Source organism: Streptomyces sp. NPDC003032, assembly GCF_053591415.1.
The window spans coordinates 165,203-516,789 of the sequence record NZ_JBSFTT010000001.1 but is presented as its reverse complement, the minus strand read 5'-3'; the positions used below and the strand labels follow the sequence as shown (position 1 = coordinate 516,789).

General features: G+C 70.4%; 321 protein-coding genes, 4 tRNA genes, 1 rRNA gene, 8 pseudogenes and 2 riboswitches (1 of these 336 cut by a window edge). Of the genes and pseudogenes, 241 read left to right on the top strand and 93 right to left on the bottom strand.

The features are described 5' to 3' along the window. Positions 1 to 165: 165 nt before the first annotated feature. The 9 genes and pseudogenes from rrf to ACWDZ7_RS02495 all read left to right on the top strand — a co-directional run bounded on the left by rrf (position 166) and on the right by ACWDZ7_RS02495 (position 6,642). A 5S ribosomal RNA gene (gene rrf, locus ACWDZ7_RS02535) occupies positions 166 to 282 on the top strand. Between the two features lie 87 nt (positions 283 to 369). After that, a pseudogene (locus tag ACWDZ7_RS02530) lies at positions 370 to 850 on the top strand (HAD family hydrolase). 118 nt (positions 851 to 968) lie between these two features. Next, positions 969 to 1,507: pseudogene (locus tag ACWDZ7_RS02525) on the top strand (hypothetical protein); the annotation flags it as partial. Beyond that, positions 1,458 to 2,633 (top strand): acetoin utilization protein AcuC, encoded by a 1,176-nt coding sequence (locus tag ACWDZ7_RS02520; protein ID WP_451794126.1) that lies wholly within the window; start codon positions 1,458 to 1,460, stop codon positions 2,631 to 2,633. The pseudogene ACWDZ7_RS02525 and the gene ACWDZ7_RS02520, both read left to right, overlap by 50 nt. A 138-nt stretch (positions 2,634 to 2,771) precedes the next feature. Continuing rightward, complete coding sequence (locus ACWDZ7_RS02515; RefSeq protein ID WP_451794125.1) at positions 2,772 to 3,587, top strand: phosphatase; 816 nt, start codon at positions 2,772 to 2,774, stop codon at positions 3,585 to 3,587. A gap of 132 nt (positions 3,588 to 3,719) precedes the next feature. Next, positions 3,720 to 3,929 (top strand): helix-turn-helix domain-containing protein, encoded by a 210-nt coding sequence (locus ACWDZ7_RS02510; protein ID WP_451794124.1) that lies wholly within the window; start codon positions 3,720 to 3,722, stop codon positions 3,927 to 3,929. A gap of 160 nt (positions 3,930 to 4,089) precedes the next feature. Further along, complete coding sequence (locus tag ACWDZ7_RS02505; RefSeq protein ID WP_003948845.1) at positions 4,090 to 4,188, top strand: 30S ribosomal protein bS22; 99 nt, start codon at positions 4,090 to 4,092, stop codon at positions 4,186 to 4,188. 277 nt (positions 4,189 to 4,465) lie between these two features. Then, entirely contained in the window at positions 4,466 to 5,515 is a 1,050-nt protein-coding gene (locus ACWDZ7_RS02500) for an NAD-dependent epimerase/dehydratase family protein (RefSeq protein ID WP_451519928.1), read from the top strand. 14 nt (positions 5,516 to 5,529) lie between these two features. Then, the gene (locus tag ACWDZ7_RS02495) at positions 5,530 to 6,642 is read left to right on the top strand and encodes a lysophospholipid acyltransferase family protein (RefSeq protein ID WP_451794123.1); all 1,113 of its coding nucleotides are present in this window, start codon (positions 5,530 to 5,532) and stop codon (positions 6,640 to 6,642) included. A gap of 30 nt (positions 6,643 to 6,672) precedes the next feature. Here the strand turns inward: ACWDZ7_RS02495 and ACWDZ7_RS02490 are convergent, their stop codons facing one another. From ACWDZ7_RS02490 to ACWDZ7_RS02480, 3 genes are all read right to left on the bottom strand, one after another. After that, entirely contained in the window at positions 6,673 to 7,953 is a 1,281-nt protein-coding gene (locus tag ACWDZ7_RS02490; RefSeq protein WP_451794122.1) for a DUF5667 domain-containing protein, read from the bottom strand. A gap of 290 nt (positions 7,954 to 8,243) precedes the next feature. After that, positions 8,244 to 9,044 (bottom strand): ECF subfamily RNA polymerase sigma factor, BldN family, encoded by an 801-nt coding sequence (locus ACWDZ7_RS02485; protein ID WP_451515214.1) that lies wholly within the window; start codon positions 9,042 to 9,044, stop codon positions 8,244 to 8,246. Between the two features lie 305 nt (positions 9,045 to 9,349). Next, entirely contained in the window at positions 9,350 to 10,294 is a 945-nt protein-coding gene (locus ACWDZ7_RS02480) for an HAD family hydrolase (protein WP_451515213.1), read from the bottom strand. A gap of 118 nt (positions 10,295 to 10,412) precedes the next feature. Here ACWDZ7_RS02480 and ACWDZ7_RS02475 point away from each other — a divergent pair, with 118 nt between their 5' ends. The 7 genes from ACWDZ7_RS02475 to ACWDZ7_RS02445 all read left to right on the top strand — a co-directional run bounded on the left by ACWDZ7_RS02475 (position 10,413) and on the right by ACWDZ7_RS02445 (position 18,234). Beyond that, complete coding sequence (locus tag ACWDZ7_RS02475; protein WP_451794121.1) at positions 10,413 to 10,691, top strand: glutaredoxin family protein; 279 nt, start codon at positions 10,413 to 10,415, stop codon at positions 10,689 to 10,691. Positions 10,692 to 10,997: 306 nt separating this feature from the next. After that, entirely contained in the window at positions 10,998 to 11,753 is a 756-nt protein-coding gene (locus ACWDZ7_RS02470) for a redox-sensing transcriptional repressor Rex (protein WP_125514322.1), read from the top strand. Continuing rightward, the gene (locus ACWDZ7_RS02465) at positions 11,750 to 13,435 is read left to right on the top strand and encodes a glutamyl-tRNA reductase (RefSeq protein ID WP_451794120.1); all 1,686 of its coding nucleotides are present in this window, start codon (positions 11,750 to 11,752) and stop codon (positions 13,433 to 13,435) included. The genes ACWDZ7_RS02470 and ACWDZ7_RS02465 overlap by 4 nt, the downstream gene beginning before the upstream one ends. After that, on the top strand, positions 13,432 to 14,430 hold the full coding sequence (gene hemC / locus ACWDZ7_RS02460) for a hydroxymethylbilane synthase (RefSeq protein WP_451794119.1): 999 nt from the start codon (positions 13,432 to 13,434) through the stop codon (positions 14,428 to 14,430). Before ACWDZ7_RS02465 ends, hemC begins: the two co-directional genes overlap by 4 nt. Further along, positions 14,427 to 16,085, top strand: a complete 1,659-nt coding sequence (locus ACWDZ7_RS02455; RefSeq protein ID WP_451794118.1) for a uroporphyrinogen-III synthase — start codon at positions 14,427 to 14,429, stop codon at positions 16,083 to 16,085. The genes hemC and ACWDZ7_RS02455 overlap by 4 nt, the downstream gene beginning before the upstream one ends. An 81-nt stretch (positions 16,086 to 16,166) precedes the next feature. After that, a complete protein-coding gene (gene hemB / locus ACWDZ7_RS02450) occupies positions 16,167 to 17,156 on the top strand; it encodes a porphobilinogen synthase (protein ID WP_451794117.1) in 990 nt (329 codons plus the stop codon). A 79-nt stretch (positions 17,157 to 17,235) separates the two neighbouring features. After that, positions 17,236 to 18,234, top strand: coding sequence for a zinc-binding dehydrogenase (locus tag ACWDZ7_RS02445; RefSeq protein ID WP_451794116.1), 999 nt, complete (start codon positions 17,236 to 17,238; stop codon positions 18,232 to 18,234). Here ACWDZ7_RS02445 and ACWDZ7_RS02440 read toward each other — a convergent pair. The 3 genes from ACWDZ7_RS02440 to ACWDZ7_RS02430 form a co-directional block, all read right to left on the bottom strand. Continuing rightward, positions 18,221 to 19,099, bottom strand: a complete 879-nt coding sequence (locus ACWDZ7_RS02440; RefSeq protein WP_451794115.1) for an NAD(P)-dependent oxidoreductase — start codon at positions 19,097 to 19,099, stop codon at positions 18,221 to 18,223. The genes ACWDZ7_RS02445 and ACWDZ7_RS02440 overlap by 14 nt on opposite strands. Positions 19,100 to 19,181: 82 nt before the next feature. Continuing rightward, positions 19,182 to 19,442, bottom strand: a complete 261-nt coding sequence (locus ACWDZ7_RS02435; RefSeq protein WP_451794114.1) for a DUF397 domain-containing protein — start codon at positions 19,440 to 19,442, stop codon at positions 19,182 to 19,184. Beyond that, positions 19,439 to 20,263 carry a helix-turn-helix domain-containing protein gene (locus ACWDZ7_RS02430; RefSeq protein ID WP_451794112.1) on the bottom strand — a complete coding sequence of 275 codons (825 nt, stop codon included), beginning with the start codon at positions 20,261 to 20,263 and terminating at the stop codon, positions 19,439 to 19,441. The genes ACWDZ7_RS02435 and ACWDZ7_RS02430 overlap by 4 nt, the downstream gene beginning before the upstream one ends. Positions 20,264 to 20,445: 182 nt before the next feature. Between ACWDZ7_RS02430 and ACWDZ7_RS02425 the strand changes: the two genes are divergently transcribed. Both ACWDZ7_RS02425 and ACWDZ7_RS02420 read left to right on the top strand, forming a co-directional pair. Continuing rightward, the gene (locus ACWDZ7_RS02425) at positions 20,446 to 21,729 is read left to right on the top strand and encodes a helix-turn-helix domain-containing protein (RefSeq protein WP_451794111.1); all 1,284 of its coding nucleotides are present in this window, start codon (positions 20,446 to 20,448) and stop codon (positions 21,727 to 21,729) included. Between the two features lie 106 nt (positions 21,730 to 21,835). Next, the gene (locus ACWDZ7_RS02420; RefSeq protein ID WP_451794110.1) at positions 21,836 to 23,044 is read left to right on the top strand and encodes an aminotransferase-like domain-containing protein; all 1,209 of its coding nucleotides are present in this window, start codon (positions 21,836 to 21,838) and stop codon (positions 23,042 to 23,044) included. Positions 23,045 to 23,053: 9 nt separating this feature from the next. On the opposite strand, the gene argS is transcribed toward ACWDZ7_RS02420, so the two are convergent. After that, on the bottom strand, positions 23,054 to 24,811 hold the full coding sequence (argS, locus tag ACWDZ7_RS02415; protein ID WP_451794108.1) for an arginine--tRNA ligase: 1,758 nt from the start codon (positions 24,809 to 24,811) through the stop codon (positions 23,054 to 23,056). 160 nt (positions 24,812 to 24,971) lie between these two features. On the opposite strand from argS, the gene lysS reads away from it, so the two are divergent. After that, on the top strand, positions 24,972 to 26,768 hold the full coding sequence (lysS, locus tag ACWDZ7_RS02410) for a lysine--tRNA ligase (protein WP_451794106.1): 1,797 nt from the start codon (positions 24,972 to 24,974) through the stop codon (positions 26,766 to 26,768). Between the two features lie 135 nt (positions 26,769 to 26,903). Here the strand turns inward: lysS and ACWDZ7_RS02405 are convergent, their stop codons facing one another. After that, positions 26,904 to 27,455, bottom strand: a complete 552-nt coding sequence (locus ACWDZ7_RS02405) for a hypothetical protein (RefSeq protein WP_451794105.1) — start codon at positions 27,453 to 27,455, stop codon at positions 26,904 to 26,906. Positions 27,456 to 27,895: 440 nt separating this feature from the next. Between ACWDZ7_RS02405 and ACWDZ7_RS02400 the strand changes: the two genes are divergently transcribed. Further along, positions 27,896 to 29,512 carry a trypsin-like serine peptidase gene (locus tag ACWDZ7_RS02400; protein WP_451794104.1) on the top strand — a complete coding sequence of 539 codons (1,617 nt, stop codon included), beginning with the start codon at positions 27,896 to 27,898 and terminating at the stop codon, positions 29,510 to 29,512. Positions 29,513 to 29,539: 27 nt separating this feature from the next. On the opposite strand, the gene ACWDZ7_RS02395 is transcribed toward ACWDZ7_RS02400, so the two are convergent. The 3 genes from ACWDZ7_RS02395 to ACWDZ7_RS02385 all read right to left on the bottom strand — a co-directional run bounded on the left by ACWDZ7_RS02395 (position 29,540) and on the right by ACWDZ7_RS02385 (position 33,044). Then, a complete protein-coding gene (locus tag ACWDZ7_RS02395; protein WP_451794103.1) occupies positions 29,540 to 30,898 on the bottom strand; it encodes a DUF2637 domain-containing protein in 1,359 nt (452 codons plus the stop codon). A 145-nt stretch (positions 30,899 to 31,043) separates the two neighbouring features. Then, on the bottom strand, positions 31,044 to 31,967 hold the full coding sequence (locus tag ACWDZ7_RS02390) for a DUF3558 domain-containing protein (protein ID WP_451794101.1): 924 nt from the start codon (positions 31,965 to 31,967) through the stop codon (positions 31,044 to 31,046). 144 nt (positions 31,968 to 32,111) lie between these two features. After that, positions 32,112 to 33,044: a DUF3558 domain-containing protein gene (locus tag ACWDZ7_RS02385; RefSeq protein WP_451794100.1), complete on the bottom strand. Its 933-nt coding sequence runs from the start codon at positions 33,042 to 33,044 to the stop codon at positions 32,112 to 32,114. A gap of 190 nt (positions 33,045 to 33,234) precedes the next feature. Between ACWDZ7_RS02385 and ACWDZ7_RS02380 the strand changes: the two genes are divergently transcribed. Further along, entirely contained in the window at positions 33,235 to 34,428 is a 1,194-nt protein-coding gene (locus ACWDZ7_RS02380) for an RtcB family protein (protein WP_451794099.1), read from the top strand. A 56-nt stretch (positions 34,429 to 34,484) separates the two neighbouring features. Here the strand turns inward: ACWDZ7_RS02380 and ACWDZ7_RS02375 are convergent, their stop codons facing one another. The 4 genes and pseudogenes from ACWDZ7_RS02375 to ACWDZ7_RS02360 all read right to left on the bottom strand — a co-directional run. After that, positions 34,485 to 34,709, bottom strand: a complete 225-nt coding sequence (locus ACWDZ7_RS02375) for a hypothetical protein (RefSeq protein WP_451794098.1) — start codon at positions 34,707 to 34,709, stop codon at positions 34,485 to 34,487. After that, positions 34,709 to 35,473 carry an SDR family NAD(P)-dependent oxidoreductase gene (locus tag ACWDZ7_RS02370; protein WP_451794097.1) on the bottom strand — a complete coding sequence of 255 codons (765 nt, stop codon included), beginning with the start codon at positions 35,471 to 35,473 and terminating at the stop codon, positions 34,709 to 34,711. The genes ACWDZ7_RS02375 and ACWDZ7_RS02370 overlap by 1 nt, the downstream gene beginning before the upstream one ends. Before the next feature lie 116 nt (positions 35,474 to 35,589). Beyond that, a complete protein-coding gene (locus tag ACWDZ7_RS02365; protein WP_451794096.1) occupies positions 35,590 to 35,925 on the bottom strand; it encodes a YnfA family protein in 336 nt (111 codons plus the stop codon). 85 nt (positions 35,926 to 36,010) lie between these two features. After that, positions 36,011 to 36,325 (bottom strand): annotated as a pseudogene (locus tag ACWDZ7_RS02360) (GNAT family N-acetyltransferase); the annotation flags it as partial. Between the two features lie 546 nt (positions 36,326 to 36,871). Here ACWDZ7_RS02360 and ACWDZ7_RS02355 point away from each other — a divergent pair. Further along, positions 36,872 to 37,206 (top strand): annotated as a pseudogene (locus tag ACWDZ7_RS02355) (CE1759 family FMN reductase); the annotation flags it as partial. Positions 37,207 to 37,257: 51 nt separating this feature from the next. Here ACWDZ7_RS02355 and ACWDZ7_RS02350 read toward each other — a convergent pair. Beyond that, positions 37,258 to 37,866, bottom strand: a complete 609-nt coding sequence (locus tag ACWDZ7_RS02350) for a hypothetical protein (RefSeq protein ID WP_451794094.1) — start codon at positions 37,864 to 37,866, stop codon at positions 37,258 to 37,260. A gap of 164 nt (positions 37,867 to 38,030) precedes the next feature. Between ACWDZ7_RS02350 and hemL the strand changes: the two genes are divergently transcribed. From hemL to ACWDZ7_RS02310, 8 genes are all read left to right on the top strand, one after another. Continuing rightward, the gene (gene hemL / locus ACWDZ7_RS02345) at positions 38,031 to 39,356 is read left to right on the top strand and encodes a glutamate-1-semialdehyde 2,1-aminomutase (RefSeq protein ID WP_451794093.1); all 1,326 of its coding nucleotides are present in this window, start codon (positions 38,031 to 38,033) and stop codon (positions 39,354 to 39,356) included. Continuing rightward, entirely contained in the window at positions 39,353 to 40,045 is a 693-nt protein-coding gene (locus ACWDZ7_RS02340) for a histidine phosphatase family protein (RefSeq protein WP_451794092.1), read from the top strand. The genes hemL and ACWDZ7_RS02340 overlap by 4 nt, the downstream gene beginning before the upstream one ends. A 181-nt stretch (positions 40,046 to 40,226) precedes the next feature. Next, a complete protein-coding gene (locus ACWDZ7_RS02335) occupies positions 40,227 to 41,459 on the top strand; it encodes a hypothetical protein (protein WP_451794090.1) in 1,233 nt (410 codons plus the stop codon). 66 nt (positions 41,460 to 41,525) lie between these two features. Further along, positions 41,526 to 42,176, top strand: a complete 651-nt coding sequence (locus ACWDZ7_RS02330; protein WP_451794089.1) for a TlpA family protein disulfide reductase — start codon at positions 41,526 to 41,528, stop codon at positions 42,174 to 42,176. Continuing rightward, complete coding sequence (locus ACWDZ7_RS02325) at positions 42,176 to 42,940, top strand: cytochrome c biogenesis CcdA family protein (RefSeq protein WP_451794088.1); 765 nt, start codon at positions 42,176 to 42,178, stop codon at positions 42,938 to 42,940. Before ACWDZ7_RS02330 ends, ACWDZ7_RS02325 begins: the two co-directional genes overlap by 1 nt. A 3-nt stretch (positions 42,941 to 42,943) precedes the next feature. Beyond that, positions 42,944 to 44,608, top strand: coding sequence for a cytochrome c biogenesis protein ResB (gene resB / locus ACWDZ7_RS02320; protein ID WP_451794087.1), 1,665 nt, complete (start codon positions 42,944 to 42,946; stop codon positions 44,606 to 44,608). Next, positions 44,605 to 45,696, top strand: coding sequence for a c-type cytochrome biogenesis protein CcsB (gene ccsB / locus ACWDZ7_RS02315; RefSeq protein ID WP_451794086.1), 1,092 nt, complete (start codon positions 44,605 to 44,607; stop codon positions 45,694 to 45,696). Before resB ends, ccsB begins: the two co-directional genes overlap by 4 nt. Before the next feature lie 43 nt (positions 45,697 to 45,739). Further along, on the top strand, positions 45,740 to 46,240 hold the full coding sequence (locus ACWDZ7_RS02310) for an SRPBCC domain-containing protein (protein WP_451794085.1): 501 nt from the start codon (positions 45,740 to 45,742) through the stop codon (positions 46,238 to 46,240). A 2-nt stretch (positions 46,241 to 46,242) separates the two neighbouring features. On the opposite strand, the gene ACWDZ7_RS02305 is transcribed toward ACWDZ7_RS02310, so the two are convergent. Next, positions 46,243 to 47,199, bottom strand: coding sequence for an isopenicillin N synthase family dioxygenase (locus ACWDZ7_RS02305; RefSeq protein ID WP_451794083.1), 957 nt, complete (start codon positions 47,197 to 47,199; stop codon positions 46,243 to 46,245). A gap of 236 nt (positions 47,200 to 47,435) precedes the next feature. Continuing rightward, on the bottom strand, positions 47,436 to 47,765 hold the full coding sequence (locus ACWDZ7_RS02300; protein ID WP_451794082.1) for a PLDc N-terminal domain-containing protein: 330 nt from the start codon (positions 47,763 to 47,765) through the stop codon (positions 47,436 to 47,438). An 89-nt stretch (positions 47,766 to 47,854) separates the two neighbouring features. Here ACWDZ7_RS02300 and ACWDZ7_RS02295 point away from each other — a divergent pair, with 89 nt between their 5' ends. From ACWDZ7_RS02295 to ACWDZ7_RS02285, 3 genes are read left to right on the top strand one after another with little or no spacing between them, the layout of a single operon-like run. Then, positions 47,855 to 49,312 carry a menaquinone biosynthesis decarboxylase gene (locus tag ACWDZ7_RS02295; protein ID WP_451794081.1) on the top strand — a complete coding sequence of 486 codons (1,458 nt, stop codon included), beginning with the start codon at positions 47,855 to 47,857 and terminating at the stop codon, positions 49,310 to 49,312. Next, the gene (gene mqnP, locus ACWDZ7_RS02290) at positions 49,309 to 50,211 is read left to right on the top strand and encodes a menaquinone biosynthesis prenyltransferase MqnP (RefSeq protein ID WP_451794080.1); all 903 of its coding nucleotides are present in this window, start codon (positions 49,309 to 49,311) and stop codon (positions 50,209 to 50,211) included. The genes ACWDZ7_RS02295 and mqnP overlap by 4 nt, the downstream gene beginning before the upstream one ends. A 43-nt stretch (positions 50,212 to 50,254) precedes the next feature. After that, on the top strand, positions 50,255 to 50,956 hold the full coding sequence (locus ACWDZ7_RS02285; protein ID WP_451794078.1) for a UbiX family flavin prenyltransferase: 702 nt from the start codon (positions 50,255 to 50,257) through the stop codon (positions 50,954 to 50,956). On the opposite strand, the gene ACWDZ7_RS02280 is transcribed toward ACWDZ7_RS02285, so the two are convergent. After that, positions 50,953 to 51,093: a hypothetical protein gene (locus ACWDZ7_RS02280; RefSeq protein ID WP_451794077.1), complete on the bottom strand. Its 141-nt coding sequence runs from the start codon at positions 51,091 to 51,093 to the stop codon at positions 50,953 to 50,955. The genes ACWDZ7_RS02285 and ACWDZ7_RS02280 overlap by 4 nt on opposite strands. Positions 51,094 to 51,222: 129 nt before the next feature. Here ACWDZ7_RS02280 and ACWDZ7_RS02275 point away from each other — a divergent pair, with 129 nt between their 5' ends. From ACWDZ7_RS02275 to ACWDZ7_RS02250, 6 genes are all read left to right on the top strand, one after another. After that, the gene (locus ACWDZ7_RS02275) at positions 51,223 to 51,678 is read left to right on the top strand and encodes an Lrp/AsnC family transcriptional regulator (RefSeq protein ID WP_030791839.1); all 456 of its coding nucleotides are present in this window, start codon (positions 51,223 to 51,225) and stop codon (positions 51,676 to 51,678) included. 80 nt (positions 51,679 to 51,758) lie between these two features. Further along, positions 51,759 to 52,922, top strand: coding sequence for an aminofutalosine synthase MqnE (mqnE, locus tag ACWDZ7_RS02270; RefSeq protein WP_451794076.1), 1,164 nt, complete (start codon positions 51,759 to 51,761; stop codon positions 52,920 to 52,922). A gap of 95 nt (positions 52,923 to 53,017) precedes the next feature. Next, positions 53,018 to 53,344, top strand: coding sequence for a DUF4229 domain-containing protein (locus tag ACWDZ7_RS02265; protein ID WP_451794075.1), 327 nt, complete (start codon positions 53,018 to 53,020; stop codon positions 53,342 to 53,344). Between the two features lie 362 nt (positions 53,345 to 53,706). Continuing rightward, on the top strand, positions 53,707 to 55,086 hold the full coding sequence (locus ACWDZ7_RS02260) for a dicarboxylate/amino acid:cation symporter (RefSeq protein WP_451794074.1): 1,380 nt from the start codon (positions 53,707 to 53,709) through the stop codon (positions 55,084 to 55,086). Positions 55,087 to 55,298: 212 nt separating this feature from the next. After that, positions 55,299 to 55,931, top strand: a complete 633-nt coding sequence (locus tag ACWDZ7_RS02255) for a TetR/AcrR family transcriptional regulator (RefSeq protein ID WP_451794170.1) — start codon at positions 55,299 to 55,301, stop codon at positions 55,929 to 55,931. Between the two features lie 507 nt (positions 55,932 to 56,438). Continuing rightward, entirely contained in the window at positions 56,439 to 58,055 is a 1,617-nt protein-coding gene (locus tag ACWDZ7_RS02250; protein ID WP_451794072.1) for an alpha/beta hydrolase, read from the top strand. Between the two features lie 6 nt (positions 58,056 to 58,061). Here the strand turns inward: ACWDZ7_RS02250 and ACWDZ7_RS02245 are convergent, their stop codons facing one another. Next, positions 58,062 to 58,997: a helix-turn-helix transcriptional regulator gene (locus tag ACWDZ7_RS02245; RefSeq protein WP_451794071.1), complete on the bottom strand. Its 936-nt coding sequence runs from the start codon at positions 58,995 to 58,997 to the stop codon at positions 58,062 to 58,064. Positions 58,998 to 59,192: 195 nt separating this feature from the next. Between ACWDZ7_RS02245 and ACWDZ7_RS02240 the strand changes: the two genes are divergently transcribed. Continuing rightward, positions 59,193 to 60,608, top strand: coding sequence for an MFS transporter (locus ACWDZ7_RS02240; RefSeq protein ID WP_451794069.1), 1,416 nt, complete (start codon positions 59,193 to 59,195; stop codon positions 60,606 to 60,608). A 319-nt stretch (positions 60,609 to 60,927) separates the two neighbouring features. On the opposite strand, the gene ACWDZ7_RS02235 is transcribed toward ACWDZ7_RS02240, so the two are convergent. Together ACWDZ7_RS02235 and ACWDZ7_RS02230 are read right to left on the bottom strand one after the other, a co-directional pair. Continuing rightward, on the bottom strand, positions 60,928 to 62,040 hold the full coding sequence (locus ACWDZ7_RS02235; protein WP_451794068.1) for a molybdopterin-dependent oxidoreductase: 1,113 nt from the start codon (positions 62,038 to 62,040) through the stop codon (positions 60,928 to 60,930). Positions 62,041 to 62,273: 233 nt separating this feature from the next. Next, on the bottom strand, positions 62,274 to 63,509 hold the full coding sequence (locus tag ACWDZ7_RS02230) for a lipase family protein (RefSeq protein WP_451794067.1): 1,236 nt from the start codon (positions 63,507 to 63,509) through the stop codon (positions 62,274 to 62,276). Positions 63,510 to 63,713: 204 nt separating this feature from the next. On the opposite strand from ACWDZ7_RS02230, the gene ACWDZ7_RS02225 reads away from it, so the two are divergent. After that, a complete protein-coding gene (locus ACWDZ7_RS02225; RefSeq protein WP_451794065.1) occupies positions 63,714 to 64,685 on the top strand; it encodes a tetratricopeptide repeat protein in 972 nt (323 codons plus the stop codon). A gap of 188 nt (positions 64,686 to 64,873) precedes the next feature. Here ACWDZ7_RS02225 and ACWDZ7_RS02220 read toward each other — a convergent pair. Beyond that, positions 64,874 to 65,875: pseudogene (locus tag ACWDZ7_RS02220) on the bottom strand (AraC family transcriptional regulator); the annotation flags it as partial. A gap of 94 nt (positions 65,876 to 65,969) precedes the next feature. On the opposite strand from ACWDZ7_RS02220, the gene ACWDZ7_RS02215 reads away from it, so the two are divergent. Next, the gene (locus ACWDZ7_RS02215; RefSeq protein ID WP_451794064.1) at positions 65,970 to 67,847 is read left to right on the top strand and encodes an AMP-dependent synthetase/ligase; all 1,878 of its coding nucleotides are present in this window, start codon (positions 65,970 to 65,972) and stop codon (positions 67,845 to 67,847) included. Between the two features lie 268 nt (positions 67,848 to 68,115). Here ACWDZ7_RS02215 and ACWDZ7_RS02210 read toward each other — a convergent pair whose 3' ends face one another. Together ACWDZ7_RS02210 and ACWDZ7_RS02205 are read right to left on the bottom strand one after the other, a co-directional pair. Beyond that, positions 68,116 to 68,430, bottom strand: coding sequence for an AzlD domain-containing protein (locus tag ACWDZ7_RS02210; RefSeq protein ID WP_451794063.1), 315 nt, complete (start codon positions 68,428 to 68,430; stop codon positions 68,116 to 68,118). Next, the gene (locus tag ACWDZ7_RS02205) at positions 68,427 to 69,224 is read right to left on the bottom strand and encodes an AzlC family ABC transporter permease (RefSeq protein WP_451794062.1); all 798 of its coding nucleotides are present in this window, start codon (positions 69,222 to 69,224) and stop codon (positions 68,427 to 68,429) included. The genes ACWDZ7_RS02210 and ACWDZ7_RS02205 overlap by 4 nt, the downstream gene beginning before the upstream one ends. A 210-nt stretch (positions 69,225 to 69,434) precedes the next feature. Here ACWDZ7_RS02205 and ACWDZ7_RS02200 point away from each other — a divergent pair, with 210 nt between their 5' ends. Beyond that, entirely contained in the window at positions 69,435 to 69,977 is a 543-nt protein-coding gene (locus ACWDZ7_RS02200; protein ID WP_451794169.1) for a helix-turn-helix domain-containing protein, read from the top strand. Between the two features lie 188 nt (positions 69,978 to 70,165). Here the strand turns inward: ACWDZ7_RS02200 and ACWDZ7_RS02195 are convergent, their stop codons facing one another. Beyond that, a complete protein-coding gene (locus ACWDZ7_RS02195; RefSeq protein ID WP_006138897.1) occupies positions 70,166 to 70,369 on the bottom strand; it encodes a cold-shock protein in 204 nt (67 codons plus the stop codon). Between the two features lie 337 nt (positions 70,370 to 70,706). Between ACWDZ7_RS02195 and ACWDZ7_RS02190 the strand changes: the two genes are divergently transcribed. Both ACWDZ7_RS02190 and ACWDZ7_RS02185 read left to right on the top strand, forming a co-directional pair. Further along, positions 70,707 to 71,561, top strand: coding sequence for a menaquinone biosynthetic enzyme MqnA/MqnD family protein (locus ACWDZ7_RS02190; protein ID WP_451515222.1), 855 nt, complete (start codon positions 70,707 to 70,709; stop codon positions 71,559 to 71,561). 335 nt (positions 71,562 to 71,896) lie between these two features. Next, entirely contained in the window at positions 71,897 to 73,570 is a 1,674-nt protein-coding gene (locus ACWDZ7_RS02185; protein WP_451794060.1) for a serine/threonine-protein kinase, read from the top strand. A 45-nt stretch (positions 73,571 to 73,615) separates the two neighbouring features. Here the strand turns inward: ACWDZ7_RS02185 and ACWDZ7_RS02180 are convergent, their stop codons facing one another. Beyond that, the gene (locus tag ACWDZ7_RS02180; protein WP_451794059.1) at positions 73,616 to 78,388 is read right to left on the bottom strand and encodes an FtsK/SpoIIIE domain-containing protein; all 4,773 of its coding nucleotides are present in this window, start codon (positions 78,386 to 78,388) and stop codon (positions 73,616 to 73,618) included. Between the two features lie 248 nt (positions 78,389 to 78,636). Between ACWDZ7_RS02180 and ACWDZ7_RS02175 the strand changes: the two genes are divergently transcribed. Next, positions 78,637 to 78,936 (top strand): WXG100 family type VII secretion target, encoded by a 300-nt coding sequence (locus tag ACWDZ7_RS02175; RefSeq protein ID WP_451794058.1) that lies wholly within the window; start codon positions 78,637 to 78,639, stop codon positions 78,934 to 78,936. A 99-nt stretch (positions 78,937 to 79,035) separates the two neighbouring features. Here the strand turns inward: ACWDZ7_RS02175 and ACWDZ7_RS02170 are convergent, their stop codons facing one another. Continuing rightward, positions 79,036 to 79,710: a hypothetical protein gene (locus ACWDZ7_RS02170; protein WP_451794057.1), complete on the bottom strand. Its 675-nt coding sequence runs from the start codon at positions 79,708 to 79,710 to the stop codon at positions 79,036 to 79,038. Between the two features lie 160 nt (positions 79,711 to 79,870). On the opposite strand from ACWDZ7_RS02170, the gene ACWDZ7_RS02165 reads away from it, so the two are divergent. Genes ACWDZ7_RS02165 through ACWDZ7_RS02145 form a run of 5 tightly spaced genes read left to right on the top strand, consistent with a single transcriptional unit; the run spans position 79,871 to position 83,265 of the window. Continuing rightward, positions 79,871 to 80,182 carry a type VII secretion target gene (locus ACWDZ7_RS02165; protein ID WP_451794055.1) on the top strand — a complete coding sequence of 104 codons (312 nt, stop codon included), beginning with the start codon at positions 79,871 to 79,873 and terminating at the stop codon, positions 80,180 to 80,182. Beyond that, entirely contained in the window at positions 80,179 to 81,402 is a 1,224-nt protein-coding gene (locus ACWDZ7_RS02160) for a putative T7SS-secreted protein (protein WP_451794053.1), read from the top strand. The genes ACWDZ7_RS02165 and ACWDZ7_RS02160 overlap by 4 nt, the downstream gene beginning before the upstream one ends. An 18-nt stretch (positions 81,403 to 81,420) precedes the next feature. Then, positions 81,421 to 82,011, top strand: a complete 591-nt coding sequence (locus tag ACWDZ7_RS02155; protein ID WP_451794051.1) for a hypothetical protein — start codon at positions 81,421 to 81,423, stop codon at positions 82,009 to 82,011. Beyond that, the gene (locus ACWDZ7_RS02150) at positions 82,001 to 82,669 is read left to right on the top strand and encodes a hypothetical protein (RefSeq protein ID WP_451794050.1); all 669 of its coding nucleotides are present in this window, start codon (positions 82,001 to 82,003) and stop codon (positions 82,667 to 82,669) included. Before ACWDZ7_RS02155 ends, ACWDZ7_RS02150 begins: the two co-directional genes overlap by 11 nt. Then, positions 82,666 to 83,265, top strand: coding sequence for a hypothetical protein (locus ACWDZ7_RS02145; RefSeq protein WP_451794049.1), 600 nt, complete (start codon positions 82,666 to 82,668; stop codon positions 83,263 to 83,265). Before ACWDZ7_RS02150 ends, ACWDZ7_RS02145 begins: the two co-directional genes overlap by 4 nt. A gap of 55 nt (positions 83,266 to 83,320) precedes the next feature. Here the strand turns inward: ACWDZ7_RS02145 and ACWDZ7_RS02140 are convergent, their stop codons facing one another. Both ACWDZ7_RS02140 and ACWDZ7_RS02135 read right to left on the bottom strand, forming a co-directional pair. Next, complete coding sequence (locus ACWDZ7_RS02140) at positions 83,321 to 84,337, bottom strand: hypothetical protein (RefSeq protein ID WP_451794048.1); 1,017 nt, start codon at positions 84,335 to 84,337, stop codon at positions 83,321 to 83,323. A gap of 53 nt (positions 84,338 to 84,390) precedes the next feature. After that, positions 84,391 to 85,065 (bottom strand): hypothetical protein, encoded by a 675-nt coding sequence (locus ACWDZ7_RS02135; RefSeq protein WP_451794047.1) that lies wholly within the window; start codon positions 85,063 to 85,065, stop codon positions 84,391 to 84,393. A gap of 229 nt (positions 85,066 to 85,294) precedes the next feature. Between ACWDZ7_RS02135 and ACWDZ7_RS02130 the strand changes: the two genes are divergently transcribed. The 13 genes from ACWDZ7_RS02130 (at position 85,295) to ACWDZ7_RS02070 (ending at position 98,819) form a co-directional block, all read left to right on the top strand. Next, complete coding sequence (locus ACWDZ7_RS02130) at positions 85,295 to 85,870, top strand: DinB family protein (protein ID WP_451794046.1); 576 nt, start codon at positions 85,295 to 85,297, stop codon at positions 85,868 to 85,870. Positions 85,871 to 85,978: 108 nt separating this feature from the next. After that, positions 85,979 to 86,620 (top strand): hypothetical protein, encoded by a 642-nt coding sequence (locus ACWDZ7_RS02125; RefSeq protein WP_451794045.1) that lies wholly within the window; start codon positions 85,979 to 85,981, stop codon positions 86,618 to 86,620. A 64-nt stretch (positions 86,621 to 86,684) separates the two neighbouring features. Continuing rightward, complete coding sequence (locus tag ACWDZ7_RS02120; RefSeq protein ID WP_451794044.1) at positions 86,685 to 91,298, top strand: DUF6531 domain-containing protein; 4,614 nt, start codon at positions 86,685 to 86,687, stop codon at positions 91,296 to 91,298. A gap of 2 nt (positions 91,299 to 91,300) precedes the next feature. Continuing rightward, complete coding sequence (locus tag ACWDZ7_RS02115) at positions 91,301 to 91,744, top strand: SUKH-3 domain-containing protein (RefSeq protein ID WP_451794043.1); 444 nt, start codon at positions 91,301 to 91,303, stop codon at positions 91,742 to 91,744. Positions 91,745 to 92,169: 425 nt separating this feature from the next. Further along, positions 92,170 to 92,904 carry a hypothetical protein gene (locus ACWDZ7_RS02110; RefSeq protein ID WP_451794041.1) on the top strand — a complete coding sequence of 245 codons (735 nt, stop codon included), beginning with the start codon at positions 92,170 to 92,172 and terminating at the stop codon, positions 92,902 to 92,904. A 17-nt stretch (positions 92,905 to 92,921) separates the two neighbouring features. Next, complete coding sequence (locus ACWDZ7_RS02105; RefSeq protein WP_451794040.1) at positions 92,922 to 93,758, top strand: hypothetical protein; 837 nt, start codon at positions 92,922 to 92,924, stop codon at positions 93,756 to 93,758. After that, positions 93,755 to 95,065 (top strand): CpaF family protein, encoded by a 1,311-nt coding sequence (locus ACWDZ7_RS02100; protein WP_451794039.1) that lies wholly within the window; start codon positions 93,755 to 93,757, stop codon positions 95,063 to 95,065. Before ACWDZ7_RS02105 ends, ACWDZ7_RS02100 begins: the two co-directional genes overlap by 4 nt. 7 nt (positions 95,066 to 95,072) lie before the next feature. Continuing rightward, on the top strand, positions 95,073 to 96,071 hold the full coding sequence (locus ACWDZ7_RS02095) for a type II secretion system F family protein (protein WP_451794038.1): 999 nt from the start codon (positions 95,073 to 95,075) through the stop codon (positions 96,069 to 96,071). Next, entirely contained in the window at positions 96,068 to 96,997 is a 930-nt protein-coding gene (locus tag ACWDZ7_RS02090; RefSeq protein WP_451794037.1) for a type II secretion system F family protein, read from the top strand. The genes ACWDZ7_RS02095 and ACWDZ7_RS02090 overlap by 4 nt, the downstream gene beginning before the upstream one ends. Before the next feature lie 66 nt (positions 96,998 to 97,063). Next, entirely contained in the window at positions 97,064 to 97,309 is a 246-nt protein-coding gene (locus ACWDZ7_RS02085) for a hypothetical protein (RefSeq protein WP_451515221.1), read from the top strand. Between the two features lie 57 nt (positions 97,310 to 97,366). After that, entirely contained in the window at positions 97,367 to 97,828 is a 462-nt protein-coding gene (locus ACWDZ7_RS02080; RefSeq protein WP_451794036.1) for a TadE family protein, read from the top strand. Next, positions 97,828 to 98,265 (top strand): TadE/TadG family type IV pilus assembly protein, encoded by a 438-nt coding sequence (locus ACWDZ7_RS02075; RefSeq protein WP_451794035.1) that lies wholly within the window; start codon positions 97,828 to 97,830, stop codon positions 98,263 to 98,265. The genes ACWDZ7_RS02080 and ACWDZ7_RS02075 overlap by 1 nt, the downstream gene beginning before the upstream one ends. A 98-nt stretch (positions 98,266 to 98,363) precedes the next feature. Then, entirely contained in the window at positions 98,364 to 98,819 is a 456-nt protein-coding gene (locus tag ACWDZ7_RS02070) for a TadE/TadG family type IV pilus assembly protein (RefSeq protein WP_451794168.1), read from the top strand. Positions 98,820 to 98,829: 10 nt separating this feature from the next. Here ACWDZ7_RS02070 and ACWDZ7_RS02065 read toward each other — a convergent pair whose 3' ends face one another. After that, positions 98,830 to 99,180, bottom strand: coding sequence for a hypothetical protein (locus tag ACWDZ7_RS02065; RefSeq protein ID WP_451794166.1), 351 nt, complete (start codon positions 99,178 to 99,180; stop codon positions 98,830 to 98,832). 212 nt (positions 99,181 to 99,392) lie between these two features. Between ACWDZ7_RS02065 and ACWDZ7_RS02060 the strand changes: the two genes are divergently transcribed. The 6 genes from ACWDZ7_RS02060 (at position 99,393) to ACWDZ7_RS02035 (ending at position 109,136) form a co-directional block, all read left to right on the top strand. Next, positions 99,393 to 102,476, top strand: coding sequence for a BTAD domain-containing putative transcriptional regulator (locus ACWDZ7_RS02060; protein WP_451794034.1), 3,084 nt, complete (start codon positions 99,393 to 99,395; stop codon positions 102,474 to 102,476). Positions 102,477 to 102,551: 75 nt separating this feature from the next. Continuing rightward, positions 102,552 to 103,271, top strand: a complete 720-nt coding sequence (locus ACWDZ7_RS02055; protein WP_451794033.1) for a prepilin peptidase — start codon at positions 102,552 to 102,554, stop codon at positions 103,269 to 103,271. 71 nt (positions 103,272 to 103,342) lie between these two features. Continuing rightward, positions 103,343 to 104,542, top strand: coding sequence for a cyclic dehypoxanthinyl futalosine synthase (gene mqnC / locus ACWDZ7_RS02050; RefSeq protein WP_451794032.1), 1,200 nt, complete (start codon positions 103,343 to 103,345; stop codon positions 104,540 to 104,542). A gap of 7 nt (positions 104,543 to 104,549) precedes the next feature. Next, on the top strand, positions 104,550 to 105,149 hold the full coding sequence (locus ACWDZ7_RS02045) for a hypothetical protein (RefSeq protein ID WP_451794031.1): 600 nt from the start codon (positions 104,550 to 104,552) through the stop codon (positions 105,147 to 105,149). A 287-nt stretch (positions 105,150 to 105,436) separates the two neighbouring features. Beyond that, entirely contained in the window at positions 105,437 to 106,132 is a 696-nt protein-coding gene (locus ACWDZ7_RS02040; RefSeq protein WP_451794029.1) for a demethylmenaquinone methyltransferase, read from the top strand. 178 nt (positions 106,133 to 106,310) lie between these two features. Beyond that, positions 106,311 to 109,136 (top strand): zinc-ribbon domain-containing protein, encoded by a 2,826-nt coding sequence (locus tag ACWDZ7_RS02035; protein ID WP_451794027.1) that lies wholly within the window; start codon positions 106,311 to 106,313, stop codon positions 109,134 to 109,136. 54 nt (positions 109,137 to 109,190) lie between these two features. On the opposite strand, the gene ACWDZ7_RS02030 is transcribed toward ACWDZ7_RS02035, so the two are convergent. Continuing rightward, complete coding sequence (locus ACWDZ7_RS02030; protein WP_451794025.1) at positions 109,191 to 109,739, bottom strand: GNAT family N-acetyltransferase; 549 nt, start codon at positions 109,737 to 109,739, stop codon at positions 109,191 to 109,193. A gap of 97 nt (positions 109,740 to 109,836) precedes the next feature. Here ACWDZ7_RS02030 and ACWDZ7_RS02025 point away from each other — a divergent pair, with 97 nt between their 5' ends. Both ACWDZ7_RS02025 and ACWDZ7_RS02020 read left to right on the top strand, forming a co-directional pair. Then, a complete protein-coding gene (locus ACWDZ7_RS02025; RefSeq protein WP_451794023.1) occupies positions 109,837 to 111,120 on the top strand; it encodes a geranylgeranyl reductase family protein in 1,284 nt (427 codons plus the stop codon). Positions 111,121 to 111,176: 56 nt separating this feature from the next. Next, positions 111,177 to 111,506: a putative quinol monooxygenase gene (locus ACWDZ7_RS02020; protein WP_451794021.1), complete on the top strand. Its 330-nt coding sequence runs from the start codon at positions 111,177 to 111,179 to the stop codon at positions 111,504 to 111,506. A 122-nt stretch (positions 111,507 to 111,628) separates the two neighbouring features. Here the strand turns inward: ACWDZ7_RS02020 and ACWDZ7_RS02015 are convergent, their stop codons facing one another. Further along, positions 111,629 to 112,474 (bottom strand): C40 family peptidase, encoded by an 846-nt coding sequence (locus ACWDZ7_RS02015; RefSeq protein ID WP_451794019.1) that lies wholly within the window; start codon positions 112,472 to 112,474, stop codon positions 111,629 to 111,631. Positions 112,475 to 113,237: 763 nt separating this feature from the next. On the opposite strand from ACWDZ7_RS02015, the gene ACWDZ7_RS02010 reads away from it, so the two are divergent. The 16 genes from ACWDZ7_RS02010 to ACWDZ7_RS01935 all read left to right on the top strand — a co-directional run bounded on the left by ACWDZ7_RS02010 (position 113,238) and on the right by ACWDZ7_RS01935 (position 132,571). Further along, positions 113,238 to 113,597 carry an NADH-quinone oxidoreductase subunit A gene (locus tag ACWDZ7_RS02010; RefSeq protein WP_003992243.1) on the top strand — a complete coding sequence of 120 codons (360 nt, stop codon included), beginning with the start codon at positions 113,238 to 113,240 and terminating at the stop codon, positions 113,595 to 113,597. A 21-nt stretch (positions 113,598 to 113,618) separates the two neighbouring features. Continuing rightward, entirely contained in the window at positions 113,619 to 114,173 is a 555-nt protein-coding gene (locus tag ACWDZ7_RS02005) for a NuoB/complex I 20 kDa subunit family protein (RefSeq protein ID WP_127911059.1), read from the top strand. Then, positions 114,170 to 114,889 carry an NADH-quinone oxidoreductase subunit C gene (locus ACWDZ7_RS02000; protein ID WP_451794017.1) on the top strand — a complete coding sequence of 240 codons (720 nt, stop codon included), beginning with the start codon at positions 114,170 to 114,172 and terminating at the stop codon, positions 114,887 to 114,889. Before ACWDZ7_RS02005 ends, ACWDZ7_RS02000 begins: the two co-directional genes overlap by 4 nt. Beyond that, entirely contained in the window at positions 114,889 to 116,211 is a 1,323-nt protein-coding gene (locus ACWDZ7_RS01995) for an NADH-quinone oxidoreductase subunit D (protein ID WP_451794015.1), read from the top strand. Before ACWDZ7_RS02000 ends, ACWDZ7_RS01995 begins: the two co-directional genes overlap by 1 nt. Next, positions 116,208 to 117,059, top strand: a complete 852-nt coding sequence (gene nuoE / locus ACWDZ7_RS01990) for an NADH-quinone oxidoreductase subunit NuoE (protein WP_451794013.1) — start codon at positions 116,208 to 116,210, stop codon at positions 117,057 to 117,059. Before ACWDZ7_RS01995 ends, nuoE begins: the two co-directional genes overlap by 4 nt. After that, positions 117,059 to 118,420 carry an NADH-quinone oxidoreductase subunit NuoF gene (gene nuoF / locus ACWDZ7_RS01985; protein WP_451794012.1) on the top strand — a complete coding sequence of 454 codons (1,362 nt, stop codon included), beginning with the start codon at positions 117,059 to 117,061 and terminating at the stop codon, positions 118,418 to 118,420. The genes nuoE and nuoF overlap by 1 nt, the downstream gene beginning before the upstream one ends. Beyond that, positions 118,417 to 120,927, top strand: coding sequence for an NADH-quinone oxidoreductase subunit G (locus ACWDZ7_RS01980; protein WP_451794010.1), 2,511 nt, complete (start codon positions 118,417 to 118,419; stop codon positions 120,925 to 120,927). The genes nuoF and ACWDZ7_RS01980 overlap by 4 nt, the downstream gene beginning before the upstream one ends. 38 nt (positions 120,928 to 120,965) lie before the next feature. Continuing rightward, a complete protein-coding gene (nuoH, locus tag ACWDZ7_RS01975; protein WP_451515218.1) occupies positions 120,966 to 122,300 on the top strand; it encodes an NADH-quinone oxidoreductase subunit NuoH in 1,335 nt (444 codons plus the stop codon). Continuing rightward, on the top strand, positions 122,293 to 122,964 hold the full coding sequence (gene nuoI / locus ACWDZ7_RS01970) for an NADH-quinone oxidoreductase subunit NuoI (protein ID WP_451794008.1): 672 nt from the start codon (positions 122,293 to 122,295) through the stop codon (positions 122,962 to 122,964). The genes nuoH and nuoI overlap by 8 nt, the downstream gene beginning before the upstream one ends. Continuing rightward, positions 122,961 to 123,797, top strand: a complete 837-nt coding sequence (locus ACWDZ7_RS01965; RefSeq protein ID WP_451794006.1) for an NADH-quinone oxidoreductase subunit J — start codon at positions 122,961 to 122,963, stop codon at positions 123,795 to 123,797. The genes nuoI and ACWDZ7_RS01965 overlap by 4 nt, the downstream gene beginning before the upstream one ends. Then, positions 123,794 to 124,093, top strand: a complete 300-nt coding sequence (gene nuoK / locus ACWDZ7_RS01960; protein ID WP_003974374.1) for an NADH-quinone oxidoreductase subunit NuoK — start codon at positions 123,794 to 123,796, stop codon at positions 124,091 to 124,093. The genes ACWDZ7_RS01965 and nuoK (ACWDZ7_RS01960) overlap by 4 nt, the downstream gene beginning before the upstream one ends. Positions 124,094 to 124,103: 10 nt before the next feature. After that, on the top strand, positions 124,104 to 126,050 hold the full coding sequence (gene nuoL, locus ACWDZ7_RS01955; protein ID WP_451794004.1) for an NADH-quinone oxidoreductase subunit L: 1,947 nt from the start codon (positions 124,104 to 124,106) through the stop codon (positions 126,048 to 126,050). 5 nt (positions 126,051 to 126,055) lie between these two features. Then, a complete protein-coding gene (locus tag ACWDZ7_RS01950; protein WP_451794002.1) occupies positions 126,056 to 127,669 on the top strand; it encodes an NADH-quinone oxidoreductase subunit M in 1,614 nt (537 codons plus the stop codon). Beyond that, positions 127,666 to 129,315 (top strand): NADH-quinone oxidoreductase subunit NuoN, encoded by a 1,650-nt coding sequence (nuoN, locus tag ACWDZ7_RS01945; protein ID WP_451794001.1) that lies wholly within the window; start codon positions 127,666 to 127,668, stop codon positions 129,313 to 129,315. Before ACWDZ7_RS01950 ends, nuoN begins: the two co-directional genes overlap by 4 nt. A 207-nt stretch (positions 129,316 to 129,522) precedes the next feature. Continuing rightward, positions 129,523 to 131,604: a DNA helicase RecQ gene (recQ, locus tag ACWDZ7_RS01940; protein WP_451794164.1), complete on the top strand. Its 2,082-nt coding sequence runs from the start codon at positions 129,523 to 129,525 to the stop codon at positions 131,602 to 131,604. A 439-nt stretch (positions 131,605 to 132,043) separates the two neighbouring features. Continuing rightward, positions 132,044 to 132,571, top strand: coding sequence for a DUF1062 domain-containing protein (locus ACWDZ7_RS01935; protein ID WP_451794162.1), 528 nt, complete (start codon positions 132,044 to 132,046; stop codon positions 132,569 to 132,571). Between the two features lie 111 nt (positions 132,572 to 132,682). Here the strand turns inward: ACWDZ7_RS01935 and fahA are convergent, their stop codons facing one another. Then, positions 132,683 to 133,996 (bottom strand): fumarylacetoacetase, encoded by a 1,314-nt coding sequence (fahA, locus tag ACWDZ7_RS01930; RefSeq protein WP_451793999.1) that lies wholly within the window; start codon positions 133,994 to 133,996, stop codon positions 132,683 to 132,685. Between the two features lie 444 nt (positions 133,997 to 134,440). Here fahA and ACWDZ7_RS01925 point away from each other — a divergent pair, with 444 nt between their 5' ends. Further along, complete coding sequence (locus tag ACWDZ7_RS01925; protein ID WP_451793997.1) at positions 134,441 to 135,253, top strand: HAD family hydrolase; 813 nt, start codon at positions 134,441 to 134,443, stop codon at positions 135,251 to 135,253. 97 nt (positions 135,254 to 135,350) lie between these two features. Here the strand turns inward: ACWDZ7_RS01925 and ACWDZ7_RS01920 are convergent. Then, positions 135,351 to 135,738: pseudogene (locus tag ACWDZ7_RS01920) on the bottom strand (CocE/NonD family hydrolase); the annotation flags it as partial. 559 nt (positions 135,739 to 136,297) lie between these two features. Here ACWDZ7_RS01920 and ACWDZ7_RS01915 point away from each other — a divergent pair. The 4 genes from ACWDZ7_RS01915 to ACWDZ7_RS01900 all read left to right on the top strand — a co-directional run bounded on the left by ACWDZ7_RS01915 (position 136,298) and on the right by ACWDZ7_RS01900 (position 140,900). Beyond that, positions 136,298 to 137,308, top strand: a complete 1,011-nt coding sequence (locus ACWDZ7_RS01915) for a polyprenyl synthetase family protein (protein WP_451793995.1) — start codon at positions 136,298 to 136,300, stop codon at positions 137,306 to 137,308. 260 nt (positions 137,309 to 137,568) lie between these two features. Continuing rightward, the gene (locus ACWDZ7_RS01910; protein WP_451793994.1) at positions 137,569 to 138,831 is read left to right on the top strand and encodes a LolA family protein; all 1,263 of its coding nucleotides are present in this window, start codon (positions 137,569 to 137,571) and stop codon (positions 138,829 to 138,831) included. Between the two features lie 145 nt (positions 138,832 to 138,976). Continuing rightward, complete coding sequence (locus ACWDZ7_RS01905) at positions 138,977 to 140,011, top strand: ABC transporter ATP-binding protein (protein ID WP_451793992.1); 1,035 nt, start codon at positions 138,977 to 138,979, stop codon at positions 140,009 to 140,011. Beyond that, positions 139,998 to 140,900 (top strand): ABC transporter permease, encoded by a 903-nt coding sequence (locus tag ACWDZ7_RS01900; protein WP_451793990.1) that lies wholly within the window; start codon positions 139,998 to 140,000, stop codon positions 140,898 to 140,900. The genes ACWDZ7_RS01905 and ACWDZ7_RS01900 overlap by 14 nt, the downstream gene beginning before the upstream one ends. A gap of 39 nt (positions 140,901 to 140,939) precedes the next feature. On the opposite strand, the gene ACWDZ7_RS01895 is transcribed toward ACWDZ7_RS01900, so the two are convergent. From ACWDZ7_RS01895 to ACWDZ7_RS01875, 5 genes are all read right to left on the bottom strand, one after another. Beyond that, the gene (locus ACWDZ7_RS01895; RefSeq protein WP_451793988.1) at positions 140,940 to 141,536 is read right to left on the bottom strand and encodes a flavodoxin family protein; all 597 of its coding nucleotides are present in this window, start codon (positions 141,534 to 141,536) and stop codon (positions 140,940 to 140,942) included. A gap of 151 nt (positions 141,537 to 141,687) precedes the next feature. After that, positions 141,688 to 143,238, bottom strand: a complete 1,551-nt coding sequence (locus ACWDZ7_RS01890; protein WP_451793987.1) for a hypothetical protein — start codon at positions 143,236 to 143,238, stop codon at positions 141,688 to 141,690. A 103-nt stretch (positions 143,239 to 143,341) separates the two neighbouring features. Then, positions 143,342 to 143,797: a VOC family protein gene (locus tag ACWDZ7_RS01885; protein ID WP_451793986.1), complete on the bottom strand. Its 456-nt coding sequence runs from the start codon at positions 143,795 to 143,797 to the stop codon at positions 143,342 to 143,344. Positions 143,798 to 143,894: 97 nt separating this feature from the next. Beyond that, a complete protein-coding gene (gene rarD, locus ACWDZ7_RS01880; RefSeq protein WP_451794160.1) occupies positions 143,895 to 144,833 on the bottom strand; it encodes an EamA family transporter RarD in 939 nt (312 codons plus the stop codon). 210 nt (positions 144,834 to 145,043) lie between these two features. Beyond that, positions 145,044 to 145,916, bottom strand: a complete 873-nt coding sequence (locus tag ACWDZ7_RS01875; protein ID WP_451793984.1) for an SDR family oxidoreductase — start codon at positions 145,914 to 145,916, stop codon at positions 145,044 to 145,046. A gap of 106 nt (positions 145,917 to 146,022) precedes the next feature. Between ACWDZ7_RS01875 and ACWDZ7_RS01870 the strand changes: the two genes are divergently transcribed. Next, on the top strand, positions 146,023 to 146,394 hold the full coding sequence (locus ACWDZ7_RS01870) for a winged helix-turn-helix transcriptional regulator (protein WP_451793983.1): 372 nt from the start codon (positions 146,023 to 146,025) through the stop codon (positions 146,392 to 146,394). A 65-nt stretch (positions 146,395 to 146,459) separates the two neighbouring features. Here ACWDZ7_RS01870 and ACWDZ7_RS01865 read toward each other — a convergent pair whose 3' ends face one another. The 5 genes from ACWDZ7_RS01865 to ACWDZ7_RS01845 all read right to left on the bottom strand — a co-directional run bounded on the left by ACWDZ7_RS01865 (position 146,460) and on the right by ACWDZ7_RS01845 (position 153,953). Continuing rightward, positions 146,460 to 147,521 carry a 2-oxoacid:ferredoxin oxidoreductase subunit beta gene (locus ACWDZ7_RS01865; protein WP_451793982.1) on the bottom strand — a complete coding sequence of 354 codons (1,062 nt, stop codon included), beginning with the start codon at positions 147,519 to 147,521 and terminating at the stop codon, positions 146,460 to 146,462. Then, positions 147,514 to 149,445, bottom strand: a complete 1,932-nt coding sequence (locus tag ACWDZ7_RS01860) for a 2-oxoacid:acceptor oxidoreductase subunit alpha (RefSeq protein ID WP_451793981.1) — start codon at positions 149,443 to 149,445, stop codon at positions 147,514 to 147,516. Before ACWDZ7_RS01860 ends, ACWDZ7_RS01865 begins: the two co-directional genes overlap by 8 nt. A 420-nt stretch (positions 149,446 to 149,865) precedes the next feature. Next, the gene (locus ACWDZ7_RS01855; protein WP_451794159.1) at positions 149,866 to 150,525 is read right to left on the bottom strand and encodes a LuxR C-terminal-related transcriptional regulator; all 660 of its coding nucleotides are present in this window, start codon (positions 150,523 to 150,525) and stop codon (positions 149,866 to 149,868) included. Between the two features lie 415 nt (positions 150,526 to 150,940). After that, positions 150,941 to 152,305: a sensor histidine kinase gene (locus tag ACWDZ7_RS01850; protein WP_451793980.1), complete on the bottom strand. Its 1,365-nt coding sequence runs from the start codon at positions 152,303 to 152,305 to the stop codon at positions 150,941 to 150,943. Positions 152,306 to 152,750: 445 nt separating this feature from the next. Beyond that, positions 152,751 to 153,953, bottom strand: a complete 1,203-nt coding sequence (locus ACWDZ7_RS01845) for a sensor histidine kinase (protein ID WP_451794157.1) — start codon at positions 153,951 to 153,953, stop codon at positions 152,751 to 152,753. 370 nt (positions 153,954 to 154,323) lie between these two features. On the opposite strand from ACWDZ7_RS01845, the gene ACWDZ7_RS01840 reads away from it, so the two are divergent. The 14 genes from ACWDZ7_RS01840 to ACWDZ7_RS01775 all read left to right on the top strand — a co-directional run bounded on the left by ACWDZ7_RS01840 (position 154,324) and on the right by ACWDZ7_RS01775 (position 167,294). Next, positions 154,324 to 154,713, top strand: coding sequence for an NADH-quinone oxidoreductase subunit A (locus ACWDZ7_RS01840; RefSeq protein WP_030782706.1), 390 nt, complete (start codon positions 154,324 to 154,326; stop codon positions 154,711 to 154,713). Continuing rightward, positions 154,704 to 155,315, top strand: coding sequence for an NADH-quinone oxidoreductase subunit B (locus ACWDZ7_RS01835; RefSeq protein ID WP_451793979.1), 612 nt, complete (start codon positions 154,704 to 154,706; stop codon positions 155,313 to 155,315). The genes ACWDZ7_RS01840 and ACWDZ7_RS01835 overlap by 10 nt, the downstream gene beginning before the upstream one ends. Next, positions 155,312 to 156,634 (top strand): NADH-quinone oxidoreductase subunit C, encoded by a 1,323-nt coding sequence (locus ACWDZ7_RS01830; protein ID WP_451793978.1) that lies wholly within the window; start codon positions 155,312 to 155,314, stop codon positions 156,632 to 156,634. Before ACWDZ7_RS01835 ends, ACWDZ7_RS01830 begins: the two co-directional genes overlap by 4 nt. Beyond that, on the top strand, positions 156,631 to 157,599 hold the full coding sequence (locus tag ACWDZ7_RS01825; protein WP_451793977.1) for a complex I subunit 1/NuoH family protein: 969 nt from the start codon (positions 156,631 to 156,633) through the stop codon (positions 157,597 to 157,599). The genes ACWDZ7_RS01830 and ACWDZ7_RS01825 overlap by 4 nt, the downstream gene beginning before the upstream one ends. After that, positions 157,599 to 158,159, top strand: coding sequence for a NuoI/complex I 23 kDa subunit family protein (locus ACWDZ7_RS01820; protein WP_451515089.1), 561 nt, complete (start codon positions 157,599 to 157,601; stop codon positions 158,157 to 158,159). Before ACWDZ7_RS01825 ends, ACWDZ7_RS01820 begins: the two co-directional genes overlap by 1 nt. Beyond that, positions 158,156 to 158,806 carry an NADH-quinone oxidoreductase subunit J family protein gene (locus ACWDZ7_RS01815; protein ID WP_451793975.1) on the top strand — a complete coding sequence of 217 codons (651 nt, stop codon included), beginning with the start codon at positions 158,156 to 158,158 and terminating at the stop codon, positions 158,804 to 158,806. Before ACWDZ7_RS01820 ends, ACWDZ7_RS01815 begins: the two co-directional genes overlap by 4 nt. Next, entirely contained in the window at positions 158,806 to 159,213 is a 408-nt protein-coding gene (gene nuoK / locus ACWDZ7_RS01810) for an NADH-quinone oxidoreductase subunit NuoK (protein ID WP_451793974.1), read from the top strand. The genes ACWDZ7_RS01815 and nuoK (ACWDZ7_RS01810) overlap by 1 nt, the downstream gene beginning before the upstream one ends. Beyond that, on the top strand, positions 159,210 to 161,204 hold the full coding sequence (locus tag ACWDZ7_RS01805; protein WP_451793972.1) for an NADH-quinone oxidoreductase subunit 5 family protein: 1,995 nt from the start codon (positions 159,210 to 159,212) through the stop codon (positions 161,202 to 161,204). Before nuoK (ACWDZ7_RS01810) ends, ACWDZ7_RS01805 begins: the two co-directional genes overlap by 4 nt. Positions 161,205 to 161,210: 6 nt before the next feature. Next, positions 161,211 to 162,806 (top strand): NADH-quinone oxidoreductase subunit M, encoded by a 1,596-nt coding sequence (locus ACWDZ7_RS01800; protein WP_451793970.1) that lies wholly within the window; start codon positions 161,211 to 161,213, stop codon positions 162,804 to 162,806. After that, the gene (locus ACWDZ7_RS01795; RefSeq protein ID WP_451793968.1) at positions 162,803 to 164,389 is read left to right on the top strand and encodes an NADH-quinone oxidoreductase subunit N; all 1,587 of its coding nucleotides are present in this window, start codon (positions 162,803 to 162,805) and stop codon (positions 164,387 to 164,389) included. The genes ACWDZ7_RS01800 and ACWDZ7_RS01795 overlap by 4 nt, the downstream gene beginning before the upstream one ends. A gap of 162 nt (positions 164,390 to 164,551) precedes the next feature. Beyond that, the gene (gene htpX / locus ACWDZ7_RS01790; protein ID WP_451515083.1) at positions 164,552 to 165,415 is read left to right on the top strand and encodes a zinc metalloprotease HtpX; all 864 of its coding nucleotides are present in this window, start codon (positions 164,552 to 164,554) and stop codon (positions 165,413 to 165,415) included. Continuing rightward, a complete protein-coding gene (locus ACWDZ7_RS01785; RefSeq protein WP_451793966.1) occupies positions 165,412 to 165,807 on the top strand; it encodes a YccF domain-containing protein in 396 nt (131 codons plus the stop codon). Before htpX ends, ACWDZ7_RS01785 begins: the two co-directional genes overlap by 4 nt. A gap of 15 nt (positions 165,808 to 165,822) precedes the next feature. Beyond that, positions 165,823 to 166,668 (top strand): barstar family protein, encoded by an 846-nt coding sequence (locus ACWDZ7_RS01780; protein WP_451793964.1) that lies wholly within the window; start codon positions 165,823 to 165,825, stop codon positions 166,666 to 166,668. Between the two features lie 89 nt (positions 166,669 to 166,757). Then, entirely contained in the window at positions 166,758 to 167,294 is a 537-nt protein-coding gene (locus ACWDZ7_RS01775) for an SMI1/KNR4 family protein (RefSeq protein ID WP_451793962.1), read from the top strand. 61 nt (positions 167,295 to 167,355) lie between these two features. On the opposite strand, the gene ACWDZ7_RS01770 is transcribed toward ACWDZ7_RS01775, so the two are convergent. Further along, entirely contained in the window at positions 167,356 to 168,603 is a 1,248-nt protein-coding gene (locus ACWDZ7_RS01770; RefSeq protein ID WP_451793960.1) for an APC family permease, read from the bottom strand. Positions 168,604 to 168,725: 122 nt separating this feature from the next. On the opposite strand from ACWDZ7_RS01770, the gene ACWDZ7_RS01765 reads away from it, so the two are divergent. Then, positions 168,726 to 168,992 carry a GlsB/YeaQ/YmgE family stress response membrane protein gene (locus ACWDZ7_RS01765; RefSeq protein WP_451515078.1) on the top strand — a complete coding sequence of 89 codons (267 nt, stop codon included), beginning with the start codon at positions 168,726 to 168,728 and terminating at the stop codon, positions 168,990 to 168,992. An 86-nt stretch (positions 168,993 to 169,078) separates the two neighbouring features. On the opposite strand, the gene ACWDZ7_RS01760 is transcribed toward ACWDZ7_RS01765, so the two are convergent. Further along, complete coding sequence (locus ACWDZ7_RS01760) at positions 169,079 to 169,567, bottom strand: YajQ family cyclic di-GMP-binding protein (protein WP_451515077.1); 489 nt, start codon at positions 169,565 to 169,567, stop codon at positions 169,079 to 169,081. Between the two features lie 194 nt (positions 169,568 to 169,761). On the opposite strand from ACWDZ7_RS01760, the gene ACWDZ7_RS01755 reads away from it, so the two are divergent. Then, positions 169,762 to 169,843: transfer RNA gene (locus tag ACWDZ7_RS01755), tRNA-Tyr, on the top strand. A gap of 100 nt (positions 169,844 to 169,943) precedes the next feature. On the opposite strand, the gene ACWDZ7_RS01750 is transcribed toward ACWDZ7_RS01755, so the two are convergent. Further along, positions 169,944 to 172,652 (bottom strand): NACHT domain-containing protein, encoded by a 2,709-nt coding sequence (locus ACWDZ7_RS01750; protein ID WP_451793958.1) that lies wholly within the window; start codon positions 172,650 to 172,652, stop codon positions 169,944 to 169,946. Positions 172,653 to 173,041: 389 nt separating this feature from the next. Between ACWDZ7_RS01750 and ACWDZ7_RS01745 the strand changes: the two genes are divergently transcribed. Then, positions 173,042 to 173,254 (top strand): hypothetical protein, encoded by a 213-nt coding sequence (locus ACWDZ7_RS01745; protein ID WP_451793956.1) that lies wholly within the window; start codon positions 173,042 to 173,044, stop codon positions 173,252 to 173,254. 9 nt (positions 173,255 to 173,263) lie between these two features. Here the strand turns inward: ACWDZ7_RS01745 and ACWDZ7_RS01740 are convergent, their stop codons facing one another. Then, on the bottom strand, positions 173,264 to 173,920 hold the full coding sequence (locus tag ACWDZ7_RS01740) for an SDR family oxidoreductase (RefSeq protein ID WP_451793954.1): 657 nt from the start codon (positions 173,918 to 173,920) through the stop codon (positions 173,264 to 173,266). A 744-nt stretch (positions 173,921 to 174,664) separates the two neighbouring features. Next, entirely contained in the window at positions 174,665 to 175,951 is a 1,287-nt protein-coding gene (locus ACWDZ7_RS01735; protein ID WP_451793952.1) for an amidohydrolase family protein, read from the bottom strand. Positions 175,952 to 176,194: 243 nt separating this feature from the next. Between ACWDZ7_RS01735 and ACWDZ7_RS01730 the strand changes: the two genes are divergently transcribed. The 8 genes from ACWDZ7_RS01730 (at position 176,195) to ACWDZ7_RS01695 (ending at position 181,068) form a co-directional block, all read left to right on the top strand. Next, a tRNA-Thr gene (locus tag ACWDZ7_RS01730) sits at positions 176,195 to 176,267 on the top strand. Between the two features lie 47 nt (positions 176,268 to 176,314). After that, positions 176,315 to 176,387 (top strand) — tRNA-Met (locus tag ACWDZ7_RS01725). An 86-nt stretch (positions 176,388 to 176,473) separates the two neighbouring features. Beyond that, the gene (gene rpmG / locus ACWDZ7_RS01720; protein WP_006604855.1) at positions 176,474 to 176,638 is read left to right on the top strand and encodes a 50S ribosomal protein L33; all 165 of its coding nucleotides are present in this window, start codon (positions 176,474 to 176,476) and stop codon (positions 176,636 to 176,638) included. 89 nt (positions 176,639 to 176,727) lie between these two features. After that, positions 176,728 to 177,192 (top strand): FAS1-like dehydratase domain-containing protein, encoded by a 465-nt coding sequence (locus ACWDZ7_RS01715; RefSeq protein ID WP_451793950.1) that lies wholly within the window; start codon positions 176,728 to 176,730, stop codon positions 177,190 to 177,192. A 4-nt stretch (positions 177,193 to 177,196) separates the two neighbouring features. Further along, positions 177,197 to 177,625 carry a MaoC family dehydratase gene (locus ACWDZ7_RS01710; RefSeq protein ID WP_451793948.1) on the top strand — a complete coding sequence of 143 codons (429 nt, stop codon included), beginning with the start codon at positions 177,197 to 177,199 and terminating at the stop codon, positions 177,623 to 177,625. A gap of 158 nt (positions 177,626 to 177,783) precedes the next feature. Then, positions 177,784 to 178,332 (top strand): TetR/AcrR family transcriptional regulator, encoded by a 549-nt coding sequence (locus ACWDZ7_RS01705; RefSeq protein ID WP_451794155.1) that lies wholly within the window; start codon positions 177,784 to 177,786, stop codon positions 178,330 to 178,332. Positions 178,333 to 178,493: 161 nt separating this feature from the next. Further along, positions 178,494 to 179,930 (top strand): MFS transporter, encoded by a 1,437-nt coding sequence (locus ACWDZ7_RS01700; RefSeq protein ID WP_451793946.1) that lies wholly within the window; start codon positions 178,494 to 178,496, stop codon positions 179,928 to 179,930. A gap of 82 nt (positions 179,931 to 180,012) precedes the next feature. Next, complete coding sequence (locus ACWDZ7_RS01695; protein WP_451793944.1) at positions 180,013 to 181,068, top strand: UDP-N-acetylmuramate dehydrogenase; 1,056 nt, start codon at positions 180,013 to 180,015, stop codon at positions 181,066 to 181,068. A gap of 21 nt (positions 181,069 to 181,089) precedes the next feature. Here ACWDZ7_RS01695 and ACWDZ7_RS01690 read toward each other — a convergent pair whose 3' ends face one another. Both ACWDZ7_RS01690 and ACWDZ7_RS01685 read right to left on the bottom strand, forming a co-directional pair. Next, positions 181,090 to 182,109, bottom strand: coding sequence for an adenosine deaminase (locus tag ACWDZ7_RS01690; RefSeq protein ID WP_451793942.1), 1,020 nt, complete (start codon positions 182,107 to 182,109; stop codon positions 181,090 to 181,092). Positions 182,110 to 182,250: 141 nt separating this feature from the next. Further along, complete coding sequence (locus ACWDZ7_RS01685; RefSeq protein ID WP_451793940.1) at positions 182,251 to 183,477, bottom strand: pyridoxal phosphate-dependent aminotransferase; 1,227 nt, start codon at positions 183,475 to 183,477, stop codon at positions 182,251 to 182,253. Positions 183,478 to 183,658: 181 nt separating this feature from the next. Here ACWDZ7_RS01685 and ACWDZ7_RS01680 point away from each other — a divergent pair. The 50 genes from ACWDZ7_RS01680 to truA all read left to right on the top strand — a co-directional run bounded on the left by ACWDZ7_RS01680 (position 183,659) and on the right by truA (position 223,359). Beyond that, positions 183,659 to 183,731, top strand: a tRNA-Trp gene (locus ACWDZ7_RS01680). A 107-nt stretch (positions 183,732 to 183,838) separates the two neighbouring features. Continuing rightward, positions 183,839 to 184,126 (top strand): preprotein translocase subunit SecE, encoded by a 288-nt coding sequence (gene secE, locus ACWDZ7_RS01675; RefSeq protein ID WP_451515063.1) that lies wholly within the window; start codon positions 183,839 to 183,841, stop codon positions 184,124 to 184,126. A gap of 77 nt (positions 184,127 to 184,203) precedes the next feature. Further along, positions 184,204 to 185,148 (top strand): transcription termination/antitermination protein NusG, encoded by a 945-nt coding sequence (gene nusG / locus ACWDZ7_RS01670; protein WP_451793938.1) that lies wholly within the window; start codon positions 184,204 to 184,206, stop codon positions 185,146 to 185,148. 192 nt (positions 185,149 to 185,340) lie between these two features. Next, complete coding sequence (rplK, locus tag ACWDZ7_RS01665; RefSeq protein ID WP_030782612.1) at positions 185,341 to 185,775, top strand: 50S ribosomal protein L11; 435 nt, start codon at positions 185,341 to 185,343, stop codon at positions 185,773 to 185,775. Between the two features lie 88 nt (positions 185,776 to 185,863). Further along, the gene (rplA, locus tag ACWDZ7_RS01660) at positions 185,864 to 186,586 is read left to right on the top strand and encodes a 50S ribosomal protein L1 (protein ID WP_451793936.1); all 723 of its coding nucleotides are present in this window, start codon (positions 185,864 to 185,866) and stop codon (positions 186,584 to 186,586) included. A gap of 177 nt (positions 186,587 to 186,763) precedes the next feature. Further along, positions 186,764 to 187,669, top strand: a complete 906-nt coding sequence (locus ACWDZ7_RS01655) for a hypothetical protein (protein ID WP_451793934.1) — start codon at positions 186,764 to 186,766, stop codon at positions 187,667 to 187,669. Positions 187,670 to 187,750: 81 nt separating this feature from the next. Then, a complete protein-coding gene (locus ACWDZ7_RS01650; protein ID WP_451793933.1) occupies positions 187,751 to 188,743 on the top strand; it encodes a hypothetical protein in 993 nt (330 codons plus the stop codon). Between the two features lie 263 nt (positions 188,744 to 189,006). Further along, positions 189,007 to 189,537 carry a 50S ribosomal protein L10 gene (rplJ, locus tag ACWDZ7_RS01645; protein ID WP_451515058.1) on the top strand — a complete coding sequence of 177 codons (531 nt, stop codon included), beginning with the start codon at positions 189,007 to 189,009 and terminating at the stop codon, positions 189,535 to 189,537. A gap of 113 nt (positions 189,538 to 189,650) precedes the next feature. Further along, positions 189,651 to 190,031, top strand: a complete 381-nt coding sequence (gene rplL / locus ACWDZ7_RS01640; protein ID WP_451515057.1) for a 50S ribosomal protein L7/L12 — start codon at positions 189,651 to 189,653, stop codon at positions 190,029 to 190,031. A 574-nt stretch (positions 190,032 to 190,605) separates the two neighbouring features. After that, complete coding sequence (gene rpoB / locus ACWDZ7_RS01635) at positions 190,606 to 194,091, top strand: DNA-directed RNA polymerase subunit beta (RefSeq protein ID WP_389714797.1); 3,486 nt, start codon at positions 190,606 to 190,608, stop codon at positions 194,089 to 194,091. A gap of 98 nt (positions 194,092 to 194,189) precedes the next feature. Next, positions 194,190 to 198,089, top strand: a complete 3,900-nt coding sequence (locus tag ACWDZ7_RS01630) for a DNA-directed RNA polymerase subunit beta' (RefSeq protein WP_451515055.1) — start codon at positions 194,190 to 194,192, stop codon at positions 198,087 to 198,089. Between the two features lie 107 nt (positions 198,090 to 198,196). After that, positions 198,197 to 198,346: a hypothetical protein gene (locus ACWDZ7_RS01625; protein ID WP_451793931.1), complete on the top strand. Its 150-nt coding sequence runs from the start codon at positions 198,197 to 198,199 to the stop codon at positions 198,344 to 198,346. A gap of 291 nt (positions 198,347 to 198,637) precedes the next feature. After that, a complete protein-coding gene (gene rpsL / locus ACWDZ7_RS01620; RefSeq protein ID WP_003948652.1) occupies positions 198,638 to 199,009 on the top strand; it encodes a 30S ribosomal protein S12 in 372 nt (123 codons plus the stop codon). A 2-nt stretch (positions 199,010 to 199,011) separates the two neighbouring features. After that, positions 199,012 to 199,482, top strand: a complete 471-nt coding sequence (rpsG, locus tag ACWDZ7_RS01615; RefSeq protein WP_055553483.1) for a 30S ribosomal protein S7 — start codon at positions 199,012 to 199,014, stop codon at positions 199,480 to 199,482. Positions 199,483 to 199,521: 39 nt separating this feature from the next. Further along, positions 199,522 to 201,648, top strand: a complete 2,127-nt coding sequence (gene fusA / locus ACWDZ7_RS01610; protein ID WP_451793930.1) for an elongation factor G — start codon at positions 199,522 to 199,524, stop codon at positions 201,646 to 201,648. A 144-nt stretch (positions 201,649 to 201,792) separates the two neighbouring features. Next, positions 201,793 to 202,986: an elongation factor Tu gene (gene tuf / locus ACWDZ7_RS01605; protein WP_451515053.1), complete on the top strand. Its 1,194-nt coding sequence runs from the start codon at positions 201,793 to 201,795 to the stop codon at positions 202,984 to 202,986. A gap of 303 nt (positions 202,987 to 203,289) precedes the next feature. Further along, on the top strand, positions 203,290 to 203,673 hold the full coding sequence (locus ACWDZ7_RS01600) for a hypothetical protein (protein WP_451793929.1): 384 nt from the start codon (positions 203,290 to 203,292) through the stop codon (positions 203,671 to 203,673). A 131-nt stretch (positions 203,674 to 203,804) separates the two neighbouring features. Further along, positions 203,805 to 205,193: a hypothetical protein gene (locus ACWDZ7_RS01595; RefSeq protein WP_451793928.1), complete on the top strand. Its 1,389-nt coding sequence runs from the start codon at positions 203,805 to 203,807 to the stop codon at positions 205,191 to 205,193. Between the two features lie 89 nt (positions 205,194 to 205,282). Next, positions 205,283 to 205,699: a hypothetical protein gene (locus ACWDZ7_RS01590; protein WP_451793927.1), complete on the top strand. Its 417-nt coding sequence runs from the start codon at positions 205,283 to 205,285 to the stop codon at positions 205,697 to 205,699. A 442-nt stretch (positions 205,700 to 206,141) separates the two neighbouring features. Beyond that, entirely contained in the window at positions 206,142 to 206,450 is a 309-nt protein-coding gene (gene rpsJ / locus ACWDZ7_RS01585; RefSeq protein ID WP_003948644.1) for a 30S ribosomal protein S10, read from the top strand. A gap of 14 nt (positions 206,451 to 206,464) precedes the next feature. Beyond that, a complete protein-coding gene (gene rplC / locus ACWDZ7_RS01580) occupies positions 206,465 to 207,109 on the top strand; it encodes a 50S ribosomal protein L3 (RefSeq protein WP_030782583.1) in 645 nt (214 codons plus the stop codon). 8 nt (positions 207,110 to 207,117) lie between these two features. Then, entirely contained in the window at positions 207,118 to 207,771 is a 654-nt protein-coding gene (rplD, locus tag ACWDZ7_RS01575) for a 50S ribosomal protein L4 (RefSeq protein WP_451515049.1), read from the top strand. After that, on the top strand, positions 207,771 to 208,190 hold the full coding sequence (gene rplW / locus ACWDZ7_RS01570) for a 50S ribosomal protein L23 (RefSeq protein ID WP_125514474.1): 420 nt from the start codon (positions 207,771 to 207,773) through the stop codon (positions 208,188 to 208,190). The genes rplD and rplW overlap by 1 nt, the downstream gene beginning before the upstream one ends. Before the next feature lie 39 nt (positions 208,191 to 208,229). After that, the gene (gene rplB / locus ACWDZ7_RS01565; RefSeq protein ID WP_451793926.1) at positions 208,230 to 209,066 is read left to right on the top strand and encodes a 50S ribosomal protein L2; all 837 of its coding nucleotides are present in this window, start codon (positions 208,230 to 208,232) and stop codon (positions 209,064 to 209,066) included. 12 nt (positions 209,067 to 209,078) lie between these two features. Beyond that, on the top strand, positions 209,079 to 209,360 hold the full coding sequence (gene rpsS / locus ACWDZ7_RS01560) for a 30S ribosomal protein S19 (RefSeq protein WP_451515047.1): 282 nt from the start codon (positions 209,079 to 209,081) through the stop codon (positions 209,358 to 209,360). A gap of 41 nt (positions 209,361 to 209,401) precedes the next feature. After that, a complete protein-coding gene (rplV, locus tag ACWDZ7_RS01555) occupies positions 209,402 to 209,749 on the top strand; it encodes a 50S ribosomal protein L22 (protein ID WP_016645177.1) in 348 nt (115 codons plus the stop codon). Then, complete coding sequence (rpsC, locus tag ACWDZ7_RS01550) at positions 209,749 to 210,594, top strand: 30S ribosomal protein S3 (protein WP_451793925.1); 846 nt, start codon at positions 209,749 to 209,751, stop codon at positions 210,592 to 210,594. The genes rplV and rpsC overlap by 1 nt, the downstream gene beginning before the upstream one ends. Before the next feature lie 5 nt (positions 210,595 to 210,599). After that, complete coding sequence (gene rplP / locus ACWDZ7_RS01545) at positions 210,600 to 211,019, top strand: 50S ribosomal protein L16 (protein ID WP_030782563.1); 420 nt, start codon at positions 210,600 to 210,602, stop codon at positions 211,017 to 211,019. Further along, entirely contained in the window at positions 211,019 to 211,243 is a 225-nt protein-coding gene (gene rpmC / locus ACWDZ7_RS01540) for a 50S ribosomal protein L29 (protein WP_005481220.1), read from the top strand. The genes rplP and rpmC overlap by 1 nt, the downstream gene beginning before the upstream one ends. Further along, complete coding sequence (gene rpsQ, locus ACWDZ7_RS01535; RefSeq protein WP_451515045.1) at positions 211,243 to 211,527, top strand: 30S ribosomal protein S17; 285 nt, start codon at positions 211,243 to 211,245, stop codon at positions 211,525 to 211,527. Before rpmC ends, rpsQ begins: the two co-directional genes overlap by 1 nt. Before the next feature lie 104 nt (positions 211,528 to 211,631). After that, complete coding sequence (rplN, locus tag ACWDZ7_RS01530) at positions 211,632 to 212,000, top strand: 50S ribosomal protein L14 (protein WP_003974257.1); 369 nt, start codon at positions 211,632 to 211,634, stop codon at positions 211,998 to 212,000. A gap of 2 nt (positions 212,001 to 212,002) precedes the next feature. Next, entirely contained in the window at positions 212,003 to 212,326 is a 324-nt protein-coding gene (gene rplX, locus ACWDZ7_RS01525) for a 50S ribosomal protein L24 (protein WP_016645174.1), read from the top strand. After that, the gene (gene rplE / locus ACWDZ7_RS01520; RefSeq protein ID WP_135332558.1) at positions 212,326 to 212,883 is read left to right on the top strand and encodes a 50S ribosomal protein L5; all 558 of its coding nucleotides are present in this window, start codon (positions 212,326 to 212,328) and stop codon (positions 212,881 to 212,883) included. The genes rplX and rplE overlap by 1 nt, the downstream gene beginning before the upstream one ends. 5 nt (positions 212,884 to 212,888) lie before the next feature. Further along, positions 212,889 to 213,074 carry a type Z 30S ribosomal protein S14 gene (locus tag ACWDZ7_RS01515; RefSeq protein ID WP_003956452.1) on the top strand — a complete coding sequence of 62 codons (186 nt, stop codon included), beginning with the start codon at positions 212,889 to 212,891 and terminating at the stop codon, positions 213,072 to 213,074. A gap of 206 nt (positions 213,075 to 213,280) precedes the next feature. Next, the gene (gene rpsH, locus ACWDZ7_RS01510) at positions 213,281 to 213,679 is read left to right on the top strand and encodes a 30S ribosomal protein S8 (RefSeq protein WP_018528360.1); all 399 of its coding nucleotides are present in this window, start codon (positions 213,281 to 213,283) and stop codon (positions 213,677 to 213,679) included. Between the two features lie 21 nt (positions 213,680 to 213,700). Continuing rightward, on the top strand, positions 213,701 to 214,240 hold the full coding sequence (rplF, locus tag ACWDZ7_RS01505) for a 50S ribosomal protein L6 (RefSeq protein ID WP_451515044.1): 540 nt from the start codon (positions 213,701 to 213,703) through the stop codon (positions 214,238 to 214,240). Between the two features lie 3 nt (positions 214,241 to 214,243). After that, positions 214,244 to 214,627: a 50S ribosomal protein L18 gene (rplR, locus tag ACWDZ7_RS01500; protein ID WP_398300201.1), complete on the top strand. Its 384-nt coding sequence runs from the start codon at positions 214,244 to 214,246 to the stop codon at positions 214,625 to 214,627. Between the two features lie 41 nt (positions 214,628 to 214,668). Then, entirely contained in the window at positions 214,669 to 215,277 is a 609-nt protein-coding gene (gene rpsE / locus ACWDZ7_RS01495; protein ID WP_127912612.1) for a 30S ribosomal protein S5, read from the top strand. Then, positions 215,277 to 215,459, top strand: a complete 183-nt coding sequence (gene rpmD / locus ACWDZ7_RS01490) for a 50S ribosomal protein L30 (protein ID WP_447037975.1) — start codon at positions 215,277 to 215,279, stop codon at positions 215,457 to 215,459. The genes rpsE and rpmD overlap by 1 nt, the downstream gene beginning before the upstream one ends. Position 215,460: 1 nt before the next feature. Continuing rightward, on the top strand, positions 215,461 to 215,916 hold the full coding sequence (gene rplO, locus ACWDZ7_RS01485; protein ID WP_451515043.1) for a 50S ribosomal protein L15: 456 nt from the start codon (positions 215,461 to 215,463) through the stop codon (positions 215,914 to 215,916). Positions 215,917 to 216,141: 225 nt separating this feature from the next. Beyond that, complete coding sequence (gene secY / locus ACWDZ7_RS01480; RefSeq protein ID WP_451793923.1) at positions 216,142 to 217,455, top strand: preprotein translocase subunit SecY; 1,314 nt, start codon at positions 216,142 to 216,144, stop codon at positions 217,453 to 217,455. Continuing rightward, complete coding sequence (locus tag ACWDZ7_RS01475) at positions 217,455 to 218,108, top strand: adenylate kinase (protein WP_451793922.1); 654 nt, start codon at positions 217,455 to 217,457, stop codon at positions 218,106 to 218,108. The genes secY and ACWDZ7_RS01475 overlap by 1 nt, the downstream gene beginning before the upstream one ends. A gap of 123 nt (positions 218,109 to 218,231) precedes the next feature. Beyond that, positions 218,232 to 219,068, top strand: a complete 837-nt coding sequence (gene map, locus ACWDZ7_RS01470) for a type I methionyl aminopeptidase (RefSeq protein ID WP_451794153.1) — start codon at positions 218,232 to 218,234, stop codon at positions 219,066 to 219,068. Positions 219,069 to 219,221: 153 nt separating this feature from the next. Beyond that, complete coding sequence (infA, locus tag ACWDZ7_RS01465) at positions 219,222 to 219,443, top strand: translation initiation factor IF-1 (RefSeq protein WP_003948620.1); 222 nt, start codon at positions 219,222 to 219,224, stop codon at positions 219,441 to 219,443. A 58-nt stretch (positions 219,444 to 219,501) separates the two neighbouring features. Further along, positions 219,502 to 219,615 (top strand): 50S ribosomal protein L36, encoded by a 114-nt coding sequence (gene rpmJ, locus ACWDZ7_RS01460; RefSeq protein ID WP_003974245.1) that lies wholly within the window; start codon positions 219,502 to 219,504, stop codon positions 219,613 to 219,615. Between the two features lie 207 nt (positions 219,616 to 219,822). After that, the gene (rpsM, locus tag ACWDZ7_RS01455; RefSeq protein WP_030782528.1) at positions 219,823 to 220,203 is read left to right on the top strand and encodes a 30S ribosomal protein S13; all 381 of its coding nucleotides are present in this window, start codon (positions 219,823 to 219,825) and stop codon (positions 220,201 to 220,203) included. 65 nt (positions 220,204 to 220,268) lie between these two features. Further along, the gene (gene rpsK, locus ACWDZ7_RS01450) at positions 220,269 to 220,673 is read left to right on the top strand and encodes a 30S ribosomal protein S11 (protein WP_006376016.1); all 405 of its coding nucleotides are present in this window, start codon (positions 220,269 to 220,271) and stop codon (positions 220,671 to 220,673) included. A gap of 115 nt (positions 220,674 to 220,788) precedes the next feature. Next, the gene (locus ACWDZ7_RS01445) at positions 220,789 to 221,811 is read left to right on the top strand and encodes a DNA-directed RNA polymerase subunit alpha (RefSeq protein WP_016645160.1); all 1,023 of its coding nucleotides are present in this window, start codon (positions 220,789 to 220,791) and stop codon (positions 221,809 to 221,811) included. A 124-nt stretch (positions 221,812 to 221,935) separates the two neighbouring features. Continuing rightward, positions 221,936 to 222,430, top strand: coding sequence for a 50S ribosomal protein L17 (gene rplQ / locus ACWDZ7_RS01440; RefSeq protein ID WP_055553524.1), 495 nt, complete (start codon positions 221,936 to 221,938; stop codon positions 222,428 to 222,430). Between the two features lie 74 nt (positions 222,431 to 222,504). Then, on the top strand, positions 222,505 to 223,359 hold the full coding sequence (truA, locus tag ACWDZ7_RS01435) for a tRNA pseudouridine(38-40) synthase TruA (RefSeq protein ID WP_451793921.1): 855 nt from the start codon (positions 222,505 to 222,507) through the stop codon (positions 223,357 to 223,359). A 41-nt stretch (positions 223,360 to 223,400) separates the two neighbouring features. Here the strand turns inward: truA and ACWDZ7_RS01430 are convergent, their stop codons facing one another. Further along, positions 223,401 to 224,267 carry a hypothetical protein gene (locus tag ACWDZ7_RS01430; RefSeq protein WP_451793920.1) on the bottom strand — a complete coding sequence of 289 codons (867 nt, stop codon included), beginning with the start codon at positions 224,265 to 224,267 and terminating at the stop codon, positions 223,401 to 223,403. Between the two features lie 74 nt (positions 224,268 to 224,341). Here ACWDZ7_RS01430 and ACWDZ7_RS01425 point away from each other — a divergent pair, with 74 nt between their 5' ends. The 4 genes from ACWDZ7_RS01425 to glmM all read left to right on the top strand — a co-directional run bounded on the left by ACWDZ7_RS01425 (position 224,342) and on the right by glmM (position 228,378). Then, on the top strand, positions 224,342 to 225,559 hold the full coding sequence (locus ACWDZ7_RS01425) for a glycosyltransferase family 87 protein (RefSeq protein ID WP_451793918.1): 1,218 nt from the start codon (positions 224,342 to 224,344) through the stop codon (positions 225,557 to 225,559). A 359-nt stretch (positions 225,560 to 225,918) separates the two neighbouring features. Continuing rightward, positions 225,919 to 226,362 carry a 50S ribosomal protein L13 gene (gene rplM / locus ACWDZ7_RS01420; RefSeq protein ID WP_076684960.1) on the top strand — a complete coding sequence of 148 codons (444 nt, stop codon included), beginning with the start codon at positions 225,919 to 225,921 and terminating at the stop codon, positions 226,360 to 226,362. 42 nt (positions 226,363 to 226,404) lie between these two features. Next, positions 226,405 to 226,926 (top strand): 30S ribosomal protein S9, encoded by a 522-nt coding sequence (gene rpsI / locus ACWDZ7_RS01415; RefSeq protein ID WP_451793917.1) that lies wholly within the window; start codon positions 226,405 to 226,407, stop codon positions 226,924 to 226,926. 93 nt (positions 226,927 to 227,019) lie between these two features. Beyond that, complete coding sequence (gene glmM, locus ACWDZ7_RS01410; protein ID WP_451793916.1) at positions 227,020 to 228,378, top strand: phosphoglucosamine mutase; 1,359 nt, start codon at positions 227,020 to 227,022, stop codon at positions 228,376 to 228,378. Here glmM and ACWDZ7_RS01405 read toward each other — a convergent pair. Both ACWDZ7_RS01405 and coaA read right to left on the bottom strand, forming a co-directional pair. Next, a complete protein-coding gene (locus ACWDZ7_RS01405) occupies positions 228,375 to 229,325 on the bottom strand; it encodes a DUF389 domain-containing protein (RefSeq protein ID WP_451793915.1) in 951 nt (316 codons plus the stop codon). The two genes, glmM and ACWDZ7_RS01405, sit on opposite strands and share 4 nt — an antisense overlap. 59 nt (positions 229,326 to 229,384) lie before the next feature. Then, the gene (coaA, locus tag ACWDZ7_RS01400) at positions 229,385 to 230,383 is read right to left on the bottom strand and encodes a type I pantothenate kinase (protein WP_451793914.1); all 999 of its coding nucleotides are present in this window, start codon (positions 230,381 to 230,383) and stop codon (positions 229,385 to 229,387) included. A gap of 108 nt (positions 230,384 to 230,491) precedes the next feature. Here coaA and ACWDZ7_RS01395 point away from each other — a divergent pair, with 108 nt between their 5' ends. The 6 genes from ACWDZ7_RS01395 (at position 230,492) to ACWDZ7_RS01370 (ending at position 236,222) form a co-directional block, all read left to right on the top strand. Then, positions 230,492 to 230,860, top strand: a complete 369-nt coding sequence (locus ACWDZ7_RS01395; RefSeq protein WP_451793913.1) for a holo-ACP synthase — start codon at positions 230,492 to 230,494, stop codon at positions 230,858 to 230,860. A gap of 575 nt (positions 230,861 to 231,435) precedes the next feature. Next, complete coding sequence (locus ACWDZ7_RS01390) at positions 231,436 to 232,872, top strand: NAD(P)H-hydrate dehydratase (protein ID WP_451793911.1); 1,437 nt, start codon at positions 231,436 to 231,438, stop codon at positions 232,870 to 232,872. A gap of 34 nt (positions 232,873 to 232,906) precedes the next feature. Continuing rightward, positions 232,907 to 234,067, top strand: a complete 1,161-nt coding sequence (gene alr, locus ACWDZ7_RS01385) for an alanine racemase (RefSeq protein ID WP_451793910.1) — start codon at positions 232,907 to 232,909, stop codon at positions 234,065 to 234,067. Between the two features lie 33 nt (positions 234,068 to 234,100). Next, positions 234,101 to 235,366 (top strand): alpha/beta fold hydrolase, encoded by a 1,266-nt coding sequence (locus ACWDZ7_RS01380; RefSeq protein WP_451793908.1) that lies wholly within the window; start codon positions 234,101 to 234,103, stop codon positions 235,364 to 235,366. A 10-nt stretch (positions 235,367 to 235,376) separates the two neighbouring features. Beyond that, positions 235,377 to 235,889, top strand: coding sequence for a tRNA (adenosine(37)-N6)-threonylcarbamoyltransferase complex ATPase subunit type 1 TsaE (gene tsaE / locus ACWDZ7_RS01375; protein ID WP_451793907.1), 513 nt, complete (start codon positions 235,377 to 235,379; stop codon positions 235,887 to 235,889). Between the two features lie 147 nt (positions 235,890 to 236,036). Next, positions 236,037 to 236,222 (top strand): hypothetical protein, encoded by a 186-nt coding sequence (locus ACWDZ7_RS01370; protein ID WP_451793905.1) that lies wholly within the window; start codon positions 236,037 to 236,039, stop codon positions 236,220 to 236,222. A 33-nt stretch (positions 236,223 to 236,255) separates the two neighbouring features. Here ACWDZ7_RS01370 and ACWDZ7_RS01365 read toward each other — a convergent pair whose 3' ends face one another. Then, the gene (locus ACWDZ7_RS01365) at positions 236,256 to 236,807 is read right to left on the bottom strand and encodes a hypothetical protein (RefSeq protein ID WP_451793904.1); all 552 of its coding nucleotides are present in this window, start codon (positions 236,805 to 236,807) and stop codon (positions 236,256 to 236,258) included. Between the two features lie 112 nt (positions 236,808 to 236,919). Here ACWDZ7_RS01365 and tsaB point away from each other — a divergent pair, with 112 nt between their 5' ends. Genes tsaB through ACWDZ7_RS01345 form a run of 4 tightly spaced genes read left to right on the top strand, consistent with a single transcriptional unit; the run spans position 236,920 to position 239,477 of the window. After that, entirely contained in the window at positions 236,920 to 237,576 is a 657-nt protein-coding gene (gene tsaB, locus ACWDZ7_RS01360) for a tRNA (adenosine(37)-N6)-threonylcarbamoyltransferase complex dimerization subunit type 1 TsaB (protein ID WP_451793903.1), read from the top strand. A gap of 59 nt (positions 237,577 to 237,635) precedes the next feature. Then, complete coding sequence (gene rimI / locus ACWDZ7_RS01355; RefSeq protein ID WP_451794151.1) at positions 237,636 to 238,118, top strand: ribosomal protein S18-alanine N-acetyltransferase; 483 nt, start codon at positions 237,636 to 237,638, stop codon at positions 238,116 to 238,118. Continuing rightward, positions 238,111 to 239,223 carry a tRNA (adenosine(37)-N6)-threonylcarbamoyltransferase complex transferase subunit TsaD gene (gene tsaD / locus ACWDZ7_RS01350; RefSeq protein WP_451793901.1) on the top strand — a complete coding sequence of 371 codons (1,113 nt, stop codon included), beginning with the start codon at positions 238,111 to 238,113 and terminating at the stop codon, positions 239,221 to 239,223. Before rimI ends, tsaD begins: the two co-directional genes overlap by 8 nt. Beyond that, complete coding sequence (locus tag ACWDZ7_RS01345) at positions 239,220 to 239,477, top strand: hypothetical protein (RefSeq protein WP_451518104.1); 258 nt, start codon at positions 239,220 to 239,222, stop codon at positions 239,475 to 239,477. The genes tsaD and ACWDZ7_RS01345 overlap by 4 nt, the downstream gene beginning before the upstream one ends. 3 nt (positions 239,478 to 239,480) lie before the next feature. Here the strand turns inward: ACWDZ7_RS01345 and ACWDZ7_RS01340 are convergent, their stop codons facing one another. Both ACWDZ7_RS01340 and ACWDZ7_RS01335 read right to left on the bottom strand, forming a co-directional pair. After that, entirely contained in the window at positions 239,481 to 240,068 is a 588-nt protein-coding gene (locus ACWDZ7_RS01340; RefSeq protein ID WP_451793900.1) for a class I SAM-dependent methyltransferase, read from the bottom strand. A gap of 165 nt (positions 240,069 to 240,233) precedes the next feature. Then, positions 240,234 to 241,484, bottom strand: a complete 1,251-nt coding sequence (locus ACWDZ7_RS01335; RefSeq protein ID WP_451793899.1) for a class I SAM-dependent methyltransferase — start codon at positions 241,482 to 241,484, stop codon at positions 240,234 to 240,236. A gap of 82 nt (positions 241,485 to 241,566) precedes the next feature. Here ACWDZ7_RS01335 and ACWDZ7_RS01330 point away from each other — a divergent pair, with 82 nt between their 5' ends. The 3 genes from ACWDZ7_RS01330 (at position 241,567) to groL (ending at position 245,073) form a co-directional block, all read left to right on the top strand. Continuing rightward, positions 241,567 to 242,517: a polysaccharide deacetylase family protein gene (locus ACWDZ7_RS01330; RefSeq protein ID WP_451793898.1), complete on the top strand. Its 951-nt coding sequence runs from the start codon at positions 241,567 to 241,569 to the stop codon at positions 242,515 to 242,517. A gap of 505 nt (positions 242,518 to 243,022) precedes the next feature. Beyond that, the gene (gene groES, locus ACWDZ7_RS01325; protein WP_017239619.1) at positions 243,023 to 243,331 is read left to right on the top strand and encodes a co-chaperone GroES; all 309 of its coding nucleotides are present in this window, start codon (positions 243,023 to 243,025) and stop codon (positions 243,329 to 243,331) included. Positions 243,332 to 243,444: 113 nt separating this feature from the next. Continuing rightward, entirely contained in the window at positions 243,445 to 245,073 is a 1,629-nt protein-coding gene (gene groL, locus ACWDZ7_RS01320; protein WP_451793897.1) for a chaperonin GroEL, read from the top strand. Positions 245,074 to 245,177: 104 nt separating this feature from the next. On the opposite strand, the gene ACWDZ7_RS01315 is transcribed toward groL, so the two are convergent. Next, complete coding sequence (locus ACWDZ7_RS01315; protein WP_451518110.1) at positions 245,178 to 245,951, bottom strand: SDR family NAD(P)-dependent oxidoreductase; 774 nt, start codon at positions 245,949 to 245,951, stop codon at positions 245,178 to 245,180. A gap of 118 nt (positions 245,952 to 246,069) precedes the next feature. After that, complete coding sequence (locus tag ACWDZ7_RS01310; RefSeq protein ID WP_451793895.1) at positions 246,070 to 246,747, bottom strand: MOSC domain-containing protein; 678 nt, start codon at positions 246,745 to 246,747, stop codon at positions 246,070 to 246,072. Between the two features lie 82 nt (positions 246,748 to 246,829). Between ACWDZ7_RS01310 and ACWDZ7_RS01305 the strand changes: the two genes are divergently transcribed. Further along, the gene (locus ACWDZ7_RS01305) at positions 246,830 to 247,726 is read left to right on the top strand and encodes a LysR family transcriptional regulator (protein WP_451793893.1); all 897 of its coding nucleotides are present in this window, start codon (positions 246,830 to 246,832) and stop codon (positions 247,724 to 247,726) included. Between the two features lie 29 nt (positions 247,727 to 247,755). Here ACWDZ7_RS01305 and ACWDZ7_RS01300 read toward each other — a convergent pair whose 3' ends face one another. Continuing rightward, positions 247,756 to 248,085 carry a WhiB family transcriptional regulator gene (locus tag ACWDZ7_RS01300; RefSeq protein ID WP_451793892.1) on the bottom strand — a complete coding sequence of 110 codons (330 nt, stop codon included), beginning with the start codon at positions 248,083 to 248,085 and terminating at the stop codon, positions 247,756 to 247,758. A gap of 398 nt (positions 248,086 to 248,483) precedes the next feature. Between ACWDZ7_RS01300 and ACWDZ7_RS01295 the strand changes: the two genes are divergently transcribed. From ACWDZ7_RS01295 to ACWDZ7_RS01280, 4 genes are all read left to right on the top strand, one after another. Continuing rightward, positions 248,484 to 249,095, top strand: coding sequence for a response regulator transcription factor (locus ACWDZ7_RS01295; protein ID WP_003948568.1), 612 nt, complete (start codon positions 248,484 to 248,486; stop codon positions 249,093 to 249,095). Between the two features lie 267 nt (positions 249,096 to 249,362). Further along, positions 249,363 to 249,938, top strand: a complete 576-nt coding sequence (locus ACWDZ7_RS01290; RefSeq protein ID WP_451793891.1) for a sigma-70 family RNA polymerase sigma factor — start codon at positions 249,363 to 249,365, stop codon at positions 249,936 to 249,938. A 109-nt stretch (positions 249,939 to 250,047) separates the two neighbouring features. Further along, positions 250,048 to 251,565 carry an IMP dehydrogenase gene (guaB, locus tag ACWDZ7_RS01285; protein ID WP_451793890.1) on the top strand — a complete coding sequence of 506 codons (1,518 nt, stop codon included), beginning with the start codon at positions 250,048 to 250,050 and terminating at the stop codon, positions 251,563 to 251,565. A gap of 112 nt (positions 251,566 to 251,677) precedes the next feature. Further along, positions 251,678 to 252,802 (top strand): GuaB3 family IMP dehydrogenase-related protein, encoded by a 1,125-nt coding sequence (locus tag ACWDZ7_RS01280; RefSeq protein ID WP_451793888.1) that lies wholly within the window; start codon positions 251,678 to 251,680, stop codon positions 252,800 to 252,802. A 55-nt stretch (positions 252,803 to 252,857) separates the two neighbouring features. Here the strand turns inward: ACWDZ7_RS01280 and ACWDZ7_RS01275 are convergent, their stop codons facing one another. Further along, positions 252,858 to 254,111 carry a nucleotide sugar dehydrogenase gene (locus ACWDZ7_RS01275; RefSeq protein WP_451793887.1) on the bottom strand — a complete coding sequence of 418 codons (1,254 nt, stop codon included), beginning with the start codon at positions 254,109 to 254,111 and terminating at the stop codon, positions 252,858 to 252,860. A gap of 228 nt (positions 254,112 to 254,339) precedes the next feature. Here ACWDZ7_RS01275 and ACWDZ7_RS01270 point away from each other — a divergent pair, with 228 nt between their 5' ends. Then, on the top strand, positions 254,340 to 256,049 hold the full coding sequence (locus tag ACWDZ7_RS01270) for a glycerol-3-phosphate dehydrogenase/oxidase (RefSeq protein ID WP_451518118.1): 1,710 nt from the start codon (positions 254,340 to 254,342) through the stop codon (positions 256,047 to 256,049). Positions 256,050 to 256,110: 61 nt separating this feature from the next. After that, the gene (locus tag ACWDZ7_RS01265) at positions 256,111 to 256,350 is read left to right on the top strand and encodes a hypothetical protein (RefSeq protein WP_451793885.1); all 240 of its coding nucleotides are present in this window, start codon (positions 256,111 to 256,113) and stop codon (positions 256,348 to 256,350) included. Here ACWDZ7_RS01265 and ACWDZ7_RS01260 read toward each other — a convergent pair. After that, complete coding sequence (locus tag ACWDZ7_RS01260; RefSeq protein ID WP_451794171.1) at positions 256,253 to 256,489, bottom strand: hypothetical protein; 237 nt, start codon at positions 256,487 to 256,489, stop codon at positions 256,253 to 256,255. The two genes, ACWDZ7_RS01265 and ACWDZ7_RS01260, sit on opposite strands and share 98 nt — an antisense overlap. Positions 256,490 to 256,597: 108 nt before the next feature. Here ACWDZ7_RS01260 and ACWDZ7_RS01255 point away from each other — a divergent pair, with 108 nt between their 5' ends. The 7 genes from ACWDZ7_RS01255 (at position 256,598) to ACWDZ7_RS01225 (ending at position 270,536) form a co-directional block, all read left to right on the top strand. After that, positions 256,598 to 258,664: a serine/threonine-protein kinase gene (locus ACWDZ7_RS01255; RefSeq protein WP_451793883.1), complete on the top strand. Its 2,067-nt coding sequence runs from the start codon at positions 256,598 to 256,600 to the stop codon at positions 258,662 to 258,664. 128 nt (positions 258,665 to 258,792) lie between these two features. Continuing rightward, entirely contained in the window at positions 258,793 to 261,459 is a 2,667-nt protein-coding gene (locus ACWDZ7_RS01250; RefSeq protein WP_451793881.1) for a protein kinase, read from the top strand. 158 nt (positions 261,460 to 261,617) lie between these two features. Further along, on the top strand, positions 261,618 to 263,243 hold the full coding sequence (locus tag ACWDZ7_RS01245) for a serine/threonine-protein kinase (protein WP_451794149.1): 1,626 nt from the start codon (positions 261,618 to 261,620) through the stop codon (positions 263,241 to 263,243). A gap of 123 nt (positions 263,244 to 263,366) precedes the next feature. After that, a complete protein-coding gene (locus ACWDZ7_RS01240; protein WP_451793880.1) occupies positions 263,367 to 264,992 on the top strand; it encodes a protein kinase domain-containing protein in 1,626 nt (541 codons plus the stop codon). A 151-nt stretch (positions 264,993 to 265,143) separates the two neighbouring features. Beyond that, positions 265,144 to 266,841, top strand: coding sequence for a serine/threonine-protein kinase (locus tag ACWDZ7_RS01235; protein ID WP_451793878.1), 1,698 nt, complete (start codon positions 265,144 to 265,146; stop codon positions 266,839 to 266,841). Positions 266,842 to 267,044: 203 nt separating this feature from the next. Continuing rightward, complete coding sequence (locus ACWDZ7_RS01230) at positions 267,045 to 268,661, top strand: succinic semialdehyde dehydrogenase (RefSeq protein ID WP_451793876.1); 1,617 nt, start codon at positions 267,045 to 267,047, stop codon at positions 268,659 to 268,661. A 42-nt stretch (positions 268,662 to 268,703) separates the two neighbouring features. Next, on the top strand, positions 268,704 to 270,536 hold the full coding sequence (locus tag ACWDZ7_RS01225) for a GMC oxidoreductase (RefSeq protein WP_451793875.1): 1,833 nt from the start codon (positions 268,704 to 268,706) through the stop codon (positions 270,534 to 270,536). Positions 270,537 to 270,621: 85 nt separating this feature from the next. Here ACWDZ7_RS01225 and ACWDZ7_RS01220 read toward each other — a convergent pair whose 3' ends face one another. After that, entirely contained in the window at positions 270,622 to 271,671 is a 1,050-nt protein-coding gene (locus tag ACWDZ7_RS01220; protein WP_451793874.1) for an LAETG motif-containing sortase-dependent surface protein, read from the bottom strand. 252 nt (positions 271,672 to 271,923) lie between these two features. Here ACWDZ7_RS01220 and ACWDZ7_RS01215 point away from each other — a divergent pair, with 252 nt between their 5' ends. The 3 genes from ACWDZ7_RS01215 to ACWDZ7_RS01205 all read left to right on the top strand — a co-directional run bounded on the left by ACWDZ7_RS01215 (position 271,924) and on the right by ACWDZ7_RS01205 (position 274,223). Continuing rightward, complete coding sequence (locus ACWDZ7_RS01215; RefSeq protein ID WP_451793872.1) at positions 271,924 to 272,289, top strand: hypothetical protein; 366 nt, start codon at positions 271,924 to 271,926, stop codon at positions 272,287 to 272,289. 142 nt (positions 272,290 to 272,431) lie between these two features. Next, positions 272,432 to 273,292 (top strand): hypothetical protein, encoded by an 861-nt coding sequence (locus ACWDZ7_RS01210; protein WP_451793870.1) that lies wholly within the window; start codon positions 272,432 to 272,434, stop codon positions 273,290 to 273,292. 148 nt (positions 273,293 to 273,440) lie between these two features. Beyond that, on the top strand, positions 273,441 to 274,223 hold the full coding sequence (locus ACWDZ7_RS01205) for a hypothetical protein (RefSeq protein WP_451793869.1): 783 nt from the start codon (positions 273,441 to 273,443) through the stop codon (positions 274,221 to 274,223). 647 nt (positions 274,224 to 274,870) lie between these two features. On the opposite strand, the gene ACWDZ7_RS01200 is transcribed toward ACWDZ7_RS01205, so the two are convergent. Then, positions 274,871 to 275,164, bottom strand: a complete 294-nt coding sequence (locus tag ACWDZ7_RS01200; RefSeq protein WP_451793867.1) for a chorismate mutase — start codon at positions 275,162 to 275,164, stop codon at positions 274,871 to 274,873. A gap of 412 nt (positions 275,165 to 275,576) precedes the next feature. Between ACWDZ7_RS01200 and guaA the strand changes: the two genes are divergently transcribed. Continuing rightward, positions 275,577 to 277,163, top strand: a complete 1,587-nt coding sequence (gene guaA, locus ACWDZ7_RS01195) for a glutamine-hydrolyzing GMP synthase (RefSeq protein ID WP_451793865.1) — start codon at positions 275,577 to 275,579, stop codon at positions 277,161 to 277,163. A gap of 89 nt (positions 277,164 to 277,252) precedes the next feature. Here guaA and ACWDZ7_RS01190 read toward each other — a convergent pair whose 3' ends face one another. Continuing rightward, the gene (locus ACWDZ7_RS01190) at positions 277,253 to 277,732 is read right to left on the bottom strand and encodes a pyridoxamine 5'-phosphate oxidase family protein (protein ID WP_451793864.1); all 480 of its coding nucleotides are present in this window, start codon (positions 277,730 to 277,732) and stop codon (positions 277,253 to 277,255) included. Between the two features lie 139 nt (positions 277,733 to 277,871). Here ACWDZ7_RS01190 and ACWDZ7_RS01185 point away from each other — a divergent pair, with 139 nt between their 5' ends. The 3 genes from ACWDZ7_RS01185 (at position 277,872) to ACWDZ7_RS01175 (ending at position 280,820) form a co-directional block, all read left to right on the top strand. Continuing rightward, the gene (locus ACWDZ7_RS01185) at positions 277,872 to 278,657 is read left to right on the top strand and encodes a class II aldolase/adducin family protein (protein ID WP_451793863.1); all 786 of its coding nucleotides are present in this window, start codon (positions 277,872 to 277,874) and stop codon (positions 278,655 to 278,657) included. Between the two features lie 196 nt (positions 278,658 to 278,853). Beyond that, the gene (locus ACWDZ7_RS01180) at positions 278,854 to 280,119 is read left to right on the top strand and encodes a hypothetical protein (RefSeq protein WP_451793862.1); all 1,266 of its coding nucleotides are present in this window, start codon (positions 278,854 to 278,856) and stop codon (positions 280,117 to 280,119) included. A 167-nt stretch (positions 280,120 to 280,286) separates the two neighbouring features. Beyond that, positions 280,287 to 280,820: a DoxX family protein gene (locus ACWDZ7_RS01175; RefSeq protein WP_451793861.1), complete on the top strand. Its 534-nt coding sequence runs from the start codon at positions 280,287 to 280,289 to the stop codon at positions 280,818 to 280,820. Between the two features lie 49 nt (positions 280,821 to 280,869). On the opposite strand, the gene ACWDZ7_RS01170 is transcribed toward ACWDZ7_RS01175, so the two are convergent. Both ACWDZ7_RS01170 and ACWDZ7_RS01165 read right to left on the bottom strand, forming a co-directional pair. Beyond that, positions 280,870 to 281,109, bottom strand: coding sequence for a hypothetical protein (locus ACWDZ7_RS01170; RefSeq protein ID WP_451793859.1), 240 nt, complete (start codon positions 281,107 to 281,109; stop codon positions 280,870 to 280,872). After that, entirely contained in the window at positions 281,096 to 282,463 is a 1,368-nt protein-coding gene (locus ACWDZ7_RS01165) for a PspC domain-containing protein (protein WP_451793858.1), read from the bottom strand. Before ACWDZ7_RS01165 ends, ACWDZ7_RS01170 begins: the two co-directional genes overlap by 14 nt. Positions 282,464 to 282,646: 183 nt before the next feature. Here ACWDZ7_RS01165 and ACWDZ7_RS01160 point away from each other — a divergent pair, with 183 nt between their 5' ends. Both ACWDZ7_RS01160 and ACWDZ7_RS01155 read left to right on the top strand, forming a co-directional pair. Further along, entirely contained in the window at positions 282,647 to 283,936 is a 1,290-nt protein-coding gene (locus ACWDZ7_RS01160) for an ATP-binding protein (RefSeq protein ID WP_451793857.1), read from the top strand. Further along, positions 283,933 to 284,661 carry a LuxR C-terminal-related transcriptional regulator gene (locus ACWDZ7_RS01155; RefSeq protein ID WP_451793855.1) on the top strand — a complete coding sequence of 243 codons (729 nt, stop codon included), beginning with the start codon at positions 283,933 to 283,935 and terminating at the stop codon, positions 284,659 to 284,661. The genes ACWDZ7_RS01160 and ACWDZ7_RS01155 overlap by 4 nt, the downstream gene beginning before the upstream one ends. Positions 284,662 to 284,704: 43 nt before the next feature. Here ACWDZ7_RS01155 and ACWDZ7_RS01150 read toward each other — a convergent pair whose 3' ends face one another. Together ACWDZ7_RS01150 and ACWDZ7_RS01145 are read right to left on the bottom strand one after the other, a co-directional pair. After that, positions 284,705 to 285,364: a hypothetical protein gene (locus ACWDZ7_RS01150; protein WP_451793853.1), complete on the bottom strand. Its 660-nt coding sequence runs from the start codon at positions 285,362 to 285,364 to the stop codon at positions 284,705 to 284,707. A gap of 34 nt (positions 285,365 to 285,398) precedes the next feature. Further along, positions 285,399 to 286,478, bottom strand: coding sequence for an NlpC/P60 family protein (locus tag ACWDZ7_RS01145; protein WP_451793852.1), 1,080 nt, complete (start codon positions 286,476 to 286,478; stop codon positions 285,399 to 285,401). 345 nt (positions 286,479 to 286,823) lie between these two features. On the opposite strand from ACWDZ7_RS01145, the gene ACWDZ7_RS01140 reads away from it, so the two are divergent. Continuing rightward, complete coding sequence (locus ACWDZ7_RS01140) at positions 286,824 to 287,177, top strand: hypothetical protein (RefSeq protein WP_451793851.1); 354 nt, start codon at positions 286,824 to 286,826, stop codon at positions 287,175 to 287,177. A gap of 98 nt (positions 287,178 to 287,275) precedes the next feature. Here the strand turns inward: ACWDZ7_RS01140 and ACWDZ7_RS01135 are convergent, their stop codons facing one another. Then, positions 287,276 to 288,484 (bottom strand): NlpC/P60 family protein, encoded by a 1,209-nt coding sequence (locus ACWDZ7_RS01135; protein ID WP_451793850.1) that lies wholly within the window; start codon positions 288,482 to 288,484, stop codon positions 287,276 to 287,278. Positions 288,485 to 288,492: 8 nt separating this feature from the next. Then, a riboswitch (cyclic di-AMP (ydaO/yuaA leader) is annotated at positions 288,493 to 288,648 on the bottom strand. A 229-nt stretch (positions 288,649 to 288,877) separates the two neighbouring features. Here ACWDZ7_RS01135 and pcrA point away from each other — a divergent pair. Next, positions 288,878 to 291,430 (top strand): DNA helicase PcrA, encoded by a 2,553-nt coding sequence (gene pcrA, locus ACWDZ7_RS01130; RefSeq protein ID WP_451793849.1) that lies wholly within the window; start codon positions 288,878 to 288,880, stop codon positions 291,428 to 291,430. A gap of 22 nt (positions 291,431 to 291,452) precedes the next feature. Here pcrA and ACWDZ7_RS01125 read toward each other — a convergent pair whose 3' ends face one another. Beyond that, positions 291,453 to 292,904 carry a M23 family metallopeptidase gene (locus tag ACWDZ7_RS01125; RefSeq protein ID WP_451793848.1) on the bottom strand — a complete coding sequence of 484 codons (1,452 nt, stop codon included), beginning with the start codon at positions 292,902 to 292,904 and terminating at the stop codon, positions 291,453 to 291,455. 216 nt (positions 292,905 to 293,120) lie between these two features. After that, the gene (locus tag ACWDZ7_RS01120; protein ID WP_451794147.1) at positions 293,121 to 293,921 is read right to left on the bottom strand and encodes a lipase family alpha/beta hydrolase; all 801 of its coding nucleotides are present in this window, start codon (positions 293,919 to 293,921) and stop codon (positions 293,121 to 293,123) included. 627 nt (positions 293,922 to 294,548) lie between these two features. Here ACWDZ7_RS01120 and ACWDZ7_RS01115 point away from each other — a divergent pair. After that, on the top strand, positions 294,549 to 294,965 hold the full coding sequence (locus tag ACWDZ7_RS01115; protein WP_451514846.1) for a cobalamin B12-binding domain-containing protein: 417 nt from the start codon (positions 294,549 to 294,551) through the stop codon (positions 294,963 to 294,965). 101 nt (positions 294,966 to 295,066) lie between these two features. Here ACWDZ7_RS01115 and ACWDZ7_RS01110 read toward each other — a convergent pair whose 3' ends face one another. Both ACWDZ7_RS01110 and ACWDZ7_RS01105 read right to left on the bottom strand, forming a co-directional pair. Continuing rightward, on the bottom strand, positions 295,067 to 296,746 hold the full coding sequence (locus tag ACWDZ7_RS01110; RefSeq protein ID WP_451793847.1) for a DUF5691 domain-containing protein: 1,680 nt from the start codon (positions 296,744 to 296,746) through the stop codon (positions 295,067 to 295,069). Between the two features lie 71 nt (positions 296,747 to 296,817). Continuing rightward, the gene (locus ACWDZ7_RS01105) at positions 296,818 to 298,167 is read right to left on the bottom strand and encodes an SWIM zinc finger family protein (protein ID WP_451793846.1); all 1,350 of its coding nucleotides are present in this window, start codon (positions 298,165 to 298,167) and stop codon (positions 296,818 to 296,820) included. A 153-nt stretch (positions 298,168 to 298,320) separates the two neighbouring features. Between ACWDZ7_RS01105 and ACWDZ7_RS01100 the strand changes: the two genes are divergently transcribed. From ACWDZ7_RS01100 to sucD, 5 genes are all read left to right on the top strand, one after another. After that, positions 298,321 to 299,469, top strand: coding sequence for an ATP-binding protein (locus ACWDZ7_RS01100; RefSeq protein ID WP_451514848.1), 1,149 nt, complete (start codon positions 298,321 to 298,323; stop codon positions 299,467 to 299,469). Further along, on the top strand, positions 299,466 to 301,988 hold the full coding sequence (locus tag ACWDZ7_RS01095; protein WP_451793844.1) for a DUF5682 family protein: 2,523 nt from the start codon (positions 299,466 to 299,468) through the stop codon (positions 301,986 to 301,988). The genes ACWDZ7_RS01100 and ACWDZ7_RS01095 overlap by 4 nt, the downstream gene beginning before the upstream one ends. 142 nt (positions 301,989 to 302,130) lie before the next feature. Continuing rightward, positions 302,131 to 303,282: a VWA domain-containing protein gene (locus ACWDZ7_RS01090; RefSeq protein ID WP_451794146.1), complete on the top strand. Its 1,152-nt coding sequence runs from the start codon at positions 302,131 to 302,133 to the stop codon at positions 303,280 to 303,282. A 359-nt stretch (positions 303,283 to 303,641) separates the two neighbouring features. Continuing rightward, complete coding sequence (gene sucC, locus ACWDZ7_RS01085) at positions 303,642 to 304,820, top strand: ADP-forming succinate--CoA ligase subunit beta (RefSeq protein ID WP_451793842.1); 1,179 nt, start codon at positions 303,642 to 303,644, stop codon at positions 304,818 to 304,820. A 21-nt stretch (positions 304,821 to 304,841) separates the two neighbouring features. After that, positions 304,842 to 305,726, top strand: coding sequence for a succinate--CoA ligase subunit alpha (sucD, locus tag ACWDZ7_RS01080; protein WP_451793840.1), 885 nt, complete (start codon positions 304,842 to 304,844; stop codon positions 305,724 to 305,726). Between the two features lie 86 nt (positions 305,727 to 305,812). Here sucD and ACWDZ7_RS01075 read toward each other — a convergent pair whose 3' ends face one another. After that, the gene (locus ACWDZ7_RS01075) at positions 305,813 to 307,345 is read right to left on the bottom strand and encodes a helix-turn-helix domain-containing protein (RefSeq protein WP_451793838.1); all 1,533 of its coding nucleotides are present in this window, start codon (positions 307,343 to 307,345) and stop codon (positions 305,813 to 305,815) included. Between the two features lie 151 nt (positions 307,346 to 307,496). On the opposite strand from ACWDZ7_RS01075, the gene ACWDZ7_RS01070 reads away from it, so the two are divergent. Continuing rightward, positions 307,497 to 309,248 (top strand): cell division protein PerM, encoded by a 1,752-nt coding sequence (locus tag ACWDZ7_RS01070; protein ID WP_451793837.1) that lies wholly within the window; start codon positions 307,497 to 307,499, stop codon positions 309,246 to 309,248. Positions 309,249 to 309,294: 46 nt separating this feature from the next. Here ACWDZ7_RS01070 and ACWDZ7_RS01065 read toward each other — a convergent pair whose 3' ends face one another. Further along, entirely contained in the window at positions 309,295 to 310,095 is an 801-nt protein-coding gene (locus ACWDZ7_RS01065) for a hypothetical protein (protein ID WP_451793836.1), read from the bottom strand. A 250-nt stretch (positions 310,096 to 310,345) separates the two neighbouring features. On the opposite strand from ACWDZ7_RS01065, the gene purN reads away from it, so the two are divergent. Continuing rightward, on the top strand, positions 310,346 to 310,984 hold the full coding sequence (gene purN, locus ACWDZ7_RS01060; RefSeq protein WP_451793834.1) for a phosphoribosylglycinamide formyltransferase: 639 nt from the start codon (positions 310,346 to 310,348) through the stop codon (positions 310,982 to 310,984). Between the two features lie 68 nt (positions 310,985 to 311,052). Continuing rightward, entirely contained in the window at positions 311,053 to 312,588 is a 1,536-nt protein-coding gene (purH, locus tag ACWDZ7_RS01055; protein WP_451794145.1) for a bifunctional phosphoribosylaminoimidazolecarboxamide formyltransferase/IMP cyclohydrolase, read from the top strand. Positions 312,589 to 312,700: 112 nt separating this feature from the next. On the opposite strand, the gene ACWDZ7_RS01050 is transcribed toward purH, so the two are convergent. After that, positions 312,701 to 313,330 (bottom strand): hypothetical protein, encoded by a 630-nt coding sequence (locus tag ACWDZ7_RS01050; protein ID WP_451793832.1) that lies wholly within the window; start codon positions 313,328 to 313,330, stop codon positions 312,701 to 312,703. Positions 313,331 to 313,585: 255 nt separating this feature from the next. Between ACWDZ7_RS01050 and ACWDZ7_RS01045 the strand changes: the two genes are divergently transcribed. Next, the gene (locus tag ACWDZ7_RS01045; RefSeq protein ID WP_205035784.1) at positions 313,586 to 314,446 is read left to right on the top strand and encodes a bifunctional methylenetetrahydrofolate dehydrogenase/methenyltetrahydrofolate cyclohydrolase; all 861 of its coding nucleotides are present in this window, start codon (positions 313,586 to 313,588) and stop codon (positions 314,444 to 314,446) included. A gap of 20 nt (positions 314,447 to 314,466) precedes the next feature. Then, the gene (locus tag ACWDZ7_RS01040) at positions 314,467 to 315,033 is read left to right on the top strand and encodes a DUF3017 domain-containing protein (RefSeq protein ID WP_451793830.1); all 567 of its coding nucleotides are present in this window, start codon (positions 314,467 to 314,469) and stop codon (positions 315,031 to 315,033) included. A gap of 94 nt (positions 315,034 to 315,127) precedes the next feature. Here ACWDZ7_RS01040 and ACWDZ7_RS01035 read toward each other — a convergent pair whose 3' ends face one another. Then, entirely contained in the window at positions 315,128 to 315,505 is a 378-nt protein-coding gene (locus ACWDZ7_RS01035; RefSeq protein WP_451793829.1) for a peptidoglycan-binding domain-containing protein, read from the bottom strand. 259 nt (positions 315,506 to 315,764) lie between these two features. Between ACWDZ7_RS01035 and ACWDZ7_RS01030 the strand changes: the two genes are divergently transcribed. Together ACWDZ7_RS01030 and ACWDZ7_RS01025 are read left to right on the top strand one after the other, a co-directional pair. Continuing rightward, positions 315,765 to 316,931, top strand: a complete 1,167-nt coding sequence (locus ACWDZ7_RS01030; protein WP_451793828.1) for a sensor histidine kinase — start codon at positions 315,765 to 315,767, stop codon at positions 316,929 to 316,931. A 4-nt stretch (positions 316,932 to 316,935) separates the two neighbouring features. Then, positions 316,936 to 317,637, top strand: a complete 702-nt coding sequence (locus ACWDZ7_RS01025; protein ID WP_451793827.1) for a response regulator — start codon at positions 316,936 to 316,938, stop codon at positions 317,635 to 317,637. Between the two features lie 16 nt (positions 317,638 to 317,653). Here the strand turns inward: ACWDZ7_RS01025 and ACWDZ7_RS01020 are convergent, their stop codons facing one another. After that, positions 317,654 to 317,983 (bottom strand): hypothetical protein, encoded by a 330-nt coding sequence (locus ACWDZ7_RS01020; RefSeq protein WP_451793826.1) that lies wholly within the window; start codon positions 317,981 to 317,983, stop codon positions 317,654 to 317,656. Between the two features lie 542 nt (positions 317,984 to 318,525). On the opposite strand from ACWDZ7_RS01020, the gene ACWDZ7_RS01015 reads away from it, so the two are divergent. Both ACWDZ7_RS01015 and ACWDZ7_RS01010 read left to right on the top strand, forming a co-directional pair. Then, positions 318,526 to 319,713 carry an XRE family transcriptional regulator gene (locus ACWDZ7_RS01015; protein ID WP_451793824.1) on the top strand — a complete coding sequence of 396 codons (1,188 nt, stop codon included), beginning with the start codon at positions 318,526 to 318,528 and terminating at the stop codon, positions 319,711 to 319,713. A gap of 482 nt (positions 319,714 to 320,195) precedes the next feature. Continuing rightward, positions 320,196 to 321,185: a malate dehydrogenase gene (locus ACWDZ7_RS01010; protein WP_451793822.1), complete on the top strand. Its 990-nt coding sequence runs from the start codon at positions 320,196 to 320,198 to the stop codon at positions 321,183 to 321,185. A gap of 41 nt (positions 321,186 to 321,226) precedes the next feature. Here ACWDZ7_RS01010 and ACWDZ7_RS01005 read toward each other — a convergent pair whose 3' ends face one another. Then, on the bottom strand, positions 321,227 to 322,651 hold the full coding sequence (locus ACWDZ7_RS01005; protein ID WP_451793821.1) for an MFS transporter: 1,425 nt from the start codon (positions 322,649 to 322,651) through the stop codon (positions 321,227 to 321,229). A gap of 92 nt (positions 322,652 to 322,743) precedes the next feature. Between ACWDZ7_RS01005 and ACWDZ7_RS01000 the strand changes: the two genes are divergently transcribed. Next, on the top strand, positions 322,744 to 323,769 hold the full coding sequence (locus ACWDZ7_RS01000; RefSeq protein ID WP_451793820.1) for a LysR family transcriptional regulator: 1,026 nt from the start codon (positions 322,744 to 322,746) through the stop codon (positions 323,767 to 323,769). Here ACWDZ7_RS01000 and ACWDZ7_RS00995 read toward each other — a convergent pair. The 4 genes and pseudogenes from ACWDZ7_RS00995 to ACWDZ7_RS00980 all read right to left on the bottom strand — a co-directional run bounded on the left by ACWDZ7_RS00995 (position 323,752) and on the right by ACWDZ7_RS00980 (position 326,927). Next, on the bottom strand, positions 323,752 to 323,919 hold the full coding sequence (locus ACWDZ7_RS00995) for a hypothetical protein (RefSeq protein ID WP_451793819.1): 168 nt from the start codon (positions 323,917 to 323,919) through the stop codon (positions 323,752 to 323,754). The genes ACWDZ7_RS01000 and ACWDZ7_RS00995 overlap by 18 nt on opposite strands. Positions 323,920 to 324,048: 129 nt before the next feature. Then, positions 324,049 to 324,879 (bottom strand): helix-turn-helix domain-containing protein, encoded by an 831-nt coding sequence (locus ACWDZ7_RS00990; protein WP_451793818.1) that lies wholly within the window; start codon positions 324,877 to 324,879, stop codon positions 324,049 to 324,051. Positions 324,880 to 325,165: 286 nt separating this feature from the next. Next, positions 325,166 to 325,671 (bottom strand): annotated as a pseudogene (locus ACWDZ7_RS00985) (NUDIX domain-containing protein). Beyond that, complete coding sequence (locus tag ACWDZ7_RS00980) at positions 325,668 to 326,927, bottom strand: XRE family transcriptional regulator (protein ID WP_451793817.1); 1,260 nt, start codon at positions 326,925 to 326,927, stop codon at positions 325,668 to 325,670. Before ACWDZ7_RS00980 ends, ACWDZ7_RS00985 begins: the two are co-directional and overlap by 4 nt. A gap of 156 nt (positions 326,928 to 327,083) precedes the next feature. Here ACWDZ7_RS00980 and ACWDZ7_RS00975 point away from each other — a divergent pair, with 156 nt between their 5' ends. The 8 genes from ACWDZ7_RS00975 to ACWDZ7_RS00940 all read left to right on the top strand — a co-directional run bounded on the left by ACWDZ7_RS00975 (position 327,084) and on the right by ACWDZ7_RS00940 (position 335,507). Beyond that, positions 327,084 to 327,428 (top strand): ATP-binding protein, encoded by a 345-nt coding sequence (locus ACWDZ7_RS00975; RefSeq protein ID WP_451793816.1) that lies wholly within the window; start codon positions 327,084 to 327,086, stop codon positions 327,426 to 327,428. Beyond that, complete coding sequence (locus ACWDZ7_RS00970; RefSeq protein ID WP_451793814.1) at positions 327,425 to 327,670, top strand: helix-turn-helix transcriptional regulator; 246 nt, start codon at positions 327,425 to 327,427, stop codon at positions 327,668 to 327,670. The genes ACWDZ7_RS00975 and ACWDZ7_RS00970 overlap by 4 nt, the downstream gene beginning before the upstream one ends. A 36-nt stretch (positions 327,671 to 327,706) precedes the next feature. Continuing rightward, positions 327,707 to 328,225, top strand: a complete 519-nt coding sequence (locus ACWDZ7_RS00965) for a hypothetical protein (protein ID WP_451793813.1) — start codon at positions 327,707 to 327,709, stop codon at positions 328,223 to 328,225. Between the two features lie 87 nt (positions 328,226 to 328,312). Further along, complete coding sequence (locus tag ACWDZ7_RS00960) at positions 328,313 to 329,842, top strand: aldehyde dehydrogenase family protein (RefSeq protein WP_451793811.1); 1,530 nt, start codon at positions 328,313 to 328,315, stop codon at positions 329,840 to 329,842. A gap of 50 nt (positions 329,843 to 329,892) precedes the next feature. Next, positions 329,893 to 331,434 (top strand): GMC family oxidoreductase, encoded by a 1,542-nt coding sequence (locus ACWDZ7_RS00955; protein ID WP_451793810.1) that lies wholly within the window; start codon positions 329,893 to 329,895, stop codon positions 331,432 to 331,434. Next, entirely contained in the window at positions 331,431 to 332,564 is a 1,134-nt protein-coding gene (locus ACWDZ7_RS00950; protein WP_451793809.1) for a quaternary amine ABC transporter ATP-binding protein, read from the top strand. Before ACWDZ7_RS00955 ends, ACWDZ7_RS00950 begins: the two co-directional genes overlap by 4 nt. Then, on the top strand, positions 332,564 to 334,540 hold the full coding sequence (locus ACWDZ7_RS00945; RefSeq protein ID WP_451793807.1) for an ABC transporter permease: 1,977 nt from the start codon (positions 332,564 to 332,566) through the stop codon (positions 334,538 to 334,540). Before ACWDZ7_RS00950 ends, ACWDZ7_RS00945 begins: the two co-directional genes overlap by 1 nt. A 1-nt stretch (position 334,541) precedes the next feature. After that, the gene (locus ACWDZ7_RS00940) at positions 334,542 to 335,507 is read left to right on the top strand and encodes a glycine betaine ABC transporter substrate-binding protein (RefSeq protein WP_451793806.1); all 966 of its coding nucleotides are present in this window, start codon (positions 334,542 to 334,544) and stop codon (positions 335,505 to 335,507) included. 70 nt (positions 335,508 to 335,577) lie between these two features. On the opposite strand, the gene ACWDZ7_RS00935 is transcribed toward ACWDZ7_RS00940, so the two are convergent. From ACWDZ7_RS00935 to ACWDZ7_RS00925, 3 genes are read right to left on the bottom strand one after another with little or no spacing between them, the layout of a single operon-like run. Continuing rightward, positions 335,578 to 336,306, bottom strand: a complete 729-nt coding sequence (locus ACWDZ7_RS00935; RefSeq protein ID WP_451793805.1) for an isocitrate lyase/PEP mutase family protein — start codon at positions 336,304 to 336,306, stop codon at positions 335,578 to 335,580. Continuing rightward, positions 336,303 to 336,749: a carboxymuconolactone decarboxylase family protein gene (locus ACWDZ7_RS00930; protein ID WP_451793804.1), complete on the bottom strand. Its 447-nt coding sequence runs from the start codon at positions 336,747 to 336,749 to the stop codon at positions 336,303 to 336,305. Before ACWDZ7_RS00930 ends, ACWDZ7_RS00935 begins: the two co-directional genes overlap by 4 nt. Then, positions 336,746 to 337,300, bottom strand: a complete 555-nt coding sequence (locus ACWDZ7_RS00925; RefSeq protein ID WP_451793802.1) for a carboxymuconolactone decarboxylase family protein — start codon at positions 337,298 to 337,300, stop codon at positions 336,746 to 336,748. Before ACWDZ7_RS00925 ends, ACWDZ7_RS00930 begins: the two co-directional genes overlap by 4 nt. A gap of 47 nt (positions 337,301 to 337,347) precedes the next feature. On the opposite strand from ACWDZ7_RS00925, the gene pdxR reads away from it, so the two are divergent. Continuing rightward, positions 337,348 to 338,778, top strand: coding sequence for a MocR-like pyridoxine biosynthesis transcription factor PdxR (gene pdxR, locus ACWDZ7_RS00920; protein ID WP_451793800.1), 1,431 nt, complete (start codon positions 337,348 to 337,350; stop codon positions 338,776 to 338,778). A gap of 195 nt (positions 338,779 to 338,973) precedes the next feature. Then, positions 338,974 to 339,816, top strand: a complete 843-nt coding sequence (locus ACWDZ7_RS00915; protein WP_451793799.1) for an NAD(P)-dependent oxidoreductase — start codon at positions 338,974 to 338,976, stop codon at positions 339,814 to 339,816. A 326-nt stretch (positions 339,817 to 340,142) separates the two neighbouring features. Here the strand turns inward: ACWDZ7_RS00915 and ACWDZ7_RS00910 are convergent. Beyond that, positions 340,143 to 340,958, bottom strand: a pseudogene (locus ACWDZ7_RS00910) (hypothetical protein); the annotation flags it as partial. Positions 340,959 to 341,164: 206 nt separating this feature from the next. Here ACWDZ7_RS00910 and ACWDZ7_RS00905 point away from each other — a divergent pair. Both ACWDZ7_RS00905 and ACWDZ7_RS00900 read left to right on the top strand, forming a co-directional pair. Further along, on the top strand, positions 341,165 to 341,578 hold the full coding sequence (locus ACWDZ7_RS00905; protein ID WP_451793798.1) for a hypothetical protein: 414 nt from the start codon (positions 341,165 to 341,167) through the stop codon (positions 341,576 to 341,578). A gap of 48 nt (positions 341,579 to 341,626) precedes the next feature. Beyond that, positions 341,627 to 342,814 (top strand): glutathionylspermidine synthase family protein, encoded by a 1,188-nt coding sequence (locus tag ACWDZ7_RS00900; protein WP_451793797.1) that lies wholly within the window; start codon positions 341,627 to 341,629, stop codon positions 342,812 to 342,814. A gap of 76 nt (positions 342,815 to 342,890) precedes the next feature. Here the strand turns inward: ACWDZ7_RS00900 and ACWDZ7_RS00895 are convergent, their stop codons facing one another. Further along, positions 342,891 to 343,895 carry an NADP-dependent oxidoreductase gene (locus tag ACWDZ7_RS00895; RefSeq protein ID WP_451793796.1) on the bottom strand — a complete coding sequence of 335 codons (1,005 nt, stop codon included), beginning with the start codon at positions 343,893 to 343,895 and terminating at the stop codon, positions 342,891 to 342,893. A gap of 219 nt (positions 343,896 to 344,114) precedes the next feature. Here ACWDZ7_RS00895 and ACWDZ7_RS00890 point away from each other — a divergent pair, with 219 nt between their 5' ends. Further along, complete coding sequence (locus ACWDZ7_RS00890; protein WP_451793795.1) at positions 344,115 to 347,744, top strand: AfsR/SARP family transcriptional regulator; 3,630 nt, start codon at positions 344,115 to 344,117, stop codon at positions 347,742 to 347,744. 3 nt (positions 347,745 to 347,747) lie between these two features. Here the strand turns inward: ACWDZ7_RS00890 and rocD are convergent, their stop codons facing one another. Beyond that, on the bottom strand, positions 347,748 to 349,046 hold the full coding sequence (gene rocD / locus ACWDZ7_RS00885) for an ornithine--oxo-acid transaminase (RefSeq protein WP_451793794.1): 1,299 nt from the start codon (positions 349,044 to 349,046) through the stop codon (positions 347,748 to 347,750). Positions 349,047 to 349,193: 147 nt separating this feature from the next. Beyond that, positions 349,194 to 349,284: riboswitch (ZMP/ZTP riboswitch) on the top strand. 40 nt (positions 349,285 to 349,324) lie between these two features. Between rocD and ACWDZ7_RS00880 the strand changes: the two genes are divergently transcribed. Next, the gene (locus tag ACWDZ7_RS00880; RefSeq protein ID WP_451793793.1) at positions 349,325 to 350,608 is read left to right on the top strand and encodes a serine hydroxymethyltransferase; all 1,284 of its coding nucleotides are present in this window, start codon (positions 349,325 to 349,327) and stop codon (positions 350,606 to 350,608) included. Positions 350,609 to 350,616: 8 nt separating this feature from the next. Here the strand turns inward: ACWDZ7_RS00880 and ACWDZ7_RS00875 are convergent, their stop codons facing one another. Further along, entirely contained in the window at positions 350,617 to 351,339 is a 723-nt protein-coding gene (locus ACWDZ7_RS00875) for a hypothetical protein (RefSeq protein ID WP_451793792.1), read from the bottom strand. A gap of 77 nt (positions 351,340 to 351,416) precedes the next feature. Continuing rightward, a protein-coding gene (locus tag ACWDZ7_RS00870) for a hypothetical protein (protein ID WP_451793790.1) crosses the window boundary here: on the bottom strand, positions 351,417 to 351,587 show its 3' end. 708 nt of this gene lie beyond the right edge of the window; the window shows 171 of its 879 coding nt (coding positions 709-879); its start codon lies beyond the right edge, outside the window — the gene reads right to left on this strand; it ends in the stop codon at positions 351,417 to 351,419.

Here is a 351,587-nt window from a genome sequence, read left to right as displayed (position 1 = left end):
GTTGATAGGCCAGATCTGGAAGCCCGGTAACGGGTGGAGGTGACTGGTACTAATAGGCCGAGGGCTTGTCCTCAGTTGCTCGCGTCCACTGTGTTGGTTCTGAAACCACGAACAACCCCATGCCCGGGGCCACCGGGTGTGGTGCGGTTGACAGTTTCATAGTGTTTCGGTGGTCATAGCATGAGGGAAACGCCCGGTTACATTCCGAACCCGGAAGCTAAGCCTCATAGCGCCGATGGTACTGCAGGGGGGACCCTGTGGGAGAGTAGGACGCCGCCGAACTAATTGTAGAGAAAACCCCCGCACCATTCGGTGCGGGGGTTTTCTGCGTTCCGGGGGAATTGCGGGCACAGCGCTTAGGGTCGAGACATGCGTTACGACCTGGTCATCTTCGACAACGACGGCGTCCTCGTGGACAGTGAGCCGATCTCCAATACGATCCTCGCCGGCTATCTGGCTGAAGCCTGTGGACGGGGCCCTGGACGTGTTGGAGAAGCTCGCCGGGGACGAGGCCGCCTACTGTCTGGCCTCTTCCGGGAGTCATGAGCGGATTCGGGTCGGGCATCGGAAGGCCGGGCTCGACAAGTGGTTCGACGAGGGGCGGATCTTCAGTTCGCAGGATGTGGGGCGGGGAAAGCCGGCGCCCGATCTCTTTCTGTACGCGGCCGAGCGGATGGGGGTGGCGCCCGAGAAGTGCGTGGTCGTGGAGGACAGTCCGCTGGGGGTGCGGGCGGCGGTGGCTGCCGGGATGGATGTGTATGGCTTCACCGCCATGACGCCCGCCGAGCGGCTCGTCGGGGCCACTGAACTCTTCGGGGATCTACGGGAGTTGACTCGGCTGCTGGCATGACCGTGGCCGGAGGGTGAGACCGCCCTCGCCGCTGACGTACGCAAGGCCCGCGTCGAGTCGCTGAAGCCGCTCGTGATGGATGCGCTGCTGCCGACCGCCTCGTATTACCTGTTCAGTATTGGTCAAGCGGGTGCCGCCCAGTGGGGTGTTGAGGTGGTCGCAGCCGGTTGTGCTGCTGTCGCTGCTCGGGATCGGTGCCGGTGACGCGATGTGGCAGGCGGCCGTGGCACTGGGGGCGTCGGGAGCCGGTGGTACGACGATGCGCGGGCGCAGGGGGAAGGAGACGGGGACGGGGATGGGGCTCGCGGGGCTGCCGGGAAGGGTGGGGGCGTCGCCTTCAAGCTGCTGCTTCCGCTCTGCCTGGTGATGACCTTCGCGTACATCGGGGACTCGACCGTCTCCAACTGGAGTGCCAAGTACGCGCAGGACGTGCTGGGCGGTTCGGAGGAGGCGTCGACCGTTCCGTACAACGTCTACATGGTCATGACGTTCGTGGGGAGTGGGCTCGGGGATCTGGGCGTGCGGCGGTTCGGGGCCGTGGCGGCGGTGCGGGGCGGGTCGGTGGCCCGTTCCTTCGCCCCCGGGACGGACCGATACGGTGACGGGCATGAGCGGCCGCGCACAGCTGATGTGGGACGAGGCAGTAACGGGCTATGACTTCGGCCCGGGTCACCCCATGGACCCGGTCAGGCTCGGACTGACCCGAAGTCTGGTCGGTGCCTTCGGGCTCGACCAGGAGCTGGACGTGGTCGCGGCCAAGCGTGCCGGTGACTCGACGCTGCGCCTCGTGCACCGCGAGGACTATGTGGCGGCGGTCAAGGCGGCCTCCGTGGACCCCGCGTCCGCGCGCGGGGAGTACGGCCTCGGCACGGAGGACGACCCGGCGTTCGCTGGGATGCACGAGGTGTCGGCGCTGATCGCCGGGCAGTCCGTGGGGGCCGCCGAGGCGGTGTGGCGCGGCGAGGCGCTGCACGCGGTGAACTTCGCGGGCGGGCTGCACCACGCCATGCCCGGGGGCGCCTCGGGCTTCTGCATCTACAACGACGCGGCGCTGGCGATCGCGCGGCTCCTCGAACTGGGCGCCGAGCGAGTCGCGTATGTGGATGTCGACGTGCATCACGGGGACGGGGTGCAGGCCGCGTTCTGGGAGGACCCGCGGGTCCTGACGATCTCGCTGCACGAGCATCCCCGGACGCTCTTTCCGCAGACCGGGTGGCCTGAGGAGACGGGCGCGGCGGGGGTGGCCGAGGGGTCTGCCGTTAATGTGGCGCTGCCGGCGGGGACCGGGGACGCCGGGTGGGTTCGGGCGTTTCACTCCGTGGTGCCCGAGCTGCTCGCGGAGTTCCGGCCGCAGGTGGTCGTGACGCAGCACGGGGCCGACACACACTTCGAGGATCCCCTCGCGCACCTCGCCGTCTCGCTGGACGCCCAGCGGGCGGTGCAGGTCGCCTGCCATGAGCTGGCCCATGAGTACGCCGACGGGCGGTGGGTCGCTCTGGGGGGCGGGGGATATGCCGTGGTGGACGTGGTGCCGCGCTCCTGGACGCATCTCGTCGCTGTCGCCGCGGGGCGGCCGGTCGAGCCCACGGCGGCGGTTCCGGAGGCTTGGCGGCAGGAGGTGTTCGCGCGTACGCGGCAGTTGGCGCCGGGGCGGATGACGGATGGGCGGTGGCCCGTGGACTGGAAGGGGTGGGAGTCGGGGTACGACCCCGCCGATCGGCTTGACCAGGCTGTGCTCGCGGCTCGGCGGGCCGCGTTCCCCTTGCGGGGGCTGTTGGCGTAGGGCATTTTGCTGGAGGGCTGGAGGGCTGGAGGGCTGGAGGGACTGGATAGGCGCCCGCATTGTGCCCCTGTTAGCCCAAGTGTGGGGGTTTTCCGGGGTTTTGAGGTCCCGTAGCCGCCGATGCGTCAGCATCGGACCGTGTTGACCACCGGCGCCCTGCGTGCGCATCTGTTGGCGGCTCGGCTGGCCGGGCCCGTGGCCACCTCTCGGGAAGAGAGTCTGCGGAGTTACCGGCTCTTCGCCGCCCGCGATCCCCGGGTGCTGCTCGGGTTGGATCCCGAGTGGCGCTGGGGGGCCGCGGACCTTCTGCGGCTGATGGCCGACAAGTGCGGGGTGTCCGCCGATCCGCGGCACACCTCGGGGGCCGACGTCATCGATCCGGAGCGTACGTTGAGGGCGCTCGACGCCTTCGCGGAGCGGCTCTCGCAGGCGGCGCGGAGGCGTCTTCCCGTACTCTTCGGGACCGGCCATCCGCACCGATTGCTGGGGTTCTACGCCGCCTTGGCGGACGCTCTGTCGGCGGCCGGATGCACCGTCCTCACCCCCGCGCAGGGCAACAGTGTCGACATAACGACCCGGTTCGGCCTACGCACGTACAACCTTGACTACGTACAAGGCGTCGCGCTGGTGCGCGAACCCGGCGCGCGTCCCACCGGGAGTGAGACCGGCGCACACACCCACTCACCGCTCCCGGTTCGGGCTGTTCTGGATGCCGCGGCACAGGTCGGCGGACCGCTTCCCGAGCTGGTCATCGGAGACCACGGATGGGTCTGCGGAGCAGGTCAGCTGGGGTTTGAGGCGATCGGTCTGGCGGATACGGATGATCCCGCGCTGTTCGTCGGAGAGGCCGAGGGGCAGGTGTCCGTCGTCGTTCCGCTTGATGACGCTGTGCGGTCTGATTACTACCGACCGCTTACTCGCTATGTACTCAATCGAGCGTGTCTGTCACAGTAGGCGGCCGATGGCTGCTCCTCTTCCCCACTCGCATCATCCGCCCCTAGTCTGGGGAGTGAGCGCGCAGCGACGAAGAGTCACCGGAAGGGGAAGCCGGTGCCCGTCATGTGCGGAAGGTTCAGGTGGGGTGTCATGGCTGAGAACCAGAGGCCGCTGAACGAGGTTCAGTTCCTGACCGTGGCGGAAGTCGCTGCGGTGATGCGAGTGTCCAAGATGACCGTGTACCGCTTGGTGCACAGCGGTCATCTGCCCGCCATTCGGGTCGGAAGGTCCTTCCGGGTTCCGGAGCAGGCGGTTCACGAGTACCTCCGCGAGTCCTATGTGGGGGTCGAGGCAGGCTGAGCGCGGGGGCCTTCGGGCCCCTTGTCGCAGGGCCCGCGCCAGGGCTCGTTGCCCCTCGATTACGTCCCTCACGCGGAGACGGGTAGGCTAGGCCGACGTAGGTCGTGTGGGCCCAGTCTGCTGCCCCGCACCGAGTGAAGAGAAGTGAGCGAGGGTAGTCGTGGGCTCTGTTATCAAGAAGCGGCGTAAGCGGATGGCCAAGAAGAAGCACCGCAAGCTGCTGAAGCGCACTCGCGTTCAGCGTCGCAACAAGAAGTAGGCGGTCGCTGCACAGCGTGTTCCGAAGCCCTTCCACCATCCGGTGGGAGGGCTTCGGCATGTTTGGGGCCCCCACGCGCGGTACTTGGGAGTCGGTGCGGTACGTCGGAACCGGCGCGGTACTTGAGCACCGGGCACTTGGTCCATACGTACGTCTGTGTCCGTCGTCACTTCCCGCAGCGCGCGGTCATCACAGCGCAACACCGACCCGCTAGCGTGGGCCACGACACAGTCGATGACGGTGTGCGGCGAGGGTTGGGGAAAGGCAGGCGCTGATCTTGGGCAAGGTCGTGCTCGTGACCGGAGTGGCCCGGCAGCTGGGCGGACGGTTCGTCCGGCGTGTCCAGCGCGATCCCGAGGTCGACCGGGTGATCGCCGTCGACGCGATCCCGCCCGAGCACCATCTGGGCGGCGCCGACTTCGTCCAGGCCGACATCCGGCAGCCCGCGATCGCCAAGGTGCTCGCCGAGTACGGCGTGGACACGGTCGTCCACATGGACGTCACGGCGACCGCGCTCGGCCGGGGCAGCCGCGGCTCGGTCAAGGAGACCAACGTCATCGGCACCATGCAGCTGCTCGGCGCCTGCCAGAAGTCGTCGACGGTGAAGCGGCTCGTGGTGAAGTCCAGTACGAGCGTGTACGGCTCCGCGCCCAGGGACCCCGCGGTCTTCACCGAGACCACGCCGCCCAAATCGCTGCCCAGCGGTGGCTTCGCCAAGGACACCGTCGAGGTCGAGGGCTATGTGCGGGGCTTCGCGCGGCGCCGACCGGACGTGGCGGTGTGCGTGCTGCGCTTCGCGAACATCCTGGGGCCCGCGGCGGAGTCCCCGCTCGCCGAGTACTTCTCGCTGCCGGTTCTGCCGACCGTGTTCGGCTACGACCCGCGCCTGCAGTTCGTCCATGAGGACGACGCGGTCGAGGTGCTGCGCCTGAGCGCGCACGACCCGCCGCGCGGGACGCTCAACAGCGGCACGTTCAACATCGCGGGCGACGGCCAGCTGCTGCTCTCGCAGTGCTCACGGCGGCTGGGCAGGCCCACCGTCCCGGTGCTCCTGCCGGCCGTCACCTGGGTCGGTTCGGCGCTGCGCACGCTCGGCATGACCGATTTCTCGCCGGAGCAGATCCGCCTGCTCACGCACGGCAGGATCGTGGCCACCCGGCAGATGCGCGAGACACTGGGCTTCAGGCCGAAGTACACGACCGCGGAGACCTTCGCGGACTTCGTACGCAGCCGGGGTCCTGGACTGCTGCCGCCAAGTGCCCTCGCGGGGGCAGTGGACCGGATCGCCGCGCTGCCCATCGCGGGTGGCAACCGAAGCGCCAACTGAGGAGAGCGTCAACGATGGCGGACGCCAAGGTCATTCCGTTCGACGACGACCGGTCGCGCGGGGGTGCGCAGCGCGCGCCGCGCCGCAGGCCAGTGCCCCGGCGCACGGGTGATCCCGTGGCCGTGAGCGAGGTCAAGGCGCTGCCGGGCCAGCAGGACGGCCCGCAGGACGGCCCGCGGGGCGGCGCACAGGACGGTCCGCGAGGCGGACAGTCGGCCGGTCGGCCGGGCGAGGAGCCGCGGGTGGGGCGCGCCGAGCCCCGCGAGAGGGCACCGCGGCCGCGGGACAGCGGCTGGGACCGGCGCATCGCGGGCGGCCTGGCGTTCCTGCGGCGCCGGCTCACCGGGGAGTACGAGGTCGACGACTTCGGTTACGACGAGGAGCTGACCGACCAGGTCCTGATGTCGCTGCTCCGCCCCTTCTACGAGAAGTACTTCCGGGTGGAGGTGAAGGGCGTCGAGAACATCCCCGCGGACGGCGGGGCGCTAATCGTCGCCAACCACTCGGGGACGCTGCCGCTGGACGGCCTGATGATGCAGGTCGCGGTGCACGACAACCACCCGCGGGGCCGGCATGTGCGGCTGCTCGCCGCCGACCTGGTCTTCATGCTGCCGGTCATCAACGAACTGGCCCGCAAGGCAGGGCACACCCTGGCGTGCGCGGAGGACGCGGAGCGGCTCCTTGGGCGGGGCGAGCTGGTCGGGGTGATGCCGGAGGGCTTCAAGGGCATCGGGAAGCCGTTCAGCGAGCGCTACAAGCTGCAGCGGTTCGGCCGCGGCGGCTTCGTCTCGACGGCGCTGCGGACGGGCTCTCCGATCGTGCCGTGCTCGATCGTCGGGGCGGAGGAGATCTACCCGATGATCGGCAACGCCAAGACGCTGGCGCGGGTCCTCGGCATCCCGTACTTCCCGATCACGCCTACGTTCCCCTGGCTCGGGCCGTTGGGCGCGGTGCCGCTGCCGACGAAGTGGACGATCCAGTTCGGTGAGCCGATCCCGACGGACGGCTATCCGCCTGAGGCGGCGGAGGATCCGATGCTGATGTTCAACCTGACGGACCAGGTGCGTGAGCAGATCCAGCATTCGCTGTACAAGCTGCTGGTGCAGCGGCGGTCCGTGTTCTTCTGACCGCCGCCGCACCGCGCGTGCTGACGAGGATTACTTGACGTCCTCCTCGTCGATGCCGAGCTCCGGGAGCAGGCCGGGCAGGAGCGGCGGCAGGGTGACGTCCGGCTTGGCCGAGGGGCGGTCCTTGCCGGGCTTGTTCCTGCCCTCCGACGGGGGTGGTGACGTCTTCTCGTCCGGCGGGTCGAGGAGGTCGCCCACGCTGCCGCCGAGGACGTCCTCGCCCGGGCTGTGCGGTGTGGAGGGTCTGGGCTCGCGGTCGCCGCGCGGGTCGCCGCCGCGTCCGCTGCCGCTGTCGCTGCCCGAGGGGGCGGAGGGACGCCCGTCCGTGCCGTAGGAGCCGGGGGGGCTCTGCGGGGTCCGGCCGGTCGTGCCGCCCTTCTCGGGGGCGCGGGGCAGCAGGGAGCGCAGCGGCTCGACCTCTTCGTCTATGGCGTCGAAGACGGAGTCCACCTGCTGGCCCATGTCGCCCAGCTGGACCGGCAGGCGGCCCTGGAGGTCACTCCATGCCTCGCGGTGCGACCGGGAGAACGCGGACAGCGCCTGGATGGGGCCGAGCGAGCCGTCGCGCTCGTACGCCTCCAGGAGCAGGCGGTGGCCTTCCGTGGCGTCGTGCCGCATACCGGAGAGGGCGCGTCTGACCTCGCCGACCGACTCGTGGTCGAGGGGGCCGGAGCGGTCGCGCTCCATGAGTCTGCGGGCTTCGCTCAGCCGGGTGGAGGCCTGGTCGAGGTAGATCCGGCCGCGGTCGGCGTCGCCGTCGGCCATGCCCAGCTTGAAGTCCTCCATGCCGCGCTTGAGGCCGTACAGCGAGTCGCCCGGCAGGGCGTCCGAGCTGGCGGCGGCGACTCCGCCGAAGGCGCCCGCCGCGACGCCGACGGTGAGGCCGCCCGCCGCGATGCCCTTGGACAGGCGCGAGCGTGGCCGCAGCTTGCGCAGCGGACCCGCTCGGTGGGCGCCCTTTCGGGAGCGCTGTTCGGGCACCGGGGCACTGCCGCGGCCCTCCAGGAGCATGGCTTCCATCGCGGCCACGAGCTGGGCGCGCTGGACGACCTTGACCTCGGGGTCGAGGGCGGGTTTGGGCAGCGCGTCGAGACCTTGGACCAGGGTCCGCATGCGGTCCCGCTCGGTCGGTTCGGCGCGTGCCGCGGTGGTTTCGGGGGACTCCACGGACGCGGTCGCGGGCGCGGTTGCGGCCGCGGACGTGGACGCGGAGTCCTCGGACTGCTCGGCCGCCGGGTCCTGGGCGGAATGCTCCTCCAGGGCCTGGGCGAAGGCGTTCGCCCGCCGGTGGGCCGATACGTTCGCGATCACTGGCGGCACCTCCTCTCGTCATGACGGTCGACTCCCCAGGGGGTCCTGAGGGTTGCCTGGCCTGAACGCTTCCACACGATCGAGTGAGCGTATGGGTTTCCCTCCACTCATCAGGAGTCGGGGGAACGGTCAGGTGGCGACCACAGGGAGCCTGCATCCCGCACAACGAGCGTCGCGGCACTTGGGTTACGGACGGAGGATGATCGGACCACGAAGAATCGGCGAGGGGCCGTGGCGGCCATCTGGCCGCCACGGACGGTGAGTTGGGCGCTGCCCGGGACTACGGGCGGTTAGCGCGCGTCGTCCGGGAGGAGGCGGGCGAGGGTGCGCACCGCGCGGTACTGGAGGGTTTTGATCGCGCCTTCGTTCTTGCCCATGACGCGTGCGGTCTCGGCGACGGAGAGGCCCTGGAGGAACCGCAGGGTCACGCACTCCTGCTGCTGGGGGTTGAGGCGGCGGACGGCTTCGAGCAGTGCCGCGTTCGAGAGGGACTCCAGGACGGAGTCCTCGGGGCTGCGCTCGACCTCGTTGGCGTCGAGCATTTCGCCGGTGGTCACTTCGAGGCGGAAACGGCTCGATTTGAAGTGATCGGCGACGAGGTTGCGGGCGATCGTGACCAGCCAGGCGCCGAAGTCGCGGCCCTGCCAGGTGAAGGTGCCGATGCGGCGGAGGGCGCGCAGAAAGGTCTCACTGGTGAGGTCCTCGGCGGTCGCCTTGCCGCCGACGCGGTAGTAGATGTAGCGGTAGACCGTGTCGCTGTACTGGTCGTAGAGGCGGCCGAAGGCGTCGGCCTCGCCGGCCTGGGCGCGCTCGACCAGGTCCATCATGCGGGCGCTGTCGCTGTCCGCGGCGGGGCGGCGGGGGGTGGGCGTTGACGTTGAGGTGGCGGCAGCGGCGCCGGAGCGGGCCCGTCTGCTGACCGCCGCACCGCCGTCCGCCAGGGCATAGCACGGCCCGGCGGGTGCCGGGACGGCGAAGGCGGGGACGGCGGGGACGGCGTACGCGGTGGGGACGAAGCCGCGCAAGCGGTCGAGGACCGTTGCGCGCAGCGTAGCCAGGCCCGAGGCGTCAACCCCGACGTGTGGGTACACGGGACTCCCAGAGGCAGAGCTTCCATCACGTGCAGTACGGAACCATTCACTCGTCGTAGCGACGTGTGGGGTCCGTTATGCGTCTGAGGAGAATAACGCTTCGTACAGGCAGCGCTACACCCAGTTGCTCAAATCACCGATTACGTCGCTTCTGTAACCGTTCGGAGCCGTTTCAAGTACCAGAGAGTGAGCGCTTGTTGATCGGAATGGTTCACATTCCGTCGTCGCGGGGGGCGTGTTGTGGCCGAGTTCAACCAACCGGACTGGCCCGGGGCAGGGCGGGGTAGGAGCGGCGGAATGCCGGGTCAGTGGCGGCGGCGGTGCAGGGCGATCGCCGCGGCGGTGCCGCCCGCGAGCGCGCCGACACCGGCCGCGGCGGGGATGCCGACCTTCGCGGCCTTGCGGCCGGTGCGGTAGTCGCGCAGCCGCCAGTCCCGCTCGCGGGCGTGCTTGCGCAGCTTGGCGTCGGGGTTGATCGCGTACGGATGTCCGACGAGCGAGAGCATCGGGATGTCGTTGTGCGAGTCGCTGTACGCGGCGCAGCGGGCCAGGTCCAGGCGCTCGGCGGCGGCCAGGGCGCGGACGGCCTCGGCCTTGGCGGGGCCGTGCAGGGGCTCGCCGACGAGCTTGCCGGTGTAGACGCCGCCGATGGACTCGGCGACGGTGCCGAGGGCGCCGGTCAGGCCGAGGCGGCGGGCGATGACCGTGGCGATCTCCACCGGGGCCGCGGTGACCAGCCAGACCTTCTGGCCGGCGTCGAGGTGGGCCTGGGCGAGGGCGCGGGTGCCGGGCCAGATGCGCTCGGCCATGTACTCGTCGTAGATCTCCTCGCCGATGGTCATCAGCTCGGCGACGCGGTGGCCCTTGACGATGGACAGCGCGCTGTCGCGGGCGTCCTGCATGTGCTCGGGGTCCTCGACGCCCGCGAGCCTGAACCACGCCTGCTGCCAGGCGAACCGGACCAGCTCCTGGCGCTCGAAGAACTTCCGTTTGTACAGGCCGCGGCCGAAGTGGAAGATCGCGGCGCCCTGCATCACGGTGTTGTCGAGGTCGAAGAAGGCGGCGGCCTCGACGTCGCCGACGACGGGGAACGCCGGTTCTCCCGGCGCCTCGTCGGGCGCGGTCCGTCCGGCGAGCTCCTCCAGCTCCTGGGAGGACTTGCGGGCGGCCTCGGCCGAGGCCTCGCCTGCCAACACGCTCCGCGCCGTGGCGGAGCGCCTACGGCGGGTGAGCCATCCGAGAGCGGCCATGTCGTGAGCATAGCTAGTTCGTTCGGTGGTTCTGGAGGCGGTGGGATGCGGCCCTGTGAACTCTGCGCGACCGGCCCGTTAAACCGGCCCGGTGGACGGCGCGGGCGAGAATGGGGGCATGAGCCCGATTTTTCGTCGTACGGAGAAGAAGAAGCCCGCGGAGCGCACGGTGACCCTGATCGGGAAACCGGGGTGTCATCTGTGTGATGACGCACAGTCGGTGATCGAGAAGGTCTGCGCGGAGACGGGGGCCTCGTGGGAGAAGAAGGACATCACCGAGGACCAGGAGCTGCACCGGGCCTACTGGGAGCAGATCCCGGTGGTCCTGGTGGACGGGGAGCAGCACACCTTCTGGCGGGTCGACGAGGAGCGGCTGCGGCGCGAGCTGGTCGGCTGACGGCCGAAAGCTACTGACCGGGTAGTCCAAAGTTCCCGTGAGGCCGGTTACGCTTTGGGGCGGTTTTGGTCTCGGGGGCGATGATCGTGAGGAGAGTGTGCGGTTTTGCCCCCATCAGGTGAGCAACGAACCCGTCCGTGCGCCGGTTCCACGATCGTGCGCCGGGCGCGCGTGACCCCGGTCACGTTGGCCGGGCAAAACGGACACAATCTTTGTGCACGCGTTCACAAAGACATAGCCTGCATTCGACGGGGCGGTCCGGGGACGTGTGACCGCCTGCAGCCCCGCTCTACCCGCAGGAGCACCGTGGCAACTGGCCGAACTCACCGACCGGCGACCCGCAGCCGAGGGATTCCCGAGGCCACCGTCGCCAGGCTTCCGCTGTACCTCCGAGCCCTCACCGCACTGTCGGAGCGCTCGGTGCCCACGGTCTCCTCCGAGGAGCTCGCGGCCGCCGCGGGGGTCAACTCCGCGAAGCTGCGCAAGGACTTCTCCTACCTCGGTTCGTACGGGACGCGCGGCGTCGGCTATGACGTCGAGTATCTCGTCTACCAGATCTCCCGGGAACTGGGTCTGACCCAGGACTGGCCGGTTGTCATCGTCGGCATCGGCAACCTCGGCGCCGCCCTGGCCAACTACGGCGGGTTCGCCTCGCGTGGTTTCCGTGTCGCGGCACTGATCGACGCCGATCCGGCAATGGCCGGAAAGCCCGTCGCAGGGATGCCCGTGCAGCACACCGACGAGCTTGAGAAGATCATCGAGGACAACGGCGTCTCGATCGGCGTCATCGCCACCCCGGCCGGCGCCGCCCAGCAGGTCTGCGAGCGGCTCGTCGCCGCCGGTGTGACCTCCATCCTGAACTTCGCGCCGACCGTGCTCTCGGTGCCGGACGGCGTCGACGTACGCAAGGTCGACCTCTCCATCGAGCTGCAGATCCTCGCCTTCCACGAGCAGCGCAAGGCCGGCGAGGAGGCCGCCGCCGACGGCGTCGTGCCGCCCGTCGCCGCCAAGCCGCACCGCAAGGGACCTGACGGGGACGTCCCCGCCGTGATGCCGGCATGAGTCTCCTGGTCGTAGGGCTGAGCCATCGCAGCGCTCCGGTGAGCGTCCTGGAGCGGGCCGCGCTGCCCGCGGACACGCAGGCCAAGCTGTTGCAGGACACGCTGGCCGCCGAGCCCGCCACCGAGGCGGCCGTGCTCGCCACGTGCAACCGCATCGAGCTGTACGCGGACGTCGACAAGTTCCACGCGGGCGTCGCCGAGCTGTCGACGCTGCTCGCGCAGCACAGCGGTGTGGGCCTGGAAGAGCTGACCCCTTATCTGTACGTCCACTACGAGGACCGCGCCGTCCACCACCTCTTCTCGGTGGCGTGCGGGCTCGACTCGATGGTCGTCGGCGAGGGGCAGATCCTCGGGCAGATCAAGGACGCCCTCGCGCGTGCGCAGGAGCTGCACACCGCGGGCCGCCTCCTCAACGACCTGTTCCAGCAGGCCCTGCGGGTCGGCAAGCGCGCGCACTCCGAGACCGGCATCGACCGGGCCGGGCAGTCGCTCGTCACCTTCGGCCTGGAACAGCTCGCCGTGCGCAAGTCGGTCGAGACCTGGGCCAAGGGCAAGCGTGCCGTGGTGATCGGCGCGGGCTCCATGTCCTCGCTCGCCGCGGCGACGCTCGCGCGCGCCGGGGTCGAGGAGATCGTGGTCGCCAACCGCACGCTGGAGCGCGCCGAGCGGCTCGCCGCCATCCTGGGCGAGCAGGGCGGCACGGGCGTGAGCGCCCGCGCCGTCCCGATGGACCAGGTGGCCCAAGAACTGACACGTGCCGATGTGGCGGTGTCCTGCACCGGAGCGACCGGTCTGGTGCTGACGGCCGCCGCCGTCACGGCCGCCGTGGAGGGGCGCGTCCCCGCGGGCAGCGTGGCCGCTGACGTACCGGCGCAGGCCAGGAGCGGTCCGGTCGGACAGCCGACCGTCGCCGACGACGGCTGCCCCGTGGACCTCTCCGCGCCGCGCGGCTTCTCCGTCGCCGGTGAGGCCGCCGTCGCCGGGATGGACGCCGCGTCCCTGGAGCAGCACGCCGCCTGGGTGGACAACGCCCCGGCCGAGCGGCGCGAGGCCGACCCGCGGGCCGAGGCCGACGCCATCGCCGCACTGGTGGCCGCCGCGCGCGTCACGGGACGGCTGCCGGAGCGGCGCAGGCCCATGTCGTCGGCGAGCGCGGCCCGCCCGGCCGTGCTGGCCCTGCTCGACCTGGCCATGCCCCGCGACATCGACGCCGCCGTGCACCGCATCCCGGGCGTACGGCTGGTCGACATCGAGTCGCTGGCCGACGCCTCCGCCGACGCGCCCATGGCCGCCGACGTCGAGCAGGTGCGCGGCATCGTCTCCGACGAGGTCGCCGCCTTCGGTGCCGCGCAGCGGGCCGCGCACATCACGCCGACCGTGGTCGCCCTGCGCACCATGGCCGCCGATGTCGTGGCCAGTGAGATCGCGCGGCTCGACGGACGGCTGCCCGGCCTGGAGGACAAGCAACGCGCGGAGATCACGCAGACCGTGCGCCGTGTCGTCGACAAGCTGCTGCACGCGCCGACGGTGCGGGTCAAGCAGCTGGCCGGCGAGCCGGGCGGCGCCGGATACGCGGACGCGCTGCGCACGCTCTTCGACCTCGACCCGCAGACGGTCGCGGCGGTCAGCAGGGCTGACCACCTGAACAACGAGAACGACGACCCGAATAGAGGCCGGGCATGACCGAGAGGGCTTATCGGCTCGGGACCAGGCGCAGCAAGCTGGCCATGGCCCAGTCGGGCCAGGTGGCCGAGGCGGTACGGCGGTTGACCGGCCGCCCCGTCGAGCTCGTGGAGATCACGACGTACGGGGATGTCTCGCGCGAGCACCTGGCGCAGATCGGCGGCACCGGCGTCTTCGTCGCCGCCCTGCGCGAGGCGCTGGTCCGCGGTGAGGTCGACTTCGCCGTGCACTCGCTCAAGGACCTGCCCACCGCGCAGCCCGAGGAGCTTCTCCTCGCCGCTGTGCCGGAGCGCGAGGACCCCCGCGACGTCCTGGTCGCGCGCGACGGGCTGACCTTCGCCGAGCTTCCCGAGGGGGCTCGCGTGGGCACCGGCTCGCCGCGCCGCATGGCGCAGCTGAACGCCTACGCGCGCAGCCACGGCATGACCATCGAGACCGTGCCGATCCGCGGGAACATCGACACCCGCGTCGGATACGTACACAAGGGGGAGCTCGACGCCGTCGTGCTCGCCGCCGCCGGACTGAGCCGTATCGGCCGGACCGACGAGGTGACCGACTTCCTGTCGGTCGACACTGTTCTGCCCGCCCCCGGCCAGGGGGCACTGGCGATCGAGTGTGCCGCGCACAACGCGTCACTCGCCGCCGCGCTCGCCGAGCTCGACGACCCGTACACCCGGGTCGCCGTGACCGCCGAGCGGTCCCTGCTCGCCGCCTTGGAGGCCGGTTGCAGCGCACCCGTGGGAGCGCTGGCCGACCTTCCCCGGACTCTCGATTCCGTTCGAGCAGGGGAGACCCCTTTGGCCGACGCGCAGATTGTCAAGGAAATGCGCCTGCGTGGCGTCGTCGGTACGACCGACGGCTCTACGTTGGTGCAGCTGTCCACCACCGGTCCCGTGCCCGAGACGGAGACCCAAGCCATGGCGCTGGGCCGCGAACTCGCGGTCGAGATGCTCGCCAAGGGCGCGGCCGGTCTGATGGGGGAGCGAGCACTTTGAGCCCCACCTCGAACCTTTCCGGCATTCCCGCACACGGGCACGTCACCTTCCTCGGTGCCGGACCCGGAGATCCGGGACTGCTGACCCTGCGCGCCGTCGAGGCGCTGGCCCGAGCGGATGTGCTGATCGCCGAGCCGGATGTACTCGACGTCGTCCGTGTGCACGCCAAGGGAGGTGTGGACACACCCCTGCCGACGAATGCTGACGACACGTCAGCAACCGCGGACACGGCGACGATCCGAGTCGCCACCAATCTTGTCATGGAGGCCGCGAGGGGCGGCAAGCGGGTCGTGCGTGCGGTCAGCGGCGACCCCGGCCTCGATGCGTACGCGGCCGAGGAGATGCTCGCCTGCGCCGCCGAGGGCGTCTCCTTCGAGGTCGTGCCGGGCATCGCGGCCGCGGTCGGTGTGCCCGCGTACGCCGGTGTGCCGCTGCGGGACGCGCAGGGCACCGACGTCCGTTTCGTCGACGCCCGTACGGCGTCCGACCGCTGCTGGAGCGAGGTCGGCGCGTCCGACGGGACCGCGGTGGTCACCACGTCGCTCGACTCCGTCGCGGCGGCCGCGGGCGAGCTGGTGGCCGCGGGCCGCAAGCCCGACACCCCGATGACCGTGACCATCGGTGGTACGACGACGCGCCAGCGCACCTGGAACGCGACGCTCGGCACCATCGCGCAGGTCCTCAAGCAGGCGAAGGTGCTGCCCTCGCCCGAGGGGGGCCGGCCCGTCATAGCCGTCGTCGGCGAGCGCTCCGCCGCCGCTCAGCGCGACCAGCTGTCGTGGTTCGAGTCGAAGCCGCTCTTCGGCTGGCGCGTGCTCGTACCGCGTACGAAGGAGCAGGCGGCGTCGCTCTCCGACCAGCTGCGGTCCTACGGCGCGGTGCCGCACGAGGTGCCGACCATTGCGGTCGAGCCGCCGCGCACGCCCCAGCAGATGGAACGCGCGGTCAAGGGCCTGGTCACCGGGCGGTACGAGTGGATCGCCTTCACGTCCGTCAACGCCGTCAAGGCGGTGCGGGAGAAGTTCGAGGAGTACGGGCTCGACGCGCGTGCCTTCGCCGGGATCAAGGTCGCGGCCGTCGGTGAGCAGACCGCCGCCGCGCTGATCGCCTTCGGCGTCAAGCCGGACCTGGTGCCGAGCGGTGAGCAGTCGGCCGCCGGTCTCCTGGAGGACTGGCCGCCGTACGACCCGGTCTTCGACCCGATCGACCGCGTCTTCCTGCCGCGGGCCGACATCGCCACGGAGACGCTGGTCGCGGGCCTGATCGACCTGGGCTGGGAGGTGGACGACGTCACGGCCTACCGGACCGTGCGCGCCTCGCCGCCGCCGGCCGACACGCGGGAGGCCATCAAGGGCGGCGGTTTCGACGCTGTGCTCTTCACGTCCTCCTCGACCGTGCGCAACCTCGTCGGCATCGCCGGCAAGCCGCACAACGTGACCGTCATCGCCTGTATCGGCCCGGCCACCGCGAAGACCGCGGAGGAGCACGGGCTGCGGGTGGACGTGATGGCTCCGGAGCCGTCGGTCCACCAGCTGGCGCAGGCGCTGGCCGACTTCGGTTCGCAGCGGCGGGCCGCGGCGCTGGACGCCGGGGACCCGGTGACGCGGCCGAGTGAACGACGACCCGGTTCGCGTCGGCGGCGCACCGCGCCGTAGGTTCGGTGGGCGGGCACCCGGGGCGTGTCGCGCCCCGGGTGCCCGCCCACAACAGCAGCAGCACGAATCCAGGTGAAGCCAGTGACGAAGTACGGATCTTTCCCCGGAGCGCGGCCGCGACGGCTGCGCACGACCGTGGCCATGCGGCGCATGGTCGCCGAGACGCGGCTGCATCCGGCCGATCTGATCCTCCCCGCGTTCGTGCGCGAGGGGATCAGCGCCCCGGTGGAGATCGGGTCCATGCCCGGCGTCTTCCAGCACACCCGCGACACGCTGAAGAAGGCGGCCGTCGATGCGGTGGAGGCCGGGGTCTCCGGGATCATGCTCTTCGGGGTGCCGGAGGAGTCCAAGAAGGACGCCGCGGGGACGGTGGGCACCGACCCGGACGGCATCCTCCAGCTCGCTCTGCGGGATGTGCGGTCCGAGGTCGGCGACGACCTCATCGTCATGTCGGACCTGTGTCTCGACGAGTTCACCGACCACGGGCACTGCGGTGTGCTGGACGACCAGGGGCGCGTCGACAACGACGCGACGCTGGAGCGGTACGCCGAGATGGCCCAGGTCCAGGCCGACGCGGGCGCCCATGTGGTGGGCCCGAGCGGCATGATGGACGGTCAGGTCGGTGTCGTCCGCGACGCGTTGGACCAGGTGGGCCACGAGGACGTGTCGATCCTCGCGTACACCGTGAAGTACTCGTCCGCCTTCTTCGGCCCCTTCCGCGAGGCCGTGGGCTCGTCCCTGAAGGGCGACCGCAAGACGTACCAGCAGGACCCGGCCAACTCCCGGGAGTCGCTGCGGGAGTTGGCGCTCGACCTCGACGAGGGCGCCGACATGGTGATGGTCAAGCCGGCCGGTCCCTACCTCGACATCCTCGCGAAGGTCGCCGAGTCGGTCGACGTGCCGGTGGCGGCGTACCAGATCAGTGGCGAGTACGCGATGATCGAGGCCGCCGCCGAGCGGGGCTGGATCGACCGGGACAAGGCGATCATGGAGTCGCTCACGGGTATCAAGCGCGCGGGCGCGAACATGATCCTCACGTACTGGGCCACTGAGGTGGCGCGACAGCTCTAGCCCCTTGACCTGAAGTTCGGTTGAGGTCGCAGAGTGGTGTGCAGAGGGGCCCAGACAGGGCCCGTCCGAGGAGGACGAGATGCACGCCGTTGTTCTGCATGAGTTCGGGCCCGCCGAGAACCTGAAGTACGAGACCTGGCCGGACCCCGTCGCGGGCCCCGGCCAGGTGCGGATCGCGGTGCGGGCGGCCGGGGCGCACTTCGTCGAGACCGTGATGCGGGCGGGGGATGCCTCGGACAAGGCGCCGCCGCTGCCGGAGCTGCCGTCCGTCTTCGGCGGCGAGGTAGCGGGCGTCGTCGACGCGGTCGGCCCCGGCGTCGACTCCTCCTGGCTCGGCCGGTCCGTCGTGACCTCGCACGGGTCGCCCGGCGGGTACGCCGAGCTGGCGGTCGCCGCCGTCGACGAGCTGCACGCGGTGCCGGACGGGCTCGGCTTCGAGGACGCGGTGACCATGGTGATGACCGGGGCGACCACGATGGGACTCCTCGGAGTCGCCCGACTCCGGTCCGACGACGTGGTGTTGGTGACGTCCGCCGCCGGGGGAGTGGGGCGGCTCGTCGTGCAGTACGCGCACGCCCTCGGGGCGACGGTCGTCGGGGCGGCGGGTGGCCCCGACAAGGTCGAGGCGGTGCGGGCGCTCGGCGCCGATGTCGCCGTGGACTACAACGTGCCCGGGTGGGCCCACACCGTCCGCGAACGGCTCGGGGGTCGTCCGGTCACCGCCGTCCTGGACGGCGTCGGGGGCGAGAAGGCCGCCGCCGCCTTCGAGTTGATCGGGGAGGGCGGACGGTACGTCGTCATCGGCTGGGCCTCACAGGAGGCCTTCGAGCCGACGCCGGAGGTCCTTGCCGATTGGGGCATCTCGTACGTCAATGCCCTGATGGAGCTGATCGGGCACCCCGAGGACGGTCCCGCGCGCGAGCGGGAGGCCCTGGAGGCGGCAGCAAAGGGGGAGTTGGTGCCCTCCTGGCAGGCGTTCCCGCTGGCGGACGCGGCGCGGGCGCATGCGGCGATGGAGCGGCGGGAGACCACCGGGAAGGTGGTCCTCGTACCCGGGGCGGTGCCTAGTCCTTCTTGATCAGCGTGACGAGGCGGGAGAGGCCGTCGGCCGCGTACCCCTCGTCGATCGAGCGGTCCAGGAGGGTCTGGAGCGGCTCGAACAGGCCGCTGCTCAGGCCCTGTTGTGCGAAGGCGTCCAGGAAGTTGGGCAGCGCGGCCTGGTTGATCGCCAGGGACGACACGTCCGTGAGGTGCTGCCCGGAGTCCAGCGCCTCGGCCATGCCGGGCACGAGGCCGTCCGTCATCGCGTTGACCCAGTCCTTGAGCAGCGGCGCGAACTCGCGGGCCGGTACGCCGCCGCTGCCGATCAGGGCGTATGCCTGGACGACGCCCATCACCATGCCGTACATCCCGGTGAGCAGCGACAGGTCGTACAGCGCGGCGGCGCCCGGGTCCTTGCCGACCCACTTGGTCTCCGCGAGCGCCGCCAGCGTCGGGCGGTGCGTCTCGTACGCCTCTTCGTCGGTGCCGCTGTAGAGGATGTAAGCGCCGGGCGTGGCGATCATCTGCGGGACGGCCATGATGCCGCCGTCGATGTACGTGACGCCGCGCGAGGCCGCCCAGTCCGCCAACTCCCTCGCCTGGGCCGGGGTCCCGTTGGTGAGGTTCACGACGGTCCGCCCGGCGAGGGCGTCGGCCTCCGCCTCCAGCAGGCCGCGTACGTTGTCGTTGGTCGTGAGGCAGACGATGACGAGGGGACTGGCCTCGATGGCCTCCGTCGCCGTCCCGGCCGGGGCCGCACCCTGGGCGACGAGCGGGCCCGTCTTACTGGCGGTGCGGTTCCAGACGGTGGTCCGGTGCCCCGCCTTGATCAGCGCGGAGGCGAGGGCACTGCCCATCAGGCCGAGGCCGAGGACGGACACGGGGGCGTTGCTGCTGGGCACGGGGGGCTCCTTCAGAGGCGTTGCTTTCCGGTGATGCCTCTGATCTTCGCGGGGCCCTTCCGTGTGGACAAGTACCGACTAATTAGTGGGTACTTACCAAAAGGTCAGTGGAGGTGCCGGTGAGGAACGAGGTCCATGCGGCGGGGGCGACCGTGAGGGTCGGGCCGGTGAGGTTCTTGGAGTCGCGGATGTGGATGGCGGCGGGGTGGGCGGCGAATTCGAGGCATTGGCCGCCCTGTTCACTGCTGTAGCTGGACTTCCGCCAGTTGTAGGCGACTTCCAGGCACTGGCCGCCTTCGCTGCCGCTGTAGGTCGACTTGAACCACGTGAGTGCGGTGCTCATTGCTCTCCTAGCAGACGGTCCAACAGGCCCTTGGTCTCCTGGGGGTTGAGGGCCTGTGTCCGCAGCATCGCATATTTGCGTTCCAGCAGGGACACCTCGTCCGGGTCGGCGATCAGTTGGCTTCCTCGCTGGGCCTCGATGTAGGCGATGTGCTGATGGTCGGGAGTCTCCAGCAGAGTGAAGGGGCCGTCGAGTCCGGCGTGCACGTCGCGGCCGATCGGCATGATCTGGAGAGTTACCCCGTGAAGATCCGCTGCCTCCCGCAGACGGCGTAGCTGCTCGTAATACGCCTCGTCGCCCCCGAGGCGGTCCATCACCGTCACCTCCGAGATGATGAAGCTGATCGTTGGCGGATCCTTCCGATGCAGGATCTTTTGACGTTCCATGCGGGCGGTTACACGTAGCGCGATCTCGTCCTCGGCGAGAGCTGGAACCTTGCTGAGGAAGACAGCGTGGGCGTACGGATCCGTCTGGAGCAAGCCGGGCAGCACTTGGTTGTCGTACCAAGACAGCGCGATCGCCTCACGCTCCAGGTCCATGTATTCGTCCGCCCACCTCGGGAACAGGTCGACCTCCGGCATGTTCTCCAAGCCAGCGGTCAACACGCCCCTGGCATCGAGGATTTCCTCCAGTGCGATGGCCAGGTCCTCCTTCAGCGGCCGTCGTCCCTGTTCGATGGACGCGATCGTCTCGTCGTCGACGACAAGACGTGCGGCAAGCTGGCGCTGGGTGAAGCCCGCCGCACGGCGCAACGCCCCGATCTGGGCGCCCAGCATCTTCATCGCGGAGGCGTTCTTCCTGCGGCGGTTACTGAGTGACATGGCGGCCAACTCCCCCTGTGTGGCGGTGGTTGCACTCGTGCCGACCCGTACAGATTCAGTCCACGGGTGTGCGTACGGCTACATGATGAGTACGTAGCGTCACTGGTGTCCCGTGAATCGGGGAACCGGTGGGGCGTGCTTGGATGGCTACGGTTTGGGTGGCGGAACGGGGGAGGACGGCAATGGATTCGCTCGCGGAGCTGCTGCGGGAGCTCAAGGAGCGGTCGGGGCTCAGCTACGGGGTGCTGGCCAAGCGGCTCCACATGAGTACGTCCACCCTGCACCGGTACTGCAACGGTGACGCCGTGCCCGTGGACTACGCGCCTGTCGAGCGGTTCGCCCGCCTCTGCAAGGCTTCTCCTGAGGAGCTGGTGGAGATCCATCGGCGGTGGATTCTGGCGGATGCGGCGCGCGGGCGTAAGGGGGAGCCTGAGCCCGCGATACCCGCTTCTGAGGAGGCGGAACCTGAGCCGGAACCGGAACCGGTGCCGGAGGCCGGCGGGGCGTCCAAGCGGCGACGGCGCCAGGCGCTCGCCCTCGGTGCCGCCGTCGCCGTCGTCGTCGGTGTCGGATCCGTCGCTCTCGCGCTCAACGGGCGTGATGATGGCGGAAGTAAGCGGGATGCGGGGGCCGCCGCGTCCGTCAGCTCCAGTGGTTCCCCGGGTGACCCGTCCGGGAAGGGCGGGCGAGGCAAGGACACCGGCACCGCCGATGACCGTGAAGGGAAGAAGGGCAAGCCCTCCGACCCCGACGCCGACTCCGACTCGCCCTCACGGAAGGCGGGTCCGCGGCCCGAGGCGTCCCAGGGCGGGGGCGGTCGCAAGGGGCCCGCGGCGGCCGGGGAGGGGAGAAGTGAGGATCTCGGCGTGCCGATTGCGGCGCGTACCAGGCCGTACGTCTATGAGAGCCCCTGTAGCCAGCATTTCCTGGTCAACCGGAAGCCCAACCAGGTGCCGCAGCCGCCGTCCGTCGAGCAGGACGCACCGGGGTGGGCCGCCGATCTCGGCGCGGTCTCGGCCGGGGAGCAGCTCATCGAGGTCACCGTGCAGGGGATGGGCAAGGACACCGTCGTGCTTCAGGGGATGAGCGTCCGGGTGCAGAGCACCAGTTCGCCGCTGGCCTGGAACGACTTCCAGATGGGGGTCGGCTGCGGCGGCAACGTCTCCACCAAGTCGTTCGGCGTCGACCTCGACGACGGGACGCCGCGCCTGACGCCCAAGGCGGGGCAGCGCGACTTCCCGTACAAGGTGAGCGAGAGCGACCCCGAGGTCTTCTACGTCAAGGCGAACACCGAGGCGCATGACGTCCGTTGGTACTTGGAGCTGGAGTGGTCCAGCGGTAAGCGGCACAGCGTGCTCCGCATCGATGATCAGGGCAAGCCGTTCCGGACCAGCGGCAATGAGGGGCGGCCCACGTATGGGTGGCCGCTCGGGGGCTCGAAGTGGGACGCGCCGCTCGACAGTTGAGGGCGGAGACGGACGGTGTACGTCCGTATCCCGGAATGGCGGGTGTAGGCGGCACGTACGTGCTTAGGGTGCGGGCAGAGTAGTCCGATCCGAAGGAGTCGCCGCCGTGACCGTCACCGAGCCAGCCCGTACCGCCGCCCCTCTGCCGCCGCTCGCCGCGCGCGCCGCCGCGGTCGGAGGCTCGCCGGTACGGGACATCCTCGCGGTCACCGCGCGGCCCGAGGTCATCAACTTCGCGGGCGGGCTGCCCGCCCCCGGCCTCTTCGACAGCGAGGGCATCGCCGCCGCCTTCCGCGCGGTGCTGGAGGAGGTGCCCGAGCGGGCGCTCCAGTACTCGACGACGGAGGGCGAGCCCGTACTGCGTACCGCCATCGCCGCACGCACCACCGCGCGCGGCCTCGCGACCGACGCGGACGACGTGCTGATCACCACGGGATCGCAGCAGGCGCTGTCGCTGCTCGCGACCGCGCTGATCGAGCCCGGCGACACCATCCTCGTCGAGAACCCCTGCTATCTGGCGGCGCTCCAAGCCTTCGCCTTCGCGGGCGCGCGCGTGGTGCCCGTGCCGTGCGACGAGTCGGGCATCGACCCCGCCGCCCTCGACGAACTCGTCGCCCTGCACAGCCCCAAGCTGCTCTACACCGTCCCCACCTTCCAGAACCCGACCGGCCGCACCCTGCCCGCCGAGCGGCGTGCCCGGATCGCCGAGATCGCCGGGCGGCGCGGCCTGTGGATCGTGGAGGACGACCCGTACGGTGAGCTGCGCTTCGAGGGCGAGCGGGCGCCGTGGATCGCCACGTACCCGGGGGCCGAGGACCGTACGGTCCTGCTCGGCAGCTTCTCCAAGGTCATGGCACCGGGGCTGCGGCTGGGCTGGCTGCGGGGGCCCGGGGCGCTCCTTCGCGCGTGTGCCGTCGCCAAGCAGGCGGCGGATCTGCATACGCCCACCGTCAACCAGCTCGCCGCGGCGCGGTACTTGGCCGACCGTGACCTCGACGCGCACGTCGCGCGGGTCGCGGGCGCCTACCGTGAGCGCAGGGACGCGATGCTCGCGGGACTCGCGGACGCGCTGCCGGAGGGGTCGAGCTGGATCCGGCCCGAGGGCGGGATGTTCGTGTGGGCGAAGCTGCCCGACGGGTACGACACGGCGGAATTGCTGCGGGTCGTCGTCACGCATGACGTGGCGTACGTGCCGGGAGCGCCGTTCTTCGCCGGGGAACCCGACAGGGCCACGCTGCGGATGTGCTTTGTGACGCAGGCCCCCGACGAGATCGTCGAGGGCCTGCGGAGGCTCAGGGGCGCGCTTGTGCGGTGAGAGCGGTGCTCAGAGCCGCTCGGGCGTCCTGATGCCCAGCAGGGCCATGCCCTGGTGGAGGGTGCGGGCCGTGATGTCGCAGAGGAACAGGCGGTTCTCCGTCTGGGCCGGGGTGTCCGCCTTCAGGACCGGGCACTTGTCGTAGAACGACGTGTAGAGCGACGCCAGCTGGTAGAGGTACGCGGCCAGCTTGTGCGGGGCGTACTCCGCGGCGACCTCGGCGACCGTCTCCGCGAAGTGGTCGATGTGCAGGCCGAGCGTCCGCTCGGCCTCGGTCAGCTCCAGTGCCGGGTGCGCCTTCGGCCGTACGTCGCCTGCTTTGCGGAGGATCGACTGGATACGGGCGTACGCGTACTGGAGGTAGACCGACGTGTCGCCGTTCAGCGACACCATCTGGTCCAGGTCGAACTTGTAGTCCCGCACCGCCGACGTCGACAGGTCCGCGTACTTCACCGCGCCGATGCCCACCTGGGCGCCGCGCTCGGCGATCTCCTCCTCGGAGAGGTCCTGGGCCTTCTCGCGCACGATGGCCGACGCCCGCTCGATCGCCTCGTCCAGGAGGTCGATCAGGCGCACCGTCTCGCCCTCACGCGTCTTGAACGGCTTGCCGTCCTTGCCGAGGACCGTGCCGAAGCCGAGCTGCACCGCCTTGACGTCCTCCGTCAGCCAGCCCGCCCTGCGCGCCGTCTCGAAGACCATCTTGAAGTGCAGGGACTGCCGCACGTCCACCACGTACAGGAGGGTGTCCGCCTTCAGGTTGAAGACGCGGTCGCGGATCGCCGAGAGGTCGGTGGCCGCGTACCCGAAACCGCCGTCGGACTTCTGGACGATCAGCGGCGAGGGGTTGCCGTCCGGGCCCTTGACGTCGTCGAAGAACACGCACAGCGCGCCGTTCGACCGGACCGCGACGCCGGACTCCTCCAGCATGCGGCAGGTCTCCGCCAGCATGTCGTTGTAGCCGGACTCGCCGACGATGTCCGCGTCCTCGATCCGTACGTCCAGCTTGTCGAAGACCGAGTAGAAGTAGATCTTCGACTCGTCCACGAACCGCTGCCAGATCGCGAGCGTCTCCGGGTCACCGGCCTGGAGGTCCACGACCCGGCGCCGGGCCCGCGCCTTGAAGTCCTCGTCGGCGTCGAAGAGGACCTTCGCGGCCTTGTAGACGCGGTTGAGGGTGGACATGGCCGCCTCGCCGTCCACGTCGTCGCCGTGGTCCAGCTCGCCGGGGTGCTCGGTCAGGTACTGCACGAGCATGCCGAACTGCGTGCCCCAGTCGCCGATGTGGTGGCGGCTGATCACCTTCTCGCCGGCGAACTCCAGGATCTTGACGACGGAGTTGCCGATGACCGAGTTCCGCAGGTGGCCGACGTGCATCTCCTTGGCCACGTTCGGCTGGGCCCAGTCGACGACCGTCGTGCCGGGGTTCTCGGCGTACGGCACGCCGAGCCGGTCGCCGTCCGCCGCCCGCGCCGCGAGGTTCTCGATGATCGACGCGTCGGTGACCGTGATGTTCAGGAAGCCGGGGCCCGAGACCTCGATGTCCTTGAACAGCTCGGGGGCGGTGATGCCGGAGACGACCTGCGCGGCCAGCTCCCGCGGGTTGCCCTTGAGCTTCTTGGCGAGCGCCAGGATGCCGTTGGCCTGGAAGTCGGCCCGGTCGCTACGTCGCAGCAGCGGGTCCGCGGAGCCGGCCTCCGGCAGGGCAGCCGAGAGGGCGTCCGCGAGGCGCTGGTGGACGGAGGCGGTGAGGGACGTGACCGGGGCCATGAGCTTCCGTTCTCGTAAATGGAGTGCATTCAGGTGAGCGTCAAGTGTCCCATGAGGACGGACACCGTTTCCCCTTGATAAACGCAACCCCGGAGCGGCTCCCTCCGTCTGGGACAATGGCGTACGCCGGATACCAAGAACCCCGAGGAAACAAGAGGACGTGCCGATCGTGGCAGCTCAGAGCACCGATACCACCGACTGGGTCTCCCGCTACGCGGACGAGGTCATCGCAGAGTCGGAGCGTCGTGCCCCGGGCGCGAAACAGGATGGTGCCGCCGCGCCGGTCGTGGTGGTCGCCTCGGGCCTGTCCCCCTCCGGCCCGATCCACCTCGGCAACCTCCGCGAGGTCATGACCCCGCACCTGGTCGCCGACGAGATCCGGCGGCGCGGGTACGAGGTGCGGCACCTCATCTCCTGGGACGACTACGACCGCTACCGCAAGGTGCCGGCCGGTGTCCCCGGCGTCGACGAGTCCTGGGCCGAGCACATCGGCAAGCCGCTCACGTCCGTGCCCGCCCCGGCCGGGTCCGCGTACCCGAACTGGGCCGAGCACTTCAAGGCCGCCATGGCCGAGGCGCTCATCGAGCTGGGCGTCGAGTACGACGGCATCAGCCAGACCGAGCAGTACACCTCGGGTGTCTACCGCGAGCAGATCCTGCACGCGATGAAGCACCGCGGCGACATCGACGCCATCCTCGACCAGTACCGGACGAAGAAGGCCCCCGGCAAGGCGGGGCAGGCGGGCAAGGGCGGCGCCAAGCAGCAGAAGCCTCTGGACGAGGCCGAGCTGGAGGCCGCCGAGGGCTCCGGCGCGGCGTCCGAGGACGACGGCAGCGGCGGCACCGGCGGGTACTACCCGTACAAGCCCTACTGCGGGCAGTGCGAGAAGGACCTGACGACCGTCGTCTCGTACGACGACGAGTCCACCGAGCTGGTCTACACCTGCGCGGCGTGCGGCTTCGGCGAGAGCGTCCTGCTCAGCGAGTTCAACCGCGGCAAGCTGGTCTGGAAGGTCGACTGGCCCATGCGCTGGGCGTACGAGGGCGTCATCTTCGAGCCGAGCGGCGTGGACCACTCCTCGCCCGGGTCGTCGTTCGTCGTCGGCGGTCAGATCGTGCGGCAGATCTTCGACGGCGTGCAGCCCATCGGGCCCATGTACGCCTTCGTGGGGATCTCCGGCATGGCGAAGATGTCGTCCTCCAAGGGCGGCGTGCCGACCCCGGCCGACGCGCTGAAGATCATGGAGGCGCCGCTGCTGCGCTGGCTGTACGCGCGCCGCAGGCCCAACCAGTCCTTCAAGATCGCCTTCGACCAGGAGATCCAGCGGCTCTACGACGAGTGGGACAAGCTGGAGTCCAAGGTCGCCGACGGTTCGGCACTGCCCGCCGACGCGTCCGCGCACTCCCGTGCGGTGCGCACCGCCGCGGGTGAGCTGCCGCGCACGCCGCGGCCGCTGCCGTACCGCACGCTGGCCTCCGTCGCCGACATCACCGCCGGTGCCGAGGACCAGACGCTGCGGATCCTGAGCGACCTCGACCCGTCCGCGCCGCTGGCCTCGCTCGACGAGGTGCGGCCGCGGCTGGACCGCGCCGAGAACTGGATCACCACGCAGGTCCCGGCCGAGGCCCGCACCGTCGTGCGGTCCGAGCCCGACACCGAGCTGCTGTCGTCCCTGGACGACGAGGGGCGCGAGTCGCTTCGGCTGCTCCTGGAGGGCCTCGACTCGCACTGGTCCCTGGACGGGCTCACGCACCTCGTGTACGGCGTGCCGAAGGTGCGGGCCGGGTTCTCGCCGGACGCGACGGCGAAGGAGCTGCCGGCGGAGATCAAGGTCGCGCAGCGGTCGTTCTTCGCGCTGCTGTACCGGCTGCTCGTCACCCGGGAGACGGGGCCGCGGCTGCCCACGTTGCTGCTCGCGGTGGGGGCCGAGCGGGTGCGGAAGCTGCTGGGGGCTTAGCGCTTCTACGGGGGGTACGTTTTGAGGGGCCCGTTCCTTTGGTGGAGCGGGTCCCTTCTGCGTACCCCGGACTGGGCCGCCGCTTCGCGGCGGGTGTCTCCCACCCACCCGCCCGTCTGCCCCGGGTTGCTTCGGTCAGGTGCGGTCGGCGGACAGCGGTGGGCGGCGGAGTCTGCGGCGTACGGCGAGCGCCGCCAGCGTCGCCATCGTCGTGAGGGCGATGACCGTGATGGTGATGGTCGTCGGGGTCCAGGAGTCGTCCGCCTCCGGCATGGTGGCGTCGGCGCAGTCGGGGTGCGGGGACGCGGCGGGTGGCTCCACCGTCAGCTCGCCGTTCGTCTTCGCCTCTTCGGGCGGGACCGGCTGGTCGAAGCGGAGGGTGTGGGTACCGGGTCTCACGTCGCAGCGGACCGTGGCCCGGCCCTTCCAGGAGACCTTTCCGGAGGGGTTCAGTCTCACCGGTCCGGAGAACGCGTCGGAGTGGACGGTCACACGGTGATCGTCGTCCATCTGGTCCATCAGTTCCGGGTTCAGCACGGAGAGCGTGACGCGTTCTCCAGGGGCCACCGAGCCCGGTGTGACGGTGAGTTCACCCTTTCCGCCCGTCTCCGCGGCGGCAGTCGGAATTCCTGCCAGTGAAATGGTGAGGGCGAGCGCTCCGGCGGTCGCGGCGGGATTACGTGGCATAAGGTGCAGTCCTCGGGTTCGGTCGGCCGAAGCTCATAACGGTTGCCGGTTCCGTTCTTTGCGTCTCGCTCCTTGCGTCTCGCTCTTTGCGATTCGCTCTTTGCGATCTTAACCAGGGGGAGTCTGGATACCCGCCCGACCTCGGGTGTTCCAGCAGAAAGGCTGTTGTGCGCATTTCCCGTTGGGCTCGGGCCCTCGCCATGGGGATAGGCGGTGGACTGCTCGCCGTTTCGGGCGGGTCGCTCGCTGTCCCGGCAAGCACCGCCTCCGCCGCGACACCCGCTGCACCGGAATTGACGGCTGTGGACCCGCCTCCGCCGGGCCCGTCGAATGGCGGTAGCAGCGGCGGTATCAGTGGCGGAAGCAGTAAGGGCGTTCCGAAAGAGAGCGGCGCGAAGTGGGTTGCCGCGGCCGCCGAGCGTTTCTGGACCGCCGAGCGGATGGAGTCGGCGACTCCGCTGACGGAGCCCGCGCAGTCCGCGAAGTCCGCGGCCGCGGCCGGGGAGAAGCCCGTCGCGCGGATGGCGCCGACGGCGCACGCGGCGCGTGCCGAGACCGATTACAAGGGCTCCAAGACCATCGGCGTGCTGTACTTCGTCGACAAGGGCATGGCCTCGCACAACTGCACGGCCAGCGTCGTGCACAGTGCCAAGGGGAACCTCATCCTCACCGCCGGGCACTGCGGCAACGGCGACAAATACGCCTTCGTACCCCAGTACCGCACCGGCAAGACCCCCGCCCAGCAGCCCAACGGCATCTGGGCGGTCGACCGGGTCTTCCGCGACCCGCGGCACACCGACTACGGCCCCGGCTCGGACCTCGACTTCGCCTTCGCGACCGTCAAGCCCGACGACCGCGGCCGGCAGGTCGAGAAGGTCACCGGTGCGAATACGCTGACGCGGACGCCCCGCTACGACGTGACGGTCACCGTCATCGGCTATCCGTCGGCCAGGAACGCCCCCAAGGACCAGGCGATCAAGTGCCGGGCGAAGACGACCCGGCTCACCGGTTACAAGCAACTGCGCATGGAGTGCGGCGGGTTCTTCGGCGGCACCTCCGGCAGCCCGTGGCTGATGAACTTCGACGAGCGGACCAAGACGGGCAAGGTCGTCGGCAACCTCGGCGGCGCGGGCGGCGGCGGAGCGACTGACTCCGTCTCGTACGCCCCGTACTACGACGACGAGGTGTTCAAGCTCTACGCCGATGCCGTGGGCGACGTCGACGTGGTCAAGCGGCCCCCGCTGCCGCCCTCCCTCGGCACCGGCGAGACCTGGCAGCACGCCCGCCAGATGGCCACCGGCGACTACACCGGCGACGGCAAGGCCGACCTCCTCGTGGTGTGGGCCGACGGCGAGGTCACCCTCCACCCGGGCAACGGCAAGGGCGGCTTCACCGGTGAGCGCCGCCTCCAGAAGCCCAACGCCACCTGGAAGCACGCCACGACCATCACCGGCGGCGGCTTCACCGGCAGCGCCCTCTCCGACCTGATCGTGCGCTGGTCCGACGGCGAGGTCACCCTGTACCCGGACGTGTCCACCGCGGGCTTCGCCAGGGAGACCAAGCTCGCCGCCGCCAACTCCGTCTGGGCCCGCGCCGGCCAGATCACCGCGGGCAGCTTCAGCGGCAACAAGCGGACCGACGACCTCGTCGTGCGCTGGAGCGACGGCAAGGTCAGCCTCTACAAGGACGTGGACGGCGGCGGCTTCAAGAGGGAGACCAAGCTCCCGGCGGCCAAGGCCACGTGGAAGCACGCCACCCTGCTCACCGGCGGCGACTTCACCGGCACCGGCCTGTGGGACATCGCCGTCCGCTGGAGCGACGGCGAGCGCACCCTCCACCAGGACGTGAGTACGGGTGGCCTCGGCAAGGAGACGCGGATGCAGGCCCCCAACGCCCTGTGGAAGAAGGCCAAGGTGATGACGGCCGGCAACTACACCGCCAACGGCCGCCCCGACGACGTGATCGTCCGCTGGAGCAGCGGCGAGGTCAGCCTCTACGCCGACACGACCACCCGGCTCGGCGGCAAGCGCGTCCTCGTACCGCCGAAGGCGTCCTGACCCCGCCCTGACGCGCGTACGGGTCCGCTACGCGATGTGTTCCGCGTTCACGTCCGCGTCCAGGCCCTGCTGGTAGCGGCCGCGGAAGTCGTGCAGGTACGGGCGGAGGGTGCTCTCCGTGAGCGGCCCGCCCGCCTGGCCCGTCACCCCGTACAGGTCCAGCAGGTAGAGGCCGAACTGGCGGGCGTTGGGGTAGTCCCCGTGCTCGCTGACGTACTTGCGGAAGCCCGCGAAGTACGCCTCCTCGCGGGTGACGCCTTCCGGTAGCCCGGGGATATCGGGCTCGGGCTCCGGCTGGGGCTGGGGTTCGGGCTCGGGCTGGGGCTCGGGCTGGGCTTCGAGGGTGGCCTCGGGAGTCTCCTTGCGGGGGCCCGGGATCAGGCGCCGACCGTCCTCGCCGTGCTGTCCGTTGCCGTGTTGTCCGTTGCCGTGCTGTCCGTTGTCGTAGGGCGCCTGCTCCTCGTACCACTGGTCGTACGGCTCCTCGGGAGTGTACGTAGCGGGGTGCTTGGCGAACCACGGGCTCTCGTGCGGCAGGACCTCGGGCTCGGGCTCGGGCTCCGGCTCGGGCTGCGGTTGTGGCCGCGTGGCCTGGGGGAGCTTTTGCGGCGCGGGCGTCAGCTGCGGGTGCTGAGAGGACGCAACCGGAGTCGGAGTCGGAGTCGGAGCCGGCGTCGGGGCCGGGGGCAGCAGGGCCGGTTCGATGCCCGCGGCGGCCAGGCCCGCCGGGGCGGTCTCCGCCAGGGGCACGCCGTAACGGGCCAGGCGCAGCGGCATCAGGGACTCCACCGGGGCCTTGCGGCGCCAGGCGCGGCCGAAGCGGGAGCGCAGCCGGGCCTGGTAGACGAGGCGTTCCTGCTCCAGCTTGATCACCTGGTCGTAGGAGCGCAGCTCCCACAGCTTCATCCGGCGCCAGAGCAGGAACGTCGGCAGCGGCGAGAGCAGCCACCGCGTCAGGCGTACGCCCTCCATGTGCTTGTCGGCGGTGATGTCCGCGATCCGCCCGATCGCGTGCCGGGCCGCCTCGACCGCGACCACGAAGAGCACCGGGATCACCGCGTGCATGCCCGTGCCGAGCGGGTCGGGCCAGGCGGCGGCGCCGTTGAACGCGATCGTCGCGGCCGTGAGCAGCCACGCCGTCTGGCGCAGCAGCGGGAAGGGGATGCGTATCCAGGTCAGCAGGAGGTCCAGGGCCAGCAGGACGCAGATGCCCGCGTCGATGCCGATCGGGAAGACCACCGAGAAGCCGCCAAAGCCCTTCTGCTCGGCGAGTTCGCGCACGGCCGCGTACGACCCGGCGAAGCCGATCCCGGCGATGACGACCGCACCGGCGACGACCACCCCGATGAGTATCCGGTGCGTGCGTGTCAGCTGCATCGCGGCCACCCGCGAACCCCTCCCTGTTCAGCCTGTGTCGGCTTGTTGCGAGCGACAGCCTGGCACATGTGTGCGGAGGGCTGCGGGCCGGTACGTCAGGAGCCCGGCCCCTCGGGGACCGGGCTCCTTCAAATGCCGCGTCTTCGGGGCGTGTTCAGGACTTGCTGTTGCCCGACTTGGCCTTCGGCTTGCTGTCATCGGACTTGCTGTCGTCGGACGTGGTGTCGTCCGACTTGCTGTCGTCCGACTTCGCGTCGTCGCTCTTCGGGGCGTCGGCCTTCTTGGAGTCGTCCGCCTTCGGCTTCTCGCTCGACGTGCCGGACGGCGCCTTGCCGCCGCCCTCGTTGGCGGAGACGACCGCGGCCGCGGCCTCCTTCGCCGCCTTCTGCGCGGCCTTCGACAGGTCACCGGCGTCGGGGGACTTGTCACCCGCGAGGCCCGCGCCGTTGTAGTCGACGGTGACGACCGCGTTCTCCACGCGCGTCACGAACGTCTGCTGCTTGAAGGTGTCCTTGTCCTTCTTCAGGTCGTACCGCACGAGCGTCGCCTGGTCGCCGACGCCCTGCACCGGCTCCGCCTTGACACCCTTCGCGTCCTTGGTCGCCTGGGCGTCCGCGACCTGCTTGGCGAAGTTGTCCTGCGCGCGCTTGGCGCCGCTGCCGAGGGAGGCGTCCGAGTCGAAGCGCATCAGCGAGACGCGCAGCCAGCGGAACTGGGAACCGTCCACGCCGTTGTTGTCGAGGCTGTCCCACGAGCAGCTGCCGCGCAGCGCCGTGTCCGTGGACGTGCCGGCCTTGCCCTTGTCCTTCGCCTTCGGCACCAGGTCCGCGAGCGTCTTCTTCGACAGCACCTCGCAGGGCTCCGGGAGCTTTCCGTACGCGGCCTTCTCCACGGCCGCGGGCTTGTCCTCGGCCTTCTTCGAGGCGGAGGCCTTGGCGCCCGCGTCCTTCTTGGCCCCGTCGGAGCCGGAGTCGGAGTCGGAGGAGCAGCCGGAGGCGACGAGGATCACCGGTACGGCGGCCGCGCTGACGAGGATGCGGCTCAGACGCTGGCGCTGTCGCTGTGCAGGTCGGTGCATGGTTCCTTCACTCAGTTCGTCTCGTGACGTCCGGTTCGTCTCGTGACGTCGTCGGGTCCGAGGGGCCACGGTACGCGCATGGGGCGGCGGGCGGCTCGCCTTCACGGGAGCCGGGGCCCTGGCCGGGCCCGCCCCGGCCATCGGCTACTCGTCGAACGCCCCGGCGAGCCCTTCGGCCAGTTCCAGCGCCTTGTCCTGCATTTCCTTGCTGTCGGGGACGTCCGCACGGCGGCCGGGCTGCTCGTCGTACTCGATGGTCACGATGACGTTCGACGTGCGGAACACCACAGTCACGGTGCGGTGACGGGTGGCGGAGGCGGCGGTGGTGAGGGCGTCGTCGAGGAAGGCCTCGTCGCCGAGGTCGTCGAGGGTGCGGGGTTCGAGGCCGACGGGCGGGGTGGCGGGGCGGGTGGTGGGGGCGTCGCTCTCGTCGGCGCTCTTGCCATCGCCCCCGCTGCCGTTCTCCGCCTTCTCCGCCTTGCCTCCCTTCTCCGCCTGGTCTCCCTTGTCTCCCTCGTCTTCCTTGCTGGTCTTGTCGGTCTTTTCGCCCTGGGCCTTGTCGCCCGCGGCCGGGTCGTCGGCGTCGTCGCTCTCTTCGCCCCCGCCCTCCGGCTCGGAAGCGGAGGGCTCGGGGAGGTCCGCGGCCCGGAGCTTGGTCGCGTAGACCTGCCCGGCGCGGTCGTCGTCGCTGACCGTGCCGTCGTAGGAGACGACGCGCTCGAAATCGATGAGGAGGTGGTGGGAGGCGTCGGACGACTCGACCTTCCAGCGGCAGCCGACGCGCCGGTCGTTGTCGTACGTCACCTCGGGCGTCCCCTCGTACGCCTTCTCCCGCTGCTCGGCGTCTTCCATCTCCTTGATGCCGGGCAGCATCGCGTCGAGCGTGCCGGGCTCGACCTCGCCGCAGGGCTCGGGGAGCGTGCGGTACTTGCCCGGCTCGGCGGGGACGCTGGAGCTGCCGGTGCTCCCGGGCTTGGAGTCGGTGGACGCGTCGCCGGAGCTGGAGCCTCCGGTGCAGCCGGCGAGCAGCGCCGCGAGGAGCGCGGCGACACCAGGTGCGTAGACCTTCCGCTGCACCGTGATGGCTCCTCTCGTTGGGGATATTCGGTTGCCGCTGGTGGGCGACCGGTGGACACAATGTCTATCGCACGCGCTGCCGTGGACGCCGGTCCGTCATCCCTTTCGTTGACCTTGGCGCCGGTATTTGCGCTTCATGTGCTTCTGGCCTTGTAGTGGAGTACAGGGGATACGGGGGAAAGAGGACGATATGTCGTATGTAGAGGTTCCCGGCGCGAAGGTGCCGATACGGATGTGGGCCGACCCGGCGTCGGTCGAGGATTCGGCGATGCGGCAGCTGCAGAACGTGGCGACGCTGCCGTGGATCAAGGGCCTGGCCGTCATGCCGGACGTCCACTTCGGCAAGGGTGCGACGGTCGGCTCGGTGATCGCCATGCGGGGCGCGGTCTGCCCGGCGGCGGTCGGCGTCGACATCGGCTGCGGTATGTCGGCGGTCAAGACCTCGCTGACCGCGAACGACCTGCCCGGTGATCTGTCGCGGCTGCGGTCGAAGATCGAGCAGGCGATTCCGGTGGGGCGTGGCATGCACGACGACCCCGTCGAGCCGGGGCGCTTCCATGGGATGGCGACGGCGGGGTGGGACGACTTCTGGTCGCGATTCGACGGGGTCGCCGATGCGGTCAGGTTCCGCGAGGAGCGTGCCATCAAGCAGATGGGGACCCTCGGCGGGGGGAACCATTTTGTGGAAGTATGTGTAGATATGTCCGATTCGGTGTGGCTCATGCTTCACTCCGGGTCCCGGAACATCGGCAAGGAACTGGCCGACCACCACATCGGCGTCGCCCAGAAGTTGCCGCACAACCAAGGGCTGATCGACCGTGATCTCGCCGTCTTCGTCTCGGACACACCGCAGATGGCGGCCTATCGGAACGACCTCTTCTGGGCGCAGGAGTACGCGAAGTACAACCGCGCGATCATGATGGGGCTCCTCAAGGACGTCGTCCGCAAGGAGTTCAAGAAGGCGAAGGTGGCCTTCGAGCCGGAGATCAGCTGCCATCACAACTACGTCAGCGAAGAGCGCTACGACGGTATGGATCTACTGGTCACCCGCAAGGGCGCGATCCGCGCCGGCAGCGGTGACTTCGGGATCATCCCCGGCTCGATGGGTACGGGCTCGTACATCGTGAAGGGCCTCGGCAGCGAAGCGTCCTTCAACTCGGCCTCGCACGGCGCAGGCCGCCGCATGAGCCGGGGGGCGGCCAAGCGCCGCTTCACGGCGAAGGACCTGGAGGAGCAGACGCGGGGCGTCGAGTGCCGCAAGGACTCGGGCGTCGTGGACGAGATCCCGGGCGCGTACAAGCCGATCGAGCAGGTCATCGATCAGCAGCGGGACCTCGTCGAGGTCGTGGCGAAGCTGAAGCAGGTCATCTGCGTGAAGGGCTGAGCCTTCACTGGGTGTGCCTGGGCGTGCCTGGGTGTGCCTGCGCGTGCTTGACGACGTCAGGCACGGCCGCGTTCCGCCGTGTGGTGGGTGCGGGCCGTGGACAGGGCCCTGTCGAAGTCGCGTTGGGTGTCGTCGCACCAGTGGAGCAGGTCGGCCAGGACGCGTTGGAGGGTTTCGCTGGGGCTGTCGCGCCAGCCCTCCTCGGAGAGCGCGTACGCCTGGAGGGCCTCGGTCGCTCGGCGCGAGGCGGCGGTGTGGGCGGATTCCGTGGAGTCCGGCATCAAAGCTCCCTGTGCACCTTGGTGTTGGAGGCCTGGGCGCGGGGGCGGACCACCAGCAGGTCGATGTTGACGTGGGGCGGGCGGGTGACCGCCCAGGTGATCGTGTCCGCCACGTCGTCGGCCGTGAGCGGCTCGGCGACGCCCGCGTAGACCTTCGCGGCCTTCTCGGAGTCGCCGCCGAAGCGGGTCAGCGCGAACTCGTCCGTCTTGACCATGCCGGGCGCGACCTCGATGACGCGGACCGGGGTGCCGACGATCTCCAGGCGGAGGGTCTCGGCGAGGACGTGCTCGGCGTGCTTGGCGGCGACGTAGCCGCCTCCGCCTTCGTAGGTCCCGTGGCCCGCCGTGGAGGAGAGCACCACGACCGTGCCGTCGCCGCTCGCGGTGAGCGCGGGCAGCAGTGCCTGCGTGACGTTCAGCGTGCCGATGACGTTCGTCTCGTACATCTGGCGCCAGTCGTCGGGGGCGGCCGCGGCGACCGTGTCCGCGCCGAGCGCGCCGCCCGCGTTGTTCACCAGGACCGCGATCTTCTTGAAGGCCGTCGCGAACGTGTCCACCGCCGCGCGGTCGGTGATGTCGAGCGCGTACGCCATCGCGTCGTGCCCGGCGTCCGTCAGCTCGGCGGCGAGCGCCTCGATGCGGTCCTTGCGGCGCGCGGTGAGGACGACGCGGTAGCCGGCGGCGGCCAGGCCGCGCGCGGTGGCGGCGCCGATGCCGCTGCTGGCGCCGGTGACGATCGCGATGCGCTTGCCTGCGGCGGTCATGGTTCGCTCCTCGGGCTGTGGGAGGCAGGCCGAGCGCGGACCGGATGGCTCGGGCTCGGACTGGCGGAGATCAAGGCGGACCTGTGTTCGTACGTCAGACAGGATAGGCGTGCGGATCAGCGGCCTCGCGGCGCGTACATGATCACGGCCATGCCCGCGAGGCAGATCAGGGCGCCGATGACGTCCCACCGGTCCGGCCGGTAGCCGTCCGCGACCATGCCCCAGGCGATCGAGCCCGCGACGAAGACCCCGCCGTACGCGGCGAGGACGCGGCCGAACTCGGCGTCCGGCTGGAGCGTGGCCACGAAGCCGTAGGCGCCGAGCGCGATGACGCCCGCGCCGATCCAGGCCCAGCCGCGGTGCTCGCGCACGCCCTGCCAGACGAGCCAGGCCCCGCCGATCTCGAAGAGGGCGGCGAGGAGGAAGAGGGTGGCGGAGCGGGCGTTGAGCATGGGGAAAAGGGTGGCATGGGGGGCGGGGTGTGTGGCGCGAGGAGATATCCGCCGCGGAGCGGCGGCGGCGGGCTTGGGGTGACGGTCAGGGCCCGCCCAAGGCGAGACGCCAGTCATTGCAGGGGTGCCAGTTCCCTGCCGGGTACTCGATGGACGCCTCGCCCCGCAGGGTGAAACCCGCCTTGCGGCACACCGCGTTGGACGCCCCGTGTCCCGTCGCGGGGAACGCGTGGAGGAAGGCGTGGCGGCCCGCCGCCCTCGCCTTCTCGGCGACCAGTCGCGCCGCGTCCGCCGCGACGCCCCTGCCCTGGAACTCCGGCAGGACGCCCCAGCCGGTCTCCCAGACGGTCTCGCCCTGCCAGGTCGTCTCCCAGTAGCCGATCGAGCCGACTGTCACACCGATCGAGCCGACCGTCCCGCCGGTCGTGTCGCCTGCCGTGCCGCCGGTCGTGCTGCCGGTCGAGCCGACCGTCCCGCCGGTCGTCACACCTGCCGTCCCGCCTGCCGTCCCGCCGGTCGTCCTGCCGGTCGTGTCGCCTGCCGTGCCGCCGGTCGTCCTGCCGGTCGTGTCGCCGGTCGTCCCGTCTGCCGTCCTGCCGGTCGTCCCGCCGGTCGTCCCGCCTGCCGTCCCCCCGGTCATCCCGCCGACCAGGGTGATGCGGAACATCTGGCCCCTGTCGTCGAGCCCGAGGTAGCGGCGGTGCCGGTTCGTCAGCTTCTCGGGGGTCTCGGGGCCGCCCAAGTGCTCCGTCAGCTCCGGCGTGTTGAGCCGGGTGAGCAGCGCGAGGCCACCCTCGTCCGACCAGGGTTCGAGGCGCAGGTCCGGCCGTTGTGATCGCTCCATGCGTCCACGGTAGGGGGCGGGTCCGACAACGGGTGCCGGGCGCCCTCCGGCCGCCGGGAACAGCCGGGGCGGGGCTGTCGTTCGGAGACCCGACCACCGGGCGCTCTGACCGGGAAGCCGGTGCTGATCGGCGCGACCGGTGGCACCGCGCGGCACTCGCCGGCCACCGAGCACGCCCCGCGTCCGCTCTTCGCCCATTGCGGGCGCTCGTCCTGCCGACCGCCGTCCACGCGGCGTCGGAGGACTGGGGCGAGGAGGGCCTCGCGGCGCGGATCACCCGGGCGGGCGCCGATCCGGCGCGCTTCATGGCGCCCGCCGGGGGCCGCCCGCCGGGGGCCGCCCGGAGGTGGCCGCCCGGAGGTGGCCGACACCGATACAGCCGCGGCGATCGCGCCGCCCCGTTCGGGCAGCGGCTCGCCGCGCTGCGGGCGACGTGACCGACGTGACCGACGTGGTCGCGCAGTCGACAGGACGGACGTAACGGGACGTCAGGGCCACACCAGGCAGTACGCCTGGTGGCCCGCGTCGTGCAGGCGGTGGCTGAAGTCCTGCCACTCGTGGAGCAGTTGGTAGACGTTGAAGGCGTCGCGGGGGCCGCCCCGGTCCGGGACCGTGGACCATATGAAGGCGGCGGCGCCCACCGACTCCTCGCCGATGCCGCGCAGCGGGTCGACGACGGTCATGGGGAGCTTCACCACGGCGTAGTCGGGGTGGAGGACGACCAGCTCCAGCGGGGGAACCTTGTGCAGGGGTATGCCCTCGATGCCGGTCAGGACCATCGCGGCCATCGTCTCGGGCTTGATCTTCGTGAACATTCCACCCATGCCCAGCTCGTCGCCGCCCAGCTCCTCGGGCCGCATCGAGATGGGCACGCGGGCAGCGGTCGCGCCGTCCGGGGCTCCGAAGTACTTGTACGTCACCCCCACCCCGCCACTCCTGCTGCTCACCCGGTCCTGCCGGGACTCACCGGACTCGCCCCGCGCCTGGTCGGGCGCCTGCGCCGAGTGCGCTTCCGCCTCGCGTCGGTGCTTGCCCCGCCGGGCACGCCGTGGACCCAGGCCGTCGGTCCCCTCGCCCAGTCCGCCACCGCGATGCATATCTCCACCCGACTGCTTTGCCAGGGCGGCACGGCCCTGTCTTTTCTAGGCCTCGCGGCCCCCGCCACGCAACCCGATCATCGTGTCAGTGACCTCCCCCACGTTCACCCGCTAAAACGTGGAGTGAAACACCTGTCCGCAGGATGTCCGGACCCTCTGACACCATGGCTCATGTGAGCTTCCCGTATAGCGCCCCAGTTTCGCAGACTCTTTTCGACCGTGCGGCGGCCGTGACGCCCGGCGGTGTGAACTCTCCCGTGCGCGCGTTCCGCGCTGTGGGTGGTACGCCCCGTTTCATGGTGTCCGGTACCGGTCCGTACCTGACTGACGCCGACGGCCGCGAGTACGTCGACCTCGTGTGCTCGTGGGGTCCCATGATCCTCGGCCACTCCCACCCCGAGGTGATCGCCGCCGTGCAGGAGGCCGTGGCGCGCGGCACCTCCTTCGGCACGCCCGGTGAGGGCGAGGTCGCGCTCGCCGAGGAGATCGTGGCCCGTATCGAACCCGTCGAGCAGGTGCGGCTCGTCTCCAGCGGCACCGAGGCGACCATGTCCGCCATCCGGCTGGCCCGCGGCTTCACCGGCCGCGCCAAGGTGGTCAAGTTCGCCGGGTGCTACCACGGGCACGTCGACGCCCTGCTGGCCGCCGCCGGCTCGGGCGTGGCGACCCTCGGGCTCCCCGACACGCCGGGCGTCACCGGCGCGCAGGCCGGCGACACCATCGTCGTCCCGTACAACGACCTGGACGCCGTCCGCGCCGCCTTCGCCGCGCACCCCGGGCAGATCGCCTGCGTCATCACCGAGGCGTCGCCGGGCAACATGGGCGTCGTACCGCCGGGTGAGGGCTTCAACCAGGGCCTCGCGGACCTGTGCCGCGAGGACGGCGCGCTGTACATCTCCGACGAGGTCATGACCGGCTTCCGTACGTCGAAGGCGGGCTGGTTCGGCGTCGACGGTGTGCGGCCCGACCTGATGACCTTCGGCAAGGTCATGGGCGGCGGCTTCCCCGCCGCGGCCTTCGGCGGGCGCGCCGACGTCATGGAGCGCCTCGCCCCGGCGGGCCCCGTCTACCAGGCGGGCACGCTCTCCGGGAACCCGGTCGCCACGGCCGCGGGCCTGGCGCAGCTGCGGCTCCTGGACGACGCGGCGTACGACAAGGTCGACGCCGTCTCCGAACGGCTGCGGGGCCTGGTGACCGAGGCGCTGAGCAAGGAGGGCGTCGCGCACACGGTGCAGAACGCGTCCAACATGTTCTCCGTCTTCTTCACCGACAGCGCGGTGCGCAACTACGAGGAGGCGAAGGCGCAGGAGTCGTTCCGCTTCACCGCCTTCTTCCACTCGATGCTGTCGCAGGGCGTCTATCTGCCGCCCTCCGCCTTCGAGTCGTGGTTCGTGTCCACCGCCCACGACGAGCGGGCCGTCGAGCGGATCGCCGCCGCCCTGCCGGGCGCCGCGCGCGCCGCCGCGGAAGCGACGGAGGTCACCGCATGAGCGCCGCCGCGGCGGGCGACGAGCTGACCGTCGTACACGTGATGCGCCACGGCGAGGTGCACAACCCCGAGGGGATCCTGTACGGGCGGCTGCCCGACTACCACCTCTCGGAGCTGGGCCGGCGGATGGCCGACCGGGTCGCCGAGCACCTCGCGCAGCGCGACGTCACGCACGTCGTCGCCTCGCCGCTGGACCGCGCCCAGGAGACGGCCATGCCGATCGCCAAGGTGCACGGCCTGGACCTCGCCACCGACGCCCGGCTCATCGAGGCGGGCAACGTCTTCGAGGGCAAGACCTTCGGGGTGGGCGACGGCGCGCTGAAGAACCCCGACAACTGGCGGCACCTCTTCAACCCCTTCAAGCCGTCCTGGGGCGAGCCGTACGTCGAGCAGGTCGTACGGATGATGGGCGCCCTGGACGCGGCGAAGGACGCCGCCCGCGGGCACGAGGCGGTCTGTGTCAGCCACCAGCTGCCGATCTGGATCGTGCGCAGCTTCGTGGAGAAGCGGCGCCTGTGGCACGACCCGCGCAAGCGGCAGTGCACGCTCGCCTCGCTGACGACGTTCACCTACCGCGGTGACCGGATCGTCTCGGTGGGCTACAGCGAGCCGGCCCGCGATCTCGTCCCCGCGCATCTGCGTGCGGGCGCGAAGCCGGTGAAGGGCAAGAGCAAAGCCTTCGGTGCTTAAACCGCCCGCTTTCATCGGCGCCGTGTAATCACGTCGCGACTGTAAGTCCCTTTTGGGTAAAACACGTTAAATAAACGCGTTACGCAGGAACCCCGCTGTTCGTCGCGCCCTCTCACAGGTCGTCCCTCTTGCAAGCCACATACGGCAGGACGGACCCAAGGGCGCGACGAATGGGGATGGAATGCGCGACATCAGCCGCAGGGGAATGCTCGGACTCGGAGCCGGCGCGGCCGCCGCTTTCGGGCTCGCGGCATGCGGCTCCGGGGCCGACGGGGATTCCTCGGGGCCCGCGGACAAGGCCAAGAACGGGCAGGCCGGAGCCGACAAGCACCCGGCCAAGCCGATCGGTGACGGGTCGACCGCCTATACCGGCGCGCAGCCCAAGCAGCCGGGCAAGCCGGTTCCGCTGGAGCCGGGACAGACGCCCCCGCAGTTCGTCATCTTCTCCTGGGACGGCGCCGGTGAGGTCGGGAACGGTCTGTTCCCGCGCTTTCTGAAGCTCGCCGAGGACCACGACGCGCACATGACGTTCTTCCTCTCCGGGCTTTATCTGCTGCCTGAATCGAAGAAGCGCATGTACCGTCCACCGAACAACGCGGTGGGCGCGTCCGACATCGGTTATCTCACCGACGGTCACATCAAGGACACGCTGAAGTACGTACGTCAGGCCTGGCTCGAAGGCCATGAAATCGGCACGCACTTCAACGGGCACTTCTGCACGGGCACCGGGTCGGTCGCCCACTGGACTCCCGCGCAATGGCAGGACGAGATCGACCAGGCCAAGTCCTTTGTGAAGAAGTGGCGTACGAACACCGGCTGGACCGATCTGCCGTCGCTGCCCTTCGACTACGACAAGGAACTCGTCGGCGGCCGCACGCCCTGTCTGCTCGGCCAGGACAACCTGCTGCCGACCGCGAAGAAGTTGGGGTGGCGCTATGACGCCTCCTCGCCCGGCGGGCGCCAGCGCTGGCCGGAGAAGAAGATGGGCGTGTGGGACCTGCCGCTGCAGGCGGTGCCCTTCCCCGGCCACTCCTTCGAGGTCCTGTCGATGGACTACAACATCCTCGCCAACCAGTCGCAGAACTCCACGAAGGCGCCGCCCCACAACTACCCGGGCTGGCGCAAGCAGGCGACCGAGGCCTACATATCCGGGTTCAAGCGGGCCTACGAGACCAACCGCGCGCCGTTCTTCATAGGCAACCACTTCGAGGAGTGGAACGGCGGCATCTACATGGACGCCGTCGAGGACGCCCTGAAGCACATCGCCGGGAAGAAGGACGTACGTCTGGTCTCCTTCCGGCAGTTCGTCGACTGGCTCGACGTGCAGGACCCCAAGGTGCTCAAGCAGCTCCAGGGCCTCGATGTCGGCCAGCAGCCCGCGGGTGGTTGGAAGGGGCTCGGAAAGGCCGCCTGAAATGGGACTTTCCGCAACCGCGGGGGGTGCGGAAGATCCCCGAAACAGACATGCGAAACTTTTCACATGAGTGCCGCATGCCGCGCCCCCCAGAGCACGAGCCGCAGCCGTAGCCGCCGTCCGGGCGGCCGCCGCGGCCGTGTGGCCCTGATGTCCGCCGGAGCCGCGGTCGGTGCGCTGGTGCTCTCCGCGTGCGGCTCGGGCGGCATGTCCGGCGGTTCGGGCAACACCAACTTCGTGGCCGGCTCGGACGGCATCGCCACCGCGAAGAAGGCGGACCGCAAGCCGCTCCCCGAACTCGACGGCGAGACCCTCGAAGGCAAGCAGCTGAACCTCGCCAAGGCGTACAAGGGCAAGATCCTCGTCATCAACGTCTGGGGCTCCTGGTGCGCGCCGTGCCGGGCCGAGGCGCCGAACTTCGTGAAGGTCGCCGCCGAGACCGAGGCCAAGGGCGTCGAGTTCGTCGGCATCAACACCCGTGACCCCGAGCGCGGCCCGGCGATCGCGTTCGAGAAGCAGCACAAGGTCCGTTACCCGAGCCTGTACGACCCGACGGGCAAGCTGATGCTGCGCTTCCCCAAGGGCACGATGAACCCGAACTTCATCCCCTCGACGCTCGTCGTCGACCGGGACGGCAAGATCGCGGCCCGCTCGCAGCAGCCGCTGAACGAAGAGAAGCTGCGGAAGATGATCGACCCCGTGCTCGCGGAGAAGTGATGATCACCCTCGCGGCCATCAGCGGCCCGAACCAGACCGTCATGAGCGGGGCGCTGCTTCTCGCGATCCCGGTCGCCCTGCTCGGCGGGCTCGTCTCCTTCTTCTCGCCGTGCGTCCTGCCGCTCGTGCCCGGCTATCTGTCGTACGTCACCGGGGTCAGCGGCCAGGACATGGCCGAGGCCAAGCGGGGGCGGATGGTCGCGGGCTCCGGGCTCTTCGTGCTCGGCTTCACCGCGGTCTTCGTCTCCTACGGGGCGCTGTTCGGCGAGTTCGGCCGGACCCTTCAGGACTACCAGAGCACCATCTCCAAGGTGCTCGGCGCGATGATGATCGTGCTCGGGTTCTTCTTCATGGGGCTCACGCCCTTCCTCTCGCAGCGCGAGTTCCGCTTCCACAAGAAGCCCGCCGTCGGGCTCGCGGGCGCCCCGATACTGGGCGCCCTCTTCGCCGTCGGCTGGGCGCCCTGCGTCGGCCCGACGCTCGCCGCCGTCAGCGCGCTCTCCCTGCAGCAGGCGAGCGCGGGGCGCGGCGCGCTGCTGAGCGTCGCGTACTGCCTGGGGCTCGGCGTACCGTTCATCGTCGCGGCCGTCGCCTTCCGCAAGGCACTCGGCGCCTTCAGCTGGGTGAAGCGGCACTATGTGTGGGTGATGCGCGTCGGCGGCATCATGATGATCGCGACCGGCCTGCTGCTCGTCACCGGTGTGTGGGACAGCATGGTGCAGCAGATGCAGGTCTGGACGAGCAGTTACACCGTGGGGATCTGATCCATGAGCAAGACCGAAGCCCCCGAGCAGCGGGACGACCTCGGCGCCGCGGGTGAGCAGCTGTCGACCGCCCCCCGGGAGGAGTCGCCGAACCTGCCCTCCCTCGGCGTGACCGGCTGGCTGCGCTGGTTCTGGCGGCAGCTCACCTCGATGCGGGTCGCGCTGATCCTGCTCCTGCTGCTCTCGCTCGGCGCGATCCCCGGTTCGCTGATCCCGCAGAGCAACGTCGACGAGCTCAAGGTCCAGGACTTCATGGACCGGCACACCACGCTCGGCCCCCTCTACGACAAGCTTCAGCTCTTCGACGTCTACAGCTCGGTGTGGTTCTCCGCGATCTACATCCTGCTGTTCGTCTCCCTCATCGGCTGCATCGTGCCCCGCACCTGGCAGTTCGTGGGCCAGCTCCGCGGTCGTCCGCCGGGCGCGCCGCGCAAGCTGACGCGGCTTCCCGCGTACACGACGTGGCGCACCGACGCCGAGCCCGAGCAGGTGCACGAGGCGGCGCTCGCGCTGCTCAAGCGGCGCCGCTTCCGGGCGGACAGCACCGCGGACTCGGTCGCCGCCGAGAAGGGCTATCTGCGCGAGGCCGGGAACCTGATGTTCCATATCGCGCTGATCGTGATGCTGATCGCCTTCGCCGCCGGACAGCTCTTCAAGTCCGAGGGCGGCAAGCTGGTCATGGAGGGCGACGGCTTCTCCAACACGCTCTCCCAGTACGACGACTTCAAGTCCGGCAGCCTCTTCGACACCGGTGACCTGGCGCCGTTCAGCTTCAAGCTCGACGACTTCAAGGGCACGTACGAGAAGTCGGGTCCCAACCGCGGCACGCCCCGCACCTACCAGGCGAACGTCACCTACAGCGAAGGCGTCGACGGCCCCGAGAAGAAGCAGGCCATCAAGGTCAACGAGCCGCTGGAGATCGACGGCTCGAAGGTCTACCTCATCGGCCACGGCTACGCCCCGAAGGTCACCGTCCGCGACGGCAAGGGCAAGGTCGTCTACGAGAGTGCCGTGCCGCTGCTGCCCATCGACCAGAACGGCACCGCGACCGGCGCCATCAAGGTCCTGGACGGCTACAAGAACAAGAGCGGCAAGAAGGAGCAGCTCGGCTTCAACGCCTTCTTCGTGCCGACCTTCGCGGGTGAGGGCAAGGGGCAGATGTTCTCGCAGTTCCCCGCGGCCGACTTCCCGGTGCTCGCGCTGTCCGCGTACCACGGCAGCCTGGGCGTCGACTCCGGTGTCCCGCAGAACGTGTACCAGCTGGACACCCGGAAGATGACCAAGTTCAAGGACTCCAAGGGCGAGCTGTTCAAGAAGCGGCTGCTGCCCGGCGAGACCATGAAGCTGCCCAACGGCGCCGGCTCGATCACCTTCGAGAAGGACCTCAAGGAGTGGGCGACCTTCCAGATCTCCCAGGAGCCCGGCTCCGTCTGGGCGCTGGCCGGCGCGCTCGCCGCGATCGCGGGCCTCGCCGGGTCGCTGTTCATCCAGCGCCGCCGCGTGTGGGTGCGGGCGGTGCGGGGCGCCGACGGCGTCACGGTCGTGGAGATGGCGGGCCTCGGCCGCAGCGAGTCCTCCAAGCTCCCCGAGGAACTGTCCGACCTCGCCGCCCACCTGCACGAGAAGGCGCCGAGCGCGCCAGACCCAGCCGAAGGGGCTGAGAAGTGAATCTCGCCACCACCCTGGCCGCCGAACCCAACGAGGACCTCGCGCACATCAGCAATGTGCTGATCTACTCCGCGATGGCCGTCTACCTCCTGGCCTTCTTCGCGCACATGGCGGAGTGGCTCTTCGGCAGCCGCAGCAAGGTCGCCCGCACCGCCGCCGCGCTCACCCCGAGCAAGGCCGCAGCGGCGGCGCCCGCGGTCACCGTCCAGGCCAAGGGCGGCACCGCCACCCTGGAGCGTCCGCGGGTCGTCACGCGGTCCGTCTCCGGGGCCCGGGACGTGCCGGACGGTCCCGGCGCCGCGGCGGGGGACGAGAAGGGCGACCTCTACGGCCGTATCGCGGTCTCCCTCACCGTGCTCGCGTTCCTGCTGGAGTTCGGCGGGGTGCTCACCCGCGCCCTGTCGGTGCAGCGGGCGCCGTGGGGCAACATGTACGAGTTCAGCATCACCTTCTCCACCGTCGCCGTCGGCGTCTACCTGGTGCTGATGGCGCTGAAGAAGAACATCGCCTGGCTCGGCCTGCCCCTGGTCACCACGGTCCTGCTCGACCTCGGTCTCGCCGTCACCGTCCTGTACACCTCCAGCGACCAGCTGGTCCCGGCCCTGCACTCGTACTGGCTGTGGATCCACGTCTCCACCGCGATCTTCTGCGGCGCCGTCTTCTACGTCGGCGGGGTCGGCACGCTGCTCTACCTCTTCCGGGACAGCTACGAGGCCAAGCTCCAGCGCGGCGGGCAGCCCGGCAAGTTCGCCACGTCCGTCCTGGAGCGGCTGCCCTCGGCGGCCACGCTCGACAAGTTCTCGTACCGGCTGAACGCGGCGATCTTCCCGCTGTGGACGTTCACGATCATCGCGGGCGCGATCTGGGCGGGCGACGCCTGGGGCCGCTACTGGGGCTGGGACCCCAAGGAGGTCTGGTCCTTCATCACCTGGGTCGCGTACGCCTGCTACCTGCACGCCCGCGCCACGGCCGGCTGGAAGGGCCGCAAGGCCGCCTACCTGGCCCTCATCGCCTTCGGCTGCTGGCTGTTCAACTACTACGGGGTGAACATCTTCGTCACCGGCAAGCACTCGTACGCCGGAGTCTGAACCGCGAGGTGCGGAACGGAGCATGCCGGGTCAGGCTGGTGCCATGACCGTGACGATCGGGCAGGGCGCCAGCCGGACCGAGGGGGACACCCAGCACCTCCACTACGAGCTGCGTCTTCCCCACCCTGTGGAGAAGGTCTGGGCGGCGGTGGCCACCCCCGGCGGGCTGCCGGGGTGGCTGGCCGCCGCCGATGTCTTCGAGCCCCGGCTGGGCGGCGCGGTCACGCTGCGGTGGCTGAACGGCGAGGTGGACGCGGTGCACTGCGGGCACGTCACGGCCTGGGACCCCGACGTCGTCGCCGAGTACACGATCGATCTGCACGGCCGGTGCCGCTTCCACCTGGAACCGGCGGGGGAGTCCGCCACCACGCTGCGCTTCACCAACGAGTTCGACGGCGACGACGCGCTGCGGCTCGACTGCCTCGCCGGGTGGCACGACCACTTCGAGCTCCTCGCGGACGCGCTGGACGGCCGCCCCAAGGACTGGTCGACGTGGAACCTGGACCGCTGGCGCGAGCTGCGGGAGGCGTACGCCGCCGGATGACGTCAGCAGGGCGGGCGGCCGTCGGCGGGGTCCACCGTGATCGCGTCCAGCTGCCCGCGCAGATACGTGTGCGAGTCCACGCCCCTGACGTCCGTGCCCGGGTCGCACTCGTAGAAGTACACGAGCGACATCAGCTCCTCCGCCGGGGCGTCGGGCGGCGGCGGCAGGACCCGGTGGCGGCCCGAGCGCCAGCGGCCGTCCGTCCAGCGGGCCATCAGGTCGCCGATGTTGATGGTGAAGGCGTCCGGGTCGAAGGGCGCGTCCTCCCAGCCGCCCTCGTCCGTGAAGACCTGGAGGCCGCCCTTGCCCGCCTGGCGGTCCAGGACGGTGACCGTGCCGAAGTCGGTGTGCGGGCCGATGCGGAACTGACCCGGCTCGGGCTCGCCCACCCGCTCCGTGCCCGGATACCAGTTGATGTTGAAGCCCCATGTGGGGTGGCCCGTATGGCGGGTGAAGAATTCGTCGTCCCCGCCGAGCGCGACGCCGAGCAGCCCGAGGAGGCGGTCGGAGAGCGACCGCATCTCGCGCAGATACGTCTCCACGAGGGCCCGCAGCTCAGGGACCTCGGCCGGCCAGGTGTTCGCGGTGAACCACTCGGCGTCCACGGCCGCGTTCCCTGTCGGCTCGTCCGCCGCGAAGGACAGTGACTCCTTGAGGTCCGGGGGAGCGGCCGTGCCCTCCGCGTAGCTGTTGGCCTCGGCGCCCGGTCCGAGCCAGCCGCGCCCGCCGACCTTCACCGCGTACGGCCGCTTCGCCCCGGCGGGCAGGTGGAAGAAGCCGCGGGCCGACTCCCTGATCGCCGCACGCAGGCCGGGGTCGACGCCGTGCCCGGTCACCAGGAGGAACCCGGCGGTGCGTAGGGCGGCGTCGACGGTACGGGCCGTCCGCGCGCGGGCCCCGGGGTCGCCGGACAGCCACGGCCGCAGGTCGACCGTGGGGATGCGGGATGCGCTGCTCATGCCTCCCATCGTGCCCACGCGAGCCCGCGGTCAGGCCTCATCGGCGGGGCCGATGGGCCCATCGGCAGGGCGTCCCACCGGCACGTGGACCAGCACCTTCGCCCGCCGCGTCCCCGCCTCGGTCAGCCGGATGTCACGCTGGACCGCGCGTACGCCAGCTCGGTGGCGGCCCGGGTGGAGCTGAGGACGGTGGCGACCTTCTCGAAGGTCACGAGCAGCCGCAGCTCCATGGCCCGTCAGCCCTCGTCGCCCTTGCCCGGCTTCTTCCCGTCGTCGTCGCCGTCGGGCTCCTCGTCCTTGAGGGACTTCAGGAAGTCGGGGTTGTCGTCGGGCGCCACCCACCGGGTCCGGCCGCGCGCGGCACCACCGCCACCCGGGGCGTGCCGCACCTTGCCCGTGGCGAACCAGGCGATCGGGCCGAGCAGCACCTCGCCGAAGAGCAGCACGATGATGACCCACACCACCTTGGGCAGATGCCTGATCTCCTTCTCCGGAGTGTTCAGGACATCGATGAAGGCGTAGATCCACACGGCCAGGACCAGCAGGAACGGCAGATACCTGAGCATGGTGGCGCGGTCCCCCAAGCGGTGGCGGCAGGAGCGGTGCGTGCCCCCGGTGACGGGGCCAGGGTAGCCGGTGCCGGATACTGGAACGCATGGCTTACGACGATCTTCGCTCCCTGCTCCGTGCACTGGAGCGCGAGGGCGATCTCAAGCGCATCAAGGCCGAGGTCGATCCGTACCTGGAGGTCGGTGAGATCGTCGACCGGGTGCAGAAGGCCGGCGGCCCCGCGCTCCTCTTCGAGAACGTCAAGGGCTCCGCGATGCCCCTGGCGATGAACGTGTACGGGACGGACCGCCGCCTGCTCAAGGCGCTCGGCCTTAAGTCGTACGGCGAGATCAGCGAGAAGATCGGCGGCCTCCTCAAGCCGGAGCTGCCGCACGGCTTCGTCGGGGTGCGGGAGGCGTTCGGCAAGCTCGGCGCGATGACGCACGTACCGCCGAAGAAGGTGAAGTCCGAGAGCGCGCCCGTCCAGGAGGTCGTCCTCACGGGCGACGACGTGGACCTGGAGCGGCTGCCCGCGCTCTTCACCTGGCCCGAGGACGGCGGCTCCTTCTTCAACCTCGGCCTGACCCACACCAAGGACCCCGACACCGGGGTGCGCAACCTCGGCCTCTACCGCCTCCAGCGCCACGACAAGCGCACCATCGGCATGCACTGGCAGATCCACAAGGACAGCCGCAACCACTACCAGGTGGCCGCCCGCCGGGGCGAGAAGCTGCCCGTCGCGATCGCCTTCGGCTGCCCGCCGGCCGTCACGTACGCGTCCACCGCGCCGCTGCCCGGTGACATGGACGAGTACATGCTGGCCGGCTTCATCCAGGGCAAGCGCGTCGAGATGGTCGACTGCAAGACGGTGCCGCTCCAGGTGCCCGCGCACGCCGAGGTCGTCATCGAGGGCTGGCTGGAGCCCGGCGAGATGCTGCCCGAGGGACCCTTCGGCGACCACACCGGGTTCTACACGCCACAGGAGCCGTTCCCCGCGCTGAAGATCGACTGCGTGACGATGCGCAAGCGGCCGCTGCTCCAGTCCATCGTGGTCGGCCGCCCGCCGACGGAGGACGGCCCACTGGGCCGCGCGACGGAACGCTTCTTCCTGCCCCTGCTCAAGGTGATCGTCCCGGACATCGTCGACTACCACCTGCCGGAGTCGGGCGGCTTCCACAACTGCGCGATCGTCTCGATCGACAAGAAGTACCCGAAGCACGCGCAGAAGGTCATGCACGCCATCTGGGGCGCGCACATGATGTCCCTGACGAAGCTGATCGTGGTCGTCGACAAGGACTGCGACGTCCACGATCTGCACGAGGTGTCGTGGCGGGCCCTCGGCAACACCGACTACGCCCGTGACCTCACCGTCGTCGAGGGCCCGGTCGACCACCTCGACCACGCCTCCTACCAGCAGTTCTGGGGCGGCAAGGCGGGCATCGACGCGACGCGGAAGCTGCCCGAGGAGGGGTACGTACGCGACGGGGGCTGGCCGGAGATGGTCGAGTCCGACCCGGAGACGGCGGACCGAGTGACGCGCCGCTGGACGGAGTACGGACTGTGAGCGCCCCCTCCGCCGCGCTGCCGCGGCCCGGGAAGACCAGAGCCTTCCTGCGCCTTGTCATGATCGAGCACTCCGTCTTCGCGCTGCCCTTCGCCTACATCGCCTCCCTCTCCGCGATGTTCCAGCTGGACGAGGACATCCACTGGGGGCGGCTGCTCCTGGTCACCATCTGCATGGTGGGCCTGCGGACGTTCGCCATGGCCGCGAACCGGATCATCGACCGCGAGATCGACGCCCGTAACCCGAGGACCGCCCACCGCGAGCTGGTCACGGGCGTGGTGTCGGTGAAGTCCGCGTGGACCGGCGCGCTGGTCGCGCTCGTCGTCTTCCTCGGCGCGGCCGCCCTGCTCAACCCGCTCTGCCTGGCGCTCGCGCCCATCGCGGTGGTCCCGATGGTCGTCTATCCGTACGGCAAGCGGTTCACGAACTTCCCGCAGGCCATCCTCGGACTCGCCCAGGCGATGGGCCCGGTCGGCGCCTGGATCGCGGTCACCGGCGAGTGGTCCTGGCAGGCAGTGATCCTCGGGCTCGCGGTCGGCGTCTGGATCGGCGGCTTCGACCTGATCTACGCCTGCCAGGACGTGGAGACGGACCGCGAGGTCGGCGTGAAGTCGGTGCCCGCGCGGTTCGGCGTCCCGGCCGCCATCCGGGGCGCGCGGGGCTGCCATCTGGTGACCACGGCGCTCTTCGTCTGGTACGCGCTCGACACGGGCGCGGGCGCTTTCTTCTGGCTCGGGCTGGTGATCGTCGCCGGTGCCTTCCTGTACGAGCACTCGATCGTGAAGCCGCACGACCTGTCCCGGCTCAACCGCGCCTTCTTCCAGGTGAACGGCTTCATCGGGATCGCCCTGTTCGTGTGCGCGCTGCTCGATCTGCTCGTACGAGGTCTCACGGTCTGACGCGGGCTCACCGCCCGCACGGCCGCCGGATAGGCTTCACTGCGTGAAACCAGGAGATACGGAGCGTAGGCCTTGGATCGTGGGGGTGTCCGGCGCGTCCGGTACGCCCTATGCCGCCGCCGTCCTGCGGGCCCTGCTCGGCGCGGGCGAGAGCGTGGACCTCGTCGTGTCGCGGGCCTCGCGGCTGACGCTGCTCGACGAGACGGGCATCTCCTTCCGGGACGCGCACTGGCGGGACGATCTGCGGCAGTGGCTCGCGCGGGGCGCCGACGGCAAGCCGGACGGCTTCGATATGCCGGCGGAATCCTTGGAGGACGTGCGGTACTGGGCCGCCGGGGATCTGGCGGCGGGCCCGTCCTCGGGTTCGTACGCGACGAAGGGGATGCTGATCGTGCCGGCGTCCACGGCGTGCGTGGCCGGGGTGGCGCTCGGCCTCTCGAAGGACCTGCTCCAGCGGTCGGCGAGCGTGACGCTCAAGGAAGGCCGGCGGCTGGTGGTCTGCGTACGCGAGACGCCGCTGAACGGGCAGACGCTGAGGCATCTGGTGAGCCTGGACGAGGCGGGCGCGATCGTGCTGCCCGCCTCCCCGGCGTTCTACGCGGGGGCGACGCACATCCAGGATCTGGTGGACTTCGTCGCCGGGCGGACGCTGGACGCGGCAGGGGTGCCGCACAGCCTGTACCGCCGGTGGGAGGGAGAGCTGGGCTCCGGGTCCGGAGGCGGCTCCGGCTCCCAGGGGGGTTAGCGCTTCCTGGCGGCGCGCTTCTTGCGGGCGTCGGCCTCGGTCGCGGCGGTCCGGTGGGCACGCGAGCGGTTGGCCATGTCCTGAAGCTCGCGCATACGGGCGTAGGCCATCTCGATCGAGTACACGGGGTAACTCACTCCTGAAAATCGAAGGATCGTCGTTGATCTGCTGAGATTGAGAGAGATTTACAGGGCGTAAGCCCTGTTGCGCCTTAGATTCTACACATAGACTCGCGGTATCGCTGAATAATGAAAGGCATCGCACCTATGGACGCCGTGGACAGGCAGCTCATCCAGGCCCTGCGGGAGAACGGCCGGGCCTCGTACGCCGAACTCGGACGGCTCGTGGGCCTCTCCGGGCCCAGCGTCACGGACCGGATCAACCGCCTCGAAGCGGCCGGTGTCATCACCGGCTACCGCGCGACCGTCGACTCCGCCTCGCTCGGCCTCGGCGTCATCGCCCTCATCGGCATCTCGCTCTCCGACGCCGCCGACCACGAGGACGTGGCGCGGCGCCTGAAGGACCTGCACGAGATCGAGGACTGCTGGTTCATCGCGGGCGACGACTCGTACATGCTCAAGGTCAGGGCGAGCGACGTGGACGGCCTGGAGAAGACGATCCGCCGGCTCAGCGGGACGCGGGGCGTTTCCCGGACGCGTACGACCATCGTGCTCTCCACCAAGTGGGAGAACCGGGTCGGGGAGCTGCCCGAGGAGGAGTGAGCGGGGCGGGGGGCGTACGGTTGGCGGGAGTTTGTGGCAGGTCGTAGGTCGTAGGTCGCTGGAGAGGTAAGGGCGAGGGCATGGACGCAGGTCTCAAGCGCGAGCTGGAGCAGAAGGTCCGGGACGGTGAGCGGCTGTCCCGCGAGGACGGCATCGCGCTCTACGAGTCGGACGACCTGGCCTGGCTCGGCGGCCTCGCCCACGAGGTGCGCACGCGCAAGAACGGCGACGTCGTCCACTTCAACGTCAACCGCCACCTCAACATGACGAACGTGTGCACCGCGTCGTGCGCGTACTGCTCGTTCCAGCGCAAGCCGGGCGAGAAGGACGCGTACACGATGCGCATCGAGGAGGCCGTCCGCCTCGCCAAGGCGATGGAGGGCGAGAACCTCACCGAGCTGCACATCGTCAACGGCCTGCACCCGAACCTGCCGTGGCGCTACTACCCGCGTTCGCTGAGCGAGCTCAAGAAGGCCCTCCCGAACGTCTCCCTGAAGGCCTTCACGGCGACGGAGATCCACCACTTCGAGACGATCTCCGGGCTGTCGGCCTCGGAGATCCTCGACGAGCTGATCGAGGCCGGTCTGGAGTCGCTGACCGGCGGCGGCGCGGAGATCTTCGACTGGGAGGTGCGGCAGCACATCGTCGACCACCGCACCCACTGGGAGGACTGGTCGCGCATCCACCGCCTCGCGCACGAGAAGGGTCTGAAGACCCCGTCCACGATGCTGTACGGCCACATCGAGGAGCGGCGCCACCGCGTCGACCACGTGCTCCGGCTGCGTGAGCTCCAGGACGAGACCGGCGGCTTCCAGGTCTTCATCCCGCTGCGCTACCAGCACGACTTCGTGGACATGAAGGACGGCAAGGTCAGGAACCGCCTCCAGGCGCGGACGACCATGGCGTCGGGCGCGGAGGCGTTGAAGACCTTCGCGGTGTCGCGCCTGTTGTTCGACAACGTCCCGCACGTCAAGGTCTTCTGGGTCATGCACGGCCTGCAGACCACGCAGCTCGCGCTCCAGCACGGCGCGGACGACATGGACGGCTCGGTCGTCGAGTACAAGATCACGCACGACGCGGACAACTTCGGCACGCCGAACAAGCTGACGCGGGAGGATCTGCTCGATCTGATCCGCGAGGCGGGCTTCCGGCCCGTCGAGCGGAACACGCGCTACGAGTCGATCCGTGAGTACGAGGGGCCCGATCCGATGCTGCGGGAGACGCCGCAGGCGATGCGGGTCTGACGGGCTCACCCCCTTGCCGGTCACAGCCCCTCCCATGCTTCACTGGAGGGGCTCGTCCTACTCGGGCCCATTTCGGAACGGAAGAGTGGATTGACATGCTCCGCTACACGCTGATGCGCCTCGGGATCTTCGTGGGCTGCTTCCTGGTCGTCTGGGGCCTCGTCTACTCCGGGATGCTGCCGCGCGGCCTCGGCGACTCCAACATGCTGTGGATCCTGCTGCTCGCGCTGGTCGTCTCGGCGCCCATCAGCTTCGTGGTGCTCCGCAAGGAGCGGGACCGCGCCTCCGAGGACGTCGTCGCGCGCGTGGACCGCGCCAAGGCGAACCTGGAGGCGAACCGTACGCAGGAGGACAGCGCGGACGACATGGCGCGTGCGCAGGGCGGCGGCCAGGGTGGCCGCGCGCAGGCGCAGGGTTTGTAAGCTTCGTCACTCTTGTCAGGACCCCGGTCCGGAGCATCCCGCTCCGGGTCCGGGGTCCTGTGCGTTGGTCTGTGCGTTGGTCTGTGCGTTTCAGGGGTGCGAGCGGTGACTTACCTCAAACAAGACCTTTGATGTTCTCAAAGCACGAGTGTTAACGTGTTCGACATGAAGACAGCAGCAGCGCACCGCCACGCCATGAGCGTCCCGCTCGTGGCGCGCCTGCATGTCGACCTCTGCCGCTGCATGTCCGCGGCCTGTCACGTCTGACCGTGACCCCCGCTGCGGCGGCGCTGCTGACCCTTCGCGGTCGCCGCTCCCGTACGTCCCCCTCCCCCTGATTTTTTCCTCACCGGAGTGTGTCCGTGTCCGCGAATTCCGCGACGCCCGCCGACAAGGCGGGCCAGACCGAGAAGCCTGAGTCCCGCTTCCGGATAACCAAGTACCTCAAGATGCCCTTCTGGGCCCAGATCCTCGGCGGTCTGGTCCTCGGTGTCCTGCTCGGCTGGCTCGCGCGCAGCCAGGACGTGTCCTGGCTCGTCACCACCCTGGACAAGGTGGGCAGTACCTTCATCGGGCTGCTGAAGCTGGCGGTCGCCCCGCTCGTCTTCTTCGCGATCCTGGTGTCCATCACCAACCTGCGCAAGGTCAACAACGCCGCGCGGCTCGCCACCCGCACCCTGCTGTGGTTCATGATCACGTCGCTGATCGCGGTGGCCATCGGCCTCACCATCGGCCTGCTCACCAACCCCGGCTCCGGCACCGGCCTCACCCCCAAGGACGGCAAGGCGCCCGAGGACGCGGGCTCCTGGATCGACTTCCTGACCGGGATCATCCCGACGGACGTCATCACGCCCTTCACCGATCTGAACGTCCTCCAGATCGTCTTCATGGCCGCCGTCGCCGGCGTCGCCGTACTGAAGATCGGTGACAAGGCCAAGCCGATCCTGGAGCTGAGCGAGTCGGTTCTCGCGCTGCTGCAGAAGGCCCTGTGGTGGGTCATCAAGCTCTCCCCGATCGGCACCGTCGGCCTCATCGGCTTCGCCATCGCGGACTACGGCTGGAACCTCATCAGCAAGTACGCGACGTTCACCGCGGACATCTACATCGGCTGCGCCCTGGTGATGTTCGGCGTCTACCCGCTGCTGCTCGCGTTCGTCGCCAAGGTCAACCCGCTCCAGTTCTTCAAGGGCGCCTGGCCCGCGATCCAGCTCGCCTTCGTCTCGCGCTCCTCTGTCGGCACCATGCCCGTCACTCAGAAGGTCACCGAGCGGCTCGGCGTCCCGAAGGAGTACACGTCCTTCGCGGTGCCCTTCGGCGCCACGACGAAGATGGACGGCTGCGCCGCGATCTACCCGTCGATCGCCGCGATCTTCGTCGCGCAGATCTTCGACGTGGACCTCGGCATCAAGGAGTACGTGCTCATCGCGTTCGTGTCGGTGGTGGGTTCGGCGGCGACGGCCGGTCTGACCGGCGCCACCGTGATGCTGACGCTGACTCTTTCCACGCTGGGTCTGCCCATGGAGGGCGTGGGTCTGCTCCTCGCCATCGACCCCGTCCTGGACATGATGCGGACCGCCACGAACGTGGCCGGGCAGGCGCTGGTTCCCGTGATCGTTGCGGCTCGGGAGAAGATTCTGGACCTGGACGCGTACGAGAGTGCTTCGGCGTCGCCGCTCGATGACTTCGGCGGGGTGGAGGTCGAGGACGCGGCGCCGTCGCGGACGGTGCCTGCGACTGCCTGAGTCTGCGTCTGAGTCTGCGTCTGCGTTTGCGTCTGCGTCTGCGTGAGCCCCGTCCTCGGAGCGGTTGATCGATCGGGGGGCGGGGCTTGTTCGGTCTTCTCTTCCTCCGGTAATCGTTCACCTGGCCCCGTTGACCGTACGCTGACGCTGAGTTGTGACGGGCAGCGTGGGAAGGCGGGGGCGGGGTGGGCGAGAAGCGGCGGCAGAAGCGGATGCCGCGGGCCGTGCGGGAGCAGCAGATGCTGGACGCGGCGGTGCGGATTTTCGCGCGGCGGGGGTACCGGGCGGCCTCCATGGACGAGATCGCGGAGCTTGCCGGTGTGTCGAAGCCGCTGGTGTACCTGTATCTGGACTCCAAGGAGGAGCTTTTCAGCGCGTGCATACGGCGGGAGGCCGCCGCGCTCGTCGGGGCGGTGCGGGAAGGGGTGAGCGCCGTCGCGGGGGAGCGGGCCGCCGAGCGTCAACTCTGGGACGGGTTGCGGGCGTTCTTCGCGCATACCGCGGAGCGGCCGGACGGGTGGGCGGTGTTGCACCGCCAGGCGCGGGCCCAGGGGGAGCCGTTCGCGGCGCTCGTCGCGGTGATGCGGGAGGAGGTGGTGGCGTATGTGACGTCGGTGATCGCGGTGGCGGCGCGGGAGGCGCACGAGGACCCCTCTCTGCCGGACCACGAGGTCGCGGGCCTCGCGCAGGCGCTGGTGGGCGCGGCGGAGTCCCTCGCGGAGTGGGCCAACGCGAACGAGTCTGTCTCGGCGAAGGAGGCGGCGTCCACGCTGATGAACTTTGCGTGGGCGGGGCTTGGGGGGCTGATGGAGGGGGCGCGGGGGCGGCGTCTTGGGTCCGTCTGAGGGCGGGGCCGGGGTCGTGGTGCCGTCTGCGCCTTGGGTTCGTCTGTGGGGGCGGGGCCGCGGGGGTATGTGCGTGCTCGCCATCTTGGTGTGGGCGTTGATTTGCTGCTGGGCTAGTTGCTCTACTGTGCTCCGCTCGCACATACCCCCACGTCCCCTCGCGCGCGCTCGCGGCTGCGGGCCGTCGCGGCTTCCCGACTCCCACGCCCACCTCAGCAGCGCCGGGAGCCCCTGCCGTGTGCTTCGGTGCGCTTGCCCTCGCAGCGCGGGGCTTCCCACCCTGCGGCCGTGTGATCCCAGGCCCACCTCAGCCGCCCGCCCTGCAGCGCGGGGTGAACGGGTGGGTGCGTGGGAGATGTCCGTCGTGGAGCGGCGGGGTGGGGCGGTCCGAGCGGCAGGAAGGTGGCTCGGGGGTGTACGGAGAGTGAGGGGGCGCGGGGGCGCGGGGGCGCTTAGGGTGGGGCTGGGGGAGAGCCCTGGGAGGTTGCCGTGCGGGGAGCTTACGCAGTGGCCGGCCTGACCGCGCTCGCCGTCGTGGGAGTGGTCGCGCCGGGCCTCACCGAGGTGGCCGACGGGAATGATCGGCCCGACCTGTCGCGGTACTACACGCAGAAGATCAAATGGGGTGCCTGCAAGGGCTCGACGGAGGCCATGGCGGAAGCCACCGGGCACTCCAAGGACGTCCAGTGCGGAGACGTGACCGTTCCGCTCGACTACGCCCGGCCCGGGACCGGAACCGTGGACGTCGCGCTGATCCGGATGAGGTCGAGCGCGAGCGGCAAGCCCAGAGGCTCCCTGCTGCTGAACTTCGGCGGCCCCGGCGGCCCCGGCGTCTCCGCACTCGCCGGTTCCCAGAAGGAGTTCGGCTTCCTCAGCAAGGGGTACGACGTCGTCTCCTTCGACCCGCGCGGCGTCGGTCTGAGCGACCCCGTCAGCTGCGGTGACACCGACGGGGACCCCGTCCCAGGGGAAGAGGGAGGGGGAGGGGGGAGTGGTGATCCGGGTGCCTTGCTTGCCGAGTTGCGCGAGGTCGCCAAAGAGTGCGAGGCCAAGTCCGGTCCCGTCCTGCCGTACATGGGGACGGTCAACGTCTCGCGCGACCTGGACGTCATGCGGCAGGCCCTCGGCGACAAGAAGCTGAACTACCTCGGGTTCTCCTACGGGACGCGGCTCGGCGCCGTCTACGCCGCGCAGTTCCCCAAGAAGGTCGGGCGGATGGTGCTCGACGGCGTGGACACGCTGACCGAGCCCCTCGCCGAGCAGTCCCTCGTGACCGCCGAGGGACGCCAGAACGCCCTCGACAACTTCCTGACCTGGTGCACCGGCAACGCCGGCTGCGTCTTCGGCACCGACGCCCGCGCCGCCCGCCACAGCATGGTCCAGCTCATCCAGGACATGGACGCGGTGCCGCTGCGGTCCATGGAGGGTGAGGAGTTCACGGGGCAGGATGTCGTCGGCGTACTCAGTCAGGCTCTGTACAGCAGGCAGGCGTGGCCCGCGCTGTCGCAGGCGCTGGGCGCGCTGCTCGCGGACGGGGACCCGCGGGCGCTGATCCGGATGAGCGGCGGACTTGCGGGCGGTGTCCGAAGCGGCCCCGGTGACGTGGGTGAGGGGGGTGGCGCGGGTGTCGCGGGTGTCGCGGGTGAAGAGGTGCCTATGGATAATATGACCGCCGCCCTCATGGCCGTGAACTGCGCCGACGACCCCGACCGGCCCGACGCCGCGCGCATAGAGAAGGAAGTCGGCAGGCTCCAGGAGGAGTTCGAGGAGGCGTCGCCCGTCTTCGGCAAGTCGATGTTGATGCCGGTGCTGCTCTGCTTCGGGCGTCCCCCTGGAACCACGTACATCCGTGAGGACGTACGCGACGTGAAGACGCCCAAGCTGCTGCTCGTCGGCACGCGCGGTGACCCCGCGACGCCCTACCGCTGGACGGAGGAGACCGCGCGGCGCCTCGGCTCCCAGGCCGTCGTCCTGGACAACAAGGGGGACGGGCACACCGGTTACCTGGGTTCCGCGTGCGTGCGGGACAAGGTGGACGGGTTCTTGTTGTATGGGGAGATGCCGAAGAGCGGGAGCTCCTGTGCCGTGGATCCGGGTTCGAGTGAGGGGCCCGGTTCGGGCTGATGTGTGTCAGGGGTGCTTTGGCGTGGTCAGTCCCAGCATCGCCGCCTCGTCCCGCGTACCCGGCTTCGCCTGGTAGACCACCATGCGCTGGCCGCCCGTCCTCGCCAGCTGCATCACCTCGTACGTGAGGGTCATCGCACCGACCTTCGGATGCGCGAACGACTTGGTGCCGCCGCCGCGCTCCCGTACGTCGTAACGCTCCCAGATGCGGGCGAAGTCCGGTGATTTGAGGAGGAGTTCGCCGACCAGATTCGTCAGCCGGGGCGAGTCCGTGTCCGTGCCGCCGACCGCCCGCAGATGTGCCACCGACATGGCGACCGTCTCCTCCCACGGCTGGTAGAGCTCGCGGCCCACGGGGTGCAGGAAGAGGTAGCGCGTGATGTTGCGCTGCTCGGCGGGCCAGTCCCACAGGCCGGGGTGCAGCGCCCTGCCGGGGGCGTTGGCGGCCAGCACGTAGCTGTGCCTGCTCACCACGTACGCGGGCAGCGGGGCCAGCGCGTCCAGCGTGCGCGAGGTCGACTCGCGGACCGTGTGGTCGGCGGTGGGGTGCGGTTCCGTGAGGCGGCCCGAGGCCAGTTCGGCCAGGTCGTGCAGGCGGTCGTGGGCGTCGCCCGTCAGGCGCAGGGCGCGGGCCAGGGCGTCGATGACGGCGGGGGAGGGGTTCGTCTCCCGGCCGCGCTCCAGGCGGGTGTAGTAGTCGACGCTGACCCCGGCGAGGGTCGCCAGTTCCTCGCGGCGCAGACCGGGCGTGCGGCGCAGTCCGGTGCCCGCGGGCAGGCCGGCGTCGGCGGGGGTGACGCGGGCCCTGCGGGCGCGGAGGTATCGGCCGAGTTCCGTTCCCGTGGGGGGCGCGCTTGTTCTGGCGGGGGCGCCTGGCGGGGTGGGGGTGGTGCCCGTGGTGCCTGGGGTGCCTGGGGTGCCTGCTGTGCTGGCCGTCTTCATCTCGTTATTTTCTCTGGTCGGGGAGCGTGCGTGGGGGGCCCTGTCAGGACCAGGAACGGGGCGGTCTGGCCGGGGTCCGCCGCCGCGGGCATCGTCGGGGGTCCGCCGCTACCGCGGCGGCTGACCGTCGCTTCGCGACGTCGCTGTCCCACCCACCCGCCCGTCACCCCGCAGAAGACCTCGCGTAGGAGCGTCATGTCCGTCACCCTTGGCCCGGAGCGCGTCCGCACGGCCGCTCGGCCCCCCGCCCGTGCCGGGAGCCGTCCCGTCGCCCTCGTCGCCGCGCTGCTCGGCTTCACCGTCATCACCATCGACGTCACCGCCGTGAACATCGCGCTGCCCGACATCCGCGATTCCCTGCACGGCGGCATGGCGGGCCTGCAGTGGGTCGTGGACGCGTACACGCTCATGTTCGCCGCGCTGATGCTCTCCGCGGGGGCGCTCGCCGACCGGGCCGGGGCGCGGCGGGCGTACGCCTGGGGCGTGGCGCTCTTCACCGCCGCCTCGCTGGCCTGCGCCCTCGCGCCCGGCATCGGCGCGCTGATCGCCGCACGCGTCGCGCAGGGCGGGGCCGCCGCCATCGTGATGCCCGCCTCGCTCGCGCTGATCCGGGAGGCGTACGACGAGCCGCGCCGCCGGGCCCGTGCCATCGCGCTGTGGACGGTGGGCGGCTCCGCGGCCGTCGCGGTCGGGCCGGTGCTCGGCGGCATCCTCACGGAGACCGCCGGGTGGCGTGCCGTCTTCCTCCTCAACCTGCCCGTGGGCGCGGTGATCCTCGCCCTCCTCGCCCGTACCGCCCGCTCCCCGCGCCGCCCGGCCCCGCTCGACCTCGCCGGGCAGGCGACGGCCGTGACGGCCCTGGCCGGGCTCGCGTTCGCCGTCATCGAGGGCGGCCACCTGGGGTGGACGAGCGCGCCCGTCCTGGCCGCGTTCGCCATGTCCGTCGCCTCCGGTTTCGCCTTCCACGCCGCCGAGAAGCGGCACCGCGCGCCGATGGTCCCGCTCGCGCTGCTGCGGCAGCGGCAGGTCTCGGTCGCCCTCGCGGTCGGCTTCGCGGTGAACGCCGGCTTCTACGGCGTGACGTTCCTCCTCGGCCTCTACTACCAGCAGCTGCGCGGCATGTCGGGCATCGAGGCGGGCCTGATGTTCGTACCGCTGGCCGTGATCATCACCGGGACGAACCTCGTCTCGCCCCGGCTCGCCGAGCGCGTCGGCCGACGCCGGGTCGTCGTCCTCGGCCAGGCGGTGCTCGCCCTCGCCATGTTCGTCCTGCTCCCGCTGACCGCGCACACGCCGCTGTGGCTCGTACTGGTGCTGCTGATCCCGACGGGAATCGGCGGAGCGGTCGCCGTCCCCGCGCTCACCGCGCAGCTCTTCGACAGTGTGCCCGGCGAGCGCGCGGGCACGGCCTCCGGTCTGCTGAACTCCCTGCGGCAGACCGGAGGCGCGATGTCCGTCGCCCTCTTCGGCGCCCTCCTCGCGGGCAACGGCTCCGACTTCTCCGTGCCGGGCATGCGGACGGGCCTCCTGGTGGCGGGCCTCACGCTGTGCGCCACGGCGGGCCTGGCGGCGTGGCGGCTTCCGCGGCAAGGGAAGTTCACGCACCAGTAAGTGCCTGCGCACCGTTTAGCGCGTACTTGTCGCGTCCCGGCACCTCTCGACAACACTGGGAAGGGATCAGGCGTCAGGGATCAGGGATCAGGCGTCAGGGGTCGGGCGTCAGGCGTCAGGGGTCAGGGGTCAGCCGTAGAGGACTGGCCCCGGAGCTGCTGGGCCGGGGCCGTCAACCTCGCCAACGGCACTCCGGCCGAGGCCGTGCCGACACCGCGCCGCTGGAGCTGTCCCTGGCCGCGCTGAAGGCCCTGGCGGCCGAGGGGCGTGACGTGTGGAGCGCCCCGGCCTCGGTGCGGCGGATGAAGTCGGTAGGGCGCTAGCCCTTGACCGTGAACCGCACCTCGTGGACGGAGTTGCGCGAACCCGGCGGCGGCTGGACTCGGCCCGTGCGGTCCGTGGCGCGGGAGCGGACGGTGTGCGGGCCGGGCGCGAGGATGCGGCGCAGCGAGAAGCCCTGCCAGGCCGGGTCGGCGCCCAGCGCGTCCAGGGTGGCCGGTTGCCAGGGGCCACCGTCGAGGGAGAGGTCGACGCGTACGACCTCCGTGGTGCTCCACGCGCGGCCCCGGAAATGGGTCTCCGGGTGGCGGAGCCGGGCATCGGCCGCCGGGGTCAGCAGCTTGCTGTTGACGTCCACCTCGCGCACCGGCTGCGGGGTGTCGCTGCCGGGGAGCGTCCGTGTGTAGAACGTCGTCGTGAACATGTGCTCCGGGCGCTCGTCCGTCAGGACGATGCGGGTCAGCCACTTCACGGAGTTGGTGCCGAACATGCGGGGGACCACGGCGCGCAGCGGGTAGCCGTGCCGGGCGCGCAGCGGCTCGCCGTTCATGCGGTGGGCCAGGAAGACCTGGCGGTGCGCGGTCTCCAACGGCAGGTCCTTCACGTACGAGAGGCCGTCCTCGCCGTGGAAGGAGCCGGTGTCCGCGCCCTCGAAGCGGACGTGCCGGGCGGCGGGCAGTGGGACCGCCCGGTCCAGGAGCGTGGCGAGCGGGAAGCCCGTCCACTCGACGTTCGCCACCGCGCGCGTCGGCACGTCGGGGCGCAGCGGGCTGCCGAAGCACTCGTGGACCGCCGTGAGCGGCCGCGCCGGCAGGGCCAGGAGCGCGGACAGGTCCAGGCGCAGGGGGTGCTCGACCAGGCCCTCCACGGTCAGCGTCCAGGCGTCGGCGTCGAGGTGCGGGATGCCCAAGTGCGTACGTACGAAGAGGTGGTCGACCGGCGTGATGAAGTCGGGACCGGGTGCGGGGTCGGCGTGGGAGGGGTCGCCGGGTGGTGGGGTCAGGGGTGGCGTCGGATGTGGTGGGTGTGGTGCCGGTGGTGCCTGTGGTGCCGGTTCCGGTTCCGGTGGTGCCTGTGGTGCCGGTGCCGCCTGCGGTGTCTGTCGTGCCTGCGGGGGCGTCGGCGATGTGGGAGGCGCGGGTGGTGTGGTCATCGGGTGGTGGTTCCCCTTTCGGGCCCGTCCGGCTCCGGCCCCGGCATCGGCCCCGGCCCTGGGCCTGTGCCAGCTCCGGGAGTCGGGCCCCGCTCCGCCGGCTGCCGCTGTGGCGTCTCCAAGTCCTGCAAACCTTGCGATCCTATGAGGGGTGGTGCGGAGCTGCCCACTCCTTTTCGGCGCGCGAAGGGGCGGCCACCGCCCGGGAGGCCGCCCGAACTGCCGTGCCCTGCTCAGCAGTTGCCGCGTACCGGACGGCCCGCGAAGCGGTCCGCCAGCCACTGGGCCGCGAACGGCGACTGCGTGATCACCCCGCTGACGTGCTCCCCGAGCGGGATGGTGTGCCACTCCACGTTCGCGTCCCGCGCGCACCAGTCCTTGCGGACCTGCTTGCCGACGCCGTACGGGATCAGCTCGTCGGCGAGCGCGTGGTACAGGTACACCGGGGCGTCCGGCTTGGCGGTGCCGACCCGCGACGCGTGCAGCCGCTGCTGCCAGTCGGGCTGGTCCAGGGGGTTCTTCGTCGTCATCGAGTCGATCGTCTTGAAGGAGCCGAGCACCGCGCCGTCCGCCACGCAGGTGTTCTTCATGGCACCTATGAGCGCCTTGCCGACCGGGTTCAGATAGGAGTCGAGGCCCAGCTCGGGGAACGCCGCGTTCTGGCCGATCGCCGCCATGAAGATCAGGCCCGAGCCGTACGAACCGTCGTTGAAGTGCGCCACCTTCATCAGGTCGCCCGGGACGCCGCCGGTCGCCGTGCCCTTGACGTCGAGTTCGGGGGCGTACGAGCCGTGCAGCTCGGCTGCCCAGGAGGAGGCCTGGCCGCCCTGCGAGTAGCCCATGATGCCGACGGGCGTGTCCTCGCCGAGGCCCGCCTCCGGGAGACGGATCGCGGCGCGGGCCGCGTCGAGCATCGCCTGGCCGGCGGAGCGGCCGACCGTGTAGGTGTGCTCGCCGGGGGTGCCGAGTCCCTCGTAGTCGGTGACGGCGACGGCCCAGCCGCGCCGGGTGAGCTGCTGGATGAGGTTGGCTTCGAGGGCGGTGCCCTTCGGGAAGTTCGCGCTGGGCGCGCAGCGGTCGCCGACGCCGACCGTCCCCACGGCGTACGTGATCAGGGGGCGAGGGCCCTTTCTGCCGTCCTGCGGCACGATGACCGTGCCGGACACGGTGTTGGGCGCGCCGTCGGCCCTGGTCGAGCGGTAGTGCACCTTCCAGGCCTTGGTGTGGGTGGGCTGGCCCGGCAGTGGGTGGAAGGCGCTCGGCTCGGAGCTCACGATGTCGCCGGGGGACGAGGACGCGGGGCTCTGCCCGGCGTGGGCCGCGGTGGTCGCCGTGGCTGCGGTGGCCTCGGTGAGGGAAGTGAGCGGGGTGAGCGGGGTGAGCGGGGTGAGCGGGGTGAGCGGAGTGATGGCCGACAGGCCGAGCGCGGCCACCACGGTCCACGCTCTGAAGCTGGTGCGTGCGTGCATGCGGCTCTCCCAACTGTGCGCGGGGGCTGGGAACTTCGGCATCGACCGTAGTGACCGGTGAGTAAGCGCGGGGCTGACCGGGACGCTCAGCTTCGTTGACCTCGGCTCGCAGGTATCCACTGCGGGGGTGCGGCGCTACGTTGACGAATGGGGCGCGGGGCACGGGAACGGACCGACCATTCGACGCACGGACGGAGGCCCACCATGCCGGAAGAACGCGATCCACATCCACGGCGGCCCGAACGGTCCGCCCAGTCCGCACGGTCCGCACGGTCCGCACGGTTCGAGCAGGCGCTCGACTGCTTCCGCGAGGCGCGCGACCTGGCCGACCCCGAGGCGTCGCCAGGCGTCTACGGCGTCATCCTCCATGACATCGCCGACACCTACCGCGACGCGCACGACATCAAGGAGGCCGTGGAGCACTTCCGGCAGGCCGTCTCGTACAAAGAGCGCGCCGACAATCCGAGCGACCTCGCCACGACGATGACCGCGCTGGCCAACACGCTCGCCTCGTTGGGGGAGCCGACAGAGGCGCGGGATGTCCTCGAGCGGCTGGCCGAGGAGGTCCCGAAGATCGCGGACACGGAGCGGCGCGCGGCCGTGCTGCACAACATGGGCCTTACGTACGAGGAGCTGGGCCGCCTGGGTCTTGACGGTGCGTACGCCGACGGGGTGGCCGCCTATCAGGCCGTGCTCGCCCTGATCGACGGCGACGTGGACCCCGGCTGGTACGCGACCGTCCTCAAGGACATCGGCGACGCCTACGAATCCCAGGAGATGCTGCCGCAGGCCCACGCCTCATACGAAGAGGCGGTGCGGTACACGCGCCGCATCGAGGACACGCCGGCCTCCCTGATCACGGTCCTGATAGCCCTCGGCCGCACGGCCAGGCGCCTGGCCAGACGGGAGGGAGAGGCGCTGGGGAACGGGGCCGCCCCCCAGGGAGGGGCGGTGGGGACGTGGCTCGGTGGGGGTTCTCAGGAGGCGGGCGCGGGCGCCCCCGGGGCCGGCGCTGCGGCGCCGGACGCGCCCAGTGCGGGAGCGGCGGGACAGGGCGCGTCCGGAGACGAAGCCCGGTCCGGGACCGCCCCACCGAACGACGCGTCGTCCTCCGACGGCCCCTCGTCCGGGGCCTGGGCGGGGGATGGGTCGTCGTCGGGGGATGGGCTGTCGTAGGGCGGTGAGCCGCCGGGCGCCGGGGTTGCGCCGCTGAGCGACGTGTCGTCCTGCGACGGTCCCTCGACCGGGGTTCCGGCGGCCGTCGGACCGCCGCCGGGCGACGCGCACCCCGCCACGGAAGCCCCGAGCGACCCCCCGCCCACCACAAAACGACCGACCGGCGAGCCGGGCCACGTGCCAGGAGCTCCTCCCCTCACCGCCCGGTACGCCCCCGGCGTCGTCCCCGTCCAGCGGCGGAACGCCCGGTGGAATGCCGTGTCCTCGGAGAAGCCGAGCCGTGCCGCCAGGTCGGCGATGGGCTCGTGGGTCTCCGCCAGGCCCGCGATCGCCGCGTCCCTCCGCACCGCGTCCTTCAGGCGCTGGTACGACGTGGACTCCTCGGCCAGACGCCGACGCAGCGTCGCCGGGCTCACCGCGAGCCGCGTCGCGAGTTCGCCGAGCGAGGGGAGGCGGGGCGAGGAACGCAGGGATCGTGCGAGGGCCCGGCCCACCTGCTCGGCGACCGTCGTACCGTACTCGCGGCGGCTGAGCAGTTCGAAGGGCGCGCGGCGCAGCATCTCGTCCAGCGCCTCCTCGTCCCTGACGAGCGGCGCGTCCAGCCAGTGCGGGTCGAAGCAGGCGCCGGTCCGCTCGGCCCCGAACCGCACGGGGCAGCCGAAGAGCAGCTCGTACTCGTCCTTGTGCGGCGGCGGCGGATGCCCGAACTCCGCCCGGCGCAGCGGAATCCGGCGGCCGATCAGCCAGCTGCACAGGCGGTGCCAGATGATGACCAGGCACTCGGCGAGGAAGTAGTCCTGTTCGAGGTCGCTGCGGACGCCGAACACCGCCTCGTCGGCCCGGCGTTCCAGCACGAGGTCGGGGCCGCCGGGGAAGAGGCCGTAGAAGGTCACGCCCCGCCGCACGGCGGCCCCGAGGTCGCGGCAGCCCAGCGAGGCCTGGCACATCATCGCGAAGGTGCCGGGCTTGCTGACGGCGGAGCCGAGGCCCAGGAACTCGTCCTGCGTGGCGCGGTACAGCTCCCGGAAGAGCCGCGCGAACTGCGGGGCCGTGACACGGGCCCGGTCGTCGCCGAGCAGCAGCGGCGGGATCTGAGCGCCCCGCAACAACGGCACGGTGTCCACGCCGCGCCGCTCGGCACCGCGCAGCACGGCCCTCACATGGTGCACGGTGATCGTCCGCCTCGCCATGTCACGACGGTAGCGCCGCGCTGAGCGCTCCGGCCAGCGCCGCTGACGTTTCGCGTCATCCCGTACGCCGGGCCCGCTCCTTAGCGTCGTACGCATGCAGCGACGCATGCAGCAGACGCGGAACGACCACCCCCGGACGCCGGCGGAACTGCCGAGGACGCTCTCCCTGCTGTGCGAATGGGCGGCCGACCGGCACGGCGACCTGCCCGCCCTGCGTTTCCGTGGGCGCGACGGGGCGTCGTGGACCGAACTCTCGTACGCCGGACTGCGCGACCGCGTACGCCACGTGGGCCGCGCCCTGATCGCCCTCGGCGTCCGCCCGGGAGACCGCGTGGCGATCCTCGCCGAGACCCGCCCCGAATGGACCCACGCCCACTTCGGCGCGCTGGCGGCGGGCGCGGTCGTCGTCCCCGTCTACCCGACGGCGGGCGACGAGGAGGCCGCGTGGGTCGTACGCGACTCGGGCGCGACGGTGGTGATCTGCGAGGACGAGGCGCAGGCGGCGAAGACCGAGCGGCTGCGGGAGGAAGGGCGGCTGGAAGGGCGGCTGGAGGGGGTGCGGGATGTGGTGCGGGATGTGGTTCTTATGCGGGGCGCAGCCGCCGCCGGTCGTGCCGACACCGACAGTCCGTGGGAAGTCATAGGGGCGGAAGGGACGCTTCCGCTCGCGTCGCTCGACGCCCTGCTGGAGCGTTCCCGCACCCGCGCCGAAGACGACCTGGCCACCATCATCTACACCTCCGGCACCACCGGCCTTCCCAAGGGGTGCCTGCTGACGCACGGCAATCTGCTGGCCGTGCAGCGCGCCACCGTGCCGCTCGTCGAAGGAGGCCCCGGCGACTCCACGTACCTCTACCTGCCGCTCGCCCACCTCCTCGCCCAGCTCATCGAGTTCACGACGCTCATCCAGGGCGGCACGCTGACCTTCTTCGGCGGGCGCATCGAGGACGTCGTCGCCGAGCTGGCCGAGGCGCGGCCCACCCATCTGCCGTCCGTGCCCCGCCTCTTCGAGAAGGTGCGCTCGGTCGTGCTGTCCCTCGCCGAGTCACGGGAGGGCGGGCGCGAACGGTTCGAGGAGGCCGTCCGCATCGGGGTCATGGCCGCCGACGGCACGCTGCCGCCCGAGCTCCAGGACGCGTACGAAGCCGCCGACAAGGCCCTCTACGGCCTGGTCCGGCAGGCGTTCGGCGGGCAGCTCCGCCGGGCGCTCACCGGCGGCGCGCCCATCGCGCCGGACACCGTCGACTTCCTGCGGGCCTGCGGCATCGCCGTCTACGAGGGCTACGGGATGACGGAGTCGGCCGGCGTCCTCACCCTCAACCACCCCGGCGCCGTGCGGTACGGCACGGTCGGCCGTCCGGTCGACGGCGTCGAGATCCGTATCGCGCCGGACGGTGAGGTCCTCGCCCGGGGCGCCATGGTCTTTCCCGGCTACCACAACAACCCCGACGCCACGCGCGAGGCGATCGACGACGAAGGCTGGCTGCACACCGGGGACTTGGGAGCCCTCGACGACGCCGGCTTCCTCACGATCACCGGCCGCAAGAAAGACCTCATCATCACCTCCGGAGGCAAGAACCTCACCCCCTCCCTCAGCGAACTGGCCCTTCAGACCTCACGGTTCGTGTCCCGCGCGGTCATGGTCGGCGACCGCCGCCCCCACCCCGTCGCCCTGATCACCCTGGACGCGGAGGAACTCACCGGCTGGGCCGCCCGCGAGGGCGTCGAGCTGACCGCGCCGCTCTCCCGCGACCCCCGCGTCCGCGCCCTCGTCCAGGAGGCCGTGGACGCCGCCAACGCCACCGTCTCGCGCCCCGCCCGCATCCGCCGATTCGCCGTGCTCGACGAGGACTTCACGGTGGAGGGCGGGCTGCTCACGCCGAGCCTGAAGGTGCGCAGACGTGCGGTCACGGAGCGGTACGCGGATGTCGTGGAGGCGCTGTACGAGGAGCCGCCCGGACCCGTGAGCTGAGCGGTACCGTTGTCAGTGGTGGCCGGTAGCTTCCCCGGTATGCCGGCATCCCTCTGGCACGGTCGTACGCACGTCCGGATCACCGGCACCATGATGGACGAGCCTCCCGCGCGGGACCATCGGCGAGCCCTACTCCAAGAACACCGAGCTGTACGGGGTGTTCTCCGCGCCCCGCATCCTGCGGGACGGAAGCCCCAACCCCAAGTACGACGCCGTCCCGCAGCCCTGAACCGGGGCGGGCGCCGGGGGATCGGCGGGGCGGCCGGGGTCAGTCCACTCCGATCAGCCGCAGCAGCGCCGTCGCCGCGGCCGCGCCCACCACGACCACGGCGAACGGCGCCCTGCGCCAGGCGAGCACCCCGCCGACCAGCACACCGGCGGGCCGCGCCCACCCCGCGAAGCCCTGGCCCTCCGTGAGCGCCCCCGTGGCGAGCAGCGCGACCAGCAGGACCGTGGCGCCCACGGTCAGCAATTCCTGCACCTGTGCCGGTAGTTCGACGCGGCCGTGCAGCACGGGACCGGCCAGGCGGAACACGTACGTCCCGGCGGCGAGGACGAGGACACAGGCGAGCGTGGCGTTCACGAGGCGCTCCCGGGAGTGGTGGGAGCGGTGGGAGCGGTGGGAGTGGTGCGGGGGCGGCGGGGGCCGCGGCGCGCCGCGAGCAGGCCGAGCAGGGCAAGCAGCACCGGCACGCCCGCCGGCAGCAGCGGCGCCGCGGCGACCGCGATCACCGCGCCGGCCGCCGAGGCACGCCGCGCCGCGCTGTCACCACGCAGCGCGGGCAGCACCAGGGCGAGCAGCACCGCGGGGAACGCCGCGTCGAGGCCGAACCGGTCCGTGTCGCCGAGCGCCGACCCGGCGAGGGCGCCCGCGAGCACGCTGACGTTCCACGCCGCGAACAGCCCGACGCCGGATATCCAGAACGCGGCCCTGCGCTGCCTGCCGCCGCGCTGGGCCAGGACGAACGCGGCCGTCTCATCGGTGATGAGGTGCGCGCCGATCAGCCGCGCCGCCCAGGAGCGGCCGAGGTCATCGGCGAGGGCCAGACTGAACGCCGCCGTGCGGGAGTTGAGCAGCAGCCCGGTCGCCGCGGCCGCCACCGGACCGCCGCCCGCGGTGAGAATGCCGACGGCGCTGAACTGGGCGGAGCCCGCGTACACGAGCAGCGACATGAGCACCGGCACCCAGAGCGGGAGCCCGCCCGCGACGGCGATCGCGCCGAAGGAGACGCCGACCACGGCGTCGGCGAGCCAGACGAGGGCGATGTCGCGCAGGACGCCGGGCGGGAGGTCGGAGAGGCGGACGAGGGCGGTGTCGGCCTCCGAGCCGTCGGTCGTTCGGTGTGCAGGGCCATTTGTTCGGTGTGGCGAACGCATACGTCGTAGAATGGGCGCAGCGGTGTACGTTCGTCAAGGCGAACGATCGGTCCCCTGTACCGAACGCGAGCCCTCCATCGGGGCCTCCTACGGGGAGAGAGCCAGGAGAGAAGTGAAGTGATGACCGACAACGCCGACAACGCCGACAACGCCGATCGTGCCGACCGTGCCGATCGCGCAGGCCGGTCCGGCGCCGCCCCGCCGTCCCGCATGCCCCGCGAGTGGGTCGCCGCGGCGCTGCGCCGCGAGCGCGCGAAGGCCGGGATCTCCCTCTCCGAGCTGGCCAAACGCGCCGGCATCGCGAAGTCCACGCTCTCCCAGCTGGAGGCGGCCACCGGCAACCCCGGCATCGAGACGCTCTGGGCGCTGGCCGTGGCACTCGGGGTGCCCTTCAGCGTGCTCGTGGAGTCACCCGCCCCGGCGGTGACCGTGATCCGCGCGGGCGAGGGGCCCACCATGCACGCGGAGAACTCGTCCTACGCGGGCACGCTGCTCTCCGCGGGCCCCACCGGCGTACGGCGCGACATCTACCACGGGGCGCTGGAACCGGGCGCCGCGCGCGAGTCCGACCCGCATATCCCCGGCTCGGTCGAGCACCTGGTCATCAGCACGGGCCGACTGCTCGCGGGCCCGGTCGGGGAGGCCGTGGAACTGGCCCCCGGGGACTACATGTCGTACCGCGGGGACGTCCCGCACGCCTACGAGGCGCTGGAGCCGGGGACCACCTTCGTGATGGTCATGCAGCACACCTGATCAGGGTCAGGCGGTACATATTGGGGGCCCAAGGCCCAAGGCCCAAGGCCCAAGGCTCAGGGGCCGGGAAAGGCAGGAGCCCCGCTTCCCCCGCCGAAGCGGAGGAGCAGGGCTCCTTGGGTACTGCATCCATGTCCGGATCAAGTCACCGGAGCGAATCACACGCCTCACTTACGTGAGGCGCCCGATCACATCGGGGTGACGTTCTCCGCCTGCGGACCCTTGGGGCCCTGCGTCACGTCGAAGGAAACGGCCTGGTTCTCCTCAAGGGAGCGGAAGCCGTTCGCGTTGATCGCGGAGTAGTGGACGAAGACGTCCGGGCCGCCGCCTTCCTGGGCGATGAAGCCAAAGCCCTTTTCAGCGTTGAACCACTTCACGGTTCCGGTAGCCATAAGCCCTCCTTGGGCCAAAGGGTTGCCCTGCTCCAGAACCAGCGATTGTTTAAACAACTGCATAAGTCTGAAAACGACGAGAGCCTGCGGGGGTTACATGCTCCGCAGGCTCTGTACTGCAAGGGAAACCAAACTGCAACTTGCGGCGAGCTTAGCACGCAGGCACGGGAATGCAATAGGGGGCAAGATCACGTCACCCGGATGTTTGACGAGGCCCTCAGCGGGGTTGACGGGACGGGCAAGGGACCCGGCGCCCGGACCGTACCGCATGGGGGCTAGCCTCCCCGATGTGGACAATTCTCCCCTTGGCGCCTTCGCGGGGGCAGGCGCCGAACAGCTGCCCGACTCCCGTCGCACTCCTCGGCCGCGCGTCGGCCACATCCAGTTCCTGAACTGCATGCCCCTCTACTGGGGCCTCGCGCGCACGGGGACGCTCCTCGACTTCGAGCTGACGAAGGACACCCCTGAGCGGCTCAGCGAGCAGGTGGTGCGGGGTGAGCTGGACATCGCGCCCGTCACGCTCGTCGAGTTCCTCAAGAACGCCGACGACCTGGTCGCCTTCCCCGACCTCGCGGTCGGCTGCGACGGCCCCGTGATGTCGTGCGTGATCGTCTCGCAGGTGCCGCTGGACCAGCTGGACGGGGCGCGCGTCGCCCTCGGCTCCACCTCGCGCACGTCCGTGCGGCTCGCGCAGCTGCTGCTCGCCGAGCGGTACGGCGTACAGCCCGACTATTACGCGTGCCCGCCCGACCTCGGCCTGATGATGCGGGAGGCGGACGCCGCCGTCCTCATCGGTGACGCGGCGCTGCGCGCGAACCTGATCGACGCGCCGCGGCTCGGCCTCGACGTGTACGACCTGGGGGAGATGTGGAAGGAGTGGACGGGCCTGCCGTTCGTCTTCGCCGTCTGGGCCGCCCGGCGCGACTACGTCGAGCGCGAGCCGGAGGTCGTGCGCGCGGTGCACAAGGCATTCCTCGCCTCCCGCGACCTCTCCCTGGAGGAGGTCACGAAGGTCGCCGAGCAGGCCGCGCGCTGGGAGTCGTTCGACGCCGGTGTCCTGGAGCGGTACTTCACGACGCTCGACTTCCGCTTCGGCGCCGCACAGCTGGAGGGCGTCACCGAGTTCGCCCGCCGGACCGGGCCGACGACGGGCTTCCCGGCGGACGTGCGGGTGGAGCTCCTGAAGCCGTAGCGGCGCCGCGCGGAGGTCCGCGAGTCGACCTTGCGGGAATTCATCCACGTGCCCCCGCGTGCCCTTTCCGGCCGTCCCGGGATATCGCCGCCGTCGGAATAGTTCTTGACGTCCGGATTGCGTACGGGAATCATCCCGCGACCGGCCAATAGTTATTGGGCGCGGGAAAGCCACGGGTGTGCGCCGTGTGCGCCCTGTGTGCTCAATCCGGTCATTGCTCCCATGTGGCGGGGAATGCGGGCGGAGCCGCCCTCCCGGCCGCTTCCGCACTACGCTGATCCGCAGTGGTAAGGCGCGCGAGGTGTCCGGGGACGCGCCTGGGGGAGGCCAACGTCATGCGACCGCTCGAAGCCGACGAACCCGCCGTGATCGGCCCCTACCGGCTGCTCGGCCGGCTCGGCTCGGGCGGCATGGGCCGGGTCTATCTGGGCCGCAGCGAGGGCGGCCGCACGGTCGCGGTCAAGATCGTGCATCCGCACTTCGCGCTCGACGAGGAGTTCCGCGCCCGCTTCCGACGCGAGGTCGAGGCCGCGCGCCGCGTCGGCGGCGACTGGACCGCGCCCGTCCTGGACGCCGACCCGGAGGCCGCTGTGCCGTGGGTCGCCACGGGGTACGCGGCCGGGCCCTCGCTCACCGAGGCGGTCCGGGAGGGCGCGCCGCTGCCCGCGCACTCCGTACGGGTCCTCGGCGCCGGTCTCGCCGAGGCGCTGGCGCACGTCCACGCCCTCGGGCTCGTCCACCGCGACGTGAAGCCGTCGAACGTCCTGCTCACCCTCGACGGGCCGCGCCTCATCGACTTCGGCATCGCGCGCGCCACGGACGGCACGGCCTCCCTCACCTCCACCGGCGTCTCCATCGGCTCGCCCGGCTACATGTCGCCCGAGCAGATCCTCGGCAAGGGCGTCACGGGAGCGGCGGACGTCTTCTCCCTGGGAGCCGTCCTGGTCTACGGGGCGACGGGGGAGTCGCCCTTCCCCGGTGACTCGTCGGCCGCGCTGCTCTACAAGGTCGTCCACGAGGAGCCGGAGCTGGGCGCGCTGAGCGGTGACTTGAGGGATCTCGCCGCGGCCTGCCTCGCCAAGGACCCGGCGGCGCGGCCCGCCCCCGCGGAGCTGGCCCGCCGCCTCGCCCCCGAGGGCGCGGCCCGGCTGGTGGCTGCCGGGTGGCTGCCGGGGTCCGTGGTGGAGCGGGTGAGCCGCAGCGCGGTGCGGCTGCTGGACCTGGACACGGGTGCGGGGGCGGGTGCGGGGGCGGCTCCAGCGGACGCGCCCTCCGGCCCGGTGGCCTTCAGCACCCCGTCCGTGGCGGGGTCTTTCGGGCCGCCCGACTCTTCGTACGTGGATCAGCCCGCTGCCTCTCCCGAGTACGCGGATGAGCCCGCGGTCCCCGCGGTGGCCGACGGCACGCGCCCGCCCGGCAAGCTCTCCGTCTCGGTGGCGGCGACCTCTGTCCCCGAGGGGGCGAACAGGCGGGGCCGCAAGGTGAGTTGCACGGTCGCCCTCGCCGTGGCCGGGGCCATGGCCGCCGTCACGGTGGGATCGCTCTTCGTCTTCGGGATGCTGCCGGACGACGACGCGTCGAAGGGCTCGGACGGCGGTCAGCAGCCCCCGGCGGCGACCGCCCCCTCCGACCCCACCGACGAGGACGACGGCGCCGGGCAGGTCCCCGAGGACTACCTCGGCAAGTGGAGCGGCAAGGCCGACGCGGGCGGCGGCACGATCCCCCTCGGCACGTTCGAGGTCACCCTGCGCCAGGCGCAGCCGGGGGACCGGGTCGGCACGGTCGTGCAGCACGACCCGATCGGCAACACCTGTACGGACGTACTCACCCTCAAGTCGGCCTCGGCGAAGGAGCTGGTGGCGATCGGCAAGGGCGCCGAGGGCAACGGCGGCCAGTGCGCGCAGACGGCCCACACGGTCCGTCTCCGCCCGGACGGCAAGGCCCTCAAGTACACGTCGGACGACCCGGACGCGGGCGATCCGAAGGCGCGGCTTTCTCCGGTGGAGTGACTGGCCGGGGGGCGCGTCAGGCCGCCCCCCCGGCAGCCGCGTCCCCTACAAGGGAGTGGTCAGCGTGGCCAGTTCGCCATTGCCCAAGTGCAGCATGCCCTTGCCCGGGGCCACCGGGCCGCCGACCACGCTGCGCGAGATCCGCAGGCCGATGAGGTCGCCGCTGGAGCTGTCCTGCGGGGAGAGGAGAATGCCCCGGCGCCCCTTCTTCGCGTCGACCTGCCAGCCCGAGAAGCCGCTGCACACGTCCTCCTCGTCACCGGCGAGGACCAGCGCGAGGCCCAGGTCGGCGCCGCGCTGGAGGATCCGCTTGAACTGGCTCGCGGCGTCCGCGTCCTCAAGGATCTCCGCGTCGTCGATCAGGACGACGACCGGGTCCTCCGGGGAGGCGTCCGCCCCGTCGATCAGCTCCTCGAACTCGTCCTCGTCGATGTCGTCCCCGGTGAAGACCCTCAGCACGCCCTCCGTGCCCTCCAGTTGCCGTAGGGGCGACTGGCGCGGGGCGGCGACGATGAGTCGTACACCCTGGGCGCGGAAGGAGCGTGCCATGTTCATCAGCACCGTGGAGCGGCCCGACTTCGCCGGGCCCGCGATGACGAACGCCGGGACGCCCTGCGCGAGGTCGGGCCCGTGGCCCATGACCTCGTCGCCGCCGATGCCCACCAGCGCCCACAGCTTGGAGCGCGAGGCGTCCGGGTCGCGCAGCTCCCACGCCTCCTCGAAGGAGATGCGGCTCGGCAGCGTGTCGACGCGGAACGGCCGGCGATGGCGCGGCACGTCGGCGTCGCGGGCCGCCGCCTGCTCGCCGATCGCGGCGATCGCGGCGGCCTGGCCCTGCCCGGTGACGTCGGCGCAGAGCAGCGCGAACTGTGTCTCCGTACCGCTCTCGTTTTTGTAGGCGCGGCCCGGCGGGATCTCCTCGGGGACCTTGCGGGTGGGGATGCCGAGCATCGAGAAGTCGGAGCGGTCCGCGAGGCGCAGACCGTACTTGTCCTCGGTGAGGGAGGAGATGCGGCCGACCAGGATCTGCCGGTCGCCCGTCATCACCATGTGGATGCCGACGCTCCCGCCCTCCCGCATGATCGTGGTGATCTCGTCGGTGAGCGAGCCGTGGTCGATCTCGCCGAGCGTGGGCAGCCAGCCCTCCCAGCGGTCGAGCAGCACGACGAGGTGCGGCAGGCGCTCGTCCTCGGCGGCGTCGGCGCGCTGCTCGCCGATGTCGGCGTAGCCCTTGTCGGCCAGCAGGTCCTGGCGGCGGGTGAGTTCGCCCTTGAGGCGGTTGATGAGGCGGACGACGCGCTCGGTCTGGTTGCGGCCGACGACGGCGCCGCAGTGCGGCAGCCGGGTCAGCGCGTTGAGCGCGCCGTTGCCGCAGTCGATGCCGTACAGATGGACGTCGGCGCTGGAGTGCGTACGCGCCAGGGAGCCCGCGATCGTACGGAGCACCTGCGAGCGGCCGGAGCGCGGGGCGCCGCCGATCATCAGATGGCCGAAGGTCGCGAAGTCCACGACGACGGGGCGGCGCGCCTGGTCGGCGGGCAGGTCCTCGATGCCGTACGGGGCGGGCGAGAGGGAGCCGGGTGCCGTGCGGGGCGCGGGGGCCGGGATCTCGTCGAGGAGCAGGGTCTCGCCGAGCGCGGGCAGCCAGGGGCTGTGCTGGGCGGGGATACCGAGGGTCCGGTTGGCTTCGATGATGGTGTCGACCAGGACCTTGAGGTCGGTGATCTCCTCCTCCTCGCGCGCCTCGGCCTTCGGCTTGACCAGTGAGGCGCGGCCGAGGGCCGCCCAGTCGAGGGAGTCGACCCAGGGCGCGAGCGCCGTCGGGTCGGCGGCACCGGGGCGGCGGCCACCGACACGCCCCGACTGGAAGGGCACGAGCGAGGCGTGCCCGAGACGCACGTACGCACGTCCCGGGGTGTTCTTGGATATGTGCCCGGCCTCGGGGGAGTCGATGACGTCGCTGGACTCGCCGCCGTCGGTGACGCGCAGCGCGATGCGGAGGTTGGTGTTGGCGCGGATCTCGGGGGACACGACGCCACTGGGCCGCTGTGTGGCCAGCAGCAGGTGGATGCCGAGCGAACGGCCACGCTGGGCGATGTTGACGAGCCCGGTGACGAAGTCCGGCAGGTCACGCACCATCGACGCGAACTCGTCGATGACGATGAGCAGTCGGGGCACGGGCGCGTGCGACGGATCGCGCCGCACCAGGTCCTGGTAGTCCTCGATGTCCTTCGCGTCGGCGTCGGCGAGGATGTGCTCGCGCCGCTTCAGCTCGGCGCCGAGGGATTCGAGGGCGCGCTCCACGAGGTGCGCGTCGAGGTCGGTGACCATGCCGACGGTGTGCGGCAGCTTCACACAGTCCTTGAAGGCCGACCCGCCCTTGTAGTCCACCAGGACGAAGGTCATGTTCTCGGGCGTATTGGCCACGGCGAGCGCGGCGACGATCGTCTGGAGCAGCTCCGACTTACCGGAACCGGTCGTACCGGCGATCAGGCCGTGCGGCCCGTCCTTGCGCATGTCGATGCCGAACGGACCGTCGTACGACTCACCGATGACCGCCATCGTCGACTGGCCGCCCGCCTGCCAGCGGGCCGTGATCGCGCCGGGCGTCGGCGGCTCCAGCTGGAGCACGTCGAGGAGCCGGCTCGACCCCGGAAGCGCGGAGTCCTCGGTCTCCCCGCTGATGTCACGCAGCGGCGACACCGAGCGGGCCAGACGCAGACACCAGGAGGGCGACACGAAGTCGGGGCGTACGTCCTTGAGGCGCTCGGCGCCCGTCATCTCGACGCGCAGCCGCAGCTCGCGCGGCGCGCTGTCCTGCTGGGGGTCGGGCGCGGTCCTGTGCCAGGCATGGAAGGAGGGGAAACCCCCCGCAGGGGGCGGCTGGGGCACGCCGCTCTGCCGCGGTGGCTGTGCGGGTCCGGCGGCGCTGCTCCCGAACTCCCGCGGCTTCGGCTCGGCGACGACGAAGGCCTGGCACTCGCCGGGCAGAAACCGCTCCTCGGTGTCTAGGCAGAGCGCGTACATGTGCACGGCCGGGCCCTCGCGCAGCAGACGTACGACGCCGGGAAGGGACCGGAGCCGCCGCGAACCGTCCCACACCACGACGATGTCCGGGTCGGAGAAGTTGGCGCCCTGGCCCTTGTTCTCCTCCAGGGCCTTCACCCGCGCGTCGAGGATCTGGGTCAGCTCACCTATGCGGGCGCCGACGGTCTCGGCGTCCGTGCCGATGAGTACGTTGATGTCCTGCCCGCCCGACGGCCTGGCATGCGGCAGCCAACGCACCCAGTCCCAGGCGTCCTTGGCGGAGTTCTCCGTCAGGACGTAGAACTGCACGTCCATCGGGCTGTGCAGCGTGGCGGCCTGCGCCACGGCCCAGCGGCCGAGCGCGGTGGCGGAGTCGTCGGGCCCGGCGATGCCGATGACGCCGAGGCCCTTCAGCGGCAGCGCGACGGGCGCGTCCTCTATGTGCCACGTCACCTGCCGCCGGTGCTCGTCCTTCTCGGGGTCGTCGAGGACGACCTCGGACGGCAGCCGTCCGGTGCCGAAGCGGAGCAGGAGGTGATCGGCGTCGGTCCGCCGCCGCTCCCACAGGCGGGTGCGGGGCCCGGTGCTCAGCGTGAGGACGGTCGCGGGGTCGGGGATGGCGTTGCGCCGGTCCAGCCGCTCGGCGACCAGGGCGTCCTGCGCGTCCTTCTCGATCCGCTCCTTGGTCTCCTTGTACTCCTTGACCTGCTTCGCATGGGACTGGCGGCCATGCTTCTTGTCCATGAAGTAGTTGCCGAAGAGCATGATCGGGCTGAGGCCCGCGATGATCAGGTAGTACCAGCGATTGAAGATCATCGCGGCGACGACGGCACCGACCAGCGGGAAGAGCGCCATCAGCCAGGGCAGCGGCCGCGCCTCGAACTCGCGGGGCGGGCTCGGCAGCCGGAAGGTGGTCTGCCGCTCGGGCGGACGGAGCCGCGGGGGCCGGTTGTAGTCGAGGCCGGCGCCGTCCTCGGACCACTTGAGGGCGGCGTTCGGAGGCGAGTAACGGCTGAGTTCGAGAAGGGTGTTGCCGAGGGCGATCTGGGCGCCGAGGGGCCACTGGACGGTGTCGCGCCGGGGGACGCGGTTCTTGCCGGCGTCGCCCCGCGCCTTCTTCGCCCGCTTCTCCTGCTTCTCCCGCTTCCGCCTCTCCCTGTCCCGCTTCTTCGCCGCGCGACGGGAGGCGCGCCCCTGCGCCGCCTCGTCCCCCTGCCCCCTGCCCTTCCCCTGCTCGTCCTCCTCCTGCTCCTCGCCGAAGGGGTCACCGTCGAGGGTGACACCCTCCTTGTCCTTGTCCTCCCCATGCAGGGTGACCTGGCAGGTTCCATCGGTTGCAACTGACAACGTCAGCGCCCGCGCGGGCATCTCGGGATCGTCGACGCGGATGTACGAGGCGGGCCCGCTGCCGATGTCGTACCGCCCGATGCCGAGCCGGTGGACGGACCCCGCGGACGGCCCACTGGCGACGCGCAGCTCGACCAGACCGGACGGCTCGCCCGGCAGGCAGCCCGCGGGGTCGTCGAGGCTGACGACGGCGCCCTCGCGCAGCGGCGAGGTGGCGACGGTGGCGGTGGGATCGACGGCGTACCCGTCCACGTAGATCATCGGAGCGCCGCCGCTGGGGGGCTGCTGCCCCTGCCCGATGGGGATGATCCGCGCACCGCCGTGTCCGACCTGCCGGGCCAGTTCCACGGCGATGTCCCGCACGGTGGACTCGGGATCGGCGTCGAGGACCACGTCGGCGGTGTCCCCGCCGAACGGATCGACGACGGTCAGAGTCAGGCGCACGACGGTCCTCCCCGGAGCTGGACAATGGGCCTGACGATATCCGCTCCACCCTTCCCACAGGCAACGGCCCGCACACAGGCTCACCCCAGAACCGCACGCGCTGTCATAGCAGAGCTGTGACTCAACCGGGCTGGGATCCCATCAGCCCCACCCGTAAGCTGCTTGGCGCAAGAGCGGACGATCACACCATCCGCGCGACGGGAGCCACGGGGGTTGGCCCTGCGGCGAGTTGATTAGGAGAGAGCCTCATGGCCAAGGACCTTGATGTCACATATCAGGACATGCGAGACGCGGCCAAGCACGTGGTCAAGGAGAAGGACAAGCTCAACGAGAAGCTGGACGGCCTGAAGAAGTACATCAAGAACCTCGTCGAGACGGGCTTCGTCACCAAGAGCGCCTCGAAGGCGTTCGACGAGAACTTCGACGACTTCGTCGAGGGCGCGAAGAAGACCCTTGAGGGCCTGGACGGCATGGGCGACTACCTGACCAACGCCGCCGAGAAGTACGAGCAGATCGACGACGAGCTGGGCCGGGCCGCCAAGAAGTAGGGGCGGGCGTCACGTCGACGGGGAGAGGGGCGCCGGAGGCCGCCTCCATCGCCCCCTCCGTCGGCGGACGGCACCCGGGCGGTGTACTGAACGGCGGTCTCAGCCGCCGGACGACGGCTGTCGGAGTACATACATGTGGAGCTCGCCGCGGAACTCCTCGGTCGTCAGCCGGATCCACGATCCGTCGCGGAACTTCAGCAGCAGCAGCTGAGTCCTGAACTCCCCCTGGAACGGGTCGACAAGCGCGGCCTCCCCGGCGGCCAGGCGGGCGACGACCTCCATGTGCTTCTCGCGCCCCACCGAGACGCGCCGTGGCGGGGCGGCCAGGACGATCTCGCCCTGAGCGGCGACGACGAGACGCTGATGGTGAGGGGAATGGCTGTACCAGCGCAGCAGGAACTGCCCGGCCGCGCCCTGCCAGTTGCCGTCGAAGACGCGGTCGAGCCCCTGCTCGGCGACTTGGGCCTGGCGCCGCCGCTCGTCCTCGCGCGCCCGCCGCTTCTCGTCCTTCTTGCTCTCGAACAGCCGCTCAAGTGCCTCGCGGACGTTGTCCAGCAGGGTCAGCAGCCAGACGAACGGCATGAGCGGAACGGCCAGCGCCGTACCGAGCATGCCCAGCACGGGCATGGCCGCCGGGCGCAACCGCGGGTCGCCGGCTGCCTGAAGCACCTCGGCCGGGGGAGCGGGGATCTTGTCGATCGTGCACCATCCGGCGGCCTCGGGGCGGATGCCGAGGCGGGCGGTGATCATGCGTTGGTTGCCCCTGGACGTCACGTCAAGACTCTCCTCGTCGGCACGGAACAGGCTTGCTCTGATCGGCTTGCTCGAATCGTGAGCGTATCGGGTGCCGGTCGGCGACCGGCAGGAAGAAATCGGTTGGTGCGACCGCCGTTGCCATGCGCTCAGCCGGAATCAGCCAGAAGGAGGTGGTCTCGTGGGAGACCACACAAAGGCGGATCTCGCCGCCATCAAGAAGTGTTCGCGAGACCTGGGAAGGATTCACGACGAGTTCGAGCGGAACGGCAACCCCGCCGATGAGTACGGGAACGCGGTCGGACATGGCGGCCTGAAAGACGCGTTCTCGGAGTTCGGGGACACCTGGAAGAAAACTCGTAAGTCCCTCATGAAGGAACTCGAAAAACTGGCCGAGTTCACTTCTACCGCCGCCAAGACGTACGACAAGATCGATCACGAGCTGGCCAAGGCGATCCGGGACGCCAAGGCGCAGGGCAAGGGGAAGAAATGAGCAGGACGGACAGCGACTGGCCGCCGCTGTGGCATGACGACCCGACTCCGGGCGATCCGGAGGAGGTGGCCGAACTCGGGCGCAAGCTGCGCAAGATGGCCGACATGATCGACGAGCAGTCCCGCGTCATCAAGGCACTCTCCTCGGTGGAGGGTTGGGACAGCGAAGCCGGGAGAGGCTTCCACGAGATGGCGGGTGGCACCGCGGACAAACTCAAGAAGTCGTACGAGCGCTACGACGAGGCCGCGAAGGCCATCGGTGAGCAGGTGCGCGAGGGAAGCTCGGACGAGTTCGCCAGTGAGATGCGCAGGGCGCAGAAAAAGGCGGACAAGGCGCTGAGCGACTATCGCGAGGCAAAGGCGGACCACGACATCGCCGAACGCGAGGTCAAGAAGTTCACTGACAAGTACCCCATGAACAACATTCCCGCGAAGGACAAGGAAGAGTACGACCGCTGGGTCAAGAAGGAGGCGGAGTCCCTTCGCCGCATCGGAGGCGCGCGGAAACTGGTGCGTGAGGCCCGGGAGATCTACGACGACGCCGGTGACAAGGCCGCCAAGCACATCAAGAATGTCGTGCACCACGATGACGTGCGTGACCCCGGCGGCTTCATGAACTTCCTCGCGGACTGGGCGGACAGACTGTCGAACATATCGGCCGTCCTCTCCGTTCTCGCCGTTATCTGTGCTTTTGTTCCACCGCTGCAGTTCCTCGTGCCGATCCTCGCGACGCTCGCCGTGGTGACCAGCGCCGCCGCGCTGGCGGGACACGCGTACGACATGACCGCGCGCGGCGGAAAGCTCGACTTCCTGAAACTGGGCACCGACCTACTGGGAGTGCTGCCCGGCCTCGGCGCCTTGAAGGGCTTCAAGCTGGTCAAGGGCCTCAAGGGGCTTTCCAAGCTCAAGGCCGTCCGGTTCAGCGGCCTGCGCGCCCTGGACGGCGTCGGGCACAACTTTCTGAACGGTGTCGCGGTCAAGACGGCCAACAAGATCCTGGGGCGCAAGGCGCGCAGCGAACTCCTCGACGGCAAGAAGATCACGGCGGCCATCAAGGGAGCGGGTCTCGCGAGCGCCTTGAACAAAATGATCCACGGCCAGAACGGCGAGAAGACCGGCTATCAGGAGCCGCCCAAGAAGCCGGCCCCCGGCCCCGCCCCCACGCCGTCCCCCTCGCCCCGCCCCTCGCCGAAGCCGTTCAACGCGGCCCTGGCGGCCTGACGGTAGAAGGAGTGACCCATGGATGACGACCGGCAAGAGCCGCTCGGTGAGCGCGAGTTCATCGGACGCAGAGGCGGCGACGTGGTGACCTTGGTCGGCGGTGACGTGATCGCCGCCGTGCCCGAGGCGAGGCGCGCCGCCGAGGAGGCCCGGCAGGAACTCCGGTTCGACTTCCTGGACGACCGGGCGGTGCTGGCGCTGCTGCGCCGGCGGTACCGGGACGAGGAGGCCATGTTCCGGGCGGGCCTCGGACACGGGATGCCCCTCGCCCTCGTGGGCTTCGGTGCCGCGATCTACTGGGGTGGCGTCGCCCAGTACTGGGAGACCCCCACCGCCCGTACGACCTATCTGGCGGTCGCGGGCGCCGTCGTTGCGGCACAGCTCTTCTTCTTCGTACGAAGTGCCGTCTCGCACTGGGGAGACCCCGTCCGCCAGAACGTGCGTGCCCGGGCGCGCAGATATCGGGAGATCGCACATCTGGCCCGCCGGGGAGGTGCCGAAGTCCCGGCTCACTACCCGCATTACGGCCCGTATCCCTTTGCGGCGAAGTTTCATCCCGATGTGGATGACTACGAGCAGTCTGAGAATGAAGGTTCGGATGGCCACTGACATTGCCGAAGAGAACCACGTCACCCTCACCGGGAGCGACGGCATAGAGGTCCGCTGGGTCATGCCCGAAGGGTTCCTGGAGCTGCCTTTCGAGGCCGAGGACCTGGATGAACTGGCGGACCGGTTGCTCGAATTCGCCGCCGTCTCGTTGCCCGGTGCCGATGAGGAAGTACAGACTCAGTGGGCCGTCATGTGCGCGCTCAACTACGACGAGTTCATCGAGGCGGGCGTTCAGTACGCCGGTTTCGTGACGACCGAGGTGGAAGGGGTCCGCTGCACCGCCACGGTCAACGTCAGCATGACCGATCTGGACGAGAGGGCGGGGCGCCACCCCGCCGGGTTCATCGCCACCACGATGAGGCATCTGGAGATCGGTGAGGTGAGCGAGGTGTCGCTGCCCTGCGGCCCGGCGGTGACGTGCATCGGCAGCCGAACGGCAACGGTGAGCGGCGACCTCACCCCGTCGGGACAGCCGGAGCCCCTCTCCACCTCCTTCATCCAGGTCCAGATACCCGTGAACAACGGAACCGCTGTGGTGCTGGAGATGGGGACGCCGACCGCCGAAGGATGGGACACCTTCTCCGCCATGTTCGCCGGCGTCGTGAAGAGCGTTCGTTTCTTCGACGATCAGGGGCGTCCCTTGGTGATGCCGGGATGACGGAGTCGCCACACACCGATGCCCTGCCGCGGGCGGCCGTCCCCAGGGACTACCGACTCCTCGTCCCCCGGGACTGGTTCCGCGTCGATCTCACGCAGGACCGCTGGCGCGGCACACTCAAGACGTTCGTGGACCGGCAGGCGGAGGGCCGCCGTGTCTCCCCGGAGCTCACCAGGAAGGTATGGGCCTCGCTCCGCAACACCGCGGAGGCCGGCCGGGCGCGGGGTGCCATGGAGTTCTTCCTTCTGGCGACCTCGCGGGACGGCGGCATGCCCGCCTCGCTCCTGGTGTCACTGATGCCGTTGGGCGTGACGCCGGCGGCTCCGCAGGAGTACGCCGCATGGCTGGAACTGAGAGAACCGGATGAGGACGACAACGGGAACGAGGGCGGCCCCCACCGCCGGATATCGGTGGTGGACCTCCCCGCAGGCACCACCGTCCGTGTCCTCGGCCCCGCGACGCTGGACCTCCACGTCCACATGCCGGGCGCCGCGGGCTACCTGACGCTCTCCTTCGCGGCGCCGCTCATCGGGATGCCGGGCCCGATGGAACGGTTGTGTGACGCGATCGCGGGATCGCTGTCCTGGGTGGAGTGAAGGCCGACGGGCCGTGGGCCCTACCGGCCGGTGCCTGATCTGCCCGCCGCTGGTCTCACCGGTTGATGGCCTGCACTTCCTCGACGGTGATGTCCTGGACGACCTCGATCGTGCCGTCGGGCATCCCGACCGGCGCGGCCTGGCCGGTGCCCGTCCAGCTGATCTCCCAGGTGAGGGCGGCCTTGAGCGGGAACGTGCCGCCGTCGGATGAGCGGCCGTAGACGATGCCGCAGGGCGGGGTCTCCTTGGACCTGCCCTTCGCGTACGGCTCGCCGATCTTGCCGTCCACTATGGGACATTCGCCGCTCGCGGGGATCATGGTGGCGTCCTCGGTGCCCGGGTTGAGGGTGAGGGACTTCGGCTTGGCGGTCGTCGTCGCCTCGAGGTGGAAGCCGGGGGCGTCGATGGCCGCCGTCGCCTGGACGTCGTCGAAGACGGCCTTGTCGAGCCAGGCCCACGTGGGCAGGTTCACCTTCGTGGTGTTCTCGGGCGCGAGGGAGACCTTGGTCTCGGGCAGCTGCATGCGCTGGTAGGCGAGGTCCGCGAGCATCTCGGGCTTGATCGCCTCCTCGTACTGGGGCGGCGGCTGCTCGCCTTCGTCGACCCAGAAGGGGATGTCGCTGCACGAGGAGCGCTTGAGGATGTCCGGCTCGTCGGGGTTCTCGACGGCGGCCCAGAACATGCCCTTGCCGTCCTTCTCGACGTTGTAGTCCTTGTAGCCCGGGGTGTCCGTCCAGCCGTAGTCGTCCTCGTAGTGGCGCTGCAACTCGGCGAGCGCGCGGCCCGCGTGGCCGGTCATCCCCGGGGCGCTCATGGACTCCTTGAGGTCCTTGGACATCTTCTTCTTGAAGTCCTTGGCTCCGAGGTAGGGGGCGTACCAGCAGGGGGGCGGGGTCCAGGTGACGTCGGATGAAGTGACGTTTCCCTTGCTGCCGGCCTTGGCGACGGCGCCGGTGTAGTGGATTTGGGCGGTGGCGTAGATGCCGTTCTGGTCGTCCTTGCCGGCGTCCGTCTTCGCGGAACCCTGTCCGTTCCGGATGTCCTCGTCGGCGTGGGCGACTCCGCTCGTCATGAGAACACCGACGGCGACCGACAGGGAGAGGCAGATGGCAGCGGTCCTGTGGCTCAGCCGCACTGTGCCGCCTTTTCCGTCACGAACACGAGCGATGCGCGCCACAGGTCGTCCTTCCCCGGGAACTTGGTCATCACGATCTTGAAGAAGTCGTACGAAGCCTGCCCAGGGGCCCCCTTACGGATCTTCTTCGACTTGACTTCCTTTGAGTAGAACTTGCTGGAATCCACGCAGAACGAGACCTCGACCGCGTTGCCGTTCGGGGACTTCCGCGTCTTGCCCTGGTAGTGACGACGCGTGCCCGTGGAGGTCAGTCCGGCGTCGACACGGCTCTGGATCTGGGTGCGGGCGTAGCTGAGCCCCTTGTCCGTCGCGTAGGCGGCCACCGCCGGGTCGTGCACGGACTGCTGACCGACACCCCTGTAAATGGACCGCACGAAATGCCGGGCGTCGTCCATCGCCGCGGCTTCGTCCTTGTCCTGCGGCTTGTCCCAGTCGAAGACCAGCTTCATGTCCTTGGGCAGGGTCAGGTCCACGCCGTCCGGCTTGTCCTCCGCGGGGGCGGCCGACGGGTCCGTCGTCTTCTTCGGCTTCTCGGGGTCCTGATCGGCGCCCGCGATCTTGTCCCTGTCCTTGGAACTGTCGTCGCCCCCGCTGCCGCACCCCGTAAGGAGCAGGGCTGCGATCGCGGCGAGCGCGGTGGTGACGGGCAGAGTGCGGCGGTTCACGGTCGGCTCCCGGTGGGGCGAGGATGTCTCCAACGGGCCGACGTTATCCACGGGGTTGTTGGTTCCGCCAGGGTCGATAGCGGGGCAAGGCATGCCATCCCGGCGGACTGTCATCGTGTCGTGACGCGCTCGGCGCGCCGGAGCCAGGAGACCCCATCGGCTGACACCGGCTGCGGCGCCCGGTCCGTAATTCCGAGCGATCCCCACCCCGCCTCGGCATGATGGCCCGATGCCCGACAACACCTCCTCGCCCGCGCCCACCCCCACGCCCGACGTGCTCCGTGCACCCCGCCGCACCGAACCCCCGCACGCCGCCGCGGGCGAACGTGCCTCCCTCACCGCCTTCCTCCAGTACCAGCGCGAGACCCTCGCGATGAAGTGCGCCGGGCTGACCGCCGAGCAGCTGAAGGAACGGGCCGTGCCGCCCTCGGACATGTCGCTGCTCGGCCTGGTCCGGCACCTCGCCGAGGTCGAGCGGAGCTGGTTCAGGAACGTACTGAACGGCGAGGCGTCGGCGGCCCATTGGACCGGACGGCTGCCCGGCGAGTACGCCGACTTCGACGTGGCGGACGCCGACCCCGACGAGGCCTTCGAGGTCTGGCACGCGGAGTGCGCCCGCTCCCGAGCCATCGTGGACGCCCAGGAGTCCCTCGATCCCCTCGACCCCCTCAACGTCACCGTCGACTTCCGCGGCGACGCGTACTCGCTCCGCTACATCCTCACCCACATGATCGAGGAGTACGCCCGTCACAACGGCCACGCCGACCTGCTGCGGGAACGGATCGACGGAGCCACGGGGGAGTAGCCGCCCGAGCCACGGTGGCACGGCCTCCGCCTCCCGGGGCCTCGTAGGCTGATACGGACCGGCGAGCGGCCGGTCCGGCGAATGCCGACGAAGGGGACGAGAACAGCCATGGCCCGCTACACAGAACCGCAGACCATCGCGCGCGGCGGATTCAGCATCAAGGTGCCGGAGACGTGGTGGGAGTTCGACGTACGGCCCGAGTCGCGTGACGCCTCCATCCGGCAGGTGATCAACGACCGTGTCCGCGCCCGCCCCGAGCTGGCCCCGTACCGCGAGACCTTCGAGGGCTTCCTGCGCAAGGCCTCGAAGGACGCCTGGCAGTCCGGCGCCCTGTACTGCGGCTGCATGGCGGAGACCTTCGGCGGCGATACACCGGTCACCGGCTCGGTCACTGTCTCCCTGGTCGGCGCCCGCACACCGAACGGTGACGTGCTCCCCACCGACCCGGACCGCATCGTCGCCCAGCTCGGCGTGCGCGAGGCCAAACGGGAGGGCGACGCCTGGCGGAAGGTCACGACGGTCGACATCCCGGGCGTCGGCCTCGCGGCCCGGACGTACGGCCTGGAGGACATCTCCGTGGCGGGCGACGACCGCACGATGCGCGTGGTCCTGATGCAGACGTTCATTCCGGTGCCGGGCCAGGAGGGAAAGGTCGCGCTGGTCTCGGGAAGCAGCCAGATCCTCGAACTCGCGGACTCGTTCTTCGACATCTTCGACGCGGTGACGTCCACGTTCCGTTTTGCGGAGTAGGCCCGGCGAGTAGTTTCGTACCCGCGTACGGTTACTGAAGTCGCGGGCACGACGGGGGATACACATGGGGGGCCATCGGCCGAGGGATTGGCATGTCCTGGATCTGGACAAGGATCCGACGCCGGGTGATCCGGACCGGGTCCGCAAGCTCGCCAAGGACCTGCACGACTTCTCCGACGATGTCGGCAAGGTGCTGCGGGACATCAAGGGCATGGCGGGCGAGGACGCGATCCTCACATGGGCGGGCAAGACCGCCGAGGCCTTCACCGAGAAGTTCGAGAAGGCCCCGGACAAGCTGAAGAAGCTCAAGAAGTCCTACGGGTTGGCGGGCGACGCCCTCGCCGCCTACTGGCCGGAACTGGAGCGCGCCCAGTCCCTCGCCGACAAGGCGCTCATCAAGGGCCGCGAGGCCCAGGCCGACCTGTCCTCCGCCAAGTCCCGCCTGTCCTCCGCCGACTCCTGGGTGGAGAAGGCGGGCAAGGAGGCCGACAAGTACAAGGACGACGGCGGCTCCAAGGGCAAGGATGTGCCCAAGCCGGACGAGGACAAGGTGCGGGCCGCCACCCGCAACGCGGCCTCCGCCGAGAACGCCCAGAAGTCCGCCAAATCCGACGTCACCTCCGCGCAGAACGCCCTCGACGCCGCGAAGAAGATGGCCGAGGACGCCCGCAGAATGCGGGAAGAGGCCGCCGGGACCGCGAAGCGGAAGATCGACGAGGCCTCCGACGCGGGTATCCGGAACCGCAAGTGGTGGGAGGAGATCGGCGACTGGGTCACCGACAACTGGGACACCATCGTCGCCGTCTGCAAGGTCGTCGTCGCCGTCGTGGGTGTGATCGCGATGATCGTCGGCGGTCCGATCCTCGCCGCGATCGTGATCGTCGCCGGAGCGATCGTCCTCGCCGACACCCTCAGTAAATACGCAAAAGGCCAAGCCACCCTGATGGATGTGGCGTTCGCCGCGCTCGACTGCGTTCCGGGCGCCAAGGGCATCACCACCGCCGCCAAACTCGCCAAGGGGGTCAAGGGCGGCCTCAAGGCCATGGCCAAGGGGGTGGGCAAGGGCGGGCTGCGCAGGGGTGCCGACGACGCGGCGGGTGCCGGCAAGAAGGCCGCCTCGCGCTGCAAGAACGGTGACCCGATCGACATGGTCTCCGGCGAGATGCTCATGGAGGAGACCGACGTCGAACTCCCGGGGCTGATGCCGCTGGTCCTTCGGCGCACCCACCTGTCGACGTACGGATGGGGCCGGTGGTTCGGGCCGTCGTGGGCCTCGACGCTCGACGAGCGGCTCGAACTGGACGCCGAGGGAGCCGTGTTCGCCGCCGAGGACGGCATGATTCTCCTGTATCCGGTGCCCCGGCCCGGCGCCTCGGTCATGCCCCTCGAAGGCCCGCGCTGGCCGCTGGACTGGGACGGCTCCCCGGGCGCCCCCACCCGCATCTCGGACCCGCAGGCGGGTACGGTCCGGCACTTCGCGCCGCTGGGTGCGCCCGGCCCGGACGACACCGCGTTCGTGATGCCTCTGGCGGCGATCTCCGACCTCACCGGCAGGCGCGTCGACTTCGACCGCGACGAGAACGGGACGCCGACGGCCGTACGGGACTCCGCCGGGCGGCACCTGCGCGTCGACACGGACGGAGGCCGCGTCACCCGCCTTCGCCTGGACGACGCGGAGGCGGGGCCCGAGGGCGTCACCCTGCGGTCCTACGGCTACAGCGACGACGGCCGGGGCAACCTCACCGAGGTCCGCGACTCCGGTGGCGCGCCGTTGAAGCTCACGTACGACGGCCGCGACCGCATCACGTCCTGGACCGACCGCAACGGCGGCTGGTACCGCTTCACGTACGACGACCTGGACCGCTGCGTCAGGGGCGAGGGTGCCGACGGCCGGCTCTCCTGCACCGTCGCGTACGACACCGAGAACCGTGAGACGCGCTACACGGACTCCCTCGGCCGCACCACCACCTACCGGCACAACGAGCTGCGCCAGCTCGTGTCCGAGACGAACCCGCTCGGGCACACCACGTACTCGGAGTGGGACCGCTACGACCGGTTGCTCTCGCGCACCGACCCGCTCGGCCGGACGACCCGCTACCGCTACGACGAGCACGGCGTTCCGACGCGTGTCCTGCGGCCCGACGGCCATCAGAGCGTCGCCGAGCTCGACGAGCTGGGCAGGCCCGTGACGGTGACCGAGCCGGACGGTGCCGTCTGGCGCATGGAGTACGACTCCGCGGGCCGTCTCACGGCGGAGACCGACCCGACCGGCGCCCGCCTCTCCTACGGGTACGACGAGGCCGGCGGGATATCCACGATCACCGACGCCACGGGGCGCGCGACCCGGGTGGAGACCGACGCGGCGGGACTCCCTGTCGCGACGACCGACGCCGAAGGCGCGACGACGCGCTACGAAAGGGACGCCTTCGGGAGGCTCGTCGCGCAGACCGGCCCGGACGGCTCCCGCACCGCCTACACCTGGACGCCGGAAGGCAGGCTCGCCCTGCGCACCCTGCCCGACGGCAGCACGGAGCGGCGGGTCCACGACGGTGAGGGCAACCTCGTCGAGTACGTGGACACCCTCGGCCGCGTGACGCGTTTCGAGTACGGCGCGTTCGACCTGCTGGAGAAGCGGATCGAGCCGGACGGGTCATGCCTGCGCTTCACCTACGACGGTGAGCTCAGGGTCTCCTCGGTGACCAACCAGCTCGGCGCCACCTGGAGCTACACCTACGACGCCGCCGGCCGGCTGATCCAGGAGCGGGACTTCGAGGGTCGTACGCGGAGCTACCGCCACGACGCGGCCGGACAGCTCATCGGCCAGACGAACGGCGCCGGAGAGACCACCGAGTACGTGCGTGACCTGCTCGGCAAGGTCCTGGAACAGCGGACTCCCGAGGGGGTCACGAGCTACGAGTACGACGTGGTGGGCAACCTCCGCGTGGTGCGGAGCGAGCACGCGGAGGTCGCCTACGAACGCGACGCACTCGGCCGGATCCTGGCCGAGACCTGCAACGGCGCGACCGTGCGATCGGCCTACGACGAGCTGGGCAGGCGCACGCGGCGGGTGACGCCGTCGAACGCCGAGAGCCTCTGGGAGTACGACGGCCGTGACCGGCCCGTACTGCTCCGGACGGCGGGCCGGGCTGTCGGCTTCGGCTACGACGAGGCCGGACGAGAGATCGAGCGCCGCGCGGGAGCGGCGGTGCTCACCCAGGGCTGGGACCCGGACGGCAGGCTGAGCTGGCAGACGGTGACTGCCGACGCCTCGCCGGACGGGTCCGAACGGCACAGGGTGCAGGAGCGGACGTACCGCTACCGGTCGGACGGCACGGTCCAGGCGATCCACGACCTGGTCAACGGCCACCGCACCATCGACGTCGACCCCACCGGACGGGTCACCGCCGTGCGGGCGGACACCTGGTCGGAGCGGTATGCCTACGACGCGGCGGGGAATGTGGCGTCGGCGGAGCGGCAGGCGGCCACGGCGCCCGGCACCTCCGGGAGCGTGAGCGGTGGCCAGGGCAGGCCCGGGGGCGTGCGCTACGACTTCGACGCCCAGGGCCGCGTGGTGCGGCGGCGCAGAAAGCGGCTCTCGCGGAAGGCCGACGTCTGGCACTACACATGGGACAGCCAGGACCGCCTGGTCGGCGTGGTCACGCCGACCGGGACGAAGTGGGCCTATCTGTACGACCCGTTCGGGCGCCGCATCGCGAAGCGGCGCTTCGCGGCGGACGGGGAAACCGTCGTGGAGGAGGTGCGGTTCGTCTGGGACGGCTTCGTGCTCGCGGAGCAGGTCAGACGGTCCGGCGACGACCCGCTCAGGTGTACGACGTGGGACTGGGAGAGGGACCGCTTCAGTCCGGTCACGCAGGTGGAGCGCGTCGCCGGGCCCCGGGGACACCAGGACGCGGCACAGGAGTGGATCGACGAGGAGTTCTACTCGATCGTCACCGACGTGGTCGGCACGCCAACGGAACTGTGCGACGAGGAGGGCGAGCTGGCGTGGTGCTCCCGGACCACGGTCTGGGGCGCGCCCGTGGACGAGGAGGCGCCCGGTGACCGCGCGTACTGCCCGCTCCGCTTCCCCGGTCAGTACCACGATCCCGAGTCGGGGCTGCACTACAACTACCAGCGCCACTACGACCCGGAGACGGGCCAGTACGTTTCCCTGGACCCCCTCGACCTCGCCCCGGGCCCGAACCCCCGCGCATACGCGTCGAACCCCTTCACCGGGGTCGACCCGCTCGGCCTGGCGCCGGACTGTGAGCGTGCCTTGCAGGCCGCACGCGACCGCGCCGATCTCGAACAGGCCCGGCCGGGCGCCAGCAAGCAGACCAGGCCGACGAGCACGGCGGGCCTCACGGTGCCCGGGCATCAGCAGACGTACAGCGGTGCGAGCATCAAGGGCGGCGGCGACCACAACCTGCACCCGGACGTCCAGGCCGCCTACGACAGGGTTCCGATGGAGCTTCGTCCGGCGGGGAACCAGCACGGACGGTGCGGCGAGGCGGAGGCCCTCTCGAACGCCATGAACGCCGGACACGATCCGCGGGGCGGCGTGAGTGCCGCGGTGGACGTGCGGGCGGCGGGCAATCCCAAACACGGTGTGCCGAAGGCCCCCTGTTCGTCATGTCAGCATGTGCTCGACCAATTCGGAATCACGGCGGTGACCTAGAGATGACTGAAGAAACCCCCGGGCGTTGGTCCGCGGAGACCGACCGCGTACTGCGGGCGGCCGGCTGGCACCCCGGGCGAACCGTGCCCACGGCCGAGTGGGAGAGAGTCCTGCGCGAACACGGCGGCTTCGAGATCCATGAGGCGGCACGGCTCTTCCTCGCCGAATTCGGCGGCCTGGCGTCCGAGGAGCGAGGCCCCGGCAGGACGATGGCCCGCATGGGCTTCCGGCTCGACCCTCTCGCGGCCGAATGGGACGACGAGATCTTCGACGTGCTCAGCGAGGAAGCGGGCGCGTACCTGTATCCCGTCGGCGAGGCCGACCGCCGCAACAGCTATCTGGGAATCGCGCCGGACGGCAAGGTCTATATCGGCATGGACAGTGTCACGCTCCTCGCCGATACCGGCGAGGAGGCACTGGAGAAACTCATCGAGGGTATTCGCTGAACCGGGTCAGTCTGGGAGTGGGTCTGACGCCGCAGGTGCCGCCCAAGAGCCGGACGGGCGGGAACCGGCCACGCCCCTCGCGGCGTCCCCCCAGGGGCGAGCCGGTCGGTCACGGCCCATCGCCCGTCCCCGCGGGGGCTGTTGTGCGTCGCGGGTCTATTCGCGTACGCACACAAACACCGCACTCCGAAGACCACGAACGGCATCGGAACCGACGAGCGCGGATCGCGCGTGGATAACGATGAGACGTGTGAGCTTCGCGATCTTTAACGCGCCTTGAGGGGCTTATGTGCTGCTGATACGGTGCGATGACTTGACACTGGGCCTGGGGCTGAATAGCCCGTCCGAGGTGGGGCGAGAGAGTCGCGAGTGTCGCAAATGATGAAAATTGACCGAATCTTCTTGGGTGTGCGGGGAGCAGTTGCGTGAAGATCCAGGAGCGTATGGGGGCGGGCAACAGCCGTTCCGCCGCGCCGGTTCAGCCGGCGGTCGGTGAGCGCCTGCCCGCGCCGCCTCGCGAGCGCAAACCGGCACTGGCCGCACTGGCCGTCCTCCTCATCCTGGTCGGAGCCCTCGGCGCCACCGTGCTCGTGCTGCGCGCCGGTGACCGCATCGAGGTCGTCAAGGTGACGAAGGAGATCCCGGCGGGTGAGTCGCCCGTCGAGGGCGAGAACATCACCAGCGTGATGGTCGCCGAGGACGCCTCCATCAACTACGTGCTGTGGGCGAAGGTCGATGCCCTCGCCAAGCTCAAGGCCAAGAACACCATCCCGGGCGGCACCGTCGCCGTCGGCGAGATGTTCGGCGCCGAGGCCGGCCTGCCCGCGGGGAAGGCCTCCGTCGGCCTCTCCCTCAAGGAGGGCCAGTACCCCTCCGACCTGAAGAGCGGTGACACCGTCGCCGCCTACCCCGTGCTCTCCGGCACCTCCACCGGCAAGGGATCCACCGGAAGCGGAAGCGGCAGCGGCAACTCCAGCAGCGGCACGCCGCTCGTCGCCGCCGCCAAGGTGAGCACCGTCAGCTCCAAGAGCGACGCCACCGTGAGCACCGGCAACCAGAACATCACCCTCCTCGTCCCGCAGGAAGAGGTCGCGGCTCTGGCGAGCGCCGCGTCCGAGGGCAAGGTCGTCGTCGTCCGCGTCACCAACAACGGCAACTAGAGGCGAGTAGAAGAGACATGGCGCTCATCGCTCTAGCCGCCGACAAAGGGTCGCCCGGCGTCACCACCGCTGCCGTCGCGCTGGCCGCCGTCTGGCCGCGCCGCGTGCTGGTCGCGGAGACCGACCCCGCCGGCGGCGACCTGGTCTACCGCAGCGCGGCCGCGCACGGCGGGCCGCTCAACCCCAACACCGGCATGCTCTCCATCGCGGCCACGGCCCGCCGCGGCCTCGTGCCCGACCAACTCTGGGACCACACGCAGCCGTTGAGCGGCGGGCTCGAAGTCCTCGTAGGGCTCGGCGTCGCCGAGCAGGCCGCCGGGCTCGCCGGGCTCTGGCCCACCCTCGGGCGCGCCTTCTCGCAGCTCGCCGACTCGCCGCACGCGCCCGCCGACGTCATAGCCGACTGCGGGCGCGTCAGCGGCGACACCCCGGCCGTCGAACTCTTCCCGCAGGCCGCCCTCGTCCTGCTCGTCTCGCGCACCGAACCCGAGTCGATCGCCCGCGTACGCGACCGTGCCGCGGCGCTCGCCGCCAAGCTGCACGGTGGCGCGCGGGGCGCCGCCTCGCTCGCGACCCCGCTCATCGGCGTACTGCTCATCGCGGACCCCTCAGCCTCGGCCAAGCTCGTGCACCAGGTCAACGACATGCTGATGGCCGCGCAGACCGGCGCCCGCGTCGTCGGCACCCTCGCCGACGACCCGACGGGCGCCGACCAACTGGCCGGGCGCAAACGCGGCCGGCTCGACAAGTCGCTGCTCATCCGCTCCGCGCGCAAGGTGACCGTCGACCTGTACCAGCAGTACGGCGCCGCCTGGGCCGGCCCCGTCGCGCAGCAGCCCGGAGCGGGCCGATGAGTACGCCCGTCGATCACCAGCTCGTCAAGCGTTTCCGGCAGGACGCCGGTGACCGCATCGCCGAGCAGCGACGCCTCGACCAGGTCTCCGGCGTCACCCCGATGTCGGGCGAGGACGAGCGGCACTACGCCCGCGCCGTCATCGCCCAGATCCTGGAGGAGTACGCCCGCGCGGAGATCAACGCCGGGCGCACCCCCCTCGACGCGGAGACCGAGGAGCAGTACGCGGCCGCCGTGCACGCCGCTCTCTTCGGCGTCGGACGGCTGCAGCCGCTGCTCGACGACCCCGAGGTCGAGAACATCGACATCAACGGCTGCGACCAGGTCTTCGTCGGATACGCCGACGGGCGCGAGAGCCAGGCCGACCCGGTCGCCGAGACCGACGAGGAGCTGGTCGAGCTGATCCAGGTCCTCGGCGCGTACTCGGGTCTTTCGTCTCGGCCCTTCGACTCCGCGAACCCGCAGCTCGACCTCCGGCTGCCCGACGGTTCGCGTCTGTCGGCGGTCATGGACGTCACGCGCCGCCCCGCCCTCTCCATCCGCCGCGCCCGCATGGGCAAGGTCTTCATGTCGGACCTGGTCGGCAACGGCACGCTGACGCCGGAGATCGGCCACTTCCTCGCCTGCGCGGTCCGGGCCCGCAAGAACATCATGATCGCGGGCGCGACCAACGCCGGTAAGACCACGCTGCTGCGCGCCCTCGCCAACGAGATCCCGCCGCACGAGCGCCTGGTGACCGTCGAGCGGGCCCTGGAGCTGGGCCTCGACCAATTCGCCGACCTGCATCCGAACGTCGTGGCCTTCGAGGAACGCCTGCCCAACTCCGAGGGCCAGGGCGAGATCTCGATGGCCGAGCTGGTGCGCCGTTCGCTGCGCATGAACCCCTCGCGCGTCATCGTCGGCGAGGTCCTCGGCGACGAGATCGTGACGATGCTGAACGCGATGTCGCAGGGCAACGACGGCTCGCTCTCCACGATCCACGCCAACAGCTCCAGCGAGGTCTTCAACCGTATCTCCACGTACGCGTTGCAGGCCTCCGAGCGGCTCCCCATCGACGCGAGCCAGATGCTCATCGCGGGAGCCATCAACTTCGTCGTCTTCATCCAGCGGCGCAACGACTACCAGTCCGGCGGCAAGCTCCAGCGCATGGTGACCTCGGTCCGCGAGGTCAACGGCGTCGACGGCCGCGTCCTGTCCAGCGAGGTCTTCGCGGAGGCCCCCGACGGACGGGTCGTCGCGCACGCGCCGATCGCCTGCATGGACGACCTGGCCGCGTTCGGCTACCGCCCCGCCGGGCAATGGGGGTGAGCACGACATGAACGGACCGGGCTCCATGGGCGGCCTCTTCTCGCTGCCCGTCCTGTACGCGCTGGGCTGCGGTGTCGCAGCGGGCGGCGGCATCGCGCTCCTCGTGATCGCGATCCGCGGCCTGCCCGCCAAGCCGGCCCACGAGAAGCACAAGGCGAGCGAGCGCGCGAGCGAACTGATCCGGTTCGCGGGCCGGCGCGGCTCGCTGGCCGCCGGTGTCGGCCTGGTCGTCCTGCTCCTCACCCGCTGGGCGGTGGCGGGCATCGCCGCCGGCATCCTCGTCTTCTTCTGGGACAAGCTCTTCGGCGGCGCGGCGGAGGAGCGCGCGCAGATGAAGCGCGTCGAGGCCCTCGCCGCGTGGACCGAGTCGCTGCGCGACACGATCGCGGGCGCGGTCGGCCTGGAGCAGGCGATCCCGGCCTCGGCGCGCGCGGCGGCGCCGGTGCTCCGCCCCCACCTGGACGCCCTGGTGGACCGTCTGCGGGCCCGCACCCCGCTCCCCGAGGCGCTGCAGATCCTGGCCGACGAGATCGACGACGCGTCGGCGGACATCATCGTCGCGGCGCTCATCCTCAACGCCAAGCTGCGCGGCCCCGGCCTGCGCCAGGTCCTCGGCGCGCTCGCCAAGTCGGCGCGCGAGGAGGTCGACATGCGCCAGCGCGTGATGGCGCAGCGCGCGTCGACCCGCCGCTCGGTGCAGATCGTGGTGGCGGTCTCGGTGGCCTTCGTACTCGGCCTTTCCATCTTCAACCGCGAGTTCGTCGAGCCCTACGGCACGCCGGTCGGCCAGCTCGTGCTCGCCATGGTCTGCGCCTTGTTCGCGCTGGGCTTCTGGTGGCTGCGGAAGCTGTCGACGGTGGAGACGCCGGACCGCTTCCTGGTCAAGGACGTGCCGGGCGTGCAGTTCGTACGTCCGCGGGGACCGGCGGGCGCCGCCGAGCAGGCTCCGCAGCCGGTCCAGCAGGGCCTGCCCGGCTACTCGAACCCTGAGGGGGTACGTCGATGAGCCTGACGACGCCGATAGTGATCGGCGCGGTGCTGGGCCTCGGTGTCTTCGCCCTCGTACGCGCCCTGATGCCGACCAAGCGCAGCGCGGTCGCCACCGTCGCCCGCATCGACGCGATGCGGGCGCGCGGCGCGGCGTACGAGTCGCACCGGGCCATCTCGGACACGGAGAAGCCCGGCCGCATCGGCTCGATGCGGACCCGCGTCGGCATGCGCGTCGCGGACTTCTACCTCCAGCAGGGCTGGGAGCAGCGGTCGCTGCGGGCCGACCTCGCGGTCCTCGAACGCAGCTGGGAGAAGTTCCTGGCGACGAAGGTGCTGCTCGCGGCGGTCGGCATCTTCTTCGGCCCGTTCCTCTTCGCCATCGTCTGGACGCTCGGCGTCGGCCGCAGCCCGATCATCCCGGTGTGGCTCGCGCTGATGTTCGGCGCGCTCTTCTTCTTCCTGCCCGACCTGGAAGTACGCAGGGACGCGGCGGAGAAGCGGCGCGATCTGCGCCGCGTCATCGGCGCCTATCTGGACCTGGTGTCGATGAGCCTCGCGGGCGGCCGCGGCCTGCCCGAGGCGCTCATGGCGGCGGCGGAGGTCTCCGACGGATGGGCGACGCAGCGCATCCGCAGCGCGCTGGCCGACGCCCGCATCACCGGTGTCAGCCAGTGGCAGGCGCTCGGCGCGCTCGGCGAGGAACTGGGCGTCGAGGAACTGAAGGACCTGTCGGCGTCCCTGGCGCTGGTGGCGGACGACGGCGCGAAGGTACGCGAGTCGCTCGCGTCCCGCGCGGAGACGATGCGGCACCGCGAGCTGGCCGAGATCGAGGGCAGTGCGGGGGAGAAGTCCCAGTCGATGCTGGTGGCGCAGCTGCTGCTGTGCGCGGGGTTCCTGGTCTTCCTCATCTTTCCCGCGGCGATGCGCGTGTTCCAGGTGTAGCGACCCATGCCACCCCGCACCCGACATGCCACCCCACACCCGACCCATCCGAAAGGACAACTCATGATGAACGGACGGAACTTCAGTCACCCGGCTGTCGACTTCCTCGTGACCTTCCTGAAGGGCCGCGTCCAGCGCGCCCGCTCCGGCGAGCTCGACCGTGGCGCGTCCGCGGTGGAGTGGGTCATCATCTCGGCGGTCGTGGTGGCGATCGTCGGCGTCGTGGCCGCGGTGATCAACCTGGCGCTGAAGGACGGCGCGGAGAAGGTCAGCGACTGCATCAAGGGCGCGGAAGCCAGCGGCACCTGCTGACCTCGGCACAGCTGACGACGGACGACTGGCCGCTGACGGCATGGTGAAGCTGACGGCATGGTGAAGGGTGACGGGGTGCGGGGACCGCGTGGATTCGTACGCCGCAGGGTGGAGACCGCCTCCACCCGCGGCGAATCCGGCATGACCGCGATCGAGTTCGTGCTGCTGACCCCGGTCCTGTTCTTCATGATCTTCGCGACGGTGCAGTTCGCGCTGTACTTCTTCGCGGACCATGTCGCCCAGGCCGCCGCCCAGGCGGGCGCGCGCAAGGCCCGTGCCACCGCCGACGAGAACGCGGGCGGCTGGCGGGGCGAGGCGCGTGACGTGGCCGACGCGTACATCCGCCAACTCGGCCCGAAGCTGGTGCTCGGCCCGGACGTGAAGACCATCCAGCCGGAGCAGAACACCGTCGGCGTCGAGATCACGGGACGGGTGCCCACGGTCTTCCCGGGGCTCGACCTGACGGTGCACGCGCGGTCGGCGGGCCCGGTGGAGCGGTTCGTGGAAGGTGACGGCTGATGCGGCGAGCACGCCACATATGGGCCGGGGTCCGGGAAGGCGCGGACCGGGGGCTCTCGACCGTCGAGGTCGTGATCCTCGCCCCCGTCATGATCCTCTTCATCCTCGTCCTGGTGGCCTTCGGTCAACTCGTCGACGGCCGGGGCGCCATCGACGGAGCGGCGCGGGACGCGGCGCGCGCCGGGTCGATCCAGAAGGAGCACGGCACGGCGATGGCGGAGGCGAGAAAGGCGGCGAGGGCCGACCTCGCGGACGTCTGTTCCGGCCCGGTCTCGGTCGTCCAGAAGAGTGACGGTTTCGACCCCGACGTGGACCCCTTCTTCACGGTCGAAGTGAGCTGCGAGGTCAAGGGCTTGGCCATGCTGGGCCTGGACGTCCCCACGACGCTGGAGGCCAGCTTCAGCTCTCCGCTTGACCCCTACCGGAGGTCGGCGTGACGGGGCCGCACCGGGCTGTGCGCGACGTGCGCGGCGTACGCGACGTGCGCGACGTGCGCGACGTGCGCGACGTACGCGGCGTATACGACGTGCGCGGCATACGTGACGTCCGCGCTTGGATCAGTTCCCGTCGCGAACGCCTCGACGACCGGGGCTCGGGCGCCGGTGCCGTCATCATCTTCGCGATCGTCTTCCTCACGCTCTCCGCGTTCGTGATCGACGGCGGGCTCTCCATCTCCAAGCGGGAGCGCGCCGCGGACATCGCGGAGCAGGCCGCGCGCTATGCCGCGCAGGACCTGGACACCGAGGGCCTCTACGAGGGTGCCAAGGGCGCGCCCATCAACTACGAGAACTGCGGCGCCCGAGTCCGGGACTTCGTCGAGGAAGCGGGACTGATCGCCTCGGACGTCGCCAACACGCACTGCGTGACGGCGAACGCGCAACAGGTCGAGGTCGAGGTCCAGATGACCTACAGCCCGGTGTTCACCGGCATGTTCTACGGCGGCGACATCACGGTGAAGGGCCGCGCGGCGGCGGAGAACGAAGTCGGCTGAGTGAACTCGGCTACTTCGCGCCGCCACCGTCCTTGCCGCCCTTGCCGCCCTTCCCGTTCACCTTCACCGCGTCGTTGACCTCCTTCGCCAAGTCGTCGTCGAGCTTCTTGAACTCGCGTACGACCGCGTCGGAGAGGTCCGCCAGCTGGTCCAACTGCTGGCCGATGTCCTCGCGGCCGTCCTCCCAGTTGGACTCGAAGTCCTCCAGGGAGTCGTACACACCGCCGTCGCCGATGTCGTCGCGGTAGGACTCGAAGATCTTCTTGGTGCGGTTCATGCGGTCCTTGATGGAGCGCAGGCGTCTGCCGTAGTCCTCCAGGTCGGTGATCGGAACCGCGAGGTCGCTCTTGCCCTTGCCCATAGTCATGTCCCCCTTGGGTGATTCACCGCGTCCCGCCGACAGGAAGCGGCGTCGACGACGCTACCGCGTGGGCCGGGAACCGTCTCCGGCCGAGATCGCGTCGGTGGACAGGGCGGAACGGTTCCCCTTCCGTACCATCACCTCAGTAGGCTTTTGTTACTACCACTCACCCCTCTATCCACTCCTCCCCACAGGACACCAGGACACCCGACATGGCGCGCACCACCTCACGCTCGACGAGCCCGCCTGATCCGCGGTCGCCGCGGAACCGGACGCCGCAGCCTCTGCCCCGGCGTCGGCGTTCCCTCGGGGATTTCGTCAAGGCCTTCCTCGCCTTTGTGGCGTTGGCCGTGCTCCTGGTCGGTGTGCCCGGAGCCCTCGCGGTGTTCGTGGGGTGGCCGCTGCCGGGTGGGGCGCCCTCGCTGAGCTGGTTGCAGCAGGAGATCACCGTCGGCACGTTCATCAACGTGCTGACCGTCGTCGTCTGGTTCGCCTGGGCGCAGTTCACCGCCTGCGTACTCGTCGAGATAAAGGCCGCGCTCTCCGGCGTCGGGATCCCGAGCCGGGTGCCCGGCGCCGGTGGCAGCCAGATGCTCGCGCGGCAACTGGTCGCCGCCCTCCTCCTCGTGGGCGCCACCGCGGCCAGTTTCGCGCCGGGGCTCTCGCAGTTCGGGCAGTCGTTGGAGGGGAACCAGAAGCCCGCGTCCGCCGCGAGCGCCCAGCAGACCCCGGGGGGCCTCTTCGGGCAGGAGCGGCAGCAGGCCGCCGGCGCCGCCGACGCCCTCGCCGCGCAGGCCGAGCAGGCCGCCGCGCACGCGGACGGCGGCAGCGGCGCCAAGGACGGGGACACGAAGTACTACCGGATCCAGCCGCCCGAGGGGCGCCACCACGACTCCCTGTGGGAGGTCGCCGAGCGGCACCTGGGCGACGGCCGCCGGTACAAGGAGATCTACCAGCTCAACAAGGACCGCGAGCAGCCCGACGGTTCGAAGCTCTCCGAAGCCAGTCTCATCCGGCCGGGCTGGATCATGGAGATGCCCGCGGACGCGCACGGCGGCGAGCTCGTCGAGATGCCCGACGAGGCGCCCAAGGTGTCGCAGGACGTCAAGGAGCAGATCTCCGACTACTCCAAGACCGGGGACCAGCGACAGGGCGGCGGCGGCCGGCAGGGCAGTGGGGAACAGGGGGGTCAGCAGGGCGGCGGCAGCTCCGTCGACCGCGACACCGCGCACATCGTCCTCCCCGAACAGCGGCCCTCCGCGCCGGAGAAGCCCGCGATGCCGCAGGCCCCGGCCACGCCCGAGACACCCGCCACGCCTGAGGCACCCGCCACGCCCGAAGCCCCCTCCGCCACCGGCGGCAGTCAGTCCGAGGGCTCCGGCTTCGGGCTGCCCGAGGCGCTCCTCGGCGCGCCCCTCCTCGCCGCCGGTCTGCTCGGTGCCCTCGGGCGCCGTCGCCGGCACGCCCTGTGGCAGTCGGCCATGGGCGCGGTCGGCGGCCGCCGCGGCATGCAGCCGCCGACCCCGACCGGGGACGCCGCCGATGTGCAGGACGCGCTGCTCGTGGGCGCCGACCCCGAGGGCGTACGCCTGCTCGACCTGTCGCTGCGCGGCCTCGCCGCCTCGCTCGCCGAGGAGAACCGCGCCCTGCCGACCGTGTACGCGGCCTGGCTGAGCAACGGCGACCTGCACCTCCAGCTCGCCCAGCCCGCCGGACGCCCGCCGGCGCCGTGGCAGCTGGGGCAGGACCAGACGTTCTGGATGCTGGCCCGCACCGACGCCGAGCGGTACGAGGACGCGGACACCGCCGCGCCCTACCCGGGGCTCGTCAGCCTCGGCACCCTCGGCGCCCCCGAGGAGTCACGGCTGCTCCTCAACCTGGAGTCCGTACCCGGCATCGTCTCGCTGAGCGGCGGCGAGTCCGACCGCGCCGCCGTCTTCGCGTCGGTCGCCGCCGAACTCGCCACCAACGGCTGGTCGGACCGCATGACCATCACCGTCGTCGGCTTCGGGCAGGACCTCACCCCGCTCGCGCCCAACCGGCTGCGGCACCTGGAGGACGTCGAAGCCCTCCTGGAGACCATGGAGGCCGAGACACGGCAGCGGCGCGGCGCGCTCGGCGCCGCCGGACACGACTCCGTGCTCACCGGCCGCACCGGCCCCGCCCAGCACACCCGCTGGGCCCCGCACCTCGTGCTCCTCGCCGCTGAACCGACCGGCGAGGACGCCGCCAAGCTCGCCGAACTCGCCGCCGACGCCAGCCGTCTCGGCATCGGCTACCTCGTCGGTACGGAGTCGGGGGATCTGCCCGGCGCCGCCTGGCAGATGGAGATCACCAGCGCGGGCAAGCTGCTCGCCCCGCTGCTCGGCCTCGAACTGGAGGCCCAGACGCTGCCCGAGGCCCAGCAGCGCGCCGTCGTCCAGCTCTTCACCGAGGCCGCCCCGGACAGGGACGGCCACCCCACGGGCCCCGACGACGGGCCCGCGGGCGCCGCGCCGCCGTTCCTCGTCGACGTCACCGAGCAGGGGCGGCCCGCGGTCTACGCCCGCCTCGTCGGTACGTACGAGATCATCGGCCTCGACACGCCGGACGGTGAGCGCAGCGCGCTGATGCACGAGGCGCTCGCCCTGCTGCTCCTGCACCGCGAAGGCGTCCACCCCCGGGTCCTCGCGTCCGCGCTGTGGCCGCGCGGCGTCACCGAGGACGTGCGCGACGCGCTCGTCGAGCGGCTGCGCGAGTGGCTCGGCACCGACCCCGACGGGGCGCCCCGGCTGCGGGCCAATCAGAACGGGCGGCTCACGCTCGCCAAGTCCGTCGTCTCCGACCTGGACGTGCTGCGCTCGCTCTACCACGAGGCCACGCGGGGGCGCGGCGCCGGCAACCGTGCCGTGCGCGGGCGGATGCTCACCGACGCGCTGGTGCTCGTACGCGGGCCGCTGCTCGCCGACCGGCCGCAGGGGCGGTACGGGTGGCTCACGCACGAGATCATCGACGCGCAGCTTCCGTTGCTCGTGGCCGACATCGGGCTCGCTCTGTCCGAGTTCCACCTGGAGAAGGGGCGGGTGGAGAAGGCGATCGAGGCGATGAACGCCGCGCTGGGCTCGGCGCCGGGGGACGAGCGGCTGTGGAATGAGTTGCTCCGGGCCACGGCCGCCACGGAGGATTCCGCTCGGCTTCAGCGGGTGGCGGCGGATCTTCTCGCGCGGAGCGGGGCGCGGGGGCTGCCGCCCCGGACTGAAGCCTTGCTGGACGAGCTTCTGCCGACCTGGCGCAGTGGACTTTCGGCGGTGGGGTGACGGAGGCGGCTGGACCGCCGGTTCGCGGCGGATGCCCCCTGCCCACCCGTTGCCCCGCGCTGAATGGTGACCGTCATGACCGCCCTCCTCGTCCTCCTCGGCGGCCTCTGGGGGGCCCTCGCCGGGACCCTCGTGCCCCGCGCCGCCTACCGGCTCTCCGTCAAGCCCGACGAGAGCTGGCGGCGGGAGTGTCCTGAGGGGCACCCGCTCGGTGGCTGGGTCGGGCTCGCGAGGTGCGGGCACGGGCGGTCGTACGGGCCCAGCACCGCCCTGGTCGCCATCGCCACCGCGGCCGTCTGCGCCGCCCTCGCCACCGCCACCGGCACCCGGCCGGAGCTGGGCGTCTGGCTCCTGATCGCGCCCTTCGGCGTGCTGCTCACCGTGGTCGACCTCGGAGTGCACCGGCTGCCGGATGTCCTGACCCTTCCGCTCGCCGGGGCCGCGCTCGTGCTGCTCGGCGGCGCCGCGCTGCTGCCCGAGCACGCGGGGGAGTGGACAGGGGCGCTGTACGGGGCGCTCGCGCTGGCCGGTGCGTACTTCGTGCTGTTCCTCATCAACCCCAACGGCATGGGCTTCGGCGACGTGAAGCTCGCCCTCGCCCTGGGGGCGGTGCTCGGATGGTACGGGTGGGGCGTGCTGCTGCTCGGGACCTTCGCCGGGTTCGTCCTCGCCTCGCTGTACGGCATCGGGCTCGTCGCCGCCCGCCGCGCCGGGCGGAAGACGGCGATCCCCTTCGGGCCGTTCCTGCTGGGCGGCGCCTTCGTGGGAGTGCTGCTCGGGGCGTACACCGCCTGACGTCAGGGCCCTGGAAGGGCTGGCGTACGCTGGCTTGGTCCGTCCACAACCCTTACGAAAGGGACGCCCCGGTGACCGAGAAGGCCGACCTTCAGTCCGTCCTCGACCGTGCCGCCGCAGGTGGGCGGATCACTCCCGAGGAGGCGCTCGCCCTCTACCGGGACGCCCCGCTGCACGCCCTCGGCGCCGCCGCCGACGCCGTGCGCCGCCGCCGTTACGCCGGTACGGAGCACATCGCGACGTACATCATCGAGCGCAACATCAACTACACGAACGTCTGCGTGACGGCCTGCAAGTTCTGCGCCTTCTACGCCGCCCCGAAGGACACCAAGAAGGGCTGGAGCCGCGACCTCGACGACATCCTGCGCCGCTGCGCGGAGACCGTCGAGCTGGGCGGTACGCAGATCATGTTCCAGGGCGGTCACCACCCGGACTACGGCGTCGAGTACTACGAGAAGCACTTCGCCGCGATCAAGCAGAACTACCCGCAGCTGGTCATCCACTCGCTCGGCGCGTCCGAGGTCGAGCACATGGCCCGCATCTCCAAGGTCTCCGTCGAGGAGGCCATCAAGCGGATCAACGCCGCGGGCCTCGACTCCTTCGCCGGCGCCGGCGCCGAGCTGCTCCCCGCCCGTCCGCGCAAGGCCATCGCCCCGCTCAAGGAGAGCGGCGAGCGCTGGCTGGAGATCATGGAGATCTCCCACAACCTCGGTGTCGAGTCCACCTCCACCATGCTCATGGGCACGGGTGAGACCAACGCCGAGCGCATCGAGCACCTGCGGATGATCCGCGACGTGCAGGACCGGACGGGGGGCTTCCGGGCCTTCATCCCGTACACGTACCAGCCCGAGAACAACCACCTCAAGGGCCGTACGCAGGCGACGATCTTCGAGTACATCCGCATGATCGCGATCGCCCGCATCTTCCTCGACAACGTGGCGCACATCCAGGGCTCCTGGCTGACGACGGGCAAGGAGGCCGGCCAGCTCACCCTCCACTACGGAGCGGACGACCTCGGCTCGGTCATGCTGGAGGAGAACGTGGTCTCATCGGCCGGTGCCAAGCACCGCTCGAACCTCCGCGAGATGATCGACATGATCCGCACGGCGGACCGTGTACCGGCCCAGCGCGCCACCACGTACGAGCACCTCGTCGTGCACGACGACCCGGCGAACGACCCGGTCGACGACCGCGTCGCCTCGCACATCTCGTCCACCGCGATCGAGGGCGGCACGGCTCACCCGGAGCTGAAGCTCCTCGCCGGCAACTGAGGCCGCCTTGCTGACACTTCACGTCGCCGAACACTCGCCTGAGGCGGCGGTCCTGGCCGACGGGGCGATCATCGCCGCGGTCGGCCCGTACGAGAGTCTGGCGGCGGCGCATCCGTCCGCCCGCGTCCGTCGCTGGCCCGGCGTCCTGACGCCGGGTCTGCTCAACCCGTACGGCCCCGAACTCCTCGAAGCCACTTACCACCCCGACCCGCGCGAGGCCGACGAACTCGGCACGGAACCCATCGCGGGGGAGCGCGCCCGTGCCATCTTCCGCGCCGACCCGTCGCGCCTCGGCGCCAGCGCGCGGCGCGGCGTGCAGCGGCTGCTGGCGCACGGCACGGTGGCCGTGGCGGGCGAACTGCGGGCCCGCCCCGTCATCGACGCGGTCCGCAGAGCAGGCCTGGCGGTAGGCCGCCGCCCCCCAAAACTCCCAGCGCCACCCTCCCTCTCGCCAACCCCCCTGATCCTCCTCCCACCCCTGACCAAGTCCGCCCCCGCCCGCTTCGCGATCTTCGACGTCCCCACCCGAGCGGACCTGCCCCGCCGAGGCACGTCAACATGCGTGGCGACGGTAGTGGCCGGCCGTTTGGTGTACAGATCCCGCTGACCACAAGGGGGAGGGGCGCAGCCCTCCCAGGGGCGCGGGGAACGGCGCGACCAGCCACGAACAAACCCGCACCCGCCGAGCGAGAGCACGAGGCAGACGCGCCGCACAGGGCCCGCCGCAGGCGAAGGGGGGCGCAGCCCTTCCAGGGGCGCGGGGAACTGCGCGAGCAACCACAAACAAACCCGCACCCGCCGAGCGCCAGCGTCACGCAGACGCCCCCGCGAGAAGCCCGCCGCAGGCGAGAGGCCCCCGCCAAGAGAGAAGACCGGCCTGACACAATAGGCCGGGTGACCCGCGCCTCATTGGACAAGCAGCCGCACGACGTCGCCACGATGTTCGACGACGTCGCGGAACGATACGACCTCACCAACGACGTGCTCTCCCTCGGCCAGGCCCGCCTCTGGCGCAAGGAGGTCGCCAAGGCCGTCGACGCGCGCCCCGCGCAGAAGGTCCTGGACCTCGCCGCCGGCACCGCCACCTCCTCGCAGCCCTTCGCCCAGGCCGGCGCGTACGTCGTGCCCTGCGATTTCTCGCTCGGCATGCTGCGGGTCGGCAAGGCCCGCCACCCCTGGATGCCGTTCACGGCGGGCGACGGCACGAAGCTGCCGTTCAAGGACGACACCTTCGACGCCGTCACCATCTCCTTCGGGCTGCGCAACATCCAGGACACCGACGCGGCCCTGCGCGAGCTGTACCGCGTGACGAAGCCGGGCGGACGCGTCGTGATCTGCGAGTTCTCCAGCCCTACGTGGAAGCCGTTCAGGACGGTCTACACGGAGTACCTGATGCGGGCGCTGCCGCCGGTCGCCCGCGCGGTGTCCTCCAACCCCGACGCGTACGTCTACCTCGCCGAGTCGATCCGCTCCTGGCCGAACCAGCCCGCGCTCGCCGCGCGCCTGCGGGACGCGGGCTGGTCGAAGGTGGCCTGGCGGAACCTGACGGGCGGCGTCGTGGCACTGCACCGGGGATTCAAGCAGCGCTGAACGCGCGGCACGCTCCGTAACGCTTGAGTTGAGAACAGGGATCTGGGTCCGGGCGGGAACCGGCCACCGGGCAAGATGTGTCCGTTGATACGACCCTCGCCGGAACTTATACGGCTCTTACAAGTGGGTCGGTCCTTCCCGCTCGCGGGTGATCTCCTGGACTGTGACGGAGCGTTTGATGGCGTCGTACTGCCCGCACTGTGGGGCACCTGCCCCCGACGAGGCCCGCTTCTGCATGAAGTGCGGCAAGGAACGCCTTCCCGAGCCGCCGGCACCGGAGGCGCCGCCCACTCCAACGAAGGCCCCGGAGCCAGCAGTTCCGGCCACCGACAACAGCAGCGACACGGCCGCCACCCCGCCCCCACCCGCGTCACCACCCCCACCGACGTACACCCCCACTCCCGCTCCCACCGCACCCTTCGCCGTCGGCGCCTTCTTCGGGCGGGCGTTCCGCGGCGACTGGGCGGGAGCCGCGCAGGCCGCGCTCTGGCCCATCGCGCTGCTGCTCATCGGCGCCATAGGCATCGCCATCCCGGCGTACGGACAGGACGACGAGGTGGTCGTCGACTTCACCGACCGCCTGCGGATCAGCCTCGCCCTGCTGCTCCAATCGGTGGGCGGCGGCTTTGAACTGACGGGCAGTGAGCAGCGACCGGGCTTCGGCGAGAGCGAGTCGAATGGAATGGGGCCGGGCGGACTCGGGTCGGACGCCTCCGGGTCCGCACTGGAAGGCGCCGCCTCCCTGCACCTGGTCCCACTGACGGTGACCGCACTGTGGATCGCGGCGCTCTTCATCGGCGTACGCGTTCTGCGCAACCGCCTTATCGCGCGGGGGCACGGTCACCTGGGCGGTCACCAGGGCGGCGGCACGGCCGGGCTCGAAGCGGCGCTGCGCGTCGCGCTGTTGGTGACCGCGGGCGTGCTGGTCCTCGCGCTGTTCGCGCAGCCCGAGATCGAGGGCATCGAGCTGTCGTCGTCCCCGGCGCTCGCCGCGCTCGGCGCGCTGGTGCTCGCGCTCGTCGTCTCCTGCGGGGTGCTGCACCGCGATGGCCCGGCCGTTGCGAGGCCCGGCGCACAGGCTGCCGTCCGGGTCGTCGGCACCGCGCTGCGCGCCCTGGTCGTCGTCCTCGTACTCTGCTCGGTCGTCGCCTTCATCAGCCTCGCCCAGGTGGACGACCTGAAGGAGATCACCGACCTCGACGACGACGGCGTCTCGCCGCTCCTGGTCGCCCTGCTCATCCTGCCGAACCTCGCCGTCGCGGCGCTCGGCATCGGCTGGGGCGCCGCCGCGGAGACCTCCGTGCGCGGCAGCAGCTCACGGTACGGAGGCGGGTACGAGAGCGAGTCCTTCGGCCTCTCCGAACTGGGTGACGTCACCAATGACTGGGCGGTCGTCGGCGCGTTGGCGCTCGGCCTGGTCTGCGCGCTCACGATCGGCGTCCTCGCCGCGCGGCGCTGCGTCGGCCGTGGCGAACAACTGCTGTCCGCCGCCGTCTTCTTCGGGCTCATCCTGCTGCTCGCCGGGGTCGGCGGGTTCGGCGTGGAGGCGTCCGGCGCCGTCACCGGCGGGAGTTCGGGTTTCGGCGGAGCCGGCGGCGACGGCAGCGTGGAGGCCGGGCTCAGCGTCCCGGAGGTGCTGCTGTTCGGGTTGCTGTGGATCTTCGCGGCGACGCTGCTAGGGCCTTATCTGCTGCGGATGACGGGACAGAGCGACGCCCCGGCGGCGCCCGCGTACGCACCTGGGGTGCCGCCGCTTACGGCGGCTCCTGCAGGGACTCCCACCGACTCCGCGCCCACGGGGGCGACTCCTGCCGGGGCCGTGCCCGCTGACTCCGCGCTCACTGGGGCTGCTCCTGCCGGGGTTGTGCCCGCCGGCTCCGCGCCCACGGGGGCTGCTCCTGCCGGGGCCGTGCCCGCTGACTCCGCGCTCACTGGGGCTGCTCCTGCCGGGGTTGTGCCCGCCGGCTCCGCGCCCACCGGGGCGACTCCCGCCGACTCGGTGCCCACCGGGGCGAATCCCGCCGCGCCCACTTCCGCCGGGGCGACTCCCCCCGGAGCCGCCTCCACCGGGACCACTCCCGAGGAGGCCGCCGCGTACGTCACACAGTCCGCACCCGGCGCGCCCCCTCCCGGCGCGCCCATCGCATCCGGCACGCCCCCCACGGGCACCCCCACACCCGCGTACATTCCCAACCCCCATCACCCCGACCACCCCGTCCACCCCCTCCACGCCGTCCACCTCGGCCCCCAGCCCCCCGCCGCCACCAAGCCGCGCGGCCGTGTCGGCGTCTGGGTGGGCACGCTTGCCGGGGCCTTCCTCATCGGCGGGGGTGCGACCGCCGGCATTCTGGTCTGGCAGGACAGCGGCGACGACAAGGCCGACAACGCGGGACGGGACGACAAGCCCTCGGTCAGCCGATCCGAGGAGCCGAGCCGGCAACCGAACCAGGAACCGAACCAGGAACCGAGCCAGGAGCCCGGCCCCGCGACGTCGCAGGACACGGACAGCACGGACCCCGGAACCGCCGAAGAGGCCGAAGTCCCCAAGGGTTCCGAGCGCGTGACGGACTCCGAGGGCTTCTCCTTCGCGGTCCCGGAGGGCTGGACGCGGCAGTCCGTGGACCCGGAGCGGCCGGGGCAGATCACGTACGCGGGCTCCACCGGCCGCGAGGAGTTCCTCGTCGGCGTCGTCACGGCCGCGCCCTACACCTCGTACGAGAACTTCGCGAACATCGAGAAGCACACCAAGTCCGCCCCGGACAAGTCGGACTACGACCGGATCCGGATGGAGGAGAACACCTTCCAGGGGCGGGACGGCGCGATCTGGGAGTACACGTACACCGATGAGGCAGGCCGGACGATCCACGCCATCAACCAGAGTTACGTCGCGGAGAACGGCACCGAGTACGCGATCCAGCTCTCCTGGCGCGAGGACTTCTGGCCCGTCGGCGAGGGCGCGAAGACGCACCGGACCGCGCTGGAGACCTGGCGGCTGACGGACTGAACGGCCGGCGGCCCCCGGGCGCACCGCTGCCCTGGACCCGCTGCCCCGGCCCCGCTACAGAGCGAGCCGGAAGCAGTAGGCCACGCGCCGCGAGCCGTCGGCGCCCGGCGGCTGCGGCCTCGTGAACGTCTCGCCCAGCTCCATGCCGATCCGGCGGGTCACCGCGACGGAGCGTTCGTTGCCGGCGGCGACCATCGCCACCACGCTCGGCACGCCCGCCGCGCGCAACCGCTCGACGGTGGCGCGGGCGGCCGCGGTCGCGTACCCCTTGCCCCAGGCAGCGCGGGTCAGCCGCCAGCCGATCTCGATCTCGCCGGTCGGGCCCCAGGGGTGGGGCCAGGGCTGGCCGCCCGTGAAGCCGATCGGCTCACCGGACTCGTCCAGCAACGTCCACAGGCAGTAGCCCCGTTCGGCGTCGTGTCTGCGCTGCCGGGCGGTCAGCTCCTCGTACATGGACAGCTCCGCCGACGCACCGCCGTGGAACTCCATGACCTCGGGGTCGTCGAAGAGCCGGTGCCAGGCGAAGGCGTCCTCGTGGGTGGGGACGCGCAACCGTACGGCGGGAAGCTGTACGGCGGGCAAGGTCTCGGTCTGCTCGGTCACGTGTGGCCCTTCGGCTGGCTGATCGGTACCGCCTCATAGACTGCCCGTATCCCGTGCCGGTCGGCACACAGATTTCGAGCCTTGGGGAGAACCCGCCGTGACCGAGCCCCGCTCCGAACACACAGCGGACGTCATCGTCGTCGGAGCCGGACCCGCCGGCTCGACGACGGCGTACTACCTGGCGAAGGCCGGGCTCGACGTCCTCCTCCTTGAGAAGACCGCGTTCCCACGGGAGAAGGTCTGCGGTGACGGGCTGACCCCGCGCGCCACCAAGCAGCTCGTCTCCATGGGAATCGACATCTCCGAAGAGGCCGGCTGGCTGCGGAACAAGGGTCTCCGCATCATCGGTGGCGGTGTACGGCTCCAGCTGGACTGGCCGGATCTCGCCTCCTACCCCGACTACGGCCTCGTACGGAAGCGCGACGACTTCGACGAGCAGCTCGCCCGCCAGGCACAGAAGGCGGGCGCGCGGCTGCACGAGCGCTGCAACGTCGGCGAACCGCTCATCGACGACCGCACCGGCCGCATCACCGGCGTGCACGCCAAGCTCGGCGAGGAGAAGACCCCGGTCACCTTCCACGCCCCGCTGGTCGTCGCGGCCGACGGCAACTCCTCGCGGATCTCGCTGGCGATGGGCCTGCACCGCCGCGAGGACCGCCCGATGGGCGTCGCCGTGCGGACGTACTTCACCTCGCCGCGCCACGACGACGACTACCTGGAGTCCTGGCTGGAGCTGTGGGACCGCCGCGGGGCCGAGGACCGGCTCCTGCCCGGCTACGGCTGGATCTTCGGCATGGGCGACGGCACGTCCAACGTCGGCCTCGGCATCCTCAACTCCTCCAAGGCCTTCCGCGAGCTCGACTGGCGCGAGGTGCTCAAGGCCTGGTGCGCGTCGATGCCGGAGGACTGGGGGTACACCCCGGACAACATGACGATGCCGATCCGCGGCGCCGCCCTGCCGATGGCCTTCAACCGCCAGCCGCACTACACCAAGGGGCTGCTCCTGGTGGGTGACGCGGGCGGCCTGGTCAACCCGTTCAACGGCGAGGGCATCGCGTACGCCATGGAGTCCGGCCAGATCGCCGCCGACGTCATCGTGCAGGCACACGCGCGTGCCACCCCCGCCCAGCGCGAACTGGCGCTGCGGAACTACCCGCAGACCCTCAAGGAGACCTACGGCGGCTACTACACGCTGGGCCGCGCCTTCGTGAAGCTCATCGGCAACCCGAAGGTCATGAAGATCGCCGCGCAGCGGGGTCTGACCCACCCCGTCCTGATGAAGTTCACGCTGAAGATGCTGGCGAACCTGACCGACCCGACGGGCGGCGACGCCATGGACCGCATCATCAACGGGCTGAGCAAGGTGGCACCGAAGGCGTAGTCGGCGCGCCGACGGCCCGTGCGCGCGGCGAGAGCAGTTCGGTGCAAAATGGACGCATGATATTTATTGCCGTCAAGTTCACCGTCCGCCCCGAGCACAGCGACAGCTGGATCGAGCGGACCGCCGCATTCACCACCGCCACGCGCGCGGAGCCGGGCAACGTCTTCTTCGAGTGGTCCAGGTCGGTCGAGGACCCGAACCAGTTCGTGCTCCTGGAGGCCTTCGCCGACGGGGACGCCGGTGCCGCGCACGTCGGCTCGGACCACTTCAAGGCCGCCATGGAGACGATGGCGGAGGCGATCGCCACGGTTCCGGAGATCGTGAACACGGAGATTCCGGGCACCGGTTGGTCGCGCATGGCGGAACTCAGCCCAAAGAACGCGTGAGAAGGCTCGAAAGAGCGCCCGGGAAGACCCGGAGAACGCCTGAGAAGGCGCCTCAGGGCATGCCAAGGGCCGGGAACCCCCCGTGGGGGCTCCCGGCCCTTGGTCGTGTCTCTACGAGGCCGTCACAGGACGCGCACAGCGCCCGAGGCCGGGTAACCCGACAGGTCCTGGATGACAACGCCCTTGCTGGGGTTGGCGGCGTCCAGGTACTGGCCGTTACCGATGTACACACCGACGTGGTACGCGGAACCGGCGCCGCCCCAGTAAAGGATGTCGCCCACCTGGATGTTGGAGAGCGAGACCGGCGTGCCGGAGACCGACTGGTCCTGCGAGACGCGCGGGAGGTCCACGCCCGCCTGCTTGAACGCGGCCTGCACCAGGCTGGAGCAGTCCCAGGCGTTGGGGCCCGAGGCGCCCATCACGTACGCGTCACCGAGCTGCGCCTTGAGGAAGCTGATGACCGTGCCGACGCTTCCGCTGGCCGGGGCGGTCGTGTTCGAGGCGGTGGAAGCGGAATCGGAACCGGAACCGGAAGAGGAGCCCGACGTCGACTGGGTGGAGAGCGACGTCCGCTCGGTGGCGCGGGAGGCGCGCTCCTCCTCGGCCTTCTTCTCCGCGGCGGCCTCGGCCTTGCGCTTGGCCTCGGCCTTCTTCTCGGCCAGCGCCTGGTCCGCCCTGGCCTGCTTGGCGGCCTTGGCGGCGGCCGCGTCCTGCTCGGCACGCGACTCGTACGTGTCGGCGGCCTGCTGGGTGACATCCGCCGACTGCGCGATCTGAGCGGACAGATCGGTGGTGAGCGTGGGCATCTCGATGGTCTCGGTCACCGGCTCGGCCGCGTTCGCCGTACCGGCCGCCGCGGCCACTGCCAGGGTGCTGAGGACGCCACCGGCAACTCCGGCGCGCAGGGCGATCTTGGAGGCGCTGCGACGGGGCTTCCGGTGGCTGGGTATGTGAGCGGTGTGGGACATGAGAACAACCGGTACCAGGGACTCGCGGTTCCCATCAAGAAACGTGTGCTGCGCCACAGTTGCGGCTCGCGAGCCCGAATCCCGGGCGTGTCGCTTCTTATTGACGCCGTAACGGGCAATGCGGACACTCGTGATCACGCCTGTGATCATGGGTTTTCAGTGATACGCCCGAATTGCCTGCGGTCTACCACCGGTTGAGGCAGATGGCCAAGCCCGGTTGATTGGGCACGGGAGTCACTGTGGCGCAGGTCACAGTGTAACGAGGTCAGGGGTCTCCCTGAGATCTGGCTGAGACCTCCCTGAGATGTCCCGTACTTTTCGCCTGCCCTCCGGGTGGATTCCGAACCAACGCTCGTGAATCGGCGCACGCGTCCACATCTGTCCCCACCTCTGCCGCCAAGGTGTGAACGCGGCGCCTTTATCAAGTGATCCGGTCCAGCGCCAATTTGCCTGCTTCCGATATCTCTTGATAGAGCGACAGGCCTTCGACCTGGGGTGACACGGTGGGATGTCACCTCTAGTGATCACTCAGGCGCTTCGCGTACGAAGATCACCGCTCATCCGACTTCATGATCCTTCGTCAGGTGGTGGAGATCACAAAGCCGTTGTCGCACCCCGTGTCGCAGATCACAGACCGCCGGGCATAAGATGCGGGGCAGTTGGGCTTGTGACCTGCTTCACATGTAAGCGATCTTCAGTGCGAGCCGGGGCTCGGCCCGACGTAACCGCCAACAGTCAGTGCCGACTGAGAGGAGCGAGGAGCGTGAACGCCTATGCGCCCATCCTCGTGCTGGGAGCCCTCGGGGCAGGCTTTGCGATCTTCTCCGTGGTCATGGCCACGCTTATCGGTCCAAAGCGGTACAACCGCGCGAAGCTAGAGGCCTATGAGTGCGGTATCGAGCCGACGCCGACGCCGGCCGGTGGTGGGCGCTTCCCCATCAAGTACTACCTGACGGCGATGCTCTTCATCGTCTTCGACATCGAGATCGTCTTCCTCTACCCCTGGGCCGTCACCTTCGACGCGCTGGGGATTTTCGGGCTCGTGGAGATGCTGCTCTTCGTGCTCACCGTCTTCGTCGCGTACGCGTACGTATGGCGGCGCGGCGGCCTGGAATGGGACTAAAGGTCTGAGGGGCCAAAGAGCATGGGACTCGAAGAGAAACTGCCGAGCGGATTTCTGCTGACCACCGTCGAACAAGCCGCGGGCTGGGTGCGCAAGTCATCCGTCTTCCCCGCCACGTTCGGCCTCGCGTGCTGCGCCATCGAGATGATGACGACGGGCGCGGGGCGGTACGACCTGGCGCGCTTCGGCATGGAGGTCTTCCGCGGCTCGCCGCGCCAGGCCGATCTGATGATCGTGGCCGGCCGGGTGAGCCAGAAGATGGCGCCGGTGCTGCGGCAGGTATATGACCAGATGCCCAACCCCAAGTGGGTGATCTCGATGGGAGTTTGCGCCTCATCGGGTGGGATGTTCAACAATTACGCGATTGTGCAGGGTGTGGACCATGTCGTCCCTGTTGACATCTATTTGCCTGGTTGTCCGCCGCGGCCCGAGATGCTGATGGACGCGATCCTCAAGCTTCACCAGAAGATCCAGGGCGGCAAGCTCGGCGTGAACGCGGAAGAAGCGGCCCGCGAGGCGGAGGAGGCGGCCCTCAAGGCGCTCCCCACCATCGAGATGAAGGGGCTGCTGCGGTGAGCGACGAGCACCTGAACGGGGCCGCGAACGGCGTCCCCGCCCCACGCGACGAGACCGGCGAGGTCATCCGCGTACGCAAGGGCATGTTCGGCGCCGACGACAGCGGGGACACCTCCGGCTACGGCGGCCTCGTACGGACCATCGCCCTGCCCGGCGCGTCCGCGCGCCCCTACGGCGGCTGGTTCGACGAGGTCGCCGACGAACTGGAGGGCGCCCTGGAGGAACAGGGCCTGCTCCCGGAGAACGCGATCGAGAAGACGGTCGTCGACCGCGGCGAGCTGACCTTCCACATCGCGCGCGAGCACCTCCTGCGCGTCGCCCAGACGCTGCGCGACGACCCGGCCCTGCGCTTCGAGCTCTGCACGGGCGTCTCGGGGGTGCACTTCCTGGAGGACAAGGGCCGCGAGCTGCACGCCGTCTACCACCTGCGCTCGATCACCCACAACCGGCTGATCCGCCTCGAAGTCAGCGCCCCCGACGCCGATCCGCACGTCCCCTCGCTGGTCTCCGTCTACCCGACGAACGACTGGCACGAGCGCGAGACGTACGACTTCTTCGGGCTGGTCTTCGACGGCCACCCGGCCCTGACGCGGATCATGATGCCGGACGACTGGCAGGGCTTCCCGCAGCGCAAGGACTACCCCCTCGGCGGCATCCCCGTCGAGTACAAGGGCGCCCAGATCCCGGCTCCGGACCAGCGGAGGTCGTACAGCTGATGAGCACTTCCCACGCTTCTGCCCGGGAGACCACCGAAGGGACCGTATACACGGTCACCGGCGGCGACTGGGACGAGGTCGTCCAGTCCGCCGCGAGGGCCGACGACGAGCGCATCATCGTCAACATGGGGCCCCAGCACCCCTCCACGCACGGCGTCCTCCGCCTCATCCTGGAGATCGAGGGCGAGACCGTCTCCGAGGCCCGCTGCGGCATCGGCTATCTGCACACGGGCATCGAGAAGAACCTCGAGTACCGCACGTGGACGCAGGGCACGACGTTCGTCACGCGCATGGACTACCTGACGTCGTTCTTCAACGAGACGGCGTACTGCCTCGGGGTCGAGAAGCTCCTCGGCATCGAGGACCGGATCCCGGACCGCGCCACAATCATCCGCGTGCTCCTCATGGAGCTCAACCGCCTCTCCTCCCACCTGGTGTGCATCGCCACCGGCGGCATGGAACTCGGCGCGACGACAATCATGATCTACGGCTTCCGGGATCGTGAACTGATTCTCGACATCTACGAGCTGATCACCGGCCTGCGGATGAACCACGCGTACATCCGGCCCGGCGGACTCGCCCAGGACCTGCCGCCGGGCGCGGTGGACCAGATCCGCGAGTTCGTGAAGAAGATGGACAAGAACCTTCCCGAGTACGACAAGCTCGCCACCGGCAACCCCATCTTCAAGGCCCGTATGCAGGACGTCGGCTACCTCGACCTCGCCGGGTGCATGGCCCTCGGCGCCACCGGCCCCGTCCTGCGCTCGGCGGGCCTGCCCCACGACCTGCGCAAGTCCCAGCCCTACTGCGGCTACGAGAACTACGACTTCGACATCCCGACCGCGGACACCTGCGACTCCTACGGCCGCTTCCTGATCCGCCTCGAAGAGATGCGGCAGTCGCTGCGCATCGTCGAGCAGTGCCTGGACCGGCTCGCGCCCGGACCCGTCATGGTCGAGGACAAGAAGATCGCCTGGCCCGCCCAACTGGCGCTCGGCCCCGACGGCCTCGGCAACTCCCTCGACCACATCAAGAAGATCATGGGCACCTCCATGGAGGCCCTGATCCACCACTTCAAGCTGGTGACCGAGGGCTTCCGGGTCCCCGCGGGACAGGCGTACACAGCGGTCGAGTCGCCCAAGGGCGAGCTGGGCGTGCATGTCGTCTCCGACGGCGGCACCCGCCCCTACCGGGTCCACTTCCGCGACCCGTCCTTCACCAACCTGCAGGCCATGGCGGCGATGTGCGAGGGCGGCCAGGTCGCCGACGTCATCGTCGCCGTCGCGTCCATCGACCCCGTGATGGGAGGCGTCGACCGGTGACCACCACTCCTTCCGAGAAGGCCGCGGGCGTCAGCCTGGGCATGCCCCAACTTCCCGCCCCCGCCTACCCGGCCGACGTCCGGGCCCGGCTGGAGGCGGACGCCAAGGAGATCATCGCCCGCTACCCGGACTCGCGGTCCGCGCTCCTTCCCCTGCTGCACCTGGTGCAGTCGGAGGAGGGGCACGTCACGCGCACGGGCATGCGGTTCTGCGCCGATGTGCTCGGCCTGACCACGGCCGAGGTCACGGCCGTCGCGACCTTCTACACCATGTACCGGCGCAAGCCCTCCGGTGACTACCAGGTCGGCGTCTGCACCAACACGCTCTGCGCGGTCATGGGCGGTGACGCGATCTTCGACGAGCTCAAGCAGCACCTCGGCGTCGGCAACGACGAGACGACCGAGGACGGCAAGATCACGCTCGAACACATCGAGTGCAACGCCGCCTGCGACTTCGCCCCCGTGGTGATGGTCAACTGGGAGTTCTTCGACAACCAGACCCCCGAGTCCGCCAAGCGGCTCGTGGACGACCTGCGCGCGGGCGCCCCCGTGGAGCCCACCCGGGGCGCGCCGCTCTGCACCTACAAGGAGACCGCCCGGATCCTGGCGGGCTTCCCCGACGAGCGGCCCGGCGCCGTCGAGGCGAGTGGTGGCGCGGGCCCCGCCTCACTGATCGGACTGCGCCTGGCCAAGGGCGAGGCGCCGCAACGGCGCGTCGTCCACCCGCGCGCGGGAGGCCCCCAGGACGAGGCGCCCGCCGAGCACCTCAGCTCGCACGACGCACCGCAGCAGACCTCGGCATCCGACCCGGCCCACCCGGCCGGACCGACGGCCGAGGAGGGGGAGTGATGACCTTGGCAGCCGAGATCAACAACGAGACCAGCCCCGAGAAGCTGCTCTCACCGGTCCTTTCGGCCTTCTGGGACGAGGAGAAGCCCTGGACGCTGGAGACCTACCGGCGGCACGAGGGCTACGAGGGCCTGCGCAAGGCGCTCGCCATGGACCCGGACGACCTCATCGCGTACGTGAAGGACTCGGGCCTGCGGGGCCGGGGCGGCGCGGGGTTCCCCACCGGGATGAAGTGGCAGTTCATCCCGCAGGGAGACGGCAAGCCGCACTATCTAGTTGTCAACGCCGACGAGTCGGAGCCGGGGACCTGCAAGGACATCCCGCTCCTCTTCGCGAACCCGCATTCCCTCATCGAGGGGATCGTGATCGCGTGCTACGCGATCCGTTCGTCGCATGCCTTCATCTATCTGCGGGGCGAGGTCGTCCCCGTGCTGCGCAGGCTGCACGAAGCCGTCCGCGAGGCCTATGCGGCGGGCTACCTCGGCAAGAACGTCCTGGGCAGCGGACTCGATCTGGAACTCACCGTGCACGCGGGCGCGGGCGCGTACATCTGCGGTGAGGAGACCGCGCTGCTCGACTCGCTCGAAGGCCGTCGAGGCCAACCGCGACTGCGTCCCCCTTTCCCGGCTGTCGCGGGCCTTTACGCATGCCCCACTGTCGTGAACAACGTCGAGTCCATCGCGTCGGTTCCCGCGATCCTCAACCGCGGAAAAGACTGGTTCAAGTCCATGGGGAGCGAGAAGTCCCCGGGCTTCACGCTCTACTCGCTGAGCGGCCACGTCACCAGCCCCGGCCAGTACGAGGCCCCGCTCGGCATCACGCTGCGCCAGCTGCTCGACATGAGCGGCGGCATGCGGGCGGGGCACCGGCTCAAGTTCTGGACGCCCGGCGGCTCTTCGACGCCGATGTTCACCGACGAGCACCTCGACGTCCCCCTCGACTACGAGGGCGTGGGCGCCGCCGGTTCGATGCTCGGCACGAAGGCGCTGCAGTGCTTCGACGAGACGACCTGCGTCGTGCGGGCGGTGACCCGCTGGACGGAGTTCTACGCCCATGAGTCCTGCGGAAAGTGCACGCCCTGCCGCGAAGGAACGTACTGGCTGGTGCAGTTGCTCCGCGACATCGAGGCCGGCAAGGGCGTCCTGGCCGACCTCGACAAGCTGAACGACATCGCCGACAACATCAACGGCAAGTCCTTCTGCGCACTCGGCGACGGCGCCGCCTCGCCGATCTTCTCCTCACTCAAGTACTTCCGTGAGGAGTACGAGCAGCACATCACCGGCAAGGGCTGCCCCTTCGACCCGGCCAAGTCGACTCTCTGGAGCGACCGGGCCGACCAGCACACGGAGGTGAACGCATGACAGTGACCACGAACAGCGCTCCCTCCGGGGGCGGTGAGGCGGCCGTTCCGCCCGAGGACCTCGTCTCACTGACGATCGACGGCATCCAGATCAGCGTCCCGAAGGGGACGCTCGTGATCCGCGCCGCCGAGTTGCTCGGCATCGAGATCCCCCGGTTCTGCGACCACCCGCTGCTCGACCCGGCGGGCGCCTGCCGCCAGTGCATCGTGGAGGTGGAGGGACAGCGCAAACCGATGGCGTCCTGCACCATCACCTGCACCGACGGCATGGTCGTGAAGTCGCAGCTGACCTCGCCGGTCGCCGAGAAGTCGCAGCGCGGCGTGATGGAACTGCTGCTCATCAACCACCCGCTGGACTGCCCGGTCTGCGACAAGGGCGGCGAGTGCCCCCTGCAGAACCAGGCGATGCAGGTCGGCGACACCGACTCCCGCTTCGACGGCAAGAAGCGAACGTACGAGAAGCCGGTGCCGATCTCCACGCAGGTGCTGCTCGACCGTGAGCGGTGCGTGCTGTGCGCGCGCTGCACCCGGTTCTCCAATCAGATCGCCGGCGACCCGATGATCGAACTCATCGAGCGCGGCGCCCTCCAGCAGGTCGGCACCGGCGAGGGCGACCCCTTCGAGTCGTACTTCTCCGGGAACACCATCCAGATCTGCCCGGTCGGCGCGCTCACCTCGGCGGCGTACCGCTTCCGCTCGCGCCCGTTCGACCTGGTGTCGTCGCCGTCGGTGTGCGAGCACTGCTCGGGCGGCTGCGCGACCCGCACGGACCACCGGCGCGGCAAGGTCATGCGGCGCCTGGCGGCGGAGGACCCCGAGGTCAACGAAGAGTGGATGTGCGACAAGGGACGCTTCGGCTTCCGCTACGCGCAGCGGCCCGACCGGCTCACGAACCCCCTGGTGCGCAACGCCTCGGGTGAGCTGGAGCCCGCCAGCTGGCCCGAGGCCCTGGCGGTCGCGGCCCGTGGACTGGCCGCCGCGCGCGGCCGGGCGGGTGTGCTGACCGGCGGTCGGCTCACCGTGGAGGACGCCTACGCGTACAGCAAGTACGCGCGCGTGGCGCTCGACACGAACGACATCGACTTCCGCGCGCGCGTGCACAGCAGCGAGGAGGCCGACTTCCTCGCCGCACGGGTGGCCGGACGGGGAGTCGACCTCGACGGGAGCGGCGTCACGTACGCGGCCCTGGAGAAGGCACCCACCGTCCTGCTCGCCGGCCTGGAGTCCGAGGAGGAGGCGCCCGGCGTCTTCCTCCGGCTGCGCAAGGCCTGGCGCAAGCACGGCCAGCGCACCTTCTCCCTCGCCACACACGCCACCCGCGGCCTGGAGAAGGCGGGCGGCACGCTGCTGCCCGCGGCTCCCGGCACCGAGACGGAGTGGCTGGACGCGCTCGCCGCCGGGGTCGGCCTGGCGGACGACGGGGCAGAGGCGGCCCAGGCGCTGCGTGCTCCAGGCGCGGTCATCGTCGTCGGCGAGCGGCTCGCGGCCGTGCCCGGCGGGCTCACCGCGGCCGTACGGGCCGCCTCCGCGACCGGCGCCCAACTGGTGTGGATCCCGCGCAGGGCGGGGGAGCGGGCCGCCGTCGAGGTGGGCGCGCTGCCGTCGCTGCTGCCCGGCGGGCGTCCGGCCACCGACCCGCGCGCGCGGGAGGAGACCGCGGTCGCCTGGGGCGTCGCCGAACTCCCGCACCGCTACGGCCGTGACACGGGGCAGATCGTCGAGGCCGCCGCGACCGGCGAACTCGGCGCGCTGCTCGTCGCGGGCGTCGAGGTCGCCGACCTGCCCGACCCGGCACGCGCGCGTGAGGCGCTCGACGCGGTCGGCTTCCTGGTCTCGCTGGAGCTGCGCCCCAGCGAGGTGACGGAGCGGGCGGACGTCGTCCTGCCGGTGGCCGCGGTCGCGGAGAAGCCGGGCACGTTCCTCAACTGGGAGGGCAGGGCGCGGATGTTCGATGCCGCGCTGAAGCCGGACCAGATGACGCGCAGGCTGGCGCCCACCGACGCGCGCGTGCTGCACATGCTGGCCGACGCCGGTGACGTCCACCTCGGCCTGCCGGACCTGGCGACGCTCCGCCGTGAGCTGGACCGGCTCGGAGCCTGGGACGGGCCGCACGCCACCGAGCCCCTGGAGACAGGCGGCCAACCGCCGAGGCCCGCCTCCGGAGAGGCCGTGCTCGCCGGTCACCGGCTGCTGCTCGACCAGGGCCGCCTCCAGGACGGCGACGAGGCGCTGGCCGGTACGCGGCACGCGGCCCACGCGCGCGTGTCGGCGGCCACGGCGGCGGAGGCGGGCGTGAAGGACGGCGACCTCCTCGCCGTCACCGGCCCGGCCGGGACGACCGCGCTGCCGCTCCAGGTCACGGAGATGCCCGACCGCGTGGTCTGGCTGCCGCTGAACTCGGCCGGGGGAGGCGTCACTTCCGACACCGGCGCGCACCCCGGCGACCTCGTCCGTATCGGCCCGGCGGTCCTGCCGGAGTCCACTGAGGCCCCGGAGGTGACGTCGTGACGCCCACCGTGGTGCCGCTTGCGGCGGAAGACCTGTCCATGTTCGGCCGTGACCCCTGGTGGCTGATCGCCCTCAAGGCGGTCTTCTGCTTCGCGTTCCTGATGGTGACGGTCCTCTTCTCCATCGTGTGGGAGCGCAAGGTCGTCGCGTGGATGCAGCTGCGCATCGGCCCCAACCGGCACGGCCCCTGGGGCATGCTGCAGTCCCTCGCCGACGGCATCAAGCTGATGCTCAAGGAAGACGTCATCGTCAAGCGCGCGGACAAGGTGGTCTACGTCCTCGCCCCGATCATCGCGGCGATCCCGGCCTTCATGGCGATCGCCGTGATCCCCTTCGGGCCCGCGGGCAACGAAGTCTCGATCTTCGGCCAGCGCACCACGATGCAGCTCACCGACCTGCCGATCGCGATGCTCTACATCCTCGCGGTGGCCTCCGTCGGCATCTACGGCATCGTGCTCGCGGGTTGGAGTTCTGGATCCACCTATCCGCTCCTCGGCGGCCTGCGCTCCTGCGCGCAGATGATCTCGTACGAGATCGCGATGGGCGCGGCGTTCGCCTCCGTCTTCCTCTACTCCGGGTCGATGTCGACCTCGGCGATCGTGGAGGCGCAGGCGGACCGCTGGTACGTGCTGCTGCTGCCCGTGTCGTTCCTCATCTACATCGTGACGATGATCGGTGAGACCAACCGCGCGCCGTTCGACATGCCGGAGTCCGAGGGCGACCTCGTCGGTGGCTTCAACACCGAGTACTCCTCCATCAAGTTCGCGCTGTTCATGCTCGCCGAGTACGTCAACATGGTCACCGTCTCGGCGGTCTCGGTCACGCTCTTCCTGGGGGGCTGGCGGGCCCCGTATCCGGTCAGCACCTTCTGGGAGGGCGCGAACCACGGCTGGTGGCCGATGCTCTGGTTCGTGCTCAAGGTCCAGCTGCTGCTGTTCTTCTTCATCTGGCTGCGCGGCACGCTGCCACGCGTGCGCTACGACCAGCTGATGAAGCTCGGCTGGAAGGTCCTCATCCCGGTCTCGGTCGTCTGGCTGATGCTCGTCGCCACCGTCAGGGCGATGCGGAACGAGGACTACGACTTCTCCTCGATCGTGCTCTATGTCGCCGGCGGGGTCATCGCGCTGCTGTTGCTCTCCGTGGTGATCGACATCTTCCGCGACAAGCGGGAGAAGGCGGCAGCAGTCGAGGAGAAGCCGGTCGCCTTCGACCCGATGGCGGGCGGTTTCCCCGTGCCGCCGCTGCCCGGGCAGAGCCTGCCGCCCGTCCCGCGCCGACGCTCACGCCAGGAGCGGGAGCTGATTGTCAGTGGTGGGCCGGATACTCAAAGTGACGGAACCCGAAGTGACGGAAAGGAGGCGTCCGATGGCTGAGTCGAACCAGGAATCACCGGAATCACCTGACGAGTCCAACCAATCGAAGCAGGGGTTCCAGAACCCTGTCGCGGGCTTCGGCGTGACCTTCAAGGCCATGTTCAAGAAGCGGCTGACCGAGCAGTATCCGGAGGAGCAGAAGACCACCGCTCCCCGCTTCCACGGCAGGCACCAGCTGAACCGCCATCCGGACGGCCTGGAGAAGTGCATCGGCTGTGAGCTCTGCGCCTGGGCCTGCCCCGCGGACGCCATCTATGTGGAGGGCGCGGACAACACGGAAGAGGAGCGGTACTCCCCGGGCGAGCGGTACGGCCGCGTCTACCAGATCAACTACGCCCGCTGCATCCTGTGCGGCCTGTGCATCGAGGCGTGCCCCACGCGCGCGTTGACGATGACGAACGAGTTCGAGCTGGCCGACAGCAGCCGCGAGAGCCTCATCTACACCAAGGAGCAGCTGCTCGCCGGGCTCGAAGAGGGCATGGTCGAAAGCCCGCACTCGATCTTCCCCGGCATGGACGAGCAGGACTACTACCGAGGCCTGGTGACCGAGGCCGCTCCAGGGACGGTTCCCCAAGTCGCCCTCTCCAAGGGGGAGACGCCGCAGGAAGCGGCCTCCGACTTCGGGGACGGCGAGCCGGCGTCCGAGAAGGTGGTCGGCCGATGACGCAGCTCGCCGCGTACTCCACCTCCACCGGTGAGGCCTTCCAGTTCTGGATCCTCGGCACGGTCGCCGTGATCGGCGCCCTGTGCACGATCCTCATGAAGAAGGCCGTGCACAGCGCGCTCTGCCTCGCCGGGACCATGATCATCCTGGCGGTCTTCTACCTCGCCAACGGCGCGTACTTCCTGGGCATCGTCCAGATCGTCGTCTACACCGGCGCGATCATGATGCTCTTCCTCTTCGTGGTCATGCTCGTCGGCGTCACCGCCGCCGACTCCCTGACGGAGACCATCAAGGGGCAGCGCTGGCTGGCCCTCCTGTGCGGCCTCGGCTTCGCGGTGCTGCTCTTCGCGGGCATCGGGAACGCCTCGGTGCAGGAGTTCAACGGCCTCGGCAAGGCGAACGCCGGCGGCAATGTGGAGGGCCTCGCCCAGCTCATCTTCACGAAGTACGTCTTCGCCTTCGAGATCACCGGCGCCCTGCTCATCACCGCCACGGTCGGCGCGATGGTGCTCACCCACCGCGAGCGCACGGAGCGCGCCAAGACCCAGCGCGAGCGGTCCGAGGAGCGCGTGCGCGGCAAGCACCTGCCGCCGCTGCCCGCCCCGGGTGTGTACGCCCGGCACAACGCCGTCGACATCGCCGGCCTGCTCCCCGACGGCACCCCGTCGGAGCTCACGGTCAACAAGACGCTGCGTGAGCGCGGCCAGATCCGCGATGTGTCGGACGAGGCCCTGAGCGACCTGCGGGCGCTGGAGCAGCGCTCCGCCGACCGCCTGGAGCGGCCGGATCTGCGCAGGACCGACATCGGGCGGACCGAGGAGGCGTCGAAGTGAACCCGGTCAATTACCTCTATCTCGCCGCCCTGTTGTTCACGATCGGCGCGACCGGCGTGCTCATCAGGCGGAACGCGATCGTGGTGTTCATGTGCATCGAGCTGATGCTCAACGCCTGCAACCTCGCGTTCGTGGCCTTCTCCCGGATGCACGGCAATCTCGACGGCCAGATCATCGCCTTCTTCACGATGGTCGTCGCCGCCGCGGAGGTCGTGGTCGGGCTCGCGATCATCGTGTCGCTCTTCCGTTCCCGCCACTCGGCCTCGGTCGACGACGCCAGCCTGATGAAGCTGTAAGGGGCTGAAAGTGGAGAACCTTATCGCGCTGCTCGTCGCGGCGCCTCTGCTCGGAGCGGCCGTACTGCTGTGCGGCGGGCGGGCGTTGGACCGCGCGGGCCACTGGCTCGGCACGCTGCTCGCGGCCGCCTCCTTCGTCGTCGCCGTGGTGCTCTTCACCGACATGCTGGGCAAGGGCGCCGAGGAGCGCACCCTGTCACAGCACCTGTTCAGCTGGATCCCCGTCGAGGGCTTCCAGGCGGACGTCGCCTTCCAGCTGGACCAGCTGTCGATGACGTTCGTGCTGCTGATCTCCGGTGTCGGCACCCTGATCCACATCTACTCCATCGGGTACATGGAGCACGACGAGCGGCGCCGCCGCTTCTTCGGCTACCTGAACCTCTTTCTCGCGGCGATGCTCCTCCTGGTGCTCGCCGACAACTACCTGCTCCTGTACGTCGGCTGGGAAGGCGTCGGTCTCGCCTCGTACCTCCTGATCGGCTTCTGGCAGCACAAGCCCAGCGCGGCGACCGCCGCCAAGAAGGCCTTCCTGGTCAACCGGGTCGGCGACATGGGCCTGTCGATCGCGATCATGCTGATGTTCACCACCTTCGGGACGTTCGCCTTCGGGCCCGTCCTGGAGGCGACGGGTGACACCGGCGAGGGCAAGCTCACCGCCATCGGCCTGATGCTGCTGCTCGCCGCGTGCGGCAAGTCCGCGCAGGTGCCGCTGCAGTCCTGGCTGGGCGACGCGATGGAGGGCCCGACCCCGGTCTCCGCTCTCATCCACGCCGCCACGATGGTGACCGCCGGCGTCTACTTGATCGTCCGCTCCGGAGCGATCTTCAACGGCGCGCCGGACGCCCAGCTCGTCGTCACGATCGTCGGAGCGGTCACGCTCCTGTTCGGTGCGATCGTCGGTTGCGCGAAGGACGACATCAAGAAGGCCCTGGCCGGTTCGACGATGTCCCAGATCGGCTACATGATCCTGGCCGCCGGCCTCGGCCCCATCGGCTACGTCTTCGCGATCATGCACCTGGTGACGCACGGCTTCTTCAAGGCCGGGCTCTTCCTCGGCGCCGGTTCGGTCATGCACGGCATGAACGACGAGGTGGACATGAGGAAGTACGGCGGCCTCCGGAAGTACATGCCGGTCACCTTCGTCACCTTCGGACTCGGCTACCTCGCGATCATCGGCTTCCCCGGTCTGTCCGGCTTCTTCTCCAAGGACAAGATCATCGAGGCGGCGTTCGCCAAGGGCGGTACGGAGGGCTGGATCCTCGGCTCAGTGGCGCTCCTGGGCGCGGCCATCACCGCGTACTACATGACGCGCGTCATGATCCTGACGTTCTTCGGAGAGGAGCGCTGGCGCCACCGCGCGACGGCGTCCCCGGACCAGCCGAGCGTCGAGCCCGCCGCCGAGACGCGGGGGGCGCACGAGGAACCGCACCCTCACGAGTCCCCGAAGTCCATGACGATCCCGATGATCGTGCTCGCCTTCGGGTCGGTCTTCGCGGGCGGCTTCTTCAGCATCGGCGACCGCTTCACGCACTGGCTGGAGCCGGTCACCCACCACGACCACGGCGACTCGCCGCTGAGCGCCGCCACGGTCACGGGCGCCACCATGGTGGTCCTCGCCATCGGCGTCGCCCTGGCCTACGTCCAGTACGGGCGCCGACCCGTCCCGGTCACCGCCCCGCGCGGCTCGCTGCTCACCCGGGCCGCCCGCCGCGACCTCCTCCAGGACGACTTCAACCACGTCGTCCTGGTGCGCGGCGGCGAGCACCTCACGCGGTCCCTGGTCTACGTCGACCACAGCCTGGTCGACGGGGTCGTCAACGGCACGGCGGCCTCGATGGGCGGCCTCTCCGGGCGGCTGCGCAAACTGCAGAACGGCTACGCCCGCTCCTACGCGGTCTCGATGTTCGGCGGCGCTGCGGTACTCATCGCCGCGACCTTGCTGATGAGGGCGGTCTGATACCGATGTCCTTTCCTCTGCTGACAGCGACGGCGGCCCTGCCCGCGGTCGGCGCGATCGTCACGGCGGCCGTCCCGGCCGCCCGGCGCTCCGCCGCCAAGTGGCTCGCGCTGCTCGTCTCGCTCGCCACGCTCGCGCTCGCTGTGACCGTGCTCGTGCGGTTCGACCCGGACGGCGACCGTTATCAACTGACCGAGTCCCGCTCCTGGATCGCCGAGTTCGGGGTGCGGTACGAACTGGGCGTCGACGGCATCGGCGTCGCGCTCATCGGACTCACCGCCCTGCTGATCCCGTTCATCATCCTGGCGGGCTGGCACGACGCCGACCCTTCCCCGAGCTCTCAACTTCGTTCGAGCAGGGGAGGCCCCGATGAAACGAAGGCCCCTTATAAATGGCGGCCGACCCAGGGCTTCTTCGCCCTGATCCTGGCCGTCGAGGCGATGGTGATCATCTCCTTCGAGGCCACCGACGTCTTCCTCTTCTACATCTTCTTCGAAGCCATGCTCATCCCGATGTACTTCCTCATCGGCGGCTTCGGAGACCGCGCCCACGCGGGCAGCGACGAGAACGCCTCGGCGCAGCGCTCGTACGCGGCCGTGAAGTTCCTGCTCTACAACCTCGCCGGCGGCCTCATCATGCTGGCCGCGGTGATCGGGCTCTACGTAGTCGCCGGTAACTTCTCGCTCCAGGAGATCGCCGAAGCACGGGCCAACGGCACGCTCGACATGGCGACCAACACCGAGCGGTGGCTCTTCCTCGGCTTCTTCTTCGCCTTCGCGGTGAAGGCGCCGCTGTGGCCGCTGCACACCTGGCTGCCGAACGCGATGGGGGAGTCCACGGCCCCGGTCGCCGTACTGATCACGGCGGTGGTGGACAAGGTCGGCACGTTCGCGATGCTGCGGTTCTGCCTCGGGCTCTTCCCCGAGGCGAGCAAGTGGGCGACGCCGGTCATCCTCGTACTCGCGCTGATCAGCATCATCTACGGCGCGCTGCTCGCGGTCGGCCAGCGCGACATCAAGCGCCTGGTGGCATACGCGTCGATCTCGCACTTCGGGTTCATCGTCCTCGGCATCTTCGCGATGACCTCGCAGGGCCAGTCGGGCGCGACGCTCTACATGGTCAACCACGGCATCTCGACCGCCGCGCTGATGCTGGTGGCCGGCTTCCTGATCTCGCGGCGCGGCTCGCGCCTGATCGCCGACTACGGAGGGGTGCAGAAAGTCGCCCCGGTGCTCGCGGGCACCTTCCTGATCGGCGGTCTGGCCACGCTCTCGCTGCCGGGGCTCGCACCCTTCGTCAGTGAATTCCTCGTCCTGGTCGGCGCGTTCGCGCGGTATCCGGTGGTCGGGATCATCGCGACCTTCGGCATCGTGCTCGCCGCGCTCTACACCCTCGTCCTCTACCAGCGGACGATGACGGGCCCCGTGAAGCCGGAGGTCTCGGCCATGCCGGACCTGCGGGTGCGTGAACTGGTCGTCGTCGCCCCGCTGATCGCGCTCCTGATCGGCCTCGGCGTCTACCCGAAGCCGCTCACGGATCTGGTGAACCCGGCGGTCGAGCACACTATGTCCGACGTACAGCAGAAGGACCCCGAGCCCGAGGTGGAGGCGGCCAAGTGAGCGCATCAGCCGTCCACAGCCTGTGGACAATGGCGGCCGATCCGATCGACAAGATCGACGCGCCCAAGATCGAGTATGGGCAGCTCTCGCCGACGTTGATCGTCATCGGCGCGGCCGTCCTCGGAGTGCTCATCGAAGCCTTCGTCCCGCGCAAGTCCCGTTACCACGTCCAGCTTTTCGTCTCCGTCGTCGCCCTCGCCGCCGCCTTCGCAGCGGTGGTCGGGCTCGCGGCCCGCGGCTTCGGCACGACGAAGGCACAGATCGCGGCCATGGGCGCGATCGCGGTCGACGGGCCCGCGCTCTTCCTCCAGGGCACGATCCTGCTCGCCGGGCTCGTGGCCATCTTCACCTTCGCCGAGCGGCGGCTCGACCCGCTGGCGCACGGCAACCGCGTCGACTCGTTCGTCGCGCAGGCCGGGGCCGTGCCGGGCAGTGAGGGGGAACAGGCCGCCACAAAGGCGGGATTCACCACCACCGAGGTGTTCCCGCTGGCGCTCTTCGCCATCGGCGGCATGCTCGTCTTCCCCGCGGCCAACGACCTCCTGACGCTCTTCATCGCGCTGGAGGTCTTCTCCCTGCCGCTGTACCTGCTGTGCGCGCTCGCCCGCCGCAAGCGCCTCATGTCGCAGGAAGCCGCCGTCAAGTACTTCCTGCTCGGCGCCTTCGCCTCCGCGTTCACGCTCTTCGGCATCGCCCTCCTGTACGGGTACGCGGGCTCCGTGTCGTACGCGACGATCGCGAACGTCGTCGAGGGCAACGTCAAGACCGTGGACCCGGCGCTCGCCGACACCATGGGCAATGACGCGCTGCTCCTGATCGGCGTCGCGATGATCGTGATGGGGCTGCTCTTCAAGGTGGGCGCGGTGCCGTTCCACATGTGGACGCCCGATGTGTACCAAGGCGCTCCGACGCCGGTGACCGGCTTCATGGCGGCGGCGACGAAGGTGGCCGCGTTCGGCGCGCTGCTGCGGCTGCTCTACGTGGTCCTGCCGGGCCTGCGCTGGGACTGGCGGCCGGTCATGTGGGGCGTCGCGATCATCACGATGCTGGTCGGCGCGATCGTCGCGATCACCCAGACCGACATCAAGCGGCTCCTCGCGTACTCGTCCATCGCACACGCGGGCTTCATCCTCGCCGGTGTCATCGCCACCACCCCGGACGGCGTCTCCTCGGTCCTCTTCTATCTGGCGGCCTACTCCTTCGTGACGATCGGCGCCTTCGCCGTGGTCACGCTGGTGCGGGACGCGGGGGGCGAGGCCACGCACCTGTCCAAGTGGGCGGGGCTCGGACGCAGGTCTCCGCTGGTCGCGGCGGTCTTCGCGGTGTTCCTGCTTGCCTTCGCGGGCATTCCGCTGACCTCCGGCTTCACCGGCAAGTTCGCGGTGTTCAAGGCGGCTGCGGAGGGCGGCGCGGGCGCGCTGGTCGTGGTCGGTGTGCTGTCGTCGGCGATCGCCGCGTTCTTCTACATCCGTGTGATCGTGCTGATGTTCTTCAGCGAGCCGAAGGCGGACGGCCCGACGGTCGCCGTGCCCTCGCCGCTGACGATGACGGCGATCGGCGTCGGTGTCGCGGTGACGCTGGTCCTCGGTGTGGCCCCGCAGTACTTCCTGGATCTGGCGGGCCAGGCGGGGGTCTTCGTCCGGTAGCCGCCTCTTTTTTACGCACATGTGTCGCCGCCCGGCATCCCGATCTGGGGATGCCGGGCGGCGGCCTGTGGATAACTTCTCGGGCTGTCGGTGCGGGGCCCTATCGTTGAGGCAGTGGTCGAGGCAGTGGACGAGGCAGGACGTACGGCGGGGGACAGGGCGATGGATGGGACCAATGGCATGAGCGAGGTGACGGCGTCGGCAGCGATGCCGGACGCGGCGACCGGTACGGCGACTGGCGCGGCGACCGGTGCGGTGGCCAGTGCGGTGACGGAGAGCGACGCGCTGCGCACGCTCCACCGCGTCTTCGGGTACGACGCCTTCCGCGGCGAGCAGGAAGCGGTCATCGACCATGTCGTGGCCGGCGGTGACGCCGTCGTCCTCATGCCCACCGGCGGCGGAAAGTCCCTCTGCTATCAGATCCCGGCCCTGGTCAGACCGGGCACGGGCGTGGTGGTCTCGCCGCTCATCGCGCTCATGCAGGACCAGGTGGACGCGCTGCGGGCAGCGGGCGTGCGCGCCGGGTTCATCAACTCCACGCAGGACTTCGACGAGCGGCGCGTGATGGAGGCCGAGTTCCTCTCGGGCGAGCTCGACGTGCTCTACCTCGCTCCGGAGCGGCTGCGCCTGGACGCCACGCTGGACCTCCTCTCGCGGGGCAAGATCTCCGTCTTCGCCATCGACGAGGCGCACTGCGTCGCGCAGTGGGGGCATGACTTCCGGCCCGACTACCTTGCGCTCTCCGTGCTCGGGCAGCGCTGGCCCGACGTTCCGAGGATCGCTCTGACGGCGACGGCCACGCACGCCACACACCGGGAGATCACCGAGCGGCTCGGCATGCCGGACGCGAAGCACTTCGTGGCGAGCTTCGACCGGCCCAACATCCAGTACCGCGTCGTGCCCAAGGCCGAGCCGAAGAAGCAGCTCCTGTCCTTCCTGAAGGAGGAGCACGCGGGCGACGCCGGCATCGTCTACTGCCTCTCGCGGAACTCGGTCGAGAAGACCGCCGAGTTCCTCTGTCGGAACGGCGTCGAGGCGGTCCCGTACCACGCGGGGCTCGACGGAGGCACGCGCGCGGCGAACCAGTCCCGCTTCCTGCGGGAGGAGGGCCTCGTCGTCTGCGCCACCATCGCCTTCGGCATGGGCATCGACAAGCCGGACGTCCGTTTCGTCGCCCACCTCGACCTGCCCAAGTCCGTCGAGGGGTACTACCAGGAGACGGGCCGCGCGGGCCGCGACGGCCTGCCCTCGACGGCCTGGATGGCGTACGGCCTTCAGGACGTCGTCCAGCAGCGCAAGATGATCCAGGGCGGCGAGGGCGACGAGGCGTTCCGGCGCCGGGCCGCGTCCCATCTGGACTCGATGCTGGCGCTCTGCGAGACCGCGCAGTGCCGCCGCGCCCAGCTCCTCACCTACTTCGGCCAGGAAGCGACGGCGCAGTCGTGCGGCAACTGCGACACGTGCCTCACGCCGCCCGAGACCTGGGACGGCACGGTCGCGGCGCAGAAGGTGCTCTCCACGGTGGTGCGCCTCCAGCGTGAGCGCGGCCAGAAGTTCGGCGCGGGCCAGATCATCGACATCCTGCTCGGCAAGAAGACCGCGAAGGTCATCCAGTTCGACCACGACCAGCTCTCCGTCTTCGGCATCGGCGAGGAGCTGGCGGAGGCCGAATGGCGGGGCGTGGTCCGGCAGTTGCTGGCGCAGGGCCTGATCGCGGTCGAGGGGGAGTACGGCACGCTGGTGCTCACCGAGACCAGCGGTTCCGTCCTGGGCCGGGAGCGCGAGGTGCGGCTGCGCAAGGAGCCGAAGCGGGCTCCGGCGGCGCGGGCCGCCAAGGGGGAGCGCAAGGCGAAGGCGGCGGCAGCGGTCGCCGAGCTGCCTCAGGAGGCGGTGCCGGTCTTCGAGGCGCTGCGCGCCTGGCGCGGCGCCCAGGCCAAGGAACAGGGCGTCCCCGCGTACGTCATCTTCCACGACGCCACGCTGCGCGAGATCGCCACGCTGCGGCCCACGTCCGTGGCGGACCTCGCGGGCATCAGCGGGGTGGGCGAGAAGAAGCGGGCGACGTACGGCGAGGGGGTCGTCGGGGTCATCGCGGAGTTCATGGGCGGCGGGCCTGGCGGCGAGCTTGGCGGGGCGCCCGGCGGGACCCGGCCCGCAGGCGTGGCTTCCGGCGGGCCGTCGGCGGGGCCAGTGGGACCGGCGGGCTCGGCGGGGGCATCTGAGCCGCGGCTCAGCGATGACGTGGAGCCGGACTGGGGGGACGAGGAGGAGCCGGACTGGGCTTCATAGACAAGGCGTGCGGCTCCCGCCGCAACTTGCCGTAACTGCGGCCCCCACGCAGCCACCACATCAAGTACACCGCCACATCAAGTACACCGATACACCGATACACCGGTACACCGGTACACCACAGCCCCGACCCCGAAGGCCCCGACCCCGAAGGCCCCGACCCCGAAGGGCCCGACCCCGAAGGGCCCGACCCCGAAGGGCCCGACCCCGAAGGGCCGGCGGGCCAGGTGAGGTGCTCGAAAACCGGTGGAGCGGCGCCGCTGTGCGCCACTACCGTGCTGCCGAACCAAGTCGTCCAGGCAAGGACGTGCCGTTGTACACCCTGTGAGACCTCCCGAGTGCTGAATCGTCGCGCGTCGCGCCCTGTGCGCCGCGCTCCTTTTTGCTGCGGACTTCTCACTGGAACCGGTGTACTTCTGTGCTCAATAACTGGGTGGTCATGCCCACCTGCCTGCCGCTCGTTCTCCGCCGTTGCCACACATGCGCGGCCGAGCGCTTCCGGGCGAACGGCAAATTTCGCGTCAACGCGAACCACAAGCTCATCGACGCCTGGCTCCTCGCGCTCTGCACCGCTTGCGGGGACACCGCGAAGCTCACGGTCTTTGAGCGGATGAATGTGCGCTCCGTACGGCCTGAGCTGCTGGACCGGATGCATGGCAACGACCCCGGCCTGGCAGCTGAGCTGCTCCAGGACCCGGTCGTGCGGCGCCGTAATCGCGTCGCCCTCGACTGGGACAACGCCTGGCGCCTGGACACCGGCGGATCGGATCACCTGGACCGTGAGGCGATCGACGTCTCGGTCCGTTTCGCGGCGCGGATCCCCGTCCGGCCGGTGCGGCTGATCGCTGAAGGCTGCGGTCTTTCTCGGGCCGAGGTCGAGAGATTGATCACGGAGGGCAGAATCGTTTCGGCAGTCCGGCTGAGCGGCAAGCTCTCCGGCGACTTCACCTTCACGCTCAAGCGCTGAACTCTCCTGGGACCAGGGCCCCGGAATCACGGGCTTCGGGGCCTGTCCGGCAGGATGCGCCGGACAGGCCCTCGGGCCGGGGGGGGGACGGGTACAGCGACCGGGCGGGTCTCAGCGTGCCGCCACGATCCGCCCCGTCACCTCGCCGAGGCCCACCTTGGTGCCGTCCGGCCCCGGGGCCCACGCCGAGAGCGTGACCTCGTCGCCGTCCTCCAGGAACGTCCGCTTGCCGTCGGGGAGTTCGATGGGGTCGCGGCCGTTCCAGGTGATCTCGATCAGGGAGCCGTGCTGGCCGGCCGAGGGACCGCTGACCGTGCCCGAGCCGTACAGGTCACCGGTGCGCAGGGAGGCGCCGTTGACCGTCATGTGCGCCAGTTGCTGAGCGGCCGTCCAGTACACGGTGGAGAACGGCGGCTCGGAGATGACCTGGCCGTTGAGCGTGACCGTCATGCGCAGGTCGTAGCCGCCCGGCTCGTCCGCCGCCGACTCGGCGGAGTCGTCCAGGTAGGGCAGGAGCTGATGTGTGCGCTCCGGGGGCGCGACCCGGGCCGCGTCCAGCGCTTCGAGGGGGGTGATCCACGCCGACACCGACGTGGCGAAGGACTTGCCGAGGAACGGTCCGAGGGGGACGTACTCCCAGGCCTGGATGTCGCGCGCCGACCAGTCGTTGAGGAGGGTGAGCCCGAAGACGTGCTCGCGGAAGTCCGCGAGCGGCACGGGAGTCCCCCGCGTCGAGGGCGCGCCGACGACGAAGCCGACCTCCGCCTCGATGTCGAGGCGGACCGAGGGGCCGAAGACGGGGGCCGTGTCGGTGGGCGCCTTGCGCTGGCCAGTGGGGCGCACCACGTCCGTCTCGGAGACCACGACGGTGCCGGACCGGCCGTGGTAACCGATGGGGAGATGCTTCCAGTTGGGGGTCAGCGGCGTCGGCGAGTCCGGGCGGAACATCTTGCCCAGGTTCGTCGCGTGGTTCTCCGACGCGTAGAAGTCGACGTAGTCGGCGACCTCGAACGGCAGGTGCAGGGTCACGTCGGAGAGGGGGTGGAGCAGGGGGCGTACGGAGTCCCGGTAGGACGGGACGGTCAGCCACGCGGTGAGGGCGCGCCGCACGTCGGACCAGGCGGTGCGGCCCGCGGAGAGCAGCGGGTTCAGCGTGGGCCGCGCGAGGAGCGAGACGTAGGGGGAGCCGAGCGCGGCGGCCGCGGCGCCCGCGTCCAGGACGTACGAGCCGAGCCGTACTCCGACCCTGCGCTGGTCGTCCCGCTCGCCGGCCAGGGAGAACACGCCGTAGGGGAGGTTGTGCGGTCCGAAGGGATCGCCCTCGGGCAGGCCGAAGGGATCGCCCTCGGAGAGACCGGAGGAGTCGCTCTCGGGAAGGCCGGGGGAGTCACCGGCGGCCGGGTCGAGCGGGGTCTGCTCGGACATGCGTACCTGCCTCGCTTTCCATGGGGGTGTGCCACAGGGGTGTGCCACACGTTACGTGCGGAGTCCCCTGTTGCGGCAGTGTCCAAAGAGTGAGTAATGCCCGAATAGGCCTTGCTGGAGTGGTCAATTCCGGCTTGGCGTCCTTTGGGGGACGCGGGCGGAGTGGTCCGGGTCGGTCGGCGGCATACGTGGGGAGCCTTGATGTCCCGCAGCGCCTTGCCGACATCATCGGAGAAGTCATGCAGAGTCTTGGCGGGCTCGCGACCCGCTCCGGATCACCCTCGGACGCAAAGCTGGGTCACGCAACGGGCGTCCCCCGAATCGGTTCCCTGGAATCAGATATTCCACTTTTCTGGTGAACCGTGGCGGCCCCCGCCGCCCCCCTCCAGCACCGGCCTTGCCAAGCCGCTTCCCGCGCGGCCCAGGATCCGTATTCTCTGGATCATGGCCGCTCCCCTCGCATATGCACTCATCGCCACTGACCTGGACGGCACGCTGCTGCGCGGCGACGACACGGTCTCGGACCGGTCGCGGCGGGCGCTGGCCGCCGTGGGCGAGGGGGGTGCGCGGCACCTCGTGGTGACGGGGCGGCCGGCGCCCCGGGTGCGGCCCCTCCTCGACGACCTCGGGTACGACGGCCTCGCCGTCTGCGGGCAGGGAGCGCAGCTCTACGACGCCGGGGCGCACCGCATGGTGTGGTCGGTGACGCTCGACCGCGAGCTCGCCGAGGTCGCGCTCGGCAAGATCGAGGCCGAGGCCGGGCAGGTCTTCGCGGCCGTGGACCAGGACGGCGTGGACGGCCTCACGCTCATCGAACCGGGGTACGAGATGCCGCACCCCACGCTCCCCGCGGTGCGCGTCCCCGGGCGTGACGTGTTGTGGGAGGCGCCGATCAGCAAGGTGCTGCTGCGCCATCGGTCCCTGGCGGACGACGAGTTGGCCGCGGTGGCGCGTGGGGCGGTGGGCTCGCTGGCCACGGTGACGATGTCGGGGCCCGGCACCGTGGAGCTCCAGCCGTGCGGGGTGACCAAGGCGACGGGGCTCGCGCTGGCCGCCGAGCGGATGGGCCTGACGGCCGCGGACACGGTGGCCTTCGGTGACATGCCGAACGACATCCCCATGTTCCTGTGGGCGGCGCACGGCGTGGCCATGGCCAACGCCCACAGGGAACTCAAGGCTGTGGCGGACGAGTTGACCCTGTCGAACGAGGACGACGGGATCGCCGTGATCCTGGAACGAATGTCGGGCCTGATCTAGCAGGTGATTTCCGAGTGGGTCTCGACCGTCACGTCCCAGGCGAGTTCGGGGCGGTGCAGGCGGGACCGTCCAGTCGCGGAGGCGACCGCGAGGCGGATGTGGCGCCGAGCGGCCACGCGTCCACGCGGTCCCTGCCGTTGCGGGCGGAGAGGTTCGGGACGCCCCGGGTGGCGAGCGTGGACGAGCCGTCGGGCGGGGCGGCCGAGGACGCGTACCTCCGAAGGCGCCTCGAACTCGAAGCACGCCGACTTCGCGTCCTCGTCCCGCTGGTCGGGCGGCAGGTCGGCGCCGTTGCCGAAGGGGAGGAAGCGGCCCGCGTCCAGGCCGGTGTGCTGCGGGGAGTTGACCACGAGAGGAGTGCCCTGGAGGGCGTACGAGGTGGGGGTGAGGCTCGGGGAGGGCCAGGCGGGGTCGCCGACCCAGCCGCCGGGCGGCTCCGGGTGGACCGTCGCCGGCGGGTGAGCGTCGCTGATCCAGGAGCGGAGCTCGCGTAGAGCGTGGTCCCGTCGGCGAGGGGTACGCGGATGTCCTCGCGCGTCATCTCGTACGGGAAATCGGATCGTACGGGAAATCGGAACGGATCTTCAGGTGCGTCACGGGAGGAACCTCAGTGGACGGGGTGCATGGTGCGGCGCGGCCACGGGGCGAGGGCGGTCACGGCGATCGAGCGTTCCGTACGCCGCCCCGACTCGGCGGTGGCGGTGTCCGGACCTCCAGGCCGGAGAGGGTGAGCAGACCGCGGGGCTGTCCGAAGAAGGGCACGTACTCGGCAGTAGTACGGGATAAAACGGATACTCCCGGTTGTTGCCCGCGAACTGGTGCTGATCGGCTGTGTCGGTCGTATGGGCTGATTGAGAACATACCGGTGGGGATCGGGGGTCGCCCGGCCGCCTTTGTGCGGGCAGGTGCTCGCTGTGATCGAAAGGCGACCGGATACGCTGACTTGAGTGATGGCAGCGACACATCGACAAACCGTGTCATCGACCGAGATCCAATGATCGACCGAGTTCGCCATGTGATCGTCAGCAGACAGGAGAACCTCTCGTGACCGTCGTCGGGCCTTTTGGGCTGAGCGTGCGGGACCAGGCTCTCGAAGCCGATGTCCAGGCAGGGTTGGCGGCTGTCGAGGAGGGCCTGCTCGAGGCCACCAAGAGCGAGGTCCCCTTCATCACGGAGGCCGCGCAGCACCTCGTCCGCGCCGGGGGGAAGCGTTTCCGTCCGCTGCTCGTGGTGCTCGCTTCCCAGTTCGGCGACCCGTACGCACCCGGCATCGTGCCCTCCGCGGTGGTCGTCGAGCTCACGCACCTCGCGACGCTCTACCACGACGACGTGATGGACGAGGCGGACGTGCGCCGCGGGGTCTCCAGCGCCAACCAGCGCTGGGGCAACTCCGTGGCCGTGCTGACCGGCGACTTCCTCTTCGCCCGCGCCTCGTACATCCTGGCCGACCTCGGCCCGGAGGCCGTCCGCATCCAGGCGGAGGCCTTCGAACGTCTGGTCACCGGGCAGATCCTGGAGACCGCGGGGCCCAGCGAGGGGCGCGACCCGGTCGACCACTACCTCGACGTGCTCGCCGGCAAGACCGGCTCGCTGGTCGCCGTGGCATGCCGGTTCGGCGCGATGATGTCGGGCGCCGACGAGACCGTCGTGGACGTCCTGACGCAGTACGGCGAGCGGCTCGGCGTCGCCTTCCAGCTCGCCGACGACGTGCTGGACATCGCCTCCGACTCGCACGAGTCCGGCAAGACGCCGGGCACGGATCTGCGCGAGGGCATCCCCACGCTGCCGGTCCTGCGCCTGCGCGAGCGCGTGACGCGGCTCGGCCTGCCCGACGACATCGCCCTGAGCGAGCTGCTGGACTCCGACCTCACCGACGACGCCCGGCACGCCGAGGCGCTCGTCCGGCTGCGCGCGCACCCCGCCCTGGAGCAGGCCCGCCGGGACACGGTGCGGTACGCGGAGGAGGCGCGGGCCGCGCTGGCGCCGCTGCCGGAGTGCGACGCGAAGACCTCCCTGGTGGAGCTCTGCGATCTGGTGGTGCACCGGGCCGGCTGAGAGGCCGTTACCGACGATCGGCGGCGCCACCCCCTACGGGACGGGGGAGGCGCCGCCGCTTTTTGTCATCCCAGGGCAGTACGTCGAGTTGAGCCCGGGGGCTGACGCTTCTGCTCGGCCGATTTGGTCGGATAGACCCCGGCAAGGACCACCACTCCTGACCAATTCGGGTGAGAATGGCGGCGCAGGGTGGACGAAGGCACGTACGCATGTATGCACGTACAGGAAGGCCGCCGCCGACCACGGAGGTAGGGCACACAATGGCACCGTACGAACCGGAACAGAACACCAGTGAGGCCGGGGAGCTGCGCGCCGGCCGCCGCAAGGCGGCTCGTTACGCGGTCCCGCTCGCGGTGGCGGGGGTGGCGGCGGCGACCATCGGGCTCGTCCCGGCGCTCGCCACCTCGGGCGACCCGGATCTGCCAAAGGTCACCGCTCAGGAACTCATCGAGAAGATAGCCGCGTCGGACACGCGGCAGCTCTCCGGCAACGTCAAGATCAGCACGGATCTGGGCCTGCCGTCGCTGGGCGGCATGGCGGGCGGCTTCGCCGGCGGCGGCGGGGGCGGCGGGGACCGCGGTGAGGACGGCGACGGCGGGGGCTCGGCCGCCGACCCCAAGAGCAAGCTGATGGAACTGGCGTCCGGCACGCACACGCTGCGGGTCGCGGCGGACGGCCCCGACAAGCAGAAGGTGTCGCTCCTGGGCGACGCCTCCGAGTACAGCCTGATCCACAACGGCGACGACGTGTGGGCGTACGACAGCGCGTCGAACGAGGCGTACCACGCGAAGGAGGCCGGGGCGGCGGCCGCCGGTGAGCGGGACCGGAAGGACGCGGCGAAGGACCTTCCCGCCACGCCCGAGGAATTCGCCGAGCAGGCGCTGAAGGCCGTCGACGACACGACGTCCGTCAAGGTCGACGGGACCGCGCAGGTCGCGGGCCGCGACGCGTACCGACTGGTCATCGAGCCGAAGCAGGCCGGTTCGACGGTCGGCCGGATCACGGTCGCCGTGGACGCGAAGACGGGTACGCCGCTCAAGTTCACCCTGACCCCGGCCTCCGGTGGCGCGGCGGTCATCGACGCGGGCTTCACGAAGGTCGACTTCGACAAGCCGTCCGCGGACACGTTCGACTTCACGCCGCCCAAGGGCGCGAAGGTCACCGAGGCCGACGAACACGCCAAGGACGACGGCCGTGACTTCGCGGACAAGGGCGACAAGGGAGGCAAGGAGTTCAAGGAGGAGGACCTCAACGACCTGAAGGTCATCGGCAAGGGCTGGAGCTCCATCGCCGAGCTGAAGCTGCCGGGCGGCGAGGGCCTGCCGACGGCCGGTTCGGGCGATGTCCCGCCGGACGCGCAGAAGCTGCTCGACTCGCTGGGCGACCAGGTCAGCGGCGAGTTCGGCTCCGGCACGGTCTTCTCGACGCGTCTGATCAACGCTCTCGTCACTGATGACGGCAAGGTCTACGCGGGCGCGGTCACGAAGGACGCGCTGGTGAAGGCGGCGAACGAGGCGCACTAGGCGTGGGCCCGAGCGGTGTTTCACGGTGCGGGTGCGCGGAGAGGTAGCGGCACCGTGAAACACCGCGACGGCGACCAGGTCTTACGGAGCAGGCGACAGGCGAAACAGGTCACGGGTGACAGGTCACGGGCGACAGGAGGAAGCGGTGCCAGGCACCATCGGGGGACCGCCGACACCGGGGGCGCCGGGTGACGGGGCGCCGGGCGACGGCGCTCTGGGCGACGGCGCTCCGTACGTGATCGAGACGCGCGGGCTCACCAAGCGCTACGGAAAGCACCTCGCCGTCGACCGGCTGGACCTCACCGTCCCCGAAGGCAGCGTCTTCGGGTTCCTCGGGCCGAACGGCTCGGGCAAGACGACCACCATCCGCATGCTGATGGGCCTCATCGAGCCGACCTCGGGCACCGCCCGGGTCCTCGGCAGGCCGATGCCGCGCGCCACCCGTACCGTCCTGCCGCACGTGGGCGCGCTGATCGAGGGCCCTGCCCTCTATGGCTTCCTGTCGGGACGCGACAACCTCCTGCGGTACGACTCCGCCGACCCGGCCGCCGATCCGCGGACCCGGCGGACGCGGGCGGATGCGGCGTTGGACCGGGTCGGGCTCACCGCGGCCGCCGGCAAGAAGGCGAAGGCGTACTCGCTGGGCATGAAGCAGCGGCTCGGCCTCGCGGCGGCGCTGCTCCAGCCGCGCAGGCTCCTCGTCCTGGACGAGCCCACGAACGGCCTCGACCCGCAGGGCATGCGCGAGATCCGCTCCCTGGTGCGGGAACTGGCGGCCGAGGGCACGACCGTCTTCCTCTCCTCGCACCTCCTCGACGAGATCGAACAGGTCTGTACGCACGCGGCCGTGATGACCCGGGGCCGCCTGATCACGCAGGGTCCGGTCGCCGAGCTGGCGGCGGGCGCGCGCGGCAGGCTGGTCGTGACGACACCGGACCCGGGCGAGGCGGCCCGCGTCCTGAAGGAGCGTGGCGTGGCGGATCTCGTCGTGACGGAGGACCGCGTGACGGGCGAGCCACCGGGCCAGGACGCGTCGTCCGGCCGGGACACGGAGCTGGCCGATCTGAACGCCGCGCTGGTCGAGGCGGGCGTCCGCGTCCGCGGCTTCGGCCTCGAACGGGCGTCCCTGGAGGACGCGTTCGTGGCGCTGACGGGGGAGGGGTTCGATGTCGCGGGCTGAGGCGATGGGCGCATCCGGGGCATCCGCGGTGGGTGTTCCGAGGGAGCCGCGGTTGGTCTGGGCGTTCGGGCTTTTCCGTAGTGAGCTGGCGATCACCTTCCGTCGCTGGCGGACGCTGGCGCTGCTCGGTGTGCTCGCCGCCGTGCCCATCCTCGTCGGTGTCGCCGTCAAGATCGAGACGAGCGACGGTTCCACGATCGGCGGCGGCGAGGGCGGCGGCCCCGCCTTCATCGCGCAGATCACGAACAACGGCCTGTTCCTGGTCTTCACCGCGCTCGCCGCGACGCTGCCGTTCTTCCTGCCGATGGCGATCGGCGTCGTCGCGGGCGACGCCATCGCGGGGGAGGCGAGCGCGGGCACGCTGCGCTATCTGCTGGTCGCGCCCGCGGGCCGCACCCGTCTGCTCCTCGTCAAGTACGCGACCACGCTGACGTTCTGCCTGGTCGCGACGGTGGTCGTCGCCGCGTCCGCGCTGGCGACCGGCGCGCTGCTCTTTCCGCTGGGCGAGGTCACCACGATCTCCGGTACGCGCATGAGCTTCGGGGAGGGGCTCCTGCGGGCCCTGCTCATCGCGCTCGTGGTCGCCGCGTCACTGGTCGGCGTGGCGGCGCTCGGCCTGTTCGTCTCGACGCTGACCAGCAGTGGCATCGCGGCGATGGCGACGACCGTCGGGCTGCTGATCACGGTGCAGATCCTCGACCAGATCCCGCAACTGCACGCCCTGCACCCGTACTTCTTCTCCCACTACTGGCTGTCCTTCGCCGACCTGATGCGGGAGCCGGTCTACTGGGACGACCTCGTCAAGAACCTCCAGATGCAGGGGCTCTACGCGGCCGTCTTCAGCTCGGCGGCGTGGGCGCGGTTCGGGGCGAAGGACGTCATGGCGTGACGGTTGCGCCATGACGCGCGGTTCCGCCATGACGTGCGGTTACGCCTCGTCGTAGGGGTAGCGGGCCAGCGGCGGTTCCTGCGCGAAGAACGTCTTGGCGCGGAGCAGCGCCTGCTCGTCCTCCAGTACGTTGCCGGGGCGGCTCCCGTTGCCGAGCAGGACGCCGCCGAAGCGCATCGGGAAGAACGCGGCGGTGTGGTTCAGCGTGCCGATCAGCGGCTCGGCCGCCTCCTCCTCGCGGTGCGCGAGCGCCGTCACGCCCCACAGGGTGCGGCTCTTGAGGGTCTCCTTGAAGTCGAGGCCGGGGGTCTCCAGCCAGGCGTCCCAGTAGTCGAGGTAGCGCTTGGTAGTGGCCGACACCGAGTACCAGTACAGCGGCGAGGCGATGACGATGTCCGTGGCGTCGAGGGTCGCGTCCAGCAGCAGCGCCTCGTCGTCGCCCTCGGGGCGGGGGCGGGCACGGGGGTGGGCGTCGTCGTGGCGCAGGTCCTGGAAGTCGGGGAGCGGATGATCGGCGAGACGGATCCAGCGCTGCTCGACGTCCGCGGGCAGCTGCTCGGCGGCCTTGCGGGCCAGGATCTCGGTGTTGCCCTCAGGGCGGGCGCTGCCGACGACGAAGAGGAACTTGCGGGTCATGGGAATCCCCCTGGGTGTGGCCCGGTGCGACCGGGCGCGGCAATTACTTGCACGCGCACTATATGCATGCGCAAGCAATGTCGTCCAGGGGTGGCTCGCGGCCGGGGTGCGCGTGCGCGGGGTGCGCGTGCGCGTGCGCGGGTTCGGCCGTTCAAGGGCGTACGAGGATGACCCACCCGGAGGCGTAGGTGTCGGGCACGGTGTGGCGGGGCCAGTCGCGGGCCCAGCGCGGGGGTGCCGCCTCGCGCAGCACCAGGGCGGTGGGGCGGCGCGGATCGCGTGGGCCGCTGCCGGGCGCGCATCCGGCGACGTAGGCGAGGGGGATGACGGAGGTGTTGCCGTTGAGGGTGCAGGGGGCGCGGGTACTGATACCGGGCTCCGTGCCGTTGCCGACGCCGTGCCGCCGCAGCACCTCGGCGATCCGCTCCCAGTCGCCGCGGGCACCCGCCTGGATGGTGGCGTTGCCGTGGGCGAGGAGCACCTGGACGGCGAGGTGGCCGCTGAGCGCGAGGGCCAGTACGCCGACCGCGACCCACCGGGGCCGGGCCGCGCGTGCGAGGCCGACGAGGGTGAGCAGGCCGAGGGCGGCGGTGGGGGCGAGCAGGGCGTGGGTGGGGAGGAGGAAGCGGGGGGCGGCGTAAGGGACGAGGAGGAGGTAGGGGAGGGCTACGGCGAGGGCGGTGATGAGAGGGAGGAAGGCGGCGTGGGGCCGACGGGGTGCGGGTGGTCGCCGGTGGGACGCCTCGCCGGAGTCCGGCGGCCCGCCGCGGGGCGGTGTGTCGCGATGTGTGTCGCGAGGGCGATGGAGGGCCCATAGACCGGTGCCCACCAGAATCAGCAGAAGGAGCCACCACTCCGCCGCCACGGGACGGATGCCGTCGCTGTCGCAGGGGCGGCACAGCAGCGGTCCGTCCAGGACCGTGAGGTGGTGGACGAACGAGAGCAGCGGACGCAGGTCGCCCTGCACCTCACTGGCCTCCGTCAGCCGTTGACGGACGCCGCCGAAACGGACGTACGCCTCGACGACCCAGGGCAGCACGCCCACCGCCAGCCCGCCGAGCACGGCCATGACGCGGCCCCGGCCCCGCCAGGCGGGCACCAGCAGGGCGGCGATCAGGAGCGGCGGCCCTGTGGCGGCGCCGTCGTTGGGCCGCATCAGGGTGGCCAGGGCGAGGCCGGCCGCGATACCGGTGCAGGTGAGGACGGACTGGCGCGCCCACAGGAACAACCCGACCGCGCCGACGGCACCCATGGCGGTGTAGTGGTTGGGCATGGCCGCGCTCGCGTAGAACAGCGTGATCCACAGCCCGCCGTACAGCGCGGCGGCGACGGGGGCCACCGAGGGCCGGGCCGCGGCGCGCAGCCAGGGCCGGAAGCCCAGATAGAGCGCGGTGGTCGAGAGCAGCGTCAGCCAGACCCTGAGGAGCACGACGGAGTCGCTCCAGGCGGCCACGGGCGCGATGAGGAACGGCACACCGCGGGTGCGGGGCGCGCTGAACGGGGTGGCGGGGGCGTAGGGGGAGTACCGACTGGCGTAGACCAGCTCGTCCCAGCCGAGCGGCAGACCGGGCGGAACGAGAGCGAGCGAGAGCAGAGCGAAGGCACAGCAGACGGCGAGGAGGAGGCGGTGGGGGGCGGGGGCCTGCCTTTCGCGGCGCGCGGGCACCAGGCGACGCACGGACGCCTCGCCGCTCATGGGCATGAGGGAGGGCCTCCTCGTCGGCGGGGCTGAGCTGACGTGGTGCCTCCCTGGTGCGCGGTCGGGGAGGCGTCACGGCAAGCTTGCCACCGGCGGACCGTCGCCCCTAGTGGACACAGAACTCGTTCCCCTCCGGGTCCCGCATGATCACCCACTCGCCCCCGGGTTCCTCGACATGCCGCTCCACGGCCGCGCCCAGCGCCTCCAGGCGGGACACCTCGTCGTCACGGCGCCCAGGCCCGCAGTGCACGTCGAGGTGCAGCCGGTTCTTGCCGGTCTTGGCCTCCGGCACTCGCTGGAAGAGGATCCGGCGGCCAAGACCCAGACCGCTCTCCTCCTCGTACGGATCGTCGGGGTGCCGCACGGCGATGAGGTCGCGCCAGGCGCGACGGCCGCGGAACTCCACGGTCGCCGCCTCCGGCACCGCGCCGAAACCGAGGAGACGTTCGATCAGCGCGCTGTTGTCCTCGACCTCGTACCCCAACGTCTCGCCCCAGAAGGCCGCTTGGGCGTGCGGGTCGGTGGCGTCGATGACGAGCTTCCAGTGCAGGGTGGCAGTCATGTAACCAGTTATAACGGTTACGTGGACAGGGCACTCGGCTTTCGGCCACGAACGAGTACGCGAAGAGGACCGCGGAGGAGGGCGCTGGGCCTCCTGATCAGGACACCTGGGCCGTGTCCGCGGCGTCCGCGACGTCCGCGGCGTCCTTGGCGGTCGGCGTGGTCGGCGTGGTCGCCTCGGCCCGGCGCGCCGCGGCCAGCCGGACCGCGTTCCGGCGGGCCGTCCTCAGCGCGTCCCACGTCAGCAGCGAGAGCGCCAGCCACACCAGCCCGAAGCCCGCCCACCGCTCGGGCGGCATCGCCTCATGGAAGTACAGGATCCCGAGCAGGAACTGGAAGACGGGCGCCAGATACTGGAGCAGCCCCAGCGTGGAGAGCGGCACCCGGATCGCCGCGGCGCCGAAGCAGACCAGGGGAGCGGCGGTCACCACACCGGTGGCGGCCAGCAGCGCCGCGTGTCCGGCGCCCTCCCCGCCGAATGTGGCGTCGCCCCGCGCGCCGAGCCACACCAGATAGCCGACGGCGGGCAGGAACTGCACCGCGGTCTCGGCGGCGAGCGACTCCAGGCCGCCGAGGCTGACCTTCTTCTTCACCAGGCCGTACGTCGCGAAGGAGAACGCGAGGCAGAGCGAGATCCACGGCGGCTGCCCGGCGCCGAAGGCGAGCACGAGGACGGCGGTGAACCCGACGCCGACCGCCGCCCACTGCACGGGCCGCAGCCGCTCGCCGAGCAGCAGGACGCCCATCGCGATGGTGACCAGGGGGTTGATGAAGTATCCGAGCGAGGCCTCGACGACGTGGCCGGAGTTCACGGACCAGATGTAGACGCCCCAGTTGACGGTGATGACCGCCGCGGCGATCACCACCAGGCCCAGCCGGCGCGGCTGGCGCAGCAGCTCGCGGGCCCAGCCCCAACGTCGTACGAAGAGCAGCGCGACGCCCACCACGACCAGGGACCACGCCATCCGGTGCGCGAGGATCTCGGCGGCCCCGGACGGCTTGAGGAGCGGCCAGAAGAGGGGGACGAGGCCCCACATTCCGTAGGCCGCGAATCCGTTCAGCAGCCCTACGCGCTGCTCACTCTTGGCCTGTCCGGCTGCTCCGCTGTCCACGGCCCCTCCTTGGCACACGGCAGCCCGACACTGCCTCACCGAAGGTAGCGCCGAAGCCCCTCGCCTGTCATGTCCGTAGGGCAGAGACACTCATGACGCACACACTCATGACACACACTCATGACACTGTGGACATCACCCCCGGAGCGCCGCAGACACAGCCACAGACACAGCGTCAGCGAGCGGCGTGGTCGGCCGTCCGATGAGCCGGGCCAGATCCCCGCTCGTCCCCGCCAGGCGCCCCCGCCCGACAGCCGCGTCGACGTCGACGAGGATCGCCGCCATCGGCTCCGGAACCCCCGCCCCGGTCAGCACCGCGAGGTGCTCCTCGGGGGAGACGTTCGCGTACGAGACGTCCTTGCCGCTCTGCCGGGCGACCTCCGCGGCGTACTCGGCCATGCTCCACGCGACGTCGCCGCTCAGCTCGTAGACCTTGCCCTCGTGGCCCTCGCCGGTCAGCACGGCGACGGCGGCCGCGGCGTAGTCGGCGCGCGAGGCGGAGGCGACGCGGCCCTCCCCGGCGGAGGCGACGACGGCGCCGTGCTCCAGGACCGGGGCGAGGTGCTCGGTGTAGTTCTCGTGGTACCAGCCGTTGCGCAGGAACGTGTGCGGCAGGCCGGAGTCGAGGATCAGCCGCTCGGTCTCCTTGTGCTCGGCCGCCAGGTCGAAGTCGGCGTCGGGGCCGCCCAGGATGCCGGTGTAGGCGAGGAGCGCCACGCCCGCCTCGCGCGCCGCGCCGATCACCGCGCGGTGCTGCTCCACCCGGCGCCCGACCTCGCTGCCGGAGATCAGCAGCACGCGGTCGCCCGCGGCGAAGGCGCCGCGCAGGGTCTCGGGGGCGCTGTAGTCGGCGGTCCGCAGTTCGACGCCGCGCTCGGCGAGGTCGGCGGCCTTGGCCTTGTCGCGTACGGCGGCCGCGATCTCCCCGGCGGGGACGTCGGCGGCGAGCAGCCCCTCGATGACGAGACGGCCGAGGTTCCCGGTGGCTCCGGTGACGACGATGCTCATGACTGAAAACTCCTGTTCACGGCTTTCGGTGTGATCTGCCTGTGCCACTCACCCTAGGGCCTGCACTAACTATCCGTAAGTACCCACTTTGAAGTAAGGTACCGGCATGGCCGTAAGCAACTGGAAGCCGGGCGCCGAGGAAATGTGCCCGTACCGCCTCGTCCTGGAGCACGTCACGAGCCGCTGGGGCGTCCTCGTCCTGATCGCCCTCGAAGAGCGCTCGCACCGCTTCAGCGAGCTGCGCCGCGCCATCGGCCGCGTCAGCGAGAAGATGCTGACCCAGACCCTGCAGACCCTGGAGCGCGACGGCCTGGTGCACCGCGACGCCAAGCCGGTCATCCCGCCCCGCGTCGACTACTCCCTCACGGACCTCGGGCGCGAGGCCGCCGAGCAGGTCAGGACCCTCGCGACGTGGACGGAACGGCGCATGGCCGACGTACAGAAAGCGCGACAGGAGTACGACGAAGCCCGGTCCTGAAGATCCAGAACCGGGCTCAGCGCTCAGGCACCCCGAACAGGCACCCGCGACAACGAAATCGTCTGCTAGCCGACGACCGTCCAGGTGTCGCCGCCCGCGAGGAGGGTGGCGAGGTCGCCCTTGCCGTTCTGTTCGATGGCGGTGTCGAGCTGGTCGGCCATGAGGGTGTCGTAGACCGGCCGTTCGACGTTGCGGAAGACGCCGATCGGGGTGTGGTGCAGGGTGTCGGGGTCGGCGAGGCGGGAGAGGGCGAACGCGGTCGTGGGTGAGGTGGAGTGCGCGTCGTGGATCAGGATGTCGCGCTCGTTGTCCGGGGTGACGGCGACGACCTTGAGGTCACCGGTCACCGCGTCGCGCACGACGCCCTTGGACTGGTCGGCGCCGAAGCGGATCGGCTGCCCGTGCTCCAGGCGGATCACCGCCTCCTCGGCCTGCTGCTTGTCCTTGAGGACCTCGAAGGCGCCGTCGTTGAAGATGTTGCAGTTCTGGTAGATCTCCACCAGCGCGGTGCCGGGATGCTCGGCGGCCTCGCGCAGCACGCTGGTGAGATGTCTGCGGTCGGAGTCGACGGTGCGGGCGACGAAGGAGGCTTCCGCACCGATGGCCAGGGAGACCGGGTTGAAGGGCGCGTCGAGGGAGCCCATCGGTGTTGACTTGGTGATCTTGCCGACTTCCGATGTGGGGCTGTACTGGCCCTTCGTGAGGCCGTAGATCCGGTTGTTGAACAGCAGGATCTTCAGGTTCACGTTGCGGCGCAGGGCGTGGATGAGGTGGTTGCCGCCGATGGAGAGCGCGTCGCCGTCACCGGTGACCACCCATACGCTCAGGTCGCGCCGCGAGGAGGCGAGGCCGGTGGCGATGGCCGGGGCGCGGCCGTGGATGGAGTGCATCCCGTACGTGTTCATGTAGTACGGGAAGCGGGAGGAGCAGCCGATGCCGGAGACGAAGACGATGTTCTCCTTCGCCAGGCCCAGCTCCGGCATGAAGCCCTGCACGGCGGCCAGCACGGCGTAGTCGCCGCAGCCCGGGCACCAGCGGACTTCCTGGTCGGACTTGAAGTCCTTCATGGACTGGGCGGCCTCGGCCTTGGGGACCAGCTTCAGCAGTGCGTTGCCGGCGTCAGTCATCGATGGCCTCCTTGAGAGCCGTGGCGAGCTGCTCGGCCTTGAACGGCATTCCGTTGACCTGGTTGTACGAGACCGCGTCCACCAGGTACTTCGCCCTGATGAGGGTGGCGAGCTGCCCGAGGTTCATCTCGGGGATCACCACCTTGTCGTAACGTCCGAGGACATCGCCCAGGTTCCGCGGGAAGGGGTTCAGGTGGCGCAGATGGGCCTGCGCGATGGACTGGCCGGTCGCGCGCAGTCGGCGGACCGCCGCGGTGATCGGCCCGTACGTCGAGCCCCAGCCGAGGACGAGCGTGGTGGCGTCCCCGCGCGCGTCGTCGGCCTCCAGGTCAGGCACCTCGATGCCGTCGATCTTGGCCTGGCGGGTGCGGACCATGAAGTCGTGGTTGGCCGGGTCGTAGGAGATGTTGCCCGTGCCGTCCTGCTTCTCGATGCCGCCGATCCGGTGTTCGAGCCCGGGGGTGCCGGGGATGGCCCAGGGGCGCGCCATGGTCTGCGGGTCGCGTTTGTACGGCCAGAAGACCTCGGTGCCGTCGTCCTCGGTGTGGTTGGTCCCCGAGGCGAACTGCACCCGCAGGTCGGGCAGTTCGTCCACGTCCGGGATGCGCCACGGCTCGCTGCCGTTGGCCAGATAGCCGTCGCTCAGCAGGAAGACCGGGGTGCGGTAGGTGACCGCGATCCGGGCCGCCTCCAGGGCCGCGTCGAAGCAGTCCGCCGGGGTCTTCGGTGCCACGATCGGCACCGGCGCCTCGCCGTTGCGCCCGAACATCGCCTGGAGCAGGTCGGCCTGCTCGGTCTTGGTCGGCAGGCCCGTGGAAGGCCCACCGCGCTGGATGTCCACCACCAGCAGCGGCAGCTCCAGGGAGACCGCCAGCCCGATGGTCTCCGACTTCAGCGCCACGCCGGGGCCGGAGGTCGTCGTCACCGCGAGGGAGCCGCCGAACGCGGCGCCCAGCGCCGCGCCGATCCCGGCGATCTCGTCCTCCGCCTGGAAGGTGCGCACCCCGAAGTTCTTGTGCTTGGACAGCTCGTGGAGGATGTCCGAGGCGGGCGTGATGGGGTACGAGCCGAGGTACAGCGGCAGATCCGCCTGCCGGGACGCCGCGATCAGTCCGTACGACAGCGCCAGGTTTCCGGAGATGTTGCGGTAGGTGCCCGTCGGGAACGCCTTCGCCGCCGGGGCGACCTCGTAGGAGACGGCGAAGTCCTCCGTCGTCTCACCGAAGTTCCAGCCCGCGTGGAACGCCGCGATGTTCGCCTCGGCGATCTCCGGCTTCTTCGCGAACTTGGTCCGCAGGAACTTCTCGGTCCCCTCGGTCGGCCGGTGATACATCCACGACAACAGGCCCAGCGCGAACATGTTCTTGGACCGGCCCGCGTCCTTGCGCGAGAGGTCGAAGTCCTTGAGCGCCTCCACCGTCAGCGTGGTCAGCGGCACGGGGTGCACGCTGTAGCCGTCCAGCGAGCCGTCCTCCAGCGGCGAGGTGTCGTAGCCCACCTTCTGCATCGCCCGTTTGGAGAACTCGTCCGTGTTCACGATGATCTCCGCGCCGCGCGGCACATCCCCGATATTCGCCTTCAGCGCGGCCGGGTTCATCGCCACCAATACGTTCGGCGCGTCACCCGGAGTGAGGATGTCGTGGTCGGCGAAGTGCAGCTGGAAGGACGAGACACCCGGCAGGGTCCCGGCGGGCGCCCTGATCTCGGCCGGGAAGTTCGGCAGCGTCGACAGGTCGTTGCCGAAGGACGCGGTCTCCGAAGTGAAGCGGTCACCCGTGAGCTGCATGCCGTCACCGGAGTCACCCGCGAAACGGATGATCACCCGGTCCAGGCGCCGTACGTCTTTCTCACCCGCGGGCTTGCGTTGCTCTCCGACGAGTGTCCCGTCGGCCTGCTCGGCTTCGCTACTGACCTGGCTGGTCACTGAACTGGACCTCCCTCGAGGCGGCTGAGGGGAAACGCCGGGACGCCCGGCGTTCCCAAAGCCCACCCTACGTCTGTAAGGGGTGCCTTCCTCGGGTAGCTCGTATTTTGGACGTCCTTTTGAGACGGTCCGATGCCATGGTTTGCCATGTTTTGCCTAACCCCCCGGCCCTTCATAGATGACGCTCCCCGCTCATCCTTTGGTTCTAGGACTCTGTCCGGCTTCCCTCGGCTCGTCTGCGCTGTTCGCTGAGTTCTTGGAGTTCTCTGGAGTTATTCGGTTCTTCGGCCCGTTCTCTGAACTCTCCGCGTTCTCCGCGTTCTCCGGTTTCGCGGTGGCCCTGGGAGGCCTGGAGCCCTGTGCCCCCTACGCCCCTGTGGCCCTTTTGGGGCCGCGGATCACTGGCAGGGTGTCAGCTCGTCATGAGTTGAGGTAGGTGAGAACCGCGAGCACGCGACGGTGATCCCCGTCACTCGGTGACAGGCCGAGCTTCAGGAAGATGTTGCTCACGTGCTTCTCGACGGCGCCGTCGCTCACCACGAGCTGCCGCGCGACGGCCGAGTTCGTCCGGCCCTCCGCCATCAGCCCGAGTACCTCGCGCTCACGCGGAGTAAGCCCCGCGAGGACGTCCTGCTTGCGGCTGCGGCCGAGCAGCTGCGCCACGACCTCCGGGTCGAGCGCCGTACCCCCCTGGGCCACCCGCACCACCGCGTCCACGAACTCGCGCACCTCGGCGACCCGGTCCTTGAGCAGATAGCCCACGCCCCGGCTCGACCCGGCGAGCAGCTCGGTGGCGTACTGCTCCTCGACGTACTGCGAAAGGACCAGCACCCCGAGCCCCGGATGCTGCTGGCGCAGGAACACCGCGGCCCGCACCCCCTCGTCGGTGTGCGTCGGCGGCATCCGCACATCGGCGACGACCACGTCCGGCAGGGCGTTCTGCGCCGCGAGGTCCGTGATCGTCTTGATCAGCGCGTCGGCGTCACCCACACCGGCGACCACGTCGTGCCCGCGGTCGGTCAGCAACCGGGTCAGGCCCTCCCTGAGCAGCACTGAATCCTCGGCGATGACCACCCGCACTTTGTCCTCCACTGTTCTCGGCCCCCCGGCGCGCTCGACCGGCTCTCGACGGTCCGACGTCCATCGCGTCGGCCGAACGTCCGGCACCTCAGTATCGCGCGATCCGCGTCCGCCCACCGGCGCTGTCGCCAGACTGGTCGACTCGTCACGCAGCGCGCCGCCCCCGGTCGGTGCGTCGGACGGGGGGCGGCGCTCGGCAGGGGGCGGCGCTCGGGAGGGGGCGTCGCTCGGGAAGGGGGCGGCGTTCGAGAGGGGGGCGGCGCGCGGAAGGGGCGCGGCGCTCGGGAAGGGGGCGGCGCTCGGGAAGGGGGCGGCGCTCGGGAAGGGGGCGGCGCTCTCGGGAGGGGCGCGGCGCTCGGGAGGCGGGCGGGCGGATCAACCCAGGCCGGGGATCCGGGGCCTGGAATGGAGGGCCTCAGGCATGGCGCCAGGGGAGTTCCGCCGTGATGGTGGTCGGGCCGCCGTGCGGCGAGTCGACGACCAGGATTCCGTCGACCGCGTCCAGCCGCTCCGCGAGGCCCGCGAGGCCGGAGCCCGCCGTCACGTCGGCGCCGCCCGAGCCGTTGTCCGTGACCTGGAGCATCAGCCGGTCCTCGGACCGCCACACGTCGACCGAGCCCTGGGTCGCCCGGCTGTGCTTGCTGATGTTCTGCAGCAGCTCGGAGACCGTGAAGTACGCGATGCCCTCGATGGCGGCCGCCGGACGGCTGTCCAGGTCCACCTCCACCTGGACCGGCACGGTGCAGCGCGCGGCGAGCGAGGAGAGCGCCGCGTCCAGACCGCGGTCGGTGAGGACCGCCGGGTGGATGCCGCGGGCCAGGTCGCGCAGCTCCTGGAGGGCGACCTTCACCTCGCCGTGCGCCTCGTCCACCATACGGGCCGCGGCCTCGGGGTCCTCGGTCAGCTTCTCCTTGGCGAGGCCCAGATCCATGGCGAGGGCGACCAGGCGGGCCTGCGCGCCGTCGTGCAGATCGCGCTCGATGCGCCGCAGATCCGCGGCGGCGGTGTCCACGACCACGCCTCGGTCCGACTCCAGTTCGACGACGCGGGTCGCGAGCCGCGAGGGGCCGAGCAGGCCGTGCACCAGCACGCGGTCCACGGTCGTCAGAGCCCGCACGATCCACGGCGTGGCCAGCGTGATCAGCAGGCCGGTCGCCGCCGTGATGCCGATCTCGAAGGGGTTGTCGAGGTAGACGCGGTGGCCGCCGTCGTCGTAGAGCTGGATGCCGTCCTGGCCTCCGTACATCGGGAAGAGCCAGAACCACAGCGGATACGTGAGCATCATCCAGCCGTACGACCAGAAGACCACCGCCACGACGAACGAGAACAGCGACCACGGCATCAGCAGCACGGAGTAGAGCAGGTGCCGCCAGGACGCGCCGCTCTTGAGGACGGCGCCGATGACCGCCATCGCGCCGCCGCCCTTGGGCCGCAGCGGCTCCGGGGCGGCGACGTCGAGGTCGAGCAGGCCGCGGGCCCGCGTCCGCTCCAGGGCGCCGATGCCGCGGCAGCCGGCCAGGGCGCCGGCGAGCACCGGGATGCCGATGAAGGTGACCAGCAGACCCGCGCCGAGCGAGAGCATCGTGACCGCGAAGACGAAGGACGTGATGCCGATGGGCAGGCTCAGCAGGATGTAGCCGAACTCTTTCCAGGCGCGGGCCTCGATCGGGGCGCGCAGCCCCGCGGGGAGGCGGCGGCGCCGCTCCTCCATGCCGGTTGCCCCTGCCCGGAAGTCCGGCCGGTCCATGTCCGTGTACCCCTGTCCGTATTCCGTGGCCATCACTGCCATCCGTTTCTGCTCAAGCCGCTGCCTGTTTGCCGTGCCCCCAGCCTCGCCGCCACGGGGCTCGCGGACCATGGAGCGGGTCGGCGTCTCAGGGCGGGGGTTTTCCCTACCTTGGCCTTCGGCGGGCGGCGTGTGAGGGTGCCGCCGCTTCGACGGGGGGCTCGGGGGCTCCGCTTGCCGGCGCGAGCGGCGCGGCAGGCTCCGGGCGTGCCGCTCGGCGTCCCGCCCGGCGTGCCCCCCGGCGAAGCCGCCCACCCGGGCTCGTCGGCAAGCGAAGCCGCCCCGCTACTCCCGGCACGGAGCCCCTCCGGCATGCGGAACAGCCTCCTGGCGCGCCGGGCATGCGGAACAGCCTCCTGGCGCCCATCCGGCATCCGGCGCAGCCTCCTGACGCCCCCCGGGCATCCGGCACAGCCCCCTGGCGCCCCGCCGGCGAAAATCACAGCCGGCGCGGTGAGCCGGACGCATGGCCCCCGTGGGCCCCCGCGCGGTCGCGCCACGGCAGTTCCGCCGTGATCGTCGTCGGACCGCCCTCCGGCGAGTCGATGACGAACAGCCCGTCGACCGCGCCGAGCCGGTCCGCGAGGCCCGCCATGCCGGTGCCGCCGTCGAGCCGGGCCCCGCCACGCCCGTCGTCCCGGACCTGGATGAGCAGGCGGTCGTCCGCGCGCCACACCTCGACGCTCGCGTTCCGCGCCCCACTGTGCTTGCTGACGTTCTGCAGCAGCTCGGAGACCGTGAAGTACGCGCTGCCCTCGATGGCGGCGGCCGGCCGCGTCGGCAGATCCGCGGTCACCTTCACCGGCACGGTGCAGCGCGCGGCGAGCGAGGAGAGCGCCGCGTTCAGGCCGCGGTCGGTGAGGACCGCCGGGTGGATGCCGCGAGCGAGGTCGCGCAGCTCCTGGAGGGCGACCTTCACCTCGCCGTGTGCCTCGTCCACCATGCGGGCCGCGGCCTCGGGGTCCTCGGTCAGCTTCTCCTTGGCGAGGCCGAGCCCCATCGCGAGGGCGACCAGGCGGGCCTGCGCGCCGTCGTGCAGATCGCGCTCGATGCGCCGCAGATCCGCGGCGGCGGTGTCCACGACCACCCCCCGGTCGGACTCCAGTTCGGCGATACGCCGCTCCAGTTCGTCGGAGGGGCAGAGCAGCCCGCGCACCATCGCCCGGTCGACGTTGGTGAGGCCACGGACGACGAAGGGCAGCACCGGCCAGAGCACGAAGAGCCCGATGAGTGTGACCGCGAAGGTCAGCACGCCCCACGGCAACCGGATGAACGCGTACAGCATCGCGCGCCACCCCACCGGGTCCTTCAGGCTCGACCAGAGCCAGCCGAAGAAGCCGTGCCCGCCGAGCACCGGCATCGGACTCGGCTCCTCCACCCGCACACCGAGCAGTTTCCTGGCCCGCGCCCGCTCGGCCCTGCCCAGCAGCCGCGCCCCGAACAACGCCGCCGCCAGCAGCGGCAGACCGACGACCGTCACCGTCAGACCGACGCCGAGCGCCAGCGAGACCACCGCGTAGACGAAGCCGACGACACCCACCGGCAGGTTCACCAGCAGCTGAGCGATCTCTTTCCAGGTGTGCCGGTCGTACGCGAATCGCGCGGGCGGCGGCCGGTCGTCGCACGAGGACCCGGGCGACATCCGGTCGTCGCACGAGGACCCGGGCGGCGTCCTGCCGTCGTACGACGGCACGGGCGACGTCTGTCCGTCGTACGACGGCACGGGCGACGGCACGGGCGGCGTCCGGTCGTCGGACGGGGGCGCGGGCGCGGGCGGGGGCGCGGGCGGCGTCCCGTCGTCGGGCGTGGGCATGGTGCTTGCGGTCATACGCGCCAGAGTGCCCGGCGCGCCGCCGTAACGCCATGAGGACCCCCGCCCGGACGGGCCGGGGGATAACCCCACCCCACCGACCCGTCCACACCGATGCGTGACGCTCTGCTTACCGATCCTTTAGCAGGCCCTAGACTCCCGTGCGTACAGATCGAGGGGCTGACGTGAGTGAGGGGCTGACGTGCACGTGACGAACGTCGCGGCGAGCTACTACCAGTCGTACTCCGTCGTAGGGCTGCTCGCCCTCGTGGGCGTGCTGTTCGTCGCCGTCGCCTTCGGCGCGGGACGGCTGCTGCGCCCGGTGGTGCCCACCCCCGAGAAACTCCTGACGTACGAGTGCGGCGTCGACCCCGTCGGCGAGGGCTGGGCCCACACCCAGGTCCGCTACTACGTCTACGCCTTCCTCTACGTGATCTTCGCCGTCGACTCGATCTTCCTCTTCCCCTGGGCGACGGTCTTCGCCGCGCCCGGCTACGGCGCGACGACGCTCGTGGAGATGTTCATCTTCCTCGGCTTCCTCGCCGTGGGCCTGCTGTACGCATACAAGAAGGGCGTCCTGACGTGGACGTGACCCCCGCTCCCGCTCCCGTGGACCTTCCGGAGCCGAAGAGGCTGGGCGTACTCTCCCGCCTGGCCCCCGAGCCGATGAAGGTGGTCCTCAACTGGGGCCGCCGGTACTCCCTCTGGGTCTTCAACTTCGGCCTCGCCTGCTGCGCCATCGAGTTCATCGCGGCCTCCATGGCGCGCCACGACTTCATCCGGCTCGGCGTCATCCCGTTCGCGCCCGGCCCGCGCCAGGCCGACCTGATGGTCGTCTCCGGCACGGTCACGGACAAGATGGCGCCCGCCGTGAAGCGCCTGTACGAGCAGATGCCCGAACCGAAGTACGTCATCTCCTTCGGCGCCTGCGCCAACTGCGGCGGCCCCTACTGGGACTCGTACTCCGTCACCAAGGGCGTCGACCAGATCATCCCGGTCGACGTGTACGTTCCCGGCTGCCCGCCCCGGCCCGAGGCGCTGCTCCAGGGCATCCTCAAACTCCAGGAGAAGATCGCCCGGGAGTCCCTTGGCGAGCGGTACGGAACCGGCACGCGGCCCTCCGCGGCGGCGCTCCGCAGCGGCCTCGTCCAGGCCCCGGCGCCCGCCCCCGAGGCTCAGGAAGGTGACCGGTGACCGGCTGGCTGCCGAGCCCCGTCGAGGAGCTCTTCGGCACGGAGGCGACGGCCGAGGAGGCGTACGACGTACTGACCGTCGACGTCCCCGCGGCCTCCTGGACCACCGCCCTGGAGACCGCCCGCACCACGCTCTCCTGCACCTACTTCGACTGGCTGAGCGCGGTCGACGAGCCCGGCACGGGGTTCCGCGTCGCCGCCCACGTCGTCGCGCTCTCTCCCGTACGACGCCTCCTCCTGCGTACGACCGTCGCGCACGACGCCCCGGTGCTGGCCTCCGCGGTCGGCGTCTACGCGGGCGCCGCCTGGCACGAGCGCGAGACACACGAGATGTTCGGCGTGACGTTCGAGGGCCACCCGGGCCTCGCGCCGCTGCTGCTGCCCGAGAACTTCGAAGGCCACCCCCTGCGCAAGGACTTCGTGCTCGCCGCCCGCGTCGCGAAGGCGTGGCCGGGCGCCAAGGAACCGGGAGAGTCCGAACACGGCGGCCCCAAGCGCCGCCAAATGCTCCCCCCCGGCGTACCCGACCCCAACGAATGGGGCCCCTTGAAGGGCCAGCTCCCGGCGGCCCCGTCCCGCCCGTCCCGCGGCGCGGGACGGGCGGCTGGTGCCGCGGGTGCTCGTGGTGCGGCGGGTGCCGCCGGCCGTGCGGCGGGCGCTCCTCGCGGAGCGGAGGGTGCCTCTGGTGGTGCGGCGGGTGCTCCGGGCCGTGCGGCGGGCGGTGAACGCCCGGCGCGGCGGTCCCGCTCGGCGAGCGAGGGCTCGGCGAGCCAGTCCGCGGTTGAGGGGCAGGCCCCCTCCATGGAGCCGGTCGCCTCCAAAGAGCCGGTCGAGCCCCGCGAGCCGGTCACCGCCAAGGAACAGCCCGCCGAGGCCCCGCAACCGGCGACCCCTGCCCGCCCCCCGAGGCGCTCGCGCAGCGTCGGCCAGGGTTCGGCGTCCCAGCGCGGGGCGACGACCCGGGCTGCGGAGGGCACGGAGACCACGCCGGAGGCAGAGCCGGGGCCCGTATCCGAGGCGGCATCGGCACCTGCGGCCGCGCCTTCCGCGAACCCCGAACCCACGCGCCGCCCGGCCCCACGCAGCTCCGACGCCCCGTGGCACCACGCACGCCCGACGTTCGACGACACGGACCCCGAGCGGCCCGACACGGACCCCGAGCAGCCCGAAGCAACGGAGCAGCCCGAGGCGGAGCCCGAGCAGTCGGCCCCCGCCGGGCCGCCCACCCCCGCCGAGCCCCCCAAGCCCCCCGAGCCCGGGACGAACCCCGCCCCCGCCAAGAACCCGGAGAACGGCGAACGCCCAGGAGGCAGTGAGTGAACGACGCCCTCGACGTCGCCCTGCGCCTCGTCATCGTCTTCGCGGTGTTCCTGGTCCTGCCCCTCGTGATCGGCCAGACCGAGCACAAGGTGATGGCCCACATGCAGGGCCGCCTCGGCCCCATGTACGCCGGCGGCTTCCACGGCTGGGCCCAACTCGTCGCCGACGGCGTCAAGTTCGCGCAGAAGGAAGACATCGTCCCGGCCGAGGCCGACCGCCGCGTCTTCCAGCTGGCCCCCGCGATCGCCCTCCTCCCGTACCTCCTCGTCCTCGTCGCGATCCCGATCGGCCCCGGCGAGGGCGCGGTCGGCGAGGTCGTCGACGCGGGCATCTTCTTCGTACTCGCGGTCATGGGCGTCGGCGTCCTCGGCTCGCTCATGGCGGGCTGGGCCAGCGCCAACAAGTTCTCCCTCCTCGGCGGCCTCCGCACCGCCGCCCAGCTCCTCGCCTACGAACTGCCGATGCTGCTCGCCGCCGCCTCGGTCGCGATGGCGGCGGGCACGGTCTCGCTGCCCGGCATCGTCGACGCGTTCGAGTGGTGGTGGCTGCCCTGGCAGATCGTCGGCGCCCTCGTCTTCTTCGTCGCGGGCCTCGCCGAACTCCAGCGCCCGCCCTTCGACATGCCGGTCGCCGACTCCGAGATCATCTTCGGCGCCTACACCGAGTACACCGGTCTGCGCTTCGCCCTCTTCCTCCTCGCCGAGTACGCCGGAATCGTCGTCCTGTGCGGCCTGACGACCGTCCTCTTCCTGGGCGGCTGGCACGGCCCGTGGGGCGCCGACGGCCTGGGCTGGGTCTGGACCCTGCTCAAGACGGCCGTCCTCGCGTTCGTCGTGATCTGGCTGCGCGTCTCCTACCCCCGTCTCCGCGAGGACCAGCTCCAGAAGCTCGCCTGGACCACGCTCATCCCCCTCGCCCTCGCGCAGATCGCGCTCACCGGAATCGTGAAGGTGGCGATCAACTGATGCCTCCGATCCCAGGGTCAGGCCTCGCCAAGGGCCTCGCCGTCACCCTCCGCACGATGACGAAGAAGACCGTCACCGAGCAGTACCCCGAAGCGCAGCCCGAACTGCCGCCCCGCACCCGAGGCGTCATCGGCCTGTTCGAGGAGAACTGCACGGTCTGCATGCTGTGCGCCCGCGAGTGCCCGGACTGGTGCATCTACATCGACTCCCACAAGGAGACGGTCCCGCCCGCCGCCCCCGGCGGCCGCGAGCGCAGCCGCAACGTCCTCGACCGCTTCGCCATCGACTTCGCCCTCTGCATGTACTGCGGCATCTGCATCGAGGTCTGCCCCTTCGACGCCCTCTTCTGGTCCCCGGAGTTCGAGTACGCCGAGACCGACATCCACGAACTCACCCACGAGCGCGACAAGCTCCGCGAGTGGATGTGGACGGTCCCGGCCCCGCCCGCCCTGGACCCCGGCGCCGAGGAGCCGAAGGAACTCGCCGCCGCCCGCAAGGCCGCGGAGAAGCTGGCCGCAGCCGAGGCAACCGCGCCCGAGACGAAGGAGGGCGAGGCGTGACCTCCGCAGCAGCCACCGCGGCGACAGCCGCCAAGGCCGCCGAAACCCACGGCTTCCTCTCCCCGACCGGCGTCGAGATCGCCTTCCTCCTCGTCGGCCTCGTCACGCTCGGCGCGGCAGTCATCACCGTCACGACCAGGCAACTGGTGCACGCCGCCCTCTGGCTGGTCGTGGCGCTCGGCGGCCTCGCTGTCGAGTACCTCCTGCTGACCGCGGAGTTCATCGCCTGGGTGCAGGTCCTCATCTACGTCGGTTCCGTCGTGGTCCTCCTCCTCTTCGGTCTCATGCTCACCAGGGCGCCCATCGGCCGCTCCCCGGACGCCGATTCCGGCAACCGCCCCGTCGCGCTCGCGGTGGCCCTCATCGCCGCCGCCGCCCTGGTCTGGGTCGTCGTGGACGCCTTCCGCACCACGGTGATCGACCTGGACGGCGCCGCCCAGGGCTCCACCGACGTGACCGGCTCCGTCCTCTTCCGGCACTGGGTGCTCCCCTTCGAGGCGCTCTCGGTCCTCCTCCTCGCCGCCCTCGTCGGCGCGATCGTCCTGTCCCGCAAGGCGGCCAAGGGCGCGACCGGCCCCGAGACGACCAACGGCGCGACCGGTCCCGAGACGACCAACGGCGCCACCACCCCGGAGGGAGACCGCTGATGCACCTCCACCTCGCCTATCCGGCCGTCCTCGCCGTCCTCCTCTTCTGCGTCGGCCTCTACGGCGTACTCGCCCGGCGCAACGCGATCCTGGTCCTGATGTCCGTCGAGCTGATGCTCAACGCCGTCAACCTCAACCTGGTCGCCTTCGACGTCTGGCTCCGCGACTCCCTCCACGCCGGCCAGGCCCTGACCCTCTTCATCATCGCCATCGCCGCCGCCGAGATCGGCATCGGCCTCGCGATCGTCCTGGCGGTCTACCGCAACCGCGGCACCTCCGCCGTCGACGACCTCCGCGACACCGCCGAACCCACCGGGGCAGACGAGACGCGGGAGTCACAGGGGTCGCAGGAGACGCAGGAGTCACCGCAGTCAGCTCAGTCGCAGAAGGCCGAGGCCGCCGCGTGACCACGACCACCCTCGCCGTCCTCGTCCCCCTCCTGCCGTTCCTGGGCGCGGCCGCGGGCCTGCTGCTCGGCCGCCGGACCCCCCAACTCGTACGCCCCCTCGCGGTCCTGCCCACGCTGACGGCCCTGCTCCTTGCCGTCCTCGTGGCCGTCCGCCAGGGCGGCGACCAGCCGGTCGACGCCGCCACCGAACTCACCCCGACCGGCTCGGTCCCCATCGAACTCGCCCTGCACATCGACGGCTTCGCCGCCCTCGTCGCCGTCCTGGTCGGTGTCGTCGCCTCCTGCGTGCAGATCTACTCGACGGGCTACCTGCGCGAGGACCCGCGCTATCCCTCGTACGCCGCTCTCGTCTCCCTCTTCACCTCCGCGATGCTGCTCGTCGTCTACTCCGGCGACCTGATGGTGCTCCTGGTCGGCTGGGAGATCATGGGCATCTGCTCGTACTTCCTCGTCGGCCACTACTGGGAGACGTCCGAGGCGCGCGCCGCCTCCCTGAAGGCCTTCCTGGTCACCAAGCTCGGCGACGTCCCCTTCCTGATCGGCCTGTTCGCCCTCGCCGCGGACACTGGCTCGTTCCGCATCACGACGATCCTCGCGACGGTCGCGGACGGCGGTCTCGACCACCCCACGCTGATCGCCCTGCTGCTCCTCGCGGGAGTGGCGGGCAAGTCCGCGCAGTTCCCGCTGCACACCTGGCTGCCCGACGCGATGGCGGGCCCCACGCCCGTCTCCGCGCTGATCCACGCTGCGACGATGGTCGCCGCCGGTGTCTACTTCGTGGCCCGGCTCCTCCCCGTCTTCGCCGCCTCCGACGCGGCCCTGGTCGTCCTCGCCGTCATGGCCGCCGTCACGATGGCCGGCTCGGCCCTCGCCGCGCTCGCCCAGGACGACATCAAGCGCGTCCTCGCGTACTCGACGATCGGCCAGCTCGGCTACATGACCGGCGCCCTCGCTGTCGGCGACCGCGGTGCCGCCGTCTTCCACCTCCTGTCACACGGCGCCTTCAAGGCGCTGCTGTTCCTCACCGCGGGCGTGATCATCCACGCCGCCGGCACCAACTCGCTGGCCGCCATGTCCCGCATGCGGGGGCTGCGCGACCGCATCCCGGACGCCTACTGGACGATGACCGTGGCGCTCCTCGCGCTCGCCGCGATCCCGCCGTTCAGCGGCTTCTTCTCCAAGGAGGCCGTACTCGGCGCCGCCGAGCACACGGCCACGGGCCACTCCGAATTCGCGCCCACCACCGCGGGCTGGATCGTCCTCGTCGCCGGTCTGCTCACCGCCCTCCTCACCGCCGCGTACGCGACACGTCTATGGCTGCTGGCCTTCCACGGCAAGGGAGCCGAGGTGCCCGATCACGGCAGGCAGCCCCTCGCCATGACGGCCGTGCTGTGGGTGCTCGCCGTCCCCTCCCTCGCCTTCGGTCTCGCCGTCGGTGTCCTGCCGGACTGGTTCGACGGCCACTCGCTCGCCCCGACGCTCACGACCTCCGTACTCGGCACGGGCCTCGCTCTCGTCGGCGTCCTCGTCACCTACGGCGCGTGGCGGCACACCGCGGCACTCGCCGCCCGCGTCCCGATGGGCGCGGTCGCGGTGAGCCCGGACGGTGACGGGGGACAGGTCGAGGCAGAGGCCATCGCCTCGCACGCCCCCGCATACGGAGACGTGGCCTCGGCCCACGACCCGGCCGACCCCGGCCGCCTGCTGCTCGGGCCCCTGCACCGCCACGCGGCCGTCGGCTTCCGCCTCGACGCCGTCTACGCCGCCCTGTTCGTCCGCCCGGTCCAGGCCGCCGCGCGCCTCGTCCGCTTCCTCGACCGCGAGGTCGTGGAGACATACGTGCGGGGCGCGGGCACCGCACCCCGCTGGCTCGGCGCGGCCGTCCGGCGCGCGCAGACCGGCAACGTACAGACCTATCTGAGCGCGCTGCTCGCAGGCACGGTCGTCCTGGCCGTCGCCGCCGTCCTCGTCGCCACCGCCGGAGCGTGAGCAGCCGTGATCGGTATCAGTGAGTCCGTGATGCAGTTTCTTCTGGCGTTGATCGTCGTCGGCCCGCTCATCGGCGCCGTGGCCGCTCTCCTGCCGGCCCCGCCCGGGCTGAAGGGAAAGTCTCCCGACCAGGCCGTGCTGCGCCACGGCGTGCTGGTGAGCGGCACGGTCCTGCTGGCCGCGACCGTCCTCGCGCTCGGCTTCGACCACGACCAGCCGTCGAAGATGCAGGCCACGACCGATATCAGCTGGATCCCCGCACTCGACGTGCGCGTCCACCTCGGCATCGACGGCATCTCGCTCCCCCTTCTGGTCCTGACCGCGCTGCTGACCTTCCTCTGCGCGCTCTACAGCTACTTCAAAATGCCCGCGGGCCCGTCCCCCAAGGCATTCGTCGCACTGATCCTCGTACTCGAATCCGGCACCCTCGCGACCTTCGCCGTCCTCGATCTGCTGCTGTTCTTCCTGGCGTTCGAGATGGTGCTCATCCCGATGTACTTCCTCATCGCCCGCTGGGGCGGTGGCCAACGCACCCAAGCCGCCTGGAAGTTCATCCTCTACACGCTGCTCGGCTCCGTCGTGATGCTGCTGGGCCTCCTCCTCATCGGGCTCAAGTCCGGCACATTCGACATGGTGGCACTCGCCACTGACAACGGCCGGGGCCTGACCACATCCGTGCAGGTCATCGCCGTTTTGGCGATCGGGATCGGGCTCGCGGTCAAGACGCCGATGTGGCCGCTGCACAGCTGGCTGCCGGACGCCCACACCGCCGCGCCCACCGTCGGCTCGGTCCTGCTGGCCGGCGTGCTGCTGAAGATGGGTACGTACGGGTTCGTCCGCATCCTGCTGCCCATCGCCCCCGACGGGATGCGGGAGTTCGCGCCGTACCTCGCGGCCTTCGCGGTCGTCGGGATCATCTACGGCTCGCTCGCCTGCCTCGCGCTCGCCAAGCGGGGCGCGAAGGGCGATCTCAAGCGCCTCATCGCCTACTCGTCCGTCGGCCACATGGGCTTCGTGCTGCTCGGTATCGCGACGATGAGCCCGACCGGCGTGAACGGCGCGCTGTTCGCCAACATCGCGCACGGCCTCATCACCGGCCTGCTCTTCTTCCTCGTCGGCGCGCTCAAGGACCGCACCGGCACCACCGACCTCGACTCCCTCGCGCAGGAGTCCGGCGCCGCCCTCTACGGCAAGGCGCCCCGCCTCGGCGGCCTGCTCGCCTTCGGCGCCGTCGCCTCGCTCGGCCTGCCGGGCCTAGCCGGATTCTGGGGCGAGATGCTGGCGCTGTTCGGCGCGTTCAAGCCCGCCGAGGGGCTGAGCCGCCCGGCGTTCCTCACCTTCATGGCGATCGGCGCCTTCGGCACCCTGCTCACCGCCGCGTACATGCTCATCGTCGTACGCCGGGTCTGCATGGGCCCGATGCCGCAGACCGCGACGGCCGCCGAGCCCGCGCCCGCGCCGCTCGCCGACGTCCACGGCTACGAATTCGCCGCCTGGACCCCGCTCGTCGCCCTCACCGTCCTCGCCGGACTCTGGCCCGCGGCTCTCCTCGGCCTGACCGACCCGGCCGTGCAGAAGCTCCTCACTGGAGGCAAGTCGTGACCGTGGCCGCCGAAAGCGCCGCAAGCCTCGTCCAGTCCGTCGACTGGCTCGCGATCGCGCCGCCGACCATCGCGGCCGTCGTCGGCCTCGTCGTACTCGTGGCCGACCTCTTCGTGGGCGACGGCAAGAAGGCGCTCCTCGGCTGGATCTCCGTGGCGGGCCTGGCCGCGGCGGCGCTCGCCCTGCTGCCTCTCCTGGACGACGACCGCTCGACCTTCTGCCTGACCGGCGGCGGCACGCACGCGTGCAGCTACACCGCGGACCGCTTCACCCTGGTCATCCAACTCCTGGTCCTGGGTGGCGCCCTGCTGGCCGCCCTGCTCTCCATGACCACCCTGAAGGACGCGCAAGGCCCCAAGGTGCCCGAAGGCTCCAAGGGGTCCGAAGGCTCCAAGGTCTCCGAGGGCGAACTCCCCGCGGGCGAGTTCTGGTTCCTGCTGCTCTCCTCCGCGGCGGGCGCCGCCCTGCTGCCCGCCTCGCGCGACCTCGCGACGCTCATCGTCGCCCTGGAAGTCGCCTCGCTGCCCGCCTTCGCCCTCGTGGGCCTCAGGTACGGCGACAAGCGCTCCTCCGAAGCGGCCCTGAAGTTCTTCCTCTCCTCGGTCACCGCGACCGCCGTGAGCCTCATGGGCGTGAGCTTCGTGTACGCGGCGACCGGCACCCTGCACCTCGCCGAGATCGCCACCGAGCTGCAGGACGTCGACGGGCAGCTGCACACGCTGGCCCAGACCGGCGTCGCCCTCACCCTCGTCGGCTTCGCCTTCAAGGTGGCCGCCGTGCCCTTCCACTTCTGGGTACCGGACACCTACGTAGGCGCGCCCCTGCCGGTCGCCGCGTACCTCTCCGTCGTCGGGAAGGCCGTCGGATTCACCGGGCTCATCCTTGTGACCGTCGTCGCCTTCCCCTCGTACGCGGACGTCTGGGGCCCGGTGCTCGCCGTCCTCGCCGCGCTCACCATGACGGCGGGCAACGTCGCCGCCCTGCGTCAGCAGTCCACGCGCGCGTACAGCGCGGTCCGGCTCCTCGCCTGGTCCTCGGTCGGCCAGGCCGGGTACCTCCTGGTGCCGATCGCCGCCGCCGGATACGCGGACAACGAGGCCGGCGCCGAGAAGGCCATCGGCTCCACCGTCGCGTACGCCCTGATGTACGCGGCCGTGAACCTCGGAGCCTTCGCCGTGGCCGCGCTCGTCGGCCGCACCCAGCGCCTGAACCGCGTCAGCGACTACCGGGGCCTGTACGCGCGCAATCCCCTGGCCGCCCTCGTGCTGGCCTTCTTCCTGCTCTGCCTCGCGGGCCTGCCACCAGGCATCATCGGACTCTTCGCCAAGGTCACGGTCTTCTCCGCCGCGGTGGACGCGGGCCTCGGCTGGCTCGCCGTGGTGATGGCCGTGAACGTGGTGATCGCGCTCTACTACTACCTCCAGTGGACCGCGCTCCTGTTCCGCGCCCCCGAGGGCGAGCCGGTCGAGCACCGTGTCCCGGCCCCTGTCACGGCGGCCATCGCGCTGACCGCGGTCCTCGGCGTCGCGCTCTCCGGAGCGCCCCAGCTCGTCCTGAGGTTCTCGGACACCGGCCTCTTCTGACCGCGGGCCCCGGGGCCGTCACCCGCGCGGCCTACACCGCTCCTGAGCGCACAAGGGAACTAGTGCTCCCCGCCTGGCGTTGACCAGTACGGGAGGGTCCACTGAACAGTGGAAGCACCAGTCAGCAGAGGGTTCCCCCACGCACCACCAGGAGGGCGTACCGTGCACCGCCGGCACAACGGGTTGAAGACCGCCGTACTCCTCGGGGGACTGTCCGCGCTCATCCTCGTGATCGGCAGTTTCTTCGGGCGCACGGGGCTGGTCGTCGCGCTCTTCGTGGCGCTCGGCACCAATGCGTACGCGTACTGGAACAGCGACAAGCTGGCCCTGCGTGCCATGCGCGCCCGCCCGGTGAGCGAATTCGAGGCACCCGCGCTGTACCGCATGGTCCGCGACCTCTCCACCCAGGCCCGCCAGCCCATGCCCCGCCTGTACATCTCGCCCACGGAGGCCCCGAACGCCTTCGCGACCGGCCGCAATCCGCGCAACGCGGCGGTGTGCTGCACCGACGGCATCCTGCGCCTCCTCGACGAGCGCGAGCTGCGCGGCGTCATCGGCCACGAGCTCAGCCACGTCTACAACCGCGACATCCTGATCTCCTCGGTCGCCGGAGCCCTGGCCTCCGTGATCATGTTCCTGGTGAACTTCGCCTGGCTGATCCCCGTGGGCCGGTCGAACGACAACGACGGCCCCGGCATCTTCGGAATGCTCCTGATCATGCTGCTCGGCCCGCTGGCGGCCTCCATCATCCAGCTGGCGATCAGCCGTTCCAGGGAGTACGAGGCCGACGCGTCCGGCGCACAGCTCACCGGCGACCCGCTCGCTCTCGCGAGCGCCCTGCGTAAACTCGAAGCCGGTACAAAGCAGTTGCCGCTACCGCCCGAGCCCCGCCTCGAGACGGCGAGCCACATGATGATCGCGAACCCCTTCCGTCCGGGGCAGGGCATGTCCAAGATGTTCTCCACACATCCGCCGATGGCGGAGCGCATCGCCCGACTCGAGCAGATGGCAGGTCGTCACCAGTGAAGACAATCCTCAACGTCATATGGCTCGTCCTCTGCGGCTTCTGGATGTTCCTGGCCTACCTGCTGGCGGGTGCGCTGCTCTGCGTCACGATCATCGGCATCCCGTTCGGCCTGGCCAGCTTCCGCATCGGCCGCTATGCCCTGTGGCCCTTCGGCTACACCACGGTCGAGCGCCGTGACGCGGGCGCGCCCTCCTGCCTGGGCAACGTCCTGTGGCTGGTCCTCGCGGGCTGGTGGCTCGCGATCGGCCACATCGTCACCGGCTTCCTCCTGTGCGTCACGATCATCGGCATCCCCCTGGGCGTCGCCAACTTCAAGCTGATCCCGGTCTCGCTGCTGCCGCTGGGCCGCGAGATCGTCCGCACGGACCAGCCGTTCACCGCGCGCCACTAGAACCGGCGCGCTCCGGTGCAGCCGCCGAGGTACGCGCTCGCCGCGTACGACCCCGAAGCGTCCGAGTACGACGACATCTGGGCGCTCTGCGCCGACGCCGAGCATCTCTTCGCCGATCAACTGCCTGGCCGGGCCGACGCTCCCGAGAGCTGTGACGGCCCGTCCGAGGCGCTCGCCGAACCGCCGGTGCGCCTGCTCGGCTGCTCGCCGCGCGGCGCCCTGCGGGACGCTCTGGAGGCCGGGAAGGGCGAGCTGGGGCACGGCAACGTGCTGCGCCTGGGAGGGATGGGGCAGACCCTCCAGCACGCCATAGAGGGCGAGGTCGTCGCCTGGATCCCGTCCGCGCGCGGGCGCGGCCTCGTCGACCTGGCCCTGGATCCGTGGACCGTACGGCCACCACGTGCCGCCGGAGAGGTCTGGGACGTGTGGGGGGACGGCCGCCCCACCGAACCCGACCTCTGGGCGCGCCACGGCACGGAGGGCCGGACCCACTGGCTGGCCGTCGCCCGAGAGGCTGTCGCCCCAGAGGCTGTCGCCCCAGAGGCCGTGGCCCGGCACCGTCCCAGTGCCGGGCCAGGAGCCACGTACCACCTCGACGGCCGCCACATCACCGACGAGCCGGCCTTCTACTGCGCGCTCGGAGAGGCGGTGAAGGGGCCCGGCGGGTACGTCGGGCGAGACCTGAGAACCCTCGCCGACGGGCTCGGCGCACTGCCGCCGCCTCTGACGCTCGTCTGGCACGACGCGCACATCGCCCGGACCTGCCTGGGTCTCACACCGCGCACGGACAGCCGCCCGCCGTCCTACGAGGAACTCCTTGATCTCCTGGCACTGATGGGCGTCGAGACCGTGCAGGCCTGAGGGCGAGCAGGAGAGCGGGTGAGCAGGAGAGCGGGCGGGGGCGGAAGCGCTCGGGGCCGATTGTCAGTGCCGTGGTCCACCATGAACTCATGACCGTCACCGAGCAATTGCTGGACCGGGTAGCGGCGGAGGCGCGCGCCACCCGCCCCTGGGGCTGGGACGTGCTGCCCGCCCCCGTGGACGCGGACACCCTGGCCCGGGCGGAGGCCGCCGTGGGCTTCCGTCTGCCGCCGCTGCTCGCCGCCCTCTACACCCGCATAGGAGACGGCGGGTTCGGCCCGGAGTACGGCTTGTTGCCGCTGCTCGAAGGCAAATCCTCCGGGGGCGAGCCGGCCGTCGTCGAGAAGTACCTCGGGATGCGCGACGGCGACGACTGGGCCTGGCCCGAAGGCGTGCTGCCGATATCCCACTGGGGCTGCGCGATGTACGCGTGCGTGGACTGCCGTACGGACGCCGCCCAGGTCCTGCTCTTCGAACCCAACGGCGGCGACCCGGAGCACGCCTGGTTCGTCGACTCCCCGAGCCTCACGGCGTGGCTCACGGCCTGGCTGGACGGCACGGGGTGGTACGAGGAGGACAACGACGGCATGGAACTGCCGGCTTGGCCGAAAGCCACGCGCGCGTGAGCTCCGCCCGATACGTGTACGAAGGCGTCATCGACGCAGCCAAGAACGAGCCCCCGCCCGGTCAACGCCACGGCCACTGCCACCGCCGCCGCACCCCGTAAGCCACGACCCCCACCGCCAGCACCGCCCCGCCGGCCACCACCGAGGACACCGGCAGCGCGAACGCCAGCACCACGCACCCGAGGCCGCCCACCGCGGGCACGCCGCGCGCCGCGGGCGACGAACCGAGCGTCCACGCCGAGGCGTTGGCGATCGCGTAATACACCAGCACCCCGAACGAGGAGAAGCCGATCGCCCCACGCACATCCACCGTCGCGGCCGCCACCGCCACCACCGCGCCCACAGCCAGCTCCGCGCGGTGCGGTACCCGAAAGCGCGGATGCACGGCCGCGAGCGTGCCCGGCAGATGCCTGTCCCGCGCCATGGCCAGCGTCGTCCGTGAGACGCCCAGGATCAACGCGAGCAGCGAGCCGAGCGCCGCCACCGCGGCCCCCGCCCGCACCACGGGAACGAGCCCCGGCACACCGGCCGCCCGTACCGCGTCGGCCAGCGGCGCGGTCGCATCGGCGAGCCCCGAAGGCCCAAGGACGGACAGCACGGCGACCGCCACGGCCGCGTACACGCACAGGGCGATGCCCAACGCCAGCGGGATCGCCCGCGGAATAGTGCGTGCCGGGTCGCGCACCTCCTCGCCGAGCGTCGCGATCCGCGCGTACCCGGCGAAAGCGAAGAACAGCAGCCCGGCGGCCTGAAGCACCCCGCCGACCCCGCCCGAGAGCCCCACATCGAGCCGCCCGGCGTCGGCCGCCCCCGACCCGAGGCAGGCGACGACAACCGCCGCCAGCACGGCGAGCACCACCGCCACGATCCCCCGCGTCAGCCACGCCGACTTCTGGACGCCCAGATAGTTCACGCCGGTGAGCAGCACCACGGCCCCGACCGCCACCGCGTGCGCCTGCCCCGGCCAGACGTACGCCCCCACGGTCAGCGCCATCGCTGCGCAGGACGCCGTCTTGCCGACGACGAACGCCCAGCCCGCCAGATACCCCCAGAACTCCCCGAGCCGCTCCCGCCCGTAGACATAAGTGCCGCCCGACGCGGGGTAGCGGGCGGCGAGCCGCGCCGACGCCATCGCGTTGCAGTACGCGACCACGGCGGCGAGGCCGAGCCCGATCAGCATCCCCGAACCGGCGGCACCCGCCGCGGGACCGAGCGCCGCGAAGATCCCCGCCCCCACCATCGACCCCAGGCCGATCATCACCGCGTCGAAGACCCCGAGATCGCGGCGGAGCGCCGGCTGCTGTGTCATGCGCCGCACCTTACGGATCTCCGCAACCGCGTCCCTCCGTAGAGACGTCCTTCAGGACAACAGCGCACAAAAAGCTCACCGCGCGAGAGAAGCTCATCGCGCCAGAAAGGCCGGGTCACCGCATGGGCATCATCAGCTGGATCGTTCTGGGGCTGCTCGCCGGAGCCGCCGCCAAACTGCTGCTGCCCGGCCGCGATCCGGGCGGCTTCATCGGCACGACCGTCATCGGCATCGCGGGCGCGTTCATCGGCGGCTGGATCTCCGCCCGCTACCTCGACCGCCCGATCGTCAACCACTTCTACGACGGCGCCACCTGGGCGGCGGCCATCGGCGGCTCACTCGTCCTGCTCGTCGCCTACCGCGTCCTCTTCGGCCACTCACGACGCTGAGACAAGGGCGGGCACCCCGATGGGGGAGCCCGCCCTTCGGCGTCGCCTTGCTACGCCTAATTCACGAACTATCCGTAGCTCACGAACTACCGATAGTTCACGAACTGCAGCGCGAAGTCGAAGTCCTGCCCCTTGAGCAGCGCCTGCACGGCCTGCAGGTCGTCCCGGCTCTTCGAGCTGACGCGCAGCTCCTCGCCCTGGACCTGCGCCTTGACGCCCTTGGGGCCCTCATCGCGGATGATCTTGGCGACCTTCTTCGCGTTCTCCTGGGAGATGCCCTCCTCGATCGAGGCGAAGATCTTGTACTCCTTGCCGGACAGCTGCGGCTCGCCCGCGTCCAGCGCCTTCAGCGAGATGCCGCGCTTGACCAGCTTGGACTCGAAGACGTCGAGGATCGCCTTGACCCGCTCCTCGCCGCTCGCCTCCATCAGGATCTTCTCGCCGGACCACGAGATCGAGGCGCCCGTGCCTTTGAAGTCGTAGCGCTGCGAAATCTCCTTGGCGGCCTGGTTGAGGGCGTTGTCGACCTCCTGCCGCTCGACCTTCGAGACGATGTCGAAACTGGAGTCGGCCATGTCCTGTGGCTCCTTGTATCGGGGTGTGCGTACTCAGCGGATACGGCCGCCTGACGCTGGCCGCATCCCCAAAGCCTAGCCACCGTCCCCGCGCCGGGTGCCGATCAATCGGGTGGCGAAGCACCCCTGCGCATCAGGTATCGTTTACGTCGTTGCCACGGAGCACCGCGAGAGCGGGGCCAGGCAGCAAACCCGGCGGTGTGCCCGAGCGGCCAAAGGGAGCAGACTGTAAATCTGCCGGCTCAGCCTTCCCAGGTTCGAATCCTGGCGCCGCCACGCTGAGGGAAACCCCCTCTGATCTACGTTTACGCAGATCAGAGGGGGTTTCTTTTTGCCCTTCTCGGCCCTTCTCGGCCCTTCTCGCACTTTCTTGCGCTCAGACCGCGCCAAGGCGCTGACGCACGACCTTCGTGGACCCCGGCAGGTGAGCGCTGCCCACGAGACTCACCCCTTCCGGCACGCGGAGAGTGAGCAGGGACCGCACCGACCCCAGCGAGCTGATGTCGATGCTGGGGCGGACCGTCTCGACGGTGAGCTCGCAGAGCTTGGGGAAGGTGTTCAGCCACTCCCAGCCGCTTCCCATGTCGACCTCCAGCCACAGATGGGTGAGGCATTGATGGGGGCACGTGGCGATGAACTCGGCGACGGTCAGTTCGCCTGCGAGTTTGATGCGGGATCGGCCGCCGAACCTGCGCAGCGCGCGTAGCTCCGGGAGGTTCGTCACCGGGAAGTAGAGGTCGTCCTCCGCCAGGCGCGCGATGACGTCCTCACCGTACAGATCGGTGTCGTACCTGCTCCACGCCTGTGCGAGCTCGCTCCGAACACGCAGGTCCGGGTGGTCGTGGTACTGGGCGAGCACGTCGATCGCGGCGTAGCTGGCGATGGGGGTGGCCGTGAGAACGGTGTAGTACGCCTCGTCGGCCACGGCCTGATAGGCGGCCGCCTCCTCCTTGGCTCTGCGCTTCTCTTCGTCCGAGTCGAAGTGATCCGCGGGCCTCGGGCGAGGCGGCAGCTCGCGAGGGGGCGGCAGCAGGTCGAGTACGACGGGGCCGATCGCCGCCAGAGCGCGTGCCTGTTCCGCCGAACGCGGTGGGATAAGGGCCGCGGCCCGCTCCTGCACCTCGACTCGCACCGCGGGATCGAGTTCGGTCGCGTGCTCCAGGCAGGCGGCCGCGAGCAGATGCAGACGGTTCAGGCCCTGGCGTGAGGTGTCCTCGCGCCTGATGAGGCCGGTGAGCAGGTACGTCCGCTCCGTGGGGCGGGCGTGGGCGACAGCCATCCTGATGACGTCCTCCCACTGGTCCGAGTGGGCGTTGGCGATGAGGAAGTCGAAATCAAGACCTTCGACCGCTGCTTTGGCCCCGAGGTAATCCTGGAAGGTCCGATGGACGAAATCCATGGAATCGGAGCTGGGTTCGCGGAGCAGCCCACTGCGGACGAGCAGATGCTGGTAGACCTCCTCCGGTGTGCCTTGCTCAGCGACCTTCGGCATGGCCGGCAGGACCTGGCCCAGGAGTTCCACCGCGTCGGTGCGGTTCATTTCGGAACGGCCGTTGCGGATCATCCAGTAGGCGAGTTTCTGGATGAGCTGGATGTGCTCCGCTTCGCTGATGTGGAACGGGCCGGACTTGTAGACGCCCCGCTCGCGGTCCCTTCTGAAGAGCAGCATGGACAGGGCCGCGTCGTAGATCTCCTTGCGTCCTTCGGGGAGATACCCGCGCCTGTCCTGGTGCAGTGCGCAGATGAGACCGCACATCAGCGGATTGGAGGCAAGCCTGCTCAGGTCCTGTTTGGCCCGGACCATGCGGAGCAGCTCTTTGGCGTACTGGTCGCTGATACCGGCCGCCCTGTGCCAACGCCTGATGAATTCACCGACGTTGTCCCGGTTCATGGGGGCGAGGTCCAGTTCGGCGAAGTCGTCGTCGATCAGCCAACGGTCGCGCACCGCTGAGGGCCTGGAGGTGACGAGCCAGCGATTGTCGGGATAGGCGCTGAGAAGTTCCTGGAGCCAGCGGCGGGCGTCGTTGCGGCCGTCCTCGGGGATCTCGTCGATGCCGTCGATCAGGATGAGCCCGCGCCCCGCCTGCAGCACCCTGTCGATCCACCCGGTCGGCTGGATGCCGGCGATGGGGCAGTCCACCGCGGTCAGGAACGCGTCGGGGGTGGGGAGGGGCGTGCCGCTCCGAGTCAGCGTGCGCAGTGGCAGCACAAAGGGCACAAGCCCGTAGAGATAGAGGAGGTGTTCGTCGAGCGACTTCTTCGCGGTGGATACCGCCAGCCATTGCGCGAGGGTGGTTTTGCCCGAACCGGCTACGCCACGCAGCAATACGCGGGTCCGGCCCGCCAGGACATGGTCGGCCGATACGAGGGACGGCGCGGCGTTCACCGCGTCGCCTGTCACGTCCAGGCTGAGATACGCCACGTCGAGCCGCCAGCTCTCCGGTGCTTCGGACAGGTCGAGCCCAAAGATGCTCAACTTGCCGTGTTTCGCGGCGATGTAGTGCGAATATCTTTCCTCGAAAGGGCCGTCCGCGGGAGAGGGCGACCGGGTGATCAGAGAGTCGATTCTCCGCGTCAACACCTCGATACTGCGGCTCTGTTCGAGCAGTGTGCGTGGCACGAAAGTGGAACGCTGGGTGAAAAAGTTCAGGATGTGCAGGCACGCCGTATCCATCACGCTGGCGTGCAGCGTCACCGCGTCGCTGGACAAGCCGTACGTGGCTGTCCTGTTCTGGGCCCGCAAGTGCTGGGAGAGCTGGAGATGCCCGAGGCGTACCGCCTGCACGTCCTCCATTTCGAGCGTCCCCAGGGCGCGCAATGAATCAGCGACGGCGTTGACGACGGCTTGCTTCTCATAGGAGGGCAGCAGTTCCTCGACGCCGGTCGAGTGGGCGGCACGCTTGACCAACTCTTCCGCGATCTTGCGCAGGTCCTTGTCGGCAAGCGTTCGCTTCTCGCCCCGGAAGGAGATGAGCCGGGAGACACGGATGGGTCTGTCGACCAGATCGGCCCCGGCGCCTTCCGGCAGGAAGAGCTTTCTGACGAGGGGGCCCACGATGCTCGACGCGAGACGAGCTCCGATCACGGCCGGTTCCATCGACCCTCCGAGGCGTGCATGTGGTGGCGAGGCGTGCGGGTGGCGAGGCGCGCATGTGGTGAGGCGTGCACGCGGCACGGACGACAGCTGTTTTCGGGCCAGAGTAGGGCAGACGCTGTGAGGTATTCCGACAACATGGGAATCGCTCCCGGCAGTTGAGGCGTCGGGCCGTGCATGGCCGCGTCTCCACGCGCTGATGCGCACCGCTATACCCCTACGCGCCCCTATGCGCCCCTACGCGCCCCTACGCGTCACGGTTGAGGCGGCAGCGCCGCGAGTGGGGGAGGGCCTTGTCGTACCGGGCGCGTCCGTCTTCGGGGCGCGTACGTCTTTGGGGCCCCGCACGTCTTCGGGGGCGCGGGGCTCAAAATGGAGCCATGTCGTCCCGTCGTAGAAACTGCCCGGAGTGCCGCCGCGAGATCGCCGTCGTCGGCGGACGGTTCGCCCGTCACGACCCGCCCGGCGCGCGCGCCACCGGCGACCTGGTCTCCTGCCCGGGGTCCCGCAGGCAGGCGCAGCTGGGCGCCGCGCAGCCCGCCCTGGACGGCTACACGGTCCCGGACCTGCCCGGCCAGCTCCCGCTCTTCTGAAGAGCGAACTCAGTTTCCGGCAACCGACTTGACCGCCACCGACACCGGCACCGACCCGCTGACCAGTTCCAGCGTCAGGCCGGCCGTCGCCGGCGTCTCCAGGAGCTCCGCGAGCACCGCGGCGACGTCGTCACGCGGGACCGGCCCCCGCCCGGTCGACGCCTCCAGGCGTACGAGTCCCGTGCCCGCGTCGTCCGTCAGCATCCCGGGACGCAGGATCGTCCAGTCCAGGGCGGCACGCGCGCGTACGTTCGCGTCCGCCTCGCCCTTGGCCCGCAGGTAGGCGTCGAAGACCTCGTCGCCCTGGTGCGCCGGATCGGCGCCCATCGACGACACGACGATGTACCGCCGCACTCCCGCCCGCTCCGCCGCGTCCGCGAAGAGCACGGCGGCTCCCCGGTCGACGGTGTTCTTGCGGCCGGCGTCGCTGCCCGGCCCCGCGCCCGCCGCGAAGACGGCGGCGTCGGCGCCGCGCAGGTGCTCGGCGACCTGATCGACCGACGCCGACTCCAGGTCGCACAGCACCGGTTCGGCACCGGCCGCGCGCAGATCGGCTTCCTGCCCGGCACTGCGGATCAGCCCGGCGACCTCGTCACCGCGTGCGGCGAGCAGACGCTCCAGCCGCAGCGCGATCTGACCATGACCTCCAGCGATGACAATGCGCATGTTTCCGACCGTACGGCAGCGCGGACCCCTCCGCCGCACACGGAGCGTGCGGATCGCAGGGATCACGCGGATGCGGGCACGGACGGCCCCACCACCAGCCTCACCACCTCGCGTGGAAGCGGGCCACTACCGCGGCGGGGCCGAGGCAGCGCTGCGAGCCTCACCCCGCGCCGCGTGTGCAAAGCGGGCACGGACAACTCCCCCGCGCGTGGAGGCCCGCGGGCCTGGGGCGGCGACATCGGGGCGCCATCGCCGCTCCTCCCCGCGTGTACGGAGGCCGCGTGGGGCCCATGCGGCAGCGAGACGCGAAGGACCGTCCCTCCCCGCGCGCACGGATGCCGCGATGTCCGAGGAACAGCGGATGGACCTCGCCCGCGTCCCTCCCCGCGCGCACGGATGCCGCCTCGGACAGCCCCATCACGCGCGTGGAGGCCGCTAGACCGTGGCATCCAAGCCAGCCGCCAAGGAGTCAGCCCAGCCACGCGCATGGAGGCCGCGAGCTCGACGGCGGCGACATCCGCGCGCATCGCAGCCCACCGCGCGCGTGTGGAAGCCGCCCCGAACAGCCCTCCTCTCGCGGGTGGAGCCGCCACAAACAGCCCTCCCCACACGCGTGGCGCCACAGCTCGCGCCACGGGCTTGCGCCTGACGCCGACCGGCCCCCGGGGCCAGCTCGCGCCTGACGCCGACCGGGCCACGCGGGCCCGTCCAGTCTGCCCCAACAACCCCCGCCTCTCCGCCCCTTCAGGAAGCCGCCTCTCCACCCCTGGGCCGCTCCGGCTCATTCCCCGCGGCCCGGCCCTGGCGCGGTAGGTCCAGGGCCACGGCGGCGGCCGAGTCGCAGTACTCGCGCACCGCGCTGGTCCGCGCCACCACACGCCCCCTGTGCACCACGATCCGGCTGTACGCGAGCGACAGCGCCCCCGCGAGCCGGTCGCCGCGCACCGCGAGCAGCTCGGCGGGGAAGCCCGCCTCCACCCGTACCTCGGGCAGCCCCATGGCCGCCCGCGCCGCCCCGCTCACCGCGCCGTAGGCGTCCTCGGGGCGCAGCCCGCACCGCGAGGCCAGCAAGTACGCCGCCTCCAGCGGATCCCCGCGCCCCACGGGATTCGACACGTCACGCATGGCCCCGCTGCCCGCCGCGACCCGCACCCCCGCCGACCGCAGCAGCCGCACCGGCGCCACCCCGCGCCGCTCCGCGCTACCGCACCCGCCCTGGGGCAGGCAGACCACGGTCACCCCGGCCGCCGCCAACTGCTCGGCGGTACGCGCCGACACGTCCCTGGGGAGGCGCCCGAGCCCGCCGCACGGGCCGATCGCCACCCCGGCCCGCAGCCCGGCCGCCATCGCCGCGAGCCGCCCGAGCCGCGCCGGGTCGTCACCGTCCGTGTGCAGATCGACGGGGCAGCCGTGCTCGGCGGCGACTTCCAGAACCGCCTCCGTGTAACCCGCTGGATCGGGGTCGAGATCCGGACAACCGCCCACTACGGAGGCGCCCATTTTCACCGCGTCCCGCAGCATCGCGAGCCCGTCGGCGCCCGCGACGCCGGTCAGCAGCCGCGGCATCGCGACCGCCGTCAGATCGACCAGGCCCCGCAGGGAGCGCCGCGCCTGGAGCACGGCCTCCATCGGGCCGAGCCCCTGGACGTCGCCGATCCGCACGTGCGTGCGCAGCGCCGTCGCGCCGTGCCCGAGCTGCAGCAGAGCCGCCTCGGTGGTCCTGCGCTGCACGTCGGGGACGTCGTACGAGACAGGGCCCGCCAGGTCCGCCGAGAGCGCCGTGTCACCGTGCGCGTGCGGCTCGGCGGACGCCGGCAGCAGCAGATAGCCGCCGAGGTCCACCCGCGCCGCGTGCGCGGCCAGGCTGCCGGTCGTGCCGACCGCCTCGATGCGCCCGCCGCCGAGCCGGACGTCCACCGTCCTGCCGTCGGTGAGCCGGGCGCCGCAGAGCAGCAGGGCCCCGGAGTCGGCCGTGGGATCGGGACCGGAGGAGCCGGAGGAGTGCGGCTGCTGCGGCTGGCTGTCGGGCATTGCTGTCCTGGGGTTCGGGGGGCGGCTGCTTTCGTACGAGGTGGCAAGATCACGCAGCGTGTGCCGAGCCTAGGACGGCGAAAGGCCCGCTTCGAGGAGGAGCGCAATAGTCGTACCGGTGTGGTGCCACGGCACGAATGAGGCGTTCAGAGACGCCTGAGGCGGTTCTCGGGATGCCCCCGGACGGCCCTGGCGAAACGGATTTGGGCGACGGCGACCAACCGTGTAATGTCTTCATCGCTCGCCCCAATAGCTCAGTCGGTAGAGCGTCTCCATGGTAAGGAGAAGGTCTGCGGTTCGATTCCGCATTGGGGCTCTGATGTCGAGTGATCCTCGCCCTCGGGCGAGGGGATCCGGCATCGCAGCGGTGTAGCTCAGTCGGTAGAGCAAGCGGCTCATAATCGCTGTGTCACCGGTTCAAGTCCGGTCACCGCTACTCATTGGTAGCCGATTGTGGGGTCGGTCCTTCGATCGGCTACTCTTGTATGCGTTCATCCGTCCATCCGTCCAAGGAGCACTCACGTGGCTGCCACCGACGTCCGCCCGAAGATCACGCTGGCCTGCGTGGAGTGCAAGGAGCGGAACTACATCACCAAGAAGAACCGGCGTAACGACCCGGACCGTCTTGAGATGAAGAAGCACTGCCCGCGCTGCAACTCGCACACTGCGCACCGCGAAACGCGCTGACACACAGGCTCGTACACGAGGCCGTCCCCGTTTGCTGGGGGCGGCCTCGTGTCGTTTTCATGTAACCAACCACAGGAGGTACCGAGTCCATGGCGCTCGACCAGTCCTTCGTGGGGCGGTCCTATCCGCCCACCGATCCTTATGAGGTCGGCCGGGAGAAGATCCGCGAGTTCGCCGAGGCAGTGGGGGACGCCAATCCCGCGTACACCGACACGGAAGCCGCCAAGGCGCTCGGGCACTCCGATGTGATCGCCCCGCCGACTTTTGTATTCACGATCACTTTCAAGGCCGCGGGCCAGGTGATCCAGGACCCGCAGCTGGGGCTCGACTACAACCGCGTCGTGCACGGCGACCAGAAGTTCGCCTACACGCGACCGGTGCGCGCGGGTGACCGGCTCACGGTCACCTCGACCATCGAGGCCATCAAGTCGCTCGCGGGCAACGACATCCTGGACATCCGCGGCGAGGTCCACGACGAGGCCGGCGAGCACGTCGTGACCGCCTGGACCAAGCTCGTCGCGCGTGTGGCGGAGACCGCGGCAGAGGGGGCCTGAGACGATGACGGCGAAAATTTCCTACGACGACGTCGAGATCGGCACGGAACTGCCGGCCCAGACCTTTCCGGTGACGCGCGCCACGCTCGTGCAGTACGCGGGTGCTTCGGGGGACTTCAACCCGATCCACTGGAACGAGAAGTTCGCGGTGGAGGTCGGCCTTCCCGACGTCATCGCGCACGGCATGTTCACCATGGCCGAGGCGATCCGCGTCGTGACCGACTGGGCGGGCGACCCGGGGGCGGTCGTCGAGTACGGCGTCCGCTTCACCAAGCCTGTCATCGTCCCCAACGACGACGAGGGCGCCACCATCGAGGTCAGCGCCAAGGTCGCGGCCAAGATGGACGACAACCGCGTCCGCGTCGACCTCCTCGCCAGGAGCGCGGGCCAGAAGGTCCTCGGCATGTCGCGGGCGGTCGTGCAGCTGGCCTGACGGCCACCGGTCTCCGGCCACCGGCCACAGGTAAGGGGCGCTCTCTATAGAGGGCGCCCCTTACGCGTGCATGCAGGTGTCAGTCCTCTGACGCGTACCTGCGGTTGCCGGCCCTTGACGGCTTAGTGATTGGCCACTAACTTACCTGCATGGTCAGGATGAGCGCAGAAGAGCGGCGCGAGAGCGTCATCCGCGCGGCGATGGTCGAGTTCGCCCGCGGTGGCTACAAGGGCACCTCCACCGAGGTGATCGCCAAGCGCGTCGGCGTCTCGCAGCCGTATCTCTTCCGCCTCTTTCCGGGCAAGGAGGCCATCTTCCTCGCCGCGTCCCTGCGGTGCTGCCAGGCGGTCACCGAGGTCTTCCGGCAGGCGGCCGAAGGGCTCGCGGCGGAGGAGGCCGTGCACGCCATGGGCCAGGCCTACCAGGCGCTCATCGCCGACGACCCGGACCTGCTGCTCATGCAGATGCAGATGTACGTCGCGGTGGCCTCCGCCGAGGCATCCGGGGACCGGGAGTTCGGCGAGGCGCTGCGGGCCGCCTGGATGGAGATGTACGACACGGTCAGGTTCGCGATGGGGACGGACGTCGACGAGACGACGACGTTCCTGGCGTACGGAATGCTGATCAACGTCCTGGTGTCGATGGGGTTCCGGCCCGACCACCGGGTGTGGAGCGGTTTCTACGACTCGGCGCAGCCCAAGCAGTGAAGGCGGCGCGGGGGTGGGGCGAGGGCGTGGAGGCGCGTGCGTCACATGGCCGCGTCTCTTCGTACCCGCAAAAGTTAGTCATCAATAACTAACCATCAAGAGAATCACGTCAATCACGTCAAACACGTCGTCACTCACGTCGTCAATCGCAGGGGGAAGCAATGCCACAGAAGACCGCGCGGGCCGGGGGAGCGGCCTGGGCCCTTGTCATCACCAGCGTCGCCGGGTTCATGGCGGCTCTCGACAACCTCGTCGTCACCACCGCTCTGCCCTCCATCCGCGAGGACCTCGGCGGAGAGATGCACGACCTGGAGTGGACAGTGAGCGCCTACACCCTCACCTTCGCCGTGCTCCTGATGTTCGGCGCCGCTCTGGGTGACCGCTTCGGCCGCCGCAAGCTCTTCATCATCGGCCTCACGGTCTTCACCGGGGCGTCCGCCGCCGCGGCCCTCGCGCCCGGCATCGAGGCCCTGATCGCCGCCCGCGCGGTGCAGGGCGTCGGCGCCGCGATCATGATGCCGCTCACGCTGACCCTGCTGACGGCTGCCGTTCCCGAGGCCAAGCGCGGAATGGCGTACGGGGTCTGGGGCGCCGTCAACGGTCTCGCGGTCGCCAGCGGCCCGCTCGTCGGCGGCAGCCTCACCGAGCATGTCTCCTGGCAGTGGATCTTCTGGTTGAACGTCCCGCTCGGCCTGGCCCTGCTGCCGCTCGCCCGCCTCCGTCTCGCCGAGTCGCACGGCTCCGGAGCGCGCCTCGACATCGCCGGCACCCTGCTCGCCAGCGGCGGCCTCTTCGGCATCGTGTACGCCCTGATCCGCGGGCCGCTCGACGGCTGGACCAGTGCCACCGTGCTCGGCGGCCTCATCGGGGGCGTCGCGCTGCTCGGCGGCTTCGTCCACCACGGGATACACAACAAGGCGCCCATGCTGCCGATGCGCCTCTTCCGTAGTCGCGCGTTCGCCGGGATCAACGCGGCCGGCCTGCTGATGTTCCTCGGGATGTTCGGCTCGATCTTCCTGCTCAGCCAGTACATGCAGGAAGTCCTCCACTACTCGCCCACCGAGGCCGGACTGCGGATGCTGCCCTGGACCGGCATGCCGATGCTTGTCTCACCCCTCGCCGGTTATCTCTCCGACCGGATCGGCGGCCGGCCGGTCGTCGCCGCCGGGCTCTTCCTGCAGGCTGTCGGCCTCGGCTGGTACGCGGCCGTGGTCGCGTCCGACGCCTCGTACGCCGTGCAGCTCCCGGCCCTGATCATCAGCGGCGTCGGGATGGCCCTGTACTTCGCCCCGGCCTCCAACCTGGTCATGTCCAGCGTCCGGCCGCACGAGCAGGGCATCGCGTCCGGCGCCAACAACGCGCTGCGCGAGGTGGGCGGCGCCCTCGGCATCGCCGTGATGTCCTCGATCTTCTCGGCCCAGGGCGGATACACGACGCCGGGGAGCTTCGTGGACGGCCTGGAGCCCGCGCTGTGGGTGGGCGCCGCGATGGTGGGCCTCGCCGCGGTGGCCGCGCTGGTCATCCCCGGCCGCCGCGGCGCCGACGCGCCCGACCAGGAGGCCCGCAAGGCTCCTCAGGACGAGCTGTCCGCGGTCTGACCGCTGCCCAAGGGAAACGGGCCCCTGCCCGAGGGAGCGGCCCCGCCAGGACCGGCGAGGCCGCTCTCGTACTCTTGAGCACGTGCAGGAACTCCACGATGCCCCCCTCGCCCCGCTGACCACCTTCCGTCTCGGTGGCCCCGCGACCCGACTGATCACCGCGACGACCGACGCCGAGGTGATCGCCGCCGTACGGGAGGCCGACGACTCCGCGACCCCGCTGCTGCTCATCGGCGGCGGCTCGAACCTGGTCATCGGCGACAAGGGCTTCGACGGGACCGCCCTGCGCATCGCCACCCGGGGCTACGGACTCGACGGCACGAAGCTGGAGCTGGCGGCCGGTGAGATCTGGACGGACGCGGTCGCCCGCACCGTCGAGGCGGGCCTCGCGGGCATCGAGTGCCTCGCCGGGATCCCCGGCTCCGCGGGCGCGACCCCGATCCAGAACGTGGGGGCGTACGGCCAGGAGGTCTCGTCGACGATCACCGAGGTGATCGCGTACGACCGGAAGACGCGCGAGACGGTGACGATCCCGAACGCCGAGTGCGACTTCTCGTACCGCCACAGCCGTTTCAAGGGCGAGCCCGAGCGCTTCGTGGTCCTGCGCGTCCGCTTCGAGCTGGAGGACGCTCAGGGGATGAGCGCCCCCATCAAGTACCCCGAGACGGCACGCACGCTCGGCGTCGAGGCGGGCGATCGGGTCCCGGCCGCGGTCGCCCGGGAGACCGTCCTGAAGCTCCGTGCCGGCAAGGGCATGGTGCTCGACCCCGAGGACCACGACAGCTGGTCGGCCGGGTCCTTCTTCACCAACCCGATCCTCACCGACGAGGAGTTCACGGCGTTCCACGCGCGCGTGGCGGACCGCCTCGGCCCGGACATCGCCCCGCCCGCCTTCCCGACGGGCGACGGCCGCGTGAAGACCTCCGCCGCCTGGCTCATCGACAAGGCGGGCTTCGCCAAAGGCTACGGACAGGGCCGGGCCCGCATCTCCACCAAGCACACCCTCGCCCTCACCAACCGCGGCGGTGCGACCACCGAGGACCTCCTGGACCTCGCCCGCGAGGTCGTCGCCGGGGTGCGGGACGCCTTCGGGGTCACGCTGGTCAACGAGCCGGTGACGGTGGGCGTCAGCCTGTAGAGGCCGGTCTCCTCGCGGGGATCAGCCGCTGAGCCACGCGTCGACGCCGGACAGCAGCTTTTCCCGTACGTCGTCGGGTGCGGCCGCGCCGCGGATCGACTGGCGCGCCAGCTCGGCCAGTTCCGCGTCGTCGAAGCCGTGGTGCTCGCGCGCGATCTCGTACTGGGCCGCGAGGCGCGAGCCGAACAGCAGCGGGTCGTCGGCGCCGAGCGCCATCGGCACCCCGGCGTCGAAGAGCGTCCGCAGCGGCACGTCCTGCGGCTTCTCGTAGACCCCCAGGGCGACGTTGGACGCCGGGCACACCTCGCACGTGACGCCGCGGTCCGCGAGCCGCTTCAGGAGCCGCGGGTCCTCGGCGGCCCGCACCCCGTGCCCGATCCGGGCCGCGTGCAGATCGTCCAGGCAGTCCCGCACCGAGGCGGGCCCGGTCAGCTCACCGCCGTGCGGCGCCGCCAGGAGCCCGCCGTCGCGCGCGATCGCGAAGGCACGGTCGAAGTCCCGCGCCATGCCCCGCCGCTCGTCGTTGGAGAGCCCGAAGCCGACGATGCCCCGGTCCGCGTAGCGCACCGCGAGGCGGGCCAGCGTGCGGGCGTCCAGAGGGTGCTTCATGCGGTTCGCGGCGACCAGCACACGCATGCCGAGGCCCGTCTCCCGCGAGGCGTTCCCCACCGCGTCCAGGATGACCTCCAGAGCGGGGATCAGACCGCCGAGCCGAGGCGCGTACGAGGTCGGGTCGACCTGGATCTCCAGCCACCCCGAGCCGTCCCGCAGATCCTCCTCCGCGGCCTCGCGCACCAGGCGCTGAATGTCCTCGGGCTCGCGCAGACAGGAGCGGGCCGCGTCGTAGAGCCGCTGGAAGCGGAACCACCCGCGCTCATCGGTGGCGCGCAGCTTCGGCGGCTCGGCGCCGGTCAGCGCGTCCGGGAGCCGCACCCCGTACTTGTCGGCGAGTTCGAGCAGGGTGGCGGGCCGCATCGACCCGGTGAAGTGCAGGTGCAGATGGGCCTTGGGCAGCTCTCTTACGTCTCGTACGCGCTCCATTCCAGGATCTTGCCGTACGCACCTGGCGTCCCGGTAGCACCTTTCCCCCTTCGAGTTCTGCCCCGAACGAAGAAACGGGCCGCCTCTCCGGGGGAGAGACGGCCCGCACGCGCGCGTGGAGCGCGGTTTCCTGCGGGAACCTCAGTCGCGGGCCTCCGCGAGGAGCTTCTGGAGCCGCGAGACGCCCTCGACGAGGTCCTCGTCACCGAGCGCGTAGGAAAGGCGCAGATAGCCGGGCGTCCCGAAGGCCTCACCCGGGACCACGGCGACCTCGGCCTCCTCCAGGATCAGCGCGGCCAGCTCTACGGAGTCCTGCGGGCGCTTGCCGCGGATCTCCTTGCCGATCAGACCCTTCACCGAGGGGTACGCGTAGAAGGCGCCCTCGGGCTCGGGGCACAGGACGCCCTCGATGTCGTTGAGCATCCGCACGATGGTCTTGCGGCGCCGGTCGAAGGCCTCCCGCATCTTCTCCACGGCGACCAGGTCACCGGAGACGGCCGCGAGCGCGGCGGCCTGCGCGACGTTGGACACGTTGGACGTGGCGTGCGACTGCAGGTTCGTCGCGGCCTTCACGACGTCCTTCGGGCCGATGATCCAGCCGACCCGCCAGCCGGTCATCGCGTACGTCTTGGCGACCCCGTTGACGACGATGCACTTGTCGCGCAGCTCGGGGAGGATCGCGGGGAGCGAGGTGAACTTCGCGTCTCCGTAGACGAGGTGTTCGTAGATCTCGTCGGTCATGACCCACAGGCCGTGCTCGACGGCCCAGCGGCCGATGGCCTCGGCGTCGGCCTCGCTGTAGACGGCGCCCGTGGGGTTCGACGGGGAGACGAAGAGCACGACCTTCGTACGCTCCGTGCGGGCGGCCTCCAGCTGCTCCACGGAGACGCGGTAGCCGGTGGTCTCGTCGGCGACGACCTCGACCGGGACACCGCCGGCGAGACGGATCGACTCGGGGTACGTCGTCCAGTAGGGGGCCGGGACGATGACCTCGTCGCCCGGGTCGAGGATCGCGGCGAACGCTTCGTAGATGGCCTGCTTGCCGCCGTTGGTCACCAGGATCTGCGAGGCGTCCACCTCGTACCCGGAGTCGCGCAGCGTCTTCGTGGCGATCGCGGCCTTGAGCTCGGGAAGGCCGCCGGCCGGGGTGTAGCGGTGGAACTTCGGGTTCTTGCAGGCCTCGATGGCGGCGTCGACGATGTAGTCCGGAGTGGGGAAGTCGGGCTCACCCGCGCCGAAGCCGATCACCGGGCGCCCGGCGGCCTTGAGGGCCTTGGCCTTGGCGTCGACAGCGAGGGTCGCGGACTCGGAGATCGCGCCGATGCGCGCGGACACCCGGCGCTCGGTCGGAGAAGTTGCAGCGCTCATGACCCCATCGTTCCAGACCTGAAACGCCCCCGGTGCGCGGGTTTCCATGACCATCGGAACCCAATCTGTTCGACGGGGGGCCGCAGACCACGTACACTCACTGCTCGTTGGCCCTCACCGGCCGCACCCTCTCGACGCACTCCGTGCACATGGGCGGATGCGGTAGGTTGGGGGAAATCAAAGGGTCGTAGCTCAATTGGTAGAGCACTGGTCTCCAAAACCAGCGGTTGGGGGTTCAAGTCCCTCCGGCCCTGCTACACACTCCTTCGCCAGGATGTGTGCGCATGTACGTACTGCAATGCACCGCCGTGCGGCTCAACCGGGCGCGGCACGGCCACGACCCGGAATCAGGTGAGGACGAGTGACGGACGCCGTGGGCTCCATCGACAAGCCTGATGCCCAGGACGAGGCGCCGGAGTCCCAGAAGAAGGCCCGCAAGGGCGGCAAGCGCGGCAAGAAGGGCCCCTTCGGCCGTCTCGCGCTCTTCTACCGCCAGATCGTCGCGGAACTCCGCAAGGTGGTCTGGCCGACTCGCAGTCAGCTCACGACTTACACCACCGTGGTGATTGTCTTCGTCGTCATCATGATCGGTCTTGTGACCGTGATTGACTATGGCTTCAGCCACGCTGTCAAGTACATCTTCGGCTGAGCCGATAGCGAAGGGCGCCGTACCCGGCGCCCCTATTCGCGTGTTCCACCCCTTGTATCCAGGAAGAAGCAGCCACCGTGTCTGACCCGAACCTGAACGACGCCATCGAGTCGGTCGAGTCCGTTGAGGACGAGCTCGACATCGTCGAGGCGGCGGACGCCGAGGAGCCGGATCAGGCCGAGGCCGCCGACGCCGCCGCGGGCGAGCCCGCCGAAGAGGCCGCCGTCCACCTGGAGAGCGACTCCGAGGCCGTCGACGAGGCCGAAGAGTCCGAAGAGGACGACGCCGCCGACGCCGAAGCCGCCGACGAGGACAGTGCCGAGGACGAGCCGTCCGCCGATGACGAGCCCGCCGCCGACGAGGAGTCCGCCGAGGACGAGCCCGTCGAGGAGGCGTCCGAGCCGGTCGACCCGATCGTCGCCCTGCGCGAAGAGCTCCGCACGCTGCCCGGCGAGTGGTACGTCATCCACACGTACGCCGGTTACGAGAACCGCGTGAAGACCAACCTCGAGCAGCGCGCCGTCTCGCTCAACGTCGAGGACTTCATCTTCCAGGCCGAGGTGCCGCAGGAAGAGGTAGCCCAGATCAAGAACGGCGAGCGCAAGACGATCCGCCAGAACAAGCTCCCCGGCTACGTGCTGGTGCGCATGGACCTGACGAACGAGTCCTGGGGCGTCGTCCGCAACACCCCCGGCGTCACCGGCTTCGTGGGCAACGCCTACGACCCGTACCCGCTGACCCTGGACGAGATCGTCAAGATGCTCGCCCCCGAGGCCGAGGAGAAGGCCGCCCGCGAGGCCGCCGAGGCCGAGGGCAAGCCGGCTCCGGCCCGCAAGGTCGAGGTCCAGGTCCTGGACTTCGAGGTCGGCGACTCGGTCACCGTCACCGACGGCCCGTTCGCGACGCTGCAGGCGACGATCAACGAGATCAACGCCGACTCGAAGAAGGTCAAGGGCCTCGTCGAGATCTTCGGCCGCGAGACCCCGGTCGAGCTGAGCTTCGACCAGATCCAGAAGAACTAGCCGGCAGCCCTCGCGGCTGCCTCGGCTTCCTCTGGAACACACGCCTCCGATCAGGTCAGACGGGCTGCCAAAGCCGGTCTGACCTGCTCGGTTTTTAGCCGCGCGACTATACCCGTTATCGTTGTGCGGTATGCCTCCATCCGGATGACCGGATGGCTGGCTGAAAACTCTCACTAGGACCCGGAGAGAGCAATGCCTCCCAAGAAGAAGAAGGTCACGGGGCTGATCAAGCTCCAGATCCAGGCTGGTGCCGCCAACCCGGCCCCGCCGGTCGGCCCCGCGCTGGGCCAGCACGGCGTCAACATCATGGAGTTCTGCAAGGCCTACAACGCCGCGACCGAGTCGCAGCGTGGCTGGGTGATCCCGGTGGAGATCACGGTCTACGAAGACCGTTCCTTCACCTTCATCACCAAGACGCCGCCGGCCGCCAAGATGATCCTCAAGGCCGCTGGTGTCGAGAAGGGCTCCGGCGAGCCCCACAAGACCAAGGTCGCGAAGGTCACCGAGGCGCAGATCCGCGAGATCGCGCAGACCAAGATGGAAGACCTCAACGCCAACGACCTGGACGCCGCGTCGAAGATCATCGCCGGCACCGCCCGCTCCATGGGCATCACGGTCGAGGGCTGAGACTCCTCCCCCGTCTGACCTTTCTCAGTGGTAGGGCCAAGCGCTGGCCCGCACCACGACTCCATACCTGAACACACCAGGAGCAGAAGTGAAGCGCAGCAAGACTCTCCGCGCTGCGGACGCCAAGATCGACCGGGAGAAGCTGTACGCCCCGCTCGAGGCCGTCCGTCTCGCCAAGGAGACCTCCGCGACCAAGTTCGACGGCACCGTCGAGGTCGCCATGCGTCTGGGCGTCGACCCGCGCAAGGCCGACCAGATGGTCCGTGGCACCGTGAACCTCCCGCACGGCACCGGCAAGACCGCCCGGGTCCTGGTCTTCGCGACCGGTGACCGTGCTGCGGCCGCGGAAGCCGCTGGGGCCGACATCGTCGGCGCCGACGAGCTGATCGACGAGGTCGCGAAGGGCCGCCTGGACTTCGACGCCGTCGTCGCCACCCCGGACCTCATGGGCAAGGTCGGCCGCCTCGGCCGCGTGCTCGGTCCGCGTGGTCTGATGCCGAACCCGAAGACCGGCACCGTGACCCCCGATGTCGTGAAGGCTGTCAACGACATCAAGGGCGGCAAGATCGAGTTCCGCGTCGACAAGCACTCGAACCTGCACTTCATCATCGGCAAGGTGTCCTTCGACGACACCAAGCTGGTGGAGAACTACGCCGCGGCCCTGGAGGAGATCCTCCGTCTGAAGCCGTCGGCCGCCAAGGGTCGCTACATCAGGAAGGCCGCCATCACCACCACGATGGGCCCCGGCGTTCCGCTCGACTCGAACCGCACCCGCAACCTCCTCGTCGAGGAGGACCCGGCCGCCGTCTGAAACTGACGGCAGCCGCGTCGCGCACGCGTTCTGTGGACGGGCCCCGCAACCTTTCGAGGTGCGGGGCCCGTCCTCTTTGTGTACGGGCCTGTACGTGCCTGTACGTGCCTTTCGAATACGCGTGTCAGAGGCCCGCGCTAGCGTGTGGGCCTCGATGAAGCCAAGGGGTGGGACGAGATGAAGAGCACGACCATGCGGCGCACGGGTCTCTCGATCGCGGTGGCGGCCGCGCTGACGGGCCTGGCGGCCTGCGGTTCGGGTGACTCCGGCGACTCTTCCGGCAAGGCCGCGGGCGGGGCGAAGGACAAGGGCGGCATCAACGTCAGCCCGATCGCCGCGCTGCGCAGCGTCGAGACCAGCACGGACAGGGCGGACACCGCGCGCGTCGAGATGAGGACCGTCATGGGCTCGCGGATATCGACCGACATGAAGGGCGTCATGGGCTGGTCGGACGGCCTCACCGGCAATGTCCGGGCGACGATCACCGGTGGCTCCCAGGCCGAGCAGCTGCGGCAGCTCGGGCAGACGGAGATCGAGTACCGCTATCTGAAGAACGGCTTCTACGCGAACATGGGCGACAAGTTCGCGGCCCAGGCGGGTAGCGGGAAGCACTGGATCGAGTACGACTACGAGACGCTCGAGGAGCTGTCCGGGGCCGCTGGGACGGCCCTGAAGGACCAGGCGCAGAAGACCACCCCGAACCAGTCGGTGAAGATGCTGCTGGCCTCGGGTGATGTGAAGCGCGTGGGCAAGGAGGACGTCCGGGGGACCGAGACGACCCACTACCGCGGGACCGTCGACATCGCCGACTTCACCGGCAAGAACGCCGACCTGGACGAGCGGCAGATGAAGGAACTGAAGGAGCAGTTCCAGCAGGCCGGACTGAGCACGGAGACCATCGACCTCTGGGTCAACGGCGACGACCTGCTGGTCAAGAAGGTCGAGAAGGCGACCATGAAGGACGGGGCCTTCTCCCAGACCGCCCACTACAGCGACTACGGCACGCCCCTGTCCGTCGAGAAGCCGCCCGCCTCGGACACGGTGAGCGTCAAGGACCTGATGGACAAGCAGCCCGCGGCGTAACCCCCAAGCTGTGTGCCCCGCCTCTCGGGTACTCTCTGCAATCAGAAAATGTATCGATCATATGTTCCTAGGGGTGGGGTCATGGTTGTTGGTGTGATAGGCGGGGGCCGGGGACGTCAGCGGCTGGCGGGCGCCGTGTTCGCCACCGCGCTGCTCTGTACCGGTGCGGTGGCCTGCTCGGGCTCGGACGACAAGTCCGACAAGGGCGCGGGAGGCTCGGGCGGGATCCAGTCCCGCTCGCAGGTGACCGAGGTCATCACGGCCGCGTACAAGAAGACCTCGGCCGCCAAGTCGGCCAAGGTCGAGATGACGATGTCCACGCCGCCCGGCAAGTCGGCCAAGGCGATGGGCGGCGCCGGCGAGATGAAGATGTCCGGCGTCATGGGCTGGAACCCGACCGTCATGGACATGACGATGAAGGGCTCCGCGCTCACGGAGGGTGACCCCGACGCCCCGAAGCAGATCCGGATGCTCTGGCGCGACAACGTGATGTACATGGACATGGGCGCGGCCGCGGCCAAGGACATGGACGGCAAGCGCTGGATGAAGATGGACCTGAACTCCATCGCCGAGCAGGCCGGCGACGAGAAGATGGCGCGGCAGATGACCGGCGGCCTGGACAGCATGAACCAGGACCCCGCACAGCAGCTCGCGATGCTCCTGGACTCGCCGAACCTGAAGCACCTGGGCTCCGCGAAGGTCGACGGCGCGCAGACCCAGCGCTACAAGGGCCGGCTCACCGTCAAGGAGATGATGGAGTCCAACAAGGGCCTCAAGGACGTGCTCGGCAAGAGCGAGCGCGAGCAGCTCCTCAAGAACATCGAGAAGTCGGGCATCAAGGGCTACGACACCGAGGTCTGGGTCAACGAGGACGACTACCCGGTCCGCATGGACATCGACATCAAGACCCCCGACGGCACGGTGAAGACCTCGCAGACCTTCTCCGACTACGGCGCGGCCGCCAAGGTGACGCCTCCGCCGGCCGGGCAGACCTTCGACCTGATGGAGATGTTCAAGGAGATCGGGGAGCTCGGCAAGGGCGGCTCCGGAGCGGGCTCCGACAGCGGCTTCTGACCGGATTTGCTTGACGAGGACCCGTTCGCGTACTCTTCCGGAGAAGCCAAAGACCGCTGGTCGTTGCTGTGTTCTCAACTCAGAGGGTGCAGTGGCCGAAGGATCCGCTGAAACTGCGGACGACCCGCGTAGGTGAATGTGGAAGTGCTCCCGGACGGGATTTCGTCCGGTCGAGTCACGCCCCGTGCGCCTGCGCCGGGGCGTTCTGTTTTTCCCAGCCCCTTCTGAGCGGTCCTCATCACCCGGAAGGAGGCCGACGCTCTATGCCGACGCCCGACAAGGCTGCCGCGGTAGCCGAGCTCACGGACAAGTTCCGCAGCTCGAACGCCGCCGTGCTGACCGAGTACCGGGGTCTCACCGTGGCCCAGCTCAAGCAGCTGCGCCGTTCCCTCGGTGCGAACTCCGAGTACGCCGTGGTGAAGAACACGCTGACCAAGATCGCGGCCAACGAGGCCGGGATCGACACGCTGGACGACCTCTTCACGGGTCCGACGGCGGTTGCCTTCGTCACCGGTGACCCGGTGGAGTCGGCGAAGGGTCTTCGTGACTTCGCCAAGGACAACCCCAACCTCATCATCAAGGGCGGTGTCCTTGACGGTAAGGCGCTGTCCGCCGATGAGTTCAAGAAGCTTGCGGACCTCGAGTCCCGCGAGGTTCTGCTCGCCAAGCTGGCCGGTGCCATGAAGGGCAAGCAGACGCAGACTGCGCAGCTCTTCCAGGCTCTGCCGTCGAAGTTCGTCCGCACCGCGGAGGCGCTTCGTGCCAAGCAGGCCGAGCAGGGCGGTGCCGAGTAATTCGGCTCGCGCACTGATCGCCGCCCGCTAGGGCGACGGTCGCAGCGGGCCCCATCTACGCCCGCCTTCATATACACCCGGCACCAGCCGAAATAGTGGAAGGATCGCCCATCATGGCGAAGCTCAGCCAGGAAGACCTGCTTGCCCAGTTCGAGGAGCTCACCCTCCTTGAGCTCTCCGCGTTCGTGAAGGCGTTCGAGGAGAAGTTCGACGTCACCGCCGCCGCCGCGGTCGCCGCTGCCCCGGCCGGCCCGGGCGCCGTCGCCGAGGTCGCCGAGGAGCAGGACGAGTTCGACGTCATCCTCACCGGCGCCGGCGAGAAGAAGATCCAGGTCATCAAGGTCGTGCGTGAGCTGACCTCGCTGGGTCTCAAGGAGGCCAAGGACCTCGTCGACGGCACCCCGAAGCCGGTCCTCGAGAAGGTCGCCAAGGACGCCGCGGAGAAGGCTGCCGAGTCCCTCAAGGCTGCCGGCGCCTCCGTCGAGGTCAAGTGACCTCACGAGTCGTCTGACTCTCTTGACCGTACGTACGGCGGAAACGCTGTAACGCACGGGACGCCAAAGGCGATCACCCATGTGGGTGGTCGCCTTTCGGCGTTCCCGGCTGTCGCGCGAGGGCTGCCTTGCGATGTCGGTCACGGCGAGTATGGTGATCTTCGTTGTGCCTCGGGACAGCCCGTGACGGTGAGTGTCTCAGGGCGACGTCTGGGCAGGGGGGCCTTGACGAACCGCACGCGGCGCGCAATTCTCAGGACGCGTCGTCACAACGATCCGCATCCGAGGCATGGATCGGCGGCGAAGAGGGCAGTATCGATGTGCGTTGAGGACGTGGCTTGCAGCAGGGGTTGAGAACAACGAGGGTCTCCCAGAACCCGCACTGGACATCAGTGGGCCAATTGGCTACACTGACCCTTTGCGCTGCCTGTTAGCTGCCTCCTGCCCGTCACCAGGGGCATGTCCATGCTTGAGCACTGCGGACTGAATCTTCCCTGACCAGGGAATTCTGTCCCCGTGTCCAGCTGGGACCGGTACGCGCGTAGTGAGTCCGAGCCCTCGGAAGGACCCCCTCTTGGCCGCCTCGCGCACTGCCTCGACCGCGAATACGAACAACGGCGCCAGCACCGCCCCGCTGCGCATTTCCTTTGCAAAGATCAAGGAGCCCCTCGAGGTTCCGAACCTTCTTGCGCTGCAGACCGAGAGCTTTGACTGGCTGCTCGGCAATGACGCGTGGAAGGCTCGTGTCGAGGCGGCTCTGGACAGCGGACAGGACGTCCCCACCAAGTCCGGTCTGGAGGAGATCTTCGAGGAGATCTCCCCGATCGAGGACTTCTCCGGGTCGATGTCCTTGACGTTCCGCGACCACCGTTTCGAGCCTCCCAAGAACTCGATCGACGAGTGCAAGGAGCGCGACTTCACGTTCGCCGCCCCGCTCTTCGTCACCGCCGAGTTCACCAACAACGAGACCGGCGAGATCAAGTCTCAGACGGTCTTCATGGGCGATTTCCCGCTCATGACCAACAAGGGCACCTTCGTCATCAACGGCACCGAGCGTGTCGTCGTGTCGCAGCTGGTCCGTTCGCCGGGTGTCTACTTCGATTCCTCGATCGACAAGACGTCCGACAAGGACATCTTCTCCGCCAAGATCATCCCGTCCCGGGGTGCCTGGCTGGAGATGGAAATCGACAAGCGCGACATGGTCGGTGTGCGCATCGACCGCAAGCGCAAGCAGTCGGTCACCGTTCTGCTCAAGGCTCTCGGTTGGACGACCGAGCAGATCCTCGAGGAGTTCGGCGAGTACGAGTCCATGCGCGCCACCCTGGAGAAGGACCACACCCAGGGCCAGGACGACGCACTGCTCGACATCTACCGCAAGCTCCGTCCGGGCGAGCCGCCGACCCGTGAGGCCGCTCAGACGCTGCTTGAGAACCTCTACTTCAACCCCAAGCGCTACGACCTCGCGAAGGTCGGCCGCTACAAGGTCAACAAGAAGCTGGGTGCGGACGCTCCGCTCGACGCGGGCATCCTCACGGTCGAGGACATCATCGCCTCGATCAAGTACCTGGTGAAGCTGCACGCCGGTGAGACCGAGACCGTTGGCGACAGCGGTACGTCGATCGTCGTCGAGACCGACGACATCGACCACTTCGGCAACCGCCGTCTGCGCAACGTGGGCGAGCTCATCCAGAACCAGGTCCGCACGGGTCTGGCTCGTATGGAGCGCGTCGTCCGCGAGCGCATGACGACTCAGGACGTCGAGGCGATCACGCCGCAGACCCTGATCAACATCCGGCCGGTCGTCGCCTCCATCAAGGAGTTCTTCGGCACCAGCCAGCTGTCGCAGTTCATGGACCAGAACAACCCGCTGTCGGGTCTCACCCACAAGCGCCGTCTGTCGGCTCTTGGCCCGGGTGGTCTCTCCCGTGAGCGGGCCGGCTTCGAGGTCCGTGACGTGCACCCGTCCCACTACGGCCGCATGTGCCCCATTGAGACGCCTGAAGGCCCGAACATCGGTCTGATCGGTTCGCTCGCCTCGTACGGCCGCGTCAACGCGTTCGGCTTCGTCGAGACGCCGTACCGCAAGGTCGTCGAGGGCCAGGTCACCGACGACGTCGACTACCTGACGGCCGACGAGGAGGACCGCTTCGTCATCGCGCAGGCCAACGCGCCGCTGACGGACGACCTCCACTTCGCCGAGGCCCGCGTCCTGATCCGCCGCCGTGGCGGAGAGATCGACTACGTGCCCGGCACGGACGTCGACTACATGGACGTCTCGCCGCGCCAGATGGTGTCGGTCGCGACCGCCATGATCCCGTTCCTGGAGCACGACGACGCCAACCGTGCCCTCATGGGCGCGAACATGATGCGTCAGGCCGTGCCGCTGATCACCGCCGAGGCTCCCCTCGTCGGCACCGGCATGGAGTACCGCTGCGCGGTCGACGCCGGTGACGTGATCAAGGCCGAGAAGGCGGGTGTGGTCCAGGAGGTCTCCGCGGACTACGTCACCGTCACCAACGACGACGGCACGTACACCACTTACCGCATCGCCAAGTTCTCCCGGTCGAACCAGGGCACCTCCGTCAACCAGAAGGTTGTCGTCGACGAGGGCGCCCGCGTGATCGAGGGCCAGGTCCTGGCCGACGGTCCCGCGACCGAAGAGGGCGAGATGGCCCTCGGCAAGAACCTGCTCGTGGCGTTCATGCCGTGGGAAGGTCACAACTACGAGGACGCGATCATCCTGTCGCAGCGCCTCGTGCAGGACGACGTCCTCTCCTCGATCCACATCGAGGAGCACGAGGTCGACGCCCGTGACACCAAGCTCGGCCCGGAGGAGATCACCCGGGACATCCCGAACGTCTCCGAGGAGGTCCTCGCCGACCTCGACGAGCGCGGCATCATCCGTATCGGTGCCGAGGTCGTCGCCGGCGACATCCTCGTCGGCAAGGTCACGCCCAAGGGCGAGACCGAGCTGACGCCGGAGGAGCGCCTGCTCCGCGCGATCTTCGGTGAGAAGGCGCGCGAGGTGCGCGACACCTCGCTGAAGGTGCCGCACGGCGAGATCGGCAAGGTCATCGGCGTCCGCGTCTTCGACCGTGAAGAGGGCGACGAGCTGCCGCCGGGCGTGAACCAGCTGGTTCGTGTCTACGTGGCGCAGAAGCGCAAGATCACGGACGGTGACAAGCTCGCCGGTCGTCACGGCAACAAGGGCGTCATCTCCAAGATCCTTCCGATCGAGGACATGCCCTTCCTTGAGGACGGCACGCCGGTCGACATCATCCTCAACCCGCTGGGTGTCCCGTCCCGAATGAACCCGGGTCAGGTTCTGGAGATCCACCTCGGCTGGCTCGCCAGCCGCGGCTGGGACGTCTCCGGCCTCGCGGACGAGTGGGCGCAGCGCCTGCAGGCCATCGGCGCCGACCAGGTCGACCCCGGTACGAACGTCGCCACCCCCGTCTTCGACGGTGCGCGTGAGGACGAGCTGGCCGGTCTGCTCGAGCACACGATTCCGAACCGCGACGGCGAGCGCATGGTGCTCCCGACCGGTAAGGCGCCGCTGTTCGACGGCCGCTCGGGTGAGCCCTTCCCGGAGCCGATCTCGGTCGGCTACATGTACATCCTCAAGCTGCACCACCTGGTCGACGACAAGCTGCACGCGCGTTCGACCGGTCCGTACTCCATGATCACCCAGCAGCCGCTGGGTGGTAAGGCCCAGTTCGGTGGCCAGCGCTTCGGTGAGATGGAGGTGTGGGCGCTGGAGGCATACGGCGCCGCGTACGCCCTCCAGGAGCTGCTGACGATCAAGTCCGACGACGTGACCGGCCGCGTGAAGGTCTACGAGGCCATCGTCAAGGGCGAGAACATCCCCGAGCCCGGCATCCCTGAGTCCTTCAAGGTGCTCATCAAGGAAATGCAGTCGCTCTGCCTCAACGTGGAGGTGCTGTCCTCGGACGGCATGTCCATCGAGATGCGCGACACCGACGAGGACGTCTTCCGCGCGGCGGAGGAGCTCGGCATCGACCTGTCCCGGCGCGAGCCGAGCAGCGTCGAAGAGGTCTGACGGGTCTGGCCGGGATCTCCTCGTGAGATCCCGGCCCTGCCCCGGACCCGTACAGACCATGATTGAGACTCGACCCCGAAAGAGGGATTGACGACAAAGTGCTCGACGTCAACTTCTTCGACGAGCTGCGGATCGGCCTTGCCACCGCGGACGACATCCGACAGTGGTCCCACGGCGAGGTCAAGAAGCCGGAGACCATCAACTACCGCACGCTCAAGCCCGAGAAGGACGGACTCTTCTGCGAGAAGATCTTCGGCCCGACCCGGGACTGGGAGTGCTACTGCGGTAAGTACAAGCGTGTCCGCTTCAAGGGCATCATCTGTGAGCGCTGTGGCGTAGAGGTCACGCGCGCCAAGGTGCGCCGTGAGCGGATGGGCCACATTGAGCTGGCCGCGCCTGTCACCCACATCTGGTACTTCAAGGGCGTCCCCTCGCGCCTTGGCTACCTGCTCGACCTCGCCCCGAAGGACCTCGAAAAGGTCATCTACTTCGCGGCGTACATGATCACGTTCGTGGACGAGGAGCGTCGTACCCGCGACCTGCCCTCCCTGGAGGCGCATGTCTCCGTGGAGCGTCAGCAGGTCGAGAACCGTCGCGACTCCGACCTCGAAGCCCGCGCCAAGAAGCTCGAGACCGACCTGGCCGAGCTCGAGGCCGAGGGCGCCAAGGCCGACGTACGCCGCAAGGTGCGCGAAGGTGCCGAGCGTGAGATGAAGCAGTTGCGTGACCGTGCGCAGCGCGAGATCGACCGTCTCGACGAGGTGTGGAACCGCTTCAAGAACCTCAAGGTCCAGGACCTCGAGGGCGACGAGCTGCTCTACCGCGAGCTGCGTGACCGCTTCGGCACGTACTTCGACGGCTCCATGGGCGCCGCTGCCCTGCAGAAGCGCCTGGAGTCCTTCGACCTGGACGAAGAGGCCGAGCGGCTTCGCGAGATCATCCGTACCGGCAAGGGCCAGAAGAAGACCCGTGCGCTCAAGCGCCTCAAGGTCGTCTCCGCGTTCCTGCAGACGAGCAACAGCCCCAAGGGCATGGTGCTCGACTGCGTGCCGGTCATCCCGCCGGACCTGCGTCCGATGGTGCAGCTGGACGGTGGCCGCTTCGCGACCTCCGACCTGAACGACCTGTACCGCCGCGTGATCAACCGCAACAACCGCCTGAAGCGGCTTCTCGACCTCGGCGCGCCCGAGATCATCGTGAACAACGAGAAGCGCATGCTCCAGGAGGCCGTCGACGCGCTCTTCGACAACGGCCGTCGTGGTCGCCCGGTCACGGGCCCCGGCAACCGTCCGCTGAAGTCGCTGTCCGACATGCTCAAGGGCAAGCAGGGTCGTTTCCGTCAGAACCTGCTCGGCAAGCGTGTGGACTACTCCGCGCGTTCCGTGATCGTCGTCGGTCCGCAGCTGAAGCTGCACCAGTGCGGTCTGCCGAAGGCCATGGCGCTGGAGCTCTTCAAGCCGTTCGTGATGAAGCGCCTGGTCGACCTGAACCACGCGCAGAACATCAAGAGCGCCAAGCGGATGGTCGAGCGCGGCCGCACGGTCGTGTACGACGTCCTCGAAGAGGTCATCGCCGAGCACCCGGTTCTGCTGAACCGTGCGCCCACGCTGCACCGCCTCGGCATCCAGGCCTTCGAGCCGCAGCTGGTCGAGGGCAAGGCCATCCAGATCCACCCGCTCGTCTGCACCGCGTTCAACGCGGACTTCGACGGTGACCAGATGGCCGTGCACCTGCCGCTCTCCGCGGAGGCGCAGGCCGAGGCCCGCATCCTGATGCTGTCCTCGAACAACATCCTGAAGCCGGCCGACGGCCGTCCGGTCACGATGCCGACCCAGGACATGGTCCTCGGTCTGTTCTTCCTGACCACCGACGGTGAGCTGCGTGACACCAAGGGCGAGGGCCGCGCGTTCGGCTCCACGGCCGAGGCGATCATGGCGTTCGACGCCGGTGAGCTGGCGCTCCAGTCGTCCGTCGACATCCGCTTCCCGGTGGGCACCATCCCGCCGCGTGGCTGGACGCCGCCGGTCGCCGAGGAGGGCGAGCAGGAGTACCAGCAGGGTGACAGCTTCCGGCTGCGTACGTCCCTGGGCCGCGCGCTCTTCAACGAGCTGCTGCCCGAGGACTACCCCTTCGTCGACTACTCGGTCGGCAAGAAGCAGCTCTCCGAGATCGTCAACGACCTCGCCGAGCGCTACCCCAAGGTCATCGTGGCGGCGACGCTCGACAACCTGAAGGCGGCGGGCTTCTACTGGGCGACCCGTTCCGGCGTCACCGTGGCCATCTCCGACGTCGTCGTGCCCGAGGCCAAGAAGGCCATCGTCAAGGGCTACGAGGAGCAGGACGAGAAGGTCCAGAAGCAGTACGAGCGCGGTCTGATCACCAAGGACGAGCGCACGCAGGAGCTCATCGCGATCTGGACCAAGGCGACCAACGAGGTTGCCGAGGCGATGAACGCGAACTTCCCCAAGACGAACCCCATCTTCATGATGGTTGACTCGGGTGCCCGAGGAAACATGATGCAGATGCGTCAGATCGCCGGTATGCGTGGTCTGGTGTCGAACGCGAAGAACGAGACCATCCCGCGTCCGATCAAGGCCTCGTTCCGTGAGGGCCTGACCGTTCTCGAGTACTTCATCTCCACGCACGGTGCCCGTAAGGGTCTGGCGGACACGGCTCTCCGTACCGCCGACTCCGGTTACCTCACCCGTCGTCTGGTCGACGTCTCCCAGGACGTCATCATTCGCGAGGAGGACTGTGGCACCGAGCGCGGTCTGAAGCTGAAGATCGCGGTCAAGGGCGAGGACGGTGTGCTCCGCAAGACGGAGAACGTCGAGACCTCGGTCTACGCCCGCATGCTGGCCGAGGACGTCGTCATCGACGGCAAGGTCATCGCGCCGGCCAACGTCGACCTCGGTGACGTCCTCATCGACGCCCTGGTCGCCAACGGCGTCGAGGAGGTCAAGACCCGCTCGGTCCTGACCTGTGAGTCGGCGGTCGGCACCTGTGCCTTCTGCTACGGCCGTTCGCTCGCCACCGGCAAGCTGGTCGACATCGGTGAGGCGGTCGGCATCATCGCCGCCCAGTCCATCGGTGAGCCCGGCACGCAGCTGACGATGCGTACCTTCCACACCGGTGGTGTGGCCGGTGACGACATCACCCAGGGTCTGCCCCGTGTCGTCGAGCTCTTCGAGGCTCGTACGCCCAAGGGTGTCGCCCCGATCTCGGAGGCGGCAGGCCGCATCCGTATCGAGGAGACCGAGAAGACCAAGAAGATCGTCGTCACGCCGGACGACGGCAGCGACGAGACTCCCTTCCCGATCTCGAAGCGTGCCAAGGTCCTCGTGCGTGAGGGTGACCACGTCGAGGTGGGCCAGAAGCTCACCTTCGGTGCCACCAACCCGCACGACGTGCTGCGGATCCTCGGTCAGCGCGCGGTCCAGGTCCACCTGGTCGGCGAAGTCCAGAAGGTCTACAACAGCCAGGGCGTGTCGATCCACGACAAGCACATCGAGATCATCATCCGGCAGATGCTGCGCCGCGTGACGATCATCGAGTCCGGCGACGCGGAGCTGCTGCCGGGCGAGCTCGTCGAGCGCTCGAAGTTCGAGACCGAGAACCGTCGCGTCGTGACGGAGGGTGGCCACCCGGCCTCCGGCCGTCCGCAGCTGATGGGTATCACCAAGGCCTCGCTGGCGACGGAATCCTGGCTGTCGGCCGCCTCCTTCCAGGAGACGACCCGAGTCCTGACGGATGCGGCGATCAACGCCAAGTCCGACAGCCTCATCGGCCTCAAGGAGAACGTCATCATCGGTAAGCTCATCCCGGCCGGTACGGGTCTGTCCCGCTACCGCAACATCCGGGTGGAGCCGACCGAGGAGGCCAAGGCAGCGATGTACTCGGCCGTCGGTTACGACGACATCGACTACTCGCCGTTCGGCACGGGCTCCGGCCAGGCTGTTCCGCTGGAGGACTACGACTACGGGCCGTACAACCAGTAAGGCTTACGTTGAAGGGCGGTCATCCCGAAAGGGGTGGCCGCCCTTCGGCGTGCCGGCTGAGCTGAATTCCGCTGGGCCTCGCGTGGCGCGGGCCTCGCCCATGGCGCATGGCCGTCTCCACGGTCCTCTACGGGCCGTACGCGATCCCCCCGTACGGCGACGAGGGCAAGCCGTGGCTCGCGCTCTCCGTGGCCGCCCTGCCCGTCCCTGGGCTTCGTCCTCGCTCCGGCCCGAAGACCAAGCGGACGTGGAATTGATCAAGGCCCTTTGCGGCGCTTCTGATTCGTCCAGATGTCCGGCGTGTCGGGCCCCACCGCATTTGTTTTGACCGAACCCGATGAGGTAGGTACGCTCAGACCTTGTGCCTGGGGTGTGCCTGGGCTCGTGCGCGTGTCTTCAACCGCATCGCGAGTCCGTCAACGGCCACCGTAATCCGCGCCCCTCCTTGCCTCACGGCGGGAGTCAGCAGGATTCGACACACCCGACCGCGTGGGTCGGTGACGTTTCAGGTTAGCTTTACTATTCGGCACACAGAAACCGGAGAAGTAGTGCCTACGATCCAGCAGCTGGTCCGTAAGGGCCGGCAGGACAAGGTCGAGAAGAACAAGACGCCCGCACTCGAGGGTTCGCCCCAGCGCCGCGGCGTCTGCACGCGTGTGTTCACGACCACCCCGAAGAAGCCGAACTCGGCCCTCCGTAAGGTCGCGCGTGTGCGTCTGACCTCCGGGATCGAGGTCACGGCCTACATTCCGGGTGAGGGACACAACCTGCAGGAGCACTCCATCGTGCTCGTGCGTGGTGGCCGTGTGAAGGACCTGCCTGGTGTTCGTTACAAGATCATCCGCGGTTCCCTCGACACCCAGGGTGTCAAGAACCGCAAGCAGGCCCGCAGCCGCTACGGCGCCAAGAAGGAGAAGTAAGAATGCCTCGTAAGGGCCCCGCCCCGAAGCGCCCGGTCATCATCGACCCGGTCTACGGTTCTCCTCTGGTGACCTCCCTCATCAACAAGGTGCTGCTGAACGGCAAGCGCTCCACCGCCGAGCGCATCGTGTACGGCGCCATGGAGGGCCTGAAGGAGAAGACCGGCAACGACCCGGTCATCACCCTCAAGCGCGCGCTCGAGAACATCAAGCCGACCCTCGAGGTCAAGTCCCGCCGTGTCGGTGGCGCGACCTACCAGGTCCCGATCGAGGTCAAGCCGGGTCGTGCGAACACGCTCGCCCTGCGCTGGCTCGTCGGTTACTCCCGCGCCCGTCGCGAGAAGACCATGACCGAGCGTCTGCTCAACGAGCTCCTCGACGCCTCCAACGGCCTCGGTGCCGCTGTGAAGAAGCGCGAGGACACCCACAAGATGGCCGAGTCCAACAAGGCCTTCGCGCACTACCGCTGGTAGTCGCTACCCCCATCGAGACCGAGAGAAGACTGAGCCGATATGGCTACCACTTCACTTGACCTGGCCAAGGTGCGCAACATCGGCATCATGGCCCACATCGACGCGGGCAAGACGACCACCACCGAGCGGATCCTCTTCTACACCGGCGTCTCGTACAAGATCGGCGAGGTCCACGACGGCGCCGCCACGATGGACTGGATGGAGCAGGAGCAGGAGCGTGGCATCACGATCACCTCTGCTGCCACCACCTGTCACTGGCCGCTGAACGACGTCGACCACACCATCAACATCATCGACACCCCGGGCCACGTCGACTTCACCGTCGAGGTAGAGCGTTCGCTCCGTGTGCTCGACGGTGCCGTGACGGTGTTCGACGGCGTCGCCGGTGTTGAGCCCCAGTCCGAGACCGTGTGGCGTCAGGCGGACCGCTACGGCGTCCCGCGTATCTGCTTCGTCAACAAGCTCGACCGCACCGGTGCCGAGTTCCACCGCTGCGTCGACATGATCGTCGACCGCCTCGGTGCGACCCCGATCGTCATGCAGCTGCCCATCGGCGCAGAGGCTGACTTCAAGGGCGTCGTCGACCTCGTCACGATGAAGGCCTTCGTCTGGTCCGCCGAGACCGCGATGGGCGAGGCCTACGACATCGTCGACATCCCCGACACGCACACCGAGGCTGCCGAGGAGTACCGCGGCAAGCTGCTCGAGGCGGTCGCGGAGAACGACGAGCAGATGATGGAGCTGTACCTGGAGGGCCAGGAGCCCACCGAGGAGCAGCTGTACGCGGCGATCCGTCGCATCACCATCGCGTCGGGCAAGGGCGGCGACACCACCGTCACCCCCGTGTTCTGCGGCACCGCGTTCAAGAACAAGGGCGTTCAGCCCCTGCTCGACGCGGTCGTGCGCTACCTGCCGTCTCCCCTGGACGTCGAGGCCATCGAGGGCCACGACGTCAAGGACCCGGAGCTGGTCGTCAAGCGCAAGCCGTCCGACGACGAGCCGCTGTCGGCCCTCGCGTTCAAGATCGCGAGCGACCCGCACCTCGGCAAGCTCACCTTCGTCCGGATCTACTCCGGTCGCCTGGAGGCCGGCACCGCGGTGCTGAACTCCGTCAAGGGCAAGAAGGAGCGCATCGGCAAGATCTACCGCATGCACGCGAACAAGCGTGAGGAGATCGCGTCGGTGGGCGCCGGTGACATCGTCGCCGTCATGGGCCTGAAGCAGACCACCACCGGTGAGACGCTGAGCGACGACAAGAACCCGGTGATCCTGGAGTCCATGGACTTCCCGGCGCCGGTCATCGAGGTCGCCATCGAGCCGAAGTCCAAGGGCGACCAGGAGAAGCTGGGTGTCGCCATCCAGCGCCTCTCGGAGGAGGACCCCTCCTTCCGCGTTCACTCGGACGAGGAGACCGGCCAGACCATCATCGGTGGTATGGGCGAGCTCCACCTCGAGGTGCTCGTCGACCGCATGAAGCGCGAATTCCGCGTCGAGGCGAACGTCGGCAAGCCGCAGGTGGCGTACCGCGAGACGATCCGCAAGGCCGTCGAGCGCGTCGACTTCACCCACAAGAAGCAGACCGGTGGTACCGGTCAGTTCGCCAAGGTGCAGATCGCGATCGAGCCGATCGTGGACGGCGACGCTTCGTACGAGTTCGTGAACAAGGTCACCGGTGGCCGTATCCCGCGGGAGTACATCCCGTCGGTGGACGCCGGTGCGCAGGAGGCCATGCAGTTCGGCATCCTGGCGGGCTACGAGATGACGGGCGTCCGCGTCACGCTTCTCGACGGCGCCTACCACGAGGTCGACTCCTCCGAGCTCGCCTTCAAGATCGCCGGTTCGCAGGCCTTCAAGGAGGCCGCCCGCAAGGCCAGCCCCGTGCTGCTCGAGCCGATGATGGCCGTCGAGGTCACCACGCCCGAGGACTACATGGGCGATGTCATCGGTGACATCAACTCCCGCCGTGGCCAGATCCAGGCCATGGAGGAGCGCAGCGGCGCTCGCGTCGTGAGGGGCCTCGTGCCTCTCTCGGAGATGTTCGGCTACGTCGGAGACCTCCGCAGCAAGACGTCGGGTCGCGCAAGCTACTCAATGCAGTTCGACTCCTACGCCGAGGTTCCGCGGAACGTCGCCGAGGAGATCATCGCGAAGGCCAAGGGCGAGTAACTCACCCCAGTTCACGCTTTAGGCTTGACACCATCCGCCGGGGTTCGACCCCGTAGGGCAAGAACCCCGGCGGCTGGCTTCCCAGCAAAGATCACCTGGCGCCGATGAAGCAAGGCGTACAGAACCACTCCGCAGGAGGACCCAGTGGCGAAGGCAAAGTTCGAGCGGACTAAGCCGCACGTCAACATCGGCACCATCGGTCACATTGACCACGGTAAGACGACCCTCACGGCCGCCATTACCAAGGTGCTGCACGACGCGTTTCCCGACCTGAACGAGGCCTCGGCCTTCGACCAGATCGACAAGGCTCCCGAGGAGCGCCAGCGCGGTATCACGATCTCGATCGCGCACGTCGAGTACCAGACCGAGGCGCGTCACTACGCCCACGTCGACTGCCCCGGTCACGCGGACTACATCAAGAACATGATCACGGGTGCCGCGCAGATGGACGGCGCGATCCTCGTGGTCGCCGCCACCGACGGCCCGATGCCGCAGACCAAGGAGCACGTGCTCCTGGCCCGCCAGGTCGGCGTTCCGTACATCGTTGTCGCCCTGAACAAGGCCGACATGGTGGACGACGAGGAGATCCTGGAGCTCGTCGAGCTCGAGGTCCGTGAGCTCCTCTCCGAGTACGAGTTCCCGGGCGACGACCTGCCGGTCGTCAAGGTCTCGGCGCTCAAGGCGCTCGAGGGCGACAAGGAGTGGGGCCAGTCGGTCCTGAACCTGATGGCCGCCGTCGACGAGAACATCCCGCAGCCCGAGCGTGATGTCGACAAGCCGTTCCTGATGCCGATCGAGGACGTCTTCACGATCACCGGTCGTGGCACCGTCGTCACCGGTCGTATCGAGCGCGGTATCCTCAAGGTCAACGAGACCGTTGACATCGTGGGTATCAAGCAGGAGAAGACCACCACCACGGTCACCGGCATCGAGATGTTCCGCAAGCTGCTCGACGAGGGCCAGGCCGGTGAGAACGTCGGTCTGCTCCTCCGTGGCATCAAGCGCGAGGACGTCGAGCGCGGCCAGGTCATCATCAAGCCCGGTTCGGTCACGCCGCACACCGAGTTCGAGGCCCAGGCCTACATCCTGTCGAAGGACGAGGGTGGCCGTCACACCCCGTTCTTCAACAACTACCGCCCGCAGTTCTACTTCCGTACGACGGACGTGACCGGCGTCGTGACCCTCCCCGAGGGCACCGAGATGGTCATGCCGGGTGACAACACTGAGATGACCGTTGAGCTCATCCAGCCCGTCGCCATGGAAGAGGGCCTGAAGTTCGCCATCCGCGAGGGTGGCCGGACCGTCGGCGCCGGCCAGGTCACCAAGATCAACAAGTAAGCTTCCCGCTTGCTTGCGGATCGGGGAGACCCGGCGGATCGGGGAGACCCGGTCGCTCTGAACTGAGCGCATCGCAGTACATGCAGTAACGGGAGGGCCCGTACGACCTCGGTCGTGCGGGCCCTTTTGCGTGCTTGCCGTGCGGGTGAGAGGGCGCAATGACGGTCGGCGTTCGTTCCTTGCCGTTCTTCTCCGTCGGCCCGGGCGCGGCTACCGTAAAGCCGGCAGGCAGTGATCACGCTCGGGGGAGGAACAGTGATGGATGGGGAATCGACGCGCGGATCTACGGGGCCGGCCCGGCATATGCGACTGAACCATCTGCCCTCCCTCGGTGGGGGCGGTGGCACTCCTCGAGGCAAGGATCTCGCCTCGACGCCCGCGGAGAAGAAGGCGGCAGCCGAGGCGATCGAGAAGCACCTGGAGCCGGACACCCGCAAGGCTGGTACCCGGGCTCGGGAGAGCACGGGCGCGGCTGCCAAGGAGTTCGGACCGCACGGTGGCGAGGGGTGGCTCACCGGGCCTGCTCTGCAGTCCGCACGCAAGACGTGGAGTGAGCAGCTCACGACGCTGATGAACCGGCTCGGGTCGGAGAAGGCAGCGCTCCGGGCCACCAACACGTTGTTCCAGGGGACGGAAGCGGGGGTGGATCTCGGGATCCGGAGATCTTCTGCCCTGGACTCGTACTGACTGACCGCTTCTACTGCTCGCACATCCCGAACCTCGTCTCGGCCCGAAGGAGCCAGCCCGTGGCGACGTATTACGAGATCATGGGAACCGACCTTTCGAAGCTCACCACGGCCGCTGACGACTGGGACGCCATGGCCGAGGATTTCGCCAGGCTCGCCGGCAGTTACGACAAGCAGGTGCACGGCATCTCGCTCCGCGACACGTGGGTGGGGGTGAGCGCGAACGCGGGTGCCGCGCGCTTCGGCGCCACCCTCCAGGAGTTCCGAGGTGCGCGTAGCGAGGCGAAGGCCGTCGCAAAACTGCTCCGGGACGCCCGTGCGGAATTCACCAGGCTGCGGAAGAACATCGATCACGTCAGGGCCGAGGCCGTGAAGGACGGCATGAGAGTGTCGGAGCTCGGTGTCGTGGCCTATGACACGTCCAAGCTCGACAGCGGCACGTATACCGCCTACGCGCATGACCCGGGTTACCAGGACAGCGCCCGCAAGGCGGCGCAGGGCTGGACCGAACAACTCGAGGCGGCCGTGCGGGCGGTCAACGACGCGGACGAGGGCCTCAAGCTGGCCCTTGCCGCCGCGATGAAGGACTCGAACCTTCAAGACGGCACGGTCGCCGGTTTCAATCGGGACGCGATGCCCAGCCCGTACCCGTCCCTGGAAGAGACGGCCAAAGCGCAGCACATCCCGCAGGACAAGGCCAAGATCGCTGAGTGGTGGCGGGATCTCGACCCGGTCACTCGCGGCATCCTGTTGCAGGAGAAGGGGGACGCGCTGCGAAAGGCGGGCATCATGAGTCCGCTTTACCAATGGCGCGCGCCGGACGAGGGCTCCGGCGCTTTCGACTCGGAGGAGTCGACAGCCAAGGATCTCTGGTACCTGGTTCGGGCGCAGGCCATCGCGGCTGGTGGGGACTTCACCGGTGAGAACGCGGCGTCGCGCAACATGGAGCACTATCTGGCCGCCACGGGTGAACCGCTGGATCTGGACGTCGACCGCATCCTGCGGGACGACTCGGATTTTCGCGACAAAGTCACAGCACTCCATGTCGCCGGGAACCAGGACGCATGGCGCGAACAAGGACTCAACGCATTCGAGAAGGCCGGCGGTGACAAGACGGTGGTCGTGCCGGTGGAGAGCGCGGCGGCCGGTCGGACATTCGAGAACGACGAGTGGTTCCACGCGGTGGGGTCGCACCAGCAGAACGTCTCCGGGATGGTCACCGTCAGCCCTGGTGAGAGCGGTAAGCCGCAGGTCTCTCTCGACTACCAGGTCAACGTATGGGACCGGTACAACTGGGACTCCGGCAAGTCGACGACCTTTCCTGGCGGCGTGGTGATCCCGGATTCCGAGATGGGGCGCCTGCACACCACGGGACTCGCCCGGGAATTCGACATGCGGGGCAGCAGCTCGACTTATACGTACGACCTGAACAGCGATGCGCCCCCCACGGCGAACCCGCCGGACCAGGGACGCGAAGGCACCCGTGGGGACGTCTCCCGCGGCGACGAGGAGAACCGGTGAAGACCAAACGTGGTGCGTGTTTCGTCGCGGCGCTGGCTGTCGGCCTTCTCCTCTCCGCGTGTTCCGTCCCGGACGCGGGTGACCGCCAGGTGACCGAAGGGCGTGACTGGCACTGGGACCAGGAGGCAGGCGCGGTTGAATCTTCAGCCTTCATGAATGTGGCGGTGCCCAAGGGTGCCGCCGAGGTCAGAGGCGCCGTTCAGGTCAACCCGCAGGAGGACGTCTATCTCCTCTCCTTCGTTACCGGCGAGAAGGATGCCGAGGGCATCGCGGCAACCCTGCACTCCGAGGAGCCTCTCAAGGCGCGCAGGAACGAGGCCGCGCCGAAGGCCGAACTCTTCGGGCACCTGGGGCTGGCGGAGCCGCAGACCCTGAAGGGAACGCGCTGGGCAGGCGTATGCCCGCCGTGCGTGAACGACGACCGCCGCAAGAAGGTGCAGTGGATCGAGATCCACGTCCAGACACTCGGGTCCGATCGGGCGCGGGTCTACTTGCAGGCGTTCTGAGACCGGCGGGACGGCCGGCCTGCCGCACCCCGGGTTTGATCCTCGTCACCCACCGGGTACGATCTTCGGCCCGATTGGCCCCCGGCATGCCCCGTATGGCACACTGTTCAGGTTGCTCGGCTGAGTGCCGATGCTGTGCGCCTCCCGCCGGGAGGACTGGAAGCGAGTCCCACAGTACTCGTCGCCTCACCTGCCGTAAGGCAGCACTGTGGCGGACGTACGGGAATCTTTCGGGAAGTACAGCACGGAGGCTCGGCCAGGCGCCCGGTGGGTTTCTTCCCCCGGACCCGCGGTCATCCGGGCCGCAGCCCCTAGCAGGGAAATCCTTCGGGAGATCTGTGTGAGCGGGACTGCGACACGCCCGACCGCGTGGGTCGGAGGAAGTAGAAAAAAGGGCCTTCCGGGGGTCAGAGCGTTCGAGACAAAGGACTACTAAGTAGCCATGGCGGGACAGAAGATCCGCATCCGGCTCAAGGCCTACGACCACGAGGTCATCGACTCTTCGGCGAAGAAGATCGTCGAGACGGTGACTCGCACTGGTGCGTCGGTCGCGGGCCCGGTGCCGCTGCCCACTGAGAAGAACGTGTACTGCGTCATCAAGTCGCCGCACAAGTACAAGGACTCGCGCGAGCACTTCGAGATGCGCACGCACAAGCGTCTGATCGACATCCTCGACCCGACGCCCAAGACCGTTGACTCGCTGATGCGCCTGGACCTTCCGGCCGGCGTTGACATCGAGATCAAGCTCTGAAGGGCGCGGAGAAGATGACCAAGCAGATCAAGGGCATCCTGGGCGAGAAGCTCGGCATGACCCAGGTCTGGGACGAGAACAACCGTGTCGTCCCGGTGACCGTGGTCAAGGCCGGGCCCTGCGTCGTTACCCAGGTCCGTACGAATGACAGCGACGGCTACGAGTCGGTCCAGATCGCCTTCGGCGAGATCGACCCGCGCAAGGTGAACAAGCCCCTCAAGGGTCACTTCGCCAAGGCCGACGTGACCCCCCGTCGCCACCTCGTCGAGATCCGTACCGCTGGTGCCAGCGAGTACACCCTCGGCCAGGAGCTGACCGCCGAGACGTTCGAGGCCGGTATCAAGGTCGACGTCACCGGCAAGAGCAAGGGCAAGGGCTTCGCCGGTGTGATGAAGCGTCACAACTTCCACGGCGGCAAGGCCTCCCACGGTGCGCACCGCGTGCACCGCAAGCCCGGTTCCATCGGTGGCTGTGCCACCCCCGGCCGTGTCTTCAAGGGCATGCGCATGGCGGGTCGCATGGGCAACGAGCGGGTCACCACCCAGAACCTGACCGTCCACGCCGTTGACGCGGAGAAGGGCCTGCTCCTCATCAAGGGCGCGGTCCCTGGTCCGAACGGCGGCCTCGTCCTGGTCCGTACCGCGGCCAAGGGGGCCTGAGGTAACCCATGAGCACCATTGACATCCTTTCGCCGGCAGGCGACAAGACCGGGACGGTCGAGCTCCCCGCGGAGATCTTCGACGTCGAGAAGATCAGCATCCCGCTGCTTCACCAGGTCGTCGTCGCGCAGCTGGCCGCGGCCCGTCAGGGCACGCACAAGACCAAGACCCGCGGCGAAGTCCGTGGTGGTGGGCGCAAGCCTTACCGCCAGAAGGGCACCGGCCGCGCGCGCCAGGGTTCGACCCGTGCGCCGCAGTTCGCCGGCGGTGGCGTCGTCCACGGCCCGCAGCCGCGCGACTACTCGCAGCGCACTCCCAAGAAGATGAAGGCTGCCGCTCTGCGTCACGCCCTCACCGACCGGGCGCGCAACTCCCGCATCCACGTCGTCTCCGGCGTGGTCGAGGGCGAGATCTCCACGAAGGCCGCCAAGAGCCTGCTCGGCAAGGTCAGCGAGCGCAAGAACGTGCTCCTGGTCGTCGAGCGCTCGGACGAGCTTTCGCTGCTCTCCGCCCGCAACCTGCCCCAGGTGCACATCCTGGAGCCGGGCCAGCTGAACACGTACGACGTGCTCGTCTCGGACGACGTGGTCTTCACCAAGGCCGCCTTCGAGTCCTTCGTGTCTGGCCCCAAGGCCGATGAGACCGAAGGGAGCGAAGCCTGATGGCTATCCGTCACCAGAGCATCGCGTCCAAGGCTGCGAAGGCCGCCAAGGCCGCGCGTGTCGCCAAGGCGAAGCGCATCGCGACCGAGGGCAAGATCGCTGTTGAGCCCACCCCGCTGAGCAAGTCCTTCTCGGACCCGCGCGACGTCCTCGTCAAGCCGGTCGTCTCCGAGAAGTCGTACGCGCTGCTCGACGAGGGCAAGTACACGTTCATCGTGGCCCCCGGCTCCAACAAGACCCAGATCAAGCAGGCCGTCGAGGCGGTCTTCTCGGTCAAGGTCACCGGGGTCAACACGATCAACCGTCAGGGCAAGCGCAAGCGCACCAAGTCTGGTTTCGGCAAGCGTGCCGACACCAAGCGCGCGATTGTGACCCTTGCTGAGGGCGACCGTATCGACATCTTCGGCCAGGCCTCCTAACGGAGTGCCCTGGTCCGAATATCGGACGAGGACTGAGAAATGGGAATCCGCAAGTACAAGCCGACTACGCCGGGCCGTCGTGGCTCCAGCGTCGCCGACTTCGTCGAGGTAACGCGGTCCACGCCGGAGAAGTCGCTGGTTCGCCCGCTGCACAGCAAGGGCGGCCGTAACAACGCCGGTCGGATCACCGTTCGCCACCAGGGTGGCGGACACAAGCGCGCCTTCCGTGTGATCGACTTCCGTCGTCACGACAAGGACGGTGTGCCGGCCAAGGTCGCGCACATCGAGTACGACCCCAACCGCACCGCGCGCATCGCGCTGCTGCACTACGCGGACGGCGAGAAGCGCTACATCCTCGCCCCGCGCGGCACGCAGCAGGGTGACCGGATTGAGAACGGCCCTGGCGCCGACATCAAGCCCGGCAACAACATGGCGCTGCGCAACATCCCGGTCGGTACGACCATCCACGCCATCGAGCTGCGGCCCGGCGGCGGAGCGAAGTTCGCCCGCTCCGCGGGTGCCTCCGTGCAGCTGCTCGCGAAGGAAGGCGCCATGGCGCACCTTCGCATGCCGTCCGGTGAGATCCGCCTGGTCGACGTCCGCTGCCGCGCCACGATTGGCGAGGTCGGCAACGCCGAGCAGTCGAACATCAACTGGGGCAAGGCCGGCCGCATGCGCTGGAAGGGCGTCCGCCCGACCGTGCGTGGTGTCGTGATGAACCCGGTCGACCACCCGCACGGTGGTGGTGAAGGCAAGACCTCCGGTGGACGTCACCCGGTCTCGCCGTGGGGCAAGAAGGAGGGTCGTACTCGTGATCGCAACAAGGCGAGCAACAAGTACATCGTCCGTCGCCGCAAGTCGAACAAGAAGCGCTAGGAGCGGGTTTAGATGCCGCGCAGTCTCAAGAAGGGGCCCTTCGTCGACGACCACCTCGTAAAGAAGGTGGACGTCCAGAACGAAGCCGGTTCCAAGAACGTCATCAAGACCTGGTCCCGTCGCTCGATGATCATTCCCAGCATGCTGGGTCACACGATCGCGGTGCACAACGGCAAGACCCACATCCCGGTGTTCGTCACCGAGGCGATGGTCGGCCACAAGCTCGGCGAGTTCTCGCCGACTCGCACCTTCCGCGGCCACGTCAAGGACGACCGGAAGTCGAAGCGCCGCTAGCGCGGGGTGGAACGACTATGACTAACACCGAAGGGACAACCATGGAAGCCAGGGCCCAGGCGCGGTACATCCGCGTCACGCCCATGAAGGCCCGCCGCGTGGTGGACCTCATCCGTGGCATGGATGCCACGGAGGCTCAGGCGGTCCTGCGTTTCGCCCCGCAGGCCGCGAGCGTGCCGGTCGGCAAGGTGCTGGACAGCGCCATTGCCAACGCCGCGCACAACTACGACCACTCCGACGCCTCTTCGCTGGTCATCAGCGAGGCGTACGTGGATGAGGGCCCGACCCTGAAGCGGTTCCGTCCGCGTGCTCAGGGCCGTGCCTACCGGATCCGTAAGCGGACCAGCCACATCACCGTGGTCGTCAGCAGCAAGGAAGGAACCCGGTAATGGGCCAGAAGGTAAACCCGCACGGGTTCCGGCTCGGTATCACCACGGACTTCAAGTCCCGTTGGTACGCCGACAAGCTGTACAAGGACTACGTCAAGGAAGACGTCGCCATCCGCAGGATGATGACGTCCGGCATGGAGCGCGCCGGCATCTCGAAGGTTGAGATCGAGCGCACCCGTGACCGTGTGCGTGTGGACATCCACACCGCGCGTCCCGGCATCGTCATCGGCCGCCGTGGCGCCGAGGCCGACCGCATCCGCGGCGACCTCGAGAAGCTCACGGGCAAGCAGGTCCAGCTGAACATCCTCGAGGTCAAGAACCCCGAGGTCGACGCTCAGCTCGTGGCCCAGGCCGTGGCGGAGCAGCTGTCCTCCCGCGTCTCCTTCCGTCGCGCCATGCGTAAGAGCATGCAGTCGTCGATGAAGGCCGGTGCCAAGGGCATCAAGATCCAGTGTGGTGGCCGTCTCGGCGGCGCCGAGATGTCCCGGTCCGAGTTCTACCGCGAGGGTCGTGTGCCGCTGCACACGCTGCGCGCGAACGTGGACTACGGCTTCTTCGAGGCCAAGACGACCTTCGGTCGTATTGGCGTCAAGGTCTGGATCTACAAGGGCGACGTCAAGAACATCGCCGAGGTCCGTGCCGAGAACGCCGCGGCCCGTGCGGGTAACCGCCCGGCCCGTGGTGGTGGCGGCAACGACCGCCCGGCCCGTGGTGGCCGTGGTGGCGAGCGTGGCGGCCGCGGCCGCAAGCCGCAGCAGCAGTCCGCGCCGGCTGCCGAGGCCCCCAAGGCCGACGCTCCCGCCGCCGCTGCCGCTCCGGCTGAGAGCACCGGAACGGAGGCCTGACCGAAATGCTGATCCCCCGTAGGGTCAAGCACCGCAAGCAGCACCACCCGAAGCGCCGTGGTCAGGCCAAGGGCGGTACGACGGTTGCGTTCGGCGAGTACGGCATCCAGGCCCTCACGCCGGCGTACGTGACCAACCGCCAGATCGAGGCGGCCCGTATCGCGATGACCCGCCACATCAAGCGTGGCGGCAAGGTCTGGATCAACATCTACCCGGACCGCCCGCTGACCAAGAAGCCTGCCGAGACCCGCATGGGTTCCGGTAAGGGTTCGCCCGAGTGGTGGGTCGCGAACGTTCACCCGGGTCGGGTGATGTTCGAGCTGTCCTACCCGAACGAGAAGATTGCTCGTGAGGCGCTTACCCGCGCTGCTCACAAGCTTCCGATGAAGTGCCGTATCGTCCGGCGCGAGGCAGGTGAGTCGTGATGTCGGCCGGTACCAAGGCGTCCGAGCTGCGCGAGCTGGGTGACGAGGAGCTTCTCAACAAGCTTCGCGAAGCCAAGGAAGAGCTGTTCAATCTCCGCTTCCAGGCGGCGACGGGTCAGCTCGAGAACCACGGTCGGCTCAAGGCCGTCCGTAAGGACATCGCGCGGATCTACACCCTGATGCGTGAGCGCGAGCTGGGCATCGAGACGGTGGAGAGCGCCTGATGAGCGAGAACAACGTGACTGAGACCAACACTGACCGCGGATTCCGCAAGACCCGTGAGGGTCTGGTCGTCAGCGACAAGATGGACAAGACCGTCGTCGTCGCCGTCGAGGACCGTGTGAAGCACGCGCTGTACGGCAAGGTCATCCGCCGTACGAACAAGCTCAAGGCGCACGACGAGCAGAACGCTGCCGGCGTCGGCGACCGCGTCCTCCTGATGGAGACGCGTCCGCTGTCGGCGACCAAGCGCTGGCGCATCGTCGAGATCCTCGAGAAGGCCAAGTAATTCTCTGAGGCATCCCTCAGAGTTCGTTCCGCCAGGCTCGGCAGGGGCCCATCTCGTAAGAGAGAAGCCCCTGCCGGGAACCGGCAGACAATCAGGAGATAGACGTGATCCAGCAGGAGTCGCGACTTCGCGTCGCCGACAACACGGGTGCGAAGGAAATTCTCACCATTCGTGTTCTCGGTGGCTCGGGTCGCCGCTACGCGGGTATCGGTGACGTCATCGTCGCCACCGTCAAGGACGCGATCCCCGGTGGCAACGTGAAGAAGGGTGACGTCGTCAAGGCGGTCATCGTTCGCACCGTCAAGGAGCGCCGCCGTCCGGACGGCTCGTACATCCGCTTCGACGAGAACGCCGCCGTCATTCTGAAGAACGACGGCGACCCTCGCGGCACCCGTATCTTCGGCCCCGTCGGCCGTGAGCTGCGCGAGAAGAAGTTCATGAAGATCATCTCGCTCGCGCCGGAGGTGCTGTAAGCATGAAGATCAAGAAGGGCGACCTGGTCCAGGTCATCACCGGTAAGGACAAGGGCAAGCAGGGCAAGGTCATTGCCGCTTACCCGCGCGACGAGCGCGTCCTGGTCGAGGGTGTCAACCGGGTCAAGAAGCACACGAAGGCCGGCCCGACCGCCAGCGGCTCGCAGGCCGGCGGCATCGTGACCACCGAGGCCCCCGTCCACGTCTCCAACGTCCAGCTGGTCGTGGAGAAGGACGGCAACAAGGTCGTCACGCGCGTCGGTTACCGCTTCGACGACGAGGGCAACAAGATCCGCGTTGCCAAGCGGACGGGTGAGGACATCTGATGACGACCACCACCACTCCGCGTCTCAAGACGAAGTACCGCGAGGAGATCGCGGCCAAGCTGCAGGAAGAGTTCTCGTACGAGAACGTCATGCAGACGCCGGGCCTCGTCAAGATCGTGGTCAACATGGGTGTCGGCGACGCCGCCCGTGACTCGAAGCTCATGGACGGTGCCGTCCGTGACCTGACCACGATCACCGGTCAGAAGCCGGCCATCACCAAGGCCCGGAAGTCCATCGCGCAGTTCAAGCTGCGTGAGGGTCAGCCGATCGGCTGTCACGTCACGCTCCGTGGCGACCGCATGTGGGAGTTCCTGGACCGCACCCTGTCGCTCGCGCTGCCGCGCATCCGCGACTTCCGTGGTCTGTCCCCCAAGCAGTTCGACGGCCGTGGCAACTACACCTTCGGTCTCACGGAGCAGGTCATGTTCCACGAGATCGACCAGGACAAGATCGACCGCGTCCGGGGTATGGACATCACCGTGGTCACCACGGCGACCAACGACGCTGAGGGCCGCGCCCTTCTCCGTCACCTCGGCTTCCCCTTCAAGGAGGCGTAAGCGAGATGGCGAAGAAGGCTCTGATTGCCAAGGCTGCTCGTAAGCCCAAGTTCGGTGTGCGTGCGTACACCCGCTGCCAGCGCTGCGGCCGCCCGCACTCCGTCTACCGCAAGTTCGGCCTGTGCCGCGTGTGCCTTCGTGAGATGGCCCACCGTGGCGAGCTGCCGGGCGTGACCAAGAGCTCCTGGTAGTCCTTTCCGGACTGCTTGGATCTCTCGGTAAGTAACGGGATGGCAGAGGCCCTCCTCCATATGGCTTAGGCTAGGAGGGTTGGGCGTCTGCCGCCCTGACCGACTTACTACGCCGTAGGTCCCCGCGCCGCACCCGTCCCGCCTCTGAGTGGGGAGAGGGATGGCGCAGATAGGAAACCCCGGCGAGAGAGGCCGAAGGCCAATTCATGACCATGACTGATCCGATCGCGGACATGCTGACTCGTCTGCGTAACGCGAACTCGGCGTACCACGACACAGTGGCTATGCCGCACAGCAAGATCAAGTCTCACATCGCGGAGATCCTCCAGCAGGAGGGCTTCATCACGGGCTGGAAGGTCGAGGACGCCGAGGTCGGCAAGAACCTCGTCCTCGAGCTGAAGTTCGGCCCGAACCGTGAGCGCTCCATCGCGGGCATCAAGCGGATCTCCAAGCCCGGTCTCCGGGTTTACGCGAAGTCCACCAACCTGCCGAAGGTGCTCGGCGGCCTGGGCGTGGCGATCATCTCCACGTCCCACGGTCTGCTCACCGGCCAGCAGGCAGGCAAGAAGGGCGTAGGTGGGGAAGTCCTCGCCTACGTCTGGTAGTCGGGAACGGAGGAATAGCTAATGTCGCGTATTGGCAAGCTCCCCATCACGGTTCCCGCCGGCGTGGACGTCACCATCGACGGCCGTACGGTCGCGGTGAAGGGCCCCAAGGGTTCCCTCTCGCACACCGTTGTCGCGCCGATCGAGATCGCTAAGGGTGAGGACGGCGTTCTCAACGTCACCCGCCCGAACGACGAGCGTCAGAACAAGGCCCTGCACGGCCTGTCCCGCACGCTGGTGGCGAACATGATCACCGGCGTGACCACGGGTTACGTGAAGAAGCTCGAAATCAGCGGTGTCGGTTACCGCGTCCTCGCGAAGGGCTCCAACCTGGAGTTCTCGCTGGGCTACAGCCACCCGATCCTGGTCGAGGCCCCCGAGGGCATCACCTTCAAGGTGGAGTCCGCGACCAAGCTTTCGGTCGAGGGCATCGACAAGCAGAAGGTCGGCGAGGTTGCGGCCAACATCCGCAAGCTGCGCAAGCCTGACCCGTACAAGGCCAAGGGCGTCAAGTACGAAGGCGAAGTCATCCGCCGCAAGGTCGGAAAGGCGGGTAAGTAAGCCATGGCATACGGTGTCAAGATTGCTAAGGGCGACGCTTACAAGCGTGCTGCCATCAAGCGTCGTCACATCCGCATCCGTAAGCACATCTCGGGTACGGCTGAGCGTCCGCGCCTGGTCGTGACGCGCTCCAACCGCCACATCGTGGCCCAGGTCATCGACGACATCAAGGGTCACACCCTTGCGTCGGCGTCGACCCTGGACACCACGATCCGCGGCGCCGAGGGCGACAAGTCGGCGCAGGCCAAGTCGGTCGGCGCCCTGGTCGCCGAGCGCGCCAAGGCCGCCGGTGTCGAGACTGTCGTGTTCGACCGTGGTGGTAACCAGTACGCCGGGCGCATCGCCGCCCTGGCGGACGCCGCCCGCGAAGCCGGACTCAAGTTCTGAGTCGGTTCCGTAGCTAGCGGAAACAGAGAGAGGTAATTCCAATGGCTGGACCCCAGCGCCGCGGTGGCGGTGCCGGTGGCGGCGAGCGGCGGGACCGGAAGGGTCGCGACGGTGGCAACGCCGCCGCCGAGAAGACCGCGTACGTTGAGCGCGTTGTCGCGATCAACCGCGTCGCCAAGGTTGTGAAGGGTGGTCGTCGCTTCAGCTTCACCGCGCTGGTCGTGGTAGGCGATGGTGACGGTACCGTCGGTGTCGGTTACGGCAAGGCCAAGGAGGTGCCGGCCGCCATCGCCAAGGGTGTTGAGGAGGCCAAGAAGCACTTCTTCAAGGTCCCCCGTATCCAGGGCACCATCCCGCACCCGATCACGGGCGAGAAGGCCGCGGGCGTCGTCCTGCTCAAGCCTGCTTCCCCCGGTACCGGTGTTATCGCCGGTGGCCCGGTGCGTGCCGTGCTCGAGTGCGCAGGCGTGCACGACATCCTGTCGAAGTCGCTCGGTTCGTCGAACGCGATCAACATCGTGCACGCGACCGTGGCGGCCCTCAAGGGTCTGCAGCGTCCCGAGGAGATCGCGGCCCGCCGTGGTCTGCCCCTCGAGGACGTCGCTCCCGCGGCTCTGCTGCGGGCGCGTGCCGGGGCTGGTGCTGCGTAATGGCACAGCTCAAGGTCACGCAGATCAAGTCGTACATCGGTAGCAAGCAGAACCACCGCGACACCCTGCGCTCCCTTGGTCTCAAGGGCATCAACACGCAGGTCGTCAAGGAGGACCGCCCCGAGTTCCGCGGAATGGTGCACACCGTCCGCCACCTCGTGACGGTTGAGGAGGTCGACTGACATGGCGGAGCAGAACCCGCTGAAGGTCCACAACCTCCGGCCCGCCCCGGGCGCCAAGACCGCCAAGACCCGTGTGGGTCGTGGTGAGGCGTCCAAGGGTAAGACCGCTGGTCGTGGTACCAAGGGCACCAAGGCCCGTTACCAGGTTCCGCAGCGCTTCGAGGGTGGCCAGATGCCCCTCCACATGCGCCTGCCGAAGCTCAAGGGCTTCCGGAACCCGTTCAAGACCGAGTTCCAGGTCGTGAACCTCGACAAGCTGAGCGCGCTGTACCCGGAGGGTGGCGAGGTCACCGTCGAGGGTCTCGTCGCCAAGGGTGCCGTTCGCAAGAACAGCCTTGTCAAGGTCCTCGGCCAGGGCGAGGTCACCGTGGCGCTGCAGGTGACGGTCGACGCCGTCTCCGGCTCCGCCAAGGAGAAGATCACCGCCGCGGGCGGTACCGTCACCGAGCTCGTCTGATTTTCTCGGACGTGTCGATGACATGAGCGATTCCCAGCCGGGGATGCCCCACAAAAGGGGCATCCCCGGTTGGTCGTTCCAAGGGGGGCACGGTCGCCGGTAAGGTGGCGTGCACTGTCTAAGCTCCGTGCGGTCTGCCCGCACGGTTTTGTTGACTGATACGTATTCGTCGATCCTCAAGACCACCACCTCTGACGCACGCGCGCGGGGGTCGCAGGAGGCACCGTGCTCACCGCGTTCGCCCGGGCGTTCAAGACGCCCGACCTGCGCAAGAAGCTGCTCTTCACGCTCGGCATCATCGTGATCTACCGGCTGGGTACGCATGTGCCGATCCCCGGTGTCAATTACAAGAACGTCCAGACCTGCGTCGACAACGCCAGTCAGAACCAGGGCCTGTTCGGTCTCGTCAACATGATGAGCGGTGGCGCGCTGCTGCAGATCACGATCTTCGCGCTCGGCATCATGCCGTACATCACGGCGAGCATCATTCTGCAGCTGCTGACCGTGGTGATCCCGCGGCTCGAAGCCCTCAAGAAGGAGGGTCAGGCAGGCACGGCGAAGATCACGCAGTACACGCGCTATCTGACCATCGCGCTCGCGATCCTTCAGGGCACCGGCCTGGTGGCCACCGCTCGCACCGGCTCCCTCTTCCAGGGCTGCCCGGTCGCCAGCGACATCGTGCCCGACCAGTCGATCTTCGTCACCATGACCATGGTCATCACGATGACCGCCGGTACGGCGTGTGTGATGTGGCTCGGTGAGCTGATCACCGACCGCGGCATCGGCAACGGCATGTCGATCCTGATGTTCATCTCGATCGCCGCGACCTTCCCGGCCGCCCTGTGGGCGATCAAGGAGCAGGGCTCGCTCGCCGACGGCTGGATCGAGTTCGGCACCGTCATCGCGGTGGGTCTCGTCATGGTCGGCCTGGTGGTCTTCGTCGAGCAGGCGCAGCGGCGCATTCCCGTCCAGTACGCGAAGCGCATGATCGGCCGCAGGTCCTACGGCGGTACGTCGACGTACATTCCGCTGAAGGTCAACCAGGCGGGCATCATCCCTGTGATCTTCGCCTCTTCGCTGCTCTACATTCCGGCGCTGGTCGCCCAGTTCGCGGGCGGCAACTCGGGATGGAAGCAGTGGATCGACGCAAACCTGACCAAGGGTGACCACCCGATTTACATCACCACGTACTTCGTGCTGATCGTCTTCTTCGCCTTCTTCTACGTCGCGATCTCCTTCAACCCCGAGGAAGTCGCCGACAACATGAAGAAGTATGGTGGCTTCATCCCGGGCATCCGGGCTGGCCGTCCGACCGCTGAGTATCTGAGTTACGTACTCAACCGGATCACCTGGCCGGGTTCGCTGTATCTGGGTCTGATCGCTCTTGTGCCGACGATGGCGTTGGTGGGCTTCGGGGCAAACCAGAACTTCCCCTTCGGCGGGACGAGCATCCTCATCATCGTGGGTGTGGGTCTGGAAACCGTGAAGCAGATCGAGAGCCAGCTCCAGCAGCGCAATTACGAAGGGTTCCTCCGCTGATGCGTATCGTCCTCGTCGGGCCGCCCGGTGCGGGCAAGGGAACGCAGGCCGCGTTCCTCGCCCAGAACCTGTCGATCCCGCACATCTCCACGGGCGACCTCTTCCGTACCAACATGAGCCAGGGCACGGAACTGGGCAAGCAGGCGAAGGAGTACATCCACGCCGGCAACCTCGTGCCCGATGAAGTGACGATCGGCATGGCGAAGGAGCGCATGGCGCAGCCGGACGCCGAGAACGGCTTCCTGCTCGATGGGTTCCCGCGCAATGTGTCCCAGGCACAGGCGCTGGACGTGGCGCTCAAGGCCGATGACGTGAAGCTCGACGCCGTCCTGGACCTGGAGGTCCCCGAGGACGAGGTCGTCAAGCGGATCGCCGGCCGTCGCGTCTGCCGCAAGGAGTCCAGCCACGTCTTCCACGTGACGTACTCGCCGCCGAAGCAGGAGGGCGTCTGTGACGTCTGCGGCGGTGAGCTGTACCAGCGTGTGGACGACAGCGAGGAGACCGTCCGCAAGCGTCTTGAGGTCTACCACACGCAGACCGAGCCGATCATCGACTACTACCGGACCCAGGGTCTGGTCGTCACGATCTCGGCGCTCGGCAAGGTGGACGAGGTCACCGAGCGTGCGATGGAAGCCCTGAAGGGCGACAAGTAGTCAGTACGCTGTTTCGGCCGCGGTGCCCGTAAGGGGACCGCGGCCGTACTGTTGTCTACGTACCGGTTCGTGTGTACGTAGCCGGTTGTTGACGGATGACGGATGACGGAGAGCGGAAGCCCCATGGTGCAGATCAAGACCCCCGAGCAGATCGCGAAGATGCGTGAGGCGGGCCTTGTCGTCGCCGCCATCCACGCGGCGACCCGTGAGGCCGCGGTGCCCGGGGCCACCACCAAGGATCTGGACGACGTCGCCCGCAAGGTCATCGCCGAGCACGGCGCGAAGTCCAACTTCCTCGGCTACGGCGGCTTCCCCGCGACGATCTGCACGTCCGTCAACGAGGTCGTCGTACACGGCATCCCCGACGACAAGACCGTCCTCAAGGACGGCGACATCATCTCCATCGACGCGGGCGCGATCATCGACGGCTGGCACGGTGACGCGGCGTACACCGCGTTCGTGGGCACCGGTCACGCTCCGGAGCTGATCGAGCTGTCCCGCGTGACCGAGGAGTCGATGTGGGCCGGCCTCGCGGCCATGAAGCTGGGCAACCGGCTCGTCGACATCTCCCGCGCCATCGAGACGTACATCCGCCGCCAGCCGAAGCCGGGCGGCGGCAAGTACGGGATCGTCGAGGACTACGGCGGCCACGGCATCGGCACCGAGATGCACATGGACCCCCACCTCCTGAACTACGTCGAGCGCCGCCGAGGCAAGGGCCCCAAGCTGGTCCCCGGCTTCTGCCTGGCCATCGAGCCCATGGTCTCCCTGGGCACGCCGCGCACGGAGGTCCTTGAGGACGACTGGACGGTCATCACGACGGACGGCACCTGGTCCTCGCACTGGGAGCACTCCGTCGCGCTGACGGAGGAGGGCCCGCTGGTCCTGACGGCTCCTGACTGCGGCCGGGCGAAGCTGGCGGAGTACGGGGTCACGGCGGCGCCGGACCCGCTGGGCTGACCCCCTTGCTTAAAGATCTACGCAGTGGGGCAGACTTTCTCGATTCGTCTTTCCGAGTGCACTGACGTAGACTGACGCGTCGGCTCTCGTGCATCCGTGTGTCTGCATACGGCGTACGAAGTCGATCAAGGTAGTCGATTCGAAGGGCGAAGCGTGGCCAAGAAGCAAGGTGCCATCGAGATCGAAGGCACTGTCGTCGAGTCTCTCCCGAACGCCATGTTCAAGGTGGAGCTCCAGAACGGCCACCAGGTCCTGGCACACATCAGCGGCAAGATGCGCATGCACTACATCCGCATCCTCCCTGACGACCGGGTCGTGGTGGAGCTGTCTCCGTACGACCTGACGCGTGGCCGGATCGTCTACCGGTACAAGTAGATCTTGCCCGCACTCCGCTTAGGCGGGGTGGTGGCACTGACCCGGAGAACCTCACCCAATGAAGGTCAAGCCGAGCGTCAAGAAGATCTGCGACAAGTGCAGGGTGATCCGCCGTCACGGTCGGGTCATGGTCATCTGCGACAACCCGCGCCACAAGCAGCGCCAGGGCTGACGCACGACTGCAGTTCGCAGATTTTCGCGCGACGCAAGTAAGTAGATACGCAGGACCCGTCCCTCTTCAGTTCCTTTGGTGGTGGAGGGCGACACCCCCGGTCGGAGGCCGGGGACCCGGTACGTACCAAACCTTCTCCAGCAGAAGGCGACGGCGAATCGGGAGTGGTTCTGCTGAAGACCTCCGAAGAATCAACAGGAGCCATGAATGGCACGCGTTGAAGGCGTTGACCTCCCACGCGAAAAGCGCATCGAGGTTGCCCTCACCTACGTGTTCGGCATCGGCCGCACGCTGGCCCAGCAGACGCTGGACGCCACCGAGGTGGACCGCAACACCCGCGTCCGCGACCTGACCGAGGAAGACCTCGTCAAGATCCGCGAGTACGTGGACGCCAACATCAAGACCGAGGGTGACCTCCGTCGCGAGATCCAGGCCGACATCCGCCGCAAGGTCGAGATCGGTTGCTACCAGGGTCTGCGTCACCGTCGTGGCCTGCCGGTCCGCGGTCAGCGCACCAGCACGAACGCCCGCACCCGCAAGGGCCCGCGTCGCGCCATCGCCGGTAAGAAGAAGCCGGGCAAGAAGTAGTCCTCGCTCAGCGGTCTATCGACAGCTGTCGCTGCAGGACCGACCACCTCCCGTAGGAGTTATAGATGCCCCCCAAGGGTCGTCAGGGCGCTGCCAAGAAGGTGCGCCGCAAGGAAAAGAAGAACGTCGCTCACGGACACGCTCACATCAAGAGCACGTTCAACAACACGATCGTGTCCATCACGGACCCGGCCGGCAACGTGATCTCGTGGGCCTCCGCCGGCCACGTCGGCTTCAAGGGCTCGCGCAAGTCCACGCCGTTCGCCGCGCAGATGGCCGCCGAGTCGGCTGCCCGTCGCGCGCAGGAGCACGGCATGCGCAAGGTCGACGTCTTCGTCAAGGGCCCGGGTTCCGGTCGCGAGACCGCCATCCGTTCGCTCCAGGCGACCGGCCTTGAGGTCGGCTCGATCCAGGACGTGACGCCCACGCCGCACAACGGCTGCCGTCCGCCCAAGCGCCGCCGCGTCTGACGCACGGTTGTCTTAGGTTTCCGGGCGGTACGGCTCTTCGGAGCCGTACCGCCCGTACCCTTGTAGAACCATCAGGGCATCAAATAGTGGGTGCCCCTGACTGAAGGATCGCAACATGCTGATCGCTCAGCGTCCCTCGTTGACCGAAGAGGTCGTCGACGAATTCCGCTCCCGGTTCGTGATCGAGCCGCTGGAGCCGGGCTTCGGCTACACCCTCGGCAACTCCCTCCGCCGCACCCTCCTCTCGTCGATCCCCGGCGCTGCTGTCACCAGCATCCGCATCGACGGTGTCCTGCACGAGTTCACCACCGTGCCGGGCGTCAAGGAGGATGTCACCGACCTCATCCTCAACATCAAGCAGCTGGTCGTCTCCTCGGAGCACGACGAGCCCGTCGTGATGTACCTGCGCAAGCAGGGCCCGGGTCTGGTCACCGCCGCCGACATCGCGCCCCCGGCCGGTGTCGAGGTGCACAACCCCGACCTCGTCCTCGCCACGCTCAACGGCAAGGGCAAGCTGGAGATGGAGCTGACCGTCGAGCGCGGTCGCGGCTACGTCTCCGCCGTGCAGAACAAGCAGGTCGGTCAGGAGATCGGGCGCATCCCGGTCGACTCGATCTACTCGCCGGTGCTCAAGGTCACGTACAAGGTCGAGGCGACCCGTGTCGAGCAGCGCACCGACTTCGACAAGCTGATCGTCGACGTCGAGACCAAGCAGGCGATGCGTCCGCGTGACGCCATGGCGTCGGCCGGCAAGACCCTGGTCGAGCTGTTCGGTCTCGCCCGTGAGCTGAACATCGACGCCGAGGGCATCGACATGGGCCCGTCCCCGACGGACGCCGCCCTTGCCGCTGATCTCGCCCTGCCGATCGAGGAGCTGGAGCTCACCGTTCGGTCGTACAACTGCCTCAAGCGCGAGGGCATCCACTCGGTGGGCGAGCTTGTCGCCCGCTCCGAGGCGGACCTGCTCGACATCCGCAACTTCGGTGCGAAGTCGATCGACGAGGTCAAGATGAAGCTGAACGGTATGGGTCTGGCCCTCAAGGACAGCCCGCCCGGATTCGACCCGACCGCCGCCGCCGACGCCTTTGGCGCCGACGACGACGCGGACGCGGGCTTCGTCGAGACCGAGCAGTACTGACAGTTCTGATCGTGGCTGCGGACCGGCTTCGGCTGGTCGCGCAGTTCCCCGCGCCCCTGACGGGGCGCGGTGCCACTGACCCCGGTACCTGATACGGCCGGGGCAGACATCAAGGAGAAACACCATGCCGAAGCCTGCCAAGGGTGCCCGTCTGGGCGGCAGCGCCGCGCACGAGAAGCTTCTGCTGGCGAACCTCGCCAAGCAGCTCTTCGAGTACGGCCGCATCACCACCACCGAGGCGAAGGCCCGTCGCCTGCGTCCGTACGCGGAGCGTCTGGTCACCAAGGCGAAGAAGGGTGACCTTCACAACCGCCGCCAGGTGCTGTCCGTCATCACCGACAAGAGCATCGTGCACACGCTCTTCACGGAGATCGGCCCGCGCTACGTGAACCGCCCGGGTGGCTACACCCGTATCACCAAGATCGGTAACCGTCGTGGCGACAACGCGCCCATGGCGATCATCGAGCTGGTGGAGGCCCTGACCGTGGCCCAGGAGGCCACCGGTGAGGCCGAGGCGGCCACCAAGCGTGCCGTCAAGGAAGACGCCCTCAAGAAGGACGACGCGCCCGTCGAGGACGCGAAGCCGGTTGAGGCCGCCGAGGAGTCCAAGGACGCCTGAGGCTCTGCCTTGCTGTGAGCGGGTCCGCCCCCTGCGGGGCGGGCCCGCTTTCGCGTTGTTGAGAGGATTGCGGTGTGAGTGATGAGGTAGAGCCCGGTTTCGTGCGGGTGCGTCTTGACCTTTCGTACGACGGCAAGGAGTTCTCCGGCTGGGCCAAGCAGCGCCAGGGGCAGCGGACCGTCCAGGGCGAGATCGAGGCCGCGCTGCGGACCGTGACGCGGTCGCAGGAGACGTACGAGCTGACGGTCGCCGGGCGGACCGACAGCGGGGTGCACGCGCGCGGGCAGGTCGCCCATGTCGATCTGCCGGAGGCCGTGTGGGAGGAGCACCACGACAAGCTGCTGCGGCGGCTCGCGGGGCGGCTGCCGCACGATGTGCGGGTGTGGAAGGTCGCCGAGGCGCCGGCCGGCTTCAACGCCCGGTTCGCGGCCGTGTGGCGGCGGTACGCCTATCGCGTCACCGACCACCCCGGTGGCGTCGATCCGCTGCTGCGGGGTCATGTGCTGTGGCACGACTGGGAGTTGGACCTCGACGCCATGAACGCCGCCGCCGAGCGGCTGGTCGGCGAGCACGACTTCGCCGCCTACTGCAAGCGGCGTGAGGGCGCCACGACCATTCGTACGCTCCAGGAGCTGCGGTGGGAGCGGCGCGCGGACGGGGTGCTCGAAGCGACCGTGCGGGCCGACGCCTTCTGCCACAACATGGTGCGGTCGCTGGTCGGCGCCATGCTGTTCGTGGGGGACGGGCACCGGCCCGTGGAGTGGCCGGCGAAGGTGCTCGCGGCGGGCGTGCGGGACTCCGCCGTGCACGTGGTGCGGCCGCACGGGCTCACGCTGGAGGAGGTCGGCTACCCCGCCGACGAGCTGCTCGCCGCGCGCAGCAAGGAGGCGCGCAACAAGCGGACGCTGCCCGGCGCCGGGTGCTGCTGAGCCGCGCCGGGCGCCGCGCCGCTGAGCGCCCGGCCGCCCAACTATTCGGGGGCCGCCGCCGCGGCGGACGCCTGGGCGCGGCCCCGCTGGTCGACGCGCTGGAAGGCGAAGCGGGCCATGGTGTCGCCGACGGCGTAGGCCTTGCGGTCGGACGTCGTGACGTCCTTGCCGCTGGGGTAGCCCGTGGTGGTGAAGTACGCGTAGCGGCCGTACGCGTGGTACGTCCCGCGGCACACCCCCGTCTGGCAGAAGCCGGGCACGCCCTTGCCGGGCAACGTGTTGACCAGGCCGTTCTTGACCTGGCTCATGACCTTCTCGGCCTCGGCCGAGGTGTCGAAGACGGCGACGCCGATGGTGACCGCGATGCCGTCCTTGACGTAGCTGGCGCGGATCAGGCGGGTGCAGTCGTTCCTGGTGAGGATGGTGCCGAGGGCGGGTTGGGTGACGGACGCGCACTTCTTGGTGCTGTCGGTCGCGCCCTTCCTGTAGACGTTCTTGCCCGAGGTGTACGTCTTGCCGGGGAAGAGGCCCTCGGGGGTGAGCGGCGCCTTGTCCTTCTTGGCGCTGGAGATGAAGTCCTTGGGGTTCGGCGGGGGCGGCGGCGTGGTCGCCTCGAAGGTCGGGCCCGGGTCGTCGCTCGCCCCGGGGATGTCCGCGGTCGCGGGCAGCTCGCTGGCCGGCTTGTTCGAGGCGGAGGCGTCGTCGCTGTTGGCGGAGACGACGGTGATCGCCACGGCGGCCGCGATGCCGATGGTGGCGAACGCTCCGCCGCCGATCATCAGCCATTTGCGGCGCCGGGCGCGCGCCTCGGAGGCTTCGGCGAGCGCCGCCCAGTCGGGTGTGGGTCCGCCGCCGGGTCCGCCCGTTCCGCCCGGACCCCACTGAGGTCCCCCTTGCCCAAAGCTCATGGGCCGCATCTTAGACGGGGAGTTGGGGATGTTGAGCGGCGGTCGTGTGGGGTTCCCGCCCTAGCCTGAGGCGTATGGATACGGGCGAATCGGCGGTAAAGGGTTGGTTGTTGCGGCCTGCCGGGTGGCATGTCCGGGCCGTGCTCGGTCTGGTGCTGCTCGCCGGGGCCGTCCGGGTGGGGCTGCGGGTGCCGGGTGGCGGGATGGACAACGCCATCGTGGTGCGGGCCGCCGAGGCGTGGATCCACGGGCGCTCGCCCTATGCCGACCGGCATTTCCTCTATCTGCCGGGGGCCGTGCTCGCCGCGGTGCCGCAGGCCCTGCTGCCCACCGCCGTGGCCCGCTTCCTGGTCCCGGCGGGCGTCACCGCGGGCCTCGTCGCCGGATGGGTGTGCGCGCTGCGGCTGTACGAGGTGTCCTGGCGCAGCCGGTTCGCGGCGTACGGGCTGCTCGGGCTCGTGCTCGGCTTCGCGCCCTTCGGGCACCTCGTCGAGCTGGGCAACTGGACGGTGGCGTCGGCCGTGGCGCTGCCGCCGGCGCTGCTGCTGGTGTGCCGGGGGCGGTGGGTGGCGGCCGGGGTCGTCATCGGCGCCGCCGTCGCCGTGAAGCCGCTGCTGGCGCCCGTCGTGCTCCTCTTCGTCTTCGCCGGGCGGTGGCGGGGGCTCGGGGCGGCGGTCGCGGTGCCCGCGGTGGTGTCGCTGGGGGCCGCGCTCGTGATGCCGGACCCCGCCGGGTTCTTCACGCGGACGCTGCCCTTCCTGCTGCGGGGCGACGATGCCTTCGTACGTCTGTATGAGGCGTCGCCGGCGGCGGTGCTCGCGCGGCTCGGGGTGCCGCCGTCGGCGGCGGCGCTGCTCGCGGGGTCTGCGGCGGCGGCCGGGGTGTGGTGTGCGTGGCGGAGGTGGAGGAGAGGGGACGCGGGGCCGTCGAGGGGGGTGGAGTGCGCCACGATGCTGATGCTTTCGGCCTTTCTCGTCTCCCGGCCCTCGTACGACCACTACCTCCTGGTCGTCCTTCCGCTGCTGCTCGCCGGGGTGCTGACGGCGGGGGCGCCGGGGCGGAGCCCGTGGTTCTGGGTGGCGCTGGTGCCGCAGGTACCGGGGTTCACCTGGCCGTGGCTGGAGCCGGGGACGCGGCGCGCTTTCAAGGACGCGGCGACGCTCTGTCTGCTGGCGGTCACCGTCGGGTGGGCGTGTGCGGCGGGCGGGGCCGCTGGTGGGCGTGGGGTGCGTCACGATCCGGTGCCGCGGGGGCGGCGGACGGCGGTGGAGGCGGTGGCCCGCAGCAGGTGAGGGGCGGGAAGCCGCGCGGGGAGCCGGGCCGGGCCGTGCTCGCGGGGGTGAGCGGGGTGTGCCGGGCGGCCGGAGGCCGGTTACCCTGGAAACTCACAGGGCCGCCCGAGGCGGTGGAACCGGCTGCGCCGGTCTCCAGGCCCGCGTTTTGACCCGTACGGGGCAGCGCGGGTATTCTGCGAGTTCGTTATGTGTATTGGCTTTCTCATTCTCACGTGAGGGGCCCTTACACCGGCCCACCGGGCCGATGACCAGCGGCAGGACTCGGTTGCGTCACCGATGTCCGCCAAGGCTGTCGTACATCGTCCGTGGTGGCCATGTCAGGACCCCACCTCTGAAGAAGCGAAGGCTACGACACCGTGCGTACGTACAGCCCCAAGCCCGGCGATGTGACCCGCCAGTGGCACGTCATCGACGCCCGGGACATCGTCCTGGGCCGTCTGGCGACCACCGCTGCCACCCTGCTGCGTGGCAAGCACAAGCCGATCTACGCCCCTCACGTTGACACCGGTGACTTCGTCATCATCATCAACGCGGAGAAGGTGCACCTCTCCGGCAACAAGAAGACCCAGAAGATGGCGTACCGCCACTCCGGTTACCCGGGTGGTCTGCGTTCCGTCCGTTACGACGAGCTGCTCGCCAAGAGCCCCGAGAAGGCTGTCGAGAAGGCCGTCAAGGGCATGCTCCCCAAGAACACCCTGGGCCGTCAGATGCTCTCGAAGCTGAAGGTCTACGCGGGCGACCAGCACCCGCACGGCGCTCAGCAGCCGGTCCCGTTCGAGATCACCCAGGTCGCGCAGTAGTTCCGGCCACCCCCAAAGACGAAAAAGAATCTGAGGAGAATCGTGGCCGAGACCACCGTTGAGCAGCCGGTCGAAGAGACCGAGATCGCCGACGTCGAGCAGTACACCACCGAGTCCGAGGTCCCCGTCGAGGGCGAGTACACCTCGGAGTCGAACGCCGCGCGCTTCGGCGACCCCCAGCCGGCCGCCGGCCTGGGCCGTCGCAAGAACGCCATCGCCCGCGTCCGGATCGTCCCGGGCAGCGGCAAGTGGAAGGTCAACGGGCGCACGCTCGAGGACTACTTCCCGAACAAGGTCCACCAGCAGGAAGTCAACGAGCCCTTCAAGGTGCTCGAGCTCGACAACCGCTACGACGTCATCGCCCGCATCTCGGGTGGCGGCGTCTCCGGTCAGGCCGGTGCGCTCCGTCTCGGTGTCGCCCGTGCGCTGAACGAGGCCGACGTCGACAACAACCGCGCGGCCCTCAAGAAGGCCGGTTACCTCAAGCGTGACGACCGTGCGGTCGAGCGCAAGAAGGCCGGTCTCAAGAAGGCCCGTAAGGCCCCGCAGTACAGCAAGCGCTAATCGCTGCCTGCTTGTACTTTTCGTTCGCCCCGGCGGCACAGTCTGTGCTGCCGGGGCGTTCGTCTATCAGGAACGAACGTTCGGAGGACAGCAGTGGGACGACTCTTCGGCACGGACGGCGTGCGCGGTGTCGCCAACGCGGATCTGACGGCCGAGCTGGCGCTCGGACTCTCCGTGGCGGCGGCGCACGTACTGGCCGAGGCGGGCACCTTTGAAGGCCATCGCGCGGTGGCGGTGGTCGGGCGTGACCCGCGCGCGTCCGGGGAGTTCCTGGAGGCCGCGGTGGTCGCCGGCCTCGCGAGCGCGGGCGTGGACGTCCTGCGCGTCGGTGTGCTGCCCACCCCGGCGGTGGCGCATCTCACCGGTGCGCTGGGCGCCGACCTCGGCGTGATGCTCTCCGCCAGCCACAACGCCATGCCCGACAACGGCATCAAGTTCTTCGCCCGTGGCGGCCACAAACTCGCCGACGAGCTGGAGGACCGCATCGAGTCCGTGTACGAAGAGCACCGCACCGGCGCTCCCTGGCAGCGGCCCACCGGGGCCGGCGTCGGCCGGGTGAAGTCGTACGACCAGGGACTCGACCAGTACATCGCGCACCTCCTCGGCGTGCTGCCCAACCGCCTCGACGGACTGAAGATCGTCCTCGACGAGGCGCACGGCGCCGCCGCCCGTGTCTCGCCCGAGGCGTTCACGCGCGCGGGCGCCGAGGTCATCACCCTCGGGGCGCAGCCGGACGGGCTGAACATCAACGACGGCTGCGGCTCCACCCATCTGGGGCTGCTCAAGGAAGCCGTCGTCGAGCACAAGGCGGACTTCGGTATCGCGCACGACGGGGACGCGGACCGCTGCCTCGCCGTGGACCACACCGGTGCCGAGGTCGACGGCGACCAGATCCTCGCCGTGCTCGCCCTCGCCATGCGGGAGCACGGCTCGCTACGGCACGACACCGTTGTCGCCACCGTCATGTCGAACCTCGGCTTCAAGCTGGCCATGGAGGCCCAGGGCCTCTCGCTGGTGCAGACGGCCGTCGGCGACCGGTACGTCCTGGAGTCGATGAAGGAGCACGGCTTCGCCCTCGGCGGCGAGCAGTCCGGGCACGTGATCGTCCTCGACCACGCGACCACCGGCGACGGCACGCTGACCGGGCTGCTGCTCGCGGCGCGCGTCGCCGAGACCGGTCGTACGCTCGCCGATCTCGCCGGCGTCATGGAGCGGCTCCCGCAGGTCCTCATCAACGTGCCGGACGTCGACAGATCGCGCGTGAAGACCTCCGCCGAGCTGTCCGCCGCCGTCACCGACGCCGAGCGCGAGCTGGGCTCCACCGGCCGGGTGCTCCTGCGGCCCTCCGGTACGGAGCCGCTGGTGCGGGTCATGGTGGAGGCCGCCGACATCGAGCAGGCCCGGTCCGTGGCCGGGCGGCTCGCCGACGTGGTGAAGTCGGCGCTGGGCTAGGGCTTGTGGTGTGACGCGGCGGTACGTTCGCGCTGCGTGGCCCAGAGAGCCTTCTGGGCCAGCAGCGTGAGCGTGCCGGCGAGGACGATGCCGAGGAGATTCAGCAGGAGCTGCTCGGTGGAGCCCCACGCCTGCTTGTACTCGTTGTAGCTGAAGGCGACCGCGGCGTTCGCCGCCGCCGGGACCGTCGTCACGGAGATCGCCACTCCGACCAGGGCGCCCGACTTCGCCGAGGTGAGGGAGAGCGTGCCCGCCGCGCCCGCGAGGACCGCCACGACGAACGAGAACCAGTCCGGGCGGTAGATGAAGTTCGTGTTCGGGCGCTCCGCCTTCAGGGCGTCGTGCGTGAACAGGTCCGTCGCGTCCATGACGTAGCTGAACCCGACCGTCACCACCATCGCCACCAGGAAGCCCACGAGCAGCGCGGTCAGCGAGCGCAGCGCCAGCTTGGGCGCCCGCCGCACCAGGGCGGTGCAGAAACCGGCCAGGGGGCCGAATTCCGGTCCCACGGCCATCGCGCCCACGATCAGGATCGCGTTGTCCAGCACGACGCCGCAGGCCGCGAGCATCGTGGCGAGCGTGATGAACGCGACGTAGGTGATCGAAAGCGTCGACTCCTCGTGGGTCGCGTCGGTCAGCTGCTCCCACAGGACCGCGTCCGAGCCCTCTCCCGGCGCGTCGTGCTCCGCCTTGTCGGCGCGCTCGGAGAGGGAGAGGTCGATGTTCTCGACCGAGATCGAGCCGCACTTGTCGAGGTCCAGCGCGCGCAGACCGCTTATCAGCTCGTCGCCCGCCTCACGGGCGACGTCGCACATGATGACGTCGCCCGCGGGGTCGCGGGCCGCGCCCGGCACCACGGCGAGATGCGCGGTGCCGGTCGTCCCCTCGATCAGACGCAGTACGTCGTCGGTCTTGTTCGCGGGGGAGATCAGGCGCAGGTGCAGCATGTCGGCAGAGTAGTCGGGTGGTGGGGGAGGGCAGGGCGGGGTGGTGGTGGGGTCGGTGTTCAGAGCTTGCGCAGGCTCAGGCGCTGGACCTTGTGGTCGGGGCCCTTGCGGACCACGAGGGCGGCGCGGCCGCGGGTGGGGGCCACGTTCTCCAGGAGGTTGGGTCTGTTGATGGTGCGCCAGGTGGTGCGGGCGTAGTCGAGGGCCTCCTCCTCCGACACCTGCGTGTACTTGCGGAAGTACGAGGACGGGTTCTGGAAGGCGGTGTCGCGCAGCTTCTTGAAGCGGCTCAGGTACCAGCGTTCGATGTCCTCCGTGCGGGCGTCGACGTACACGCTGAAGTCGAAGTAGTCCGCGAGGCCCACACGGGTGCGGCCGTCCTTGCCGGGGAGTGCGGGCTGCAGGACGTTCAGGCCCTCGACGATGAGGATGTCGGGGCGGCGGACCGTGAGGCGCTGCCCCGGCACGATGTCGTAGATGAGGTGGGAGTAGACGGGGGCGGTGACCTCCTCCTTGCCCGCCTTGATGTCCGCCACGAAGCGGGTGAGGGCGCGGCGGTCGTACGACTCGGGGAAGCCCTTGCGGGACATCAGGCCGCGGGCTTCCAGTTCCTCGGTGGGCAGGAGGAAGCCGTCGGTGGTGACGAGTTCCACGCGGGGGTGTTCCGGCCAGCGGGAGAGGAGGGCCTGGAGGAGGCGGGCGACGGTGGATTTCCCGACGGCCACGGAGCCGGCTACTCCTATGACGAAGGGGGTCCCGGACTGGGAGCCCTTCTCGCCCAGGAAGGTGTTGAGGGCTCCGCGCAGGCCGTCCGTCGCGCCTACGTAGAGGTTCAGGAGTCGGGACAGCGGGAGGTAGATGTCGCGGACCTCGTCCAGGTCGATGACGTCGCCGAGGCCGCGGAGCTTCTCCACCTCCTCCGCCGTCAGGGGCAGAGGCGTCTTCTCCCGGAGAGCGCTCCACTCGTTTCGGGTGAGGTCGACGTAGGGAGTCGCCTCCGGCTTGTGCCGGTGGGCGCTCCGCGGCGCCTTCGCAGGCGCGGAGACCGAAGAGATCACGGTTCATTGTTACGGCTGTTTGAACGGTGAGGGGGTGGGGGGTGTGGTGGGGTGTGTCACCCTGGGCCGGTGTTTTTTGCGTGATCGGGTGATTTCTGGGGTGAGCCTGTGATTATCGGGGTCGGCATCGACGTCGCGGAGATCGAGCGGTTCGGGGCGGCGCTGTCCCGGACGCCGGGTATGGCCGAGCGGCTCTTCGTGGAGAGCGAGTTGCTGCTGCCGAGCGGGGAGCGGCGGGGGGTCGCGTCACTGGCGGCCCGCTTCGCGGCGAAGGAGGCGTTGGCCAAGGCGTTGGGGGCGCCGGGGGGGCTTCGGTGGATCGACGCCGAGGTGTATGTCGAGGAGAGTGGGCAGCCGCGGGTGCGGGTGCGGGGGACTGTGGCTGAGCGGGCTTCTGTGCTGGGGGTTCGGGCGTGGCATGTGTCGCTCAGTCATGATGCGGGGGTGGCTTCGGCGGTGGTGGTGGCGGAGGGGTAGGGGGCTGGCGGGGTCTGGCGGGGTCTGGCCCCTGGGCCTTGGGTGGTGCCGTCTGCGCCTTGGGTTCGTCTGTGGGGCGGGGCCGCGGGGGTATGTGCGTGCTCGCCATCTTGGTGTGGGCGTTGCTTTGCTGCTGGGTTAGTTCTTCCACTGTGCTCCGCTCGCACATACCCCCACGTCCCCTCGCGCGCGCTCGCGGCTGCGGGCCGTCGTGGCTTGCCAGCTCCTACGAACCACTCCTGCGGTGCGGGGCTTCCCGTCTGCCCGCCGTGTGTTCCCACACCCACTTCCGCAGTGCGGGAGTTCCCCGTCCGCCGCGTGTTGCCGCGCCTGCCTTTGCGGCGGTGCGGGGGTTTCCCGCCGCCCACTGTGTGTTCCCATGCCTACCTCTACAGCGTGGGGAGTGCCCTGCCCGCTCTGTGTTGCCGCGCCTGCCTTTGCAGCGCGGGAGTTTCCCACCCACCCATGTTCTTACGCCCACACCGCAGCGCGGGGTAAACGGGTGGATGGGTGGGAGACGTCCGCCGCGGAGCGGCGGGGTAGGGATGCCACCGGCGGCGGGGGAGACTGGAGGGATGCGGACTGCGTATGGCGTGGAGAGTGTCAGGGGCGCGGAGCGGGAGGCCATGGGCCGGGGGCCCGAGGGAGCGCTGATGCGGAGGGCGGCGGCCGGCCTGGCCGCCGAGTGCGCGCGGCTGCTCGGCAAGGTGTACGGCGCGCGGGTCACGCTGCTGGTGGGCAGCGGGGACAACGGCGGCGACGCCCTGTACGCCGGGGCGAGGCTGGCCCGGCGCGGGGCGGGAGTCAGCGCGGTGCTGCTCGCCCCCGACCGCACCCACCCCGGCGGGCTCGCCGCGCTGCGGGCCGCCGGGGGCGTGATCGTGGACGGGGACGAGGCGAGGGCGGAGGGCGTGGTCGCCTCGTCCCGGCTGGTCGTGGACGGAATCGTGGGCATCGGGGGGCGCGGCGGACTTCGCGAGCGCGCCGCCCGGCTCGTCGCCGCCGCGCGGAACGCCCTGGTCGTCGCCGTGGACCTGCCGAGCGGCGTCGACGCGGACACGGGCGAGGTGCGCGGCGAGGCGGTGCGCGCCGATGTGACGGTGACCTTCGGGGCGTACAAGCCGGGGCTGCTGATCGATCCGGGACACGAGTACGCCGGTGTGGTGCGGCTCGTCGGCATCGGGATCGAACTGCCTGCGGACGAGGGGGTGTTGGAGGCTCTTCAGTACGTCGATGTGGCGAGGCTGCTGCCCGAGCCGAGCGGCGAGAGCGACAAGTACCGGCGCGGCGTCGTCGGGATCGTCGCCGGCTCCGCGCGGTACCCGGGCGCCGCCGTGCTCTGCGTGGCGGGCGCGCTGCGTGGCGGCGCGGGCGCGGTCCGGTACGTGGGGCCTGCCGCGGACGCCGTCATCGCGAGGTTCCCCGAGGCCCTGGTGTCGGCGGGGCCGCCGTCGAAGGCGGGGCGGGTGCAGGCCTGGGTCGTGGGCCCCGGGCTCGGGGACGACGAGGAGCGGCTGCGGGACGTGGTCGACGCCGATGTGCCCGTACTGATCGACGCGGACGGGCTGCGGCTCGCGGGGGAGCGGGAGGTGCGGGCGCGGCGCGCGCCGACGCTGCTCACGCCGCATGCCGGGGAGGCCGCCGCCCTTCTGGGCGTTTCCCGCGCCGAGGTGGAGGCGGGCCGGCTCTCCGCCGCGCGCGAGCTGGCGGGGCGGTTCGGCGCGACCGTTCTGCTGAAGGGCTCCACGACGCTGGTCGCCCCGACGGAGCGCGCCGTACGCGTCAACCCCACCGGCACCCCCTGGCTCGCCACCGCGGGCAGCGGCGACGTGCTCTCCGGCCTTGCGGGCTCCCTGCTCGCGGCGGGCCTCGACGCGCGGGACGCGGGTTCGGTCGGCGCATACCTGCACGGCCTGGCCGCGCGCCGCGCGGCGGACGGCGCACCGGTGGCGGCACAGGACGTGGCCGATGCGATTCCGGGTGCGTGGAGGGACGTACGGAGGCCGGACTGATCCGGCCTGTGGCGGCTCTGAGAGACTGGGCGCGATGAACGAGACAGCCCCTTTCCGTGTCCGCGCCGAGATCGACCTCGGCGCCCTCCGCGCCAACGTGCGCTCGCTGCGCGCCCACGCGCCGGACGCCGCGTTCATGGCCGTGGTGAAGGCCGACGGGTACGGCCACGGAGCGGTGCCCTGCGCCAGGGCCGCCGTCCAGGCGGGTGCCGCCTGGATCGGTACCGCGACGCCGGAGGAGGCCCTGGCCCTGCGTGCCGCGGGTCTGCCGGGGCGGATCATGTGCTGGCTGTGGACACCGGGCGGGCCCTGGCGCGAGGGCGTCGAGGCCGGTCTGGACATGTCGGTGAGCGCGGTGTGGGCGCTGCGTGAGGTGACGGCGGCCGCCCGCGAGGCGGGCCGCACCGCGCGCGTCCAGCTCAAGGCCGACACGGGTCTCGGGCGCAACGGCTGCTTGCCGGCCGACTGGCCCGAGCTGGTCGCCGAGTCGCTGCGCGCCGAGGCCGATGGGCTCGTCGCCGTCACCGGCCTCTGGTCGCACTTCGCGTGCGCCGACGAGCCGGGGCACCCGTCGATCGCCGCCCAGCTCTCCGTCTTCCGCGAGATGGTGGCGTACGCCGAGGACCAGGGGATACGCCCCGAGGTGCGGCACATCGCCAACTCTCCGGCCACGCTCACGCTCCCGGACGCCCACTTCGATCTCGTACGGCCCGGCATCGCGATGTACGGCGTCTCGCCGAGCCCCGAGGTGGGCAGCCCCGAGGAGTTCGGGCTGCGGCCCGTGATGAGGCTCACCGCCTCGCTCGCCCATGTGAAGCACGCTCCGGGGGGTCACGGCGTCGGTTACGGGCATCAGTACGTCACCCCGGGCGACACGACCCTCGGCCTCGTCCCGGCGGGGTACGGCGACGGCATTCCGCGCCACGCCTCCGGTACGGCCCCGGTGCTCGTCGACGGCAAGTGGCGGACGGTCGCGGGCCGCGTGGCGATGGACCAGTTCGTGGTCGACCTCGGCGGGGACGAGCCCGAAGTGGGCGCCGAGGCGGTGCTGTTCGGGCCCGGCGACCGCGGCGAGCCGACCGCCGAGGACTGGGCGCAGGCCGCGGGCACCATCGCGTACGAGATCGTCACCCGCATCGGATCGCGTGTCCCGCGCGTCTATGTGAATGAGCGGCTCGGCATCGGAGAGATGTGAACGAGCGGTCCGACCACTGACTAGGAGCGGCACGTGAGCGAGAGCACCACGGGGGCCGCCGCGGCGGAAGCGGTGACGGAAGCCGTGACAGAGGCGGTGACGGAGGTCGCCGCCGCGGCCGGGAACTGGCGCCGGGCCGGGGTGGCCGGTGCCGCTCTCGGCGTCATCGCCGCCGGTGCGGCCGCGGGGGTCGCCATCGAGCGGCTCACGGTCGGCCGCGGCATGCGCAAGAAGGCCCGCCTGGCGCTCGACGCCGCGGGGCCGTACGGCTCGCTGCGCGGCATGCCGGGCACGGCGTACGCGGACGACGGCACGGAGCTTTCGTACGAAGTCGAAGAGGGCGAAGAGGGTGTAGGGGGCGAAGGGGTCGGGACGGGCAGTGGGCGGGGTGCGCGCGGGCGGAGGTTCTTCGGGCGCCGCGCTCCCGCGCCCGTCACCGTCGTCTTCAGCCACGGCTACTGCCTGAGCCAGGACTCCTGGCACTTCCAGCGGGCCGCCCTGCGCGGCGTGGTCCGCGCCGTCTACTGGGACCAGCGCAGCCACGCCCGCTCCGGGCGCGGCGTCGACCAGGTGGAGCGGGGTGTGCCGGTCTCCATCGACCAGTTGGGGCGCGATCTGAAGGCCGTCATCGACGCGGCCGCGCCCGAGGGGCCGCTCGTCCTCGTCGGGCACTCCATGGGCGGTATGACGACCATGGCCCTGGCCGACCAGTTCCCGGAGCTGGTCCGGGAGCGCGTCGTGGGCGTCGCCCTCGTCGGTACGTCGTCGGGGCAGCTCGGTCAGGTGAATTTCGGGCTCCCGGCGGCCGGGGTGAACGCGGTCCGGCGGGTGCTGCCCGGCGTGCTGCGGGCGCTCGGCTCGCAGGCCGAGCTGGTGGAGCGGGGGCGGCGGGCCACCGCCGACCTCTTCGCAGGGGTCATCAAGCGCTACTCGTTCTCGCGCAGGGACGTGGACCCGGCGATCGCGCGGTTCGCCGAGCGGATGATCGAGTCGACGCCGATCGACGTGGTCGCGGAGTTTTATCCGGCGTTCAACGAGCACGACAAGGCGGCGGCGCTCCGGCACTTCACCGAGCTGCCGGTGCTGGTGCTGGCCGGGGCGAAGGACCTGGTCACGCCGAGCGAGCACAGCGAGGCGATCGCGGCCCTGCTGCCGGACGCCGAGCTGGTCCTGGTCCCGGACGCCGGGCACCTGGTCATGCTGGAGCACCCCGAGGTGGTCACGGACCGGCTCGCGGAGCTGCTGGCCAGGGCGGGCGTCGAGCGGGCGGCGGCCGACGCGGGGTCGACCAGCGGCTAACGTGGGCGGTATGGAAGCACCGCACCACCAGGCCCCCGCCAACGTACTCACGATCACCGTCAACTCCCCCGAACAGATGGGCGAGTTGGGTCGCCGCCTGGCGAAACTCCTGCACCCCGGCGACCTCGTCATGCTCACCGGCGAGCTGGGCGCCGGCAAGACGACGCTGACCCGCGGCCTCGGCGAGGGCCTCGGCGTGCGCGGCGCCGTCACCTCACCGACCTTCGTCATCGCCCGCGTCCACCCGCCGCTCGGCGAGGGGCCCGCGCTGGTGCACGTCGACGCGTACCGCCTGGGTGGCGGGCTCGACGAGATGGAGGACCTGGACCTCGACGTCTCGCTGCCCGAATCGGTGATCGTCGTGGAGTGGGGCGACGGCAAGGTCGAGGAGCTGTCGGACGACCGGCTGCACGTCGTCATCGACCGCGCCGTGGGCGACACGACGGACGAGGTGCGCGAGGTGACGCTGACCGGGCTCGGTGAGCGGTGGTCGGGCGCGGATCTGGCGTCGCTGGCGGCCTAGGCGTCGCGGATCCGGTGCGTTCACCCGAAGGTTCCGACAAGTCGTCGGCAAGATGTTGCGTCGCGTACGCCGCGCGTGGTCACATGGGTACCGGTACTGGTTAGGTCTACCTAACCACGTCTGCCCCCGGGAGCCCAGGAGGCATCCATGTCGGCTTCAGAACGTGACGCGAAGGCACCACCGCGGCCGCCGCGCGGCCTGCCGGGACCTCTGGCCGTCTCGGGCTTCCCGCCCCCGTCGATGAGTGAACTGCTGGCGTCCTGCGCCGCCGCGACCGCGGTCTCCACACCGCCGCGCGATCCGGCGCCGGCCGACGGCGCCTCTACGGAGTAGGGCCGTCCGTCCCACTGACCGGGGAACGCCGACTCAGGGAACGACGACGACCTTCTTGCCGTGCAGCGCGAACTCCCACATCGCGTTGCCGTGCGCCCGCGACTCGCGGATGCCGCCCGTCTTCTTCGACGGGTCCGGTTTCGGCGTCGCGCCGTCGAGCGCCGCGCTGAAGCCGATCGTGATCCCGTCTACGCTCGTGAAGCGCACGACGTGCTCGACCGGCACGCCGTCCGTACCGGTGACGGAGCCCGAGCGGGAGCCGACGCGGTAGGTGCCCGGCGCCGGGTCGACCGAGCCCGGCGTCACCTTGAACGTCATCCGCACCTTCCCGGAGGGCTCGACCAGCCAGACGCGGTCGTCGCGCAGGGAGTACACGACCCGCTCGCCCGCGCCGGAGGGCGCGGGCACGGCCGTCGGGTTCGCCTTGTCCTTGGGGGCGCGCGGGGCGGAGGCGGCGGGGGACTTCTCGGGGCGCTTGGAGAGGCTGTCCGGCACGTTGGCCGAGGCCTGATAGGCCAGGAAGCCGACCGCGGCGACCGCGGCGGCGGTGAGCCCGGCCACAAATCCCGAGCTGCTCCTTGACACCTTGCGCCACCCACCTTTTCGTACTGCGTACGGCTACGGAGTGACGGTAGCAGCAGGCACCGCACATCCCGGGGCGGCCGTGCGCCGGGCGCCGGAGCCGTAGGCTGTTCGCGTGCTCTTGCTCGCTCTTGATACCGCAACGCCCGCCGTCACCGTGGCCCTGCACGACGGTTCCGCCGTCGTGGCCCAGGCGAGCCAGGTGGACGCCCGCCGTCACGGGGAACTGCTGCTCCCGGCCGTCGACCGTGTGCTCGCCGACGCCGGCCTGAGACTCGACGCCGTCACCGGCATCGTCGTCGGCGTGGGCCCCGGCCCCTACACCGGGCTGCGCGTCGGCCTGATGACCGCCGACACGTTCGGCCTCGCGCTCGGCGTACCCGTGCACGGCGTATGCACGCTGGACGGCCTGGCGTACGCCAGCGGGATCGAGGACGGCCCCTTCGTGGTGGCCACCGACGCCCGCCGCAAAGAGGTCTACTGGGCGCGCTACGACAACGTACGTACGAGAGTGAGCGAGCCCGCGGTCGACCGGCCCGCGGACATCGCCGCCGAGGCCGAGGGGCTGCCCGTGGTCGGCGCGGGCGCGCTGCTCTACCCCGACATCTTCCCGGACGCCCGCGCCCCCGAGCACGTCTCGGCGGCGGCGCTCGCCTCGCTGGCCGCCGAGAAGCTCGCCGCGGGCGAGGCGCTCCTTGAGCCCCGGCCGCTCTATCTGCGCCGGCCCGACGCGCAGGTGCCGAAGAACTACAAGGTGGTCACCCCCAAGTGACCGAGGCGACCGATGCGACCGAGGTGACCGACGTGACCGAGCCCGCCGTGCTGCGCGAGATGCGCTGGTGGGACATCGACGCGGTGTTCGCCCTGGAGAAGGAGCTCTTCCCGGACGACGCCTGGTCGCGCGGCATGTTCTGGTCCGAGCTGGCCCACGCGCGCGGGCCGCTCGCCACCCGGCGCTACGTGGCGGCCGTGGACGGCGACCGCCTCGTCGGGTACGCGGGACTCGCCGCCGCGGGCGACCTCGCCGACGTCCAGACCATCGCCGTCGCCCGCGACCACTGGGGCACCGGGCTCGGCGCCCGGCTCCTCACCGACCTGCTCCAGGCCGCGACCGCCTTCGAGTGCGCCGAGGTCATGCTCGAAGTGCGGGTCGACAACACCCGGGCGCAGAAGCTGTACGAACGCTTCGGCTTCGAGCCCATCGGCTTCCGGCGCGGCTACTACCAGCCCGGCAATGTAGATGCCCTGGTCATGCGCCGCACCGATCCCTCCACCCCCGTATCCGGCGTACAAGGAACCGAGATTCATGGCTGACTCGCGCGACGAACCCCTCGTCCTCGGCATCGAGACCTCCTGCGACGAGACGGGCGTCGGCATCGTCCGCGGCACCACGCTGCTCGCCGACGCCGTCGCCTCCAGCGTCGACGAGCACGCCCGGTTCGGCGGTGTCGTGCCCGAGGTCGCCTCCCGCGCGCACCTCGAAGCGATGGTGCCGACCATCGACCGCGCCCTGAAGGAAGCGGGGGTGAGCGCGAAGGACCTCGACGGCATCGCGGTGACCGCCGGTCCCGGGCTCGCGGGCGCGCTGCTCGTCGGGGTGTCGGCGGCCAAGGCGTACGCGTACGCGCTCGGCAAGCCGCTGTACGGCGTCAACCACCTCGCCTCGCACATCTGCGTGGACCAGCTGGAGCACGGGCCGCTGCCCGAGCCGACCATGGCGCTCCTGGTCTCCGGCGGCCACTCCTCCCTGCTGCTCTCCGCCGACATCACCTCCGATGTACGGCCCCTCGGCTCGACCATCGACGACGCGGCGGGCGAGGCCTTCGACAAGATCGCGAGGGTACTGAACCTCGGCTTCCCCGGCGGCCCCGTCATCGACCGGTACGCGCGCGAGGGCGACCCGACCGCCATCGCCTTCCCGCGCGGTCTGACAGGGCCCCGCGACCCCGCGTACGACTTCTCCTTCTCCGGGCTCAAGACGTCCGTCGCCCGCTGGATCGAGGCGAAGCGGGCCGCGGGTGAGGAGGTGCCGGTGCGGGACGTGTCGGCGTCCTTCCAGGAGGCGGTCGTCGACGTGCTGACCCGCAAGGCCGTGCGGGCCTGCAAGGACGAGGGCGTGGACCATCTGATGATCGGCGGCGGCGTGGCCGCCAACTCGCGGCTGCGCGCGCTCGCGCAGGAGCGGTGCGAGAAGGCCGGGATCCGGCTTCGCGTGCCGCGCCCGAAGCTGTGCACGGACAACGGCGCGATGGTCGCCGCCCTCGGCGCGGAGATGGTGGCGCGCAACCGTGCGGCGTCCTCCTGGGACCTGTCGGCGGACTCCTCGCTGCCGGTGACGGAACCGCACGTGCCGGGGCACACGCATACGCACACCCACGATCACGTGCACGAGGTCAGCAAGGAGAACCTGTACCCGTGACCGTCGCGCTGATGTGGGAGGCCCGCGCCGTCGAAGGGCGTGGCGAGGAGCTGCTCGCGTGGGCGCGGGCGCAGCGGCTGGCCGGTGAGCCGGTCCGGCGTGAGCACTTCCGGGCGCCGCGGGACCGGGTCCTCGTCGTCACCTGGTGGGATGCCGCGTACGACGCCGAGCTGCCGGAACTGCCGGAGCCGACGGCGGAGTTGGTGACGCGGGCGGTGCACCGCTGGCGGTTCGAGTCGGTCGACGCGGGCTGACGTTCAGCGGTTCCGGTACGTCAGCAGGTACCGCCAGAGGAGCAGGTGCCGCACGCTGCCGCCAGGCAGGAGGCGGGCCGCCTCCGCGCGGACCTGGGGGAGCGTCATGTCCGGCTGCCGTACGGGCGCCTTGAGCGGCGGCTTCGGTTCGCCGCGCAGCCGCTCGCCCGCGTAGACCGCCATCCGTGCCACGGCGTTCACGGGGGACGCCACGGGGTCCCACCACGTCGCCCCGCGGTAGCAGCCGAGGACGAGCAGGGTGCCGCCGGGGGCGAGTGCGGCGCGCAGGCGCGTGACCGTGGTGAACGGCATGTGGTGCAGGCTCGCCAGGCACGTGATGACGTCGTAGCGGCCCTCGGGCAGCTCCTCCTCGGTCACGTCCGCCCGCCGGTAGCGGGGGCCGCCGCCGGCTTCCTCGGCCGCGGCGATGACCTCGGCGGACGGGTCGATCGCGTCGACCTCGTAGCCGCGCGCCGCGAGACGGCGGGCGAAGCGGCCGGTGCCGCAGCCGACGTCCAGGGCGGTGCGGCCGCCCGGCGGCAGCCGGCGCAGGAGCAGCGGGTGGTAGTGGTCGTTGTGGTCGAAGGGCATGCGGGGAGCCTGGCACGTGGGGGACCTCCTTGAACGGCTCGGGCGGTCCGCGGAGGCGCGGGCGGAGTTCGAGCGGGCGGCGGCGTCAGGGCTCCGCCCGGGGTTCCTGGGCAGGCGCCGCCCCTGTGGCGTGCCGTCTCGGGGCTCCGCTGCGGACCCCGCTCCTCAAACGCCGGAGGGGCTGGAATCGACCGGCTGCCCGATCAGCATCGTCGGCGCCCCCGCCACCCGCGTCAGGAACACCGTCGCCGCGTTCTTGCCCTGTGGCTTCACCTTGCGGCGCAGTTCCTCCGGTTCCACCGCCGAGCCCCGCTTCTTCACCGTCAGGATCCCGACCCCCCGCTCACGCAGCAGCGCCTTCAGCTTCTTCACGCCGAAGGGGAGCTGATCGGTGATCTCGTACGCCACCGCGTACGGCGTCGCCCGCAGCACGTCGGAGGTGACGTACGCGATGGTCTCGTCGATCAGTCCGCCGTCGACCCGGGCCGCGACCTCGGCGACCAGGTGCGCGCGGATGACGGCGCCGTCCGGCTCGTACAGGTACCGCCCCACGGGCCGGACCTGGGGGTCGGGCAGCATCGCGTCGAGCGAGCTCCACAGGGAGACGTTCCGGGGCAGGAGCGTCGCGCGGTGCGAGGCGGGGGAGCCCGTGCCGAACCACAGCACGGCCTCCTTCACGTCCCCGCCGTCCGAGATCCACTCGGCCTCGGCCTCGGCGGGGACCGCCTCGTGCGGGATGCCGGGGGCGATCTTCAGCGCGGCGCGCGGGGCCTTGCGGGCCGCCTCGACCGCCCAGGACAGGGGCGGGGAGTAGGACTCGGGGTCGAAGATGCGGCCGCGCTTGGAGGAGCGCCGCGCCGGGTCCACGAAGACGGCGTCGTACGCCGATGTGTCGACGTCCGTGACATCGGCCTCCCGGACCTCGATCAGGTCGGCGAGGCCGAGCGCCTCCGCGTTGGCGCGGGCGACCGCGCAGGTCAGCGGGGAGCGGTCGACGGCGAGCACGGAGATTCCGGCCCGCGCGAGGGCGATCGCGTCGCCGCCGATGCCGCAGCAGAGGTCGGCGAGGGAGCGCACTCCCAGCGCCTTGAAGCTCTCGGCGCGGTGCGTGGCGACGGAGGCGCGGGTGGACTGCTCGACCCCGTTCGGCGTGAAGAACATCCGGGCCGCGTCCTCGGCGCCGAACTTCGCCGCGGCCCGGCGGCGCAGGTGCGCCTGGGCGAGGGCGGCCGAGACCAGCGGCGCCGGGTGATCGCGGCGCAGCCGGGTGGCCGCGGCCAGCTCCTGCGCGGGTTCGACGTCCCGCACCTCGTCGAGCAGGGCCCGGCCCTCGGCGGTGAGCAGGGCGGAGAAGGCGGCGAGGGCGTCGGGGGTGTCCGGGGCGCTCGGCGTGTTCGGGTCGTTCACCTGCCCCATTGTGGGCCAGTCGGTGGATGGTGCGCGGCCGGCGGCGGTGTCGGCCCCTGGGCAGGGGCGTGAGCTGGGAGGATCCGGCGCCATGCAACTAGTACGACAAAACGAGGAATCCACCGTAAGACGGAAGAATCGGACGCGTTTCGTGGCGGCGGCGCTGACCGTCACGGCGATCGCCCCGGGCTGCGCATACGAGGGCGTCCCCGCGGGTGGTCCCGGGGGCGGCCCCGACGCCGTGAAGCCGGTCCATGGCCAGCAGCGCCTCCAGGCCCCGCCCGCCCGCGCCCTCGACTCCTACGCCCAGCAGCTCGCCGCCGCCCGGGCCGCACGCGTCGCGGCCGCCAAGCGCTGGGGCCTCGCCAAGACGCCGCTGGCCGCGCCCGCCCCGCCCGCGGTCAAGCCGAAGATCAAGACCCGCAAGGGCTTCCAGGTCAAGGGCCATGCCAAGCTGCCGCCGGTCTTCACGACGATCCCGACCAAGCGGAAGGTCGTCTTCCTGACCATCGACGACGGCGCCGAGAAGGACCCGGCGCTGCTGAGAATGATGAGCGACCTGAAGATTCCGTACACGGCCTTCCTCAGCAACTACCTGGTCAAGGAGGACTACCGCTACTTCAGGAAGATGCGGGACCGCGGTGTCTCCCTGAACAACCACACCCTCAACCACCGCTATATGCCCGGACTCTCGTACGGGCGTCAGCTCCGCGAGATCTGCGGCATGCAGGACGTCATCGAGAAGCGCTACGGCAAGCGGCCCGAACTCTTCCGGCCGCCGTACGGCAACTACAACAAGAACACGCTGCGCGCCGCCAAGGCCTGCGGCATCAAGGCGGTGCCGCTGTGGGCCTCGGAGGCCTTCCCCGACCGCATGGAGTGGCGCGAGTGGGACCGCGACCTGCACCCCGGCGACATCATCCTCACCCACTTCCGGGGTCTCGAGGACTGGAAGGGCACCATGCCCGACATGGTCCGCCGCGTCATGAAGACGGTCACGGACAAGGGTTACGCGGTGGCCAGGCTGGAGGACTACCTGTGACCCGGCGGGCGCGAGCGCGCCGCCGCCTCCTCGCGGGGGCGCTCCTGTGCGGAGTACTCGCGCCCGCGCTGCTGACGTCCTGCGCGGAATCGGTCGACCCGATCGAACGGCTGGGCCGCAAAGCGGCGGAGAAACTGCCTCGCAAGGAAGAACCTGCCTGCGGGCAGGTGTTCCGCGGGGCGGACGCGGGGCAACGGGAAACAAGGTGGCCGCGCGCTGCCGAGACCTCTCCGAAGGAACCCCGGCCCCGGAAAAGTCGTTGCCCAGGCAAGGCCAGTGCCCCGTCCGCCCCGCCAAGGGGCACCCCCGCCCCGTAAAACCGACGCAGCCGATTGGCACTCCGCTTGACCGAGTGCTAATCGCCGTCCTAGTCTCGCTTCTGGCACTCCCCGTTGGAGAGTGCCAACAGCGACGGGCAGGTCCGGCACCCGCGACGACGGATCCACCTGGTCGCCACACCTAAGACTGTTAACCCCGTGAGATCTCCGAAGGGGGAGACCGGATCGTGACGACCACCAGCTCCAAGGTTGCCATCAAGCCGCTCGAGGACCGCATTGTGGTCCAGCCGCTCGACGCCGAGCAGACCACGGCCTCCGGCCTGGTCATTCCGGACACCGCCAAGGAGAAGCCCCAGGAGGGCGTCGTCCTGGCCGTGGGCCCGGGCCGCTTCGAGAACGGCGAGCGCCTGCCGCTTGACGTGAAGACCGGCGACATCGTGCTGTACAGCAAGTACGGCGGCACCGAGGTGAAGTACAACGGCGAGGAGTACCTCGTCCTCTCGGCTCGCGACGTGCTCGCGATCGTCGAGAAGTAACCACTTCACCAGCAGAATTGCTTTGAGCTGCGCCCCTGGTCACCCCGCTGATTGCCGGGCGGCGAGGGGCGCGGTTCGTTCACCCGAGTTTTCGAGAGGGCTGAATCGCTCCCATGGCGAAGATCCTGAAGTTCGACGAGGACGCCCGTCGCGCCCTTGAGCGCGGCGTCAACAAGCTTGCCGACACGGTCAAGGTGACGATCGGCCCCCGCGGCCGCAACGTCGTCATCGACAAGAAGTTCGGCGCCCCCACCATCACCAACGACGGTGTCACCATCGCCCGTGAGGTCGAGGTCGAGGACCCGTACGAGAACCTCGGCGCCCAGCTGGTGAAGGAGGTGGCGACCAAGACCAACGACATCGCTGGTGACGGCACCACCACCGCCACCGTGCTCGCCCAGGCCCTGGTCAAGGAGGGCCTGCGCAACGTCGCCGCCGGCGCCTCCCCGGCCGCCCTGAAGAAGGGCATCGACGCCGCCGTCGCGGCCGTCTCCGAGGAGCTCCTCGCCACCGCCCGTCCGATCGACGACAAGGCCGACATCGCGGCCGTCGCCGGTCTGTCGGCCCAGGACCCGCAGGTCGGCGAGCTCATCGCCGAGGCGATGGACAAGGTCGGCAAGGACGGTGTCATCACCGTCGAGGAGTCCAACACCTTCGGCCTGGAGCTCGACTTCACCGAGGGCATGGCCTTCGACAAGGGCTACCTGTCGCCGTACATGGTCTCCGACCAGGAGCGTATGGAGGCCGTCCTCGACGACCCGTACATCCTGATCCACCAGGGCAAGATCTCCTCCATCCAGGACCTCCTGCCGCTGCTCGAGAAGGTCATCCAGGCCAACTCCTCGAAGCCGCTCCTGATCATCGCCGAGGACGTCGAGGGCGAGGCCCTGTCGACCCTGGTCGTGAACAAGATCCGCGGCACCTTCAACGCCGTCGCGGTGAAGGCCCCCGGCTTTGGCGACCGCCGCAAGGCGATGCTCGGCGACATGGCCACCCTCACCGGTGCGACCGTCATCGCCGAAGAGGTCGGCCTCAAGATCGACCAGGTCGGTCTCGACGTGCTCGGCACCGCCCGCCGCGTCACCATCACCAAGGACGACACCACGATCGTCGACGGCGGCGGCAACAAGGCCGACGTCGAGGGCCGCGTCAACCAGATCAAGGCCGAGATCGACGCCACGGACTCCGACTGGGACCGCGAGAAGCTCCAGGAGCGCCTCGCGAAGCTGGCCGGCGGCGTGTGCGTGATCAAGGTCGGCGCCGCCACCGAGGTGGAGCTGAAGGAGAAGAAGCACCGTCTGGAGGACGCCATCTCCGCGACCCGCGCCGCGGTCGAGGAGGGCATCGTCTCCGGTGGTGGCTCCGCGCTCGTCCACGCCGTGAAGGTCCTGGAGGGCAACCTCGGCAAGACCGGCGACGAGGCCACCGGTGTGGCCGTCGTCCGCCGCGCCGCCGTCGAGCCGCTGCGCTGGATCGCCGAGAACGCCGGCCTGGAGGGTTACGTCATCACCTCCAAGGTCGCCGAGCTCGACAAGAACTTCGGCTTCAACGCCGCGACCGGCGAGTACGGCGACCTGGTCAAGGCCGGCGTCATCGACCCGGTCAAGGTCACGCGCTCCGCGCTGGAGAACGCCGCGTCGATCGCTTCCCTGCTGCTGACGACCGAGACGCTGGTCGTCGAGAAGCCGGCGGACGAAGAGGCGGACGCGGGCCACGGCCACGGCCACGGTCACTCGCACTGACCGGTGCGCTCTCTCTGAACGGTCACTGAGGCCCGACTCTCCTTTCGGGGAGCCGGGCCTCAGTGTTTTCCGGGTTTTCCGGCTTCGCCGCCCCCGCTCAAGCCTTATTGCGGGCCGTACTTGCGGCCCGTGCGGGACGTGACGCCACCCAGGAGCGCCCTCGGCGTCACCTTCACCATGCCCATCAGCGCCTTGTACCGCGGGTCCGGCACCGACACGGTCTTGCCCCGCGCCAAGTCGACCAGCGCCGTCGCGACCAGCTTGTCCGCGTCGAGCCACAGCCAGTTGGGGATGTTGGACGTCCCCATCCCGGCGCGCTCGTGGAACTCCGTACGGACGAAGCCGGGGCAGAGCGCCATCAGCCGCACCCCGCTGCCCGCCAGGTCCTTCGCCGCGCCCTGGGTGAACTGCACGACCCACGCCTTCGAGGCGCCGTACGTCCCGCGCGGCACGAACGCCGCCACCGAGGCGACGTTCACCACCCCGCCCCGGCCGCGCTCCCGCATGGACTCCGTCGCCGCCGAGGTCAGCCGGAGCACCGCCTCGCAGTGCACCTTGAGCATGGTCAGCTCATCGCGCAGCGAGACCTCCAGGTACCGGCCCTTGTTGCCGAACCCGGCGTTGTTGATCAGCAGGTCGACGGGGTCCCTGCGGTTCGAGAGCCGCTTCTCGACGGCTTCGATGCCGTCGTCCGTCGAGAGGTCCGCCGTGAGCACCTCCGCCTCGATGCCGTGCCGGTCGTGCAGCTCGGTCGCCTGCTCGCGCAGCCGTTTGGTGTCGCGCGCCACCAGGACGAGGTTGTGGCCGCCACCGGCGAGGCGTCGCGCGAAGGCGGCGCCGATGCCGGCGGTTGATCCCGTAATCAGAGCCGTAGTCATGGCCCAAGGCTAGTGAGATCCGGCCACGGCCGTAATCGCGCACATGCCGCGCCCCCGGGTCACGAGGCTCGCGCGCGCCCGCTGATCACGAGGCTCGCGCGCACGTCACGCCCCGGGGTCACGAGGCTCGCGCGCCGTACTGCGCCACGTACTTGCGCGCCCGCTCGGCCACCTCGGGATGCAGCGCCTCACCCGCGGCGAGCAGCCGCGGCAGCAGCTCCTGCGCCGTCGTGACGGCCCGGAACTGGAGGCCGACGGTGACCTCGTGCTCAGGTCGGTGCACGATCTCGATGGCGTCCCCGGCCCGGATCTCACCGGGCTCGATCACCCGCAGATAGGCCCCGGGAGCGCCTTCCTGAGTGAACCGCTTCACCCACCCCTTCTCGCCGAGGTGCCCCTGGAACGTACGGCAGGGGATGCGTCCGCTCGTCACTTCGAGCACCAGATCGGGGCCGATCCGCCAGCGCTCGCCTATCTTCGCGCCGTTCACGTCGAGCCCGGACGTCGTGAGGTTCTCGCCGAAGGAGCCGTCCGCCAGGGGCCGCCCGAGCATGCGCTCCCACGCGTCGAGGTCCTCGCGGGCGAAGGCGTACACCGCTTGGTCGTCACCGCCGTGATGGCGCATGTCGCAGACCTCGTCACCGGCGAGCCCGCTGCCGCCGACGCCCTTCGCGCCCGGCGCGGTCACCTGGACCGGCCCCGGCGCCGGGCGCTTGTCGATGGCGGTGCCGCCGGAGGGTGCGTCGGTGTAGTCGACGGCGCGGTAGCGGCCCAGATTCACAGAGAGAAGCTTCATGACCCGGCAGGGTATGCGGGCAGCCCTCAAAGGCGCCATGCGATATTTCGCGCCACACCCAAGGGTCGCTTATGCTCGAAGGATGATCGAGGCCCGTCACCTCCGTGTCCTGCGCGCCGTGGCCGCCACCGGCTCCTTCTCGGCCGCGGCCCGCGAGCTCGGCTGCACCCAGCCCGCCGTCAGCCAGCAGATGAAGGCCCTCGAATCCTCCACGGGTACGCCGCTGCTGATCCGCACCGGCCGCGAGATGCGCCTGACGCAGGCGGGCGAGGCCCTGGTCCGGCACGCCGCGGGCATCCTCGCCGGGCTCACCGCCGCGGAGGAGGAGGTCGCCGCGATCGCGGGGCTGCGCGCGGGCCGGGTCCGGCTCGTCTCCTTCCCCAGCGGCAGCTCGACGCTGGTCCCCGGCGCCCTCGCGGCGCTGCGCGCGGCCCACCCGGGCACGCGCGTCTCCCTCGTGGAGGCCGAACCGCCGCGCTCGGTGGAGATGCTGCGCGAGGGCGACTGCGACGTGGCGCTGGCGTTCCGGTACGAGGGGCGGCGCGAAGCCGAGGAGTGGGACGACCTCGTCGTACGCCCGTTGCTCGCGGACCGGCTCGTCGGCCTCGTGCCCGAGGGGCACCGGCTCGCCGAGGCGGAAGCGGTCACGATCGGGGAGTTCGCCGACGAACCGTGGATCGCGGGCTGCCCGCGTTGCCGCAGGCAGTTGGTGGAGGTCTGCGAGGTCGCGGGCTTCGTGCCCCGGATCGACTTCGCGACCGACGACTATCCGGCGGTGATCGGCCTGGTGGGCGCCGGCCTGGGAGTGGCGGTGCTGCCCGAGCTGGCGATCGAGTCGGTACGCCCGAGGGGTGCACGCACAGTGACGGTGGAGCCGGTGGTGCGGCGGGAGATCGTCGCGCTCACGCTGCCGGACCTGGCGCAGGTACCGGCCGTCGCCGCCACGCTGGACCACCTCGCGCGGGCCGCGGCCCGCTGACGGGGAAACGTTCCTGAAGAAACGTTCCTTCAGTGGTGTGGCACGGTCCCGCCCGCCGACGCGGACGCCGTGACCAGGCGGTTGCGTGCCCGCCCCATGAGTTCTTCGCGCTCGTCCTCGGTCAGCCCGCCCCACACGCCGTACGGCTCGCGCACCGCGAGCGCGTGAGCGGCGCACTCCGCGCGCACCGGGCACCGCATGCAGACCTCCTTGGCGGAGTTCTCTCGCGCGCTGCGCGCCGCGCCCCGCTCGCCCTCCGGATGGAAGAAGAGGGAGCTGTCGACCCCGCGGCAGGCCGCGAGGAGCTGCCAGTCCCACAGGTCCGCGTTCGGTCCGGGAAGGCGGGAGAAGTCTGCCATTACTGGTCCCCTTGAAGCCGTTCTGAGGCGGATACGGTGCCCATGACCGTCATCACGGTACATCTACTGTCTAAGGAGATGAAAATATGACTCATTGCGAATCTAGCCATAGACACCGTGAAATGGGAAGAAAAGGCGCTAAACGGGGCATGGCTTGTGATGAAACGTTGAGGGTGTCCCACGCGCACTGCACTGTGTCCGCGCCCTCACGTAGAGTGCCGAAGATGGCTGACTGCCCCGTAACTCTTTCGGGTGACCGTCGTTGAGAGTGCGAGGCGGTTGAGAGAAAAAGCGCTCGGGCAGGTGTCCGAGAGCGTCAACCGCACAGGTGACGAATATGTACCAGCCTGGAGGCTCAAGGTGACGCGCAGCAGCTGTGAGAGCCGCGGAGGACAGTCATGACATCCGTCCTCGTCTGCGACGACTCCCCGCTTGCCCGAGAGGCGCTCCGCCGAGCGGTCGCGACCGTACCCGGCGTCGAGCGTGTGACGACGGCGGCCAACGGCGAGGAAGTCCTCCGCCGCTGGGGCGCCGACCGCTCGGACCTGATTCTGATGGACGTACGCATGCCCGGTCTGGGCGGCGTGGAGACCGTCCGGCGGCTGCTGTCCGCCGACCCCGGTGCGCGCATCATCATGCTCACCGTCGCCGAGGATCTCGACGGGGTCGCGCTCGCGGTCGCCGCCGGTGCCCGCGGCTATCTGCACAAGGACGCCTCGCGCGCCGAGCTGCGCGCGACGGTCACCCAGGCGCTCGCCGACCCGACGTGGCGGCTCGCCCCGCGCAGACTGCGCTCGGCCGAGATGGGCGCCGCGCCCACGCTCACCGCGCGCGAGATCCAGGTCCTCGAAGGCATGAGTCACGGCCGTTCGAACGCGGAGATCGGGCGCGAGCTCTTCCTCTCCGAGGACACGGTGAAGACGCACGCCAGGCGGCTCTTCAAGAAGCTCGGCGCCTCGGACCGGGCGCACGCGGTGGCGCTCGGATTCCGCTGGGGCCTGGTCCGCTGAGTGTGCCGCAGCGGGGGGCGCGGCGCTCCCCGCCCGCCGTGCGGTGGGCGGGGCGACGGGCACCCGCCGCACCCCTCCTCGGGAGCGGTTGCCGTCGCTTCGCGGCCGATGCCGCATCCTTGAGGTGTGGAGTTCCTCGGGGACGAGTCGATCGAGCGGGAGGGGAGGGCGCAGGAGATGAGTTCCGGCGCACCTGCTCATAACGCTTCAGTGCACAACTACGGACGCGGTGCGACGAATCAGTCGCCGCCAAGGCACCATGGACCGATGCGTGATGACAGGACGACGGTGATCGGTGCCCTCGTCCTCCGTGCCGTAGAGGGCGACGAGCAGGCCACGCACGACCTTCTCGCACACGTGCACCCTCTCGCGCTGCGTTACTGCCGCACCCGGCTGTCCCGGCTGCCGGGTGATGCTCGCCACTTCGTGGAGGACCTGGCGCAGGAGGTCTGCGTCGCCGTCCTGCTCGCCCTGCCGCGCTACAAGGACACGGGACGCCCCTTCGAGGCGTTCGTCTTCGCGATCGCCGCGCACAAGGTGGCCGATCTGCAGCGCGCCGCGATGCGCCATCCCGGTTCCACCGCCGTGCCCTCCGACGAGATGCCCGAGCGGCCCGACGACTCGCTGGGCCCGGAGGAGCGCGCGCTGCTCAGCAGCGACGCGGAGTGGGCCAAGAAGCTCCTCGCCAACCTTCCGGAGAACCAGCGCGAGCTGCTTCTGCTCAGGATCGCCGTCGGCCTCACGGCCGAGGAGACCGGGCAGATGCTGGGGATGTCCCCGGGGGCGGTGCGGGTGGCCCAGCACCGGGCGCTGAGCCGCCTGCGGGCGCTCGCCGAACAGTAGACGTACGAACGCACAAAGCTCGCTGATGATCTTGATCGTGGAATGGGACAGCCTCCGTTCCCGTTAGCATGGACATCCGCACCGATCAAGGCCATTTGGGGAAGGTGTCATGACTGCAAACGGCGGTTCTTCGACTGGGGTGCCCGAGAAATTCGCGACACTCGGGCTGACCTACGACGACGTGCTGCTGCTGCCGGGCGCGTCGGACATGGCGCCCGACCAGATCGACACTTCCTCGCTCATCTCGAAGAACGTGCGGGTGAACGTCCCGCTGCTCTCCGCCGCGATGGACAAGGTCACCGAGGCCCGCATGGCGATCGCCATGGCGCGCCAGGGCGGCGTCGGCGTGCTGCACCGCAACCTCTCCATCGCCGACCAGGCCAACCAGGTCGACCTGGTCAAGCGCTCCGAGTCCGGCATGGTCACCGACCCGATCACGGTGCACCCGGACGCGACGCTCGGTGAGGCCGACGCGATCTGCGCGAAGTTCCGCATCAGCGGTGTCCCGGTGACCGACGCGGCGGGCAAGCTCCTCGGCATCGTCACCAACCGTGACATGGCCTTCGAGTCGGACCGCTCGCGCCAGGTGCGCGAGGTCATGACGCCGATGCCGCTGGTCACCGGCAAGGTCGGCATCTCCGGCGTGGACGCCATGGAGCTGCTGCGCCGCCACAAGATCGAGAAGCTTCCGCTGGTCGACGACGCGGGTGTCCTCAAGGGCCTGATCACGGTCAAGGACTTCGTGAAGGCCGAGAAGTACCCGAACGCCGCGAAGGACCAGGAGGGCCGCCTCCTCGTCGGCGCCGCCGTCGGTGTCGCGGGTGACGCCTTCGAGCGCGCCCAGGCCCTGGTCGCGGCGGGCGTCGACTTCATCGTCGTCGACACCGCGCACGGCCACTCCCGCCTGGTCGGCGACATGGTCGCCAAGATCAAGTCGGACGCCCCGGGCGTCGACGTCATCGGCGGCAACATCGCCACGCGCGAGGGCGCCCAGGCGCTCATCGACGCCGGTGTCGACGGCATCAAGGTCGGCGTCGGACCCGGCTCCATCTGTACGACCCGTGTCGTCGCCGGCATCGGTGTGCCGCAGGTGACGGCCATCTACGAAGCGTCGCTCGCCGCCAAGGCGGCCGGTGTCCCGGTCATCGGCGACGGCGGCCTGCAGTACTCCGGAGACATCGCCAAGGCGCTCGTCGCCGGCGCGGACACGGTCATGCTGGGCTCGCTGCTCGCCGGCTGCGAGGAGTCCCCGGGTGAGCTGATGTTCATCAACGGCAAGCAGTTCAAGTCGTACCGCGGCATGGGCTCGCTCGGCGCGATGCAGACCCGCGGCGAGCGCAAGTCCTTCTCCAAGGACCGCTACTTCCAGGAGGGCGTGGCCTCCGACGAGAAGCTGGTGCCCGAGGGCATCGAGGGCCAGGTGCCCTACCGCGGCCCGCTCTCGGCCGTCGTCCACCAGCTGGTGGGCGGTCTGCGCCAGTCGATGTTCTACGTGGGCGGGCGCACCGTCCCCGACCTGCAGGCCAACGGCCGTTTCGTCCGCATCACGTCCGCGGGTCTCAAGGAGAGCCACCCGCACGACATCCAGATGACGGTCGAGGCGCCGAACTACAGCCGCAGTAAGTAGTCTTCCGGCTTCCACGCACGCGTGGAGGGGCGGTCCCGGCTCACCGGGGCCGCCCCTTCCGTGTGTGTCGGGGATACTGGACAGGCAGACCAAGAGGGAAAGGCCCCACAACGTGACTGAGATCGAGATCGGGCGCGGCAAGCGCGGCCGCCGCGCGTACGCCTTCGACGACATCGCCGTCGTACCGAGCCGGCGCACCCGCGACCCGAAGGAGGTCTCGATCGCGTGGCAGATCGACGCCTACCGCTTTGAGCTGCCGTTCCTGGCCGCTCCCATGGACTCGGTGGTCTCACCGCAGACCGCCATCCGCATCGGCGAGCTGGGCGGCCTCGGCGTCCTGAACCTCGAAGGCCTCTGGACGCGGTACGAGGACCCGCAGCCGCTGCTCGACGAGATCGCCGAGCTGGACTCGGAGACCGCTACCCGGCGCCTCCAGGAGATCTACGCGGCCCCGATCAAGGCCGACCTGATCGGGCAGCGCATCAAGGAGGTGCGCGACGCGGGCGTCGTCACGGCCGCCGCGCTCTCCCCGCAGCGCACCGCCGAGTTCTCCAAGGCCGTCGTGGACGCCGGTGTGGACATCTTCGTGATCCGCGGCACCACCGTCTCCGCCGAGCACGTCTCCGGCGCCGCCGAGCCGCTCAACCTGAAGCAGTTCATCTACGAGCTGGACGTCCCGGTCATCGTGGGCGGCTGCGCCACCTACACCGCCGCCCTGCACCTGATGCGCACGGGCGCCGCGGGCGTCCTGGTCGGCTTCGGCGGCGGCGCCGCGCACACCACGCGCAACGTCCTGGGCATCCAGGTGCCGATGGCCACCGCCGTCGCCGACGTCGCGGCCGCCCGCCGTGACTACATGGACGAGTCCGGCGGCCGGTACGTGCACGTCATCGCCGACGGCGGCGTGGGCTGGTCCGGCGACCTGCCCAAGGCCATCGCGTGCGGCGCCGACTCCGTGATGGTGGGCTCCCCGCTGGCCCGCGCCACGGACGCGCCCGGCAAGGGCCACCACTGGGGCATGGAGGCCGTCCACGAGGACGTGCCGCGCGGCAAGAAGGTGCACTTGGGGACCGTCGGGACGATCGAGGAGGTCCTCACCGGTCCCTCGCACATCCCGGACGGCTCGATGAACTTCTTCGGAGCGCTGCGCCGCGCCATGGCGACGACGGGCTACAGCGAGCTGAAGGAGTTCCAGCGCGTCGAGGTGACGGTCGCGGACTCGCAGCACAAGCGGTGACGAGTCGTACGTCGTGGAAGGGGCCCCGGTACTTCGTACCGGGGCCCCTCTCGCGTTACAGGCGGTGGGCCGCGCCCGCCGGGGTCGCACCCCTGGTGTCGAGGAGCAGCTGCGCCTTCACGGCGAGCCCTTGCAGGTCGTACGTGCGGTGGTGCTGGAGCAGGATCGTGAGGTCGGCGTCGGCCGCCGCCTCGTAGAGGGTGTCCGCGCGCGGGACGGGGCGGCCGAGGATGCTCCAGTTGGGGACGTAGGGGTCGTGGTAGCTGACGGCCGCGCCCAGCTCCATCAGGCGGGTCGCCACCTCCTGGGCTGGGGCGCCCTGCTGGTCGGCGAGGTCGGGCTTGTAGGTGACGCCGAGGAGCAGGACGCGGGCGCCGCGGACGGACTTGCCGTGTTCGTTGAGCAGGGTCGCCGAGCGCTGGATGACGTACTGGGGCATGCGGTCGTTCACCTGCTGGGCCAGTTCGACCATGCGCAGGGGGCGGGCGCCGCGGGAGGGGTTCGGGATGTCCAGGGGGACGCCGTGGCCGCCGACGCCGGGCCCGGGGCGGAAGGCCTGGAAGCCGAAGGGCTTGGTCTCCGCGCAGCGGATGACGTCCCACAGGTCGATGCCGAGGTCGTGGCAGAGCACCGCCATCTCGTTGACCAGGGCCATGTTCACATGCCGGTAGTTGGTCTCCAGGAGGTGCACGGTCTCGGCCTCGCGGGGGCCTCGGGCGCGGACGACCTTGTCGGTGAGGCGGCCGTAGAAGGTGGCCGCCGACTCGGTGCAGGCCGGGGTGAGGCCGCCGATGACCTTGGGGGTGCCGGCGTAGCCGTGTGAGCGGTTGCCCGGGTCGAGGCGGCCCGGCGAATAGGCGAGGTGGAAGTCGCGGCCCGCGCACAGGCCCGAGCCCGATTCGAGGATCGGACGGAGGAATTCCTCGGTGGTGCCCGGGTACGCGGGTGACTCCAGGATCACGGTGGTGTGCGGGCGCAGACGCGCTGCCAGGGCCCGGGCGGCCTCGGCGACCTGGCTCAGGTCGAGCGAACGGTCGGCGGCGGGCGGTGTGGGGGCGCAGATGACGGCGGTGCGGACCCGGCCGAGTTCGGCCGGGTCGGTGGTCGGCCGGAAGCCCCCCGAGAGCATCCGGCGGACGTCGGCGGCGGTGAGGGTTCCCTCGGCGCCGTCGCCTGGCAGGCGGCCGCCTGCCAGGTCGGTGGCGCGGGCGGGGTCGTAGCCGATGGTGGCGATGCCGCGCGCGACGGCGGCCTGGGCCAGGGGCAGGCCGAGGTGGCCGATACCGATGACGGCGAGATCTGCGGGCATGGCGGTGGGCCGTCCTCCCAATAGCCGGAGCGGGACGAGCGCGCAAGCCCTGTGGACAAGGGGGACCAGCGCAATGTCAGACTAGGAGTAAATATGACCGTTTTGTGGCATTGCACTGCCATGCCGACTCGGAGTGTTGTCCACAGGCTGAGGGCGGGGTCGGCGAGCGCGGACGAAATCTGGGCATGATGTGAGTCCGACCACACCCGATCGATGCGGGAGGCAGCGGTGAGGACAGCGACACTGGGGCCGGCGGAGCGTGCCGAGTCACTTGCGGGAATGGCCGACCGGGAGCTGGACATCCTGGTCGTGGGCGCGGGGGTGGTCGGTGCGGGGACGGCTCTCGACGCGGTCACACGCGGTCTGTCCACCGGCCTGGTCGAGGCCCGGGACTGGGCGTCGGGCACGTCGAGCCGGTCGAGCAAGCTGATCCACGGCGGGCTCCGCTATCTGGAGATGCTCGACTTCGCGCTCGTGCGGGAGGCGCTGAAGGAGCGCGGCCTGCTCCTCGAACGCCTCGCCCCGCACCTCGTGAAGCCGGTGCCGTTCCTGTATCCCTTGCAGCACAAGGGCTGGGAGAGGTTGTACGCCGGATCGGGCGTCGCCCTCTACGACGCCATGTCGATGTCGCGCGGACACGGCCGCGGCCTGCCCATGCACCGTCACCTGACGCGCCGCCATGCCCTGCGCGTCGCCCCGTGCCTGAAGAAGGACGCGCTGGTCGGCGCGATGCAGTACTACGACGCGCAGATGGACGACGCCCGCTATGTGGCCACACTGGTCCGCACCGCTTCGGCGTACGGCGCGAAGGTCGCCAACCGCGCCAAGGTCACCGGCTTCCTGCGCGAGGGCGAGCGCGTGGTCGGCGCCCGCGTGCAGGACGTGGAGGGCGGCGGGGAGTACGAGATCCGCGCCAAGCAGGTGGTGAACGCGACCGGTGTGTGGACGGACGACACCCAGGCCATGGTCGGCGAGCGCGGGCAGTTCCACGTCAGGGCGTCCAAGGGCATCCACCTGGTGGTGCCCAAGGACCGGATCAACTCCACGACGGGACTGATCCTGCGGACCGAGAAGAGCGTCCTGTTCGTCATCCCGTGGGGACGGCACTGGATCGTGGGCACGACCGACACGGACTGGGACCTCGACAAGGCACACCCGGCCGCCTCCAGCGCCGACATCGACTACCTCTTGGAGCATGTGAACTCGGTGCTCGCGGTGCCGCTCTCACGGGACGACGTCCAGGGGGTCTACGCCGGCCTCAGGCCCCTGCTCGCCGGCGAGTCGGACGCCACGAGCAAGCTGTCCAGGGAGCACACGGTCGCGCACCCGGCGCCCGGCCTGGTCGTCATCGCGGGCGGCAAGTACACGACGTACCGAGTGATGGCCAAGGACGCCGTCGACGAGGCCGTGCACGCCCTTGACCAGCGGGTCGCCGACTGCGTCACCGAGGACATCCCCCTGGTCGGCGCCGAGGGGTACAAGGCGCTGTGGAACGCCCGAGCGAGGATCGCCGCCCGGACGGGCCTTCATGTCGTGCGCGTGGAGCACCTGTTGAACCGGTACGGAGCGCTGGCCGAGGAAGTGCTCGAACTCATCACGGCCGACCCGACGCTGGGCGAGCCCCTGCAGGCGGCCGACGACTATCTGCGGGCCGAGATCGTCTACGCCGCGTCGCACGAGGGCGCCCGGCACCTCGACGACGTGCTGACGCGGCGCACGCGCATCTCGATCGAGACGTTCGACCGGGGCACGCGCAGCGCCCGGCAGTGCGCCGAGCTGATGGCGCCGGTCCTCGGCTGGGACAAGGACCAGATCGAGCGGGAGGTGCAGCACTACGAGAAGCGGGTCGAGGCCGAGCGGGAGTCGCAGCGGCAGCCGGACGACCTGACGGCGGACGCGGCGCGGCTGGGGGCGCCGGACATCGTGCCGCTCGGCTAGTTTCCGTGGGTACAGGCCCATGCCGTAGATGCCTTGGGGGTGCGGGTGTTGAGCATCGCGCGTGACGTGGGGGGAGTGGACGTTGGGCCTTCGGTGTGGTTTCGGTGTTCTCGTCTGGGCCCGTGGTGGTTTGGGCCGCGGCGTGGCGGATACCGGCGAGGTCGGGCGTGTGGGCCTTGAACTGACGGGCTGTCGCGCCTCGGTCAGGGACGTCGGACGAGTGGGGCGAGGGTGCTCGGGAGGGGCCCGGCCCGCTCGTGGGACAGCAGGGCGGCGGCCGGGGCCTTGCCTCGGCCGATGAGCAGCGGAAGAGTGGCGTCCGTGGCCGGCGCGGTGAGTTGTGGTCGGCCTGCCGTCAGGCTGACGAGGGTCGCGACGACGACAACGGCCGTCAGGGAACGCGGTGTCGGCAGGGCGGTCCCTCCTTGCGCGCGGGCCATCATGCGGGACGGTGGACCCTGGGCGTCGGCCGGTCCCCGAGTAAGGGACAATGAAGGCTCTGTCAGGGCGGGTTGCGCGGGTAGCAGCGGTAGCAGCAGAGGGGACGCATGTCGGACGCGGAGCAGACGGGTGAGGCCCGTCGGGACAAGAGCGAACGTCTCCTCGCCGGCCGATACCGGCTGGGAGAGGTGCTCGGCCGCGGCGGCATGGGCACCGTGTGGCGCGCCAAGGACGAGACACTGGGCCGTACGGTCGCGGTGAAGGAGCTGCGGTTCCCGTCGAGCATCGACGAGGAGGAGAAGCGGCGGCTCATCACGCGGACGCTGCGCGAGGCCAAGGCGATCGCGCGGATCCGCAACACCAGCGCGGTGACGGTCTACGACGTGGTCGACGAGGACGACCGGCCGTGGATCGTGATGGAGCTGGTCGAGGGCAAGTCCCTCGCGGAGGCGATCCGCGAGGACGGCGTGCTCACGCCGAGGCGGGCGGCCGAGGTCGGCCTCGCCGTGCTCGACGTGCTGCGGTCCGCGCACCGTGAGGGGATTCTGCACCGCGACGTGAAGCCGTCGAACGTGCTGATCGCCGAGGACGGCCGGGTCGTGCTCACGGACTTCGGTATCGCGCAGGTCGAGGGTGACCCGTCGATCACGTCGACGGGCATGCTCGTCGGCGCGCCCTCGTACATCTCCCCGGAGCGGGCGCGCGGCCACAAGCCGGGCCCCGCGGCCGACATGTGGTCGCTGGGCGGCCTGCTGTACGCGGCCGTGGAAGGCGTGCCTCCGTACGACAAGGGGTCGGCCATCGCGACCCTCACCGCGGTGATGACCGAGGACGTCGAGACGCCGACGAACGCCGGGCCGTTGGAGAAGGTCATCTACGGCCTGCTCGCCAAGGACCCCCAGCAGCGGCTCGACGACGTCGGGGCGCGGGCGCTGCTGATGGACGTGATCCACGCGCCGGAGCCCAAGGCGGAGCCGGAACCGGTCGAGGCGACCAAGGTCGTGCCGCTGCCTCCGGTTCCTCCGGCGCCGAAGAAGGCGGCCAAGGCGGCCAAGGCCAGGCCGAGCACTCCGGCCAGGCTGCTCAAGAAGACGGGTGCGGCTGCCGGTGCGCCCGCCGCTTCCGGAGCCGTCGCGGGGCGCAAGGGTGAAGAGGCCGCCGATCGGCTGAAGGGGGCGCTGCGGTCGGTCCGTAAGGCGGCCGTGGGGGCCGCGGGCGCCGGTTCGGGTGCGGCGGCGGGCTCGGGCGCGGGGTCGGGTTCCGGCTCCGGGGCCGGTGCCGCCTCCGGGAGCAGAACCGTTCCCGGGAGCGGGGCGGCCGTGCCGCCGACGCCGAGCGCGCCGCCGCGGGTGGCGCCACGTGTGCCGCCGCGAGTGCCGCCCAAGGCGTCGCTCACCGACGTGGTGCCGCGCCGGACGCTGGTGATCGTGACCGTGGTCGCCGTACTCGCGGTGCTCGGTACGGTGCTCGCCTTCGCGCTCTCGAGCGGGGATGACGGCGCCTCCGGCAAGGACAGCAAGGGCGGCGACAAGGCCGCGTCCAGCGGGGCGACGGCCGGTGACGGCGACCAGGACAAGGGCGGCAAGGACGCGGACAAGGGTGCCGGCTCCGCGGACGACCAGGAGCAGGGCCAGAGCCAGGGGCAGGGTCAGGGTCAGGGCCAGGACCCGGGCAAGGACTCCGACTCGGACGAGGGCGAGGGGCACGACCCGAGCCAGGACGACGGCAAGAAGCCGGAGGACGGCGCCGAGTCGACGTACGAGCACGATCAGGGTTTCAAGATCGGGCTGCCGAAGGGGTGGAAGTACCAGACCACGGGCAGCGCGGGCGCGCGCTTCAGCGGGCCGGACGGTCAGAAGCTGCTGATCGGTTGGACGACCACGCCCAAGGACAACCCGGTGAGCGACTGGAAGAACCAGGAGAACTACATGGTCCGGTCGCAGTACGACCGGATACGGATCGAGAAGGTCGATTTCCGCGGGTGGAACACCGCTGACTGGGAGTTCACCTACGTGGACGGCGGGACCAAGTACCGGTCCGTCGACCGCGGCTTCGTCGTCAACGGCGGGCTCGGCTACGGACTGATGTACACGGCCAAGGCCGACGACTGGAAGAGCGATCAGCGGCGGGACACGTGGCGGACCTTCACGAAGACGTTCCAGCCGAAGTCGTGAGTCCGGATGGACGGACGGACGGGTGCGGTTCGCCCACGGCACGTATCGTGAGTGCTTGCGGACCGTAGGCAGCCGCAACGAGCCACAAGACGAACGGAATTGACCACCGGGCGGACGGGGAAGGCATCGTGGACGACTATGCGGGTCGGGTGCTCGCCGACCGCTACCGCCTGCCGCTGCCGCCCTCGGACGAGTACGAACTCGCCGAATCCCGGGCCTTCGATACGTACAGCGGACAGGAAGTCCTGGTCAGGCAGGTCCCGTTACCGGAGATCGTCGAGGCGGAGGTCCTTGAGGACGACGACCTGCCCGAGGGCTTCCGGCCCCGGGCGGGAGCGGGCGGCGCCGGGGTGCGACGGGCCGCGGCGCGGACGACCCGCAGGCCGACGGATCCGGCGGTGCGGCGTGCGATGGAGGCGGCGCAGACCGCCGCGCAGATACCGGACCATCCGCGACTCGACCAGGTCTTCGACGTGTTCGCGGAGGGCGGTTCCCTCTGGATCGTCAGCGAGCTGGTGGCGGCGCGGCCGCTGGCGGCGCTCCTCGCGGACCGGCCGCTGAGTCCCTACCGGGCGGCGGAGGTCGCGGCGGACGTCCTGGCGGCGCTGCGCGTGCTGCACGCGCATGGCTGGGTGCATCGGAACATCACCGCGCGCACGGTCCTGATCTGCGACGACGGCCGCGTAATGCTGACGGGGCTCGCGGCCGGGGCGGCCGAGGAGGCGCTGTGCGGGTACGACACCCGGCCCGTGGAGGCGGGGGAGGCGGCCGGTTCGGCGGGGTCGGTCGGCAATGTGGCCGCGTACGAGGCCGGGGATGTGCCGCTTGAGCCTGCCCCTGAGTCGTACGAGTCGTACGAGTCGTACGAACAGGGCGCTGCGGCCGGGGGGTTCGCTGGGGCTGCCCGGGGTGGGTCCGTCGCGGCGTATCGGGCGGGGGCGGCGCGGGCCGCCGCTCGGGTCGACGAGCAGCCTTCCGGGGTGCCGGGGCCTCGCGGCAGCGAGGGCGGCGACAGCAGCGAGGGCGGCGACAGGGAGTCGGGGACGGCCGGGCGGATCTCGGACCCGTACGGAGTCGGCGGCACGAGGTCTTGGCATGGGGCGGTACCGCGAGGCGGCGGCGCGGGCAGCGGCAGCCGGAGTCCGAACGCGTCCCGCGCTGAGTCCGTGCCCCGCGCCAGAAGCGCTCCTCAAGCCGATGTCCAAGCCGATGTCCAAGCCGAACCCCAAGCCGAACCCCCAGGGCAGCGCCCCGACGCAGGCGCGCACGCTGAGCGCCGGGCACACCGGGAACACGGGGAGTGGGGCGTCCCCGATGGGGAATCGGGCACCCCGCGTGGCCCCGCCACCGCTCTGGCCGCCGAGCGGGCCCGGCACGCGCGCATGGTGGTCGTGGGGGCCGTCACCGAACGGTGGGCGCCCGAGCAGGCCGGGCCCGTGCACGAGAACTGGCAGCTCGCCGCGCCCATCGGCCCCGCCACCGACCTGTGGGCCCTGGGAGCGCTGCTCTTCCGCGCCGTCCAGGGGCACGCGCCCTACCCCGAGGACAGCACCGCCGAGCTGGTGCAGCTGGTGTGCGCCGAGCCGCCCGCCTTCGCCGAGGAGTGCGGCCCCTTGCGGCCCGTGGTCGAGTCCTTGCTGCGCCAGGACCCCACCGACCGGCTCGACTTCGAGGAGCTGAGCGGCTGGCTGCGTTCCTTGGTGCGGTCCGCGCCGGAGCCGGAGGCCGGAGCGCACGTCGTGCCGCTGCCGCCGTACGACGCCGGACGACTGCCCGTCGTACGCCGTCGCGGCGAAGTCGTGCGCAAGCGCCGAGCGGCCGCGCCCGCCACCACGGGCGGCCATGGCCACGGCCGGCACAAGCGGGGGAGGGGCAGGGACGTGCGGGGCGCCGGGCCCGCGCGCGCCCCCCGTGAACCGCAGCGTCCGCGCGAGGCCCCGCCACCACGCGAGGCCGCGCACCTCGGCGGGCCCGCACGGCTGCGCGAGACCGCATCGCTCCGCGAGGCCGGTTCGAACCGCGTGCCGCAGGCCCGGGGTCCGGCGCGCCCCCGATCGCTCGGGCGGCTGCTGCTCCTCGCGATCCTCGTCGGGCTCGTCGCGGCGGTCGCGTACGCCATGTTCTTCATGCCCAAGTCCGACGACGGGGCGTCGGGTGACCGTGCCGGCACCGCGGGCGAGGCGAGCGCGGGGCCCACCCACGAGCAGAACCCCGGGGACGCGGACGACAAGGACGGACCGGAGAAGGACAAGCCGGGCAGGGACAAGCCGGGCGAGGGCGACAAGGGCAAGTCCACTACGGGCCCCGGTTCGCAGGAGCCCCAGACGACCGTGCCCGAGCTGCCGCAAGGCTTCGCCCTGCGCAAGGACGCGGAGGGGTTCCGCGTCGCCGTCGCGAGCGGCTGGGACCGGCAGCCCAAGAACGGCCGGGGCCAGGTCCGTTACACCCACGGCGGCTTCGAACTGCTCGTGGTGCCGGGCCGCGACACCACGGACAGCTATGGCAGGGACCCCATGAAGTACCAGCGCGAGCACGAGCGCGAGCTGCAGCCGTTCCGCGACTCCTCCTGGGCGACGTCCAGCGGTATGCGGCGCATCGACGTCGGGGGGCGGACCATGGCCGAGGGGCAGTTCACCTGGCAGGACGCGCAGGGCCGCGAGGTCTACGTACGCAATCTCGTGATGGTCGTGGACGGCAAGTACCACGTGGTGCAGGTGCGGGGCCCGGAGGCCGAGCGGGACGAGGTGTCGCGGCTCTACGAACAGGCGTCGAAGACGTACCAGACCGTCGGCTAGCGTCACATTGGGGTCTCCATGGCCCCCCTGTGGTTCCCCGCGTGCTCCCCCTCCCTAACCTGGCCCTGTCAAGACCATTGCGGGGGAACGTGAATCAGAGCCAGGGCCTGCTCCTCGCGGGCCGCTACCGACTCGGGGAGTCCATCGGCCGCGGCGGCATGGGACGCGTGTGGCGCGCCCAGGACGAGGTGCTGCACCGTACCGTCGCCGTCAAGGAACTGACGGCCGCGCAGTTCGCGCAGGAGGCCGACCGCGCGGTCCTCTTCGCGCGTACGCAGACGGAGGCGCGGGCCGCCGCCCGCATCAACCACCCCGCCGTCGTCACCGTCCATGACGTCCTGCAGTACGACGACCGGCCCTGGATCGTGATGGAACTGGTCGAGGGCTGCTCGCTGGCGGACGCCGTCAAGGAGCGGGGCCGGGTCGAGTCCGTCGAGGCCGCACGCATCGGCCTGTGGACCCTCAAGGCCCTGCGCGCCGCGCACGCCGCCGGGGTACTGCACCGTGACGTCAAGCCCGGCAACGTACTCCTCTCCGATGACGGGCGGATTCTGCTCACCGACTTCGGGATCGCGGCGATCGAGGGGGACTCGACGATCACGCGGACCGGGGAAGTGGTCGGGTCCGTCGACTACTTGGCGCCCGAGCGGGTCAGCGGCTCCAACCCCGGCCCGGCGTCCGACCTGTGGGCGCTCGGCGCCACGCTGTACACGGCGGTCGAGGGGAACTCCCCGTTCCGGCGTACGTCGCCGATCGGCACGATGCAGGCCGTGGTCACGGAGGAGCCCGCGCCGCCCGTGCACGCGGGCGTTCTCGCGCCCGTCATCAGCGCCCTCCTGCGCAAGGACCCGGCGGCCAGGCCCACCGGCGAGGAGGCCGAGCTGATGCTCGCCGAGGCCGCGGAGGGGCGGCGGCCGAGCGGGGCGCAGGCGTACGTGCCGACCCAGGCGCACGCCACGGGGCGGCGGCCCGACACCGGTTCCGCCACGGTGGTCGAGGGGCTGTCCGGCGCTGCGGCGTCATCCGGCGCTGGGATGTCCGGCGCCGGCGTGTCCGGCAGTCCCGGCGCGGGCTCCTCCGCCACGGCCGTCCACGGGTCCGCGTCCGCACCGGCGCCTCTGCCCCGCTCCTCCCCCTCCTCCCCGTCCTCCCCGTCGGGGCTGCGGCGTCGCTGGCCCGCCGTCGCCGCCCTCGCCGTCGTGGCCGCGCTGCTCGGCGGCGGTGGAGTCTTCGGCTTCCTGCACTTCACGGGCGGCGGCGGGCAGGGCGACAGTGACAGCCAGGCGCAGCCCCCCGGCGCCGACAGCGGCCCCGGCGAGGCCGTGGGCGGCATCCCCGAGGACTGGCGGCGCGTGCACGACCCGAGCGGCTTCAGCCTCAGGCTGCCCAAAGGCTGGAAGCGCGAGGTGGATGGCAACCAGGTCGACTACACACCCGACGGCGGACGCCGCTTCCTGCGCATAGGCGTCGACAAGAACCCGCAGTACGAGACGGCGTACGCGCATCAGCTTTCCCTGGAGAAGACCCTGCGGCCCAAGCTCCCCGGCTATCGGCGGCTGCACCTCAACTCCAACACGTTCCGCGACCAGCAGGGCGCCCTGTGGGAGTTCAGCTGGACGGCGGGGGCGAACGACACCACCGCAGGCCCGCGCCGGGCCATCGAACAGACGTATCTCAGCCGCGACGGCGTCGAGTACTCCATCTACATGTCGGCCCCCGCCGGCAACTGGGCCACCACCCGGGAGCAGTTCGACGCGATGCTCCGGGGGTGGCGGGAGGGCTGAGCGCTCACGCCCGCCCGTGGGACGGCTGGTGCGCCCCCGGCGCGCACGAGGGCGGCGGCCGGAACCCGCCCGCCGCTCGGTGAGACCCATTCCGTTCGCACACGTGTGGGGCATGATGGCCGCATGGGGAGCCTGGGAGACCACGCAGGTGGGGGCGGCGCCCGTGTGATCGCGGGACGTTACCGCCTGGAGGCGCGGCTCGGCCGGGGCGGCATGGGGGTCGTGTGGCGCGCCACCGACCTGCTTCTCGGGCGCGGGGTCGCCGTCAAGGAGCTGGAGCGGGACGAGACGCTCTCCGACACCGAGGCCACGCAGGCGCGCGAGCGGACCCTGCGCGAGGCGCGGGCGGTGGCGCAGCTGCGGCATCCGCACATCGTCGTCGTCCATGACGTCGTCGTGGAGAACGAACAGCCGTACATCGTCATGGAGCTGATCGAGGGCGGCTCGCTGGCGGGGCGGATCGCGCGGCAGGGCCCGCTCGACGCGGACGCCGTCGCGCGCATGGGCATCGACCTGCTCGGCGCCCTGAGCACCGCCCACGAGGCCGGCGTCCTGCACCGTGACCTCAAGCCCGCCAACGTACTCGTGGAGCGGGCCACCGGCCGCGTCGTCCTCACCGACTTCGGGATCGCGCAGGTCACCGGCGCGACGACGCTCACGGAGGTGGGTTCGTTCGTGGGCTCGCCGGAGTACACCGCGCCCGAGCGCATCGCGGGGGAGCGGACCGGGCCCGAGTCCGACCTGTGGTCGCTCGGCGCGCTGCTCGTCACCGCGCTGGCCGGCGAGTCGCCCTTCCGCAGGGATTCCATCGGCGGCGTCCTGCACGCCGTCGTCTACGAGGAGATACGCCCGCCGGACAGCGCGGCGCCGCTCCTCCCGGTCGTCCTCGGCCTCCTGGAGCGTGACCCGGGGTGGCGCCTGGACGCGGCGGGGGCGCAGCGGCTGCTCCAGGCGTACGTCGACACGGGGCGCATGCCTACGCTGCCGGGGAAACCGGGGAACGGCAGACCGGGCCCCGGCGCCGCCGAGCCCGCCGGGCCGCGCGGCCGCCACGGCCGCGTCGTGCTGATCGCCGCGGCGCTCGCGGCGGCCGTGGTGGGGGCCGGGGTCTCGGCCACCGCGCTGCTGCTCGGCCGGGACGGGGACGGCGGTACGCCGACGAACTCGGTCACGCCCTCCACCACCGTCAGCCGCCCCACGCCCACGGTGACGGTCACTCAGGGCACCCGTACGCCCGAACCGTCCAAGCCGACCAGGCCCGAACCCAGTACGCCCGAGCCGTCCGCGCCCAGGCCGTCCACGCCCCAACCGCCCGACGGCTACCGCCTGGCCAAGGACCCCGAGGGCTTCACGGTCGCCGTACCGAAGAGCTTCGAGCGGACGACCGAAGGGCCCCGCGTCTTCTACGTCTCGCCGAGCGGCACCTACCGCATCGGCATCAAGAAGGCGGACCCGGAGCCGGGCGGTCCGCTCGCCGCGCAGCGCCGCGCCCACGCCGAGGGGCCGCGGAGCAACCCCGGTTACCGCAACGGCGAGGTCAGCGAGACCACGCGCAACGGCCGGCCCGCCGCCTTATGGGAGTTCACCTGGGACGGTCCGGGCAAGCCGCGGGGCGAGCGGCACACGTACGACCTGTGCTGGGAGGAGGGCGGCAAAATGTACGACGTGTGGGTCTCCGGGCCCGCCGAGGAGGCGGAGGAGACGCGGAAGTACTTCGACACGGCGGTCGACACGTTCGTACGCCGTTGAGCGGAGGCTCTCCCTCGTTTGGCGCGGGCTGCTTGTTGGCGTGGGCTCCTCGTTCCCGTACGCCGGTCACGTCCCGCCGCGTGCATCACCCCGGTCACAAGTAGGGGGCCTGGCTGGAATCCGAGGTGCCCCGCACGGTAGTCATGGGGGCATGAGTAATGACGGGGGCACCTCATACGGCCCGTACGAGCCCACCAGCTACGGCCTGCAACCGCCGCAACAGCCGCAACAGCCCGGCGTCCCCGGCCGGTCCGGGCCCAACGGCGGGGCGCACCCCGGCAACCCGTACGCGCAACCCGCCCACATCGTCCCGAACCAGCCGTCCGAGGCCGCGGTCGAAGCAGAGCCCGGCGCCGGCCGGCTGATCGCGGGCCGCTACCGGCTGCTCACCAAGCTCGGCCACGGCGGCATGGGCACGGTGTGGCGCGCCAAGGACGAGACGGTGGACCGCGAGGTCGCCGTGAAGGAGCCGCGCCTCCCCGACCACCTGCCCGAGCGCGAGCGCGCCAACGCCTTCGAGCGGATGCGCCGCGAGGCGCGCGCCGCGGCCCGCCTCGACCACCCCGCCGTGGTCAACGTCCATGACGTGGCGGTCGAGGACGGGCAGCCGTGGATCATCATGGAGCTGGTCCAGGGCCGCTCGCTCGGAGCCGCGCTCCAGGAGGGCACGCTCGGCGCCCGGGAAGCCGCCCGGATCGGCCTCGACGTCCTGAACGCCCTGGACGCCGCGCACCAGGCGGGCATCCTGCACCGTGACGTGAAGCCCGACAACGTCATGCTCGGCAGGCACGACCGGGTCATCCTCACCGACTTCGGCATCGCCCAGATCGAGGGCGAGACCAACCTGACCGACACCGGCGGCTTCGTCGGCTCGCCCGAATTTATCGCACCGGAGCGGGTGTTGGGCCAGCGCCCCGGCCCCGCGTCCGACCTCTGGTCGCTGGGCGTCGTGCTGTACGCCGCGACGGAGGGCGTCTCGCCGTTCCGCCGCAACAACACCCCGGCGACGCTCCAGTCCGTCCTCAACGCCGCGCCCGCCGCGCCGGCCTCCGCCTCCGGCCCGCTCGCCGAGGCCATCAACGGCCTGTTGGCCAAGGACCCGGCGCAGCGCCCGAACGCCGCGCGGGTCCGCGCCCTCCTGGAGGAGGCGGCCAGGCCTCCGCAGCCCGCGCCGACGCAGGTGGTCACGGTCGCGGGCGGTGGCAGCGGCGGTCGCGACGGCAAGGGTGTCTTCCTGAGCCGCAAGGCCCTCGCGGTCATCGCGGGGGTGGTCGCGGCGGCCGTGGTGGCGGGCGTGCTGGTGGCCGTGAACCCCTTCGGAGGTTCGTCGGACACGGAGAGCTGGAAGAGGCACAAGGCGGCAGCGGTCGCCGCCACCGTCTCCGCGCCGGAGCAGTACGTGGAGAGCAAGCCGCAGGACACCGACACGGACAAGAGCTGGATCAGGTACACCGACCCCAGCGGCGCCATCTTCATCACGCTCGACCTCGCCGAGAAGAAGGACACCTCCCAGGACATCGCGGGGACCTCGGCGGCCCAGGCGTACGCCGACATGGAGAAGTTCAAGGAGAGCGGCGAGACGTCGTTCAGCAATATGGACAGCGAGCCCGCCCCGGACGGGAAGACGAAGGAGACCACGTACGAGGAGCGGGCCTCCGCCGAGAACACGGTCACGTACACCGACTCGCAGACCGAGCTGCCGCACGAAGCCAAGATCTTCTACTACCGGACCAAGTCCGGGGACATGTACCGGCTGTGGATCGACTACCCCGGCAAGGGCGACTTCACCGAGCGGGGCCGCGAGGTCGCCGGGAGGGCCATCGCCGAGCTGGAACTCGACAAGCTCTGAAGTATGGAGCCCGACAAGCTCTGAAGTATGGAGCCCGACAAGCTCCGAAAATGTATTTCCTCTCTCTTTCGAGGGGCGCATCCTGTGACAACGCCCTGATCAGCGGCTTTGCCGCCAGCAATCACTGGCGCGGTGTGAGTGACCCGTGAAGGCCCATTACCGATGGGTACCCAAAACCCTGACGTGGGCCTACTCTCACGAGCATGACGGACTCGCAGGCCACCGCAGCGCCCCTCGGAACGAACCCGACCGCCCCGGCCCCCGAAGGCGCGCGCACCGCCGCCGACGTGGTCACGCCCGAGCTGATAGCCCAGCTCACGCGTGACGTCATAGGTTCCGGGCGCACGGCCAACCACACGCCGCTCACCGGCGAGAAGCTGGCCGACCTGCCCGAGTCCACCCCCGAGGACGTGGTCACCGCCTTCCAGCGGGCCCGCACCGCCCAGATCGCCTGGGCCAGGACCCCGGTGAGGCAGCGCGCCGCCGTGCTGCTCCGCTTCCACGACCTGGTGCTCCAGCGCCAGGCCGAGGTGCTCGACCTGATCCAGCTGGAGACCGGCAAGGCCCGCCTCCACGCGCACGAGGAGATCCAGGCCGTCGCGGTCGCCGCCCGCCACTACGGCCGCAAAGCCCCCTCGTATCTGAGCCCCAAGCGGCACACCGGCGTCGTCCCGACCCTCACCAAGGTCACCGAGAACCGCCAGCCGCGCGGGGTCGTCGGGCAGATCGCCCCCTGGAACTACCCTCTCGAACTCTCCATCGGCGACGCGCTCCCCGCCCTCGTCGCGGGCAACGCGCTCGTGATGAAGCCCGACACGGAGACCTGCCTCACCGCCCTGTGGGCCCGTGACCTGATCATCGAGGCGGGCCTGCCGTCGGAGGTCTTCCAGGTCGTCCTCGGCGAAGGCCCGGTCATCGGCCCCGAGATCGTCAAGCACGCCGACTACGTCTCCTTCACCGGCTCCACGCGCACGGGCCGCGAGGTCGCGCAGGGCGCCGCAGCCCGCCTTGTCGGCGTCTCGCTCGAACTCGGCGGCAAGAACGCCATGTTGGTCCTGCACGACGCCGACGTCGACAAGGCCGCGGCCGGCGCGGTGCGCGCCTGCTTCTCCTCCGCGGGCCAGCTGTGCATCGCCATCGAGCGTCTGTACGTCCACGAGTCGATCGCCGACCGGTTCGTGGAGCGCTTCGCCGAGCGGACGAAGGCGATCCGGCTCGGCACGTCCCTCGCGTACGGCGCCGACATGGGCTCGCTGGTCGGCGAGCGGCAGCTGGAGACCGTGACCCGGCACGTCGAGGAGGCCGTCGCCAAGGGCGCCACGCTCGTCGCGGGCGGCGTCGCGCGCCCGGACATCGGCCCCTACTTCTACGAGCCGACCATCCTGGACGGCGTCGAGGCCCCGATGGCCGTCTGCACGGAGGAGACCTTCGGCCCGGTCGTCTCCCTCTACCGCTTCACGGACGAGAACGAGGCGATCGAGCTAGCCAACTCCACGTCGTACGGCCTGAACTCCTCGGTCTGGACGAAGGACGGCAGCCGAGGCCGCAAGGTCGCCGCCCGCCTGCGCACCGGCACCGTCAACGTCAACGAGGGCTACGCGCCCGCCTACGGCAGCGTGCAGTCCCCGATGGGCGGCATGAAGGACTCGGGCCTCGGCCGTCGGCACGGCTCCGAGGGCATCCTCAAGTACACCGAGGCGCAGACCGTCGCCCAGCAGCGGCTCATGCCGCTGGCGCCCTCCTTCGGCCTGGACGACGAGAAGTACGCGGCGTTCATGAGCACGAGCCTGAAGGTCATGAAGGCGCTTCGCCTGAGCTAGCCGAAGCCTGACGCCCGCGTCAGTTCTCAACGAGGAGAGTCAATGTCACAGGAGAGCTCTGTCCGGAACCGGGAGGCGGTGGACGCGGTGGCCGCCGAGGACGCGTACGACTATGACGTCATCGTCGTAGGCAGTGGCTTCGGGGGCGCGGTGTCCGCGCTGCGTCTGACGGAGAAGGGGTACCGCGTCGGCGTACTCGAAGCCGGGCGCCGCTTCACGCGCGCGACGCTGCCCAAGAACTCCTGGGACCTGAAGAACTACCTCTGGGCCCCGGCCCTCGGCCTCTTCGGCATCCAGCGCATCCATCTGCTCGGCAACGTGATGGTCCTCGCGGGCGCCGGGGTCGGCGGCGGCTCCCTGAACTACGCCAACACGCTCTACGTACCGCCCGCCCCGTTCTTCGAGGACCCGCAGTGGAAGGACATCACGGACTGGCAGGACGAGCTGAGCCCCTACTACGAGCAGGCCAAGCGCATGCTCGGCGTGCGGCTCAATCCGACGACGACGCCCTCGGACGTCCATCTGAAGGCCACCGCCCAGGCGATGGGGGTCGGGGACAGCTTCCACATGGCGCCCGTCGGCGTCTTCTTCGGCGACGAGAAGGACGCGGACGGTTGTTCAACGTCCCGTCCCGGCGCGGAAGTTCCCGACCCCTACTTCGGCGGCGCGGGCCCGTCCCGCAGGGCCTGCACCGAGTGCGGCGAGTGCATGACCGGCTGCCGGCACGGCGCGAAGAACACCCTCAACGAGAACTACCTCTACCTGGCGGAGAAGGCCGGTGCGGTCATCCACCCGATGACGTCGGTCGTCGCCGTCACCGAGGACTCGCGGGGCGGATACGCCGTGGCCACGCTGCCCACCGATGACAAGCGCAAGGGCAAGGGACGTACGTTCAAGGCGCGCCGAGTCGTCGTCGCCGCCGGTACGTACGGCACGCAGACGCTTCTGCACCGCATGAAGGACAATGGTCTGCTCCCGCGCATCTCCCCGCGCCTCGGCACGCTGACCCGCACCAACTCCGAGGCGCTGGTGGGCGCCCAGACCACCGACCGCCGCTACCGCAAGCGGCACGGCGCGGAGCGGGTCGACTTCACCAAGGGCGTCGCCATCACCTCCTCGATCCACCCGAACGGCAACACGCACATCGAGCCCGTCCGCTACGGCAAGAAGTCCAACGCCATGGGCAGCCTGACCGTGCTCCAGGTCCCGTACAGCGTGAAGGGCGGCAAGGCGCGGGTCGCCGGCTGGCTCGGCCACGTCGCCCGCCACCCCTCGCTCCTGGTCCGTTCGCTCTCCAACCGTCGCTGGTCGGAGCGGACCATCATCGGCCTGGTCATGCAGTCGCTCGACAACTCCCTGACCACGTACCGCAAGGAGAAGGGCCTCGGAAAGGGCCTCCTCACCGCACGGCAGGGGCACGGCGCGCCCAACCCCGACCAGATACCGGAGGCCACGCGTGCGGCGACCCTCCTCGCCCAGGAGATCAACGGTTTCCCGGGCTCGAACATCGGCGAGCTGATGGGCACCCCGCTGACCGCCCACTTCCTCGGCGGCTGCCCCATCGGCGACTCGCGCGACACCGGCGTCATCGACCCCTACCACCGGCTCTACGGCCACCCGGGCATCTCGGTGGTCGACGGGGCCGCGGTCTCCGCGAACCTCGGCGTGAACCCGTCCCTGACGATCACCGCGCAGGCCGAGCGGGCGATGTCGTTCTGGCCCAACAAGGGCGGCGAGGACCCGCGCCCGGCCCAAGGTGAGCGGTATGTGCGGATCGCGGCTGTGGCGCCCAAGACCCCGGCGGTACCGGCGGACGCCTTCGGCGCGCTGAACCTGCCGTTCCTGGGGATGCCGGCGGTGCCGCCCAAGAAGTAGTCCAGGGGAGGGGCAGGGACTTGATACACGTAAGGACCTGCGCCCCCCTCCGAGCGCAGGTCCTTCCGCGTGCTTGGGTGCCGCGTTACACGGCGGAGTCGGCCTTGCGGCGACGTACGACGAAGACCGCGCCCGCACCGACGACCACGGCGGCACCTCCGACGAGGCCGATGGCCGGCAGCGCCGAGCTGGAGCCGGTCTCGGCGAGGCTGTCGGTCGGGAGATCGTCGGCGGTGCCCTGCGGCGCCGGGGCGGCGGTCGGCGTCGCGGTCGGCGTCGCGCTGGGCTTCGCGGTCGCCGTCAGGGTCGGCTTCGGCTTCGGAGTGCCCGGGTGCTCGCCCTGGTCGCCGGGCTTGCGGATCGTCAGCGGGTGGTCCATGAACGAGGTGTGCGTGCAGTCCAGTTCGGAGTCGACGTACTCGCCGACGCCGGTCGCGTAGCCCTTACCGAGCGGGGCCTTGGCACCGATGTCGAGCCGCAGCTTGATGTCGGCCTTCTCCTCGGCGCCGAGATCGATGACGTCGAAGGCGAGGCCACCGGTCTCGTCATCGTTGATCGACTCCCAGGTCTCGGTCTCGGGGTCGAGGTACTGGAGGTTGGCGTAGTTGCTCAGCTGGTTCTTCTCGTCGTCGCCCTTGGAGTCGTTGTCCACGGCCGTGATCCATCTGACCTCGCCGAGCGCCTCGTCGGTGGGGTTGGTGGCCGTCAGCTTGAACTGGTGCCAGCCGCTGCCCGGGGTGATCTTGCTGGGCAGGCCGGACAGCTCGATCTCCAGTACGGAGTCGCGGTCCACGCCGCTGTCGTCGACCGGGCAGTCGGCCGGCTTCTTCCCGTCCTCGTCCTCCGCGGCGGCCTCGTCAGACCCTTCCGTCTCTTCCGGTTTCGTCGGCTTCGTCGGCTTGTCGGCCGAGGGCTTCGGTATGGCGGGCGTCCGGCCCGGCGTGAGCTTCGGGCCCGGCGTCGGCTTCGGCTTGGACGTCTTGGTCGCCGAGTCGGTGGGCGTGGGGGTCGCGGTCGGTGCGCCCGGCGCCGGGGCGGCGCCCTCGGTCGCGAACGCGGCCGGCGCCGACAGGAGCGCCATCGGGGCTATGACGGCCGTAGCCGCCGCTGCTGCCATGGCACGGCGAAGCTTCATGAAGACCTCATAAAGTCCGGCGCGCCACCCGGTCGGCAGCGCGGAAATGGAAGGCCTCCGCGGTGGAGCCGCGGCTGTGGCCGTTGTTACTGCATGCATGACCTGCGACCCCTGTGAATGGTTGCGTTCGCTTTCACAGATTTCTTATGTGGCGTGACTCACACCGCTTGTGCCGCCATGACGGGGTGACATAGAACTGCCCCCGCCCAAGGGGGTGATGGGGACATGGGGACACAGGGGGAGGAGAGAGCGTTGGCCATACCCGACGAGGTGTGGGAGAGGTTCGAGAAGGACAGCGAGCGTGACATCCGCTCGTCGGCGCCGAAGGAGCCGTCCGCGCGGGCCCGCATGGTGGCTGAAAGGCTGCGACGCCTCGACGAGGAGGCGGCGCGCCAACAGGCGGGGCGGGACGGGAGGTTGCGCCGCAGGCGCCGCAAGCGCGATGCCGAACCCGTGCGGTGGCGGCCCGACGACTGGCGCTCGGCGCCCACGGGTTCGCGCCGTGACGAGCGTTCGGAGCGCCGCCGCCGGGTGTGGAGCGTGGTGATCGTGTTCGGCTGCATGGCCCTGGCGATCGCCGTGCTCAGCCCGTTGCGGTTCTGGATCTGGGGCTGGTGAGCGCGGGGGCCACCGCGGCCCGCCGCAGCCCGGCGCGGTGGAACCGTAAGTGATCTTCTGCCGTCGTAGAAGTGGTGCGAGTGGCTACGTGACACTCCGCACCGCGAGGCGCAAGTGAGTGCAACAGGTGGGGGCAGAGATCGTGAAGTCAGCCGTGTCGCGGGCCGTGGTGGCCGTTTCGGTCGTGGCCGCCCTCGGGGCGACCGCGGCCTGTGGCGGAAGCGGCGGGAGCGGTGGAAGCGGTGGAAGCGGCGGCGACGGCAAGAATTCGGCCGAGTCGAGTGCGGGACCCACGAAGGGCGGCGGCTCCGGCGTGGCCGCCAGGCTGGAGAAGGCGGCCCTCGCCACGGGTGACGTCAAGGGCTACAAGGTCGAGAAGCCGGAGGACGTGGATGCTGCCGGGGCCACGGCGCCCGTCCCCGCCGCCGAGAGGGCGTCGCCCGCCGAGTGCGCCCCGCTCGCAGCCCTGCTCGGCGCCGGCACCGACGTTGGCGCCGGCCCCGGCACCGGCGTCGGCACCGACGTTGGCGCCGGCGCCTCGTCAAAGCCGAAGGCCCGCGTCAGCCGATTCCTGACCGGCTCCGGCGACAAGAACCTCACGACGACCGGCGTCGACCTGTCCGCCTACGCCGAGGCCGACGCCGAGCGCGCCATGGCCGATCTGCGCGCGGCGTCGAAGTCGAAGAAGTGCGCCACCTTCCGCGTCGACGACCGGCGCTACCTCGGCGTCAGCTCGCTGCCCGCGCCGGACAAGGGCGACGAGGCGATCTCGTACAAGCTGGCCCACCGCAAGGGCGGGTACGTGACGCGGGAGCAGATCACGGTCGTACGCGAGGGCGGCACGGTCATGGTCTTCGACGCGTCGAACATGTACGACCCCCAGGGCGTCCAGGACGACCGGGAGGCCGAGCGGGACGGCATGGGAGGCATCGGGACGCCCAAGGCGGACGACGACCCGAAGGTGGCGCCCGCGATCGTCGAGGCACAGCTCGGGAAGCTCTGATTCACTCTAATTCACAGACGCCCCGTACAACCTTTTCGGCGGTTTCCGATCGTTACGTAAATCGCTGGCAAAGTTGGCGAGTTTGCCGCTTTCATTTCGCCTCGGCGCGGGCCCGTCGCCCGCACCGTGCGAACTGAAGGTAGGAAACGTGAAGTCATCTGTGTCTCGGGCCGTCGTGGCCGCGTCCGTCACGGTCGCGCTGGGCCTGACCGCAGCGTGCGGCAGCGACGACGACGGCAAGAAGCCGTCGGAACCGGCCAAGTCCACGCAGGGTGCCGGGGACTCGAAGGACCCGAAGGGCTCCAAGGACCCGAAGGGCGCGGAGGACGCGAAGGGCTCCAAGGACTCGAAGCCGGCCGGCGACAAGTCGAGCGCCCTGTCCTCCGCCGACCTGGAGAAGGCGGTGCTCGCCAAGGGTGACCTCAAGGGCTACAAGATCGAGAAGCTGTCCGCCGCGGACATGCCCGCGCAGACCGTGCCCGCCGACCCGGCCGAGTGCCAGCCGCTCGCGAACATGTTCATGTTCGCCACCGACCCGGCGTCGAAGGCCCGTACCGGCCGCACCATGACCGGCCCCGACGAGCTGGACGCCACGGTCATCACGCTCGCGCTGCTCGCCCACGAGCAGGCCGACGCGGAGAAGGTCATGGACGGCCTCCGCACGGCCACGGAGAAGTGCGAGGCCTACGAGCACGCCGACTCCAAGTACCGCGACGTCGCGGCCCTGACCGCCCCGAAGGTGGGCGACGAGGCCGTCTCGTACAAGGTCGTGGGCCTCATCGAGGGCCAGAAGACGCCGATGAGCTTCACGGTCGTGCGCAGCGGTCCGACGCTCGCGGCCTTCTACTCGATCAATCTGCTCCAGCCGAAGAAGTTCGGCGTGCCGGCCAAGGTCGTCGACGCGCAGGTCGCCAAGCTCGAGAAGCTCTAGGCCGGAAGGCCGGAAGGCCGGAAGGCCGGAAGGTCCAGAAGGTCAGAAGGCCAGAGCGAAGGGCCCCGCGGGACGGATCCGCGGGGCCCTTGGCTGTCGGCACCGACGTCAGGGCGGCGTCGGTGCCTCGGGCGGCGCCCGGGGGGAGTGCGCCGCTTGGCTCGGGGCGCCGGTGGCCGACCCGGCGCACGGGGGGGCGCTCGCGTGGTATCGACCAATGGCAGTGCGGTGGCGGACGAGGGACCGGGGGTCCGCCCTCCAAGGCATCGTGCTCGATGGGTTGTCGCGGGCGCAACCGTTTCGACCACATCTATACGGGAAAGCGGCGAGGGATCGGGACTGAGGCGACCGGGACGAAGGCGACCGGGACGGAGCGGCCGGGACGGAGCGGCCGGGACGGAGGCCGGCCGACCCCGGGCGTCCCCGGAGCCGACCGTTCTCTTGGGTGACCGGGCTGCTGTCCCCTGCCGTCCGGTCACATCGCTGAAGCGAGGTCCCACGGCGTACGACACGTTCCATACGCCTCATCGCTCCAACGGAGCCACGCGTGGTTCTAACGGGCCCGCCCCTGGCTGGCACGGACATCGGGACCAACGAAGCCCGCCGGGAACCGGTCACGCGCCGTACGGGTGAGAAGCGGTCCGAACTCAGATACGGCCCCGGCACAGCTCCAGGAGCGTCATCGCGAGCGTCGTACCGGGCTTGCCGAGCGCGTCCCTGTAGTGGCCGAGGACCTCCATCTCGCGGGAGAGATTCACGCGGCGCCCGCCCGAGGTGATGCGCGCTTCCTGGATCACGGCCGAGACGGCCATCCGTTCCTGGACGAGACCGATGATGCGGTCGTCGAGCGTGTCGATCCGCTCGCGGGCGTTCTCGATCACACCGGCGGCCTCGGAAGTGCGGGCGCCGGTCTTCTCGGTGGCGGTGGCGGTGGCGGTCATGAGGGGCTCCTTGATCTCTGCCCCGGGGCGACACGACCCGGAAATGACAGAACGCCCCGGGCCTTGTCGGCCCGGGGCGCCTGGAAAGTCGCTTGTCAGTGGATCAAGCAGCTCGACCATGGCAGCCGGCGGGCCGGTTGCCATAGGTAAAGAGGAAGCTGAGGTGCTTGGTCACGGGGCCAGTATGCCCCCACGCGCGCGTGCCGGGTCAATCACCTTCCGGGGACGGCCCGGATGCTGAGACGCCCGTCCGGCCCGCACCCCTTGGTTCGGTCGTCGGTTCAGGTCGTCGGCGCGGGTCCGTCGGATGTGACGAGGGAGGCACCGCCGGGCCCGGTAGAATTGACAAAACAGACCCCCTGCACACGCACTGAGCCTCTCGCTCAACGCTCAACGCCGGAAGGCCGCCGCCGTGCCATCAGCGCCCCACGCTGCCGCCGCTCCCGACACCGTTCTGGTCGTCGACTTCGGAGCGCAGTACGCCCAGCTCATCGCCCGTCGCGTCCGTGAGGCCCGGGTCTACAGCGAGATCGTGCCGAGCACGATGCCCGTCTCCGAGATGCTCGCCAAGAAGCCCGCCGCGATAATCCTTTCCGGCGGCCCCTCGTCGGTGTACGCGGAGCAGGCCCCCACCGTCGACCGCGAGCTCTTCGAGGCCGGCGTCCCCGTCTTCGGCATGTGCTACGGCTTCCAGCTGATGGCGACGACCCTCGGCGGCACGGTCGACAACACCGGCGCGCGTGAGTACGGACGTACGCCGCTGGCCGTCTCCAAGGTCGGCTCCACCCTCTTCGAGGGCACCCCCGCCGAGCAGTCCGTGTGGATGTCGCACGGCGACGCGTGCAGCGCGGCGCCCGAGGGCTTCACGGTCACCGCGTCCACGGACGTCGTGCCGGTCGCCGCCTTCGAGGACGACGAGAAGAAGCTGTACGGCGTGCAGTACCACCCCGAGGTGATGCACTCCACGCACGGCCAGCAGGTCCTGGAGCACTTCCTCTACCGCGGCGCCGGCCTCAAGCCGGACTGGACGACCGGCAACGTCATCGACGAGCAGGTCGCCGCGATCCGCGAGCAGGTCGGCACCAGGCGCGCCATCTGCGGTCTCTCCGGCGGCGTGGACTCCGCCGTCGCCGCCGCCCTCGTGCAGAAGGCCATTGGCTCGCAGCTGACCTGCGTCTACGTCGACCACGGCCTGATGCGCAAGGACGAGACCGAGCAGGTCGAGAAGGACTTCGTCGCCGCGACCGGTGTGCAGCTGAAGGTCGTCGACGCCCAGGAGCGGTTCCTGGCCGCGCTCGCCGGGGTCTCCGACCCCGAGGAGAAGCGGAAGATCATCGGCCGCGAGTTCATCCGGGTCTTCGAGCAGGCCCAGGCGGAGATCGTGGCCGAGGCCCCCGGCGACCAGCCGGTCGAGTTCCTCGTCCAGGGCACGCTCTACCCCGACGTCGTCGAGTCCGGCGGCGGCGCCGGCACGGCCAACATCAAGTCCCACCACAACGTGGGCGGCCTCCCCGAGGACCTCGAGTTCAAGCTCATCGAGCCGCTGCGCAAGCTGTTCAAGGACGAGGTCCGGATGGTCGGCGCCGAGCTCGGCCTGCCGGACGAGATCGTCCAGCGCCAGCCGTTCCCGGGCCCCGGCCTCGGCATCCGCATCGTCGGCGAGGTCACCAAGGACCGCCTCGACCTGCTCCGCGAGGCCGACGCCATCGCCCGCGAGGAGCTGACGGCGGCCGGTCTCGACCGGGACATCTGGCAGTGCCCGGTCGTGCTGCTCGCGGACGTCCGCAGCGTCGGCGTCCAGGGCGACGGCCGCACCTACGGCCACCCGATCGTGCTGCGCCCCGTCTCGTCCGAGGACGCCATGACGGCCGACTGGACCCGCATGCCGTACGACGTCCTCGCGAAGATCTCGACGCGCATCACGAACGAGGTCGCCGATGTGAACCGTGTGGTGCTCGACGTGACGTCGAAGCCGCCGGGGACCATCGAGTGGGAGTGACCTCCCGCAAGCTCTGACGGCGCCGTCCGCCTCCTGCGAGGTGGGCGGCGCCGTCGCATGCGCGGGCTGCCCGGGGCGCGGCAGCCCGCTCACGTCCGCCTGGTGGTGCGCACCGCCGCGCCCGGCTTCCACACCTGCACCGCCAGGTACTTCTCGTCCTCGATGTACGTGCGGACCACCTCCGTCAGCTCGGTGCGGAAGAGATGGAACGCGTCCGGGTCCGGCGGATTGACCGCGTCGGCATAGCGCGCGACGGCCCGCGGGTCCCGCACCTCGATCGCGCGACCCGCGATGCGGACGTCGCCGCCGGCCATCTCCGTGCCGGTTCCCGGGTTCGCCTGCAGCGCGAAGCGCGGATCGCGGCGCAGGTCCAACGCCTTGAGAGACCCCGGCATCATGCCGAACCACAACTCCCCGTGCAGAAAACGGACTTCGAGCCCGGTGGTACGCGGCGACCCGTCCTTGCGGAGCGTGGCGAGGACATGGTGGGTGAACGCCCCGAAACGGTCCTCGACGGTGCGTGCGAGAGCGGGTTCCGCGGTGGTGAAGGCTGCCCAGTTCAACTTCATGCGCCGAGTGTCGCGCCGATACCCGACATCTCTTGTCGTATATCGATTCCCCTCTGCGTGCTCTCTTCACCGGACGCCTCTGTCCTCCTGTGCGAACCGCCGGTAACTTCCGCTCCGTACAGCCGAGGATGGAGGACATATGCAGGCGCCCACACCGATACCCGTCGAGCGGTTGCAGTTCGCGATGCCGCCCGTGCACGATTCGCTGGAGGACGAACGGCGTTATCGGAAGGAACGGCTCGCCGCGGCGCTGCGCATCTTCGGACGGCTCGGGTACGAGGACGGGGTCTCCGGACACATCACCGCGCGGGACCCCGAGCACACGGACTGCTTCTGGGTGAACCCGTTCGGAGTGCCCTTCAAGCACGTCACCGTCGGCGAACTCGTCCTGGCCAACGCCGACGGGCAGGTGGTCGAGGGGCGCCATCACGTCAACCAGGCCGCCTTCACCGTGCACGCCCAGGCGCATCTGACGCGGCCCGATGTCGTCGCCGTCGCGCACTGCCATTCGCTGCACGGCCGCGCGCTTTCCACGCTCGGCGAACTCCTCGACCCGATCACCCAGGAGGCCTGCGCCTTCTACGAGAGCCACGCGCTGTACGACGGCTACACGGGCGTCGTCGTGGACGCCGAGGAGGGCCGCAGGATCGCGACCGCGCTCGGCGGCCACAAGGCGGTGATCCTGCGCAACCACGGCCTGCTCACCGTCGGGGATTCCGTCGACTCCGCCGCCTGGTGGTTCCTCTCCATGGAGCGCTCCTGCCAGGTCCAGCTGAGTGCGCGGGCCGCGGGCCGCCCGGTGCTGATCGGCCACAGGCAGGCGGTGCGGACCCGCGAGCAGCTCGGCAGCGACCTGGTCGCGTGGATCAACTACCAACCCCTGTGGCAGGACATCAGCCGCAGCGAACCGGACCTGCTGACCTGATGCACCGGTCGACGCCCGTGACCTGCCCGTCGACGCGCACCGTGACCCGCCCGTCAACGCGCGCGTGGCCCGTTCACCCCCGCTGACCTCACCCCTGGGGTTCGTTCGCCCTTCAGTGCGGCACAATTCCCTTTCTCCGCAAGGAAGTTCACAGCAAGCCCCCAGGGCTTCGAGGGTAGGGAAGGCGGCGTACGCGGTGGCGGTGCAGGAGGCGAGACAGGACGCGCACGGAGGCGGCTGCACGTGCGGCGGCTGCCCGCACGGGGCGCGCGAGGGGCACCGGCTTGCCGTGGCCGCGTTCCTCACCCAGCGCGACGAACTGGCGGCAGGGCAGGGGCTGCCCGCGGCCGTCGCGCACTCGGCGGGCGCGTCGCGGCAGTGGGTGTCGGACGAGCTGACACAGTCCGCGCGGGCCGTCGCCGAGCGCGGCAGGGCCGAGGGAGAGGCCTGGCTGCGGCGCCTGTGGACGCGCACGCTCGGCGTCGTCTGGGGCTCCTTCGGCGTCCTCCTCCTGGTCCAGGCGTTCACCGCGATCGGCGTCGGCTGGACGGCGGCGCGCACGGCGGGGCTCCTCGCCGGCCTGGTGGTGGGCGGGCTGCTGACCGGCGCGGCATACGTCCATCGGGAGCGCGGCGGTGTCCTCGCGCCGGTGATCGGCGAGGACAACCGGCTCTCCACCTCGCGTGTCGTGGCCGCCTGCTGGGTACTCCTCGTGGTCTTCGCGGTGCTCGTCCTCGCGGGCCAACTGGCCGTGGCCTCGGGGCACGGACGGCGGGACGAGCTGATCGCCGGGCTCGAACTCGGCCGCGCCGCCGGGGTGATGACGGTCCTCGCCGTGGTGTGCGGAGTCGCTGTCCTCGTGCGCAGGGTCGTGGGTCTGCGCGTCCTCGGCCAGCGGCTGCAGAAGGTGCGCGCGGACCGGCCGCGGGCCGCCGATCCGCTCACCGACGACTCGGGCCGGGGCAGCTTCGCCGACGCCCAGTACATCCTGGTCACCGCCGTCGCCGTGGTCTTCGCCGCCGTATGCCTCGCGCGGCGGCCCGAGCAGCTGCCCGATCTTCCATGGGGGCTCGCCGTGCTGGTACTGGTGTCGGCCGCGACGTACCTCGCGGGGAAGTACTCCGAAGGCGGCCGCCCTGTGATCCTCTCCGTCGTCCGCGCGCGGGAGGCCGGTGACCTGGACGCACCGATCCGCACGGGCGACGACATCGAGATCCGTGGCGCGGGATTCGTCCCACCCGGCGCGGGCGACGCGGACCGGCTCGCCCGCATGGTCGTCCGCATCGGAGCCGTGCACGTCCACGTACCGCTCGTGCCCGTGCCGGGCGGCTTCAGCAATCCGGCCGACGCGACCTTGACCGTGCCCGTCCCGGTCGACGTCGAACCGGGCCGCGTCGAGGTCCAGGTGATCACCGCCGCAGGTCTGGAAACGAACCGCGTCGCGATCGACGTCACGGACTGAACCAACGGGCACAGCCATCGGCTGACCCACCTCGGCTGACGCATAAGAGCCTCCCCCTGGGGCTTCCCGGTCGATGTCGTGAATTCCCGCCGCACGCCGGTGAGCAGCGGCCTCTACTCGTACGTATGGTCAGAAGACGGGGTCGATGGGAGAGGCGGCGACGAGCCATGGCTCACGGCATGCGGACGGACAGGCACACCGGCTACGCCCGACGTGACAACTGGCGGGAGTCCGCCACCCGTTACGCCCTGCTCCCTCTGCGGATCTTCCTCGGCGTCACCTTCATCTACGCCGGTCTGGACAAGCTCACGGACAGCTCCTTCATGCGGGCGGACGGAGCGGGGTCGATCGGCGAGCGGATGGAGGGCGTCCGTGACATCTCCGCGATCCCCGCCTTGGTCGACCTGTCCCTCAAGAGCCCCGTCGGCTTCGGCCACGCCATCGCCATCGGTGAACTGGTCGTCGGCGTCGGCACGCTGATCGGCCTGTTCGCCCGGGTCGCCGCGCTTGGCGGTGCGCTGATCTCGCTCAGCCTCTGGCTGACCGTCAGTTGGTACAACGACCCGTACTACTACGGCAACGATCTCGCGTACCTGATGGCGTGGCTACCACTGGTGCTCGCCGGGGCCTCCGTCTTCTCCGTCGACGCCATGCTCACCGCCCGCCGAAAGAAGCCATGGAGCTCCTCCGCCAAGCCCTAGGGCTCCTCCGGAAGGGCAGGGCCGTACAACAGGCCCCCGCCACCCGCCCCTAGCCGCGCGGCTCCCCGGAGCCTTGTGAGCGGCCGCCCGGGCGGGCGGCGCCGCGCGGTCGTATCCCGTGGAAGGCCGCCGCCGCGCCTGCGAGCAGCAGGCCCGCCATCACGAGCGGGAGCGCGACGAACCACGGCGCTTCCCAGGCGCCGCCCGCGTCGCCCACGTACACGACGGCGACCGTCAGCAGGGAGAGGCCTGCCACCAGCTTGCCGGGTTGAAGTTCATGACGTAGCACGGGTCACCTTCGCTTGTCCGACGCCCACTTCGAGCCGCAGATCGATCGTGCCGCCGTCCGTGCTGCCCGAGGGCGGCTTCAGTGTCACCTTCTTCTCACGGCCCGGAGCGATGTCCAGGTCCTTGCCCTTGTCATCCGGCAACACGATGTCGCCGACGCCCACCTCCGCGTCCAGCCGCACGGTGGCGTCCTTCGGCACGATCACCCTGAGGTCGCCCACGCCGGCCTCGGCGCTGGTCTCCAGCGTCCGGCCCTTGCCGACGTCGACCTTGGTCAGGTCGAGCGTGCCCGTGCCGAGACCCACCTCGTACTGGGGGCGGACGTCCGCCGTCGACGCCGGTATCCAGTCGGTGCGGACATAGTGCGTGGTGAGGTTCTTCGGCAGGGCCGCCGAGGCCGCGAGGAGCCCGGCCGTGAGCACCGCGAGCACGATCGAACCCGCTCCTGTGCGCCCCAGGAAGGCGCTGACCGCGATACCGAGGCCGAACACGGCGAGCGCGCACGCCAGGCCCGTCTGCAACGTCGTGCCGAGCGGATGGTCCTCCCAGGTCAAGCCCGTACCGAGACCACCCGCGAGCAAGGCGAGCAGGAAGAGCCAGCCGCCGATCCAGCGCGGACCGCGCGGCTTGGGCGGCGGTGGCGGGGCGGCCGTGGCGCGGGGCGCACCATGGTGGTGGCCCGTCGGCTGATAGGCGATGTTGTCGAGGGCTTCGGGACCCCAGAAGTAGCCGGAGATCCCGTCGTACGTGCCGTCCTTGACTATCGGGTCACGCCACCAGGAAGGGCCCCCGGCGACAGGCGGTGCCTTCGCCTCGGGCGGGGCGTCCGCCGCGGCGTGCGCGGTGACCGGGTCGGGGTCGAGGGCCCCGCGCTGCTGCGACCAGTACCCCGCGCCCGCGAGGAGAAGGGTGAGAACGGCGGCGAAGGTGAGCGCCCCGCCGTTGTTCAACAGAGTGAGGAAGACACCGCAGCCGACGAGCGCGAAGAGCACGGCCGTCAGCGCCGGGCCGTCGACCCGGCCGGAGAGGAGCCTGCGCGCCTCGTTCTCCTCCTCGTCCTCATACGGCACGAAGAGCCAGGCGAAGCCGTAGAAGACAAGGCCGAGGCCGCTGGTGATCGAGAGGACCGCCAGGCCGATGCGGAATATCACCGGGTCCATGTCGCAGTGCCGCCCGAGTCCCGCGCACACACCGCCGAGCTTTCTGTGCCGGCGGTCGCGGCGGAACTTCCGATCCTCCGCGGGCAGGCCCGGCTCGTGACTGCCCGTGGGAGCGCCCGGCGCGCCATACGCATCGCGCAGGGCATCGTGGATGGCGGCCTCGGTCTCCGTCTCGGCGGGCTGCTGATCTGTCATGTGTCCATGGTGACGGCCGGGAGCCCGCCGCGGCACTCGGGAAGACCCTGGCCCGACCCTGATATCACCCCTGAGACTCCTCGGGCCCACACCCTGACAGGGGCGGGGCAGGGGCCGAGATCAGGGAAGTCTCGGGGATCGACCCTGATGTCCGCGTCCGCGCCCGCGTGTGAATATCGAGGCATGCCGGAAGCCGCTGCCCCACCCATCGACGACGTCCGACCGCTGCACAAGCTCTACCGCAGCGGCGATGGGCGTTGGCTCGGCGGTGTCGCACGCGGTCTCGCGGGACATCTCGGACTGCCCGTGGTCTGGGTCCGGCTAATCTTCGTCGGCCTGTTCACGGCGGACGGCCTCGGCGCTCTGCTGTACGCGGCGTTCTGGTTCTTCGTTCCGCTGGGCATCGGCGGCGTCGACGCCCAGCGGCCGCCCGCGGCCGCCACGACCGAGACATCGCAGGACGGCCGCCGAAGACTTGTGGCCCGCAAGCCGGACAAGGGCCAGATCGTCGCGCTCCTCGCCATGGTCGTCGTCTCCATGGTCTTCGTAGGCAATGTGGACCTGGACGGCTCGACCAAGGCGTATGTCGTCCCGACCCTGCTCGTCGCCGCCGGTGTCGCCCTGGTCTGGCGGCAGGCCGACAACGCACGCCGGGCCCGCTGGATGGCCGTCGGCCGCCGCCGGCGCACCCTGACGCTCGCCCGGTCCGCGGCCGGAGTGCTGCTGGTCGGGGCCGGGGTCACCGGCATCTTCGTGCTGCAGGGCTCCGCCGCGCACCTCGGCGCCGTGCTGCAGGCCGCCCTGGCCGTGCTCGTCGGTATCGCGCTCCTCGCCGGCCCCTATCTCGTCCGTATGACGCAGGACCTCTCCGAGGAGCGGCTGATGCGCATCCGCGCCCAGGAGAGAGCCGAGGTCGCCGCCCACGTGCACGACTCCGTGCTGCACACCCTGACCCTGATCCAGCGCAACGCGGAGAGCGCGAGCGAGGTGCGGCGCCTCGCCCGCGCCCAGGAGCGCGATCTGCGGGCCTGGCTCTACAAACCCGAGGGCACCGGCAAGGACGAGGACGAGGAGCCCGACACCCTCGCCGAGGCGGTCCGTCACAGCGCGGCGGAGATCGAGGACAAGCACGGTGTCCCGATCGAGGTCGTCGTGGTCGGCGACTGCCCGCTCGACGAGCGCCTGACCGCGCAGATGCAGGCCGCGAGGGAAGCCATGGTGAACGCCGCCAAGTACGGTGGCGAGGGCGGTGCGGTGCAGGTCTTCGCCGAAGTCGAGGGGGAGACGGTGTTCGTATCCGTCCGGGACCGCGGCCCCGGCTTCGATCTGGACTCCGTGCCCGACGACCGGATGGGCGTACGAGAATCGATCATCGGCCGCATGCAGCGCAACGGCGGCACGGCGCGGTTGCGCGCGGTGCCGGGCGGCGGCACGGAAGTCGAGCTGGAAATGGAGAGGACGGCGACGACATGAGCGACGCGACCGAGGCGGGCGAACCCGCGGAGCCGACCAGGGCGGATGAGGGCGGTGCGGGTGGGCGTCGGGTGCGAGTCGTCCTGGTCGACGACCACCGGATGTTCCGCACCGGAGTGCAGGCGGAGATCGGCCGGACCGACATCACCGGCGTCGAGGTGGTCGGTGAGGCCGCCGACGTCGACCAGGCGGTCACGGTCATCACGGCCGCGCGCCCCGAGGTCGTCCTCCTGGACGTGCACCTCCCCGGTGGCGGCGGCGTGGAGGTGCTGCGCCGCTGCTCGCCGTTGATGGGCGACGCGGAGAACCCGGTGCGTTTCCTGGCGCTGTCGGTGTCCGACGCCGCCGAGGACGTCATCGGTGTCATCCGGGGCGGAGCCCGCGGCTACGTCACCAAGACGATCACCGGGACCGACCTGGTGGACTCCATCTTCCGTGTGCAGGACGGGGACGCGGTGTTCTCGCCGCGCCTGGCGGGCTTCGTCCTGGACGCCTTCGCCTCCACGGACGCGCCTCCGGTCGACGAGGACCTGGACCGCCTCACGCAGCGCGAGAGAGAGGTCCTGCGGCTCATCGCGCGCGGGTACGCGTACAAGGAGATCGCCAAGCAGCTCTTCATCTCCGTGAAGACGGTCGAGTCGCATGTCTCGGCGGTCCTGAGGAAGCTGCAGCTCTCAAATCGACATGAGCTGACGCGGTGGGCGACGGCGCGACGGCTGGTCTGAGGAGCAGGGCGGGCGACTGCTTCGTGGGCGGCCCCGGCCCAACTCAGGGCTTCGCGGACATGGCCTCGTGCTGGGTGCCGCCACGCGCCGGTGCTGGGCGCAGCTTCCGCAGTGCCCAGCGGTAGTGGCTGATGGCCTTCGTGGCGCCCATGAGGCCCGTCAGCCACACGATGAGGCCCGCGCCCATGCCGAGGGCGACGTCGGCGTATGTGTCGCGGCCCGGTTCGGCGTACGCCGCCGCGGAGAAGGACGTCCAGAGGCCGAGCGCGCACACGGCGAGGGAGGACAGGAGCCACAGGAGGCTGAGGCCGGGGGAGCGCAGCCGGGCGTCGGACGCCGGGTGGCTGTCGAATGCGAGCCAGGTGTCCGAGAGTTCGCGTATCCGCCGGTCGCGGCGGACGCTGAGGGCGACGCCGACGACCGCCGGGCCCAGCGCCGCGAGGCCGAGGATCGCGAGGACCGGGCCGAGGATGAGCCCCGTGGCGTCCTTGTCCTCGATGAGCCGGAGCGGCTGGACCAGCAGCACCCAGCCGATGACGCCGCCGAACCCGCACAGCCACAGGAAGAGGAGTCGGTGGACTCCTAGGTGTCGCCTCTGGAGTTCGTGGAGGGCCAGGCCGCGGTCGGTGAGCATTGTCTGCCGGTCCGGCCAGGTGCGCAGATGCAGGGGAGGAGGAGGCGGCGGCAACGTACGGCTGGGCATGGACCCGACAGTACTGGGGGGGTGGCGGGGCTGTTCACACCACCCGAGTCGCGCCCGCGAACGGCATCTGGTCGATCGGTGCGAGCCGTACCGGGGCGCTCGGGTTGGGGGCGTGGATCATCTGGCCGTTGCCCACGTAGATGCCGACGTGACTGATACCTGAGTAGAAGAACACCAGGTCACCGGGGCGTAGCGCGGAGCGTGGGACCCGCTTGCCCGCGGTGATCTGGGCGTAGGTGGTGCGCGGCAGCGAGACGCCCGCGGAGCGGTACGCGGCCTGCGTCAGCCCCGAGCAGTCGAAGGCGTTCGGGCCCGTCGCGCCCCATACGTAGGGGCTGCCGAGCGCTTTGTAGGCGTAGGAAACGGCGGTCGCGGCGCGGGCGTTCGGAGCCTTGGCCGGGGCGCCGGACAGAGAGGCGCCGGACAGGGAGGCACCGGGCAGAGGGGCGCGGGCGTCCGAGCGGGTGGTCCGGTCCGCGTCGTCGCCGGCGAACTCCGCGCGTTGTTCGTCAGTGAGCCGGGACAGCAGCCGCTCGGCCTCGGCCAGTTTTCCGGTGGCGGTCTTCTTGTGCTTCCTCAGCTCCGCCTGGCGCGAGCGCAGGGCGGACAGGCGCTCATCGGCCTCCGCGCGCAGCTGGTCGATCTCCTGGAGCTTCCTGTGTACGCCGCTGACGGCCGCGGCCTGGCGGCTGCCGGCTCGGTCGGCGAGCGAGGCGCGGTCCAGGAACTGCTCGGGGTCCGAGGAGAGCGCGAGCTGCACGGAGGGGTCGATGCCGCCCGCGCGGTACTGCGCGGCGGCGTACGAACCGAGGCTTTGACGGACGGAATTGAGCTTCTCCGTCTTGCGGGTCGCCTCGTCGCGCAGCGCGCCGAGTGATGTCGCGGCCTTCGCGGCCTTCTCCTTCGCGCCGTTGTACTTCTCGGTGGCGATCTCCGCCTCGCGGTGGAGCGAGTCGACCTTGGACTTCACCTCGGCGGGGCTGAGCCGGGGGTCCGCGTGCCCCGAACCGTCGAAGGCGGTCACCGAGGCGGCTCCGGCGATGGCGAGGGTGACGGCGGTACGGGCCGTGTGGCCGCTGAGCGAGCGCTGCCTGGGCTTGCGGTGCGCTGCCACGAAGGGGGCTCCTTAGCTGTCCGGCGACGGCCCGCACAGGGGGAGCGGGCCGCCGCCGGCTTCCTCGGCGGTGGTGTCCGACTGCCGCCCTGGGCGGGACGGCGGTGGGGAGCCGGTCACCTGGTGAAGGACGCTAAACCTGGCCGTCACGGGTCGGCGACGGCTTGTGCGCAACCGACGGAAGTGGGTGAACTGGTGACCGACCGTGTCCGTCCTGATCGCGGGGTGATGCCCTCATCGCGGATGGCTGTGACCAATGCGGCGCTTGCGCCCCACCTGCCCATCGAGAGGTGGTACGGGCCCGCCTGCGGGGAGCGGTAAGGGCCCCGGCTAGGCTCCGGCCTCATGGACGTACTCATCCATCTCTTCGTCGCTCTGCACATCATCGGCATCGCCTCCCTCCTGGGTGGCTTCCTGACCCAGATGAAGCAGATGGGCCAGGGCGCCGCCCGCTTCAGCCCCGCGATGCTGCACGGCGCGCTGATCATGCTTGTCACCGGTGTGGCCCTGGTGGGCCTCAACCAGGCGGACGACAACGCGGTCAACAACCTGAAGATCGGCATCAAGATGGCCGTGCTGATCGTGATCCTCGCGCTGGTCTATGTGAAGCGGGACGAGGAGAAGGTCGACAAGGGCATGTTCGGCGCGGTGGGCCTGCTGACCACGGTGAACATCTTCATCGCCGTGCTGTGGACCTGATCCCGCGAACGACCCTCTACGCGCGCGTGGCCCGCACTCTCTCGGGAGTACGGGCCACGCGCGCGTAGAGGGTGCTTCGTAGAGGCTGCTTTTCGTGGCTACGCCGGGCGCACCACGCTGTGGATCGGCATGTAGTAGATCGACTCGACGCGGACGTTGGCGCCCGGTTTCGGGGCGTGGATCATTTTGCCGTCGCCGATGTAGATCCCTACGTGACTGATGTCGTCGTAGAAGAACACCAGGTCACCGGGTTGGGCAGCGGCGGTCTTCACGGTCGTGCCGACCTTCACCTGATCCCATGTGGTGCGCGGCAGGGAGATTCCCGCGGCCTTCCACGCGTCCTGGGTGAGCCCGGAGCAGTCATAGGAGTCGGGTCCCGTGGCACCCCAGACGTACGGCTTGCCGATCTGGGCCTCCGCGAAGTCGATCACCTTCGCGGCCTTGGTGGCGTAACTGCCGTCGGTGCTCCCGGACCCGGACCCGGACCCGGACCCGACGCCCGAGCCTTGGCCCTCGTCCTGCCCCTGGTCCCGCCCCTGCTCCCGCCCTTGATCCTGCTCCTTCTGCGCCGCCTCTTCCGCCTTGCGCTTGCGCTCCGCCTCGGCGGCCTCCTTGCGGGCCAGCTCCTCGGCCTTGCGCTTGGCCTCCCGCTCCTTCTTCCGCTCGATCGCGGCGAGGCGCGCCTTCTCCTCGGCGGTCAGCTCCGAAAGCAGCTCGCGCGCCTCGCCCAGCTTCGTCTGGACGGTCCGTTTGCTCGTCCTCAGGTCGTCCCGGGAGTCGCTCAGCGTCTTGAGGCTCTTCGCCGCCTTCGTGCGCTGCTTCGTCGCCGACGCCTGCTCCGCCTGGTAGTCGTCGACGGCCTTCTTCTGCCGCGCGGTCAGCCGGTCCGCCAGGTGGTTCTGGTCGAAGTAGCCCTGCGGGTCGTTGGCCAGCATCATCGTGGCCGTCTGGGAGGCGGCGCCGGTGCGGTACTGCGCGGCGGCGAAGGAGCCGAGCCGCTGGCGCGCCTCGTTCAGCTTGTCCGCGCGCTTGGCCACGTCGTCGAGCAGGCGGTCGGCCTTCTTGCGCTGCTTCTCGGTCTTCTCCTTGGCCGAGTTGTACTTCTGAGTGGCCACGCCCGCCTGGTGGTAGAGGTCGTCGACCTTCTTCCGCACCTCTTCGAGGCTGGGCTTCGTCGGCGCGGAGGGGGCTGCCTGCGCGCTCTGCGACAGGAGCGCCACGGAGGTCAGGGCCGCCGTCGTGATGCCGACGGCGGGGGCGGTGCGAATTCCGGCTGTCCGGGTCCGCGGCTTGCGGTGCGACGCCAAGGGAGGCGACTCCTTCCGTAGACCGCCTACCGGGTTAGCTGTCGGGTTCGGGCGGGTGGTTCGGAAGGTTGCCCTACGGTCCCGTACTGCGTACGGGACCGATTCACCCCAAGTTCTCGGTGGGTCCCCGGCTCCGAACGCGTCGGACTCGGCGGAGGCCACCCGCTCCCGGCGAGGTTCGCCGGCGGGGGACGAGCAGCCCGCGCTGCACGCTAGCCAACTTGTGCGACGCGTGTGAAGGTTGCTGTTCGATATGCCCGATACGTTTTCGTGACTTTACGAGGCTCAAGGCGTCGGCCGGCAGCGGTGTGGCGGAGTGTGACCGGACGCCCAGCAGAAGGTGGCCGGAACCCGGAGCGGGTTGTCAGTGGGGCCGCCTAGACTCGGGAGGCGATGAGCAGCCTCTTTGATGACAGCTTCCTGGCGGACCTGCAGCCTTCCCGGGCCGCGGACGAAGAACCCCCGCCGCCGCCCGAGGACAGCGCTCCGGAACCGGTTCCGGACGACTTGTTCAGCGGGAAGTTCGACGTGCCCATGACCCGGGACTCGCACTACCGCGACGGTGCCCCGCGCCCGGTCATCGACCCGGCGACACTCCTCGAGGGGCTGAACGAGAACCAGCGCGCGGCCGTCGTGCACGCGGGCTCGCCGCTGCTCATCGTCGCCGGCGCCGGCTCCGGCAAGACCCGCGTCCTGACCCACCGCATCGCGTACCTCCTCGCCGAGCGCGGTGTGCACCCCGGTCAGATCCTCGCGATCACCTTCACGAACAAGGCCGCGGGCGAGATGAAGGAGCGCGTCGAGCATCTCGTGGGCCCCCGGGCCAACGCGATGTGGGTGTCCACCTTCCACAGCGCCTGCGTCCGCATCCTGCGCCGCGAGTACAAGAAGCTGGGCTTCACGTCCTCCTTCTCGATCTACGACGCAGCGGACTCCAAGCGTCTGATGGCCCTGGTCTGCCGCGACCTGGACATCGACCCGAAGAAGTTCCCGCCGAAGTCGTTCAGCGCCAAGATCTCGAACCTGAAGAACGAGCTGATCGACGAGGAGGACTTCGCGGCTCAGGCCGCCGACGGTTTCGAGAAGACCCTCGCCCAGGCCTACGCCATGTACCAGTCGCGTCTGCGCGAGGCGAACGCGCTGGACTTTGACGACCTGATCATGACGACGGTCCACCTCCTGCGCGCCTTCCCGGACGTCGCCGAGCACTACCGCCGCCGCTTCCGGCACGTCATGGTCGACGAGTACCAGGACACGAACCACGCGCAGTACGCCCTCGTGCGCGAGCTGGTCGGCCCCTCCGGAGGCGAGGGCCGTAACCCCGGCGACCCCGCCGAACCCGCCGAGCTGTGCGTGGTGGGTGACGCGGACCAGTCGATCTACGCCTTCCGCGGCGCCACCATTCGGAACATCCTCCAGTTCGAGGAGGACTACACCGACGCGACGACGATCCTCCTGGAGCAGAACTACCGCTCCACGCAGACGATCTTGACGGCGGCGAACGCGGTCATCGAGCGCAACGAAAGCCGCCGACCGAAGAACCTGTGGACCAACCAGGGCGCCGGCGCCCGCATCATCGGCTACGTGGCGGACACCGAGCACGACGAGGCGCAGTTCGTCGCCGACGAGATCGACCGGCTCACGGACGCGGGCGACGCGAAGGCCGGCGACGTCGCGATCTTCTACCGCACGAACGCGCAGTCCCGTGTCTTCGAAGAGATCTTCATCCGCGTCGGCCTGCCCTACAAGGTCGTCGGCGGCGTGCGCTTCTACGAGCGCAAGGAGGTCCGCGATGTGCTGGCCTACCTGCGCGTTCTCGCCAACCCCGAGGACGCGGTCCCGCTGCGGCGCATCCTCAACGTGCCCAAGAGGGGCATCGGCGACCGCGCCGAGGCGATGATCGACGCGCTCTCCCAGCGCGAGAAGATCTCCTTCCCGCAGGCGCTGCGCCGCGTCGACGAGGCGTATGGAATGGCGGCCCGCTCCACCAACGCCGTCAAGCGCTTCAACACGCTCATGGAGGAGCTGCGGACCATCGTCGAGTCCGGCGCGGGCCCGGCCGTCATCCTGGAGGCCGTGCTCGAACGGACCGGCTACCTCGCCGAGTTGCAGGCGTCGACCGACCCGCAGGACGAGACCCGCATCGAGAACCTCCAGGAACTCGCCGCCGTGGCGCTTGAATTCGAGCAGGAGAACGCCCGAGCGGAAGGCGCCCAGACGGAGGATGCCCAGGCAGAGGGCGTCCAGGCGGAAGGCGGTCAGGCGGAAGGCGACGAGGGGGCCGCCCCCGCCGGCACGCTCTCCGACTTCCTGGAGCGCGTCGCGCTCGTCGCCGACTCCGACCAGATTCCGGATGAGGAGGACGACGGCTCCGGAGTCATCACCCTCATGACGCTGCACACCGCCAAGGGCCTCGAATTCCCCGTGGTGTTCCTGACCGGCATGGAGGACGGCGTCTTCCCGCACATGCGCTCCCTCGGGCAGGCCAAGGAGCTGGAGGAGGAGCGCCGCCTTGCCTACGTGGGCATCACACGCGCGCGTGAGCGGCTCTATCTGACGCGCTCCTCGATGCGCAGTGCCTGGGGTCAGCCCTCGTACAACCCGCCGTCGCGCTTCCTCGAAGAGATTCCGGATGCGCATCTGGACTGGAAGCGGAAGGGTTCCGTCGGCGCCCTCGCGTCGTCCGGTCCCGCCGGGGGCATCGCCTCGTCGCTGTCCTCCTCGCGCTCGCGCGCCGGCGGCGCCCAGGGCTTCGCGACCCGCCGCGCCTCGGAGAAGCCGGTGGTCTCACTGGCGGTCGGGGACCGGGTCACGCACGACCAGTTCGGCCTCGGGACCGTGGTCGGGGTCAAGGGGACGGGCGCCAACACCGAAGCGACGGTGGACTTCGGCGAGCCCAAGCCGAAGCGGCTGCTGCTGCGGTACGCGCCGGTGGAGAAGCTGTAACCCGCGGGGCGGCGGCCGGGGGTTACGTCGGGTCGAGGCCGTGGCTGCGCAGCCACGGCAGCGGGTCGATCGCCGAGCCGCCGCTGGGGCGCACCTCGAAGTGCAGGTGCGGTCCCGTGGAGTTGCCGGAGTTTCCGGAGAAGGCGATGGCCTCGCCCGCCTTCACGGGGCCGTTGGAGATCTTGTGCGTGGAGAGGTGGCAGTACCACGTCTCCGTGCCGTCCTTGGCGGTCACGATCGCCATGTTGCCGTAGGCGCTGTTCCACTTCGTGGACACGGTGCCGTCGGTCGCGGCGAGGACCTCCGTGCCGTACGACACGGGGAAGTCGATGCCGGAGTGCGCCGACATCCAGTTGACGCCGGCCTGGCCGTAGTACGCGCTCAGGCCGTGCTGCTTCACCGGCAGGGCGAACTTGGGGCGGAGCCGCTCCTTGCGCGCCGCCTCCGCGGCGGCCTTCTTCTCGGCGGCCACCTTCTCGGCCTTCAGGTCGATGCGCTCCTGCGTGCGGCTCGCGCGGTCCGCGAAATCGCCCGCGTCCGCGGAGAGGTTCGCCAGCTGGGTGTCCAGCTTGTTGTTGGCGGTGGAAGGTTTCACGGACGTGGTGTCCGGGGCCGAGGCCGTCGTCTCCTTCTCGCCGTCCCCGCCGAAGCTGGCCACGGAGGCGGCGGCCACCCCGGCGACGCCCATCACACAGGCCGAGGGCACGGCGACGGTGAGCAGGGCGGAGCGCTTGGCGGGAGTACGGCGACGGGTCCTGGAGCGGCCCCCGCCGGATCCGCCGCTCCTGCCGCGAGGGGCGCGGGGAGTGAAGGCCGAGGCGTCTGAGGAGTCTGCGCTGTCCGAGACGTCCGAGGTCGGCGGCTCGGGCGCCGCGATGTCGTACGGCTCAGTGATCTCGTACGGCTCATCGATCTCGTACGAGGTCTCGGCGGAGACCTCGTACTGCTGCTCGGTGACGGCGGAATTCCACGCCGTGGTGTCGTACGCGCCGGTGTCGAAGGTCTGTGTCTCCCACTGGCCGGTCTCGGGCGACTGGTTCCAAGCCGTGGCGTCCCACTGGCCCGTGCTGTCGGGGCCGGGCTGTGACGGGATGTCGGCGAGGTGCTGATAGGCGCCGGCCGGCCAGACGGAGCTGGTGTCGTGGCTGCCCGTGTCGTACGGGGCGGCCTGGGACTGCGCGGCGTACGCGTCGTAGTCGAGCGTCTGCTGCTGGGTGACCGTGGCGGTCGCCCACTGGCCCGTGCCGTAGTCGGGGCCGGGCATGTTGCCGAAGAGCGGGTCGGTGGCGAACGTACCGGTGTCGAAGCTTCCGGTGGCGATGGCTCCGGTGTCGAACGTGCCGGTGGAGTAGGTGTCATAGCCGTAGCCGCCGTGCTCGGCGCCTTGCTGGTCGTACGTCGCGTAGTGCGCGTAGTCGGCGCCGGGTGCCGAGGACTGGGGAGTCGAGCTCCCCGACGGGTGACGGTCGTTCACCAACTTCTCTTTCGCCTCGGCAGCAGGGGCAGAGCAGTGCGGCGACTGTACCCGGCGGTATACGGGCGGGACAATCTTCGGCAGGTTTCATGGTTTCAGGAAAAGGGCATTCGGCCGTGTTTCGGCGGACTGCGGGCACAGCTTTGGCCCTGCGTTCGAGTTTCGTTCGAATGCAGGGTTCCGTTTTTGGGTCCGAGGCTCGATGAGCTGCCGTGCTCAGGCGACCGTGAGTCCGCCCGCCGCACCCTTGGCGTCGGTTCCTGGATGGGCCAGGTCGAGCGCCTGGCGGATGCCGCTCGCGACCGCCGGATGCACCGGCAGCGCGAGATGGCCGATTCCGGTTACCCGGACGTTCTGCGCGGTCAGGTCGGGGTGATCGAGACAGGCCGTTTCCAGCGGGACCATGATCTGGTCCAGATCGCTCCAGAAACTCACGAACTGCGTGCGGCAGTGCGGCGCCGGTTCCTTCAGCTCCGCGATCACGTCGGAGCCCGGGCGCATCTGCCGCACGATCGGGTGCGCGTCCGCGAGCGGTGCGACACGGGTGCCGGCGTGCGGTGTGCCGAGCGTGACCAGCGTGCGTACGCGTACGTCGCCGCCGAGGCGCTGGGCGTAATAGCGGGCGATCAGGCCGCCGAGGCTGTGCCCGACGATGTCCACCCGGCCGTGGCCCGTGCGCTCGCAGAGCTCCTCCACGTGGCGGCCGAGCAGCTCGGCGGCGGTGCGGATGTCGCAGGTCAGCGGCGAGTAGTTGAGCGACTCGACGCGGCGACCGCCGTGCTGGGACAGAGCGCGGCGAAGCAGCACGAAGACGGAGCGGTTGTCTATGAAGCCGTGCAGGAGGAGAACCGGAGGCCTGCTGTCCGGCGGGAGGCGCGGGGCGTCGGGGGGTGGCTGCAAGGGGGCCGCCCTGCGTTCCTGGGTGATGCCGGAGGGATAGAGGAGGAGGTGGCCCGCGAGGATCGCCGCTTCCAGGGCGGTCGCTTTCAGGAGGGCCACGGAGAGGCGACCCGCCATCTTGGCGGGGATCGCGGGGATCGCGGGGAGCTTGGGGAGACCGGGGAGCGCGTGCAGTGCGGGCAACGCGGCCAGCGCGTTCAGCGCCGGTAGTCCAGGCAGTCTCAGCAGCCCCGTCAGTCCGGTCAGCCTGGACGGCACAGGCAGTTTTGGCAGCCGAAAGCTGCTGGGGCGAAAGGGGCGGGCCCCTGTGACGTGCATCGTCGACCTCCCGACCGGCGCACGGGAGGACGGCTCCGTCCCCCGTGTGCCCTAGGGGGAGTCGTGAGCAAGGAGTCGGCTGTGCGACGGCGCGCTGTGCCGCCGTGGTGTGGCGGTTCCGTGCCCCCCGTTGCGTCGCCGATACGGCCGTACCACCATGCCGTGCGGCTGACGGCTTGGTGGTACGGCGATCTCGATGCGGCTCCCCTCGCGCCCGGTCCGGATGCGGAGCGTGAACCCCTGGGTAGTGGCCGGCGCGCAGCGAACGTGTCCCAACGTGTGATTTCCCCCTCCCTCTCCACCGCGAAACTGCCGCTTGCGGGATGCTGGAGATAACGTTCGTTCACTTCCCCGGCCGGTGCGGTGCGGGGTATCTGTGCTTGGACAGATGGATGTCGGTACGGATATCGGTACATGGAGGCAGTGATGGGTGTGGCAGCCGGGCCGATCCGCGTGGTGGTCGCCAAGCCGGGGCTCGACGGGCACGATCGTGGGGCCAAGGTGATCGCGCGGGCGTTGCGTGACGCCGGTATGGAGGTCATCTACACCGGGCTGCACCAGACGCCCGAGCAGGTGGTGGACACCGCGATCCAGGAGGACGCCGACGCGATCGGTCTCTCCATCCTGTCCGGGGCGCACAACACGCTGTTCGCGCGGGTGATCGAGCTCCTGAAGGAGCGGGACGCCCAGGACATCCTGGTGTTCGGCGGCGGCATCATTCCGGAGGCGGACATCGCGCCGCTGAAGGAGAAGGGCGTCGCGGAGATCTTCACGCCGGGGGCCACCACGACTTCGATCGTGGAGTGGGTACGGGCCAACGTGCAGCAGCCTGCCGGAGCCTGATCCGGCGAGGGCGCCTCGGATCGGCGTTCCGGTGGTCATGGGCAGGCGTTCTGCCGGCCTTGGTGTCGGTCGCGCCCTCGGATCGTCGCGGGGCGCGGCCCTCACGCCTCTCTTGAGGCTGCCGGCCGATGGTGTGTTTGCCCCTCGGGGGCCGGGTGCGGGAGTTCGTCGCGTATGGACGCGCGTAGGCGCAGGGTGGTGACCAGGCGTTGGAACGCCTCCGACCAGTAGCTGCCCGCCCCGGGTGACGCGTCCTCCGGCTCGTCGGGGATCGCGGTGAGCGCCTCCAGGCGGACCGCCTCCGCGGGGTCGAGGCAGCGCTCCGCCAGGCCCATGACTCCGCTGAAGCTCCAGGGGTAACTGCCCGCGTCCCGCGCGATGTTCAGGGCGTCGACGACCGCGCGGCCCAAGGGCTCGGCCCAGGGGACCGCGCACACGCCGAGCAGCTGGAACGCCTCGGACAGGCCGTGCGAGGCGATGAAACCGGCGACCCACTCCGCCCGCTCCGGTGCGGGCAGCGAGGCGAGCAGCTTGGCGCGTTCGGCGAGGGATACGGCTCCGGGGCCCGCGGCGTCCGGGGACGCGGGCGTGCCGAGCAGGGCCCTGGACCAGGTCGCGTCCCGCTGTCGTACGGCCGCACGGCACCACGCGGCGTGCAGCTCGCCGCGCCAGTCGTCGGCCACCGGGAGCGCCACTATCTCGGCCGGGGTGCGGTTGCCGAGCCGGGTCTGCCAGGTGCCCAGCGGGGCCGCCTCGACCAGTTGGCCGAGCCACCAGGAGCGCTCGCCGCGGCCGGTGGGGGGTTTGGGGGCGACGCCGTCCCGTTCCATGCCCGCGTCGCACTCGTGCGGGGCCTCGACTGTGAGGGTCGGTGTGCTCGCTACGTGGTCCACGGCCACGCAGGAAGCCGCCCGGGCCGCCATCCGCCCGGCCAGCGCCGAGTCGGGGAGCGCGGAGAGCAGCTCCGCCGCGGTGGAGCGGACGTTGCGGCTGCGGTCGGTGAGGGCCTGTTCCAGGAACGGCTCGTCCACGGCGGACAGGCCGGTGCGCAGCGAGTCGAGGAACATCAGACGGTCCTCGGCCCGTTCCGTCGTCCAGGTCGTGGCGAGCAGTTCGCGGGCGGCGTGGGCGTCCCGCGCGCGGAGCGTGGTGAGGAGTGCGACGCGCTCGGCGAAGAGGCCCTCTTCCCAGAGTTGTCGGACCGCAGGTGTGTCGTCGGTGGGAGGCAGCGCGACGCCGCCTCCCGGGGTGGCGCGGAGTGCGAACTTCCAGTCCGGGTTGAGGCGGGCCAGCCACAGGGCTCTGGGGCCCGCGAAGGTGAGCGCCTGGGGGCGCAGGTCCGTGCGGCCGCGTGCCGCGTTGAGGAGGGCGGGCAGCAGCTCGGGTGGCGCGCCGTACCCCCGGGTGTTGGCCAGGGCCAGCCATTGCGGGAGGAGTTCCATCAGGTCCGGTGTCGCACCCCGTCTGCCGCCGCTGCCGGTGCCGGGCTGGTCGGTGAGCAGCGTGGCGAGCCTGCGCCGGGCCGCGGGAGGCACCGGTGGCCTGGAGTCCTGCGCGGCGGGCTCGGGCGGGGCGGCGGCCGGTGCCGGGCGCAGTCCCGCCCTGCGGCGGACCGTCTGCACCGCCGCCTCGTCCAGAAGGGCGATCGGTGCCTCCTTGCCGGGGGCGTGGAGGGCGGCCGGCAGTGCGCGGCGGTCGGTGCCGAGCAGGGCGGCCGTGACCAGCTCTTCCCAAGCGGCGTGCCCGGGAGCGGCCTTCGCCGGTGGCGGTGTGGCAGGCATCTGTTCCTCCTGGCGCTCGTTCGTCGGCTCCACATGGCATTCGGTCGTCGGCTCCGCACGGTGTTCGTTCGTCAGCACAGCGGCACCGTCTCTCCACCGCTCTGGGGCCAGGCCGCCAAGGGGGTGAAGCCCTGGTGGCCGCACTCGCCGAACACCGTCAGCGGTGCTCCTCCGGACAGGGCGATCAGCCGCCAGAGACCCGCCCCGGACGCGGCGTACGGTGCGATCGGGAGCGCCGAGCCGGCCCGTGCGTCGGCCAGTTGCCACGAGGTGTCGGCCTGGGTCGGTATGACGTCGGAGAGCGTCACCGGCCAGGACTCCAGCCAGGGGTCGTCGCGCAGCGCCTCGCCGTACCGGGCGGCGGCTTCCTCCGTACGTACGCCCGGTGGACGCTGTGTGGTGGGCACCGGGGCCGTGAACTGTTCGCCCAGATCCGCCCGCAGCTGCCGCGCGCCCGGATACCCGGCCAGCTCCGCGTCGAGCGCCAGGCCCACCGGCAGGGCGAGTGACGGAGCACGGCCCGCGGCCCCGTAGGAGAGGAGCAGTGCCGAGCGGTCGGATTCCGTGCCGTACAGCCATATACGGCGCGTGGTCAGTTTGCTGTCCGCGGTGTCGTACTGCGCGAGGACCAGCCAGCGGTCCCGCACCGGCGGGTCCTCGGGCTGGGCGGGCAGGCCGACGCGGGAACGCACCGTGGCGGCCAGCTCGGGCGGCAGCTGGTCGCGGTGGAGCCAGCCCTGGTCGAGGAGATGCAGCAGGGCGCACTCCTCCAGCAGACGCACCGGCCAGCCGGGCCCCGAGGACGGTATCGCCCCCAACTCCCTTACCCGCGCCGCAAGCCCGGGCGCCTGCGCGTCGACCATGCGGGCCGCCGTCTCCTCCCACAGGCCGTACCCCGTCTGTTCGGCGGAGGCCGTGCCGGAGCGCAGCAGGTCGGACAGGCGCTGTTCCAGCTCCGTCGCTCCCGCCGTGATCCGCTCGGCCCGCTTCTCCGCCCTCTTGCGCGCCGCCTCAGGGTCGGCCGACGCGGCGGGCGACGCCGGCGAACTCCACTTGTCCTCCGCTCTTTTGCGGCGGGATCCCAGCCAGTCCTCCGCCCATGCCGGTGGCTCCCCGTCCGGCACGGTGCCGTCTTCGCCCGCCCAGATCAGCAGCAGCCCGAGCGCGTGTTTGCACGGGAACTTGCGGCTCGGACAACTGCACTTGTAAGCCGGTCCCGCCGCGTCCGTGATATCCACAATCGTCTGATACGGCTTGCTGCCACTGCCCTTGCACAGCCCCCACACCGTCCCCTCGCCAGAACTGCCCGCCTCCGACCATGGGCCGGCGACACCGAGTTTGCTTCCCGCCTTGCGTGACGGGGCATCAGGCGCCAGTGCCAGCACCTGATCCGCCGTCCAGCGCACCCCCTGCTGAGTCATGTCTCGAAGGTAGGTCCCGCCACTGACAATCGGCCCCGGCGTGCATATTCGTGCAGGTCAGAGCCGTGCGGACGGCGATTGTCAGTGGCGTGGTGCACGGTGGAGACACATCCGGGCCAGACGTGTCCGGACGAGCTGGAGGGGGATCGCTCCATGACCGTTTCCGTCGACTCGACGACGTCCGCGACCGCGAATCCGTCCGCGTCCGCGCCCGCGGATCCGTCCGGGGCGCTGCGACCCCACGCCGAGCAGGCCTTCGCCGCCGAGCTGGCCGCGCTCGCCGCGCAGGACGACCGGCCGAGGCCGCAGCGGTGGAAGCTCTCGCCGTGGGCCGTGGCGACGTATCTGCTCGGCGGCACGCTGCCCGACGGCACCGTGATCACGCCGAAGTACGTGGGGCCGCGCCGCATCGTGGAGGTCGCCGTCACCACGCTCGCCACCGACCGCGCCCTGCTGCTGCTCGGCGTGCCCGGCACCGCCAAGACCTGGGTCTCGGAGCATCTCGCCGCCGCGGTCAGCGGGGACTCGACGCTGCTCGTGCAGGGCACGGCGGGCACGCCGGAGGAAGCGATCCGGTACGGGTGGAACTACGCCCGGCTCCTCGCGCACGGCCCGAGCCGCGACGCGCTCGTGCCCAGCCCCGTCATGCGGGCGATGGCCGAGGGGATGACGGCTCGCGTCGAGGAGCTGACCCGCATCCCGGCCGACGTGCAGGACACGCTGATCACGATCCTGTCGGAGAAGACCCTGCCCATCCCGGAACTCGGCCAGGAGGTACAGGCCGTGCGCGGCTTCAACCTCATCGCCACCGCCAACGACCGCGACCGCGGGGTCAACGACCTGTCGAGCGCCCTGCGCCGCCGCTTCAACACCGTCGTCCTGCCCCTGCCCGAGAGCGCCGACGCCGAGGTCGACATCGTCTCGCGCCGCGTCGACCAGATGGGCCGCTCCCTCGACCTGCCCGCCGGGCCCGAAGGCATCGACGAGATACGCCGTGTCGTGACCGTCTTCCGTGAGCTGCGCGGCGGCGTCACGGCCGACGGGCGTACGAAGGTGAAGTCGCCCAGCGGCACGCTCTCGACGGCCGAGGCGATCTCCGTCGTCACGAACGGGCTGGCGCTGGCGGCTCACTTCGGAGACGGGGTCCTGCGCCCCGGGGACGTCGCGGCCGGAATCCTCGGCGCCGTCGTGCGCGACCCGGCGGCGGACCGTGTGATCTGGCAGGAGTACCTGGAGACGGTCGTGCGTGAGCGTGACGGCTGGAAGGACTTCTACCGCGCGTGCCGCGAGGTGAGCGCATGACGGGGGCGGAGACTCGGACCTCGGCGAGGACCGGGGCGAGTACCTCGGCGAGGACCGTGAGCACCGCGGCGGGGACTGCGAGCACCTCGGTGAGGGCCGGGGGGACGCTGCTGCTGGGGGTGCGGCATCACGGGCCCGGGTCGGCCCGTGCGGTGCGGGCCGCGCTCGACGAGGGGCGGCCCGAGGTCGTCCTCGTCGAGGGGCCGCCCGAGGCCGACTCCTTGGTGGGGCTCGCCGCCGACGAGGCGATGCGGCCGCCGGTCGCGCTGCTCGCACACGTGGTGGACGAGCCGGGCCGCTCCGCCTTCTGGCCGCTCGCCGAGTTCTCTCCGGAGTGGGTGGCCCTCCGGTGGGCTGTCGGGCGTGGCGTGCCGGTGCGTTTCATCGACCTTCCGGCGGCGCATTCGCTGGCGCGGGCCGAGGAGCGGGCCGAGGAGCAGGCCGAGGAGCAGGCCGAGGAGCAGGCCGAGGGGGCCCTGGAGGATGCCGAAGGGACCCCCGAGGATGCGGAGGCCCTGCGGGTCGACCCCCTGGCCGTGCTCGCCGAGACCGCCGGATACGACGATCCCGAGCGCTGGTGGGAGGACGTCGTGGAGCACCGGGCGGTGGGCGGCGACGCGTTCGCGCCGTTCGAGGCGCTGAGTGACGCCATGGGGGCGCTGCGCGAGGTCTACGGGGACGGCGGGCACGGCCGCGACCTGGTGCGCGAGGCCCATATGCGGCTTCAGATCCGTGCCGCGCAGAAGGAGTTCGGGCCGGACCGGGTGGCCGTGGTGTGCGGGGCCTGGCATGTGCCCGCGCTGCGGCGCAGGGTCACCGTGGCCGCCGACCGGGCGTTGCTCAAGGGGCTCCCCAAGGTGAAGGCGGAGATGACGTGGGTCCCCTGGACACACCGCCGGCTCTCCCGGTCCAGTGGGTACGGAGCCGGGATCGCGTCCCCCGGCTGGTACGGCCATCTGTTCAGCGCCCCCGACCGGCCCGTCGAGCGCTGGATGACGAAGGTGGCGGGACTGTTGCGGGAGGAGGACAGGCTCGTCTCCTCCGCGCACGTCATCGAGGCGGTCCGGCTCGCCGACACGCTCGCCGCGATGCGGGGGCGGCCGTTGGCGGGGCTCACCGAGACGACCGACGCCGTGCGGGCGGTGATGTGCGAGGGCTCGGACGTGCCGCTCGCCCTCGTGCACGACAGGCTCGTGGTCGGGGATGTACTGGGGGAGGTTCCCGAGGCGGCGCCCGCGGTGCCGTTGCAGCGCGACCTCACGCGGCTCCAGCGCAAGCTGCGGCTGAAGCCGGAGGCCTTGGAGCGGGAGGTGGAGCTCGACCTCCGCAAGGAGACGGACGCGGCGCGCAGCACGCTGCTGCACCGCCTGCGGCTGCTCGGCATCGGCTGGGGCGAGCCGGCGCGGTCCCGGGGGAGCACGGGGACGTTCCGGGAGACCTGGCGGCTGCGCTGGGAGCCGGAGCTTTCCGTGCGGGTCGCCGAGGCGGGGGTGTGGGGGACCACGGTGCTGGGCGCGGCCACGGCCAAGGCGTCCGCCGACGCGGTCGGGGCGACCGCCCTCGGTGACGTCACCGCGCTCGCCGAGCGTTGCCTGCTGGCGGAGCTGCCGGAGGCGTTGCCCGTGGTGATGCGGGTGCTGGCGGATCGGGCGGCGCTGGACGCGGACGTCGGGCATCTGGCGCGGGCCCTGCCCGCGCTGGTGCGGTCGCTGCGGTACGGGGACGTGCGGGGGACGGACACGGGGGCTCTCGGTGAGGTCGCCCACGGGCTCGCCGAGCGGGTCTTCGTGGGGCTGCCGGGTGCCTGCGCCGGGCTCGACGCGGAGGCGGCCCTGGAGATGCGGGGTCACGTCGACGCGGTGCACCAGGCGGTGGGGCTCCTGGGGGAGTTCCGAGCGGCTCCCGCCAAGGACGCGCCGACGCCACCATCGCCGTCGCCCGGCAGCGCGGGCACGGCGGGATCGGCTTCCGCTCCCCAGGGGATCCGGGCCCGCTGGTCCTCCGTACTGCGCGTGCTCGCGCAGCGGGAAGCCGTGGTGGGGGTCGTGCGCGGCAGGTGTGTGCGGCTGCTGCTCGACGGCGGCGACCTGGCGGACGAGGAAGCCGCCCGGCTCATGGGCCTCGCGCTGTCCCGGGGGAGCGAGCCCGCCGAAGGGGCCGCGTGGATCGAGGGCTTCGTCGGGGGCGGTTCCGGGGGCGGAATGCTGCTCGTGCACGACGAGCGGCTGCTCGGCCTGGTGGACGACTGGCTGAGCGGGGTGTCGGGCGACGCCTTCATCGACGTACTGCCGCTGCTGCGGCGCACGTTCTCCGCGTACGAGCCGGGGGTGCGGTGGACGCTGGGTGAACTGGTGCGGCGCGGGACGGCGGGGGCGGGCGCCGCGGTGGGCGGGAGCGGACCGCCCGGTTTCGCCGAGGAGATCGACGCGGCCCGGGCGGATGCCGTGGTGCCGGTCGTGCGGCTGCTGCTGGGCACCGCGCGGACGGACGTCAAGGATCTTTTGGGGGTGCTGAGGTGACGGAGGAGTGGTTGCGGCGGCTTTCGTCCGGTGGGGAGGGCGTCGCCGGGTGCGCGGTCGCTGGCGTGCCGGGTGTGCGGCTGCTGCGTGGTGTCGTGCCGATGGCGAGTGACGGACTTGTGGGGGTGGTGAGGTGACCGGGATGGGTGAGGAGCGGTTGCGGCGGTGGAGGCTCGTACTGGGGGCGGAAGGGGCCGATGGGACGGGAGGGACGGGGTGTGTGCTTGCCGGGGAGGACGCGGCTATGGATGGGGCGCTCACCGCGTTGTATGGAACGGGGAGTGAGAAGGGTGGCCGGGGGCGGGACCGTTCGGCGGGGCTCGGGGGGTCCGCGCCGTCCGTGGCGCGCTGGCTCGGGGACATCCGGACGTACTTCCCCTCGTCCGTCGTCCAGGTCATGCAGCGCGACGCCATCGACCGGCTGGGGCTCTCCACGCTGCTCCTTGAGCCCGAGATGCTGGAGGCCGTCGAAGCCGACGTACACCTCGTGGGCACGCTGCTCTCCCTCAACAAGGCGATGCCGGAGACCACCAAGGAGACCGCGCGTGCCGTCGTACGCAAGGTCGTCGAGGACCTGGAGAAGCGGCTCGCGACGCGGACCCGTTCCACGCTCACCGGAGCACTCGACCGCAGCGCGCGCGTCAGCAGGCCCCGCCACCACGACATCGACTGGAACCGCACGATCGCGGTCAACCTCAAGAACTACCTGCCGGAGTACCGGACGATCGTCCCCGAGCGGCTCATCGGGTACGGGCGGGCCTCGCAGTCCGTGAAGAAGGAGGTCATCCTCTGCATCGACCAGTCGGGCTCGATGGCGGCGTCCGTCGTCTACGCCTCGGTGTTCGGTGCCGTGCTCGGCTCCATGCGCTCGCTCAACACACGGCTCGTCGTCTTCGACACCAACGTCGTGGATCTGACCGAGCAGCTCGACGACCCGGTGGACGTCCTCTTCGGCACGCAGTTGGGCGGCGGGACCGACATCAACCGCGCCCTCGCGTACTGCCAGTCGCAGATCACCCGGCCCGCCGACACCGTCGTCGTCCTCATCAGCGACCTCTACGAAGGCGGCATCCGTGACGAGATGCTGAAGCGGGTCGCGGCGATGAAGGCGTCCGGAGTGCAGTTCGTGACGCTGCTCGCGCTCTCCGACGAGGGGACGCCCGCGTACGACCGCGAGCACGCGGCGGCGCTCGCCGCGCTGGACGCGCCGGCCTTCGCCTGCACGCCGGACCTCTTCCCGGAGGTGATGGCCGCGGCGATCGAGAAGCGCCCGCTTCCGATACCTGAAGTCTGATGCGTGATGGGCGATGCGTGATGGGCGCTGCCTGTTCGCGGAGCAAGGGGGAGCAATCGCGGGAGCAAGGGGAGCAAACGGGCCGTGGTCGACGCGGTGGGGGCGGTCCGTTTGCCGTGGTGACCGTCACGCCGACGGCTGGATCTGTGACCGTCATCACCGCATAAATGTGATCTGCGATTTAGGGACCCAGGTCCCACGGCGATAACCTGCGAGACGGACATGCCGCGTACCGGACTCCGTCCTACGCCTCCCTTGTGACAGCGCAGTCACGTTGCCCTCCGCGGCACGCCCACGCAGACAGCTGACCACAAAGCAGCGAGATCGCAGCGAGATCACGGATTAAGGGACGGACGCGCGTGGACCTGTTCGAGTACCAGGCGAGGGACCTCTTCGCCAAGCACGGTGTACCGGTGCTGGCCGGTGAAGTCATCGACACGCCTGAGGCGGCGCGCGAGGCCACCGAGCGACTGGGTGGCAAGTCGGTCGTCAAGGCGCAGGTGAAGGTCGGTGGCCGCGGCAAGGCCGGCGGCGTGAAGCTGGCGGCGACCCCGGACGAGGCCGTCGCTCGCGCGACGGACATTCTCGGCATGGACATCAAGGGCCACACGGTCCACAAGGTGATGATCGCCGAGCTGTCCCCGGAGATCGAGGCGGAGTACTACGTCTCGTACCTCCTCGACCGCACCAACCGCACCTTCCTCGCCATGGCGTCGGTCCAGGGCGGCATGGACATCGAGGAGGTCGCGGAGAAGACCCCCGAGGCCCTCGCGAAGGTCCCGGTCGACTCCAACGACGGCGTCACCATCGAGAAGGCCCGCGAGATCGTGGCCCAGGCGAAGTTCCCGGCCGAGGTGGCCGAGGGTGTCGCCGAGGCCATGGTGACCCTGTGGGAGACCTTCGTCGCCGAGGACGCGCTCCTCGTCGAGGTCAACCCGCTGGTGAAGACCAAGGACGGCCGCATTCTGGCCCTGGACGGCAAGGTCTCGCTCGACGAGAACGCCGACTTCCGCCAGCCCGAGCACGAGGCGCTCGAGGACAAGGCCGCAGCCAACCCGCTCGAGGCTGCCGCCAAGGCCAAGAACCTCAACTACGTGAAGCTCGACGGCGAGGTCGGCATCATCGGTAACGGTGCCGGTCTGGTCATGTCGACCCTGGACGTCGTCGCGTACGCCGGTGAGGCGCACGGCGGCGTGAAGCCCGCCAACTTCCTCGACATCGGTGGCGGCGCCTCCGCCGAGGTCATGGCGAACGGCCTGGAGATCATCCTCGGCGACCCGGACGTCAAGTCCGTCTTCGTCAACGTCTTCGGCGGCATCACCGCCTGCGACGAGGTCGCCAACGGCATCGTGCAGGCCCTGGAGCTGCTTGCCTCCAAGGGCGAGAAGGTCGAGAAGCCGCTGGTCGTGCGTCTCGACGGCAACAACGCGGAGCTGGGTCGCAAGATCCTGTCCGACGCCAACCACCCGCTCGTACAGCGTGTGGACACCATGGACGGCGCGGCCGACAAGGCCGCCGAGCTCGCGGCCGCGAAGTAAGGGACGAGGGACAGAACAGCCATGGCTATCTTCCTCAACAAGGACAGCAAGGTCATCGTCCAGGGCATGACCGGTGCCACGGGCATGAAGCACACCAAGCTCATGCTGGGTGACGGCACGAACATCGTCGGCGGCGTGAACCCGCGCAAGGCCGGCCAGTCCGTCGACTTCGACGGCACGGAGGTACCGGTCTTCGGCACGGTCAAGGAGGCCATGGAGAAGACGGGCGCGAACGTCTCCGTCCTCTTCGTGCCGCCGGCCTTCTCCAAGGCCGCCGTCGTCGAGGCCATCGACGCCGAGATCCCTCTCGCGGTCGTCATCACCGAGGGCATCGCCGTCCACGACTCCGCCGCCTTCTGGGCGTACGCGAAGTCGAAGGGCAACAAGACCCGCATCATCGGCCCGAACTGCCCCGGTCTCATCACCCCGGGCCAGTCCAACGCCGGCATCATCCCGGGCGACATCACGAAGCCGGGCCGTATCGGCCTGGTCTCGAAGTCCGGCACGCTGACGTACCAGATGATGTACGAGCTGCGTGACATCGGCTTCTCCTCGGCCGTCGGCATCGGTGGCGACCCGGTCATCGGCACGACGCACATCGACGCCCTGGAGGCGTTCGAGGCCGACCCCGACACCGACCTGATCGTGATGATCGGTGAGATCGGCGGCGACGCCGAGGAGCGTGCGGCGGACTACATCAAGGCCAACGTGACGAAGCCGGTCGTCGGTTACGTCGCGGGCTTCACGGCGCCCGAGGGCAAGACGATGGGTCACGCGGGCGCCATCGTCTCCGGCTCCTCCGGCACCGCGCAGGCCAAGAAGGAGGCCCTTGAGGCCGCCGGCGTCAAGGTCGGCAAGACGCCGACCGAGACGGCGAAGCTGGCGAGGGCCATCCTGGCGGGTTGATCTGCCTCGCCTCTGGCCTCTGGCTTTGGGCGCTTGAAAGTGGGCCCGCACCTCTTCGTGAGGTGCGGGCCCACTTTCGACGGCGGCTACTTCGGCAGAGGGATCAGGCGGTGGGGGCCGTTGGGCACTTCCCCGCGGAGTTTCGCGCGGAGTTCCTCGTCCTCGTACGAGAGAGGGCCCGGGCCCATGTGGGGCGGTACGCCGTTGATGGCCCTGCCCGGGGCCTGTGGGGGCTCGTAGTGGGTCGGGGCCGTTCTCAGGGTGAGGGCCGTGGCGCCGACGATCAAGGTCGTGAAGGCGATGGCCGCGCGGGTCCAGACGCGGGCGCGGTGTTCACTGATGACCCGCACCCGTTCGGGTTTCGGCGGCTGGAGTTTCTCGGCGCCGCCCAGTTCGCCGAGGCGCCGGTGCAGGACCTCGGGGTCCGCCAGGTCGGGCAGGCGCTCGGCGATCGTCTCGCGCGCGTGCAGCAGGCGGTTCGCGGTGGCGGGCGTGCTCGCCTCCGTCTCGGCCGCGGTCTCGGGCAGGTCGAGGCCGACGCCGTCGTAGAGCAGCAGGGCGCGGCGCCGGGCGGGCGACAGGCGCAGGAGTACGTCGAGGAAGGCCCGGTCGGCCGGTTCGGCGGGCGGGGCGTCCCGGCGGCGCAGGCCTGGGCGCAGGCCTGGGCGGAGGCGGTGCCAGGGGGACAGCGCGTACTCGTGCGCGACGGCGCGGACCCAGCCCGCCGGATCACGGTCCACCGCCACCTCGGGCCAGCGCTGCCACGCCTGCTGGAAGGCGCGCTCGACGGCTTCCTGGGCGAGGTGCCGGCGTCCGGTGAGCAGATAGGTCTGGCGGACCAGGAACGGGCCGGTGTGGGCGCAGAGAGCGTCGAATGCCTCGGCGGGGGACGACAGCTGCCGCCGCCGCACAGCCGGGGCGGGGGTGCGCGGCACGGGGGCGGGCTGCGGGTGTGCGGGCTTCCGGTGGGCGGGCTGTGGACGCGCGGGTTCCGGGCAGGCGCGTAGCGGGTGGGCGGGCTGCGGGTGGGCGTGGTTGCTCTCTGCGGCCGGGGCGGGAGCGGGCTGCGCGGGAGCGGGTTCCGGGTGGGCGTGGCCGCTCGCCCCGGCCGGGGTGAGCGCGGCCGGTGCGGGAGTGGGTTCCCGGTGGGTGGGGTTCAGGGGGGCCGGCTGTGGGTGGGCGTGGCCGGTTGCCGGGGCCGGGGTGGGTGCCACCGCCGTGGGGGGCTGGGGCTTTGCCGCGCGCTTGACCGGGGGCTCGGGTCTTGTCGTCGATCTGGCGCTCTCGGTGGACTGTGGTGAGCCGTTCCGCCGCGCGGAATGCCTGGCTGGAGTGGGGCCGGGGCCGAGGCCAGGGGCGGGTGTTTCGGCCGGGGCCGGGGCCGGGGCCAGGTCCGGGTCCGGGTCCGGGTCCTGCTCCTCGGCGATCGCGTTCAGGAGTTTCGCGTACGCCTCATGGGAGCGGCCCTTGGGATGTGTGCGGCCTTTTTCCCAGGAGCGGACCGTTTCGCGCGTGACGCCCAGCTGCGCGGCGACGTCGGCCTGGCTCAGCGACTTCGCCTCGCGCAGCCTGCGGCGTTCCTTGGGGGAAGGCAGAGACGTGGCAGGGCTCTGGGGCATGTCGGACTCTCCGCAGCGTGGGCCGACGTGCGGCGGACGGCCGGGCGCAGCCGGTCCCCCGTACGAAAAAGTACATAAACGTATATTGAGCGACACATCCGATATTCGCCTGTTACGAGAAGAAGGCGCGTGTCGTTGGGAACATGGCCGGGTGACTCAGACGACCGATCACAGTGCCTCGTCACCGCCCGTCAAGCCGCTGCGTGAACGCGTCCGTGAACGCGTCCGTGAACGTGCCCGCGAGTACGCCCACGAGTACGCCGGGGAGCACGCCCGGAGACAGGCCCGTGAGTACGTACGTGAGTTCGCCCGTGGGTACAGCCGTGAGCGCTCACCCGGACTGGCCACCTGTGTGGCGGACGGAGCCGTAGCCGCGGGCCTGGGTCTTGGCTCGCTCGCGGTCCTGGTCATCATGCTCTGGATCGGCTCGCCGTACCCGGACGGCGGTCCCGACGGGGCGCTGCACGTCGCGGCGGGCCTGTGGCTGCTCGCGCACGGCACGGAGCTGCTCAGGCCGGGCACGCCCTCGGGGGCGTCCGCGCCGGTCGGCGTGGTGCCGCTGCTCCTCGTCGCGCTGCCGGGCTGGCTCCTGCACCGCGCGGCGCGGGACGCGGCGGCCCCCGAGGCGCGGGGGCATCCGGCACGGACGGCCTGGCGCGGGGTGGTGACCGGCTATCTGCTGGTCGGCGTCGCCGCGGTGCTGTACGCGTCGGGCGGCGACCTGCGGCCCGACGTGATCAGCGCGGTGCTTCATCTGCCGGTGTTCGCGGCGGGCGCGGCGGCGCTCGGCGTGTGGACGGCGCACGGCTGTCCGCGCGGGCCGCTCCCCGAGTTCCTGCGCCCGGCGCTCGCCGTGCTTCCCCGGAGGGTGCGGGCTCGCTGCGTACGAGAGTCCGTGCGAGGTCTCTACGTACGCGGCGGGGTGGTGGCCCTCGTGCGGGTCGGGGCGGCGGGGGCGGTGGCCCTGGTCGTCGGCGGGGCGCTGCTGGTCGCGGTGTCGCTCGCGCTGCACGCGGGGTCGGTGGGGGAGTCGTTCGGGGAGGTCTCGGACGTGTGGTCGGGGCGGATGGCGGTACTGCTGCTGCTCCTCGCGCTGATGCCCAACGCGGCGGTGTGGGGCGCGGCGTACGGCCTCGGGCCCGGCTTCGTGCTCGGCACGGGAACCGTTGTGGCGCCCCTCGCCGCGGACGCGGGGCCGCCGCTTCCGCCGTTCCCGCTTTTCGCGGCGGTGCCTTCGGCGGGGCCGGGATCGCCGCTCACCTGGGCGGCCGGGGTGGTGCCGTTGGCGGCGGGGTTCGCGGTGGCCTGGTACACGGTCCAACTGGCGGCGCCCGCCTTCGGGGAACGGGAGGAGGCCTGGTCAGCGGGGCGGACGGCCGCGGCCTCGGCGGTGGCGGCGACGCTGTGCGGGGCGACCACGGCGGCGCTCGCGGCAGTGGCGGGCGGCCGGCTGGGCGTGGCGGTCCTCGCCGACTTCGGCCCGCTCTGGTGGCGGACAGGCGCGGCGGCGCTGGCCTGGACCATGCTGATCGGGGTCCCGGCGGCGCTGGTCCTGCGGGCCCGGCGGTTGCGGACGGCCTCGAAGGCCGGGGCCGCCCCACCTGACGAGGGGCACGGGACCGCGCGGCGGGCGTGGGTCTCGCGGTTCGCGCTGCCGTCCCCGCGGCGATCGCTGCCGCCACGGCCCCGGCTGCCGCGCGTCAAGCGGCCGGGCCTGGGGCTGCCGCGCGCCAGGCTCCCGAGGTGGGCCCGAGCAACCGCGGACACCGCGGCCCACACCCGCACCGGGGCCCACACCCACACCGCCGCCCACACCCACACCACGCCCCCAGCTCCGACCCCGCCCTCGTTCCCGGCCATGCCGCCGACCGAGGCCAGGCGGCGGCCGCCGGAGTCCTCCTGAACAACGGGCCCGGGGAGACAACGGGCCCGGGCAGAGAAGGAGCGGCCTAGTCCTGCTCACCCAGGAGCGGCCGCAGCTGCTTCGGCAGCAGGTCCTCGCAGGACTGCTTGGACGTGCTGGTGAGCGCGTCGTCCACGCACGTGTAGTAGTCGCGGTACACCAGCTGCGCCGTGAACGTCCCCGCCACCATGAGCAGCGCCAACGCCCCCGTCACCAGGCCGCTGATCGCGGCCGTCGTCTGCGGCCTCGTGGTGCTGGAAGGGGCGGGGAGGGCGGGCTGCGACGCGCCGCCCGCCGCGGTGGCGGAGGGCGCCGGAGCCGTCGGGTCCGGCGTACGCGGCTTGGCCCGCAGCGACTGGATGGCCCAGTTCAGCGCGAGCGCGCCGAGCAGCAGCGCGACGTACCGCCAGCCGAACAGGGCGAAGAAGAAGGCCCACATGCCGGAGAGCAGGGCGTAGCGAGCGCGGCGTTGGGCGGGGTCCTTCGGGTCCCAGCGCAGGCCGCCGCCGCCCGGCCCGGAGGGCCCTTCCTGGCCGGGGCCGGGGCCGCCGCCCTGCTGGCCGGGGCGCTCGCCGAAGCCGCCCGGGGAGCGTCCGGGCTGGCGGTCGCTCCACTGGCTGCCCCAGGGGGAGGAGCCCTGGCTGTCGCCCGAGCCGTCGGGCGAGGAGCCGTCAGGGCGCTCCGAGGGGCGGCGCGGCTGCCACGGCCGGTCCGGCGTCCCCTCCGGTGGCGGCGCGAAGGGGTTGTCGTCGTCCTTGCCCGTTCCCTGGGAGCCCGTGCCCCGGGACTCCGGTCCCTGGGAGTCGGAGTCCTGCGGTGGAGACGAAGGGCGGCTACGGTCCGGCATCAGGTGTGCGTCTTCCCCTTGGTAGAGCCGTGGCGGAGCCGGTGTGCGGCTCGGCGACCCGGCGTTCGTCGGTATTCGGCGCCTTTCCCACAGACGCTACCTTCCGCCCGCGCCCCCGTCCCGTGAGGGGCGGTTCCGGGTGCCGGTATCGTTGCTGACGGTCGGCCGCTTTGGAGAGTTCCCCGTATCGAGGGGCTCGAAGCCTTCGTACGACCATACAAAGACGCACCTTCCGAGAAAGGGCCCCGCTGTGGCCGAGAGCGCTGTGGTCGCGCGCCCCAAGCGACTCGTCGTGCTGGTCTCCGGGTCGGGCACGAACCTTCAGGCCCTGATCGACGCCATCCACGTCGAGGGAGCCGAGGTCTACGGTGCCGAGATCGTCGCCGTCGGCGCCGACCGTGACGGCATCGCGGGCCTGGAGCGCGCCGAGCGCGCCGGGATCCCGACCTTCGTCTGCCGGGTGAGGGATCACGCGACCCGCGACGAGTGGGACGCGGCGCTCACCGCGGCGACGGCCTCGTACGGACCGGACCTGGTGGTCTCCGCCGGGTTCATGAAGATCGTGGGGAAGGAGTTCCTCGCGCGCTTCGGCGGGCGGTTCGTGAACACGCACCCCGCGCTGCTGCCCAGTTTTCCGGGGGCCCACGCCGTGCGGGACGCCCTCGCGTACGGCGTGAAGGTCACCGGTTGCACCGTCCACTTCGTCGACGACGGCGTCGACACCGGCCCGATCATCGCCCAGAGCGTCGAAGAGGTCCGGGACGGGGACGACGAGAGCGCTCTGCATGAGCGCATCAAGGAAGCCGAGCGCATGCTGCTCGTCACTGTCGTGGGGCGTCTGGCCCGGCACGGCTACCGCATTGAGGGACGAAAGGTTCTTATCCCGTGACCGCCGAAGCTACGAACGCCGAAGCTACGAACGCCGAAGCTACGAACGCGAGCGCCGCGCAGCGCCCCATCAAGCGCGCGCTCGTCAGCGTCTACGACAAGACCGGCCTGGAAGAGCTCGCGCGCGGGCTGCACGAGGCGGGCGTCGAGCTCGTCTCCACCGGCTCGACCGCCGCGCGGATCGCCGCCGCCGGAGTGCCCGTCACCAAGGTCGAGGAGCTGACCGGCTTCCCCGAGTGCCTGGACGGCCGGGTCAAGACCCTGCACCCGAGGGTCCACGCGGGCATCCTCGCCGACCTGCGCCTGGAGGACCACCGCAACCAGCTCGCCGAGCTGGGCGTCGAGCCCTTCCAGCTCGTGGTCGTGAACCTCTACCCCTTCAAGGAGACCGTCGCCTCGGGCGCGACGCCCGACGAGTGCGTCGAGCAGATCGACATCGGCGGCCCCTCGATGGTCCGCGCCGCCGCCAAGAACCACCCGTCGGTCGCGGTCGTCACCGACCCGAAGCGGTACGCAGACGTCCTCTCGGCCGTCAAGGCGGGCGGCTTCGACCTGGCGGCGCGCAAGCGGCTCGCGGCAGAAGCGTTCCAGCACACCGCCGCGTACGACGTCGCCGTGGCGGGATGGTTCGCCGAGGGGTACGCGGCCGCCGACGAGTCGGGGCACCCCGACTTCCTGGGTGCCACGTACGCGCGTAAGAACGTGCTCCGCTACGGCGAGAACCCGCACCAGGGCGCCGCTCTCTACGTCGACGGCACCGGCGGTCTCGCCGAGGCCGAGCAGCTGCACGGCAAGGAGATGTCGTACAACAACTACACGGACACGGACGCCGCGCGCCGTGCCGCGTACGACCACGACGAGCCCTGCGTCGCGATCATCAAGCACGCCAACCCGTGCGGCATCGCGATCGGCGCGAACGTCGCCGAGGCGCACCGCAAGGCGCACGCCTGCGACCCGCTCTCCGCGTTCGGCGGCGTCATCGCCGTGAACCGTCCGGTGTCGAAGGAGATGGCGGAGCAGGTCGCCGACATCTTCACCGAGGTCATCGTCGCGCCGGAGTACGAGGACGGCGCCCTCGAAGTCCTCACCAAGAAGAAGAACATCCGCGTCCTGCGCGCCCACCGGGCGCCGGCCGGCGCGGTCGAGGTCAAGCAGATCGACGGCGGCGCGCTGCTCCAGGTCACCGACCGCCTCCAGGCCGAGGGCGACAACCCGGCCAACTGGACACTCGCCACGGGCGACGCGCTCAACGCGGGCGAGCTGGCCGAGCTGGCGTTCGCCTGGAAGGCGTCCCGCGCGGTCAAGTCCAACGCGATCCTGCTCGCCAAGGACGGCGCCTCGGTCGGCGTCGGCATGGGCCAGGTCAACCGCGTCGACTCCGCGAAGCTCGCCGTCGAGCGGGCGGGCGAGGAGCGGGCGCGCGGCTCGTACGCCGCCTCCGACGCGTTCTTCCCCTTCCCCGACGGTCTGGAGATCCTGACCGCCGCGGGCGTCAAGGCCGTGGTCCAGCCCGGCGGTTCGGTCCGCGACGAGCTGGTCGTCGAGGCCGCGAAGAAGGCGGGCGTGACGATGTACTTCACGGGGACGCGGCACTTCTTCCACTGAGCCGCTGAGCCGCTGAGCCGCTGAGCCGCTCGCGGTGCGCATACGACGGTGGCCTCGTCCTTCCGCCGGGAAGGACGAGGCCACCGTCGTACCCCGTACGGGGCCAAGTCGCTCAGTAGCGCGGGCGGTTGAACCACGCCGCACCCGAAGGGGCGATCATCGCTGCGGCCATGATCCCTCCGAAGCCGATCCAAAGCAGCGCCCAGACCAGCCCCACAGTGGTGTCGGCGTCGGCCGAACCGATCAGGATCAGTACCCCGAACAGGGCGCCGAGGATGCCGTACACCATGGTGGTGATGCGGATCCCCTGCCCGCCCTTGGAGAACTTCACGCCGAGTGTGATCGACAGGGCGGCGAGCCCGAGGAAGATCAGGGCGATGACCAGGATGATTGCGGCGGAGTCCTGCCCGATGTCGGAGAATCCGTTGTCCCCGAACGTGTCGGACGCCGCATCCGAAGCATCACTGACCGTGGCTGCGCCGAAGATCGCGAAGATACCGATGAGGATCTGCACCGCAGAGACGATGAACAGCAGCACGCGCGCGGTCATCATCAGCCCCGGCATCGACTGCGGCATCATGTTGCCGCCCGGGTAGCCGGGGTAGGCCGGCTGCTGCGGGTAGCCGTAGCCCTGCTGCGGCGGGACGCCGGGCGGGGCCTGCTGGGGGTAGCCGTATCCGGGAGCGGCCGGGGGCTGCTGGGGCGGCTGCCCGTAGGGGTTGTTCGGGTCGCCGTAACTCATGGCGGTCTTCCTCCGTCGGGTAGTGCGGGGACGACGCGGCACATCACGGAGGAAGGTTCTACAGATGCGGTCCGTCCCCCCGACACTGCCCGCGGCACTGTGCCGCATATCGTTCTTTAACCGTGGCTTATTTGTCCAGCCGCATTCCGTGTGTGTTGTGCAAGTGCAACCTCGCTGATCAGCGGGTGGACCGCCGCGAGGCCGGGGGAGCGCCCTGATTGGTACCGGGCGGGCCTCATCCGGGAAGATGGGGTCATGACCGCCCAGATTCTCGATGGCAAGGCCACCGCAGCCGCGATCAAGTCCGAACTGACCGCCCGCGTGGCGGCCCTGAAGGAGAAGGGCGTCACGCCCGGACTCGGTACCGTCCTGGTCGGCGACGACCCGGGCAGCCAGAAGTACGTCGCCGGCAAGCACCGCGACTGCGCGCAGGTCGGCATCGCCTCCATCCAGCGTGAACTCCCCGCCACCGCCTCCCAGGAGGAGATCGAGGCGGTCGTCCGCGAGCTCAACGACGACCCCGCCTGCACCGGCTACATCGTCCAGCTCCCGCTGCCCAAGGGCATCGACGAGAACCGCGTCCTGGAGCTGATGGACCCGGACAAGGACGCCGACGGACTGCACCCCATGAACCTCGGCCGCCTCGTCCTGAACGAGCCGGCGCCGCTGCCCTGCACCCCGTACGGCATCATCCGGCTGCTGCGGCAGCACGACGTGGAGATCAAGGGCGCCGAGGTCGTGGTCGTCGGACGCGGCGTGACCATCGGCCGGCCCATGCCGCTCCTTCTCACCCGCAAGTCCGAGAACGCGACGGTCACGCAGTGCCACACCGGCACCCGTGACCTCGCCGCGCACCTGAAGCGGGCCGACATCATCGTGGCCGCCGCGGGTGTCCCGCACCTCATCAAGCCCGAGGACGTGAAGCCGGGCGCGGCCGTCCTGGACGTCGGTGTCTCGCGCGACGAGAGCGGCAAGATCGTCGGCGATGTCCACCCGGGTGTCGCGGAGGTCGCCGGCTGGATCTCCCCGAACCCGGGCGGCGTCGGCCCGATGACCCGCGCCCAGCTCCTGGTGAACGTCGTCGAGGCCGCCGAGCGAATCGCTGCCGCGAGCTGACCCGGGAGAGGGGCGAGCTCATGAACGCAGAACCTGAGCCGGAGGCCCGGCCCGTTCCGGACGCGTCCGGGGCCTCCGGGGCGTCGGTGTCCGCCGAGGCCCCGGAGACGACCGCGACTCCGCAGACGTCCGAAACCCCGGAGACCGCGCAGGCCAAGGGCGCGGTCAGCGCGCCCGGCCCGGACGGGAAGCCGCGGAAGGTCTCGCGCCGCTTCCCGCTCTTCACCCGGGACACGGCGCGCCCCGAGGGCGGCGGCCGCGCGGCCGCCGGTGACGCGCCCGCTCCCGCCCGGCAGTGGCCGCTGCTCAGCGTCACCGGCGTGGTCGGACTCGGGCTGCTGCTCACCGCGCTCGACGTGTTCCGCGTCGGCACGATGCTGATCGGTCTCGCGCTCGTCGGCGGCGCCGTGCTGCGGTGGGCGCTGCCGGACGTGGGGATGCTGGCGGTGCGCTCGCGGTTCACGGACATGGTGACGTACGGAGTGCTGGGCGGCGCCATCGTGCTGCTCGCGATGATGGCGCAGCCGAGCCCGTGGCTGGAGATCCCGTTCCTGGACGACACGCTGCACTTCACGATCGACAGCTAGACGCCGGGCGTCCGCGCCCGACGTACGCGTGACGGTGGCCCGTCCTCCCCCGGGGGGACGGGCCACCGTCGTTCTCACCGGCTTCAGGTGCGGACTACCACCAGACGCCCGCGCGCAGCTTGGCCCACGTGTTCTTGCCGACGTCACCGTCGACGCTGATCCCGGCCTTCTTCTGGACGGTCTTCACCGCGTTGTACGTCTTGGTGCCGAACTTCCCGTCCACATCGAGGAGGGGGAGGTAGCTCGTGTTCCTGTTGATCAGGCACTGGACTTCCTTGATCCGCTTCACCGCGGCGCTGCCCGTCTGACCGGCCTTGGTCAGCGCGGTCCCGTTGTAGTACCCGCAGGAGTAGGCGGCGCTGACGTCCTGCGGGGCGGGAGCGGGTGCGGCGGTGGCCGCCGGGGCGATGGCCAGGCCCGAGCCGAGGGCCGCGGTCGCGACGGCGAGAGCGAGGCGCTTACGAATAATCATTGCTTCCCTTCCGTGGCCGCGGGCCGGGTCCCCCCGTTGGGTCCCCCGACGGCCCGCGGTCCGAAATAGCTCCGGTGGGTGGCCGGTGCTGTGGTGCGGTGGTGCTGACCAAGAAATTACGGATTCACCGGGCGGGCGTCGTCCCGCAGCGGGTTGACGTTCGGGCGCACCCCACGTCGTAGCCGCCCGGTTCCTACAACTTCCGCGGTACCGCGCATGGTTGACGTTCACGCGCCCGCACGAGGGTTACGCTGCGGCGATGCGGAACCGCCCCCTCGTCGTCGACGCGCTCATCGCGGTCGCCCTGATCACGGTGGCCGTACTGCTCGGCCAGGAGTCCGTGCGACAGGGCTGGCCCGAACTCGACGCCGCGGGATACACGTTGCTGGCTCTCGCCAATCTCCCCGCGGTGCTGCGCGCCAGGGCGCCGCTCGCCGTACTCCTCTTCGTGCACGCGGTGTGGATCGTGTACGTCACGGCCGGTTACTGGCCGGTCCTCAACACCTTCGCGCCCATGCTCGCCGTCTACACGGCCGCGTCGCTGCGGCCCACCCGCGTCTCCCTGCCCTGCGCGGCCCTGATGGGCGCGGTGTGGATCTACGCCGGTCTGCTGGCGGACGGCTCGGGGATGGCGGCCGTCGTCGCGCAGGCCATCGGCTTCCCGCTGGTGCTGTGGCGCTTCGGGTACGTCGCCCGCCGGACGGCCGAACTGGCCCGGCAGCTGAAGCGGGAGCAGGAAGAACGGGCCCGGCGCGAGGTCGCCGAGGAGCGGGGCCGCATCGCCCGTGAGCTGCATGACGTGGTCGCCCACCACATGTCGGTGATATCCGTGCAGGCGGGCCTCGCCACGTTCGTCTTCGGCTCGGACCCCGCCACGGCGCGCGCCGCGCTCGGCACCATCTCCGGCACCAGCGGCGAGGCGCTCGAAGAGCTGCGCCGCATGCTGCGGCTGCTGCGCGCGGAGGACGGCGAGGACGGCGACGGCGGCGCGCCGGAGGCGCCCATGCCGGGGCTGGCCCGGCTGTCGGAGATGGTCGAGCGGGTCCGCGCGGGCGGCGTGCGCGTCGAGTTGCGCGTCACGGGAACCGCGCGGCCGCTCGCCCCCGGCATCGAACTGTGCGCGTACCGGGTGGTGCAGGAGGCGCTGACCAACGTACTCAAGCACGCCCACGGAGCCGATGCGGCCGTCGAACTCGCCTACCGCAAACGGCACATCGAGGTTTCGGTCATCAATGACGGGCAGGGGGTGATTCAGGACAGAGTGCGAACCGGCAGTGGACATGGCTTGATTGGAATGCGGGAGCGGGCCAAGCTCTACGGCGGGACGATCAGCATCGGCCCGCTGAGCGAGGGGGGATTCGCCGTGCGTCTCACCCTGCCGACCTCGGCGCAGGCCGTGGCGCGGGGGAACGACGGGGCGGAATGACCGGATGACCGGCTCCATCAGGGTACTTGTCGTCGACGACCAGTTCCTCATCCGTGCGGGACTGGTCGGACTGCTGCGCGCCGCGCCCGGCATCGAGGTCGTCGGCGAGGCGGGCGACGGGGACGAGGCCGTCGAACTCGCCGCCCGCACCTGCCCCGACGTCATCCTCATGGACATCCGGATGCCGGGCATGAACGGCATCACGGCCACCACGAAAATCCTCGCGCAGGCCGTCGAACCGGCCCCGCGTGTCCTGGTGCTCACCACCTTCGACCTCGATGAGTACGTGTACGGGGCGCTGCGCGCGGGCGCCTCCGGGTTCCTGCTGAAGGACTCCGGGCCGGAACGGCTGCTGGCCGCGGTGGCGGCGGTCGGCGGCGGCGACGCGCTCTTCGCGCCCAGCGTGACGCGGCGCCTCGTCGAGGCGTTCGCGCGGCAGACGACGGGACGCGACGGCGACGACCGTCGGCCCCCGCCGGACCTGGGAGCGTTGACCCTGCGCGAGGTCGAGGTCCTGAAGCTGATCGCGCGGGGCCTCACCAACGCGGACATCGCCGAGCGGCTCTACATCAGCGAGGCCACCGTCAAGACGCACCTCAACCGCACGATGAGCAAACTCGACCTGGACAGTCGGGCGCAGGCGGTGGTGGTGGCGTATGAGACGGGGCTCGTCACGCCGGGTGTGGGGCCGGGGGCGGGGGCCTGACGCCCTTTGGTGTGGCTCAGCAGGTGACGACCTTGCCGTAGGAGCCACGGCCCCAGTTCCACTCCCACTGCTCGCGGTGCTGGTAGGTGAGGCACGGCGAGTCGTTGCCCCAGTCGATGACGACCTTCAGGTGCATGGCGTGGCCGCAGAGGTTGGTCACCTTCACGTACTTCTTGTGCTTGATGACGTCCCGCTTGACGCAGGCCGGGGCCGTGCCCTGGACCGCGGCTGGCGAAGCCCTGTGGGGCTGGCGGACCGCGGGGGTCGCCGCGGCGGTGGGGGAGGTCGCGAGGGTGGTGCCCAGGAGGGCGGAGACGGCGAGGAGGGTGCCGGTGAGGCGCTTCATGTCTGCGTTCCCTTGGTGAGGTGCGTGCTGCCGTTGCGTCACCGACTCTGACGGGCCTTTCGGGCTTGCGGCATGAATACGGCTGAAGTGCACCCTTTCGGGGAAAAGAGACGGCGCCCGTCCTCTCCCCCGTGGGAGGACGGGCGCCGCCGTTCGGGGAGGTGTGCTTCCTGGTGGAATCTCCCGATGTAAGCGGTGCGTTCCGCTTGAGAACCAGAGTCATGGACGCGCCAATCGCGTTCAAGGGATGCCGGGTCCCTGTGGCGCGGAGGTGACCATTCCGCAACGGTGTGCGCGGCTTGCAACGAGCCTGATCCGATGTCTGTGACGGACCGCGCGCGGCGGTGGGACACTGCGGGGGTGCGACGGTGCACGCCGGTGGCCCATAACGCGCCCGTGCGCCCCCGCTCCGGGAACTGACATCCTGGCTCCACGCATCCCTCTGGGTAGTGCCGGAAGGTGACCGCAGGCACCACGCGGGGGGCGGAACTGGAACGTACGGGGGCAGGACAGGCACGTACGGGGGGAACAGAGGGGGAGTAATGCCTCGTTGGAAGGCGCTACCGGATGAGCTCGACCCGCAGGTCAGGGAGTTCGCCAACCAGCTGCGCAGGCTGGTCGACCGCAGCGGGCTGAGCATCGCGGCGGTCTCGGACCGGACCGGCTACAGCAAGACGTCGTGGGAGCGCTATCTGAACGGGCGGCTCCTCGCGCCGAAGGGGGCGATCGTCGCCCTGGCCGAGGTGACGGGCACGCAGCCGGTGCATCTCATCACCATGTGGGAGCTGGCGGAGCGGGCCTGGAGCCGGTCCGAGATGCGGCACGACATGACGATGCAGGCGATACGGATCTCGCAGGCGCGGGCGGCGCTGGGTGAGCTGGGGGAGCCGGGCGCGGGCCCGGCCGCGTCCCCCGCATCGCCCGCCTCCGCCTCTGCGTCTGCGTCTGCGCCCCCGGCTTCCGCTTCACCCCCTTCCTCGTCCGCCCCTTCCTCGTCCCCCTCGGAGTTGTCCAAGACCGCCAAGCCGGGGCGGCGGAACGGCTCCGGGGGTGCTGGGAGTCTGACGGGTGTGGCGGGGCCGGCGGGTGTCTCGCCCACGGTGCCGCCGCAGACACCGTCCTCGTACGGTGACGCGTCCGTGTCGGCCTTCGGCGGGGTCGGCGGGGGCGCGGCGGGGGCGCCGCCGGCCGCCGGGCCTCCCCGCGGCGGCGACTCGCCCGACAGGCAGCGGAGGCGGCGGAAGCTGACGATGTTCCTCGCGGGAGTGGTCGGGGCCCTCGTCGTCATCGCGGCCGCGGTCTTCCTCACGGATCTGGGCGGCGGCGACAAGGCCAAGGACGAGACGAAGCCGTCCGTGGCGCCGACCACGAGCGACGCGAAGCTCCCCGCCGGGGTGGAGTGCAGCGGCGCGGACTGCGCGGGCAAGGACCCCGAGAACATGGGCTGTGGCGGCGAGTTGGCGACGACGACGTCACGGGCCACGGTCGGCAAGACGCTGATCGAGGTGCGGTACAGCAAGACGTGCGGGGCCGCGTGGGCGCGGATCACCCAGGCGACGCCGGGTGACAAGGTCACGATCACGGGTTCCGGCGGGGCCGCATCGGCCAAGCAGACGGGCACGGTGAACGAGGACTTCGACGCGTATACGCCGATGGTGGCGGTCAAGGCGGGGGCCACGGCCAAGGCGTGCGCGGCGTTGGTCTCGGGGGAAGCGGGCTGTACGCAGTAGTAGCGGGCTGTACGCAGTTGTGCGGGGCGCCGCCTTGGGCGGGCCGTGTGGGCGCTCGCGTTTGCCGCTGGGCCTACTCGGTTCCACCATGCTCGCTCCGCGCGACGCGGGAGAAAAAAGGGGAGAGGAGTGCATGACCCGGAGAGGTGAGGGCAGGCGCACCGTACCCCCACGGGAGTGGTCACACCCCCACGGCGGTCGCCACGCTCCCTCCCCCGAGGTGGCGACCGCCTCCCCCGGGCCACTGGACCCCGCCCACGCCCGGTGGCGCGATCTGTGGGCCGGGCCACACCGACCCGGCGGTCGGGCCCGCCCGGGGCGCGATAGCCTGGCGGCGGATCTCTCTTGATGCCAAGAGATCGATCATCGAGAGGCGATCGAGAACTCGGCGCGGCGTCGGCGGGGATCCAGGAAAAAGGGGATCCAGTACACCAGTACGAGGGACAGGGAACCCCACCGCCAGCTGTCTTACGGAGATCGCCATGACCCGCACTCCCGTGAATGTCACCGTCACCGGCGCGGCCGGCCAGATCGGCTACGCGCTGCTCTTCCGCATCGCCTCCGGCCACCTGCTCGGCGCTGACGTGCCGGTCAACCTGCGCCTTCTTGAGATCACGCCGGCGCTGAAGGCCGCCGAGGGCACCGCCATGGAGCTCGACGACTGCGCCTTCCCGCTGCTGAACTCGATCGAGATCAGCGACGACCCGAACGTCGCCTTCGACGGCGCCAACGTCGCCCTCCTCGTCGGCGCCCGCCCCCGCACCAAGGGCATGGAGCGCGGTGACCTCCTGGAGGCCAACGGCGGCATCTTCAAGCCGCAGGGCAAGGCCATCAACGACCACGCCGCCGACGACATCAAGGTGCTGGTGGTGGGCAACCCCGCCAACACCAACGCGCTGATCGCGCAGGCCGCCGCCCCGGACGTACCGGCGGAGCGCTTCACCGCGATGACCCGTCTGGACCACAACCGCGCCCTGTCGCAGCTGGCGAAGAAGACCGGCTCGTCGGTCTCCGACATCAAGCGCCTCACCATCTGGGGCAACCACTCGGCCACCCAGTACCCGGACATCTTCCACGCGGAGATCGCCGGCAAGAACGCCGCCGAGGTGGTCAACGACCAGGCCTGGCTCGCCGACGACTTCATCCCGACCGTCGCCAAGCGCGGCGCCGCGATCATCGAGGCCCGTGGCGCGTCCTCCGCCGCGTCCGCCGCCAACGCCGCCATCGACCACGTCCACACCTGGGTCAACGGCACGGCCGACGGCGACTGGGCCTCCATGGGTATCCCGTCGGACGGTTCGTACGGCGTTCCGGAGGGGCTCATCTCCTCCTTCCCCGTCACCGCCAAGGACGGCAAGTACGAGATCGTCCAGGGCCTGGAGATCAACGAGTTCTCGCGTGCGCGCATCGACGCGTCCGTCAAGGAGCTCACCGAGGAGCGCGAGGCCGTGCGCGGTCTCGGCCTCATCTGACCCACGACGCCCCTTGGGGACCTTCCGCCCCCGGCGGCCGCTCACCGCGGCCGCCGGGGGCGGCGTCGTGTCTCTCCGTACCCCCAGGTCACGACTGCCGCCGCGGCCACCACCACCAGCGCCACGACGCGCAGCGCCGTCGCCATGCCGTCCGCGAAGCCCGCCGACGCGTGCGAGGCGAGCGTCGTTCCGGTGACGGCCACGCCGAGCGCGGCGCCCACCTCGCGCGCCGAGGTGCTGAGCCCGGAGCCGAGCCCCGCCTGGCGCGCGGGGAGCGAGCCGACGACGCTGAGCGTGAGCACGGGCACGCACAGACCGGTGCCCGCCGAGATGACCAGCAGCCAACAGGCGTACAGCGCGTAGGGAGTCGACGCTCCGGCGGTGGACGTGCCGAGCAGGCCGAGGCCGATCAGGAGCAGTCCGCCGCCCGCCACCGGCCGGGGCCGTCCCGACCAGCGCGCCGCGAGTCGGGGGACCACCGCCATGCCGACCGTGAGCGGGATGATGGCGAGGCCCGCGCGGGCGGCGCCGTACCCCTTCACGTACTGCAGGTACTGCGAGTTGACGTAGAAGAGCGAGAAGAGCCCGAAGAAACTCGCGGCCGTGCCGAGTGTCGCGGCGCGCAGCCGCCGGGAGGCGAAGACACGCGGGTCGAAGAGCGGGGCGCGCGAGCGCAGGGTGTGGACGGCGAACAGGGTGATCAGGGCGGCGCCCACCGCGAAGGCGCCCAGGATGCGGGCGGACGTCCAGCCGTACAGCGGGCTCTCGATGATGCCGAAGAGGAGGGCGAACAGGCCGCCGGTCAGCAGGAGCGTGCCGACGGGGTCAAGGGCGGGGGCCTCGACCGCCTTGTCGGTGCGAGGAGTCGCGCGGGCCACGGCGAGTGCGAGCAGCGCGGCGAGCGGCACCATGACCCAGAACAGCGCGCGCCAGGACAGGTACTGGCCGATCAATCCGCCGCCGAGGTTGCCCGCGAGCCCGCCGAGGCCGGCGGCGAGCGTCCAGGAGGCGAGGGCGCGCGGGCGGTGTGCGGGCGGCGCGACGCGCATCAGGATCGACATGGTCGCGGGCATGATCAGCGCGGCGCCCGCGCCGGAGACGCCGCGCCCGGCGATCAGTACCGCCGGGGAGGCGGCGAGCGCGCTGACGGCGGCCCCGGCGGCGAACAGCCCGAGTCCGCAGAGCAGCGCGCCCTTGCGGCCGTACCGGTCGCCGAGCGCGCCGGCCGGGATGAGGAGCCCCGCGAAGACGATGACGTACGCGTCGACCGTCCACAGCAGTTCGCCGGCCGACGGGTGCAGGGAGGACGAAGTGAGCTGCGGGACGAGGAGGTTGATGGCGGCGACCATGCCCTGCGCGACGATGACGCAGGCGCAGAGGGTGAGGAGGGTCGACCGTTTCAGCGCGGGCTCGGTGACGGGCGGCCGGGTCGGGGCCGGGTTCGGTGTGCGGGCAGGCGAGAGCAAGGCTCCTCCTGGGGAGCGTCGTGGCGTGGGATGTGCTGCCACCGTAGGCTCGGCGCCGACTTGCTTTCCAGTGCAACTTTCGCAAGGGGTGAATGCGTATGACGCAATCCGGCGGTTCCGGCGGTTCTGGCGGTTCCGGCGGTTCCGGCGGTTCCGGCGGTTCTGGCGGTTCCAGGAGTTCCAGGGATGCCAGCGGGGCGGGCCTCGACCTCAATCTGCTGCTCGCCCTCGATGTGCTGCTCGACGAGCAGAGCGTGTCCGGTGCCGCGCGGCGCCTGCACCTCTCGGAGCCCGCGATGAGCCGTACCCTCGGCCGCATCCGCAAGGCGCTGGGCGACCCCGTCCTCGTACGGGCCGGGCGGCAGATGGTGCCGACGCCGCACGCGCTGGCCGTTCACGCTGAGGTCAGCGCCGTGGTGGAGCGGGCCCGCGCGCTCTTCGCCGGGCCCGGCGCCGTCGACCTGCGCACGGTCTCCCGCACCCTGACGATCCTCGGCAACGACGCGCTCGCCGCCGCCTACGGCCCCGCGCTCTTCGCCCGCGCCGCCGAGGAGGCCCCGGGCGTGCGGCTCCGCTTCCTGGGCGAGAGCCACGTGGACGCGCCTCTGCTGCGGCAGGGCACCGCCGACCTGGAACTCGGCGTCATCGACGCGACCGAGCCCGAGGTGCGCGTGGAGCACCTTCGGGACGACCGGATGCTCGGTGTCGTACGCCGTGGACATCCGCTGCTGGAAGGCGAGTTGACGGTGCGTCGGTTCGCGGCGGCCGACCACGTCACCGTGTCGCGGCGCGGCCGTCTCTCCGGGCCGCTGGACGCCGCGCTCGCCGAACTCGGCCTGCGGCGGCGGGTGGTGGGCAGCGTGGGGACGTTCGCGTCGTCCGTCTTCATCCTGCCGCGCACGGATCTCGTGGGCCTGGTGACCTCGTGGTCCCGCTCCCTGACGGACACGTTGGGCCTCGTCACCTTCGAGATCCCCCTCGATCTGCCGCCGCTGCCGCTGGGCATGGCCTGGCATCCTCGGCACGACGCGGATCCGGCGCATGCGTGGCTGCGGGGGTGTGCGCGGGAGCTTCTGCTGCGGGCGTCCGCGCCGGCCGGTTCATTCGGCGCGGAGTGAGGCGGTGAGCCAGTCCGCCGTGCGGGCGCCGTTCACCACGCCCGGGATGACGCTGTCACCGCCGTCGACCACGAGCAGCGGGCTGGCGATGCGGGCGGCGCTGCTCCCGGCGGGCTTGTCCCTGCCCGCGACGCCGGGCATCCGCGTCATCCTCCTGGCGGGCCCAACGCCCCGCACAGAACTCGCCGCGCTGTGCCAGCCGTTGGCCAACACGCACCGCTGGCTGGGGCGCGTCCCGGCCCGGGACTGGCTCCCGTCCTGAGCCCGCCTCAGCCCGCCTCAGCCCGCGAGTGACCGCACGTCGGGCACAGCCGCGGCGACGGCGACGGCGACGTCCGGGACCCGACAGTCACGGCACCGCCCGGGCTCCGGGGCGCGGAACGGCCGGTCGCAGCCCTCGCACTCCTGGAGCGGGATGACATCGGACGCCGCCTCGGGACGGGGCAGCGACGGCGGAAGCCACTGCGCGAGGCGGTGGGCGAGGAGCCGGGCCGGGCGGTGAATGGCGAGGCCGGGAAGGTTCGCGCAGAGCGTGCGGGCGATCTGGACGGGCGGAACATCCCGCTCCAGCCAGGCGTCGACGGCCGGAACGAGGGCGGCGACATCGCGTACGGAAAGGGTCAGACGCGGATCGTGGCGGCGCAGCCCGGCGAGGAGATCGGCGGCGGGCCCGGTGGGCGGAGGCGGTGTGACCGTGGCGCGCGGCGGGTTGGCCAGGCAGACGCGCGGGGCCTCCGGGGCCGGGGCCGTGCGGGGAGTGGTGCCGGGGCACTCGACGTACGTCGTACGCGTGACGATCCGCTGCCCGCTGGTGCGTTCCTTGACGCGTCGCAGATAGCCCGCGGCTTCGAGTTCCCGTAGGGCTGCGGCGATGCGGTACTCGCTCTCCGGGAAGTGCGCGGCCAGGACCTTGATGCCGACGTGTGCCCCGTCGGGCAGGGACTGGATGTAGACGGCGAGGCCGATCGCGGTCGCGGAGAGCCCGCGGTGCTGGGCGAGGTGATTGCCGACGACGGTGAAGTGGGTGGCGTGGCGGTGGCGGATGTGGGTGACACCGCCGCCGGTCGCGGTGCTGCCGGGGGCAGGGGCGTTAGACTCAAGGGAACTCATGGGGAAGTGCTGTTCCTCGTGACTAGGCCCTCGGATCGGGATTGCAGTCCCGCCGGGGGCCGTTTCTGTTTGTGGTTGTCGGCGCGAACGTAGCGCGCCCGCCGCGGCATGCGCCACTCCGTCACTCGTACTGATGACAAGGGGAGTTGGCGGGGAGCGGGAAGGGATGGTTGGCAGTTCCTTGGCCGGATTCTTTAGGGGCGTCGAGCCCCACCGTGTCGCGGCGCACCGGGTCGCGGGATGCGTGATCCGGTAGGAGCTGGGCCTTGTGGGTGGGGCGAGGGAGTCACCAGTCGGCCGCACCATCACGCAAGTACAGCGGGCGCTTCTGCTCAAGGGCCCGTATCGCCGCGTCCAGCCGGTGCCGCATTCGCTCCCTGACCAGTTCACGCGCCCTCTCCAGTGGCACGAACGCCGCTTCGGACAGCTCTTGGTCATGAGGGCGCAACTCCCCGACGTCGTCGAGAGTGCCGCCATCGAAGACGAAGGCGATCTGGTCGTCCCATGGCCCGTGCGGGGCGACCCAGTCCACCACCAGAAGCCGAGAAGGTCGACCTCCCGTCCCAGTTCCTCCCGCAGTTCGCGCCGGACCGCGTCCTCAGGCGACTCGTTCGCCTCGGCCATGCCTCCCGGCAGATCCCAGCCCGGCTTGTAGGTGGGCCTCACGAGCAGTAGACGACCGGCGGGGTCCCGAAGGAGCACATCTGCCGCCACGCGCTTCCGGGCCTGCTTGGCGTTGCCCTCCGCGAGATACGCGTTCCAGGCGTCGGCGTCGGCCGGTGTGGGCCTCATGCAGCGGTGCCTTCCCTGGGCGGGATGATGTCGGCCAGCAGCAGCATTCTCGCGTGCCGCGCCTCGTCGAACCGTGCCAGGTACTCGCGAACTGGGCGGTATGTCCGGTGTGGGGACAACACCGTGCGCAGCGCGTCGAGCTGGCAGGCCACGCGAACGGAACCAAGGGCAGGGCTGGTGCCGAGGAGGTCGGTGGCCACGCCGAGCGCCGCGTCGAGATTCATCCGGCGTAGGTGGATGCCGACGAGGGTGATGCGGCTGAGCGCCAGGGACCGGACCCGGCCGTCCTCGCGGAGCCGGACCGCGTTCTCGGCATGCGGCAGGGCCTGCTCATGCTGTTCCAGGTCGCACAGGACCAGGGCCGGTTCACCGGCCAGAGCCGCACCGTCGAAGAGGCTCAGCCAAGGGTGCTCGGCATCTGTATAAGCGGTGAGTGTGCGGTGGGCCTGTTCCAGGGCGCGGTACGCCGGGGCTTGTTGTGAAGCTGCCGCGAGGGCGCGGGCGTGCATGACATGGAGGCGGGCTACGAGGGCCGCGATACGCGGGCCTTGGCTCGCGAGGCGCAGGCCGGTCAAGGCCCAGTGCGCAGCGCGTGGAGCGTCTCCTGTCTGAAGGGCGAGGTGGCTGCTGCTCGCGGCGACATGCGCGGCCAAGGGCAGGTCACCGGACGTGCGAGCCAACGGAAGCGCCCGAGTGAAGTGGCGTTCGGCCAGCGCGTCTCGACCGGAGTCGTGAGCCATCCAGCTGGCCATTTCGGTCAGCGCCGCCGCGGCCGCGAAGATCTGTGGGCCGGTGCCCGTGTCGACCAGGCGCGGGGCCACGTGGTCACCGAGATGCCGCACTACGGCCCTGTACAACCGTCCTCCGCCCGTCTGGCGGTCGGCTGCCCGAAAGGCATTTATGGCGGCCAAGTCACCACCTTCCGGCGGCCCTTGAGGGTGTCGCGGACACTTCTCGGTCGTCGGTGTCTCCCATGTCCGCCGTGCCAGCCCGAGTAGGTGGCCAGGGATGTGGAAGGCGTCCGAGATCTGCTCGAACAACGCGAGCTTTTCGACCCGGCTCTTGCCGTTCATGTAGTCGTAGAGCCGGCCTTGAGTGATGTCGACGGCCGTTGCCAGACGCCGCGTGCTGACCCCTCGGTGATTGAGCAGGCGGAACAGTGTTCCCATGTCGCGCTGCGCGCAGGCCGCAAGCAGGCGAGCGTCGTCGAGCATGCCTGCGACGACTTCGCGCGGGTCTGCTGCCTGGCGGTCCATCTCGCCCCCCTTACTGCGCGCCCACCCGATGTTACGCACAGCAAGTCTTCGGTGACTCCGCCTTGGGGTCACACCTCGGAGCCCCTTCGCGCCCTGCCGTGGCCGTTGACTGAACATCGACCGCCGGGCAACGGGCGGGCGCGCCACCTTGAGGAGATGTGGGGGCTTGACACCCTCACGGACGCGGGCACGCTGATCGTCTCCGAGTTGGTCGCCAACGTCATCGCCCACACGCGATGCCGTCTGGTCCGCGTCGCCATCACGCGCGTCGGGAACGGCAGCGTCCGGATCGCTGTCGCCGACACGTCCCGAGTGGTCCCCACGATGACCGATCCACCGGACGATGCCGGATGCGGCCGCGGTCTGCTCCTCGTTGATGCCCTCAGCGACCGCTGGGGGTACGACCTGCGACGCGCGAGCAAGGTCGTCTGGGCCGAGCTCCACACCAAAGCCGACGACTGTTGCCGACGTACTCATGAATGTAGTACTTCTTATACATGAGCGAGCAAGTGCACAACAGGCTGGCGATGGTGCGCGCCGAGCGGAAGGTGTCGCGTCAGGGCCTGGCCGAGGCGGTGGGGGTTCACTACCAGACCATCGGCTATATCGAGCGGGGGCAGTACAACCCGAGCCTCGACCTCGCGTTGAAGATCGCCAAGTTCTTCGAGCTGCCGGTCGAGGCCGTGTTCTCGCTTGAGCCGTTTCGCCCGCTCACCGATCAGGTTTACGGGAGGAACCACTGATGACGATGACGACCAGCGACCAGCGACCAGCGGCCTATGACGAATTACGACCGGTGGATGTACCGGCTGATGAACCGCCGTGAGGCGGCGCCCTTTCACGCCACCGCCGCGCGCAGGCGTGGGTGGGTCGTCACGCATATCGCCCTGACCGCCGTGAGCGTCGCCGCCTGGCTGGCGACCGTCGTGGGTGATCAGCGCTGGGCCACGTTCACCATGCTCGGCCTGCTGCTGCCGTGGTGCTTCGCGACCGGGGTGATCAACAGTTCTACGCGTGGGCTGCTCGAACTGCGGGTCCGCGCGCTTGATGAGCGCCAGCGCGCGGAGAGGAGCCGGGTCGCCGCCCTCGCCCAGCGCGTGATGCTGTGGGTGCTGCTGGCGGCGACCGTCGGTGCGGGAGTCGCCGCTCTCGCCGGTGTGGAGGTCGAGGGGGCCCTTTTTCCTGTTCTGTTCACCGTCTTCGTCGTGCACTGGCTGACGCCTCTCTGGGTCGCCGGTCTCACCGCGCGTGACGAGATGGAGTTCGACGACGACCCCGTAGAGGCGGCCGCACAGTGACACAGCGCACTTTCGGCCATCGAACACGCATGCTTTCGCCTCCGTAGGGCAGGTGCACCCGGCTGCCGTGAGTGACAGGCGGGGCATATGACAGGAACGGAAGGCAAACGGGACGTGTCCGCACAACACACCATCCATGTGGGCGGAGAGTGGCTGAGCGCCGCCTCCGGCGCCACCCGCGAGATCCTCGACCCGGCCGATGCCAAGCCGTTCGCGCTGATCGCCGAGGGCGGGACCGAGGACGCCGACGCGGCCATCGCCGCCGCGCGCAGGGCCTTCGACGACGGGCCGTGGCCCGCCACGCCCGTCGCCGAGCGTGCCGCCCTGCTCCGCAGGGTCGCCGACCTGCTCATACGCGACCGTGAAGAGATAGGGCTGCTCGAAAGCCGCGACGCGGGCAAGACCCTCGAAGAGGGGCGCGTCGACGTGGACTGTGTCGCCGACGCCTTCCGTTACTTCGCCGACCTCGTGATCGGCGAGGGCGGCGGGCGCGTCGTCGACGCGGGCAGCGACGACATCCACAGCGTCGTCGTCCACGAGCCCATCGGCGTCTGCTCGATGATCACGCCCTGGAACTACCCGCTCCTCCAGGCCAGCTGGAAGGTCGCGCCCGCGCTCGCCGCCGGCAACACCTTCGTCATCAAGCCGAGCGAGATCACGCCGCTGACGACCGTCGCGCTGGTCGAGCTGCTCGTCGAGGCGGGGCTCCCCGCCGGTGTCGCGAACATCGTGACCGGGCCCGGCCACACCGTCGGCGCCCGCCTCGCCGACCACCCCGACGTCGACCTGGTCTCCTTCACCGGCGGCCTCCTCTCCGGCACCAAGGTCGCCCAGGCCGCCGCCCTCGGCGTGAAGAAGGTCGCCCTGGAGCTCGGCGGGAAGAACCCCAACGTCGTCTTCGCGGACGCCTGCACCACCGACGAAGGCTTCGACACCGCCGTCGACCAGGCGCTCAACGCCGCCTTCATCCACAGCGGGCAGGTCTGCTCCGCCGGTGGCCGCCTCATCATCGAGGAGTCCGTCCGCGAGCGCTTCGTGGCCGAACTCGCCCGCCGGGCCCGGAAGATCAAGCTCGGGCGCGGCACCGAGGACGGCGTCGAATGCGGCCCGCTCGTCTCGCGGCAGCAGCGCGAGAAGACCGAGATGTACGTGGCCTCCGCCCTGGAGGAGGGCGCGGTGCTGCGGTCGGGCGGCAAGCGGCCCGAGCCGAGCGACGTCCGGCCCGCCGAGGGCTACTTCTACGAGCCGACCGTGCTCGACCAGTGCCACCGCGATATGAAGGTCGTACGGGAAGAGGTCTTCGGGCCCGTCCTGACCGTCGAGACCTTCCGTACCGAGGACGAGGCCGTCGCGCTCGCCAACGACACCGAGTACGGCCTCGCGGGCGCCGTGTGGACCAGTGACGCGGGGCGCGGGCGCCGCATGGCCCGCAAGATGCGCCACGGCACCATCTGGATCAACGACTTCCACCCCTACCTGCCGCAGGCGGAGTGGGGCGGCTTCGGCAAGAGCGGCGTCGGGCGCGAGCTGGGTCCCGCGGGACTCGCCGAGTACCGCGAGGCCAAGCACATCTACCAGAACCTGGCGCCGCGGCCGGTCCGCTGGTTCGCGGGCTGAGCCCCGGTACGTACGACCACTCATTACGCGCAGAACGTTGGAGTAACCGCATGTCCCAGACCGCGTACGACTACGTCATCGTCGGCGGCGGCACCGCCGGATCGGTGATCGCCTCCCGCCTCACCGAGAACCCGGACGTCACCGTCGCCGTCATCGAGGGCGGCCCCAGCGACATCGACCGCGAGGACGTCCTCACGCTGCGCAAGTGGCTCGGTCTGCTCGGCGGCGAGCTGGACTACGAGTACACGACCACCGAGCAGCCTCGCGGCAACTCCCACATCCTGCACAGCCGTGCCAAGGTGCTCGGCGGCTGCTCCTCGCACAACACCCTGATCTCCTTCAGGCCGCTGCCGTCCGACTGGGACGAGTGGGAGGCGGCGGGCGCGGCCGGCTGGGGCGCCAAGGCCATGGACCCCTACTTCGGCAAGCTGCGCAACAACATCGTGCGCGTCGCCAAGAAGGACCAGAACCAGATCGCCACCGACTGGGTCGAGGCGACGAAGACCGCGCTCGGCGTCCCGGAGGTCGTCGGCTTCAACGACAAGCCCTTCGACGAGGGCGTCGGCTTCTTCGACCTCGCGTACCACCCGGAGAACAACAAGCGCTCCTCCGCGTCCGTCGCCTACCTCCACCCCCACATGGAGGCCGGCGACCGCCCCAACCTCCACCTGTTCCTGGAGACCTGGGCCACCAAGCTGGAGCTGGACGGCAAGACAGCGCGCGGCGTCCACATGCGGACGAAGGACGGCGTCGAGCAGCTGCTCACCGCCCGCCGAGAGGTGCTGGTCTGCGCCGGTGCCGTCGACACGCCGCGGCTGCTCATGCACTCGGGCATCGGGCCGAAGAAGGACCTCGAAGCGCTCGGCATCCCGGTCGTCCACGACCTGCCGGGCGTCGGCGAGAACCTCATCGACCACCCCGAGTCGGTCATCGTCTGGGAGACCAACGGGCCGATCCCCGGCAACTCCGCGATGGACTCGGACGCCGGTCTGTTCGTGAAGCGGGACCCGGACCACAAGGGCCCGGACCTGATGTTCCACTTCTACCAGATCCCGTTCACGGACAACCCGGAGCGGCTCGGCTACGAACGTCCGGAGCACGGCGTCTCGATGACGCCGAACATCCCCAAGTCCCGCGCGCGCGGCCGGCTTTACCTCACGTCGGCCGACCCGGAGGTCAAGCCCGCGCTCGACTTCAAGTACTTCGAGTTCGACGAGAACGGGGTCGACTACGACGGTCAGACCCTCGTCGACGGCATCAAGCTGGCGCGCAAGGTCGCGCAGGCCGAGCCGTTCAAGAAGTGGCTCAAGCGCGAGGTCTTCCCCGGGCCCGAGGTCACCGGCGACGCCGAGATCAGCGAGCTGGTCCGCAAGGCCGCGCACACCGTCTACCACCCCGCCGGCACCTGCCGAATGGGTGCTTCCACTGATGAACTCGCCGTGGTCGACCCGGAGTTGAAGATCCGGGGCATGGCAGGAATCCGTATCGCGGACGCATCCGTCTTCCCGACGATGCCCGCCGTGAACCCGATGATCGGAGTGCTCATGGTCGGGGAGAAATGCGCCGAGATGCTGGCTGGTGACGGCCGATGAGCGAAGCCACCGTGACGAAGCACGTCGAGGCCGGGGCCGGGGCCGGGGCTTCCGGCGACGGGCCCGTCTTCGCCGTCAAGAACCTCTGGAAGGTCTTCGGGCCCCGGGCCGAGCGCATACCGGACGACACCTCGCTGCACGGCCTGAGCCCCGCCGAACTGCGTGAGCGGACCGGCTGCACGGCCGCCGTGCGGGATGTGTCCTTCGAGGTCAAGAAGGGTGAGGTCTTCGTCGTCATGGGCCTGTCGGGCTCCGGCAAGTCCACTCTCGTACGCTGTCTGACCCGGCTCATCGAGCCGACCTCCGGCGCCATCGCCATCGACGGCGAGGACGTCCTCGCCATGGACAGGGCCCGCCTGCGCGAACTGCGCCGCCACCGCGCCTCCATGGTCTTCCAGCACTTCGGCCTCCTGCCGCACCGCTCCGTCATCGACAACGTCGCGTACGGCCTCGAGGTGCAGGGCGTCGGCAAGGCCGAGCGCCGCGCCAAGGCCCTCGAAGTCGTCGAGAAGGTCGGCCTTGAGGGTCTTGAGCAGCGCAAGCCCGGACAGCTCTCCGGCGGCCAGCAGCAGCGCGTGGGCCTGGCCCGCGCCCTCGCCGTCGACCCCGAGGTCCTCCTGTTCGACGAGCCGTTCAGCGCCCTCGACCCGCTGATCCGCCGCGACATGCAGGAGGAAGTCGTCCGCCTGCACCGCGAAGAGGGCCGCACGATGGTCTTCATCACCCACGACCTCAGCGAGGCCCTCAAGCTCGGCGACCGCATCGCCCTGATGCGCGACGGCCGCGTCGTCCAGTGCGGCACGCCCGAGGAGATCGTCGGCTCCCCGGCCGACGAGTACGTCCGCGACTTCGTACGCGATGTGGCGCGCGCCGACGTGATGAGCGTACGCAGCGCCATGCGCCCCGCCGCCGACGACGAGGAGAGCCGCGGCGCGGCCCTCGCGCCCGACGCCAAGGTCTCCGAGGCCATCGAGGCCGTCGCCCGCACCGGCGTCCCGGTGCGCGTGATGGACGGCAAGCGGTGCCTCGGCGTGGTGGACCACGCGGGGCTGCTCGCCGTGATCGCGGGCACCGCGGCCCCCGCGGGCCCCGCATCCACCGCCCCCGACAAGGGCGAGGTGGTCGCCTGATGGCCACCGCCACCGCGTCCGGTCCCGTACGGGATACGGGAATCGGCGCGCTCCTGCGTCACCGTGCCGTCGGCAAACTCCTGCTGCTCGCCGTCGCCGCGGCCGTCCTCGTGCCGATCCTCAACGCCAAGTGGGCCTCCGGCGCCTGGCCGGACGCCCTCACCGTCGACCTGACCGAGCCGCTGGGCAGGACCACCGACTGGATCATCGACAACCGCGACAGCCACCCGCTGTTCACCTACTTCTTCGGGCACATCAGCAACGCCATCGTGCTCTCCGTGCGCGGCGTCTACCTGGTGCTGCTCGCCGCCGGATGGGCCGGGGTCACCGCCGCCGCCGGGCTCGTCGCCTGGCGCGTGGCGGGCGTCAAGCTCGCCGTCACGGCGTCGGCCGCGTTCGCCGTGTGCGGGCTGCTCGGCATGTGGGTGCCGACCATGCAGACGCTCGCCCTGATGATCGTCGCGGTGCTCGCCTCGGTCGTGGTCGGCCTGCTGCTCGGCCTCGCGGGCGGGCTCAACGACCGGGCCTTCCGCGTCCTGCGGCCGGTCCTCGACACCATGCAGGTCCTTCCCGCGTACGCGTATCTGCTGCCGTTCGCCCTCGTCTTCGGCATGGGCGTCCCGGCGGCCGTCCTCGCGACGGTCGTGTACTCGGCCCCGCCCATGGCCCGGCTCACCGCGCTCGGCCTGCGCGGCGCCGACGCCGGCGTGATGGAGGCGGTGGCCTCGCTCGGTGCGACCGGACGCCAGCGCCTGCTCACCGCGCGGCTGCCCCTCGCCCTCAAGGAACTCCTGCTCGGCGTCAACCAGACGATCATGATGGCGCTCTCCATGGCCGTCATCGCCTCGGTAATCGGCGCGGGCGGCCTCGGCGACCGCGTCTACCAGGCGCTCTCCACCGTCGACGTCGGCCAGGCGCTCGCCGCCGGCATCCCGATCGTGCTGCTCGCCGTCGTCCTGGACCGGGTGACCGGCGCCGCGGGCGAGAAGGTGGGCGCGCACGCCGAGGACACGTCGCCGCTCCGCGGCCGGCGCGGCTGGTCCGTTGCCGCCGCCGTGACCGTCGTCGCCGCGCTCGCCGCCCGCTTCGCGGACCGCGTGGACTGGCCGACCGGCTGGGTCGTGAACATCGCCCCGTCGGTCAACACCGCCAAGGACTGGATGGTCGACCACCTCTACACCGGCGTGCCCGTCGTCGGCGGCACCGCCGACTGGGCGTCCCACTTCACCACGTGGGTCCTCAACCCCGTCCGCGACGGGCTCCAGGACCTTCCCTGGTGGTCGGTGCTGCTGATCGTCGCCGCGCTCGCCTGGCTGATCGGCACCTGGCAGACCGCGCTGACCGCCGTCGCCGCGATGGGCGCGATCGGCGTACTCGGTGTCTGGGACAAGTCCCTCGACACGCTCTCGCAGGTCCTCGCCGGTGTCGCCGTGACCCTGGCCCTCGGCTTCGCGATCGGCGTCGCGGCGTCCCGCAGCACGCGGTTCGAACGCCTGCTCCGCCCGGTGCTCGACGTGTTCCAGACGATGCCGCAGTTCGTGTACCTGATCCCGGTCGTCGCCCTCTTCGGCATCGGCCGCGCCCCCGCGGTCGCCGCGGCCGTCGTCTACGCGCTGCCCGCCGTCATCCGCATCACCACGCAGGGCCTGCGCCAGGTCGACGCCGCCGCGATGGAGTCCTCGCGCTCGCTCGGCGCCACCGGCTGGCAGCAGCTGCGCCAGGTCCAGCTGCCGCTGGCCCGCCCCGCACTCCTGCTCGCCCTCAACCAGGGCGTCGTCCTGGTCCTCGCCGTCGTCGTCATCGGCGGTCTGGTCGGCGGTGGCGCGCTCGGCTACGACGTGGTGTTCGGCATCGCGCAGGGCGACCTGGCGACGGGCCTGGTGGCCGGTGCCGCGATCGTCTGCCTCGGCCTGATGCTCGACCGCGTCACGCAGCCGACGGAACGCCGGGTACGCCGCGCGAAGAAGGGAGCGTGACATGCGAGTACGTACGCGTGTGATGAGCGCTGTCACGGCGGCCGGCGCGCTCCTCGCGCTCTCCGGCTGCGGTGCCGCCGACATGACCAAGCAGGCGTCGCCGTACGCGAACGCCGCCGGGGCCAAGACGGTGACCCTCTCGGTCCAGTCCTGGGTCGGCGCGCAGGCGGACGTCGCCGTCGCCGAGTATCTGCTGAAGAACGAGCTGGGCTACCGCGTCGACAAGGTCCAGATCGACGAGGTGCCCGCCTGGGACGCCCTCAGCCAGGGCCGCGTCGACGCGATCATGGAGGACTGGGGCCACCCCGACCAGGAGCAGAGGTACGTCAAGGAGAAGAAGACGATCGTCCCCGGCGGCGACGTCGGCGTGACGGGTCACATCGGCTGGTACGTCCCGACGTACTTCGCCAAGAAGCACCCGGACGTCACCGACTGGAGGAACCTCAACAAGTACGCCGACCAGTTCCGCACCTCCGAGAGCGGCGACAAGGGCCAGCTCATGGACGGCTCCCCGTCGTACGTGACGAACGACAAGGCCCTCGTGCAGAACCTCGACCTGGACTACGAGGTGGTCTTCGCGGGGTCGGAGGCGGCGCAGATCACCCAGATCGAGCAGTTCGCCAAGCAGCAGAAGCCGTTCCTGACGTACTGGTACAAGCCCCAGTGGCTGTTCGAGAAGGTGCCGATGACGGAGGTGAAGCTGCCCGAGTACAAGGAGGGCTGCGACGCCGACCCGGCCACGATCAAGTGTGCCTATCCGCATACGCCGCTCCAGAAGTACTTCAACGCGGACTTCGCCAAGAACGGGGGCGAGGCCGCGGAGTTCCTGAAGAACTTCAAGTGGTCGGAGGAGGACCAGAACGAGGTCTCCCTGATGATCGCGGACAAGAAGATGTCGCCGGATGCCGCGGCGAAGGCGTGGGTCGCCGACCATGAGGCCAAGTGGCGGGGCTGGCTTCCCAAGTAGGCCGTTCCCGTTGTGGGCACAACGCCACGGTGCCGGGCGCCTTTGGAATGAGGGCCCGGCACCGCCGGTTTCAGGTCAGCTCGTCGGCGATGGCCCGCAGGGCCGACATGCTCCGGTGCAGCAGACCGGGCCCGAATGTCACCCGCGTCGCTCCCATCGTCCCCAGTTCCCGAGGTGAGGGCCCGCCCGCCAGGGCGAGGACGTTCAGCGGCCCCTCGATCCCCGCCCGCAGCGCGGGAACCGCCTCGGGCGGGGCCAGGATCGGGTAGACGCAGTCCGCGCCCGCCGCCACATACAGGCGGGCCCGCTCGATCGCGGCGGCCGGCTCCGGGACGCCCCTGACGAACGTGTCCACGCGCGCGTTGACGAAGAGCCGGCTCCCCGCCGCGGCCCGCACCTCCGCGAGGAAGTCGGCCTGCTCGGCGGGGTCCCTGAGCGTGCCCGGCTCGCCCTTGGCGCCGAAGGAGTCCTCCAGGTTGCAGCCGACCGCGCCGGTCTCCAGGAGCCGGTCCACCAGCTCCGCCGGGGCGAGGCCGTAGCCGCTCTCGATGTCCGCGGTGACGGGCACGGAGACGGACCGCGCGATGCGCGTGATCGCCGCGAACATCTCCTCGGGCGGCACTTGCCCGTCCTCGTATCCGAGGGAGAGCGCGATGCCCGCGCTCGGCGTGGCCAGCGCGGGGCTGCCCGCCTCCTCGAATGTCCGGGCGCTCGCCGCGTCCCAGGGGCCCGGCAGGATCAGCGGATCGCCGGGCGCGCGGTCGTGGTGCAGGGCGCGCAGGGTGTCGACGGCGCTCATGACGTGTGTCCTCCGGGCTCGATGCGGCGGCTCACCATCAGCCGGTTCCAGCTGTTGATGACGGTGATCAGCCCGATGAGATGGGCGAGTTCGGGTTCGTCGAAGTGCTTGCTCGCACGCTCGTAAGTGGCGTCCGGCACGAAACCCTCGGTGAGGACGGTGACCGCCTCGGTCAGGGCGAGGGCCGCGCGCTCACGCTCGCTGAAGAGCGCCCCGGCCTCCTCCCAGGCGTTGAGGAGGGCGACGCGCTTCGGGGTCTCGCCGTTCTTGAGGGCGAGATCCACATGCATGTCGAGGCAGAAGGCGCACGCGTTGATCTGCGAGGCCCGCATCATCACCAGCTCGGCGAGGACCGGGTCGCCGAGGCCCCGCTTGGCGGCGGCGCTCAGCGCGACCATCGCGGAGCCGACGCCCTTGTCCAAGTACGTGGTGCGGGCGGTCACTTGACGTCGCCCGCCTTGTAGTGGCCCGGCACCTGACGTGTCGAGACGCCGAAGCGGTTCCACGCGTTGATGACGGTGATCGCGGCGATGAGCTGGGTCAGCTCCACCTCGTCGAAGTGCGCGGCGGCTCGCTCGTACACCTCGTCCGGCACGAAACCGTCGGTCAGGACGGTGACCGCCTCCGTCAGCTCGATCGCGGCGACCTCCTTGGCGGTGTAGAAGTGCCGCGACTCGTCCCACGCGCTGAGCTGGATGATCCGCTCGACGCTCTCGCCCGCCGCGAGCGCGTCCTTGGTGTGCATGTCCAGACAGAGTGCGCAGCGGTTGATCTGCGAGGCGCGGATCTTGACCAGCTCGTAGATCACCGGGTCGAGACCCTTACGGGCCGCCGCGTCGAGCTTGATCATGGCCTTGAAGACCTCGGGGGCGTGCGTGGCCCAGGCGAGGCGGGGGGTGTGCTCGTGGACGTACGCCTTGGCGTTCTCCTCGGCGTTCTCCTTGGCGTTCTCCTTGGCGGGGGCGCCCTCGGCGGTGTTCTCGTTCATCGTCATGCCTTCGACCCTAGGGGCCGGGTAGCCCACCGGTATGGTCCATTTCCATGGGAGAATCTTGGGCCACTCTGGGCGTCGACCTGCACGTGGAGACGGGCGGTGACGCGTCGGGCGACGGCGACCGCGGCGGTGTCCGCAACGGCGTACGCAAAAGCCTGACGGACGCCCTGCGCGCGGCGGTGCGCGGTGGCCGGCTCGCCCCCGGCACCCGGCTGCCCTCGTCCCGCTCGCTCGCCGTCGACCTCGGCATCGCGCGGAACACCGTCGCCGACGCGTACGCCGACCTCGTCGCCGAGGGCTGGCTCACCGCCCGCCAGGGTTCGGGCACGCGGGTGGCGGAGCGCCTCATCACACCGCCGGCACGGCCCGCGCCGACCCGCAGGCCCGTCGGCGCGCCGACGTACGACCTCAGTCCCGGCACCCCTGACCTGGCCTCCTTTCCGCGCGCGGAGTGGCTCAAGGCGGCCCGGCGCGCGCTGTCGGCGGCGCCCAACACGGCGCTCGGGTACGACGACCCACGCGGCCGCGTCGAACTGCGGGAGGCCCTCGCGGGCTACCTCGCGCGGGCGCGCGGCGTGCACGCGGACCCCGACCGCGTCGTCATCACCGCCGGGTTCGTGCACGGGCTTTCGATCCTGGGCCGCGTACTGCGGCAGCGCGGGCTGCGGGAGGTGACCGTGGAGTCGTACGGCCTGGACATCCACTGGAACCTGCTGCACCGCGCGGGCCTGCGGACGGCACCGCTCGACTTCGACGACCTGGGCACCTGCACCGCGGGGCTGGACGCGGGCGCCTCGAAGGCGGTGCTGCTCACGCCCGCGCACCAGTTCCCGATGGGCGTGCCGCTGCACCCCGACCGGCGCGCGGCGGCCGTCGACTGGGCGCGGCGCGAGGGCGGCCTGATCCTGGAGGACGACTACGACGGCGAGTTCCGCTACGACCGCCAGCCCGTCGGCGCGCTCCAGGGCCTCGACCCCGAGCGCGTGGTCTACCTCGGCACGGCCAGCAAGTCCCTCGCCCCTGGCCTGCGCCTGGGCTGGATGGTGCTGCCGTCGGGACTGCGCGACGAAGTCCTCGGCGAGAAGGACGCCGCCGGGTGGTCCTGCGGCACGCTGGACCAGCTGACGCTCGCGGAGTTCATCACCTCCGGTGCGTACGACCGTCATGTGCGCGGGGCCCGCCTGCGGTACCGGCGCCGCCGCGACCACCTCGTGGCCGCCCTCGCCGAACGGTCCCCCGAGACCCGCGCCACGGGTATCGCGGCCGGCCTCCACGCGGTGCTCGAACTCCCTCCGGGCACGGAGCGGTCCATCGTCCAGGCCGCCAACTGGGAACGTCTCGCCGTCCAGGGGCTCGCCCGCTTCCGTCATCCTCTCGCGGAGGTGCGGCGGCGGGACGCGCTGGTGGTGGGGTACGGGACTCCGGCGGAGCACGCGTGGACGGGGGCGCTGGAGGCGTTGTGCCGGGTGCTGCCGTGACCTGGCGTGACCTGGCGTGTTCGCCTTCGCGGTCCTCTGGGCCTGCGCCCAAAGCCGTAAGCTCCCTCGGCCGCCGGACCGATACGGTCGCGCCACACCCACAACTAGCGTCCCACCATGACGACAACGGCAACGGCAACGACCACGGCAACGACAGCGACAACTGGTGGGGCAGCTGGACGGGGACGGGTCACCGTGCTCGGACTGGGTGACATGGGTTCGGCGATCGCCAGGACCTTCGTGGAGCAGGGTCTCCACACCACGGTCTGGAACCGGACCGCCTCCAAGACCGCGCCGCTGGTCGACGCCGGGGCCACGGCCGCCGCGACGGCGGCGGAGGCGGTGGCGGCGAGCCCGCTCGTCGTCATCTGCCTGCTCGACGGCGCGGCGGTGGACGAGGTCCTCGCGGCCATCGACGGGGCGGTCGCGGGCAAGGTCCTGGTGAACGTGACGAGCGGCTCTCCCGCGCAGGCGCGGGCGACCGAGCGCTGGGCGGCCGAGCGCGGCGCCGAGTACATCGACGGCAAGGTCATGGGTGATCCGCCGGACGTGGGCAAGCCCCACATCATGTTCCCGTTCAGCGGTTCCCGCGCCGCCTACGACGCCCACGAGCCGACGCTGCGGCTGCTCGGCGGCATCGCGTACCACGGCGAGGACGCCGGTGCGGCCGCCGTGGAGTTCATGGCCCAGGTCGCGATGGGCTTCGAGCTGCTCATCGGCTTTCTGCACACGCTCAAGCTGGTCCGGGCGGAGGGTGTCGACGTGGCCGAGTTCACCGACCGCGTCGCGGGTTCGGTGGCCGCCTACCCGCCCTTGCTGACCGCGATGGCCAAGGCGGTCAAGAGCGGCGAGTACGGACCGGACCTCGGTTCACTGGACGTCCAGGCCGCACTGATGAACGACCTGATCAGCCACCGCGAGTCCGTCGGCGTGGAGTCCGTACGGATGCGGGAGGTCAAGAAGTTGATGGACCGCCGCATCGCGCAGGGCCACGGCGACCAGGGCTTCTCAAGCTTGTTCGAACTACTGGAGAAGTGAGCTTGCGGGGCCCGGGAGCGCCCCGATAGGGGCGCGGGGAACGGCGCGATCAGCCACGGCGTGCCCGCAGGGGGCGGGTGGCTGGGGTTTGCGGGGCGGTGAGCGCCCCGTTAGGGGCGCGGGGAACGGCGCGATCAGCCACGATGCGCCCGCAGGGGACGGGTGGCCGGGGCCTGCGGGGCGGGGTCCAGTGGGCTCAGGGCTTGCTGGGCGGGGCCCAGTGGGCGGGCAGCGCCGGGCCTGGTGGGGGCGGGGACACCCCGAACCCAGGGGGCCCCGCTCCGTGCCGCCTCCCGGGCCGCCGCCCCCTCGGCGCCCGCCACCACCGACGGCGCCTCCCCGAACCGCGCCAGCGCGAGCGCCCCGGCGACCGCCACCGCGAAGCCCAGGACGGCCAGCCACCCCAGCCCTTCCCGGGTCCGGTCACCCAGCCACAAGACACCCGCCAACGCGGGCCCGATCGTCTCCCCGATCACCATCCCGGCGGTGGCGGCCGTCACCGACCCCCGCTGCAACGCCGACGTGAGCAGCAGAAACGCCGCGCCTCCGCCCACCAGCAGCGCGTACGTCGCCGGATTGGCCAGCAGCGCCCCAGGAGCGACCGAGTCGACGAGCCGTACCGCCACCTCGACCACCCCGAACCCGCACCCCGCGCCGAGGCCAAGCGCCGGCGCCCGCACGCGGTCGGGCAGCCGCCCGGCCGCCGCCCCGAGCATCAGCACGGCCACCGCGATGCCGAGCACCACGTACCGCAGCGTCGTGGTCCCGCCGTGGTCGCCCTCGTCCCCGGACGCGGACCCCAGCATCGCGAGCCCCGCGCAGACCACGCCCACCGCGCCCCACTCGACGCCGCCGAGCCGCACCTGCAGCAGCCGGGCGGCGACCACCGCGGTGACGGCGAGGCTCGCGGCGAGCGCCGCCCCCACGGCGTAGATGGGGAGGGAGCGCAACGCCACGATCTGGAGCAGGAAGCCGAGCCCGTCCAGCGCCAGCCCGGCGAGGTAACGCCACTGGCGCAGGGCGCGCAGCAGCAGCGCCGGGTCGACGCCGGACCCGGTGCCCGGCGCGGTGGCGCGCGCGGCGACCGCCTGCAGAACCGAGGCCGTGCCGAAGCAGACCGCTGAGCCGAGAGCGCAAATCATCCCAAGAGACACGAAGTGACTGTAGAGGAAGGCGAGTCAAGGGAGACCCAAGGGAGATCCGGGGGAGGCGGTTGGCAGCGGCCATGCCGGTGTACCTACGCTGATCGCCGATCACGTACGAGCACGATCACGTACGAGCACGATCACGTACGAGCACGATCACGTACACGCACAAGCACGTACGAGCACGGGGGAGCGGTAGTTCCATGGCGGAGCAGAACGAGCAACGACGACGACGGCTGCGGTCCAGCACGGTCGTCCTCGGCGGCATGGGCGTCCTCGCGGCGGCCCTGACCTCCTGCGGCTCGGAACCGGACCGCCGCTGCGTGGACCGCGACAGCTACGACGGCTTCCTGGGATACAAGATCGTCAGCGACAAGAACTGCAAGGCGGCGACCGCAGGAACCTCCTCCTCGGGCAAGGCCCGCAAGACGGACGCCGGTTCCTACGGCACCGGCAGGACGTCGGGCCGTACCGACCCCGCCTGGTACTACGACGCCGAGGTCGACGGCCGCTACGCCGACTACGGCACGTTCAGCCGCAGTGAGGCCGTGGACCGCGACGGCTTCGGCTGCTCGGGCGGCGGTAGCGGCAGCGGCAGCGGCAGCGGCGGCGGCTGAGGGGACCCGGAACCAGAACCGGACCCGGACCCGGACGCGTACGACGACATGGAGCGCCGCACCATCACCCCCCGCCCCGACTGGCAGCGGACCGTCGAGGACCAGGGACTCATCTACCCCCTCACGCGCTACCCCGACGACACCCTGCGTCCCTACTGGGACGAGAGCGCGTACTACGTCTTCTGCCTCCCCGAGATCGAGGCGCTGGAGGAGGTCGTCGAGGAACTGCACGCGATGTGCCTGGCCGCCGCCGCGCACATCGTCGAACACGACCGCCTCGCCGACCTCGGCATCACGGACCCGCGCGTGTCGGACGCCGTCACGGAGGCCTGGCACCGCCGTGCCGAACTCCCCTCCCTCTACGGCCGTCTCGACCTGCGCTACGACGGCACGGGCCCGGCCAAGATGCTGGAGTACAACGCCGACACCCCCACCTCCCTCGTCGAGGCCGCGAGCCCGCAGTGGTTCTGGATGGAGGAGCGCTTCCCCGGCGCCGACCAGTGGAACTCCCTCCACGAACGTCTCGTCGACGCTTGGAAGAAACAGGCCGCCCTGCTGCCACCCGGCGGCCCGCTCTACTTCGCGCACTCCGCCGCCGACGAACTCGGCGAGGACCTCATGACGGTTGCGTACCTGCGCGAGACGGCCGAACAGGCGGGCCTCACCACGGACTCCATCTCCATGGAGGACATCGGCTGGGACCGCCTCTCGCGCCGCTTCGTCGACAAGAAGCTCCGCTTCATGCGCTCCTGCTTCAAGCTCTACCCGTGGGAGTGGCTGACCACGGACCGCTTCGCGCCGTACGTCCTGGAGACCCTCGACAACGGCGGCGGCACCGGCTCCACCCTGTGGATCGAGCCCGCCTGGAAGATGCTCCTCTCCAACAAGGCACTCCTTGCGGTCCTCTGGGAGCTGTACCCGGGCCACCCGAACCTGCTCCCCGCCTACCTGGACGGCCCACGCGAACTGGCCCGGGAACGCGGATACGTGGCCAAGCCCCTCCTCGGCCGCGAGGGCGCCGGTGTCACGATCCACGAGCCGGGCGTTGCGAATCCGGTCCTGCGGGAAGAGGCCTGCTGCTACCAGGAGCTCGCACCGCTGCCCGACTTCGACGGCAACCGTGTCGTCCTCGGCGCGTGGGTCGTCGAGGACGAGGCGGCGGGGCTCGGCATCAGGGAGTCTGCGGGGCCGATCACGGACGAGTACGCGCGGTTTCTTCCACATGTGATCCTTTGAGGCCCGGCAACGACCGGCCGGCCGCTGCCGGGCTGGGTCCGTACTCGCCCCGTACTCGACCCGTACTCGGCCCGTACTAAATCCGTACGAGCATCTTGCCGGTGTTGGCGCCGCGCAGCACTCCGAGGAAGGCTTCCGGGGCCTGATCGATGCCGTCGACGACGGTCTGCTCGGTGCGCAGCGTGCCGTCGGCGAGCAGCGGTGCCGCCCGGCCGATCCACTCCGTGAAAAGGTCGAAGTGGCTGGTGACGAGCATGCCGCGCAGCGTCGCCTCCTGCTTGGCGGCCTGGAAGAGGTTGTCGGGACCGGGCACGGGCGAGGTGGCGTTGTACGTGCTGATGGCGCCGACCAGCGCGATGCGACCGCCGGGGCGGATGGCGCCGATCGCGGCCTGCAGATGGTCACCGCCGACCGAGTCGAGATAGACGTCGACGCCGTCGGGCGCGGCCTGCGCGAGCTGCTCGGGCAGGCCGCCCGCGCGGTAGTCGATGGCGGCGTCGTACCCGAAGGAGTCGAGCAGCTTCTTCGTCTTCGCCGGGCCGCCGGCCGAGCCGATCACCCGGGAGGCACCGAGTTCGCGGGCGATCTGCCCCGCCACGCTGCCGACCGCCCCGGCCGCGGCGGACACGAAGACGACGTCGCCCTCGCGCACCGGTGCGGTGCGGGTCAGCGCGGCGTACGCCGTCAGTCCCGTCGTGCCGAGCGGGCCGAGGTAGGCGGCGGCGGGGGCGAGCGAGGTGTCGACGACCGTCGCGGCGGCGGCGTCAAGGACGGCGTACTCCCGCCATCCGAGGAAGTGCGACACGGTCGCGCCGACGGGGATCTCGGGGGCGTTGGACGCGACGACCTCGCCGACCGCACTGCCGTCGAGCGGGGCGCCCAGCTGGAACGGCGGCATGTAGGACGGCGCGTCGTCCATGCGGCCCCGCATGTACGGGTCCACGGACATCCAGGTATTGCGGACCAGGATCTGTCCCTCGCCCGGCTCGTCGGTGACCTGGGTGGTTACCAGCTCGAAGTCCGCGGGGGCGGGCTCGCCGACGGGGCGGGCGGCGAGACGGATTTCGCGGGAGGCGGGCATGGTGACTCCTGGGGTTGGGCCCGGCTCGGCGGCTTGCGCCTCGGGCCGGTGAGCTTCGTGACCGCGGGGTCGCTGTCACGGGAACCACCGTGCCGGGGGGTGCGCACGGAACGCTGACGGTCCACGCACGGCGGCTCTTGAGGGGCGCACGGCGAGCGGACCGCGGGCAGGAGGGCGTACCGCCACGTCATACGGCGTGGCCCCGATTAACGTGACCACATGCGATTCGAGGTGCTTGGCCCGCTGACGGTGCGCGCGCAGGACGGGACGGCCGTGCCCGCCCCGGAGCCGAAAGTGCGCGCGCTGCTCGCCGCGCTCCTCGTACGGGCGGGCCGCCCGGTCCCGGTGGACACCCTGGTCGACGACCTCTGGGGCGACAGGATGGTCCCGTCGTCCCCCGCCAACTCCCTCCAGACGAAGGTCTCCCAGCTGCGCCGTGCGCTGGATACGGCGGAACCGGGGGGCCGCGCCCTCGTGGTGTACGGCCCCGCCGGATACGAGCTGCGGGTCCCGCCCGAAGACGTGGACGCGGCCCGTTTCGCTTCGCTGACCTCACGCGCGTACGAGACGGACGCGGACGACGTCCGTACGAAAGTGTCGCTCCTGACCGACGCGTTGGCGCTGTGGCGCGGGCGCGCGTACGCCGACTTCCGCGACGCCGCGTTCGTGCGCGAGGCGGTCTCGCGCCTGGAGGAACAGCGCCTCACCGCCCAGGAGACGCTGTCCGAGCTGCGCCTCGAGCTGGGCGAACACGTCGCGCTGGCGGACGAGTTGGCCTTCTTGGTCGCGCGCGATCCACTGCGTGAACGGCTGCGCGCCGTCCATCTGCGCGCCCTGTACCGGTCCGGCCGCCCGGCCGAGGCCCTGGACTCCTACCGCGACCTGCGCCTGCGCCTCGCCGACGAACTCGGCATCGACCCCGGCCCCGAACTCGCCGCCCTGCACGAGGCGATGCTGCGCCAGGACCCGGGCCTGGCGGCGCCGACCACGGCACACGCCGCTCCCCCGTCCGCCGCGGCGGAACGCCCTCTGACGAACCTGCCCGCCCCGACCACGGGCCTCGTCGGCCGCGAGCCGGCGGTCGCCCGCGTACGCGACCTGGTCCGAACCGCCCGCCTGGTCACGCTCACGGGCCCCGGTGGCGTCGGCAAAACCCGCCTGGCCCTGGAATCGGCGACCGGCCTGACGGCAGACTTCCCCGACGGCATCTGGCTGGCGGAACTCGCGGGAACGCGCGGCGAGGTGGTGTCCACGGTGGCGGCGGCACTGGGCATCCGCGATGACGGGGTGGCGCTGGGCGTTCGCGACGGTGGGGCGGCCGGGGTGGAGTCGGCGCGGGCGGCGGTGCCGGGCGTGCGCGACGACGCGGTGGTGCCGGACGTCCCGGGCGTCCCCGGCGTTCGCGACGATGCGGTGGTGCCGGGTGTTCGCGACGATGCGGCGGCCGAGCAGTGGCTCGGCCGGGCCCTGGCAGGTCGACGGCTCCTTCTCGTCCTTGACAACTGCGAGCACCTACTGGGCCCCGTCGCCGACATGGCCACCGCGCTCCTGCGCCACGCCCCGCACGTACGGATCCTCGCCACCAGCCAGGAACCCCTCGCCCTCTCCGGCGAGACCCTGGAAGCCGTCGCTCCGCTCGGTGAGGAGGAGGCACTGCGGCTCTTCGCGACCCGCGCCGCGGCCGCCGCGCCCGGCTTCACCCTGGACGACGGGAACCGGGAGGCCGCCGCCCTGATCTGCCGCCGCCTGGACGGCATCCCCCTGGCCGTCGAACTGGCCGCCACCCGCGTACGCGCCCTCGGCGTACACGCCCTCGCCGACCGCCTGCACGACCGGTTCCGCCTCCTGAACCAGGCCCGCCGCGACGCCCCGGCCCGCCAGCGGACCCTGCGCGCGATGATCGACTGGAGCTGGGAACTCCTGACACCCCCGGAACGCCGAGCCCTCCGCCAACTAGCCGTCTTCCAAGGAGGCTTCACGCTGGCCGGTGCGGAGGAGGTCATACCGACCCCGGCACAGACCGCACCAGAACAGACCGCACCAGAACAGACCGCCCCTGAGCAGACCGATCTGGAGGATGGAAATGAGGGTGAGGGTGAGGGTGAGGGGGACACCCTCGACCTGATCACCCGCCTCGTGGACCGTTCCCTCCTCGCCCCGGTCACGGACGCGAGAGACCCGCGTGACCACCACGCCGAGCCGCCTGAGATCCGCTACCGCATGCTCGAATCCGTCACCGCCTACAGCCTCGAACGCCTCGACGAGGCCGCCGAGACCCTCACCCTGCGCCGCCGCCACGCCCACTACTTCGCCACCTTCGCCGAACGCGCGGCCACCGCCCTGCGCGGCCCCGACCAGCGGAGCTGGCTGCGGCGCCTGGACCGCGAGACGGTGAACCTGCGTACCGCACTGGAGTGGTCCGTCACGGACGCCGATGCCACGACCGCCCTGCGCCTGGTCAACGCCCAGACGTGGTACTGGTTCCTGCGCGGCCGCCTACGCGAAGCCATGCGCTCCCTGGACACGGCCCTGAACCTGCCCCTGCCCACGCGGTCGACCACCGCCGAAAGCCCGGCAACCGGCGCCGAAGGCGCGGCGCTCGACACAGTGGAAGGTAGACCAGTGGAAGGCAGAGCAGCGGAAGGCAGACCAGTGGCCGCCGCCGCAGCCGAAGGCAGGGCCACGGGCGGGGCAGCGGCAGCGGGTGGCGCAGTCGCAGGCGCGGCGGTCGACGCCCCTGACCTGCCCCCACGAGGAACCGACCCCGGGGAGCCCCCGGCGGACGACGCGGCCCTCCAATCGGCCCGCACCGCCGCCGCCTCCGCGCACGCGGCCTTCGCCCTGCTGACCGGCGAGGACGCCCGCGCGCACGGCCGGACGTGCGAGCGCGGGCCCACCACCCCCGCCGACGCACGTTCTCGCTGGCTGCTCGCCTTCGCGCGGTGCGGGTTCGACCACACCCCGGACGAGACCGCCCGCGTGGACGCGCTGCTCGCGGAGTTCCGCGCCGCGGGCGACCGCTGGGGCGAGGCCGCCACGCTCTCCACCCGTGCCACCCGCGCCCTCTACCGCGGCGACCTCCCCGCCCTGCGCCGCGACGCCACCCGCAGCGCCGCGCTCTTCGCCGAACTCGGCGACCGCTGGGGCCAACTTCAGTCCTCCGAACAGCTCGGCGTACTCGCCGAAATCGCCGCCGACTACGACACGGCGGCCCGACTCCAACGCGACGGCATGCGTGGCGCCGAAGAACTCGAACTCTGGACGGACGTCTCCTTCCGCCTCTCCCGACTCGGCCGCCTGGCACTGTTGACCGGCGACGATCCCGCCGCCACGGACTTCCACACACGCGCGGCCCGCCTCGCCGCGCAGCAGACGCACCGCCCCGCCCAACAGTTCGCCGAGACAGGCCTCGCCATCGGCGCCCGCCACCGCGGCGACCTGGACACGGCGGAGGAACTCCTCCTTCCCTGGCTCGACTTCAACCGCCGCTTCGGCGTCGACTCCGGCACGGCCCTGATCCTCGCCCACCTCGGCTACGTCGCCGAACAGCGCGGTGACCCGGGCCGCGCGGAGCACCTCCATCGCGAGGGCCTGGCCGTGGCCCGCACGACGGGGGACGAGCGTGCCGTGGCCCTGGCCCTGGAAGGTCTCGCGGGCGCCAGATCCCTGGCAGGCGACCACGCCTACGCCGCCGGCCTCCTCGGTACGGCCGCCAGAATCCGCGAGGCGACCGGCGCCCCACTGCCCCCGGCGGAACGCACCGACACCGACCGTGCCTCCCGACGCTGCCGCTCGGCCCTGAGCGACGCCGCCTTCGAAACGGCGTACGAGAAGGGAGCAGACGCCTGACCCCTAACTGAGGACTGCCCGCAGCTGAGCCAACCCCCAGTCCAGGTCCTCCTTACTGATCACCAGCGGGGGAGCGAGGCGGATCGTCGCGCCGTGCGTGTCCTTGACCAGCACCCCGCGATCCATCAGCCTCTCGGAGACCTCCCGACCCGTGCCGAGCGACGGGGCGATGTCCACGCCCGCCCACAGCCCCCGCCCGCGCACCTCCGTCACCTTGCCGGTCCCGGACAGCAGCCCCAGCTCGGCGTGCAGATGCTCACCCAGCTCCGTGGCCCGCTCCTGGAACTCACCCGTCGACAGCATGGCGATCACCTCCAGCCCCACGGCGCAGGCGAGGGGGTTGCCGCCGAACGTCGACCCGTGCTCGCCCGGCTTGAACACCCCGAGCACATCCGCGTCGGCGACCACCGCCGACACCGGCACGACCCCACCCCCGAGCGCCTTGCCCAGCACATACACATCCGGCACCACGCCCTCGTGCTCACACGCGAACGTACGCCCCGTCCGGCCGAGCCCCGACTGGATCTCGTCCGCCATGAAGAGCACCCCGCGCTCGCGGGTCAGCTCCCTGACCCCCGCCAGATACCCGGCGGGCGGCACCAGCACCCCGGCCTCGCCCTGGATCGGCTCCAGCAGCACCGCCACGGTTTCGTCGGTGACCGCGGCCCGCAGCGCTGCCAGATCCCCGTACGGCACGATCTCGAACCCCGGGGTGTACGGCCCGAAGTCCGCCCGTGCCTCCGCGTCCGTGGAGAAGCTGACGATGGTCGTGGTCCGGCCGTGGAAGTTGTCGGAGGCGACGACGATCCTCGCCCGCCCGTCCGGCACGCCCTTGACCCTGTACCCCCACTTCCGCGCGGTCTTCACGGCCGTCTCGACGGCCTCCGCGCCGGTGTTCATCGGCAGCACCATCTCCTTGCCGCACAGCTCCGCCAGGCGCGTACAGAACTCGGCGAACCGGTCGTGGTGGAAGGCACGCGACGTCAGCGTCACGCGATCCAGCTGCGCCTTGGCCGCGTCGATCAGGCGGCGGTTGCCGTGCCCGAAGTTGAGCGCGGAGTACCCGGCGAGCATGTCGAGGTAGCGGCGCCCCTCGACATCGGTCATCCACGCACCCTCGGCCGAGGTGACCACGACGGGCAGCGGGTGGTAGTTGTGCGCGCTGTGCTCCTCCGCCGAGGCGATGAACTGACCGGTGACCGAACCGGCGCCCGCTCCAGCGGTCGATGAGGGCGACGAGGGCGATGAGGATGGTGGCTGCGGTGGCTGCGGTGACGAAGATGACGCAAACGGGGATGACATAGTCGACACGGGGTCTCCGTTCGTCCTGCGGCATGGCGCGATTGCGGCGGCCGGGTTGGCCGGGTTGGCCGAGCCCTCCACGTTCTATCGTCGCTCGCATCGCGGACGAAGAAACCTGCCACAACGGCGTGCCCGCTATGGTGGCCCCAACAGCACGGCGACTGGCGCACGGGGAATGAACCCCGAGGAAGCCGTGCGAGGCAGAACCTTCGAGGTGCCGCCCGCCTGGGCACCCCGGGACCACGACCGGACACTTACCGCTCGCCCCGGAGGACGCCATGACTCTCCCTTCCTCTCCCTCTCGCCATCACCCCGCCCTCGCCGCCGAGGACCCGGAACTCGCCGCACTCATCGGCGCCGAGGAACAGCTCCAGGCCGACACCCTGCGGCTGATCCCCAGCGAGAACTACGTCTCCTCCGCGGTCCTCGAAGCCTCCGGCACCGTCCTGCAGAACAAGTACAGCGAGGGCTACCCGGGCCGCCGTTACTACGAGGGCCAGCAGAACATCGACCCCGTCGAGCGCCTGGCCATCGCCCGCGCCAAGGACGTCTTCGGCGTCGAGCACGCCAACGTCCAGCCCTACTCCGGCTCCCCGGCCAACCTCGCCGTCTACCTCGCCTTCGCCGAGCCCGGCGACACCGTGATGGGCATGGCCCTGCCCATGGGCGGCCACCTCACCCACGGCTGGGGCGTCTCCGCCACCGGCAAGTGGTTCCAGGGCGTGCAGTACGGCGTACGCCAGGACACCGGGCTCATCGACCTCGACGAGGTGCGCGACCTCGCCCTCAAGGAACGCCCCAAGCTGATCTTCTGCGGCGGCACGGCCCTCCCTCGCACCATCGACTTCGCCGCCTTCGCCGAGATCGCCCGCGAGGCCGGTTCCGTACTGGTCGCGGACATCGCGCACATCGCCGGTCTGATCGCGGGCGGCGCCCACCCCTCACCGGTGCCGCACGCCGACGTGATCTCCACGACCACCCACAAGACCCTGCGCGGCCCGCGCGGCGCGATGCTCATGTCCCGCGAGGAGCACGCCAAGGCCATCGACAAGGCGGTCTTCCCCGGCCTGCAGGGCGGCCCGCACAACCAGACCACCGCGGCCATCGCGGTCGCCCTCCACGAGGCGTCCACGTCCTCCTTCCGCGACTACGCCCACGCGGTCGTCGCCAACGCCAAGGCCCTGGCAGAGGCGCTGCTCGCCCGCGGCTTCGACCTGGTCTCCGGCGGCACCGACAACCATCTGATCCTGATGGACCTCACGCCCAAGGACGTCCCGGGCAAGGTGGCCGCCAAGGCCCTGGACCGGGCCGGGATCGTCGTCAACTACAACACCGTGCCGTTCGACCCCAGGAAGCCGTTCGACCCCTCGGGTGTCCGTATCGGCACTCCCTCCCTCACCTCCCGTGGTCTCGGCACGGAGCACATGGCGACCGTCGCCGACTGGATCGACCGCGGTGTCGCCGCCGCCGGCACCGGTGACGAGGAGGCGCTGACGAAGATCAGGGCCGAGGTCGCCGACCTGATGGCCGCCCACCCGGCCCCGGGTCTGCCGACGGACTGACACCCGCCTCACTCCCGGCGCCAGGACACCTCCTGGACGTCCACCAACTCCTGCCGGGGACCCGGATCTTCCTCCTGAGCCCCCCGGCGTCGGAGCAGCAGCACCCCGGCGGCCCCCGCGACCGCGCCGCCCGCCGCGCCGGATATCGCCCAATGCCAGCCCGTGCTGTCGTCGTCCGCGGGGCCCGTCCCCCGGTCGGCGGCGCGCGAAGGGCCGGTCTCCTGCTCGGGCTCGGGCTTCGACCACGCGGGTGGCGGTATCCCGGCGCTGCCGTTCTTCGAGGCCTTGCCGAGCATCCCGATGTCCTTCAGCAGCGCGCGCAGCCGAGCCGGGTCCTCGGCCTTGTGCCAGGAGCCGTCCATGGTCTCCATGTCCATCGATGTGTGGATCCATATGTCCTGGGCGGCGCCCGTGTCCGTCGTCGGCTTCGTCCTCGGATAGACGCGGTCCACCCGGCCCGGCTGCACGTCGTGGAGCAACCAGGTCACGTTGATCTGCCGGGCCCCGTCCCCCACCTCCAAGCCCGGTGGCATGTCACCCCGGCCCCGGTTCGGGCCGCCGAGCAGGGACTGCAACGCGCCGAACTCTCCGTCGGTGCCGTTGAGCGCCTTGGTCTGCCCGCTCTCGGGCGAAGCCACCAGCACGCTCGTCACCCCGCCCGCCGCTGCCTGCGATGCGCTCACCAGGACCACCGCCGCGCCCGCCGCGAGCGCCGCCAGCCGCCTCACCATCCGCATGTCCATCCCCCAGCCGCCCGTCGGTGCGGCCCCTCCGCACCGATTCACTTCTGGTACACCGCCCGAGCCGTTCAGGTTCCCGATTCGGACGGCCCGGTCGGAACGGATTCCGCGATGTCCAGTGCCCGCTCCCTGGACGCCACCCCTTCGAGCCGCAGCGTCAGCTTCTGGCCCCGCGTCCACAGCAGGGTCGGGCCCGCCGCCCGCTCCGAGCGGGTCCACCGCTCACCGTCCTCGTCCCG

Coding starts and splice junctions, on each gene's coding strand:
- ACWDZ7_RS01010 (WP_451793822.1), top strand. CDS start 320,196: ATGACCCGCACTCCCGTGAATGTCACCGTCACCGGCGCGGCCGGCCAG.
- rplF (WP_451515044.1), top strand. CDS start 213,701: ATGTCGCGTATTGGCAAGCTCCCCATCACGGTTCCCGCCGGCGTGGAC.
- ACWDZ7_RS01150 (WP_451793853.1), bottom strand. CDS start 285,364: ATGCCCAGCCGTACGTTGCCGCCGCCTCCTCCTCCCCTGCATCTGCGC.
- tsaE (WP_451793907.1), top strand. CDS start 235,377: ATGGAAGCACCGCACCACCAGGCCCCCGCCAACGTACTCACGATCACC.
- ACWDZ7_RS02375 (WP_451794098.1), bottom strand. CDS start 34,709: ATGCCGGACTCCACGGAATCCGCCCACACCGCCGCCTCGCGCCGAGCG.
- resB (WP_451794087.1), top strand. CDS start 42,944: ATGAGCAAGACCGAAGCCCCCGAGCAGCGGGACGACCTCGGCGCCGCG.
- ACWDZ7_RS01030 (WP_451793828.1), top strand. CDS start 315,765: ATGCGGAACCGCCCCCTCGTCGTCGACGCGCTCATCGCGGTCGCCCTG.
- ACWDZ7_RS00975 (WP_451793816.1), top strand. CDS start 327,084: ATGTGGGGGCTTGACACCCTCACGGACGCGGGCACGCTGATCGTCTCC.
- rimI (WP_451794151.1), top strand. CDS start 237,636: ATGCGCTGGTGGGACATCGACGCGGTGTTCGCCCTGGAGAAGGAGCTC.
- ACWDZ7_RS01980 (WP_451794010.1), top strand. CDS start 118,417: ATGACAGTGACCACGAACAGCGCTCCCTCCGGGGGCGGTGAGGCGGCC.
- ACWDZ7_RS01870 (WP_451793983.1), top strand. CDS start 146,023: ATGGCCGTAAGCAACTGGAAGCCGGGCGCCGAGGAAATGTGCCCGTAC.
- ACWDZ7_RS01120 (WP_451794147.1), bottom strand. CDS start 293,921: ATGGCGGGTCGCCTCTCCGTGGCCCTCCTGAAAGCGACCGCCCTGGAA.
- ACWDZ7_RS01895 (WP_451793988.1), bottom strand. CDS start 141,536: ATGACCCGCAAGTTCCTCTTCGTCGTCGGCAGCGCCCGCCCTGAGGGC.
- ACWDZ7_RS02325 (WP_451794088.1), top strand. CDS start 42,176: ATGATCACCCTCGCGGCCATCAGCGGCCCGAACCAGACCGTCATGAGC.
- ACWDZ7_RS01595 (WP_451793928.1), top strand. CDS start 203,805: ATGGCCGAGGATTTCGCCAGGCTCGCCGGCAGTTACGACAAGCAGGTG.
- rplC (WP_030782583.1), top strand. CDS start 206,465: ATGACCAAGCAGATCAAGGGCATCCTGGGCGAGAAGCTCGGCATGACC.
- ACWDZ7_RS02390 (WP_451794101.1), bottom strand. CDS start 31,967: ATGCACCGACCTGCACAGCGACAGCGCCAGCGTCTGAGCCGCATCCTC.
- ACWDZ7_RS02020 (WP_451794021.1), top strand. CDS start 111,177: ATGATATTTATTGCCGTCAAGTTCACCGTCCGCCCCGAGCACAGCGAC.
- ACWDZ7_RS02105 (WP_451794040.1), top strand. CDS start 92,922: ATGGCGCTCATCGCTCTAGCCGCCGACAAAGGGTCGCCCGGCGTCACC.
- ACWDZ7_RS01515 (WP_003956452.1), top strand. CDS start 212,889: ATGGCGAAGAAGGCTCTGATTGCCAAGGCTGCTCGTAAGCCCAAGTTC.
- ACWDZ7_RS01155 (WP_451793855.1), top strand. CDS start 283,933: ATGAGCGACGCGACCGAGGCGGGCGAACCCGCGGAGCCGACCAGGGCG.
- ACWDZ7_RS01310 (WP_451793895.1), bottom strand. CDS start 246,747: ATGAAGCTTCTCTCTGTGAATCTGGGCCGCTACCGCGCCGTCGACTAC.
- rpsG (WP_055553483.1), top strand. CDS start 199,012: ATGCCTCGTAAGGGCCCCGCCCCGAAGCGCCCGGTCATCATCGACCCG.
- ACWDZ7_RS02160 (WP_451794053.1), top strand. CDS start 80,179: ATGAGCAGGACGGACAGCGACTGGCCGCCGCTGTGGCATGACGACCCG.
- ACWDZ7_RS01390 (WP_451793911.1), top strand. CDS start 231,436: ATGCGGACTGCGTATGGCGTGGAGAGTGTCAGGGGCGCGGAGCGGGAG.
- ACWDZ7_RS00925 (WP_451793802.1), bottom strand. CDS start 337,300: ATGACGATGAACGAGAACACCGCCGAGGGCGCCCCCGCCAAGGAGAAC.
- ACWDZ7_RS01890 (WP_451793987.1), bottom strand. CDS start 143,238: ATGCCCATGAGCGGCGAGGCGTCCGTGCGTCGCCTGGTGCCCGCGCGC.
- ACWDZ7_RS02100 (WP_451794039.1), top strand. CDS start 93,755: ATGAGTACGCCCGTCGATCACCAGCTCGTCAAGCGTTTCCGGCAGGAC.
- ACWDZ7_RS01105 (WP_451793846.1), bottom strand. CDS start 298,167: ATGACTCAGCAGGGGGTGCGCTGGACGGCGGATCAGGTGCTGGCACTG.
- ACWDZ7_RS02205 (WP_451794062.1), bottom strand. CDS start 69,224: ATGCGTTCGCCACACCGAACAAATGGCCCTGCACACCGAACGACCGAC.
- ACWDZ7_RS01845 (WP_451794157.1), bottom strand. CDS start 153,953: ATGTCGCCCGGGTCCTCGTGCGACGACCGGCCGCCGCCCGCGCGATTC.
- rocD (WP_451793794.1), bottom strand. CDS start 349,046: ATGTCATCCCCGTTTGCGTCATCTTCGTCACCGCAGCCACCGCAGCCA.
- ACWDZ7_RS02425 (WP_451794111.1), top strand. CDS start 20,446: ATGGATTCGCTCGCGGAGCTGCTGCGGGAGCTCAAGGAGCGGTCGGGG.
- ACWDZ7_RS02465 (WP_451794120.1), top strand. CDS start 11,750: ATGAGTCTCCTGGTCGTAGGGCTGAGCCATCGCAGCGCTCCGGTGAGC.
- rplO (WP_451515043.1), top strand. CDS start 215,461: ATGGCGGAGCAGAACCCGCTGAAGGTCCACAACCTCCGGCCCGCCCCG.
- ACWDZ7_RS02185 (WP_451794060.1), top strand. CDS start 71,897: ATGCGACCGCTCGAAGCCGACGAACCCGCCGTGATCGGCCCCTACCGG.
- ACWDZ7_RS00995 (WP_451793819.1), bottom strand. CDS start 323,919: ATGACGCGGATGCCCGGCGTCGCGGGCAGGGACAAGCCCGCCGGGAGC.
- ACWDZ7_RS00880 (WP_451793793.1), top strand. CDS start 349,325: ATGACTCTCCCTTCCTCTCCCTCTCGCCATCACCCCGCCCTCGCCGCC.
- ACWDZ7_RS01230 (WP_451793876.1), top strand. CDS start 267,045: ATGACGGACTCGCAGGCCACCGCAGCGCCCCTCGGAACGAACCCGACC.
- ACWDZ7_RS01690 (WP_451793942.1), bottom strand. CDS start 182,109: ATGGAGCGCGTACGAGACGTAAGAGAGCTGCCCAAGGCCCATCTGCAC.
- nuoK (WP_451793974.1), top strand. CDS start 158,806: ATGCACCTCCACCTCGCCTATCCGGCCGTCCTCGCCGTCCTCCTCTTC.
- nuoI (WP_451794008.1), top strand. CDS start 122,293: ATGGCTGAGTCGAACCAGGAATCACCGGAATCACCTGACGAGTCCAAC.
- ACWDZ7_RS01925 (WP_451793997.1), top strand. CDS start 134,441: ATGGCCGCTCCCCTCGCATATGCACTCATCGCCACTGACCTGGACGGC.
- ACWDZ7_RS01190 (WP_451793864.1), bottom strand. CDS start 277,732: ATGAAGTTGAACTGGGCAGCCTTCACCACCGCGGAACCCGCTCTCGCA.
- ACWDZ7_RS01430 (WP_451793920.1), bottom strand. CDS start 224,267: ATGAGCTTTGGGCAAGGGGGACCTCAGTGGGGTCCGGGCGGAACGGGC.
- ACWDZ7_RS02240 (WP_451794069.1), top strand. CDS start 59,193: ATGTCCGTCACCCTTGGCCCGGAGCGCGTCCGCACGGCCGCTCGGCCC.
- ACWDZ7_RS01950 (WP_451794002.1), top strand. CDS start 126,056: ATGTCCTTTCCTCTGCTGACAGCGACGGCGGCCCTGCCCGCGGTCGGC.
- ACWDZ7_RS01075 (WP_451793838.1), bottom strand. CDS start 307,345: ATGCCCCAGAGCCCTGCCACGTCTCTGCCTTCCCCCAAGGAACGCCGC.
- rplP (WP_030782563.1), top strand. CDS start 210,600: ATGCTGATCCCCCGTAGGGTCAAGCACCGCAAGCAGCACCACCCGAAG.
- ACWDZ7_RS02090 (WP_451794037.1), top strand. CDS start 96,068: ATGAGCCTGACGACGCCGATAGTGATCGGCGCGGTGCTGGGCCTCGGT.
- ACWDZ7_RS01910 (WP_451793994.1), top strand. CDS start 137,569: ATGGCACCGTACGAACCGGAACAGAACACCAGTGAGGCCGGGGAGCTG.
- rpmJ (WP_003974245.1), top strand. CDS start 219,502: ATGAAGGTCAAGCCGAGCGTCAAGAAGATCTGCGACAAGTGCAGGGTG.
- ACWDZ7_RS01000 (WP_451793820.1), top strand. CDS start 322,744: ATGCGTATGACGCAATCCGGCGGTTCCGGCGGTTCTGGCGGTTCCGGC.
- ACWDZ7_RS01260 (WP_451794171.1), bottom strand. CDS start 256,489: ATGGCCCGCGCGCAAGGAGGGACCGCCCTGCCGACACCGCGTTCCCTG.
- ACWDZ7_RS02295 (WP_451794081.1), top strand. CDS start 47,855: ATGGCTTACGACGATCTTCGCTCCCTGCTCCGTGCACTGGAGCGCGAG.
- ACWDZ7_RS01235 (WP_451793878.1), top strand. CDS start 265,144: ATGAGTAATGACGGGGGCACCTCATACGGCCCGTACGAGCCCACCAGC.
- ACWDZ7_RS02015 (WP_451794019.1), bottom strand. CDS start 112,474: ATGTCCCACACCGCTCACATACCCAGCCACCGGAAGCCCCGTCGCAGC.
- ACWDZ7_RS02200 (WP_451794169.1), top strand. CDS start 69,435: ATGCCCCGCGAGTGGGTCGCCGCGGCGCTGCGCCGCGAGCGCGCGAAG.
- ACWDZ7_RS01225 (WP_451793875.1), top strand. CDS start 268,704: ATGTCACAGGAGAGCTCTGTCCGGAACCGGGAGGCGGTGGACGCGGTG.
- ACWDZ7_RS00935 (WP_451793805.1), bottom strand. CDS start 336,306: ATGAGCGCCGTCGACACCCTGCGCGCCCTGCACCACGACCGCGCGCCC.
- ACWDZ7_RS02480 (WP_451515213.1), bottom strand. CDS start 10,294: ATGGCCGCTCTCGGATGGCTCACCCGCCGTAGGCGCTCCGCCACGGCG.
- ACWDZ7_RS01625 (WP_451793931.1), top strand. CDS start 198,197: ATGGCCGTCTCCACGGTCCTCTACGGGCCGTACGCGATCCCCCCGTAC.
- ACWDZ7_RS01200 (WP_451793867.1), bottom strand. CDS start 275,164: ATGACCGCCACCGCCACCGCCACCGAGAAGACCGGCGCCCGCACTTCC.
- ACWDZ7_RS02265 (WP_451794075.1), top strand. CDS start 53,018: ATGCTCCGCTACACGCTGATGCGCCTCGGGATCTTCGTGGGCTGCTTC.
- ACWDZ7_RS01370 (WP_451793905.1), top strand. CDS start 236,037: ATGTCGGCTTCAGAACGTGACGCGAAGGCACCACCGCGGCCGCCGCGC.
- ACWDZ7_RS02225 (WP_451794065.1), top strand. CDS start 63,714: ATGCCGGAAGAACGCGATCCACATCCACGGCGGCCCGAACGGTCCGCC.
- ACWDZ7_RS01255 (WP_451793883.1), top strand. CDS start 256,598: ATGTCGGACGCGGAGCAGACGGGTGAGGCCCGTCGGGACAAGAGCGAA.
- ACWDZ7_RS01405 (WP_451793915.1), bottom strand. CDS start 229,325: ATGCTGCACCTGCGCCTGATCTCCCCCGCGAACAAGACCGACGACGTA.
- ACWDZ7_RS01655 (WP_451793934.1), top strand. CDS start 186,764: ATGAAGAGCACGACCATGCGGCGCACGGGTCTCTCGATCGCGGTGGCG.
- ACWDZ7_RS02085 (WP_451515221.1), top strand. CDS start 97,064: ATGAACGGACGGAACTTCAGTCACCCGGCTGTCGACTTCCTCGTGACC.
- ACWDZ7_RS02330 (WP_451794089.1), top strand. CDS start 41,526: ATGAGTGCCGCATGCCGCGCCCCCCAGAGCACGAGCCGCAGCCGTAGC.
- ACWDZ7_RS02115 (WP_451794043.1), top strand. CDS start 91,301: ATGACTGAAGAAACCCCCGGGCGTTGGTCCGCGGAGACCGACCGCGTA.
- ACWDZ7_RS01305 (WP_451793893.1), top strand. CDS start 246,830: ATGATCGAGGCCCGTCACCTCCGTGTCCTGCGCGCCGTGGCCGCCACC.
- ACWDZ7_RS01095 (WP_451793844.1), top strand. CDS start 299,466: ATGACGGGGGCGGAGACTCGGACCTCGGCGAGGACCGGGGCGAGTACC.
- ACWDZ7_RS02335 (WP_451794090.1), top strand. CDS start 40,227: ATGCGCGACATCAGCCGCAGGGGAATGCTCGGACTCGGAGCCGGCGCG.
- ACWDZ7_RS02350 (WP_451794094.1), bottom strand. CDS start 37,866: ATGCATCGCGGTGGCGGACTGGGCGAGGGGACCGACGGCCTGGGTCCA.
- map (WP_451794153.1), top strand. CDS start 218,232: ATGGTGCAGATCAAGACCCCCGAGCAGATCGCGAAGATGCGTGAGGCG.
- fahA (WP_451793999.1), bottom strand. CDS start 133,996: ATGTCCGAGCAGACCCCGCTCGACCCGGCCGCCGGTGACTCCCCCGGC.
- rpsM (WP_030782528.1), top strand. CDS start 219,823: ATGGCACGCGTTGAAGGCGTTGACCTCCCACGCGAAAAGCGCATCGAG.
- ACWDZ7_RS02055 (WP_451794033.1), top strand. CDS start 102,552: ATGACCGCCCTCCTCGTCCTCCTCGGCGGCCTCTGGGGGGCCCTCGCC.
- ACWDZ7_RS02245 (WP_451794071.1), bottom strand. CDS start 58,997: ATGAAGACGGCCAGCACAGCAGGCACCCCAGGCACCCCAGGCACCACG.
- ACWDZ7_RS01710 (WP_451793948.1), top strand. CDS start 177,197: ATGACGGCGAAAATTTCCTACGACGACGTCGAGATCGGCACGGAACTG.
- ACWDZ7_RS01735 (WP_451793952.1), bottom strand. CDS start 175,951: ATGCCCGACAGCCAGCCGCAGCAGCCGCACTCCTCCGGCTCCTCCGGT.
- ACWDZ7_RS01965 (WP_451794006.1), top strand. CDS start 122,961: ATGACGCAGCTCGCCGCGTACTCCACCTCCACCGGTGAGGCCTTCCAG.
- ACWDZ7_RS01850 (WP_451793980.1), bottom strand. CDS start 152,305: ATGGCCACGGAATACGGACAGGGGTACACGGACATGGACCGGCCGGAC.
- ACWDZ7_RS02145 (WP_451794049.1), top strand. CDS start 82,666: ATGACGGAGTCGCCACACACCGATGCCCTGCCGCGGGCGGCCGTCCCC.
- ACWDZ7_RS02075 (WP_451794035.1), top strand. CDS start 97,828: ATGCGGCGAGCACGCCACATATGGGCCGGGGTCCGGGAAGGCGCGGAC.
- ACWDZ7_RS02275 (WP_030791839.1), top strand. CDS start 51,223: ATGGACGCCGTGGACAGGCAGCTCATCCAGGCCCTGCGGGAGAACGGC.
- ACWDZ7_RS02120 (WP_451794044.1), top strand. CDS start 86,685: ATGGGGGGCCATCGGCCGAGGGATTGGCATGTCCTGGATCTGGACAAG.
- ACWDZ7_RS00875 (WP_451793792.1), bottom strand. CDS start 351,339: ATGGTGAGGCGGCTGGCGGCGCTCGCGGCGGGCGCGGCGGTGGTCCTG.
- ACWDZ7_RS02130 (WP_451794046.1), top strand. CDS start 85,295: ATGCCCGACAACACCTCCTCGCCCGCGCCCACCCCCACGCCCGACGTG.
- guaB (WP_451793890.1), top strand. CDS start 250,048: ATGACTGCAAACGGCGGTTCTTCGACTGGGGTGCCCGAGAAATTCGCG.
- ACWDZ7_RS01020 (WP_451793826.1), bottom strand. CDS start 317,983: ATGAAGCGCCTCACCGGCACCCTCCTCGCCGTCTCCGCCCTCCTGGGC.
- nuoF (WP_451794012.1), top strand. CDS start 117,059: ATGACCTTGGCAGCCGAGATCAACAACGAGACCAGCCCCGAGAAGCTG.
- rpmD (WP_447037975.1), top strand. CDS start 215,277: ATGGCACAGCTCAAGGTCACGCAGATCAAGTCGTACATCGGTAGCAAG.
- ACWDZ7_RS02475 (WP_451794121.1), top strand. CDS start 10,413: ATGAGCCCGATTTTTCGTCGTACGGAGAAGAAGAAGCCCGCGGAGCGC.
- rplQ (WP_055553524.1), top strand. CDS start 221,936: ATGCCGAAGCCTGCCAAGGGTGCCCGTCTGGGCGGCAGCGCCGCGCAC.
- ACWDZ7_RS01740 (WP_451793954.1), bottom strand. CDS start 173,920: ATGCGCATTGTCATCGCTGGAGGTCATGGTCAGATCGCGCTGCGGCTG.
- rplK (WP_030782612.1), top strand. CDS start 185,341: ATGCCTCCCAAGAAGAAGAAGGTCACGGGGCTGATCAAGCTCCAGATC.
- ACWDZ7_RS01275 (WP_451793887.1), bottom strand. CDS start 254,111: ATGCCCGCAGATCTCGCCGTCATCGGTATCGGCCACCTCGGCCTGCCC.
- ACWDZ7_RS01425 (WP_451793918.1), top strand. CDS start 224,342: ATGGATACGGGCGAATCGGCGGTAAAGGGTTGGTTGTTGCGGCCTGCC.
- ACWDZ7_RS01475 (WP_451793922.1), top strand. CDS start 217,455: ATGCGTATCGTCCTCGTCGGGCCGCCCGGTGCGGGCAAGGGAACGCAG.
- rpsQ (WP_451515045.1), top strand. CDS start 211,243: ATGAGCGAGAACAACGTGACTGAGACCAACACTGACCGCGGATTCCGC.
- ACWDZ7_RS01160 (WP_451793857.1), top strand. CDS start 282,647: ATGCCGGAAGCCGCTGCCCCACCCATCGACGACGTCCGACCGCTGCAC.
- ACWDZ7_RS02435 (WP_451794114.1), bottom strand. CDS start 19,442: ATGAGCACCGCACTCACGTGGTTCAAGTCGACCTACAGCGGCAGCGAA.
- rpsJ (WP_003948644.1), top strand. CDS start 206,142: ATGGCGGGACAGAAGATCCGCATCCGGCTCAAGGCCTACGACCACGAG.
- ACWDZ7_RS01220 (WP_451793874.1), bottom strand. CDS start 271,671: ATGAAGCTTCGCCGTGCCATGGCAGCAGCGGCGGCTACGGCCGTCATA.
- ACWDZ7_RS00960 (WP_451793811.1), top strand. CDS start 328,313: ATGACAGGAACGGAAGGCAAACGGGACGTGTCCGCACAACACACCATC.
- ACWDZ7_RS01295 (WP_003948568.1), top strand. CDS start 248,484: ATGACATCCGTCCTCGTCTGCGACGACTCCCCGCTTGCCCGAGAGGCG.
- ACWDZ7_RS01045 (WP_205035784.1), top strand. CDS start 313,586: ATGACCGCCCAGATTCTCGATGGCAAGGCCACCGCAGCCGCGATCAAG.
- rpsH (WP_018528360.1), top strand. CDS start 213,281: ATGACCATGACTGATCCGATCGCGGACATGCTGACTCGTCTGCGTAAC.
- ACWDZ7_RS02365 (WP_451794096.1), bottom strand. CDS start 35,925: ATGCTCAACGCCCGCTCCGCCACCCTCTTCCTCCTCGCCGCCCTCTTC.
- ACWDZ7_RS02095 (WP_451794038.1), top strand. CDS start 95,073: ATGAACGGACCGGGCTCCATGGGCGGCCTCTTCTCGCTGCCCGTCCTG.
- ACWDZ7_RS01115 (WP_451514846.1), top strand. CDS start 294,549: ATGGGTGTGGCAGCCGGGCCGATCCGCGTGGTGGTCGCCAAGCCGGGG.
- ACWDZ7_RS01685 (WP_451793940.1), bottom strand. CDS start 183,477: ATGAGCGCTGCAACTTCTCCGACCGAGCGCCGGGTGTCCGCGCGCATC.
- ACWDZ7_RS02125 (WP_451794045.1), top strand. CDS start 85,979: ATGGCCCGCTACACAGAACCGCAGACCATCGCGCGCGGCGGATTCAGC.
- groL (WP_451793897.1), top strand. CDS start 243,445: ATGGCGAAGATCCTGAAGTTCGACGAGGACGCCCGTCGCGCCCTTGAG.
- ACWDZ7_RS01705 (WP_451794155.1), top strand. CDS start 177,784: ATGAGCGCAGAAGAGCGGCGCGAGAGCGTCATCCGCGCGGCGATGGTC.
- ACWDZ7_RS02035 (WP_451794027.1), top strand. CDS start 106,311: ATGGCGTCGTACTGCCCGCACTGTGGGGCACCTGCCCCCGACGAGGCC.
- ACWDZ7_RS01015 (WP_451793824.1), top strand. CDS start 318,526: ATGCCTCGTTGGAAGGCGCTACCGGATGAGCTCGACCCGCAGGTCAGG.
- pcrA (WP_451793849.1), top strand. CDS start 288,878: ATGAGCAGCCTCTTTGATGACAGCTTCCTGGCGGACCTGCAGCCTTCC.
- ACWDZ7_RS02310 (WP_451794085.1), top strand. CDS start 45,740: ATGACCGTGACGATCGGGCAGGGCGCCAGCCGGACCGAGGGGGACACC.
- ACWDZ7_RS00905 (WP_451793798.1), top strand. CDS start 341,165: ATGGCGGAGCAGAACGAGCAACGACGACGACGGCTGCGGTCCAGCACG.
- ACWDZ7_RS01035 (WP_451793829.1), bottom strand. CDS start 315,505: ATGATTATTCGTAAGCGCCTCGCTCTCGCCGTCGCGACCGCGGCCCTC.
- alr (WP_451793910.1), top strand. CDS start 232,907: ATGAACGAGACAGCCCCTTTCCGTGTCCGCGCCGAGATCGACCTCGGC.
- ACWDZ7_RS00950 (WP_451793809.1), top strand. CDS start 331,431: ATGAGCGAAGCCACCGTGACGAAGCACGTCGAGGCCGGGGCCGGGGCC.
- ACWDZ7_RS02005 (WP_127911059.1), top strand. CDS start 113,619: ATGGGACTCGAAGAGAAACTGCCGAGCGGATTTCTGCTGACCACCGTC.
- ACWDZ7_RS02195 (WP_006138897.1), bottom strand. CDS start 70,369: ATGGCTACCGGAACCGTGAAGTGGTTCAACGCTGAAAAGGGCTTTGGC.
- ACWDZ7_RS01875 (WP_451793984.1), bottom strand. CDS start 145,916: ATGAGCATCGTCGTCACCGGAGCCACCGGGAACCTCGGCCGTCTCGTC.
- ACWDZ7_RS01290 (WP_451793891.1), top strand. CDS start 249,363: ATGCGTGATGACAGGACGACGGTGATCGGTGCCCTCGTCCTCCGTGCC.
- rpmC (WP_005481220.1), top strand. CDS start 211,019: ATGTCGGCCGGTACCAAGGCGTCCGAGCTGCGCGAGCTGGGTGACGAG.
- ACWDZ7_RS01650 (WP_451793933.1), top strand. CDS start 187,751: ATGGTTGTTGGTGTGATAGGCGGGGGCCGGGGACGTCAGCGGCTGGCG.
- ACWDZ7_RS01765 (WP_451515078.1), top strand. CDS start 168,726: ATGGGCATCATCAGCTGGATCGTTCTGGGGCTGCTCGCCGGAGCCGCC.
- rplJ (WP_451515058.1), top strand. CDS start 189,007: ATGCCGACGCCCGACAAGGCTGCCGCGGTAGCCGAGCTCACGGACAAG.
- ACWDZ7_RS02405 (WP_451794105.1), bottom strand. CDS start 27,455: ATGCCACGTAATCCCGCCGCGACCGCCGGAGCGCTCGCCCTCACCATT.
- recQ (WP_451794164.1), top strand. CDS start 129,523: ATGCCGGACGCGGCGACCGGTACGGCGACTGGCGCGGCGACCGGTGCG.
- ACWDZ7_RS02230 (WP_451794067.1), bottom strand. CDS start 63,509: ATGCACGCACGCACCAGCTTCAGAGCGTGGACCGTGGTGGCCGCGCTC.
- ACWDZ7_RS02140 (WP_451794048.1), bottom strand. CDS start 84,337: ATGACGAGCGGAGTCGCCCACGCCGACGAGGACATCCGGAACGGACAG.
- rarD (WP_451794160.1), bottom strand. CDS start 144,833: ATGTGGGGCCTCGTCCCCCTCTTCTGGCCGCTCCTCAAGCCGTCCGGG.
- ACWDZ7_RS01240 (WP_451793880.1), top strand. CDS start 263,367: ATGGGGAGCCTGGGAGACCACGCAGGTGGGGGCGGCGCCCGTGTGATC.
- ACWDZ7_RS02495 (WP_451794123.1), top strand. CDS start 5,530: ATGGCGGACGCCAAGGTCATTCCGTTCGACGACGACCGGTCGCGCGGG.
- ACWDZ7_RS01760 (WP_451515077.1), bottom strand. CDS start 169,567: ATGGCCGACTCCAGTTTCGACATCGTCTCGAAGGTCGAGCGGCAGGAG.
- ACWDZ7_RS01900 (WP_451793990.1), top strand. CDS start 139,998: ATGTCGCGGGCTGAGGCGATGGGCGCATCCGGGGCATCCGCGGTGGGT.
- ACWDZ7_RS00895 (WP_451793796.1), bottom strand. CDS start 343,895: ATGCCCGCCTCCCGCGAAATCCGTCTCGCCGCCCGCCCCGTCGGCGAG.
- ACWDZ7_RS02445 (WP_451794116.1), top strand. CDS start 17,236: ATGCACGCCGTTGTTCTGCATGAGTTCGGGCCCGCCGAGAACCTGAAG.
- ACWDZ7_RS01865 (WP_451793982.1), bottom strand. CDS start 147,521: ATGACTGACGCCGGCAACGCACTGCTGAAGCTGGTCCCCAAGGCCGAG.
- ACWDZ7_RS00900 (WP_451793797.1), top strand. CDS start 341,627: ATGGAGCGCCGCACCATCACCCCCCGCCCCGACTGGCAGCGGACCGTC.
- ACWDZ7_RS00970 (WP_451793814.1), top strand. CDS start 327,425: ATGAGCGAGCAAGTGCACAACAGGCTGGCGATGGTGCGCGCCGAGCGG.
- ACWDZ7_RS02340 (WP_451794092.1), top strand. CDS start 39,353: ATGAGCGCCGCCGCGGCGGGCGACGAGCTGACCGTCGTACACGTGATG.
- ACWDZ7_RS01775 (WP_451793962.1), top strand. CDS start 166,758: ATGACCGTCACCGAGCAATTGCTGGACCGGGTAGCGGCGGAGGCGCGC.
- ACWDZ7_RS00990 (WP_451793818.1), bottom strand. CDS start 324,879: ATGAGTTCCCTTGAGTCTAACGCCCCTGCCCCCGGCAGCACCGCGACC.
- ACWDZ7_RS00955 (WP_451793810.1), top strand. CDS start 329,893: ATGTCCCAGACCGCGTACGACTACGTCATCGTCGGCGGCGGCACCGCC.
- ACWDZ7_RS01445 (WP_016645160.1), top strand. CDS start 220,789: ATGCTGATCGCTCAGCGTCCCTCGTTGACCGAAGAGGTCGTCGACGAA.
- ACWDZ7_RS01050 (WP_451793832.1), bottom strand. CDS start 313,330: ATGAGTTACGGCGACCCGAACAACCCCTACGGGCAGCCGCCCCAGCAG.
- rpsC (WP_451793925.1), top strand. CDS start 209,749: ATGGGCCAGAAGGTAAACCCGCACGGGTTCCGGCTCGGTATCACCACG.
- ACWDZ7_RS01185 (WP_451793863.1), top strand. CDS start 277,872: ATGCAGGCGCCCACACCGATACCCGTCGAGCGGTTGCAGTTCGCGATG.
- rplX (WP_016645174.1), top strand. CDS start 212,003: ATGAAGATCAAGAAGGGCGACCTGGTCCAGGTCATCACCGGTAAGGAC.
- ACWDZ7_RS00890 (WP_451793795.1), top strand. CDS start 344,115: ATGCGATTCGAGGTGCTTGGCCCGCTGACGGTGCGCGCGCAGGACGGG.
- rplR (WP_398300201.1), top strand. CDS start 214,244: ATGGCATACGGTGTCAAGATTGCTAAGGGCGACGCTTACAAGCGTGCT.
- ACWDZ7_RS01065 (WP_451793836.1), bottom strand. CDS start 310,095: ATGCCGGACCGTAGCCGCCCTTCGTCTCCACCGCAGGACTCCGACTCC.
- ACWDZ7_RS00980 (WP_451793817.1), bottom strand. CDS start 326,927: ATGGACCGCCAGGCAGCAGACCCGCGCGAAGTCGTCGCAGGCATGCTC.
- ACWDZ7_RS02235 (WP_451794068.1), bottom strand. CDS start 62,040: ATGACCACACCACCCGCGCCTCCCACATCGCCGACGCCCCCGCAGGCA.
- ACWDZ7_RS01025 (WP_451793827.1), top strand. CDS start 316,936: ATGACCGGCTCCATCAGGGTACTTGTCGTCGACGACCAGTTCCTCATC.
- ACWDZ7_RS01175 (WP_451793861.1), top strand. CDS start 280,287: ATGGCTCACGGCATGCGGACGGACAGGCACACCGGCTACGCCCGACGT.
- ACWDZ7_RS01700 (WP_451793946.1), top strand. CDS start 178,494: ATGCCACAGAAGACCGCGCGGGCCGGGGGAGCGGCCTGGGCCCTTGTC.
- ACWDZ7_RS01745 (WP_451793956.1), top strand. CDS start 173,042: ATGTCGTCCCGTCGTAGAAACTGCCCGGAGTGCCGCCGCGAGATCGCC.
- ACWDZ7_RS01340 (WP_451793900.1), bottom strand. CDS start 240,068: ATGCCCTTCGACCACAACGACCACTACCACCCGCTGCTCCTGCGCCGG.
- ACWDZ7_RS02155 (WP_451794051.1), top strand. CDS start 81,421: ATGGATGACGACCGGCAAGAGCCGCTCGGTGAGCGCGAGTTCATCGGA.
- argS (WP_451794108.1), bottom strand. CDS start 24,811: ATGGCCCCGGTCACGTCCCTCACCGCCTCCGTCCACCAGCGCCTCGCG.
- rpsK (WP_006376016.1), top strand. CDS start 220,269: ATGCCCCCCAAGGGTCGTCAGGGCGCTGCCAAGAAGGTGCGCCGCAAG.
- ACWDZ7_RS02300 (WP_451794082.1), bottom strand. CDS start 47,765: ATGCTCAGGTATCTGCCGTTCCTGCTGGTCCTGGCCGTGTGGATCTAC.
- ACWDZ7_RS02215 (WP_451794064.1), top strand. CDS start 65,970: ATGCAGCGACGCATGCAGCAGACGCGGAACGACCACCCCCGGACGCCG.
- ACWDZ7_RS01040 (WP_451793830.1), top strand. CDS start 314,467: ATGAACGCAGAACCTGAGCCGGAGGCCCGGCCCGTTCCGGACGCGTCC.
- ACWDZ7_RS01600 (WP_451793929.1), top strand. CDS start 203,290: ATGCGACTGAACCATCTGCCCTCCCTCGGTGGGGGCGGTGGCACTCCT.
- hemC (WP_451794119.1), top strand. CDS start 13,432: ATGACCGAGAGGGCTTATCGGCTCGGGACCAGGCGCAGCAAGCTGGCC.
- ACWDZ7_RS02175 (WP_451794058.1), top strand. CDS start 78,637: ATGGCCAAGGACCTTGATGTCACATATCAGGACATGCGAGACGCGGCC.
- ACWDZ7_RS01820 (WP_451515089.1), top strand. CDS start 157,599: ATGCCTCCGATCCCAGGGTCAGGCCTCGCCAAGGGCCTCGCCGTCACC.
- ACWDZ7_RS01110 (WP_451793847.1), bottom strand. CDS start 296,746: ATGCCTGCCACACCGCCACCGGCGAAGGCCGCTCCCGGGCACGCCGCT.
- ACWDZ7_RS01335 (WP_451793899.1), bottom strand. CDS start 241,484: ATGGGGCAGGTGAACGACCCGAACACGCCGAGCGCCCCGGACACCCCC.
- ACWDZ7_RS00940 (WP_451793806.1), top strand. CDS start 334,542: ATGCGAGTACGTACGCGTGTGATGAGCGCTGTCACGGCGGCCGGCGCG.
- pdxR (WP_451793800.1), top strand. CDS start 337,348: ATGGGAGAATCTTGGGCCACTCTGGGCGTCGACCTGCACGTGGAGACG.
- ACWDZ7_RS02080 (WP_451794036.1), top strand. CDS start 97,367: ATGGTGAAGGGTGACGGGGTGCGGGGACCGCGTGGATTCGTACGCCGC.
- ACWDZ7_RS01300 (WP_451793892.1), bottom strand. CDS start 248,085: ATGGCAGACTTCTCCCGCCTTCCCGGACCGAACGCGGACCTGTGGGAC.
- ACWDZ7_RS02400 (WP_451794104.1), top strand. CDS start 27,896: ATGGAGTCGGCGACTCCGCTGACGGAGCCCGCGCAGTCCGCGAAGTCC.
- fusA (WP_451793930.1), top strand. CDS start 199,522: ATGGCTACCACTTCACTTGACCTGGCCAAGGTGCGCAACATCGGCATC.
- ACWDZ7_RS01935 (WP_451794162.1), top strand. CDS start 132,044: ATGCCCACCTGCCTGCCGCTCGTTCTCCGCCGTTGCCACACATGCGCG.
- ACWDZ7_RS02520 (WP_451794126.1), top strand. CDS start 1,458: ATGAGCGGCCGCGCACAGCTGATGTGGGACGAGGCAGTAACGGGCTAT.
- ACWDZ7_RS01090 (WP_451794146.1), top strand. CDS start 302,131: ATGGGTGAGGAGCGGTTGCGGCGGTGGAGGCTCGTACTGGGGGCGGAA.
- ACWDZ7_RS01140 (WP_451793851.1), top strand. CDS start 286,824: ATGGACGTACTCATCCATCTCTTCGTCGCTCTGCACATCATCGGCATC.
- nuoH (WP_451515218.1), top strand. CDS start 120,966: ATGTTCGGCCGTGACCCCTGGTGGCTGATCGCCCTCAAGGCGGTCTTC.
- mqnE (WP_451794076.1), top strand. CDS start 51,759: ATGGACGCAGGTCTCAAGCGCGAGCTGGAGCAGAAGGTCCGGGACGGT.
- ACWDZ7_RS02060 (WP_451794034.1), top strand. CDS start 99,393: ATGGCGCGCACCACCTCACGCTCGACGAGCCCGCCTGATCCGCGGTCG.
- rplE (WP_135332558.1), top strand. CDS start 212,326: ATGACGACCACCACCACTCCGCGTCTCAAGACGAAGTACCGCGAGGAG.
- ACWDZ7_RS01770 (WP_451793960.1), bottom strand. CDS start 168,603: ATGACACAGCAGCCGGCGCTCCGCCGCGATCTCGGGGTCTTCGACGCG.
- ACWDZ7_RS01165 (WP_451793858.1), bottom strand. CDS start 282,463: ATGACAGATCAGCAGCCCGCCGAGACGGAGACCGAGGCCGCCATCCAC.
- ACWDZ7_RS01315 (WP_451518110.1), bottom strand. CDS start 245,951: ATGACTACGGCTCTGATTACGGGATCAACCGCCGGCATCGGCGCCGCC.
- ACWDZ7_RS02510 (WP_451794124.1), top strand. CDS start 3,720: ATGGCTGAGAACCAGAGGCCGCTGAACGAGGTTCAGTTCCTGACCGTG.
- ACWDZ7_RS02370 (WP_451794097.1), bottom strand. CDS start 35,473: ATGACCGCCGCAGGCAAGCGCATCGCGATCGTCACCGGCGCCAGCAGC.
- ACWDZ7_RS01330 (WP_451793898.1), top strand. CDS start 241,567: ATGCAACTAGTACGACAAAACGAGGAATCCACCGTAAGACGGAAGAAT.
- rplV (WP_016645177.1), top strand. CDS start 209,402: ATGGAAGCCAGGGCCCAGGCGCGGTACATCCGCGTCACGCCCATGAAG.
- rplW (WP_125514474.1), top strand. CDS start 207,771: ATGGCTATCCGTCACCAGAGCATCGCGTCCAAGGCTGCGAAGGCCGCC.
- ACWDZ7_RS01100 (WP_451514848.1), top strand. CDS start 298,321: ATGACCGTTTCCGTCGACTCGACGACGTCCGCGACCGCGAATCCGTCC.
- rplL (WP_451515057.1), top strand. CDS start 189,651: ATGGCGAAGCTCAGCCAGGAAGACCTGCTTGCCCAGTTCGAGGAGCTC.
- ACWDZ7_RS01885 (WP_451793986.1), bottom strand. CDS start 143,797: ATGACTGCCACCCTGCACTGGAAGCTCGTCATCGACGCCACCGACCCG.
- ACWDZ7_RS02255 (WP_451794170.1), top strand. CDS start 55,299: ATGCCGCGGGCCGTGCGGGAGCAGCAGATGCTGGACGCGGCGGTGCGG.
- ACWDZ7_RS01245 (WP_451794149.1), top strand. CDS start 261,618: ATGGGACGCGTGTGGCGCGCCCAGGACGAGGTGCTGCACCGTACCGTC.
- ACWDZ7_RS02305 (WP_451794083.1), bottom strand. CDS start 47,199: ATGAGCAGCGCATCCCGCATCCCCACGGTCGACCTGCGGCCGTGGCTG.
- rplD (WP_451515049.1), top strand. CDS start 207,118: ATGAGCACCATTGACATCCTTTCGCCGGCAGGCGACAAGACCGGGACG.
- ACWDZ7_RS01995 (WP_451794015.1), top strand. CDS start 114,889: ATGAGCACTTCCCACGCTTCTGCCCGGGAGACCACCGAAGGGACCGTA.
- sucD (WP_451793840.1), top strand. CDS start 304,842: ATGGCTATCTTCCTCAACAAGGACAGCAAGGTCATCGTCCAGGGCATG.
- rpsS (WP_451515047.1), top strand. CDS start 209,079: ATGCCGCGCAGTCTCAAGAAGGGGCCCTTCGTCGACGACCACCTCGTA.
- ACWDZ7_RS00965 (WP_451793813.1), top strand. CDS start 327,707: ATGACGAATTACGACCGGTGGATGTACCGGCTGATGAACCGCCGTGAG.
- hemL (WP_451794093.1), top strand. CDS start 38,031: ATGGCTCATGTGAGCTTCCCGTATAGCGCCCCAGTTTCGCAGACTCTT.
- ACWDZ7_RS01715 (WP_451793950.1), top strand. CDS start 176,728: ATGGCGCTCGACCAGTCCTTCGTGGGGCGGTCCTATCCGCCCACCGAT.
- ACWDZ7_RS02380 (WP_451794099.1), top strand. CDS start 33,235: ATGTCGTATGTAGAGGTTCCCGGCGCGAAGGTGCCGATACGGATGTGG.
- rplB (WP_451793926.1), top strand. CDS start 208,230: ATGGGAATCCGCAAGTACAAGCCGACTACGCCGGGCCGTCGTGGCTCC.
- ACWDZ7_RS02150 (WP_451794050.1), top strand. CDS start 82,001: ATGGCCACTGACATTGCCGAAGAGAACCACGTCACCCTCACCGGGAGC.
- rpsE (WP_127912612.1), top strand. CDS start 214,669: ATGGCTGGACCCCAGCGCCGCGGTGGCGGTGCCGGTGGCGGCGAGCGG.
- tsaD (WP_451793901.1), top strand. CDS start 238,111: ATGGCTGACTCGCGCGACGAACCCCTCGTCCTCGGCATCGAGACCTCC.
- ACWDZ7_RS02430 (WP_451794112.1), bottom strand. CDS start 20,263: ATGTCACTCAGTAACCGCCGCAGGAAGAACGCCTCCGCGATGAAGATG.
- ACWDZ7_RS00945 (WP_451793807.1), top strand. CDS start 332,564: ATGGCCACCGCCACCGCGTCCGGTCCCGTACGGGATACGGGAATCGGC.
- ACWDZ7_RS02065 (WP_451794166.1), bottom strand. CDS start 99,180: ATGGGCAAGGGCAAGAGCGACCTCGCGGTTCCGATCACCGACCTGGAG.